We start from the raw sequence: 402,837 nt of genomic DNA on the forward strand, positions 1-402,837 counted from the left end.
CGAAATGGCATCAGCGGCCAAGAAGAGCCCTTTTGCCGTGGATCATATTATGTTTTTTGTACTCATTGTAGTACTGGCAGCAGTGGGAGAAGAGTTCTTCTTCAGAGGGATATTGCAGGGTTACTTATATAAAAAGAGCGGAAGAGTACACATGGCTGTCTGGGTTACGGCTGTCATTTTCAGCATCGGGCATCTCGAATATGTAGGTTTCCTCTCTCGTATATTACTCGGAGCCGTTGCAGGCTATACGGCTGTGTATGGTTCTCTGCGCCTTGCCATTCTGGTGCATGCCATCAATAACTTTATCGCATGGATGGCTCTCTATACTTTACCGGAAGATTTCGACTTCTCACCTCTACCGGAACAGCCTCTCCTCTACTACTCTCTACTGGTCGTGGCGGCTATAATATTGATGTTCCCTCTATACCGAGTGATCAAGCGAATGCAAAGAATATCGCATGATTCTTGCATTTCCGGGAAAGAAAAAGTAATTTTGTAGTACAAAGAGGTCATAGATAAACCCTTAGGGGTAAAATATAAGCTACGTCGGGCGATCGGGAAACTCATCAATTATTACAAATTCCGAGATAAGCAGTATATCGTAATGGCGGGCCGCACCTTCGGGCATTGCTTGCAATGATAACAGCGGATTACAAAGCGTTTACTGCCCTCAAATCCTATCTTTCGGAGTTTTTACGTTATCCTCCGGCGTGGCTTTTTTATATACCAAAGGGGTGTACCGAGTCTCGGACTTGGTACACCCCTTTGTTGTATTGCGTGCGAAGGTTCGCCCACCTACTATATGTGATCTCCGTACATTCGTCGGATATAGTTCTGATACTCTCCGGATGTTATGTTGCGTAGCCATTCCGTCTGCTCCAGATACCACTCCACCGTGTAGGCGATGGCTTCCTCGAAAGAGACGGAAGCACTCCACCCCAGCTCTCTTTGCAGCTTTGAGGAGTCTATTGCATATCTGGTATCGTGCCCCAACCTGTCGGGGACGTGAGTAATCAAGCCGAGCGACTCACCCTCTGCTCTTCCGAGCTTACGATCGACCAGAGCAACAAGAAGCCGAACCAGCTCTATGTTGGTCTTTTCATTCCCTCCGCCGATGTTGTATGTACTTCCGGGCTTTGCGCTGTGCAGTATCAAGTCCAATGCCTTGACGTGATCCACCACAAAGAGCCAATCCCTTATCTGCTGTCCGTCACCATAGACAGGGATCTTCTTCTGCTCGACAATGTTCTTGATCACAAGGGGGATAAGCTTCTCCGGAAACTGGTATGGTCCGTAGTTGTTACTGCAATTGGATATTGCCACAGGCAGACCATAAGTGTCTGCATAAGCACGGACGAAATGGTCGGAAGAGGCTTTGCTGGCAGAGTAAGGAGAGTGAGGCTCATACCTGTTCTCCTCCGAAAAAGCAGGATCCGACGGCAACAGCGAGCCGTAAACCTCATCTGTGGAGACGTGCAGAAAGAGACGGGAAGCATCCTTAATATCTTTCCACGCTTTACGAGCGGCATTCAGAAGTGTTACCGTTCCCAGAACATTTGTCCGGACGAATGCCAACGGGTCATGAATACTTCTGTCCACATGGCTTTCGGCAGCCATATTCACCACATGAGTGATGCCGTACCGGTCAAACAAGCTGTCAAGCAGCGAAGCATCCTCTATACTTCCATGTACGAAAGTGAGATTGGGCTGCTGCAACAGCGGCTCTATGTTCTGTAAATTTCCTGCATAGGTGAGAAGATCCAAACATACAAAATGATACTCCGGATATTTGGGTATCATGTAGTGCAGAAAATTGGATCCGATAAATCCGGCTCCACCCGTAAGGAGAATAGTCTTCTTGTCCATATTCCAAAGTTAAGCATTATCTTTGCATCCGCATATAGAACGAGCTATTTGGCAAAGCCCTTTTGCCGTGATGCTTTTCCGGCTCCGATGATCAGAGCCGTCTGTTCTACAGTTATTCCTAACATTGCAAGAGAGGATGTCTGGTCCGAGCAAGCTAAAAGAGAAAGATCTCACAACCGGAGACAATATCGCTTCACAAATCGTACGTTTGGCTCTACCCATATTGGGTACATCTTTCGTACAGATGCTCTACAACTTTACGGACATGGCTTGGCTGGGGCGTCTCAGCAGCGAAGCAGTATCTGCTGTCGGGGCTGTGGCTCTCTATGGTTGGCTGGCAGGCTCTTTGGGACTGCTGACAAAGGTCGGAAGCGAAATCACGATAGCTTACTTCCTTGGCAAAAAGGAGTTCAAAACCGCCTCTCACTACGCCTCTACGAACAGTACCATAGCTTTCTTGTCGGGAGCGTTGGTAACGATTCTCTTCCTTCTCTTCACTCCCACCCTTCTATCCATATACACTCTCGGAGACAGCATAGCCCGGACGGCTGCCGAGTACATGAGGATATACTCTCTCGGATTTCCGTTTTTCTTCATGACGTATGCCTTTACCGGTGCTTACAACGCTTGCGGACACAGCAAACGTCCGTTCATGATCAACTCCATAGGGCTTATAGCGAACATCATTTTAGACCCGATATTCATCTTTGTACTCGATCTCAAGACCGATGGAGCGGCTTATGCCACCATCATTTCCGAGATCTTGGTTTGGGTTCTCTTCTACTACTTCCTCCGCGAGCGGGATCACTTGCTCGGACGCTTCCCTTTCGTCACCAAGCTGAAGTGGGAAACCTGCCGGCGCATCATTAAGATAGGAGCTCCTCCATCGGCTCAGAGTGCGCTGTTTGCCTTCATCAACATGTATATGGGTCGCATTGCCTCTCTTACGGCAGGGCATATAGGGGTTCTCTCCATCACTTCCGGCGGACAGATCGAGGGTATCACTTGGAACACGGCACAAGGCTTCTCTACCGCTTTGGGGGCATTTATCTCCCAAAATTATGCGGCTCAGGCGATGGATAGAGTGAAAAAAGCGTTCCGCTCCACGCTGATCATAACCTCCCTGTTCGGGGTGTTCACCACCATTCTGTACGTCTTCTTCGGAGAAGAGATCTTTGCGATAATAGTCCCCGACCCTGTTGCGTACATTGCCGGAGGGGTCTATCTGAGGATCAACGGCTTCTCGCAGCTCTTCATGATGCTGGAAATCACAACGCAGGGATTCTTTCACGGCATCGGGCGAAGCACTATACCTGCCGCCGTGAGTATCTTTGGCAATCTTGTCCGTATCCCGTTGGCATATACCATTCTCTACTTCTATCCGAGCATAGAGGGCTTATGGTACGCCATAGCGATCTCCACTACACTCAAAGGGCTAACCCTCTTCTACATCCATCTCAGAGTGCAACGCTCTCTTGTTGCACCCGAATAAACGCTCCTTTTTCCTGCTTCCCGGAGGGACTCTAACGCCATGACATCTGACGTGTTGTGTGGAAAGAAATGCGTCCGAATGCTTTTACAACATCTCCTGAACGGGATAAAAAGCTTCTCTGATGCTTTATGAAATGAGAAATCGAGGCTTGATTGGTGTGGTTCAAGATTTGATTTGTACGGTTCAGGGCTTGATTTATAAAAATCAAGAGTCGGTTTTCACCAATCGCGCTTTGAATGAAAGTTGTCGATAGGTTTAGCGGAACTATTTAACAGGTATAGCCACTCTTTTATACCGCTTTATCCTCTGTTCCAAACAGCCTTTCGAGATCCGGACTATATATAAAAACCCCATCTTACGCTTCTCTGTCGGATGTACACAAGGTACAAGAAGTATAAGATGGGGCTTTTTGTATCGAGCTTCTAAAAGCTCATCGGAAAGCAGCATTAGGTTCTCTCCGATAAGCTCTACAAAGCCTTGTATCAGTCTTCAAGAGGTCTGAAGTCGCTCTTTTCGGCTCCACAGATAGGACATACCCAATCATCGGGAATATCTTCAAAAGGAGTGCCTGGAGCGATACCTCCGTCAGGATCACCTATCTCCGGATCATAAACCCAGTCGCAAGGCTCGCAAACATACTTTTTCATTTTCATTTTTGTTATAAAAGATTCAACATAGATGCACCGATGGTGCACTTTAGTAATACAATCAACTTTCGGCAAAGATATAGAAAATCTATTGCTTGTACAATATACAAAGAGAGACGACACTGTCGCCTCTCTCTGTAAAAATCTTTACCAAACCAATACCCTCTTCTCAGGGGCAAGATACATGGCGTCGCCCTCTTTGATTCCGAAGGCTTCGTAGAATGCCGGGATGTTTTTGAGTGTTTGGTTCACTCTCCATTTACCAAGGCTGTGAACATCGAGCTTGGTGAGCCTCAAGATCTCTTCCTTTCTGATGTTTTGTCCCCACAGACGAGCGTAAGCAATGAAGAAGCGTTGATCCGCGGTTTGTCCTTCTATGAGAGGATCTTTTTCGGGCATATTGTTCTTCATTGCCATGTGTGCCACCAAAAGTCCTCCCTGATCCGCGATGTTTTCTCCGAGGGTCAGCTGACCATTTGCACGCACATCGTCCGCAACGACAATCTCATCAAACTGCTTCACAAGCTCTACGGATGCTTCCTTGAACTTCGCTTCATCTTCCGGCTGCCACCAGTTGGAGACATTTCCATCCTTATCGAAGTTGCGTCCCTGATCGTCAAATCCGTGAGTCATTTCATGGCCGATCACAACGCCTATTGCACCATAGTTCACCGCATCATCCGCTTCAAGACTGAAGAATGGAGGTTGAAGAATACCTGCCGGAAAGCATATCTCGTTTGTTGCGGGGTTGTAATAAGCGTTCACTTCATGCGGATTCATCAACCAGCGCTCCTTATCTACAGGAGTACCGAAGTCTTGATCGTTCTTTCCCTTTTCAAACATAGCTATATTTTTGATATAGCCATAAAGAGAGCCGGTATCTTCTTTTATCCCCTCATAAGTGTCCCACTTTTCGGGATAGCCTATCTTCACACGGAAGGTGCTTAGCTTTTCCAAACCCTTTTGCTTGGTCTCTTCGGTCATCCATTCGAGGTTTTGGATGCGTTGTGCAAGCGATTCTTTCAAGTCTTCCACGAGGTTAAGCATACGCTCTTTTGCCTTCGGAGGGAAGTAGGTCTTGGTGTACTCTTGAGCCACAACATGTCCGAATGAGGAGTTTACCAGCTGAACAGCACTCTTCCAACGAGGCTGCATCTCTGTACGTCCCCCCAAGATGCGTCCGTGAAACTCAAAAGAGGCTTTGCGGAAATCGTTGCTCAAGAACGAAGCAGCGTCATCCAAAAGAATCCCTTTGAGGTAAGTGATCGCTCTATCCAAAGGAAGCTCTTGGAACCACTTGTCGAAGCTGTTGAAGTAACCCTCTTGAGCCACATTGATGGTCTCGAATCCGGCAACGGCTTCACGAGGAGCAAAGTAACGCTCGAAAGGGAATTGGAAAGAAGAGATGAGCTTCTTTCTGGTGTACTTGTTGTAGTTCTTGTGAGTGTCTCTAAGCTCTATGCTGCTGTAATGCATACGTGCAAGCTCTGTCTCTACCTCCAATACCGTTTTGGCTTTCTCCTTTGCAGCTTCCGGCTCTATGCCTTCTGCCAACACGAAAAGAGAAGAGAGATAGTCTATATAAGAGTTTTGAAATTTATCCAGACTCTCTTGTTCGAGGTAGTAGTCCCTATCCCCCATTATGAGTCCGCCTTGAGTAAGATGCAGGATATTGGTGTTGCTGTCTTCATTATCCGCATAGACATAGTCCGAGAAGAACGGATTGTCGCCATGAAGATTGGCTTCTGCAAGATAGGCAACAAGATCCTCCTTGGAAGAGAGAGCATTGATCTTTTCAAGATCCTGCTGTATGGGAGCGGCACCATCGGCATTGAGCTTTGCGCTATCCATAGCCATATTGTAAAGGAGTGCCGCTTTATAAGCGTCCGTTCCGGGCTGAATATCTCCACTGCTCATACTTGTGATGATGCGGCGGACAATATTTTGCGCACTGTCTCTGAGTACATCAAACGTGCCGTAGCGACCATATTCGGGTTTAAGCGGATTTGCCTCCATCCACTCCGTATTCACGAAGGCGTAAAAGTCTTCTTGAGGTTCCGGCGTGACTTTCTTCTTGGTGCATCCTGTGAGGATAAAAGATGCAACCACTCCTGTAAAAAGAATCTGTTTAAGGTTCATGATTTTTCTGTTTAAGTTATCTGAATGTAGAAAATATATTTGTGCTCTTTTCAATATAAGCAATTTACGTTTCAAAAGTACAAAAAATAGTCGCAGGCTATAACTGGTATCTTTAAGAATAACAACCCTTTTTCAGTAATAAAATGCCATTCAAGAGAACATTTATATTTAATTACGATATTCTTTGTTAATCAAATATCTTTTTGTATATTAGGGGCATCACCAAAAGTTATCTGCTATGAAAGTGCATGAGACATCGTATAGAGAAGAGTTTCTATTGAATCATGTTTCTGTAAAGAGCCTATGGAATCAGATCTCTACATCTAAAGGATTAGCAGATTGGTTTGCGTACAATGTGGAGAGGAATGCGGATCAGTTTATATTCTTTTGGGATAAGAAGAACATGTCAACAGCATTGCTCATAGTCTCCGATCCCGAAAGATTTATCTCCTTTCAGTGGGAAGACGAAGCTCCGAACAGTCAAGAAGCGCGCTATCTGTCCTTTGAGATCATTAAGGCAGAAATATCCGGAGCGGTCTCTCTACTCGTAAGAGATGATGCTCTTTCCACAGAAGATCCAAGTGCCGATGCTATCTGGAGCAAGCACATATCACAGTTGAAGAAAAGCCTTGGCTTGATGTGATTACTCTTCGAAAGTATCTCTACCGGAGATAAAAAAGAAACAAACAAACGGCTGATAAGAGCCAAAACAGACCGCCGAGACTTTTACGAAAAAAACAATGATCTTATGCAAAAAACCGATACAGATGCAACCACATCCGTATCGGTTTTCCTATTATTCTCCGAGAAGCTTTCGCTTCCGGTCCGAATTACTTGCGAACTACTCTCTTGTAGCCATACTGAGCAAGTTCACCAAGCTCTTCTTCTATGCGAAGAAGCTGGTTGTACTTAGCCATACGGTCCGAACGGCTGAGAGATCCGGTCTTAATCTGTCCGGAGTTTGTAGCCACTGCGATGTCTGCAATGGTTGAGTCTTCAGTTTCGCCCGAACGGTGAGAAGTAACGGTAGTATAGCCGTGACGGTGTGCAAGCTCTATGGTATCCAATGTTTCGGATAGCGTTCCGATCTGGTTCACCTTAACAAGAACAGAGTTAGCGCATCCCAACTCGATACCCTTGCGTAGGAACTCTACGTTGGTAACGAACAGGTCATCACCCACAAGCTGTACCTTATCGCCTATTTCGGCTGTAAGCTTAGCCCATCCGCTCCAGTCGCCTTCGTCCATACCGTCTTCAATAGAGTCAATAGGATACTTAGCCACAAGCTCTTTAAGGTATGCCACTTGTTCGTCAGAGCTACGCTTGGCGCCTTGAGGGCCTTCAAACTTAGAATAGTCATATACACCATCTTTGTAAAACTCTGAAGCCGCACAGTCCAAAGCGATACGAACATCTTCCCCCGGCTTGTAACCTGCCTTGCGGATAGCTTCCATGATAGACTCGAGAGCATCTTCCGTACCGGAAAGAGCAGGAGCAAAACCACCTTCATCACCTACTGCGGTAGAGAGGTTACGGTCATGAAGCACTTTCTTAAGGGCATGAAAGATCTCGGCACCCATACGCAAACCTTCACGGAAAGAAGGTGCGCCCACAGGGCGAATCATAAACTCTTGGAATGCGATAGGCGCATCGGAGTGAGAGCCACCATTGATGATGTTCATCATAGGTACAGGCAATACATATGTGTTAGTACCACCGATGTAACGGTACAACGGCATACCGAGATACTCTGCTGCTGCCCTGGCTACTGCAAGAGATACACCAAGCATGGCATTTGCTCCGAGTTTAGACTTGGTCTTAGTGCCATCGAGCTCCAGCATTACGCGGTCTATCTTTCTTTGTTCAAGTACAGAGTAGCCTATAATTTCCGGTGCAATCACAGTATTGATATTCTCTACTGCCTTAAGTACACCCTTTCCGAGATAGCGGTTCTTGTCTCCGTCTCTAAGCTCAAGAGCTTCATTCTCACCTGTGGATGCTCCCGATGGAACAGCTGCACGTCCCATTACGCCGCATGCCAAGTGTACATCTACCTCTACTGTTGGGTTACCTCGCGAGTCTAACACTTCGCGTCCGATTACTTTGATTATTTCCATAAAAATGTTTTTAGTTTGAACTACGACATTTATCTCTTTTATATCTGTTCAAAGATAGTAATATTTGTCGAGACTCTCCCTATTATTTACTTTATTACACCCATCTCTTTGCCCACTTTGATGAAAGCGGCGATGGCTCTGTCCAGTTGCTCTTGAGTATGAGCAGCAGAAAGTTGCACACGGATACGTGCTTCGCCTTTCGGCACTACCGGATAGTAGAATCCTGTTACGTAGATACCCTCCTCCAACAGACGGGCTGCGTAGTCTTGCGAAAGCTTGGCATCGTACAGCATGATGGCACATATCGCACTCTGTGTAGGCTTGATGTCGAAGCCGGCATCCACCATTCTTGTGCGGAAATACTCTACATTGGACATCAGAGTGGTGTGTAGCTCATCGCTTTCGTTCAGCATCTTGAACACTTCCAAAGATGCTCCCACCACTGCGGGAGGTATAGAGTTGGAGAAGAGATAAGGACGGCTTCTCTGGCGAAGCATGTCTATGATCTCTTTAGGACCGGTTGTAAACCCTCCGATAGCACCTCCGAATGCCTTTCCGAGCGTACCGGTGTGGATGTCTATACGTCCGTAGCAGTCGTACTTCTCTGCCACACCTCTACCGGTGGCACCTACCACTCCGGCGGAATGACACTCATCCACCATCACAAGAGCATCGTACTTCTCTGCAAGATCGCATATCTTGTCCATAGGGGCTACGTTTCCATCCATCGAGAAGACACCGTCCGTAACGATGATGCGATGGCGTTGGGCTTGAGCCTGTTTGAGGCACTCTTCCAGCTCTTCCATGTTTGCATTGGCAAAGCGATACCTTTTGGCTTTACACAAGCGCACTCCGTCGATGATGGAAGCGTGGTTGAGAGAGTCGGATATGATGGCATCCTCTTCTCCGAAGAGCGGTTCGAAGACACCGCCGTTGGCATCGAAGCAGGCAGCATAAAGGATTGTGTCTTCTGTCTTGAAGTAGCGAGCGATCTCCTGTTCCAGCTCTTTGTGAAGATCTTGCGTACCGCAAATAAAACGTACGGAGCTCATACCGTAACCGTGGCTTTGGATAGCCTTGATGGCTGCATCCTCTACTCTTTTATTGTTACTGAGTCCGAGGTAGTTGTTTGCACAGAAGTTCAGTACGCTCTTTTCTGTTCCGTCCGCGCCTTGAACCTTAATTTCAGAATACTGAGGAGTGGTGATGATTCTTTCATTCTTGTACAGACCTGCAGCTTTAATCTCAGAAAGCTCACCTTGCAAGTGCTGTTTCATTTTTCCAAACATAAATCTTAGGTTATTTTAGGTAAATATTATTTTGCATCAAACTTATTTCCCGCCTCCTGCACCTCTGCATAAGAGGGGATGGAGCGGAGCATCTCGAACGGCTCTTCCGGCGTAAGACGGCGAAAGCAGGCTATCCTCTTCCCGTTGGTAATGATGATGTAGAGCACGCCCAACGCAGCATTGTACCGCAATGCCTGCTCCAAAACCTCCGGCGTAAGGGCTACGCTCTCCGCCTTATACTCTATCAAAAGAAGCGGACGAAGGGAGTTATGATACACCACCGTATCTGCCCGGCGAGAGAGTTTTCCCACCTGCAACGACACTTCATTCGCCATGAGAGCAGGCATATAGCCGTAAGAAGAGATGAGCAGATGCACAAACCTCTGCCGGACATACTCTTCCGGAGTGAGAGCAACGTATCTGCCACGAAGGCGGTCAAAGATCTCTCTTTTTCCATCCCCGACCAGCCGGACTCTCGGCATTGTCTCTTCACTTTGGCTCATCTTCTTATTCTACGCTCCGCAGTTGGTAAAAAATACTCCGTTACGAGTACGAAGTTAGGAAAAAACATTGTAACAGACCTGCTTTGAGAGAGTAGATTCTTCTCTCTTGAAAGGAAAGAAAAAGAGCCGAGCCCGAATACTCCGAAATGGAGCAAAATAAGACCGATCAGGGTCGGTATGTTTTATATAAAAACAGTGTTTCGGAACGGTTCCGGAAGCCTCTTCTCTTTTTCCGCTCTGGAGGCTCATCTGTTCTGACAAAATACATAACAACCTATCAATGAAAGAAATAGAGAAAATCTCAAATTCGGAAAAAATTTTTTCTCAGTCCATTTCATGGGGCTTTTTCGCGTTAATAGCTGTGAATTTTAACACCCCTACCTGTAAAGAAAATCTAATAAAGAAATTTGCATTTTCAGGTGCTTTTTAAGGCAAAAACAGGTAAATGACTGATTATTAGCGTTTTGATGTTTTTGGCTAAACACGTTAATCGAATCCGGTAAACGTGTTAAGTGAAATCAGTAAACGTGTTCGTTGAAAAATTAAACACGTTAAGCCGACAAAATATGCTCGTTTAGCGTTTTGGCTTAACAGGTATCGGAATTTGTGTTAATAAAACAGCCCGAATTTAACAGTTCGGTTGTGCTCTGAAAACGACCCCTCCGATCAAAATAGAGAGCAAGAAAAAAGTGAGCATTTTTCGGGATGGAATATATAAAAACAGCCCTCCGAAAAGAGAGCCGAAAGAGGATATTTTTCCCCGTAAAAGGAGAAAGGGATAAAGCACAAAAGGGTAAAACGAATACGAGGTAAAGAATTTTCATCCTCTACCTCATATCGGGGGAGCGGGGGGATTACTCCCTCCCTCTCCAAGTTTTAACTTTAATCTTGATGCAAAGATAGAAATATTTTTTTACAAACACAAAATCCACAACAAAATGAATGCGCAAGATATAGACCTTTCGCACAGAGAGAAGCGGAGGTTTTCACTATATTTGTTGGGGAATAAAAGATTTATCTCAAACCTCAAGAGATATGCCATATATTGAAGATTACGAAAAAGTGATGGCTCTTATCTCCCCCGAAAAGAGTCCGAACCTCTACATACTCGGAGGAGAAGAGGTCTATCTGACATCGAGAATAGAGAAAGCGATCCTGAACAATCTGCTGGACGAAGCGGAGAAGGACTTCAATCTCTCCATCCTTTATGGTGCAGACACTTCGCCGGGCGAGATTCTGAGCCATGCCCTTCGCTATCCGATGATGGCGAAACATCAGCTCGTGGTGGTGAAAGATGCCGGTAAAATGCACAGCCTTGATGGTATGGAGAGCGTGATAGAGCGACTCCCTGCAACCACGATACTGGCAATGAACTTCGAGGGAAAGAATCTGGACAGGCGAAAGGCTTGGATAAAGGCGGCGGAGAAGAGCGAAAAGAGTGTGGTGTTCAACTCTCCGAAGCTGACACCATACAAGATCCGAAAACCGCTGGAGTGGCTTATGAAAGAGGCAGGAGTACTCCTCAGCGAGCCGGGCAAAGAGCTGCTGCTGGAGAATAGCGGTACAGACCTCACTCGCCTGTACCAAGAACTGCAGAAGCTATCCCTGACATCGTATGCGAAAGAGGGCGTGGTGATTCCGCCCACTGCGGTAATGGAGTACATCGGTCTCTCCAGAGAGTTTACCATATTCGAGTTCCAAAAAGCTCTTGCCTCTAAAGATGCCGCAAAAGCACTTAAAATAGCCAGAGCGTATGCAGCTGATCCGAAAAATCATCCCGTACAGATGATTCTCTCAATGCTATTCAACTTCTTTTCCAACCTGCTCATTGCTTTCGATGCGCCCTCCAAAAGGGAGGAAGACCTGGCTAAGTTTTTGGGACTCAACTCCGCTTTTCAGTCGAAAGACTACCAGTACGCCCTGCATCATTTCCGAAGACCCAAGGTGATGAACATCATCTCCCTCATCAGAAGATGCGATGCACGCAGCAAAGGACTCTATACAAACGATACGGATCCGGCGCCGATACTTACGGATCTGGTATTCTATATTACCTCTTGAGATCTTGAGAAGCATTATGACACACGTTTTGTCTCACTTCCGGTTCTGTCCTCACTGTGGCAGCGACCGGTTTTTCCCAAATAACATCAAGAGCAAACGCTGCGATCATTGCGGATTTGTCTACTACCTGAACCCCTCTGCGGCTTGCGCTGCAATCATACGGGAGAAAGGGTCGGGGCGTATCTTGGTGGCAATAAGAGCGAACGAGCCGGCAAAAGGTATGTATGACCTGCCGGGCGGATTCTCTGACCTGAATGAGTGTTCGGAGGAGAGCATCCTGCGTGAAGTGGCAGAAGAGATCTCCCCTAAGCTGGTAGAGGATGCAGCCGACACGCTTCGCTTTCTCTTTTCACGCCCTAACCTCTACCTCTATTCCGGCATGACCATCCCGACAATGGACATGATCTATCTTCTTGAAGTGGAAGATCTCTCTCCTTATGTCGGAGAAGGAAGAGACGATGTGGAGTCCCTCATCGCTCTGCATCCCGATGAGATAGATCCGAACAAGTTTGGCTTCGACTCCATACGCCGGGCATTCGTCAAGTATCGGGATATGGAGAGACATTCATAGCAGAATGATCTCCAGGCAAAAGACTCTTACAGTAGTATAAAAGGTTCGTCAAAAGGGAAATCCTTTGACGAACCTTTTTTTCGTAGCAGAGAAGCTTCAATTAAGAGCATAAAAAGTCGCAGGACAAACCCGACTAATGTCCGAGCTGTCCTGCGAAAAATATATGCCTGACTATTCTCTATAAATATTTTACAGAATATTAGTCATTGGTTTCCGAGTAGGTTATAGTTACCGGTGGGTGTCCACTTTCAAGGTCTATTCTATAAGTTCCGTCAGAATTTCTTCTGATTATACCCACTCCGTAGTCTCCTTGACGTGACCAATGTCTTGTCCTTGAGGTAATTCTACTTCCCAAATAAACTGTATTCATGAAGAATCCCGGTGTTGATGGTCCGGAAGGATTCAAGTCACTCCGAGAAATAACCTCTCCGATACCCGGTATATTGATAGTTGCCATTGCAAAGCCATAAGTAATCTTCAAGGCTTCTTCTTTTGAATAAAGCTTCGGATAGACATACTCTAACTGCTTTCCGCCATGACCGGTAAGAGTTCCCACCAGCATGACTTCTTCCGGCATACGTGTAAAGTCCATCTTAGAATAGTCCCATTCACCTTTCACACCTAAGAACAGATCCGGGATGTTAGGATTTGAATTTTTCTGAACTTTGATCAGTTTGAGACTCTTTAATGTAGGTCCGATTTGGAAAGGTTCCATAAATGCAACGCCTTCCCAAGTAACGTTAATACCATAATAAGATGTCTTTTGCCATACGGTGAAGTAGTCTTTCTGACCCGGTTGCCAATTTGTAGCATATCCAGCTTTTTTCCCAGTATGGTGGGGCATGATATATCTATTGGCACGAATCTCGAAGATTCTATCCGTACGGAAGCCCTGAGTGCTATTCCCCATGTCTATGGCTTTATTGATAGTTCCCACAGGATCCAAATGGTCGGTTACCGGATAGGGAATAAACTTTATCTCTGTTACCTTAGGCAGATAGTTCGGCAGGTCTTCCCATTGTTTACCCGGATCTACTTGTCTAAGTATTCTAAAGAACAGCCTAACATGGTCGTATATCACAGGTCTGTGGGGTGCCACACTCTCTGCCAATACGAGCTTCATCTGCATCTGATTAGGAACGTATGTATTGGTAGCAGACTGCTTTGTCATTCCACCTATAGTAACCTCTTTAACATATCCCCAACGCTTTTCAACTTCAGGAATTAGAGGAAGGTCTTCACGAGGGATCATGAATTCTCCCTTATCATTTGCTTGGAAGGTCTTGTCCGCAGGAAGACCCGGCATACCTTTCACAGTAGCAAAAGGAGCCAGGTTTCCATTATCATCATAAACCTTATAAAGCACTCCTCCATCTTCTGTACGTACATATTCACCGAAATCTTTTTGAGAATACTGTGCAATAACGTTTGGAATACCTTTGATGATCTTAACAATCGCTCCCGGTTGTCCCGGTTCTCCCGGTTTACCATCGGACCCATCATCACCATCACGTCCACGCAAGTATTCAAAGAAGTGATCTATGGTATCATCTCCTTCGGGCCACTCTTCGCCGGTTCTGTGGTTGCGCAAAGGATCTGCCGTACCGGCACGAGCCTTAAGTTCATCGTACCAAAGCTTATAGGCAGAGATACCGGACTTTCCATTTGGACCTGTGAGGTATCTGAAGAAGTCATGTTCACTCACTTCACTGGCAGGCCAATTTTCTCCAGGTTTATTAGGATTTTTGATCTTACCATCAAGCACGTCTCTCTTCCAAATCTCATAAGCAGAAAGACCATCTTTGCCATCGTCTCCCTGATCTCCTTTCTTTCCCTTAGCTCCACGAAGATATCTCCAGAAGTCTGCAATAGTATCTTCATTCTCAGGCCATGGATTACCGGTCTTATGATCTATGATCTTTCCGGCTTTAAGATCATCAAACCAAAGTTCGTATGCAGATTTTGCATCGTTTCCGTCCGCTCCCTTCTTACCACGTGCAGGAATGCTGGTATCAACATCTCCAATCCACCAATTGCCATTCTCGCCAATGCGTGGAGAAAGCCCATCTTTGCCATTTTTACCATCCTGTCCTCTGGCTGGCACTCCGGTATCTTTATCGCCAAACCACCAGTTGCCATTCTCGCCAATGCGTGGAGAACGGCCATCAATACCGTCCTTGCCATCTTGACCTGCCGCAGGAACACCGGTGTCTTTACCGTCAAACCACCAGTTACCATTCTCTCCTATTTCCGGAGAGATACCATCTTTACCATCGGCTCCATCTTTACCATCCTGACCTTTGGCCGGTATGCCGGTGTCTTTATCACCAATCCACCAATTGCCATTCTCGCCAATGTGTGGGGTAGTACCGGCAACACCGTCCTTACCATCTTGACCTCTGGCAGGTATTCCCGTATCTTTATCACCAAACCACCAGTTGCCATTCTCACCAATATGCGGAGTGACCCCGTCTCTACCATCTTTACCATCTTTACCTTTAAGGTATTGGAAGTAGTCGACCAGTTCCACTTTATCTTTTGGCCAATCTATGGTTCCGTCAAGGACTTCTTTCTTCCATATTTCATAAGCAGAGACACCGTTCTTACCGTCTTTACCTATCGTACCATAAGCATATACTCCAGTGTCCTTACTACCGATCCACCAATTGCCATTCTCGCCAATATGTGGAGTCTTACCATCTCGACCGATAATAAAATCCCAAAAGTCTGCTTCTGTATTTCTTTCTGCAGGCCACATCTCTTTTGGATTGTGAGGATTAGGAGTCTTACCATCCGCTATCATCTCTTTCCAAAGCTCATAGGAAGACTTACCATTTTCTCCCTTATCTCCTTTCTGACCCTTGATGTAAACAAGAAAATCTGTTACATCAATTTTATCTTTAGGCCAGTTGATTTCTCCGGCATTCACTTGTTCGACCCAGACTTCATATGCAGATCTACCGGTAGGACCTTGAGGCCCGTCGGGAAGACCAAAGTTCATATTCCCGCAAGATGATACCGATAAAGTGAACAAGAATACCCAGAAACCGAATATTGCTTTCTTGGTCATAAGCATCATTGTTATTGTTGTTTCTTTAATTATACACCAAGCACTCTCGAAGTAAACTCTTCCGAAAGAGTGCTAATACCTGTGTTTGAGATTCCAAACCTCAAAGTAAAGACCGGAGCACTTGAGAGAAGCACTCCAAGTGCTCCGTATCTTGTAATATGTCTGTTATCTCAAAACATCACTTTGTTTTCAGAGGATAGTATTACTTAAGGTAGTTCCAATAGTCCATATTGATAACTCTCTCGATAGTAACCTTACGATCACCTCTACGAGTGTTATCCGGAGCACTTTCCTTAACGTAAGCAACCTTCTTACCCACTCCTCTGAACTTAAGCATCTCACGAGGAATGTTTCTCTGAATAAGAGCATCTACAACAGCTTTAGCGCGACGCTCAGATAGACCGAGATTATAGTTTGAAGAACCAACAGCATCTGTATAACCAATAATAAGATACTTGCGGTTAAGATCTCCTCTCAATATATCTGCAATTCTATCTATAACTTCCTGAGAGTCTTGTGTAATAGTAGCCTTATCAAACTCAAAGAATACATAGTTGAAGAGTTCGCAAAGAGTTTCGTCACGCTCGATTACCGGAGTAGGAACAATCTTCTCTATAATGGTAGGTTTTTCTACAATGCGCTCAATAACTCTTTCGGTATGTCTGATTTCAGGAGCAGGTTTCTTAGACTTGCCTCCGATACGCCACATCAGTCTTGCAGTTCCCTGCCAAACATTTGCAACATTTTTATGAGGCATGTAGAGATAGTCAGCCTGCAAACCTATACCAAATCCATTGGAAAGCCACATATTGATACCGGTACCAAAAGATACAGGAAAGAGTTGCTTTTGGTCTGCACCACTCTTGTTGTGGTCAAGATCAAAACCCCAATTCATTTGGGATCCGTCGTAGTTCTCAACACCATTGTACAACTGAGTAAATGTCTTATACATATAATTGGCACCCACACGGAAGAAAGGATCAATGTATTTGGATTCAAAATATTCACCCAAGCGCCATTGAAGTCCAAGACCTCCCATATACAAGAAACGATCTTCTGTTTTACCTTTTCCGATCGGATCCTTTGCGTATCCTACCGTCCCTTGCAAATCCAAATAGAAGTAAGGATTAAGTTCTCGGGCAATGTAAAGATTTCCTCCAAAAAGAAGATCTCTTTTATTTACCTTGATCTCATGACCTACGGGAGCCTTTTGGAAATCCAAAACGCTCATGCGAGTCATGTGCATACCTGTCCCGCCAATTCCTATTTCCCATGCTCTCTTATGCTTCTTCTCTTGTTCGGGGCGAACTTCAGACTCCGTGTATGTTTGAGCTACTACTTGAGGAGCCAAAAGCACAAACGACAACCCAAGAATATATTTAGAAAATTTATGTATCATAATTTTATTCATACTTGATTGATTCAAACAAGAAATTAGTTTTCGTAAGTGACAGTCACCTTAGGCAAAGTAGCCTTTTCATTCTGTACATGGTATCCGGCAGAACCCTTCAACAAGACTCCCAACTTTGTCTCAGTTGGATGCAAATGCAAGAAGTCTTTGTCAATCTCCTTGGAGTTACGGAGAGTCTTCACAAATATTGTAGAGCCTAAATATACTGTACTGGAAGTATACGATGTTTGATTTGGACCCGCAGGGTTCTTGTCACTACCACTTGTCTGTTGTCCCGGAATGGCCTTATAGTGGAAATATGCAAAAGACGGGGTTAGTGCCTGAGCCTCAGCTTTTGGCATTTTGTCCGGAGTAACATAATCCACACCACCAACTGCATTGTACAAAAGATTTCTTCTGTAGAAGCTATCCAACTTAATATCGTCATAATTAAATTGTCCACGTACACTTGAGAAGAATACCTCATTGTGAAGATTCTCATTTTCGGTCTTCAATGTCAAACACTTAATTGTAGGAGGAGCTTGGTATGGAGCCATTTCACAAACACCATTCCACTGAGGATTCTCTCCATAGTAGGATGTCTTTTGCTTTACCGAGAAGTACTTCTTTGTTCCATCCCAATAATCCGGATAACTATTCTTAAACTCGTACTTATTGGTCATTACATAACGCTTTGTTGGAAGCAACGCAACATCTGTAGTACGAGCAATGGAAGCCAATTCCTGATTTGTAATAGTCTTTGGATCATTTCCGTTTGTAAGGTAAGATGCAATGACGATATTGGTCAAGTCAGGCAAATAACTTGGAAGATCGACCCAAGCTCCGTTAGGATCAACTTTTCTTTGGATACGGAATCCTAATACATGGCTATCCGACAGAATAGGTCTATTAGCTTCTGACGCAATATTCGGGTTTTCAAATATTATTCTTGTCCTAATTCTGTTAGGAACATAAGTATTAGGAGCAGATTCTGCTGCCGGTTGTCCTTGTATTGTAACGGACTTAACTTTACCCCAACGTGCTTGGACATCTTGGATCTCCGGAAGATCTTCTTTTTCTACGGTAAAGTAACCTTCATGATCGGCTGTATAGCTCTTGGTCTCAGCCATACCAGGAAGACCTGTAACGACAGCCCCCGGAGCTGGTTTCCCTTCCTTATCATATACTCTATACTGAACACTGCCATCCTTAACACTGACATATTCACTATAATTGATCTGAGTGTATTGAGCAATAACGTTAGGAGCTCCTGCCAAAATAGTTATTTCAGCACCTGGTTTACCCGGCTCACCCGGCTTACCATCTTTACCGTCTTTACCATCTTTACCACGTAGATAGTCAAAGAAGTCATCCATGCTGTTCTTTTCTTTTGGCCATTTTTCTCCTGTTCTGTAGTTCATCAATGGCTTAGGACCATCAAATCTTTCTTCCAATTCTTTCTTCCAAAGAGCGTATGCAGAAAGACCATCCACTCCGTTCTTACCTGTAAGGAATTCCCAGAAGTGATTTTCGTCCACCTTTGTCTTTGGCCAATTTTGAGTAGGATTATTAGGATCTTTTATCTGATCCTTAAGAACCATTTGCTTCCAGATTTCATAAGCAGACAATCCATCTTTTCCATCATTACCTTTCTCTCCCTTGTCTCCCTTAGCACCGCGAAGGTATTTCCAGAAGTCCGTAAGAGTAATTTTATCAACCGGCCATGGATTCCCTGTTTCAGGATCTGTTATTTTACCTGCCTTAACATCTTTAACCCACAACTGATATGCACTTAGACCATCGGCTCCATCTTTACCCTTTTCTCCTTGGGCAGGCACTCCGGTGTCTTTGTCACCAATCCACCAATTACCGTTATGACCAATATGTGGAGACGTTCCATCTTTTCCATCCTTTCCATCTTTACCCTTGGCAGGTACGCCGGTATCTTTGTCGCCAATCCACCAGTTACCATTCTCGCCAATGTGTGGAGTAACCCCGTCTTGACCATCTTGACCATCTTTACCCTTGGCAGGTACACCGGTATCTTTGTCGCCAATCCACCAGTTACCATTTTCTCCAATATGTGGAGTAACACCATCTTGACCATCTTGGCCATCTTTACCATCTTTACCCTTGGCAGGTACACCGGTATCTTTATCACCAATCCACCAGTTACCATTCTCTCCAATATGTGGAGTAACGCCGGCAACTCCGTCTTTACCATCTTTACCCTTAGCAGGTACACCGGTATCTTCGTCTCCAAACCACCAGTTACCATTAGGACCGATGTGCGGAGTAACGCCGTCTTTACCATCCTTACCATCTTTACCTTTCAGGTATTGGAAAAAATGGGAGATTTCTACTTTATCTTTTGGCCAATCTATTCTTCCTGCCAAGACCTCTTGTTTCCAAAGTTCATAAGCAGAGAGACCATTCTTGCCATCGATTCCATCCTTACCTCTTGCAAGCACTCCCGTATCTTTACCGCCGATCCACCAGTTGCCATTTTCGCCAACATACGGTGTATTACCGTCTCTACCGGTGATAAAGTCCCAAAAGTCTGCCTCTGTATTCCTTTCTACAGGCCACATTTCAGAAGGATTGTGTGGATTTGGGGTATTTCCTTTTGCTATAAGCTCTTTCCAAAGCTCGTATGCAGATTTTCCATTTTCCCCTTTATCTCCCTTTTCTCCTTTTATATAGATAAGGAAGTCAGCCATAGAAACTCTGTCCTTTGGCCACTTAACTTTTCCAAGTTCAACTTGTTCTTTCCAGATTTCATAAACAGACTTACCATCTCCTCCCTTAGGACCCGGAGGCAGATGGAAGTTCAGGTCGCTACAAGAATACACAGTCAGTGTAAGCAGCAACGCAAAAAAACTAAATAGCGTTTTCTTAATCATAAAACAATTATAAAATTAGACTGTAATGATGATGCGAGCAATCCCGCTCAAAATTTTCATAAGAAAGACAGAGACACACGGATTACCTCGCAAACATATAAAACTGTAATATTCTAATTAACCTCATTCCCTCTTGTGGAATCTAACATCTGTTACTATATCCGGAATATAACATCTTGTATATTCGGATAAACCAATAGAAACGAGTATTTTCTTGTACAAAAGTAGTATTTATTCTTATAATAAAATCGGACAATCAATGTTTTAACTATCCTTATACATAAATACATAAATACAATAAAACATATACCAAACAGAAAGAAAGAGATTTTATTTCTAAAAACACCTTTTTTTCAGCAGGATATAACCAATACGATAAGTATTATGCAAAATATGAAATAGATATATGGAAATACAAATTAACTATCCCAATGCAGTATTTTCTGCTATCTCAAAACAACATCATCTATTTATCAAAAAAACTCCTCCCAAATGTTCCGCAAGGGCCACCGGGAGGAGTCTCAAGTTAAACACTAACACTTATCGCTTATTTCTTTTCTTGCTGTGCCGATTTTATCTTGGCAGTAAGGATAGGTACGACCTTATGAAGATCTCCAACAACACCCAAGTCTGCCACTTGGAATATCGGAGCGTATTTGTCTTTGTTTATGGCTATGATGTATTCGCTCTCTTCCATTCCGGCCAAGTGCTGTATAGCTCCGGAAACACCTATTGCCATGTAAACATCGGGGCGAACAGTCTTTCCGGTCTGCCCTACTTGTCTTTCGTGTCCGACAAGACCGGCATCTACCATAGCGCGTGAAGAAGCGATCTCTCCATTGATAGTCTTAGCAAGTTCCGAGAGCTTGGAGAAGCCATCGTGAGTTCCCACTCCACGACCACCACAGACGATAAAGTGCGCCTCGGTAATGTCTATCATGTTCTTCTCCTCTTTTTCTCTCTTAAGTAAACGCACACGGAATTTGGATGTATCGAATGGTACGGAGATTTTTTCCACCTCCCCTGTACGATCATACTCCATGGCTTTGCGTCTCATCACTCCCGGACGAACGGTGGACATCTGTGGGCGATGATTCTTGCTGATAATCGTTGCCATGAGATTTCCTCCAAAAGCAGGACGAGTCATCAAAAGATTACGATCATCCCCTATTTCGAGAGAGGTACAGTCTGCTGTAAGTCCGGTCAAAAGGCGAGCAGAAAGACGAGGACCAAGGTCTCGCCCGATAGTTGTGGCACCAAGTAGCACAATCTCAGGCATTTTGCTGTTGATAACGTGTGTTACGGCTTGTGCATAAGGCTCTGTCACGTAGTGTTCCAGATGCTTATCATCTACAACGAGAACAGTGTCTGCACCTGCTGCTATCAACTCCTTTGCTTGGTCTGCAACATTATAACCACACAAAAGTGCTGTGACTTTTTCTCCTAAAGCCTCTGCCAATTCACGAGCCTTACCTATCAACTCGTAAGCAACATTCTGAATGACTCCTTCGCGTTGCTCTGCGAAGACCATTACTCCTTTATATTGTTCTTTATTCATTGTCTTTAGTATGAGGGGTTAGGAATCAGATGATAAATTTCTCTCTCAACTTATTAAATATGATATCTGCAGCTTCTTCCGCTGTAATATCCTCGTGCATGGCTCCCATCGCTTTTGCACCTTTGGTGAACGAACGCTTCACGTTGGTCGGAGATCCTGCCAAACCGATACGGGTAGGATCTACTTCTATCTCGTTTGTACCCCAAACTTCGATAGGCTTATCGTAAGCCTCCATAATACCTCTTACACGCATGTAGCGGGGTTTGTATGCAGAGACAAGGAATGTAAGCATACAGGGCAGATCTACTTCGAGTATCTCGTGTCCTTCTTCTGTTCCTCTACGAACGGTCAAAGTCTTGCTGCCGTCATAGTCCACACTTTCTACATAAGTAATCTGAGGAAGATCCAGCTGTTCGGCTATCTGTGGTCCTACCTGTGCAGTATCACCGTCTATCGCTTGGCGACCGGCGAAGATCACATCACACTCGATCTTTGCTAAAGCTCTTGAAAGAGTATAGCTGGTAGCCAAAGTATCGGCTCCTCCAAACTTCTTATCGCTTACAAGAATAGCCCTATCTGCTCCCATGGCATACGCTTCCCTCAAAATGGCTTCCGCTTGAGGAGGTCCCATGGTTACTACCGTTACATGTGCATTATACTTGTCCTTGAACAAAAGCGCCTGTTCCAATGCGCCCTTATCATCAGGATTCATTATACTTACCACTCCATCACGGATCAGTGTTCCTTTTACAGGATCCAGCTTTATCTCCGTAGTATTTGGCACTTGCTTTATACAAACAACTATTTTCATGATCGGCGATTATTTTAGTAGGTTAGCAGCAATAACCATGCGTTGCACTTCGCTGGTTCCTTCATATATCTCGGTAATCTTGGCATCACGCATCATGCGCTCTACTGGATATTCACGGGTGTAACCATATCCTCCATGGAATTGTACAGCCTTTACTGTCATATCCATAGCCGTTTCTGCAGCATAAAGTTTTGCTTCTGCGGATTCCATGCTGTACGGCATGCCCATATCTTTCTTCCAGCTTGCCAAGCGCACAAGAAGACGTGCGGCATCTATGCGACATTGCAGATCTGCCAACTGGAATTGTGTATTTTGGAACTTGGCGAGACTCTTCCCGAACTGCTTACGCTCTTTAGTGTACTTCACAGTCTCATCCATGGCACCTTGTGCTATACCCAATGCTTGAGAAGCTATTCCGACACGACCTCCATCAAGTGTCTTCATAGCCACTTTGAATCCTCCTCCGACACGTCCCAAGAGGTTTTCTTTAGGAACGATACAGTTTTCAAATATAAGCTCGCATGTTGCAGATCCACGGATACCCAACTTCAACTCTTTCTTTCCGATAGAAAAACCGGGGGTTCCTTTCTCTACGATAAAGGCAGTGATACCTTTTGTCCCTTGCGACTTGTCTGTCATAGCAAATACGATATAGACATGTGCATACTCCGCATTTGTAATGAAGATCTTGTTACCATTAAGGACATAGTGATCACCTCTATCTTCCGCAGTAGTCTGTTGAGCTGCAGCATCTGTTCCGGCATTAGGTTCTGTAAGGCCAAATGCTCCTATCCATTCTCCGGAGCATAGCTTGGGAAGATACTTGTTCTTCTGTTCTTCTGTTCCATGTTCATATATAGGAGCCACACAAAGAGAAGTGTGCGCAGAAAGGACTACACCGGTGGTAGCACATACGCGAGATAGTTCTTCTACTGCCATAGAATACATCTGATTGGTAGCTCCCGCTCCTCCGTATTCTACCGGAATGGGGATACCCATCAGCCCTATCTCTCCCATCTTTTTTACCGTTTCGATGGGGAAACGTTCTTGTTCGTCAATCTCAGCTGCCAGAGGGAGCACTTCCTTCTGAGCAAACTCTCGGATCATCTCAAGGAACATTTGTTCTTGTTTGGTTTGAGAAAAGTCCATAAATCTCTGTTTGTATTAGTTTATTTAACATTATGTCTTTCCAACATCGCCTCTATACCCTTCTTTCTTAACAGAATGTATTTGGAGGCTATCGGAGTGGCGTATTGCAAGAAAAAAATCTAAGACAATGGTTCTTCGGAACAAATGTAACTCTTTTTCTCCATCTGCAAAGCCTTATTGGGGAACAAAGCTACCCGGGGCTACCATGCAGAGACAGCCCCGGAACTTTACAGTATAAATTATAAAACGACTATTCTATTTATGTTATGCCCAAATCTCTTCATCTGTTGGAACTTGAATCCTCGCAGAGATAGGAGCTACTCTTGTGATATTGAGCATATGTTTATAGGTAAAGTTCTCTGAAATAGAGTTATTTCCCCAAGTACCACACCCCAAAGTGTTGGTTACAGCCAAACCATTTTGAATAGAACCTCCCGCTGTCGTAGCACAAGAAGCATTAACAATAACTCTGGAAACAGAGATTTCTGAACCAGCCTTGATGATGTTTGCCTGATTATTGGAGTGAACACCCGCTGTGTGTCCGCTACCTTCCATGAAGAGGTTGGCTTTCATCATCTCAATACCTTCCTCAAAATGAGTATAGCCATAGCATCCAAGTACCGGACACATTTTTTCTTTACAGATTTCATCTTCGTGGGCTATACCATGTGCTTGAACTATAAGTACACGAGCATCCGCAGGCACCTTTATTCCTGCCTTCTTTGCAATAAACTCTACACTTTGACCTACAATATCTCTCTCAAGTTTTCCATCTTTGAAGATAGCTCCAACAACAGCATCTCGATCTTCTTCAGGAACAATATATCCTCCATGACGTTGGAATGCTGCGAGCACTTCTTCCTTATCTTTCTTCGGATACACAAAGAACTGCTCACCCGAACATATAATGCCATTATCAAATGCTCTACCTGTTACGACCTTTTCAGCAGCATCGTCATAGTCGATATGACTATCCAAAATCACCTGAACATTACCGGCCCCCACGCCAAAAGAAGGCTTTCCTGAAGAATAAGCACTATGTACCATAGGCATACCTCCGGTGGCAACAACCACGTCTGTTGAAGCCATCAACTCTTGTGTCTTCTCAATAGACGGTTCTTCTATCATTTGAATCAGATCTTCAGGAACACCAAGTGGTTTTACAGCCTCCTTGATTAGCTTTACAGCCATGCCTGAACACTCTTTACTTTTTGGGTGAGGAGCAATGATAATAGCATTCTTGGTCTTAAGAGCAAACGCAATCTTAGACATCGGAGTTACGATAGGATTGGTCATCGGAGTGATACCGGCAATAACACCAATAGGTTTAGCTATCTCGATAAGACCGGTACGCTGATCTATACCAATAATACCCATAGATTTCTTGTCATGAAGGTTGTACCAAACACCCTTAGACTTGTTACGATTCTTCGCAACCTTATGTTCGTAAACACCCATTCCTGTTTCATCCACAGCCAAACGAGCCAACATTTCTGCATTATCGTAAATTGTTTTTGTTGCAGCTTTTACTGCCATGTCTGCAGCTTCTTGATTAAAGGTTTGCTCATACTGCACTTGTGCAACACGAGCGCGCTGCACCATTGTTTTAATGTCCATGTTCTTTGTTTAATACGTTATTGTTGTGATTTTCCTATATTTCAATTCAAGATCTTACGATCAAAAAGCCAAGATCAGATTAGTAAAGCTTTCTATATATCTCTTCTATTTCATCCACAGATAGCTCTACATAATTATTAGCCAAGAGACGCTGCTGTGTCTTTATGACAGCTTCTGCAAAGCCCCTTACCTCTTCATCTTTCATTCCATATTCTCGGAGCGGCTTCTTATCTATAAGACAGCCCAAAAGTTGGTCCAGACAAGGATAAACTTCTTCCGGCTGACATCCAAGAATGCGAGAGAGTTTCCAGTTGACTTCCACTATTGCACCAAAAGGATTTTTCTTCTGATAAGCCTTGAAGACCTCTGTAAAGAATTGATAGTTGGCTTCTCCATGTGGTACGTGATAGTTTCCTCCGAGAGGATAAGAGAGCGCGTGAACAGCACCCACTCCGGCATTACCGAAAGCAATTCCTGCAAAATTACTTGCCATGATCATCTCTCCCATCTTTTCAAAGCGATAGTCCGGACCATGCTCTCTTATTTTCTTGAATACATCCAAAATAATATTCCAAGCCTCTTCACTAAAGATCCGAGTAAACGGTGTAGCCTTAGGCGAAACATACGCCTCTATTGCATGAATAAGAGCATCTATTGCGCTGCAGGCATAAAACTTAAATGGCAAGCCACGCAAAAACTCAGGAATGATAACAGCATCATCTGCAAGAATTGCATCATCTGCCAATCCCATCTTTGTATGTCTGCTCTTGATCTCTGCGATAGATATATTGGTAACCTCACTACCTGTACCACAAGTAGTAGGAATAATAACCAGCTTTTTCTCTTTTATCAAAGGGATAGAGCGATCAAATGCTTGCAAGACATCCGTCATATCCTTCAATACAAACAGTTTAGAGATATCTATCACAGTACCTCCACCTATTGCGATAACCCGGTCATAATCCACTCCACGAAGATCAGACAGGATGTTATTCATCATTTCATCCGAAGGTTCCCCGAGTCCATACTTCTCTTGCATCACAAAATGGCAAGGAATATCAGCCTCTTTCATGAATGGTTCATATAAGAACTCATTAGTGATGACCAAGTCTTTAGCTCCAAGATCGAATGCTTGAGCAAACTCCTTAAAGGAGTCAAAGCTATGAATAGTAGTCTTCAGTTTAAAAAGTTGCATAATAGAATATAAATAAGAAATGTTAGTATCATCCAAAACGTTTACGATAATAGCTCCAAAGCTCCTCACGGAAGTTGGGATGTGCTATGCCAATGAGAGCCTCTGCCCGTTCCCGAAGCGACTTTCCTTTCAGGCGAGCTATACCATACTCTGTGACGATATAATCTACATCATTTCTAAGAGTGGTTACTGCGGCTCCTTCCGCGATCTGTGGCACAATGCGCGAAGCTGTTCCCTTGCTTGCGGTAGAAGGCATTGCCATAATACTTTTTCCGTTCTTAGACCATGTGGCACCACGTACATAATCAACCTGTCCGCCTGTACCGCTAAACTGTTTAGGGCCTAAGCACTCCGAGACCACTTGTCCCATAAGGTCTACCTCTATACAGCTATTGATGCTTATCATATTATCATTTTGTGCTATGACTCTCGGATCATTCACATAGTCTACGGAATAGAGCTCCACATCGGGATTATTATTCACAAAATCGTACACATCTTGAGTTCCCATCAAGAATGTGGCAACCATTTTACCGGGATGCAGACTTTTTTTCGCTCCGGTAATCACTCCTTTCCTCACCAATTCCAAGACGCCATCAGCAAACATTTCAGTGTGGATGCCCAAGTCTTTCTTTTCCTTCAAAAACTGAAGTACGGCATCCGGTATAGCTCCGATACCCAACTGAAGTGTATCTCCGTCTTGTACGAGCTCGGCACAATTTTTCCCTATTGCCTCTTCTACTTCTCCGATCTTAGGCTGAGGTATCGCGTAAAGAGGATAATCTGCTTCTACGATAAAGTCTATATCAGAAAGGTGTATAGTATTGTCTCCTCCGACAAAAGGCATTTGAGCATTTATCTCCCCGATAACAATTTTAGCCTCCTCTGCTGCCGGTTTTGTATAGTCGCAAGATATGCCGAAGCTGCAATATCCTTCCTTATTGGGAGCAGAAAGTTGCACGATAGCCACATCAACAGGAAGAAGACCCTTTCTCATCATACTGGGTACTTCATAGAAGAACGCCGGAATAAAGTCTGCACGACTTTCTGCTACTGCGGCACGGGAATTTGCTCCCACAAAGTTCGTAACGTGCCTGAAGTGCGGAGCCATTTCGGGACTCATGTACTTCCCTTCACCGAGACAAAGCATGTGATAGATCTTCACATCCTTAAATCTCTCTGCATTTCTCTCCAGTGCATCCACGCACAACCGCGGCACGGCCGCCGCATGAGAAAGTACGACAAAATCTCCACTCTGAATGTGCTTAACCGCCTCGTCTGCCGTTACAATTTTAGACTTAAAAGGCGTTAGGGCTTCTCTGTTCATATTTTGCTGTTTTTTCTTAGTATTCGCTTGGCTTCATTCCAAAGATCTTCACTTACCCCACTTTCGAGATAGAGATACACATCCTCCGAGCAAAGATGTTCCCGCAAAGCAGACTGCACCACTTTCTCAAGGGTTTCGTTTGCTGCGGGACAAAACTTACACGCTCCGGTAAATCGGACATATACCGTGCGATCTTCTACTTTGACGAGTTTCAAATCTCCCCCGTGACTACGCAACAAAGGGCTTACCTTGTCACGTAGCACGAGTTCAATCTCTTCTGCCAAAAGTGTCTTTACCATTTATATGGGCTTCTGTTTACTTATCTTTAGAGACATCTACCTTCGCAATAGCACGAGCCATCTCTTTCTTAGCTTCCAGATCTCCCTGCCTTGCAATCATGATGCGTTGAGCTTGAGGCGAACCGGCACCATGCATAGATTCTGTACGATATCCCACTGCAGCTGTACCGAGTGTAATGTTCTCGATCAAACGCAATATACGCATACGATTTTCTGTATCCTTACCGGTAGCACCTACAAGATATTTCTTCACGATAGGTCCAAGTTCCGGGTGACGGAGATCCTGTTCAGAGGGCATTGTAACCATAAGACCTCCTGCAATATCCTCTGCCAAACGAGCTATCTCGTACGGAAGTCTCGTAATGTTTTGCTTACATACGTTTGCAAGAAGAAGGTCTATCATATAGTTACCTGCATCCATCTGGGTTCCTTCGGACGAGCAAGCTATACCGCAAGAGTAGAGTGTCTCGTTAAGATGGATCATCTCTATGAGTTTATCCTTGATATGAGTGGCTTTAGGCACCCCATTGTAGTCTGCAGCAAGAGCAGCAGCACCGATAAGCACATCGCCAACGCCGACCTTGCAACCACCATAAGACTGTCTGTGGTAGCCGGCAAATCTTTCTACCATCATACCTGCATACTTGTACTCCTTACACATGAACACACGTTCATTTGGCACAAATACGTCATCGAATATTACGAGAGCTTCATGTCCGCCAAACTCAGAGTTACCAAGGTCTATCTCTGCACCCGGTTCCATCTTTCTGGTATCGCAAGATTGGCGTCCGTATATCATTATCACGCCATCCGCATCACTTGGCACGGCAAAAGACACTGCATAGTCTGCATCCTCTGCTTTCATTGCTATTGTGGGCATGATCAAGTGTTCGTGAGAGTTTACAGCCCCTGTTTGGTGAGCTTTGGCACCTCTTACCACGATACCGTCCGGTCGTACTTCTGTAATATGAACGTATAGATCCGGATCCGGCTGTTGAGAAGGAGAAAGGCTTCTATCCCCTTTAGGGTCTGTCATTGCGCCATCCACAACGAGGTCGTTCTCTTGAACGAACTCCATGTACTTCACAAAGCGTTTGTGGTACTCGGTTCCCAGTTCTCTATCCATTTCAAACGTTGTAGAATAGATTGCATTGAATGCATCCATACCCACACAACGTTGGAAGCAAGAAGCTGTCTTCTGTCCCAAGAGACGTTGCATTTTCACCTTATTCTTAAGGTCTTCTGTACTTTGGTGAAGGTGGCAAAATCTATTTATTCGCTTGCCTGTAAGATTACTTGTGGCAGTCATGAGATCCTTGTACTCCTCCATTTCTGCCAGTTTGTAAGTCATTGCTACTGAGTTCATCGAAGGTCTTATCATTGGGTGATCCACAGGATTATCGATCTTTTCTCCCATAAAATAGACCTGAAGATTCATTTTTCTCAGACTTTCTACATACTGTTCGCTGGTCATCATAAGCTGTATTGAGTTTTATAAGTGATAAAACATTAGTTTCCGTAGCAGAGAAAGAAAGCTCCTTTATCTTGTTGAGTAAGTATGACTATAGGCAGTAGTCCCATAAAAGGTATCTTCCATGTGTTTTTTGCTTTGCCATACATAATCCTGCTAAAAGAATTTTAATCCGTCTCCCCTCATGCATTGGACAAAAATCATAGAGGCTTTTTACTTTGGCAGGAACTTGACAAGTGTCAAAAACTCTCTTTCTGAATCTATTTTTATAATATTAGTAATATAGTTTTCTGTTCCGGATATGGCTCTCAAAAGATTGCACGAAAAAACCACTTAAAGTCGTAACTCTAAGTGCCAATCTGACATGGAATCTTTAGTGCTATAAGCACCGATACTCTCTTGCATATTCCTTGAGAGCGCATATCGCATGTAGTTTTTTGTTGTAGTGTTTGAAAATGTTATTCTATTTCGCTACAAAAATATGTAATTTGTTTGAACCTACCAACAGATGCCTATAAAATCCTCTTTAGAACTTGTTTTTAAGATAAAAAATCTGAAGCAGCCTCTCCTCTTTATCACAAAACGAAGTATCATGATATAAGAAAATATCAGCGCAAAATTATATTTACACTCACACTCAAAATAAAAAATCTCAACTATTTTGATAAATAATTTGGTCCCCAAACTATTTATCACTAAAATTGCAGGTTGAAAAGAAATATTTAAGAGCCTGTTACTATGAGATGTATATCTTTTAGTTACCGATACGACTCGTTAAAGATAGAATAACAGTAAGCGATTTTTATCATAAATAGAAAATACAAACACAGAAAAATGAATCATTTGATTTACGACTATGAGTAAAAACAGTTTTCTCTTCAAGGGATTATTTCTTTTGTTGCTGCTAATTGTAGGATTAACAGCATGTGAAAAAGTAGACTTTATACTTCCCGAAGGACCTCAAGGAGAAAGAGGGCCTCAAGGAGAGGCAGGGTTATCAGCTTACGAAATATGGAAGCGACAGGTAGAAAAAAAGATTATTATCTGGAATGGAGGTACAAATATTCCCGACTTCTTTCTCTACCTAAAAGGCAAAGACGGGAAAGATGGTAAAGATGGGGTCTCTCCACACATCGGCACAAATGGTAACTGGTGGATTGGTAGCAAAGATACGGGCATTCCTGCCAAAGGTAAAGATGGTAAAGACGGTAACAATGGCAAAGATGGAGAAAACGGACAAGATGGTGTCTCTCCACACATAGGCTCGAACGGCAATTGGTGGATAGGAGACAAGGACACAGGTGTCCCTGCCAAAGGTGAAGACGGTAAGGATGGTAAGGATGGTAAGGATGGTAAAGATGGAGAGAATGGACAAGATGGTATCTCTCCGCACATTGGCAAAAACGGAAACTGGTGGATAGGAGACAAGGACACCGGTGTCCCAGCCAAAGGTAAAGACGGTAAGGATGGAGAGAATGGAGAGAATGGACAAAACGGTATCTCTCCACACATTGGCGAAAACGGGAACTGGTGGATAGGAGACAAAGACACAGGTATTCCTGCTAAAGGAAAGGATGGTAAAGATGGCAAGGATGGTGCAAAAGGTAATAACGGAGACTCTGCTTATGAAGTCTGGAAGAAGTTCATCTCTTCCGGCAATGTACCGCATCCACATAAACCGGGAGAAAAATGGCCACCTGAAGCCAATTCAGAGGCAGACTTTTGGGCTTTCCTAATGGGAGCTAAAGGAGAAAATGGATCCAATGGTAAGGATGGGAATGATGGAAAAGACGGGGAGAATGGACAAAATGGAAACAATGGTCTTTCTACCTATGAGCTTTGGAAAGAAGATCTTGCCAAAAGATGTGGAACGACAAATCCTATCAGAAACAGAAACACAAACGAGCCGTGGGATTGCGAAAAGAACTCTCTTGACGACTTTTACGAGTTCATAAGTGCTTCTTGTGAGTGTGGCAATACCGACTTCGTACCTCCTGTACCAGGAACTCCCGGAGCAGAGACTCCCATTATAGACAATATGTTCAACGTTATTGCACAATTTTCTCTTGCAAACTTCAGTGAATACAGTCATCCCGATGGGGTTCTTTATAAGGTCTATGATAAAAATGGAGAGTTGGCTCCGGGAAGTATTGTCACGGGAATGCCCGGATTAGATCCGGCTTTAGCTTTTGTGGCAGATACCAACGGAGAGTTTCGCATACCTCTGAACCTGTTGCCATTCAAAGACATGGCATCATTTGGGGCTCCATTTGTTAAATATAAAGGTAAAACAAGAAGAGCTGCTAGAAACACTTTTGTTCCAAACAGAATTCATGCAAGGGTTAGGCTTCGTTCCATTTTTTATGTTATGGGACATAATATTCTTCAAATCAATTCTGCTATAGAAATCCATCGCAAGCCTGGCTCTCCTTGGGAACCCGTTCCGGCTCATCTCATAGACGATAGTCGACCACGATTTGGCAACTATGCTACCGGATACAGAATATCGAATCCTGAAGATCCGACTTCATTTATTTTAGATGGTGGTGGACATAAGATTTCGGTACCATTTACCATAGATCAGATGTTTGGCAACTTTACCATTAAGAAGAAAATAGTAGACTCGGATCTTGTTCTCGACAAGAGTAACCTGTGGGGAGGAGAGAGAGAGTACTACTCCATAGACTTCGACTTGGGTAAATATTTGGGAGTTTTGAAAGGAATAATTATTGTTGAAGTGCCGCCGGTACAAAATCTTCCTCAGATAAAAAAACTTGTATTGCATAAAAAGATCGTACAAGATGACGATACCATATTATTTGAAAGAGTAACAGGGGAGCTTGATACGAGTACCATAAATCTTGATGCGATATTCCCTCAAAGCAAGAGAAAGGTTACCATTAAACCGGAAAGAATGACCGTACTTTATCCGCCATTCACACAAGAAGAAGCAAAAGCACAAACAGTACTCTTCATCAAAGCCAATTATGGAGGGAAAGATTATACAGACACATCCGAAAAACATCCAACCCTTGGGACACCAACGTTTGAACTGAAGAATGTCCGTTTAGGATCCAGAATATATGTCTCATACAACTGGTCTGTTTCTTCCGGCAAAAGTGGGAACATAGCTTGGAATGGCTTGGACAACATACACAGAGAGCTTATTGAAGATCCGGCTCATCCGGGTCAATACAAACTAAAAATCAACCCTCTATATGAAGGTAAAGTGGCTCCGATTGAAGTAACTTATAGCGAAGAATAATCATGAAGACAGTACTACGGATACTTCTTTTTAGCCTCATCATGGCTGGAGGTTATGCACAGCAACCCGTAAAGAAAGCATGGGAAATCTCTCTTGGAGGTAATGCTCTCGGACTTTCCAGAATAGATATTGCAGAGGCTTCTAAAAAGGCTCATCACTACTTTATCTCTGTGGATAAGAGAAGTGTACTTTTCGGAGGACATATAGGAATTGGGAAAGAGATTGGAAGACACTGGGCTGTGGATCTTACCCAGTCGGTAAGTTACGACAAAGAGTTTGCTCTCCTGACCAATCTGGGAATACGCTATAGGCTTGGCGAATATTTTCGTCCGAATCCACTATTTGATCCTTATCTGACAATAGGGACAGGATACTTCTTTAATGGTTTCTCAAAAGAAAGCCCAAAGATTCAAATCGACGGAAAGAGTGTTGAATACAAGACTCCTCATCAGATACAAGGAAAACATCTTATACCCATATACGGAGGTGTGGGCATCAATCTTTGGTTTAACGATCATTGGGGGCTAAATATGGAAAGCGGTTATCAGGCATTTGAACACATGGACAGATCCGGACTTTGGTATGCTCGTGTAGGTATAAAGATGCGTATCGGTGGAGAGCCTAAGATAATGCAGCCCAAAACGGAGATAAGATACGTAGAAAAAGTGATAGAGAAAATCGTCGAAAAAGAAGTAAAAGTTGCTCCGGCATCTCTCTCTTCAACCTCTATCCCTATGCTTCTGGAAGGAATCTTCTTTGCATTTAACAGCAGTGTGATAGACGATACTTCTAAGCAGTCTTTGGATCAAACGGCGGCTTTCATGCTCCAGAATAACAATAAACGATTCCTTATATCCGGGTTCACAGACAATGTGGGTAGCGATGAGTACAACGATAAACTTTCCAATGAAAGAGCGAAAGCTGTTGTCAATGCCCTTATCTCCAGAGGTGTTCCTCAAGATAAACTGAAGTACAGAGGGCTTGGTAAGCGAGTGGCATTGGCTCCGAAAGAGAAGCCGGACAGCACTCGTAAGCAGGATAGAAAAATCATGATCGAAATTATAGAGTCCGACGACTATTGGAGCTCTCTATAATGTTCGTCCCTGATGTGTTATAACTCAAAACGGAGGTGTGTTTGCGCAACACATCTCCGTTTTCATTAGTTCTCCTTTCATGAGCGAAAGCAGGAGTGAAAACACAATTTCGAGGGGAAATGGTATCTTTGTGAGAACTCTAATGACCATTTGACAACAAATGATACAGAAAAAGAGCGTCAAGACTCTACTCTTGCAGCCGGAGAGCATCTTCTTCTTCGGATTACTGCTTACCTTGATTTTCTCCACTACCGAGCTGGTCTCCCTAAAGGCAAACAACTTTCAGATATTTGCCTATGGGTCTAAAGATTTCTGGGCAGGGATCAATCCCTATTCCGGTTGGGATCATACCGGGGTTGCCGGAAACGGGCTCGACAGATACTTGTACGGTCCGCTCTTCTCGATGCTTTTCACTCCGTTTGCCTTCCTTCCTTGGTGGCTGGGAGCTTCTCTCTGGAATCTCACAAGCTATTCGGCATTCTTCTACTCCTTGTATAGCTGTAAAGTTTGGAATAGTAAGCGACTTGCCGTAGTCTTCTTCCTGCTTGTGGGAATTATGGTTTCATCCATCATGTCGTTCCAGTTCAACCTTCTCACCACTGCTATGTTTCTCTTTATTTACAAATGGATGGAAGAGAGACGATACCTTCCGGCGGTACTTCTGTTAGTCATAGGGGCTTTCACAAAAGTGTATATCGGCTTTGCCGGAGTACTACTCTTTTTCTATCCTCGTTTTTGGAAAAACATCGGACACGGAATGGTATTTTCGGTGATAGCGTTACTTCTTCCTGCTCTAAAGGTTGGAGTGGACGGACTTCTGCCTTACTACTGCTCATGGTTTGAGGCAATCTCCATACGGGAAGCTCCCGAACGTTTTGAAGTAGCCTACCGCTTCATTGCTAAAGCCGGACTACCGGAGATCTACGAATATACACTACCGATACTCATTGTTGCTACACTCTTACCGACAGTCTGTATAGCTCTCTGTCTGATGCAGACAAAAGAGAGGGAGAGAAGAGACTGCCTGCGCCCGATGCTGGGAGCAATGCTGCTCGGAACGGTAATGATGACGCTGATGGTGTGGGGGAACTCCACCGAAAGACACACCTATATAATAGGTATGACGGGGTATCTTCTTTGGGTGTATGCCAAAGGATACATGTCCAAAACGGATAAGATATTCACAGCTCTCTTTTTCTTCTTCTATGTCATCTGCCCCATAGATGTGATATGTCCCGTAAAAATCCGAAGAATAATACTTGACCACAATAATCTTGGAGTTATCTTTGCCCTCATCCTATGGGCAAGAATGACCCTTGAGCCACTTTTGATATGCAAAAACAGACGTTAGACATCATTCTCCCGGCATATAAACCGAAAGGAGAGTGGGTGAAAGCAGTGCACACGCAACTCTCTTCTATCTCCGAGCAATACTCGGACAGGTTGGAGATCTCTCTTATTATATCTCCGGATGGATCGTTTTCTTATTACAGCGAAGAGGTGAAACAACAGATTGCCGATCTGCCTTGGGCCGTGCGGTATGTCTCTTACGAGGTCAACAGGGGTAAAGGTTTTGCTCTCCGTTCAGGTGTAGAAATGTCGGACTCAGACCTGATCCTGTACACAGATTATGACTTCCCTTTCGAGTCGTTTTCTTATACCAATGTTATCGAAAGCCTTCTTTCGGGAGCTGATGCGGTGATTGCCATCAGGCGGAAAAGCTATCAGCATCGTCTGCCTGCCTTGAGAAAACTGCTCTCATACGGTTCTCATCTGGTCAATAGAGTACTGCTCGGTCTTCCATATACAGACACACAAGGCGGTCTGAAAGGATTCAACCGGAAAGGGAAAGAGGCTTTTCTGGAAACGAATATAGACTCTTTCCTCTTCGATACACAGTTCATCTCGATAGCTGTGAAAAAACGCCTGAAAGTGGAAGGCGTTCCGGCAAAGGTAAGAGATGAAGTAGTTTTATCCCGAATGGGCATGAAAGTCCTTCTTAAGGAGCTTCGTGTCCTTCCTAAAGTATTCCAATCAAGATGGTTTTCTTAAGTTTCGATATAGAGGAGTTCGATGCTCCCGTAGAGTTTGGTCATCCGATACCATTTGAAAAGCAGATAGAAATATCGGCTCGCGGTACTGAAGCGATTCTCTCTCTACTGAAAGAAAAAGATGTAAAAGCAACATTCTTCTGCACCGCAACGTTTGCAACAGAGCGTCCGAATCTGGTTCGACGCATCACGGAAGAGGGTCATGAACTCGCCTCGCACGGCTACTATCACTCCGCATTCCATGTAGAAGATCTTCTCTCTTCCCGTTTGAAGCTGCAGGAGATTACCGGATACGATGTGGTAGGATTCCGTATGCCTCGTATGCAGAATGTATCGGGGTATGCGCTCAAAAATGCAGGTTATAAGTACGATTCCTCTCTGAATCCGACGTGGATGCCGGGACGGTACAACAACTTAGGCAAACCGACACGTCCGTTTATCTCACCCGAACAGCTGTTGGTTCTGCCTGCATCCGTTACACCAATAGTACGTTTTCCTCTCTTTTGGCTCTGTTTTCACAATCTCCCGATGGAGATATTCAACGATCTCTGCATCTACACGTACAGAGACAAACAGTACTTCAATATCTATTTCCATCCTTGGGAATTTGTACACCTGCCATCGGAACCTCTCGTTAAGCTACCGTTCTATATGAGACAAAATACCGGAGAAGAGGCGTTATTCAGGCTATCCGAACTGATAGATCGCTTAAAGGAACAGAATGCACAATTTGCCAGATGCAGAGAGATGCTCGAAAACGTTTTTTAGAATACGCAGCCAACACACTACCGTAAACAAAAAATCCCCGATTTGGATTCAAATCGGGGATTTTCTTTATTTCTTCAGATGCCTCGTAGCAAAGTTTAAGGCAAAAAATCCGACAAGAGCGGAAACTATGGTACCGGAAAATACTCCGATCTTTGCTTGGTTTAGAAGATTTACACCTTCTGCTGTTTCGGGAGAGTAAGAAAGAGAGGCTATAAAGAGCGAAACCGTAAAGCCGATGCCTCCAAAAATAGATATAGCGATAAGATTTCGTGTCGTCATTCCCTCAGGATATTTCAATATCCCAATCTTGTTCGGTATATAAGTAAAGAGAGAGATACCCAACATCTTTCCGATAAAAAGCCCACAGAATATTGCAATAGGCAGTCCCAAAAGATCCGACATGGTAACTCCTCCGAATGTTACACCGGCATTGACAAAAGCAAATAAAGGTAAAATAATATAGCTTACCACCGGACTTAAATCGTGCTCAATGAACTGAAGCGGAGAGATAGAACGCTCCACTTTTTTTTCCAAAAGACGCAAACGAACCAGCTGACGGTGAGAGAGTTTCTGTGCTTTATCTGCTTCGATCTCGTACTTACCATTGAAATCTCCGATAAAGTCCGATAGACTCTCCTTGAGTTGAGGCAGGCGAACTGTACACTTAGAAGGTATGGTAAGCGCCAACAATACTCCGGAAATGGTGGTGTGAATACCGCTATGCAAGAAGAAAGTCCAGACAATGAAGCCTATGAAATAGTAGATGTACGCCTTGTCCATCCCTTTACGTCCCAAGATATAGGTTACCACCAAGAGACCAAGCCCTATCAACAGAGAGGTTAGATGTATCTGTCCGCTGTAAAAAAGAGCGATAATGATGATACCGCCAATATCATCCACCACAGCCAAAGACATCAAAAAGACTTTCAGACAAGGAGGGACATGCTTGCCGACTGCCGCCAAAACAGCCAAAGCAAAAGCTATATCCGTTGCCATAGGTATGGCTGCACCTCTCATTGCCATACCTCCATCGTGAACAAATGCGTAGAAAACAAGTACCGGTATTATCATTCCTCCTATGGCCGCAACCACCGGAAGCATCGCTTTTCTAACGCTTGAGAGCTGTCCTATAAGAAGCTCCATCTTAATCTCCAGGCCTATTACGAAGAAGAATATAGCCATAAGAGCATCGTTCACGAACTCTTGCAGCGTCATCGGTCTCCCGTGATGTTCAAAGAGTCCGTAATCTCCGATATTTACTTTGATCGGATTATTGAGAAAGCTGAAATACTGTGCTTGCCAGGGAGAGTTGGCAAAAATGATAGCAGCCAAAGCCGCCAAAAAGAGAAGCAAGGAGGGATTGATACTCTGCACCACCTTACTTATCCGGAATTGTGCTTGTTCTTGTTGCATTGCGATAAGTATTTGTGTTTGTGTTATTACTAATGTGTTACCTCCACTTTCCGGGTCGGAGGGAGAGTATTGTTACGTTCCTCTACGCTCTCGATTACCTTGGCAGCCAATTCGCGGAACGCCTGTCCGACAATGCTATCGGGATTGGCAGCGATGGGCACACCGCTGTCTCCTCCCTCACGAATGCTCTGAACAAGCGGTATCTGTCCAAGAAGATGGGTTCCGACCTCTTCTGCCAAGCGTTTACCTCCCTCTTTACCGAAGATGTAATACTTATTCTCCGGCAGCTCTTCGGGTGTAAACCATGCCATGTTCTCTACCAAACCCAAGAGCGGAACATTGACTTTTTCATCCAAAAACATATTCACCCCTTTTCGTGCATCCGCAAGAGCCACATCCTGAGGCGTGGTAACCACTATTGCGCCCGTGATGCCGAGAGTCTGTATAAGTGTCAAATGAATATCGCTGGTACCGGGAGGAAGGTCGATGAGAAAGTAATCCAACTCTCCCCAATGCGCTTCTGTTATAAGTTGATTCAGGGCATTGCATGCCATGCTTCCGCGCCAAAGTACCGGAGCATCTTTATTAACAAAAAATCCTATCGAGAGCAGTTTGACGCCATGACTCTCTTCGGGGATGATAAGATCCTTACCATTGATATTCTCCAAGCAGGGTCTTGCCTCTTCGCAGCAAAACATCTTAGGCATGCTTGGACCGAATATATCTGCATCCAACACACCCACCTTATAGCCCGAAGCGGCAAGGGCGACAGCCAGATTGGCTGTAACGGTACTTTTTCCCACTCCCCCTTTACCGGAAGATATGGCGACGATATTCTTCACACCGGGAAGAAGTTGAGGCTTCTCCTCTTTCACCACTTTAGGGAAAACGGCTGTTACATTTCCTTTTACCTCTACATCCGGAGAGATATAAGTATTGACGGCTGTTTCTGCTGCCCGAACAAGAGACTTTGCAAAAGGGTCATTCTCTTTCGGGAAATGTATTTCAAACGAAACCTTATTGCCAGCTATGTGTATGCTGTCAGCCTGTACCATTCCTGCGCTGACAATATCTTCGCTCTTGCCCGGATAGCGGACATTCCGCAAGGCATCCAATATTAGATTGGGATATAATTTAAGTGTCATATATTCGATTTTAAGTTAAGAGAGCCTCTTCTTTCCCGGTTAAAGCTACGGTAACTATCCGGCTCTATTTCTATGTCAGGGTCTTCGGAGTGATCGGTGAGCAGTGCCGGAGAGAGTACGATATACTTTATCGTCAATCCTCGTTCTCTCCATTGGCTTTCGTAGTAGGTACGAATCTTTCTCAACGGATCTTCTTCGTCCACCTCTTTGTCTATGTCTTCTATGGAACGGATCACTTCCAAGCCGTTGTGCCGAGCCATTGCGGATGTGAATGTATAGAGAAACCGGCTGTCCGTCTTCAGGTGTACCACTCCGTTGGAAGCAAGGATTCTCTTGTACATCTGCATAAACCGGACAGAGGTAAGTCTTTTCCGCACCTTTTTCATCTGCGGATCAGGGAACGTGATCCATATCTCATCCACCTCTCCGGGAGCAAAAAATGTCTCGATAAACTCTATCTCCGTCCGGAGGAAAGCCACATTGGAAAGCTCCTCTCTATGGGCTGTGGTTGCTCCCGTCCACATACGATTTCCCTTGATATCCACTCCGATAAAGTTCTTATCCGGAAACATCCGTCCCATTTCCACGGTATATTCGCCTCTGCCACAGCCCAATTCCAAAACAATGGGAGCATCATTCCCGAACACTTTGGCTCTCCACTCTCCACGGAAAGGGAACTGCACCCCGGTACGAAGCACTCCGAAAGGATATTCGTACACATTGGGCAGGGCAGCCATATCGGCAAACTTGGCAAGCTTATTCTTTCCCATTCTCTTCTATATCTTTAACGGGCAGAGACCGTATCGCCCGGTTTGAGGTTCAGTATCCAGTAACCGCCTTGGCGTTTAGCCGAACCTTTTCCTTTCACTTGCAGTCGGAGTGTCTCCAATCCCTTGTCCGCTTTCAGCTTATGAGTATAAGGAGCAGAAGCCGTCAGTGTAAAAGCAACGATCTTGGCATCCTTCCACTCGGCAGAGATAAGAGCATCTCCCACTACTTTAATGTTGCGGAAGCTTCCGCTCTTACGCCATGAAGAGGGCAGTGCAGGTATTACCTCTATCACGCCGGACTCGCTCTGCAACAGCATCTCCATGATACCGGCAGCACCTCCGAAGTTTCCGTCTATCTGGAAAGGCGGATGCGCACTGAAAAGATTAGGCAGTGTTCCGCTTCTGTACCCCTTATAGTCCATACCCTGCACACTGCAAGGGCGAAGAAGTTCGGTAATGAGCTTGAATGCCCTATCTCCCTCGTGCAGTCTTGCCCAGAAGTTTATCTTCCACGCCATAGACCAACTCGTGCTCACATCACCACGTGCATCAAGGCTTTTCTTTGCGGCTGCCGCCAGATCCGGCGTGTGTTCCAAGCTGATTTCACTGCCCGGATAGAGTCCGTAAAGGTGTGAGACGTGGCGGTGATGTGGCTCTGCCTCTCTGTATGGCTCAAGCCATTCGAGTATTCTGCCGTCTTCACCTATTGTCGTAGGCATCAAGCTGTCTCTCTTCTGAGCCATTGTTTTCAGCAGCGGATCTTTGATACCGAGTATCCGAGCCGCCTCTATGGTATTCCCGAACAGCTCGCGTATGATTTGGTTGTCCATTGTGGATCCGGCAGATATGTGTACGACCTCCCCTTTCGGTGTGTAGTATGAATTTTCCGGAGAGGTTGTGGGGGCTGTTACAAGGTAGCCGTTGCGAGGATCTTTCACCAACATATCCACAAAGAAGCGCGATGCTTCGAGCATTGCAGGGAATACCTCTCTCAGATAAGCCTTATCGAGGTTGTATCTGTAATGTCTGAACAAGTGTTGGCAGAGCCATGCCGCAGATGTGTTTGTGGCACCCCATGAAGGGTGTTCTCCCGGTGCGGTGAACTGCCATGCGTTGCCAAGAATGTGAGTAACCCATCCCTTTGCTCCGTAGAACACTTTTGCAGTCCGCTTTCCACTCTCTACCTGATCCAGTGTCCAGTCCGAAAGAGTCCGGTGAAGCGGAGAAAGATTGCCTGTTTCTGCCGGCCAGTAGTTCATCTGCAGGTTAATATTCAAATGGTAGTCTCCGTTCCAAGGCGTTGCTATGGTGCTTGCCCAAAGTCCTTGTAAGTTGGGCGGCAAACCGCCTTCACGTGTCGAAGAGACCAAAAGATAGAGTCCGAACTTCTGATACAACGCAACCAACGGAAGGTCTTCATGGTTTTCATGGAACAGTCTTAATCTCTCCGGCATCGGAAGTTGTTCGTTGGGATGCTCTCCGAGAGACAGGTCTGCCGTCTGTCCGAACTTCTCTCTGAATGCTTTCGTATGCGCTTCTCTGAGAAAGTCGAGCGAGGCTTTTGCTGCCACTTCATCCAGTCTCTTGGTGACCCTCTCCTTTTCGTTCACTCCACCATAAGAGGTGTTCATTGCAATGAGGATGAGTACGGAAGTGGCTTGACGTACTTCCAAAGAGCCGTTGTTGGGGAAGATGCTTCCACCTTCGGGCAGAACGACACGGGCTTCTCCGAAAAATCTGTTACCATAGCCGCCTGCACCATCCGGAAGAGCTCCTTCTATCACGGCACCATTCTTGGTAAGACGAAAATGAGCATGCTGTGGACGGCTCCAGGCAAGGTCGAAAGAGAGCTTGCCCGACTCCGATGCGGTCAGTTCGATGACCGCAACATCGTCTGCAAAAGAGGTATAGTATTTTCTGCTGTACCGCACTCCTCCGGAGGAGAAGGTGGTTTCAGCCAGTGCGTTGTCTATGTCCAGTGCTCTCTTGTAGTCTGTCACTTGGGGTTCTATCCCGTAGTGGCTCAGATGCAGACGTCCAAAGAGCTGATAAGATCCGTATGGGGCAATATCTCCTCTCCCGTAATTGCTCCCCTTTCCTCCGCAAACAAAGGTACGATAAACGAGTTCTTCAGCTTTCTTATTCTCTCCGGCAAAGAGCAGACGACGAATCTCTTCCAACGACTCCAAGGCTTTGGGGTTATCCGTATTCTCTTTAGAGCCGGACCACATCGAAATCTCGTTCAGCGTGATAGTCTCATGGCTGAGGCGAGAATCGGTCATGAGTCCGATCCGTCCGTTACCCAGTGGCAGCTGTTCCTCCCATACTTTTGCAGGTGAAGTGAAATAGTAGTAGTTCTTAGAAGCTGCATCCACCCCGCTTATCACTCCAAACGAGAAGAGCAGACACAGCAATATTTTTCCGGATAGTCTTGTAATAACCGTCATCTCAATTATCTATAAATAATGGGTAAAGATACTAATATTTTTCCGGATAGCCGGGAAGCAGACCCCTAATGGGAACCGGCAAAAAAGAAGAAATAATAGCTTCCTGACAGAGAGGCATTTTTATATATTCCATACCGATGGATACCTTCCGTTTTTCCCTCTCTCTATTTGGATCAAAGGTGTCGTTCTGAGAGCACGACCGAATTGTTAAATTCAGGTCATTTTATTAACACAAATTCCGATACCTGTTCACCCAAAACGCTAAACGAGCATATTGTTTCGGCTTAACGTGTTTAATTTTTCAATGAACACGTTTACCGATTTCATTAAACACGTTTACCGGATTCGGTTAACGTGTTTAGCCAAAACGGCTAAAACATTAATAATGAACCACCTACGTGTTTTTACCCCAAAATACCTCTGAAAAGGCAGATTTCTTTATTAGGAAACGTTCACAGAAGAGGGTGTTAAATTTCAGACTTATTAACGCGAAAAAGCCCCATCAAACGGACTGAGAAAAAATTTTTTCCAAATTCGCGATTTCTCATATTCGTTTGTTATAGAACGAATTAGAAGAATAAAGAAAATTATCCGGAGAGAATCGGAAGAAAAAAGAGAGCGATTTCGGCGATAGAGTGTCAAGCCGTTTTTATATAAAAGCTCCCGAAAAGAGCTACTTTTTTACCCGTTTTGAGAGTGCTTCGAGGGGTACCTCCGCCGCTCTTTCAATGTATCCGCTATAAGCTCTGCTAAGCGATAGTATCTCTCTGTTTCCCAGCAAAATCATCTGATGTCTGGCTCTTGTGAGTGCCACATTGAGCTTGCGGTCTATCTCTTTTCCGGCTTCGTCCCGAAACGAAGAGCCGGAAAGGAAAGAGATCTGAAACGGCTGATTGGTGCAGACAGAGTATAGAATGATGTCTCTTTGCGAGCCTTGAAAACGCTCCACCGTATCTATCACAAGATGATCGAGCAGATACTGCAAAGAGTCTTTACCTACCATCGAAACCAGCAACGCATCATCCGAAAGCGAACGAAGCGTCTGTCTGATGGTCAGGATCTGACGGCGGTATGGCGTGATGATGCCAAGACTCAAAAGCCGGTCTGTAGCCTCTTTGGGATGAGTAGGGACAATGCGCTTACCTGCCGTGTGAGCCATGACAAGAAGCGTCTGTACCAGATTTTTGACCTGCTCCGCCTCTGCCCGGTTCTCCTTATGTTCCGAGTGCTGTTCTCTCGGAGTGTCGAGATAGAGTACTCTCTCCCTTTTCAGTATGGCGGTGAGGCTCTCCTCCTCTTCCGACAGAGCAAACGGCAGCAGTGCTTCTCGCTGGTGTGGCAGCCCCAATGGTTTCAGCAGAGAGTCGTAAAAAGCCACTGAGGGATAAGCCTCTATCTTCGGGTGCATCCTCCCTTGAAGGGTCAAGGCATCGTACAGATGGGTATGGTTGTTGCGCTTGGCATGCTCCAGCAGTCTCTGAAAAAGCGAATGAGAGAGCTGCTCCATCCGATGCTCTTTCAGCAGTGGATCTGTGCTTGTAAGCCCTTCGTTGTCCTGCGCCACTACCGCGGGGAGCTGCTTGTGATCCCCGATGAGAATGAACTTTTTGAACGCTTCTCTTCTCTCTCCATCCTCATCGACAGTGGCGGTAAGCAGACCCAAAAGTTGAGGTTCCAATAGTTGGGCAGCTTCATCGACGATAAGCACATCGAACGGTGTCCTGCTCCACAACAGAGAGTGTCCGAGAAGAGAGAGTGTAGTACCCACAAAAACGGGGCAACTTTCCGTAATATCGAGAATCTCTTTTCGGGATCGGCAGTGAGCCGTACGCTCGGAAAGAAGATGCGGTTTTACGGATTGGGGTGTGATGCTTTCCCTGCCTACCTTGATGTATCCTGCCGCTTGCGGTATCTCCTCTAAGGCAAAACAGATTTCGTCCACCGCTCTGTTGGTATAGGCTGTCAGCACTATCCGTTTACCTTCGGCAAGCAATCTTTCGACCATCGTCCGCAGTGCATGAGAGGTCTTTCCCGTACCGGGAGGTCCGACAAGCAGGAAGTACTCTTCTGCCCGAAGTGCTTTCTGTACGATTCTGTCCAAGTCGTTTTTACAGGCAGACGGCTCCGTGCTCCGTCCCAAACCTGCTGCACGAGTAAGGATAAGGTCTCTGCGCCGTGAGGTGGTGCGCCCCAAAGCCATTATTGCTCTGTACTGGTGCGCCACTCCGATATTTTGACCTCCGATGCGTTCCAAGTGATAGCTGTTTCCTTCTCGCAGTTGCAGAAGTTCGGCATCGGGTTGAGCGTACAACAGTCTTACCGTCAATCCTTCCGGCGAAGTATCGGCAACACTGCAACGCAAACAGGGATAAGCCTCCGCTCCGGAAGATACAGGATAGAGCCTTAGAAGCTCTCCTGCTTCCGGTACAACCTCCGGCATTGTCCCTTTATCGCCGCCCCACGAGAAGATAAGCAGAGGATGATCGGCATCCGTACAGCTGTTCTTCATCAATATAAGGTTAGTCCACGCTTCTCCTTCCCTTTCATTCCACCACTGCGGAAGCGAGTGAGGGGGCGTGTGTGTGCCGTCGGGAAGCATATTGCTGTGTTGATTGGTGTAAGCAGCCATCTCTTCCCGCATCAAAAAACCGAAATAAGCTCTCTGATAGGCGTGTAAAAGCGGATCCCGACTGCCTCCCATGGAGAGCAACAAACCTCTGCATTCGTCCCGGACATAGGGAGGATTTTCGGAGGAGTCGGTATTCAAATGAAGGTATTGCTCCAATATCTCCCAAAGTTTTTGCCCGCCTGTTTGATCTTTTGAACCGAGAAGCAGGATGCCGACCATCTTATTACGAAGTCCCATTGCAAGGATTGCACTCTTTCGGGTAGCCGGTATCGGGAACAGATCGCCCGTAGTGGCGTACAAAAGGTAACTCTGTCTCTGCTCCGGAGGAAAGTCGAATGCCTTTTCGCTCATGAGGTTATAGAGGATGGTCTGAATGGCATGAGGCGGTTGGGGATGCCCTCCCCTTCCGGGCTTTCCGCTCTTTAACTCCAGCAGCCTGCTGCCGTCTCTTGAGAGCATATCTATACGTCCCCTCATTCCGAAGAGGGGTGCATGAATCTCTGCTTCCAAAGCAACGCTTTCAAACTGCTCTTTCCGCAGAAGCCGGATGCTCTTACGGATGTTGTCGTATTGGCTTTGTGCCTCTTCACCAAATGTTACGGGAAGCCGGGCATAAGCAAATCCGAGCGCATTTGCACAGAATGCAGCGTGAAAAGAAGAAGTGAATGAGACACTCTCCGAAGAGGTCGCAAGATCATCGAGAAACTTATTCGCCACAGCTCCCCGAAGCAGATACCACGAGTGGCTTTGCGGTTTGAGCCTTGCAAGCAAGAAGAGCATAGGATCGGAGAAATCTTGTGAGACGAAACATTCGGCTATGGAAGTTACATCCAGAATAATATCCGGTCTTACGACTATAAACAGTGGTACCAACCCCTCCGCCGTTTCCCGAATGTCGTAAAGATGTATCACACTGCCTCTTTCTACCTGTGCGCCCAAACGGTCATAAGCTCCATGCTGGTAAGTATAACGGTAAAGAAAGGTGAGATAATACTCTTCCCACACACCTTTATTCTCTCCATACGCCCAGCCATTCACACTCGTCTCTCCGATCTCTTCTACTACCAGATATAAAAAAGAGGGAAGCGAACCCGCAGGAAGTACATCGGGTACTTCCTGCGAGTTCGCTTCCTTATCCATAAAATCCGTTCCGAGAGCAGTCTCTCCGCAATAGTGCCCTATGAAAGCAGCTAATGCACGTCGCTCCGTATCTTCAACAAGTTCGGACGGATCTCTTTTCAAAAAATTGATATACCTGTTCACGATGCGTCTGCAAAGCTGTGAACAGCCCTCAAATACCGGGACATGACGAAGATATACAAGCCTTGCGTAATGCCCTTCAAAGGTCAGACCGCTGTCGATAGTGGCGATCTCCAAAAACCCGGACAGGCACAACAGCCAATCCTTAACGGAGATCTCTCTTGAAACATCGCCCGATAACTCTCCCAACAATGCCCTGACGGCATCATGGTATCTGCTATCTATGCGATCGTTCAACGAGGTATAAAGTTTACTTCAAAGCGCAACCCTCACACTTTTGAGAGATCACTTTGAAAAAGTCGTTGCCTTTGTCGTCCACGAGAATAAAGGCCGGAAAGTCTTCTACTTCTATCTTCCAGATCGCCTCCATACCCAATTCCGGATACTCCAAACACTCTACTTTCTTGATGCTATCCTGTGCCAAGATTGCAGCAGGACCGCCAATACTGCCGAGATAAAAGCCTCCGTACTTATGACAAGCATCTGTAACCTGTTGGCTACGGTTACCTTTCGCAATCATGATAAGGCTTCCGCCATGACTCTGGAAGAGATCCACATAAGAGTCCATACGCCCTGCCGTTGTAGGTCCGAAAGATCCGGAAGGCATTCCTTTCGGGGTCTTTGCCGGTCCTGCATAGTATATCGGATGGTTCTTGACATATTCGGGCAATCCTTGACCGCTGTCTATGCGCTCTTTCAACTTCGCATGAGCGATGTCCCGACCCACGATGATGGTACCCGATAAAGAGAGTCTTGTGGAGACCGGATAACGGCTAAGCTCTTTCAGGATCTCTGCCATCGGTCTGTTCAAATCTATTTTCACCACTTCTCCTTCGTGTCCTTCGCGCATCTCTGCCGGGATAAGACGTTCCGGATGAGTCTCCAACTTTTCGATCCAAATACCTTCACGATTGATCTTTGCCTTGATATTGCGGTCTGCCGAACAGCTTACACCCATTCCTACAGGGCAGGATGCACCGTGACGTGGAAGCCTTATGACACGAATATCATGCGCGAAATATTTTCCGCCGAACTGCGCTCCCAAGCCGAGTTTATATGCTTCTTGCAGCAAAGTCTTCTCCAACTCTATGTCGCGAAAAGCTCTACCGCCTTCGTTTCCGCTGGTCGGAAGCTCGTCATAATACTTTGCACTTGCCAGCTTGACGGTTTTAAGGTTGGTTTCTGCCGATGTTCCGCCAATCACGAAAGCTATATGATAAGGAGGACAAGCAGCTGTACCCAAACTCTTCATCTTATCTACAAGAAACTTCACAAGCGTATCCGGATTGAGAAGAGCCTTGGTCTCTTGATAGAGGTATGTCTTATTAGCAGAACCGCCACCCTTGGCTATACAAAGGAATTTATACTCTCCGCCTTCCGTTGCCATAAGGTCTATCTGAGCCGGCAAATTGCATCCGGTATTGACCTCTTTGTACATATCCAACGGCGCATTTTGGGAATAGCGAAGATTATCTTGGGTATAGGTATTATACACACCGCGAGAAAGATACTCCTCATCGCATACACCGGTAAAGACATTCTGTCCTTTCTTGCCGAGGATCACGGCTGTACCTGTATCTTGACAGAATGGGAGCTTTCCTTTGGCACTTACCTCTGCATTGCGAAGGAATGTAAGAGCGACAAACTTATCGTTCTCCGAAGCCTCCGGATCCGAAAGAATAGAGGCAACACTCTCTTGATGCTCCGGGCGTAAAAAGAACGAAACATCATGGAAAGCCTGTTGTGCCAAGAGTGTAAGAGCTTCCGGATCTACCTTCAGCATCTTTGTGCCTTCAAAATCTACCTCTTGCACGTACTGATCTGTCAGTTTATAATACTCGGTTTTCTCAGGTCCGAGTGGGAACATAGCCTGATACTTAAATTCTGGAACTGCCATAGTAATACATTTAGTGATAATATCTATTTCTTGCTTACCGCTTATTAAGTTACAAGAAATAATTGAATCTTCTACTTTTAGCCGAAACAACGAAAGCCGTTTACTTCTTCTTATATGTGTCCCAAGAGATCACCTCTTGCTCCGGCTTCCTTTTTCTTTGTGAGAGTTTATCATTACTTTTCCCCAGAGCCACTACAAGGGGAATATCTTTTCCTTTTGGGACATTCAACAGACGCCTTAGTTTGCCTTTATCCAACCAGCCTATGATACAGCTTCCCAAGCCTTCATGCTCTGCTGCCAAGGTGAGAAAGCCCACGGCTATTCCTATATCGAAAGAGCTGTAATCCGTGTTCTTGATCACGGCACCTATACCGGCTGCGATGTTGGTACGCTCTTGTACCACGACGATAAAGGCAGAACAGTCCGTGGTAAACTTATTCATACCCGGAGCGAGAGGTGTCCGCAGGGCGTCGCTGACGCTTTTCCTCAACTCCCGATCCTTGACAACGACAAAGTGCCACGGCTGTCCGTTGCAGGCAGAAGGTGAAAGCCGTCCTGCCTCAACGATTCTGCCAAGCACCTCATCGGGGATCTCAAATTCGGGGTCATACTTTCTATGACTCTTCCGTTCCCGAATGAGGGTATAAATATCTTTACTCATACTGTCGGTGGAATATTACTCCAGAGAGCGCAGTCTTGCCAAATACTTTCCGATGATATCGAACTCCAGGTTCACTCTATGCCCTTCGGCAAGGGTGCAGAAGTTGGTATGCTCCTTGGTATAAGGGATGATGGCTACACGGAACGAGTTCGGAGTGGAGTCGCACACTGTCAGCGAAACGCCATTGACGCACACCGAACCCTTCTCTACCGTCATGTAGCCTTGAAGAGCCATATCTTTGGGTACGCTGTATGTTATGGTATAATAAGTACTGCCGTCTGCCTCTTCCACTGCACTGCAAAGTCCGGTGGTATCTACGTGTCCTTGTACGATGTGTCCGTCAAGACGTCCGTTCATCAGCATGGATCTCTCCAAGTTTACCAAGTCTCCGGGACGAAGATCACCCAGATTGCTCCGTTTGAGTGTCTCGCTTATGGCTGTTACCGTATAGGTCTCATCCGTAAGCTCCACCACTGTAAGGCAAACGCCGTTGTGGGCAATGCTCTGGTCTATCTTCAGTTCGTTTACGAAAGAACACGCTACGGTGAGGTGTACATTCTCTGTACCTGTTTCGTGGACAATATCAACGATGCGTCCCGCCTCTTCTACTATTCCTGAAAACATCTTTTCTCTTTGTCTCTCTGTATAATTGTTTCACTTACTCTTTCAGTATCACATCGTGCGCACCGCCTTCCACTATCGAAGTAGAAGATACCAGCGTAATCTTGGCATGGTGTTGAAGGTGCTTGATGGTAGTGGATCCGCAGCTGCACATCGTGGCTTTCATCTTGGCAAGAGTCTTATCCAGATTGCTCTTCATCTTACCGGCATAAGGCACATAGCTGTCCACGCCCTCTTCAAACTTAAGATTTTCATCACCGCCGGCGTCATAACGCTGCCAGTTTTTAGCTCTGTTGGAACCCTCTCCCCAGTACTCTTTCACGAAGTTGTTACCCACCTTGAGCACTTTGGTAGGGCTCTCATCGAAGCGGGCAAAGTATCTTCCCATCATCATAAAGTCTGCACCCATTGCAAGAGCAAGTGTCATGTGATAGTCGTGTACGATACCGCCGTCGCTGCAAATGGGAACATAGATACCTTTGGAAGCAAAATATTCGTCTCTTGCCTCAGCCACGTTCATCACGGCAGTGGCTTGCCCCATACCTATACCCTTTTGTTCGCGAGTGATACAGATGGATCCGCCACCGATACCGACCTTGATAAAGTCCGCACCTGCTTCCACGAGATAGAGGAAACCCTCTTTATCCACGATGTTTCCGGCACCTACCGGCACATCGTATCTGCTCTTGATCCACTCCAGACACTCTTTCTGCCATTCGGAGTAGCCGTCGGACGAGTCGATACACAGCACATCCACTCCGGCTTCTACCAGTGCAGGCACTCTCTCTTGGTAGTCGCGAGTGTTGATACCGGCACCCACAAGAAGTGTTTTATCTTGTTTGTCGGAGAGTTCATTAGGATTTTGATGATGGTTATCGTAGTCTTTGCGGAAGACGAAGTAGCAGAGTCTGTTCTCGTCATCTATTATAGGAAGTGTATTGAGCTTGTGTCCCCAGATGATGTTATTGGCATCGGAGAGCGTGATACCGAGCTTTCCCACGGTGAGCTGAGAGAATGGTGTCATGAAGTCTGCCACTTTCTTGTCTCTCGGATCCACCGATAGTCTGTAATCTCTGCTGGTTACGATACCTTTGAGGATACCATTGGGCGTACCGTCATGAGTGATCCCGATGGTGGAGTGTCCTGTTTTGGCTATCAGGTTCAAGACATCTTGCAGGGTGTGATCGGGTGTAAGGTTGGAGTCGCTGGTAACGAATCCTGCCTTAAACTTCTTTACCTTTCTCACCATTTCCGCTTGAGACTCTATCGGTTGGGAACCGAAGATGAAAGAAAGCCCTCCGTTGCGAGCCAACTCGATGGCAAGCGTATCGTTGGAGACAGACTGCATGATAGCCGAAACGAAAGGGATGTTCAGGTTAATCTTGCTCTCTCCATCCTCTTTCCGATATTTCACAAGAGGAGTACGCAGGGATACGTTGTCGGGTGTACAGGTCTTTTCTGTCAATCCGGGGATAAGCAGATATTCGCCAAACGTGCGAGAAACTTCTTGGTGTATAATAGCCATAACGATATGATATAGGTTACTGTATTTGGGTACAAAAATAACGTTTTCCGTACAGCTATCCAAAGGAGAGACGAAAAGAGTATCTCTCTTCCCGGAGCAGGCTATTCTCAAATCCATTTTGCGGGAATTTTTATATAAAAACAGTCGGTCTGTCTGCCCCCTAAATCGCCTCCTTTTTTCGCCTGATTCAGTCCGGATAATTTTCTCTATTCTTATAACCCATTAGACAACAGACAAATATGAGAAATCGCGAATTTGGAAAAAATTTTTTCTCAGTCCGTTTCATGGGGCTTTTTCGCGTTAATTGGTGTGAATTTTAGCACCTCTGTCTGTAAACATTTCCTAATAAAGAAATTCACCTTTTCAAGGGCATTTTTTGGGGAAATAGGTAATCTGTTGATATTTAGCAGTTTGATAATTTTGGCTAAACACGTTAATCGAATCCGGTAAACGTGTTCATTGAAATCGGTAAACGTGTTTACTGAAAAATTAAACACGTTAAGCCGAAAGAATATGCTCGTTTAGCGTTTTTGCTTAACAGGTATCAAAAATGGTGTTAATAAAATGGGCTGATTTAACAAATTCGACACCCCTCTGAAAACACCCCCTTCGATCAAAATAGAGAGCCGAAAAAAAGTGAGCATTTTTCGGGATGGAATATATAAAAACGGCTCTTCCGGCAGAGCCGTTTTCAGTCTCCCCAATATCGGCAAAGCAGTCTGAAAAAAGACAGACACCGCAACCATTTCGTGTTGCAGTGTCTGTGTCTGTTATAAGCCTTTATGTCGTGAAGCATCGGCAAGATCGCCTAAGCTCCGTAAACGGCTTTCTTGGGAGAGAGCCTTGCTCAAAAGCGATGTCCCAAAGGGTCTCTTCGCTGTCGGGGTCTCTATCAGATGCCGAACTCTTTGAGGATCTGAGCCACCCAGTCCGAGATGCGCTTTTCGTTGAGAGCTTCCTGGTTTTCAAAATCGAGAGCCAAGCCCATGAACTGACCCTCTTCTTCTGCTTGCGAACGCTCGTACTCGTAACCCTCCGTAGAGGTATAACCTACGATCTCACCACCGCAATGCTTGACAAGATTTGCAAGCAGACCGATGCTGTCCACAAAGTTTTCCGGATAGCTCGCCTGATCTCCAAGACCATAGATAGCCACCTTTTTTCCTTTCATGGAGAGTGTCTCCACGTCCGGCAGGATTTCGTCCCAGTAAGATGGAAGTTCGCCATCGAACCATGTAGCACCTCCCATGATGAGATACTTGTATGGGTTGAGGTCTTCTTTACTTGCAGTCTCCACAGGGACAAGGTCTACCTTGTCTTTTCCTATCTTTTCTGCCAATATCTCAGCTACCTTGGAGGTCTTTCTGGCACTCTTTCCGTAAAATAATCCTATCTTTTCCATAACTTGTTTCTGTATTAAAATTCAATGAGACGCTTAGCTTCACGATAGATGCCATCCGCATTGGGCAAAACGGCTCTCTCCAAAATAGGGTTGAAGCCAACCGGTGTAAACGTAGAACCCAAACGAGATACCGGAGCATCCAACAGCGTGAACATTTCGGATGCAATAGTAGCCGCGATCTCCGCTCCAAAGCCTGAGAAGACCTTGTCTTCGTGTACGATGAGGACTTTGCCGGTCTTCTCTATGGACTTGCGAACCATCTCTTTGTCCCAAGGAACAAGAGAACGAAGGTCTATCACCTCGACAGTTCCGACACCTTCCTCCTTTAGTCTCTTGGCTGCTTGCAGAGAAAGAAGAAGAGTGTTGCCGTAAGTAACGATGGTGAGATCCTTTCCTTCGTGACGGATACGCCCTTTACCGAACGGCACTTCAAAGTCTTCCGGCACGTGTGCCTGTGCTTCTACAGAGTTGTACTGCGCTTTAGGCTCCATGAAGACAGTCAACCCTTCGGAGCGCATGGAGGTACGCAAAAGTCCGGCAGCATCGTCCGCAAATGTCGGATAAACGATTCGCGTTCCCGGAAGAGTGGATAGAGCACCTTCGATGTTCTGGGAGTGGTAGATACCTCCACCGATATATCCTCCGGAGGCAAGGCGTATGGTAACGTTCGGGGAGAACTTTCCGTTGCTTCTCCAATAGTCGTGAGTGGTGTCCACAAACTGCTCCATTGCAGGCCAGAAATAGTCTGCAAACTCTGCTCCTTCGATAACCACACGGATGTCTTTACGGAAACGGCTCATGCCGTTAGCCGTTCCGACGATAAAGTCTTCGCAGATGGGAGCATTGAATACACGCTCTTCGCCAAACTCCTGCTGCATACCCTTGGATACGTTGAATACGCCTCCCTTGTCTTTATTAGCCATATCCTGTCCGAAAAGGAACGTGTCCGGATTGTGGCGGAACTCTGCTTTAAGGGTTTGATTGAGCGCAGTAACGAGGTTAATCGGCTCGCCTTCCGTGCTGTTGTGAAGACCTTCGGGGTATTTTGTGGACTCGTATGCAGGAGGCAGTACAAAGTCATGGATGGATGCCGGATCGGGATCGGGAGCACGGAGAGCCTTTTTGTTGGCTTCTTTTACATCCTTTTTGACCTGCTCTTCAATCTCCAACAGCTCCTCTTCGGACACTCTCTTATATCTAAGGAGCATGCGTCTGAACTTCTGTATAGGGTCTGCCGCCTTTACGTATTCAAGCTCATCTTCATCGCGGTATAGTGTATGCTTGTCGGAGTTGGAGTGTGCACCGATACGTACACAATTGGCTTGCACAATCACCGGACAGCTTGTTTCGAGTGCATGATTCTTTGCCTCTGTCATGGCATTCATGGAATCGAAGATGTCTTTACCGTTGCAGTGAATGATGCGAAGGTGCTTCATGCCGGTGAAGTTATCCGCTACTTTTCTGTTGGCAGTCTGATCTTTCTTCGGAACAGATATGCCATAGCCGTTGTCCTGAATAACGAATACGACCGGAAGTTGCTCCCTTGAAGCTCCGTTGATAGCCTCATAAACGTAACCTTCGGAAGTGGAAGAGTCACCATGAGAAGTGAATGCCACACCTTTCTGTCCGTAGTACTTCATCGCTCTTGCCACACCCACGGCATGAAGGTCATGGTTTGCAACGGCAGAAGAAGTGTTTTGGATGTTCCATTCCGGCTTGGCAAAGTGGTTGGACATATGCCTTCCTCCACTGCTCGGATCCGTAGCTTTGGAAATACCGTTCAGGATAATCTCTTCCGCTGTCATACCTGCGGAAAGAGCGGAGAGCATATCTCGGTAATAGGGGAAAAAGAAGTCTTTCTCTTTGTCGAATACTTGTCCCATGGCAAGTTGAATGCCATCGTGTCCGGCGTAAGGCGCATGGTAAGACCAGCCGAGCGACTGCAAAAGGTAGCTTGGAGCCTTATCGTCCAAAGCGCGACCCAGCATCAGGAGGTGATACCACTTCTTTAGAAGCTCTTTATCAGTATTGGTTATAGTAAAATATTTCTTCATGGTTTATGATCTGTTATGCGTTCCACTCTTCAAGGTATTGCCCTATGCGGTAAAGGAAATTACCTCCGAGCATACCGTCTATTACTCTATGATCGTAAGAGAGAGCAAGGTACATCTTGTCTCTGATTGCCATTACCGGACCGTCCGGAGTCTCCAAAATGGAAGGTTTCTTCTCTATCGTTCCCACGCCGAGTATGGCTACTTCGGGTTGGTTAATGATTGGCGTTCCGAAAAGACTCTTGAAAGATCCGAAGTTGGAAATGGTAAATGTTCCACCTTGAATCTCATCCATTCCGAGCTTATTGGCTCTCGCTTTGTTTGCCAAAGCAGACACTTCGTTCGCCAAGCCGGAGATGCTCATACGGTCTGCATTCTTAATCACCGGCACGATAAGGTTTCCGTCCGGAAGAGATACTGCCATACCGATGTTGATAGACTTACGTTCGATGATGTTATAGCCATCCACGGAAGAGTTGACACGCGGATAGTCTTTCAAAGCCTTGGCTGTAGCTTCGAGTATAGGTGCCATAAATGTAAGGCTGATACCTTCTCTCTTCTTGAATGCCTCTTTCTCTCTGTCTCTCCAACGTACCAGGTTGGTAACATCGACCTCTATAACGTTGGTAACGTGCGGAGATATGTGCTTGGATTCGGTCATTCTGTCCGCAATGATACGACGTACAGGATCCATAGGGATAACGGTATCTTCCGGGCCTGCCACTACCGGAACAGATGGTGCTGCCTTTTGCGGAGCGGCGGCAACAGGAGCGGCAGGAGTTGCGGGCTTGGTAAGAGAAGGAGCCGGTGCGCCTTTCTTCTTCTCTATGAAGGCAATGATATCATGCTTGGACACTCTGCCTTCGAATCCTGTTCCCTGAATAGCGTCCAGCTCTTCGGCAGATACCTTACCCTCTTTTGCCTTTTGAAGCACAACGGGAGAGTACCAACGATCTCCGCTCTTCTTGGCAGGCTTTTCGGCTTTCAGGCTTTCGGGCTGAGAAGATGCGGACTTTGCCTCTTCTGCAGGAGCGGCAGCTTTGCTCTCTTCTCCTACTACGGCTTCGCCCGAAAGGTCTATACGTGCCACGATATTACCTACTGCCACGGTATCGCCCTCTATATGAAGAATTTCTTTTACTACTCCGGCTACGGGAGAAGGGATTTCGGCACTTACTTTTGCAGTGTTCACCTCAAAGAGGATATCGTCTTCCTCCACGGTGTCGCCCACTTTCACATTCCAAGTGAGAATAGTACCCTCTGTGATACTTTCGCCCAACTTGGGCATTTTTATATCAAATAGAGACATAATAAATTGAGTTTTGAGTGTTAATATAATTTGCTTATCTGTTTTTGGTTCTGCTTTGATCTTTTGTCCCGAACATGACCCAAGAGCGGTCTTGATACTTTTCTCTTTCGAGTGCCAGCAGGTCGGATTTTTTTAACAGAGTGCTCAGGTCTGTCTCTTTACAGCCAAGATCCGACAAGAACACCCGGTACTGTGTTTCAACCTCCGTTATCGTATAGCTTTTTCCGGAGTTGGTATATATATTTGTGACGGGAGAGCGATGACTCCGGACACTTGGGTGCGGATCGCTTTCCGTGCTTGTGTTTTCAGGGCGAAGCATCTCTTCCAGCTTGCAAAGGTCTGTCTCGACTAGAAGAGTAGCATGAAAAATCTGCCTCTGCTTATATACAGCCTGCGCCGAGCCCGATATTTTACGGTCTTCGATAAACAGACTTCTTCTGTTATCTGCCTTGGCATCCACGCCGAGACGGTGCAAAAAAGAGAGCTGAAGGAGCACCGCGTCATCAAAGGTAAAGGTCTCGCACGACCCTATAACGCTGATGTTCACATTGCCTTCGTCGGTAAAAACCGCTCCACCTCCCGTAAATCTTCTGTACAGACTCACCCCTCGGCTATCGAGGATAGCCTTTCGAGTCTCCCTCTCTACGCTCTGATACTTTCCGAGCACAACAGAAGGGTGAGTCTGCCAAAGAAGTATGATGTCGATCTCCGAATGCTTCACCAACCACTCTTCCAGAGCAAGAATGAGCGACGGCTCTGATCCGCGCAGCAGTGCAAACTGAAAACGGGAAAACTTGTGAGGCATCCGTGTGCGATCTGACTCCTCTTATCTTAGTCGTGCAGCACTTCGTGGATAATCTCGGCAACGGTCGGGTGCGGATAGACATGCTTTCCGAGAGAAGAGAGAGTCTCTCCGTTTTCGATGGCAATGCCCATACCGAAGATGATTTCCGATGCCGGGTTACCAAGCATATGGCATCCGAGTATGGTCTCATTCTCGTCTACCAACACCTTGCAAAGTCCGTTTCCGGTCTCGTTTTCTGCCACAAAGCGACCGGAATAAGCCATAGGCAGCTTCAATACACGGAAATAGGTTCCGCTCTCACGAAGCTCCTCTTCGGTCTTGCCCACTCCGACGATTTCGGGATTGGTATATACAACGCCCGGAATAGCCTTGTAGGACATCGGAACATTCTCTCCGAGGATATGTCCTATTGCCACTTCTCCCTCGCGTATGGCAGTGTGTGCCAACAGAGAGAAGCCTGTAACATCTCCGGCGGCATAGACTCTCGGATGAGAGGTCTGCATATACTCGTTCACGGCAACACCGCCACGGTTGGTCTCCACCGGTATATTTTCGAGACCGAAGCCTTGCAAACGGGCTTTGCGTCCCACGCTTACAAGAATCTTTTCGCCCTCTATGGTGAAAGTCTCTCCATCTTTTTCTACTTTGACACCGCCATCAAACACTTCGACGACTTTCGTATTCAAGTGGAATTTAACTCCTCTCTTGGCATACTCGTCGCGCAGCATTGCCGAAGTCTCCTTGTCCATCGCTCCAAGTATCTCAGGCATCATCTCCACGACAGACACTTCGGAACCCATGCTGTTGAAGAATGAAGCGAACTCCATACCGATGACACCGCCACCGATGATCACGATAGAACGAGGCTGTTCTTTGGACTCGAGAGCCTCTCTGCTGGTCCAATACTCCACGCCATCCAAGCCCGGAATGGGAGGGATAAAGGTATCCGAACCCGTACAAAGCAACAGATACTTTGCGTGATACTCCTGTCCGCTTTCGCTTTTGATGATAAACTCATCGCCCGACTCCCCTGCAATGGTAGCCAACTCCTTTACAACCTCAACGCCCGAAGAGCTCATCTTGAACGTCACACCGGCTGTAAGCTTCTTCACGACCTTGTTTTTACGAGCGATGATTCGCTTATAATCGAAAGAGATTTCTCCGTCTATCTTGATGCCGTACTTGAGAGCAGACTTTGCGCTTTCCAGTGTCTTTGCGGAGTAGAGAAGTGTTTTGGTCGGGATGCAACCCTCGTTAAGGCAAACGCCTCCAAGCTCACTCTTCTCAAAGAGTACGGTCTTGAGACCTCCGGCGGAAGCCTTCGCAGCGGCATTGTAACCGGCAGGACCACCACCAATTATTGCTATGTCAAAGTTCATTTATTATATAAGATTTATTCGTTATACTTTTCTCCTTTTTCTCTCTAAAAGTACAACAAATATTTGATATAGAGGTAGATCTAACCATTATTGAGTATATCATTCCACTTAAAAACGGAGAAGAAAATGGTTTATCTAACTATAATCAAGTATTATTTATATATTTCCATAACGGAAAAGCCCATCAACAAAACATCTTATACAAGAAAAAGAGAACCGACAAAAATGTATCGGGAGAGATTTTGCTGCTTTTTAACCCCATTTTCAAGCTCTGTTTTTATATATTCCATCTCGAAAAATGCTCTCTTTTTCCCTGCTCTCTACTTTGATCGGAGGGGTTGTTTTCAGAGGGGTCCGAATTTGTTAAATCAGCCCGATTTATTAACACAAATTCCGATACTTGTTCATCCAAAACGCTAAACGAGCATATTCTTTCGGCTTAACGTGTTTAATTTTTCAATGAACACGTTTACCGATTTCATTTAATACGTTTACCGAATTCAATTAAAGTGTTTAGCCAAAACCATTAAAATACTAATAATCAACCACCTACACATTTTTACCCCAAAATGCAGCTGAAAAGGCGAATTTCTTTATTAGGAAACGTTCACAGAGATAAGTGTTAAAATTCACTCCTATTAACGTGAAAAAGCCCGATGAAACGGACTGAGAAAAAATTTTCTCCAAATTCGCGATTTCTCATACTCGTCTGATAACAAACGAATTAAAGACTCACGGATTTGAAATGATACAAAACAGAAGAGAAAATCATCGGCATGGAGAGAGAATCTTACCGCTCTGTTTTTATATAAAACATCCCCCAAAAACGGGTCAAAAACAAGGGCTGTCGGAGCCGAGAGAATAACATTTTTATCCCATGAATCCGACACCTTTCGGGGAAGAAAAAGAAAAGAGAAGCAGACCATAAGGAAGCGCTTCTGGCTCAAATGCACCGGCGACACTTTGGAGAGCATCCGGAAGGGGTGTCATGATGAATAGAGAGAAAAACATAGAGTATTATAAGGTACAGATCACTGCGTTGCTTGCGATATTCGGCATCGGTCAGGTACTCCGGTATGCTCTGTCGAGCCTCACCCCTATCGCCTTGAACTCTACGCATTTTAATGTATGCGAAAAGGGGCTATGCCAAACAAATGCCGGCACAGCCCCTTCTCTAATTTATGATTAAAATCAAAGCATCAATGTCGTCTCGACATCTTTTTATTTTGCGTTTACTGTTGCCATGTGTGCGATAAGGTCGAGTACTCTGTTAGAATAACCGATCTCGTTATCGTACCAGGAAACAATCTTAACGAATGTATCTGTTAGAGCGATACCCGCTTTAGCATCGAAGATAGAGCTGCGAACGTCTCCAAGGAAGTCTGAAGATACCACTTCTTCGTCTGTATAGCCAAGGATGCCCTTGAGTTCGCCCTCAGAAGCCTCTTTCATAGCCTTGCAGATCTCATCGTACTTCGCAGGCTTTGCGAGGTTTACAGTAAGATCCACTACGGAAACATCGAGTGTAGGTACACGGAAAGACATTCCGGTAAGCTTGCCATTGAGTGCAGGGATTACCTTACCTACTGCCTTTGCAGCTCCTGTAGATGATGGGATGATGTTGCCGGTAGCAGCACGACCACCACGCCAGTCCTTTAGAGACGGACCATCAACGGTCTTTTGTGTTGCAGTAACAGAGTGTACTGTGGTCATGAGACCATCTACGATACCAAACTTATCGTTGAGAACCTTTGCCACCGGAGCCAAACAGTTGGTTGTACAAGAAGCATTGGATACAAACTGAGTACCTTTCACATACTCTTTATGATTTACTCCGCAAACGAACATAGGAGTATCGTCCTTTGAAGGAGCCGACATCACTACATACTTTGCACCTGCATCAATGTGTCCTTGTGCCTTATCTTTGCTTAGGAAAAGACCGGTAGATTCTACTACATAATCTGCTCCCACTTCTGCCCATCTAAGGTCTTTAGGATCGCGTTCCGCTGTTATGCGAACCTCCTTACCATTCACGATAAGAATGTTCTTATCCATGTTGAAGTCTATTGTTCCTTCAAATGTTCCGTGCATAGTATCGTATTTCAACATATATGCCAAGTAATCTACCGGCATAAGGTCATTGATAGCTACAACTTGAATGTCTGTTCTTTTTTGAGCAGCACGGAAAACGAAACGTCCGATACGGCCAAAACCGTTAATACCTACTTTAATCATTTTCAGTTATCGTATTTTTTGAATGTAAAAAAATCTATTAAAACCTCATATATCTGCATTACAATAACGGAGACCCACTATTGGAGTCTCTCGTCTAAGGCAATACAAATATATGAATATTTTTCCAATCCATACTCTCTCTATGGTCTCCAATATCTGCTTGAACTACTTCTTTTTGCGACCAAAAGGAAGAGAAAGAATTTTGCGTACGGCTTTCAATCCCAGATTGAAAGCCCGACCCTGTATGTAACCGGCTGCCAGAGGAAGGATAGCACTTAGCATCGGGCTGCTGACCACTCCGGAAAGAAGCGAAGAGAGTGCAGAGGGTTGTTGCTGCTCCTCTTGCCGGGCATCGGGATCTATGGTCCGTATGCTGGTTTTCTCTCTCGAACGGTCGAACAATCCAAGGAAGCCGAGCAGCTTGCCACCTCCCGGGACTCTCTCGGCTACTACTCCTTTGAGCTCTTCAAAGAGCATCCATCCGATGTTTTGGGAAAGATAGCCTATATTATTCTGGAGACGCATCTCGGCAGAACGAATTTCATTCTTGTAAAATCCTCTTTTGATTCGCAGCCTTTCTGCGGAAGAGACTTGTATCGGACGGCTACGGTTCATGCCTTACCTCCTTTCTCCTCTATGGCATCCTTGATGGCATCTTGGGCATTCTGCTCATCCAAATGATCCAGAACGACATGGATATACTTCTCGGAATATCTATCCGTGTAGTGTCTCCACCGAAAAGCCATGTAAAGAGCCGGTATGAGGAATATCGTACCTGAGATGGTGAAGCCAAGAGAAAGTGCTTTGAGCAGCTCGGCATAAAGCTCCGTGAAGAGCAGACTCAGTGCAAAAGAGGCCGCAGCCAGATAAAGCGTGGTGGACACAAGGAGAAGTGTGAGCACGATAGTGGCGTAAACGGCAATGACACCCACAGGTACTCCTTTCTCCACAGCCGACAGCTTCATAAGCTCTATGCGAGAAAAGATCAGAGCCAAGAAGTCCTCTTTTGTTTCCTCTATAATCTGTAAGAATGTTTTTTGCATTTCTGTATAACTGGACAAATTTATAACTGAAGACCTGCCCCCTGCTCCAGGAGAAGCACAAGCCTAAAAAATATGGCTTTGAGAAGATCTGCCCCACCAAGACGAGCGTAGAGCTCGCACGCTCTCCGCAACGACACGATGACCACACCTCATCTCAAAGCCACACATAACGCAGATCATTGAAGACCTACCCGACGATCCGAAATTTGCCGGATCTGAAAATATCTTCCGTATATGCCGGAAGTTAAGACTTCATAGCACGGAGAGCCTTGTCCTTTACCTCTTCATACATCCCTTCCGCAGAGTCCTTCACATCTGCCAAGTAGCGTTGAAGATCACGAGAAGCCTTTCTTCCTCTTATGCGAGCTCCGTAATAAGCATCCTTTACTCCACTCTTTACAGAGTCTGAAAAGTCGGATACATCATCTATAAAGTCATTACGTTTCTTTTCATCAGAAAAATATGCAGCGGCAGCACCTACTGCTGCTCCAATTGCAAAACCGATAAGGAATTTCATTCCACCATTGCCTTTCATGCTAATGTAGTATTTAAGTTAGTTAATAACATTACTTTCTCATCTGAGAAGAGTTCTCCACATCCCCTCATTACAAATATACAAAAAAGTTTCGGGTTAAGAAATTCTACGAAAGCAGACAAATGCTATTCCAGAAACATTCGCCATTTTGGGTGTCTCCACCTCTCCCGTATAATAAAAAGCGAACTGAAGACTCCTATTATAATATAGTATACGACCTCTACGGTAAAACACCAGTGAACCGGAGCATTCAAGTAGTAGGTCAATACCCAGGCCATCCCGAGATAGATAAGGATGGTTGCCATCTCTATCTGCATCGCTTTCTTGGTTGCACCCGTAGCGGAGACGGCGGCAAAGAACATATTGGCAACGGAACTGCCGAGCAGTGCTATGGTAATCACTCTTAGGGTCGGGACTGCATCCGCGATAAGAGAGAGATCGTCCGTAAAGATCTCCGTGACGATATGCGGAAAGAGGTTGATGATGACGACAAACACACTCATCGTAAGCAGGGAAAGCCTTGCAATCTTGAAGACCTGACCCGGAACTTTATCCTCCTCTTTCCGTCCGATGGTCTGCCCCACGATGGTGTGGACAGCGGTAGAATATGAACTTATCGGTATATACAGGAAGATGTAGATACTCCTTGCGACAGCCGCAACAGCCAATGCTCGCTCTCCCAACTTCTCTATGAAGATGAAGAAAACCGCCCAGACCATGAGGCTGACGAGTCCTTGCAACATGAGATAAAAGGATAGTCTGAAAATCTGCCGGATCAGCTTTATGTTCAGACGTATGGCGGTGTAGTGGAGAGAATACTCCCCCGTATGACCGCTCAGCCTTGAATAGAAATAGTAAAACAGCAGAGATGAGCCCTCAGCGATGACACTTGCCAAAGCAGCCCCCTTTACACCCAATGCCGGAGCACCAAAGTGTCCGAAGATAAGGACGTAATCGAGCACGATGTTTACCACTGCCATGATGAAGGCATTATAGGTAAGCACTTTCGTTTTCCCTATACCTATGTAAAATGCACGATAGGTGGTGGACTGAAAAGCAAGGACAAAGCCCCAAATGCGCCACTGCCAATATTCGGTGGCAACGTCTGCAATGTCCGGACTTTTAAGGAGCGCATAAAACATGGACTCCCCAAAGATGTAACAGATAAAGAAGGAAAGCTGAGCAGCAATAAGAAGCAAAAGGGAGCTTTGTCCGAATACTCTTCCTATCTCGTCCCGCCGACCTTCTCCGAATCGCTTGGATACCAAAATCTGTGTTCCGGCTCCAAGTCCGAAGCCCAAAGTGAATACGCAATAATATGCCATGACTGCCATGGCGGATCCACCCATAGCCACTTCGCCTATTCGCCCCATAAATGCAGTATCGGTTATCCCTACAATATTTTGCGCAATGAGGGATACAAATACGGGGGATGCTATTTTCAGAATATGCTTTACGGATGCCATCTACTCTCTATTCGCAATCTCCCGGTGATACAACTCCAATATCCGATCGGCACATTCCTGAACCTCTTCTGCCGTTTCCAGCTTGCCGACATCCACCCGATACTTTGCCCGAAGATAGACAGGCTCTCGAAGTGCAAGTTTGTCCTTCACAAACAGAGCAATCTCCTCGGCAGTTTTAGATGCCACAGCGGGTCGGGTATGACGATAACGGTATAGTCGAGCAGAAAGAATATCCAAAGGACACTCCAGATAAACCACCACTCCGTTGTCCATTAGCTGTTTCATGCAGTCCTTATAGCAGGGAGCTCCTCCCCCGGTCGCTATCACAGAACACTCATGCGCCATCACTTCCTGCACGATGGCGTATTCTCTCTCTCTGAAATAAGCTTCTCCATGGGAGGTTATGAGGTCTGAAATGGTTGTCCGAAAACGACTCTCCAAAAGGAGATCCGTATCTATGAATCGGTAAGAGAGCTTTTCTGCTAAGACCCGACCCAATGTGCTCTTGCCTACTGCCATAAATCCGACAAGGATCAATGGCGGAAGTGGTTGATATCCTTTCTCTTCCGAAACATACTTTGCCATAGCTCTATTCTTCACAAAAAGAGCTACAGCTAAGCAATCTTAGAGATTGCAACCGTAGCTCTTCTTTTCAGGTAGAAATCTTTTCAGTAAAGACTCAACCTTGTTAACTTAAATGGTATTGCTCTATATATAACAAATGTCGCTTCAAACAGGTACTTACGCCGTAATACGCAACGCTCTACCAATCTTGAGAGTTGTTTTTGGCGTTATACCGTTAAGCCTACAAATTTTATTTACTGACGTGCCGTACCTGGAGGCTATCTCGGATAAAGTATCTCCGTTTCTCACTCGGTGTACGACAATATTCTTGCTTGTAGAGGATGCCGAAGACTTTCGAGATGAAGCCAAAGCATTACCTCCCGCTTTATGTCTTCCTTTTACAAAAGTAAAGACATCACTATGAGGGATTCCCGTTGAGAAGTCTATGATAAGCTCCGGATTGATAGGAACACCCATGAAACGTGTTTCAAAGTGCAAGTGAGGACCTGAACTTCTTCCGGTATTGCCTCCAAGAGCTATCACATCTCCAGCTTTCACCACCTGGTCTTCCGTTACAATGGCACGAGAAAGGTGTCCATACACAGTTTCCAAGCCATTAGGGTGTCTTACCACAACGTAGTGTCCGTATCCTTTCCTTTCATAGTTCACCATGCGAACCTTTCCATCGAATGCAACACGAACAGAGTCTCCAATACTGAGACCAATATCTATTCCGTAATGCATACGGCGGTATCTTTTACGATATCCGTAGCGTGAAGTTACACGCATACTTTCGTTTCCTAAAGGAGAAGTGAATTGGGTACAATCTATGTCGTACGTATCGGGAATTGCCGTAATGGCCGTTCCGATTATTGGATTTACAGACTTCGAGTGCCAAGAGTTTTCACCGTAAATATCCATTGCGGGAAAATCGAGTCTCTCTCTCTCTAGCTCCATCGCGATAGATTCCTCTATGGCTTTATTGAGCTCTTTTGTTCTTCTAATGTCTTTAGTTTTAAGGTTATCTGCCATTGCGAGAGAATCTTTTCCCATCTGCTTTTGAATGGCAGTCTCGATAGATTTTATCGGATCCTGATTAACCTTATTTCCTCCCGGTGGCGCTTGAGCCGACACAAGTCCATGGAATGAAAGCCATGCCACGGCTGTAAGGAGACATCGGTAATTCAAATGTCGCATATAAATTTGTGCTGTTAAACCATCTATTTATAATCACGAAAGCAGAGCCATTCCAAGCCATGTCCTTACTTTAACCGACTTCAAAAGCACTACTTTTTCGACAAATATACCTTTTAACTGCAAAAGAATCAAACAATTCCGCTCCAAAAATCATTATTTAACATGACAAAAGGGGACGCCCAAAATAAAATAAACCACTCCAAAATACTATTAGTAAAAACGTTACAAATGATTTCTATATTGAGCAGAGATTACAAGCAAACAATCTTTAACACTCCAAATACCAATATATAAATGGGAGAGTATCTCCACCGAAAAGTTTCTCCAAGAGCAGACAAAGCGACAGTCCGAAAGAACGGAGCGACAAAAATACTCCGGGACACCCTCGAATACCCTTGAAATAGTCCCAAAAAGACAAAAAGGAACAGGCTAAAAGCATTATTTTTATAACATTAGACTGAGTTTAAGAAGTAATTATTATCTTTGCGTCAAAGTATGGCATTTTCAAACCTAAGATGGACAATGATTTTGCCTATATCCGTTAGGAAAATACAGAATATATTATCGCCTAAAAATAGATAAGAAGGTAACAAACAAACAATAACTTTTTAACATCACAAAGTAATGAGAAAGATTGGACTTTATCTTGCTCTTCCGTTGTTTTTAGCAGTAGGTGCTCAAGCACAGACAAAAGAAGAACTTATTAAGGAAGAAGCTCTAAAGATTAAAAAAGAGATTAAGCAAAACTACTCTAACTGGAGTATAGGTATCTATGGTGGTTTACCATTTACTCAAGGTGGAGATATGGCAACACTTGCTCATGACAAAATCCACTTTGGTTACATGGGTGGCTTGCAATTGGGTTACCAATTCAATCCATTCTTCGGTCTTAGCCTTACAGGTCAGTACGGAAACGCTCCTGCAGGCGCAAAGAAAGAAGAAATGCAATACAGAGTAATGCCTAACGGTCAGACATTCTATGGCGATATGAGCAAAGCTCCTGCTGAGTCTATGCTTTTCAAGGATGTTTATTCTAAGATCGTACACATGGGTGGAGGTTTGCACTTTGACTTCAACGTGGCTCCTCTATTCGCCCCTGGTGCAAACCGCAAGGTGGCTCTTATCCTAAGCCCTGCTGTTTATGCTTACAAGTTTTCTCCTACACTTCACAAGGTTAGCGACAATGCGAAGTTCAACACTTCGGATCTCAAGAACGACCTCACTCTAGCTCTTGGTGGAGATCTTGACTTCCGTGTTCGCGCAAGCAAGCATGTAGACGTAATGCTTAAAGCTGGTACTGCTTGGATTCAAAACAACAACAACTTCGATGGTATCGACAATACAGGTACTAAACTTCGTTATGGTGTTGTAGGTCAAGTGGCTCTTGGCGTTGTTTACAAGATTGGCAACACAAACAAGGAAGACAATATCCTTTACGCTCCTGTTGGTTCAGCTATCAAGAAGATGGCTACAGACAGAGTGAACGAACGTCTTGAAGCTGAGCGCATCGCTCGCGAAAAAGCAGAAGCTGAACGTTTGGCTCGCGAAAAGGCAGAAGCTGAAGAAGCTGCTCGTAAGAGAGCTGAAGAAGAAGCTGCTCGCAGAAAGGCAGAAGAAGAAGCTCGTTTGGCAGCTCTTGCAGCAGTTAAGTTTGACCTTCCAACAGTACACTTCAACAGAGGTTCACACAGAATCGATGTTAGAAAGTACAAGAACGAATTGGCAACAATCGTATCTACATTGAAGGAAAACCCAACTGTAGAATTTGTTATCACAGGTTTCTGCGACCACACAGGTACTGAAGCTCTTAACAACAAACTTGCTATCAACCGTGCAGAAGCCCTTAAATCATATCTTGCTAAACAAGGTGTAGATGTATCTCGTATCACTACTGCAGGTCAAGGTAAAGACCCTGTTCTTACTGGCAAGGACGCTCTTTCTATCAAGGCAAGAAGAGTTGAGGTGAAGAACTAATACTTCTTCGATCCCGACTAAGTAAATAAAACGAACGGCGGTAAGTGGTTTCACTTACCGCCGTTCCTCTTTTTTATATATCCTCCGACACGCACAGAACAGACTCGCGTTCTCCCATATTTATAAAAATTCTGCCGTTAAAGCATAAGAAACAACTGAAAATAAGAATAGGCATTTCGCAATCGAACAAAAAAGAGAACACTACTATAAAGACAAGAGAGAACCGAGAAAAGAAGCAGACAACCCTTAACCCAACATACAAAAACTACCATTAAAAGACAAAACAGTGCTAAAGAGAGAAGAGCGTAATCATTACTCCAAGACAAAAGAGCATCTACTCAAAGGAGAAAGCATTATCGTAAAGAAAAATGGAGAAGCCTCAGCCGATGGAGATCAACCTTGTTAAAGAGTAAAATGTTACCGAAGAGCAGAACAAATAACCCCAAACCGGTGATAAACACAACACATTAAGGGAGATATTGACTTGTGAAAAATCCATTGCAATCTCCCCTTTTAGCGCACTGCACTACCATTATTGAGCCTCCTCTTAAAAGCCAAGAATGGTGCCCCAACCAGATCTGTTTCTTGGAAAAGCCATCTCAAAATCTCCAGACGAGATGAAAAAAGAGAGCCGTTTCGCACATCTCGATACCCGGACTGTCGCTTTCAATCTTGTGAAGCTTTGTAAGCAGTGGCAAGGCCTTGCACCTCTCAATATCCGGTCTATTCCCTCCAATCTTTTAAGATACTGCTATCAACAGCAAAGCCTCCCTCTCTCCTATATCTCGATAGCACCTCAAGCAGGGTCGATTAATACAAAAAAGCCCTCTCTTTACACCTCTCGGCTCTTCCCTCTTGGCATCAAAAAATATCACACTTTCACAGCCGGGCACTAAGACTCATATAACAACCCCTCATCCTTTCCATCGCAAGCACTTTTCCCACAAGAATAGAAAGGGTGAACAGAGGATGTTTTATATAAAAATGAATCTGCCAAGAGAAGAGGATTTGAGCCACTCCAAGATGATCTTAAAACAGAAATAATTCCACAACCAGCCATAACGTACTATAAGATAAGCCATTACAAAAGAGCCCGAATTTGAGAAAAAATTTTTCTCAGTCCATTTCATGGGGCTTTTTCGCGTTAATTGGTGTGAATTTTAACACCTACACTCGTAAATATTTCTTAATGGAGAAATCTGCCTTTTTAGGTGCTTTTTAGAGCAAAAACACGTAGAAAGCTGATTGTTAGAACTTTAACGATTTTGGCTAAACACGTTAATCGAATCCGGTAAACGTGTTAAGTGAAATCAGTAAACGTGTTCGTTGAAAAATTAAACACGTTAAGCCGATAAAATATGCTCGTTTAGCGTTTTGGCTTAATAGCTATCGGAATTTGTGTTAATAAAACGACCCAAATTTAACAGTTCGGTCGTGCTCTGAAAATGACCTCTCCGATCAAAATAGAGAGCAAGAAAAAAGTGGGCATTTTTCGGGATGGAATATATAAAAATAGAGAGCCGTTCGCCCTCTATCCGGAACAATATTTCTGCTCTTTTCTTTTGGAAAATTTTCCCAATCCGGAGAAGCATTTTATCCCCCACATCTTCCTCTCCGACGAAGCGAGTCTGACAACACTTACTCCTCTATCTCGAACAGCAGCTTACTCGGATTGACAAAGTAGAGATGCCCCGTAGCTCTCGTTACAGCCGTATAGAGCCAGCGATAGAAATCCAGCGACATCATCTCCTCCGTGAGATAACCGATGTAGACATAGACATCTTTCCACTGCCCTCCTTGCGATTTATGACACGTCATGGCATAGGCATACTTCACTTGCAGAGCGTTCAGATAGGGGTGTTGACGCATCACCGGATAGAGTTGCGCCTTAGTGGTCAGCTCCGGATAGTCTTGCCGCACTTCATCGAACAGTTCCTGCCGCTGCTCCAGAGAGAGTGCGGGAGAAGCATTGAGCAGACTGTCCATGATCACTTTGGCTTCAAACTGCTCTTCCGTTTCGGTTTCGAGTGTCACGTCTGCAAAGGTAAAGTTGTAGAGTTCTCGCACTTTGCCGAGCCGTTTTACGGTAAGTACCTCTCCATTTGCAGAGAATCGGGTGGGGGTTCGTCTCTGTTTTTCCTCTTCGCATCCGGGGAAATAGAAGTAGTTGTTCCGCACCACCATGAGACGCTCACCCTGAACAAGAGCGGTCTCATAGTCGAACTGCCGGCGGCGTATCTCTACATTAAATGCTTCGGCATCCTTATTGGAGCGAGTAACGACTACCACATCGTCCACCGAATGATCCCTCATGGAACGATCCAAAGCCTCAGGCAGCTCCTCCCCTCTAAGTATCGACACATCTCCGTCTTTCTGTGGAACGAATGGTATAGGCGAGAGTGGCGGAATGTGTTCCGTGCTTCCCGTTGCCGAAAGCTCCTGTTGCAACAGCAAGATATGATCTCTAAGCAGTGAGCCCAAACGGACAATATCACTCTGCTCAGCCTGACGAACGATATCCGTGAGCACGGCGGTATGAATCTCCGAACAGTAAGCCTTCAAAAACTCGACATCCAAAGCCGGACTGATGGTAGTACCCACCGGAGGTAGCTGAGCATCATCTCCGATAAAGACAACCTTTGAACCGGATGTGGAGAATACAAAATCCAGAAGATCCTCAAGCAGTCTGCCCGATCCGAACATCCCGGACACATCCTCTTCGTTCCCTATCATCGAGGCTTCGTCTACGATAAACACCGTTCCCTCCGGATAGCTGTTTCTGTCTTTGTCAAACCTTTCTTCCAAAAACGAAACCCTTTTCTGCCTGTATATAACCCTGTGAATGGTGTATGCCGATGCAGAGCAATATCCTCCGAGCACCTTTGCCGCCCGACCCGTCGGAGCCAGTAAAACCACCGGTTTATAGTAGAAAAGCAGCGTCCTGCAAAGAGCTCCCACAAGACTGGACTTGCCTGTCCCCGCATACCCTTTGAGAACAAAAAGAGCTCCATCCGGTGCATCCTCAAAATAGGAAAGCAGTGAGGAAAGAGCCTTTTTTTGAGAAGAAGACATCTCATGTCCAAAAAAATGGTTAAATTGGAAGCCAAAACCGGAAGGCAAAATCATAGGATACTATTTTTTAATTCAAGACCCTTTAAGGATTGGAATAAGTTTACTACTTTTGTCTTTGGATGTCAAAAAAAAGAGACTCCTCGGAAAGAACAAAAATAAACAATATACACGCCGCATGAAAGTAATAGTCAAAATTTTATTGGTAGCCGCCATCGTTGGCTTGGCTTACGTGTCTGCTATGAGTATTCTCACGCCTATCAACTTCAAAAAGAAAAAGACCGAACGTGAGAAACCTATTATCGAGAGACTGATAGACATTCGTACAGCACAGATCTCTTTTAAGACACAATACAACAGACATGCCGCTAATTTTGCGGAGCTGGAAGACTTCCTGAACAATGGACGTATTCCTACTGTTTTGAAAGAGGGTGAACTTACAGAAAAACAACGTGAAGACGGTCTTACAGAAGCATCTGCAGCCGCCATCACAGCCAAAGCTCGTGCAACAGGAAACTGGAAAGAAGCAACAGAAAAAGGTCTTGTGTATGGAGAAAACAAGTATTTCCTTCGTGATACCACTTGGGCAAATGCGAAGCTTGCTCTTTTCGGAGAAAATTTTGACGTCTCTTCCATCGGCATAGTTCCGGGAACAAACGCCAGCTTCAAAATGGATACTGCAAGTGTTAAAACTGCTTCCGGTTTCGACATCCGTATCTTTGAAGCCTCTGTGGACTACGATGTATACTTGGGAGACCTCGATAAGCATCAGCTTAAGAACCTTAAAGACAGAACTGAAAAGTTGGAAAAGTTCCCCGGTCTAAAGGTTGGTTCTCTTGTTGAAGTCAACAACTACGCAGGAAACTGGGAAAAAGAATTCTAATGAGATTGCTTATCACATACATTGGTATATGGTAGAGTTAGCGGATATACATCCACAAAAGTCTCAACAACTTCATACGTCCATCCGCATCACAACGGATGGACTTTCTTTTTATGCGAGAGACAAAGAGAGCTCGGCTCTTTTGGTCTCTTTCAGCACTCCTTTTCCCGAAAGCACGCTATCGCTCTCTCTTTCGGAGCGAGTAAAGGAAGTGCTGTTCCTGCACACTCCCCTCTCACTGCCTTTCCACTCCACAAAAATCTTCGTGGAGCCTTTAGAGGTAATGCTGATGCCGGAAGAGTTGTCTCAGAAAAGCACTTTGGGCTTTACTCAACACGCTCTGACGGAAGACGCAGAAGAGAAAAAAGAGCTGATCTTACGCATACCGCACAACGGCGGAATGGCGATGAGCTTCTCCATGGACGAACCTCTTTACAGCCTCGGACTGCGCTCTTTTTCCAATCCAAGCTATCATCATATCCTTGCGGAGCTTATCCGACAATCGGTGGAAGCCTCTCTGACGACAGGTTCAAAGGTGGCATATGCTGCTTTTTCCGGCGGTAGTCTCAACATTGCAGCCGCGGAACAGGGGAAGTTGCTACTTGGAAACAGTGTCATTGCTCCCCGTGCAGAAGATGCCATATACCATCTGGCACGAATATGGAGAGGCTTGGGAATGAATGCACATAACGATTCGCTGACGCTTTGGGCGGAAGGAGCGGACAGCCCGACCCTCTCTCTCTACTTCGGCGAAAGGATAAAAGAGTACACGACATACACCTCTCCCGAAGAGATGTACCACCTTTATCTGCAATAAGAACATGAGAATAATACGCGGAAAATATGGCAAACGTCGCTTTGAAGTACCTTCCGGGTTCAAAGCTCGTCCTACAACGGACTTTGCCAAAGAGAATTTGTTCAATGTTCTGGAAAATATCTTCGATTGGGATGGAAAGAGTGTTTTGGATCTCTTTGCAGGTACGGGGAGCATCGGATTGGAATTCCTGTCGAGAGGATGCCGCTCCGTGGTGGCGGTCGAAAAGGATAAGCGACACTATCTCTTCCTTCAGAAGCTCGCCGATACCCTGAAAGACCCTGCGTATCGCCCGATATTATCCGATGCTTTCCGCTTCATCGAGAGCAGAAGAGGGAGCTTCGACATCGTCTTTGCCGATCCGCCTTATGCTCTTGACAATATAGAAGAGATACCCGACCTGTTGATAAAGCACGGGACAGTACACAGCGGCAGTACCATTATTATAGAGCATCCGGGCACAATCTCTTTCTCTTCTCATCCCTGCTTTTACAGCCATAAGGTGTACGGGTCGGTTAATTTCAGCATACTGTTTGTCCCATGAAATAACAGAGTAGAGCGCGTATGAGTTACTTTTTATTTGATACGAATAGTTCGTTGGATCTATTTTGGCAGCTGTTCTATTTCTTTCTGGTTCTCGGCGTCATTCTTGTCATCATCAGCCAAAACCGCCAGCCGTTAAAGGCGGTAAACTGGATTCTTGTGCTTATACTCGTGCCTCCCGTGGGTCTTTTTCTCTACTTCTTTTTTGGGATAGAGTTCAGGGGGAAGCCTCTTATTCCGCTCCGTCGCTTTCAAAGAATAATGTCTATGGACTACCCCGGAAGAGGGGAACTCCCTCCGCAGGTAGAAGTAGACAACGACTCCTACAAAAGTATCTTCTCTATTCCGGAGAAGCAGTTGGGTGTACCTCTCACGACCATTTCGGATATTAAGTTTTTCACTCAGGCAAAAAACAAGTACGAAGCACTTCTGCAGGACATCAAAGAAGCCAAACACCACATCCATATGCAGTACTACATCATTGTGGATGACAATATCGGGCATCGTCTCAAAGAGGCTCTCATCGCAAAAGCAGCCGAAGGCGTCATGGTGCGAGTCCTTTACGACCACCTCGGAAGCCTTAAAACCAAAAGAGCTTTTTGGAAAGAATTGAAACAGGGAGGCGTGGAAGTGGGAGCGTTCTTACCCGTAGTCTTCCCCTTCTTAACCAATAAAGCCAACTACCGCAACCATAGAAAGATAGTGGTGATAGATGGTAAAACAGGCTATTTCGGGGGAATGAACGTTGCCGACAGATATATACACGGCACAAAATCGGGCGTGTGGAAAGACTCCCATTTCAGGATAGAGGGAGACGGTGTAAAGCTTCTGGAGAATGCTTTCATGGTAGACTGGTACATCGCAACACGGCGACTCCTCCCGAAAAGCATCTACGACACAGAAACACAAACGGACTCATCGGCTTCCGTTCCAAGCATTCCGGCTCTCTTCTTCCCCACTTCTCCCACCGATCAGTGGTTCATCTTGCAACAAGTAATGACAAAAGCACTTCTGACGGCAAAGAGAAGCATACACATCGTAACGCCATATCTCCTTCCTCCGGAGCCTCTCAACAGAGCACTCATAGGAGCGGCTCTTGCCGGCGTAGAGGTAAAGATCCTTATACCGGACATTGCGGATGTACGTTTTGTTACTCCTGCGATGCTCTCCTATACGGAAGAAATGGTCAAGTCCGGCATCAAAATCATGAGATACACAAAGGGTTTCAACCACTCCAAGATTATGGTAATAGACCAAGAGATATGCATCGTCGGGTCTGCCAACCTGGATGCCAGAAGCCTTGAACACAACTTTGAAATAACAGGTATCATATACAACTCCGATCTTGCCTCGTCTCTCGTGGCGGATATAGAGAGAGATATGAAGACTGCCCATAAAGAGCCTCTAAACAGATGGAGCCAACTCTCTATATTCAGAAAGATGTGGTGTTCCGTCTGCAGGCTCATTGCCCCACAACTATAATATTCACTACTTATGACATCTTCAATTTCCCAAATCCCTTTCGAGAAATATCTGCTAAGTCTGATCCCTCAAGAAGAGCCACAAACCCTCTTCCTCCCCATCTCATACACTCTGGAAGTACCCGGAAAACGCATCCGTCCGAGACTTGTACTGCAAGCCTACGAAATGATGGGCGGCAAAAAACCGGACACGGAAGCCTATCCCGTGGCAGCTGCAGTGGAAGTGTTTCACAACTTTACCCTCCTGCACGATGACCTGATGGACGATGCCGCCACACGTAGACACAGACAAACCGTCTGGAAAAAGTGGGATGCCAACACCGCGATCCTCTCCGGGGATGCCATGTTGGTATTGGCATACGAAATCTTAGCTCGCTCTCAAGCATCCGACTTCCGCCGTTTGCAGGAGATGTTTTCCCGGACAGCCAGAGAGGTGTGCATGGGTCAGCAGTACGATATGGACTTTGAGAAAAGAGCTGCAACCGAAGTAGGCGTGGACGAATACATGGAGATGATCCGGCTTAAAACATCTGTCCTCCTGGGAGCTGCGCTCGGCTTGGGTGCAATAGCCGCCGGAGCCTCCGAAGAAGATACCCGACTGCTCTACCAAATAGGAGTAACCACCGGTCTTGCCTTCCAGCTCCAGGACGACTATCTGGATACTTTCGGAGACGAAGCGACCTTTGGCAAGCCGATAGGTGGAGACATCATAGAGCGCAAAAAGACGTTCTTGATGATTCAGACGGCAAAAATCGCAGAGTCGAGAGGAGAAACCAAAGCATGGGAAGCTGCTCTTGCAACCGAAGATAAGAGCAAACGGATAGAGCGTGTAAGGGAATTTTATGTGCGTTATGAGGTAGACAAGCTGATCCGAGACATGATACAAGGGCTCTCCAAGCAGGCAGTCTCTCTCTCCGAAGAGCTTGATGTACCCAACAGAGCACCTCTTGATGAATTGATAAAGATGATCCGATCGCTTTCGGAGAGAAATCACTGATCCTCTTGGAGAGCCTCCGAATGAACACCATCGGGAATCCGTCGAGACAGAGAGAACGACAACGCATTTTCCTCCATAAGCCCGAAACCGGATCTGAACAGGTTCAAATCTTCTTTTTAACCTGTTCAAATCTTCTCTTAAACATAAAAAAATTTTGCAATCAAGACTCGATTTCCCGAAATCGGGCTTTGATTTGCAAAATTCAGCACTTGTTTTTCAGGATTCAAACTTTGAATACAACTTTTTAACCCGTTCGGTGCAGCTTTCATCAACGTTCAGAGCAAAAAATAAACAGGTTCGGCAGATGTCTCAAAGCCTCATCTTTTGAGAAGTAAACAAAAGCCTTATTACCAATGAACACCCTGCACCAAGACTCAGCAAAAGCATAGATATAACAATGCAATCATCTCGCATAATAGATACACACACGCATCTCTACGGAGAAGCATTCAAAGAGGATCTTCCGGATGTCGTAGAGCGAGCGATGCAGTCGGGCATCAGCCGGATGCTTCTTCCTAATATAGATAGAAGTTCATTCCCCGAACTCGAAGAGTCTGTAAGGCTGTTCCCGGAAGTTTTACTGCCGATGATGGGGCTTCATCCCACATCTGTGGATGAAAACTACAAAGAAGAGCTGGCGTTTGTCCGGGCAGAGCTTCAAGCTCCAACCCTGTCCCGCTACTACGGAGTGGGCGAAGTGGGGCTCGATTACTATTGGGACACCACCTTCAAACAGCATCAACAGGAAGCGTTTGCCACACAGATCGAATGGGCTAAGGAGTACAACCTGCCCCTCAGTATCCATACCCGAAGTGCGGTGGAAGACGCCATAGATATTTATAAAGAGGCAGGAGAAGGGAGATGCACCGGTGTGTTTCACAGCTTTACCGGAACTGCCGGAGAGCTGAAACGGATAGACAGCAAGACCAATGCCTTTGTCGGAATAAGCGGAGTGGTAACATTCAAAAACTCCGACCTGCGCGACTTTCTCTCTCGCTCCATTCCGCTCGAAAGAGTGGTAATAGAAACGGATGCGCCATATCTTTCTCCCGTTCCGTTCAGAGGCAAACGAAATGAGCCTTCATACTTACATCGGATTATCAGCGAGTTATCAATAATATACCGAAAACCGGAAGCAGAAGTATCCGCACAATTATTGGTCAATTCGGTTAAATTATTTAACTTAGAGACTTGACAACACTGTTTTGATTTGGACTTGTTTAACACTTCCTCTTCAGAAGTGAAAGAAATAATAGCCCAAAATAGTGCGTATGTCAATTAAAAAACATAGATTTGTACTCTGTATGGTGTGAGACATCACACAGATAACAAGGAGAGGTGCTCGAGTGGCTGAAGAGGCACGCCTGGAAAGCGTGTATACGCAAAACGTATCAAGGGTTCGAATCCCTTTCTCTCCGCAAAGGGTTGAATGAGTAAACCCACAGTGAAATAAAGGAATAAACAACAAATAATTTAAATCTCTAATCTAAAAACAAACGCACAATGAAAAGATTTTTAGCTAGTATCGCATTGATGGGTTTCTTTACTCTAGCCCTACCTCAGGTAGTAAGTGCCCAAGATCAAGTAGCACAGGAAACCACTCAAACTGTGGATACTCCAACAGAAGACGCCGCTCCTGCTACTCTTGAAGCAGAAATGGTAGAAGGCGGATTTCACCAAGAGCTTAAGACAAAGTTCATTGAGGGTGGTCCTGCATTTATGTCATTGGTAATCATCACTCTTATCCTTGGTTTGGCATTTGTATTGGAAAGAATCATCTATCTCAATCTTGCCGACACAAACAATGACAAATTCCTTGCAGAGGTTGAATCGGCTCTAGATAAAGGAGATGTAGAAGCAGCTAAAAATATTGCTCGCGACACTCGCGGTCCTGTTGCATCTATTGCATATCAAGCACTTCTTCGTATCGACCAAGGTTTGGACGTAGTAGAACGTTCTATCGTTTCTTATGGTGGTGTACAAGCAGGTCTTTTGGAAAAGAACCTTTCTTGGATCACACTCTTCATCGCAATGGCTCCATCTCTTGGATTCTTGGGTACAGTGGTTGGTATGGTTCAAGCATTCGATGACATCGCTAAGGCCGGCGACATCTCTCCGACAGTTGTAGCTTCCGGTATGAAGATCGCTCTTATCACCACTATCGGTGGTCTTGTAGTAGCTCTTATCCTTCAAGTATTCTACAACTACCTTCTTTCTAAGTTTGAAGGCATTGTAAACAAGATGGAAGATGCTTCTATCCGTATTGTTGACTTCATCGTGAAGTATAACCTAAAGTTTAAGAGATAATATAATAGACCGTCATGGCAGTAACTAAAATAAGAAAAACATCGAGCATAACTCTCCTTGTAGTGGCAGCTATCTCGGTGATAGTCATGGGGCTATTCTACTTCGGTGGAGTTGTTGACCCTGCGGCTGCCAAACCGGAGCCCGTCTATACCGGAGCTTTGCTGTATTGGACATACGCGTTGGCTATCATTGCCGTGCTTGCAACACTACTATTCGGGTTAGCAGCGTTCTTTAGCAGTTTCAAAAACTCACCCAAGAAAGCGATACGCACAGTAGTTATATTGGTACTCTTTGCAGCGCTATTGGGTATCACTTATGCAGTAGGTAGTGCAGATCCGCTTCCTTTGAGCCAAGACTTCCAACAGTATAACATTCCGACTTGGTTGAAGAGAACCGATATGCTTCTATACTCTACGTATGCACTTATCTGCCTCTCTATCCTCGGAGTATTATTTGGTGCTATCAAGAACCTATTCATAAAGAAGTAAGACGTAACATATAAAGCAGAATAATTATGGCAAAAAGAAAAACTCCCGGAATTAACGGATCTTCTTCCGCCGACATCGCTTTCATGTTACTTATATTCTTCCTGGTAACAACATCTATGGGATCGGATAAAGGGATCTTGCGTTCGCTTCCGCCTGCGCTTCCCCCTGATCAAAAAGATATAGAGTTGGACATCAACAGAAGGAATATGCTTAAAGTATTGGTGAACACAGACGGACGTGTTCTCTGTAACGGTGAAGAGATCGAGCTTAGCCGTTTGGGAGAAAAGGTAAAAGAGTTCGTCCTTAACGTCAATGATGATCCTACTCTTCCTGAAAGAGAAGACAAGGAGATTCCATTGCTTGGCGTTATGAAAGTAACCAAGAGTCATGTGATATCGGTAACTAATAATGTGGACACAAAGTATGCGGACTACATCACTGTTCAGAATATTCTTGTGAGAGCCTATAACGAGTTGCGTGCAGACTTTGCCCGTAACAAGTGGGGCAAGACACTTGAAGAGCTTTCTCCGGAACAGCTTGATGCTCTTGTAGAACTTTATCCACAAAAAATCTCCGAAGCAAATCCGAAAGAGTACGGAGGCAAGAAAAAATAAATATCTAAGTTATGAGTAAATTTCTAAAAGGTGGCGGGCGAGAAATGCCCGAATTGAACACTGCGTCATTGCCTGACTTGGTATTTGCATTCCTATTCTTCATCATGATGGTAACTTCTATCCGTGAAGTAACTATGATGGTTCAGGTGAAGCTACCTGCTGCAACAGAAATAACAAAGTTGGAGAAGAAGTCGCTTGCAACATACATCTACATGGGTAAGCCTATGTCTATGTATCAAGCAAAGTACGGTACTGAAACTCAAATTCAGTTGAATGATGAGTTTGCTTCTCCAAATGATATCTTCGACTTTATTGCTCAAGAAAAAGCAGCAAAGAACGAAGAGGATGCAGCTCTTATGACGACAGTCTTGAAAACAGACGAGTCTACTAAGATGGGTATCGTAACTGAGGTAAAACAAAAGCTAAGAGAGGCTGATGCGCGTAAGATTATCTACGCAACCGTTCAGCAGACAAAATAGTTCTGAAATATAGAACAAACGATGAGAAGGTCTCAGAGGAATTTCCTTTGAGACCTTCTTATTTTTTATCCCAAAAAGGTTCGGAAAAAGAGAGAAAATGCAGGTCTTACCAGAGGGAGCTTTTATATAAAAATGGAGCCGGCAAAACCGGCTACCGAGAAGGAGAGATTTTGACCTATCGTCCATGTCCAGCGATCAGAAAAACTCCTATCCTACTATATATTAAACTATTATGAAATATCGCGAATTTCCGAACTTTTCTCCTCCCGATCGTTTTCATGCCTTGTTTTCGCGTTAATTGGTGTGAATTTTAACACCCCTATCTGTAAATGAATCCTAACTTGTTTTTCAGCCGAAAAATGACAAAAACAGGGCAAAAAGACTCAAAATCCTAAGAATCAACACCATAAGCAAAAATTCTAAACACGTTAATCGAATCCGGTAAACGTGTTTAATGAAATCACTAAACGTGTTCATTGAAAAATTAAACACGTTAAGCCGACAAAATATGCTCGNGAATCCGGTAAACGTGTTTAATGAAATCACTAAACGTGTTCATTGAAAAATTAAACACGTTAAGCCGACAAAATATGCTCGTTTAGCGTTTTGGCTTAACGAGCATCGGAATTTGTGTTAATAAAATGAGGCGAATTTAACAGTTCGGTCGTGCTCTGAAAATGACCCTTCCGATCAAAATAGAGAGAGAGAAAAAAGAGGGCATTTTTGGGGATGGAATATATAAAAACACTCTTTCGAGAGTCCCGAAAAATGGGGTAAAAAAGAGAAAAGATCGTCCACGAAAAATGGTTATCTTTATTGGAGAATATCACTTTTAGAGTTTGGGAAAAGAGAAAATCATATGCGGTAAAATCCGAAGCGTATTTCCACGTTCTACAGAGCCGTCCTCTCCTCTCCCAAACAGCACATAAACATCAAAATAATGGAAGCATCTTACATTACGATCACCAAAGAAAATCTCCCCACCGAACACATCTGTTGCGCGTTTTCCGATAAGAAGTGCGAAGAAGGGTACAGACTGAAAAAGATGTGGCTGGAACAGGAGCTGGAACGAGGCTATATCTTCAGAAAGTTAGACGCCAGAGCCAAAGTGTTTATAGAGTATGTGCCTGCCGAGCAAGCATGGTTACCCGTGAGTGCAGAAAACTACCTCATGGTAAACTGTCTGTGGGTATCGGGGCAGTACAAAGGGCAGGGACACGCCAAAAGACTCCTTCAGTCCGCAATAGATGACGCAAGAAAGCAAGGCAAATACGGATTGGTAACGGTGGTCGGAACTAAAAAGTATCACTTCATGAGCGATACAAAGTGGTTGCTCAAGCAGGGCTTTAAGACCGTGCAGACACTTCCGGAGGGTTTCTCTCTCCTTGTCTTGAAAACAGATGATACCGCTCCCGATCCTTACTTCAAGGAGTCTGTAAAGAGAGGATTACCGGATGACGAACGCACCGGACTGGTTGCCTATTACAGCAATCGCTGTCCTTTCACCGAGTATTATGTGGCTACGGTATTGGCAGAAGAGGCAAGAAAGGAGGGCATACCGTTGAAAATCGTCAAGCTCGACACGCTTCAAGAAGCACAAGAAGCCCCTTCTCCTGCCACCATATTCTCGCTCTATTGGAATGGTAAGTTTGTTACCACAGACATCAGTAGCTGTATGGGAAGCAAGCTGATAAAGATTGTAAGACCGGCAAAAAAGGAGTAAGCAACTTACGGGAGGGATTTATTTTTGCAGCTGGAAGAGAAACTCCAGTCCGCCACCTTTTCTGTTCTTCACCGTGATACTTCCTTTGTGAAATGCTATGGCATTCTTCACGATCGAGAGACCGAGTCCGGAGCCTCCCGTATCTCGTGTTCGCCCCTCCGATATACGGTAAAAACGATCGAAGAGACGAGGAAGATGCTCTTCGTTGGATATGCCGCAGCCATTGTCCGAAAACGAAAAGTAGTAGAAGCGATCGTCCTCATTGTAGAGAGAAATGATAATCGTGGTCTCTTCTCCTGCGTAGTTGATGGCATTATCGGTCAGGTTTCGGAAGATGGAATAGAGGAGATTTCGAGAGCCGTAGACGGAGATTTTTCCCGGCAAAAGCAGCTTCACCGACATTCTTTTCTGCTCCAGAGCAGAAGCCAAATCGCTCTGCAGCCTCTCCAACAAGAGATTGAGATCCACCTCTTCCTGCTTGAAGAGCTGCGGTGCTTCCTCCATTTTGGTGATCAGACTGATGTCCTGAATCAGTTCGGACAGCACCATCGCCTGCCCAAAAGCGCGAGAGATAAAGTAGTGTCTCCTCTCCTCGTTCGGGTTTTGCTCCATTACCGTTTCCAGATAACCCCGAATGCTTGTAACGGGAGTACGCAGTTCGTGAGCGATGTTTGCGGTCATCTCCTGCTTCAATTGCCGTGTCTTCTCCTGTTTGGTTATGTCATTCAGTATCACTTCAAAGCCTTCATCATCAAATCTGTTAAGGCGTAGTGCAAAGCTTTTACCCTGTTTTGAGAGCTTCTGTTCAAAGTAGTTTTCGGAAAGATTCTCATTCAAGAAGCTCTGCATTACGGCAAACTCCTGAGCCGTAAACAGGATGGATGGTTCGCCCGTAGGTTCATCCGTCAGGATGTTGAGATATTGGATGAAAAGTCCGTTAAAGAATTGCACTTTCCTGTCAGGGGTAAAAAAGCATATCCCTTCCTTTGAACTGTAAACGTGTTGAAGCAGTCGGCTTCGTTCCAAATCTATTATCTCCTTTTTCTCTCTGAGTTGGCGGTAGTTTTCCGTTATCTTACTACCGATCTCTCCAAGTTCATCATCCGGGAAGTTGAGCTTTGGAGCGGCACCTTTATCGCTTTCCGTCATGAAGTCTCTTAGGCGACGGATGGATGCCCCAAAGCGATTACTCACCATATTGACCCCCACAAGGGTAACGACAAAAAGCAGCAACACAAAGTAGAAAAAGGTGTGATCCGCCTGCATGAACTGCTCCACTTCGATGTCGTAAGGCAGTGCCACTCTAATGTATCTGTCGCCAAACCTTTTGGCGTAGTAGAGATACTTCCGGCTGTTAGAGGCAGAAGTGCGGAGATCCGTACCTGTTCCTTTCTCTTTTGCCTGCGCTATCTCCGGTCGGGAAAGGTGGTTTGTCAGTGTGGAGAGATCTGTAAAGGAGTTGTCGTAAAAGAGAGTCCCCTCCGAGTCTATCAGGCTGAGACGAATGGTTTGAGGGAAAAGAGCAAGCAGCGAATCGAGCCGGCGAAGATCGTTGTTGCCATCTGCCACGAGAGCGGAATTGACTATTTCCGTGTAGGTACGCAGTCTCTCCTGCATCGCTTCCGTTCTAAACCTCCGGTCTCGTGCCTGTTCAAAGAGAATCACTCCGGCAGAAAAGAGAAGAAAAAGAACGGATATGTAGAAGAACAGACGCTGTTTATAGGTCAGTTTCATAAGACAACTCCGGTATTGAATCGGTATCCATACCCGGAGCGATTCACTATTACGGCACCATATTTCCCCAGCTTCTTTCTCAGCCGAGTGATATGCACATCCACCGTTCTCTCCGTTACGTAAGTCATTTCATGCCATACAGTATCTATGATATCCTCCCTTGAGAAGAGTCTGTCAGGCTTTTGCGCCAATAGAGCCAATATCTCAAACTCTGTCTTGGTTAGCGATACCGCTTCTCCCTCAATAGAGACCTCTTTTGTGGCGAGATCTATTACAAGCCGGTCGAAAGAGAGTTTATTCTTCTGAGTAACCGCCGCTTCCGGTTTCGTCTTGGTACGTTTGAAGACTGCTTTTATGCGGGCTATCACCTCTTTTATAGAGAATGGCTTGGAGATATAATCATCGCCACCGACAGAAAAACCCGTAAGCATATCGTTTTCTGTATCCTTTGCAGTGAGGAATATTATAGGGATCGGATTGCCTTCGGATCGTAGCTTCTCTGCCATCTTAAAGCCGGACATTCCTCCCATCATCACATCCAGAAGGATCAGCGAGCAGCTCCCGTCGGCGAGTTTTTCCAGAGCCTCCTCTGCCGAGTAAGCGCATTCCACGCCAAAGCCTTCACTTTTGATGTTAAATTCAAGGATGTCGCAGATGTCTCTATCGTCATCCACTACGAGTATTTTCTCTGTCATAAATAGCTTTTTTCTCCTTTCAAAGTTAGCCTTTTTCCGCTATACAGAGCGGATCGTATCACTCCTCCGGGAACTTTTGACCGCTATGTTTCAGCACCTTTGCATCTACATAGAAAACGAGTTCCTCTACAATATTGCTGCAATGATCGCCTATTCTTTCCATTTTACGCACCAGCAGGAAGAGTTTGAGAGCGCAACGGGCAAAGTCGGGTCTTTTCCGAATCTCCTCTGCAAGGCTTTCCAGAGCGTTGTGATAGATAGCATCCACCGCCTCATCCTGAGCAAGGATTTTGCCGGACACCTTTGTGTTTTCAGACTCCAGTATTACATAGCTGTCGCTAAGCATGCCGATGAGAATGTCAAACATCTGTTCCACCTGCAGTTCATCCAATATTTTCGGATCCACATCACTGCAATCATTATCTATGACATGCTTTGCGATACCCACCGCAAAGTCTCCTATGCGTTCGAGAGTATTGCTGATCTTTATCAGAGAGAGTACAAGACGAAGGTCTATGGCGACCGGACTGTAAAGAGCAATATAGTTTTCGCAGTCGCTATCTATCTTCAGGTCGAACGCATCCAACCTTTTCTCCCTGCTCATAACCTCCAGAGCGGTCTCGATATTACTGTTTAAGAATGCCGCTTTAGCCTTTTCGAGCTGCGACAGTGTCAGTCTCCACATCTGCCTCACCTCTTCTTTCAGGGCGAGCATCTCCTGTTCGGTATGTTTCATAGTTGTTATTCTCTTTTTGTTTAACCAAAACGACCTGTGATATAATTCTGTGTAGCCTGTTCCTTAGGGCTTAGAAACATCTTCTTTGTCTCGCTGTACTCTATCAGTTCGCCCAGCATGAAGAAGCCGGTCATATCGCTTACCCGTGCGGCTTGTTGCATATTGTGCGTTACGATCACTATCGTGTACTCTCTCTTCAGAGAGTGTATAAGCTCTTCGATTTTTGAGGTAGAGATAGGGTCCAAAGCCGATGCCGGTTCATCCATAAGCAGGATAGAGGGCGACACCGCCAAGGCTCTTGCGATGCAGAGACGCTGCTGCTGTCCGCCCGATAGCTCCATAGCCGACTTTTTGAGTTTATCCTTCACTTCGTCCCAAAGGGCTGCAGCCCGGAGCGACTCCTCTACACGCTGTTCGATAAACTTCTTATCTCCCATGCTGTTTACCCTCAGCCCATACGCCACATTCTCAAAGATAGACTTCGGAAACGGATTAGGTTTCTGAAATACCATGCCTACTTTCTTCCTCAACTCGTCTATGGACAGAGACTTATCGTATATATTCTTCCCATCTATAAGGCATTCGCCGGTAAGGCGAGTATCGTCTATCAGATCGTTCATGCGGTTAAAAAGACGAAGGAAAGTAGATTTACCGCATCCCGAAGGTCCTATAAAAGCGGTTACGGTATTGGGTTCCATCTTCATGCTTATCCCTTTAAGAGCCTGGAAGTCTCCGTAGAAAAAGTCTATGTTTTTTGCTTCAATCATCGTTATTGTCTTGTTTCTTTTAGTTGGTTTTTACTTTTGCCCCGAAATGTTTTCTCAAGAAAGAGGCAAGGAGATTCATGCACACCACTATCGCTATAAGCACCAAAGCCGTACCATAAGCTATCGGGCGAGAAGCCTCAAGGTCTGTACCGCTCGTCGCTATCACGTACAAGTGATACGGCAAAGCCATGACCTGATCGAATATTCCGGTCGGGAGCTTGGGCAGAAAGTATGCAGCCACCGTAAAAAGTATGGGCGCAGTCTCTCCCGACACCCTTCCGATAGAGAGGATAAGCCCCGTAGAGATATTGGGAAATGCAGCCGGAAGCACGATCTTCCATATCGTTTGGAGCTTGCTTGCCCCCAAGGCGAGACTGCCGGTGCGATAAGAGTGCGGAACAGCCTTGAGTGCCTCTTCCGTGGTGCGGATAACCAAAGGCAGAACCAGCAGTCCGAGTGTAAGCGATCCTGCCAGAATGGAGTCTCCGAAACCGAGAGTGTTCACGAACAGAGACATTCCGAACAGACCGAATACGATGGAAGGAATACTGCTAAGGTTATTGGTCATGATCCGGATGAACTTCACCACCATTCCGTTTCCGGCATACTCCGTTGTATATATCGCAGACATCACTCCGAGAGGAAAGGAGAAAATCATGCTCCCGACCACCAAACAGAGTGTTCCCACTATCGCCGGGAAGATACCTCCTTCGGTCATACCTTCTGCAGGAGCAGTGGTAAGAAACTCCCAGCTTATCACTCCCAGTCCGTTGTAAACAAGAAAACCGAGAATCCAAAACAGGGTGAAGACCACCAGCAATCCCAACAGTCTGAATATCAAAAAAGCTATACGCTCCGTATGTTTCTTATCCATTCTCATACGCTTTTATGTTGTTTCTTGGATATTACTTCGGCTGCCACACTGATAATCATGGTGATGACAAACAGAATAGAGCCTAACAAAAAGAGCGACCGGTAGTGTGCCCCTCCGGCAGGCGCTTCTCCCAGCTCTGCCGCAATGGTTGCCGGAATGGTTCGTACCGACTCCAACAAAGAAGCAGGCATTACCGCCGCATTTCCCGTAACCATCAGTACCGCCATGGTTTCCCCTATTGCCCTACCGATACCAAGCACCACCGCAGCGGAGATCCCCGATACAGAGTAAGGCACCACCACTTTGTAGATGGTCTGCCAGCGGGTTGCCCCAAGAGCAAGACTCGCTTCACGCATCGCTCCGGGGGTGTTTCGCAGAGCATCTTCCGCCACTGTGATGATGGTCGGAAGCGCCATGATAGCAAGGATGATGCTTCCCGTAAGCGCGGTTTCTCCCACCGGAAGATTGAGCGTATCCTGTACAATGGGCACGAGAACCACCAGTCCGAAGAAACCATATACTACGGAAGGAATCCCGGCAAGCAGCTCTATGGTAGGCTTCATGAACTTTCGCACCCGTTCTCCTGCCAGTTCAGAAAGGTAGATAGCCACACCAAGTCCGAGAGGCAGAGCTATAAGAATGGCCACGATACTGACGAGCAACGTCCCCAACAGAAGCGGCAGCACACCGAACAGAGGCGCAGGAGTTGCCGTAGGCATCCACTCTTTTCCGCCAAAGAAATCGGACAGAAAGATGTCCTTATAGGGTAGAGCTTTCACCTCCGGCACATTTACGGGAGCATATTTTTCGGGAAGAAAAGCTATGATATTGGGGTTCTCACGGATCACTTGAGCCAGTTTATCGGGGAGGTATTCGTAGTTTTCTCCCAACTCCTCATCGGAATAGAGCGAAAATATTTCGTCAAATCTGAAGATCATAATCTCTTCGTCCCTACCGCCCAACTCTGCCCAGGAGACCACTTCGGAGTCGAAAATATTCTTTATGTCCGTTACGGAAAGATCCTTTACGCCGTTGGACGAGTGAAGATAAAGCGCATACCCTTTCTCCACAGAGGGCGAGGAGAACAGCCCCAACCCTTCTTTGAAGAGAAAGATCACTATCAGCACAATAGCGATGCTTGTGATAGCACCGCTAAAAGCCAGTATTGTCTCTATTACTTTCTCAAAAAATCGTCTCAGTTGCTTCATATTCATGCTGTAAGCTATACGATCTTGCCTCTTACTTTACGGGGATGAAGCCCACTTCGGATACGATCTTCTGTCCGTCGGCAGAGAGCACATAGTCCACAAAAGGTTTCAATGCCGTGGCAGACTTCGCTTCGTAATAGTAGTAGAGCGGACGCACCACCGGGTAAGACTTGTTCTTGGCATTCGCTACCGTGGGAGCGGTGAATGTCTTGCCCTTGTCGTAGGAGATCCGAACCGGTTTTACATCCTTGTTCAGATAAGCCAACCCGATGTAGCCGATAGCTCCTTTGGTCTGGCTTACAGACTGTACGATGGCTCCCGTAGCGGGCATACTCATGATGCCGTTCATGTAGTTTTTGTTTTTCAGAACGCTCTCTTTGAAAAACTCATAAGTACCGGAGGATGTCTCACGAGAGTATGGCACGATCTTCAGATCTTCTCCGCCGACCTCTTTCCAGTTTTTAATCTTTCCGGTAAATATCCCTTCGAGCTGTTCACGAGTGAGCCTGTCCGCCTTATTGCCCGGATGAACAACCACCGCAAGCGCATCATAAGCGATAATTACCTCCTTTGCACTCTTACCCCCTTCTTGAAGTTTTTGTTTTTCATCAAACTTAATCCTGCGTGATGCTTGTGCTATCTCCGTAGTACCGGCAAGAAGAGCGGATATACCCACACCGCTACCTCCACCGGTTACAGATATTGTGGCAGATCTATTTTGCTTCATATATTGTTCCGCTATCTTTTGGGATAGGGGAAGTACCGTGTCCGATCCTTTTACTCGTTGAGCATTGGCACTCCATGAAAACGCTAAAAGCGCAAGAGATGCTAAGATTGTTTTTTTCATGTCTCTCTGTTTTTTGAATTTGTATATATCTCACTGTTTCCACTGCAAAACTACCGAACGGATGTTACGCACCGTCTGCCTTTCTGTTACATTTTGGTTAAGCCGTTCGGAGTGAAGTAAAGAGAAAAAAAAACGAAAAGCAGACGATAGCCGAAAAAGAGCCGATCACAAACAGATTTGAACAGGTTTACATCTTTCTCTAAACAGATTAAAAAGTCGCTTTGAACGTTTATGATATTCCAAATCGGGGCTTGACTTGTGAAAGCCGAGCCTTGATTTCCACACCTCAAAGCGTGATTTCTACAGGACAAGCCTTGAAAAAGATCTCTAAAGCCGTTTGGAGAAAGATGTGAACAGGATGAACGAAACTTACGGAAAGGTTTACACCAAGTTTCAGAAGAGGGAATAAAAAACATCGGCAGCATACGGAATGTATGCTGCCGATGTTCGAGCATGGAACCGAGAGTCGTAAGACCCTCAGGTATCAAAACCTATATTGCAGTCTGAGCGTAAAGACGTTGTCTTTTCTATCCTTTTCGTACCCGGCGAGAGCACTGCTCACTTCGTTGCTCACCATATCGTAGTGTGCCTGCATACGGATATTGCCGGTGATCTTCCAAAGCAGACCGGCTCCAAAGGTGGTGTAAGCAAGATCTGCCCGACTGCTGTTACCTTTTCCTATTTCGTTGCCGGAGATTCGGGTGTTAGGGTCATACCATTCGTACTTTAACACTGCCGACAGAGGCAATGAACCGAAATCCTGTACCAGCACGGCGTATCCGCCCCTGAATGTTCTAATGAATGTGTCGTGGCTTGGAAGTGTCGAGGCGTTGGGACTTTGCGAGCTTAACGCCGATCCCGGCTGTGTTCCCATGAGATACTCTGCACGCAAATGCGTCATTCCGAGCGGAGAAAGCAGAAGAAACTGACCATCCACGCCATAATATTCGCGCTTGGCAAATCTGCCTTTGTTAGCGTTGTCTTCGTTCAGCTCAAAGGCTCCGTTCTTAAAGGTGTACACCTTATCCGTGCCTTGATAAACACCTCCATTGTAGTAGGATGCCCCTAATCCCACACGGACGTTATCGCCTAAATCTTTCGTCATGGAGAGGTGTCCGATAAAGTCTTTTCGGCTATCCGTCTCCTGCTTAAGACCATTCCCGGCAAAAAGTCCGGCGTCCAACTTCAAGAAACTAAGCGGAGAACCCTTCGGAGCTTGCAGGGTAAGCATGGCTCCCAAATCTCGTCCGTCCGGGAAGAGAGTATTGAATATCAGCGAACGTTCCGGGGACTCTCTCCTTGCGGAAGAGTATCCGATCTCATCCCCAAACGGACGGTCGAAAACCCCGAAGCGCAACGAGCTGCTCTTCATCCAAGGATCTTTGAGATTGACATAGGCATCCTTGACTCCGACACCCTTTTCCGTAATATCGAGCTGAAATACTGAAGAGGTAAGCCCGGTATCGTATGCAAACTTGATGCGACCGCGACGTATTCCGATGCGATCGAATGTATCTTCTTTCTGTTCGTTTTTGGCTCCCACTTTTAGAGCGGCATCTTTCTCTCCGTGTTGCCATTGGGTCTGTACATATCCTGTTACTTTCAGCTTCTTCAAAAGTGTAAGAGCTTCTTCCTGCTGCTGCATCTTTTGTTCGACTTTCGCTATGCGAGACAGCTCTGTCTCCTGTTGCGCCATACTCACGGAGTATAGAGACAAACAGGCAAGTAAAATAGAAATCTTTTTCATCTTAGTTATTGGTTTTATTTTTCCTCGATCACGTCGCAAAGTTAGGGCAATGAAATTAAAAAGTCTCTAAGATATGGTTACAAAAATGTTAATCCTGAAAGAGATAGCTGTATAACCACAGGACTTTTCCGCAAAGCTGTTCCGTGTCTCTGTTTTTTATTCTAAAAGCGGTTGCAAAACGGATAAAAGAGAGCGTGAAAACGGGAACAAAAAAGGGGTGTTTCGGGGTCTGTCTTCTCCTTATCAATTCCTCTGTATTAGCTGTGTTACGAAGAGGCTTCGAGACAAAAAAGCGCAAAATGAAACAAAATTTGGGCATTATCAAAATAACCCCTATATTCGTACTACCTAAAGACGAAGACCACATGACAAATGCCCCCTTGGCGGAGCGACTCCGTCCAAAAAACCTGCAAGACTACGTCGGTCAGAAGCATCTTGTAGCCCCGGGATCTCCTATAAAAGAGATGTTGGAGGCGCGTTGTCTTCGTTCATTTATTTTGTGGGGACCTCCCGGAGTGGGTAAGACAACCTTGGCTAATATTGTTGCAAACGAATTGGGGCTGCCTTTCTACACACTCAGTGCAACCTCTTCAGGCGTGAAGGATGTACGGGAGGTGGTAGAGCGTGCGCGTCAGAGCAGAGGCCTTTTTTCCAAAGGCACTCCCATACTGTTCATAGATGAGATACACCGCTTCAGCAAAAGCCAGCAAGACTCCCTGCTCCATGCGGTGGAGACCGGTGTGATCACACTTATCGGAGCCACTACCGAGAATCCTTCGTTTGAAGTGATAAGACCTCTGCTGAGCAGATGCAGGGTGTTTGTCATGGAACCTCTTGGTAAAGAGGACATGGATGCTCTCATAGATATAGCCATCACCAAGGATAAGGAGATGGCGAAACACACTTTCGATATACGGGAAAGGGATGCCCTGCACACCTATGCCGCCGGAGACGGACGGAAGCTCTTGAATATTCTGGAGCTTTTTACTACCATGCCGGGGATGAAAGAGGATGAGGTCATCGTCATAGACAATAACCGCGTTACCTCTTATCTGCAACAGAATCCAGCAGCCTACGATAAGGGAGGAGAGCTGCACTACGACATTATCTCCGCATACATCAAAAGCATCAGAGGGAGTGCTCCGAATGCTGCTCTCTACTGGCTTGCACGGATGATAGAAGGGGGTGAAGATCCTCGCTTTATAGCTCGCAGACTGGTGATTGCAGCCGCTGAAGATATAGGATTGGCGAATCCGAACGCTCTGCTCATAGCACAGTCGGCTTTTGATGCAGTGGAAAAGATAGGATGGCCGGAAGGTAGAATCCCTCTTGCAGAAGCGACCATATATCTTGCGACAAGCCCTAAAAGCAACAGCGCATACGTAGCGATAGACAACGCGTTGGAGTATGTTCGCACACATGAACCGCATCCGGTGCCGATGCATCTGAGGAATGCCCCCACGGCTCTGATGAAAGAGATAGGGTATGGCAAGGGTTATCACTATCCGCATGCCTATGAGGGAGGATTTCATAAAGACAGCTATGCTCCGCCCGAAGTGGAACAAGCCGGACCGTTTTGGACACCGGGATCTAATGCTAATGAGCAACGTCTTGTGGCTCAACAACCCACTAACTGAGATCTGACAGAGAAAACAATAATTCATTTACAAACTTATAACACAAACAAAACGTTATGAAAATTCACAACTTTTCAGCAGGTCCTTCTATCTTGAACGAGAAGGTGATTGAGAATGCAGCAGAAGCAGTAAGATCTTTTGCAGACACAGGTTTGTCTCTTATCGAGGTATCTCACCGTGGCAAACAGTTTACTGCCGTAATAGAAGAGTGTCGCAAGCTGTTCCTTGAACTTATCGAAGCTCCGGCAGGATACGACGTTGTATTCCTTGGTGGCGGTGCAAGTTTGCAGTTCTACATGGCTCCTCTCAACTTCTTGAAGACAAAGGCTGCTTATATCGATACAGGTACATGGGCAAGCAACGCCATCAAGGAAGCAAAACTTGTGGGCGATGTCGAAGTGCTTGCAAGCTCTAAGGCTGATACTTACACTTGGTATCCTGAACTTGGTAAGGACTACACCGTACCTTCTGACGTAGATTACTTCCACGTTACTTCCAACAATACTATCTATGGTACACAGCTACACAAAGACCTTGATGTAAATGTACCTCTTATTGCGGATATGTCTTCCGACATCTTCTCTCGTCCGGTGGATGTGTCTAAGTATGACCTTATCTATGGTGGTGCTCAAAAGAATCTTGCTCCTGCAGGTGTAACATTCGCAGTGGTTAAGCTTGATGCTCTTGGCAAGGTGGACAGACCTCTTCCTACAATGCTTAACTATAAGACTCACGTGGACAAAGAGTCTATGTTCAATACTCCTCCTGTATTCCCTATCTATGTTGCTCTTCAAACCCTTAAGTGGTACAAAGAAATGGGTGGCGTGAAAGGAATGCAAAAGATGTGCGAAGAAAAAGCAGCCGTTCTGTACAATGCGATAGACAGCTCCAAGATCTTCCGCGGCACTGTAAGAGAATGCGACAGATCGCTTATGAACGTTTGCTTCGTGATGAAGGACGAATACAAAGAGCTTGAAGCCGAATTCCAAAAGTTTGCAACTGAAAGAGGTATGTCCGGTATCAAGGGACACCGCTCTGTGGGAGGCTTCCGTGCTTCTCTTTACAATGCTCTTCCTCTTGAAAGTGTGAAGGCTCTTGTGGATGCCATGAAGGCTTTTGAAGCTAAAATCTAACCCATCAAAATGGATAAAGCAATGGATAAAGTACTTATTGCAACAGAAAAACCTTTTGCAGCAGCTGCAAGAGACCGTATCGTAGGTATCCTTAAAGAGAATGGTTTGGAGCCTGTTGTACTGGAAAAGTATGCCTCAAAGCAAGAACTCTTAAACGCAGTGAAAGATGTTGCTGCTATCATCATCCGCAGTGATGTGATAGATAGCGAAGTGATGGATGCTGCTCCTAACTTGAAGACAGTGGTACGTGCAGGTGCCGGATTCGATAACGTAGACTGTGCAGCGGCAACAGAACGCAACATCTGCGTGATGAATACTCCGGGACAAAACTCCAACGCTGTGGCTGAGCTTGTAATGGGTATGATGGTGTACGCTGTTCGTAACAAGTTCAACGGTGCATCGGGTACAGAGCTTATGGGCAAGACTCTCGGTATACATGCTTATGGCAATGTGGGTCGTAACGTTGCTCGTATAGCTAAAGGCTTTGGCATGGAGATCTCTGCTTTCGATGCTTTCTGTCCGAAAGAAGTGATAGAGAAAGATGGCATAAAAGCTTTGGACTCTGCCGCAGATCTATATAAGAACTGTCAAGTGGTATCTCTTCACATCCCTGCAACAGCCGAGACAAAGAAAAGCATCAACTACGATCTACTCAAAGGTATGCCTAAGAACGCCATGCTTGTGAACAGCGCACGTAAAGAGGTGATCCACGAAGAAGATCTTCTAAAGATCCTTGCCGAGCGTCCGGACTTCAAGTACATCACAGACATCTGCCCGGATCGTCACGAAGAGTTCATGAAGTTTGAAAGCCAATACTTCACAACGCCTAAAAAGATGGGTGCACAAACAGCAGAGGCCAACAACAATGCCGGCATAGCTGCTGCGAACCAGATCGTGAAGTTCCTCGCTACGGGAGAAGCTCCATTCAGAGTGAACAAGTAAGATTACACCCCATATCTTACGGGACATATATCATAAAGAGAAGAGATAGAAGCGACCCCATGGTGGCTTCTATCTCTCCCCGTTAAAGCAAACAATACAAAAACATCAAGATATTATGGCAAGAATAAGACCTTTCAAAGGCATCAGACCTCCAAAATCAATGGTCGAAGAAGTGGTATCTCGCCCTTACGACGTACTCAATAGCGATGAAGCGCGTGCCGAGGCAGCAGGTAACGAAAAGTCTCTTTACCGCATCATCCGTCCGGAGATAGACTTCCCTATCGGTACAGACGAGCATGAAGAGAAAGTCTACAACAAAGCCGCTGAAAACTTCAACCTGTTCCAAAAGAACGGATGGCTTGTGAAAGATGAAAAGCCTATGTACTACATCTACGCTCAAACGATGAACGGTAAGACTCAATATGGCTTTGTCGTTGGTGCACACGTAGACGACTATATGAGCGGTAAGATCAAAAAGCACGAGCTTACCCGCAAAGACAAAGAAGAAGACCGCATGAAGCACGTAAGAGTAAACAACGCGAACATCGAGCCGGTATTCTTCACCTTCCCCGATAATGCGGAGCTTCAAGCGATATTGGACAAGTACGCCGCCAAGACACCGGAGTATGATTTCGTGGCAAGCCTTGACGGATTCGGACACCACTTCTGGATCGTGGACGATGCGAAAGACATCGAGACCATCACAGAAGCATTTGCGAAGATGCCTGCCCTTTACATCGCAGACGGACACCACAGATCGGCAGCGGCTGCACTTGTGGGAGCAGAAAAGGCTAAGCAGAACCCGAACCACACAGGAGACGAAGAGTACAACTTCTTCATGGCGGTCTGCTTCCCGGCTTCTCACCTTACCATCATCGACTATAACCGTGTGGTAAAAGACCTCAACGGCCTCACTCCGGAGCAGTTCCTCGCAAAGATTGGCGAACACTTCGTTGTGGAAGAGAAAGGCACAGAGATCTACAAGCCTGCCGCACTGCACAACTTCTCCATGTACTTGGGAGGAAAGTGGTACTCGCTTACTGCAAAGCCCGGCACATATAACGACAACGATCCCATCGGTGTGCTCGATGTTACGATCTCTTCCGACCTTATTCTGAGAGACATTCTTGGTATAGACGACCTCCGCACCAGCAAGAGAATAGACTTCGTGGGCGGTATCCGCGGACTCGGAGAGCTGAAAAAACGCGTAGACAGCGGCGAGATGGTAGTGGCTCTTGCGCTCTATCCCGTATCCATGCAGCAGCTCATAGACATTGCGGACACCGGCAACATCATGCCTCCGAAGACTACGTGGTTCGAGCCGAAGCTTCGTTCCGGACTTGTTATACACTCTTTGGAAGAAGAAAAATAAGGGAGGGATTCATCATGGCTGATACAAAGAAAACCAGAATAGAGTCCGACCTTTTAGGCTCAAGAGAGATCGAAGAGAAACACCTCTACGGTGTACAGACACTCCGTGCGATAGAAAACTTCAACATCTCCACCTTCCGTCTCAACGAGACACCCGACCTCCTCAAAGGTCTTGCCTACACAAAGATGGGAGCTGCCATGGCAAATGTCAAGCAAGGCATCATCACCCAGCAGCAGTTTGACGCCATCATGCAGGCGTGCAGAGAGATCCTCGACGGCAAGCACACCGAAGCCTTCCCCATAGACATGATACAGGGAGGAGCCGGCACATCTACCAACATGAACGCCAATGAGGTGATAGCCAACAGAGCATTGGAAATCATGGGACACCGCAGAGGAGAGTACAAATACTGCTCTCCCAACGACCACGTCAACGCCTCCCAAAGCACCAATGATGCTTTCCCCACCGCCATTCACCTCGGCATCTACTCCATGCACCTTCGCCTCATCGAGCACCTCAAAAGCTACATAGCCTCCTTGCAGGAGAAGAGCCGTGAGTTTGCCGACGTGCTCAAGATGGGACGCACCCAGCTTGAAGATGCCGTGCCGATGACGATGGGACAAACCTTCGGCGGCTTTGCATCCATCCTCGAAGAAGAGATCGCCAACCTCGACCATGCGGCCGGACAGCTCCTCACCGTCAATATGGGAGCAACGGCGATAGGCACCGGTATCTGTTCCGAGCCGGGCTATGCCGAGCTGTGCGTCGAAGCCCTTCGCGAGATCACCGGATGGGACATAAAGCTTGCACACCACTTGGTAGGTGCCACCTCCGACACCTCGCACATCATCGGCTACTCGCAAGCGATGAAACGCCTTGCCGTCAAGCTCAGCAAGATAGCCAACGACATCCGCCTGATGGGATCCGGTCCTCGTTGCGGACTTGGCGAACTCGATGTCCCCGCACGCCAGCCCGGCTCCTCCATCATGCCCGGCAAGGTGAACCCCGTCATACCCGAAGTGATGTCGCAGATCTGCTACAAAGTGATCGGGAACGACGTCTGCGTAACCATGGCAGGGGAAGCCGCCCAGCTCGAGCTGAATGCGATGGAACCCGTCATGGCACAATGCGCCTTCGAGAGCGGGCACTACCTCATGCGGGGGATGGACACCATGCGCGACTTCTGCATCAGAGACATGAAAGCCAACCGCGAAAAGTGTCTCGCTCACATCCACAACAGCATGGGCATCGTTACCGCACTCAACCCGATCATAGGCTACAAAAACTCCACCAAGATTGCCAAGAAAGCAGCCGAAACGGGTCGTGGCGTCTACGAGCTTGTGCTCGAAATGGGCATCCTCACCAAAGAAGATCTTGACACGATCCTTGCTCCGGAAAACATGATCAAGCCGGTGAAGCTGGACATCAAGCCGCTCAAAGATCTTCCCGAAGCCTGACATCCTCACCGCTTTATGACATCCGATGGCAGCCTGCACCTCCAAGTGCAGGCTGCCATTTTCATATCTCCGCAACGCCAAGCCACCTGCCCCACTTGCGGCAACCCAAGCGGTCTCCTCCCGACCCTTTTCGGGGAAAATTTCCGTCCGCATGAAATTTTATTTCCTTTCGCACAAAAATTTTCTCTTTTTCGGACAAAAATTCCCTCTTTTTCGCACAAAAATTTTCTCCTTTTCGGACAAAAATCTCCTTTCTTTGGTACAGAAAGATTTTTTTTGTGCGCAGACAAAAATATGCTCTTTAGCATAAAAAATATTTTTCATGATGATAAAAAATTATTTTTTCACTCACAAAAATATGTTTTTGCGCCTATAAAGCCGCGACTCTTATGCTAAAGAAAATACTTTTTCTGTGTACGCAGATATTTTTCTGTCCGCACACAGATATTTTTCTGTCCGCACGCAAATATTTTTTCTTGGCCACAAAAATATTTTTTCTTGGCCACGAAAAATTTTTTTCTTGGCCACGAAATTTTTTTTCCTTACCTACGAAAATATTTTTTCTTACCTACGGAAATTTTTTTTCTTACCTACGAAAATATTTTTTCTTACCTACGGAAATTTTTTTTCGTGCGCACATAAATTTTTTTTCGTGCGCACATAAATTTTTTTTTGTACGTACGAAATTTTCATCCTCTCCGAAACCGACTTTTTCTCTTTTCCCAATCCCGACTTTCCGTTTCGGCACAAAAAAGCAGTGCCGGCACTTATCGCACCGGCACTGCCCCAATCTGTTTATAATATTTTACGCCCCGCCACTTCGGGGTGAGGGGAATTTTCCTCAATCCTATTTTTCAAGAGATACCGTCCAACCCTTGTCCGTGGCGATCTTCTTGTTGCACGCATCCGTACCCGGATTGCCTGCGATCCAGACCTTCTTCCCGCCTTCGGTCTGCCCGGTTACATCGGGAAGCGTGGTGAATATCTCGTTCAGCGTCTCCGCACTCAGCTTACACTGTCTGATCCATAACTCCTCCTTTATGCTGCGCGAGATCTTCAAGGAGCTAAGGTTGGTGTTCTCCTCGCAGTCCAAATAAGTCAAAGCGGTGTTCTTGCTAACATCCAACGAAGAGAGGAAGTTATTGTCGCAGCGCAACTGTTCCAAAGCGGTGTTCTTGCTAACATCCAACGAAGAGAGGAAGTTATTGTAGCAGTCAAATCTTGTCAAAGCGGTGTTCTTGCCAACATCCAGCGAAGAGAGGGAGTTCTTGTAGCAGAACAACTGTTCCAAAGCGGTGTTGTTGCTCACATCCAATGAGGAGAGCTGCTCTCCTCTACAACGAAAATCGGTTACCTTTCCATNGTTCTTGTAGCAGAACAACTGTTCCAAAGCGGTGTTGTTGCTCACATCCAATGAGGAGAGCTGCTCTCCTCTACAACGAAAATCGGTTACCTTTCCATACACCGTAATGCTTTGGGAGCCAAGTGTGTAATATTGGTCGGAGTCAAATGCGGTTACGTTCTCGCCCGCATCTTTGACCTTGTTGTTGTTCAGGTCTATCCAGACGTTCGCTTGGTCTGCTTCCTTGGCATTGATCCAAAGCCTTATCTTCTCGCCCACGGCTTTCTTTGTCGTCAGAGTGATGAAAGGGAGATCCTCTTCCACGTCATCGCCCAAGATCGTCAAGCGGTTGTCTTTCCACTCTGCCCGTACACGATACGCCTTGCCCGGAGCCATGAAGAACGTTTTGGCTATCTTCCTGTTTGCAGAGAGCTGAACGCCGTTGTCCGTCTTTATGGATATACCAAACTCCGGAATATTCCTCTTCTTAGGGTAGTGCCATACCGCAAAAGTGTGAGTGGCACCGGGCGCTATCGAAACAGCAGAGCCCGACTCCTCTATCGGATTGGGCTTGGTACCATCGACGGACAGCACATTCTCTGCCGAGACTTTGTAGAAATGAGTCTTTCCGTTTCCGGGCACATACCTCCACTCTTCCGCATCTCCCTTCATGGGATAGAGATGACAGTTGGACACCCTGAGCTCCTCTCCCGAACTGTTTTTTAGATCTACATACTCGATACTGCCGAGATGAGAGAAGTCCAACTCTATATCCGTCTCATCAGGATCGACATCCTCCTCGGCAATTACCGGGACAACGATATCTTCCAACCTGTTCTCCCTCAATGGCAATATGTCCACAAGGATCTCTCCATCCTGTACACGTGCTCCCGTCCCCGGTATTCCGCAGAGAGCGTGAATAGTGTACTCCTGCTGTACGTTTATGATTTCCGGCACTTCGATGCTCAACCTTGCCAGCTTGCCATCCTGCTCGATGGAAGAGATCGTTACCTCCACGGGAGCGGTCAGCATCCCGGTCTGCTCGAAGATAAACGCCACCTTGTCGCCCGCTTTCCAACGAGCAACGAGAGTATTGCCATCTGCTCCTTTCTCCAAGCCGACTCTCATTCCGGCTTCATTCTGTGGCATGGATGCCGTAAGAGTGAGCTTTCTGCCTTTTTCGTGCGAAACCAGCTCCGCACGATCGTTACGGCAGCTTGTCGATAAAATAGTGAGGAACAACATTAAAACGCATACTCCACTCGTAAAAATCCGTTTCATCTGATTATGTATTTCTATTTATTCTTATTCAATGATCAAAAAGCATCCGGGGTTAAGACCTTCGGAATACCGTCTGTTCATCAGGGGTATGGTTATTACCCCATAAAACAAAGGTATGCATAAATGTATAAATATTCAAGGAGTTGTCTCGGTCTTCACGATAAGCCTTAACAAAAAAGAAGATAAACAGATATAAAACTTTCCCTGAACTTGTTCACTCCCCGAACTCAAGTCTTGAGTTGTGCAAACCGCGTCTTGATCTCCACAACTCAAACCCCAATTCCCAACAATCGCGCCTTGCTTTAGATCTCCGAAAAGGTTCAACCAAAGTTCTAAACCTGTTTGTTCTACTCTCTGAACAGATTCAGACACAAAAGTCTCCACAAAAAAGAGCAGAAAGCGATGCTCCTGCATCTGCTTTCTGCTCTTCTATCGTTTCCTTCGGAAGGATTATCTTCTCCGTCTGCCGTTACCACTCTTTCCGGCACGGCGCATATCTTTGCGCGATGTAGCGGAAGATCTGTCTCGTCCATGCCCGGACTCTTTCTCTCCTGCACCGCCTTTGGGTTGCGCTTTACGCACCATGATGGCTCGCGATCCCACTTCAAAATCGTTCATGGAAGAGATAACCGTCTTGGCATCTCGTTCCGGTACTTCAAAGTAAGAGAATGTATCGTAAATATCTATCTTACCTACCTCCACACGTGCTCCGCCTGTGGTAGCATTGAGAAGCTCTATGAGGGAGTTGGGATACAGCTTATCACGGCGTCCGAAGTTGATTTGCAGACGAGCATATCCCGGTTCGGGGATGCCGTTCTCGCGCTGTTTCTTGCGTCCTCTGCGCTCCGATCCTTTGGAACGATCGTCGTGCAATGGTTTGTCGGGCACCTCTTCCACCTCTTGTGCGGCACGATAGTACTGGAGAAGTCTGTGGCTCTCCATAGAGATGAAGCGGCGTATAAGCTCCTCTTTATCTATCCACGAGAGTTTGGAGACGATGGCGGGGAGGATGGCAGAGAGCATCTGGTCTTCATCATCGGGCAGTGTACTCTCTATTTTATCCGCAAGCGTGAAGAGCTGTCGCTCGCATACCTCTCTTCCGGTGGGTACGTAAGCGCGTTCTATCTGACTGCCTATAATCTTTTCGATGTCCCTTAGACGCCCTTTCTCGCGAGAGTGGCAGATGGCAATGCTGAGTCCGCTTTTTCCTGCACGGGCAGTGCGTCCGCTTCGGTGGGTATAGCTTTCCACGTCTTCGGGCAGACCGTAATGGATGACGTGTGTAAGGTCGTTCACGTCGAGCCCGCGTGCTGCCACATCTGTAGCGACAAGGAGTTGGAGGTTGCGGATTCTGAACTTCTGCATCACATAATCCCTTTGAGCCTGCGACAGATCGCCATGCAGAGAGTCGGCATTGTAGCCGTCCTGTATGAGTTTGTCGGCTATCTCCTGCGTTTCTCTCCGGGTACGGCAGAAGATGATGCCGTAGATATTGGGATAGTAGTCCGCAATACGTTTAAGTGTCAGATACTTATCTTTTGCCGCCACCATGTAATAGATGTGGCGGATATTCTTGTTGCCCTCGTTCTTTGCGCCTATCACGATCTCCGTCGGTTTCTTCATGTAGCCGGACGCAATGGCTGCAATCTCCTTCGGCATGGTGGCAGAGAAGAGGAGCAGATGTCTTTCGGATGGCACTTGAGCAAGGATCTCTTCGATGCTTTCCGTGAAGCCCATATTTAGCATCTCGTCTGCTTCATCGAGCACAACGTCTCTCACGGTGGAGAGGTTCACCACTCCTCGCTTCATCAAGTCTATAAGGCGACCCGGAGTGGCTACGATGATCTGCACTCCGGAACGGATGGTGCGGATCTGCTGCTCTATGGAAGCACCTCCGTAAACGGCTACGATGCCCACGTTTTTCATGTATTGCGAGTAGTCGGCAAGGTCTCCGGCAATCTGCACACAAAGCTCACGAGTGGGAGCCAGTATGAGTGCCTGAGGGATGCGTTGCGTTGTGTCTAAGTTTTGAAGGAGAGGCAAGCCGAATGCTGCCGTCTTTCCAGTGCCGGTCTGAGCCAGTGCGATGATGTCTCTGCTCTCTCCAAGCAGGTGGGGTATCACAGCCTCTTGTATAGGCATAGGCTGATCATAACCAAGCGCTTCCACAGCGCGAAGAAGAGGAGCAGATACTCCCAGTTCGTTAAATGTCATATATTATTATAGATAAATGCAGAATAATATTCTTCTGCATGGTGCAAAGTTACGATATTTCAACCAATTAACAACAAAAGAGCCACCGAAAGAGAAAATCCCCGGCAGCTCTTTTATGATATTTGAAACGGATTTTATTGGAAAAGAGAAGCAATGGTATCGAATAGAGGAGTCTGCAACATGTAGCGCAAAAGCAGCAGGGCAGATACCACATAGAGTGTTACACTCACCTCTTTGAAGCGTCCGCACAGCATCTTTACCAGCGTGAAGCTGATGAGTCCAAGCGCCATACCTTCCGCTATATTGTAGGTAAGCACCATAGTAAGCATGGTGATAAAGCATGGCATCGCTTCTGAAATATCGGAGAGATCTATCTCCTGAATGGCACTCAGCATGAACACTCCCACAAGCACCAATGCTCCCGTGGTGGCGGCAGAGGGTACGAGCAGGAAGAGAGGAGATAAGAAGAGAGCGGTGATAAAGAGTATGGAGGTGGTGAATGCGGTCAAGCCCGTGCGACCACCCTCGGCAATTCCCGAAGCACTCTCTACAAATGTGGTAACGGTAGATGTTCCCAATACCGCCCCAACGGATGTAGCCACGGCATCTGCCATCATTGCCGGCTTGATATTCTTCACATTACCCTGCTCGTCCATCATTTCTGTCTTGGCAGCTGCTCCGATAAGTGTTCCCACGGTATTGAATATATCCATGAAGACCAATGCAAAGATGGTAAGAGCCATATCCATATTGAGCAGTGCGCGGAAGTCGAACTTCAAGAACGTCGGCTCCAATGAGCGTGGCATGGATACCGGGGAGAAAGTATCGGGTAGAGCCGTTACACCCATCGGGATACCTATGATGGTACATATCACTATACCGTAAAAGAGAGCACCTCTTACCTTTAGGACAATGAGAGCCGCACTGATAAGGATACCGATGCAGGCAAGCGTGGCAGCAGGGGTAAAGGATCCGAGCGTAACGAAAGTGGCTTCGTGCGAAACGATGATACCCGCATTTTTCAGCCCGATAAAGGCTATAAACATTCCTATACCGGCTGAGATGGCGTAGCGAAGATTGACCGGAATACATTTGACAATCTGCTCCCGAATGTTGAACACCGTAAGCAGGATAAAAATAATCCCTTCGACAAAAACAGCGGCAAGTGCGGCCTCCCAGCTGTAACCCATTCCCATGACGAGCGTGAAGGCAAAAAAGGCATTGATACCCATACTCGGAGCTTGAGCAAATGGCAGCTTTGCCAAGAAAGCAATCAGGAGTGTTCCCACTGCGGAAGCCAAAGCGGTAGCGGTGAAGACGGCTCCTTTGTCCATTCCGGTAGCACTGAGGATGTCCGGATTTACCGCCAAAATATAGCTCATAGTGAGAAAAGTAGTAAGCCCGGCTATGACTTCTGTGCGAAGTCTATGCTTACCGGAGTCGAAGCCAAGGCTGCGAAGTAAAGCGTTCATAGTGTGTAGAGATGTCTTGTATTGTGTATTGATTCCAGCGTTATTCTTGAAAAGAGAAGAAAAGAAGCTATCCCCTCCTGTTTTTTCGGCACAAAGGTATAAATTCTAAGAGAACTGCTAAAATTCTAAAAAAAATAAAAGCATCCGGGAAATGCCTTTTGAGCATTCTCCGGATGCTTTATGTTTAGTTTCGGGAGCTTACCCGATGTCCCGGTTAAAGGTTATTCGCAGGGAAAAGATCGTTCCACCAAGTAGGATCATCCTGCAAATGTTTAGCAAACCAAGCCATTATCGTTGAGGTCCATGCAAGACGTTTCTCCGGGTTTATAATACCATGATCTTCTCCGTAGATACGTACATACTCTACCTCTTTACCTAAAATCTTGAGAGCCTGATACATCTGTACACTCTCTCCATCGGGAACATTGGTGTCTTTTGTTCCGTGAAGCAGAAGAAGGGGAGTGTTGATCTTGTCTGCCAAGAAGAGCGGGCTATGCTTGGTATAAAGGTCGGGGTTATTCCATGGATAGCTGTCCGCACTTGCAACACTGCTATAACCTACTCCCCAATAACCCTCTCCCCAATAGGATGAAAGTGCCGATATACCGGCATGACTCGCTGCTGCTGCAAAAATATCCGTTTGTGTCTGCAAGTATTGAGTCATAAAGCCTCCGTAGCTTGCACCCATACAGCCTACCTTTTTTGCATTCACGAAAGGATGCGACTTACAGAAAGCCTTTACTGCGCCTATGATTTCGGCTGCGGTGCGATCGCCCCAAGCATTCACGTGACGAGCGGCAAACTCCTGGCCGTAACCGGTAGAGCCGCTGGGATTCATGCTATACACGACATATCCCAAAGAAGCATACATTGCCAAAGAGTAAGAACCTTCAAACATACGGTTTACGGGAGAGGTTCCGGCGTAGTAGTAGACAATCATCGGATACTTCTTGTTCGGATCGAAGTTGGGAGGCAGATAGAAACGGCCTTGAATCTCGGTGCCGTCGGGAGCTATATAGTCCCAGTCCGCCATGTTACTACGAATAAGATCTTTACCTTTCTCGGCATCAAGATCGTACAAAAGGGCTTCTCTTCTCTTCTTGGCATCTATCATGTAGAAGCGATCCGAGGATGTAGCACTCTGCCCAATATAGGTAACATCACCAGAAAGTGCGGATACGGAGAAGTTTTTGACATAGTCTTCCTTCTTGGAAAGACGGGTTATCTTACCGCTCTTAATATCGCTAACGTAGAGAAGTTTACGGTCTCCCACCTCTGCGATAAAGTATGCTTCGGGGCGGTTGGTCGGCACCAAAACGGTTTCGATAGAGCGGTCGAGGCTCTTGCTAAGCGGTCTTGCCGTCTTGTTCACACGGTCATAGAGGAAGAGCTGGGTGTCGTAAGTGTTGACGATCATCCCCTTAGGAAGAAGTCTTCCTACGCCATGGAACGCATCGGCACTACCGGTAGCCACAAGCATATTAGGCAGTGCGGAGTAGTACAAGCTCGCTATCTCTGTATCGTTTACGAAGAGCGTATCCACTCTTCTTGTCCTTAGATCCACTTCGTAGTAGCTTGTGGATCTGAACGGACGCTTGGTAGGCGTAGGAGTAGATACGGAGAAGATCAGCTTGGAATCGTCCGGAGCGACATCCTGAATATATGTGGATCTGTTTCCGAATGTAACCGGATAGAAGACTCCGCTCTTCAAGTCGAAAATAGAAATAAAATTCCGGTGTCTGAAACCGGGTAGTCTGTCTCCGGGAGCAGCAAGACGATCCAGGTTTTTATTGTATTTCTGTCCTTCTTCCGATACATTGAAGATCAAAGATGTCTCTCCCGGAGACATAAAGTAACTGCCTGTTTCCGGAATGCCGGAGTGAATCACTTCACGCTTCATGACTTTCGGATCGTAGGCATACAGTGTACGTCCCTTCTCGGTAGTCTCATCGTAGTAGAGTTTGTCTGTCTTAGGCATCCAGCGTGCACGGGATGCAACTCCGTCAAACTCGGCAATCTTCCTTCCTTTATGGAAGAGCAACGACTGCTCTCCTGCTCTGCTTGCAGCAGATGGACGGAAGTAGAGAATGACGTAATCGCCACTCGGAGAGATTTGAGACCCTGCCAATGTACGTCCGTAGATCATAAAGTTCGGATCCGGATGGTGCTTGGCATCCGAGCGTACCTCTACTATTCTGTCTTCGCGATCGGGAGTAAATCCGGCACGAAGCTCTATGTTTTCCAAAGAGTCCTTGCTTGAGAGCGCAACCTTAACGGTAACGGCATGAGTCTTGGGCAGCAGTGTTATCTTCGATGTTTGCGGTTTAATGCTGTCGCTTACCGCCTTTGCTCCGACACCTTTTAGCTTTGAGGCGTTGTCCACCAACACTTCAAAAGGAGCGTTGCACTCTATCGAGAGCGTTCCCTTGGTGTAAGTTTCCGGAAGGAGATTGAAGTTGAAGATATGATACTGCAAGGTATTGGGGTCTGCTATTCTCTTCACAGGCACACTGAATACAGGCTTCTCTCCACTTTTCGGAGAAAGAAGAGTGCGTGTGTCATTAGCAAGATTGACACGGGGAGAATAGTACAGCATGGTCTGTACATCGTAGCTCTTGCCGGACAGATTTGTACTATCCGAGAGCACCGGACGGGATATATTCACCGGACCGGCATATTGCAATCTTTTGGCATAAGAGATCTTCGGAGTCTTGATCTCCTGTTTGGCTTTAGTGTCCTGCGCCAAAAGAGCACCGCTCCCCAAGAAAAGAGAGCACAGCATTGCTGCTAAAAATGTTTTACGGCTCATAAAAATGTTTGTGTTATTTGGTAATTATAATTTCATGAGAAATGTTCGCCATGTCTTAAAAGAGGAGAGATCCGGTTCACTGTCAAAGATGCCGTACATGGCAGAACCCGATCCGCTCATTGAAGCATAAAGGGCACCTTGCCGGTACAACAGCTCTTTGATCTCGACAAGATGAGGATGACGAGGGAAAAGAGAAGACTCGAAACGATTGCTTACTACTCCTCTCCACTCTTTCAAAGGCAGATTCAGCCTTTCCCTTAAATCCACCTCGGGTTTCATCGGACAGACTCCGGAGTACGCTTCCGGTGTGGAGATATAAATATCCGGCAGCAACAAAAGAAGATGATACCCCTTGAGAGAGAAAGAATCAAAAGGGGTCAAAATGTCTCCGATTCCCTCTCCGTAAGTGGGAGAGTCGTACAGAAAACAGGGGACATCAGCACCCAATCTCGCTCCCATGAGAGCCAACTCTTCACGAGAGCAGTTCAGGTGAAACAGCTCATTCAGCATCACGAGCGTGCTTGCTGCATCACTCGACCCTCCGCCAAGCCCTGCACCATGAGGGATATGCTTGCGCAGAATGATCTTTACAGGTGGCAACCCGTACTGCGACTCCATCATCCTGTATGCCTTGACCACGAGATTCTGCTCCACCGGACAGTCGGAGAGCGCATCTCCTCCATCAAAAGAGAAAGTCTCCACTCCCGAACATATTTCCAGTACATCTGTCAAAGGGATAGGATAAAACAGCGTCTGGAGATTGTGATACCCATCCGGACGCTTCTCGACAATCTCTAAACCGAGATTGATTTTTGCTTTTGGAAATGTAAGCATTCTTGCAAGATAAGTGAGAGCAACGGTTCTCTCTACGAGATAGTTGCTTGTAACTTGGGCAAAGATACAAAAAGGTGCCTGAATGCTTAGCGCTCAGGCACCTCTTGTTACTTTTTTTCTCTGTGCGCAGGATGAGATTCGAACTCACACACCGGAACCGGCACTACCCCCTCAAAGTAGCGTGTCTACCTATTTCACCACCTGCGCTCATGAGGCAAAGCCTCTGAAGACATTTTCCATCTTATTGTTGTGATCAGGCTGGGATTCGAACCCAGGACCCACAGCTTAGAAGGCTGTTGCTCTATCCAGCTGAGCTACCCGACCTAATTCGCTTGAAACCGGTGTCCCGATTTGCTGTGCAAAGGTAATGTTTTTTTTCGTACCACACAATAGAGGCCCCAATAAATTGTTTCACACTCCAAATCTCCCCTCTTCCAAAACTTCATTTTTATATATTCCATCCCTCAAAAAGCTCCGCCAAACATCTCTCTCTATTTCATCCTCCACCTCTGTTTTCGGAGGGGTCCCGAATTTGTTAAATCAGCCCGTTTTATTAACACTATTTTCGACGCCTGTTCACCCAAAACGCGAAACAAGCATATTTTGTCGGCTTAACGTGTTTAATTTTTCAGTAAACACGTTTACCGATTTCATTTAATACGTTTACCGGATTCGGTTAACGTGTTTAGCCAAATCATCTAAAACGCTAATAATCAATAAACTACATATTTTCACCCTAAAACACTCCTGAAAAGGTAGATTTCTTCATTAGGGAACATTTACAGAGGCAGGTGTTAAAATTCACATCTATTAACGCGAAAAAGCCCCATCAAACGGACTGAGAAAAATTTTTCTCCGAATTTCAAATTTCAACATAAACCGATTATCCACAGAGAGTTGAGATAAAACAATCTGCCTTTTCAGCCCCAAAACAGAAGAGAAAACGGAAAGAGAAGAGAAAAACAGGAGAGTCCGTTTTTATATAAAAGCTCCCCCAAAAAGGGAGTAAAGAATATCCCCGAAACATACCCCAAGCAGCCCAAAAGAGTAAAATGAAAAAGAGCACTGTCCGAAACAAAATCGGAACAGTGCTCTCTCTTTAACCCAATCTATATAAAGAAGCCCTGGACAGGCTTCGGGGAGTCTGCCTCCCTCCTTAGTAGGTGCGAAGCTCTTTGATACGAGCCTTCTTACCGGTGAGTTTACGAAGGTAGTAAAGCTTGGCTCTACGCACACGACCGCGCTTATTCACCACAATCTCTTCAATAAACGGAGAGTTGAGAGGGAAAATACGCTCTACACCGACACCTCCTGAGATCTTACGCACGGTAAACATCTTCTTATCTCCGTGTCCGGATATACGAAGAACATCTCCACGAAACTGCTGGACACGCTCCTTATTACCTTCACGAATGCGGTATCCTACGGTGATGGTATCCCCGCTCTTGAAACGCGCATGTTCTTTACCGCTCTTAAATGCCTCTTCGGCTACTTTAATCAAATCCATAATATTGATCGCTTATACATATATATAATAAGCCAAACGCAACGTACATAGGCCACACTCTGTAATAACATTCCTATCAGAGGTTACGCAAAGCGGTGCAAATATAGTTATTATTATTAAGACTCCCAAACATCTCCCCAAACAGCTGATGGAATGCCAAGTCTCATAAAAAAAATTTTTTTTGCTTCAGGGCAAAAGAATTTGTTTATTAGAAAATATTTGCCGTAATTTATGAGCAGAATTCAATATTCAAAGCGCTCTTGACTACCTTACCCTATCTTCATCAATCTGATGTTGATGATTATAGACTATTTTTGACAACCATTTACTTGAATAATTTTTAACCTAAATGTATTTTTTACTAACTCAAAATCTCAAGATTATGAAGCTAAAAAACTTTCTTGCTGTGTTCTCAGCAGTCGTTCTTGCGAGCTTGATGAGCGTTTCTTGTACGCCAAAAAATGACGGGCCGGAAGAACCTACTTTAACGCTATCTGCGCAAACCCTAACCTTAAACAACCAAGCACAGAATCCGACAGAACCACAAGTTCAAGTAACAACAAACCAAACCAAGTGGAATGTATCTACGAACGCTGAGTGGCTTACAGCTACTCGCAAAGGCGAAGGCATCGTGGTTGGAGCACAAGCAAACACTCTTGGAAAAGATCGTAAGGCTGAAGTTATCGTTTACGCAGGTGGCCTTATGGAAAAGATCGCTGTGACTCAAAGCGCTTCTAAGATTTTCATCAATGTTTCTTCTGAAACAATTGAAGCTCCTGTAAGTGGCGGACAATTCCTTGTCGCTGTAGAAACAAATGCAGAACAGTGGTCTATGGAATTTGAGCAGACAGATTGGCTTAACGTTACCAGAGCCGGTAACTTTGTGAAGGCTGAGGTTGCTGCTAATAAAACAGACAAAGCACGCGAAGCTAAAGTATTTGTAAAAGTTGGTGCAGAAGTTAAGGCTATCAGAGTATTCCAAAATATATCTGATGCAGTTTACTTCCCTATTTTTGATGCTGAGATGAGCGTCTTCCAACGTGCAAAAATGGAGGCAGCACAAGGCTCTATCATAATAAGCTTGCGCGAACCGGGACAAAGCTTCTTCGGACCACAACCGGGTATGCTGACAGTAATTCCTGAAGCAGATGGTTTCATCAATGCATCCTATCTTATTCCTTTCAATAACCCTAAAACATGGGAAGTTATTGTAGCAACAACAGACACATGGGAAAGAATTGCAGAAGGAGCATTTATCGAAGCTCTTAAGAATGCAGGATTTACCTTTATGCAAGATATGTCTGCAGCGAAGAAGCTTGTGTATCAAAACAGTGATAAGATGTTACGTGCCACCATTCTTCAAGAACCTCAAGAGGATGGAACAATGGTTTATGGAGTTATATTCGAGCACTACTACATTCAAGATAAAGACTATCCAACGTTCTCTAAGTTCCCATACCTTCTTAAGGAGTTCTTGGATAAGAAGGACAAAAAGATTGCGGATGTTGTCACATTTATGACAGAACGTGGATACAAGAAGGAGAAAGATTATCTAAATCAACAAAACCCGGAAGAACTCCAGGCTCAAAGTTTTGTTAAGGAAGGTGAAGTTGGAAAAGAAGAGGCGAAAGATGTTTTGGCATTCTATCACAAAACCGGAGATGCCGGACTAGATCCTGCTCTACTACAAAGTTTGACTCAATTCGCTCAAATCTTCAGCCAAGATAAGATCAACTTGGTAATGTGGTTGCGTCCTGATGGTGCTTATGCTCCAACAAAAGAGTTTATCGCTCTTAAAGACAAAGAAGGTTTCGATGCAAACTCTTTGGAAAGAGATGGAAGATTCTATTTCGTAACCAAGGAGGACCTTGTATTGATGCTTAGACCGGCTCAATTCAGCGACGTAAATCCTGGTGAAGTGTCTCTTCAATTCGCAATGTGGTATGAAGAAGGTGCGTCAAAGATAAAAGGAGCTCGCCTGAGCGACTACTACTACGGTAAAGACAAGAAAGAAGTGAAAGCTAGATTTGAAGCAAAAATGGCTTCTCTTCAAAAAGCAGCTGCAAACAAAAATCAAACAAAGTTTGAGAAGTTTTCTCTTAAGTAACCATTAAGACCGTAGTTCATTTATATAGACTTAATGTATAAATGAGATAGTTTGGATATCCCCACCGAGAGTGTAGCAGGGTACACTGTAGCCTCTTCGGTGGGGATATTTCTATCTACTTTAAAGTAATAACAAGATCATGAAAAAAGTATATTTGCTGAGCGTTCTCTTTGGGCTCTTGACAGTAGGAGGCTGCCAAAATGAAAGAGAAGTCCAATATGCGGACAACAGCCAACAAAAAGAACAACCAAACACATCATCGTCTTCTCTAAAAATGTATAATGTTCCTCCGGGTGCAGCTGTTCCGGGAGAGATTATCATCAAGATCACAGATGAAGTTGAGCAGAGTTTAACTCAGGCACAATTGGGAGAAGTACAAATGAGCAGCGTTCCCTCTTCTATGGGTTCTGCTCTACAAAGCATAAAGGCCACAGCTATAACAAGATTGTTTCCACCGGCAGGAGAGTTTGAAGAAAGATCAAGAAAAGAAGGCCTGCACCTATGGTTCATAGTACGTTTCGACAAAGGGGTGGAGATATCCAGAGCAATGCAAGCTCTTGATAGCGTAGATGGTGTAGAGATTGTAGAATTCAATCCTGTAATAGTTCCGGCTTCTGCTAATCAGCATCCTGCAGCCATAAATTTATTAAGTTCAACCGAAGACTACCTTAAAAGAAATGCCAAAATGCCATTCAACGACCCTCTTCTGAAGGAACAATGGCACTACAACAACATAGGAACCGGTGTTCCTGCGGGAGTCATGGGATCCGACATCAACCTTTTCAAAGCGTGGGAAATCTCCACCGGTACCCCAAATGTCATCGTCTGCGTAGTGGACGGTGGGGTAGATGTAGATCATCCCGACCTTGCGGATAATATGTGGGTAAATCAGGCCGAACAGAACGGGACTTCCGGTGTCGATGATGACAATAATGGATTTGTCGATGACATCAATGGCTACTGTTTTGTAACCGATCAAGGGAATTTACGTCCGGACGAAGATGCTCATGGAACACACGTTGCAGGAACCATCGCTGCAAAAAATAACAATGGTGTCGGAGTAGCCGGAGTAGCCGGAGGTAATGGAGACCCTAATACCGGAGTACGTATCATGTCGGCAGCGATCTTCCGAGAAGGTGCTCAGGGTGGCAACGCTGCGGCAGCTATCAAGTACGGAGCTGACAATGGAGCCGTTATATCTCAAAACTCATGGGGATATCCTTATCGTTCAGGTGTCTATACTACTCCGAACTCTCTAAAAGTAGCCATCGATTATTTCGTAAAATATGCCGGTACTGATGGGAAGGGCAACCAAAGACCGGACTCTCCAATGAAGGGGGGAGTTGTGCTTTTTGCAGCCGGTAATGATGGATTGGAATTTACAAGCCAACCGGCAGCATACGAAGGATGTATTGCCGTCTCAGCAATCGGAACAAACTTTAAGAGGGCTACCTACTCCAATTATGGCGACTGGGTAGATATCTCAGCTCCGGGTGGAGATCAGATGCTGTATGGAACAAAAGCGGGAGTCTTAAGTACGACCGATAAAAATGCCGCAAACGTAGTAGATTGGTACACATACTATCAAGGTACCTCCATGGCATGTCCTCACGCCTCAGGTGTTGCAGCTCTTATTGTATCTCATTTCGGTGGTCCCGGATTTACCAGTGAAGATCTAAAGACTCGTTTGCTGGCTTCTATACTACCGGTGGATATAGACAAGATAAATCCGGGAGCAGCAGGACGTTTGGGGTCAGGCTATGTCGATGCTTATGCAGCTTTGACTCTTAAAAATGATCAAAAAGCTCCGGAATCTCCTAAGTTCAACAGCAGTAAGATCAATGCAAATGTTGATTTCACAGAGCTTACACTATTTTGGAATGTACCCAAAGATGAAGATGATGGGACAGCGGACAAGTATGCCGTTTACATGTCTACGACCCCTCTTAACGCAAACAATTACAAAAAAGAAGGCGAACTTATAAGCAATCCTCTCGTCGGAGGCAAAGGCTTGTCTGTTAATGACGAAGTTTCTTTCGTGGTAAAGAAGTTGACTCCTGATAAAGAGTATCATTTTGCTCTTGTAGCAATAGACCGTTGGAATTTATTCTCGGCTCCATCCTTTATCTCCGTAAAGACAAAAAAGAACAATCCTCCGGTAATCTCCAACGTACCCGAAAATCCACTTGTTCTCTTGAATATCTTGGGAAAAGTCGAGTATGAATTCAATATTTCCGATCCGGATGGGCACAAGTGGCAATATACTTTGGAGGATAAGACCAACTGCGTAAGCGTAGCACGGATAGACAAAGGCTTGAAAGTTACTATCCGTCCGCTATCTTCTGCCGGTGAATACTCGTTCAATCTTAAACTTACAGACGAGCTTAAGAGTTCTTTCACATATACTATTCCATTCAGAATCGTTACCGTAACAGAGCCTGAATTTAAGAAAGCGTTCCCAACTCCAACAATAGGAGCTAAGGGAGAAGGAGCTTCTCTCAACCTTGCAGACTATGTTACTCCTCAAGAGTTCTTGACATTTACATACAAGGCTTCTTCATCCAACGGCTCGGTAGCTTCTGCCGACGTAGACGATAAGGGTAAGCTAACCATCAAAGGATACAAGCCCGGACGCACAACCATATCTGTGGAAGTAAGCAACGGACACATGTCATCCATGGCATCTTTCTCTGTTACCGTAGTTGAAGATCCTTCTCTCGATGTTTACTCTGTATGGCCTCTTCCAATGCAGAAGGAGTTGAATGTTTGGCTCAACCCGACACACAAGAAAGCTCACATCACTTTGATAAGTATTACCGGAGCAGTTGTTTTGGATAAGGAAGTACCTGCAGATCATACAGGTGTTGCCAAGATCAATACAAGCAAAGTAGCTCCGGGAACATATACCTTGAAAGTGAAGACAGGGGGCAAACCTTATGAAAGAGCTGTCCAAAAGAGGTAATTGTAGATCATAAATTTTCAACCGTATCAATAACTATAAAAAAGATATGAAGATAAAATATATCATTGGAGCAATGGCCTTGGCAGCAATGGGACTATTCTCTGCTCCAAAGGCGGCAGCTCAAAGCCTTCCGATATTAGAGACTCCCGTTGATGCACGTACTGCTGCGATGGGTGGTGTATCATTGGCGCATACAGACAGAAGCTATCTTTATGTAAACCCGGCTTCCATCTTCCAAACAGACAAGAAGTTCACAGTCTCTGCAAGCGGACTTATGTTCCCTAAGATGGCTATGGCAGAAGGCAGACTCTTGAACGGAATGGCCACTGCCGGATGGAGATTCCTCGACCGCCACGTTGTGTATGCAGGTTTCCGCTATCAGGGAGGTCTCACTCTTCCTTCTATAAAGGATCAGTTCGGTACACCGGGCAAGCCGCTTTCTCCATTCGATTGGAGTGCCGACTTAGGTTATGCCTTCCGTTTCAATGACAAGCTATCTGCTTTTGCTTCCGGATCATTCATCCAAAGCTACACAGGCAGAACAGCCATGACGGGAACATTCAGCCTTGGAGCCAATTACTTCATGGATCTCACCAATAGTGGTGCAAAATATTTGAACATCGCTGCTCGCGTGTCCGATCTTGGAGCACCTATCGCTTACTCTGCCAAGGACGTGTTTGCGGTACCTTCAAGAGCAGAGCTTACAGGAGACTTTGCGACAGCAGTTTCTGATACTCACGAGTTCAACTTCACTCTTGGCGGAAGATACTTCTTCTTGGCATCCGATCCGCTATACCAAGCAAACATCGGTGCGGACTACACGCTCTACAAGATGGTAAGCCTTCGCGCAGGTTATCAGTATGGCAGCCGGTCTACCAGCGCTTGGAGTGCAGGTATCGGAGTGAAGTTCTACAACGTCAAGCTCGACCTTGCCGGCATCAGAGGCTTAGGAGAATATGGCTCTCAAAAGATGATGCTGTCTCTATCGTTCGACTATTGATCGCTCGATACCTATAAAAGAAAAGACCTGTACACGCAGCGTGTGCAGGTCTTTTTTTATTCCCATTCCGGCAGATCCCGAAGCAGCATCGCCACGATAGTTCCTCTCCCCTGCACTATCCCGGCTCCCGAAAACGATAAATAAAACTGCATTCACAAAACAGCAGCTGCCAAAATCACCCTTTCGGGCATTGCCCCTGCACGGTCTAAAGGCAAACCCTGCCACACAAAAAAGATAACAAAACGGACAGATGAACAACCCCATCCAAGAGCCCCCTATCCTTCTTTGCCGGAAGAGAACAGCCACCGGACACCTACCCGAAAGCTGCGTAGAAAATCTTCTTCCACAACGTTTTCTGAAAAGCAGCGAATCTTTTCCCGGAAATCTTTAGTGCTTTCTCCAAAAAGATTAGGTACTTTCTCCAAAAAGATTAGGTACTTTCTCCGAAAAGATTAGGTACTTTTCACAGAAAGATTAGGTGCTTCCTCCAAAACCTTTAGTGCTTTTCTCCGAAACCTTTAGTGCTTTTTCCCGAAACCTTTAGTGCTTTCTTCCAAAACCTTTAGTGCTTTTCTCCGAAACCTTTAGTGCTTTTCCCCGAAACCTTTAGTGCTTTTCAAAGAAAGTCGCTAAATTGCATCCGGATCCGTACACTTCACAAGATGAAAAGAGACAAGACAAAAGAAACGAGCCTTAGCCGCCGCACATTGGGAACGGTGCTTGCTATGGTTCTGCCGGTAATGATGCTGCCGGTCTCCTGCAAAAACAGTAAAACATCCCTGAAAAACAGCATGACAGAAACATCCGAAACAGCAACAGACACCTCCACCACACTTCGGGCAGAGGCATTCGTGCAAGGAAGGATACACATATACGTATCCGAAGCCGCACTGCAAAACATCAAGATGAACGACTCCGGCGAGATCTCCATGAACAGTCTGCCTGCTCGTCTGACCTCCGTACTGAAAGAAATAAAAGCAACACGAGTGGAACGGCTATTCCCTCCGTCAGGGAAACATGAAGAGAGAAGCCGGCAAGAAGGGCTGCACAGGTGGTTCATCGTAACCTTCGACAAAGGCATCTCTCCCACCAAAGCTTGCGAGATGATGCTGTCTCTCCCGGAAGTGGAACAAGCAGAAGCCATACCGGAAGCTACGATGCAAATCTCTTGAAGAAGCTCTGTCGGGGGACGAAATCTTATCCCTTTTCCCGAAAGCATATCTAAAAACCGGATTATAGCTATTCGGAACTGTTTCTTAACCGCTTCAAAAGGAGGTCTAAACCTGTTCAGAGTCAGAGATCAGAGCTTGTTCTCTGCAAATCAAGAGTCGATTTGCACCATTCGCATCTCGATTCGCACGCCTCAAGCCCTGATTTGCACCTCCGAACCTGAATAATGGGAGATACGAACGTGTTTAGAGGAAAAAGCGAAGCCGTTCAGAGCATTTACCGGTTCACTCTTGAAAAGGAAAAGAGCTTCCATCCTGTTCCCGTAGACAAAAAAGAAAAGAGTAAAATATGCCGTCTACCATAAATGGAAAGCACTCTCATCGGGGATTAAACTTGGAATCCTCCCCTATTTTTCGTATCTTTATATTGTACACATACGAAAGAAAGATGAATATATTAAAGAAATTACTTGGAACCCTTTTGGTCATCGGACTGTTTGTCCTTGTGTTTACAATAGCAAAAGGAATTATCGTCATTTCCAGCGCACTTCTAAAATTTGCCCTAATGATCATTCTCGGCATCTTTGCCATCTCGATCCTGATAGGGCTTTGGCGTAGCGGCACTAAGAAAAACCAATAACAACAAAAAGCATTGATACTCCGGTATCGATGCTTTTTTATAACGAGGCATTTACCTGCCATTTACTTCCGGGCTGTTCTGCGTGCAAATCTGCAAAAGATCGCTCCCAATCGGGAACATTCAGTTTGGTTTTTGAGACCGTTTCGGCATTGAGTTTCCGGCTCGAAAAGGGTAGTTTGATAGTATCACTTCATCCGAAATAAGCAGCGGAGACACCAATAGAGTATTAAGAATCCTGTCGTTACGCATCAAGTCAAGGATGCTATTTAATCTAAAAATAAGGGGAGGAAAATGTTAATTCCCCTATTTTTTCTTGCAAGTTAAAACAAAAAGGTCTACATTGCATCAGGCATCGGATTAAGGTTGGTATTCAGACCTTCTCCAAAAAGTGTATAAAAACGATTGAATACGCTTTAGAGGCGTTTTCTTATTTAACCCAAAACTATTCACACACGATTATAAAGGGTGTGTGAGCGTGATTGAAATCTGATATACGTTTAACATAAAAACTGTCATATTATGCCTGATCGAAAGAGTAAAATGGATGAGCAATGCCATTTGTACGGCAAAATACGTAAAATCTGTGAACAGAAAGTCAATGAGCCGGAGTGGCGCGTTCCTCTTAGTTTTGATATTCTAAAAAAGTTGGTTCTGAACAAAAAGAGTGAAGAGAATTTGTCCAGAGCGGAGCTGTTGATAGCAAAAGGATATTTTGAAGGAGATGGCGAACAGACACCGAATTGTCCCCTAAGCGCATACTTTACTTTGGAGAATGTTCTCAAGACTCTGAAGTTTTTAGATCAAAAAGAAAATAAGCCGAGTTCCTCTCTTATTCCCATCAAGGGGATTAGCCGTGTGATGCAAGCAAAGTTGAGGGATAAGCTCAATGTGTATGATATTGCCACCCTTTTGGTTAGAGGTCGCTCTCATGAAAAGAGAGTTTCCATGGCATCGAGACTTGGAGTGGATCTCAAACTTGTTACCAGCTGGATAAAGCAGGCAGATCTATGGAGAGTGGAAGGTATGACGACAGACATGGCGTATCTTCTGGTCCAAGCGGGAGTACGTAATGTGGAAGATTTGGCGAAGGTAGATGCAGAAAAAGCCTACCCGATTCTCACCAATATCAATGCCTCTCAAGTAGATTTCTCCCTCGTGGAAAAAGAGGAGCTTGAGAAAATGATTGCCAATGCGGCAATGTTATTGAAATATTCTCCAAGTCTGGCTTCATTCTGTATATCAAAAAGGAAAGAGTTTGAAGAAGGTATAAAAGAGACTCCTCATAGCAACATATCCGGAAAGATTGCTTCTCTTCGTCCGGAAGTAACTGAGATATTACGCTCCCATAGAGCGAAGATAAATTCTTGGGAGAATATAAGCTCTCTTCTCATTGGAGTTCCCGCTCAGATAGAGGCAGATGGAGTGCCTCCGGTGTACTTGTTCAAGGATGATTTTTCTTCTGAAGATGATGCGAGTGCAGAGCTCGAATCTATATACGAGATTATAAATGAGGTGTTGGGTTTTCTGGACAATGTCGAATACACCTTGCCTTTACCTCGGACAGCAAGCGGTACCGTGTTTATAAAAAAGGCGGACGAACCGGATGAAAATAAGAGATGTCTGCCGGGGGTATTGGTCGAGATAGATGGTATTGTAAGTCCGGACCAAGATAAGACAGAAGTCAATAAAAAACCTCGATGCTATACAGACGGCAATGGTAGGTTTATAATATCAATGCCCGACCGGTATAGCCTCAAGGAGGCTATCACGATAACCATTTCCGATGGAAATAAAAAGCAGAAGTTTTTGACAACGGCATCGGATTTTATCGATTCTGTTCCGGAACAGCAGATACTCAAAGAGTTTCTTGCTGTCGATGCCATCGGAGACAGTGCAGACAGCTTATCCGAGAGGATCCGATTCCTGGAGAGAAAGAAGGCAAGCATCGAAGCAAAAATAAGTAATCCGGAAACAACCGATAGAGCCAAGCGGATATTGGAGGAAGCTCTGCAGAAGATAAACGAGACTTTAGAAGGCAAAGGAGAGACTAAAGGGCTGAAGAGTGAACGAGAGGAGTTGAGCCGGAAGTATAGTGAAAAGAAACAGGAGTTGTTGGGACGCTTTGGCACAAGCGACCTAAAGAACACTTTCGACCGGTTTATGGCATCTGCTTCCAAACTGAATGCTCAGCTGACTGCCACCTCCATAGGAGAAGAGCAGGTCAAGAGTGACGGATTCACTGTTATTCAAGAGATATTTGAAAACAGACGTATGGATATGCCTCGAGCGTTACCAAGCGTCAAGCTGATGGGTGAAGGTGGAAACGTTATAAAGCTACCTACGGACACAGCTCCGTCAAGGATATTTACTTATAGGATGCTACAGCGCCTGAAAGAGCCCGATATATTCCCCATACCTAAAGGTGCCGGCAAGAACGCGCGAGTAACACTGAACAGACCTGTAGATGTAGAGGCATTTAAGGAACAGATGTACAAGGATCCTCATAACTATCCACAAATGTCCACGCTCGGCATGGGTTATACACTCAATATGCATCAAGCATGGGTACCGGATGGATTTGCTCTTGGTACTCTTTTGTACTCTTTGATCCTTGCTCCGGGAGAGGAACAACGCATCATTGTACGAGAGAATAAACAGAGATACAGTATTACAGATGTAGCAGAGGGAGCGGATGCAACACGCTCACGCTATGCTCTTTCTCAAGAGGACGATACTTCCGCAATTTTTAATCAGGCGATTGACCAGATGTCCAGATCCAATTCTAATTACAGCTATAGTACTTGGACGAACAGCTTTGGTGGAGGCGGTGGTATCGCCGGAGGTTTTGCTCCTTATGTCAGTGCAACTTTAGGACTATCCGGAGGTTTCTCAAAAACGAAAGGTCGAAGCTCTCTCTCTTCAAGCCAATCTAACTTTTACAGAGAAGCATCAGCCGCAGCCAATAGTTTTCAACACAATATCAAGAGTGCCTCAGCAAGGTTGTCTCAGTCGAAGCGTATAAGTATCACTACCGCGACGAACGATGTCTCCGATTCTGTTGCAACCAAGATCGTGGCGAACCACAACCATTCTCATGCAATGACTATCCAATATTGGGAGGTTATGCGTCGCTACCGTTTGGAAACATGTATTGATAGCGTCGACTTGGTGCTATTTGTTCCTCTTAAATTGATCAGATTCCTGCCTTCAGGAGAAAGTTTGATTTATCCGGCAGGCAGTATCGAAAGTTTTAATAGCGCAGCTTTCGCGAGGCGTTATGCCACAGTATTGAAGTATGCAAACTCTCTGAAATACTACTTACCTTATAAGCATTGGGCAGGAGTAAACCTCATTCAGAAATATGCAGCCTTACCACAATGGACAATGGAAAAAACAGGTGGTCAACCATCTCACTTTTCATTCTCAATACAAGGTATATTCCTTTCATGTGATGATATTAAGGCTTATCTTGTTCTGAAGAATGGCAAGGGAACAGTCGCCGGAACGGTGAGTTATGAAAGAGTCCGGTTAGGAAGCGAATATGAAACAAGCAATGACCTGAAACGGGCGATAAGGGATATCAGAAATTCAAACACTTCTAATGGAAAATACCCAAAGAAAAGGGCGATACTTTCCTTTAATCTCCCCATTGGAGTTATTGATGAAGATATCTCACATGTAACTATCCGCTACTCTTGCGAACCTCTGCATTATACATTGTATAAGAATCCTAAAGCAAAGGCAGCTTCCGGCGTCTACGCAGATGAGGAATATAAGAGTATGATGGACAAATATTGGGACTCGATGAAGGATACCGACAATACTTCGGATGATCTTAGAAAAATTGAGTACTACAGAAATGTCTTGCCTGAGGCATACATATCTCCCAATGTGTGGATATCATCAAGAGAAATGAATAGTCTCGGCTATCCGGAAATTGAGCTGATCGACAAACCGGTGAAATTCCAACTTGTACTATCCAACTCATCATTAGAAGGAGATGTTTATGTGGGCGTTTCGACAAGTTCCCATACGTTGCGTCGTACTGAGTTTCAACAGATGGAAGCCTTACTGCAATATCTGGCATCGGAAACTCTACGTTACTCTCAAATAGTTTGGAGGGGTCTTTCTGATGACGAAAGAGCAATGATGTTGGAACAGTACACCATAAAGATGGACTTTGAAGAGGCTATCGTGAATGCGAATGTTCAAACGGAAGAAGAGGATATAAGAAATTCCAATAGAAACAATGTCAACATTCCACTGCTCAACTGTGTTAATGTTAAAAAGCTTCTTGGATTCTATGGCAACTGTATGCTATTGCCGTTTACATATCCTCAAAGCTTGGCAAAACTACTGGGCTGTACTGCCGCAGAAATGCAGGATGCAATATGCCGATACCATAGCAACAACTTCCGTGCACCAACAACTACAATATCTCTACCGACAAGTGGCATGATAGGTGAAGCGGTGTTAGGAGAAACAAATGTGAGCGAAAAGATTGACCTTACTCGTTTCTGGAACTGGCAAGACTCTCCAATTGATAAGATGGAGATTGATCATAAAGGTCTTAACTCTACAGATTGCTTGGCAGGTAAAACGACAAAGGGTATAACTCCTCTCAACTTACAAGAGGCATCCGCTGCAACTCCGGTTACGACAGCAGATCTACTAACTGCTTTGGTAAACAAAAAGCCTCCAATCTTTGACAATATAACCGGCTTAGACCAACTCAAGGAGATACTTAATGAGGGTACCAAGAGTGCATCTTCCGGTCGAGACAGGGCGATAGAATCTTCTGAAAAAATGGCAAAGGCTGCCTTACAATTTTTCTCCGCCAATAAGATAGATGACGAGGAAAAGAAGGAGGGAGATAACAATAAGAAGGAAACTCCGAAAAACGGAGGGACTGAAAAGAAATAAGAAGGAGCTATAAACAATTTGATTGTCTGTCTGTAAGTAATCAGGGAGAGTGAATTCTATAAGCAGTTGTCAAACCAAAATCTCAAAAAAGATTGATATGTCAGAAAATATAGATATACAAGCATTAGTGGCGAAGTTGTTGGAACACGAAGTTTCGCCGGAAGTATTGGAAATAAAAAAGATGATACTTCGCAGAATAGCTTCGGAAAGCGATATAAAACCTTCTCGCATTCCTGCACCTATGAATATTACCCAAGTTGGCGGGTATGTTAATCTGCTCATGCAGCTTAACGAGCAAGAGATGCTTCGGCAGACTCTGGCTTCTATACTCGGACTACCAATGCAGACGCCGAAAGAGTGAAACTTGCAAATACGGACGATAGTCTGCTATGGTTTATATCTCTTTTCAAACTTTGAGTTTGATCGTGGTATAGATTGTGGGAGGCTGTGGCGTATAGGAGGTCTTTGAATGATATGCAATGTGAACAGTAATTTGGTATACTTTCATCGGGTAGTTGCATCAATGCGGTTTCTGTAATTGATCGCTATCATGTCTATCCTTAAATAGAAGCACAAGGCTTGAAGCCGATCTGAAATTGATGAAAGTAGTACCTTATTGTAAACTTTTGAATCCGAACTTTGTAGTAATTGTATCAAAAGCAACAATTTGTTTTTGGTCAATGAGGCTTAGTAAAAGATAAGATTGTTTCTTTGGGGTATTATGAGTAGTCGAAAGTAGGAGAGGTGGAGATAGCCTTGGATCAGAGGCGAACGTTCGGGATTGATGAGATTACAACAGTTTGTAGTCTTGAGGGATGAGTTTATCTGTGTTCTATTTGTGATCTTGATCTACTATTAGAATTTTTCTAACAAGGGTTGAGAAGAAAATATTCAGACTACCAGTGGACGGAAGTAATAGTACGGTTGATACGAAAGAGACAAGTTGCTTCAGATAGCATTGATCAAAGGTAGTATCAGGGTGCCGTATGCGAGATTAGGAGTGGTTTGGAGAACTGCCTTTGGAAGTTCAAAAAACCACTCCTTCCTTTTTGGCATTAGGCCTCCTAAGTTGTGTGAGAATGTGCTAACAAGAGGGAGAATAAAGAAGTCCCGCCATACAGCTGTATGGCGGGACTTTCCGTGAAATAATATTTATGCTAAATAAAGTTAGTCTTCCGGCATAATCACCGGTCCTGCAAGAGTAGCGACTTTATGGGCTTCCAACTCCTCTTTAGAACCAACTATAAGTTTGTCGTACATACGGAAACCGGTACCGGCAGGTATCAAGTGTCCACAGATAACGTTCTCTTTGAGAGCCTCCAAATAGTCTACCTTGCCTTGGATTGCAGCATCATTGAGGACCTTAGGTGTCTCTTGGAATGATGCGGCAGACATAAAGCTATTGGTTTGAAGCGCAGCACGAGTAATTCCTTGCAATACTTGATTTGCCGTAGCAGGTTGAGCATCTCTTACTTGAACAAGTCGCAAGTCTCTTCGCTTCAATGAACTGTTCTCGTCTCTCAGTCTGCGAACGGTGATGATCTGCCCGGGACTGTAAATTTCCGAGTCTCCCGCATCTACCACAACCTTCTTGCCCCATATGCGATCATTCTCTTCCTGAACCTCTATACGGTCTACGAGTTGTTGTTCCAAGAATCGTGTGTCTCCCGGCTCAACGATCTCAACCTTACGCATCATTTGACGCACAATAACTTCAAAGTGCTTATCGTTGATCTTTACCCCTTGTTGGCGATAGACATGCTGGATACCATTAACAATGTAGTCCTGCACAGCATTTGGGCCTTGTATGGCAAGAATATCTGCAGGAGTTATCGCACCATCAGAGAGAGGTGTTCCTGCACGGACATACTCTTTCTCTTGAATAAGCAGTTGCTTTGACAATGGCACCTGATACTTTCTCTCTTCTCCAAGCTTGGAAGTAACAGTTACCTCCCGATGACCTCGACGAATCTTACCTAAAGATACTTCTCCATCAATTTCGGAAACAACCGCAGGATTATTCGGATTACGTGCTTCAAACAGCTCGGTTACACGAGGAAGACCTCCCGTGATGTCCCCTCCGGAGTTGCTTGTACGAGGAATCTTTACAAGGATATCTCCCAGATTTACTCGTTCACCTTCTTTCTTGCTAAAACGAGCACCTACCGGAAGGTTGTAAGTACGATCTATATTGCCATCCTTATCCAAAATACGGAATTCCGGTGAAAGATTCTTATCCTTAGATTCAATGATGACGTTGTCTGTGTGTCCGACCTCCACGTTAGAGTCATGCTCTACTTTGAAAGTAACATTCTCAACAATGCCATTGTATGCAAGTGTACCCGCAGCTTCGGATATAATAACGGTATTGAATGGATCAAACTCGTAAAGGACAGCATCCTTCTGTATCTTATCCCCAATGTTGAAGAACAAACGTGCTCCATAAGGGATATGGTTATTGACAAGAACCATTCGAGTATTTGGATCAATAAGACGCAATTCGGCAAGACGGCTCACCACTATTTTGGTAATACTTCCGTCTTCTTCTACGAAATCCACTGTACGAAGCTCATCAATCTCCAAAATACCATCATACTTGGCTTTGTAAGAGTTCTGTTGTGTAGCATTGGATGCAATACCTCCGGCGTGGAAAGTACGAAGTGTAAGCTGTGTACCCGGCTCACCAATGGATTGAGCCGCAATAACGCCGACAACCTCTCCGATCTGGACCATAGTACCAACGGCAAGATTTCGACCATAGCACTTTGCACAGACACCTTTCTTGGACTCACAAGTAAGAACAGAACGGATCTCTACACTCTTAATAGGAGAATCTTGTATCCGTTGTGCAGCATCTTCTGTAATCTCTTCTCCGGCATAAACGAGAGTCTCTCCCGTATTAGGATGGATTATATCATGAACTGAAACACGACCAAGAATACGTTCATAAAGAGAAGAAACAACAATATCGTTCTCTTTTATTTCCGAAATCTCCAAGCCACGAAGTGTTTCACAATCATCTTCTGTCACAATAACATCTTGGGAAACATCCACAAGACGACGAGTAAGGTAACCGGCATCGGCTGTCTTAAGAGCCGTATCGGAAAGACCTTTACGAGCACCGTGAGTAGAGATAAAATACTCAAGAACAGATAGCCCTTCCTTAAAGTTAGAAAGAATAGGGTTCTCCATAGTCGGGGCTGCATCCGCACCACTCTTCTGCGGTTTAGCCATAAGACCACGAATACCTGAAAGCTGATTGATCTGACTCTTAGAACCACGCGCTCCGGAGTCCATCATCATAAAGATCGGATTAAATCCTTCGTTATCCTGGCTGAGCTGTTTCATCAAGATATTGGACAGTCTTGTATTGATATGTGTCCAAGCATCTATGATCTGGTTGTATCTTTCGTTATTGGTGATAAAACCCATACTATAATTGGCAGTAATGGCATTTATCTCCTCATATCCCTCTTGAATAAGCTGCTCTTTCTCCTGTGGGATAAGAACATCTGAAAGGTTGAATGAAAGACCTGCCTTAAATGCCATATTATAACCGAGATCCTTTATGTGGTCAAGGAAGTGTGCCGTTGCTGCAACACCTCTCTTCTTTATGACATAACCAATAATATCTCGAAGAGCATTCTTTCCAAGAAGGGCATTGACATAGCCTATCTTTTCGGGGACACATTCGTTGAATAAAAGTCGTCCAACGGAAGTTTCAACCATGTGTGAAATTTCGTTGCCACTTTCATCCAAATCGTCTACCACGACTTTAATCGGTGCATGGATACCAACCTTTCCTTCGTTATAAGCAATGAAAGCTTCTTCCGGTCCATAAAATACAAGACCTGCACCCTTGCTGTTCTTACGGATCTTGGTGATGTAATAAAGTCCAAGTACCATATCTTGTGATGGTACGGTAATAGGCGCTCCATTTGCAGGGTTAAGGATATTGTGAGAAGCCAGCATAAGGATCTGTGCTTCCAAGATAGCCTCATTGGACAAAGGAAGGTGAACAGCCATCTGGTCCCCGTCAAAGTCGGCATTAAATGCCGTACAAGCAAGAGGGTGCAGCTGAATAGCTTTTCCTTCTATAAGCTTAGGTTGGAAGGCCTGAATACCGAGACGGTGAAGTGTAGGAGCACGGTTGAGAAGAACAGGGTGTCCTTTGATCACGTGTTCCAAAATATCCCAAACGACCGGCTCTTTACGATCCACAATCTTTTTAGCACTCTTAACGGTCTTAACAATGCCACGCTCTATCAACTTACGTATGATAAATGGCTTGTAAAGCTCTGCTGCCATGTATTTTGGCAAACCACACTCGTGCATCTTAAGCTCAGGACCAACCACAATAACGGAACGTGCAGAATAATCGACACGCTTACCAAGCAGGTTCTGACGGAAACGTCCTTGCTTTCCCTTTAGAGAGTCTGTTAGAGACTTCAATGGACGATTGCTTTCGCTCTTGACTGCGCTTGACTTACGAGAGTTATCAAAAAGGCTATCCACTGCTTCCTGAAGCATCCGCTTCTCATTACGAAGGATTACCTGAGGAGCTCTCTGCTCAAGAAGTCTTTTAAGACGATTGTTACGTATGATAACTCTACGATACAACTCGTTCAGGTCAGATGTTGCAAAGCGACCACCATCAAGAGGCACCAAAGGTCTCAATTCCGGTGGAATCACAGGAACAACCTTTAGAACCATCCATTCGGGACGATTTTGTCCTTGACTTGCTCTGAAACTTTCCACTACTTGAAGACGCTTCAAAGCATCTTTCTTTCGTTGCTGAGAAGAGTCCTTAGACGCTCTGTCTCTAAGTTCGTAAGAGAGTTTGTCAAGATCGACACGTGCAAGTAGGTCATAGATAGCTTCTGCTCCTATTTTTGCTATAAATTTATTGGGATCACTATCATCCAAATATTGGTTCTCTTTGGGCAGAGAAGCCAAAATTTCCAGGTATTCATCCTCTGTCAGCAGGTCATTAACCTCTACAGACTCTACAATACCCGGCTGAATAACAGCATATTTTTCGTAGTAAATTACAGACTCCAGCTTCTTGGCAGGAATGCCGAGAAGATATGATATCTTGTTAGGATTTGAACGGAAATACCAAATATGAACAACAGGGACTTCCAGAGAGATATGTCCCATACGCTCACGGCGAACCTTCTTTTCTGTAACCTCTACACCACAGCGATCACAAACAATTCCTTTGTAACGAATACGCTTGTACTTTCCGCAATGACACTCATAATCCTTAACAGGACCAAAGGTGCGCTCACAGAAAAGGCCATCTCGTTCCGGCTTATACGTTCTATAATTTATTGTTTCGGGTTTTAGGACCTCTCCACTTGAGTTTTCAAGAATCTCTTCCGGTGAGGCAATACCAATTGTTATCTTGGTAAAATTACTCCTTATCTTATTGTCTCTTTTAAAAGCCATGTGTAAATGCGTATGTGAAGTTCGATTCTTTTTAATCCAATGTAAAACTCAAGCCAAGACCTTTGAGTTCATGCAACAATACATTCAAAGATTCCGGGATACCCGGTGTAGGCATTGGAGTTCCTTTGACAATAGCTTCATAGGCTTTAGAACGGCCTACCACATCATCACTCTTTATGGTCAAGATTTCTTGCAAGATGTGTGCTGCGCCATAAGCTTCAAGAGCCCAAACCTCCATTTCTCCGAAACGCTGACCACCAAACTGAGCCTTACCTCCAAGAGGTTGTTGAGTTATCAAAGAGTATGGACCGATAGAACGTGCGTGCATCTTATCATCAACCATGTGTCCCAACTTCAAGAAGTAGGTTACTCCGACTGTTGCCGGCTGGTCAAAATATTCTCCGGTTCCTCCGTCTCTCAAGCGTGTTGCTCCATAACGAGGCAGAGAAGCTTTATCTGTCCAATAGTCCAAATCTTCTAACTTGGCGCCATCAAAGATAGGGGTGGCAAACTTAGTATCAAGAGTTTTTCCTGCCCAACCAAGCACTGCTTCAAAGATCTGTCCAAGGTTCATACGGGAAGGTACACCAAGCGGATTCAAACACAAATCAACAGCAGTACCATCATCCATAAACGGCATATCTTCATAACGAACAATCTTAGAAACAATACCCTTGTTACCGTGACGTCCTGCCATCTTATCTCCAACCTGAATCTTTCTCTTCTTCGCAATATACACCTTAGCTATTTGAACGATACCATTAGGTAGCTCGTCTCCAATAGTCAGATCATATTTGCGTCGGCGAAGTTCGGATTCCTGCTCCTTAACCTTACGTAAATAGTTCTGAACTAAAGCACGGATAAGGTCATTGGTATGCTCATCATTGGTCCAACCATTAAGTTGTACTTCGTCATACTGTATCTGAGAAAGAACGATAGGAGTAAATTTTGTTCCTTTAGATACGACCTCAGCACCGTGATAATTCATCACTCCGGCTGAAACCTTATCTTGAATAATCTTAATGAGCTTTTGTATTGCAACCTCCTTGAGGTCTTCACATACTCTCTCAAACTCCTTATCCATTTCTTTTAAGACATCACGTGTCGCCGCTTTATCCTTTCTCGTCATCATAGCACGAGAGAATAGACAGGTTTGGATAACGGTTCCGGAGAGAGATGGTGTAGCTTTAAGAGAAGCATCCTTAACGTCTCCGGCTTTATCCCCAAAGATTGCATGAAGAAGTTTTTCTTCCGGAGTTGGGTCCGATTCTCCCTTTGGAGTGATCTTTCCGACCAAAATATCTCCCGGTGTTACATGGGCTCCTATTCGGATAATGCCTCGTTCGTCAAGATCCTTTGTAGCATCTTCGGAAACATTCGGGATATCAGAAGTCAACTCTTCCAATCCTCGTTTTGTCTCACGCACTTCCAAGATATACTCATCAACATGAACAGATGTAAATATATCTTCACGAACAAGACGCTCATTCAATACAATAGCATCCTCATAGTTGTACCCCTTCCAAGGCATATATGCAACAAGCACATTGCGTCCCAAAGCAATTTCACCTTGTTGGGTAGAGTATCCTTCTGTGAGGATATCTCCTTTCTTAACCTTCTGTCCTTTTCGGCAGATAGGACGAAGGTCTATAGTTGTACTTTGGTTCGTTTTACGGAACTTCGGTAGCCTATATTCTGTAATAGGATCATCAAACGAAACAAAGGCTTCATCTTCTGTTCTATCATAGCGTATCTTTATTACGGTAGCATCTACATATTCGATAACACCATCACGCTCTGCAACAACTTGCGAACGAGAGTCTCTTACCAACTGGCTTTCGATACCCGTACCCACAATAGGAGCATCCGGCTGAATAAGAGGTACAGCCTGACGCATCATGTTAGAACCCATCAAAGCACGGTTAGCATCGTCATGTTCCAAGAAAGGAATAAGAGATGCAGCAATAGATGCAATCTGAGTGGGAGATACGTCCATAAGGTCAACTTTATCAGGAGATACAACGGGGAAGTCTGACGCATAACGAGACTTTACCATTGGATTGATAAACTTGCCATCTTCGTTCAGTGGAGCATTACCTTGAGCCACTGTCTTGTCCTCTTCTGCTTCTGCAGTAAAATACTCAATGCCCTCCGGAGAGAAATCTACCTTTCCGTTTACAACCTTTCTGTAAGGAGTGGAAATAAATCCAAGTTCATTGATTTTAGCATATACACACAGAGAAGAGATAAGACCAATGTTTGGCCCTTCCGGTGTCTCAATAGGACAGAGGCGACCATAGTGTGTGTAGTGAACGTCTCGAACCTCAAATCCGGCTCTATCACGGCTAAGACCTCCGGGACCTAAAGCAGACAATCTTCTCTTGTGAGTAATCTCGGCAAGAGGATTGGTTTGGTCCATAAACTGAGACAGTGCGTTTGTTCCGAAGAATGAGTTAACAACTGAAGAGATTGTCTTTGCGTTGATAAGGTCTATAGGAGTAAAGACTTCATTATCTCTCACGTTCATACGCTCTCTTACAGTGCGAGCCATTCTTGCAAGACCAACACCAAACTGGTTGTACAGCTGTTCTCCCACTGTACGGACACGACGATTAGACAAGTGGTCTATATCGTCTATTGTCTGTTTGTTATTCTTGAGTTCGACCAAGTATCGGATAATAGCAATAATATCCTCTTTGGTCAATATCTTGACATCCGGATCTATATCCAGATTGAGTTTCTTATTTATTCTGTAACGACCAACGTCTCCAAGGTCATACCTTTTTTCAGAGAAGAAAAGGTTGGTAATCACCTCACGAGCAGAAGCTTCGTCCACAGGATCTTGATTACGCAACTGCTTATAGATATGATCTATAGCTTCTTTCTCGGAGTTAGATTGGTCTTTTTGGAATGTATTGGAAATGATTGAGAAGTCCAATCCTCCTTCATCCTCCTTATGAAGAAGAATAGATGATACTCCGGAATCCAAAACATGTTGCATATTGTCCTCCGTCAACTCTTGTTCACGATCCAGAATGACCTCATATCTCTCCAGAGAAACGACTTCACCTGTTTCAGAATCAACAAAGTCCTCTAACCATGTCTTCAAAAGACGTGCTGCAACTTTTCTCCCAAGATATTTTTTGAGATTAGTCTTAGTAACCTTAACCTCTTCTGCCATTCCAAAAATGTCCAGAATAGCCTTATCCGTTTCAAAACCAATAGCTCTTAGTAGAGTGGTTACGGGTAATTTCTTTTTACGGTCAATGTATGCATACATCACGTTAGAAATATCCGTAGCAAACTCTATCCAGGATCCTTTGAAAGGAATAATCCTTGCCGAATAGAGTTTGGTGCGGTTGGCATGCATACTTTCACTGAAGAAAACACCCGGAGAGCGGTGCATCTGGGAAACGACAACACGTTCTGCTCCGTTTATTATGAATGTACCACTATTTGTCATATAGGGTATGGCACCCAAATAGACATCCTGAGTCACTGTATCAAAATCCTCATGATCCGGATCTGTACAGTAAAGTTTCATCTTAGCCTTGAGAGGAACATTATAAGTAAGACCACGTGTGATACACTCATCTATTGTGTATCTCGGAGGATCTATATAATAGTCCAAAAATTCAAGTACAAAGTTATTTCTGGTATCATGTATAGGGAAGTTTTCAGCAAACACCTTATACAAGCCCTCCTTTTTTCTCTTCTCCGGAGGAGTATCTAATTGCAAGAAGTCCTTAAACGACTTCAGCTGAACATCCAAGAAGTCCGGAAAAGGAAATGGATTTTTTATGGATGCAAAATTGACTCTTTGCGTACGATTTTGTTTGGACATATGAAGCAAATAAGGTAAAAAAGGAAATAAGACACGAAAAGGTTAAGAACCCACTTTGCAGTGGGATCTTAACCATATCCTGTTAAAAACAGGGCTTACAAGCGTAGATTATTTAATTTCTACTTCAGCACCTGCTTCTTCTAGAGCTTTCTTAAGAGCCTCAGCAGTAGCTTTATCTACACCTTCCTTAACAGTAGAAGGAGCTCCATCTACGATGTCTTTTGCTTCCTTAAGACCAAGGCCGCATTGTTCCTTAACAGCCTTAACCACTTGAAGCTTAGCTGCGCCTGCAGACTTAAGAACAATATCAAAAGATGTCTTTTCTTCTACAGCTTCAGCTGCACCAGCAGCAGGACCAGCAGCAACAGCAACAGCAGCTGCAGCAGGCTCAATGCCGTATTCTTCTTTAAGGATAGTAGCGAGTTCGCTAACTTCTTTAACCGTTAGGTTCACTAGTTGTTCAGCAATAGCTTTGATATCTGCCATTTCAGTATAATTTTTTAGTTGTATTTGACTTGATTATTATTTTTTTTGGAGAGTTTCAAGCACTCCATGAATAGTATTTCCTCCAGACTGAAGTGAAGAAAGAACGTTCTTGATAGGAGATTCAAGAAGAGCTACTACATCAGCGATAAGCTCTTCACGACTCTTAATTGTTTCAAGAGTAGAAAGCTGATTTGCGCCAATATAAATACCCTCTTGAGCATAAGCAGACTTCAATTGAGGTTTGCCTTCGCCCTTAGAGCCCTTAGTAAAATCCTTTATAAGCTTTGCAGGAGCGTTAGCATTCTCAGAGAACATCACAGCTGTGCTTCCCTTTAGAGTAGCGAACAAAGGAGCATAAAGCTCTTCATTCACTTCACTAAGAGCACGCATCAAAAGCTTGTTCTTAGCAACAACAAGCTTGATATTTCTCTTAAAACACTCTCTTCTGAGTTCGCTTGTTTTCTTTGCGTCCAGTGCTTCAACGTCTGTCAGATAAAAATGAGGATATGCCTCTATTGCCTCTTTCAGAGAGGCTACAACTGTTACTTTATCTTCCTTTCTCATAGTTCACAAATTTAAATTTCTTCCACAGATTTAGGATCTACTTTGATACCCAAACTCATGGTACTCGATAGAAAGATACTCTTAACATATGTTCCCTTAGCTGCAGCAGGTTTAAGCTTTTGGATGGTAGCAACAAACTCCTTAGCATTGTCACGGATCTTATCTTCAGAGAAAGATACCTTGCCAATAGATGTGTGAACAATACCGGCTTTATCCACCTTAAAGTCTATCTTACCTTGCTTAACCTCTTTTACAGCTTGAGCGATATCGTTGGTTACGGTACCACTCTTTGGGTTAGGCATAAGACCACGAGGTCCGAGAACACGACCCAACGCACCAATCTTACCCATAATAGCAGGCATAGTAATGATTACGTCAATGTCTGTCCAGCCACCTTTTATCTTTTCAATATATTCATCAAGCCCTACATAGTCGGCTCCAGCTTCTTTAGCTTCTGCCTCTTTGTCGGGTGTACACAGAGCCAAAACCCTAATTTCCTTACCTGTACCATGTGGTAGAGAAACTACACCTCTTACCATCTGGTTTGCTTTACGTGGGTCAACGCCAAGGCGAATATCAATGTCCACAGAAGCATCAAACTTGGTGGTTGTAATCTCTTTAACCAAAGCACATGCTTCCTTCAATGTGTACATTTTCCCGGGTTCGACCTTGCTCAAAGCCAACTTCTGATTCTTTGTAAGTTTACTCATTGTCTAATCGAATTTAATTATTTTCCGGGAATTCACCCTTAACTGAAATACCCATACTCCTTGCTGTTCCTGCTACCAATCTCATTGCAGATTCGATAGTAAAACAGTTTAGGTCCACCAACTTATCCGTAGCAATGGCTCTCACTTGTTCCCAAGTGATTTCTGCCACCTTCTTTCTATTAGGTTCTGCAGAGCCAGACTTAATCTTAGCTGCTTCAAGTAGTTGAATAGCCACAGGGGGAGTCTTAACAACGAAGTCAAAACTCTTATCTGCGTAATAGGTAATTACGACAGGAAGAATTTTACCTGCGCTGTCTTGGGTTCTGGCATTGAATTGCTTGCAAAACTCCATAATGTTAAGACCCTTTGCACCTAGTGCAGGACCCACAGGAGGTGAAGGGTTAGCTGCGCCACCCTTAATTTGCAACTTTAATTGTCCAGCAACTTCTTTTGCCATTTTTGAACATTTTTGTGTATTAAAAAATCGAATGAGAAAAAGTAGAAATCATCGGAATACCGTAACACGTACTCCTAAAAACTACTCTTTCACTACCTGTAAATAGCCTACCTCCATAGGAGTCGGATTACCAAAGACCTTAACCAAGATCTTCAGCTTCTGCTTCTCGGGATAGACTTCTATCACCTCACCATAGAAACCGGTAAAAGGATCAAAGGCCAACTTGACCTTATCTCCCACATAGAATTCCAGATCCATGTCGGCAATCCTTTCGGTAAGCTCATCGGCAATCCCAAGCATACGCTTAACTTCATCTTCACGCAAAGGGACAGGGTCCGGATGCGCTTCCAAGAAGCCCAGCACGTTAGGAGTTACTCGAAGTCTGTGCTGCACCTCGCCCACAAGCTCAGCCTGCACAAAGACATAGCCCGGAAAGTACGGTCTCTCTCTTGCGATCTTCTTACCTCCACGCACTATAAATGTCTTTTCCATAGGTATAAGCACGTTGTGTACATAGCGGCCGAGATCTGTATGCTTACACTCAGCTTCTATGTACTCCTTTACCTTTACCTCTTTGCCACTTACAGCGCGAAGGACATAATACTTAACGTCAGAATTCCCTTGCATTGCTCAGAATCTTCTTAACGCGTGATCAACTTGTATAGTTCGGAGATAATAGTTTCAAAGCTCTTATCTACTAAGAAAACAAAAACAGCAATAATGATGGAAGCAATAAGGACTATTACTGCACTGTTTGCCAATTCGGCTTTAGTAGGCCATGAAACCTTGTAGCGCAATTCTTCATATACCTCTTTGAGGTAATTTGCCATGCGCACAAATATATTCGGTTTTGCAACCGCATTAGTATTTGATTTTGCCATCGTAATCTTAAGATTTTTAGCACGGGTTGAGAGACTCGAACTCCCGACACCTGGTTTTGGAGACCAGTGCTCTACCAACTGAGCTAAACCCGTATAAAAAAGTGAGAGGTGCTATCATCTGTGTTTCACGGAGGGGAAGCACCTCTCACTGTTATTTTATGAGACCTTTAGGGAGAGTGGCAAAATTTTTACTCTCAAGGTCTGATCACTCGTATTAGTCGAGAAGTTCTGTAATCTGACCGGCACCTACTGTACGACCACCTTCACGGATTGCGAAGCGAAGACCTACGCTACATGCTACCGGATAGATAAGTTCGACAGTAATAGTTACGTTATCACCAGGCATTACCATTTCTGTTCCTTCAGGAAGAGTGATTTCACCTGTAACGTCAAGAGTACGGATGTAGAACTGAGGACGATACTTGTTGTGGAATGGAGTGTGGCGACCACCTTCTTCTTTCTTCAAGATATACACCTCAGCCTTAAATCTCTTGTGAGGAGTAACCTTTCCAGGGTGAGTGATAACCATACCACGCTTGATTTCGTTCTTATCGATACCACGAAGAAGAAGACCTACGTTATCACCGGCTTGACCTTCGTCAAGAATCTTGCGGAACATTTCCACACCTGTAACAACTGATTTCAAGCCAGCAGCACCAAGACCGATAATTTGAACTTCTTCACCTGTCTTAATGATACCTGTCTCAATACGACCGGTAGCAACAGTACCACGACCTGTGATAGAGAATACGTCTTCAACCGGCATCAAGAATGGTTTGTCGATATCACGTGGAGGAAGTGGAATCCAGTTATCTACTGCATCCATAAGCTCCATAACCTTATCTTCCCATTTTGCATCTCCATTAAGAGCACCAAGAGCAGAACCTTGGATAACAGGAGTGTTATCACCATCGAAGTCATAGAATGAAAGAAGTTCTCTCATTTCCATTTCCACAAGTTCAAGCATTTCTTGGTCATCAACAGAGTCGCACTTGTTCATAAACACAACAAGACGAGGAACGTTTACCTGACGTGCAAGAAGGATGTGCTCTCTTGTTTGAGGCATAGGACCATCTGTAGCAGCCACAACGATAATAGCACCGTCCATTTGAGCGGCACCGGTAACCATGTTCTTCACATAGTCGGCGTGACCAGGACAGTCAACGTGAGCATAGTGACGGTTAGCAGTTTCATACTCAACGTGAGAAGTATTGATAGTGATACCTCTTTCCTTTTCTTCTGGTGCGTTGTCGATAGAGTCGAAAGAACGCAATTCAGAAAGACCCTTCTTTGCCAATACTGTAGTAATAGCGGCAGTCAAAGTAGTCTTACCGTGGTCCACGTGACCGATAGTACCGATATTTACGTGGGGCTTACTCCTATTAAAATGTTCTTTTGCCATAATTTAAAATGTTATATATGGGTTAAATTTCTTACTTGTTTCTCAGAGCCGATGCCGGGATTTGAACCCGGGACCTCTTCCTTACCAAGGAAGTGCTCTACCCCTGAGCTACATAGGCGAAAAAAAAGAGAGCGGAAGACGGGGCTCAAACCCGCGACCCTTAGCTTGGAAGGCTAATGCTCTATCGACTGAGCTACTTCCGCATTCAGACCTATTATAGACCTGTAGATTTTATTTAAGTGGGCAGTGATGGATTCGAACCACCGAAGACGAACGTCAGCTGAGTTACAGTCAGCCCCATTTGGCCACTCTGGAAACTGCCCTTCCATGTTTTCTTTTTAAGGTGAGCCTCTTGTCGGATTCGAACCAACGACCCCGAGATTACAAATCACGTGCTCTGGCCAACTGAGCTAAAGAGGCTTATTCAAACACCCAAACAACCTCTGTCGTTCTTTCAAGTGCTTTCGGGTGCAAATTTAAGTACTATTTTTCGATTGTGCAAGTAGCGAGCAAATATTTTTTCATTTCCTACTTCCGAATGGCTTATAATACATCATCTTCCACCTCAAGATTGGATACGATGAACTCTTGACGGTCCGGTGTATTCTTCCCCATATAGAAGTCGAGCAGCTCCTTTATGCTATCCTCTTTCCTCATAACCACAGGATCGAGTCGGATATCCGCTCCGATAAAGTGCTTAAACTCCTCTGCCGTGATCTCTCCCAAGCCCTTAAATCTGGTGATAGAGGCATTAGACCCCAGCTTTACCACGGCTTCGTCCCGTTCTTTCTCGTCATAGCAGTAGATGGTCTGCTTTTCGCCCTTATCTCTCACCCGGAAAAGAGGTGTCTGTAATATATATACGTGTTTTTGGCGAACCAGATCGGGGAAAAACTGCAAGAAGAACGTTATGATGAGGAGACGGATATGCATACCGTCCACATCGGCATCGGTTGCCACGATGACCTTATTATATCTGAGGTTGTCTATACCATCTTCTATATTAAGAGCGGCTTGAAGGAGATTGAACTCCTCGTTCTCATACACCACTCGCTTGGAAAGTCCGTAGCAGTTGAGCGGTTTTCCCCGAAGAGAAAACACAGCCTGATACTCCGCATCCCGGCTTTGCGTGATAGAACCGCTTGCCGAAAGTCCCTCGGTGATAAAGATTGACGTATCGTCCGGACGGGGTGTTTTCGGGTTATTATAATGGTAGGTGCAGTCGCGGAGCTTTTTGTTGTGGATGGAAGACTTCTTTGCCCTCTCTTTTGCAAGCTTGGTAATGCCGGCAATGCTCTTACGCTCCTTTTCGCTCTCAAGTATCTTTTTGTAAAGGATGTCGCTTGTCTCGGAGTTTTTATGCAGATAGTTGTCCAGCTCCACCTTGAGAAAATCTCCGACGAATTTACCCAAAGAGATTCCGCCCTCCGCTATATCTCTGGAGCCCAACTTCGTTTTGGTCTGACTCTCAAAGAGTGGTTCCTGAATCCTGATGCTTATTGCCGCCACTATTCCGGAGCGTACATCGCCCACATCGAAGTTTTTACCATAATACTCTTTTATGGTTTTAGCCACATGCTCTTTGAATGCAGAGAGGTGCGTACCCCCGTGAATCGTATTCTGTCCATTCACAAAAGAGTAGTACTCTTCCCCATACTGCGAAGAGTGGGTCATGGCTATCTCTATATCTTTACCGCTGAGATGGATGATCGGATAGAGTGCTTCTCCCGTCATGGTATCTTCCAACAGATCCTGCAACCCTCTTTTCGAGCTGAATCTTTTGCCATTGAACGAGATGGTAAGCGAGGTGTGAAGATAGCAGTACATCTTCAGCATCTGCTCCACATAGTCTTTAATATAATGGTACTCCTTAAACAGCGTAGGGTCGGGATGGAACAACACTTTGGTGCCATCCTTCTCATCCTCGCAGTCGAAGAAGTCTGTTTCGGAGACGAATATCCCTTTTTCAAACACCACGCTCTTCCCTTTTCCTGAGCGGAACGATGAAAGCTCCATCCGATCACTGAGAGCATTCACGGCTTTAAGCCCTACTCCATTGAGTCCGACCACTTTTTTGAACACCTCATCGTCATACTTCGCTCCGGTGTTCATCTTTCCGGCGATGTCTCTCAGCGATCCTTGCGGCACGCCACGCCCGAAGTCTCTTACGACAACAAGCCCGTCCTCATCTATGGTAATCTCTATTCGGTTGCCATACCCCATGGAGTACTCGTCTATGGCGTTGTCTATCACCTCCTTGAGGAGGACATATATTCCGTCATCCGGACTCGTTCCATCTCCGAGCTTACCTATATACATTCCCGGACGCCTCCGGATATGCTCCATAGGGTCTAATGTAACAACTTTATCGTCGGTATAATTGTGATCTTGTAGGGTTTCTTTGCTCATGCCGGGAGTCTATCTCAATCTGTTTGAGGGTCAAAGATACAAAAAAGAAGTGGGAGCTAAATCACCATAAGAGGAAAGAAAAGAGAGCTTGCCCGATGCTGTAAAATCAAAATCCCGATTCACCCTTTTCATCCACCGCTCCACCCGAAGAGCCGGAAAGCATCCCTTCTCACCTCAAACCCTCCAAAACACTCCGGATAGGATTATGACAGAAGCCCTTAACAGACCTCGTTGAACAAAAAGACACTTCCTAAGCGAGAGCCGGGAAGTTTTAAGACATTTTCTCTTTCGGTTCACCGCCCCGTCCAGCCTCCGTTTTTATATATTTCATCCCGAAAAATGCTCATTTTTTTCGGTCTCTCTATTTTGATCAGAGGGGTTGTTTTCAGAGAGGTGCCGAATTTGTTAAATCAGACCGATTTATTAACACAAATTTCGACATCTATTGAGCAAAAACGGTAAACGAGCATATTTTGTCGGCTTAACGTGTTTAATTTTTCAATGAACACGTTTACCGATTTCATTTAATACGTTTACCGGATTCGATTAAAGTGTTCAGCCAAAACCATTAAAACACTAAACACCAACCACTTACATATTTTCGCCCTAAAAAGCACCTGAAAAGGCAAATTTCTTTATTAGGAAACATTTACAGGAATGGGTATTAAAATTCACACCAATTAACGCGAAAAAGCCCCATGAAACGGACTGAGAAAAAATTTTTTCCAAATTCGCGATTTTTCATATCTTCCTATCGGCAAGCCAGTTAGAGAGACTGGCACAAAAACAGACCACCTCCGTCCCCCTCCCCAAGAAGATTTCCTGAGCAATTTTTCGCACCTCATATTTATAAAAAAGCTCCCCGAAAAGGGAGCTTTTTTATACTCTGTATTTTTATTTTTCAGCCGGAAATTTATCCGCAGCCGTTTCTCTTTTTTATCTTTTATGGATGAGAGCCATGAACTCCTCACGTGTCTTTTGAGACTCGAAAGCTCCGGTAAAGTCGCTGGTCATGGTTATGGAGTTCTGCTTCTCCACTCCCCTCATCTGCATACACATGTGTTGGGCTTCGATGACCACCATCACGCCGAGCGGATTCAGCGTATTCTGTATGCACTCTTTAATTTGTGTCGTGAGACGTTCCTGTACTTGAAGCCTGCGAGCAAAGATATCCACCACACGAGGCAGCTTGCTCAGACCCGTGATATATCCGTTCGGGATGTATGCGATATGCGCCTTACCAAAGAAGGGCAACATATGATGCTCGCAGAGCGAATAGAAGTCGATGTCTTTCACAACAACCATCTGGCGATAGTCTTCCCTGAACATTGCACTCTTCAACACCGCTGCCGGATCCTGACGCATCCCTTGCGTCAAAAATGCCATTGCTCTCGCAACTCTCAAAGGGGTCTTTTGCAACCCCTCTCTATCGGGATCTTCTCCCAAGTGTATCAGTACTTCCTTATAGTGTGGCATCAGTATGTCTATGTCCACACCATGTTCTACTCCTTTTTTTTCAGAACTCATAGATTATAGATCAGTTAAAAACGGTAGACCGCATCCCGGACTACGTACATATCTCTTGCAAATGCAGGAAAATCTTTTTTCAGCTTCACCATGGCGTCTCTTGCCTCTGCTTGCGTCAGGAAGTTACCTACACGCAGCTTCCAAGATGGGGCTTGAAACTGCAAGTAAGTGGCAAGCTCCGGATGAGCTTCCTGTATCACCTTTTCTCTGTATGCCGCTGTGCTTCTCCCCTTAGTACCGTTACCGTTATAGATTTGCACTCTATACCCGACCACTTTCTGCTCTGAGGTAACCGCCCCGACAGCCATAATCTCTTCCGAATACACCTTGCTGTCCAAAGAGAGCCCCGTTCCGACAAGAGCCTTGATGGCAGGAGACTGGCGGATAGTTACTACTCCCCTTCCCATCTCAATCCTTGCCAAAACCTCGAAAATATCCTTTTGAGGCATCGGCGCATCGGTTTGAGCACTCAACGCAGTGCCGGAAGCAAAAAGCAGAAAGAGCAGCAAGAAGAGAGACTGCACACTCCTTATGGATATATTTGATCTCATTGTTTGCTTCAGATTAGTTTGTTATCCGGCTCAAAGATACACTTTTATTCTAAAACGATACCCTTCAAACGTGCCCGGAGAGCAAGATAGAGCCTCCGAAGAGTGCCCAAAACCGGCTCCGGAAATCGCCATTGGAGAATGAGCGGAAAGAGTATGCGGGGAAATACGAGGCTCTATCCCCCGCCTCATCGTGCCCTCTACAAGAGTGCCGGATAACGGGTATTCTACGAAAAATAGCTATCTTCGTTACTTATAATACCATATTGAGAATATATAAAAAGAGCATTCCGAAATCATGATAAAACGAATACTTACAGGCATAATCCTGCTACTGGGAGCTTCCCTATCTCTTCATGCGCAAACAGATGTACAAAAGCTGAAAGAGAGAGACAGAAAAACACAGTTGGAGATGAGCAGATCGAAGGAGATCTTCTCGGCTCTGCTCAACAATCTCTCCATCCTCTATGTGGATACCATAGATATGAAGAGCATCTTCTCGGAGGGGATGAACAGCATGCTGGCAGGGTTAGACCCCTACACGAACTACCTGGAGCAGTCCGAAACAGAAGATTTCAAGTTTATGGCAACAGGTGAGTATGGCGGAATAGGTGCATTCATCCAGCAGCGCGACTCCGTTGTCTACGTCTCCAATCCGATGCCCAACACTCCGGCTGAACGCGCCGGACTGAAAGTGGGAGACATGTTCGTGAAGATAGATACCCTTTCCGTCATACCGAGCACCAATGCCAGAGTGAGCAATCTGCTCAAAGGTCCGGTCGGGACATCGGTAAAAGTAACCATCCGAAGGCTGGGAGAAGATAAGGAGAGAGAGGTTACGCTTGTGAGAGAAAAAGTGATAGTGGATCAGGTAGTTCATCGTGGCATATACGGCGATGGTGTCGGCTACATCCGTCTATCCTCTTTCACGGATAAAAGTGCGCAGAATGTGATGGATGCGTTCACCCAACTCCGAGACACCAAGAAGATGAAAAGCCTCATCTTAGACCTTCGGGGCAATACCGGAGGCGTCATGGGAGGAGCGATAGAGATATTGAGCATGTTCGTTCCGGAGAAAACATTGGTGGTCGAAACCAAAGGACGTCAGGTGGGAACGTCTCAAAAATATTACACTTCCGGTAAGGTTTTGGACACGAAAATACCTATCGCTGTCCTTATCAACGGCAACAGTGCTTCCTCTTCAGAGATCGTAGCCGGAGCAATGCAGGATCTGGACAGAGCAGTACTTATCGGAAGTAAAAGTTTTGGCAAAGGATTGGTGCAGACCACACGCCCTCTCCCCTACAAAGGGCTGTTGAAGGTAACCACTGCACGCTACCACATCCCGAGTGGAAGGTGCATACAGCAGATAGACTACTCTCATAAGCAACCGGACGGATCGGTTGCCGCTGTTCCGGACAGCCTTACAACACTGTTCAAGACAACGAACGGAAGAGAGGTGAGAGACGGTGGAGGCATTCGTCCGGACATAGAAATCAAAGACGAAATACTGCCCGGCATAGTGATCTACATGCTGAGAGACGGCTCTCTGTTCGAGTATGCCGGCAGGTTGTTCCTGAAAAACCCGAAAGTGCAGTCCATTAAAGAGATCAAAATAACGGATGAGGAGTTTGAAGGGCTGGTAAACTTCTTGGAAGAAAAGAAGTTCAGATACGGCGAGCAAAGCCGGAAAGTGGTATCCGCATTGGAAAGATTGATAGAGTTTGAAGGCTATTCGGAGTCGAGCAAAGAGGCTTTCGAGGCTCTCAAGAAGCAGGTGGAACCCAATCTTAAAAGAGACATTGTGCCGCACAAAAAGTTGATCTCCGCCTATCTCAAAGAGTTTCTGGCTGCCTATTACTTCGGCATGGAGGCGCAATATGCGGTAAACATGGAAACAGACCCTACGGTTACAAAAGCGATAGAGATACTGAGCAACCCGAAAGAGTACAACAAAATCCTTTTCCCAAAGAAATAAAAGAGAGACCGGTATGAGTTCACGCAAAGAGCGAGAGGAGAGAGTGGGGATATGTTACTCCACAAATCCCGACTTCAAATACGAAACACTGCAGATAGAAAAGCCCGACACTCTGCCCTTGCACCGCCAACGCCTGCGTGTGTATAAGGATGCCCGGCAGAGAAAAGGCAAGATCGTTACCGTCGTAGAGGGGTTTGTCGGAAAAGAGGAAGACCTCAAAGAGCTTGGCAAGATATTAAAAGTGAAATGCGGAGTGGGTGGTTCGGTAAAGGATGACCTTATCATTATTCAAGGAGATCGGGTCGCCCAGATAGAAACACTCCTTGCCGACATGAAGAAAGAAGATGCAGAAAGACAGTAACCACACTCCTCTGACCATCTATACTGCCTCTGCCGGAAGCGGTAAAACATTCCGGCTAACGTTGGAGTATATCAAGCTGATCCTGAAAGAGAGCTCCCCGAAGGCGTTCAAGCATATCCTTGCCGTTACTTTTACAACCAAAGCAACGGGGGAAATGAAAGATCGAATACTGAGAGAGCTACACACTCTTACCCATACACCGGAAGAGTCGCCCCTCATGGAGGCTCTGCAAGAGGAGCTAAGCCTTTCGCCCGAACTCATACAGCAGAGAGCCAAGTCTTCATTAGAGGCTATCCTCGACGGCTATGGCGATTTCAGGGTACAGACAATAGACTCCTTTTTTCAAGAGATTGTCCGATCTTTCGCCATAGAGATAGATGTGATGAACAACTATGAGGTGGAAATGGATACCGATGTGGTTCAGAAAAAAGCCATGGACAGCCTTTTCGGCTCTCTCGACACGGAAGAGAATAAAGTTGTTTTGGATTGGATCGGAAGCATGCTCAAGGAGTCTCTGCAAAAGGATCAGATAGTCTCCATACCGAAAAAGCTATCTGATTTGGCTCCTTTGCTGTTCGTGGAAGAGTTTGCAGAGATTTTTGCCGATCAGAGGATGAGCTTCTCTCCTGAAAAGATCAAGGAAGCGAAGAAAGAATTGACAGCCATAGCCAAAGAGAGGATAGAGCAATACGTGGATCCTCTTACACATGTTGTCGAGATATTGGATAGCGCAGGCATCAGAAGAGATGAAGTAACAGTCGCTCTAAAAAACGAGCTCGTGAGGGTCGTGGACAGGCTGGGAAAACTTGGGACAAAGTTTTGGGACGAGGAGTATGGCAAGATGAATCCGAAGTCCAGATCCACATTCATGAAACTTTGGGAGGATGAGACAAGCAACCTTGCTGCATCTAAGGTGAGAAAAGAACGCAAGGAGGAGATCAATGCGCTCCATGAAGACATCGCTCCTCTGCTGGAAAAGACAGTGGAGCTGTACGATGAGGTAGAGAAAGATGTGGTTACGGCAATCGTATTGCAGAGTAATCTGGACACACTGCCCATACTGGTAAAGCTATATGCGTACATCGAAAAATACAGGCAAGAGAACAACTGTCTTATCATATCCGATATTTCCCAACTTCTTCACAGAATCATATCCGGAGCCAAAGTACCTTTTGTTTACGAAAAAGTGGGATCGAGAATCAAGCACTACATGATAGATGAGTTTCAAGACACCTCTAAAGTGCAGTGGCTGAACTTTAAGCCTCTTCTCATGGAAAGCCTCGCGTATGACAATGAAAATCTTCTCGTGGGAGATCTGAAGCAGAGTATATACCGATTCAGAGGCTCTGAAAGCTCTCTTCTTGCCACAAAAGTACCCGGCGATCCGGATCTGAAAAGAGTAACAAACAGCAAAAGGCTGGAGATCAACTGGAGAAGTCTTCCCAATGTTGTAGATTTCAACAACAATTTTTTCAGTAATGCCGTAGATTTTTCGATCTTCGGAACGGAAGAGGGAGGACTTTATGAAAGCAGCGCAAACTCTATCTCTCACAAAGTCTATACAGAAGAAGAGGTCTCCCAACAGACCGCTCCGAAATGGGATAAAGAGTGTCATGATACCGAAAAGCCGGGTTATATTACTCACCTGTTCCTGAAAGAAAAAGAACAATCGAAAAAACAGCCGGAAGAACAAACGGAAAAACAACCGCAGATAACCGAAGAAGATTTATTGGAGGTGTACTTAATAGATCTTTTTGAGAGAGGATACAAACCGGGAGATATTGCCATCCTTGTGAGAGACAACAGCGAGGCAGCAAGAGTAGCCCTGCTGTTGGGCTACCTGAAAGAGACCTACAAGGATAATCCTAAGTTCCGGTTCGACTTCTTCTCCAATGAAGCTCTTACCGCAGATGCCTCTCCAATAGTCCTTCTTCTGATTGCCTATATCAAACACCTCGCATTTCCAAGTTCGGACAGCTATAAGCAGGAGTTCTTTCTGCATCTCGACCGTCTTTGGATCATCTCTTCATCACAGATCGAAAAAGATGAGCTATATCGCCAAATGATGGACATGGCTGCCTACGGACGCTCTATTTTTGAGACCATAACACTGGCAGTAGAGCTGCTTAAACCGATAGATAAAAGAGAGGAGATCTATCTGAACACTTTTCTTGACATTCTGTTTCAATACACCAAAGAGCAAGTCTCAACCTACCGATTGTTCTACGAATGGTGGGAGGAACAGGGATATAAGACAAAAATACCGATGCCGGAGAGCATAGCAAACTCTACAATCAAGGTGGGAACCATCCATAGTGCAAAAGGTTTGGAGTATCCGGTCGTCATTCTTCCGTTCGTATCTTGGAAGATGGCAAGGAAACAGAATAAAATTTTCGTATCCTCTCAATCTCTTCCAAGTGAGTTTGCCGCTCTTCCTCTCTATATAGTGCCACTACAGAACAAATGTGCGCACACACACTTCCGAGAGTTGTACAATAAAAAGATGCTTGAACTCTATGAAGATGAGCTTAATCTGCTGTACGTTGCCTATACTCGTGCAGAGAAAGAGCTACATGTACTCTCGAAGATTGTAAAGAAAGAAGACAGCAAAGGAAAAGAAGAGCCGGCACCGTTTTCTATCTCAAGTGTGGTATTCAACACCATAGAGAAACTGCAAGATAAAGGTATTCTAAAACAGCAAGAGTGTCCATTGATAGAGTGCGATGAAGAAGGACAAAGCAGTACAACTATGTTCTTCTCTTATGGATCTCCATACATCGTTTCCGACAATGCAAATGAAGTGGAAGAGGAGAGCGATACCATAGAGTTGGAGAAGCTTTCTACTACTCCCCGATTTGGGGACTTAAACATAAAAGCTCCCGACTATGCGATCTATTTGGAACAGGAAACCGAAAGAGCAAAAGGGGTGAGAATGCACTTTACACTCTCTGCCTTGAAGAGCATATCAGAACTTGATGACCTTTTGAAAGAAGCTCAAGAAAAAAGAAGCCTTACGGAGCAAGAGTCCGAACAGCTTCGCTCTCTGATAGAAAAGCGGAACAATGATCCTGTTTCTTCGGATTGGTTCTCAGATGATGCGGAGGTGTTGAACGAACGAGCGATATTGCTCCACGAGACAACGCAAAGACCAGACAGAGTAGTCCTTCATCCGGATGGCAGAATCACGATCATAGACTATAAGTTTGGAGAGCAGGTCAGCAAAAAACACGTAAAGCAGGTTGAGTACTACTGCTCCCTCTATCGGTCTATCGTATTTAAGAAGATAACCGGCTATGTCTGGTATGTTTTGTTGGACGAAATCGTCCCTGTAACAGAGTAAATCAGTTTTTGCAAGCACCCGAAAATTGGGTTATATTTGTAGGATAAAGCGAGATATCAACACGTAGGAATAACACTTATGACCTTTCATAAAAGATATAAATTAGAACAGCTTTCGGAAGTGGCAAAAGAGCTTATAGATTCTTTTCCCGAAGCCCGCGTTTTTGCTTTCTATGCTAACATGGGTGTGGGAAAGACGACTCTCATCAAATCTATCTGCTCACTCTTGGGAGTGGAAGAGACCACCGCAAGCCCGACCTTTGCAATTGTCAATGAATATAAGGGTGGTGTCGGATTTGAATCGGTTTACCACTTCGACTGCTACCGGTTAGAAACCAGCAATGATGCTTTCAACGTAGGGGCAGAAGATTATCTGGAGAGTGGCAGATACTGTTTTATAGAATGGCCCGAAGTGTTAGAGCCATTTATGCCAGATGGTACCATAAAAGTGGAGATAGAATCCTCTGCCGATGGTACTCGTGTAATGCGTGCATTTCCTTTTTTCAGTTAGTGTCCGATGTCCCCACTCTCTTTCGTCCGTCTGGCTCTTGCGATCATGTTTATCCTGCCCGGTATATTAGCCCTTTCGGTTAGCATACTGGGGAGTAAGTGGTTTTTCAACAGCCACGGCACGAAATATGCGAGACAAAACTTGGGAAAGAGCGGAGCAAGACTACTTTATGCCACCCTCGGAGTCCTTCTTTTAGGATGCGGTTTATGGGGTTGGATTCATGCAGAAGATATGCTCTGATACCGACAATACCATTTAAGATACGACAACCAGATAGTTAATAGTTCAGTTGATGGAACAGATAGACTACAATCTAACCAAACAATATTACGACAATCTTATCCTCCTGCTTGAGCAAAACAGATTAGGAGCTGTCTGTAAGGAGATGGAGTCCATAGAGGAACATTATGGCTACAACAAGTGGACAAGTACATACAGATCTGCTCTCCAGGTTCTTTCTCCCATGAAGCAGTATCTCCATACAGGTGTGGCGGATCCCGAAAGAGTGAACATCCTTGAAGATCTGCGCCGTAAGCTGGCTGAACAGGTCGATCGTTTCTACTACTTTGCAACAAGATCCTCGAACCATAGCTTTGATCATCCCATAATGAAGCTGGCATCAGAGTGGGGAGGAGATGTGGAGAACATTGAGTCTGTTCTTAATGATCTTTCCATAAATGACTCCACAAGTAGAGAAGAGGTTTGGAAATCTCGTAACCGGATATTCCGCTTTCTATCTTGCTCACCACCTCTTACGTCCGGTCTCTATGATGTTATCGTAAACTGCCCTGTTCTATCCGGAAGCGAAAGAGATCAGACTCAAATAATTACTGCCGGACTTATTGTTAGCAGCCTGTTCTTGGGGCTTAATGCTTTTTTCTGCCCGCTCAAGTTTCGTTTGATAAAAGATTTGACACAAGACCCTCACACCAAAGTTGCAGGATGGGCTACGGCTGCGTTGTTCCTTTTAACGGCTCATCACTCTAAAAGAATATCCTTACTGGGCAAGGAGCAGCTCGCTCTCGTCATAGGAGAAGAGGAAGAGTTCCAAACAGAAGAGTGGCAAAACAGGCTTATGGAGTTTCTTCTTGCTTACTATCCTACCTTTACGACTCAAGAAGATCACGAACGATATAAGAGTGAAATATCTTCCCGCCTTGAAGATATGGCTCGTAAGATGAATATCTTCGGCGGTGTCGGAAATACGGAAGAGTTTTTAGAGCGCATAAAGGAGTCGGGTGAGGATGCTGAGCTAATGCAAGCAACGAACGAACTGCAAACATCATTCGCCAAAACAAAAGATATACACTATCACACCACAACAGAACTCCGCCGATTTCCATTCTTTTACGAGCCTGTAAACTGGCTGATGCCTTTTGACCTTACCCATTTTAGACTGGCAAGCGAAGAGATGACTTATTTTCTCAAGCTGCTTCCTTTCATTTCTCCCGGCGGGAGACTCTGCTCCGGCGACTTGTATGCTTATGCTTGTATGGGGAATTGGTCTCAGATAGCAAAGATGTCTGAAATTCCTTCAGAAGCTCTATCTTCTATCAAACCGATAGAGGCAGAAGATCTTCTCGAAGGTTCTATTGGTGAGGGTATTAGAGACTTTGTTTATACGACTTACCGATTTTTCCATCTGGAAAGAAGTTACAACTTCACCTCCCACGTATTCTTTCACAAAGCGTTCATTATAGACACTTCCCCCTCACAAAATATCCCTCTTACTGCGGAACAGAATCGCACTTTGTCCTCTCTCCTGTTGGAGTCAGGATATAAGTCGTACTCTCTCATGGTTCTGAAACGTTCGTTGATCTCGGCATCCGACTTTCGTTTAGCCGCTCTGTTGGCTGAGAAAATATCGGAGGAGAGTTTGTTCGGATCAGATGCCGTTTCAAGCAAAGATGTGGAAGAGTATCTTCTGGAAGCTCACCGCTTGGATCCTCTTCATGTAGGTACTCTACTTAAATTGGGTGATCTAATGAGTTTGACTCCTAAGACCTATAACGAAGCGCTTCAATACTTGGATGAAGCTGAGCGGGTAGTAGATTCAAACATTCCGGCTTTGTCCAAACTTGCTCAACTTTATGCCAAGACCGGAGACAACGCAAAGGCTCTTGACATATACTATAAGGCTTATGTTCTGACAGAAAGCCCGAACTACTCCATTCTTCGCAGGCTGGCGTTACAACTATACAAAATGGAACGCTATAAGGATGCCATTGAAAAATGGGAGCTGATACCTGAAAGTGAAATGAAGAAGTCGGACTATATATATAAAGGACACGCTCTTATCTACTTGAATCAAGTTCCCGAAGCGATGGAATCTTACAAAAAATGGAGAGGATATGACGATAACGAAAGTATCCTTCAGTGGCAGCAATACTACATAGAGCCTATAAACAACATTTTTACGGAGACCGAATGGGGACTGCTTTACGACTCTTTTGATTTTCAATAAGCCTTTATCATGAATAGATCTGTCTATAAATCCATCCTACTGCTTCTCTCTCTTATCGCCGTAAGTGCTTGCTCCGGACATTCTAAAGAGAGACATTCCGGAGTGGAAGTAAAAGTGATACGCACGACTCCGGAAAAGGATTCCCTTTGGGCATATACCTTCTCCTCCACCAACACGGCTCTTCGCAGCCATGAATACGGGACATCCTTTATCTTGTCCGATACACTCGGAGTAGATACCGTGCTCATTCATGTCCTTTATACTTCAGAGGGGGAGCTGATCATGCCGATCTTGCCGGAGAACAGCAAGGATAAAATTTTAATAGACCTCGACAAGCAATCCATCAAAACAGGAAAAAAGAGTCCGAATAAGGACTTTGCCTCCTACGCTCAAGCTCTGTCATTTCCGCTTGCAGACGTGGATAGCGTCATGATGAAAAAGTTTATTTCACTTGTACAAGAGGATCCGAACAGCATTGCAGCCCTTACCTACAACGATTTTCTTAAGGAACTTTCGGGCAGTTCTCTCGTTGCAGACACACTTTTGGGTGGTCCGTCCGAATCCGGATACCTCTATATTGCCGACAGACTATTTCCTCTTCGTACAGACATGTCCTACCGAAAAGATCTGAGCTTCACTTTTTTTGCGGACAACATGCTATATACTTTTACCAAAGATCCCGGTAAAGAGAAGAAAAAAAAGATTTCCGATCGCTGGGGTAAACATCCCTATTTTGTGGTTACAGCAATGCAAAACTGGAGTACAGACAGCATCGGCAGGGCAAATGAAAAGAGTTGGATCTCTCTTGCAGACAGTCTTCAGGTTCCTGTAATTGCTCTCTTCACCAACTCTGATACCATACCCAAAGACCTGCTAAAGAAAAGACGACACAAGCTTGCCTATATCCCCATAGCGGATAGCATAGCCTTGGCAACACGTATAGCCGAGCAGCTCCACATTTACGAGGAGCCTTATTATATGCTATTCGATTCCACTTATGTGGCACGCTATCAAGAGAAGGAGGCAAAGATATTTGAACAGAAATTAAGAGAGATAATCCTCAAAAAGTAACCACCTCAATGGATCTACCTAAATCTAAGCTTGTAAAAACCTTTGCTGCTACCGTTTGCGGAATACATGCCACAACAATAAGCGTGGAAGTAGAAGCCGAACGAGGGAGTTCCTTTACGCTTGTCGGATTACCCGACACTGCCGTAAAAGAAAGCTATCGACGAGTGGTTTGTGCCATAAAACAGAGTGGGTTCGATTACAAAATAGGATTGCGTTATCTGGTCAATCTCTCTCCTGCGGATATCAGAAAAGAAGGTACACTGTTCGACTTACCGATAGCCATTGCCATACTTGCCTGCACGGGTCAGATACCTGAAGATGCTCCAGGAAAGTTTATGATCATGGGCGAACTATCTCTCGATGGTTCTCTCCAACCCGTAAAAGGTATTTTACCTATGGCTCTTCATGCTCATGGAGAAGGTTTTTCCGGCATCATTGTACCCAAGCAGAATGCCCTCGAAGCCGCTGTCGTATCCGGTCTTAATGTCTATGGAGCAGAAACACTCTCTGATGTAGTAACCCTTCTACGCAATAAAGAAGAGGGATTATCTCCTGTTTCTCTCTGTATAGAGGATCAGTTTGCCAACGTCTACACTCATATCGGTTCGGACTTTGCCGATGTCAAAGGGCAGGAGAATGTCAAGCGAGCAATGGAAGTGGCTGCAGCGGGAGGGCACAACATTATCCTCATAGGTCCTCCGGGCAGTGGAAAATCCATGATAGCGAAACGTCTGCCCGGTATTTTACCGCCTTTCACTCTCAATGAAGCATTGGAGACAACCTCCATACACTCTGTGGCAGGCACATTACCGCATGGCATCTCTCTACTGAAGCATCGTCCTTTTAGAGCGCCACACCATACACTCTCCTCCACTGCCATGGTCGGAGGGGGCGCCAATCCTCTTCCGGGCGAGGTAAGTTTGGCGCATAACGGAGTACTCTTTCTGGATGAACTTCCGGAGTACTCTCGTAACGTGTTGGAAGTGCTCCGCCAACCTTTGGAAGATCGTGAGGTTTCCATTTCTCGCACAAAAGCATCTGCCCGCTACCCGTCATCATTCATGCTTGTCGCAAGTATGAATCCCTGCCCTTGCGGTTACTATAATCATCCCGATGTCCGTTGCCAATGCCCTCCGGGAGCGGTGTCCAAGTACCTGAACAAAGTGTCTGGTCCTCTGCTGGACAGAATAGATATACAGATAGAAATAGCTCCTGTCCCGTTTGAAGCCCTCTCCAAACGAGAAAGTGGAGAGAGTAGCGAAGACGTCAGAGCACGTGTACTAAAGGCACGAAAGATACAACAGGACAGATTTGAAGGCTGTTCGGGTATATACACCAATGCACAGATGACACCCGAACTGCTTCAGAAATATGCAAGACTGGACGAACAGTGCACCGCCATACTGAAACGTGCCATGGACAGATTCTCTCTTTCGGCAAGGGCTTACGATCGCATACTCAAAGTAGCAAGGACAATAGCCGATCTGGATGGCTCCGAGTCGATCACGACCAAGCATATCGGAGAAGCTGTAAACTATCGCAATTTGGACCGTTCCAATTGGGGGAATTAGAGCTATGAACCCATAATAAACTATATAACCCACTAAATTTATGCTAAATCGCTTCTATAATCAATTTTACTCGGTTATATTTGTATCAAATGGTTTTCACAATCCAACCAACAGCCGGCTGCTGAAGGGCTGTCGTGCTTAAAGTGTTCCACGACACCGAAGCATTATCATATAATAGTGCAAGACATTAGAACCTATGAAAGTATCTCATATTTTTCTTATCGCTCTGTTTTTATCCTCTCTCTTTATAGCGGGAGGATGTGCCAAGTCTGCCTATAATGTTGCAACCAATTGCGACAAAAATCAAGTGGGTAACTACGTCATCAAATGGGAAGTTACACCGGCAATGCCCGGCAAAGTCAATATATATGTATCGGACAGACCGGAGTTTTTCCCGAATAGTCCTGCGATGGTGATGCCTATCGGAGAGAACACCGCAACGTTTGTAACAACGGACAACTTCAGTCAAAAATACTTCCTGTTGGAATTTGAAGGAAAGATCAGCACGGTTGCAGCAATGAGACACCTGCCTATGGGAGCCACCCCGAACTTTAGAGACGCAGGAGGATACATTTCCGAAGAGGGATTCAATATGAGATGGGGAAGGCTTTTCCGCTCCGGCAGATTACGCTCTCTATCTTCCACAGACTCTCTCTTTCTAAAGAGGTTGGGCGTCAGAAGTATTCTCTCTTTAGACGAAGATGTTCCATCTTACAGCAAACGCCCAAGACTTTTACCGACAGGGATACAGACCTTAAGCCTTAAGGCAGATAAGCCGGTCAACTATTCGGAGTTTCTCTCCGAAGTGTATAAGGGAAATGCAGTAACGGAAGAGATTAGAAACTTCAAGATGAATGCGTCCAGAAATTTTGCTTTTGAGAGTCGCAAACAGTTTACCAAAGCGTTTCAGTTTCTTCTTAATGAGTCCAATTACCCGATTCTGATAACGGACAATCTCGGAAAAGATCGTGTTGCATTCTTCTTTCTCATCGTACACTCCGCAATAGGTATTCCCGCAAATGCTGTGATAGAAGACTGTCTGCTGAGCAACCAAATGCTGGACATTCGGACCCTCGTACCCAACATCAACACACTGGATCCGCAGATACAGGAAAATCTGATGTACTACTATGTTACAACGGATGAGAATATAGTGGCAATCTATCAAGAGATCATCAGCCGATACAGCTCCATAGACGAATACTTGAAAGAGATGTACGGACTGTCGTTTGAAGACAGAATGAAGCTGAGAAAGCTTCTTCTCGAATAAGCGATCCTCTCTTAGAACAACCAATAATCAAAAATAAAATGAGAACAACCCGACTTCTCGGAGGAAAGCTTTGTGCTCTACTCTGCCTCTTTTTACTTGGCGCAGCCACCCTTAACGCACAGACATCACTCCTTTGGCCTATCAAAAATAAAGCCGCAGGGATTGATATTCTTTTTAAGCCACAGGATAAAATAGGTGAAGAACTCAATACCGAGCATATCTTCATCTCCACAACCGAAAGCACGGAGGTATTGGCTCCGGCGGATGGTATAGTTATCTCTGCCGGGGTATCTTACAATATATCTCTCTCTTACGTTTTATTTTTCACCTATGATGGCGATTTCGATAAGGCCATAGAGAAGAATAAGAAAGCTATCGAGGAAAAGTATGGATCCTCCCGGTATCTGACCGGAACGGTAACCATAAAACTTGCCAACGGAGATAAGATTAACCTTTCAGGCATAAAGCTCAAAAAACTATTTCGCACGGGAGAGAAGATCCGTCGTGGAGAGGTATTGGGAACAGCCCACTACTCCTACAAAAAGATCGCGACAAGCTCCGTCGGTTTATCTATATCTTCCTCAAAAGGCACACCAAGCGATCCGATGGCTCCTTTCGGGCTCAAGTCCACCTTCAGAGCTTCCACAATCGTGAAGCCTAAGGCTGTTCTGACCAAGGCAGAAGCAGAAGCAGACTACCGCAGACTTGCCGATGCCATAAAGGAGATATACCCATCTCTGACGGACTTGATGAGTATCGAAGAGTACGATACCTTTGTCTCATCCGAGATTGCCCGCCTGCCCGAAAAGATCAGCCGCAAAGAGTTTGGCAGGAGAATCGCTGCTTTCAACCGGAAGATACACGACTCTCATCTGTTCATAAGCACTCACACCCATACGAAAGTAGATCTCCCCATGCTTCCTGAAATATTCTATGGAAAGCTCGAAGGGAAAGTGATGGCAATAATGGCTACGGCAAAATATCGTTCATATATAGGCAAAGAGATTGTCAAAATCAATGGTCAGGCTATCGACAGCTTAGAACTTTATATCTCTCCGAGCCATCTTGTTTACGACGGACAGGTCGCTTCATATCTCGATAGAGTTTTGGCTCTAAACTATCCGGTTCTCCACCCTCAAGCCAACAAGAACAGCAAAAAGCCCGGTACTACTCTCACTTTTGCAGATGGGAAAGAGGTTACCGTTCCAATGTTCAAGCAGGGCAACAGCATCCCTTACGGCAGAGAGGCGGCAGGCTTCTTTAATATCTGGGGAGCCAACAGACACAAAACACAGTTCAAGTTGGAAGAGCTGAATGATACTACTGCCTACATAGGTCTTTCCACATTCGAGCTGAGCGAAGTAGAGACAGACGAAATCGTTGCCTTTATCCGTAAAATGAGAGATAAAGAGAAGCCCTGCATCATCTTCGACCTTCGCAACAATCCCGGAGGATCAATAGAGGTGTTATATGCCATTACAAGAGAAGTGATAAGGGACGACACTCCGCCAAGAAAGTCTTACAGTATGGTCAATGCGCACTTGTTCAAGACTCCTACCATGAACCTCATCCCGTCCGACAGCCTTTTCACCGGCTACCATCCCATTCCCGGCAAAAAAGGTTTATACCTTATGCCGAAAGAAGATCCGAATCCGTCGGACTCCACAAGAAGTATCTACAAGGGTCGTCTCTATGTTCTGACCGATGCAAAATCGGCTTCCGCTTCCACCGAGTTTGCGGGTAGAGTAAAATATAACAGGAGAGGCACCGTCATCGGACGAGAAACGGCTACCACCTATCACTGCTTCACGGCTGTGAAGTTTGCCAACATCGAGCTGGATCACAGTAAATTCACCTGCACGATACCGATGGTACGTTGTGTCTTTGACGAGACCGTGAATGATCGTTTCCCTAAAGGACGAGGAGTGATTCCGGATATAGAGATCCCCATTTCTCTTGCCGAAATGCACAGCCAAGACGACTATCTTCTTCGCCGGACATTGGAACAGATCCGAAAAGATCTGTGATCTCTTTACAACAATAGCAGCGGGTACGGCAGAGGGTCGCTCTGTCGTACCCGCTTTTTCTGTTTATCGGCTCTCTGCTCCGTATCTCTCCGCGGCAAGATGCCTTATGATTCTTTTTCCGAAGCGGTTCACAAACTACTGTAAACAGATTAAGAAGTTTGTATGAACCTTTTCACAGCTTCAAATCAAGGCTTGTTTTTTGGTTTTCAAGGCTTGGTTTGCAGATATCAAATCGTGATTTGCACACACCAAGCCTCGACTGCTACTTTTATATCTGTTTAGCGCAAGATATAAAGCCGTATAGAAGATGTTTTCTATCTGTTCAGAGAAAAAGTTTAAGTGTTACTTCCGCAACAGGATCAGATTTCTGCTCCGTAGGATTATGGAAGATGTGGTTGTAAGATGTTTTCAGGGAAACGGAGAAGCTGTTTTTCCGGCGGTAACCTGCAATCAAAGCACCGCTCAAACCCTTGCCATAAAGCATCGGAGTATAGTAGTGAAGAGGAGAGTTACTCTCCACACTTCTCACTGCCTGTAACCATGTGGGGGTATCATAATACTGGAGCGAGGCACGATAGTACCACTCCTCTCCGATGTTCCCCATCAGTTTGGCGGCAAGACTCCATCCATACTTCTTGTTTCCGGTATAAGAGCCGAAAAAGTAGGAAGAAAGATGATGCCCTTTTCCTATCTCCCGGTTCTCTCTGAATCTGAAAGAGAGCTTGCTCCCCGTATCTCTTTTGGCAAACTTCAAAGAAAGCATCGTCTCCGTTTCGGCAACGGCTTTCTCCATTCGCAGGATCACTTCCGAGCCTGCTTGCGATGGTCTCCGCTCCTCGTGCCTGATAGAGCGGTAAAAGTCAGTACTCAGACTTCCTCTCCACCCGCGGAAAAGCTCTCCGTTCCAAGCGATACGTATGCCCTGTTCATTCTTTTGGGAAGAGAAGTGTCCGTATGTGGAGGTGTGCAGCATCGCAAATCGCTCTCCCAAGTGACGGGCTACAAGAGAGAACATACCCCAATAGTCGTTTCTGTAAGTAAGTACCGCAACAGCCGCTTCACTGCCGTAAGCTCCCCGATGAGGCAGTACAACCTCCGCGAGAGCAGAGGCATTTGCCCCTCTCCATGCCATATCTATGGCGAAGCGAGTGGGGGATAACTCTTGCAGATAAGCAGCCGGAGGGTAGAGACGTCTGTTGTCGGAAAGCCCTGTAAATCTGTTGTTGAGAGCCTGAAAACCGGCATGGAAAAGTGGCGAAGGAGCAAACTTGAAATAACCTCCCAAGGTGAGCAAATGCACTTGGTCGGAAGAGAGACGCTGCTTACCATCTTTGTAGATGGTTCTGATGCGATCTTCTCCTGACCATAACGATACCTGCAAAGGTGTGTAGCCGAGATAAGGCGTAAAAGAGAATGGTGCGGAGGTGAGAGTGAGAGCCAATCCTCGCAGATAGTTCCACTCTTGGAATGAGTTGTGTGGCGATATTTCGGATTGGCGAGGCAGGGCAAGACGATACCCTGTCTCCTGTTTGGCATAAAAAGAGATACCCATGCCGTTCATCACACCAAGTGCAGTGTGCAGCCGGTAATCGCCTAAAATGAAGCGGCGAACGGGAGAAGAGGATGTCGGATGAGCGTTATAAGAGAGAAATATATTGTGATGCGTCCAGAGCCCTTGCTTGAAAGGAAGCCATTTTTCTCCGGCATCTCGTTCGGCATTCCAGCTCATCATCCACGCCTTTCCTCTATGGAGCGAAAGACGTTGCCGATGAGCATATCGGGGAATGGAGAGAGACTCAAAAAGTTCTACCCGAATACTCTGTTCCACCGGAGCAGTAAGCGTTTCAGTGGAAAAGAACGGCTCTAAAAGAGAGATATATTCGACCCTTGCTCCAGGTACATTTTTGAGATCGTAAATAGAGACAAAAGCACCATGCCGACTGCGATACTGCAAAAAGTTGCGTATAAAAAAGTCGTCAAAAAAGGGGATTCGGGCAAGCTCCTCGGAGGTAGCCGTGTTGAGATTAAGAGGAGTAGAGCGGAGCGTTTCAAGGTGTTGCACAAAGAGTTCGATCTCCTCATCGGTGTAGCTATACTCTCTGAGTCTTTCCAAAAGAAGCTCTCCCGCAACGGAAGATTGCCCATAGGTGGTGGCAAAGTATCCTAAGAGCAGCAGGAGAAACAGTATCGGTCTCACCCCGAAAAACCGTTTAGTGCGCTTCAAGCCAGTTTTTGCCCACACCTATATCCACCGTCAAAGGGATGGTTATCTCCGGATAGACCTGCTCCATCTCCTCTCGGACAATCTGCTTCACCCTGTCCAGCTCATCCTTAAAAACCGAAAAGTTCAGTTCGTCATGCACTTGAAGCATCATGGTGCTACGTATCCGCTCTCTCCGGAAACGCTCTGCAATCCGCACCATTGCAAGCTTAATGATGTCCGCTGCCGAGCCTTGTATGGGAGCGTTTATGGCATTACGCTCGGCAAAACCTCTCACAACGGAGTTGCCGGAATGGATATCCTTGAGGTATCTCCGTCTTCCCATGATGGTCTCGACATAGCCTTTCTCTGCGGCATTCTCTATGGACTTGTCCATGTATGCCTTTACCTGCGGGAAAGATGCGAAGTAACCGTCTATAATCTCTTTGGCTTCTTTGGGAGGGATACCGAGACGCTCGCTGAGACCAAAAGGAGTAATGCCGTATATGATACCGAAGTTTGCCGTTTTTGCCTTGCGTCTCATGTCGCTTGTAACCTCTTCCGTTGTGGTGTGGAACACTTTGGCAGCGGTAGCCGTATGGATATCCATACCATTCTTGAAAGCCTCTATCATGGCAGGATCCTGACTCAGATGCGCCATGAGACGCAACTCGATCTGCGAATAATCCGCAGAAAGGAATACAGAATCCGTATAGTTGGCAATGAATGCCCGGCGAATCTCTTTGCCATCATCGTCTCTGACGGGAATGTTTTGCAGGTTGGGATTGGTGCTGGAGAGCCTTCCCGTTGCCGTAACGGTCTGATTGAAGCTGGTGTGTATGCGCCCTGTCTTCGGGTTTATAAGCTCCGGCAACGCATCCACATAAGTGGAAAGAAGTTTTCTTATACCGCGATATTGCAAGATTTGTTCTATAATCGGATGCTTGCTCTTTAGCTTCTGCAAGGTCTCTTCACGCGTTTCATAGGCTCCGGTCTTCGTTTTTTTCGGTTTTTCCACCAAGCGAAGATGTTCAAAAAGAATGGCTCCCACCTCTTTGGGAGAGTTGATATTGAACGGAAGACCTGCCAGTTCGTGAATGCTTTTCTCTATATCGTACAGACGCTCTTCGAGACCTTTCTTTGCCTTGGACAGGGTCTCGGTAGAGATGGTAACCCCTTCCGCTTCCATATCGACCAGCACCATCGTGAGAGGCATCTCCAGATCGTAAAAGAGTTTTTTCAGTGCGGCATCTGCTTCTATCTTCTTTCGCAAGACATGATAAAGTCTTAACGCTACATCCGCATCTTCTGCAGCGTATTGCACCACCTTATCTACTTCTACATCCCTCATGGATAGCTGCTTTTTTCCTCGCTCTCCAATGAGTTCGGTTATAGGTTGGGGCTTATAGTTGAGATAGACGGATGAAAGATAATCCATACCATGACTCAGCTCCGGATCTATAAGATAGTGAGCGACCATGGTATCAAACTGTCTGCCGTGAGAGGTAATACCGTAACGACGAAGGATTCCGAGATCAAACTTTATGTTCTGCCCTATTTTAAGGATTTCAGGATCTTCAAACAGCGGACGGAATACTGCCAACTCTTTTTCTGCCTCCTCTTGATCTTCAGGCAGGGGCAGATAGTAGCCTTCTCCCTCTTTGCAGGCAAAAGATGCGCCTACAATCCCTGCGGATTGCGAGTCCAGTCCGTCCGTTTCGGTATCAAACGCAAAAAGTCCTGCCTTTCGGATCTCCTCCACAAGGGCTTTGCACTCCTCTTCGGAAGTGAGTCGGAGATACTTTCCTTTCATTCCGGGAGCAGCCGGATCTTCCGAAGGAGCCGGCTCTTCGGCTCTGTCGAAAAGGCTTCGCATCATCGGCATTCCGGATGAAGCAATATCTCCTCCGGATTCGGCAGGAGAAAGGGTGTCCATGAAACTTCTGAACTCCAGCTCCGAGAAGATTTCTCGCAAAGTCTCGACATCTTTCTCTTTTACCAGACACTCTTCCGCCACAACGTCTATGGGTACATTTTTATCTATGGTAACCAATGTTTTGGAAAGAGCAACCATATCTTTCCCGGCCTCCAACTTCTTCTTCAATGCTCCCTTTATCTCATCGAGATGTTCGTATATCTGCTCTATGCCTTCGGGATATTCGGCTAAAAGCTTTGCGGCAGACTTCTCTCCCACTCCGGCACAACCCGGAATGTTATCGCTGCTATCCCCCATAAGTGCCAGATAGTCTATCATTCGAGATGGTTCCGAAAAGCCATACTTCTCCTTGACATCGTTTGGAGAAAGTATCTCGAACCCTCCTCCCTGAATCGGTCTCATCAGATGAGAATAGTCCGTAACAAGCTGGGCATAGTCTTTATCGGGAGACACCAGAAAGACTCTATCCGGACGTGTTCCTTTCTCATGCTCCATGCGGTGTGCGATGGTACCAACAATGTCATCCGCTTCATAGCCCGGTTTTTCGTAGATCTTTACTCCGTAGGCTTGGACAATCTTTTTGATGTATGGGATGGCAAAGCGTATCGCTTCCGGCGATGCCTCACGGGTTGCTTTGTATTCCGGATAAATCTTGTGTCGGAACGTATCTTCCGAAGTGTCAAAAGCCACTGCTATGTAAGAAGCATCGGGGCGATTGAGAATTTCTCGAAAGCTAAGCAGGAAGCCGTAAATGGCTGACGTGTTCTGCTGCTTGCTGTTGATACGGGGTCTGGATATGAATGCGAAGTATGCCCTATATATAAGAGCATACGCATCCAAGAGATATAGATTTTGTTTTGACATATTCATCGGATAACGGAATACTAAAAATCAAGAGTAAAGAGAGAGATTTTTCATGAAGCCATTTATTCTATTTTTGCTGCTTCATCGCCTTTCTCTTCTCCACTTTTGCCACATATTTTGCTTTTTTCTTCTCTCCTTTCGGTGTGTCGGGGAATTGGAAGTTGAACTGTTCCGGAATATCTTGTCCGAGATCCGCCACCTTTCCTTCCTTGGATATGATCACCGAGTCGTACAACTCGTGTGAAGTGGTATACGAAGCATAGAAAAGCGAATCTTTGCCCACTCTGATGGTTTGATACAGAGGTATTCCGGAAGCTATCTTATCGTGTATCTCATCAAAGCCGTTACGATAAACTTTTTGAGAACAGACACTTATGACATAGACCGGAGTTGTAAGATCTCCTCCTTTCTTCTTGTTGATGATTCGAGAGTAAGCGTGGTCATGAGCTTGCAAAACGAGATCCGCTCCGTCGGTTTTATCTTCCAATATGGAGCGGAAACCATAACGCATGAACGGATTGAGACGTCCCTCTCTCACGCTGTATATGGCATGGTGAAACATCACAATGGCAAAACGATCTCCACGAGACACCAAAACCTCTTTGAGCCAACGGCGAGAAGAGAAAAACTGACTGTTCAACTCTATCCCCTGACTGTCTATACCTATAAATCTGAAGTTGGGATAGTCTATATAGTAGCTGCGTCCGATACTTCTATCCGGTCCGTTTTGAGGGAAATTGAACGCATAGGGCCAACGAGCATCTATCGCTTTGAAGATCCCTTTGTTGTATTCATGATTTCCGGGAACGGCGACCATCGGTTTATTGGAAGCAAAATCCGAGACAGAGTTGTACCAAATATCCCAATATTTTTGATGTCCGCGCTCTATGGCATCCCCACCAAAGCACCAGAGCGAAACAGTTGGTACTTTCTTGGAAATAGAGTCGAAAATCTCTTTTGCCCAGCCTTCATGTTTTTCCTGAATATCACCGATGTAGATGAGTGTATCCTCTAAAGCATCTATCGAGCGTATCTCAAAGCTATCTCTGAAAACATCTCCGCTGCCGGCTATCTCGTAGAGATACTTTCCTGTATCAAGGTCTTTCCATGACACGCTATACATTGCGGTAGAGCCTCCACGGGTATCCACCACACGAGAGACCGGCTTTTCCGTCCGGAACGGAAGAGTATCGGTGGGGATGCGATAGAGTAAAACCTCGAATTCTTTCGGGTTCCCCTCTCCATCTACAGCCGTTATCCAAGAGATGGTACGCTCTTCCACACCATCTTCTCCCGGTGTCAGCGTAACACGTTGGATCTTTTCGGAGAGTGTGAAAGGCTCTTCGGGAGGAGAGACAAACCACGCACGCCAACGAGACTTAGCCCAAATACCAAGTCCTAAAATAATGACAAGAAGAATGATGTAACGTACCTTTCTTGCACGAGGAGAGCGTTGTTTACTCCTTTTCACTCTGTTTCTTTTCATATTTATATCGTTTATCAAAGATGATCCACCAGTTTTTTCAATATGTTTCCTCCCTTTGTTTCATCTCGCCACAGGCTTTTATCGTAGCAGAGCTTCCATATTTCGATGGTACTCAATACGAAGATGATGCAGAGAGGTATCAGTAGCAATCTGTCGTACAAAAGCAGATACGGCAAAGCAAATCTCAGGATGTAGGAGAGCATGAACAGTATGAAGAGAAAGACCTTGATACCGCTTCGATGTGCGGAGAAAAGCGTCCAGACCATAACTCCGACAGCAGGCATAATGAGAGACGATACCGTATTTCCCGTATTGAAAAGCGACAAAAACATCAGGATGGAGCCGAGAAAAAGCTCCGGCATACGGGAATACGCCCTCATGTGGCGAGTCTTGAGAATCGGCAACAAGAGCATGTGCATTGCGGTGATAAAAAAGAAACGATCCCGATAGCTCTCTCCAAAAAACGGTTGTACGAGTTCACGTTGCAGCCCCAACCACGAAAGGTTCAAGGTATCATCCTGAAGATTGATCTTGTTTTTCTGCTCCCAAAGAGCATACCATTCTGTATAGGTCTCTGTCATACCCTGAATACCTCCGCAGATGATCAGCTGGGAAATAAGGAAAAGAGCGCCACACAGGAGCGTGTACAGCAGAAAACTCTTTTTCCGGGAAGAGAAAAAGAAATAGACCAGACCGGATAATCCGATCAGATTGACTCCACCACTCAACCAGATGAATAGAGGTGCAATGCCATCTTTCCCTCTTTTCACACCGGTGTAAACCAAAAGAAGAGAAGCCACCGTCAGGATATTGATATCGCTTCTCAAGTATGCCGCAGGCAGAAAGATAGCAGCAGTACCAAAGATAAGCAGCCTCCGTTTCGGTTCAAACGGAAGCATCACGATGGCTATCAGCAGTAAAACAGCAGAAAGCAAAGGCAACCACTCCCCAAACAGAGCATGGAGCTGATGGTAGAGAGGTGCATAATATGGTGTTTGATCAAAGCCCATTGCAGAGAAGAATAACATCAGTACTATAAAGAATTGAGATACCCGGCTCTTATAAGCTCCTCTCGCTGATCCTTCAACCAGTTATAGCTTATCGTGAGTTTCTCTAAATCTCGTCCTTCCGGTGCGTACTCGCGGTTTTGGTGTACCCCTTTAGTGTCTATGCAAGACGGCAATGCCATAAAAACATTCGGGAACAGAGGGTGTTCGCTAAGTCGTGAAGCAGGAATCGTGAAAGGTTTCTGCCCTTCCAACGTTGCCTTGAACATCTCCAACATAAGCAGGGCAGGACTTTCAAAAGCCATATATCCACGATGACGGATAATGAATCGTCCTCCTCGAACAACAATATCTTCCACACTCTCAAAGTCTTCATACGAAAAACCCTTACCCTCTCCGACAAGCTGAGACAAAGGTATACCGTGCACACGGCTACCCTCGAAAGCCACCACCATTTTATCGTCATGGCTTCCCAGTGTATAGACTTCTCCGGTCTCTTCAAGCGGAATATGCAACGCTCTGCTCAGATGTTTCCGATAGCGAGTGGTATCCAATGCCGAGAGCGAACACACTTTTTCGGGAGCAAGACCGGTCTGCTGTTGCAGAACCAAACCCATGGCATCTGCCGGATTGGAGACACAGACCAACAGCTTTGCGCTTTGGATATACGGAGCAAAAGCAGTGGCAAGCCGGGCTGTAAGCTCTCCATTGGAGAGAAGAAGCTCTTCACGTGTTGTCTCTTTCCGAAAAGGAACACTCACCGTATATGCCACAAATGCAACCGGAGGCAGAGTTGTCAGCTGTTCCGGTTCTGTTATGATATCTACCTGAATAGGATAGACGCCACATTCGTAAAGCTCTTCCCGCATTCCCAACAGCTTTTTCTCATCCCGTCCGAAGAGAATCAGGTGAGAAGAAAAACGCATTGCCACCGACATAAAAGCCAGTGCACTTCCGATGTGTCCGGTAGCTCCGATGATCAGGAAAGGGGCAGAGGTAAGGAATCTGTTCATTTACTCTTTTGTCTTTTCTTATACACACAAAGATACGTTTTTTGTAGAAGCAGAAAAGCAGAAGAAAACTTGCACGTTGGGAAAATTATCACTAATTTGGCGACAAGTCAACAGAGACAATTATGAGTACATAATCGTCTTTAGTCATAAACTCTATAAAGAACCACTCTTAATTATGTCGAGAACTTTTACATTCAACGAACTGAGAAGACTAAAAGATATGTTGCCTGACGGCACTATTCAACGTATAGCGGATGAGTTGGGATTAAAGCCTGAAACAGTCCGCAACTATTTTGGAGGAGCTAACTTCAGAGAAGGAAGAAGCACCGGTATACACATCGAGCCGGGTCCTGATGGAGGAATCGTTAAACTGGATGACACCACTATCTTGGACTATGCGCTCAAAATAATGAGAGAAGAGAGAGGAGACAACTTCGACTTCTTTCCCCGTGGCGTAGAGGAATAAATCTGTTTTTATAACGATAGATAAGACCCTTGTCTCACGATCAAGGCTCACACATATTTGTATGAGAAAGATCGTGAGCGTAGGGTCTTTTTTGAACAATCCAGATTGGGATCAATCCTACTAACCATTTTATTACCATGAGAACGAATTACTATTGTCAGAAATTAAGTATCGTGCCTCTGTTTTGGGGCTTTCTACTACTAATCTTTATCGGCTTGTCCGGCTGTAAGAGCCCGTCTGCCGTAAAACCTAATACCAATACAGATAAAATGAACAAGTATAAGAAGCTGACTCCGGAAGAGGAGGCGGTGATCGTGGGAAAGGGAACGGAAACTCCTTTCACCGGCAAACTGCTGGATGAGAAACGCTCCGGAACGTATGTCTGCAAGCGATGCGGCGCTGCGCTGTACCGCTCGGAAGACAAGTTTGATAGCGGTTGCGGTTGGCCGTCATTCGATGATGAGATCGAAGGGGCAGTACGAAGAGTGCCCGATGCCGACGGATACAGAGTGGAGATCATCTGCGCCAACTGCCATGCCCATCTGGGTCATGTATTCGAGGGAGAGGGCTTCACGTCGAAAGATACCCGCCATTGCGTCAACTCTATATCCATGGAGTTCATCCCCGATTCGGCTAAAGAGCTTCGCCGTGCCTACTTTGCCTCCGGATGTTTTTGGGGAACAGAGTACTTTTTCAGCAAGAAAGAGGGCGTGAAGCGGACAGCTGTCGGATTTATGGGAGGCACTTTGGAGCATCCCTCATACGAGGATGTCTGCACCGGCACTACCGGACACTTGGAGTGCGTGGAGGTAGAATACGATCCTACAAAAGTGTCTTACGAGGAGCTTGTACGGCTGTTTTTCGAGACGCACGACTTTACGCAGCCCGACGGACAAGGTCCCGATATAGGCTCTCAATACCTTTCCGCCATATTCTGTTCGGACAAAGCAGAAGAGGAGACAGGCAAGAAGTATCTGGAGATCCTGAAAGAGAAAGGGTACAAACCGGCTACAACGCTCCGGAAAGCAAGCAAATTCTGGAAAGCAGAGGAGTATCACCAAGGCTATTACGATAGAAAAGGCACCACTCCATACTGTCACGGCTATAAGAAGATCTTTTAGTCCGCTACGAAGAAAAATAACGAAAAGAGAGGCAGAACCGCCACATGGTTCTGTCTCTCTTTTATTTTATCCTTCGCTCTTCCCCATACAATCCGCAGGGAAATATATAAGGCATTTCGGTGGGAGCTTTTATATAAAAACAGAGTCCTAATGGGGGTCGGGCAGAACCCCGTCCGGAAGATAAGGTTGAGTAGCCGAAAGGGACCAACCAACAATAACAATCTCACAAACAACAAGATACAAGAAATCGCGAATTTGCACTCAGCACTCCTCTCGATCGCTTTCAGGGCTCATTTTCGCGTTAATAGGTGTAAATTTTAACACCCTCGCCTGTAAACATTTCCTAATAAAGAAATCTGACTTTTCAGGGGTATTTTAGGGCAAAAACGCGTAGTCTGCTGATTATTAACATTTTAATGATTTTGGCTAAACACGTTAATCGAATCCGGTAAACGTGTTTACTGAAATCGGTAAACGTGTTTACTGAAAAATTAAACACGTTAAGCCGAAAGAATATGCTAGTTTAGCATTTTGGCTTAACAGGTATCGGAATTTGTGTTAATAAAACAGCCCAAATTTAACAATTCGTTCACGCTCTGAAAACGACCCATTCGATCAAAATAGAGAGCCGAAAAAAGAGAACATTTTTCGAGATGGAATATATAAAAACGAAGGGCTGAAAATTGCGTTCGATAAGATATTTTAGCAAGGAATTACACCTTAAAATGAAACGGAGGAGATTGAAAAAGAAAATGTATCCCCTTGTTACAAGAAATGGTTATCTTTGTAGGTTGAGATTCGTATGCGATCTCACAAAGATTTCGAGAACAACTAAAAACAAGATAAACAGTAGACATGGCAAAACAAGAAGAGGTATTCAAGAAACTCATATCGCACTGCAAAGAGTACGCATTCGTCTTCCCCTCGTCCGAGATATATGACGGACTGGGCGCGGTGTACGACTACGCTCAAAACGGGGTCGAGCTAAAGAACAACATCAAAAGATATTGGTGGGAAAGCATGACCCTGCTTCACGACAACGTCGTAGGGATAGACTCTGCCATCTTTATGCACCCGGAGATCTGGAAAGCCTCCGGTCACGTGGATGCGTTCAACGATCCTCTCATAGACAATAAAGACTCGAAGAAGAGATACAGAGCGGATGTGCTTATCGAAGATCACCTTGCCAAGATAGACGATAAGATTGCAAAAGAGGTCGAAAAAGCGGCAAAACGCTTCGGCGACAGCTTTGACGAGGAGATGTACAAGCAGACCAATCCTCGTGTGATGGGATACATAGAGCAGCGCAATGCGATACACGAACGCTTCTCTACCTATCTGAACGACTCCGACTACGAGGCTCTTCGTAACCTTATACTGGAGCTGGACATCGTCTGCCCCATATCCGGGACCAAAAACTGGACGGAAATACGCCAGTTCAACCTCATGTTTGCCACCGAAATGGGCTCTACGGCAGACAGCTCATTCAAGGTTTATCTGCGCCCGGAAACAGCTCAGGGTATCTTCGTGAACTATCTCAGCGTGCAAAAGACCGGACGGATGAAGATTCCTTTCGGGATAGCACAGATCGGTAAGGCGTTCCGCAACGAGATCGTAGCACGTCAGTTCATCTTCCGCATGAGGGAATTCGAGCAGATGGAAATGCAGTTCTTCGTTCGTCCCGGCACGGAACTGGAGTGGTATGAAAAGTGGAAAGATATCCGAATGAAGTGGCATCAGGCTTTAGGATTCGGTGCAGAAAATTATCGTTTCCACGATCACGAAAAGCTGGCACACTATGCCAACGCCGCTTCGGACATCGAGTTTAAGATGCCGTTCGGGTTTAAGGAGGTGGAGGGTATCCATTCCCGTACCGACTTCGACCTTTCTCGCCACGAGGAGTTCAGCAAGAAGAAGCTGCGCTACTTCGATCCGGAGCTGAACGACAGCTATATCCCCTACGTTGTGGAGACCTCCATCGGTGTGGATAGAATGTTTTTGAGCATCCTTGCAGCCTCTTATGCGGAAGAGGATTGCGGAGAGGGAGACACAAGAGTGGTGCTTCGCCTGCCGGCTGCACTGGCTCCGGTGAAGCTCGCAGTGCTTCCTTTGGTACGCAAGGACGGCTTACCCGAAAAGGCGCAAGAGGTGATGGAGATGCTCAAGTACGACTTCGCCTGCCGATACGATGAGAAAGACTCCATCGGCAAACGCTACCGTCGCCAGGATGCAATAGGTACTCCGTTCTGCATCACACTCGATCATCAGAGCCTGGAAGACAATACCGTAACCATTCGTTACAGAGACGATATGACGCAGGAACGTGTTGCAATAGAACGACTTCACGGCATCATCGCGGAAAAAGTAAGCATGAAGAGCCTGCTCAAAAAACTTAAATAATAAACCTAACGCTTATGACAAAGAAGATATACAGCCTGTTGCTGGTTGCTCTGATCTCTTTCCTCTCCGTGGGTTGTGAGACTTCCACCACTCAAGAGATACAGACAGAGAACCAAAAGAAGAGCGAAGCGTATGTGGAGAAGATCTCTAAAGATCCTTCTTACCATGCCATTCCTTTCCCGTTTGCGGTATATCCCGTTTACTACAAGCAGCGCATGGCGCCGAAGATAAAGGATAAGAAGCCGAAACAAAACAGCAAAGTGAGCATCCGATACGTGGGCAAGCTGGTGGATGGTACCATATTCGACAATGCCAGCTACGTCGAGGATGTGATGAATACGGATCCGAACTACGTGCCTAAGCAGAAACCGATAGCAATGGAAATCATGGCTGTCCGCCCCAATATGCAGGTACAAGGTAGCGTCATCATGGGTATGCAGGTGGCTTTACAGTATATGTCTATCGGAGAGAAGGGTACGGTCGTGATCCCTTGGCAGCTCGCTTATGGGGACAGAGCCGTTTCGGAAATTCCTGCCCGCTCTGCCCTTATCTTCGATTTGGAGTTGGTAGATATTCTTCGAGAGTAAACCGATATGCAAAAGCGTCCTTGTATTCTTATCTCCAACGATGACGGCGTCTTCGCCAAGGGGTTAATGGAGTTGATCATCGCCCTGAAAGATCTTGGAGACATTGTGGTTGTGGCTCCCGATGGGCCTCGCAGCGGTTATTCGAGCGCAATAACCTCTTCCGTTCCTATCCATTACTCCTGCGTCCGAAGAGATCCCGGGATCACGATATATAGTTGTAGCGGAACGCCTGCAGACTGTGTCAAGCTGGCTCTAAACGTCATCCTGCCCGAAAGACCCGATATGGTGGTCGCCGGTATAAATCATGGGGGCAATCAGAGTATATGTGTAAACTATTCCGGTACACTTGGAGCAGCGATAGAGGGAACGATATTCGACATCCCCTCTTTTGCCGTATCTCTCATAGAGGGAACGCAGGACTCCGACTATCTTCAAAGCTGTCGCTATGCTCGTGCAGTGGCTCGCCGTCTTCTCAAAGACGGGTTGCCAAAAGGGACTTATCTCAATCTGAATGTCCCTAATGTACCCATAGTGAGAGGGATGAGGCTGTGCAGCCAGGCAGACGGGAAGTTTTATGACGAGTACGTCAAGCAGACCACTCCGATGGGCAAAGAGGTCTATTGGATGGCAGGAGCGTTGATGAGTCATGAGCCGCACAATCTCGGCTGCGATCTTTCCGTAGCTGAAAAAGGCTTTGCAACACTTGTTCCCTGCAAGATAGACGTTACAGACTACGAAGCGATGAGGGAACTCAAACACTGGGAGATCTAAAGAGCGCACAGAGATCCGAGATGAAGTATTTTATAATAGCCGGAGAAGCCAGCGGAGATACACATGCGGCAGATCTGGTAAGAGCCATAAAAAAGGGAGACGGCAACGCTTCCTTTGCATTCGTAGGCGGAGAAGCTCTCTCGGAAGCTACGGGAGAAGCCCCAATAGTACACTACTCCGGTATGGCATTCATGGGTGTATGGGAGGTGCTGAAACACTTGGGTACGATAAGGAAGTATGCAAAAAAGGTTCAGCAGGCACTGCTGGAGTTTTCGCCTGATGTTGTGATACCGGTGGACTATCCGGGATTCAACTTTCGTTACATCCTCCCATTTGTAAAGGAACAACTCCCCTCTGCAAGGCTCTACTATTATATCTCTCCGAAGGTGTGGGCATGGAAGAAGAAACGTATTGCCAAGCTGCGCACCCAAACGGACAAAGTCCTTTGCATCCTGCCTTTTGAGGTAGATTTCTTTAAGAAACACGACCTGCACCAGGCTGTATATGTGGGAAATCCGACCCTCGCCGGCGTAAAGCGTTTTCTACAAGAGAAACCGCACCTTAACGGGAAAAACATCCATCCCGAAGAGCGTGATACGATAAACAGGAAGCCTGTCTGCGCAATCTTGTGCGGTAGCAGGACAGCAGAGATACGTGCCAACCTGCCGGTAATGATACGTGCGGCAGAAGAGGTGGAGGGCGGATGCCATATTATTATAGCCGGAGCACCCGGACAAAAAGAGGATCTGTACGCTTCTATTCCCGAAGCAAAAGGGTATCCTATCTTGTTTGGACACACTTTCGATATTCTCTCCCGCTCTCATGTCGCCATGGTTACCTCCGGCACGGCAACACTTGAAACCTGTCTGCTTGGCACGCCTCAGGTGGTCTGTTATGCGCATGGAGCAGGCTATCTTGCCAACTTCGTATTCAAAAGATTCTTTTCGGTTCCCTTTATCTCACTCGTAAATCTTATAGCGGATCGCCCTGTGGTACAAGAACTTTTCGGAGGAAAGTTCACGACAAAGAGGGTTAAAGAGGAGATCGAAAAGATATTGAAAAACAAGAACTATATGCACGCCATGCTGACCGGATACGAAAACGTGTCCGAAAAATTAGGCGAGAGCGATGCCTCCGAAAGAGCTGCAGAAGAGATTTGCAAAAGAGACTGAGTGAAGAATAAATTGAAAAAATATTGCTCAAACGCTTGCGAGATTAAAATATCCTCTCTATCTTTGCACTCACGAAAGAAGAACATCTGAGTGCGATTCTAAAATGCGGCTGTGGTGTAATTGGTAGCCACGCTAGACTTAGGATCTAGTGTCGAGAGACGTGGGGGTTCGAGTCCCTTCAGCCGCACAAAAGGTGAAAATGAAAGCCTGTAAAAGCAATGCTTTTGCAGGCTTTTTGTTTGATAGTTCGCCTATCTTCGTTATCTTTGTTTTCTGTAACGACCTATCTTAAAGTAAAAAGAGAGGTTGTGTGTAGTTCAAAAGGACAGAATAGTCGGCAAGACTGCACTAACATATAGGACTTGAAATCTAAATAATCACACTAATAAAGCGTATGGATAAGTTATCTACGACCTTTGCAGGACTTCAATTATCTTCCCCCATTATAGTCTCCAGCTCCGGACTTACCTCTAAAAGTCATAATCTGCTTCGCTACGAACAAGCAGGAGCAGGTGCTCTGGTACTAAAGTCTCTCTTTGAAGAGCAGATAGATAGCGATATAAAACACTTGTATGGAGGAGCAGACTCTCCGGAAGCCATGGACTATCTTATGGCTTATGTCAGAGATAACGCCCTGGAAAACCATCTGACTCTACTTCGAGAAGCCAAGCAGGTGCTTTCCATTCCGGTCATCGCAAGCATCAACTGCTTCAAAAAAGACTCCTGGATCTCTTTTGCCAAAGAGATCGAAGCTGCCGGAGCAGATGCCATAGAGCTAAACTACATGAGCATAGATACCTCTTTCTCTTCTCCTTACGGTGCTATGGAGACAGAGTGTATAGAGATGGTAGATGCACTATGCAAGCAGACCAAACTTCCTGTAATCGTAAAACTGCCGAAGTACTTCTCCAACATTGTTCGTCTTGTACACGACCTTAAAAAGGTTGGAGCCGCCGGCGTTGTTCTCTTTAATCGCAGCTATGCGATGGATATAGAGGTCGAAAGCATGAGAGTAAAGTCAGGAAACATCTTCACTCGTCCTGAAGATATAGAAGATCCTCTGCGTTACACGGCATTGGTACACGGCGCCATACCGGACATGGATGTAGCTCTCTCTTCCGGAGCACACGATACTCAAGGTGTCCTTAAAGGTCTTCTTGCCGGTGCTTCTGCGGTACAGATGTGTAGCAGTATCTACAGAGATGGAGAGGGATTGATCACTCATGTACTGGGTGAACTGATACGATGGATGGATAGACACAAATACTATAACATCAAAGAGTTTATGGGACATCTTTCCGCTAAGGATGATGAGTTGTCTGCAATGTATCTTCGTACACAGTTCATGAAGTACTACTCTAATCATAAACCGAACTAATCGGGTTCGGACACCTCATTGATCTTTATGATAGATCCTTTTGAGAATATCATAGGGCAGGAGAAGAGTGTCGCCTATTTGAAGCAAAATATTGCTTCCGGCACTCTTCCTCATGCCCTTCTTTTTTATGACAAGGATGGAGGAGAAGGACTGCCTCTCGCTCTTGCCACCGCAAAGGTTTTGCTTGCACGTGGACGAAGCGAAGAAGAAAAAAGCACAATTTACGAGAGAGTAGACACTCTTTCTCATCCCGACCTACTACCGCTCTACCCTATCGTAAAAAAGGAAAAACTTGAAACCTCCGAAGATTATCTTCCTCTCTTCCGAGAACAACTCTCAAAGGAGCCACGCATAACCTATAAAGAGTGGGGCGATGCCCTTTCTCTGCAAAACACCCAGCTGTCCATATCTGTGAAAGAGGCAGAGTATCTCGAAGAGAAACTATCCTACCGTCCTTATGAAGCAGACTATCGGATAGTCCTCTGCTGGCTTCCGGAGAAGATGAATGTCTCGTGCGCCAACAAACTTCTAAAACTATTGGAAGAACCTCCCAAGGGAGTGCAGTTTCTCTTTGTTACAACAGCTCCCGAGCTGCTCTTATCCACCATCATCAGCAGAGTGCAGCGCATTCCGGTGCATCCCATTATGCCCGAAATGATGTCTCAATGGCTTGTGAAAAACTATGACATTACCGAAGAAACGGGAAAGCGTATAGCTCACCTCTCATCCGGTAGTATGGTCTTGGCTAAAATGCTTTTGGAAAGTGGAGAAAAGACAACGGAAGAGGCTCTTAGAGCTTACAAGATACTTACCCTATCCATGCGAGGAAATGCCAAAGAGATGAAGCAGGAAAGCGAAGAGCTGCATACGGAAAGTAGAGAATATCTCACGGCTCTCTGCAAAGAGTTGGCAGATGCCGTGCGAGAAGCATTTATATGCGGCTTAACTTCTACCAAACAAGATCAGGAGGCTCTCCTATATTCCCGAAAAGATAATATTAGGATAGTACGCCAGCTCTCCTCTGTGATTTCGGAAAGAAATGTGGAACAGATTTCCGATGCCATAGATACGGCACGAAAAGAGCTGATGCAGAATGTCAGTGCAAAGATGATTTTCTTTGATTTGATGCTACAACTATTCAAATCTTTCTCCTCAAGAGCATGAGACAGACAGCTTCTTACCAAAAAGATATTCTGGGAGAAAAGTTTGAACAGCTCCAAACAACTCAACCGGAAGACTATGAAGGCAAAGTCGTCTGCACTTTAGTCCGAAAAAAAACAAACGCCCTCTCTCAAAAAGCCGTGCTGTATATCCATGGCTTCAACGACTATTTCTTCCAAACCGAGATGGCAGAGCGATTTTGCTCTAAGGGATACCATTTTTATGCGATAGACCTCCGAAAATATGGTCGTTCTTGGATGCCTCACCAGCTATTCAATAATGTTCGCGATCTTAAGGAGTACGATGAAGATATGCAGTGGGCATTGGAGCAGATCCGAAGCGAGGGCAATAAAAAAGTGCTATTGTGCGGGCACTCCACAGGAGGGCTGCTTATAACCTATTACGCTCTTCGCCATCCGGATAGTGATCTGTTTCATGCTCTATTCTGCAACAGCCCGTTTTATGGCTTTCAGATAAGTGCTTTGGCTCAAAAAGTACTACCGGTGGTCAGTAAGATCGGCAACAGATATCCGGAGCTACCATTACCCGTTGTTCCCTTTACCGACTTTTATGGAAAAGCTCTACACATATCGGAGCATGGAGAGTGGAAATATGATCTCAGACTTAAGCCTCACGTTCCAAGTGATACCAAGCTGGCTTTTGTATCAGCAGTAGAAAAGGCGCATCGCTATCTGGATAAACATACGGAGATAAAAGTCCCTATGCTGGTAATGTGTTCGGATAAATCTTTCACTCCGGTACAATGGGATAGTCGAATAATGACCTCCGATATTATCCTGAATGTAGAACACATTCGGGCTTACACCAAGCGACTAAGCGGAGACATCACTTTCTCCCCCATTGCTAATGCCATACATGACTTGGTATTGTCTCCAAAAGAGGTCAGAGAGGAGGTATACCAAAAGCTCTTCAAATGGTGCGAGCGTGTAATGCCAATATGAAAACCCGGAGCCTTCAAACTCTCTTTACAAGATAGAAAAGGTGTCTCTTCAAACTCTTTCGAGTTCTAAGGGACACCTTTTTCTATATCAACAATCAGTACATCTACCTGTTATTGCACTTCGAAGAAGTAAGTAATATTGGAGTAAAGTCCTTTGGCTCCATCCTTTGCAGCAGACTCTTCCGGGGTATAAGTCTTACGTATCACCTCGTTGAGCAGATATCGTCCTTTCCACAAAGGCAACATCTCAAGCATGCCTTCGTTAAGTCTATAATAGTTTTTCCTCCAACCATTGTCTGCCAAGATATTCAGAGCAATTCTTTTGGGTACTTCATTATTCTTGAAAATAGGGAACTTGATGACTTGAGAGCCATTCAGTTCAGAACGTGTAGGAGGAAGAAGAGAGAGCCCATTCTCGAAAGGACTCCTCTCCATAGGTGATGCTTTAGGGCTTCCTACCTTGATCCAGAAAACAGAGAGATAGTGCAGCTCCGATCCTTGCCACTTTGTAGGAGAGAAACAGTCGTAGTGTACTCTGTACCAACCCTCTTCAGTAGGAGTGAAAGATGCGGAATAGCAGATTTCTTCCGCCTCTGCCTTCAGATCTATAACAGCTCCGGAAGGAGTAGTAACCTTAAACTCTCCGCTCCACAGTCCCTTCAACCAATCCTTTGTCGGGGTTTTATCACTCATGGAGAACTCTCCGAAGAAAAGCTCTACCTTGTGCGCTTCTCCGACAACTCCTGTCGTTTTGGACTCCAACCACATGGTGTGTGCACTTGCTACCGGAGCAATAATAAATAGAAGAAGAGGAAGAAAAATCCTGCTTAAATGTTTGTTCATAATGTTGTCTGTTGTTTGTTCTTATGTTTTTGGTAATATTTCCGTTTTATCTGTGCAAATATCATCAATAGTAAAGAGTATCCCAATACCAATCTATGGGTAATTTTTCTGCTGTTTCCACTAAAATATTACCATTCTTCAAGAAAGAAGAAAAAGGCTTTTGAGTAGCAGATCTTTGACATCCCTTTCTTTTGTAGGGGTGCTATATTTTTCGTATCTTGCGAGACATTTTTGAGATCCCATTTACCCCATAAAGAGCGGATCTTATACTTGTAAAATGGAATAAATCACATATAACCTAATACATAATATGGATGCCAAAATTTTTACGTTAGAGGCTTCTCTGCCTCAATATCCGACTTTTGAAGAAGGCATTCGTCGAGCTCCGGACCGTGGTTACCGCCTGACTCCTGCTCAGACGAGAGTGGCACTTCAAAATGCTTTAAGATATATTCCCGTAGAACTTCATGAAAAACTTGCTCCGGAATTTCTGGAAGAGTTGAAGACCAGAGGTAAAATTTATGGATATCGTTTCCGTCCACAGGGAGATCTGAAAGCAAAATCTGTAGATGAGTATAAAGGAAAATGCTTGGAAGGGAAGGCTTTCCAAGTGATGATAGATAATAATCTCTGTTTTGATGTTGCGCTGTATCCATACGAACTTGTTACCTACGGAGAGACAGGACAAGTCTGCCAAAACTGGATGCAGTACCGCCTCATCATGAAATATCTTGAGGAACTCACCCAAGACCAAACACTGGTCATCGAGAGTGGGCATCCTCTTGGATTGTTTGCATCCAAGCCGGATGCTCCGCGTGTAATCATTACCAACTCGATGATGATCGGATTGTTCGATAACATCAAAGATTGGGAAATTGCAGCACAAATGGGTGTGGCAAACTACGGACAGATGACAGCCGGAGGATGGATGTATATAGGTCCTCAAGGTATTGTACATGGTACCTTCAACACACTTTTGAATGCAGGTCGCCAACGTCTCAACATCCCGACAGGAGGCAATCTTGCAGGAAAACTCTTTATCTCTTCCGGATTGGGAGGCATGAGTGGAGCTCAACCGAAAGCTGCTGACATTGCAGGAGCAGTATCCATCACGGCAGAAGTGGACTATTCACGTATCATTACACGCCACTCTCAAGGATGGGTTAAATATATTGCTCACTCCATACAAGAAGCATTTGAGATCGCACGAAAAGGTATCGAAAGCAAAGAGCCGATCTCTATTGCATTTCATGGAAATATCGTAGATCTGTTGGAGTATGCTCTTAAAGAGAACATACATATAGATCTGCTCTCCGACCAAACCAGCTGTCATGCCGTGTATGAAGGAGGATATTGCCCGGTGGAACTCTCTTTTGAAGAGCGCACAAAACTTCTAAAAGAAGATCGGGATGCTTTTGCCGCTGCGGTGGATAGAAGCCTAAGACGCCACTATGAAGTGATCAAAGGATTGGTGGCAAAGGGCACATACTTCTTCGACTATGGTAATGCGTTCATGAAAGCAATCTACGACAGCGGAGTGCAAGAGATCTCCAAAAACGGCATTGACGATAAAGACGGCTTTATATGGCCAAGCTATGTTGAAGACATAATGGGTCCGGAGCTGTTCGACTATGGTTATGGCCCGTTCCGTTGGGTATGTTTGTCCGGAAAAGAAGAAGATCTTCGTGCAACAGACCACGCTGCCATGGAGTGTATAAATCCGGATCGCAGAGAGCAAGACCGAGACAACTATATCTGGATACGAGATGCAGAAAAGAATGCTCTTGTAGTTGGGACAAAGGCTCGTATCCTCTATCAGGATGCGGTAGGCAGACAGCAGATAGCTTTACGCTTCAATCAGATGGTGCGTGAAGGCAAAGTCGGTCCTATCATGTTGGGACGAGATCACCACGATACTGCCGGAACAGACTCTCCTTTCCGTGAGACATCGAACATCAAAGATGGTTCAAACGTGATGGCAGACATGGCAGTGCAGTGCTTTGCAGGGAATGCAGCTCGTGGTATGAGCCTTATCGCTCTTCACAATGGCGGTGGCGTTGGTATCGGTAAAAGTATCAACGGCGGATTTGGTATGGTCTTGGACGGCTCCGAACGTGTCGATACCATTCTCCGCACAGCAATGTTGTGGGACGTTATGGGTGGTGTAGCCAGACGTTCATGGGCTCGCAATGAGAATGCCATGAGTACCTCCGAAGAGTTCAACCGCACACATGCCGGAGAGGGATACCATATCACCATTCCTTATCTTGTTGATGATACTCTCCTCGACAATCTTCTGAAATAAAACCTATAAAACTAAATACAAACAATTTTCACATTCAACCACAATTTAAGATGGCAACTGTAAAAAGACTTATGGAGTGCGTGCCTAACTTCAGTGAAGGTCGCAACAAAGAGATTATAGAAAAGATCGTTCAACCATTCCGTGCTACGGATGGTGTCAGACTTCTTGATTATAGCAGCGATGAGGATCACAATCGCACGGTAGTTACCGTTGTTGGAGATCCCGAACCCCTAAAAGCTGCTGTTTTGGAAGCTATCGGCATAGCTCAACAACATATAGACCTTACAAAACATGAAGGACAACACCCTCGTATGGGTGCTGTGGATGTTGTGCCGTTCATTCCTATCAAAAATGTCACTGTGGACGATGCCATAGCTCTATCCAAAGAGGTAGGAGCAGAAATAGCAAGCCGCTACAATATTCCTGTATTCCTTTATGAAAAGTCTGCCTCTGCGCCTCATAGAGAAAACCTTGCAGCTATCCGTAAGGGCGAGTTTGAAGGAATGGCAGAAAAGATCAAACAAGAAGAGTGGAAGCCTGACTTTGGTCCGGCAGAACGTCACCCAACCAGCGGAACAGTGGCCGTAGGTGCACGTATGCCTCTTGTTGCATACAATGTAAACCTCAACACTTCCGATCTTGAGATTGCATCTGCCATCGCAAAGAAGGTTCGCTTCATCGGCGGAGGTCTTCGTTTCTGTAAGGCTATGGGTGTAGAGCTCACAGACAGAGGTATCACTCAAGTCTCCATGAACCTTACCGACTACACAAAGACCGCTGTTTACCGTGCACACGAAATGGTACGTATGGAAGCTCGCAGATATGGTGTGGAGATCGTAGGTGCTGAGATTGTAGGTCTTGTACCTATGGCTGCTCTTATAGATGTGGCAGAGTACTATCTTGGTCTTGAACAGTTCTCCATCGACCAAGTATTGGAAAACAAAATAATGGAATAAACGATGAAACCCATCGGCAATATTTTTATCAAGAACATTGCTCAGATTGTAACCTGCGAGGGAAACAAGGCAAAGCGAGGAGCGCAAGAGATGAATGCCATCGGTGTCATCGAAGGTCCTGCTGCCATCATAGCTCGCGACGGCATCGTAACATACGTTGGCAGCATGGCGGGTGTCTCCGAAGAGGAGACCCGTGGCTGTCATGAAGTAGATGCTTCGGGGTGTTGCGTCCTTCCCGGATTTGTCGATAGCCATACCCATCTTGTCTTTGGCGGGTATAGAGAAGACGAGTTTCAGTGGAGACTTGCAGGAGACAGCTATATGAGCATCATGGAGCGCGGTGGTGGTATTGCCAGCACTATGCGAGCCACTCGCAATGCGACCATTGAAGAGCTTACCGCTTCCGGCAGATCGCATCTCGATGCCATGCTCAGACAAGGTGTTACCACTGTAGAAGCCAAGAGCGGCTACGGTATGGACCTGGAGACAGAGATCCGTCAGCTTGAAGCCGTAGCAGAGTTGGAGCGTACACATCCGGTCTCTCTCTACTCTACATTCATGGGGGCACACGATACTCCTCCCGAATACAAGGGGAAAGAGATGGAGTTTATCCACTTCCTGCTTGACAAGGTCATGCCTGTGGTAAAAGAACGCAACCTTGCAGAGTGTTGCGACATCTTCACAGAAAAAGGAGTATTCGATCACGAACAGACGCGTGTACTGCTCAATGGAGCCAAGAAGATGGGCTTTGCGGTAAAGATGCACGCCGATGAGATTGTACCTTTTGGAGGAGCGGAAGTTGCTGCAGAGCTGGGATGCTTGTCGGCAGACCACCTGCTTCAAATCTCGGATAAAGGTATTGCCGCAATGGCAGACAGCAACACCGTAGCCACCGTACTGCCTTGTACGGCATTCTCCTTGAAAGCAGAGTATGCACCAGCCCGCAAGATGATAGATGCCGGCTGTGCTGTGGCAATGGCTTCAGACCTCAATCCGGGCAGCTGTTTCTCCTCTTCCGTTCCTCTTATGATCGCTCTTGCCACCATATACATGAATATGACAGTAGAGGAAGCCATTACCGCTCTTACCATCAATGGTGCTGCGGCAATAGGTCGTGCCGATCAAGTGGGCAGTATTCAGGTAGGCAAGCAAGCCGACATGGCTATCATCCGCTTCCCCTCATACAAGTTCCTCTCCTACCACTTCGGTATGAATCTGGTACGAGACACCATCAAGAGTGGTGTTCGTTACCCTGTAATCTGATTTCTATACAAAACTCAAACTAATTTATTCCCCTAAGACAATGCTTAAAGACTTAAACATACAAGAATTTATACTTGAAACCGCAGGTTCGGAACCTGTACCCGGAGGTGGCAGTATCTCTGCTCTGAATGGTGCCATAGCAGGTGCACTCGCTCAGATGGTTGCCAATCTCACCATTGGCAAGAAGCGTTATGTGGATGTAGAAGAGGAGATGAAAGAGTTGGCTGTCAAGGCTGAAGCTCTTCGCCAAGAACTCATCGCAGACATCGACAGAGACAGCGATGCTTACCGCTTGGTATTTGAAGCATTCAAGCTTCCCAAGGAAACAGACGAAGAGAAAGCCTATCGTACCGAACAGATACAGGAGCGTACCAAACTTGCAGCCAATATCCCGATGGCGGTGGCAAGACGTGCATACGAACTGCTAACCCTTGCCGAGACTGTTGTGGCAAAGGGTAACAACAACGCCATTACCGATGGTTGTGTGGCAATGATGTGTGCTCGCACCGCAGTCTTGGGCGCACTCCTCAATGTTCGTATTAACCTCACCTCTATCACCGATCAGGAGTTTGTGCGTGCTTTGGCAGAAGAAGCAGATCGCTTGGAAGCCGATGCCATCGCAAGAGAGAAGGTCATCTTTGAGAAAACAAAGGTATCTCTACAATAATAGAGATACAGACAACCCCATTTGTTATGGAAAGAAAGATTATTGTAGGCGGTGCAGACCTTACCATCGAGCAGTTGGAGGAGTTCATCCTCTACCCTCATGTGGTGGAGTTGGCACCGGAAGCCATTCAGAAGATAGAGCATTGTCGGGAGTATCTCGACCGAAAGGTTGCCACTTCAGACCGTCCGTTGTATGGTATCACTACCGGATTTGGCTCTCTTTGTAACAGAAGTATCTCTTCCGAAGACCTTACCACACTGCAAGAAAACCTCATCAAGAGCCACGCCTGCAGTACCGGGAAAGAGGTCAAAAAAGAGATCGTCCGCTTGATGATGCTTCTTAAAGCACACGCACTATCCTTCGGGCATAGCGGCGTACAGCTTTGTACGGTAGAGTGGATCGTGGAGATGCTCAACAAAGACATCACTCCGGTGGTGTTCGACAGAGGTTCTCTCGGAGCATCAGGCGACCTCGCTCCTCTTGCCAACCTCTTCTTGCCGATGATCGGATACGGAGAAGTGTTCTACAAAGGCGCAAGAGTACCGGCGAAAGAAGCACTGGCAGAGGCAGGTATCGCCCTTGTTACGCTCAAAAGTAAGGAAGGACTCGCCCTGCTCAATGGTACGCAGTTCATGTCTTCCCATGGAGTCTATGCCCTCATACAGGCAAAAAAGATTCTCACCATGGCTACCGGTATAGCGGCTCTATCTCTTGAAGGATTCAACGGACTGGATGCTCCTTTCACGGAAGAGCTGCACACCATCCGCAACCATAAGGGACAAGTGGAGATCGCACGCCACATGAGAAAGATTCTCGAAGGCAGCACTCACATCCGTGAGCCGAAACCATACGTGCAAGATCCGTACTCTTTCCGCTGTATTCCTCAAGTACACGGAGCATCATACGATGCCATCGCACACGTTCGCCGTGTTGTGGAAGAGGAGATCAATGGCGTAACGGACAACCCGACCATATTCCCCGATCAGGATATGATCCTTTCGGGAGGCAACTTCCATGGTCAGCCGTTGGCTATCGTATACGACTTCCTTGCTCTTGCACTTGCCGAGCTGGGAAATATCTCCGAACGCCGTGTGGCTCAACTCATCTTCGGTCTGCGCGATCTGCCCGAATTTCTTGTGGCAAAGCCGGGACTCAACTCCGGTTTCATGATTCCGCAATACGCCGCAGCCTCTATGGTGAGTCAGAACAAGATGTACTGCTTCAACGCTGCATCCGACTCCATCGTCAGCTCGAACAATCAAGAAGATCATGTCTCCATGGGTGCCAATGCAGCCACAAAGCTTCTACCGCTCATAGACAACCTCTATCGCATCTTCGGTATAGAGCTTATGAATGCGGCACAAGCCTTTGAGTTCCGCCGTCCGGCTACTACTTCCCCTGTTCTCGAAGCTCTTCTCAAAGAGTTCCGTACCGTAGTACCGAGAGTGGAAGATGACGTTGTGATGTACCAACAGATAGAAGATGCTTATCGCTTCGTTCAGACCTATCCTTTCATCGCAATGTAATTTCACATTCAGATATACCGACTTTCATACTTCAGCGTCCGCATCTTTCAAGATTGCGGACGCTGTTTTTATTATGGGAAACTCTTGGAGAGCAAGACCTATGTTAAAATAGAATTTCCGATAATAAAACAATCTTTTCTCTGCTTATAAATCATTGTTTCATCACTCTTTCCCTCTCTAATTGATGATTTATCTTTTTTGTTTTGGTGTAAGCAAGTTTGATAATGCATTTTAGTATGGCTTATCATAAATCCGTTTCTTATTTTCCCTTGAAACTTATAGTTAACACCAATGGTGGATAAACTTAATAAAAGGATAAATATGTCAGATAGTTTTGTATTTGGGATATAAAGAAGGTAAACAGTCGGCAACTTTTTGCCGCTCTCTTTGGTGAAAAAGAGGAGAGCGGATAGCGCAAAATAGAGGGGTTTATCTTGCCGAAACAGAGGGGTAAGATAAGCCTCTTTTGCCGTGAACTTTTATATAAAAATGGAAGTCCAAAAATCGGTAGAAATGAGGTCGGATTTGAAGCGAAATTGGGAAGAGAGTTTGGAGGAAAGCCGGTAAGAGATTTATAATAAGAGAGATACAAAAGAACGCGAATTTGGGGAAAATTTTTTCTCAGTCCGTTTCATGGGGCTTTTTTGCGTTAATAGGTGTGAATTTCAACAACTCTATCTATAAACAAATCCTAATGCAATTTTGCACCCCAAAACAGCTAAAAAGGGGTCGAAAAGTTTAAGATGCTATCTATCAACACTATAAGCAAAATTTCTAAACACGTTAATCGAATCCGGTAAACGTGTTTAATGAAATCACTAAACGTGTTCGTTGAAAAATTAAACACGTTAAGCCGAAAGAATATGCTCGTTTACCGTTTTGGGTGAACCTGTATCAAAAATCGTGTTAATAAAACCGTCCGAATTTAACAGTTCGGTCGTGCTCTGAAAATGACCCCTCCGATCAAAATAGAGAGACCGAAAAAAGTGAGCATTTTTCGGTATGAAATATATATAAACAGCCCTCCGGAGAGGGCTGTTTGGGGTGTAAAATTTCAGGGTTTATTGTTGCTCTTCCGAAGCAGAATTTCAAGAAGAGATTTTTGCATAGCTTCTCATCTTCTGCATTGCTTTTGAGCTTCGGACTTGCCCCCGTACCTGAGATGTCTTTCTCGTTCGTGCTCTCTGCATTTTATCTCTGAATCTCTCTTCAAAATCTCTTCTAACAAGATAGCTTTGCCCAAAAAGATCCCTTTTTCAAAGGTTGCAAGAAGATTTCAGACGCCGGATGACGGAAGCCATAAACAGCAGAGGCGACACCCGAAGATAGGGATGCCGCCTCTGCCGTCTGTGTGTAAGGCTCTGTGAGATTAGAGACCTTTGGCTCTTAGAAGAGCTTTAGAGTCCGGAGCTTCGAGTCCGGTAAGCTCTGTGAACTGCTTTTCCAAATCTTTGGTATTACCAATAGAGACGATCAAGTCTCTGTACTTTTGTCCCAGTTCTCTGCTAAGACCGCCGTTTGCCGAGAAGAGGTCTCCGGTATTCACTGCCAACACTTCCGACCAGAGGTAAGAGTAGTATCCTGCTGCATATCCGCCGCCGAAGACATGACGGAAGTAGAGTGAGTGATAGCGCGGAGGCACTTGCTTGTTGTAGAGCTTAAGATTTGACAAGATCTCATCTTCTTTCTCCTTGATGGAGGTTATCTTTTCGGCACTTTCCGATGAAAGGATATGCCATCCCATGTCTACCAGCACGGCACTCATGTTTTCTCCGAGAGAGTATGCGGAGTGGAAGTTTTCGGATTCTCTCACTTTCTTCTTAAGTTCGGCAGGCATCGGCTCACCGGTAGCGTAGTGTTTCGCAAAGTTGTCGAAGACAGCGTCCACGGTGATGAAGTATTCGTTGAACTGAGAAGGGTATTCCACGAAGTCTCTGCTCACGGCTGTTCCGGAAAGTGTATTGTATTTACAGTTGGAGAGCATACCGTGTATGGCGTGTCCGAACTCGTGGAACATGGTTTCTACATCGTCTATGGAGAGAAGAGCCGGCTGTCCTTCGGCAGGTTTTGCATAGTTGCAAACATTGTAGATGATAGGCAGCTGACCGAAGTATGAACTCTGTTTTGCGAAAGCGTCCATCCATGCACCGCCTCTCTTAGAGTCTCTGCGGAAGAAGTCTGTATAGAATATCGCAAGGAGAGTACCGTCTGCATCCTTTACGTTGTACACCTCTACATCGGGATGATAAACCGGAAGGTCGTTGCGCTCTTCAAATGTAATGCCGAAGATTGCGTTTGCAGCATAGAAAACACCATTGTTCAATACGTTGTTAAGCTCGAAATACTGCATCACTTCAGCCTCATCGAAGGCAAACTTTTCTCTCTTCATCTTGGCAGAGAAGTAGAATCTGTCGTATGGTTCAAGAGAGAAGTCGGCTCCTTCGGTCTTACGAGCGTAGGCTTCGATCTCGGCGGTCTCTGCGTTGATCTTAGGGATGTAAGGAATGATAAGGTCTTGGAAGAATGTGTAGACGTTTTGAGGCTCTTTTGCCATAGCGTCCTGCAATCTCCAGTCTGCAAATGTTCTGAAGCCTAAAAGCTCTGCTTTCTTGGCACGAAGACGGATGATCTCAAGGGCGATAGGCTCTGTGTTGAAGCCGCTATCGGGAGATGTTCTGGAGACAGAGGCTTCAAACAGTTTTCTGCGCACCTCTCTGTTGTCCAACGAAGCAAGAAGAGGTTGCTGTGTAGTATTGGAAACCACAAGGAAATATTTCTCTTTCCCTCCTGCTGCCTGTGCATCCGCTTCGGCTTGTTTGAGTTGGGCTTCGGAAAGACCCGATAGCTCTTCCGCTGTGGCAACCCACACACCTGCCGCGTTGGTACCTTTCGTTACTTTCGACTCGAACTCTTGTTGGAGCGATGCAAGGCGGGTGTTAATCTTTTCCAACTCTGCCTTCTTGTCTGCTTCAAGGGCTGCACCTTCGCGTACGAAGCCGTCGTAGATCTCTTTCAGGAGCTTCTTGTCTTCTCCCTCCAAGGTTTCGTAAGAGTTTTCATACACGACACGGATGCGCTCGAAAAGCTTGTCGTTGAGGCTGATAAAGTTTTGATGCTCTGCAAGAAGAGGAGTTACCTCCTGCTCTATTGCCAAAATGCTGTCCGAGCTGTTGGCGTTGGCAAGAGCGAAGAAGACGTTGGATGTGCGGCGCAGTACCGCTCCGGAACGCTCGTATGCAAGGATGGTGTTCTCGAAAGAGGGAGCTTCGCTGCTGTTGACGATGCTTTCGATCTCCTCTCTCTGCTGTTCCATACCTGCCTTGAATGCAGGCATATAGTGGCGGTTGTAGATTTTGTCAAACTCCGGAGCACCCTGTTCCAATGTGCTTCCGGCTACAAGAGGATTATCTTTCACGGATTCCGATTGTTTCTTTTCGCAGGCAGTGGCAAGAACCACCAGTGCTGCAAGGCTGAGTAATAATTTTTTCATACTGAAAGTTGAGTTTGTATTATCCGTCCGAAGATAGCTATTTTTTCGGGTGTAAAGAAATATAACTTTACGGAAAGAAGATGAAAAACAAAAGAGCCGAAGCAAAATGCTCCGGCTCTTCCCATCAACCTACGAATGCTCTATTCTAACGCTTTAGGGTTTACATCATTGCCATGAGAAAGATTTTCTATGCGATTGTCAGAAAGAGCCGTCGGGCTGTTATCTTGGACGACCTCCGCCGTAGCCGTAGCCACCATAGCCGCCGTATCGTCTGCCTGTTCTCTGAGCATCGGCATTGGAAGAGCTGCCTCCGCCAAAGAAGTTGAAGTTGTACTTGAAAGTAACCATGGCATAGGTCGTAACCGTTGCCACATAGCTGTCTGTGATATTCCTCGCAGTCTGGGTGAACGAATATGCGGTGCGCTGTCCGAGTATATCGAACCAAGACAACTCGACCGTTGCGGCATTGTTCTTCAAGAAACTTTTTGAAAGTCTCGCATTGAGAAGATGGTAGTTGCCGTTGAGAGCTTCGTTGAACCCTGTCCGGTTGGTAAAGTTATAGTCGGCAGTCAGCATCATGTTCCAGGGCAGAGAGAGGCTCACATCGCCATGAAACTGCAAGATTCTTGTGTCTCTATCGAGCTGCGAAGAGATATTGTTTCGGGCGGTATTCCAGTTGGCACGGCTGCCGAGCGATATGGATAGAGGCTCTTTATTCCATCGGAAAGAGAGCGATGCGCTTGGACGCTGCGAAGTGGTCTCGCCGAGCACTCCGTTGATATAGCCCTGATTGGAAGAAGCACCATACCCGGCACCCAAATCCAATGTAAGAGGCATCTTCCCTATCCCTTGAGAATATCTGAGGTTGGCATTGAGACCGTAGTCTCCATCCGCATTGACGTAAGTGGACTCCCGCGCTCCCGTCGCAGGATCAATGGTGCTCTTGCTCACGATGCTGCGTTGGTTATAATTTCCGAAAGTATGAAAGTTGACAAACGACCTCGTTTTGTTGTTGCTGAAAGAGAATCCGCCATACAGGTCATGCGAAAAGCTCGGCAGAAGATCCGGATTACCGATCACTTTGTTGAGAGGATCGCGAAGGTCGGCAATAGGCATCAGCTGGTTCATGGAGGGCTGATAGGTGTTTCCCCGATACTCGAAGAAGAGACGGTTGCTGCGTTCCTTGCTGTACTCCACTCTTAGCGTCGGAGAGTAGTCCCAGACAAATCGTGTTCGAGAATCCGATGTCCCGTTTCCGAGGCCGTATCTGCTCTCCGTGCTTGTCGGTATCCACGAGAAGCCGAGCTGTGTATTGAGCCCTTTTCCGGTATTGTACCGAAGATTAAAGCCGAAGTTATTAGAGATCATGCTGTACTCGGTATTCTTCGAGTAAAGAGGGTCTTGTACCGTGTATCCTCCCTGCGCATCTTTGTTGTACGCCTGTCTGTCGCTGCCGGAAAAGGATAGCGAGGGGTTGTATTCCAGCTGGAGATAAAATCTTTTCGCAAGAGGTTCGACCCAAGATGTACGAAAGCGCGCACTGACACCGCTATTGGCTTGGATGATGTTCTGATCGAGATTGATCTCGTTTCCAGCCTGGTTATAAAAGAGGGTCTTTGATATGACATTGCTGTTCTCGGTACCGTTGCTGTAATTCAGCATACCTCCCACGAGAATATTCCGTCCGGCGCTGTTGAGTCTTCTTGCCGCATGGAAGCCGATATTCGCACGCAGGTTGTCCGACTCCGATACCTCCGTCCGCTCTCCGTCGTTGATCTTTGTGCCATCCGGGAGGAAGGTATTGTGCTTCTGCGAGAAGTCGCGCATGTTGGAGGAGTACCTCACAGCCGGACGCACATAGATGGTCGTGAGAGTATCCGGATGCCATTCCATGCGAGTGTTGGCATGGAAAGTGCGATCTCCGGAGAGGTTGTCGAAGTGCTGATTGTTCTGCTGGGATTTGTTGTTTCCGCCCAAAAGTTCGGTGTTGAGGTTGTAGCCGGTTCTGCGATTTCGGTTATCGTCATAAGAGATGTCGGTAACAAAGCTCAGCTTCTTGCTGATGTTCTGATCCAGATTAAGTCCGAAAGAGTGTTCCGTAGGCATTCCGTTCATGTTGCCACCCTTGGGCAGATTGTTGGAATTACCCAGAAACGTTACCCTTGTGTTGTCCATAAAGGCGTTGATCATCGCATTTGCCTCATATCTGTTCTCCGTGCCGTATCCGCCGGAGAGATTTCCCATCAATCCTTTCTTTCTCTCTTTTTTGACGACAAGGTTGATGATCTTCTTGTTCTCCCCGTCGCTCATTCCGGTCAGACGGCTCTCGTCGCTCTTTTTATCCACCACTTGGAGCTTGTCTATCATGTCCGAAAGCAGATTTTTGGTTCCCATCGTGATGTTGTCGGTAAAGAAATCCCTGCCGTCCAGCTGGAGACCCTCGATGCTCTCGCCGTTGTACTTGATGGCTCCATCGTCCGAGACCTCCATGCCCGGAAGCTTCTTGATCAGCTCCTCGACGCTGGCTCCGTCGCGCACCTTAAAGGAAGAAGCGTTGAACTCGGTCGTATCTTTCTTCACCGTAACCGGTGCGAGATACTTCGTTACCACCACATCGGTGAGGTTCTGCGTCTCTTCCACGATGAATATCTTCCCGAAGTCCAGCTTGTACCTGTCCCCCGCAACCGTGATGATGCTGTCTTTCGTCTGAAAACCCATATAGGTAACCCGGAAGACATACTTCCCTTCCGAGACATCGCCTATCGTTATGTTCCCTTGCGTGTTTGCGGCATTGCCCTTATAGAAAGAGCTGTCTTTGGCATGCAGCAGACGCGCCGAAGCTCCCGAAGCCAAGCGTCCGCTCTCCTTCTCTACGATGGTTGCCTGAATGGTGTACTGCTTCTTGCCCTGGGCATGAAGCGTGCCGGGCACAGCCGCCCAACCTGAAAATAAAGTGATAAATAGAGCAAGGAGACAGCTCCGTCGACCCTTGCTTTCCCGTTTTGAAGACATAATCGTGTATGTTTTTTACTGTTTTTCCTCTATTGGATGCCTGTTCCCCGATGCAGGTTTAACGGCGGTAACGATTTTTCTCTCCAAACATCCCCAAAAAAGGTCTCTCGGAAATACCGGGGGAGAACCTCATAAAAATCACTCCTCAAGCAACCCTCCTAAACTTTCGTGCGCATGGAAGAAAATTTTCGTGCGCAAAAAAAAATATTTTCATGCGCACGAAAAAATATTTACGCACGTACAGAAAAAAAATTGTGTACGTACAGAAAAAAAATTGTGTACGTACAAAAAAAAATTTTTGTACGTACAAAAAAAAATTTTCGTACGTACGAAAAAATATTTTCGTACGTACGAAAATTAGGCTGCTTTCGGAAGGAAGTTTTCAATCACGCTTTACGGATTGAAAACCAGCAGATTAAAACCTCAAACTAATACCCAGACGAACTGCCGCCCGACGAACCCCCGTATAGTCCAAAACCAAAAGATTATCCACGGCAAAAATGGTCTGAAATCCGTCTCCCAAAATAACGGCTCCACCGAGACTGAAAGGGGTGCTTTTCATGGAGCTGACACTTGCCGCCATCGTAAAGAATCGTGCCGGACGGTAAGAGGAGCTGAGTGCCGCCTCGTAGTGGAAAAGTCCGCTCACCCATGCCCCACCGACAAGAGCCTTTATCTTGACAGGATCTGTCGGAGTGTATTCTGCCGTGGCACCGAGACGGGTGTATAGAGAGGAAAAGTAGGAACGTTCTGCATCACGAGCCGTAACGGCAGACTCCAGCTGTCGGATGAGAGCATCCAACGAAGGATCTTTCCCCTGATTTTTATTGATGAGAGCGTTGGAAAAATCAACGCCCTTGAACTCAAGAGCTTTATCCCCGGAGAGATCCAGCTCTACCGATTTCAGATTCTTGCCATTCCAGCGGATGAAGCCGAGATCGGTTATCGAAAGACCGAAAGACCAGTGTCTGTCGAGACGATACTCCGCGCCCAGATCCATCCCCAGACCATAGTTGGAGAAAGATTTATCGTGCAGCATATCTCTGCCGAGCGCACCCAGGTCCACATCCCCTTCCGAATTTACCCGAAGTTTCTTGGGGCTGTTTACCACATAATGCTGTGTGCCGCTCAACGCCAAAGTACGCCCCTGCTCGTCTGTGCGAAAAACAAAATCTCCGCCGTCCGAAAAAGCTCCCGATGCCATCGTGAGCAGCTTGAGCCGCCCCCCGATGCGGAGATTGCGCCGCTTCAATATCCTGTCGTTGGCATACCCGATAGCCAACTGCACGTAGCGTCTGTGTGCCATCGGAATATGCCCGAGAGAATGATCCCGACCCATATAGTGGGCGTTACCGTTGGCTACAAAGTCCGCCAAAGAAGCGGGAAGAGCCATCGCCACATCCGCACGAATGCCGAGCTGAATGGAGTAGAATCCGCTGCCGAACTTCTCTCCGTAAGTGAACAGATCCGCATTTGCCATCGTCATAAAAGGCTGACCGGCTGCACTCCTAAGTGCCCGATCCAATATCAGATAAGTCCCCTTCTCATCTTTATGCAGAACACTGCTCGGAGCCACCGGCAGACGAAGGTCTAAGCTGACCTGAGAAATGAAAGGCAGCCCCACAATCACTCTGTCGTGATCAGGGATATAAGAAGGATTTTGAGAGATCCGCGCAAAGTCCGCATCGGTGGTCAGCAGTGTATGATCCGGCTGTTGCGCTTTTGCCGAAACGGCACAGATGAAAAGAAGAGCAACGAGAGAAAGTGTCCTATATATATATGTATTCATGAGTGAATGGCTGTGAGGTTAAAACTTGTGGTTGATTCCGGCAGAGATATGCAGTGCCATGCTTTGAGAAGGACGCAGCTGAACAGTCTCCTCAGACAGTGTGCGGATATAGCCTTGCACCTTTACTTTTGTCGCATTCCGGATAAGACGGCTCTGCTCTGCGGTCAGCTCCGCAACTATACGGCTGTCGGCAAAACTCTTTCCATCCGTGCTTCCGGTTATACCACCACTTACTGTAACGGTTGCTCCCGGAATCTCTTTCCCTTTGGCATCCAAAAAGATGAGCTTTTCACAGACAATCTCGAAAGGAATGTTGCTCCGCCCTACGATGCACAGGCTGATGGTCTCATACAACCCGTCGAAACGTTTGAGTTCTTCCAAAGAAGAGAGAGGAAGCGTTACTTTCACGGGAAATTTCTCTACGCGAAGATCAAGAGGCTGCTCGAGATGGTATCCTCCGGAAAGGCGTAGCCCGGAGTTGAAAGCTATCTTTCCTCTCGTCGGGACAATCACCTTGCATTCTATCTCCATTCCGGACTTGTCCAGACCGGAAAGGAATGCTTCCAAAGCATCTCCGTCATATCTTATGGTGTGAATGTCCTCCTGCTTCAGACTCTTTATGTCAAAAACTTTTATCGGAGGAATATAAAGAGGAATAGAGCTTGATTTCTTGAGAGATTTCAGCTTGGCACCAACAGACATACCCATATCCACGCCCTTGGTTTTCAGCGTAAGATCAAACTTCGTGCCCTTTAACCACAGAGCTTGAGCACGACTCCACTCATCGAAATTCCACTTGGTGGTATTCGTCCGAAAAATTATTTCCGTAGGATCTACAACGCCTTTGAACTCTTTTATCTTTGCTTTCAATATCTCGATCTTTATCTCTATCGCTTCTCCTTTCTTCAAAACAACATCTCCAGGACTGTTTTCGGGGATGATGGAAAACTCATAACCCATGTTGATGGTATTACCGTTGCCCGGCAAAAGATTCACTCCCGGCAAACGGAACGTGGCTTCCAACTCTTTATCTTTCCCGTTGGAGCTCAAATACAAACGGATGGGCTCTCCCTGTTCATCGGTTGCATTGACCAGTCCAAGGATGAACGTTGCTTTCATGGGAACGTTCGAGAGCTTCACACGAATATCTCCTTCCAAAACGATCCTCTCGGAAGATTTTATCTTGTCCGATAGTGAGAATGTAAATCGACCAAGCTCCAGAGGAAAGATCTGCCCGATTTTATTCAGATCATTTCCGGGTATCACCATATCCTGAGAGTACCCGGCAGAAGGCGCTACAAACGTAAATTCAGCATCCTCTACCTGTTGGGCGGTAAAAGAGCCGAGATCCCACCGGAAAGCGTTCGGATCTTCCAACTTGATCAATAACCTGTCCTTCTCTCGGTCTATCTTCAAGGCTCCGTTTCCCAACTTATGCCCTAAGAGCACTTCTCCTATACCGACATCGGCATATCCCAAAGGAAGTACCCAATCTCCTTTCTCTTCCATCCGGATTTCCGGCTTCCGAGAAAAAAGATCGGCATCTCCGCAAGACTGGAAAGAGATTGACATCAATAAGCCACAGAAAAAGGCTACTAAATCTTTTCTTATCATATCTGTTACTTTATTGTATATTCCTCATTCTATGTACACAAAGGTAGTTATTTTATAAACTTCACATCTCATTTGTGCCTTTGACTTGAGGTAAAATCAATATTCGGAGTTTTAATAGAAGAAGAAAAAGAATAGATACCAATTCGGACGGCATTATTGGATGCTGTTTTATGCTGTTATTTTAACTCAATGTTTTATCTTTGTGGAAGAAACAGAATAAATCATAAAAGAAGCTACAACGCCTTATGAGCAATAGAGGCAGGTATTGGGGTAGAATACTTTGGGGCTTTTTAGCCCTGTTCTGTTGCGGACTATGCTTGCAAGCGGGGGCTCAGATCGTCTCCAAACGCCCTCGCATAAGTATGCAACAGATGGGTGTGAGCATACTGCAACAAGGGCAGATCCCGACTCTTGAACTTGCTCCTCTGAATGTAGATTCCATGCTTATCGTCTCGCAAAAGAGAGCAAAAGACCTTAGAGGAGCAGAGCTGTTTGCTCATAAAAGACCGGTAAGCGTAAATCTTCTCCAAGACGGACATAGACAAAAAGCCTCCGATGGACGAACATTGATAAGATATGCCGTAAAGGTTCCCAATGCCAAGGGACTCAACTTTTTCTTTGACAGATTTTTTCTTCCGGAAGACAGCTACATCACCATCTATTCGCTGGACAATCCGGAAACATTCATAGGACCCTTCGGAAATGAAAACAACTCGGAAAGCAAGGCTCTTCCCACCATGTCGATCGAAGGAAATACTGTCCTCATCGAATTGGATCTCCCCTTTTCTTTAGAAGAGAAAGCAGAACTGCATCTCGGAGAGGTGAATGCCGAGTTTCGCGCTCAACCTCGCGAATCCAATCCCAAAACATTGCCATGTACCCCGAACGTTGTCTGCCTGCCTCAGTATAGCAGAGAGAGCAAAGCGGTAGTCAGTCTTATCGTCAACGGAACGGTAAGAGGATCCGGAGCCATGATCAACAACACGGCAGAAGATGGGCGTCCCATTTTAGCCACAGCCTCTCACGTTTTGCTGAGATCGTTCTTCGACATAGACAAGGATTATGATCATCTTGCCAAAACAGTCGTGGCATACTTCTCTCATCAAACTACCGACTGTGAGGGTCTTATAGCTCCTCCCGTACAACAATCCATTGCAGGGGCAAGACTCCTCACGATTTATGAACCGGGAGACATGTGTCTGCTGGAGCTGAACCAGAAGCCTCCCATAGAATATAACGCCTACCTTGGAGGGTGGAACAGGACTGTCTCCAATCCGGATGGTCCTTTTGTCTGTGTGCATCACCCCAACGGGATGCCCAAACGTTTGTGCATGACCACAAAGCAGGTTGTCAAAGGTTGGCCTCCGAGTTTGAGCTATCCTTATCCCATAGAGCCCAATCTCTACTATTGGTGGGTAAAAAAATGGGATCTTGGAGTAACGATGCCGGGATCTTCAGGTTCGCCCCTCTATGATGCGGAAGGTTATATGATTGGATTCCTTACTGCCGGAGCATCCGAATGCGACTCTCCTTTCAACGATGTATATACGGGTATCGGATTCAACTGGGATAGCAGAAAGAGGCCATCTATGCCGACAATGGGACAAATACTTGACCCGACAGGCTCCGGCATGGAAAAGATAGCGGGAAGACCATTGTACAAAGAAGCAAAGGAGGTAAACACATGGTCTAATGTGATGGATAACTACAAGGCTGATATTCTCAAGTCGCTCTCCCTATATACCAATAAGATAAATCCTCTTCCCAAGACAGTGGCAGAACGTTTTCGCGTTCCTGCTTCGGCATCCCCCATCACACTGCATGGGATGACTACAACGCTTCACATTCCTGTATCCTTAAATAAGGTTCCTCCAGTAGCTGTTCCGTACACGATTTATCGCCGCATGCCTTCGGGAGATGTCGAAAAGATTTTATCCGGAGACGTTCGCTTGGATGATGTGGTTAGCAGCAATAAACAAGCGATCCACACAACTGAAGATGTGGTGGCTCGTGGAAGTGTCGAGGTGTTCAGTAGCTTTACAGAGCCTATCACCTTGTCTTCCGGGAATGAAATACTTGTGGCTTACCAGGTGGATGCGATGCAGTCTGGCATCACTCTGCTTACAGCTCCGATCCGTGGCAGGGAGAATTATCTGTGGACTTCCTCCGATGCTGCATCATGGACAGAATGGCCGGAAGCATTTAGAGGCATATCGCTCTGCACAAGACTTTCCTATACCGGAGAAAAACTGGACTATGAGGATCTGCCTCTTGATGCAAAAGACTACTTTAGATTGCGCTACACGGGAGGAGATCTACTCGTACAATTCAAAGAGAATCCATCCGGAGAGATGTTTAGCAAACACACCATAACGCTTTATACCCTATTAGGGCAGAGAATGATACAGAGCGAGACTCGTTCTCAAAGCGTTACGCTGAATGTTGGATCATTTCCTCCGGGCATTTATATCATTCACGTAACGGACGATAAAGGCAACAAACACTCGAAAAAGATCCTTTTAGATCCGAAATAGAATAAGACATCCCAATATTCCTACATCAAACACACTCCAAGATGAAACATTCTCTACACACAGCATTTAGTAGCAAGCTATTTCTTCTCTCTCTGCTTGCCTTGTTTATTACCTCTTGTACTTCCAACAAAAAGAGCATTATCGATGGTCATGTTAGAGGGGCTGAAGGTAAAACCATCTACTTGGAGCAGAGAAAACTATCAGGTGTAGAGGTTTTGGATTCTGTCAAACTCCACGCTAATGGTTCTTTCAAATTCACCGAAGAACTTGGAGAACTTCCCGAGTTTTACAGGCTAAGAGTGGAAAATCAAGTCATTACTTTGGCAATAGATACGATATCACACATCAGAGTAGAAACGGATTACTCCAGCTTTGCCACCGGATACACTGTGGAGGGATCTGCCACATCGGAAAAAGTAAAAGAGATATTCCTTGCTCAACTGGATGCCAATGTAGGTATATCAAAGGACTTGGCAGAATATGTGGACGGACACATGCCGGACTCTGTATTCCAATCCAAACAGAAGCAACACATAGAGCAGTACAAAGAGGTAGCTATCAAATATATCTACGAAGATCCCGCATCGTTGGCAGCATACTATGCGCTGTTCCAAGAGTTGGGTGGTTACCTCATCTTCAACATCTATGAAGAGGCAGACTCAAAGCTGTTTGCCATTGTCGCTACGGCTTTCGATGCCGAATATCCGGACGCTGAACGCTCTAAGCATCTGCACAAACTGGCTCTGCAATCTATTGCTGCAGTTCGCAGTCAAAAGAACCAGCAACAATTACAAAAAAGCTTTGAGAACAGTGCCGCAGTTGTAGGCTATCTGGAAGTAAGTCTTCCGAATGCCAAGGGAGACACCATCTCTCTTTCTTCTGTTGTAGGAACAGGGGAGATCACTCTTCTTTCTTTTACTGCCATGGGCGCAGAATGGTCTGCGGCATACTGTGAGAGTATTGATCTTTTATACCAAAACTATCATAACAAAGGGCTTCGCATTTACCAAGTCGGTCTTGAAAGAGATGGACACATTTGGTACAGCACCATTCAGAACTATCCTTGGGTAAATGTACAAGATACGGATGGTGTCTTCTCCAAATATATCGGTCTCTACAATCTGAACACGTTGCCGACAATGTTCTTAATCAAAGACGGAGAACTCAAGGCAAGATTCACGGACTTTAACGAGGTACTCGCTACGCTCGACAAGTGGCTCTAACATAAAAGCCAAAAGAAATCTTTCTGCCGTATAGTGTCTTAGAGACAGAAAGAACAATCACATAGCTTTCTAAAATCCGCACCTAACCGATTCACTGATGGGATGAATCTATCTTGCTATGAACGAGCGCGGTTTGAATAATATGTTTATATTTGCAACTATAATAGTATTTATAAAAATAGGCAGACAAAACAGATGAAACAATTTATTAAAATGGTCTTTGCTTCTTGCTTGGGAGTGATCTTAGCAAGCGTAGTGGCAATGATCCTGTTTTTCTTTGTGGTAGTTTCGGCTATAACAGCCAGCATATCAGCTTTCACAAGCAGAGAAGATACTTCTGTATTTCAAGTTGAAAGTGGAAGTATATTAGAGATAGTTCCGGGAGGAGTTATCTCCGAAAGCAAAGCAGATAATCCTTTTGCAGCATTCTTGCCGGGCAAACGAGATAGTGAGGGGATGCTTACTCTTTCTGAGATAAAGAAGGCAATCCGCTCAGCTGCAGAAGACCAAAATATTGAAGCAATTTATATCGACTTCTCAGGTGTCGGCATGGGTTATGCCACCGCACAAGAGATCCGTCAAGAGTTGGAGTCCTTCAAGAAAAGCGGTAAGATGATCTTTACGTACGCAGATGTACTATCGGACAAGAGCTACTACCTTGCCAGCGTCGCGGACAAGATCTATATGAATCCTGAAGGTATGCTGCCTATGATGGGGTTGAGTCGACAAGTAATGTTCTACACAGGACCTCTTCAAAAGCTTGGTGTTGAAATGCAAATCTTTAAGGTAGGGACTTTTAAGGGTGCCGTAGAGCCTTTTGTTCTGAAAAAGCTAAGTGAGCCGAACAGATTGCAACTACAAGAATATATAAACGGACTTTGGGACAATGTAGCTGATGCCATAGTTGCCTCTCGTGGTATCAATCGCGATAGCCTTGAAGTATTCGTGAACAGAGGATACGGCATGGGATCTATCCGAAAGGCTGTAGAATATGGTTTGGTAGACTCTCTGATGTACAGCCTTGACGTGGAACCTATGCTGGCGGAGCGTTATACAGGAGAAAGAGACAAAGAACGCTATAATGGTGTAACGGTTTCACAATATCTCCGCTCCAAAGGTGCTCGTTACGTATCCAAAGGAGACGCTATCGGCGTCGTTATTGCTGAAGGAGAGATTCGAGAATCTGCAGGAGAATTTGAAAATACCACCATCATTGATATGGATGTTGCAAAGAAACTGCGAGAATTGGCAGAGGATGACGACATCAAGGCGGTGGTTATGAGAGTAAATTCTCCGGGAGGATCTGCATTCCTTTCCGAACAGATTTGGAAAGAGGTCAATGATCTTAAAGCCAAGAAGCCGGTTGTTGTTTCCATGGGAGATTATGCTGCCTCTGGCGGATATTATATCTCTTGTGCTGCCAACAAGATATTCGCAGATCCTACGACCCTTACCGGAAGTATTGGTATCTTCGGGCAGTTCCCGAACTTCACAGGAGCAGCCAATAAGATTGATTTGACAATGGATGTGGTAAAGACACACGAATTATCAGATCTTGGAAATACACTTCGTCCTATGACAGATAAGGAGAAAGCTGTAATCCAAAATATGGTAGAACGCGGCTACGAGTTGTTCAAGAAGCGTGTGGCAGACGGAAGAGGCATGACCGTTGCTCAGGTCGATAGTGTGGGACAAGGTCGTGTATGGCTGGGACAAAAAGCCATCGAATTGGGACTTGTAGACAAACTGGGTACTTTTGATGATGCCGTGGAAGAGGCTGCTCGTCTGGCTGAAGTGGACAAGTACTACCTCTACTATCCGAAAAGCGATAAAAAAGAGTGGTGGATGAAGCTTGTCGGTGGCTACTCAGATGTGAAAGCCAATCTATTCGACTCGCTTCTCTCTCCGGAAGAGCAGAAGTTCCTGAACGCTATCCGTAAGGCTCAGCGTACAACAGGAATTCTGGCAATGCCGGAAATAGACATTACAGAACAGTAAAATAATCAGAACCCCGAAAGGACTTTTACAGGTGCTTTCGGGGTTGTGTACTTAATAAGCCCTTGGACAGGGCTCTTTTGAGCAGGAAAGATGACCATACCTAAACGTAACATATTGCTAAAGATCCCCTCCGTATTGTACGGAGTAGGCGTTGCTTTGCGCAATTTTGCGTTTGACAATGGTTGGTTACTTTCCGAAAAGCCTCCTGTTCCGACAATCTGCGTTGGGAATATTGCGGTGGGAGGTACGGGGAAAACGCCTCATATAGAGTTTTTGATCCGCCAGCTTTCTCCTCTCTATCGCATAGCCGTTCTCTCCAGAGGTTATGGAAGAAAGAGTAGCCTTCCTATGGAGGTTCTTCCGGAGCATACTGTGGATTTGGTCGGAGACGAACCTTTGCAGATCAAGCAAAAGTTCCCCAATGTCTATGTCTACGTAGATGGCAGCAGACTCAGGGCTATGGCTCACTTTGAAGCCATGCCCAAGGAGCAGCGTCCGACATTGATTTTAATGGACGATGGCTTTCAACACAGATACGTCAAGCCTACATATACTATTCTTCTTACCTCATTCCAGAGACCATTTACGCAGGATGATCTTCTTCCCTATGGCAATCTGAGAGAGCCTCAGGAAGCCAAGTATAGGGCAGACTCTGTGATTATCACTCGGACGCCGAACAGTATAAAGCCGATACAGATGAAACTGCTGGAAGGAGAGATGGAGCTACAAGCACATCAATCTCTATACTTCAGTTCCATGCGTATGATGCCTCCAAGGAGGATACTTACTGATGAACAGATAGGTTCTTCTTCTCATACCATTCCTCCTCCCAATAGAGGGTCGGAGGTAATTCTCGTGGCAGGTATTGCCAATCCGAACATTTTCTTTCTTCGCCAAAAGGGAGAAGGTTATGTAGAAAAGATGAGATTTGCATTCCCGGATCATCATAACTTTCAGAAGAAAGAGGTCGAATCTATCATCGAACAGCTAAGAAAACATTCGAATGCCTATCTGCTTACAACGGAAAAAGATTCGGTAAGACTCTATCCGCACCTGCTATCAGTAGCTTCGGAAATACAAGCCCGATGTTATTGCGTTCCTATGGAGATTGCGATGGCTTCAGATGCTCAAGCTAAATTGCTGACTGAGATCCGCAATGTTTTGGCACTGGAAAATAAAAGAGAAAAAAAGCATGAGAAGTAACCACTACTGCATTATTCTTGCCGGTGGAGTAGGAAGTAGATTCTGGCCACTGAGCAAAGCGTCTCAACCGAAACAGTTCATAGATGTGTTGGGAACTGGTAAAAGTTTCATACGTATGACATTCGACAGACTCTCTCCTCTCTTCCCGACAGAGAACTTTTATGTTATGACCGGTGAAGCCTACCGAGAAGATGTTTTGGCAGAACTGCCCATGCTAAAAGCTCATCAAGTCCTCACGGAACCGGAAAGACGCAACACCGCTCCATGTATAGCCTATGCGGCATATAAGCTGAAGCAAAAGGATCCGAATGCTCTGTTATTGGTTACACCTTCTGATCATTATATTGCAGATGAAGGTCGCTTCCGTGATTGCATTGCAAAACAACTCGAAGATGCTGAAAAAGAGGATGCTCTGTTTACTATCGGCATTCGTCCTACTTATCCAGCCATAGGCTACGGTTATATAGAAGTGGAACAAAGCATCATGAGACTGAATCGCTCTCAGCCGGTACTTCAATTCAAAGAAAAGCCCTCCCTTCCTGTTGCCGTGGATATGTTGGCTAAGGGCAATTATCTTTGGAATTCCGGTATGTTTATATGGAAAGCCTCGGTTTTTACCTCTGCTTTAGAGGCTCACTTGCCTGAAGTATCATCTCTGTTTGCCCCTATCTCTTCCTATAATACTCCTCAGGAGAGTGCAGATGTGCGCCTTGCTTTTCTCCGTTCGCCTTCGGTCTCTATTGATTATGGGCTTATAGAAAAGGCTCATAATGTAAAAGTTGCACCTTCCGATTTTGGATGGAGCGATCTTGGAACATGGGAAAGCCTTTATCGTCAGTTGGATAAAGATGATGCAGAGAATGCTGTCTCCGCACCGAAAGCCAAGGAGGTAGATCTGCGGGAGTGCCGAAATTTGCTTGTCAAGTCCTCTTCTCCCAACAAACGCCTTGTATTATATGGCATAGAAGATATGCTGGTTGTCGATACCCCTGAAACTCTCTTCATCTCTCGTCGTGGAGACGAGGCTGCGATGCACGAGATTATAAAAGAAAAGCAGGAGAAGTAGTCCGATAATCTACTCCCTCAACACCCTCAAAAAGATATTCATAATCCACGCTCTATCCTCTTCCGAGCTTATTGTCTCGAATGGGATGGACGATAGCACGATGTGATAAGGAGACTTCGTGGTTATCCCCAAGGGTGTCCCATCATGGGTGGCAATAAACATCCTCACATCTTTTTGGTTATAGGGCCAGAGAGCATCTACCTTATCTATATAGTAATGGTTCGGATTTGGGAAAGAGTGCACCTGTACACTGTAATAGTTTCCTGCTTCTTTCGGATTGGTCAAGTCTCGGATCATCATCTGCCCGTTTACGGGAACAGTCTGCACTGAATCGGGAGACGCAAGATTAAGAACCGTGTTAAGGAAATTCCTATCGTAGCTGTCAGGTAGAGAGTGAACAGGTGTGGAGAGATCCGATACAAGGTGAGCGGCTGTCAGTATCAATCGTCCGCCACCCATCAGATAAGACTCTACGGCAAACTGCAAATCCGGACTCATGCTTTTATACTTCATCTTTCCATAAGAGGGAGTACCTATCACCGTACTGCGTTGCTTGCCCAAAACAAGATCCACCACCGCATATCTCTTGAGCATTTCCGGCTCTTTCTCTACACGACTGACCGATGAAGAGAAGAACGAACAACCCGAAGCCATCAAAGCCTTACCGTGAGTATAGGGGTAGTCGAAGCTATTTCCGGCAACATGATCCACGGCGGATATATCTTTCAGATAGGGCACGCCGGAGTCATACTCTCCGAAGAGAGAGGGTGCACTCACCCTGTCAAAGCCGTTTACCACAAGTACATCTCCATGTGCCTGAATGCTTATACCGGCAGACACGATCTCTGAAGGGAAGCTCTCTCCTCCGTCATTCACTCCTGTAATCTTGAATGAATATATACTGTTCTTCTCCACAGGGAGAAACAGAATAGAGTCGGCAACAATCAATCCGTTATCAAACCCGCCATTATTCTTCCTCGTATAGACCATATAATGGTGAGGAGAGGCAGAGGGTTCCAAAGGATCATGTCGAGGCGACCATGTCAGCACTACCGAATCTTGCCCCCAAGGCTCTACTGCGACACCGGTAGGCGGAAGAGGTTGCACCACATACTTCTGACCAAACTCGTAAGACAAAAACTTCAGAATACCTTTATATATAGCTCTCGAATAGGTAAAGCGAAAATCGGGATCAAGACCATACTGCATATCTGCACGATTTTGATGAGAGATCATTTCGAGGAGCAACGAAGGGGCATGTTGCCATGTTGCTTCCGAGTAGTTTTTATCCCACATTCCCCTCCGTACCCAATCTTTCCGGTAGGTACGCCTCAAATCCTCCATGATGGTTGTCTGCACAATATCGGTAAGATCTCTTGCGGCACTGCGAGATATACCATTAGGATAACGCCCCTCCTCGTGCTGGCTGTTGTATATCCCAAGCACTCCGAAAGTCTCTTCCCCATCCCTCACGCCGGCATCCGAGTGTAGCGCAAAAGAGAGGTCGATAGGGATGTTCAATCCACCCGAATAAGAAGTGGTGGGAAGCCCACCCATCAGATAGTTTACCCACTGTCCGCGAGAACGATAGTCATCCACATAGTCATTTGCGCTCTTGCTTCCGTTGTATATACTATCGGGAACACCTGCCCACTGCATCCAGTATCTTGCACTCTCTGCATACCTCGGCATTCCACTTACAGAGTAGGTAGCAGGGATTGTACGCTTTCTTCTTCCACGTCCTACCACCTGTGGGTATCCACGCTCTACGTGTCCCATGCCTCCACCTATCTTTACCGCATCGGCTGTTACTATCTTTCCTGCCGTTGCGCTTTCGTTGGTAAGGGTTATAAAGTTTTGGTCTACGCCCTCTTTTTCAGGCTTAAAAAGAAATGTTCCGAGATAGATCCATGTTCCTCCTCCCATTGTTTGGTTCACCACAAAAGTAGATACCCCTCCGGCATGATATACGGAATAGTGAGCATCTTCCACACTGTTGGGGAGCGACTTATAGCTGACATAAACAGCATATTCTGCCTCTTTCGTGATCTCCGGTATCCATGTGGCACGGCTCAGATCTCCTTTGGTTCTACTCTCTATCTGTCTGTAACTGCCTTGAGAGAAAGGGTTCTCATTATCTCTCAATCTGGCAGTGGTGTAGGCAAAACCGCTCTCCTGACCCTCTTCCCACTTTACACGAGCATTTCGTTCGGCATAGACACCTTTCGTCAGTACCGAAGCATCGTTGTCTATAATATACTCCTCCCTGTTCATATCCCTTTCTCGTGGCAGGAGTACCACTGCTCCGGCTTTCTCCAGCATGGGTACCACATAAGGAACGATATAGCTTTGTGTGAACAGATCTTCCGTTGTGCCGAAGACCAAAGGGCGTTGCCACTTCCATTCGTTCTTTTGTGTATCGAAGTATCTGCCGTGACTCTGCCACATCGCAATATGCCTGCCTTGCAGACCGGCTGTTATGGCGTATGGCGTACCTGTCTTTCGGACCAACGGGGACTCCGTCTTTCTCACCGCCTTTTCGCCCCACTTCTGTCGGGATGAGCGGTAGTGCTTTCCTTTATACGCTTCCGGGATAAGATCCTCTATATTCTGTCCGTCTACCCTGATGGCTATCTTGTACTCCTGCATCCCTTCGGGAAGAAGAGACGAAGCGTAGGCATATATATCTTTTACCATCTCTTCCCGGTAAGGGACATTGAGACCGTTCGTATTGAGATTCAAGATAACCATGGCTCCTCCTACGGAAGCCGACTTCACCTCTACCCGTCCGGTAGAAACATTACTAAAGGATGGATGCAGCTCTATATATTGTCCCAGAGGGGTGTACCACTGTTCTTTTCTGATGCTTCTCTGTCCCCATACAGACCCTGTACAGACAAGACAGATAAAGAGAATAAACCAAAATCTTTTTGTACCTATCATGAAAGCAAATATAAGAGAAATATCAGAGGTTATCCCTACATTTGTGCTTAGGTAAAAAAGTTTATAGATTTTTATTTCCCCATGGTCAGACTCCTGCACAGTCGCTTTATGGAATGCTCCGGTATCTCTACGGACAGCAGGCATATTGCGCCCGGTTCGCTCTTCGTAGCACTCAAAGGCGAACACTTCGACGGCAACACCTTTGCCCTCCAAGCCTTGGCATCCGGAGCCGCATACGCTCTTGTGAGCGATGAGGCTCTGCAACACAATCCCCGATGTATCTGCGTGCCCGATACGCTGCGTGCGTTGCAGGAGCTTGCACACTATCATCGCAGGTTGTTCGATATACCTGTGGTGGGCATCACGGGTACTAATGGCAAAACCACCACTAAGGAACTGACCCTTGCCGTACTCCGTTCAAAGTACAATGTTCTTGCTACAGAAGGCAACCTCAATAACCATATCGGTGTGCCTCTGACACTTCTCAAGCTCAACCCTCGGCACGAAGTCGCAATCATCGAAATGGGAGCAAGCAAAAAAGGAGACATAGAAGAGCTGGTGAATATAGCCGAGCCGACCATCGGGCTGGTAACCAATATCGGAGCGGCTCATCTCGAAGGCTTCGGCTCTCTACAAGGTGTATTGGAGACCAAGAGCGAGCTTCCTCACTTTCTTCTCTCCCGTTCGGAGAAGAGGGGGAGCTACATCCTCAATCTGGACGATGCGCTTCTCTCCGGAAAGTGGAAAGGACAGGAGACATTCTCCTATACCGCTCAAGGCTCGGATCAGGCAAGACTTTTTGGAGAGCTTCTCCCATCCGATGATCCTTACCTCTCGGCTAAAATCTCTTTCGATGCGGAAACATACCACCTGAAAAGCTCGCTTGTCGGAGGCTACAATCTGCCCAACGCACTGGCGGCACTCTCTTTGGGGCATCTTCTCGGTGTCTCTCTTGAAGAGGGAATCAAGGCTATCGAAGCCTATACCCCCACCAATAAGCGGTCTCAACTCCTCTCTCTGCCGCAGCATACACTCATATTGGACGCTTACAACGCCAATCTCTCCAGCATGAAAGCGGCTCTCTCCAATCTGGAGCTACTCTCTCGTGCGGAGAAGAACGTGTCTGCCATACTTGGCGATATGCTCGAAATGGGAGAAGAGACTGCCCACGTCCATACAGAAGTACTCGAAACGGCTCTATCCATACCACGCTTGTCTCCTCTCTATCTCGTAGGGGATGCTTTTGCCGAGGTATGGCACCGGTTGGCTTGCAGCCATACGGACTCTTCCGTCTATCTCTTCCCGACAAGTGCCGACCTCCTCTCCTCCCTTCGTTTTGGGGAGATACCTCTTCCGCCTGCCGGCTCTACCATCCTCATCAAAGGGTCTCGCGGCATGGCATTAGAACAGGTTTTACCTGTTTTTGAAGCAGAAATACGGTAAGATTATCCTATTTCCGTTTTAAGAAATACTCTTTTGGGGCTGTGTCAAAATTCATTTTTGCACAGCCCTTTTGGGTTGCATCAGAACGCATAAAATACGAGGAGCAAAGAATGAAACCGGAAGAAACACACTCCTTATATGCAACCGAAGCCGAATATCTCAAGTAGCATCGCAGTTTGCGCACTTTCACCCTCCCTCTTTTCTTCTTGCCGCTCTTTGCTGCTCCCTTTCCTCCTCCTGTGCAGCCTCTATTCTTTTCGATTTCATGCGCACTCATGCGAAAAATAGCCATTTTTAGTGATTGCAGGCATTTCGGAAAGTAAATACCTTTGCGCTGTTAAAATGGAGATCTATTGTAGGCTCTCCACACTTATTACAGGTCGTTTTCTTGTCGTTTATGTATGCACGTTGAGTGTTTTGTGAAGAAAACGCCTCCTTTTATCTCTTGTTTCCGAGAGGATTAGAATAACTTTAATGACAAAATAATATGATACAAAACAGACTTACAGATGTTCCGGAAACCATGCTGATAACGCTGTGGGCTAAGGCGGAAGAGGCAAAACGGGCGGATGCACTGCTCTATGACGAAAAGGCAGTGGAGATCATTCAGAAAATAGAGTACGACTTCTCGAAGTTCAGCAAAGGGAAGTTTTCCCAAGCAGGCTGTTGCATCAGAGCAAGCCTCATAGACAGAGAGGCGAAGGAGTTCTTTGCCAAACATCCGGATGCCGTTGTGGTGCAGCTGGGAGCAGGTATAGATGCCAGATATGAACGGTTGGGCTGTCCGGCGATAACACACTGGTACGATCTGGATCTAGAAGAAGCCATCAATCTGAGACGTCAGCTGCTATCCGAAAGCGAGAGAAACACCTACATCGCCTCTTCCATGTTTCACTACGATTGGGCAGACAAGGTGAACTCTCACGGCAAACCGGTTCTTATCATCCTGGAAGGCGTTCTGATGTACTTTACTCCCGAAGAGGTTCGAGGCTTTTTCGATGAGATCTGCAAACGTTTCAGCAATGCGACCGTCCTGTTCGATATGCTTGCATTCTCATTGGTCGGCAACTCCAAACGGCACGACACACTCCGCAACTTCGGAAAAAATGTGGAGTTCAACTGGTCTCTGCTCGCAACAAAAGAGATGGAAACATGGCATCCTAAGATTAAGCTCGAAAAAGAGTACTATATGAGCCAACATGACAACGGCAGGATTCCGTTTATCTTCCGAATGCTCTACAAGATCCCATACTTTTTCCGCCGTTTCAATCAACGCATTGTCAATCTCCGGATCGGCTGATAAACAATATCCTATCCGGTAACAATCTTATAACACAACATAAAAACAGAACAGATGCAGTACATCATCATTACATTTATCATCTTTTTTGCACTACGACTTGCCTCTCTATCTTTCTCCATCCGTAACGAAAAGCTCCTGCTGAAAAAAGGAGGAGTGCAGCACGGAAAGCTCAACTCCCTCCTGCTCACACTGGCTCACATCGCCTACTATTTCTCTGCACTATATGAGGCATACACTACCGGAGTGGAGTTCAACACCATTTCGATAGCCGGTGTAGCCGTTATGGCATTTGCTTACGGCATGCTCTTCTATGTCATCTACAAGCTCAAAGATATTTGGACGGTAAAGCTCTATATCGTTCCCAATCAGCGTATCGAAAAGAGTTTCCTCTTCAGAACGGTGCGCCATCCCAACTATTTCCTGAACATCATGCCCGAACTGGTCGGAGTAGCACTGCTCTGCAACGCCTGGATGACGCTTGCGATAGGCTTTCCGCTCTACTTCTGTCTCCTTGTTGTCCGCATCAGACAAGAGGAGAGAGCCATGAAAGGGCTGTGGTGTGCATAGCTTGCAGATGGATTCGGAACGAAAAACCGAACCGTCGGAGCTGTTCCCGGTTCGCTTTTTTGTAAGTCGTCTTGTCGGTCGGAAGTTTTGAAAGTTTCTTTCCGCCGAAATCAGAGATTTTTCTTGACTCTTGAAGGTGTCCTGAAATCCTCTTTTAAGAGGTTTCCGGGCACCTCATTTTTATATATTCCATCCCGAAAAATGCTCACTTTTTTTTCGGCTCTCTATTTTGATCGGAGGGGTCGTTTTCAGAACACGACCGAACTGTTAAATTCGGGCTGTTTTATTAACACAAATTCCGATACCTGTTAAGCAAAAACAGTAAACGAGCATATTCTTTCGGCTTAACGTGTTTAATTTTTCAGTAAACACGTTTACCGATTTCATTGAACACGTTTACCGGATTCGATTAACGTGTTTAGCCAAAAACATTAAAACACTAAGAATCAACAATCTACGTATTTCTACCCCAAAATGTGCCTGAAAAGGCAAATTTCTTTATTAAGAAACGTTTACAGAGACAGGTGTTAAAATTTACAGCTATTAACGCGAAAAAGCCCCATGAAACGGACTGAGAAAAAATTTTTTCCAAATTCGCGATTTTCTGTATCTGATTAGATATTAGAGAATTAAGTTCATTTATCTATTTTATTCCCTAAAAACAGGAGCACGAGATTCGATTTTGGGAGAGCTTCTCCGCACTCCATTTTTATATAAAAGTGCACGCCGGGAAAAGTGAATAGTTCGGAGTAAAAACGATACTCTTTCCGTTTGCTCAATAGAGGTAGGGGTGTTATCTTTGTTTCACTGAAACTAAATCCAAACATCCATGAATGAAATACGTTTGTTCCTGAACGAGATTATCTCCAAGCTCAATATCATCCCCACAGATACGGCAGATGGAGGGACGGGAAGCATTCTGCGTCCTCTGCTGATCATCGGTGTCATACTCCTCTTTACCGTTTTGGTGGAGCTGCTTCTGCGTATAGTCTTTGTCCGACTCCTTCCCAAAATACTGGACAGACTCTCTGCTTTGGAAGACCTGAGGGTAGAAAGCCGTAAACTTCTCTCGAAGATCACACGCATCTGCTCGGTCTCGATCTTCTCCAATCTGCTGTCGCTCCCCTTCCCGATGGAGGACAATATGTTCAGAAATCTGCTCGAAATAGTTTGTAGCATATACATAGCGATACTCATCATCCAGATTTTCCACATCGCACTCGATGCTATAAGGAGCGGAATGCTCTCTTCGGAGAAGTACCGCAATACGCCGTTCGTGAACCTGTTCCAGGTTTTTAAGATCATCGTGTACTGTATCGGTGTCCTCTACATCGTCTCTCTTATCTTCAACATAGACATGAAGACGGTCTTCGGAAGCTTGGCTGCCCTCTCTGCCGTACTGCTTCTGGTCTTCAAAGATACGCTTATGGGCTTTGTGGCAAGCATACAGCTATCGAGCAATGATATGATTCGCGTGGGCGACTGGATCACATCCCCCAAACACAATGTAGATGGAGACGTGGTGGAGATCTCGTTGGCAACGGTGAAGATCAAAGGCTTCGACAATACGATGTACACCATTCCGCCTTATGCGTTGGTAGCGGATCCGGTGATCAATTGGCGTGCTATGCAAGACACCGGAGCACGTAGATGTATGAGAAGTGTATATGTGGATATGAAGACGATAAGGTATGCGGATGACGAACTGATCTCCCGTCTTCAAAACACTGCTGCGCTTGGAGAGTATATCTCTAAGGTTACGGATGAAATTCGTGAGCAGAATGCACAGGTGAGCGAGAACGATCCGCTAAGTATGCGTCGCCTGACAAACGTTGGTCTGTTCAGAAGATATATTGTGGAGTATCTCAAACACAATGATAAGATAAACCAAAATCACACGCTGATGGTGCGCCAGAGAGATCCGGAAGATCGTGGTCTGCCTCTACAGCTTTACTTCTTTACGAATACGGTAGTATGGGTAGAGTACGAAAGTATTGTCAGTGATGTCTTCGATCATGTCTTTGCCGTGGTAAAGTATTTCGATCTGGATCTCTTCCAAAACATCAATAGCCTCGACGGTGTACAGATCCCCGACCCTGCGGAACTGCGTACCTACGTTGAGAATATCAGTAAGAAGGGGAAGTAAGAACTCTTGTAAAAGGGCATAAAAAAGGAATCATCTTGGTAAGCTACTGCTTTTCCAAGATGATTCTTTCTTTATAAATGAAGTAAGTTGCTCTTAGTCTATCTTGCGAGAACCATCGCTGATGACAACGTTGTACACCTTAGGTTCGTAGCCGAATCTCTCTTTGAACATCTTCTTGGCGTTTTCGATAAAGAGTTCGTAAAGCTCTTCCTTCACAAGGTTGATGGTACAGCCACCGAAGCCACCGCCCATAACACGAGAGCCGGTAACGCCACACTCTTTTGCTATATCGTTCAAGTAGTCCAGCTCTTCGCAGCTCACCTCGTAGAGTTTGCTCATTCCCTCGTGTGTCTCATACATCTTTTGTCCTACGGTTTCGTAGTCGTCACGTTCGAGAGCATCACAAACATCAAGTACTCGTTGTACTTCTTCGATGACGTATTCCGCACGCATGTAATCTTCTGAAGATACTTCGCTCTTCACCTCTTCGAGCATCGCCATGGAGGCATCACGTAGAAACTCCACCTCCGGATGGCGTTTCTGTATCGCTTTCACCACGTTTTCGCAAGACTCTCTACGCTTGTTGTAGGCAGAAGAAGCGAGTTCGTGCTTCACGACAGAGTCTAAAAGCACCAATTTATAACCTTGCGGATGGAATGGGAAATATTTATGTTCAAGCGTCTTGCAGTCCAAACGGATCAAGTGATCCTTCTTACCGAATACGCTGGCAAACTGATCCATGATGCCGCACTTCACTCCCACATACTTGTGTTCGGTAGCTTGTCCGATCTTTGCAAGCTCAAACTTATCTATCTTACCGCCTCCGAACATTTCGTTGAGCGCATAAGCGTAAGTGCTTTCAAGGGCAGCGGAAGAAGACATACCTGCTCCGAGAGGAACATCACCCGCAAAAGCGGTATTGAATCCCTTTACTTCCACACCGCGTTCGATGAGTTCACGGCAGACACCATAGATATATTTCGCCCAAGATGTACGTGGAGCATCATCCGGACCGAGCCCGAACTCGATATAGTCTTTAAGGTCTATCGAGTAGGCGCGCACTTTATCTGTACCGTTTGGCTTTATTTCAGCCATCATGCCTTTATCTATAGCACCGGGGAATACAAAGCCCCCGTTATAGTCTGTATGTTCTCCTATCAAATTTATACGTCCCGGAGAAGCGAACACTTCCCCTGTAGATCCATCGAAGTGCTTGATGAATCTACTTCTTACGAAATCTAATTCCATAGCTTCATATTGTTTATTTATATTGTAAAAGGGTTACGCACCCTTGTCGCGTTTAAGTACCTTATAGCCTACAAGTGCATAGTAGAGAAGATAGATCTCACCGGCTATCACGAGGAGCCATGTCCAGTCCCAGCCGCCAATCTTATCTGCCAACACGCCTTGTACGAACGGCAATACCGCTCCACCTACTACCCCCATCATGAGAGCACCCGAACCTTTAGAGGTATAGCGTCCGAGACCTTCGACAGCCAAGGAGAAGATGGCAGGCCACATGATTGAGTGGAAAAGACCGGCACCTACAAGCAACCAAGGGTTCTTGGTCATCATCGTAGCGAGGATGAACAGCGTGGCACCTATGGAGGTTACCATGAGCTGAGTATTGGCTTTCACCTTGCTGAGGAAGCTGCCAAGCAGACGACCCACAAGCATACCGAACCAGTAGAGAGAAGCCATCTTACCTGCGGTTTTAAGGTCAAAGCCGAGGTCGGTAGCGTAGAGATTGATGTTTGAACCTGCTGCCACTTCCACTCCTACGTATGCAAAGATGGCGATAACACCCAATGTCAAGTGGCGGAAACTCCATACACTCTCTGTAAGAACCTCGCCTGCTTTCTTCTCCGTACTTGCAATAGTAGGGAGGTTAAGGCGTGGCAACACAGCGATGATAGCCACTACCATAAGCATCAGAACAAGGATGGGGATATAGAGAGAAGTGATGTTGATGTTGAGGACATCCTGATTGGCAAAAATCACAGCGGTAACAAAAAGAGGACCGATGGTGGTCATTGTGGAGTTACCCACGCCGGCGATGGTCTGGCGTTGTACTCCGGATGTTCCCTTAACGTCGCACGCCACAATGTACGGATTGATTACGGCTTGAAGGAAAGTAAGTGCAGTCCCTGCCACGAACGCTGCAAGCAAGAAGATGTAATAAGCCATCGGCAGTTCGATAGGCCCTGTGTACTTGAAGTTTTCCGTACTTCTTGCTTCGTCCAGAGTGGCTTGGAAGTTAACGATGTCGAATTTATCGAACACATAAGCAGAGATCTCATAAAGACCGAAAGCCGCCACAAGGATGGAGAGACCCAGTATAAGTGTCTTCTTGTAGCCGTTCTTCTCGATGAATCTGCCACTCACAGTACCCATCACAAGATAGGCAAGGAAGAAAGAGAAAACCAACAGAGTGGTAAAAGTATTGGTGTACTCGCCCCCTTTGATCAGGAACGCCGCTTCCATTGGTTTCTGAAGTTGCTGGTTAAGACTCGTGATGAGTCCGACAAGCGACATGAGCACCACCATTATTATAAATGGTACGGTGTAGCTTTGCTTTTGATTTGTAGTCATACCGATTTCTATTATTGTTTTTAGTTATTATCTCTCGACAGAAAAACGGAACTCGCTCTCCGAGTGAAACATCTCGCCCGGACGAAGAAGAGTAGAAGGATACTCCGGACGGTTTGGAGAGTCCGGATAGTGTTGTGTCTCGAAACAGACCGCCGAACGAGCAGGATAACGCTGATCGAACTTCCCTCTGATATTTCCGGTCATCCAGTTTCCGGTGTACACCTGCATAGCCGGTTCGGAAGAGATTACCTCCAATACGATACCGGTTTTGGGCGATGAACAGCGGCAGCAGAGCCCGTACTCTCCTTCCGGTTTATCTATTACGTAGCAGTGGTCATAGCCTCTCGCCCAGATGAGCTGGTCTATCGGTGTATCTATTCTCTCGCCTATGGTATGCGGTGTAGAGAAGTCGAACGGAGTACCGATCACCGATTCCGGATTGCCGTAAGGGATTGCCGTCTGATCCGTAGGCAGGTAGTGCTTGCCCTGAATGGTGAGGACGTGATCATGGATGGAAGCATCGCCCGCACCGGAAAGGTTGAAGTAGGAGTGGTTTGTGAGGTTCAGTACAGTAGGTGCCGTGGTTGTTGCCTCATAAGTCATGTGCAAAGCTCCTTCGCCGGTCATCTTATAGGTGAGCGTTGTAGTGAGTTCGCCCGGATAGCCTTCCTCTCCATCGGCAGAGACATACTCAAGTACAAGAGTGTCCGGCGTGGCATTCTTCACGCTCCAAACCTTGGCGTTGAACCCCTGAATACCGCCATGAAGCGAGCTGGAAGTCTGGTTGAGCGGTAGCGAAAAGGTCTTGCCGTCTATGGTGAACGATCCGTTGTTGATACGATTGGCATATCTGCCGCAGATACCACCGAAATACTGCTCTTCGGAGTCTATGAACTCTTGTAGAGAGTCGTGTCCCAAAACGACATCCACACGGTTGCCGTCCTTGTCCGGAACGATCAGTGAAACTACTTTTGCGCCAAAATTGGTAATGTAGGCCTCTACGCCTTTTCCGTTGGATAGGTGATAAAGATCCACCTCTTTCCCCTCATGAGAGGTCTTAAATAAGTTCCTTTGTGGAATATGAATATTGCTCATATCTGTATGTAATATTTATACTCATTCAAAAGTACTATTTTTTGTTGATATTCTTGCTGTAAAAGTTCTAAACAGAGAGACGGGAATAATTTATTTCCACTTACTCCCGAATATTATTCAAAGAATTTCTGTTTTTGCCTGTATTCGGACTGAAATATTACTCATTGAAGAGAGCATCTCTTCGATAAGAACATCCCACGTAACAGCGATGTTTATCTGCCGGGGCTTATCCTTTAGTGCTTTTCCCCGAAACCTTTAGTGCTTTTCTCTAAAACCTTTAGTGCTTTTCCCCGAAACCTTTAGTGCTTTTCTCCAAAACCTTTAGTGCTTTTCTCCAAAACCTTTAGTGCTTTTCTCCAAAACCTTTAGTGCTTTTCTCNCTCCAAAACCTTTAGTGCTTTTCTCCAAAACCTTTAGTGCTTTTCTCCAAAACCTTTAGTGCTTTTCTCCAAAACCTTTAGTGCTTTTTCCCGAAACCTTTAGTGCTTTTCGCCCAAACCTTTAGTGCTTTTCGCCCAAACCTTTGGAGAATCTTTTTCAAACCCGTTCATAAAAACTTTTATCCCTTATCAAATCTTTCTCTAAACCGCTTCGCTTCCCCATTTCAAGGCTTGACCGGCAGAAATCACGCCTTGACCGGCAGGCTTCAAGCCTTGTTGCCTGCAAATCGGGGCTTGGTTTGAAAAAGTTAATCGCTTCAAAGGAACTTTTTATGCCGTTCGGGAGTTTTTCTGAAGCAGTTCTTAATATCTATCATTAACGCTATCTTTGTTCTATGAACAAGGCGCAGAAAGATTTGGTGGTGATCATGGGACCCACAGCAAGCGGAAAGACAGCCGTGGCAGCCCATCTCGCACTGCTTATGGGAGGTGTCATCCTGAGTGGAGACTCCCGACAGGTTTACAGAGGAATGGATATAGGAACAGGAAAAGACCTGGCAGACTACATCATCAACGGGACCAATATCCCCTATTATCTCATCGACATTTGCGAGCCGGGCGAGGAGTACAATATCTTCAGGTATAAAAAGGACTTTGCCGAAGTGATGAATGCGCTACCTAAAGAGACTCCGAAGATTCTTTGCGGCGGGAGCGGTCTTTACATCGAATCTGTTCTGAACGCTTACGAAATGGCAGATGTACCGGAAGATCCTCTGTTTAGAAAAAGTCTCGAAGCCTTTAGCCTCGAAGAGCTGATAGAGCAGCTGAAAGCACACACCACTCTTCACAACAGCACGGATACCTCTTCACGAAAGCGTGTGATCCGGGCACTGGAGATAGCCAAACACTCTCACTCCGGCACACTTCCGCACAAAGGAGAGCCGCTCAGCTACGACCTGTTTGCAATAGAGATCAGCAGAGAGCTGAGACGAAAGAGGATCACCGAACGGCTTCATGCCCGTCTGCAAGAGGGGATGATAGAGGAGATCGAAGCGCTTTTACGTGCCGGCGTGCCGGAAGAGATGCTGTTGCAGTATGGTCTCGAATACAGATACATCACTCTCTATCTAAGGGGCAAGCTAAGCCGTGAAGAGGCTGTTTCTCAGCTGGGAATAGCCATACATCAGTTTGCCAAAAGGCAGATGACATGGCTTAGAGGCATGCCGAAGAGAGGGCTTGCCGTGGAATGGGTAACGCCCGAAGCCACTCCGGCAGAGACGGCACAAAAGATATTGGACAGAATAAAACAAAAACAAAACGAGATATGACCCTATTGGAAAGACTCACTTCAAGCAAAAACTTCTTCCTGCTTGCCGGTCCTTGCGCCATAGAAGACAGGGATACGGTGATGCACACGGCAGAAAAGCTGAAGGAGATAACAGAAAGACTACAGATTCCGCTCGTACTCAAAGGCTCTTACAGAAAAGCAAACCGCTCTCGGCTGGACTCTTTTACCGGAATAGGAGACGAGAAAGCGTTGAAGATTCTGCACGAAGCAGGCAAGACATTCGACCTGCCTACCGTGACGGATATTCACGAGACTTTCGAGGCGGAAATGGCTGCGGCATATGTGGATGTGCTTCAGATCCCGGCGTTTCTGTGCAGACAGACAGACCTTTTGGTGGCTGCCGCCAAGACCGGAAAGGTGGTGAACGTGAAGAAAGGACAGTTCATGTCTCCCTCCGGTATGCGCTTCTCCGCAGACAAGATCACCGAAAGCGGAAACCCTAACGTGATACTGACAGACAGAGGAACAACGCACGGATATGGAGACTTGGTGGTAGACTTCCGAAGCATCCCCATAATGCAGGAGACGGGACACCCTGTGGTGATGGATGTAACCCACTCTCTGCAACAGCCCAACTCCTCTTCGGGCGTGACGGGAGGCTTACCGCATCTTATCGGGACCATCGCTCGCGCCGCCATCGCAGTGGGTGCGGACGGACTCTTTATAGAGACTCATCCCGACCCCTCAAAGGCTTTGTCGGATGGGGCTAATATGCTACCTTTGTCCAAGATAGAAGAGCTGCTTGCCTTGTGTGTTCGCATACGTGAAGCAGTGGCTCGACAGTAAAAGATTAGAACAAAAGATTTAGACCCCGAAAGAGATATGAAACAGAAAGCCTCTATCCTTACTGCAAGCGCTCTGCTTACAGGTCTGGTGGCTCCGGCTGTCGCTATGCAGAAAGGGCAACATCCTCTAAGAACAAAAGATGGGAAGCTGTTCAATGTGATCTATATCATGGCCGATGACTTGGGCTATGGCGATCTCAGCTTCTACGGGCAACAGAAATTTCGGACACCCGAAATAGATCGACTCGCAGAGAGAGGAACGGCTTTCATGCAGGCTTATGCCGGAACATCGGTCAGTGCACCATCGCGGGCAAGTCTGCTCACCGGCTTGCATACCGGACATACCCACGTGAGGGGCAACAGAGAGATAGCTCCCGAAGGACAGGAACCGGTGGGAGACAGCACCACTTACACCCTCGGCAAGCTCTTCAAGAGTGCAGGCTATGCAACCGGAATATTCGGGAAGTGGGGATTAGGCTATCCCGGCTCGGAAGCGACACCCGACAAGATGGGCTTCGATGAGTTTTTCGGTTACAACTGTCAGCGGATGTCTCACCGTTATTTCCCCGTTTACCTTTGGGATAATGACAGAAAAGTGTTCTACCCGGAGAATGAAAACGACGGAAGGAAGACCTTTTCGGGTCATGAGATCCACCGCCGGGCATTGCAGTTTATAGAGCATCATCAAGATAAACCGTTCTATGCAATGCTTACCTATACGCTTCCGCATGCAGAGCTTAATCTGCCTCACGACTCCATCTACCATTCATACATCGGGAAGTTTCCGGAGGAGAAGCCGTTCGTTTACAGGGGCGGTTATCCCGCATCGGAGCGTCCGTACACCTCTTTTGCCGCAATGGTTGCGCAGCTGGACGCGTACGTCGGAGAAGTGGTGCGGAAAGTGGAGGAGCTTGGAATGGCAGAAAGAACCATCATTATAGTAACCAGCGATAATGGTCCGCACAGAGAAGGCGGAGCGGATCCGGATTACTTCAAAAGCTATGGTCCATTGCGCGGTGTGAAGAGAGACCTTTACGAAGGAGGCATACGCGTTCCGTTCGTGGTCTATTGCCCCGGACTCGTCCCGGCATCGAGGAGAGAAGAGACCCCGATAGCCTTTTGGGATTTGATGCCGACCTATGCAGCCATGGTGGGGCGCACGCTGCCTGCCAAAACGGACGGGCACAACATCCTGCCTCTGCTTATGGGGAAAAAGCAGCCGAAGCTATCGAAGCGCACACTCTACTGGGAGTTTCATGAAGACGGAGGCAAACAGGCGGTACGTCTTGGCGATTGGAAGCTGATCCGAACCCGGATAGCGACAGGCGCTCCCAAGCTGGAGCTGTTCAACATCGCCAAAGACATCAGGGAGGAACAGAACCTCATCGACCGCTATCCGAAGGTGGCGAAAAGCCTTGAAGAGATCATGGAGAGGGAGCGCACGGAGTCGAAGATGTTCGATTTCGGTCGAGCCTCCTTTCTCAAGCGTCAGCAGGCACAAAAGAGTACCACAAACTAAACATAAGATATAAGATATGAAGCCAACACTATTTGTTCTCGCTGCCGGAATGGGCAGCAGATACGGCGGACTCAAACAGCTCGACGGCGTGGGTCCAAGCGGAGAAACCATCATGGACTACTCTATCTACGATGCTCTCCGTGCCGGTTTCGGGAAGCTCGTCTTCGTGATCCGAAAAGATTTTGAAGAGGATTTCCGCAAAATCATTGTCTCAAAATATGAGAAGCACATCCCTGTGGAGGTGGTTTTTCAGGCGATAGACGCCCTGCCGGAAGGCTTCAAAGCTCCGGAAGGAAGAGAGAAACCGTGGGGAACGAACCATGCCGTGATGATGGGCGAGAGCGTTATCGACGAGCCGTTTGCCGTGATCAATGCAGACGACTTCTACGGCAGGAACAGCTTTGAAGTCCTTGCCGAAGAGCTTCGCAACATGGCAGGCACCACAGGAAGATACTGCATGGTGGGTTATCGGGTCGGCAACACGCTTTCCGAGAGCGGTACGGTGGCCCGCGGTGTGTGCGAAAAGGATGCCGACGGCTACCTCACGACCGTTGTGGAGCGTACCGATGTTGCCAGAGTAGACGGCAAGATCTGCTTCACCGGAGACAATGGCGAGAAGGTCGAGACGGACGAACTCACTCCCGTTTCCATGAACATGTGGGGGTTCACTCCGGACTATTTTGCTCACTCGACTACGGCTTTTGTAGACTTTTTGCGTGAAAACATCAACAAGCCGAAGGGCGAATTTTATATCCCCTTGGTGGTAAACAATCTGATCCGAGACGGGAAAGCCACCTGCAAAGTACTCGATACGACCTCCAAATGGTTCGGTGTAACCTATGCACAAGACCGTCCGGAAGTGGTGGCAAAGCTTCAAAAGCTTGTGGATGAGGGCGAATACCCCAAGAAGTTGTTCGCTTAAGCTCCTTACATAGAGCGCAGGCTCCAACCGTTAATCCCATAAAACATGGCAACATCAGCCGAAAGAGATCCTCTCTCGGCTGATGTTTTTTATCTCCGGAATCGCCATCCGACCTCCCTTTTGCTCTTCTCCGAAACGGCTTTGAAAGAAGAAAATACACCTCTCCGAAACGGAAAGAAAAAACTTCTGAAACCAACGGGATAAAGCCTGAGCAAAAAAGCTGTATAGCTTTCCTCAGATTCCTGTGGTGTTTTCTTGGAATTGTTTTTGCGGTTTTCTCTGTTTCCTGTTATGGCGCGATGTCAAAGAGGTCGATGTCGAGCGTCAAAGTATTCACCCTGAGCATTCTCCCCGACAGAGCGGAAGGGAGTCCGAGCAGAACTTTGACCGCCTCGGCAGCCATGAATGAGCCGATCACGCCGGCAGCTGCCCCAAGCACTCCCACGACAGAACGGTCGGAGGCAGGGTCGTAGTCGGCAAAAAGATCGCGATACCCGCCACTGCCGTTGTGGTGAAACAGCGAAGTCTGACCGGTGAACTCCGACACGGCTCCGTACAGATACGAAATGGAGAGCGCCGCAGCCGTCTCATCCATCAGGTAGCGAGTGGCAAGATTGTCGCAGCCATCAATCAAAAGGTCATATCCAGCGGCTATGCGCATTGCGTTCTCCGCAGAGAAAGGTTCGTTATAAGCGACCGGCAAGCAAGCAGAATCGAGCTTGCGCAGACGCTCCGCCGCCACAATGGCTTTCGGCCTGCCCAGATCTTCCTCCCGATAAAGGATCTGACGCTGGAGGTTGGAGAGGCTCACGGTATCGAAGTCGACAATCCCGATCTGCCTCACTCCGGCTGCAACGAGATAGTAAAGGATGGGAGAAGCGAGTCCGCCCGCACCCACGACCAATACTTTCTTGGAAGAGAGCCGGCGTTGTCCCGCCTCTCCGATCTCAGGGAGCATGGTCTGCCTCCGGTATCTCTCCGAGAAAGAGGTTTGAAGAGAAGTGTTCACATCCATTCGTCCCAGTCTTTCCACACAGGTTCGTACCCTTTTGCTCTGATTGCCGCCGCTATCTCTTCCACGCTTCTGCCATCGTTTATGACAAACTGTTCCAGCTCTTTGTGAGGAGCGAAAGCATATCCGCCCGGCTCTGTACTCGAGGCTGCACTCATCGTCGTAACGCCTATGCGCATTGCCATGTCCCGGAACTCCGCACTCTCTCTGGTGGAAAGAGATATATCAACTTCCGGGTCGAAGATACGGTAAGCGCATATCAGCTGTGCCATCTGTCTGTCGCTGATAGGATCTTTTGGCATGAAAGATCCGACATGAGGACGCAATCGAGGCAGAGAGATGGAGTATTTGGTCCTCCAGTGAGTGCGCTCCAGATAACGCAGATGAAGGGCAGTGAAGAAAGAGTCGGTACGCCAGTTTTGAAGTCCGAGCAGAGCACCTATACCTATTTTATTCACTCCCGCGGTACCGCAACGGTCGGGAGTCTCCAGCCTGAAGCGGAAGTTTGCTTTCTGTCCGCGGGGATGAAAGTCCGGATAGGTGCGTTCATTATAGGTCTCCTGATAGACACAGACATAGCTGATGCCGACATCGACCAAGCGGGCATACTCTTCCGTCAGAAGAGGCTGAACCTCCAAAGAGATCTGCGCAAAGTGAGGACGCACGGCTTTTACGATCTTCTCATAGTAGTCCGCATCCGTCAGACGAGGAGCCTCTCCCGATACAAGAAGAAGATGTCGGAAGCCCCACCTTTTCAGTACCTCTATCTCTTCCATCACCTGATCCACTTCCAGCTTTACTCTGTGAATCTTGTTATGACAGTTGAAACCGCAATAGACACAAGAGTTGGAGCAGTGGTTCGATACATAAAGCGGAATGTACATCTGGATGGTACGACCATAACGTCTCAGTGTAAGCTCTTCTGCCTTCCGTGCCATCTCTCTCAAGAATGGTTCTGCGGCAGGAGATATAAGGGCTTTGAAATCTTCCAGAGTGCAACGCTCCTTGGATAAAGCTATCCGCACATCCCGGTCTATCTTGTTGAAGATGGAGTTCTCTTCGGTATCCCAGTCGTGTTTGACCAGTTCGTCATAAAAGGTCATTGTCTCTCTTGTTTCAGGTTGGCACATCTTAATCGTTGAAAAATCCGTCTATCGGAGAAGTTGCAGACGCGCAGTTCATCACCGCCGGCAATCCTGCTTCATAGGCTATGCGCCCTGCCTCTACGGCAAGTTTGAACGCTCTTGCCATTGCTACGGGATCACCCGCACTGGCAATAGCGGTGTTGACAAGCACTGCATCCGCCCCCATCTCCATCGCTTCCGACGCATGAGAAGGAGCACCAAGACCGGCATCTATCACTACCGGAACGCGGCTCTGTTCGATAATGATCCTAAGCAGATCACGAGTAGAAAGCCCTTTGTTGGTGCCTATCGGAGCACCGAGAGGCATTACCGCCGCCGCTCCTGCCTCCTCCAAATATTTACACAAGATAGGATCAGCCTGAATATAAGGCATTACTATGAACCCCTCTTTAGCCAATACTTCCGTGGCTTTAAGCGTCTCGAACGGATCGGGTAAAAGGTTCTTGGGGTCGGGATGAATCTCCACCTTTATTATACGGGAGCCGAATGCCTCGTATGCCAAACGTGCTGCAAAGATCGCCTCTTCGGCATTCCGCGTTCCGGATGTATTGGGCATCAACTGCACTCCGGGGCGTCTTATCGCTTCCACGAGACGGTCATGCTCATTGTCCGTTTCCACTCTCTTTAATGCCACGGTTACCAGCTCCGACCCGGATGCATCTATTGCCCGATACATCTGTTCGTTGGAAGCAAACTTCCCGGTGCCCAAAAACAGACGGGACGAGAAGCTCTGATCTGCTATGATAAGCTTTTCCATACTTTTTTATCTCTATCTCTTTGGTTTATTAAATTCTCTATTCACTGCCTCGACAAGGGCAACACTCTCTTCGTAGGGAGACTCGGCGTGATTGATAAGCCCCGAAAGCGCAACGCCTTGTACTCCCATCCCCGCAAGTTCTCCCAAATCTTCCTTCACGATACCTCCTATTGCAAAGAGAGGAAGAGGCAGGGGGAGCTGCCGGTTATAGGCAACCAATCTCTGCATACCCTCTTTCCCCAGTATCGGACTCAAGAGTCTCTTTGTCTCCGTATGTCTGTAAGGTCCCACTCCCACGTAGTCCACGCCTTGAAGAGCCCTCATTGCAATATCTTCCGGTCGGTTGCATGTCCCTCCCACAATCTTATCAGGTCCCAATCTTTTGCGAGCTTCCGATGGCGCAATATCTTTCAAACCCAAATGCACGCCATGTGCATCGCAGGCAAGAGCTACTTCGACATCATCATTGATAATGAGAGTTCCGCCGTAGCTGTCCACCAACTTTTTCAGCGGAAGAGCCAAAGAGAGCCTCTCCGATGAGGTTGCCTCTTTCATCCGAAGCTGAATCCATCTCACTCCGGCATCAAGAGCAGCTTTCGCCCGGCTCAATACCTCTTCTTTGTCGTAACTGTCGGTGATATACTGCAAACGGCACGCCGAGAGTCTCGCCTTTTTAGAGAGCAAGCCCGAATGGTCATGAGTGCCAAGGAGAGTGGTATTGGAGCGACGAAGAGCATCCACCAAAAGCTGGGATAAACGGCATGCCGTCGGAAGATCGTACCCTTGCGCCAGTCGTGTGGCTATGCCTGCGGAGAGGAGACATCCCGTTCCATGCTTATCCCAAGGGGTACGAGGAACGGTGAAGACGCGGCTCGTACCATCCGACAACAGGAGAATATCTTTCACGCAAGATGATTCGGAAAAATCTCCATGCCCTCCTTTCAGCAGGATATTCACACGATATTTTTGAGCCAAAACCATCAACTTCTTCGGCTGAACGGTACCAAACAACCGCTGACACTCCGGAAGATTGGGAGTTATAAGAGTGATGCTCTCCAACAGCTGCTCCAAGACATCTTCCTCCCAACGTTCATGGAGCGCATTATCCGAGGCTGATGCTTTCAATACAGGGTCCCAAACAATATACCTTACTCCGTTCTCTTTCAGCACCGAAGCGATGCGAAGAGCATCTTCAAGAGAACTCACAAGTCCGATCTTGGCAGCCAACGGACGATGTTTTTCCAAAAGACATCTCAGAGGAGCCTCTATCTGTCTGGCGGGTATGGGCATACACTTCTCAAAATGAAGCTCATGCTGTACCGTAAGAGCCGTGATAACGGAAAGGGGATAACCGCCCAAAGCCTCTATGGCTCTTATATCTGCCGCCACGCCTGCACCCGAACAAGGGTCATGCCCGGCGATGGTAAGCACTTCGGGACGAGGAAGTCGGAGAAAAGCCTCTTCAAGATTTTCCCCTGCCTCTGCAAGGTATCCCAAAACGGCACAACCCGAAAAGCCCCAATCCGAAACCCTGACAGCTCTCTCCGGAGTGATACCACCCAAAGCGATGACCGGGAATGGAAGCGAGGAGAGTTCGGCTCTGCACCGCTCTCTATCCAGGCTTCCCTGATAACCGGGCTTGGATATGCTGTCGAACAGAGGGCTCAAAAGGGCATACGAAGGTACGAACGGCAATGCACGCAACTCCTCTATGCTGTGAGCAGAAACGGATATCCGCCCCACTCTCTCCTGCCATTCCGCATACTCGGAGAGGCGATCGGAGCGGAGATGAATTCCTTCAACTCCGGCGGTCTCCACCAAATCGAAATAGTCGCAAAGCACCACTCTGTGCCGATACTCCGGCTCGATGGCACATATTGCCGCTTCGTAAGCCTCACGAGAAGCATTCGGAAGTCGCAGATGAAGGGCTTCCAATCCCAAGGCAAACAGACTGTTGTATCTGCCTATAACCTTAGGGGAAGCATCGGGAGGTGTTATTACTATAAGCATTGTTCCTTATCTCGTTAGGGAATAGAACTGTTCTTCTCCTGTTTATGCTTCCTCTTTTATTCTGTTGTGCAGGTTTTTGGACGCACGCATAGAGCAGAAATGTTCTCCGCACATCGAGCAGAAGTGAGCCGTCTTATGCCCCTCTGCCGGGAGTGTTTCGTCATGAAACTTCAGTGCGGTCTCGCTATCCAAAGCGAGGTGAAACTGATCTCTCCAGCGGAATTCGTATCGAGCCTTGCTCATGGCATAGTCTCTGAAGTAAGCCGAAGGGTGTCCCTTGGCAAGGTCTGCCGCATGAGCCGCCAGCTTGTAGGTAATCACACCCTCCTTTACATCGTCTCTGTTCGGAAGACCAAGGTGTTCTTTCCGTGTAACATAGCAGAGCATGGATGTGCCGTACCACCCTATCATGGTTGCTCCGATAGCGGATGTTATGTGGTCGTATCCCGGTGCAATGTCTGTAACCAACGGGCCAAGCGTGTAGAATGGAGCCTCATTACAGAGTTCGAGTTGCAGCTCCATATTTTCCTTTATCTTCTGCATGGGAACGTGTCCGGGTCCTTCGATTATAACCTGCACATTGTGTCGGTCTGCAATGCGAGCCAGTTCTCCCAGTGTGCGAAGCTCGGCAAACTGCGCCTCATCATTGGCATCCGCAATGCTTCCGGGGCGAAGACCGTCACCGATGGATACCGCCACATCGTAGCGTGCAAGGATCTCGCAAATCTCCTCGAAGTGTTCGTAAAGGAAGCTCTCCCGCTTGTGCATCGTACACCAATTCGCCATAATGGCTCCTCCACGAGAGACTATGCCGGTAAGCCTGTTCATTGTGAGCGGAATGTGTTGCCAACGAAGACCGGCATGGATAGTGAAGTAGTCCACCCCTTGCTCCGCCTGCTCTATGAGGGTATCCTTGTAGATCTCCCAGTTGAGCTTGGAAACATCTCCTTTTACCTTCTCTAAAGCCTGATAGAGAGGCACTGTACCCACCGGTACGGGCGAGTTTCTCACAATCCATTCACGTGTTTCGTGGATGTTGCGACCGGTGGAGAGATCCATTATTGTATCCGCTCCCCAGCGAATAGCCCACACTGCCTTCTCCACCTCTTCCTGAATGGAGCTGGTCAGAGGCGAGTTCCCGATATTGGCATTCACCTTTACCAGGAAGTTCCGACCTATAACCATCGGTTCGCTTTCGGGGTGGTTGATATTGGCAGGCAGGATGGCACGACCGGCTGCTATCTCTTCACGGACGAACTCCGGCGTGATAAGCTCCGGAAGATGTGCGCCGAACGACTCCCCTTTCTCCTTCTTGTACTGCTCTTTGATCTGATCGCAGAGCTGATTTTCACGGATAGCCGCATACTCCATTTCGGGAGTGATGATACCCGCTCTGGCATAAGCCAGCTGTGTAACGCACTTGCCCTCCTGCGCCACAAGCGGATGATCTTCCAGGTGTTCAAAGCGAAGATAATCGAGACGACTGTCTGCACGACGCTCTCGACCATATTCGGAAGTGAGGTTCTCCAACCTCTCCGTATCTCCGCGAGCGGCTATCCACTCTTGGCGGAGCTTGGGCAGTCCCTTGCGTGGATCCGCATGATAGTCCGGATCTGTATAAGGACCGGAAGTGTCGTACACCACTACCGATTCGTTTTCTGTCCGTACACCCTTGTCGTCAATAGTAGGAGAGAGATCTATACGGCGCATCGCCACTCTAATATTGTGCATCTTGCCGGGAACGTAGATCTTTACGCTGCCGGGCAGAGGCCCTGTCGAAATAGTCAGATTTTCTGTTTGGTCTTTTGCTCTCATCTTATAGCTTTTTCTTTTTGATGTTATTGTGTGATATGTTTTCTGCGTTGTGTGGTTCATCCGCCCCGTACTGCTCCGATGATGAGTATATCATCTCCCGGTCGGATTATGGTCTCTGCCCATGCCGTACGCTTGATGATGGTTTTATTGATAGCGACGGCGACATGCCCATTCTCCCATCCATGCTCTTTCAGGATGGTTTCCAGCGAACTGTTTTCCGGTATCTCTATCCGTTCTCTGTTGAGTGTAATCTCCATATTTCCCCGTAGATTTAATACGTTAAACAAGCATACAAATAAAAAAAGGCAGCTAAGCCGAAGACTTAACCACCATGAATATCAAAGGGGAAAATGGACAAAATATAAAGCTGCAACCATGGCGCAAACGCGCCACCGTATGATGAAGACTTCTTTTCCCTACGCCGGCATTATCCGGATCAGGTTACGGGTATCATCTCAGCCTATACACGATATTCTGCTTACACAGATCCATATATATGGCACCCCCAAGAATGTTGATGGGTTAGTCTTTTTGCCTAACCGAGCACAAAGGTACACTATTTCCCGAAAGATCAAATGTTTTTTATAAAAAAGTAGCCGACAGAGGGCAAGAAGATAGACATTCCCACTCTTTATTCCTTCTCCCGCCCCCCTTTTACCCCCACACATTTTTCTCCAAACGTGTCTAAAAGCCTCTCTAAACGTATATACTTCCGTTCTTTAACAGATTAAAAAGTAAAAATCAAGGTTTGAATACCGGAAATCAAGCCTTGACTTCCAACATTCAAACCTTGACTATCAAAAGTCAGGGCTTGAATGGAAAATGTAGAAAGGTTCAAGAGATTTTCTTTCCATATTCAGACTCTTTTATTAAAGTGGAATAAAGAAACATAAAACAAGTCTTTCACAAATTAAATATTCGGCAACATAAATGACTCTCTCTTTGCACACCATACGGAGACCCTGCAAAGACAAGAATTAAAACTAAGAACGAAGGTAAACTACTGCTTATTGGAACTAATTTGTCAGGTTTCACAAAAAGAATCAGCTATTTAACATAAAAAACTTGCAAGCTAATAAAACCTTCTAAAAGTCTATATAACTGATGATTAAAAGAAAAATTGAGATCGCATTTACCCTTTCTGCAAAACAAATTCTTTAATATTATCCACATCCGAAAGCGACTGACAGCTTTTGGCGAAGTGGCTCTGTAATTTTGTGGCAAAGTTCATAGACACTTCGTGATCGATACGGCAGGCAGATTTCGCGGTTTAAAGTCCAATTTCGCTTGATAATGTTAAGAAACATTATTACCTTTGCATCAGCAAGTTGGAAAGTAAAATACCGACTTTTGCTACGAACATTTAGGACAAACATTTCGACGGTTAAATCTCGCAAATTTAAACTTAAGTCACAAATGAATAGGTCCGAGTCTGGTTCGTACCCTCTTAAGAGGGCGCGGAACTGCTCTGCTTATTTCGTGACTGAGGCTTTGCGAGAGCCCAACCGTCGGAAGGAGTATGGGATAGTCTCTGCGCCCTCCCTTATTTCTGTACCGATCATGTTCCGCAAGTCTGTGAATAACTAAAGTTACTTATTCATCCAATACTAAAAATTGTATTATGGCACATGCGTTACAACTGGAGAATCTCTTTGTAAGAATCTCTCCGAAAAACCCCACACAGCTTGAAGTCTCGCACAATAAAGGACTAAGCTGGACCACTCGCTATCACGGCCAAAGCGCAGTAGGTCGTATTCTCGACCTTGAAGCGCGTGGGAAAGAGCTTATCATCTATTCCGAAAAAGGAGTCTTCCGCTCCACAACACTCATCTCTTTTGTTAGATTATAAACAACTATAAAAATATGAATACACAAAGGCTCTTTGAAATTGCCAAAGAACTAAATCGAGAAGACTGGTGCAAGCGTATTACAGATATATCCTCTCGGACGGGAGACACAACACCTATTTATATCCCTTTAGTGGGAGAGTTCAGTTCAGGAAAAACGACCCTAATTAATTCCCTCACAGATAGCAAATGTTTAGAGACAGCCACTCGTCCTACAACGGCAACAATCTACAAAGTTTTCTTTGGTCAAGAGGAAAATAAGGCAGAGGTCATAAGAACTTTTGGTGAGAACTTCACAGAAGCTAGAAGCCTTGAAGATCTTAAAAATGAAACTCTACAAGACTCTTTGGTGGTCAATCTCTATGATACATCACGTAGAGTTCCTCAAAATATTATTCTAATTGATACTCCGGGACTATCTTCTCCTGACACCAGACACAAGCAAACTCTTGTTGATTTTCTACCTCAAGCAGATGCGATACTACTTGTCACAGATATTAACCAACAACTCACAAAGAGCTTAACTGAGTTTGTAAAAACAATATCTGATAGTGGCAGATTAATTTACTTGGTTGTAACAAAATCTGATACAAAATCAGCGGAAATCATTTCAGATCTAAGAACAGAGATTCTAAAAAATGGAAAAATCTCAGTAGAAGATGTCATTTTTGTCTCTGCTCAAACCGATCAACTCTCAGAACTGGACAAGTTGTTCAAAAAAATCTCAAATCAAAAGAAAGAGATTATTGAGAAGTCTAATGAGCATCAACTTAAGAACTTATCAAGGGATATGTTTTCCTACATTGACTCCCTACAAAAGGAAAGTAAAAGTGTGGAAAATCTCAATGAGATAATAGATTCTGAGAGCCAAGAACTAAAAAAAGTTCAGCGATACATAAAAGCTTTAGAAGAAAATGTGGAATTTGACCTGAAAGGGCTAAACAATGAAACTAAACAATTCTTTCAAAAGAAAGTTACTCAAAGCCTTGATAGGGTACTATCCAGCAAAAGTATAGACTATAACTCAGCTGTAAACGAGGTCATAAACATAGACTCAAGCATCGTCTTCAATCAGTATAAGTCCAAGCTACAAAATCTAATCCGAGCCAAAGCCTCAGAAACCAAGCTATATGAGTTTGGAATCAACTTAGAGACTCTCACCAATGAAGATTGGGACAATCTCACAATTGATTCATTTTCAATGGATATAGACTTAAACTCCGTTGGACACGAATATGATAAAGCAATAGGCTGGGGAACTATTATTATAGGAGCTGTAGCACTAGCTGCGACAGGAGGGGTGGTGGCAGCAGGAGCAGCAGGAGCAGCAGGGACAGTCAGTCGTATGGCGACAGGAATGGCTGCTTTGAATACCGCAGTAGATGTAGCTGATACAGTGTCCGATATAGCCTCAATAAGAAGCAATCGAAAGCTACAAAAATGCCTTGCTTTTGCTAATAAGGTGCATGAGAAAAGTCAAGAAATAAACCGTCAAGTAGGAGGATCTAAAGGTCCTCTATCAGGGATTGTAAGCGCAGGAACAGATAAAATTCTTGCTAAACCTCAACGAAATAAGATCATTCAAGAATATTTGGACTCCCAGCTATTACCCGAATTTTGCTTATCTCTTCAAAATATCAGCGATACCATTATACGCGGTGTCAACTCTCATATAATAACGGCAAGCACCTCATTTATTTGTTCAAAACAAGATATCATAAAAAAGTTACTTGAAGAGAGTAAAGAAAATGAGGAAAAGAATCAACTGTTAAAGAAACAGTTGAGTAACTACAAATCTGAATTAACTAACTTCTTTTAATCATGAATAATACAATGGAATTGGCTATTACTTTTATCGTGGGTGGAGTCGTAGGTGCTGTCATCTATTCTCAAGTACAAAAAAGAGGCGGCTTAAGTCGCAAAACACCAACAATTGACACTTTTGAACACGAACGCTTATCTGCAGAGAATCAAAAGCTTCAAAAGAGGAATATGGAGATGACCAATCAAATAGAGGAACTTCTATCCAATCTTGAGAAGATGAAAAGAGCTGCAAAAGAAAACTCTCTTGATCTTGAAGACACTGAAGATGACTTACAGAGATTCAAAAAGGAGAACAGAGTATTAAAAGAGCAAAACAAAGAACTTAGTGGAAAGTTAGACAAATACAAGATTGCTTTATCCGAATATGAAGGACAAGTTAATGAGTTAAAAGACCAAATTTGATAATGAATATAAAAACGATCTTTCCTAGGCATTGGAAGCTTTTGAAGAAAAATAATTCTTGTGATACTGATACCGCGGAGTATCAGTATCATAATGATAATCTAGGAGCTACTGCCACGGACAATGAACAGATCTCAAAGCAAGAAATTATTACTCCTCAATCCAATATTAAAGCATTGGAGCTTACAGGTAGTAATGCAGAGCATCAAAGGAATAAATTCCAAAAAGAACTAAAAAAAACAACAAAAAGGACAACAGCAGAAGAAAACGGCCAACCTATTAACATAAAAGAGCAACCTCCCACGGAGAAAGGAAGACTTCCTAACACTAAAGATGATAATAATTTCAGCCAAGAAAATGCTAGACTTAAACACAAAATCAAAAAACTGACAGAAGAATATGATGAGATAGAAGAAGAACGAGATGAACTCCAAACTCAACTTCAAAGAAAGAAGAAAGAACTGTCAGAAAAAGAGAATGTAGCTACAGAACTAAAACACAACAATACAAAACTTGAAAGAGAAATAAAGAATCTCAACGAGAGCCTCGCAGAAAAAACTTCCAATCTTGAAAGCAAACAACAAGCTCTTGGCTTTGTCCAAGAGATTCTAAAGGCTCCTCTTGTAAATGATGATGAAAAACGAAACAAACTTGAAAAAGCAATACAGAAGCTGTATGACTTTATAAGAGATGAACTTCAAGAACATCTTTCAAAACACGTTTAAGAAGGTCATATAGAAGGAGATTTCTCCCTACCAACGATAAAAGAATCTCTTGATAGATGGGCGGCTCTCGAACGAAAAACATGGATTAAGGGGAAAGTCTCGATAGCCTTCATTGGAGAATTTTCAGCAGGTAAGACATCTTTGGTTAATAGAATTTTATCTCAAGATAATCCCAATGTCACTCTTCTTCCAGTCAGTACCAAAGCTACGACCGCTATCCCAACCTATATTTCTCATGCTGATACCAAGCCTGCTTTTCAATTTATCTCACCGGATAATAATCTCAAAAAGATGAGAGAAGAAACCTTTAAAAGTGTCAGCAAGGCTATATTAGATGAAGTACAAGGTATATCTTCACTCATTACCTACTTCATTATGGAATATAAAAATGATCATCTTAAGAATCTAAGTATATTAGATACTCCGGGATTTAGCTCAAATGATAGCGAAGATGCACAACGAACTATTGAGGTCATCAATGAGTGCGATGCTCTGTTTTGGGTTTTCGATGTAAATGCTGGAACGATTAATCGTAAATCCATTGGAACAATTCGGGAACACCTACGCAGACCTCTTCATATTGTGATAAATAAGGTAGATACAAAATCTGAAAAAGAAGTCGAAGCTGTTCAAAAACTAATCCAAGAGACTCTTGATAAGGAGGGATTATGTGTAGAAGCTTATCATCGCTTTTCAAATAAAGAGCCTATAGGAAGTATTATGGCTCCGATCAAGGCCCTTGCTGATATAGGAAAAGAGACAAACTCATTCTTATACGATCTTGAAAAAGCTCTTGAGACTATTGAGACAAATATGGCCAAGAGAAGAAAGCTTACACTCGAAACCAGAAAAAAACTTAGTGATGAAGTAAACTCCCAAAAAAACATACTAAAATCCACTTTGGGAAAGATTGAAGACGAAAGCAAACGCCTAAAAGAATACCTTGTTTTGAAAGAAAAAGGCTTTTTCTCCTCAAAAAAAGAGTATAAACTTGACGAATGCTCCGGGAATGAACTGCTCTCTTTTTTTAAGAATATTGAGTCTGAATTTGATTTTCTCATAAAAGCCGGGAGTGACATAGAGGACTACTCTAAAGAGATGGAAAGAAAAGAAACAGAGCTTAAACATATATCTTATTTAATTGAGCGGTCCGAAGAAATCAGTAGTAAACTAAAGTCATTAACAAAAGAATTAAACTAATAATGGAACAAACACCAAAGAACTTGCTAAAAAATCACTACGACAAAAAGCAACAAGTACTTGCAACCATTGATACAGCTCTTGACTACAAATGGATTGCAGAAGATCAAGCCAATGAAATCAAGAGACGTATTGAAGATAATATCTTGACAATAGGGGTCATTGGACAAATGAAAAGTGGGAAATCCACATTCTTAAATACATTTGTATTTGAGGATGACGTACTTCCCTCTGCAACAACACCGATGACAGCAGCTCTTTCTGTCATTACATATGGTGAAGAGAAAAGCATTGAAGCAGAGTTCTATACAAAAGAAGAATGGGAAGAGCAAAAGGCTATTGCTCAAAGCCACTATGATGAATCTCAAGAGTTCTCCATAAAGGCTGCAAAAATAAAGGCTGCAAGAGAATTAGTTGAAAATAATAGATTCTCTGAAACCGAGCTTAAAGAACTATTGGGCAAAAAACAAACAGACAACATATCTCAACTTATCGAATATGTTGGAGCTAAAGGAAAATATGTTGCCATAACCAAAGCTGTCAAAATATACTATCCATTAGAATACCTGAAAGGAGTCGAAATTGTGGATACTCCGGGATTTAATGACCCCATTGTATCAAGAGAGGAAAGAACGAAAGATTTTCTCAAAAATGCTGATGTCGTACTTCTTCTATTGTATGCCGGACGACCATTTGATGAAACCGATCACAATATCCTTTTTGAAAATGTACGTGAAAGCGGTATAGGTAAGTTGATTATAGGTATCAACAAGTATGATATAGCCTACGAAACAGGAGAAGATACTGATAACATCACAAAATATGTGATAGATCAAGTAAAAAAAGCTGCTGAAAAAGTAGGAGACGAAACGCTAAAAGGAATCATCAATGAAGTTACGCCAATACCAATATCCGCATCCATGTCTCTTCTTAGTCAGTTGCCAATGTCAAAAATTCAGTCAGTTGGAGAATATAAGCATGCATGGCAAAGATTAACTGACATATTTGAGATTTCTTCTCAGCCCGAGCTGAGACAGTGTAGCCTTATTGATCGACTTTTTTCTTCAATCAGCACGGTAATATCCGAAGAAAAAGAGAATATCATGCTACGCAAGCCATTAAACCTGATTATGGTGATGGGCGAAAAAATAAAGAGCGATCTCATAAAGTCTATTCACCAAAACTCTCAACTTATTGAAAATCTTAATGCTTCAGGAGATGAGATTGAAGACAAATTGCGATATCTTAACAAACTAAAAAGAAAACTTGACCTCAAAATTGAAAATTTCAGAATTGATTCAAGTAGCACAACGATAGGGATTGTAACTAAAGGGAAGTATAATTGTGAAGATATTGTTGATGAACTGCATAATAGGATTGATCGAAGATTAGAAAAAGTAAAAAGGACTAGTTCTCTTAATGAGAATATAAATTCTATAGACAAAGAAATCACACATACTCTTGAAAGAGAACTTTACAGGGCTATTGATGAAATATTACGGCAAGTAGAAAAAAAGATGTTTGATGATAGTGCTCTTTTTATGGATGACACAAGCACTCTTTTTAAGCACTATATAAAAGATTTTGAGATAGAGCAGATTCTCAACCCTCTAAAGGCTAATCTTCAGTTGTCTTGCGATGTTGAATCAATTAAAGAGGATCCCCTAAAAGAGAGTGAGAGTTCTATTTCTATAATAGAAGTTATTGCAGGCATACTATCTATTCCTCGTAAAATCCTATTTGATAATAAATTGGGGCAATTGATTTTTGGTGTAGAAGATTTTAAGAATAATCTGAGAAGCGCATTCAACGAAATTAAAGATGCTATTCTGAAAAAGATAGACGATATATTCAATGCTATTAACTCCGAGCGCAGCAGAAAAACAGATTTTATTAGAGAGGTCCTCTTTACTGAAATCATAGCCCCTCTTACTGAACAAATAGAAGAGATTCAGAGTGGAAAAATCAATAAGGAAGAGGCTATAAAACTAGCGACAAATCAGATAGAAGAAGATACCAAACAATTAGATATTATAAATCAACAAATAATCACTATAAAGAACTTGGTTTAATACTCTCTGAATACATTCAATAATGAAAAACATCTCTCAAACAGATCTGGCTATTCTTAGACCGGCACTTGCATGTTATCTTAATCAACTTGGTAAAAGACTGAATCCAAACTACTTCATGAAAGACTTGGAGTTTGGAGTGGATCCTGATGGTAAGGTTATTGTTCGAGGGACTGAGGAGTACAATCGCAACTCGATGATCAAAGTAGATGGGAATAAAGCCACTGCCAAGGCGGGCAGCTTGGAAGGAGCAGGCAGCTTGAATGAGTTTATCAATGAAACAAAACTGATGCCTGATACGACCTATACCATTGATGACAGGCAGGTTTGCAGAACAGATCATCTTGGGCGTGTGGTATCATCTAAAGCCGAACTACACAAACCTATTGAGGGGACACGCTACCAACAACGTGATACTCACACCCAAGCAAGGATTATTAAAGATAAGGATGGAATATTGGGGCATGACGATGCCGGACATCTTGTACCCAACAGGCTTGGTGGTCCGAATGAGGCAATCAATCAAATCCCTATGGCTCGCGAACTCAATCGTTCTGGGAGTCTTTGGTTTAAGACAGAAAACGAGTTGAGTAATGCAGTCAAAGATGGAAAAGAGGTTATCGTATCTGATACTTTAGAGTACACAGGTGATAGTTTCAGACCGGATCGTATCAACAGAACCATTATCATCGACGGATCCGAGCGTGTGATAACTTTTGATAATCTCCCCAAATGAAATCTCTGATAATAACGGCAAGAGATGACAAACAAACACAAGTTTCTTATTTGGCTGGTTGATACGCTACAACGAAAGGAGCTATCAAAAGAAGAGATCATTGCTGCATGGGATTGTGCAGCGATGAACGACACAAAGAGTTCCATAAGCCACAGAACATTCGAGCGTTACAAGGCAGACCTTTATCAAGAATTTGGTTGGAATGTAACGTACAATGCATATTCTCGTAAGTATAGCATTGAGAAAGAGGATATGTCGTTTGAGCAAAGCTCGCTCTATGATTGGCTAATGAGTGCCATGCGACTTCGAGCATTTATAGACTCTAAGATCGATAACGATATTGTAATGTTAGAGTCTGCGCCTTCCGGTTCGGAGCATCTCTTGGAAGTTGTCAGAGCAATCAAAGAAAGCAAGATCATCCGGCTGTCATATCAGTCTTTTTATTGGGATGAACCGAGAAGTTTCAGGCTTTGTCCCGCCTTTATCCGACTTTTTGACAGACGATGGTATGTTATCGGGAAGGTAGCAGAAGAAAACAAGCTTCGTACTTATGCTTTGGAAAGAGTGAAAGAGCTGGAGGTTCTGGAGGATAAAAAGTATACTTTTACCCATAAGGAGAAGAAAGCTCTTGAGCCCACAGAGTACTTCCGAAATGCTTATGGAATTATGAGAGAAGGTGCTCCGCTATCGATTCGATTTCGTGTTTTATCTCCTCAAGACAGATATATCAGGGAGATACCTCTACACTCGTCTCAAAAAGAGATCTCAAAGAATGAGACCTATACCGACTTTGAGGTCTTCGTATGCCCAAGCTTTGACTTCAGACAGGCTGTCTTGGCACAAGGAGCGAAACTGGTCATCTTGAGTCCACAATCTTTTAGGGAAGAGATACAGCAAGAACTGAGAGAGATGCTTGAATCTTATGAGCAAAACCTGCCGGCTTCTGAAAAAGAGTAGTTTCCGGGCATGGAAATGCTCAATAACGTGTCTAAAAGTCTCTCTAAACGTGTACACTTCCGCTTTTTAACGGATTAAAAAGTGAAAATCAAGGCTTGAATACCGGAAATCAAGCCATGATACCCTACATTCAAAGCTCGACTTCCAATGCTCAAGGCTCGACTTGCAAAAGTCGGGGCTTGAATGGGAAATGTAGAAAGGTTCAAGAGAAGATCTGTTCGTATTAAATCTCTTTTGTAAACAGATTCGGAAGAGAAAGATGTAAGGAACAGAGCATGGTATTTTATTTATCAATACTCCGGGTACGATAGTTCGGGAGAAAAAGATGTGCGGAACAGAGCAAGAGTGGAAGCAGAGCAGACCAAATGAGAAAAGGAGAGAAGAGGTACTGTGCCTCTTCTCTCCTTTTTGGATATAGGGTATTGATCCGTGAGGGATCTGCTTATTTGCCTTCTTCTTTTACGCCCTTGAATACCACTTCAAAGTATCTGCCGTTTGCAAGGATTTCCTTGAGGTAGGCTTGTATGCCTTGAGGAGTGATGGACTTCAATGTCTTCAAGTAGTCTGTGTGAAAGTCTTCACCATACTCGATTTCCCTCCAAATAAGCCCCAACCAATATGAGTTTTCGTTGAGACGTTCGTGGTAGTTCTTCTCCATGTTAAGGATACTTTTTTCAAGGTAAGAGCTGTCTATGCCTTTTTCAGCCATTTCCTTAAGCTCGCTCTTCACTTTGTTGTTGAGAGCTTCTGCCTTTTCAGGAGCTGTGTTGAAGACGATGTTGAGTCTCTTTGTAGCCACAGGGTATCTGCTGTAAGAGCCGTTTACGGATACGCCATAAGTACCTCCCTCTTCTTCTCGAATGGATTTGGTGTACTGTTGGCTGAGGACAGCTGTAAGAAGATCCATCTTGAGTTCGTTTTCAAGAGAGATTTTGCCATCTGCGGCATAAAGATCCACAACCACAGCCAGAGGTGTATCCACTGTCTTGGAGAAGTGGTTTATTCGACCTTTTGCAGCAGTTCCGGGAACTTTATCACTCATTGCTTTTTCTCTGACCTTAGTGGCAGGAAGAGAGGCGATATACTGCTCTACGAAGGGCTTAATCTCTTCTTCTGTAAAGCTACCCACAAGAGCGAAAGTGAAGTCGCCTGCATTGGAGAAACGTTCTTTGTAGATCTCCATGATGCGGTCGTAGTTGGCCTTTTCAAGGTTCTCTACAGAAAGGGCTGCCACTCGCTTATCGTTGTTGAAGATTGTCGCCGAGATGCTGTCCGGCAATACGGACATAGGGTTGGCCTTTTGGCTGTTGAGGTTGCTGATGGTGCGTTCTTTGAATGCTTGATAAGCTTCTTTGTCTGTGCGCTTGGCTGTGAAGTTGAGGTAAAGAAGCTGGAACATGGTTTCCAAATCGTCCTTTGTGGATGATCCTGATACGTTTTCGCCAACATAGTCTACCGATGTAGACACGGAAGCAGAACGACCTGCAAGAACCTTTGGAAGGTCTGTTGCAGAGAACTGTGCCAATCCACCCACTTCAATGGCAGAACCGAATACTTTGGCGTTATCCAACTCTTTTTCGTAATAAGGCAGGAGACCTCCCTTGCTGCGACCGCTCAAAAGGATCTGGTTCTCTTTCAATGTTGTAGGCTTGACGTAAACCACGGCACCGTTGCTAAGTGTCCACTTGTCTGCACCAAAGGATACGTTCTTCTCTACTTTGGTTACCTTGCCGGGCTTAGGCAGCGTCTCCATCAACTTAACGTTTGAAACAGTCTCCTTGATAGGCTCTACCGCTATCGCGTTGGCCTCTTTGTACATCGCCAAAGCGGCTTCCTTTGTAGGCATTTCCACGCCTTCTTTCTCCGGTCCGAGTACCATGATGGAAAGGTTGTCGTATGGAGCGATAAGGCTTTGCTGTACATACTGATTGAGTCCTGCAAGAGGAATGTTTGGAGCAAGCTGGTCGAACATCATTTTCTTAGTCTCCGGAGTGAGGAGCATACCACCTTTAAGGAAGTACTCTTTATACTCTTCGGCATAAGAAGCATTCTTACGGTTTGCCTTGCCTTTCACTGCATTGTCGAGGTTTTTAAGGAACTCTGTTTTGGCGCGATCGTATTCACTTTGAGTGATACCGTATTTTATGAGTCTGTTCTTCTCTGCCACCAGTGCATTCATAGCCTCTTTAAGTCCGCCCTCTTTTACTTGTGCCGTAAAGCCAAAAGCATCTTTGGTTACTGCAAAACCAAGCAAACTGCCATCTTCGACACCGGCTCCGAGGAATGGTGCATTAGGTTTATGTGCGATCTCTTCCAAGCGTTCGTTCATGGCATAAGTAACCACATAGGAAAAGTATTCCAAAAGAATACCCTTGATAGAAGCACGATCTTCTCTTGAAAGAGCGTCTCTCTTGTAGTTGAGCATGAGTAAAGTCATTGGAGACTCCTTGTCTGTGGCAATACCTATAAGGGGTTCTTGGTGATCTTCAACCTTAGTATATACACGCTCGGCAGCATCCGGACCGGGAGCAGGAATGTCTTTGAAAATCTCTTTGATCTTGTTTTCGACATAATCCACATCAACATCTCCCACGATGATGAGACCTTGAAGATCCGGGCGATACCACTTCTTGTAGTAGTCTCTAAGCTCTTGATACTTGAAGCCGTTGACTACTTCCATGCTACCGATAGGCATACGCTTGCCATAAAGGTTGCCTTCAGGGAAGATGTTAGGTAGAACTTTCTCAAGCATTCGAGAGAATGCGTTACGACCGCCTCTCCATTCTTCGGTAATCACACCGCGCTCTGCGTCGATCTCTTTTTCTTCCAAAGAGATACATCCGGACCAGTCGTGCAAGATGAGCAGGCAGGAGTCCACAATGCCTTGACGGGTAGTAGGAGCGTCCATGATGGTGTAAACGGTTTCGTCAAAACCGGTATATGCGTTGAGATTGTAACCGAAACGCACACCTACTTTTTCGAGATAATTTATAAGGTTCTTGCCCGGAAAATTCTTTGTTCCGTTAAAAGCCATGTGCTCGAGGAAGTGAGCCAAACCGCTTTGAGAGTCTTCTTCAAGAATGGAACCTACTTTCTGAGCGATGTAGAAGTGGGCACGTTCTTTGGGTTCGGTGTTGCGACGAATGATGTAAGTGAGACCATTGTCCAACTTACCTACACGAACCTCTTGGTCTGTCGGAATCTCTTGAGCATAAGCCACTGTTCCGAAACTACAGAGTAGCGCCACAAGAGCCACTCCTCTTGAGATTAGTTTTTTTAGATTCATTTTGGTTTTGTACGTATTAGTGATGAATTTTGTGTCCTGATATATGAGCAGGGCAAAGATAGTCAAAAAGCACTATAAGAAAGAGAATTAGATATTCTTTTTTTTTATAGCTCCGTTTTATTTGGAAAACGTACAGGGGAAAAATCTAAAGATCCTTATGAAGGGATCTTTTTTGACAAAAACATCCCTATGCCTGTTCCTGAAAAGGTCTTATTCTTGAAATACCGGAAAAAGAATAGCCCCAAGAAGTGTGGTTTTTTGCAGACACAATTTTTTTTCCTTACATTCGCATTGCCAGAAGAAAACCTTTTTGAAAAAGACAGATGAGTATGGGTAAAAAGGTGTTCCCTGGAAGATGAAAAAACGACACTGAAGAATATAGAATACAATAATATAAGAAGTAGATGCCCTGCAAATAAAGGCAGGCTTTACAACGTAAAAACTATTACACCACATGGCTAAGAAGTTGATTTCTGCGGCTGAAGCAGCCGCGAAAGTAAAAGACGGCATGACTCTCATGATTGGCGGCTTTCTTGGAAACGGATCCCCTGAAAATATCATAGACCTTCTTGTAGAGAAAGGCGTGAAAGACTTGACTCTCATCGTGAATGACTCCGGATTTCCGGACAAAGGATGTGGGAAGCTTGTTGCAAATAATCAAGTAAAAAAACTGATTGTTTCTCACATCGGCACTAATCCTCACTCAGGAGAAAAGATGCGTAATGGCGAGATGGAGATAGAGTTTTCTCCTCAAGGGACATTGGCAGAACGCATCCGTTGTGGTGGTTCCGGACTTGGAGGTGTACTCACTCCGGTCGGCTTAGGTACCATCATAGAAGAAGGGAAGCCCCAAGTGGAAGTGGATGGAAAGATCTTTCTGTTGGAGAAACCTCTGCGTGCGGATATTGCTTTGATAGGTGCTTCCACAGGAGACGAAATGGGTAACCTTATATATAAAGGTACAACCCAAAACTTCAATCCACTTATGGCTATGGCTGCCGATCTTGTCATTGCAGAGATTGAAGAGATAGTCCCGGCGGGCTCTTTGGCTCCGGAGAGCATACACACGCCTCATATCTTTGTTGATCATATCGTACAACACTAATGAAATAGAACTTTTAATAGTATGAAAAAATCGTTGATTCGCGTGCGCATGAGTTCTCATGACGCTCACTATGGTGGAAATCTTGTAGATGGAGCAAAGATGCTCCAACTTTTTGGAGATGTTGCAACCGAACTTCTTATCGCTCAAGATGGAGACGAAGGTCTCTTTGTGGCGTATGATAACGTGGAGTTCCTTAATCCTGTATTTGCCGGAGACTATATCGAAGCGACAGGAGAAATCACAAAATTGGGTAACACTTCTCGCAAAATGGTATTCGAGGCGAGAAAGGTAATCCGCCCAAGAACAGATATCTCCGCTTCTGCAGCCGATGTTTTGGAAGAACCTATCGTGGTGTGTCGTGCCAGCGGAACATGCGTGGTGCCCAAAGAGTGTCAAAGGAAATAAATCTTCTTGATCCTTAGGTCCTTTAGCAAGATCAAGGGATAGAAATCCAAATAAGTTCTTTAACAAGAAATTACTAACACCGAGCAAGTATCGGGTGAAGCGTGTCTCGTATCTCTCGTTCTTTTGCTCCTTATCAGAAATAGACACAATGGAAAAACTTATTATCACAGCAGCTATCTCCGGAGCGGAGGTAACTAAAGAACACAACCCCGCAGTACCTTATACTGTGGAAGAGTGCGTAAGAGAAGCAAAGTCTGCATTTGATGCAGGAGCAAGTATCATCCACCTGCATGTCCGTTGGGATGATGGTACTCCGACACAGGATAAGCAAAGATTCAAAGAGGTAATGGATGCCATATACGCAGCTTGTCCGGGTGTTATCATCCAACCTTCTACGGGAGGAGCTGTGGGTATGACAAATGATGAGCGTCTTCAACCCACCGAACTCAAGCCCGAAATGGCTACTTTGGACTGCGGAACACTCAACTTCGGTGGTGATGAAGTATTCACAAACACAGAAAATACGATCAAGTATTTTGGACAACGCATGATAGAATTGGGCATTAAACCTGAACTTGAGGTGTTTGACAAGAGTATGATCGACATGGCGCTCCGCCTGGCCAAAAAAGGGTATATAAAGTCTCCTATGCATTTTGACTTTGTAATGGGAGTAAATGGCGGTATTGCCGGAGAGATGAGAGACTTTGTTTTTCTTCGTGGCAGTATTCCAAGCGATGCTACTTATACCGTAGCAGGAGTAGGTCGATACGAATTTCCGTTAGCCATGCTTGCCATTATAGATGGAGGTCATGTGCGTGTCGGATTTGAAGACAATGTATTCATCTCTAAGGGCGTATTGGCTAAATCTAATGGAGAACTTGTGGAGAAAGTAGTTGCAATGGCAAAAATGTTCGGCAGAGAGATTGCCACTCCTGATGAAGCAAGACGAATTTTAAGTATCAAATAAGGACTGAGTAAAGTATTCTAACAAAAAAATAATTGAAACAACCGTTATGAAAAAAGGTAATAAGTACGGAACACACCGCGTGATAGAACCGGTAGGCGTTCTTCCACAACCGGCAAATAAGATCGACAACAATATGGATGAGATCTACGACAATGAGATCCTCATCGATGTGCAAACTCTAAATATAGACTCGGCTTCTTTTACAGACATCTCTGCACGTGCAAATGGTGATGAAAAGAGAATTGCTGAAATCATGATGGAAATAGTAGAGAAACAAGGTAAGCACCGCAATCCTTGGACAGGTTCGGGTGGTATGCTCCTCGGAACTGTGGAAAAGATAGGTGATGCTCTTGTAGGTAAGACAGACCTTAAGGTCGGTGACAAAATAGCTACTCTTGTTTCTCTTTCACTAACCCCACTACGAATAGACAAGATCAAAGAGATTCGTAAAGATGTGGATCAAGTAGACATAGACGGAAAAGCTATCTTGTTCGAGAGTGGTATCTATGCTAAAATTCCGGCAGATCTCCCCGAAAAATTGGCTCTTTCTGCTCTTGACGTAGCAGGAGCTCCAGCTCAAACAGCAAAACTTGTTCGTCCGGGTGATACAGTGGTAATTATTGGAGCGGGTGGTAAGTCCGGTATGCTTTGCTGCTATGAGGCAAAAAAACGTGCGGGTGTAACCGGTAAGGTTATTGGCATTACTCATTCTCAAAAGAGTACGGATCGTCTTATCTCTTTAGGTTTTTGTGATCATGTATTCTCGGCAGATGCAACTCAACCTGTTCCCGTATTGGAAAAGATAGAGGCTCTTACAAATGGAGAGCTTGCTGATGTAACAATCAATAATGTTAACATACCTGATACAGAAATGACAAGCATCCTTATCACTAAGGATACAGGTATAGTTTACTTCTTCTCTATGGCTACAAGCTTTACGAAAGCGGCTCTTGGAGCAGAAGGTGTAGGTAGCGACGTGACTATGTTGATCGGTAACGGTTATACCAAAGGACACGCTGAAATCACTCTTCAAGAACTCAGAGAGTCTGAAGCTCTAAGAAAGATTTTCACAGAACTCTATGCATAAGCCTTATGAGAGAAAGCAATAGAAAACTGTTTTTTCCTAATGTTTCAGATGAAGAATGGAACGATTGGAAATGGCAGGTAAAAAACAGAATAGAGACTGTCGAAGACCTTAAAAAGTATATTTCTCTCACACCGGAAGAGGATCAAGGGATTCGAGAAAGTCTCAAGACTATAAGGATGTCTATCACTCCTTACTATTTAAGTTTGATAGATCCCAACGATCCTCATGACCCGGTAAGAAAGCAGTCTATTCCGACAGAAAATGAGCTTCATGTAAGTCCTTCAGATTTACAAGACCCCCTTCACGAAGATAGCGACTCTCCTGTACCAGGACTTACACACCGCTATCCGGACAGAGTTTTATTCCTCATCACGGATATGTGTGCAATGTATTGCAGACACTGTACAAGACGTCGCTTTGCCGGACAAAGAGACGCTGCTTCTCCTCAAAAGCGTATAGATGCGTGCATAGACTACATAGCACGTACTCCTCAGGTAAGAGACGTTCTACTTTCCGGAGGAGATGCTCTTCTTATGAGCGATTCTAAAATTGAGTACATACTGCAACGTCTTAGAGAAATTCCTCATGTGGAAATTATCCGCTTCGGATCAAGAACTCCGGTCGTAATGCCTCAGCGCATCACTCCCGAGTTTTGCGAAATGGTGAAGAAGTATCATCCGATATGGCTGAATACGCACTTCAACCACCCGAACGAGATTACGAGAGAATCTTCAGAAGCTTGTGCACGTCTAGCCAATGCCGGCGTTCCTTTGGGGAATCAAAGTGTACTTCTGCGTGGTATCAATGACTGTACTCATATTATGAAGAAGCTGGTACACGAGTTGGTAAAAATCCGTGTTCGTCCTTACTATATCTATATATGTGACCAAAGTATGGGTATCGGACACTTCCGTACTCCTGTATCCAAGGGTATAGAAATCATTGAGAATCTTCGCGGACATACTTCCGGCTATGCAGTACCGACTTTCGTTATAGATGCTCCCGGCGGTGGCGGTAAAATACCGGTTATGCCATCGTACATGATCTCTCAAAGTCCTAATCGTGTGGTAGTGCGCAACTACGAAGGTGTCATAAGCACTTATACCGAACCGGAAGATTATGTAGAAGAGTGTCACTGCGAGGAGTGCAAGAAGCAGAAAGCCAAAGAAGGCGTTGCTGCACTATTGGGAGGTCAACAACTTTCCATAGAACCTAAAGAACTTGCAAGACACAAACGGAACGAACACTAAGGCAAAAGACCATGCCCCCTTAAAAGTATGCCTTTTATAAAAGACATATTAGAGCACGAGAGTGTATCCATCGTTGGCTTGGAGAAGAATACCGGAAAGACAGAGTGTCTTAATTATATTCTTCGTAGAATAAGCACGATGGATACCTCTATTGCTTTAACTTCTATTGGGGTGGATGGCGAAGATACCGATCGTGTAACCAGGACACCGAAGCCGGAAATAACCATATATGAAGGGATGACCTTTGTTACTTCTGAAAATCACTATCAAAGGCGCAGGCTCATCTCCGAAATATTGGATGTCAGTAGTGAACAAACGGCTTTGGGAAGACTCATAACAGCACGTTCCGTACTATCGGGGAAGTGTTTGATCTCAGGTCCATCCAATACGGCGGGTACAAAAAGACTGATAAAGCGACTAAAGGGACTAAATATAGAGACAACATTGGTAGATGGAGCTCTCTCCCGTATGAGCTTGGCTTCTCCGGCTGTAACGGATGCCATGGTACTTGCAACAGGAGCCGCTCTTTCTGCCAACATTTCTCAACTCGTGCGTCAAACACAGTTTGTAAAACGGCTTATAGGTATCTCGGCTATTGAATCTGCCTTAGCCTCATCCCTATCAAACATAACGGGAGGGATTTGGGCTGTTGATGAAAATGATGCGATTCATGATTTGGGAATACCGTCGATTTTCTTGGCAGAGAAAAGCACCAAAGAGCTATTTGGTTTTGGGAATAGGATATACGTATCGGGGTTGGTAAGTGATAAGTTCTTGGAGACTCTCAGATTACAAAAAAGAAATGTAGAGCTGATTGTTCAAGACTTTACAAAGCTATTTCTCTCTCCCAATGTCCTTGATGCCTACGAAAGGGAAGGAAATATTGTAAGAACTCTTCAACAAACCAATCTCATAGCCGTTACCATAAATCCTCTGGCTCCGAATGGGATCTGCCTCAATTCGGATCTACTGAAAGAAGAGATGCAAGAGGCTCTGCAAATCCCGGTATATGATATTAAAAGAATATGATGTCGATTAAGCAAGCGATAGAAGAGATAAGCGGATTTCGCTTTATGCTTGAGGATTTGAGCATTCTCTCTCCTGTTGGGCGCAGATGCCTTTCAGAGTCTCCGTTCCTGACCGATAAGACAGAAATAGAACAAGCTCTTTCTGAAGTAGAGTTGCTAAAAGAAAGATTACTCTCTCCGGAATTCAAAGAACCTGTTACTGTCATGGAAGTAAAGTTGATGCAGTTAAGAGATATCAAAGGAACTCTTTCAAGCCTGTCAGCAAAGGTTCAACTGACCGATATAGAGCTCTTTGAGATAAAAAATTTGGCTCTATTAGCGGTACATTGCCGGGAATTGGGAGAGCAGCTAAATCTTTCTTTCCTATTCGTTCCTGACTTGGAACCTGTTGTTGACTTGCTGGACCCGGAAGGCAAACGCATCCCTCATTTTTATATCTATGATTCTTACTCTCCGACTCTGGCTTCACTAAGGGCTCAAATACGACACATGGCAGAAAAGGGCTATCCGGAAGAGGAAATAGAGAGTGTACGTATTCAGTCTGTTCGTCTTGAAGATGACATTCGTACAACCTTGACAGCCAAACTGCAAGAATATGCATCAAGCCTTGTTGTAGCTCTGAATGAAATGGGACATTTGGATCTCTTATTGGCTAAAGCTAAGCAAGCGATCAAAATGACCCTCTGCAAGCCTTCAATAGTCGAGGAGAAGACATATTTTGAGGGACTATTCCATCCGGAAGTCAGTACTTACTTAGAGGAAAAAGGAAAAAGGTTTCAGCCCGTTGATGTAGTTTTACCCCAAAGTCCAACCGTGGTTACCGGAGCAAATATGGCCGGGAAGAGTGTTTTCCTGAAAAGTATTGCTCTTGCACAAACCTTGACACAGTTTGGATTTTTTATTCCGGCAACCTCTGCAACAGTTGCTCCGGTAAAAAGGATTGCCATAATATCCGGAGACGGAGAAGATGAAAGCAGAGGCTTATCTTCTTATGCTTCTGAAATGCTAAAAGTCAACGACATTGTTTTAGAAGCACAAAAGGGAACGTCTATGCTGGTGCTCATAGACGAATTGGCAAGAACAACGAATCCGGTAGAAGGACAAGCCATTGTGTGTGGAATGTTGGAGTTTTTGGTAAAAGAGAATGTACGTGCCGTTATTACCACTCACTATGGCATAGATATGCCTGTAAGAAAACTTAGAGTAAAAGGTTTCAGAGAAGAAAGGTGTACTTCCGGCAAAGTAAGCGTAGAGCATATAAATGATTATATAGACTACTCATTAGAAGAGACCACAGCACGAGATGTGCCTCATGAGGCTATCCGTATAGCTGAGATAGTAGGAGTAAACGATGAATTTCTTCTACACATCAAAAGACATTTGAAGAATAACATATAAAAAAGTATCAGCAGTAGCAATGATGCAGAAAAGTAAATTAGGAATAGACTTTAAGGATGTAGAGTACGCAAGAAGCGTTGCTCGAAAGATTGCAGATGGAGTGCAAGATTTCGTAAAAGATTACTCTACTGTGGCGGTGGAACGCACACTTTGCCGCCTCATAGGTGTGGACAATGTAGATGCTAATGGAGTACCTCTACCCAATGTTCTTGTCGATGATCTTAAAAGCAAAGGGGTATTAGAACATGGTGTTCTCTTCTTTTTGGCGAATGCAATGGCTGCAACCAAGCTTTCAGCCCAACAGATCGCTGAAAAAGTAGGAGCCGGAGAAATGGATATTACTTCTTTCCCTTATATTTCCAAAGAAGAAGTCGCAAAGACACTGAAGCCTTCTGTAGATGAAAGTATCACTAAGATTTCAGATAGACGCAAGAAAAGAGAACACTATCTGGCTACTATCGGTGAAGGTCCTAAGCCTTATCTCTATGTGATTGTTGCTACCGGTAATATATACGAAGATGTTGTACAAGCAGAAGCTGCTGCAAGACAAGGAGCAGATATTATTGCCGTAATTCGTACCACTGGGCAGAGTCTTCTCGACTATGTCCCTTATGGTGCCACGACAGAAGGTTTTGGAGGAACATTTGCGACTCAGGAAAACTTCCGAATTATGCGTCAAGCATTGGACAAAGTCGGAGAAGAAGTCGGAAGATACATTCGTCTCTGTAACTATTGTTCCGGACTATGTATGCCGGAGATTGCAGCAATGGGAGCATTGGAAGGCTTGGATGTCATGTTGAATGATGCGCTTTATGGTATTCTCTTCCGCGACATCAATATGCAACGAACTCTTGTTGACCAATTCATGTCTCGTGTCATCAATGGTTTTGCAGGAGTTATTATAAATACAGGAGAGGACAACTATCTCACGACCGCAGATGCAGTAGAAGAAGCTCATACGGTATTGGCTTCTGATATCATCAATGAACAGCTTGCACTTCTTGCCGGTCTTCCGGAAGAGCAAATGGGACTCGGTCATGCCTTTGAAATGGATCCAGAACTTGAAAATGGCTTCTTATATGAATTGGCACAAGCACAGATGACAAGAGAGATCTTCCCAAAAGCTCCTCTAAAATATATGCCTCCGACAAAGTTTATGACAGGAAATATCTTTAGAGGACACCTCCAAGATGCCCTGTTTAATATGATTGGAATTTGGACACATCAAGGTATTCAGCTCTTGGGAATGCCTACCGAAGCTATCCATACTCCATTTATGAGCGATAGATATCTTTCCATCGAAAATGCAAAATATATCTTCAACAACATGCGTTCCATAGGAGAAGAGATGGAATATAAGGAGGGAGGCATCATTCAAACAAGAGCAAAAGAAGTCTTGGCTAAGACTATCAAACTACTGGATGAACTCGAAAAAGTAGGACTTTTCACTGCTATTGAGAAAGGAATCTTTGCAGATGTAAAGCGTCCAATGAATGGAGGAAAAGGTCTTGCAGGAGTTGTAATGAAGGGAGAGCACTATTACAATCCTTTCATTGAGATTATGAACCCGGTAAAATAGTAACATCTAACAATCGTATATTACAGTTATGAGCGGAGGATTATATTCTACAGAAGCCAACGATTTCGACCAAACGCTGGATCTGACTAAAATAAAACCATACGGCGATACCATGAATGATGGTAAAACTCAGATTAGTTTTACCCTTCCGGTACCTGCAGGAGATGAAGCCATTGAGGCGGCAAAACAACTTTTACGGAAAATGGGATTCGATAATCCCCAAATAGTGTATCACAAAGAATTAACGGAAGGATTTACTTTCTTCAACTGCTACGGCAGTTCTACCGTGACGATAGATTACACTCAGATTCATGTTCCCAAGGTTGATTCCGAAAAGTGGGACATGCAGATGACCGATGACTTCATCAAAGAGCATATTGGTCGTAAAATCGTTGTAGTGGGAGCAAGTACGGGAACAGATGCGCACACAGTGGGTATTGATGCAATCATGAACATGAAAGGTTTTGCAGGACACTATGGTCTGGAACGCTACGAGATGTTTGAAGCACTCAATATGGGCAGTCAGGTATTGAATGAAGATTTCATAGCCAAAGCGATTGAGATCGGAGCGGATGCGCTTCTTGTTTCACAGACCGTTACTCAAAAAGATGTACACATAAAGAACATGATAGAGCTTGTAGAAATGTTGGAAGCAGAAGGTCTCAGAGATAAAGTCATATTGTGTGCAGGAGGTCCCCGTATCTCCCATGAGTTGGCAAAAGAGTTGGGATACGACGCCGGATTTGGTATGAACACTTATGCTGATGATGTCGCTTCTTTTGTTGCCCAAGAATTAGACCGAAGACTTAATAAACAATAAAACCTATACCTTATGGATAAAAATCAGATACGAGAAGTCATTGCTCGCCGGGTGGCTCAAGAATTAAAGGACGGTGATGTGGTAAACTTAGGAATAGGTCTTCCGACTCTTGTTCCAAACTATCTCAGTCCCGATATCAAGGTATACTTGCAATCGGAAAATGGACTTATAGGTATGGGACGTACTCCGGAAGCTGGGAGAGAAGATCCTAACTACATCAATGCCGGAGGTGGTGCCATTCTTCCCGATGTAGGAGCTGCTTCCTTCGATAGTGCAATATCTTTTGCCATCATTCGCGGAGGACACGTAGACATCAGTATTTTAGGAGCACTTCAAGTTGATGTAAAAGGAAATCTTGCCAACTGGAATATTCCGGGAAAGATGGTTCCGGGCATGGGAGGAGCTATGGACCTTCTTACAGGAACACGTAAAGTGATTCTTGCCATGGAGCATACTGCAAAAGGTGCTCCTAAGATTATGACGGAGTGTACTCTTCCTCTTACAGCAAGAGAAGCGGTAGACATGATTATTACAGAAATGTGTGTTATTTTTGTCACTGAAAAAGGTCTGGAAGTAGCAGAAATACATCCGGAGTTTACCAAAGAAGATGTAGAAGCAGCGACAGCAGCTCCTCTCATCTTCAGAGAGAATATCAAAGCTATGGCAGTTTAGTGCTCAGAAAAATCTCAGAAAAAGATATTATAACATTATACAGATGAAAAAAGTATTTATTGTTGCTGCAAAGCGCACTCCTATAGGCAAGTTCATGGGTAGCCTATCACCATTCAGCCCTGCTCAACTTGGAGCAATGGTTGTTCGCAATATCTTGGAAGAGACTAAGATTGATCCTTCCGTTGTAGATACTCTCATTGCAGGAAATGTCCTTTCCGCCGGACAAAAACAGGGCATTGCTCGTCAGTGTGCTATTTTGGGTGGTATCCCACAAGAAAAGACTGCTTACTCTATAAATATGGTATGTGGTAGTGGTATGAAAGCTGTGATGAATGGTGTTACAGATATCATGGCAGGGTTTGCCTCTGTGGTGATTGCAGGTGGAACGGAATCCATGACGAATGCCGGTTTCATCCTTCCGGGGGATGTGCGTTCCGGTTTCAAGATGGGCAACCTTCAAGCCATAGACCACATGGTAAATGATGGTCTTACAGATGCTTACCACAACTATCACATGGGAATTACTGCAGAAAATATCGCAGACCAGTGTGGTATCTCAAGAGAAGATCAAGATCGTTTTGCAATACTTTCCCAAGAAAAGGCTATCGCAGCCGTAGATGGAGACAAGTTCAAAGAAGAAATTGTTCCGGTTGAAATCATAACTAAAAAAGAGACCATTCTATTTGAAAAAGACGAATTCCCCAATAGAGGTTCTTCTTTAGAGAAATTAGCCAAGTTGCGTCCTGCTTTCAAAAAAGAAGGAACAGTAACTGCCGGCAATGCTTCGGGACTGAACGATGGTGCTTCTTTTGTGATGTTGGCAGATGAAGACGCGGTAAAGAAGTACAATCTTACTCCTCTTGCTGAGATTGTTGCATTTGGAGAAGGCGGTGTAGATCCTCAAGTAATGGGGCTTGGTCCTGTTCCTGCTATTCGCTCTGCTCTGCAACGTGCAGGCATGAAATTGTCCGACATGGAGATCATAGAGCTTAACGAAGCATTTGCAGCACAATCTCTTGGAGTAATCAAAGGATTGATTGAAGAACACGGAGTCTCTCGTGAATGGATTGACGAACGTACCAATATTCATGGAGGAGCTATTGCTTTGGGCCATCCTATCGGTGCAAGCGGGAACAGAATTCTTGTATCTCTTGTGCACGAACTTAAGAGATATGGAAAGGAGTATGGTCTTGCTTCTCTCTGTATCGGAGGAGGTATGGGAACAGCCATTATCATTAAGTCTGTAAAATAAACTCTGCATGAGCCACGTACATACAGAAATAGATGGGCATGTAGCGGTTCTTCGTATAGATGACGTCAAAACACTCAACGCTCTTCATACTGCTCTGATAAAAGAACTCATTCTTCGCTTTGAAGAAGTGGAGCAGAATGAAGACGTTAGAGTGATCATCCTCACCGGAACAGACCGAGCCTTTGTAGCCGGAGCAGATATACAGGCTATGAGTAAGATGGATCATGTGGCAGCCAAAGAGTTTGGGACGCTTGGTGCAGCTGTCTTTCGCCGTATAGAGGCTTCTCCTAAGCCTGTCATTGCAGCAGTAAACGGCTTTGCCTTGGGAGGTGGTTGCGAACTCGTTTTAGCCTGTGATATTCGTCTTGCATCCGATAAAGCTAAGTTTGGGCAGCCGGAAGTAGGACTCGGCATAACTCCTGGTTTTTCCGGCACTCAACGTTTAGCCAGAGCCATAGGGTTCTGTAAGGCTAAAGAGCTTATCTTTACAGGAAAAATCATTGGTGCGGAAGAAGCAGAACGTATCGGTCTCATCAACACCGTTGTACCGCATGAGACACTCATGCAGGAAGCCATTCTTTTGGCAAGACTAATTGCAAAAAAAGCTCCTATCGCTGTACATCTGTCCAAGAGAGCCATCAATGAAGGTTGGGACTTGAGTATAGAAGAAGGGATAGAACTTGAAGTCGATCTTTTTGCCCAATGCTTTGAAACAGAAGATCAGAAGAGAGGAATGGAAGCATTCCTGAAGAAAGAGAAGGTCGTATTCAAAGGCAGATAAACACAATAACCATCAACACTCAAAAGATATGAAGATAGCAGTAATAGGAACCGGAACCATGGGCAATGGTATAGCACAAGCCTTTGCTCAAGGTGGTTATCAAGTGGTCATGAAAGACCTTTCTCAAGAGGTTTTGGATCGTGCAATAACCAATATAGACAAATCTCTTGTCAAGCTCCTATCCAAGCACTCCATCACGGAAGAGGAGAAAGGCAATATTCTTTCTCGCATCTCCTCTACGCTCATCTACGAAGATATAGCAGATGCATCGCTTGTGGTGGAAGCCATTGCAGAGAATATGGAGCTAAAAAAACGTGTCTTTAAGGAACTTGACGAGGCTTGCAAGCCGGAGACTATTCTTGCCACAAACTCCTCTTCACTCTCTATCACAGAGATTGCTGCTTGCACAAAGAGACCGGAGAAAGTTATCGGTATGCACTTCTTCAATCCTGTTCCTGTGCTCAAACTCGTCGAAGTGATTCGAGGTCAACTCACTTCCGATGATGTCTTTGCCTGTGTAAAGGGAGTGGCAGAAAAGATCGGAAAAGTTCCCGTTGAAGTAAACGAAGCACCGGGATTTCTTGTAAATCGTCTGCTCATTCCTATGATCAACGAAGGAATCGGAGCATTGGCAGAAGGAGTAGCCTCCAAAGAAGAGATAGACGAAGCGATGAAGCTTGGCGCCGGGCATCCTATTGGTCCGTTGGCGCTGGCAGATCTTATCGGATTGGATGTTTGTCTTGCCATCATGGAAGTGCTTTATCATGAGTTTGGAGATAGCAAGTATCGCCCACATCCGCTTCTTCGCAAGATGGTACGAGCCAATCTACTTGGACGTAAGACTGGAGAGGGCTTCTTCTCATACAAGTAAGAAAGTAGAATCTGCAAGATAGTAAGGGCTGAATTTCTAATGAGAAGTTCAGCCCTTATCATATTCTGTCTTTTACTTGTCAAGAAAAAACAGAAAATAGAATGTACGGTCTTTATCTATTTAACAAAAATATCATTTTCTTTAACTCTATGGCTTTGCAGACAAGCATCTTATCTATTTGATATATCATTATTTATATATACTTTTGCGGGAGAATTTTTAGCATATTATTTAGTTTCACAAAAGAACTCACAACCATTTTTCATGAAGAAAACACTATTCCTTCTGCTGTTTTCGTTCTTGATTGTGTCTTTTTCTGCAGCCTCTTGCAAAGACAAAAACAAGAACGAAGTGTATGCTTTTGACCTGAAAGAAAATACGCAAGTAGCCTTATCTTCGGAGGAGCAGACCAAAGAAATTCCCATCGCAACCAATATCCCGGAGTGGAAAGTATCTGTTCCCTCATCTGCCTCATCGTGGTTATCGGCAAGAGGATTGCGTAACCGTCTCGCCATTACAGTAACAAAGAACACCGGAGAAGAGCGTTCCGCTCAGCTCACATTGAGTGGAATGGGAGTCTCTGCAACGATCAATGTAAAGCAGGCTGCGCAAGGACCTTTTGTGGAACCCTCTACCAGTACGCTTCTTATTGAAAAGGGAGGAGGTAGGAGCACTGTCGGCATCTACACTAATGCAGAGTACGAAGTAGTAATACCTTCGGACATCTCTTGGATAAAAGCATACAAGAGCATAGCCACCGTAGAGCCGAAAGAGCTTTATATCGAGGCGGATTGGAATGAAGGAGCAGAACGAAAAGCAGAGCTACTGCTTCAAACGGTCGGGACTACTCCTATTGCCCAAACAAAGATTGCCATTACCCAGAAAGGCGACAACGGCTACGATGGCAAGACCTCCGGCACCATAGATGAAGACATCAAAGTCCCGGTATTTTCGGGTTACGCGTCATCCGTACAGAATGGCACTCCGATAGAGAACTCTTTTGACAACAACTATACGACCATCTACCACTCATCGTGGTCGAATTCCGCGCCCAACTATTTTCCCATCACTTTGGAGTATAATTTCAAGGACCAACCACGGGTAGATTACCTCATCTATCATCCAAGAAAAGATGCTCAAAACGGGCACTTTAAGCTTGTGGAAATCTGGGCAAAATCGGATGGAAGCAACGAGTTCAAGAAGCTCATCACACACGATTTTAAGGGCTCTTCCAATCCTGCAAAGATTATATTCGAAAAGCCTTTGATGCAACCCTCGGCGGTAAGATTCGTTGTTCTTTCCGGGCACGGAGACGGAAAGGGTTTTGCGGCGTGCTCCGAAATGGAGTTCTACCGTATCAATCCCGATAAGTTTGATCCCACAACGATCTTTACGGATATTACGTGTTCGGAGCTTAAACAAGGTGTAACCGAGTCTCAGATCATGAATATAGAGAATGATCTCTACCGCCAGATCGCCTACTATCTGTACAAGGGCACTTATCCGAAAGAGTTTCGTATCGACTCTTTCCGTGCATGGCCTCACCCCTCTACTCAGGCAAAAATAAACAGAACCGGTACTTACAGTCTTTTGGATAACCCTACCGGAATTGCTGTAAACAGAGGCGAAAACATTATCGTATTTGTCGGAAAGACTGGTGGACAGACTTTGAGTCTGCGTCTGCTTAATTTGGACAAACCGAATGGAGATGGCTACAATGACAATTATGTCTACTCTCTACAAGAGGGAGCCAACAAAATCAAAGCGGATGCAGATGGACTTCTCTATGTATTATACCACACGGAAGAGTATGCCAATGCTCCTAAAGTGAAGATTCACTTTGCTACCGGAAATGTTCAAGGCTACTACGATGTTCAGAAGCATGCACCTTCAAGATACAACGAGCTGCTTGCGAAGGCAAACCATAACAAGTTTTTTGACATTGTGGGTACAAAGGCTCACCTGACGTTCCCCGTTGAGAGCTATCGCTCTTTCACCGGAGCAGATGGTAAAAAACTCATAGATCTTTACGATAAACTGGTTTTGGACGAACAGGTTTTCATGGGGCTTCAGAAGTACGATCGTGTTTATGGTAACCGCGCCTACTTTCACGTCATGTACCACTCTTATATGTATGCAACGGGGTACCGCACAGCATATAGTGTTGGTACGCTTCCGACCATCCTTGATCCCAATAAACTTGTGGAAAGTATCTGGGGACCTGCTCATGAGTTGGGGCATATCCATCAGACATCCAGAGGCTTCAAATGGAGAGGTACTACCGAAGTTACGACCAATGTACACTCTCTGTTCATTCAAACATCTTGGGGGCAGCCCTCTCGCATCCAGTACGAAAATCTTCTCAAAGGCGATGGTTTTGTGAACAGATACGACAAAGCATTCTCTTACGCTTTCGTGGAGCAGCGTCCGTATATCATCATCCCGGATGTTTTCTGTCAGTTGGTTCCATTCTGGCAGGTTCAGCTCTACTTCTCAAATGTGTTGGGAAACAAAGACTTCTACAAAGAGTTCTACGAATATACTCGCACGGATCCCAATCCGGAAGACAACGGACGGGCGCAGGTCGAGTATTCTCTTCGTGCCTCTCGTGCCGCGGGTTACGATCTGACAGAGTTCTGCGAACGCTGGGGATTCTATCGCGTCGGTTCATGGGAAGTGAACGACTATGGCAAGGAGATGGTTACGGTAACCGAAGCCCTTGTTTCCGAAATCAAACAGAAGATAAGCAAGCTCGGTCTCAAGAAGATCACAGACCGCATCGAGTACATTTCGGACTCCAACTGGCAGATTTACAGAGACCGCAAGAGTATCACCAAGGGCGGAAAGAGCAGGGTCGTAACGGAAGGCAGACACACGATGTTCGAAGTAAACTCCGGCTGGCGCGACTATGTCGCGGTGGAGATCTACAACGCTTCGGGCAGACTCATCTGTGTGGCAAACAGCCCTAAGTTCGTACTTCCCGGCTCATTCGACAAGAGCTGCAAGGCTTACGCCATCTCTTTTGACGGCAAGAAGGAAGAGATCCCATACGAATAACAACATACTTTGTGATTAAGGAGTTTCTGCTCCTTTACGAATCCCTCAGAAGTTTTTTTGTCCAACCACTTCTGAGGGATTCTCTTTCTATATCCGCAGTCAAAGCCCCAAAGATTTCAGGCAAAAGCTGTATCTGAAAATCTCCTTCCGCAAGCAGCAAAATTTACGTGCGCACGTAAATATTTTTTTGTGCGCACGTAAATTTTTTTTCGTGCGCACGTAAATTTTTTTTCGTGCGCACGTAAATTTTTTTTCGTGCGCACGTAATTTTTTTTTCGTGCGCACGTAATTTTTTTTCTGTGCGCACGTAATTTTTTTTCTGTGCGCATGGAAATTTTTCTCCTCCCAAAGGCTTCGGGAGAAGGAGGTAAATCTGTTCTCGGCGGCGGAAGAGTATATGGAGTGGAACGTCCGAGGGCGTCCTCGAAATCGGGCAAAAAAGGAAATATCTGTTAGAGGATTGCCCTTTCGGGCTGTTTATAAAGGGAAAAATCACTCTTTCAGGGTATTGGCAGACTTGCGGAAATACCCGAACTTTGCAGACAGAAAAGAGGCAAAAAACTACGTTCTCTTATTGTTCAAAAAAAAGAACTTCCACAAAAGTTTTATTTGTAATCCAAAAAATGGGAGCCGGACAGATCTGTCGGCTCCCATTTCTATTTCTGAGGTTGTGTCGGCTAACCTCTGCCTTCCGGCTATTAGTAAGATCTTGCAAACAACACTCTCCTTGCGGATGGTTTGCCCGTAACCATACACTGCCCCGGAGTGGTGTCTCCTTCAAAAGGAATACATCTGATGGTGGCTTTGGTTTCCTGCTTGATGAGCTCTTCCGTTTCGGGTGTTCCGTCCCAGTGAGCAAGGATGAATCCGCCATCTTCTATCTTCTCCTTGAACTCCTCGTAGCTGTCCACCGTTATGGTGTGTGTGGCACGATAGTCGAGTGCCTTTTGGAAAATGTTTTGCTGTATGTCTCCGAGCAGAGTCTCCACATAGTCTGCAATACCGTCGAAAGATCTTGTCTCTTTCTCCAACGTGTCTCTGCGCATCACCTCCACGGTGCCGTTTTCGAGATCTCTTCCGCCCAAGGCAAGGCGCACGGGTATTCCTTTCAGCTCATATTCGGCAAACTTCCAGCCCGGCTTCTTGTTGTCCGAGTTGTCGTATCTTACCGATATTCCGCGCTTTTTGAGTTCTTCCACCACCGGAGCCACTTTTTCGTCTATGGTTTGAAGCATCTCCATGTTCTTGTAGATAGGCACTATCACCACCTGGATCGGAGCCAATCGTGGAGGTAATACCAGTCCGTTGTCATCGGAGTGGGTCATGATGAGAGCACCCATAAGGCGTGTCGAAACACCCCAAGAGGTTGCCCAAACATACTCCGCCTTACCCTCTTTGCTCGTAAACTGAACATCGAAAGCCTTGGCAAAGTTTTGTCCGAGGAAGTGAGAAGTCCCGCTCTGAAGGGCTTTACCATCCTGCATCAACGCTTCTATGGTATAAGTGTCGAGTGCTCCGGCAAAACGTTCGTTGGCACTCTTACATCCCTTTATCACAGGCATTGCCATGTATTTCTCCGCAAATGTTCCGTAAACATCTATCATGGTTCGGGTCATCTTCAGAGCCTCTTCTTCGGTGGCGTGCGCCGTGTGTCCTTCTTGCCACAAAAACTCTGCGGTACGCAAGAACAAGCGTGTACGCATCTCCCAACGTACAACATTTGCCCACTGGTTACAGAGCAAAGGAAGGTCGCGATAGCTCTGAATCCAGTTTTTATAAGTGCTCCAGATTATGGTCTCGGACGTTGGACGGACGATAAGCTCCTCTTCCAGACGAGCCTCCGGATCCACTATCACACCGGTGCCGTCGGGATTATTTTTCAGACGATAGTGAGTAACTACGGCACACTCCTTGGCAAAACCCTCTACGTGATCCGCCTCTTTGGAGAGGAAAGACTTAGGGATGAAGAGCGGGAAGTAAGCATTCTGTACACCTTCAGCCTTGAACATATCGTCCAAAACGCGTTGCATCTTCTCCCAAATGGCGTATCCGTAAGGCTTTATCACCATACAGCCGCGCACGGCAGAGCTTTCTGCCAAGTCTGCTTTAATCACAAGATCCTGATACCACTGCGAATAGTTTGTGGCACGTGAAGTGAGTTCTTTTAGTTCTTTTGCCATAATTATCTTTACCTTTCTCTTATATTCTTATTCTTGAGAGCGGAGAGGCAATGACCTCTCTCCGAACAGGTTCCAAAGTTACAAATATTTACGCAATAGCAGACCGCTGAAATGTCTCTTTTTGAATGGGATGCAGTGAAACGGATTTACACTTTTCCGCTCCGAAGAGAAGATAAAAACTGCTTGGCAAAAAGGGATTGAAAATTTCCTCAAAAGAGCTCCGATAAGTGCGTTATTCTTTGGAACAACACCGAGATAGCCTCTCAGTCTCAGACTATTTTTGTACTTTTGAAGAGAAATACAGGCTTTATAAAATGGATAAAATAACAGAAATGCTCGGGGGAGTAAGCAGCGAACATCGCTCCGGCTTTGTAAACATTGTGGGAAATCCGAATGTGGGGAAATCTACGCTGATGAATATCCTTGTCGGAGAAAAGATTTCGATCATCACGTCCAAGGCTCAAACCACTCGCCACCGCATTATGGGAATCGTCAATACTCCTCTCTTGCAGATCGTCTACTCCGATACGCCGGGTGTGCTGAAGCCCAACTACAAGATGCAGGAAAGCATGTTGGAGTTTTCGGAAAGTGCTTTGGGTGATGCCGATGTGTTAGTTTACGTTACAGACACAGTGGAGAAACCCACCAAGCACGACACATTCCTGCGAAGAGTTGCATCGTTGGAGTGTCCCGTCTTATTGGTCATCAACAAGATAGACCTCACAACACAAGAGGGCTTGGAAGCTCTCATATCGGAGTGGAAAGAGCTTTTGCCCAAAGCCGAAATATTCCCGGCTTCCGCTCTGCACAGGTTTAACATGGAGCAGCTTAAGAAAAGGATAGAGGATTTGATACCATTATCCCCTCCATATTTTGATAAAGATGCTTTAACCGATAAGCCTGCAAGGTTTTTTGTAACAGAGATCATCCGGGAAAAGATACTGCTCTATTACCAGAAGGAGATACCTTACTCTACGGAGGTGGTTGTAGAAGAGTTCAAAGAGGAAGATGCTCTGATCCGCATACGAGCCGTAATCGTTGTAGAACGCGACAGCCAAAAAGGAATCGTGATAGGGCATGGAGGACAAGCCCTGAAAAAGGTAGGAGCAATGGCAAGAAAAGATTTGGAGAAGTTCTTCGAGAAGAAGATCTTCCTGGAAACGTATGTCAAAGTGGAGAAAGATTGGCGCAACAGAGACAACTTCCTGCGTGCCTACGGATACAAGATAGACTGACATACCAAACGATAAACATAAGAAGAAAGATATGAGCAACCTTATAGCAATAGTAGGACGCCCGAATGTAGGCAAGAGCACATTGTTCAACAGACTGACCAAAACAAGAGACGCAATAGTGACAGACGTTGCCGGCACAACACGAGACCGCCAGTATGGAAAGGCAGAATGGTGTGGCACCTCTTTTTCTGTGGTAGATACCGGTGGATGGGTAGTGCGTAGTGAAGATGTTTTCGAAGATGAGATCAACAAACAGGTACAGATAGCGATAGACGAAGCCGACCTTATCCTTTTCGTTCTTGATGTCAATGAGGGCATTACGGATATGGATGATGCGGTGGCAAACATACTGAGACGAACAAAGAAGCCGGTAATGCTGGTAGCCAATAAGGCAGACAACTTTTCGATGCAGGTGTATGCAGCGGAGTTTTATCGCTTTGGTCTGGGAGATCCATACTGCATCTCCGCAATCAACGGATCCGGAACGGGCGACCTCCTGGATGCTATGGTGAAGCTGCTACCCGAATCCAAACCGGACGAAGAAGTCGAAGAGAACATCCCTCGAATAGCTATCGTCGGACGTCCCAATGCCGGGAAGTCCTCTCTCATCAATGCGTTTCTCAATGAAGACAGACATATCGTTACAGATGTCGCAGGTACGACAAGAGATTCGATATACACGCACTACAACAAGTTCGGGCACAATTTCTATCTGGTAGATACCGCAGGAATGCGCAAGAAAGGTAAGGTGAACGAAGACTTGGAGTACTACTCCGTGATCCGCTCCATACGAGCAATAGAGAACAGCGACGTGTGTGTGCTGATGATAGACGGCTCGAAAGGGATAGAGAGTCAGGATATGAACATCTTCTCGGTGGTGCAGAAAAACAAGAAAGGGCTGGTTGTCTGCGTGAACAAATGGGATCTCGTGGAGGACAAAAGCCAGAAGGCGATAGACTATTACCAAAGAGTGATCCGTGAAAGGATGGCTCCGTTTACCGATTTTCCCATTCTCTTCATCTCCGCTACCAATAAGCAGCGCATCATGAAGGTATTGGACACAGTGCAAGAGGTCTTTAACAGACGGAAGAAACGTATCTCAACAGCCAAGCTCAACGAGATCCTCCTTCCGATTATAGAGAAAACACCACCTCCCGCAACCAAAGGAAAGTACATAAAGATCAAGTACATCACGATGCTTCCGCAGGTCTCTGTGCCTTCTTTTGTGTTTTTCTGCAACCTTCCGCAGTGGGTAAAAGAGCCGTACAAACGCTTTTTGGAAAATAAGATAAGGGAAAACTGGGAGTTTTCCGGCACGCCAATAAATATCTTTATGCGAGAAAAGTAGTCTAACCCATAATAAACAGGCCAAGATGGGAACTTACCAAAAACACTATCTGAAGATGGACAAGCTTGCTCGGATAATAACCATGCTGACGTATGTATTTATCATCCTGCTGTTCGTTTTCCTTTTCCCTTCCGGGACATTTATAGCAAAAGCATCGCTTGTAGCCTTACTTCTATTTTTCGGAGGACTTATCTTTTTGGCTCCCATCTATATTCAGCGGACTCCCAACAGCATAGTCATCGGAAAACTTTTGCACAAGAAGGTGATAGACCTGAGCAGTGCAACCATAGATCAGGTACCGATGGATATTCTTGAGGGAGCCATTCGCACATGTGCCTCAGGCGGTATCTTTGGTTACTGGGGCTACTTCTACTCCAAAGCTCTGGGGCACTTTCGCCTCTACATAACATATAGAACGGGTAATCTGCTTATAATACGCCGTTCCGGCAAAAAGCCGATAGTGATCAACGATGTCTTTTGACACTGTTGGTTACTCACTTTGATTTTTTGTATTTATCACTTTTATAACCGTATGAAACGCTTAACCATGTTAGCGTTGCTGGTATTTTTTATCGGCAGCAACGCTCTTTTTGCCCAACAGATCATTGCATCCGGGCAAGTAATCGAAAGTGCAAAGGGACAGCCTGTGCCTTTTGCCAGAGTAACAATAAGATGTATAGAGGATAAGGACACCCTGCTGTACAGACAGGTTACAGATGGCAAGGGAGAGTTCCGAATAGCTTTCGTCCCAAAGAAAGAGAACTATGTCTTCATCCAATCTTCAGGTTTCAAGTCTCTCCTCAACCCACTTCCCAAAGTCTCCAACGAGCAAAAACAGCTCGCCCTTGGCAAGCTATTGCTGGAAGAAGCTCCCATCGAGCTGGAAGATGTAAAGGTTGTTCACATCCGCCAGCTTATCTCTGTAAAAGGGGATAAAATAGACTATTCCGTAGACAAAGACCCTGAAGCCTCTGCGCAAGACCTTCTAAGCATGTTGCGCAAAGTGCCCCTTGTTACGGTGGATGGACAGGAAAATATTCAGGTAAAAGGCTCTTCCAACTTCAAGATCCTTATTAACGGCAAGCCCAATCCGCTTATAGACTCCAACCCGAAAGAGGTTCTGAAGTCCATGCCGGCATCGAGCATTCAGAAGATAGAACTCATTACCGATCCGGGCGTAAAGTATGACGCCGAAGGCGTTGGTGCGGTACTGAACATCATTACAGCGCAGATGTCTGCGGACGGAACCATGACAACCATCAGTCTAAATGGTGGTTATCCGACCACCTATGGCGGTTCTCTCTATCTCTCTTCCAAGATTAAGAAGTTTGGAGCAACGGCAAATCTCTCATCGTTTAATAATGAGACGGATATGAGCATACTTATGGAGCAGATGCAAGGCAACACTCTTCTGCTCGCGGAAGATGCACGCCAAAAACGTAGCATGAATGGTCTGAGAGGAAATATCCTGCTCTCTTACGAGATAGACGACAAGAATCTGCTCACATGGACAACAGCCATCTCCAATATCCATACCGGTGCAGACTCTCAAACAGATATATTCAGACCTCTTCCGGTAGAGCAGAGAAGCAAAAAAAACAGCCAAGACAAAGTTCGCTTCGATGAGCTGAACACATCGTTGGACTATCAGCGCTCCACTTCGAGACAGGGCGAGCTCTTCACCTTCTCATACAGGTACACCATCACTCCGAACTATTTCTACAACTTGATCGAACTTCCTTCTCTGAAACGTTCGGAGCGTATGAAGAGCAATGATGCCATGAAAGAGCATACCGGGCAATTGGACTACACGCTCCCGATAGGCAAGCACAAAGCAGAAGTGGGTACGAAATATATTCACCGCGACAACGAAACATCTCCTGTCTACGAGATATTGGATAACCAGAACAAATGGGTTCCGGGAAGCTACTATGCCACTGAATATGCTCGCAATGGCTTGCTACACAAAAACGTGGTCTTGGCAGGATATGCCTCTTACAGCTATTCGGATGGACCTCTTTCTATAAATGCCGGTCTGCGTGCAGAGAGAAACTGGATCAAGGCGCAGTATAAGAACCTCGAATCGTCTCGCATCAATCGCGGCTTCACGGACATCATTCCTCAACTCTCGATCGGCTACGTCCCCTCGCCTGCCCTGCAAACACGCTTCGGTTATAAGGAGATGGTGGTAAGACCATCGTTGAGACAGTTGAGTCCGTTCGAGATCAACTCTTCCGAGACAAGCCTTAGCAAGGGCAACCCGAACCTGAATCCGTCACGCATCCGGAACTTTAATCTCTCCGTCACACACATGGGTACGAGATACATGATCAATGCCGGAGCAGACTACTCTTTGCAGTACAACAACATCGAGAGCGTTATCTACAAAGAGGACGGATCCAATATGCTGATCTCCACGTTCGGCAACCTCAAATCGCCTACACATCGTGTCAGTGCCAACGTTTACTCTACGCTCACTCCGACCAACTGGTTAAGGCTCTCCGGCTTTGCCAATCTCTCGCACACCTCACGCGGAGCAACCAAGAGCGCGGACGTCAATGGTATTTCTCGCGAACTGAATCTGCCGGAGTTTTCAAGCGTGAGCTTCTCCGGTAATATCAATGGTATGATTACGCTTCCGAAGAGTTTCGGCTTCAACGTGAACCTCTTCTATTTGAGTAAGCAAAAGATGTTGCAGACCACCATGGGCGACCACTTCATCCACTCGCTGTCTCTTACCAAGCAGTTTATGAAGGACAGACTCACCCTTACACTCTCTGCCGTGTCTCCGTTTATGGAAACTTTGGACTTGAAGATAGAGTCAAGAGTAGGAGCATTCAAGAATGTCAATCACATCCAAGTGCCTATCCGCCGTATCTCTCTCGGACTTACATTTAAGTTCGGAAGCATGAAGGGACAAGTGAAGAAGACATCGAAGACCATCGTGAACGACGACTTGTCTAAGGCAAGCAGCAGTACGGATCTCCCCAATACAGGTATGTAATATCCGATAAGGCTGATGACAAACTGCTCCGAACCCGTTCGGAACAAAGGATAAACGGATTAAAAAGTTTGTCCGAAGCTTAAAAATATTCCAAATCAAGGCTCTATTTGTAGCTATCGAAGCTTGAAGTGTAGAAACCAAAGCTTGATGCGTACAGATAGAGCCTTGATCTTAATCCCCAAAGCGGTTCAGACCATTTTTTGAACCCGATTAAAGAGATTTTTATTGCCGTTAAAAACAGAAGGTTAAAGGAGAAAGAGAAAGAGAGCGACGCACACCCGAAACCATCTTATCCCTCTTCATGCAGAAAGCCCACCCGGACAGGAAAAACTCCTTATCCGGATGGGCTTTCTCTATATGCGATGAAAATCCGTCAGAACCTGTAACCGATACCTACGTCTACCATGGCACCGTAGCTAAGTTCAAGATAGTCTCTCTTGAGCATTTCGGAATATGCCGTATGAGCAGCACCGATAAACACTCCGATCTTGCTTTTGAAATAAAAATTATCGGTGATGCGGAGATTATACCCCCACGCAGGCATTGCGCCATAGGCGTGTAGGAAAAGCTTCTTATCCGCCTCCGGAAGAGCAAAGCCCCCCAGATGAGTGATACCGTAAAGGTCCAAAGCAAAATAGCCGGAGCGGTCTCCACCGTAGTACCAGCGTGGTGAGATTCGGATGGCAGGGTTAAGACCGTTGAAGCCCACCTTATCTTTCATAAAGAGAAAAGCAACATCGTATCCCACTCCGGTCTTGATAGCAAAAGCATCCGAAAGAGAATGTTCGTAGTAGACATTGTTCTGCATACCAAGCTCTATTCCCCATCGGCTTTTTGTCTCTCTGCTCTGTGCGAATAGCAGTGTGGGAAAAAGAAATGCACATAAAAAGAGTAATGTTTTTTTCATAGATGATAGTTATTTGGTTTCAACATCCAATGATGACTTCCTCTGCGAGGCAGCTCTACCAACAAAAGTAGGTAAAAATCGGCTGAAACAAGCGTTCTTGGCGCATTAAAGCATCATTCTTATCTGATCATACTTCAAAATGCGCCCTTTTCCCCGGTCGAACTCGATGATACCCTCTTTCGTCATTTCGGAGATAGCCCTGGAAAGAGAGGGACGCTCCACACCAAAATATTCCGCAAGGGATGTAACGCTCCGCCCAAGCTCGAAGACGCCATTCTTAGACCGCTTGGAGATATAAAAGGCAAACTTGGCCTTGATACTTTTGATAGAGAATATCTTCAGTCTTTCGGATAGAAACTGCATCCGGTCGGCGGTGAATGCCATAAAGCCTCGAAAGAAATAGGGACACTTCGCCATCTGTTTCTCTATGGTCTCTTTCGAGTAAAGCACAATCTCCGACTCCTCCAAGGCGATCACATCCACGGGGAAGTAGTTTTCTCTGGCAAAGAGAAAGACTGCCGCCAAAGGGTAGGGAGCTTTGATCTCGTCGATATGCAGAGTAAGACCCGGATCGGAAACAAGCTCGGTCTTGACCCTTCCTTTCGTAAGCATATAGAGATGATCCACTCTGTCTCCCTGATATGCAATGTACTCTCCTTTCTTGTAGTGCTTTACCACGTGCGGTATATCACAGCTCAGCTCATAGGTTTCTCCCTCTGCGCCACTGCTGCATTGCGTGCAGAAAAAACGTATATCCGGTGTTTCCATAACTTATCCCTTTTTGCGAAGGTACATAATATTCTACTCTTCTGTGTGATAATTATCACGAGAAGACTAGTGCCGACACTATACTTTTGCCATACATAGTTAGAATTACAACCTAAACAGTCAGAAAGAAATGAGTATGTTTTGTTTTCAGTGTCAGGAAACAGCCCAAAACAGAGGCTGTACAGTGCGTGGAGTATGCGGTAAGACTCCCGATGTTGCCAACCTTCAAGACCTTTTGGTCTTCTTACTGAAAGGAATATCCATCCTTGCATCTGCTCTTCGTGAGAAGGGGGAAAAGGTTCCGGCAAAAGCAAATCGGTTTGTGATGGAGTCGCTATTCATGACCATCACGAATGCCAACTTTGACAAAGAGAGATTTGTCAAACGTGTTCACGAAGCCCTTTCTCTACGGGACGAGCTGCTTGAAGCATTAGGCTCTGTCCCGGAAGAGAGAGGATCGGACAGCCTTTCATGGCGAGCAGAAAGCGTGGAAGAGATGGAAGCCAAAGCAGCAACAGTGGGCATTTTGCAAACGGAAGACGTAGATGTCAGATCGCTAAGAGAGCTTCTGATATACGGACTCAAAGGGATGGCTGCCTATGCCGAGCACGCTTTCAATCTCGGTTTTGAACAGGAAGAGATCTTTATCTTCATGCAGGATGCTCTGGTTGCCACCACACAGGATCTATCGGTGGAAGAGCTGACGGGATGGGTATTGCGCTGTGGTGAGTACGGCGTAAAGACGATGGCTCTACTGGATAAAGCCAACACGACAACCTACGGAAGCCCGGAGATAACCAAGGTTAATATCGGCGTGAGAAAGAATCCGGGCATCCTCATCTCCGGACACGACCTCAGAGATATGCAGGATCTGCTGGAGCAGACTCAAGGTACGGGAGTGGATGTCTATACCCATAGCGAGATGCTTCCGGCGCACTATTACCCTGCCTTTAAGAAGTACGAACACTTTGCCGGTAACTATGGCAGCGCGTGGTGGAAGCAGAACGAAGATTTTGAAACGTTCAACGGAGTGATTCTGTTCACGACCAACTGTATAGTGCCGCCCCGCAGCACTTCCACTTATGCGGACAGGGTTTATACCACCGGAGCTTCCGGATTTGCGGGCTTCAAGCACATCGCAGACAGACAGGAGGGTAAAGCAAAAGACTTCTCCGCCCTTATCGAACACGCCAAACGCTGCGCTCCTCCGGTGGAGATAGAGCAGGGAGAGATCATCGGAGGCTTTGCCCACGCACAGGTATTCGCTTTGGCAGACAAGGTGGTAGAGGCGGTAAAGAGCGGAGCTATACGTAAGTTCTTCGTCATGGCAGGATGCGACGGACGCATGAAAGGCAGAAGCTACTACACGGAATTTGCAGAAAAACTTCCTAAAGATACGGTCATCCTCACAGCCGGATGCGCCAAGTACAGATACAACAAGCTTCCGCTCGGAGACATCAACGGCATTCCGAGAGTATTGGATGCCGGACAGTGCAACGACAGCTACTCTCTGGCTCTGATTGCTTTGAAGCTGAAAGAGGTATTCGAGCTGAATGACGTGAACGATCTCCCCATTGCCTACAACATCGCATGGTACGAGCAGAAAGCCGTCATAGTACTGCTGGCTCTTCTTTCACTTGGGGTGAAAAACATTCATCTGGGACCGACTCTCCCTGCATTCCTGTCTCCCAACGTGGCAAACGTGCTGGTGCAGACTTTCGGAATAGGCAGCATCACCACTCCGGACGAAGACATGAAGATGTTTCTTGGCGAGTAAGAAGAGAGTTTCAGGTTCTACACTCTCCTTTTAAGCAAGCAGGGTTGAAAATTTTTTCAACCCTGCTTCTGTTTATATAATGGTATTATTTCACTCCGGTACTGCGATCCAGGTCCGTATTCTCCAAACTCTTGTTTCGCTGAACGGTAGACTTCTTGCCCGAACCAAAGTTGTACGCAACCTTTAATCCCAAAGAGCGCGTGGTAATGTCATTGAAACGCTCTTGATAAAATCCGTCCCCCCCATTCGGACGTCTGCAGTCGGCTGTATTTCTTGAAACGATTTCGGACATCCAACGTTACGGAGAGCTTGTCTTTCAGCAGCTTTGTCGTAACGTAAAAGGAGCAGGAGTAGTTGTGTTTCGTCCGCACTCCGAGCTGCGGCGGAGCCTGCGTGTACGTATAGTTTCCTCCCAACAAGACATTTTTGCGAGGGTTCCGGTCTGCATTCAAAGAGAGATTGTACACAAGATCCTTCTGTAAGAGCGCTCCTTTATCTCCGTAAAAAGCAAGATACCCTCCGTTGAGAAAGATATTTGCGGATAGTTTTTCGGTCGGTCTGTAGTTGAGCATTATGGAGGAAGAGAGGTTTCGGAATCTGTTTCCGTTCGTATAGAATTGTAAGAGGCACTTACTTGAGTGGTCTGTGAAGGCTGAGGGAGAAATCCAAAGAAGGCTCCGGATGCCGCCTGAGACGGGGCAAAAAGCCGAAAATCTCCCCCCATCTTTTTACCTCCTTCCGCAGGGGGTGAAATTTCCGTCCGCAAGGAAATAAATTTCTGTATATGCAAAAATATTTTTTCGTATATGCAGAAATTTTTTTTCGTATATACAGAAATTTTTTTTCGCAGGTACGAAAAATTTCTTTCGTTCGTACGCAAATTTTCTTTCGCAGGTACGAAAAATTTCTTTCGTTCGTATGCAAATTTTCTTTCGCAGGTATGGAAAAAATCTTTCGTTCGTACGCGACTTTATTTTCGTACCTAAGAAAATTTATTTTTGTACGTACGAAAATATTTTTTTGTACGTACGAAAAAAAATTTTTGTACGTACAAAATTTCGGCTCTTTGCGAGAGGAGCGAAAAATGTGTGCTTATGTGCTCATTTTCAAGCAGTAACAGCCCTCTCTCCGGGTTGCTCCCGGATGAGGCGGAAAAGGGAGAAAAAGTGCGTTTCGGAGCTTCGGAATTTTGCCCCGAAACGGGCACAAAAAAAACAAGTGCGGTCTCCGGAATTGTATCTTCCGAAGACCGCACTCGGTATGTTTCGACTCTTTTCCGCGGGGGATCAACCAAAGTCGTCGAAGTAGAGCTGTTCGCGAGGAACGCCCAGGCTGTCGAGCATGCCCTTGACGGCATTCGCCATCGGTCCGGGACCGCACATGTAGTATTCGATGTCCTCCGGCGCTTCGTGGTTGATGAGGTAGTTGTCGAGGATCACCTGGTGGATAAATCCGGTGTATCCCGTCCAGTTGTCCTCCGGAAGCGGATCGGAAAGAGCGATGTGGAAAGAGAAGTTCGGAAACTCTCGCTCTATTTCGCGGAAGTCTTCCTCATAAAAAATCTCGTTCTTGGAGCGCGCACCGTACCAGTAGGAGACTTTTCTGCCGGTCTTGAGCGTCTTGAACAGATCCAATACCTGTGCCCTGAGCGGTGCCATACCGGCTCCACCTCCGATGTAAAGCATCTCGGCGTCGGTGTCCTGGATGTGGAAATCTCCATAAGGACCCGACATCATCACCTTGTCTCCCGGCTTGAGGCTGAAAATATAGGACGATGCTATACCCGGCTTGATGCCTGCCGCCCACGTTCCGGTATTGCGGTCGAACGGAGGTGTCGCGATACGAACGTTGAGTGTGATGATGTTGCCCTCCGCCGGGTAGTTCGCCATAGAGTACGCACGGATGGTCTCTTCATCATTAGATGCTTCAAGAGGCCAGAGCTTGAACTTGTCCCACTCCCCCTTGAAACGGTCTCCGATGATCATGTCGGAAAACTTCACGTTGTACTTCGGTATCTTGATCTGAGCATACGATCCGCTCTTGAAGTTGAGCACCTCGCCCTCCGGCAGCTTCACGACAAACTCTTTGATGAAAGATGCTACGTTGTTGTTGGAGACTACCGTGCACTCCCACTCTTTTACACCGAAGACTTCTTCCGGAACCACGACCTGCATGTTCTCTTTTACCTTAGTCTGGCAGGAGAGCCTCCAATGGTCTTTGATCTCCTTGCGAGAAAAGAATCCTACTTCCGTGGGCAGGATCTCTCCGCCACCCTCGACCACGCGACAACGGCACTGTCCGCAAGAACCACCGCCCCCGCAGGCAGATGAGAGATAGATGCCTTCGCCTTGAAGCGTGTTGAGAAGCGTTCCGCCGATGGGAACGTCAAACTCTTTTTCTTCATTCACCGTGAGCTTGACGTCTCCGGATGGCAGAAGCTTTGCTTTGGCTACCAAAAGAAGTGCTACAAGCAGAAGGGTAACTACAAGAAAGACCACTACGCTGGCTCCTATTGCAGCTCCGTTTATTGCTAATAATAACATTATGATGTTTTGCTTTTATTGTTGTTAGACTTTCTGTAATGACCTCTTATGATAGCTTGATACCGGAAAAACTCATGAAAGCGATACCCATGAGAGCCGTGATGATGAACGTGATACCCAATCCGCGCAAAGGCTTCGGAATGTCCGAGTACGCAATCTTCTCACGAATGGCAGCCATACCGATGATAGCCAGCAACCAGCCTATACCGGAACCGAAACCGTAAGTGGTGGCAAGCCCGATATTGGCAAACTCTCTCTGCTGCATGAAGAGCGATCCGCCGAGGATGGCGCAGTTTACAGCGATAAGAGGCAAGAAGATACCCAATGACGCGTACAAAGATGGGCTGAATCGCTCCACGATCATCTCCACAAGCTGTGTGAAAGATGCGATGATCGCAATGAAGAGGATAAGGCTCAGGAAGCTGAGATTGACGTCTGCAAATTCAGGCCCCAACCATGCCAAAGCTCCCTCTTTCAACACATAGTTTTCCAACAGATAGTTGAGAGGAAGCGTACAGGTGAGGATAAACGTAACAGCTAACCCTAACCCTAAAGAGGTCTTTACATTCTTGGAGACAGCAAGATACGAACACATACCAAGAAAGTATGCAAACACCATGTTGTCAACAAAGATGGACTGTACAAATAAACTGATATATTCCATTGTGTCTCTGTTTATGTCTTAATTATTACACTATTACGTCGGGTTATTTTTCTTGCAGCTCCGGAGTGTAGGATCTGTGTACCCATATCACAAGAGCAACGATGATAAGAGCCATAGGCGGCAAGATCATCAAACCATTGTTTACATATCCCATTTCATAGAACGAATCCGGTACCACTTGGTAGCCAAGCAGCGTTCCGGAGCCGAACAACTCGCGGAAAAATCCTACGATCACAAGAATAATACCATATCCTAAACCATTTCCGATACCGTCAAGGAAAGATGCGCCCGGCTTATTGCCCAAAGCAAACGCCTCAAGACGTCCCATCAAGATACAGTTCGTAATGATCAGACCCACAAAGACAGAGAGCTGCTTGTTTACATCATAAGCAAATGCCTTCAACACTTCACTTACGATAGTTACAAGAGCAGCCACCACAACAAGCTGCACGATAATACGGATACGGTTGGGTATCGTATTACGAAGCAACGAAATAATCACATTGGCAAAAGCAATAACCACGGTTACCGAGATTGCCATAACAAGAGATGGCTCAAGCTTCGACGTTACTGCCAAAGCGGAGCAGATACCCAGCATCTGAACAACAACCGGATTGTTCTTGCTGAGCGGACCTATCAGGATTTCTTTATTCTTTTTACTTAGTAATGCCATGACACTGGTTTATTTATTGCTTTTAAGAAACTCTTGGTACATTTTGATACTGTCGCGAATCATGTCGTTGACACCGTTAGAGGTAAGCGTACTACCGCTTATCGCATCCACGCCGTTTGCCAGCTTGCTTCCGCCTTTAACGACCTGAACGGGAGCAAAAGCACCATCCGTAAATATCGTTTTGCCTTCAAATGCAGAGGTAAAGAACGGTTCCACGATCTGAGCACCAAGTCCGGGAGTTTCCCCTTGGTGGCTGAAGTCCACGCCGTATATCGTTGCAGTATCATCATTGATAGAGATAAAGCCCCATACAGGTCCCCAAAGACCGGCACCGCTCATGGCCAAGATATATTTCTTCACGCCATCCACTTCTGCTATAAAGACAGGATACTCGCCCTTGTCTCCTTCACGAACAACCTTGGCAAAGTCTGCGGCGAATGCCGGATCTTTCACGCCTGTTCCCTCAGAGCCTTCCACTCTTTCACCGTTTGTTCTCACAAGGAAAGCCTCCTTGATATATTTGCCGTACTCTGCTTGTGCATTCTGAGCCGTAGCAGAGACCTTTATAGACTTCAATATCTGTTGCATCTTGTCTATATTGGCATTGGCTGTTTGGCGTCCCTTGAGACTTTGCGATGTAAACGCGAGTCCCACAGCGACCAAAATCACCATCACGGCTGCATATATAATAGTATAAGAATTGCTATTTCTATTCATAACCTTTTATCTGTTAAGTGAGGTGATTACTTATGCTACTTTCTTAGAGTTGGCAACCGTGGCTCTGCGCATTCTCTTCTTCACGTTTGCATCCACCACATAGTAGTCTATCAGCGGAGCAAAGGCGTTCATCAGCAAGATTGCCATCATCATACCCTCCGGATAACCGGGTTGAAGAAGACGGATCACGATGGCAAAGAATCCGATAAGGAAGCCATAGATCCACTTACCCAGCTCTGTTCTTGTTGCAGTTACCGGGTCTGTTGCCATAAACACAGCGCCAAAGGCAAAGCCACCAAGCAACATATGATCCAAAGCAGACACCTGCATTCCGGCAGTGGCACCGCTAAGGTTGAAGAGAAGAGCCGTTGCAAATCCGCCCAAGAAAATAGAGCAGATGATCTTCCAGCTTGCAATACCTGTGGCAATGAGTATCACTGCACCGATAAGGATAGCCAGAACGGATGTTTCACCGATAGAACCCGGAATGAGCCCCAGGAAGTAGTCCCAAGAAGAGAGAGCATTGCCCACCACATCGGTTACGGGTTGCAGTCCTTGCTCTTTTGTCATACCGGCGATCTGTCCTAAAGGAGTCGCTCCGGAGAATGTATCCACGGGAGTTCCACCGCCAAGACCGAAAGTAGAACCGGTTCTGACGAACACTTCATTACCGGACATTGCCGCCGGATAAGCGAAAAAGAGGATCGCACGAGTTACAAGAGCGATGTTGAAGATATTATAACCAGTACCTCCGAATGCCTCTTTCGCAAACACTACCGCAATGATAGTGGCAACGGCAATCATCCAAAGCGGAGTCTCTACCGGTACGATAAGAGGAATAAGGAAGCCTGTTACCAAAAATCCTTCTGCTACTTCGTGTCCACGTATCTGTGCAAAAATAAACTCTGTGCCGAGTCCGGCAACGTAGGCTACGATGATCTTGGGCAGGATAGCCAGAAGACCATACAGGAACATAGCCCAAAAGCCTGCCTGTTGTCCTATGGCCATGTAGTGCTGATAGCCCAGATTGTACATCCCGAAGAAGAGAGCGGGCATCAGAGCCACGAGTACCACCGTCATGGTACGCTTCGAGTCCATGGCGTCATGGATATGTACTCCTCTTCTGGACGTAGTAGAAGGCACGAAGAAGAACGTTTCTAAACCATCGAAGACGGAATGAAACATAGATAACTTGCCACCCTTCTCAAAGTTTGGCTTTATCTTGTCGATATATTTTCTTAACGCGTTCAATGTATTGTCTGTATTAGGGAAGTGTTATCAATTCATTTCTTTATAGAGCATATCCAATGCACGGCGCACCAGATACTGCAGCTCCAGCTTCGATGTATCTACAAACTCACACAGAGCAAAGTCTTCCGGAGCCACTTCATAGATACCTCTCTCTTCCATCTTATCTATATCGAAAGAGACTATTGCACGCACAAGGTACTCCGGATATATATCCATCGGGAACACTTTGTCATACTCGCCCGACACGATAAGGGCTCTTCTGCCTCCGCGTATGCGTGTGTCGAAGCTGAACTCTTTCTTACCCATAAGGAATGCTGGATAGGATCTCGACACGCTGTATTTGTTGAATCCGGGAGCAGCCCAGCCGAACATCTCATGAGTGTCATCACCTTCGGGGATCACGGAGATCACCTTAGAGAACGGGCTCATAAAAGCATATTCGTCCGTCAGCATGGTACCCGTAAGCACATCTCCATCTATGATACGCTTCTTGGCAGAGTCGTTCACCAGTTTATCTTTCACCAGTTCTGCCACATTCGCACCGCATATAACGTTTGCGATGCCTCTCGTTGCCACGCACTCTCCGGCGATACCCACCTTCTTGGAGAAGTCTGTCTTCCCTGTGCGTAAGAACTTTCCGATAATAACCAGTTCGGAAGCAGATACAGTCCATACCGTGTCTCCCTTATTCACCGGAGCCGTATGGTTGATAAGCACGCCCACGTTACCGGCAGGGTGTGGACCTGCTACTTCTACCACTTCACAGTTGGAGAGCTTAAAGCCCGATCCGGCAGGGATACCGACATAAACCTTCCCGGTTGTCAGCTTTGCCAGCAGGTCTATCGCTGCCTGCATATCCTCCACTCTGTCCCCGAAAAGAGCTTGTGCCTTGGGAGTAAGGGGAGCGGTTACGTTGGCGGTAACAAAAATATCACGAGGGATAATGGTAGGATTTGGGAGGTAGTCGTATGGGCGTTGACGCAAAAGAGCAAACATACCGCTCGAAAGAAGCAGTCCAAGTAGCTCTTCTCTGCTCTTACCCTTTGTCTCCACAGAGAACGGAGCGTACTCGATAGAGGCTTCCGGAGCGATCTCAACGCTCAAGATCTTACGTTTATCTCCTCTGTTGATGGCTATCACTTTACCACTAACAGGCGATACGATCTTTATCTCCGGAAAACTTTTGTGGAATAGAACGGGTGTTCCGGCGAGGACACTGTCTCCTACTTTCACCTCCAGCTTGGGCAGCAGACCGGGATAATGGTCCGGCACAACGCCGTAGGTGGTAGAGGGCTGCGCGTGCACCTCAACCTCTTGAGGCTTGCCAACAATGTTGATGTCCAAGCCCTTTTTAATTTTAATCACTTTAGCCATTAAATAAGTATACTATATTTGAAAACTATTTCCGCAAGTCGCTATATACACAGTGGGTTAAGAGGCTCTTTTGCCCCCGATATACAAAAATGTACGACCCAACTCAATAGACTTGCAAAATAAAGAAAAAAATTAGTTATGACCAAATGAGCTGTTCCCTTTGTTCTCATATATTTACACACAAAACGACATCCTCTTCCGACCCAAAGTGAATGCACCCCAAAACGATGCCGAAAAGCGCCTCTTCTCTCCTCGGTTTTTATATATTCCATACATATTCTTTCGGCTTAACGTGTTTAATTTTTCAATGAACACGTTTACCGATTTCATTAAACACGTTTACCGGATTCGATTAACGTGTTTAGCCAAAATCGCTAAAACACTAACCACCAGATTTTTACGTATTTTCATACTAAAATACACCTGAAAAATCAAATTTCTTTATTAGGAAACGTTTACAGGTCGGGGTGTTAAAATTCACACCGATTAACGCGAAAACAGCCCATCAAACGGACTGAAGAAAAAATTTTTCCGAATTCAAGATTTTTCATATCTATCTAAAAATCAATCCATTGAAAAGATCTCCTCTTTCCGGTTTCAAGAGAAACAAAAAATCCGGAAGTTTTCAGCGCATCTTCCGGACGCCGTTTTTATATAAAAGCGACAGCGTACCACCCGGTGTCAAGAGAGATGTTTTTGTATCTCTGCACCCGAATGGTACGCTGTCTGTATGATTATTGTAGAAGTTTATACCTCAGCTCCCTCAAACAGAGGCTGCAACAGCTCCGGAACGGAAAGGTTCAAACTTCTGATTTCTGCCAGCTTCTGCTCGCCTTTACGAGTGAGAGAAAAGAAGACTTTCCGCTTGTCTTCTCGCCCTAATCGCCGTCCGATCCACCCTCTGTCTTCTACTGCCGAGAGGAGCTTGGATGTATGAGCCGGCAGAAGACCAATGCGAGCCGAGACTTCGGAGGCAGAAACCGACTCCCCCGATATGACACAGAGTGCCATCGCTTGGTTCAGATCGCATTGGGCAGACTCCATAAGCTGCTGCTCCAAATCCCGAATAGAGATCATCAGTTCCCTCATCAGGCATATACATCTTACATTCTCCATAACGCTTTATTCTTGTAGAAGAAAAGATTCGGAAGCCTCAAAGTTAGATGAAAAGATTGATATTGGCATCGTCCGCACGGTTCATGTAAGTGGCTACACCGCCTATCGAAACCTCTTCGATAAGCTCTTTGCGATCCACTCCCATTACATCCATGGACATCTGACAAGCTATAAACTCCACGCCGTTCTCAAGAGCCTGAGCGCGCATACTCTCCAAAGAGTCCACGTGTCTCTTTTTCATCACAAAGCGCATCATCTTTGCTCCCAATCCTCCCATATTCATCTTGGAAAGACCAAGCCCTTTACTGTCTTTGGGCATCATGTATCCGAACATTCGTCCCCAAAAGTCTTTCGTAACCTTAGAGCGTGAACGGCGCTTTATGGCATTGAGTCCCCAGAACGTAAAGAAGATTGTAACCTTCTGCCCTGTGGCTGCTGCTCCGTTGGCAAGAACGAATGTCGCCAGAGCTTTATCCAGGCTGTCGCTGAACAGGATAAAGGTCTTGCCCTTTGCCGGAGAGGTACTCACGCATGTCCCCTCCGCCTTGCAAGCGGTCTTTTCTACCGTTACCACAAACTTACCTCCCTTTGTCTCTTTTGCGATGAGGGTGTGTCCCGTGGTGTCGCACCATGCTTGGGCATCTCTCGAAAAGCCCGGATCGGTGGACTCTATCGCCAAACGTTCCCCGACATTTATCTTGTCTATCGACTGCTTCAACTTCAGTATCGGACCCGGACAGGCAAGTCCGCACGCATTCACCTGCATCACCGTGGCAGATGTATTCGCAGAGGCTTTCGGTTGGGAGAAAGTATTCTCCGGCTTGGAGCTGTAGTCCGCCACTATTGCAGAGTACAGTCTGTATCCGCCAATCAGATTGTACACATCGGTAAAGCCGTTCTGCAACAGAATATTGGAGCTGAGGTAGCCTCTGAAACCTACCGTACAGTAGATATATACCGGTTTATCTTTCGGGATCTCTCTGTGTCGGAAGCGCATCTCTTCCAATGGGATATGCATCGAACCGGATATGTGCTCCACATCGTATGCTTCTCTCGGACGCACATCCACTATGGTTACCTTCTTCGGATCTGCTGCCTGCATCTCTCTCCAGTATAGCGGCTTCATCTTACCCGAAATGATATTCTCCGCCACATAGCCTGCGAGAGCCACGGGATCCTTTGCAGAAGAGAAAGGAGGAGCGTATGCCTGCTCGGTCTTCATCAGATCGTAGATGGTGCCTTCATGCTTGATGATCTGCGCAATGGAGTCTATCCGCTTATCCACCCCCGAAACACCTACGCACTGAGCGCCGTAGAGACGGCCGGTTTCGGGATGAAATACGATCTTCAACGTCAATGGAAAAGCGTTCGGATAGTAGCCCGCATGGCTGTTGGGCTGAACAGTGGCTGTAAGATAAGGCAATCCCTCTCTCTTTGCAGCCTTTGCGGCAAGCCCGGTAGAAGCCACGGTGAGGTCGAAGACCTTGGCTATTGCCGTGCCGATAGCTCCTTCGTAAGTCTGCTTTTGCAGTCCGCTCATGTTGCCTGCCACTATACGCGCCTGTCTGTTGGCTGGTCCGGCAAGATAGTTGGTCCAGCTCTTTCCGGTGATCGGATGCTTGAACTCTATGGCATCTCCTACGGCAAAAATATCAGGATCTGAGGTTTGGAGATAGTCATCTACCTTTATACCTCTTGCTTCGCCTATCTCTAAGCCGGCATCCGCAGCGAGTTTATTGTTCGGGCGCACCCCTATCGAGAGAAGGATAAGATCGGCTTCGAGTGTCTCTCCCGAGTCGAAAGAAAGGCTCAGTGCACTGCCTTCGGCTGCTTGGCGAATGGCTGTAACCGCTTTTCCGAGATAGAGTCCCACACCTTTCTGATGCATGTGAGCATGAACGACAGAAGCCAAAGAGAAGTCTATCGGAGCCATTACTTGCGGTGCCATTTCTACGACACTCACTTCGATATGACGGGCATGAAGATTTTCTGCCATCTCCAATCCGATAAACCCACCGCCTACAACCACGGCTCTCTTCACCTTATGGCTGTCCAAGTAGTGCTTTATGGCGTCCATATCTTCCACGTTACGAAGCGTGAACACACCCGGACTATCTATGCCGGGAAGCGGTGGAACCACCGGAACGGCACCGGGTGAAAGCAAAAGTTTATCGTAGCTCTCCATGTAGGTAGTACCGTCTGCACGGCGCACTTCTACCTGCTTTCCGGCACGATCTATACGGAGCACCTCACTCTCTACACGGATATCCATGTGGAACATATCGGAGAAAGACTGCGGTGTTTGCAGGAACAACATATCTCTCTCTTCTATTACTCCGCCGATGTGATAAGGCAAACCACAGTTGGCATAAGAGATATACTTCCCTTTCTCAAAGAGCACGATCTCGGCGTGTTCATCCAATCTTCTAAGTCGGGCAGCAGCAGTAGCGCCTCCTGCAACCCCGCCTACTATTACGTATTTCATGATTTATATGGTATTGTATTCCTTTTACGTATTATTTTTTTGCAAAGATAGAAATATTTTCCACAGGAAATATATTTCGCATGAATAATATTTATCCCTAAAGCGTAAAAGACTTAAAAATAGAATTATAGGCATCTTCCTTTGCAATATTCGGCTTTGGATAAAATGTTTAACCCGTCTATAAAACCGGTTGAATATTATCAATACTTTCTCTAATGCTTTATAGTTTTAGAAGTAGAAGCGTGAGTGGTAAACTTCAAGATTTGGTTTGTGGCAAACAAGCCTTGATGTGTAGAGATCAAGCCCTGATTTCAGAATCGGAACAGGTTAAACGGATTTTATGAACGTGGACAAAGAGAGTTTTTATCCCTTTCAAAACAAAAGCTCCCACCGGCAAATGCAGCGATGGGAGCTTCTTTTGGAAAAACTATCGAGTTTTTACTTCAAGTCCGGATTTACTACAACAGTGGAGAGATCGAATCTTAGCGGAATGTTATCCAGTATCTCAAACAGCTCATCCTTAGTCGCGGCTCTCAACATATCTATACGGGTCTGCTTAAAATCCGGTATCCCCTTAAAAAGAGGTGTGGCTGCAAGATGCCTCCGAACGTGCAGAATGCCTCTGCGTTCGTCTGTCTTCAGGATGCTCTCCTCTATCTGGCGCTTGAGGATGTCTATATACCATGAGAAGTGGTGCGCCGGAGCTTCTTTGCCATCGAGCAAAGCACGCATCTCTTCAAAGCACCACGGTCTGCCTATACTCGCTCTGCCCACCATCACAGCATCTACTCCGGTCTCCCGAAAGCGTCTGAGAGCATCTTTACCGGAGACAACATCTCCATTACCGATGATCGGGATAGAGATACGAGGGTTTGACTTCACTCGCGCAATGGGTTCCCAGTCCGCCTCACCGGTGTACATCTGACTCCTTGTACGCCCGTGTATGGTAAGGGCAGCAGCGCCGGCATCTTGAATTTGTTCTGCCAAATCCTCTATGATGATATTTTCCATATCCCAGCCGAGCCTTGTCTTCACGGTAACCGGAAGGGATACAGCCTTGACGACGGCAGCGGTAATCTCCAGCAGGAGAGGCGGATTCTTGAGCATTCCGGAGCCACAACCTTTTCCGGCAATCTTTTTCACGGGACAGCCGAAATTGATATCTATAATATCCGGTCTTGCTTCTTCGCATATCTTGGCAGCCTCCACCATGGTCTCCGTATCCCGTCCGTAAATCTGTATTGCCACGGGACGTTCGCTATCCTGTACCTGCATCTTGCTCACGGTACTCTTGATATCCCGTATCAGTGCATCTGCCGAGACAAACTCGGTATAGACCATAGCCGCACCGAAAGCCTTGCACATGTGGCGAAAAGAAGAGTCCGTAACATCTTCCATCGGTGCCAAAAGCAGAGGATATGCCCCTAAATCTATATTTCCTATCTTCATTCGTTTTCTTGAGGAGAGCCTATCGCACTCTCTCTAATGCTTTATATATATTGTCGCAGACGTTCTCACGTCCAAGCTCGTCCAGCAGTCCGGACTGCTCCAACTCCTTGTACACTTCGGGCTGCACACCGGAGAGGACAAGATGAATACCCTGTTTCTTATGAAAGTCCGCCATCATGCTGAGGTTGTGAAGTGCCGTACTATCCACAAAAGGTACTCTCCGCATCCGCACAATACGAGCCGTAGGTTTGTGATGCACCTGACGCATGGTTTCATCGAAACTGTTTGCCATCCCAAAGAAGAATGGTCCTGCTATCTCGTAAACATCCACCCCGTCCGGAACATCCAGCACCTCTTTGCGGTCTGTATCGGAATGGGAAAGAGCATCGAACTGCTTGTCGTGTCGAATGATACCGGTTGCTTTCTGCAGTCTTCGCATGAACAGAAGCACGGCAAGCAGCATCCCTATCTCGATGGCCACCGTCAAGTCTATGAGAACAGTGAGGAAAAAGGTTACGAGAAGAACGATTATATCACTCTTCGGGCCCTTAAAAATAGCCAGACATGAACGCCATCCGCTCATGTTGTACGACACTATCACAAGCACTCCGGCAAGAGCAGCCAATGGGATGTAAGCAGTAAGAGGCCCGAGGAAAAGGAGAATGGCGAGCAACATGACAGCGTGTACGATGCCGGCAACGGGTGTTCGTCCGCCGTTGTTGATATTGGTCATCGTGCGTGCTATTGCGCCTGTTACGGGGATGCCACCGAAGAAAGGCACCACGACATTAGCGGCTCCTTGCGCTATCAACTCTACATTGGAGTTGTGCCGAGCACCGGTAACCCCATCCGCCACAGAGGCTGAGAGCAGACTCTCTATAGCACCGAGCATGGCGATGGTAAAGGCTGAAGGGAGAAGTTTTTTCAGTGTAGCCACACTGAGATCCAGAGTCTGAAACTCCGGAAGACCCGATGTGAATGTAAAGTGATCGCCTATGGTAGCCGGAGCATTGGGCATTCCGAAAGAGGTAAGCGCATATCCTCCGAGAGTAAGCACGATGAGAGCCAAAAGCGATCCCGGTATCTGTCTGTGTATCTTGGGAGCATAGACAATGGTCAGCACCGCTAAGACAGTGAACAGAAGCGACCACGGATTCCAGCTATCAAGATGAGCGAAGTAGGTCTGCCACTTCCCGATAAAATCGCCCGGTACACTCTCTATCTGCAATCCCAGTATATCTTTCACCTGAGTGGTAAAAATAGTTACCGCAATACCTGCCGTAAAGCCGAGAATAATGGGATAGGGGATGAAGCGGATCACCGTCCCCAAACGCAGAAAGCCCAGCAACATCAGCATTGCCCCCGCCATCACCGTAGCCACAGCAAGTCCGGCAATACCAAACTCCTGAATGATGCCAAAAACAATGACGATAAAAGCTCCCGTAGGACCGCCTATCTGTACGGTGGAACCACCAAGAGCGGAAACGATAAACCCTCCGAGAATGGCTGTGATAATACCTTCGGTCGGACTTACACCGCTTGCTATCCCGAAAGCAATGGCCAACGGCAGAGCCACGATGGCAACAATGATACCTGCTATAAGGTCTTTGAAAAATTTCTCTTTCGTGTATCCTTGAAGAGAGTAGTAAAGTTCCGGAAGTCCTATCCGTGCAATCTTCTCTTTAGACATGATTCTCCTTTTATTCGTTATACTTTACCTGTGTGTCCGAACCCTCCTGCTCCTCTCTCCGAGTCGGTCAGGCTTTCCACTTCGTCCCACTCCACTCTCGTGTAAGGGGCTACAACCATCTGGCAAATCCGCTCTCCCGGTTGAAGCGTGTATGCTCCTTGAGAGAGGTTGATGAGAATGATGCCGATCTCTCCACGATAATCCGCATCTATCGTGCCCGGTGTATTGACAAGTGAAATGCCATGCTTGAGAGCCAAACCGCTTCGGGGTCTCATCTGAGCCTCGTATCCGCGCGGAAGTTCTATAAACAGCCCGGTGGGGATAAGCCTTCTTTCCAAAGGTTGAAGCGTAAGAGGCTCTTCTATGTTTGCTCTCACGTCCATCCCTGCCGAGTCCAATGTCCCATATTCGGGGAGTTCGTTCAAGGTCTTGCGCACAATGCGCACACGCACTTTATCCATGTTGTTGTCTGTTATTCCTGTTCTTTCAGCTCCACTTCCCTTCCATCCTGAGTTATCAGAAGTGCCGGAGTGCCCGGCTCCGTAACGTAACCTACAATGGCAATGCCTTCCATCTGCTCTATCACATCCTTAAAACCCAACGGGACAGTAAAGAGCAGTTCATAATCTTCACCGCCATAAAGAGCAGCAGAAAAGACATTGATGCCGATCTCTTCCGCCATGGAAGCGGTCTCATAATCTATCGGGAGACGCTCCTCATAGAGCTTCATCCCCATGCCGGACGCTTGGGAAAGGGCAAGCAAATCTCTTGCGATGCCCTTTGTAACATCTATCATGGAGGTGGGTTTCACGCCCGCAAGAGAGAGCATATCCATAATATCGAAGCGAGGTTGAGGTGTAAGCTGACGCTCCAACAGGTAAGTGCGATCTCCAAGATCGTGTTTGTAGTCGCTACTGCCATCGTAAGCCTCCTGCTCTCGTTCCAATGCTTTGAGTCCCATATAGGCTGCACCGAGATTGCCGGATACGCAAATGAGATCGTTGGATGCTGCTCCTTTTCTGCGAACAACAGTGTCGGGGTCTGCACTTCCAATGGCCGTAACGGCAATGGTAAAGCCTGCAACGGATGGCGCAGTGTCTCCACCGAGGAGCTTTACCCCAAAACGCTCTGTTGCAATCCGGATGCCTTTATAGAGTGTCTCCAAATCTTCCACCTCCCACTGTGCCGTAACACCGATGGCAACGGATATATAAGCCGGAGTGGCATTCATCGCAGCAAGATTGGAAAGGGTGGTCGCCACCGCTTTATAGCCCAAGTGATGGACGGGCATATAGCGAAGATCGAAATGAACCCCCTCCAACATAAGATGTGTGGCAGTAACGCCCATACCTTTAAGGTCGAAGAGTGCAGCATCGTCCCGGTTGTCAAAGCCTTCAAATGATGCTGTAAGTCTGTCTATAAGAGCATTAGCTCCTATTTCTGATATTTGCATGGTGTAGAGATTGAATTTTTATTCTTTGGCGGAAGCCGAAAGAAAGCTCCGACTTTTCTCTGCAAAATTAGCCAATTAGATAGTATTGAGCAATTTTCTTGTCGGAAGAGGTTAGGAGAGAAGTTGCTTGAGAAAAGATTAAGAGAAGGTCTCTTTGAGGACAGGCAGGGATTTGAGATCTCCTATGCCATGGAGATGAATATCATAGTAAGAGAGTAAAAGATCGAGCAGTCTGCCTCTATCTTCCCGGTTCATCGCAAAAACAGAAGGGAGAGGATGTTGTTGCAGCTCATGTAATAAACGAGAGGTGTTGCGCTCCGGTTCGGATGCAGAGAAAGATGGTGCATAGCAGCCCTCTTCTCTGTGCAGGATATAACCGGGGCGGTAACGCGTGTGGTCGGGAGCGATACCGAAATCATCCAACAGCTTGACCATAAGATGAAGATGAAGCGAAGCAAGTACGACATCGGGTTCTTTATCCAGTGCGTCTATCGCAGACAGTATTGTACGGAACAGTGCTCCCTGCTCTTCTCCCTGCATGGGTGCTAAAAGACGGTGAAGAAACTCTGTCAGAAAAATAGCAACTCCGTTAGCCACCAACGAGCGTGATGGTGCCGAAGGAATGAGAAGGGGTTGCAACTCTCCTACAAGGTGAATCTGTCTTAATGGTTTGTGGTCATATACCAACTCTACCACTGAAAGCGGGACATACAGCGAACGAAAAGCACTGCCTTTCTTGCCTGCCACACGAGGAATCTGAAATGATACCGATCCGAGATTTTCCGTGAAGAGGTGTGCAATGGACTTTGTGTCCGAGTACTTTACCGTGGTAAGCGATATGGCACGAGTGTGTATCTTCATGTTGATTCCGAGAAGAGAGTCTGAAAAGGGAGTCCGAATAATGGAGGCGAACCGAAATGACAGTGTCCTTTTCGGTTCGCCTCCATCTGTTTGATCTTATCTGTTCAGAGTTAAAGTGCTTTGAGTGCTTCTACAAGATAGTTATAGACTCTTTCCACACTTGGGATATTTACTTTCTCATCCGGTGAGTGAGGGTGGCGGATTTCTGGACCGAAAGAGATCATGTCCATATCCGGCATGACTCCCTGAAGGATACCGCATTCCAAACCTGCGTGCATCACCTTTACTCCCGGAGCTTCTCCAAACATCTTGGTATAGGTATCTCTCATGACATCCATCACGTAAGACTCCGCATTGGGCTGCCATCCGGAATAGCTTGCGCTCATCTCCACTTTTGCACCGATAAGAGCAAAAGCACTTTCGATAGAGGATGCCACCATCATCTTACGGCTATCCGAAGAGCTTCTGGTGAGGAACTTCACATCCAATTCTCCATTACCAAGTCTGAGATAGGCAAGATTGGATGAACTTTCCACTGTATCGGGGAAGTCGTGTAACATGGTTACAACTCCATTCTGCACTGCCTCTACGGCATGGATAACATTGTCCTGTATCTCTCTTGGTACTATCTGTTTAGGGAGTTCGCACTTATGCGCTTCCAACCTTACTTCATTCTCTATTCCGTGATACTCCTTATTATAAAGGTCTCGATAGTCCGACACAGCTTCCCATAGCATATCTGCATCTTCTTCCGGAAGAGTTACGATGGCACGGCACTCACGAGGGATGGCATTTCTAAGAGAGCCTCCTTCCACAAAAGAGACGCATACGCCAAGATCTTCCACGATCTTCTTGAGGAAGCGGAACATCAACTTGTTGGCATTTGCTCTTCCCAAATGGATATCTACTCCGGAGTGTCCGCCTTTAAGACCATTCAAGATAATCTCCACAGCAATATCACCTTCCGGAACAGGCTGATTCTCTTCGTAACTGAGAGTAGCTCCGACATCTATACCTCCGGCACATCCGATGTAAAGGTTTCCCTCTTCTTCAGAGTCGAGGTTCAAAAGAATATCTCCTTTGCTGAATCCGGGTTGCAGCCCGAAAGCACCAACCATTCCGACCTCTTCATCAATTGTAAAGAGAGCTTCCAACGGGCCATGCACGAGACTCTTATCTGCCATAACGGCTAAAGCATAAGCGACCCCGATACCGTTATCCGCACCAAGAGTAGTTCCTTTTGCCTTTACCCATTCGCCATCGACATAAGCATCAATAGGATCTTTGCTGAAATCGTGAGGAGTACCACTATTTTTCTGTGGAACCATATCTACGTGAGATTGCAGCGTTACCACTTTTCTCGATTCATATCCGGGAGGTGCCGGCTTACGCATGATGACATTGCCTACTGCATCTTGTTGTACTTCCACCCCAATCTCCTTACCTATCCGAAGAAGATAGTCGCAGACTTCCTTTACCTGACCGGTAGGACGAGGAATTTGTGTAAGGTCGTAGAAATAAGACCAAACAGACTGTGGTTTCAGATTTTTAATCTCTTGTGCCATAAATATGAGGTTAATGGTTTTAAGTATGAGCGTTAATTGTGGATAAAAAAGAGTGTAAAAACCCTGTTATCCGAACGTTTCAAAGATAGAAAATATATTTTGACATTCCTAAATTTTTATAGGAAATGGCTACCTTTGAGACCTAATATTTTGAAGCATGAACCTTATAGATACCTCTTTATCTGCTTTATCTCCTTCTGCAATAATTCTGGCACAAGGAGAGTATCCTGAATCTCCGGCAGTGAAAAAGTTTCTCTATGACTCTCCCAACCTGATCATCTGCGATGGAGCTTCAAAACACCTACTTACAGACACGGCTCTTGATCCTAAACTCATCGTTGGGGATGGAGACTCGATTCCTGCCGAAATAATGAGGAAGTATGGAGAACTATTTGTTCAAATAGCCGATCAAGAGACCAACGACCTGACCAAAGCAGTAACCTGCTGTAAAGAAAGAGGATGGAAAGAGGTGATGATAGTTGGAGCGACCGGATTGAGAGAGGATCACACTATCGCCAATATCTTTCTTTTAGAGGAGTACAGACGTATGGGAATGACTATCTGTATGGTAAGTGATTATGGCTCTTTCTTTCCCATTATAGGAGATATTACTTTCAAAGTAAGACCCAAGCAACAGATTTCTCTATTTCCTCTCACCGAGGAACCTTTCTCAACAAAAGGTCTTCTATATGAGATAGAAGAACAAGGATTTTCTGCTCTCTGGCAAGCATCTCTCAATGAATCCGTTGGTGAAGAGTTTGTTATCCGCTCTTCTCATCCTGTCATAGTCTATGTTGCCAATGAGGTAAAAGATTGATTCGGGATGAAACAAAAAAGCAAGAAGACTTACATAGTCTGGAGTGGAAGGACTCCGGGGATTTATCTTTCGTGGAACGACTGCAAAAAAGAGGTAATCGGGGTAGATGGTGCGAAGTATAAATCTTTTGAGGATATAAGCGAGCAGGAAGCAGAGGCTATATTGGAAGCAGGGGCGAGTGCATACCTTTCTACGAAACGATCCTCAACAGAAAGAAAAACAAGCAATATCTTACAGGAAGGAGTAAAAGAGAAAGAGGTGGACTGGCAGAGTATTGCCGTAGATGCCGCATGCTCCGGAAGTCCCGGAAAAATGGAGTACAGAGGAGTGTGGACATCTTCCGGAAAAGCTCTTTTTTCAAGTAAAATCTATCCTTGTGGGACAAACAATATAGGAGAGTTTCTTGCCATTGTGCATGCTTTGGCATGGATGGAGCAGCAGGGACATAACTTCACAATATACTCTGACAGCAGAACTGCGATGGTGTGGGTTCGCAAAAAAGAGTGCGGGTCCAAGCTTGCAAAAAACAGTAAAACAGAGCTACTCTGGAGCCATATCCGAAGAGCCGAAGAGTGGTTACGAACCCACGACCTGTCCAAGTATAAAATATTGAAATGGGAGACGGATCGCTGGGGTGAGATCCCGGCAGATTATGGCAGGAAATAGTGCTGCAACTATCCCTTTCAGAGAAAAAAGAAGGCATTGAGATTATCCCCTAATCCCAATGCCTTTTATAATCCTTTGCGGATCTTCAATAATGAAGGCCTTCTTCGTAAAAAGTAGAACAATACATCATCTATTGTCTCGCTCGTACACGGATCGAATCTTTCGAGCTGTCTCAGCTAATTCGTCCGATGTTGGAGGAGTCTTAGCCCTATTCTCAGGGCGAAAATCTCCTTCTGAACGTATAGGACCAAGATGAATATGCGCATGTGGCACTTCGAGTCCCATAACAGCCAATGCCATCCGAGGACATCCTGTTACTTCTTCTATTGCTTTTGCTACTCTTTTAGCAAAGCATATAAGTCCGGACAGCTCTTCATCCGTCAGGTCAAAAATATAATCCACTTCTCTTTTGGGAATCACCAACGTATGGGCTTCTACAAAAGGAGCTATGTCCAAGAATGCAAAATAATGCTCTGTCTCGGCTACTTTGTGGCAAGGAATTTCTCCGTTGATTATTTTGGTAAAAATAGATGACATATATATATGTACATGTTTAACTGAATTTATTCTTGTGATTTTACTCTGTCTCGAAACACAAGCCCTATACTTTTGACACTTTTTGGAGTATCCACATAAGGAGAGCGAGCTCTTTCTATGCGAATCTGAATAACATCTTCAAGGCTTCTGTATTCGATAACATCGGATTCTATATCGGGTTTGTAAGAGATCATATTGCCTCTGAGTCCGAATCGCCTTGCTTCCATTCCCATAGGTCCTTTGTCCGAGAAGTGAAAGAAGTCTATCTGATGTCTTCTGGAAATTTCAAAGATTTGATCTGCGATAAGTTCTCCGGGTGTGAGAGGAGGATCTTGAGTATTTCCAAAGTTGGCACAACCGGTTGTAAAAGCAACAATGGCAACAAAAGTTGCGATAATGGAAAATATCTTTTTCATGACTACTTTCTGTTTTTATTAGATGGATTACAAAATGTTCAAACACTGCAAGAAGGCACTCTATCACTTATGATCGTCATATAGGAGACCTATGCTCCAGACACTTCTTGCATCATCCGGATAGGAAGAGTGTGCCAGCTCGATACGGAGTCCCTTCACGCCTTCAAGGCTGACATAAATCTGCTCATTCTCCCCGTTGTAAGGTTTATAGACCAGCATATTTCTATTGACCGTAAACCTGTGTGCTCTCTGTTCGTGATCAGGTAAATCTGCAAAATGGAAATAGCGGATGTTCTTGGTCTTTACAATCATCTGTATCTGCCGACCTACCAATTCTCCCTGCGTTAAAGACCGCTGTGAGTCGATGTCTCCAAAATTGACGCAGCCGGCAGCAAGTGTAGCCAACAGGAGAAACACAAAAGATGTTAGTAATTTTTTCATGATCATTTATTCTTTAAAGGTTTATAACGTGTTCACGCTGTGTGTCTTCCTCTCAAAGGTAAAGCATTTCTTCTAAAAATCAAAATTCACAAAGGCTTCAAGCCCGGCTTCCTCCCCCTTCCTTTATTTCAGAGTATAAACAAAAGAAAAAATTATCTCCGGACAAAACGACAAATACCTTTAGTGCTTTTACCCAAAACCTTTAGTGCTTCTCCAAAAAAGATTAGGTACTTTTTCCAAAAAGATTAGGTACTTTTAGCAAAAAGATTAGGTACTTTCCCAAAAAGATTAGGTACTTTTTTTCGAAACTCTTCTAACGATAATTGACAATGCAAGAAACGGCAATCAACCTCTCAAGAGAAGAGAAATAGAAATGAGACTAACTGATCTGCCCCCAGTCTCTGTTTTTCTCCATGTATTCGGAGAGTGTTTTATGCAACGGTGCATTGAGAGGATCAGCCGTCAGCGTCGGATCTTTACTCAAGATTTCATCTATCAGATTGGAGACGAACTGTACAATCCGTCCATCCTTTGCCAGATTTGCCATTTTGAGCACTCCACCCACACCACTCTGCTGCGTCCCTTCCAAATCTCCTTGCCCGCGAAGCTTGAGATCCTGCTCTGCGATAAAGAATCCATCGGTACTCTCCGTCATGATTTCCATACGCCTTTTTCCATTATCGGAAAGCTTGTAGTCCGTCATCAATATACAGTAGCTCTTTGCAGCTCCTCTGCCCACTCGTCCTCGTAGCTGATGAAGCTGGGAAAGTCCGAAGCGATTGGCATCTTCTATCAACATGATTGTGGCATTCGGGACATTCACTCCCACTTCTATTACGGTCGTGGAGACCAATATTTTGTCTTGGGCAGAAACAAATCTTTTCATCGCCTCCTCTTTATCTTTGGACTTCATCTTGCCGTGCACGAAGCCAATGGGGATATTCGGGAAGCGGCTCTTGAGCTCTTCATAACCGGTCTGAAGGTTCTTCATGTCTGTTTTCTCGCTCTCCTCAATAAGGGGAAAGACCACGTATGCCTGCCTGCCATTGTCAATCTCTTGTTCCATGAAGCGATACACTTCCGATTTGTGAGCAGGGTAGCGATGTGTTGTTTCTATGGGAGTCCGTCCGGGAGGAAGCTCATCAATGACCGAAACGTCAAGATCTCCATAAAGAGTCATTGCCAGAGTTCGAGGTATGGGCGTGGCACTCATGATGAGAACATGCGGAGGAATAATACGATTCTTGTCCCACAACTTGGAACGATGCTCCACGCCAAAACGGTGTTGCTCATCAATGACAGCCAAACCGAGCCCGTTCATCTGCACGTTCTCCTCTATGAGTGCGTGGGTTCCTATAATAATATGTACACTCCCATCTCGAAGACCTTGATGGATCTTTTCTCTCTCTTTCTTTCGAGTGGAGCCGGTAAGCAAAGCCACATTGATAGAAAGATCTCCCAAGAGAGAACGTATCGTTGCGGCGTGTTGGATTGCCAAAATCTCTGTCGGCGCCATCAGGCAAGATTGGTAACCATTATCTACTACAATGAGCATGGAAAGAAGAGCCACCATAGTCTTTCCGCTTCCGACGTCTCCTTGCAAAAGCCTGTTCATCTGGCTTCCGCTCCTCATGTCGTCATATATCTCCCGTACAACCCTCTCTTGTGCTTTGGTCAAAGGGAATGGAAGCTTTTCATTGAAAAACTTATTGAAAAAGTGTCCCACTCCATGCACGGGAAGACCTGCCTCTTCGGTATGACGCTTCTCTGCGATGTAACGCATCCTGAGCCGTATCCAGAAGATCTCTTCCGCTTTGAGTCTCATTATGGCACGCCGAAGTCTGTCTTCATCAGTGGGAAAATGTACGGCTTCCAATGCTTCCCAACGAGAAAGCATATTATAACCTTTCGTGATATAATCCGGCAAAGTATCAGGTAAATGATTGGTACGCACAATATCTATAAGCCTTGAGATCGCATCCCTGAGAACCTTAATGCTTATCCCGACCTTCTTCATCTTCTCCGTGACGGAGTAAACAGGGAAAAGAGTTCCCGCCTTGAAGCGTTGGGAAGCGGCGTCATCCAATTCTGGATGGACAATACTCCAGCCTAAGCCAAAGCGGGATGGTTTACCAAATATGATATACTCAACATTCGGCTTTATCTGTTTCTGGATAAACTTTATGCTGTTGAACCAAATGAGCTCGACCTCTCCCGATGAGTCTGAAAATCTTGCAACAAGCCTCTTCTTTCTCCCCTCTCCTTCTACGTGAGGATCGATGATGATACCTTTGAGTTGGACATAAGGCATCTCTTCCCGAATCTCTCCGGTGGAGTAAATGTGTGTCCTGTCTATATGGCGGTAAGGATAGTGCTCCAAAAGATCTCCAAACGTAGCAATTCCGAGCTCACTACGGAGAGTAGAAGCACGAATATCCCCCATTCCGGGAAGATACATAATAGAGGTTTGAAGTAGGTTTTCCATCTTGTACAAAGATAGTGAAAGTGGATATTTTATTATCTTTGTGCCTGTAACATAATACGTTTGTTTACCTCTTATGACTGCAGCTAATACCTCTGACCAGTACGATGAAATAGTGCGTCAGTGTCGTAGGATTTTTGAACTTAAACTATCTGACTACGGAGCTTCTTGGAGCATCATGCGTCCCACTGCTATTACGGACCAAATGTTCATCAAGCTCAATAGGATAAGAACAATAGAAGAAACGGGGACTAATCTTGTCAACGAAAGCTCTACCGGAGAGTTGATTGCTCTCGTAAACTATGGAGCCATTGGCCTCATTCTTTTAGAGCATGGCGTACGTGCCACTCCTGAAGAAGTCTCATCAGATCAGGCTCTCGAATGGTACGATGATTATCTGAGCAAAGCAAAGTCCTTGATGCAGAAAAAGAATCATGACTATGGTGAAGCATGGCGCAATATGCGCTTAAGCTCATTGACAGATTTGATGCTCACAAAAATTTTCAGAACCAAGCAGTTAGAAGATCATCCGGGGGTAGCCAAAATATCGGAAGGCATAGATGCCAACTATTATGACATTATCAACTATTCGATCTTTGCGCTCATCCGTATCATCTTAGAGGGAGAAGAACAGAAATGAGCCAACCCATAGATACCTTGGACAGGTATCGTAATCCTATACCTACTTTTGCTATACGAATCGCTCGCCTTGTGGTCGGAGTCTTGTTCCTTCTTTCAGGATTGATGAAAGGGATAGACCCACTGGGGACAGCATATAAAATAGAAGAGTATGGTAGTGCCTTTGGGATTCCGGTAGATGAAACGCTTTCTCTTATCGGCAGCATAGCTCTTTCCACGACAGAATTTACCATTGGAGCATGCCTGCTCACCGGGACATTTCTTTTTTTTACAGCATGGATAACGCTCATGCTGATGACTCTCTTTTCCCTCTTTGCCGCTTATATCAGCATAGCCAATCCGATAACCGATTGTGGATGCTTTGGAGATGTCATTCATGTACCCAACTCGGCAACTCTGGCAAAGAATCTTATCCTTCTCTTCCTTTCTGTCCTTATTTTTCTTGGAAGAGATCGCCCTCGTGTGCTAAGGGTAAAAAATTCTGATGTTATCAACCTCGTCTTATTTATTCTCTTCTTTCTCTCCTTTGCTGACACTAACTATCGCAAACTTCCGGCATTGGACTTCAGACCCTACAAGGTAGGCAAGTCGCTCGCAAAACTGAAAGGATACGAAGTAGACTCTACCCTCAAACAAGCGGAATACGACTACAAGTTTGTGTACAAAAAAGGAGAGGTTGAGATGACGTTCAACATTGATGAAATAGAACATCTCGATTCTACGTGGACCTATGTTCGAGATGCATCGAAACTAATATCTGCGGGAGACATTGCCCCGGCAACAGATTTTATGGTCATCAATAGAGATGGAGTAGAAATCACTCCCGATGTTCTCTCTCCGGATAACAAGGTGATACTTCTGATAACTCCCGATATTAGAAAGATGCAGTTAAAGGAGACCTCTCTGCTAAACTCTCTAAACCGTATAGCCAGAGAGCAGGGAGGAAGTTTAATGCTCCTTATGAGTAATGATATGGAGTCCGGTGAGATAAAAAATATCATCAGCAACTTGAATCCGGAATACTCTATTGCCTACCTTGATGAGACTACAGCTAAGACAGTAATACGATCCAATCCCGGATTGGTTGTTTTGGATGGCAGCATCATTCGTCGCAAGGTAAGCTTTTCAGACCTCTATGATCTTATAGAGGATGAAGAGTTTTCAGAACATCCATTTGATCCTCTTCCAAAGAGTAATGCATGGAAAGAGTTCTTATTAACATGGTGGAGAAGCATCATTACCTTTGTGATATTTCTCATTCTTCTCTTTGTGGATATAAAAAACAGAGATAAAGAGAGGAAAGCCATATTACAACAAAAACAATAATTTAGATATGAGAAAAAACATTGTGGCAGGAAACTGGAAAATGAATACCAGCCTGCAAGAAGGTGTTAAGTTGGCAGAAGATGTAAAAAAGGCAATAGAAGGAAAAGACCTCAAATGTGAGGTAATTCTTGGTGTTCCCTTTACACATTTGGCTTCTGTGGTTGAGACAGTAAAAGGATCTGCTGTAAAGGTTGCAGCAGAAAATTGTGCCGATCATACCTCCGGAGCTTATACCGGAGAGGTTTCTGTAGAAATGATTGCAAGTACCGGAGCAAGCCATGTTATCATTGGACACTCCGAGCGTCGCAGCTATTACCATGAAACAGAAGAGATCCTGAAGACAAAGGTCGATTTGGCACTTGCACAAGGTCTTACTCCAATCTTCTGCATTGGCGAAGTATTGGAAGAAAGAGAAGCCAACCGCCATTTTGAAGTCGTAGAAAAGCAAATTGTAGAAAGCCTTTTCCACCTTTGTGAAAAAGAGTTCGGTAAGATCGTTCTTGCTTACGAACCGGTTTGGGCTATCGGTACAGGTAAGACAGCTACAAGTGATCAGGCACAAGAGATACATGCCCATATTCGCAGCATTGTTGCTAAGAAGTATGGAGAAAGTGTAGCCAACGATCTCACCATTCTTTATGGCGGTAGCTGCAATGGAGGCAATGCTCCGGAGCTGTTTGCCAAGCCGGATGTTGACGGAGGTCTTATCGGAGGAGCTTCTCTCTCTGCCGAAAAGTTCCTTCCTATTATATTGGCATTCTAACACACTACAAATAGGAGTTCTGATAAGAGAGGTTTTCTCGGGCAGAACTCCTATTTTATATAATATCACACAATCCAACTTTTAATCCATTATGAAAAAAAGCAGAACTCGCTACGCACTCTATCGCGCTATACAGTATCCCTTAACTGTCTTGGGAGCGATTCTATTCACATTCATCTTTTCCGGAAGATTTATAGAACAGCTTAAAGAATCCTATATTTCTATTATCATCTGGACATTCGCTCTTTATCTGCTCAGCTTTATCTTCTTTTGGGTCGAGTACGGTATGTCTAAAAACAAATAAATGGAGTTGCCCCGATTTCTTCCCAAAGAGCATCAAAAAGTTTGCCCAAACATTAAAAAAATATTGCTACATTTGACACAAGGTGCAAGAAGGGCATCCGGAAGACTTTAAACATAAATACATACAAGAATGGATCAGCAAAGATTAGACTACTACATTTTAAGCATCTCTAAGTACATTGAGCCTTATGCTTTGAATGAACTTCGTGAACACCTATCATCAAGAGACGACTCTGTCCTATCTCGCCTGCAAGGAATTGAGCTCAGAGACCCGATGATTATGCTTGTAATCTCCATTTTGGGAGGCACTTTGGGTATCGACCGTTTTATGTTGGGACAAGTTGGTCTTGGAGTCCTCAAGCTCTTAACAGGTGGAGGTTGCGGCATCTGGACTATTATCGACTGGTTCCTTGTCTCTCAAAACACCAAGGAATATAATATGGCAAAAATTAGAGAAGCTCTTATGTACGCTTAGTCTTTTGAAGAGAAAAAGAAAAACCTCGGTTTGCTGTTGCGAACCGAGGTTTTTTCTTTGTAGAAATCTTCTATTATAATCTTAGAGAAACTCCAATGTTACCATAGCTTACACCATATCCAAGCTCCAAGAAAGCACCAAACATCGGTGTAAAGAAGTACCTCGTACCAACATTAAAGCCGTAGTCAAAGGCATTTCTGTGTTTTGTTTCATTGGCTTCTGTTTTTATACTTTGGAATCTTACTCCGGCATATCCTGCAACATAGGTATCCAACTTCGGGATGAAACTGTAATGAAGAGAGATACGAGGAGCAGCAAGAATACTTGTTGTGTAGGAGTTTCCGGCAATGGCAACTATACCTCCCATACCAAGGGCACTTCTACTGTCCCAGACATAGTCCGATATACTATATGCAAATGATGCGGAAAGAGGAGGAAGTGTAGAATAGGCATTATTTAATCCCACCCCCAAGTTCCAAATACCTGTTCCTTTCTTGAATGAAGTCTCTTGTGCATTAGACTCAAGAGCAAAAGGTAGCAACAAAAAACAAGCTGCAATGGTTAAGAATAATCTTTTCATGATACTGATTTTGTGTTATACGTTATTTCTCTACTGAATGAAAAAGAGCCTGTGAGCCCTTGCATTCTGCACAAAAGTAACTAAAAAGCTTGACTTGTCAGACAACTCCCCCTGTTTTGGAGGAGAAAAGAAGAGACCTACATCAAATCAGCCAAGCCGACAAGAGCGCCTATCAACCCACAGCAAAGCAGAATCAACCCAATACTTCTGTTGATCCCTCGTATGCTTTTGATGTTAAACCACTGCTTGGCTTTAGTGATTGTTCCGGTTATGAGCGTCCACCATAAAACAGCTCCTACGGCAATCCCTGCCACTCCGATCAACAAGGGCCAAAGATTTTCTGTATCTACATCTGTAAGAAAAGAAAACTGAGCAAACAGACCCACGTAGAGCAACACTATAAGGATATTCGGTAAAGTAAGAAAGAAGCCGGAAGTAAAATCTCTCCAGTAAGGATGCTCCGTCGGGACATCCTCTTCTTCAGATGTTCCCTCTTCTTCTATGGAAGAGCCCGAATTCATCACGTAGAAAGCAAATGCCACGATGAAGATAGAGCCGAAGAATCGAAGCTCTTGAGAGTACTGCTTAATAAAGAAAATAAAGCTACTTACCCCTATAAGCGTTACAACAGCATAAAAGATATCGCTTGCTGTGGCACCAAGACCTGTAAGCAGACCGCTTTGGCGACCTTTGGTAAGCGTACGACGAATACACTCCACTCCAACGGGACCCATGGGAGCAGAGACGATAACACCTATAATTAAGCCTTTTACAAATGTTGCAAGCATAACAAACAAGAGAGCAGAGCCTCACTTGTTTCTGTCTCTGTTCTCTTAAAAACGTTTTTACATCTGCAAAGATAGCTAAAAAGAAAAGTTTGGACAAAGCGACCCTCTCCAACAGAAACAACATAGCCACCGGGAAATCTTATCTCCCAATGGCTATGTTTGCTATTTTCACCTTCTCTCTATGCTTAGAAGAGAAGTCTGTCTGTTCTTCTTAAATCTCTGTCGGACCTGCTTCGTATTCAAAGTTTCCGTTACCGAGACCTTTGAACTGATAAGTAAAGTCTGCATTAGCTCTATTCACACGGATGTTTACCTTAATAATGTAACGTTGCTCTATACCATTTGTCAGAGCCGGCATTTCCGGATATTTATGAGCCAATACGAGTTTAAGACCATCCTTGATACGCTCATACTTCGCCTTTAGAAGAGCTGCCGGATCGAGACCTTTCTCTTCCGGTCTATCTCCTTGTGTCTCTCCGCCATCGAGGTTGAAGTTGTTATAATAGCTGCTTCCTCCGAACCAGAACTCTTCATTCGTCGGATACTTTTTGCTGATATAAGATGGCTTATTTGCTTTCACCCATTCAAAAAGATATTGGAAGTCTGCTTTTTCAAATGCAAACTTAATGGTTGGATCATATACCCATCCCTTACCATTTTGAATGAACTGGGATGTAACCGGAGTTGTTCTCTCTGTCACAGTCCACTTTGTTCCATTGAAGGTATAGTCTTCGTAGTGAACAGAAGTCTTCTTGTCCTTGTAGAACAACCATACCACCACCTTACTGTCGCCTGCTTGAGCATAAGGATACTTCACGGCCAATAGAGCAGGGATATAGTTTTCAGCCGGCATGGAAGAAGAGAAGTTACCATAGTTTGCTCCCATGCTCTTGTACTCTTCCATCGTGATTGCATGATACTTCTTTGCATCAGCAAGCTTGCCATTGATCACGAACCATGTAACATTATCGGAGTTGAGAGATCCTCTGATCACCAAAGAGCGAGGGTTGTTCTGTGCTTTGCTTTTAGCAAGCTCTATCACCTTGTTCAGCTCGTCTGCCTTAAGCTTTACGATAGAGGTTATACCCAATCCTTCAAAGTCTGCCTTCTTAAGTTCCACAAAAGCAGCAAAACCTATTGCTTTAAGATTTGAAGAAGCGGGAAGAAGTTCTTTATGTTCAATGGTGAGCCTGGAGTCCTTACCCCATTCCGGATTTGCCTTTGCGGCAAAAGGAGTAAGATGCTCTGCAGCTGTAAACTTATCACTGAAAGCAGAGTAAGTTCTCTCGTCTCTAAGATTTTTTTCGAGTTGAGCCTTATAGGCTTTCTTCTCTTCGGGAGTTCCTTGAAACTTTGCAACCATAGAAGAGATATGACCATCTATGATGCTCTTAAACTCTGCATCCGAAAGGACAATGCTTTTTGTCTTAGTCACATGCTTCTCTTCCTTGTCCAACTCTTCGTATATTCCCTTTGTAGGATTACACGCAACAAGCCCCAGAAGAGCCACGAATGCTAATATATATTGTACTCTTTTCATTGTTGTAATGACGTATTTATGTAAGACCTGTTTTTAGAAGTTGATGCGCAAACCTGTTGCCCAAGTACGACCGAAACCGAAGTAAACAAGCGATGTCTTCATGTCGTGCTTCTTTCCGTCGCGTGCATCTGCTATATACTCCACGTTTGTAGCATTATCCACATTCATGTAGAGAGTAGCATTTAGAGAGCCGATGTTAAACTTATAGTTTGCTCCAAGATCCAATGTGTAGTAGTTCGGAAGCTGCCAAGCATCTACCTTGTCGCTCTCCTTTGTTCTGTTTGTCGGATCGAAGTCTGCAAAGTTCTTTCCGGCATAGTTCAAGTTACCATATATACGGAAGTTCTTGAACACTTCATAAGAAGAGCTTAGAGAAGCCGTAACCTGTGCAGAGTTTCCTACGTGTACACCTGCGATGAAGGCTTGTATCTCAGCTATCTTTTGTTGGCTTTCATTAAAGATGGCTGCATTTACGTCATCTGTCCAGATCCAGTCTCCCACAGAAACCATACCTTTAAGTTCAAATCTCTTTGTCGGTTTGTAGGTAGCTTCAAGCTCTACCCCCATGTGTCTTGCATTAAGACCTGTAATGTTGGCAAGCTCATTGTTTCCGATTCTGCGAGTAATACCTTTATCCATCCACTTGGTGTAGTAAGCATTGACATCCACCTTCAATACTTCGCTGATGAAGCCGTAACCGACCTCGCCGGTAAGTACTCTTTCATACTTCGCTCCGGTGTTGATTTCTGTATTGTAGTTGAAGAATACACTGCGGAAATAAGGTGCACGGGTAAAGTAACCGGCATTCACGAAGAAGTTGTTTTGGTTGTTCAGCTTATAGCTCAAACCACTCTTCACGCTCCATGGAAGATAGCTTGCCCATTCGGAAACATATCTGCTCTGACCTTCAGCCAAAGGAGCTTTTTCGTTTGTACCGCCAAGGTTCACATATCTGTAGGCCTGGTTGGAAAGAGAAGCAGAGACAAAACCATTGAGTTTCTCGCTCTTTGCTTCTGCTTGAGCAAATATACCGTTCCAAAGAACCTCACCAATGTTATCGTACTCTATTCTATCGCCCACCTTCAAAGGTTGATTAGGCTTGTGATACATCAGCTTCTTCGCACTTGTTTGAGGCTCTACATAGTAGTCTCCACCAAGAAGATTTTCTATCTGTTCGTAGTGCAAACCTTGATAGAATCTGGCATCATATCCGGCTGTAAGAGATAGAGCATCCGAAAGTTTATGGTTAAAAGAAGATAGGATACCGTACCAGTTGTGAGAGTTCATTGCATTGGAGAAGATCGCTTTAGAACCATTGTCCGAAGCTCTGTTTTCTCTCATCACGGCATCGAAGTCCAATAGGCCTTCAGGTGTTTGCTTTACTGTAAGCGGATTGCTCGGCTTTCCTGTGGTGTTGTTTATACCCAACCAGTTTGTACCCTCTGCTCCACGAACACGGCGTCCGCCTCCACGAGCAAGAGAAGCATAGAGAGAAGTAGAGAGCTTGCTCTTAGGGCTGATCTCCCAATAGTGGTTGAGCGACATTTGAGGCTTGTGATAGAAGTTGCGACCATAAGCTCCGCCCACTTCTTGTCCGTTGATGTAGCCGTAACCGATGTTATGACGTGCACCGAAGCCGCTCTCTCTGATATCCTCTATCGTGTACATCGTTCCTCTTTGGTTGTGCCACTGAGGAGCACCGAATGCAGTAAACGAAAGACGGTGATCTTCATTGATGATCTTTGAGATATTCACGAAGTAAGACCATCCTTGGAAAGCAGTACCTCTTACATATCCATCGCCCGAAGTGCGAGCACCGGCAAGCGATACAGCCCAGCCGTTATCCATAAGACCTGTGGATACATTGAATGCCATCTTGTTGTATCCATCGTTACCGATACCGGTATAGAAAGATCCGCCCTTCTTGGCATCCGTACTCTTGGTAACCATATTCATGGTACCTCCGACAGAGGAGAGACCGAGCTTGGAAGCACCAAGTCCGCGTTGAATCTGAATGAAGCTTGACACATCGGACAGACCTGCCCAGTTGGACCAGTACACTTTTCCGCTCTCCATATCGTTGATGGGCACACCATTGATGAGGATACCGAGGTTGTTACTATCGAAACCGCGCATATTGATACGAGAGTCTCCGAAACCACCGCCGCCTTTGGTTACATAAACAGAAGGAGTCTGCTTAAGAAGCTCAGGGAACTCGATGTTAGGAGCTTTCGTCTCAATCACATCAATACTAACGTTAGACACCGGAACGGGAGTGATACGATCTTTAGGAATGATGGATGCGATAACCACAACATCCTCGATACCTCTAACGTCTTCTTCCATATAGACGGCACCAAGATCCACTGAAGGACCTCTGCCAATCTTTACTTTTTTGTCCAGGTAACCCATATATCTGAACAGAAGCGTACTATTTTCAGGCACGCTTAGCGTAAACTCGCCTTGGCGATTGGAAATACTTCCTGTCGAACCGACAGATACTCTTACTCCTCCAAGAGGATTATCTGTCCCTTTCTCCAATACTTTCCCCTTCACGTTCACCTGCGCAGTGGCTGCCACAGTGCTCAAAGTGAAAAGAATAAGAGCAAATAGAAATGAGATTCTCAATTTCATAGGATTCAATGTTGTTTATAAAGTGATACTTATTTCTTCTTTTGTGTACAGTTTAGCCTGATTTCAAACACATTCTCACCACAAATTTACAAAAACTTTACGAGGAAAAGATTAAGAACCGGTTAAGAAATAGACTTAAAACAAGGGAATTAACAGATGTAATGGTCTCGTTTGTATAGCTTTTATTCGGATTTCTCTTCCGGGTTCAATACCTGTTGCAGCTCTCGCCAAAAGAGAGGATAGCTTTTGTTTACCACCGAAGGATCGTCCACGGCAATCTCATAACCCATTGCGGAAGCCACTGTAAACGACATCGCTATGCGGTGATCGTTGTGGCTGTTAAGGTGTAGAATCTCTTGAGGAAGAGTAGGTTCTCCTCCTCGGAAAAGTATGGAAGAGGCTGTCAGTTCGACATCCAATCCAAAGAGACGAAGCCCCTCTTTCACTGCAACAAGCCGGTTGCTCTCCTTGAGAGGCAGGGTCTCCAGCCCGACCATTCTGTAAGGGATGCCTCTCAGAGCCAGAACAACAGCCATGGTAGGTGCGGCATCCGGCATGATGTGCATATTGAGTCCGTCAAAAGCGGTATGAAAATCCTCCACACAAGGCACTCGGACAATGGTTGTAGAGCCTGACACCTCATCCCTTTCGGCTTTGACGCCGATCAGGCGAAACAGAGCAGCTGCCGAAGCATCCCCTTGCAGAGATGGCAGTGTAAGGTCTTGCAGTTTGAGGTGCGCACCTAAAGGGGAGAGCGCAATGAATGCAAACCAGTAGAGAGCCGAAGACCAGTCCGCCTCTATATCCCTTATACTCACGGGAAGATACCTGCCGGGCAGCACCTTTATCTCTCTGTCCGTATAGCTGCACTCTATCCCGTAGCGTCGCATAAGGGACAAAGTCATGTAAACATAAGTCTTACTCACACTCGAAGCATCCCACTCCACTTCGAGCCCATCGGGCAGATAAGGAGAGATGAGCAGTAGTGCGGAGATAAACTGAGAGCTTCTACTCTGCGCCAGATCTATCTTTCCGCTCTTGAGCGATGAGGGTCGTACTACGATCCGGTCTCTCTTGTCCTCGCCCTTTTCCCAGGCGACCTCTCCACCCAGCCGGTTTAGTGCCACCAGCAGTTCGTCCATAGGTCTCTGCATCAACCTCTCCGTGCCGGATATTACCACGCAACGCTTTGCTGAAATAGCGGCATAGGCGGCAACGAAACGGAGAGCAGACCCACAGTCTTCCACGTCCACATGGATCGTTTCTTCGGTCGATGGAGATGAAGCAAGCGCAACAACTGCCCTGCTCAGCACCAGAATATCGTTCGGATAGTAGCTCCCTCTCTCCTGCAAAGCCTTGGCAGAAAGAGGCAAGAGAGCGTCTTGCCTCCTTCCCAATGCCTCTATGATCAGAAGACGATTGTAGATACTTTTGGAAAGCGGAAGCTGTATGCTCTGTCCCGAAGCGGAAGAGAATGGAGGAGAGAGGATTATAGGTTGCATGCTAATACTTTTGTACTCAAAGATACGAGATAAATACGTATCTTTGTGATGTTTTATAAGATATTCCCAATATTTATGCAGAAACAATTCGGACTGCTTATACTCAACACAGGGACACCGGACAGCCATTCCACAAAAGATGTATCAAGGTTTCTGTACGAATTTCTTACCGATCCTCGCATCATCACTCTTGCCTCTCCTTGGCGAGAGATCATCGTTCGCTGTCTGATTGTCCCATTTCGAGGATACCGCTCCGCTCGCAAGTATCGTGCCATCTGGAGAGAAGGGGGATCGCCTCTTTTGGTGAACGCCAAGGCTTTGGCTCACTCCTTGGAAGCCTCTTTGGCTATTCCGGCAGAGGTCGGAATGCGGTATGGCAATCCGTCCATCCGCTCCGGCATAAAGGCTTTGCTCGACAGAGGAGTGAATCACATCGTGGCTCTACCGCTTTTCCCTCACTATGCGATGAGCAGCTACGAAACAGCGGTAGAGTGTTTCAAACAGAATGCAAAGGATCTCGGCGTGGAGTGTTCGGTAATACCGCCCTACTACAACCATCCGGCATATCTTTCTGCCATGAGTGATCAGATCCATGCGCACCTTCCGAAAGATGCCCATCTGCTCATCTCATACCACGGCATACCGCTTGCCCATGTCGATATGTATAGAGGCATAAAGGAGAAAGACTATGAGTACCAGTGCAAAGAGCAGCACAGACTTCTGCTCGAACACACTTCGCTCCCGGCTTCTCAGGTAGAAGTGAGCTTCCAAAGCAGGCTCGGACACACACGCTGGCTCTCTCCTTACACGGCAGAAAGGCTGAAGCAGCTTCCTGCGGAAGGCATAAAGAAGGTTGCCGTAATCTGTCCGTCTTTCGTGCAAGACTGCCTGGAAACGCTCGAAGAGATCGAAGTGGAGGGCAGAGAGCTCTTTTTGAACTCCGGAGGAGAAGAGTTTTGCTTCATCCCCTGCCTCAACAGGCGCACAGACTATCTGCATGAAATAATTTGTCCATACATTACAACCCATCATGAAAATAGGAATACTCACCTCCGGAGGAGACTGTCCGGGTATCAATGCAACCATAAGAGGAGTAGGGCGTACAGCGATACTCCACTACAATATGGAGGTCGTCGGAATCCGGAAAGGCTTTTCGGGGCTTCTTGAAAACGACTACACCATAATGGATGAAGTGGCTCTGAGCGGCCTCTTGTACAAAGGAGGCACCATCTTGGGCACATCCAGAGAGAAGCCGTTCAGAAAAAGGCTCTTTTCCGATGAGGATCTTCCGCGCAAACTGAAGCAACACTACGACGACCTGGGTCTCGACTGCCTTGTGGCCATAGGCGGAAACGGCACCATGAAAACGGCTGCAAAGATGCGGGCGCTGGGGATCAATGTCGTGGGTATACCCAAAACGATAGACAACGATATATGGGGCACGGAGGTTACTTTCGGCTTCGATACCGCCGTGGCAACCGCAACAGAGTGCATAGACAGGCTCCATACCACGGCAGAGAGCCACAGACGGGTGATGGTGGTAGAGGTGATGGGGCACAAAGCCGGATGGATTGCCCTGCACTCCGGAATGGCAGGAGGAGCCCATGTGATACTGATCCCGGAACTGGGCTATAACCCCGACAAAGTGATAGAAGCCATAAACAAACGGATGAACAAAGGTAAGCTCCACTCCATCGTTGTAGTGGCAGAGGGCGTTAAGAGCCTCGGCGGAGAGAAAGAGCGTCCGGCATTCTATCTCTCAAAATATATAGAAGAGCATTCGGACTTGGTCTGTCGGGAGACTGTTTTAGGACACATACAGCGAGGAGGATCGCCTACCGCTGCAGACCGTAACCTCGCCACGCTTCTGGGCGGATACGCCACAGAGCTGATCTCCAACAGGATTTTCGGAGTGATGGTGGCTGTTGTGAACGGACAGATGACCCACCTGCCTCTCGAAGAGGTTGCGGGCAAACTGAAAACGGTACGTGAGGACAATCCTTTGGTGATACAGGGGAAAAAACTGGGGATCTCTTTCGGGACGGAAGACTGAACTTTTTGCCCTCCGACCGAGAGTTCATTTTTATATATTCCATCCCGAAAAAAGCTCACTTTTTTCTCGCTCTCTATTTTGATCAGAGGGGGCGTTTTCAGAGCACGAGCAAATTGTTAAATTCGCCACATTTCATTAACACCATTTTCGATACCCGTTCACCCAAAATGCTAAACGAGCATATTGTGTCGGCTTAACGTGTTTAATTTTTCAATGAACACGTTTACCGATTTCATTAAACACGTTTACCGGATTTGATTAACGTGTTTAGAAATTTTGCTTATAGCGCTGACAATTAACACTTTGCGCCTTTTGACCCTTTTTTTGCTGTTTTTGGTCACAAAATTGCATTAGGATTTGTTTACAGACGACAGTGTTAAAATTTACACCTATTAACGCGAAAACGGGCCCTGAAACCGACCGGGAGATAAAAATTTCCGAAATCAGAGAAATCCATAACAGACTATCAGACAGAAAATTGAGAGAATCTCTCATTTTTGACATCCGATTTAGATTGGAGAAATAATTCTTCTTATGCCTTTTCTCCAACTCCATTTTTATATAAAAAGACACGCCGGTAACAGCCTCCGAAAGCGACCATTTTGCCCTCTCAGGCAACAAAAAAAGCACTCCCAAAAGGAGTGCTTCTATCTTTTCAAGTGGTCCCACCTGGGCTTGAACCAGGGACCTCCAGATTATGAGTCTGTTGCTCTAACCAACTGAGCTATAGGACCGCAATCTCTTCCCGGTGTATATCCGAGAGTCAATCACTGTGCAAAGGTACTACTTTTTTCGATTTCTGCAATAGATGGTCCTATATTTAGAGAAAAGAGGAAAGCAAAACGGAGCGAATCATATCGCTCCGTTTTCTATCATCAGTACTATCGTCTCTATCGCTCTATCTTCTCCATCGGGTTGGTAATCCGCCTTGAGAGAAGCTCCGAACATCTTCGCAAACAGATTCCAGAACGATGCGGCAAAAGAACCCAAGTATGCTTCCACCAACTCATAGCTGGTGGAGTCTGTCTCTCTTTTGATTAGCTTTATAAGGATTTTGCCTTGACGCAGTGTGAGCTTCTTCATTTGAGGCTCGAACTGCTTGTACAACTCCTTCTCCATTCGCTTGAGATGCTTCTCACGAGAGCCGTCATCCGGAAGTGTTTCTATGTATTCGTACGTCTCCATTAAAGTGTTGGCGACAATCTTTGCAAAAGGATAAGCCTTTTTGACGTCCCGAACCAGCCTGCTGAATGCTTTCTTTTCTCGCTCGCTCATTCTGGACTTCTGCCCGAAAACATAAACATTGGGAAGGGTATAACTTGGTAGTCGTTCTCCGCTCGGCATGGTATAGAGTGGAACCAAAGAGCCTTTGAGGGTAGAACTCGCACTGTCTGTTGCTCTATCTTTAGAGGATGGAGGTTCCGTATTGCAAGCAAGAGCAGAACCAACCGCTCCTGTAAGAGTAAACAGGAACGCAAGGGAGAGCCTTAATGTGGTCTTGAAAACCTTATGTATTGATTCTTTTACTAACATGACAAAAACGCAATATTTTTCTCCATCACAAAGATATGCTTTCTCTTCTCATCTGATGCCGTTTTAACGCAGATTATCTTTAATCTCTACTTATTGATGGTCTTGAAAAAGTGTTGTAACACAACCGGAAAGAGTCTCTTTCGCCAACAGCGTGTCGTCTCTATCGCTCTGCTTCCCTTCGTTCCTGCGGCTGCTTTCCCTGAAGAGAAAGGAAAGGGGACAACAATCTCGGAATGAGCAAGAAGCAAGACCAGATCAAGGCAGAACGGCTACTGTCTTTCGAAAAATATGAGAACAGCAACTCTAAGAAAGCTATCCGAAAACAAAATATTTCTCTGCCATCCTATACACTTATCATCATCTAAAAAAAGCATAGAGCATGGCTCATAAAGAGAAATGACCATGCTCTATGCCTTAGTGATAAGGCTGTTCCAGCCTCCTTTCTATTAACAGCTATTTGCTTTTACACCCCTGCCGAAGAGGCTTGAGAGCGCATCATCTTCTTCCACCTTGACAGTCCGATGATAGCCATAATGGTATAAACAAGGAAGAAAAGCCCCATAATGGTGTAGCTGAGAGAGAGGAAAATGTAGGTGTACAAGAGATTTGAAAGAATCCATGCGTACCAGTTTTCCAAATATTTATGAGCAAGAAGCCACATACCTACCACGCTTGCAGATGTGGCAATAGCGTCAAGAAGAGGACTGGAATTAAATGTAACATACTCGAATATGGGGTACAATGCTCCGGCAATCACTATCGTTATGCCCAGTACAGCCATAAGAGTCTTGCGAGAAAGTCGTCTCACCTGTGTCTCGACCGGCCCTTCCTCCCGATGTTTGAACCACTGAATCCAGCCGTAAATACAAGCCAAAAGATAGTAAATGTTTACGGCCATATTCCCATACACTCCTCCTGTATAAGAGATGTAGATAAAAAGAAGCGGAGTAATGATACCAACGGGCCACAGCCAAATGGATGCACGAATCTCAAGAAAGACATAAATGAGTCCGAAAACAGCAGCCAGCAGTTCGAGAGATGCTTGAGAGAAAGGGAAGTCCATATTCTATCTGTTTACATTTATATAATATACTCGTGTGCTTAAAAAGTTACTTTAAGGGTAGACATAATGTGTCTGCCGGCTTGTGGAAAGTAACGAAGATCGGCATAATAGCTCTCATTGCCATCTTTGCCTATGATCTTTCCTGCATCATACACATATCCGGTCGGAGAGTATGAAGCATTGAGCAGATTGTTGGCTTGCAAAGAGATGGTCGCTTCTGCAGATGAGAGCAGAGGGAAAGTGTATGAAAGCTGTGCGGAGAGTGTCGTAAATCCGGCAATGTAGCGATCCCTCGACCCGGTATTATCGAGATACTGCCCTCCCTGTCCGTGAGCAGAAAGTGCTCCATACCAGCCCTTATTGTGAAGGGCAAGGGTCTGATTCCAGATGTGTCCGGGACTGTTGGCTATCGGAGTATCGGCAAACTTCTCCACGACAGTCTTTAAGAAGTTCCAATCGGCATCGTAAACAGCGTGTGTATGCTCGTAAGACTTGAGGACGTTACGGCTCAACATGAGGTTCCCACTATATGTCAGCCATGAAACCGGACGATATTCCAATGCCATCTCGACACCCATGCGGTAGCTTTTGGGAATGTTAATGAGAAGCACATCACCCACATCGCTCAGTCTGCCATCGGGAACAAGCTGATCGGTATAGTCCATATAGTAGCCGTTGATCTCTGCTGTCAGCTTTTGAGAACGGAAGGTGTAGCCCAACTCATAGTCAATCATCTTTTCCCTCTTAGGATAGATCACTTTGCCTTGAGAGTCTCTCCTTGGGCTCTCGATGTATGCCTTTCTGTTTGGTTCACGTGCAGCCGTCGAAATAGATGCGTAGAGACGATGACCCGGAGCCGGCGTCCATGTAACACCATACTTAGGCAAGAAGAATGTATGTCTCGGATGCACATCAAGGATATCCATTGCTCCGGTTATATCGTTGTACTTGTCGGAAACACCATCCATGTTGTATCTGATGTGGCGAAGCATCAAGTCTCCATAAATAGTAAGGTTGCTCGATACATTCCACTCGTCTCTTATATAGACGGAGAGGTCTGTCTTTGTTGCCTTATTATTATAGTATGGATGATTTGGAGCAACCTCCACGGGATAATCTCTTACATAAGGAACAAATCCGAAGTGCTTACCATCATAATGATTAGCAGCCATTCCAATAGATGTGGTATTGCTACTGCTCTTACTTTCCATGTTGAAGATAGCCCCGTAAAAGTGATTGTCCAACCATTTCTCACGAATAAGATCTCTTCTTTTTACCTTTTCGCCGTTGGATTCAAAGGTCGGTAGTCCGAACTCTACGAGCTTCCTCTTGGTACGATACTCGTTGATATAACCTTTTCCTCTGGTATAGTGAAGAGTGAGCTGTGTTTTAAGTGTACTGTTCCAATGGTTGGTTGCAATGAAATGAGTGTGGTGCTGCTTGTAGTTGTCCGCACTCGGATAGAAGTTCGATGCATCTTTGCTTGCGCCTTCAAAAGGAGGCATTATGCCGGCGTTATTGTATCTCGGTCCGAGCTTATCCCATTGTTTCTTTGAAATACCATTCCATGCGATACCCGTTTTTTCACTTCCGCCAAAATGGATGAGGCGATAGACAGAGTTGTCCCCATAGTAGGCAGCTTGGAGCTGATAGCTGTTGAGATCGACAAATGCCCGGTCTACAAAACCATCGCTTTTGGCTTTGGAAAGACGTATGGAAGCGGCAACCCGGTTGTTCAAAATGCGTCCGGTGCGTGCTCCGAAGTGAGTCATGAAGGTGTTGAATGCACCATACGTAAGCTGTGCATCCCCTCCCGGAGCGAGTGTAAGGTCTTCGCTCTGCATGTTGATCGCTCCTCCGAATGCTCCTGCACTGTGAGTGGAAACACCGGCTCCACGTATAATCTGTACATTTTTAAGAGACGAGACAAAGTTGGGCATATTGACCCAAAAGACCGAATGGCTCTCGCTGTCGTTCACAGGCACACCATTGGCGTTGATATTGATGCGAGAAGCATCTATTCCTCTAAGTGAAAGAGAGGTGTAACCCAATCCGCTACCGGCATCCGATGTGAATGTAAGAGAGGTAGCCCCGGACAAAAGAGCCGGCATATCTTGTGAGAAGTTTTTGGATTTAAGTTTGGAGCCTGCTATTTCTTGAACAGTCATTGGTGTTTTTGCCGTAGCTCGTACCCCTATTACCATAACCGAATCTAATAAAGAATAGGTACGGACATTTTTCTGAGCCATTGTGGCTACAGAAAATATCGGAGCAGAGGCAACAGCTAAAGACAAGATGAATTTTTTCATGGCTTGCTATAATAATGAATATAAATAATGTTGATATGAAACGATTAGGAGAGTTCCTAAAGTAGAGCAAGCCAAAGAAATAGATCTACGTGCTTTTCCTGCAATGGCATTACCCATACAGGTAAACTTGTGAGGGTCTGATCTCAGCCACAACTCTTCTATTGTAAGCACCCCTAAGCATCTTTTGGTTGGCTTTTAGATTATTAAATCTATTTTACACCTTCCAAGCTGCGAAGTTAAGCAATGTTCACGATATGCGCAAGAAGCTATAAAACGAGAATTTTAATGCAAAAACAACCCAAATTGCAATGTTTAATGCACAATTTGAACACAAAATGTATTGTGGTAAGAAATAAATACCTAACTTTGGGGATGACTATCGGAAGTAAGAGAAGACAGTGGAAATATTTTTTAGGATACATAAGACTCTTGTAGGTCAATATGGACCAACAAGGACTCGTCGAGGACTATTGGATGAGATAGATCTCTCCGCCAGATTGGTAGGCATACGTGGAGCAAGAGGTGTAGGCAAAACCACCCTGCTGCTTCAGATTGCAGAACTATACCATAGCGAGGAAAGCCGAGAGTGTCTGTATGTAAACCTGAACCACCTCTACTTCGCAGATAGAACGATATTGGACTTCGGCAGGGAGTTCTATGCAGCCGGGGGAAAGAGATTGCTCTTAGATCAGGTGTTCAAATACCCGACATGGGCAGAGGAGATACGGATGCTTCTGGATCAATGTCCTGAACTTTCTATCGTCTTTACCACTTCAGCGGTAACTCCATCCCTGACAGAGATCGAACCCATAAGCAGTCTGGTTCAAGAGTATCAGCTGCAGGGATTTTCGTTCCGGGAGTTCATCAATGCACGAACAGGCAAAGCGTTGCCTCGTATCACGTTGGAGGATCTGTTTCTTCACCATGAAGATATAGCTCCGAAGATTTTGGAAGAAGTCAATGTTCCGGAATTTTATAACGATTATTTGAAGAGAGGCTATTACCCTTCCACAAAAGATGGACAACAGTATTACGAACAGATCGTAAAAGCGTTGAATATGAGCCTGGAGGTGGACGTGATATATTTGGCTCAGGTAGACCCTTCGTACTTGGGGAAACTACGTAAACTGGCTTATATTCTCACCACTCAAGGAGGACAGGTACCTAATATCTCTCTCTTGAGTAACGAGATCGGGACTTCTCGTGCAACACTGCTCAACTACATCCTTGACCTTTCTCGCGCAGGCATCATTCACCTCGTTCGGAAGCAGGGAGAGGAGAACAGCAGCAAGAAAATGGGGCAAGTATTTGCCTATAACACTAATCTGTTGCAGGTATTATATCCTCACATTCCATCCAGAGAGATGGAACGTTTGGTCTTTTTGCTGTCTCATCTTACTCCTCACTATAAAGTGGCTACTCCCATAAGGAAGATGTCTGCCGATATTATAGTGGAAGACAAGATACAGGTGAGCGTTAAAGAGACGGGCAAGATACGAAAGAAGCAAAACATCACCTATGCCGTAGATCACCTTAGTGTAGGAAGAGAAAATGAGATCCCGACATGGCTGTTCGGATTTCTCTATTGAGAACCTTGGCAAAGGGGATGTACAGATAACATTGTATTACTATACACATAAAAAAAAGAGTAGAAGGCAAAGACTTCTACCGAAACAACAACATTTGCGGACGGGGCTGCAAGAAGACTCTGTCCGAAAAAAGGTAAAGCGGAATATTATCAACTCCACAAAACGGAGATTAGTTAGAGACTTATTTTATGGAAAGAAAAAAAACTTATCTCACTTGTGATGGGAACCAAGCAGCTGCGCACATCTCTTATATGTTTAGCGAGGTTGCTGCCATCTATCCTATCACTCCATCCTCTACTATGGCAGAGTATGTAGATGAGTGGGCGGCAATGGGCCGTAAGAACATGTTTGGCGAAGTTGTAAGAGTACAGGAAATGCAGAGCGAGGCAGGAGCGGCAGGTGCCCTTCATGGTTCACTCCAGGCAGGCGCTCTTACCACTACATATACAGCATCGCAAGGTCTTCTATTGATGCTCCCTAATATGTACAAGATAGCAGGGCAGTTGCTCCCTACGGTATTTCACGTATCGGCAAGAGCATTGGCAGCACAGGCACTCTCTATCTTTGGGGACCATCAAGACGTCATGTCTGCACGTCAGACCGGTTTTGCAATGCTTTCGACAGGTAGCGTACAAGAGGTTATGGACCTTGCCGGAGTAGCACACTTGGCAACACTCAAGACACGCATACCATTCATCCACTTCTTCGACGGCTTCCGCACCTCTCACGAGATACAGAAGATAGAAGCTCTGAATACCGAAGACTTGGCTCCTCTTGTAGATCAAGACGCGTTGGCTGCATTCCGTCGCAATGCTCTCGATCCGCATCATCCGGTAGCTCGTGGTACGGCTCAAAACCCGGACATCTACTTCCAAACGAGAGAAGCATCAAATCGTTTCTATGAAGTTGTTCCTGAAGTGGTGCAAGAGTACATGGATAAGATTGCAGAAATCACAGGTCGCCACTACAAGCTGTTCGACTATTACGGAGATCCCGAAGCCGAGCATGTGATCATCGCCATGGGTTCTGTAACGGAAGCGATCCGTGAAACAATAGATTATCTTGCCACTCAAGGTCGCAAGGTAGGTCTCATAAGCGTACACTTGTACAGACCATTCTCTGCAAAGCACTTCCTTGCGGCTCTTCCTGCAAACGTTAAGCGCATTGCAGTATTGGATCGCACAAAAGAGCATGGAGCAACAGGCGAACCGCTTTATCTGGACGTAAAAGATTGTCTTTATGGTAAAGAAAACGCTCCTCTTGTTGTGGGCGGTCGTTATGGTCTTTCTTCCAAAGATACCACTCCGAATCAGATCCTTGCCGTGTATGACAACCTTGCGATGAATGAGCCTAAGAATCATTTCACCGTAGGTATCGTGGACGACGTTACATTTACTTCTCTCCGAGTGGAAGACGATTTGGACTTCTCCACAGGTCTGTTTGAAGCCAAGTTCTACGGACTTGGAGCCGATGGTACGGTAGGTGCAAACAAAAACTCCGTGAAGATCATCGGAGACAATACAGATAAATATTGTCAGGCTTACTTCTCTTACGACTCCAAGAAGAGTGGTGGTTTCACCTGTTCTCACCTCCGTTTCGGAGACACGCCTATCCGCTCTACCTATTTGGTTAATACGCCGGACTTCCTGGCTTGTCACGTACCCGCATACCTTCGTCTATATGATATAACAAAGGGTCTTAAGAGAAATGGAACATTCCTTCTCAACTCTATCTGGGGATTGGATGAGGTAGAAGAGCATCTTCCTAACCGTGTCAAGAGATGTCTTGCCAAGAACAACGTGGCATTCTATATGATCAATGCGACCAAGATTGCACAGGAAATCGGATTGGGCAACCGCACCAACACCATTCTTCAAAGTGCATTCTTCAAGATTGCCAACGTTATTCCTTACGACCTTGCAGTAGAGCAGATGAAGAAGTTCATTGTAAAGAGTTACGGCAAGAAAGGTGAAGACGTCGTGAACAAAAACTTTGCCGCAGTGGATCGTGGAGCCGAAGTGATCAAAGTTCCGGTGAAGCAAGAGTGGGCAAATCTACCGGACGACACAGCAGACAGACACGAAGACGATACAGACTTTGTACACAACATCGTTCGTGTGATCAATGCACAAGAGGGCGACAGCCTGCCTGTGTCTGCTTTCCTTGGCCGTGAAGACGGTGTATGGGAACAGGGAACGGCAGCATCCGAAAAGCGCGGAGTGGCTTCTCACGTACCGGAATGGACAGCAGAGAACTGTATCCAGTGTAACCAGTGTGCTTATGTCTGTCCTCACGCAACCATACGCCCGTTCCTTCTTAATGAAGAAGAAGCAGCAAAAGCACCGGCAGGATACAAGACTCTCAAGCCTATCGGCAAGCAGTTCGACGGCTTACAGTTCCGTATCCAAGTGAATGCACTCGACTGTCTTGGCTGTAGCAACTGTGTGGACGTATGTCCGGGCAACAAGAACGGAAAGGCTCTTGCCATGAAGCCTATCGAGAGTCAGCTTGTGGAAGTTCCTCGTTGGGACTTCTCGGTAAAAGAGGTTGCCACCAAGCAGCATCTTGTAGACACTAAAGCCAATGTAAAGAACAGCCAGTTTGCCACACCGCTATTCGAGTTCTCCGGAGCGTGTGCAGGTTGTGGTGAGACCCCGTATGTGAAGTTGCTTACACAGCTATTCGGCGACAGACAGATGATAGCCAACGCAACCGGTTGCTCCTCTATCTACTCCGGCTCGGCACCTTCCACTCCATATACAACCAACGAACAGGGACACGGTCCGGCATGGGCGAACTCTCTGTTTGAAGACAATGCCGAGTTCGGTCTCGGTATGCACATCGCAACCGAAACCATTCGCAAGAGACTTGTAGAGCTGGCTCAAGAAGCACAAGAGTGCAGCTGCTGCTCTGCCGAGCTCAAATCTCTTCTTAACGAATGGGTAGAAAAACGCAACAATGCTGCGGATGCAAAAGAGTTGGGAGACAAGATCCTGCCTTTGGCAAAAGCGTGCGACTGCCACGTTTGTACCGAAATAGTGAAGAACTCATCTCACCTCTACAAACGTTCTCAATGGATCATCGGTGGAGACGGATGGGCTTATGACATCGGCTTCGGCGGTCTCGACCACGTGATAGCAAGTGGAGAGAATGTAAACATCCTTATCCTCGACACAGAGGTGTACTCCAACACCGGAGGTCAAAGCTCCAAGTCCACACCGGTAGGAGCTATTGCGAAGTTTGCCGCAGCAGGAAAGCGTGTTCGCAAAAAAGATCTCGGACTCATGGCTACCACTTACGGCTATGTTTATGTAGCTCAAGTTTCCATGGGAGCAAACCAGGCACAAACCTTGAAAGCCCTACGCGAAGCAGAGGCTTATGATGGTCCCTCCATCGTGATAGCGTATAGCCCATGTATCTCTCACGGGTTGAAAGCAGGTATGGGTAAGACTCAAGACGAAGGCAAGAGAGCGGTAGAGTGCGGATACTGGCACTTGTGGAGATTCAATCCGGAGTTGGAAGCAGAAGGCAAGAACCCATTCACGCTCGACTCCAAAGAGCCAAACTGGGATCTCTTCCAAGACTTCCTCAAAGGCGAGGTGCGTTATCTCTCTCTTCAAAAGCAGTACCCTGCAGAAGCTGCCGAGCTGTTTGCCGCAGCACAAGAGAATGCTTTGTGGAGATACAACAACTACAAGAGACTTGCCAACACCGTTTGGGAAGCACCCGAAGCTTCTAAAGAGGCATAACCGATAAAGCGATTATTTATTACATATACTCTAAGCGGTGCTGTGGGATGGTAAACCGATTCTCACAGCACCGCTTTCTTTTTTTTCAAGATAATGAACAGCGGTTTTTTTCTCGCTTTTCAGCCCCTTTTCGGAGTGTCATAAAAACACTTTCCGAATATCTCGACAACGGAAATTATCTACCAAAAACGAGGCTTAAAGAGGGAGTTTTTATATAAAAGTGAAATGGCAGTTTGAAGCTCAAATCGCCCAAGTCCGATTAGAGAATTTTGTCAAGAAAAAGAGCCAAAAACCATAACAACCTGTCCGATAAGCAACTACAAAAATCTCGATTCTCGGAAATTTTCTCCTCTCGGTCGGTTTCAAGCCCCGTTTTCGAGTTAATAAACTCAAAATTTGAGACACAAAGCCGCAAATATTTCTTAATGAGAAAAATCAGCAAAAAACCTGCTTTTTAGCCCCTAAAAAGATAAAACCCTCATGAACAACAGATTAAGAAAATTTCTAAACACGTTAATTGAATCCGGTAAACGTATTAAATGAAATCAGTAAACGTGTTCACTGAAAAATTAAACACGTTAAGCCGAAAGAATATGCTCGTTTAGCTTTTTGGATGAACAGACATCGAAAATCATGTTAATAAACCGGGGTTGATTTAACAGTTCGGTCGTGCTCTGAAAAGAGGGTGTCCGAGCGAAATAGAAGAGCCATTTCGACGAGATATTTTGGCGGTACGGAATATATAAAAATGAGGTGAGCCGAAAGGGGTAAAAAAGTCTTTGAAATTTTTAGACAAAAGGACGCTCTTTTTTTATGAGAGGACAGAGTGCTATCCGCTTCTTTTGCAATATCTTTCAAAAACGAGATCCCGGTACACAAATTCTCTTAAAAAAGCCCACTATGACCAAACGATAAATGGTTATACGGCAAAAAGTTCCTACATTTGTACATTCTGAGGTAGACTATATTCTATCCGTCGGAAAGTTTTACAGAGAAAACATAGAAACAGACATACAGATAGCAGATGAAATATATCCATAAAACTTCGTGGTTGTTTTTGGTACTCCTGATACTTAGCGGCGTCTCGGCATGCAACGAGAAGACTCCCGGTGTCCGCAAACCGGATCCGAATCCCGGACTGCAAGTGCCTCACTATGTGAATATTCAGATTAAAGAGAACGACGTATTCTCTCAAACGAAGTTTACGATAGACCATTTCAACAGAAAGATATACAACTCAGTCCGTTTGCCATACAAGACCGAGCTGGACACTGTATTCCTAAGGATGATGATCAGTAGCGAGACTAAAGTGGAGATCAAAAACCTTACGACAAACGAGACATTCCCTTGGACAGTGGAGAAGATGAACTCTAAGTCCGTCAAAGTAAAGGGAGGAAAGCTGGAGCTGCTCCTGTCTGCCAATATCAACGGCGTCAATAAGACGGAGAAGTATCTCATGAACATCAATGTTTACAGCTACGATCCCAATGTGATCACATGGGAGAAAAAAGAGAACGTACTCCCGGTTGCGGCGGCAGACTCCAAGTTCATCACACTCAGCAAAACACTCTACTGGGTTGCTCTGGACAAGCACGCCAAGTTTCATCTGTACGAAGTGCTCAGCGTTGAGAGCTACAACTTCCGAAAAGTGGAAGGCACAGGAGATATGCCTGCAATACTTCCGCATACATTGACACAAGATACTCACGGCAGAGTATGGGGTATGGCAAAAGATGGAGAGATATACAGCTCTTCGGATCTGAAGATTTGGAAAAAGATCCAAAAGCCGGATGCCGCCCTTGCATGGACATCCATCTTATACGATGCCAACCTAAAAGGCAGTACCGGAGAGGTAAAGATGCTTTTGGTCGGAGAGATGGGCGGAGCTTACAAGATATGGACAGCCGCTCCGGCAAGCATGCCTGCCATTCTCACAGACATCACCAACGAACACTTCCCTGTGCGTAACGCACTCGTAAGAACAGTGGTGGAGGCAGGCATCAAGCGTGCCAACCTCATAGGCGGAACAGATCGTCTCGGTCGTCCGGTAGAGAATCTCTTCTTCACCGCAGATGGTAAAGGATGGGGAGAGATCAAGTTCAGAGGAAAAGGATTCAATGCCCCGGTTCGCGGTGCAACCTTGATAGAAAAAGGCGGAAGGATCTATATCGCCGGCGGCGAGTATGCCATAATATCGGACGATAAGAGTCGCCTCAATCTTTTCCACAGCGACGACAACGGAGCGTCTTGGACCAAGATGACCCAGGAAAAGACTCAGGCAACAGGCTTTAATGTTACGTCAGGGATGTCAGGCATTATCTCCACAGATGGCGAAGATGATGTTTTCTTCTTCCTTGGTGGTATAGCCGGAGGCAAACCCACGGCAGATGCGTGGCGAGGTTATATCAAGAAAAACTAATACCCCATTTCTCCCTCTACACATAGCAGAATGACACAGATACCGGCACATATAGCCATTATCATGGACGGCAATGGAAGATGGGCGCAAGCTCAGGGACAAGAGCGCGTCTATGGTCATGTTCATGGCGTGGAGAGTGTTCGTCGCATCCTTAAAAGAGCAGCGGAACGAGGCGTAAAGGTGTTGTCTCTTTACACTTTCTCGGAAGAGAACTGGAGCAGACCACAACAAGAGGTCGATGCTTTAATGGAACTCATCGTGGTCTCACTGCGCAAAGAGATAGACTCTCTCATGGAAAACGGAGTGCGTCTAAGGACTATTGGGAACACAGACAAGCTACCGGCAGATGTGCAGGCGCTGTTGAAAGAAGCCATTGCCCTTACTGCCGACAACAGTGTTATCACTCTCCAGCTGGCTCTCTCCTACTCTTCAAGACAGGAGATTACGCATGCGGTGAAAGAGTTGATAGCCGATAAGATCTCCGCCGAAGCCATTACGGAGGAAGATATAACCGACAGACTTTACACATCAGGCATACCCGATCCGGATCTTATCATAAGAACAGGCGGAGAGCAGAGGCTTAGCAACTTCCTGCTCTGGCAGGGTGCTTATGCCGAACTATACTTTTGCCCCGATGCCTGGCCTGCTTTCGACGAAAAGGCTTTTGATAAAGCGTTGGAAGATTTTGCACAAAGAGAGCGTCGGTATGGCAAGACCAGCGCACAACTATTATCGAATGAATGATAAAGACAATCTCAATGAAAAATAGATGTAACACCAATCCTCTATCCCCTGCTCTGCACAAACTGCTGCTTTCGGCAGTTATCTGCTGTATGGTAGGTGTATTATCAATCCCCGCTAAGGCTTCTGCCCGCAACTCGGTAGCCGTGCAGGACAGCATTCAGGCACCTGTGGTATCTTATATGTACCCGGTGACCAAAACCATAGCAGACATTAAGCTGGAAGGGGTTAAGACTTACGATAAGGATGTAGTACTTGGAATATCGGGGCTGTTCGTGGGTCTCTCGTTGGAAGTGCCGGGCGAAATCCTCAGCAAAGCCATAGAAAACTACATGAAGAACGGACTCTTCTCCGACTGTAAGATCTATGCGGATAAGATAGAGGGCGATTCGGTTTGGCTTACGATAGAGTTGGTCGAGCGTCCCAGACTCTCCAAGCTCGTCATCAATGGCGTAAAAAAGGGAGAGAGAGACGAGCTGGTGAAAGGTCCTTTGGCCTCTTTTTATGACGGTTCACAGCTTACGCCGAATACCATCGACGTGGCAAAAGAGGTGGTTCGTAAGCATTTCGATGCAAAAGGATACAGCAACGTTGCCGTTACAGCCGAGGAGATAAAAGATACCACAAGGGATAACTATGTGGAGTTGCACATCAATGTCGATAAGAGTAATAAGACTAAAGTAAACCGGATATACTTTGAGGGAAACAAAGAACTCTCCGATGCCGCTCTTTTCAAAGCGATGAAGAAAACCAATGAGGGCTTCTCTCTCCGTCGCAATCCATGGACAAGTATTCTCGAAATATTCTCACAGAAGAAGTTTGTCAAGAAAGACTATACGGAAGACTTGGATCTGCTCCTTGCCGCATACCATGAAAAAGGGTATCGTGATGCCGAAATCCTCAAAGACTCGGTAGCTAAAGCAAGCGATAAGAAAGTGGATATTCACATCAAGGTAGCGGAAGGAAGGAAGTACTATATAAAGGATATCAACTTCGTTGGTAACACCAAGTACAACTCCGAAGACCTTCTACGCCTTTTGGGAATGAGTCCGGGCGATGTGTACAACCAGAAAAAGCTCGAAAGCAGACTCCGTACCGATGAAGATGCAGTGGCTAACGTCTATGCGAACAACGGGTATCTCTTCTCTTATATCTACCCTGTGGAGACAGAGATAAAGGGAGACTCCGTTACGCTTGATATACGTATCGTGGAAAACAGACCCGCAACGGTCAATCGCATAATAATAGATGGCAACGACAGACTATATGAAGATGTCATCCGTCGAGAGCTGTACACCAAACCGGGACAACTCTACAACAGAGACTACATATTCCGTTCAATGCGTCTGATTGCCGCTACCGGACACTTCGATCCGGAGAAGATAATACCTGAGCCGATACCTAACGAAGAAAACGGTACGGTGGATATTCGATGGAATCTGACACCTAAATCGAACGACCAGGTAGAGCTATCCGCAGGATATGGACAGACCGGTCTTATAGGACGTGTATCTTTGAAGTTCACCAACTTCTCTATAAAAAATCTCCTCAATCCGAAATCTTACAAAGGTTTTCTGCCTACCGGAGACGGACAGACACTTACACTGAGCGGACAGACCAACGGTCGTTACTATCAAAGTTACAGCATACAGTTTACGGATCCCTGGTTCGGCGGAAAGCGTCCTAACTATTTCAGTGCCTCTCTTTGGTATTCACGCCAAACGGGTATCAACGAACAGTATTACAGCAATCAGGTCAGAGGACTTCAGTCTGCTTACTACAATCAGCTTTACAACCCCTACTATGGCGGAGGTTATGGTGGATACGGCGGATACGGAGGCTATGGCGGTTATGGCGGATACGGTGGTTACGGCTACGATATGGGCTCTCTCTATGAAAGCGCATACGACCCGGACAAACTGCTCGATATGATCGGCGGTAGCATCATGTATGGTAAAAGATTGACCTGGCCCGATGATAACTTCCAAATTCAAGGAGGATTAAACTATACGCTATACCGACTTCGCAACTGGTCTTCACCTTACTACGACTTCGGTATGACCGATGGTGTTGCAAACGATGTACACCTTTCAGCAACCATCTCACGTATCTCCATAGACAACCCGACCTATACTCGTAGAGGTTCCAAACACTCATTGGAGCTGTCCGCAACACCTCCTTACTCTCTATGGGACGGTATAGACTATACCAATCCTAAGCTCTCTCGCGGAGAGAAAAACAAGTTCATCGAATATTATAAGGTGAAATACAAAGGAGAGAGCTTCCTGCCTCTGTTGGATGAACGCAGATACAAGAGGACTCCGGTACTTATGGCAAGAGCCGAAGCCGGTTTCATTGGAGCTTACAACCCCTACAAGCGTTCACCTTTTGGTACTTTCTACATGGGTGGAGACGGGATGAGCGGAGCTTATAGTGCATTCCTCAACGAGACCATCGGACTTCGCGGATACAAGAACGGCTCCATCGCAGGCGCCAACGGCAAGAATGCTTACTCTTATGCCCGCATGACCTTGGAGCTGCGCTATCCTATCATCTTCGAACAGCAGACCAGCATTTGGGTTATAGGCTTCTTGGAAGCCGGTAATGCCTGGTCGAACGCATCCTCTTTCAATCCTTTCCAGCTCAAACGTTCAGCCGGAGTGGGAGCGAGGATCATGATCCCGATGATCGGTCTTATGGGATTGGATTGGGGTTATGGCTTTGATGCACCGGACGGATCCACAATGAAGGGAGGAAGCAATATCCACTTCGTTATAGGACAAGAGTTTTAAGTCTAAACCAGATAAAAATTTGAATATTATGAAAACAAGATTATTGGCACTCGTAGTAGCTTTGCTCAGCGTCTGCGCAGTGAACGCACAAGAAAAGTATGCCTTGATAGACTCAGAATACATCCTTTCCAAGATGCCCCAATACAAGGCAGCCACAGAAAACTTGCAGAAGCAGGCAGAAAAGTTTCAGAAAGAAATCTCCGGCATACAGGAGAAAGCGGCAGCCATGTACAAGGAATACCTCAAGGAGAGAGCTAAGCTGTCCGAACAGCAACGCACTTCCAGAGAAGACGCCATCGTAGCTTTGGAGGAGAAGGTACAAGAGCTCCAACAAAAATATTTCGGTCCTAAGGGAGAGATGGCAACCCTCCAGGAAAAAGAGGTGAAGCCCATCCAAGACGGCATCTATGAGGCTGTGAAACATATCTCACTGCGAAGAGGCTACGTTTTGGTGCTCGACAGAGCCACCACACAAGGCGTCATCTTTGCCACTCCGGAGATAGACATCAGCAACGATGTACTAAAAGTGCTCGGAATCTCCGTCTCTCGCTAATCTGAAAAGAGGTTTTGCGTTCTGTGTGTGGAAGTTATCGGCTTGCCATTTACATTTTTCTTCCTATCTTTGTTCGCAATACCCTACCATGAAAGATAAATAGAGATTCACTCAAGAAAACAAATTACATTACAGATAAGAAAGAAGAAATGAAACGTTATTTATTAGCATTTGTGCTACTTATGATGCCTGCTCTACTTGTTGCTCAGGCTCCTCAAAAAATTGCAACAATCAACTCTCAGGAGATCATGATGGCAATGCCTGACACCAAAAAGGCACAAGCTGAAGTAGAGAAGCTACAAAAGGAGTTTGAAGATGCGCTCCTCATCAAGCGTGAAGAGCTAAAGAAGAAGTACGAAGACTATATCTCTAAGGAGAAGACTCTTCCGGAATCTATCAAGCTTCGCCAACAACAAGAGATAGAAGATATCCAAAAGAGAATAGACGACCTTACTCAGGCTGCTATTCAGGATATCCAAAAGAAGCAACAAGAGCTTATGGCTCCGATCCAAGCGAAAGTGTTGGACGCTATAAAGAAAGTGGGCAACGAAAATGGCTTTGCATACATTCTTGAAGCAGGAGTAACACTCTACACCGGCTCTACTGCCATCGACGCCACTCCACTTGTAAAAGCGAAGTTGGGCATCAAGTAAAAAGACATTCATTAGGGAAGCCCGTTTCCCGATAGAGAAAAGCTCGGTAAAGATCACTTTACCGAGCTTTTTTTGTGCGCGCTTTTATATAAAAACAGAGCTCCTCATGCGGACGAGAAGAAGAGCTTCTTTCCCGGCTCAATCCGGAAAGAAAGAGACAATACACCTATAACCTCCTATCAATCAATCCGATAAAAACCAGCCTGAATTTGAGAAAAAATTTTTCTTCGTCCGTTTGACGAGGCTTTTTCGCGTTAATAGGAGTGAATTTTAACACTCATGTTTGCAAATAAATCTTAATGTGATTTCGTGGGCAAAAACAGCAAAAAAGGAGAGAAAACAGCTAAAACACTAATAACCAACCAAGTAACTTAAAATTCTAAACACGTTAATTGAATCCGGTAAACGTATTAAATGAAATCAGTAAACGTGTTCATTGAAAAATTAAACACGTTAAGCCGAAACAATATGNAAACACGTTAATTGAATCCGGTAAACGTATTAAATGAAATCAGTAAACGTGTTCATTGAAAAATTAAACACGTTAAGCCGAAACAATATGCTCGTTTACCGTTTTTGCTTAACAGGCATCGGAATTTATGTTAATAAAACGGGGTGGATTTAACAACTCGATCATGCTCTGAAAACGACCCCTCCGATCAAAATAGAGAGCGAGAAAAAAGTGAGCATTTTGCGGTATGGAATATATAAAAATCGTCCTCCGAAAATATACCCGAAATGGGATTTCGGAATGCAAAAAAAGGTAATGGGAAAATAGAGAAAGAGAGCAGGTCGGCAACTCTTCCCCTTCACGCTCTTAGAGACCCCATTTGTGAAGTATCTGAAAGCGGTCTCTACCTCTGCTTAGACTAATGGGGAAAAGGCATTGAAGGCGTGAAGTAAGCCAACTAACATTGTTGAGAAAGAGGGGTGATAGGAAAGAGGACTCGTCTTGCAGGCAACACTCTTTGATCTTGACAGCAAAGAGCAAAAAGGAAAATCCCGGAAAACCTGTCGGTAGTCCGGGAGATTCGGCACGGAAAGCAACTCACCATTCGGTGAGAACGCATCCCGTAGCGCAAATATAGTACTATTTTGTTTATAATACAAACAGAGAGCCTCTCATGTAAGAGCTATCTGAGAAAGAGATAGCTGTTTCGTCTCTGCGGAAAAGTCTCTGATACTGCCTCAATCGTATGTCTTAGAGGGAGACTCCCAGTAGATTTCTACGCCATTGCCATCGGCATGGATCAGCTTCCGAGACAGCGCAAAGAAGTAGTCGGAAAGCCTATTAACATACTTCAACACCGCATCCTCCACTTCGCTTCCCTCCTCTACTACCGTAAGGATTCTACGTTCAGCCCTTCTGGAAACCGTGCGACAGACGTGAGCTTGCGAGGTTGCGAGTCCGCCCGATGGCAGGATAAAGCGTTCAAGTGGCGGGCAGTGCGAGTCGAGCCTATCTATCTCTTTCTCTATCTGCTTGATCACTTCGGGTGTAACATAGCTGGGCAGCCGGAACGATGTATCGGTAGGATCGGTGGCAAGATAAGCCCCGACGTTAAAGAGCATTATCTGTATCCCTTTCAAGGTATCCAGATCCTGCGCATCCGAAATCTGACTCATAAGGACGCCGATATGGGCATTAAGTTCATCTATCGTGCCATAGCTTTCAAGTCTTGAACAGCATTTGGAGACGCGTTGTCCTCCTACGAGAGATGTTTTTCCCTTGTCTCCGGTCTTTGTATATAGTTTGCTTTTCTTCATGTTACCTTTTATGATGATGTTATTTAATACTTGGCTAAGATACGAATATCGTCCAACTTATGGAAAATGCTCTTTCCTCCTGCAGTGAAAAGGCTCAGCATCGGCATGGAAAGATGATATTTTTCTTAATTTTGCAGTAAATAATCATCTTAAACACCAACTTTATGAAAATACTATCCCTATTCGGAGCTGTAACGTTCTCTTTTATCCTTAGTTTGGTCTCCTTTCACGCGCAAGCCCAATCGGATGTAAAAGTGTATCGCGTCGCGGATGAAGAAAGCTTCATCAAAGCTCTTCACAGCAACAGCCGTATCTACATTGCAAAGAATACGGACATAATGCTCAGCGATATTTTGGAAAAAGAAGGAGATGGACGCATTTTTGCGATGTCTCCTCTTCGTGCAGGAGAGTATCTTACCCTTGATTCTTCCCCCGGAATATTTCGTTCTGAAGTTTTTGACGGTATAGAACTCATCTTGAACGGGCTTGAAAACATCACGATAGAGGGAGAGGGGGAGAGCCGTTCCCGCATTTTGGTATCGCCCAGATATGCCAACGTGCTGAACTTTAAGGACTGCGCCAATATCAAGCTGGTAAATCTTGAAATAGGACATACCGAAGAAGGATATTGCGAAGGAGGTGTTCTCAACCTTATCAGCTGCGACAACATAGAGGTGAAAAACTGTGAGCTTTTCGGCTGTGGGACAATAGGTGTATTGGCAGAGAACAGCAGAAACTTCAGATGTATCTCTTCCGTCATCTGTCATTGTACATACGGCATTATCTCTCTACTGCCCGGAAACAAGAATTTTCTCTTTCAAGATTGCCATATGCACCATAATGAAGAGTTCGATTTAATAGAGCTGCGTGAGGGAAATAAAGGTATCGTATTCGACCGCTGTCGCATAGAGCAGAACAGAGGTACATTATTCGGTCTGCGCTCTATCCTGACACTGAAGGACTGCTATATAAATCATGAAGGGGAGGTAGGCAACATAGATCTTATTAAACGGATTCGCGGACGCTTTGTCTTCCGTCCGGGACAGGACATGGAAGAGGAATAGAAGTCGTTTGTATCTCCAATCCCAATCTTTTACATCGCATAACCATCGGAGGACATCCGATTTTAGCATTGTTTAGCTCACAGAAAAAGACTATATTTGTGAGCTAAACGTATATATAGCAGTATAATTTCACAGATATGACATCAGAGAAAAAAGATATCGTGGTAAGTGGCATTCGTCCCACAGGTAATCTACACTTGGGAAACTACTTCGGTGCCATCAAAAGCTTTCTTACTATGCAGGAAGAGTGCAAGTGCTACTTCTTCATAGCAGACTGGCACTCTCTTACCACACATCCACATCCGGACAACATCCTTAAGAATACTCGCACCATATTGGCAGAGTATCTGGCTTGCGGAATAGATCCATCCAAGGCAGTAATATATGCTCAGAGCGATGTGAAAGAAGTGTTGGAACTCTATCTTTATCTCAATATGAACGCCTATCTGGGAGAGTTGGAACGTACCACATCCTTTAAGGAGAAAGCCCGCAAACAGCCTAACAACGTCAATGCAGGGCTACTCACCTATCCTACACTTATGGCTGCGGATATTCTTATGCACCGTGCCGTCAAAGTACCGGTAGGAAAAGATCAGGAGCAGAATATGGAGATGGCAAGGAAGTTTGCTCGTCGTTTCAATACGATCTATGGCGTGGACTTCTTCCCGGAACCTGCATCTTTTTCTCTCAGTAGCAAGGCAGTGAAAATTCCCGGACTGGATGGCAGCGGAAAGATGGGCAAAAGCGAAGGTAACGCAATATACCTGATGGATGACGAAAAGGCCATAAGGCAAAAAGTGATGAAGGCTGTTACAGACTCCGGACCCACCGAGCCAAACAGCGAAAAGCCCGAAGCCATTCAGAATCTGTTTACGCTCTTGGAGATTGTCTCTTCTGCCGATACTTACAACTACTTCAATGATAAGTACAACGACTGCTCCGTCCGCTATGGAGACCTGAAGAAGCAGTTGGCGGAAGACATCGTCCTTTTCACTGCTCCTATCAGAGAAAAAATCTTAGAGATAGCTGCGGATACGGATTACCTTGAGCGTGTAGCTCGTGAAGGGGCAGAGCAAGCAAGAGAAAGTGCTCGCCTCACAGTGGATAAGGTAAGAGAGATCATCGGATTTCCTGCTTTGCGATAAGTAGGAAGCTATTCCATTTACAAAGAACTAAACACAAAAACAGAGATAAAGATGAACAATTACTTGACAGGAAAGATCACCCACGTATTGGAACCGATATCGGGAGAGAGCAAACGTAATCCCGGCACAACATGGAAGAAGCAAGACTACGTAATGGAGACGAACGATATCTATCCAAGAACGGTAGCCTTTAACATCTTCGGCGAAGATCGTATCAATATGGCGAACATAAAGCTTGGGGAGATCATCACCATAGAGTTTGAAGTGAATAGTCGCGAGTTTAACGGACGCTGGTACACCGATGTACAATGCAGAAACGTTATTCGCGGCGAACAGGCTCAAGCCATCAGCCAGATGGGTGTACAACCCCAGCCGGCACCGGCTCCTCAAACTCAGACACAGGTTAATTTCGGTCCCGCCACACCTCAACAGGGAATAGTGAACGATCCTACGGACGATCTTCCATTCTGATCTTTCCGTCCGGAATATCCGATAACATAAAAGGAATAGACATCAAACATTAGAACCACACTATAATCATTATTTGACTTTATGAATCAACACGATCCAATCTTCGATCTCATTCAAGAGGAAGACAGAAGACAGAGACACGGCTTGGAGCTTATCGCTTCCGAAAACTTCGTGTCCGAGAATGTAATGAAAGCTATGGGAAGCTGCTTCACAAACAAATATGCAGAAGGCTATCCCGGCAAGAGATATTACGGTGGATGCCAAGTAGTGGACAAAGCAGAACAGATGGCAATAGACCGTCTTAAGCAACTTTATGGCGCGGAATGGGCTAACGTTCAGCCTCACTCGGGAGCACAAGCCAATATGGCAGTATTCCTCGCAGTGCTCAAACCGGGCGACACTTTCCTTGGACTCAATCTCGCTCATGGGGGACACCTTTCTCACGGAGCGGCTGTAAACAGCTCAGGTCTTCTTTACAACCCTGTAGCTTACAGCTTGCGTCAGAGCGATGAAACCGTAGATTACGAAGAGATGGAACGTTTGGCTAAAGAACACAAACCAAAGTTGATTGTTGCCGGAGGTTCTGCTTATTCTCGCGAATGGGATTATGCTCGTATGCGTGCCATCGCCGACAGTGTAGGTGCTCTTCTTATGGTAGATATGGCTCACCCTGCAGGGCTTATCGCAGCCGGTCTTTTGGATAACCCGGTAAAGTATGCACACATTGTTACTTCCACAACCCATAAGACTTTGCGCGGTCCTCGCGGTGGTATCATCCTTCTTGGTAAAGACTTTGAAAATCCATGGGGACTTACCACTCCTAAAGGTGAGATCAAGCGTATGTCTCAACTTCTCGACTCTGCGGTTTTTCCTGGAGTACAAGGCGGTCCGTTGGAGCATGTTATTGCTGCTAAGGCTGTTGCTTTCGGTGAAGCATTGCAACCGGAGTTCCGCACATATCAGGAACAAGTGAAGAAGAACGCCTCTGTCCTTGCCGATACATTGGTAGAGATGGGATACAAGATCGTATCCGGCGGAACATCCAACCACAGTATGTTGGTAGATCTTCGTCCTAAGTTCCCTGAACTGACCGGTAAAGTAGCCGAAAATGCTCTTGTTCTGGCAGACATCACAGTGAATAAAAATATGGTACCATTCGATACACGTTCTGCATTCCAAACTTCCGGAATCCGTCTCGGAACACCTGCACTTACCACGCGAGGTGTGAAGGAAGAAGAGATCAAACGCATTGCCGGACTTATCGACCGTGTACTTACATCTCCGACAGACGAGCAAGTGATCGCCGCTGTTCGTGGAGAGGTCAACGAAATGATGGAATCTTACCCGATCTTCGCTTGGTAAGAGAGATAAGATACATTTAAGAACAGTTACATAAGAGTTTAGAAAAAACCATTTATCAGGCTAAGAGTCTTAGTTTGATCCGTTTTTTCTAAACTCTTCTTTATTGTCCGAAAACTTTCTACACACTTTTAGATATGAGAAAATACTTTCATGCTTTAGCTGCCGCGCTGTTGGCAACGCTTTTTATTACTGCATGCACTCCGAAAGAGTATGTGGTAAAGCCTTATAACGAAGGCATCAACATCATTCCTCAACCGGTAGAGCTTACCGAGACAACCTCAGGAGCATTCACGCTAAACCGCAATACTGTCTTTGTGGCAGAGGGAGACACACTTGCCGGGATAGCCAAGCTTTTTGCCGATAAGCTTATGGCATCCACCGGCTACAAGTTTGGGTTGGTTTCTGCTCCGGTTAGCAGCAACTACATTCGTATCTCTGTGGATCCTTCTATTTCGGAGAACCACGAAGCGTACACTTTCAACTCATCCGAAGCAGGTATCGACATCGTGGGTGCCACTCCTCAAGGTGCATTCTATGGACTTCAAACTCTTTTGCAACTCCTTCCGGCAGAAGTAGAAAGCAGCAAAAGAGTGGAAGATGTGGCTTGGACCATCCCTGCCGTATCCATCAAGGACTATCCGAGATACCACTATCGCGGACTTCTTTTGGATGCTTGTCGCCACTTCATCACTGTGGAAGACATGAAGAAGCACATAGATATTCTCTCCATGCTAAAGGTCAATAAGCTACACTGGCACTTGACAGAAGATCAGGCATGGCGTATCGAAATCAAGAAATATCCTCGTCTTGTGGAGGTAGGTTCTGTGAGAACAGAAGGAGAAGGATTTGAATATGGTCCTTTCTACTACACTCAAGAAGAGATCAAAGATATTGTTGCTTATGCTGCCGAACGCTATGTAGAGATCATTCCGGAGATAGAACTTCCCGGACACGCCATGGCTGCACTTGTTGCGTATCCGGAGTTGGCTTGCTTCCCACGCGACTTTAAGGTGCGCAATATCTGGGGGGTGGAAGAAGACGTATTCTGTGCAGGAAAAGAAGAAGTCTTCAAGTTCTTGGAAGATGTCATCTCCGAAGTGATAACGCTATTCCCCTCAAAATATTTCCACATCGGAGGCGACGAATGCCCCAAGACAAGATGGAAAGAGTGTCCGCTGTGCCAAGCGAGAATCAAAGCGGAGAATCTGAAAGACGAGCATGAGCTTCAAAGCTACTTCATCACCAGAATAGGACGCTTTCTTGCCGAGAACAACAAAGCCCTCATAGGTTGGGATGAGATTCTCGAAGGCGGATTGGCACCATCTGCCATCGTTATGTCATGGAGAGGAGAAGAGGGAGGTATTGCGGCGACAGAGCTTAATCATGAAGTGATCATGTCCCCATGGACTACCGGTCTTTATATTGATGCTTACCAGGGCGATCATAATGTAGAGCCGGTCGCCATCGGAGGTTACTCTACACTTGAAAGGGTCTATTCTTACAACCCCGCATCGGATAAGATTCCGGCGGAAAAGCAGCATCTCATACTCGGACCACAAGCCAATCTTTGGGGAGAGTATCTATATGACGAAAGCATCCGTCAATACTACGCCTATCCACGTATGTTTGCTCTTGCCGAGATAGGATGGACACCTGTAGACAGAAAAGATTTCCAAGACTTCTCTCGCCGTGTGAACAACACTTATGTGCGTCTCGACATGCACGATGTCAACTACCATATTCCGCTTCCGGAGCAGGAAAACGGTTCTCTCGACCGCATCCAGTTCATCGACAGCCTTACCATTCCGTTCAAGACAACCCGCCCTGTGAAGATGGTGTACACCACCGACGGATCGGAGCCTAATGAAAAGAGTACGGAATATACGGCTCCTCTCACATTCAACGAGACTACAACGCTCAAGATCGCCAGCGTACTGCCTTCGGGAGTATTAAGCAAAGTCCGCACACTGACCCTTACCAAGTTGGACAACTATACCGCTCCTGTGGAAGCGATAGACAGTGTGGCTCTTGCTTCAAGCGGGGTTTATGCTCAGGGGCTCAAGTTTATCACCCACAAAGAGGATGTCAGAAAAGTAGAAGATTTGGCTTCCCATCAGTCTGCCAACATGGAGAGCGGCATCCTCACCGCATTGAAAGATGCCAACAAGAGCTATCTTGTTCCCGGTACGTTCGACTTCAACATCTTCGGAACCATCATAGAAGGATACTTCCTCATACCGGAGCCGGGCGTTTACGTCTTCCAGTCAGACGTGAACAGAGTATGGATCAATGGCGAACTCGTCATAGACAACAGCAAAGAAGTACCTCGCTACTCTCGTCAGGATGTTGCTCTTGCACTCGGAGCAGGGCTGCACTCGATCAAATACGAAATACAAGCCAAAGTGCAAGGCGGCTGGCCGACACTCTGGAACGACAACCGCGTGGCTTACAAGCCATATAACACTCCGAAATCCACTCCAATAGAAGATTACAGAGTGTTCCACAAGAAGTAAATAGTCGATAAGGAGCTGCCTTTGCCTTGTTGAGGCGGAGAATTGTTCCGAAATCGCAGATTTTTCAACACACATAATCGCCTGCCGAGAGCTTTCTTCTTGGCAGGCGATTGTTATTTTCTCTCCTAAAGTCAAGAGCCTATACAGGGACATGCAAAAAGCTCCAAAGGTTTCAGAGAAAAGTTCCTAATCTTTTTGAAGAAAGCTCTAAAGGTTTATGGAAAAGGATTTGCTACTTCCCAGAAAATGATAATTACCAATCCCAAAAACAGTAATTACTAATCCGAGAAACGGTAATTACTAATCCGAGAAACAGTAATTACCAATCCGAGAAACGGTAATTACTAATCCATGAAATGGTAATTACTAATCCATGAAACAGTAATTACTAATCCGAGAAATGGTAATTACTAATCCATGAAATGGTAATTACTAATCCATGAAATGGTAATTACTAATCCGTGAAATGGTAATTACTAATCCGAGAAACGATAATTACTATTCTGAGAAACGATAATTATCAATCCGTCCGTTCCAAAAAATCAAGAAAAGAAACGGAAAGCGATACGGATACAGGAGTAGGGATGTGAGAAGAGAGATGATCAGACCGAGAGCGGCGTAAAGACCTCCACTACCACGGCTTTATCGCATCGGTCGGAGGCGAGGGCTGATATGGCGAGAGCGAGCCGGTCCTCGGTTTTGACGGCGATGTAGGTCAGCCCCAAACCTTCTACCCATCCTTGAGCCGAGCATTGGTGCTGTCCGGTAACGAACGGACGTAGCGATGAGCAGTCTCGAAGTCCCGGAATGGTCTCGAAGATTCTGCCTTCTCCATTGTTCAAGATGATGATCCGAAGATTGGATGGTACGTGAGAGTTCCACAACGCATTGGCGTCATAGAAGAAGCTGAGATCGCCCAGCAGGACGAAATGAAGCGTATCCGATGCCATCGCGGCACCTACTGCGGCGGAGAGAGAACCGTCGATACCGCTCACCCCACGGTTGCAGTGCACCCGGACATCTGCGGGAAGAGGATAGTGCTGAGCAAGGCGGACACTCAAACTATTGCCCAGATGGAGAACGCTTCGGGGCGGTATCTGCTTCAAGACCTCTGCCACTACTCTGCTCTCCGGCTCTTTCGGAGCACTCGCAACGGGGTCAATGGCGTTCTTCTTCCACAACTGTCTGTAAGCAAGATCGCTCTCTCGTGCCGTTTCGTTTGCTATAATCGCGGTGAAATCTTTGGGACAAAGCGGGATCAGATGCGTAAGAGACATGAAAACATCGGCAACCTCACCACTTGGAGAGACGTGCCAGTGCATCTTCGGAGGATACCTCCGCATATCCTGCTTCAGCTTCTTCGACAAAATACTGCCTCCTATCGTAACGACAATATCAGGTTGCAGCTCTTCGCAATAGCTGTAGTGGCGACTCTCAAGAGCTTCTTGCGGTCGGTTCGAGAGATGGTCTGCCAAGACAACAGCAGAGGTCGGGAATATAAGAGAGAAAGCTTCACGCTGAGAGTCCATCTGCCCCACAATGATCAGCTTTCGGGACGCCTTGCTCCAAAGCGCCCTTATGTCGTCCGCATCGGAAAGCCACTCTATCTTTCTTTCTACCGGCAATGCCGGAGTATTGAAAGCAAAAAGAGGTTCGCTCAAAGGGATATTGATATGCACCGGACCTTGTACGTCCTTTCTCTGCAAAGCAAGCAGTGCCTCGTTTACAAGCCTGTTGCAGTACCAATGATCCGCAGAAGTGTGCACTTCCGGCAGAGTAACACTCTTGCGAGAAAGCGTCCCGAACAGATAAGGTTGCGGCAGGGTCTGCCCATCCATCTGCCCTATCCATTCTTGTGGACGGTCTGCAGAAAGGACAAGAAGAGGCATGTTGCGATAAAATGCTTCCGATACGGCGGAATGCAGATTGAGCAACGCCGATCCGCTCGTGCAGCAAACAGCAACCGGCTGCTCCGTTTCCAAAATCAACCCCAATGCCACAAAGCCGGCACTGCGCTCATCTGTAATGGAGTAACATTCAAAGAAAGAGTCCCCGGAAATGCTCTCTATTATCGGAGCATTACGGCTTCCGGGACAGAGAACCACCCGTTTCAATCCGTGAGCTTTAAGTAGAGAGCAAAGAATCTGAACGTTGAGTTGATCTGAATACATAAGTTCGGTATTATATAAGTGCCCCTATCGTGTGCATCTTGAAACAGCTCTCCTCCCACTCGGATGCAAGCTCGGACTCCGGCATGATCCCTCCTCCGGCATAGAGCGTATAGCTGTCTCCCACACAGCGTACACAACGAAGATTAACGTAGATGCGGCTCTCCTCCCCTTCCGGAGCAATAAAGCCCAAGAAGCCGGAGTAGAATCTTCGTGAGTGATGCTCGGTCTGCTCTATGAAAGAGCGTGCTTCCGATCGAGGGAAACCACAAACAGCCGGTGTGGGATGGAGCTCGGACAAGAGAGTCTTGACCGATATGTTACGGGGAGATGTGAATATTATCTCTGTCTTCAGATGTTCTATCTGCCCTGCTTTATGTCCTTCCGTCTCTTGCTGCAAGACATTGCAGCCCAAACGGCTAAGTGTATCGGAGATAAAGTCGGTAACCATCATCTGTTCGTTTCTGTTCTTTCGGCTCCAGCTTTCGCTGCTCTCTATCGGTCTTGTTCCTGCGAGAGAGACAGTCTTCCATTCCTTTTGAGACCCGGCAAGCAGGAGTTCGGGCGTGGCAGTGAGCCAATATCCCTCCTGCGGAAGGTAGACAAGAGAGACAAAAGCATCGGGATAGCTCTCCAACATTCTCATGAAAAGAGAAAGCGAAGAATAACCTTGCTCAAACTTTCCGGTATGGCTGCGTGTCAGGACAAGTTTATCAAAAGTGCCCTCCGATACAGCTTGGTGAAACTTTCCAAATATCTCCGAATATCTCTCATATTCGGCTCTATTCCCGTATCTGTTCGGATCAAAATGATGTTTTGAGAAGGTTGATTCGTTAGAAGGACAAAGGATTTCAAACTCTTCCTCCGGAGGTAAAAGAAAAAGAGGATTGCTTTCGGAAGGAGCATAAGACGCAAAGACAAAAGCTCCTCTATCCGATATTTCCACACGTGAAACATCGGCAAAAGAGAGAATGCTCGCCTCTCTGCACCGAACGATATGCAAAACAGCCTCGTTCGGATAGCGGAAAAGAGCCACGGCATCACCATTTCTCTCAACTTCCTGAAGTAGCGACTCTATATATTGTATCTCCAAAGGTTGCATCCTCTTGCCGGCTTCTAATCTGCTTTGGGAAGGTACTTGTCCAGTCCGTCAGTGGCACGTATCTTTTTATTCTTGATGACGTCCGAGGCTTTCTCACCATTCAGAATATCCAAACTCTTATCCTCCTCTTTATGATAGAGGTGAAACACAACACCTCCCACCTTTAGAAATCTTCGGCGGATACCCATATTGGTCAGTCTGTACACCAAATCAATATCTTCATGCCCCCAACCGATATAGCTGTCATCGTATCCGTTTATGGCTATGATATCTTTTCGCCAAAAAGCAAGATTGCATCCTTTTACGGCTGAAATCCTCTTCTGCTTATAATAAGGAGCAAACAGATTTTGAAGGAAAGGAATACGCCAAGCATTTGCGGAGCTTGTATATCTTCTCGGAGGTGCTTTCTTCAATCCTTTTTCTTGAATGATGGTAGAGGCTTCCTGCGATAGCTTGACCCTGCTTCCGGCTACATAAGCTCCTTCACGAGCAACATTCAGATGATCTGACACAAAGTGTCTTTCAGGAATGCAGTCTCCGTCCAGCTCTATAATATAATCGGACTTCATAACTGCTATTGCTTTATTCAATATCATAGCCTTACGGAAGCCGAGATCTTCGTGCCAAACGTGCTTGATCTCCACCTCTTTGGGTGCTTTTTCTCTCATTCTATTTATAGTTTGCAGGGTCTCCTCGCCGGAGCCATCATCTGCAATTATAATCTCATCCGGCAGACGTGTCTGTCGGAAAAGAGCTTCCAAAACCAGCTCCAAGGCTCTATGCCAGTTATAAGTAGAGAGTAGAATGGCGACACTTCGGGGTTGCATACCACACTTAATCTTTTTGAGAGTTAATGTATTTGTCCACACCGTTTTCGGTACGTATCTTTCCGGAAGCGATAACATCCAGAGCTTTCTGTTTGTTCAGTGAGTCTCTGCTTCTGTCTTCTTCCTTATGATACAGATGATATATCACTCCGCCGGCTTTCAGAAAGCGTCTTCGCACACCCATGTTTTTTAGTCGGCTGACCAAGTCTATATCTTCATGTCCCCAACCAACGTAGCTGTCGTCATAGCCATTCACTGCCAGAAGATCCTCTCTCCAAAATGCAAGATTACATCCTCTTACTGCAAAAATTTTATTCTGCTTGTAATAGGGAGCAAGAATATTCTGTGCAAAAGGAATGCGCCAAGCATTCGCGGCATTGGTAAACTTTTTGGGATTGACATTTTGCAACCCTTTCTCTTGGATGACTCGGGATGCTTCGGGATCCATTTTCACTCTACTTCCGGCGACATACGCTTTCTTTCTTGCAACATTAAGGTGATCCGCCACAAAATGTTTCTCAGGAATACAATCGCCATCCAGCTCTATAATGTAGTCGGACTCTGCTACTGCAATTCCTCTATTCAGTATCATAGATCTCCGAAAACCGAGATCCTCATGCCAGACATGCTTTAGATAGACACCCTTTGGGACCTGTTCTTTCATTCGTTTGATAACCTTTTGGGTCTCCTCTCCGGAACCATCATCTGCGATGATAATCTCATCCGGCAAACGGGTTTGCTTGAATAGCCCTTCCAATGCCAGCTCTAATGCTCTGGGCCAGTTATATGTAGAGATCAGTACAGCTACGCTTTTAGGTCTCATGTTGTATATACTCTTGTTTTAAGTTGTTTCTATAATCCATCTCGTAGTAGTATGGTTTCATCAGCTTTTTCTCAATAGAAAATAGCTTTTCCCATATACCGCCACGCCTGAAATCCCGGATCTTTCGAGAGAAAAGAATGGTTAGCACTCGAAAAAGTCCGGACCAAAAGTTTCCTCGTCTCTTCTCTTCACGGAAAATAGCTTTGAAACACTTTCCCGCGAAGAACCTGTCACCGGCTTGGAGAAGGTAGCGAGCCACTTCGCTTTCGTCTTCTCCCATCTCTTTTGCATAGGCAGACGCCAGCCTCCGGCTCATATCTATCGGATAGCAGAGTTTGCCCAGATTCTCCCATCGTTCCTTAGGAGAGAGAGGGCGAAAAGCCATCCTGTTTACATCTACCAGAGCAAAGCATATCTCTCCACTCTCTTCTACCCTGTACAGAATATTACCGGGAGATAAATCTCTATTATAAACACCTTTCTTGTGAAGTGAAGAGACAAACGCCACCAAAGCAGAAAAGAGCTTTTCATCACCTTTTACCTCTCCGGCTGTCAGTGCACGAACAGTATCGTATCCGGATAACATCTCGCAGGCATACAGGCTTCTATAAAGAGCGCCACACTTGTACTCTTCAATATATCCGTAGGGAGTGGGAGCGTATATGCCCAATCTGTTAAGATGCAGAGTATTCAAGAAAGATCTTTTTGCCTTAGAACTACCAAGCAAGACATAAAAAAGTCCCCGAACAAAGCCTGTCTTCTTGAAATATTTGACCAGGACCTTATCGGAGAGAATATTGGAGAAAGAGTATTCCACCAGCTTATTGCGCTCGTCATAAATTGTATATCCATGCCGGAGAGGCTCCATCCCTTCCAACAGCTTCCCCATATCGGGATACTCCGGAAAGAAGACTCTCTTCGATCGGCAAGTATGTCTTTGCTCTTTCATCCTCGTACAAATTTAGAGATTATTATCGACACTTTATCTCGTTATCCGAAGAGAGCCAAGAGGTATTCGGGTACACAGCCCGATCTCATTATTATGTTTAAGGGAGGAGCTACGACACTATATCCATTTATCCTGTATGGCAATTCTGACCAAATCCATTGAGTTGCGTGCTCCAAGCTTCTGTATCAGATTCTTGCGATAGGTCTTTATGGTCTCTACACTAAGATACATCTGCTCCGCAATCTCTTGATTGGTCAGTCCGTTTACGATATGACAGAGGAGTTCCTGTTCACGAGCCGTAAGCCAAACTGTATCACCGGTGCATTTCTTAACTAAAAGATCTATCTGATGACTTAAAAAGATCTCGCCCGAAAGCACTGTCTCTATGCCTTTTATCACTTCCTCCGAGAGCGCATTCTTTAGTATATATCCGGATGCTCCTGCCGACATTGCCCTGTTAACCATTGTATATTCATCATGAGAGGTAAGTATCAAGATCTTCACTCCGGGATAGCTCTCATGGATTTCACTGCAAAACTCTATTCCGTTACCGTCCGGCATGGATATATCAAGGAGTAAGACATCCGGAAGAGCCTGCGTGAGCATTTTTCTACATTCGTTCAGGGAAAAAGAGACACCGCTTACTTCTGCGACTTCAGACTCGTTTATAGCCAAACGCAACCCCTCCACCAACATTTTGTGATCATCTGCAATGTGTACTTTTATCATGGTGTAAGCTCTATTTCTATCGTTACTTCTGTTCCTCTGTTGGCGGATGTGTACAGATTGATCCTGCCGTTATAAGCAGATATTCGGTTCTGCATATTGGTCAATCCTGCTCCATAACGAATGGTATTAGGGTCAAATCCGACGCCGTCATCCTGTACGGAGAGTGAGACCAAGTGGTTATCTACCGTCAGTTGGACATTTATATGAGATGCTTTTGCATGCTTTATGGCATTGTTTACCAGTTCGTAAGCACACCTGTATATCAATACTTCAAGACGACTGTCCAAGCGAGGGTTTTCTCCTAAAAACTGAAAACGGACGGTCGGAACAGATCGACAAAAATCCTCCAATGCTGTCTTTATCCCCTCTCTGGCAAGACATTCCGGCATCATATTGTGTGCAACCCTGCGAAGCTCCTCCACAAACTCATCAAGCATCTGCTTCACTTTGGTGAAGTGTTCAATATCCGACTTCGTCATGGAAGCATCGCTCTTGATGCTGTGGAGGTGCAAGCGAATAACAGAAATTATACTACCCAATCCGTCATGCAGGTCTTGCGACAATCGGGAACGCTCTGCATTCTCTCCGTCAAGGAGAGCCAGAGAAGCGACCAATTGCTTTTCCTGTTTGAGTTGTTTCACTTGTTGCTCTGCAAACCTGCGCTTCTGACGGGAGAGAAGATGCCGATAGAAGAGCACACCTAATATCAATGACAATACAAGCAATCCTGAAATACCGAGTATGACATAAAGCTCCCTCTCTTTCTCTAAAGCCGCAATCTGTTGCTGCTTCTTCTCTGTTTCATAAAGAGTTTCCAAGCGAGAAAGAGCCTCCTGATAGTTTCTTTCGGAACACTCTTCCATCATCTGTTCATACTTCCGAAAGAAGTAAGCTGCCTCATTTTCCCTGCCAAGCATAGCAGAGGCATACGCTATATTAAACGCCGTTATGGGAGCAGTATCGGGAGAGAGCGAGTCTATCTGCCATGCGTTCAGTGCTGCGTCATAACACTCTGTATAACGCTTTTGCTCCCGAAAGATATTCGCGTAAGAGTTCCAAGCCAATGTATAGATATAAGGATCTCCCAAACAGTTTGCGGCATTAAGGCACTCATCGGCACATTTCAGTGCTTTGTCATACTCTTTCTTGAGTAGATATACTTTGATGAGTGCTTCATTCATATCTGCTTCAAATACCGGAGCAGCACACGTATCTCCATACTTTACTTTCTGCATATATTCCAGAGCCTTATCTGCATCGCCCAGAGCAAGATGTACATATCCCAACTCCCGATACGACTGTTTCATTCCGGATATATTGTTATACTGCTCTGCCAGCCTGCCCTCCTTTTCCAGATACCCCAAAGCCTGTTTGTAGTTTCCCAATCTGCGGTAACACTCTCCTATATTGCCGTGAGCTATGATGTAGTCTCTGCTACTCTCATCTCCGTCAAAATGCTTCAAAACATTCAGATAGCCCTCTATTGCAGGGATGAACAGCCCTTGACGGGCATAAAAATTGCCTACTGCCTGATAGCCCTTCTGTATAAGTTTTAAGTTGTCTGAGGCTTTTGCTGCTTCGAGCTGTAAATCGAGATAGATTTTGGCTGTATCGTACAGACAACGATAAGTATAAGTAGACCCTATATAATTGTAGAAACGAAACAGCAGCTCTTTATCCCCACACTTCTTAGCCTGCTTCAGACCTTTTGTTCCATACTTATAGGTGTTGTGCATATCATGTCCGGAAAAAGATTCGGTAATATCAGCATAAAGACTTGCCTCTTCTTTGGCAGACAACCCTCCCTTTTCGATAATATTCAATAGAGAATCCGCATACCGGCTTTGCCCGGACAGAGATACGGGAGAAAAGATAAGCGATACAAAAATCAGGATAAAGACTCTTTTCATACAGGCAGGAACATTCCATTGATTCTACTGCGAAAGTAGCGAAATCTGCTCATGAAACATACTACAAAGGCAAGAGAATTAAAATATTACAGCAAAAAGTCCTACAAATGGGGTATAAAAACAGAAGACAAAGAGATACTTTCGTGAATACTAACAAAGCAACATCCCACTATGAAAACAACTTACCTTCTACCTCTTTGCGGGCTGATATTACTACTAACGGCACTCTCCTCCTGTAAAAGCAAAAACAATCCGGGAGGAGATGTGAAGACCTACTATACTGTAACCTTTGATGCAGATGGCGGTACACCTGTTCCTCCTGCACAGAAAGTGGAAAAAGGAAAAACTGCTACTGTTCCCTCTCCTGCTCCGACCAAGCAAAACTTCCTGTTTATGGCTTGGTCTTTGGACGGCACTAATGCTTACGATTTCCAAACTCCCGTTACCAAAGACATCACTCTAAAGGCTAAATGGCAAGAGGAGAGTATTGCAGAGTATTGGCAAGTGGCTTGGGAGCTGAATGGAGGCGCATGGACAGAAAACGATAATCACCCTACGCAAGTCCCCAAAGGAGGGATACTCGTAGAGCCAAACCCTCCAACAAAAGAAGGTCATACCTTTGAGGGTTGGTACAGAGAGGCTTCACTCATCAATAAAATCACCTTCCCGTACAACGTCAGTGGTGTTACAAGCGACTTCACGCTCTATGCAAAATGGGAAGAAAATGAAGGCGGAGATGAAGATCCATCCGGCTACAAAATGTTTACCTCCATTTCTGCAATGAAGGCTTGGCTTGACAAGCAGACAGCAAATACAATCCAAAATCCATATAAAGTAGGATTGAAAACTATTAACCTTGATAATGGGAACAACTGGGGAGACTTGGGACTCTCCATCACAAAGCAAAATAAATATGTAGATCTGAGCTTGGCTCCCTGCTTAGGAGAGATAATTCCCGATGGTTATCAAGAAAAGAAGGAGAAAGGAGCTACCGGCAGACCTGTTATCATAACGTACGGTGTATTCATTGACTGTAAAACCCTTGTTTCGATAAAGCTTCCCAATACTCTCAAAAACATTGGCAAGTATGCTTTTACCAAGTGTACTTCTCTAAAAAATGTCCTAGTCCCAAATAGTTTAAAAGAGATTCATAGCTATGCTTTTGAGGAGTGTGTCGAACTCGAAGAGGTCTCACTTCCGGAAGGATTAAGAGTCATTGGAGCACGAGCCTTCTCATATTGTAAAAGCATTTCGTCTATCACTATTCCGAGTACTATATCGGTCTGGGAGGATAGTAGTTTTGAACGTTGCCAATCTTTGACTTCGATTATCATAAAAGAGGGAGTTAATAAAGTGGGCAGGTACGCCTTTTGGGACTGTCCTTACCTCCAACACGTCACACTGCCTCAAAGTATAAAACAAATAGACAAAGGAGCCTTCAGAGGTTGCGAGATATTGCAGACGCTACAATTCCCTGATGGGATCACAATTATCGGAGAAGAAGCCTTCCTCGATTGCGAATCTCTTAGTGAAATAAAGCTCCCATCGGAATTGGAAAGAATAGGCAAAATGGCTTTTAGAGGCTGTTATATGATAAAAAACAAAGGAAAAGAAGTAGAGATCCCTTCTAAAGTAAAGTATATCGAAGACTATGCATTTAACAACACAAAGGTGGAAATCCTCATCATGAGACCTACCACACCTCCATCTTTAGGATACTCGGCACTGGACTCTTATCCTGTATCTCTAAAGAGTATCAAGGTTCCTGCATCCAGCGTGGAGACTTATAAGAAAGCAGAAGGGTGGAAAAAGTACGCCAATAAAATAGTTGCAAATACGGACTAATACATAAAAATGTAGATACAGACATGAAACAAATTCACATCATAGCCCTGTTGGGCATTGTACTGATATGCTTTACCTCCTGCAAGAACAAGAACAATTCGGGAGGGGATGTAAAGAACTACTACACTGTAACCTTTGATGCGGATGGCGGTACGCCTGTTCCTCCTGCCCAGAGAGTGGAAAAAGGAAAAACGGCAACAGTGCCTTCTCCTGTCCCAACCAAGCAAAACTTTCTGTTTATCGCATGGTCTTTGGACGGCACTAATGCTTACGACTTCCAAACTCCCGTTACCAAAGACATCACTCTAAAGGCTAAATGGCAAGAGGAGAGTATTGCAGAGTATTGGCAGGTGGCTTGGGAACTCAATGGAGGCACATGGACAGCAAACGATAATCACCCTACGCAAGTCCTCAAAGGAGGAACACTAACAGAGCCAAACCCTCCGACAAAAGATGGTCATACCTTTGAGGGTTGGTATAGAGAGGCTTCACTCATCAATAAAATCACCTTTCCGTACAATGTCAGTGGTGTTACAAGCGATTTGACACTCCATGCAAAATGGAAAGCGAAAGCACCTCAGCCCAATCCGACAGCACCTGGAGTTTATGTTGCAGGCACAGATCGTACAGAGGCGAACGGGCTTGTTGCAACCATTTGGAAAGATGGTAACGTATTCAAACGCTTCCCGGAAGATAATGTTACGCGTGGTACTTCCGTTTTTGTAGGAGCGCAGAAAGTTTACTCGGTAGGGATACGTTCCGGGAAGTATTACTCTGCCATGTTTTACGAAGATGATCAGAGCAAAAGCTATCCGCTATACTCCCGTGCTTACTCCGTATTCGTTTCGGGAGAAGATATTTATGTAGCAGGAGATGCCAATGATGATCCTTGTCTGTGGAAAAATCATAAACAGATAAAGTTACCAAGCAAGAGCAATTATAATGGAAAGGCAAGATCGGTCTTTGTTTCGGGAAACGATGTTTACGCAGCTGGTTATTTATTATCGAGTAGTGGCAAAAAAGATATAGCCGTGCTTTGGAAAAATGACCAACTCGTAGAATTATCGGACGGCAAGACCGCTGCAAGAGCCCATTCTGTTTACGTTTCGGGGAAAGATGTCTATGTTGTAGGAGAAGAAACCTCCGGTTCTCCTCAAGCAATTTTATGGAAAAACAGTGTGCCCGTTCAGCTTCCGAAGGGAGATTTTGACCATCTCGTTGCAAGGTCTGTATCTGTCTCCGGAGGTGATGTCTATATTGTGGGAGAGGCGAGAAAAGGCGTTAGTGAATTTTATGCTATCCTTTGGGAAAACAATAAGATAACCAAGCTGGGATACAAGGCAAAGGCATCTTCTGTTGCTGTATCGGAAAAAGATATTTACGTGGCAGGATATGAATCCGATATAAGAGAGGATCAGACTCGTGCCGTAATGTGGAAAAATGGAACAAAGACCATATTAGGTAACTCCTCTTCAGTTGCTCGTCACATTTTCATAAAGGAATAAAAGGCAGAAGAAATACTAAAACAACCATCACCGAGAGAGTTTATCTCTTCGAGAGAGTAAAATCTTTTTGGGGCGGTTTATAGCAATTCTAAAAATGAAACTTCTCACAAGTTTAGGTGCTGAAACGATAAACATGAAAACAAAGATGAAAAATATACACTTCATAACCCTGTTGGGCATTGTACTGATATGCTTTACCTCCTGCAAGAGCAAAAACGATCCGGGAGAAGATGTGAAGACCTACTACACCGTAACCTTTAATGCGGATGGCGGTACGCCTGTTCCTCCTGCTCAGAGAGTGGAAAAAGGGAAGACGGCAACCGTGCCTTCTCCTGCGCCGACCAAGCAAAACTTTCTGTTTGTTGCTTGGTCTTTGGATGGGACGAATGCTTATGACTTCCAAACTCCCGTTACCAAAGACATTACTCTAAAGGCTAAATGGCAAGAGGAGTCTCCGGATGAAGATCTCGTCATAGACAAGACAACGCTGACGCTACGTACAACAGACCGAGAGCGTCTATCCGTAAGCGGGAATAAGGGAGCGGTGTCCTGGAGCAGCTCCAATAAGGAGGTTGCCAAGGTAGATGCGGATGGCGTGATTACGGCAACAGGAGAAGGTTCGGCGGTAATCACTGCAACCTCAGGCAACAAAAGCGCAACGTGCAGTGTGAGTGTTGCCTATTCCGTACTGGCTGTGGGAAAAGATTATGACGGCAGACTGGTCTTGCTCAAAAACGGGAAGGATTTCAACCTTGGAAGTTACGCTCCGGATGCGACCATCAAATCCTCTGTTTTCGTTTACGATGGGGATATATACGTTACAGGGAACAGAGGTGAGAATTATGGCGGAACGAGATATAAAGATCTCTATGTCATGAAAATAAAATCTCCTCTACCCGGTGGAACATTCGAGACAGACTCTAAAAAGATGGAGCGTAAAGGCATCATGGCTTTTTCTGAAGGGCTCTTCATCACCAATGGAGACGTATATGTCGCTGGGTACGAAGTGGCAAAGCGTCCCAACTATCAGAGCACTTACCAACGTGCAGTGCTGTGGAAGAATGGGAAGATGCAGACCCTTGAGGACAATCCTTCGGCAGAACCCGAAGCCCGATCCGTATTTGTCTCCGGAACGGATGTCTATGTCGTGGGAGACTATGGCGGTGGCGTGCTTTGGAAAAACGGTACAAGGATGGATCTTGCATCTCCCGATGGAAGCAAAAAGACGGATGCTTACTCCGTGTTTGTATCGGGAAACGACATCTATATAGGTGGAGCGGCTATCTATCAGGATAAACCGATAGATACAGGAAAGCCTCTGATATGGAAAAATAATGTACCTTTCGTCTGGGGCAAGCAGGGTGGCATCTACTCCATATTTGTTTCCGGCAACGATCTCTATGCTTCCGGCTATGGTCCTAAAGGGACGGTCTGGAAGAACGGAACGGTGGTAAGCACCTTGGGAAGTGCGTTGGTGCGCTCTGTATATGTGTACGCCGGAAAAGTGTATGCGGTCAGCAATGACGGCATCTGGATAGATGGAGAAAAACAGCCTTGGCCCGCAGCTTATCTGCACAGTGTATTTGTGAAGTGATTGTTGTTTAACCTCTCCCACAGATGGGATAAAAACAGAACATAATTATGAAAAAAGGAAAAACATCATTGCCTGCTGCTCTCACACGCAGAGTGCTCACGGCAGTGGTATGCGTGATGATCGGACTCGGTGGTATCTATGCACAGTCCGGTGGATGGAGCTCTACCAAACGGATTCAATGGGGCGTGAAAGGGGGCATAAACTTTTCACAGCTCAGCTTTGAGAAGTCCGAAGGAGGGAGCTTGGAGAGTAAAAGTGTAGTGGGAGCATTGGCTGGGGTCTCCGTTGCCTATGCCTTCAATCCCAAGTGGCGTCTTCACTCCGGACTGGAGATGAGCTTGAAAGGATTTTCCGCAGGCATTACGGGCAGCAGCAGTGTGCTTACGGTTCGGGCAGGTTACCTGCAACTCCCTTTGGAAGCAGGATACGCTTTCACTTTGGGAGGGTGGAACCTGGAGCCTCGACTCGGACTCTATTTCGCTTATGGCGTGGCAGGCAAATACTCCATATCGGAAACACCTGTCAATAAAAACACTTTCGGAGATCAATTCCTGAACAGATTCGATGCCGGGCTAAGGGTTGGATTCTATACGAATAACGATAAGATCATTGTCGGACTGGGAGGAGAGATCGGGACGACAGAGGTTAATGGGAAAAAGTTTATCGTTTCGGGAGGAACAGTGAGCCTGCAAAATTTCTCCATCAGTGTGGGTTACCTGTTCTGATCCGAAGCGTTTACAAATGGTGTTGAACGGTATTAAAAGATACTCTATCCGTGTATAGTTTTTGAAATCAAGGCACGATTGGCGGAAGTCGTGCTTTGTCTCTAAAAAATCGGGGCTTGATTGGTACCAACCAAGCCCCGGTTTCTGTTTCTTAATATGGATAGAGGAGAAAATAAATCTGTTCAGCAGAACTTTCAAACAGGTTCGGAAAGAGTCTTAAAGCCTATCAAGCGCAACTTCTCTTCCACATCTGCCGACATCTCTCTGCTTACAACGGTGTAGGCATGCGGTTCGCGAGGGTAGAAATACTCCTTGCGCTGCTGCTCGAACGGCATCCGCTTCTCCCTCATCCGGCTGTCTATCTCCGTGAGGTCGAGTGTGCGGAGGAGGGCATGCAGTATCGCATCCGGGTCGGAGGCATCCAATGTGATGTTTGGGTCTGCAGGAGGGGGAGGCGTCATCTGCTCTATCAGGTGCGAACCCTCTATTCCGAAGAAGTCGCATCCGTTTTTCACGCAGGCGACGGCACCGTTGCACTTACCGTCTGCACTGAATCCGGCGACATGAGGAGTGGCAATGAGAGTTTCTGCCAACAGCCTGTCGGAGATGTTCGGCTCGTTTTCCCAGCAGTCTATTATCACGTTGGAGATCTGCCCCGTGCGGATTCCCTCCAGCAGTGCTTCCGTTTCGGTTACCGCTCCACGGCAGGCATTGATGATGATGGGCTTTCTCTTAAGAAGCGGCAGGGCAGAAGAGTCGAAGAGGTGATAAGTGGCATATCTTCCCTCTTTGGTCAGTGGCGTATGAAAAGAGATAATATCCGCTTCGCCATATATCTGTGCAATCTCCACAAAATCCGCACCGCCCTCTTTTTCTGCCCGTGGGGGGTCATTGAGAAGAACCTTCATACCCAATGCTTCGGCGTACTTCGCTATGAGAGAGCCCACGTGTCCCACTCCGATGATACCGATAGTCTTTCCCCGGAGGCTGTATCCGGAGTGGAGCGCATAGAGTGCCAGAGCGGAAGATAGAAAGTGTGCCACGGCGTTGGCATTACAGCCGGGGGAGTTGCGCCAAGCTATACCATTGACATCGCAGTAGGCTGTGTCGATGTGGTCGAAGCCGATTGTCGCCGTTGTGATGAGCTTCACGCTGCTGCCTTCAAGGAGTGCGGCGGTGCACTTCGTGATGCTCCGGATGATGAGCCAATCTTTATCCCCTACCGTTTCGGGGGTAAACTCCGAAGAGGGGAGATAAGTAACCTCCCCAAGATGCTCCAATACCCCGCGAAGGTAAGGCACGGAGCTTTCTGCCAAAATCTTTATGCGTCCGGACATAACAGGGGTCTTTACTTTGCGGCTTCGGCTATGGCGTGCAGCCTCATCTGCTTGAGCATGGCAGAGAGACCGTTGCTCCGTGTGGGAGAGAGGTGTTGGTAGAGTCCGATACGATCGACAAAGTAGAGATCTGCCTTGGCAATATCTTCCGCTTTCTCCCCGTCCAACACTTTGAGCAGCATGGATACAATGCCTTTGACTATCACGGCATCGCTTGAGGCGTGATAGTGAATAGTGCCGTCGGGCATCGTTTCGGGAGCGATCCATACCCTGCTCTGGCATCCCTCTATAAGGTATTGCGGTATCTTAAGGCTCTCGTCCATAGGAGGGAGATCATTCCCCATCTCTATGATGAGAGCATATTTGTCCATCCAGTCGTCAAAAAGTGAAAATTCTTCTATAAGCTCGTCTTGCTTCTGATTGATAGTACTCATATATGATGTATGCTATTTGCCGTTTTCTTTGTCCCGAAGCACTTCCCACACCACATTGCCTACGGCTTGGAGCGTATTGCGGTCGATGACCTCCATATTATCGTTGTGGGTGTGCCAGTAGTGCCCAAAACCCTTCTCGGTATTGGGGTCGTAATTGATGATGTCCACGCACGGAATACCCAGCCCAAGCATTACGAAGACATGGTCATCCATGATGGGACCTCCCATTTTGTTTATAAAATAGTTGCCGTAGCCTAAAGAGGCGGCTTTGGACCAGATCATGGAGGTGAGCCGTCCGGCATTCTCCTGCGAGTAGAACTCTCTGTGAAACTTTGCGTTCTTGGATCCGACCATGTCGAGCAGGATACCAAACTCGGCACTGTACCCTTTCTTGTGGGGGTTGGAAGACCAATATTGAGATCCCAAAGCCCAGCTGCTGCTCTCTCCGGTCTCCATAACGCCATCCGGTACACCATAGTCTTCGGCATCCATGAATATGATGTCTATGCCGTAGTTGGCAAATCCGTTCTCCGAGATATTGCGTGCCAGCTCCAGCAAGACCCCTACTCCGCTTGCTCCGTCATCGGCTCCGTCTATCGGGAGATGGCGTTTGCTTGAGTCTTTGTCATGGTCTGCAATGGGGCGTGTATCCCAGTGAGCGAAGAGCAGGATGCGCTTGGCTCTTTCGGGCATATACTCCGCGATGATGTTTTGTGCTTTAAGCAGCGTGCCGTCGTAGGCTTTGAGGTCTGCGCGCTGCCTTGTCACGGCAAATCCGTAACGCTCAAGGGTCTCCACGAGATAGTCTGCGCAGCGTGCGTGTCCCGCACTGTTAGGCACTCTCGGTCCGAATGAGACCTGACGTTCGATGTGCATATAGGCGCTGTCTGCACGGAAAGGAGTTTCCACAGCCATGGGAGTCTGGGAGGCGGAAGCCTCTGTGTTGTCTTCCTGTTGGGAATTGTTGCTCTTGCTGTCGCAGGAGGCGCATATCCCCAAAGAGCATACCGCCACGGAAAACAAGAGTGTAAGCAATCTGTTCATCTTATCTATTCTGTCTGTTCGGAGCCGTTGTAGACCAACGCCAACCGGTTATTCTTATCAAACATCCGCTGTGCCGCCGCTTGAATCTGCTCGGCAGTGATGGCGCGGATCTTGTCTATAATCACCTCCAAAGGTTCAAACTCTTTGTCGTAGAGCGACAACTTCCCGAGAGACAGAAAGGTCTGCTCTGTCTGCTCTGCACTTATGGAGAGCTGTCCGGCTGTCTGTTTAAGAGCCGCTTGAAGCCTTGCCGGAGAGAGCTTATTCTGCATCAACTCATCCAAAATCCGGTGTACCAGATTCAATGCACGCTTGCGATAGCCGGGATCGCAACCGAAATAGATCTGCCAATAGCCTGCATCGCTAAGCCCGGTAAGGGATGCCTCCACGTTGTAGACCCATCCGCGCTTCTCCCGAAGAGCCACATTCAGACGGCTGTTCATGCCCGGACCGCCAAGGATGTTCATCAGGACAGAGGCAGACTGCCTCTCTTTGTCGTACATATCGGGACCCATGCCGCCAAGAACCACATGACTCTGATAAGAACCGCGCTCCACCTCGTGCAGAGAAGAGGTAAGGAGCTTTTGAGGAGCCTGCGAAGAGATCTCGGAAAGGGATGCAAAAGGATCGAAATGACGCTCTCCCAGCTCTATGATACGCTTCAGGTTGGTGGGTCCCATACAGAAAAAGAGCATTCTGTCGGGGGTAAAGTTGTCCCGGACATAGCGGACACAATCCTCTCTTGTCATCTTCAGAAGCGACTCTTTAGTGCCAAGAATCCTTCTGCCTAACGGATGACCGGGAAAAAGAAGCGCCTCAAAGTCGTCGAAGATCTGCTCTCCGGGCGTGTCTTTATAGACGTTGATCTCGTCCATCACCACGGTTCGCTCCCTCTCCAGTTCGTGTACGGGGAATGTGGAACGAAAGCATATATCGCCGATCAACTCCATTGAACGTCCGATCTCACCCTTAGGCGCAATGGTGTATATAAATGTATCCTCTTTCGTGGTAAAGGCATTGAGCTCTCCGCCAATGGCTTCCATCCTGTTGAGTATATGCCATGCCTTTCGCCCGGTAGTGCCCTTAAACAGCATGTGTTCAACGAAGTGAGCGATGCCTTCTATACCTTCCGTCTCGTGCCGTGTACCGGATCGGATGCCCATACCGGCGTATGTCACGGCTCCTTTGGTGGGAAGAAAAACCACTCTGATACCGTTACTGAGTGTGTAGTGCTCTATTTTCATCGTGGGAAGTTACAAATTCTTTTTCATACGTACCGTTGCAGAGGTGTATCCGAAGCTGTTCGGGGAATTTATTTTAAGGAATAAAGGTAGTTTGTATTGCACAATACCAAATTTGTATTATCTTTGCAGTGAAATACCAAGAACAGACAAAAGATATGCTAGCAGTAGAAAATGTAAAGTCGCAAATGAGAAAAGGGATACTGGAGTACTGTATCCTGCTCATCGTAAGCCAGAAAGAGGCTTACAGCAACGACATTATAACCCAGCTGAAAGCTACGGAGCTGATAGTGGTGGAAGGTACTCTCTATCCGCTTCTGACGAGATTAAAAAACGATGGATTGCTATCCTACGTTTGGATTGAGAGCACTCAGGGCCCCCCTCGAAAATATTACAGACTCACCCCCAAAGGGCAGGAGTTTCTGAACGAACTGCATCCTGCATGGGAAGAGATACGTAAAGCGGTAGACGGCCTTGCGGCTAAAAGCATAGAACTTAATAACCCTCCTATTTCTGAGTAACAGACGATGAAAAAGACCGAAACAGTAAGCATTGCCAAGCGTTCGTTTCAGATAGAGAACGATGCGTATAACCTGCTGGATAGCTACATCCGTAACCTTGAGGCTCACTTCGCCAAAAGTGATCCTTCGGGGGAGATAGTGGCAGACATAGAAGAACACATTGCCGAGCTTTTTGAGGAACACACCCGCCAAGGAGTGTATGTGCTCACCATGGAGGATATTAAAAGCGTCATAGAGAGAGTGGGTAGCGTGGATGAGATCATCCATAGCGATCCGGAGAGTGAAGCGCAACAGGAGAAGAAGCCGGGCAGTGAAACACCTCCTCTCCCCCCTTTACCTCCGAAGTCTCGTCCTCGTCAGCGGAGAAAGACCTACTATCGCCATCCGACCAACAGGTGGTTCGGCGGTGTGCTTGGCGGACTCGGTTCGTACTTTAAGATAGATCCGCTCTTCCTTCGCCTTATTACCCTCCTGCTGTTGCTCACTCCGATGAGTTACTACATCATAGTGCTGTACGTTGCCGTATGGTTCTACATCAACGAAGCGAAGAGCATCGCCGAACTTCTTGAGATGGAAGGAGAAGAGGTTACAGCCAATACCATCTGGCAGAAAGTATCTTCATCCGCAAGCTCATCCGGCTTGGGAGAAGAGAGAAGCGGCTCCTCGCCGATTCCCGGAAGCTTCAATCGTCTGAAAGAGGAGGCAGACAGAATACTCCCGGTAGAGAACAAGCAGAAGCGCACCATCCTTATCACGGCAATGGTAGCCGTCGGAGCCATCCTGCTGATAGCTCTTCCGTTCCTTCTGTACAAGACACACATGTTTGGCAGCTACTTCTATATGGGCAATACATTCAATCACCTTGTAGATAACGTGCTACCGACATTTGCCGGAACATTCGGAGTGTTCATCCTTATACCGATCATCCTCCTCATCCTGCTTGTAATGGTGTTCTTCTTTGCACTTTCGGTGGTACCCACGGGGCTTATTCTGCGCACCGAAAAGTGGAATATATACACCAAAACCATACTGATAGTGCTATGGTTCATATTCCTAAGCTGGGTTTTCTAATACACTAAACATAAACTTCTTCAGAGAAGAGGTTAGAAGTCGGGCTCTGTTTGGATTAGAGATTTGTAGAGTTCCGATTTCTAACCTCTTTGTTTTTCCGAACGTAATAGTTTTCTTACCTTTGCTTCAAACGAGATCATCCCATGAGTAAAGAGAATTCCGCCATAGTGGTAGGCTTCGATGCCAAGCGCATCGTAAAGAATCAGACCGGTTTAGGTAATTATAGCAGATACATCGTAGAAACTCTTGCGAGATATGCTCCGGAGGTTACGCAACTCCTTTCGACTGCCGAAGTGGGCAAGAAGGAGCTGTACGAGAGTCTGCTTGCCTACTCGCAAGTGAAGCTGGTACTGCCTCCAAGCAGCATCTTCAACAGAATGCCCTACTTCCAAGCCTATTGGAGAAACAAAGGGGCACTGCCTCAACTTCGAGGCAAGGGCATGACCATCTACCATGGTCTGTCCAATGAGCTGCCATCGGATATTACCACACTGGATGTCCCGTCCGTGGTTACGATGCACGACTTGATATACGAGCGATTCCCACAGTTCTACTCCCCCGTTGATGTAAAGCTGTACAGACACAAGTACGAACGCTCTTGCCGGGAAGCCACACACATCATCGCCGTAAGCGAATGCACCAAAAGAGATCTCATAGAAATCTATAAAATCCCCGAAAATAAGATAAGCGTCATCTATCAGGGATGCGCCGGAATCTTCAGGAAAAGGCTGACACCGTTTCAGATAGACAAGGTTACCGGTGAGTACCTTCTGCCTTCGGAATACATCCTGACCGTAGGCACGGTGGAGGAGAGAAAGAATGCGGGGCTCATCGTGGAGGCTCTCAGCAAGATGAAGAACAGCATCATCCCGCTGGTCATCGTAGGCAGAGAGACCAAGTATGCCTATAAAGTGAAACAGATAGCACACCGTCTCGGTGTGGAACATCGCCTGATATTCCTCGAAGGAGTGCCCTCTCAGGATCTGCCTGCCATGTATCAAGGGGCTTCTCTGTTTGTCTATCCCTCCCTCTATGAAGGCTTCGGTATTCCGGTATTGGAGGCTCTTTGCAGCCGGATACCGGTGATAGCTGCCACCGGCAGCTGCTTGGAAGAGGCAGGCGGACCGCATTCGCTCTACTGCGATCCTAAGAATGCCGATGATCTTGCACAGCTTATGGACAGGGCTTTGGAGGATGAAGAGCTGAGAGAAAAGATGATTGCGGAAGGAGAAGAGTGGAGCAAGAAGTTCTTGCCGGAGCATACAGCGGTTCAGCTGACCGAACTCTACCGAACGCTCCAACAACAATAGGATAAAAAAGGGCCCTTTTTCAGACCTCTGAGAAAGGGCATTTTTATATATTCCATCCCGAAAAATGCCCACTTTTTTCGGTCTCTCTATTTTGGTCGGAGGGGTCGTTTCCGGAGCACGACCGAACTGTTAAATTCACCCCGATTTATTAACACAATTTCCGACACCTATTTACCCAAAACGATAAAGCAGTATATTTTGTCGGCTTAACGTGTTTAATTTTTCAATGAACACGTTTACCGATTTCATTTAATACGTTTACCGATTTCAATTAAAGCATTTAGCCAAAAACATTAAGGTGCTAAGAATCAAACACCTACACATCTTCGTCCTAAAAAGCCCCTGAAAAGGAGAATTTCTTTATTAGGAAACGTTTACAGATCGAGGCGTTAAAATTCACACCAATTAACGCGAAAAGAGCCCATGAAACGGACTGAGAAAAAATTTTTTTCGAAAATGCGAAGAATTTATATCAGACTGTTCGTTAGATATTTATGAGAATATTTGGAATTCCAAAAGCAAAAATCGGGGCAGAAAGGCCCTCCAAGCGAAGGAGAAGAGAGAGTCCGATTTTTATATAAAAGCTCCCTGGCAAAAAAGGTGTTCGGACAGGCTCTTCCGGACAAATCTGAACGGACACATTGCCAAACAACGAAAAAGTTGTACCTTTGCAGAGATTTATACACCTCAAGGCACAGGATGAACGCATATACCATCTCTTTTAAGAGCATCAAACAAGACGAAGAGACCTTTGAGTTTCCCCTGGATTCGGGCTTTTGGAAGAGGCAGGAGAGTGATGAAATCCTGGATGGAGATGTCATGGCAATAGTTCACGTTGCTCACGGAGCGGGCGGAACGTTTGAGTTGGAGCTTGATTTTCAAGGCACAGTGTCTGTGGCTTGTCATCGCTGTACCGCTCCACTCACTGTGGATGTAGATTCTGTGTCTGAGCTTGTGGTAAAGTACGGAGACGAATATTTGGATAACGGCGATGACCTTATCATTATTCCGGAAAGAGAAGGTACGCTTGATCTCTCGGAGATCATGTACGAACTTGTTCTCTTTTCTCTGCCTTTTACCTGCAAGCACCCTATCGACGAGTGCAATCCGGAGATGCTAAAGTATCTTGCCGGCTCTGAAGAAGCGGAGGAGGATGCCGACGAATGGGAAGAGGATGAAGAGTGATACTCCGGACGGAGTGTCTTTAGGCTTTTGGAACTAATGAACAAATAAAAATAATAGACTATGGCACATCCTAAACGAAGACAGTCGAAGGCTAGAACAGCCAAGCGTAGATCACATGATCACGCAGTAGTACCTACAATTGCTAAGTGTCCAAACTGTGGCGCATGGCATAGATATCACACCATCTGCGGTGAATGTGGATACTACAGAGGTCGTATCGCTATCGAAAAAGGCGAAAACCTATAACCCTCTTTAGAGGTAGGCAATGGGAGACATTCTGAGACATAAATAGAAGTCGACCGCCAAAGCACTAAGCTATCTGTTCTTTTTCTCGAAAAGATTGAGTAGCTTAGTGCTTTCTTTTTACACTATGTACCAAACACTAATAACATGAACAGAATTCACGCAGCCATTACTGCAGTAGGCGGATATGTTCCCGACAAAATAGTTACCAACGATGATATCGCCCAAATGGTGGATACATCGGACGAGTGGATCATGACCCGTGTCGGTATCAAAGAAAGACGTAAACTGGAAGATCCACAGCTCGGTTCTTCATATATGGCAATTCAAGCCGTAAAAGATATGCTTGAAAGACACAGCATAGACCCTAAAGAGATAGAGGCTATCGTACTTTCGACCAACTCCCCGGACTATCCGATACCCAATACATCCAGCCGTGTGGCTCTGGAAACAGGCTGTACCAACGCATTCGCATTCGATATCTGCGCAGCATGCCCCGGCTTCCTCTATGGTCTTGAAATCGCATCGGGCTTTATCATGAGCGGTCGATACAAGAAAGTACTTGTGGTATGTACGGAAAAGATGTCCGCCATCATAGACCCGCAAGACCGTGCCACCGCTCCTCTATTCGGGGATGGAGCAGGCTGTGCTCTGATAGAACCTTGCGCTCCGGAGTATGGACTGCAAGACTCTATCATACGTACAGACGGGACAGGACTTCCTCACCTTACAATCAAGGCAGGCGGATCTATCCAGCGTCCTACGACAGACACCGTGGAAAACAGAGAGCACTATGTGTTCCAAGACGGACAGACCGTGTTCAAAGCCGCTGTATCTTCCATGGGAGATACCACTCTGGAGCTTATGGAACGCAACAACCTCTCTGCCGATGACATTAAATGGGTGGTTCCTCATCAGGCTAATATGCGCATCATAGACGCTGTGGCAAGAAGAATGGGCTTCTCTAAAGAGCAGCTTGAAGAGAAAGTGATGATCAACATTCACAAGTTCGGCAACACAAGCTCCGCTACTATTCCGATCTGCTTATGGGAATGGGAAAAAGATCTAAAGAAGGGAGATAAACTGGTTCTTACAGCTTTCGGTGCAGGATTTACCTGGGGCTCTTCCTACATCGTCTGGGCATACGACTACGACAAGAAGTAACGGTTCTTCCTTCCAAGACATAAAAAAAGAAGAGATACTCGGTTGGAGTATCTCTTCTTTTTTTATTGTATTCGAGACTACAGCTCTTTAATGTACGCCCTTCTTGTCTTGTGATGTACACGCTCGAAGTAGTTCCACTGCATCTGAACAGCCTGATTGCTTTCCAGTTCAGGGTTACTTTCACAATATTCCACCCCAAGCCTTTGGAAAATAGGGATAAGATCTCGGAAGATGAGAGCATTGATCCCTTTGTTTTGATACTCCGGCAAGATTCCGATGAGGTAAAGATCGACCACTTTTGGGCGTGATTTCAAAGCCTTCAGCAGGTGTAAAATACCCACAGGATAGAGCTTCCCTTTGGCTTTCTGTATGGCACGACTAAGGTTCGGAAGAGAGATGGCAAAACCTATAACCTTATCGTCCGGTTCCTGAGTAATAACCGTAACCAACTCTATCCGCAACATCGGAAGATATGTTTTGACATAGAACTCTATCTGTTCCGTAGAAAGCTCGGAAAATCCGTACAGATGCGCGTAGGCTTTATTGAGAGTATAGAAGATACTCTTTATGTATGGCATAATCTCCTTTACGGATGAGAACTTCCGCACTTTCAGATTATATTTTTGCTGTACAAGATCTGCTATACGCAAATGCTTTTCGGGAATCTCTTTGGGGACGTATATCTTATACTCTTTCCAGTCTTGATCTTTCTGGTATCCCAATGCCTCTATCTGCTTGGGATAGTAGGGATAGTTGTAGATAGTTGCAATGGTTCCAAGCTGATCGAAACCGTGAACAAGAAGCCCTTGATGATCCAAATCTGAAAAGCCCATAGGGCCGTGGATGATCTCCATTCCCTGTTTACGACTCCACGCTTCTACGGCATGAAACAGAGCGGAAGAGACTTCCGGATCATCAATGAAATCAACCCAGCCAAAACGTGCATAGGACTGGTTCCAAACCTCATTGGATTTATAATTGATGATACCGGCTATACGCCCCGCAACTTCTCCGTCTTTGTAGGCAAGAAAATAGATCACATCGCAAAACTGAAATGCCGGGTTCTTCTTGCTGTCGAGCGTAACCAATTCTTCCGACTCGATCTGGGGAACAAAGTATGGATTGCCTTTGTAGAGCTTTCTGGGAAAAGCCACAAAGGCTTTCATATCTTCCCTTGTTCGGGCTTCTCTTATCTCTATTTTGCTCATGAATGTTCCGATTAAAATCTCTTTTCTACCACTGCTTGTACTACATTAAGAATATAGTCGCCCAAACGTTCTCCCTCGTTAATGATGTCGTGGTAGTAAACTCCCTCCTGATAAGTATATTCTTTAGAGTTTATCTCATCAAGACTACTGATCTGAACATCATTGCGGAAGTTGTTTATTGCATTTTCGATATTGTATGACTCCAATGCGTCATCCGGTTGTACTTCAGACTTCGATAGTATAAAGTTCATCCGCTGGAGAGCCTTGGCGTTCAGATCCAAAAGATGCAAGATATTCTTTTGCATCTGAGGCGTGGAATTGGCTTTATGATCTTCTCTCCGCTTAATGTTCTTGGCAAGATTGTAGCAAGAGTCGCCGATACTTTCTATCTCTGTTACGGCACGTATGATGTTGCGAATATGTTCCTTACCTTCGGCACTCAACCGACCTTCACTTACCTTAGAGAGATAGTTTGCAATCTCCAGTTCCATACGGTCGCAGATGTTTTCATACTTCTCAACACGATTGTAGGTCTCTGCAAATTTCTCTTCATCTTCCTCCACAACCAGCTCTTTTACCATATCGAGCATGCGTGATGTGCGCTCTCCAAATACTGCCATCTCTTTCTGAGCCTGTGCAATGGAAAGCTCCGCAGTGGAAAGCATACCGAATGATATATATTTCAACTGGAACTCCTCGCCCTTGCTCTTCTGCTTTTTATCAGGAATAATCTTGCGACAGATGTAAACATAAACATTTACAAACCATATCATGATCAAGACGTTGAAAACATTAAACAGCGAGTGGAATAGAGATAGACCGAAAGAAACAGCTGTTATGCCCGTGTTCCGCATCTCAATATCCTGCAATAGAGCCGGGTCTGAAATCTGACTGATATCGGTCTCCAATAGTGCTGCTCGCTCCGGCCCTAACTCTGCAAGGAAGTTGAATAGCATTCTTGGATCGCCCGGCCCGTAGTTGGAAATAATATGGACAACCAGCTTGATGAATGGCGTAAAGAATATAAGGGCAAAAAGAACCCCAAAGACATTGAACAGCAAGTGGGCTATGGCTGTACGACGTGCGGTAACATTGGCTCCGATCGCTGCGATATTTGCGGTAATGGTTGTTCCGATATTCTCTCCCAAAACCATTGCAGTGGCAAGCTCGAAAGAGATCCAGCCTTTAGAACACATGATAAGTGTTATTGCAACAGTTGCACTGGAGGATTGAACCACCACGGTAAGGATGGTTCCGATAAACATAAACAGGATTGTCGATCCGAATCCACCGGAAGCATAATCCTTTAGAAACTCCAATGCCTGAGGGTGATTCTTGAGATCGGGTACACTGTCTTTGAGATACTGCAAGCCAATGAACAGGAAAGCAAAACCTATGATAAACTCTCCCCAAGACTTCCTATTACTCTTTCCCGAAAAGATAAAAGGGATACTGAGAGCAACGATGGGTACTGCATAAGTGGCAATATCTATCTTAAAGCCAAAGAGAGAAATGACCCACGCCGTAACGGTAGTACCGATATTTGCCCCCATGATAACGGAGATTGCCTGCCCCAATGTAACAAGCCCGGCATTGGCAAACGATACAACCATAAGGGTTGTAGCACTGGAAGACTGCACTAAAATAGTTATGAGCAAACCGGTAAAGATTCCAAAGACCCGGTTACTCGTCATGGCAGAAAGGAAATTGCGCAACCTGTCTCCGGCTATCTTTTGCAATCCTTCACTCATTACCTTCATCCCATAAAGGAATATACCCAAAGATCCTATGAGTTGAAGTATTTGAAAAAAACCAAAATTCATGTTTATGTAGCTTAGAATATTAGAAGCAGAAGTAGTAAATAAGTTTTTCGCTATCTTTACCTTTGTACAAAATAAATCAAAAAAAACCGAGTATAGAAATGAATAGCAGATTAAACATCGTTTTATCTCAAAAAAATAGAAGTATATCAGTTCCGAAGGGGATTACTCCTCTCGAAATTTTCAACCAATATATGGAGCCGATGAGTGCTCCGATAATGAATGCCCAGATAAACCATAAGACCGTTTCTTTAGCAGAACCTCTTTACGAAGAGTGTAACATCAGCTTTGTGGACTACACTCAAGAGTCCGGGATGAGAACCTATCTCCGAACATTTATTGCGTTATTGAGTAGAGCAGCGGTAAACCTTTCGGACTTAAGAGATCCGAGAATAGACTTCGAGCATGCCATATCCAACGGATATTATTGTGCTTGGGGATCAAGAGAGAATACACCTACTGCTTCTGAGGTTGAGGCACTAAGCCAAGAAATGAGATCTCTGATAAAGCGGGCTCTCCCTATAAATATCATCTCCATGCCTACGGATTCTGCCATAGAGTATCTCGAACAACGTGGAGAAGCATCAACGGCAGAGATGATACGGACACTTGGTCGATGCTACACGCCTTTAGTGGAAATAGAAGGTCATAGAGACTATATCTTCGGAAACGTTTTACCGAATACAAGTATGCTTTGGGATTTTATCTTAGAGCCTTTTCAGGATGGGATATTGATCCGTCTGCCTAAAAGATCCAATCACAAAGAGATCAACGAAAAGACCAACCAGCCAAAACTTCTCGAAACATTCAAGAATCACATCGAACTTCTTCGGACTCTGGATGTCGAAGAAGCCGGACCGATGAACTGTCTGCTTAGAGACAAAGACACGGCCGCAGAGCTTGTACAGGTATCGGAAGCGATGCAAGAGAAGCAGATTGCCGATATTGCACAGGAGATCTCATCACTTCATGCAGAAAGAGGAGTAAGGATTGTTCTCATTGCCGGACCATCTTCTTCGGGCAAGACAACAACATCAAAACGTCTGAGGACCCAGCTTATCACCAATCTTCTGCGCCCATTCACTCTTTCGTTGGACGACTTCTTTGTCAATAGAGAAGAGACTCCTCTGAACGAAGACGGCACATACGACTTCGAGAGTATCTATGCCTTGGATTTGCCATACCTGAATGAGACACTTACCAAAATCGTTGCAGGAGAAGAGGTAGAGCTTCCCACTTTCGACTTCACCACCGGTTCGAGAGTGTTCAAAGGCAATAAACTGAAACTGGGGAAAGAGCATATCCTGATCATCGAAGGCATTCACGCTCTCAATCCGGAGCTGACATCCCAAATTCCTCAAGAGAAGATTTATAGAATATATGTATCGGCACTGACCAGCATTACACTGGATCGTCTCAACTTCCTATCCACTTCGGACAACAGACTGATAAGGAGAATCATCCGGGACTCAAAGTATCGTAACCACAGCGCAGTACATACACTTGCCATGTGGAACAGTGTAAGAAGAGGAGAAGAGAAGTGGATATTCCCCTTCCAGGAGAATGCAGATGTTATGTTCAACAGTGCCATGCTGTACGAGTTGGCAGCTCTTCGCCCCATTGCAGAGCCTATACTTCGAGCCGTCAAACAGATCGAGCCGGAGTATGCCGAGGCACAGAGATTGCTGCATCTGCTTTCGCACTTCGAGCCGATAGGGCTGCGCTCTCTGCCTCCAACCTCTCTGCTAAGAGAGTTTATCGGGGGAAGCAGCTTCAAGTACTAAGTTCACTCTACCATAAAAAAGGGACTACATCATCCGGATGCAGTCCCTTTTTCTATCCCTATAACAGATTTCAAATCTCCTTCTCACGCATCTTTCGGCTCTTGTTGGCAGAATAGAGAGGCAGGAGGAATATTGCCACAAGTCCGCAAATGGTTATCCACAGCGTCTGTATGGTGTGCACAATGAGGGCAAACTGCTCCGCGCTCTCCCGTGCAACAGCAAAAGAGGTCAAGGTAACTATAACCATAAAGTGCCATGCTCCTATACCAGCCTGAACGGGAGCCGCCACAGCAATGCTGCTCATCGTAAATGTGAGCAGACCTATCCCCGGTCCAAGCTCTCGTGTGAACGGGAAAGCATAAAACGTTGTATAGAAAAAGCAGAAATATCCTACCCATATCAAAAGCGTGTACAGCAGGAAGAGCCATTTCTTATCCAGATCTTTGATGCTCAATATCCCTTTCCACACATTCAGGGCAAACTCCTTGATCTTTTTCACAAAAGCGGACTCTCTGGTAAAGTAGTAGAGCACCCCGCAAAGGAGGATAAAAGCCAACAGTCCGACATACAGCCACACGGATGAGAGGAGAGCCAAGATACCGCTTGAGCCTGACGGGGAAGACGAGAAAAATCCGGAGAAGAAATCCAAATTGTATCCCAGCATCAGCACCACGAGCAGACCTACCACCACAACATCCGAAACCCTGTCGACAAGAAGTGTACCCAAGAGTTTGGAGAATCCTATACCCGAATATTGAGACATCGCTCCGCACCTCCACACTTCACCCATACGGGGAAAAGCCATATTCACAGCATAGTTGCCCAATGTTGTGAGTATCGAATGAGCCATGCGGGGAGCCTCGTTTGTTGCCCGAATAAGCAAGTTCCACCTCATGCCCCGAAAGATATTGGCAGCAAGTCCGAATAGCAGAGAGAAAGCAAGCACAGCATAGTCTATATCTTCTCTCAATGTCTTCAAGAGTTCTTGCTTTTCGAGATCGCGGTAGAGCAACCAAAAAATAAAAATTCCAAGAAAGAGTGGCAGCAACACCTTCAAGCTCTTTTTGAAAGCCGGTCTTATAGTCATATCTCTTTTTATATAGCCGCATAAGCGGCTTTTTTGTAATTTTGTCCTATTACTGCGCAAAGATACCAAATAAGATGAAGAGCGTAAGAGCAAAAAAATATTTGGGACAACACTTCCTTCGAGACGAAGATATCGCCTACCGCATAGCCGAGACGATGTCCGGCAGTCCGCTTCCCATTTTGGAAGTAGGACCCGGTATGGGAGTGCTTACGAAGTATCTCCTCCGGATGGGAAGGCAGGTAAAAGTCGCAGAAATAGATACAGAGTCCGTCTCTTACCTCAAAACGCACTATCCTTCGCTGGAAGGAGACATCATCGAAGGCGATTTCTTGCAGATGGATCTCTCCCTCATTTTCGACGGAGAGTCGTTTGCCGTCATCGGCAACTACCCCTACAACATATCCTCACAGATCTTCTTCAAGATTTTAGAGCATAAAGAGTACATCCCGCTATGTAGCGGCATGCTCCAAAAAGAGGTGGCAGAGCGGTTGGCATCCCCTCCCGGGTCGAAAGATTACGGTATTCTGAGCGTCTTCCTGCAAGCGTGGTACGATGTCGAGTATCTTTTCACCGTCGGACGCGAAGTGTTTCTACCACCTCCGAAAGTGCAGAGCGGCGTAATCATCTTACGCCGCAACGGCAGGAAAGAGTTGGGATGCGACGAAAAGATGTTCCGTAGACTGGTCAAGACGGCATTCAATCAACGCAGAAAGACGATGCGCAATTCTCTTCGTCCTCTTCTCGGAACAGACTATCCCGACTATGCAGATCCTGTTTTTAACAAACGCCCGGAGCAGCTCAGTGTAGAAGATTTCATAACTCTAACCCTCCGCCTCACACCTCACATTCTATCGCAACAGAGTGCAGAGACACAGGGTTCTAAAACTTGCTCAGACCTATGATAGACTTTCAAAAAAGCTTTATAGAGGAGCTAACAAAAGAGATAAGCCAAGACAATAAAGCAGCCGTAAAAGAGCTTATAAAGGATCTTTACCCTGCCGACATTGCCGAGCTTTTCACGCTGCTCTCTTTGGACGAGACGCTGTACGTCTATCGGGTTCTGGAAGGAGAGGATGCGGCGGATGCGCTGATGGAGCTGGACGAGGACGAACGTGCTAAAATCCTCGACCGTCTTTCCAGTGAAGAGATCGCCACAACCTTTATCGACAACATGGATACCGACGATGCGGTGGATCTCATGCGTGAGCTGGACGAAGACCAAAAGGAAGACATCCTCTCTCACATCGCGGACGTAGAGCAGGCGGGCGAGATCATCGACCTCTTGAAGTACGATGAAGACACAGCCGGGGGCTTCATGTCCACCGAAATGATCGTGATAAATGAAAACTGGAGTATGCCCAAGTGCGTGGAAGAGATGCGTGCGCAGGCAGAAGAGTTGAATGAAATTTATTACATCTACGTGGTGGACGATCAGGAGAGACTGCGTGGAGTGCTGCCCATAAAGAAGGTAATCACCAACCCGTCCGTTGCCAAAGTGAAGCACGTGATGAAGAAAGATCCTATCTCCGTCCGGGACAATGAACCGATAGAAGAGGCCATCAACGTGATCGAAAAGTACGACTTGGTAGCTGTTCCCGTAGTAGACGAGATAGACAGACTCTTAGGGATCATCACCGTGGACGATGTCGTGGACAAGATGCGCGATATTCATGAAAAGGATTACCAACTTGCATCCGGTATCACGCAAGACATCGAGACAACGGACAACATCGTTCGCCAAACCGCTGCACGCCTGCCGTGGCTGCTGATAGGTATGGCAGGAGGGATAGGCAACTCCGTCATCCTCGGCGGTTATGAGCATATCTTTGCTTCCAATCCTACGCTACCGCTCTTCATTCCGCTTATCGGGGGAACGGGAGGAAACGTCGGGATACAATCTTCGGCAATCATCGTGCAAGGTCTTGCCAACAATACCATCAAGGAGGGATCGCTTTGGAGCCTTGTAACAAAGGAGATTGCCGTCTCATTGATCAACGCCAGCATCATCTCTTTGGTCGTATTTGTGTACAACTACTTCTATCTCAAAGATATGATCGTAATGGCATCGGTCTCCATTTCTCTCTTTTCCGTGGTCATGTTTGCGAGTATATTCGGCACATTTGTCCCTTTGATGCTGGAGAGATTCAAGCTTGACCCTGCAAGAGCAACGGGTCCGTTCATCACCATCAGCAACGACCTTATAGGTATGTTTATCTATATGTTGGTTACCTCCATGCTTACCTCCTATTTCCTTGCATAACGGCAGCAGTTTGGAAGAGCAGTGGAGAGACTCTTTTTCACCTCTTTTTTGTTCCGATTTTGGTCAGAATTATGCCCCCCTTCCGATGGGAGCTTTTATATAAAAACGCCTCTTGAGAAATCTCTCTTGAGGCGTCTCTTTTTTCTGCTGTTTTTTGATGAAACATTTCATTAAAAGGAATAATCATCTGACAATAAAGCAGATAATGAAAATCTTAAATTTGGCATCGGCTCTCTCTTTGTGCGGTTTCATGCCCCAAATTCGCGTTAATAAAAATCAAAATCGAAGCACTCGTCTGTAAACATATCCTAATGCAGATTTTCTCCTTTTTATGTCTCCAAAAGCACAAAAACGGCTAAATCTCTAATAATCAACAGATAGAACAAAAATTCTAAACACGTTAATTGAATCCGGTAAACGTATTAAATGAAATCGGTAAACACGTTTATTGATTTCGGTTAATACTTTAAGCCGACAAAATATACTGCTTTATCGTTTTGAATGAACAGGTATCGAAAATGGTGTTAACAAACCGGGGCGAATTTAACAGTCCGGTCGTGCTCCGGAAATGACCCCTCCGACCAAAATAGAGAACAAGAAAAAAGTGAGCATTTTTCGGGATGGAATATATAAAAAAAGCCCTCCGAAAAGGGCTTCTTAAAGGTGCGGGAAAAAGGCTTACACAAGAGGTCAGCCCCTCTTAAGAGGAAGGATTTCTATCCAGTATCCGTCGGGGTCGGAAATGAAGTAGAGACCCATGGATTCGTTTTCGTAGCAGATGCAGTCCATCTGACGGTGATACTCTCTTGCTTCATCGTAGTCTCCCGGAACTCTTACGCAGAGATGAAACTCGTTATCACCCAGATTATAGGGTCTGTCCCAATCTCTTAACCATGTCAGCTCAAGCGTAAATCCGGTCTTGCCATCCCCAAGATAAACAAGGATGAAAGAGCCGTCGGATGCCTCTTTTCTACGTACTTCTTTCAGGCCGAGAGCCTGTTCATAAAACTTCAGACTGAGCTCCAAGTCTGTTACGTTATAGTTAAAATGGTCGAACTGTGCAGAAATCATGTGATAAATATTTGGTATTAGTTTATACTGTGATTGAAGATATTGTCTCGAATGGTACTTGAACGATGCCGGGCGATGCACTCTCAGGCTTATCCGCCCATACCAATACTCCGTTATCCAAAGGTATTGCCGTTGCTTCCACAGACAGAGGAGGCTTCTCCCCTGAGGGGGATGCAAAGAAAAGCAGCCGCAATGGTGCTGCGGAAAGGACTCTCTGCAATATGATTCTGTTCTTGAACTCCGTCAGCCCTCTATGGCTCACATACTTATAGACAGCCTCTTTTGCCGACCACAATATACCGAAAGAGAGCTCTTCTTTCTCGATAAAAGCGTACTCCTGCTCGTGGACAAACTTCTCTGCAAGCCGTTCTGCCCGTTCGGGATTATCCTCTATGTCTATCCCCGAAACCGGCCCTGTAAAAGAAACAGCAACGGCAACATGATGCAGCGAGTGCGACACAGAGATACGACACTCCGGCATCTCCGGAACAAAAGGACGCCCCGACTCCAAGTGAGCATAACGCTCCGTCAGTCCGGGAAAAGCATACCGCAGAAGCTGCTGAGCCGTCCGATGCCTGAACGCCTGCCATTCACGGCGTTCGCCTAAAGATTCATCCGGAATCTTTGTGATGAAAATGCGTCTCTCTTTCTCCTCCGGACTATTCCACATCAGGGTCTTGGAAGAATTTTACTTTGGATATACGTCTCCGTCCCATCTCCAATATCATGAAGTTGTACGGCGGTACGGAGATTGTCTCTCCCTTTACCGGAAAATCTCCTTTAGCCTCCAAGATGAGACCGCCTAAGGTATCGACCTCTTCTCCCTGCTCCAATATATCGGGGTCTGTAATCTTTGTTACCTTGAGAAAATCGGTAAGAGAGATTTTGGCATCAAAGATGATCGAACCGTCATTCAATATTTTGTAAGGCTTGCTTTCCTCATCATACTCATCGGAGATCTCACCCAAAACCTCCTCAAGAAGGTCTTCGAGCGTAACAAGACCGCATGTACCGCCAAACTCATCCACGACAATAGCCATGTGCATCCGCTGACGGCGAAACTCCTCCAAGAGATCGTCGATCTTCTTTGTCTCCGGTACAAAAAATGCTTCCCTTATGATCTTCTGCCATTCAAAGGTGGCAGGCTCGGAAAGATGAGGAAGCAGATCTTTGATATAGAGGATGCCGCGCACGTTGTCAATGCGTTCTTCGTACACCGGGATGCGGGAATATCCGTTCTCTTTCACGAATGAGAGAACCTCGTCATAAGGTGTATTGTAAGGAAGACTCACCATATCCATGCGAGGTGTCATAACATGAGAGACGGTGGTACTGTAAAATTTTACAATCTCGGTCAGTAGTCCCTTCTCCTCTTCAGCATCTGTGGTGAGCTGAATAGCCTTGTTCAGCTCTTCGGGACTCAGCTCATACTTCTTGTACCCAATGCCTTTGCCCACAATGGATCCGAGATAAACAAGAAATTTACTCAGCGGATAGAAGATCTTCTTAAAGACAGCCATTACGGGAGCAGAAGACCTTGCAATCTGCAACGCACGCTGTTGGCAGTATATCTTGGGCAGGATCTCTCCGAACAGCAGAAGCAAAAAAGTAAGACCTATGACCTGGAACAGAAATCCCATCATAGGTGCTGCGGAGAAGTCGAAAACACTCTGAAAGATATAAGTGGTGAGCATCACGATAGCCACATTGACAAGGTTATTGCCGATTAGGATAGTGCCCAAAAGATGTTCGGAGTCTCTCAGAAGATGTTCCAGAGTATGATCATTGGTGTGTTTTTGCTCCTTTATCTCTTCCACTTCTTGAGGAGAGAGTGAGAAGAATGCCACTTCGGAGCCGGACATGAATGCCGAAAGAAAGAGTAGCAGAATACTTATAGCTATTGCGATGTATATAACCAAAGAGAGTGGCATTACCTCTATGGCTGAAAAAAGCGAGGATAAACTACCGTCAGGGTCCACGTAAACTTTTGTGATGTATTGGTTTGCTGCGCTAAGATACAAAAAAAGGGATAACCCGAATTGAAAGCAGTAAAATATCTATATTTGTATCGAAACACCACACAACACATACAATGGGCAGAACTATCCATACAATGTTGCCTCTCTTGATGCTTCTTCTCGTTGCTTCATGCGGTCGGCAGGCAGACAGAGTAAGTTGGAGAGAGGGACGGGGACGCTCACAGGTCTACTTGGAAAGGATTACAGACTCCAACTACAAGCTTCACATGGTAAACTGTAGAGGCAACCGCTCCTCGTGGGACCTGCCTTATCCGGTTTACAGATTCGATTACGGCGATATTTGGGGCGATTCCACTCCGGAGATAGTAGTGGGTGTAGAAAAAAGTACAAGATTCGACCCTGTCGTGCGTAAGCGTCTATTCTTGTATCGCATTGCAGACAATCTTTATATCCGTCCCCTTTGGCTCGGCTCCCGAATGGGTGGTCCTCTGTACGATTTCCGTGTAGACAGGAGTTGTTCTCCTGCTCGTGTGCGAACGATAGAGCAGGAGCCTTCGGGCAGTTATTTGGTTTCAGAATATCAGTGGAGGGGCTTCGGTCTCAAATTTGTTTCTTACATCGCGCGAGAGATAACGGAAGAGGAGGCAAAAAAGATCTTGTAAGAAAGAGTTTCTGCCCCATACCACCCAAACAACAAACGGCTTAAACATACATTTTTAAACTATAACCTCATGAAAAAATTAGCATCTGTCATCTGTCTGATACTTGTCATTGCCATCGGAGGATGTACTTCAAAAAAAGAAAATAGCGGTGAGACTCCGGCGGAAAAGAGTGTCCCATTTTTTGGGGATTCTATGCTGCCACGCTCATTAGACCTTAATCAAGAGATCGAAGCCTATACAATGGAGGAATTGTTGCTATTGCGAAACTATCCGTATGCCATTCACGGACTCTACTTCATGGATGCAAACATCAACGGATTCTTCTCAAGCAGCACCGACTGGTACACCAAACTGTACGAAGAGGCCTTTGAACAGTCCGAAGAGAACGGCACACACTTCCCGACAGAGTACAGCGATATCACGCTCTCTCCCGAAGAAGCCGCTTTTGTTGCCAGAGTGGATAAGCGGATAGAGGAGCTTAAAAAAGAGCAATACATAGTCAAAGGCAATCTTCGTTTGGGCAAGACCAAAATGATCGTAAACGATCGGCAGTTTCCCGAAGTGGATTCCCTGTTCATGAAGAACCTTGAAGCTTTCAACTTTACCATCGCTTACGGCACGCACGAACAGCTGTTCCATCTGTACGAACAGAACGACTATGAGAACATCCCAAGCTTTATCACCACCGATCTTTTCCTGCAAACCTTCCACATGTACTTCTCTTATGTGCTGAAGTCTCTGGAAAAAGAGATCTTCATACCTGCCATAACAGAAATCTCCGAAAGCATGTACAGAAATGCCACACGCATTTCAAAGGAGACGGGAGAAGAGAAAATAAAAGCACTGGCAGAATACACCGCAGCGTTCTACGCTATTCCGTACTATCTTCTAACGGGAGAAAAACTGCCGGTAGCGGAAAAATATGAAAATGCCGTAGCAGAAGAGATCAAAAATATACTCAAAGAGAAAAGCTCCATGTCGGCTTTTCTTGCCACAGGTGCGGATTTCCCATTCGATTTATTCAAACCAAGGGGCAATTATACACGTTCGGAGCAGACCAAAGCCTATTTCCGTGCAATGATGTGGCTGCAAGTTGCCTACTTCTGCCTCGATGGCGATGAAGACTTTGAGAAAACACTCTTTCAAGCGATCCTTTTAAGAGACAGCAAAACCAGAGAGGGCAAATCTATCGAAGCCCTCTATGATGGCATGTATAGCCAAACGGTATTCCTCGTAGGTGAGTCGGACAACCTCTCCGTCATGGATGTTGTCGGTATCATGCGTAAGAAAAACATCTCAAAAATGGGTGAAGCATTAAGTGCAGAGGGCATTGCCACAATCCGTAAAGAGATGAAATCTCTTGCATTACAGAAGAACAAGATTTCGCCGAAGATAGAACTTACTTGCCATGATAAGATCAACTTCATGCCTCAACGCTATCTCCCCGACAACGAGATCCTGCAAGAATTGGTGGATATAACCCCTGATAGCAAGAGAGCATTCCCTAAAGGCCTTGATGTTTTCGCTGCTAACGGCTTGACGCAAGCAGAGGATATTCTGAAAAACTTCTATAAAGAAGAGGAGATGTGGAGCGGTTACTCCGGCGAGTTGGATAGCCTTAAAGAGAAATTCCGCACCTACAAACCGGCAGAGCCACCGCTATACAACAGATGGTTGGAATCGCTGTTTACAATGGTACGTATGGACAAAAATGTTCCGGACTTCATGAAGACCAAGGAGTGGGGATACAAGAACCTCAACACAGCATTGGCTTCATGGGCAGAGCTGAAGCACGATGCCATTCTCTATGGAGAGCAACCGGTTGCTGCCGAATGCGGTGGAGGCGGTCTTCCGGACCCTTACGTCAAAGGATATGTAGAGCCCAACCTTCCTTTCTGGGAGAAGATGAATGAGATCCTGGATGTAACGAAAGCGTTGCTTGAGAAGCACAACTGTCTTACCAAAGATTTAGAGTCGAAAACAGATCAGCTTCAAGGACACATCCTGTTCCTCATAGATGTAACCAAGAAAGAGCTTGCAGGAGAAAACCTGACAGAAAACGACCACCTGATGATAGGGGTTTTGGGAAGCTACATAGAGGACTATACCCTGTCGATATTGGATCCGGGAACGTTTTTTAGTTCTTGGACCTATGTAAAAGGTCCCGATCGCTCCGTTGCGGTTGTGGCAGACATCTATACTCGCAATGTACTGGAATGTAACAAACAAGGTGTATTGCACGTGGGTACAGGCTATGTCAATCCTATCTATGTCGTAGTGGAGATAGACGGATTCCTTTATCTCACACGCGGTGCCACCTTCAGCTACTATGAGTTTGTGCGTCCGCTCAACGAACGACTCACTGATGAAGAGTGGCAAAAACTACTTGAAGAGGAGAAAGCTCCAGGCATACCGGATTGGATGAAGCCTCTCGTGGTGGGCAAAGCTCCTAAATCTGACGACAGAGAACAGTACAGCTCCGGATGCTGACAAGAGCCATCCTGAACATAGTATGCCTGCTGCTCTCCGCCTCTATGACAATAGCAGCCCAAACATCCGGAGAGGAGACTCTCTCCATACTCTTTACGGGCGATGTCCTGCTGGATAGAGGCGTAAGGAAAGAGATAGAAAGAAGAGGGATCGATGAGCTTTTCTCATCGGTCTCTCCTCTGTTTTATAAGGCGGATGCCACGGTGATCAATCTGGAATGCCCCTTAACCACTCTTCGCACACCGATAAACAAGCGGTTCATCTTCCGAGGAGAGCCGGAGTGGGCAAAGGCTCTGGCAAAAGCAGGTATCACGCACGCCGCGATGGCGAATAACCACACCAACGATCAGGGAATCGGAGGCATTCGAGACACTTACAGGCATCTCAAAGCATCGGGCATAGCTCCGCTCGGCTACGGATACACGGATGCCGAACGCTCCACTCCTGTTGTCATCAGCAAAGGAGAGGTAAAAGTGGCACTCTTCAATACGGTACTCATCCCGTTGGAAGGGTGGTTTCCTCTGCCAGAAAAGCCGGGAATATGCCAACATAGTGCTTCCAGGCTCTCCGAAGCGATACAGGCATACAAAAGCAGAAACCCGAAAGCCTATGTTGCGGTAGTGGTACACTGGGGCGTAGAGTACCGGACACGTCCCTCCGTAAGGCAGGTAAGGGATGCTCGAATCCTTTTACAGGCAGGAGCGGATATCATTGTGGGACACCATCCGCACGTACTCCAGCCGATCCGCAAAAGAGGAAAGATGTACATCTGTTACAGCTTGGGCAACTTTGTTTTTGACCATAAAGGCGAGCAGGAATCGACCTCACTCATTGTGAGATTCGACTTCTCTCCCAACGGCATATCCTGCCACACCTACGATGTGAAGATTGTAGACTGCAAACCTACCCTTACAAGCTCTACCCCCTCTTCTCTCTAAACCTTTTCCTTCTCTCGTTTCGGCTCACATTTTTCTCTTGCCGGAGTGATTGGCGGACATCATTGGAGAAATTTTTAGGTAGTTTTTATACAAAGACGGAAGCCGTCCGGGAAGGCGATTTTTCCCCTCCGCTTTCTCCTCTTTTCAGGTCATCACGAAGCATAAAGTCCGTATTCTATTCATAACCAACAGAATATAAAAGAGCCCGATTCTCAAACTTTTTTCCCCTCGGACGGATTCATGGGCATAATTTTGGTTAATAAACAGCCATTTTAGAGCTGCCGTCTGTTAATAAAGATCAATGTTAAAATCGCCCCGAAAAGGGGCAAAATCAGGGAAAAATCAGTAAAACTCTGACAATCAACCCTTTTCGATAAAAATCTAAATACGTTTATCGAATCCGGTAAACGTGTTTAATGAAATCGGTAAACGTGTTCACTGAAAAATTAAACACGTTAAGCCGACAAAATATGCTCGTTTAGCGTTTTTGCTTAACAGGTATCGAAATTAGTGTTAATAGGACAACCCCGATTTAACACAATTCTCGGCTCTCAAAACAGAGGTGAGAATCAAAATAGAGAGAGCCGGAAAGGGGGAATTTTCGGCGGGATGAAATATATAAAAATTGCCTGTTGCTACTCCTTTTTCTTAGCCCCTTCCACCTCCATATAGAAGAGGTACATTCCGTCTAAAAGAGTAAAAAGAATCGCCATCATCTGGAGAGTGATCTGATCGGTAAGGAACATCGTAACGACAGAAAAGAGAAACAGCAGATAGAAAAGCGGTATCTTGAACAGACTCTTGATTTTACACTTCCACACAGGCCATAGCATCGAAACAGCGACAATAAGCGAAAGATAGAGCAAAATCGTGATCGCAAACTGCGGCATACGCATCATGATGACCAGGAAAAAAGCAGCCGCAAGAAGGGCAAACACCACGATATATCTGTAAAGAGCTTTCTTGTGAAAATCCATAGGAGAATATTGTTCCCGTTTCGGGGCTGAAGATGATGGGCAAAAGCAACCGAAAAAGGAGATAAAACAACACTTTTTCAAGACTCTAAGTTAGTGATTATTTTTTCATCAATAGACTAAAAATATTTATCTTTGAACGATAAAAAGCCAATCCGCAATGCAGTTAAAAGCAATAAAGGATCGGCACCGGTGAGAATGAGAGAAAAGTCCGATAATACCGCTCCGAATCCGGAGCCACAAGAGAGAGAACACACGGCAGGAGTTTGGTACAGCAAAGAACGCTTGCATGAAGTCCTTTTCGGTACAAATACTCCGGCAGGTAAACGATTCGATAAGATCCTCCTCGTAATGGTGGCTCTCAGCGTTCTTGTAGTCTTCATAGACTCAAGCGTAGGTGTGGAAAGCCCGTGGAAGCAGGTATGCAATGTTTTGGAGTGGATATTTACGCTTCTCTTTACCATAGAGTATCTGCTTCGGCTCTACTGCTCCAAGAAAGTGATGCAGTACGCTTTCTCTTTCTACGGGATAGTGGATCTGCTCTCAACCCTTCCCACCTACCTTGCCATCGCATTCTCAGGAACGCACTATATGTTGGTGCTCAGAGTGCTTCGCTTACTGCGTCTGTTCCGGGTGTTTCGTATGGGTGGCGCCATACAGCAAAGCCATCTGCTCTACGGAGCTATACGAAAGAGTACACCGAAGATAGCGGTATTCATGCTCTTTATTGTCGTTTTGGTATCCATCTTAGGCTCTCTCATGTATCTTGTGGAGGGGGATGTGAACCCGATGTTCAACGACATTCCACGATCCGTTTACTGGGCAGTGATCACCATAACCACGGTGGGCTATGGAGATATTACGCCCGTGACATGGGCGGGTCAGCTTATATCCATGGTGGTGATGCTGTTGGGGTATTCCATCATTGCAGTACCGACAGGTATCGTCAGCTCCGAACTCACAAGAGCCGAACGGCACAGAAGAGATCTCGAAAAGAAAACAAAGAAGCAGTCCGACGGCACCACTGCCCCGGCTGCATCCATCTACTGCTATGCGTGCGGACATCCGTCCGAAGACCCAGAAGCAGTCTATTGCAGCCGTTGCGGTACTCTCATACTGAGACCGAATGCGGACGACGAACAGGATGAATCATATAATACTTAACAACCAATATTTACAAATTCGCTTATGAAGACAAACAAATGGCTTATAGCCATGACGGCAGCGATGGTAGTATCCGTTACGATACCGGGTGCACCTGCCGTTCTTGCTCAAGAAAAGGGGCAGGAAACCAAGACAGAAAAGAAGGAGAAGAAAAGCAGCTGCATCTCCAGAATCTTTATGTCTAAGAGAGCAAAGCAGAAAAAAGCCGCAGAAGAGGCAGCTAAGAATGCCAAGCCGGATCCGGAAGCTGAGAAGTTTAAGGCAGCGGTAAAGGATGCGAAAGAGAGCCAAGGGCTTTTCACCACTTATTTGGACGATAAAGGCATGCTTCATCTTGCTTTGCCAGAAGAGATCTTTACAAATAACGACAACTTCTTGCTCTCCAACAGAATCTCTAAAACGAGCAACCCGAATGAACATGTGGCAGGACAGATGGTTACAGATCCTTTCCTTGTTCGCTTCACAAAGGATAAGCAGTCCGTCTATATGCACGAGGTGAACACTTATATCTCGGTTGCAGCCAACGACCCTATCATTCCCTCTTTCAAGAAAAACTATCTGGACCCGATCATCCGCGTATTCCCGATAAAGGGTACAAAGGATGGTAAGGTACTCATAGACGCTACTCAAATCTTCGTTGGAGGCGAACGCTATCTCTCTCCGGTGGGTACACGCACAAAGATGCCTACCGCTCCGCTTCCCGGCGGATCGAGAATAACTTCCGTGAAAAACTTCCCAAAGAATATCGAAGTAAAGAGTCTGATGTCTTACAGAACAGATCAAGCCTACACTCTTGAAACACACCGCTCGCTTGTCCTACTGCCAAGAGAGCCGATGCAATCTCGTTTGCAAGATAACAGAGTGGGTTACTTCAGCTCTTATCGCACTCGTTTCACAACGGATAAAGATAAGATAGAAAACTTCCAAATCATTCACCGCTGGAGAGTAGAGCCTAAAGACTCTGCCGCCATGGAGGCTTACAAGCGCGGAGAAGTGGTAGAAGTGAAGAAGCCTATCATATTCTACGTGGACACCGTATTCCCTAAGAAGTGGAGACAATCCATTCTTGATGGTGTGGAAGACTGGAACACGGCTTTTGAAGCTGCCGGATTTAAGAATGCCGTAGTAGCTAAGCTCTACCCGAATGCACAGGAAGATCCTGAGTTTGACCCGGACGACTTGCGCTACTCATGTATCAAGTACGCTGCGACAGAAGTACCAAACGCCATGGGACCAAGCTATGTAGACCCTCGCAGTGGTGAGATTCTGAATGCCGATGTGATATGGTATCACAACGTTATAAGCCTTCTACACGACTGGAGATTCGTTCAGACAGCCGCTGCAGACAAGCGAGTTCGCACAGATAAGTTCCCGGACGAAGTGATGGCAGAGTCCATGAGATATGTTGCCGCGCACGAAATAGGACACACATTGGGTCTTATGCACAACATGGGTGCGTCTTACTCTTTCCCTATCGACTCTCTGAGAAGTCCGTCATTCACTCAAAAGTATGGTACTACTCCAAGTATCATGGACTATGCACGTAACAACTTCGTGGCACAACCGGGCGACTTGGAAAGAGGTGTGCGCCTTACTCCTCCGAATCTCGGTGTTTATGACATTCACGCTATCAATTACGGCTACCGTCTGATCCCCGGCACTAAAAATCCTGAAGATGAAAAGGCAACACTTCGCAAGTGGATAGAAGCCAAAGATCATGATCCGATGTATCGCTTCGGTGCACAACAGATCATCTCATTAGACCCGACAGACCAAATGGAAGACCTGTCCAACGATCACATCAAAGCCGGAGATCTTGCTATCAAGAACCTTAAGTTCATCATGGCAAACTACGAAAAGTGGTTGCAAAAAGATAAAGAGCGTACAGACGATCTACTGGATGTGCAAAATGCTATCGCCATGCAGTATTTCAGACATGTAGGTCATGTTATTCCTCATCTCGGTGGCATCATTTATACTGAAAACAGACAAGGCGACAGCCAAAATGCCGTAACGTATGAGCCGAAAGCGAAACAGAAACAAGCGATGAACTGGTTGGACAATCAGTTGCGCACTTACCGCTCATGGCTATTCCCTGAGGCACAATATCTGAAGTACGGCACACGTCTCGCACTTTACGATGTAATGCCTCGTGCCATCATTGGTCAGATCTTTGCCGACTACCGTCTTGCTTTTGTGGCACACGGATACAAGGCAGATCCTAAGAACAACTACTCTTTGGATGCTTACGTAAACGATGCTGTCCGTACGCTGTTCCGCAAGAGCTACGAAGGCAAAAAGCTTCAAGACATAGACCGAGACATCGAAGATGCGGCTCTTAATTCTCTTCTCACTTCATCGGGTCAGGTTACGGTTGTAGTAACTGCACAGAAAAGATTTGAAGAGTTGATGGAAAACGCCAAGCCTCAATGGCAATGCAGCCATGGCTGTACACACAACCACAAGCATAGCGATAACGATGCCGAGCAAGCAGGTAAGGGAGAGACTTCATTCTTCCGTATTCCGGTATTTGCAACTATCCCTACAAATGTGAAGCAAGCTCTCATGTACGAAAAGGTGCGTGAAATACAAACGCTTTACAAGTCCAGACTTGCCACAGCCGCAGATAAGGATAGCAAACGCCACTATGCTTACTGGGTGAATCGTCTGCACAATATCTTGGACAAGAAGTAAAACAAACATGCTATCTGTACAAAATTTAGCTGTTTACTTCGGAGCGGACACGCTCTTTTCGGGTGTCTCGTTTGTGATTAACGCAGGCGAGAAAGTGGCTCTTACCGGATTCAACGGAGCCGGGAAGACTACACTCATGAACATCATAGCCGGAAAGCGTTCTCCCTCTGAGGGTATAGTATCTCTTCCTTCGGGGAGTGTGTTGGGATATTTGTCCCAACACCTCCTTCCCGGAGAGGGGAAAACTGTTTGGGAAGAGACGGAAACCGTTTTCGGTGATATTCTTCAGAAGAAAGCGTATCTGGAATCACTGTCCGGACAGTTGATGAAAAGAGAAGACTTTTCTTCCGACTCATACATGGAGTTAGCCCAGAAAGTGTCTGATCTGACCGATGAAATTGCTATCCTCGACAGCGACAACTACAAGGCACAGATAGAAAAAACGCTTTTCGGACTCGGATTTATCCGAGAAGATTTACACCGTCCCACCTCCGAGTTTAGCGGAGGATGGAGGATGCGGATAGAGTTGGCAAAGATTCTGTTGCGGAAACCCAATCTTCTTTTACTCGACGAGCCTACCAATCATCTGGATGTAGAGTCTATCGTTTGGCTGGAAAACTTTCTGAAACAATCCTCTTCCGCCTTGCTTTTAGTATCGCACGACAAAGCCTTTGTAAACAATATAACCACTCGAACATTAGAGCTTTCCAATAAAAAGATATACGATTACAAAGTACCTTACTCCCAATATCTCACTTTGCGAGAAGAACGCTACGAACAAGAGATGCGGGCTTACGAAAATCAGCAAAAGAGCATCCGTAAGACCGAAGAGTTCATAGAGAGATTCAGGAGCAAGGCTACAAAAGCCGTTCAAGTGCAAAGTCGTGTGAAGCAATTGGAGAAGATCGACCGGATAGAGGTCGATCGCATCGAACGCAGAAGCATACACTTCCGCTTCCCGATGCGCATTGTTTCCGGTGCTTATCCTCTGAAAGTGGAAGATTTAAGGGTCTCTTTCGGAGAGTTGGATGTACTAAAAGGGGCAAACTTAGAGATCAAACGCGGAGAGAAGATCGCCGTAGTCGGAAAGAATGGAGCAGGTAAGACAACGCTTCTTCGGGCAATACTCGGAGAGCTGCCCCATACGGGAGAGATCACATTGGGGCACAATGTCGAAATCTCCTACTTCTCCCAAAATGCCGCATCGCTTTTAGACCCCAAGCTTACCATCTATGAGACCATAGACCGGATAGCCGTAGGGGACATCCGCCTTAGGATAAACGACATCCTTGGTGCTTTCATGTTCGGAGGAGAGACCTCCGAAAAGAGAGTGGAGGTGCTTTCGGGAGGAGAAAAGAGCCGCTTGGCAATGATAAAGCTACTGCTCGAACCGGGCAACCTGCTTATTCTCGACGAGCCGACCAACCACTTGGATATCCACAACAAAGAGGTTCTGAAAGAGGCCATTCTGAACTATGAGGGCACGGTACTCATAGTCTCTCACGACCGTGATTTCCTTTCCGGTCTGGTAACAAAGGTTATAGAGGTCAAAGATGGCATTGCCATCACTCATCTCGGAGGTATAGACTACTATCTTCAGCTACTTCAAGAGCGCATAGAGACTCCCGTTGTCAAAAAGAGTGTACCTGCTGAAAGCGGAGAGATTTCGACCAAAGGAAAAGAAGATTATCAGCGGCAGAAAGAGACGCTAAAGAGAGTACGAAAGTTGGAAAAAGAGCTGGAACAGCTGGAGGAACATATCCAAAAGGAAGAAGAAGAGCTAAAATCCATGGAGGAGAAGTTCGCTCGCAACGAGACCTCACCGGCTCTTCTCGAGCAGTATTCCAAGCTGAGCGAAACGCATAAACGCACATTAGAACAATGGGAAGCCTTGAGCATGGAAATAGAAGAGTGCAGTTAGAAGACCTTTCTGCCGAAGAGATTTTTAAGCTGGTCAGGACTTATGTCGAGCTTTTTCCGCGTGCAGAGCGACGCACATTCCGTAGCTTGGCAGAGCGGCAGCACTATATCTCTGTTTATAAAGAGGGCGGAGAGATCATAGCTGTGGTGATGTCCTATCCTCTTTCCGGCTCTTTTTATATAGAATATCTCATGGTAATGCCCGATTATCAGGGAAAAGGATTGGGGACAAAGATACTCAACGACCTGATGAAAGAGTATGAGGACAAAGATATTGTACTGGAATGCGAACATCCGGAAGCGGGTCAGAACGCTGTCAGACGCATCAAGCTATACCGTTCGCTCGGCTTCGAGCCGGAAGATATTCCTTACTTTCAGCCACCATACCGCCCGGAAGAGTCGCCCACTCCGCTTCTGCTCATGAGAAAAAAGCGGACAGACTCCCCGATAGAGAGTGTTGTATCCGAGCTTTATGCCGTAGTCTATAATGTTTCAGACTTCACTTCTTATGGGAAAGACTTACAATAAAATCATTCTGATAGGTTACGTCGGATCGGATCCGGAGATCAAGTACTACGACTTCACCTCTCTTCGTGCCCACTTTTCGCTTGCAACCAACGAGAGAGGCTACATCAATAAGGAGAACGAAAAGGTAGATCCTCAGACCGATTGGCACTCCATCTCCGCCTTTGGTGCAAATGCCAAGTTCGTGGAGAGCTATGTCAAGACTGGACAGCTGCTGTTGGTAGAAGGGAAGTTGCGCTACAAAAGCACTCCGAACCATAAAGGAGAGATCTCCAAAACACCCATGATCGTTGCCTCTTCCATCGAAATTCTCGGAGACAAATCCGCTTCGTCCCAACCGGAAAAGGACAAAGAGCCGGAAGAAACACAGGAACCGATCCCTTGGGACAAGATGATAGAGACACTGGAAAGCGATGTAAACGATCTTCCATTCTGATTGTTTGAACCGCACTCATCGCCTAAATATCCCCACAAAATAAGAAACAGGGCTGAACTTCCATATTAGTTCAGCCCTGTTTCTTTGCATAAGTTATCAAAAATCACTCTGCGCTCACTCTCTTGTCATCAAACGTTGCTCCGCCATGCGCTCGTACTTCGTATCGGGACGACCATAGTTGGCATACGGATAGATGGATATTCCTCCGCGTGGAGTGAATATGCCCGTAACTTCGATATACTTGGGATTCATCAGAGCAATAAGATCCTTCATGATGATATTCACACAATCTTCATGAAAAGCGCCATGATTGCGGAAGCTGAACATATACAGCTTCAAACTTTTACTCTCTACCATCTTCATGTCAGGTATGTAACTGATGCGGATCTCCGCATAGTCCGGCTGACCGGTAATAGGGCAAAGACTTGTAAACTCCGGGCAGTTGAAGCGCACCCAATAGTCATTATCCGGATGCTTATTATCAAAAGCCTCAAGCACCTCCGGTGCATAGTCTTGCTTGTACTCCGTTGTGCGTCCCAGTAGAGAGAGTTGATCCTTTAGTTCTGTCATACGTTTTTTTATCTCTTTCTGTTGTTAAACTATCGGGGATTCCTGTTCGAGAGATACTTCTCCAGTCCTTTGCGTCTGAGTGTACACGCCGGACAGGCACCGCAACCATCGCCCGGAATACCATTATAGCACGTCAAGGTCTTATGGCGTATAAGTTCCAAGACATTCAGTTCGTCCGCCAAAGCCCATGTTTCCGCTTTATCCAGCCACATCAGAGGAGCATGGAGGACAAACTCATCGTCCATGGCAAGATTGAGCGTAACGTTCAGGGATTTGATAAAGCTGTCTCTGCAGTCGGGATAGCCGCTGAAATCGGTCTGAGAGACCCCGGTAACGATATGTCGGATACCCTGTTCTCGTGCATAAACGGCAGCAATGGAGAGGAAAAAGAGATTTCTTCCCGGAACAAAAGTGTTCGGCACACTGTTCTCCGGCTTCTCTTCATCCATCTTTATAGAGCTGTCCGTCAGAGAGTTTCTACCCAAAGAGCCTATAAAAGAGACATCTTTTACCTCAAGAGGGATGCCGGCTTCTGCGGCAATGGAGCGAGCCAACTCTATCTCCTTGACATGTTTCTGCCCGTAAATGAAGCTTATGGCTCGCACGTGAGCGAATGCTCTCTTTGCCCAGAAAAGGCACGTGGTAGAGTCTTGACCGCCACTGAAGACGACAAGAGCCGTATCCCGATACATTGTTACAGGTCTTTTATCTTCAAGACATTGTAAGAGATGTCGGTGTCATAGACATCGATCCCCTCGATTCTCTTGATAGCTTTGACGACACGAATGGTTATAGGCAGAATGATCACCTCATAGAGCGACTTGAGGAAGATCTGCAAAACCATGATTCCGATAATCTCACTCCATCCGATGATACCGCCAAAGGCTATCGGGAAGAAGATCAGAGAGTCGGCTGTCTCACCCACGAGTGTGGAAGCAACGGCACGAGCGGAGAAGTTTTTCCCCTTGGTTGCCACCTTCATCTTACTCATCACATACGCATTAAGGAATGAGCCGACCAGGAAAGCAGTCATACTCGCCACCAAAATACGTGGTGCCATACCGAAAACAAAGTTGAAGTGCTCCTCTCCCTCCCAGAACGAAGCCGCAGGCAAAGCCACAGCGATAAGACCAAGAATACAGACAAAAGCATTCATGGCAAAGCCGCTCCAGATGATGAGACGGGCTTTCTTGAAGCCCCACACCTCTGCGATACAGTCGTTGATAATATAAGAGACGGGAAAGACCAGTAGTCCGGCAGTAACATCAAGCCCTGCAATGTGGATAATCTTAGTCTCAAGAAGATTAGCTGCAATAAGGCAAACATTGAACAATATGCCGAGCAGCATGAAAGGTACAGATACTTTTTCTTTCATTTTTCCTGTTTTTTACGTGGTGTTCTAGAATACACGGCCGCGGTTTGCGACAATAGTTTCGTAAAATTTGGGTGCAAAGGTAAGCAAAAATTCTTTGACACAAAAACATCGTTTCCTCTCATCCCATTCTCTTAAAGCATAAGAATGAGAGGATTATCGAATCCTTAAAAGCTTCTTCTATCTTTTCCTCTTCTCCCAAAGCCTTATGGAACTTCGCTAAACAGATTAAAAAATCCGGCTGAACGCATATATTTTTTGCTCTTAACGGGATTAGTAATTCCAATCAAGTCTCGACTTCCGGAAATCAAACCTTGAATGCCTGAAGTCAAGTCTTGATTTTTGCAAATCAAGCCTCGATTTCATCGCGTGGTCAGCTTCGGAGGATTTTATAAATCCTTTAAGAATACTTTATGAAGCCGTTCGGAAGATTTAAGAGATGGCTTGGTATTGTGAAATATTCTCCTGCATTCATACAGCTCTCTGTGCTTCATCTTTTTAGTCGCTGCTTAATATCTTCTTTGAGGATCCGCTCACAGGCAAAGCAACAATTATTGATAAACCTTTTTCTCCTCTTCGTGGTATAGCCCTTATTGAGTACCTTTGCATTGCCAATCCTGAACAGGGATAAGCAAAGCGATGAAACAGACCGGCTGGATACAGACATTCAAAAACTATCAGCTCCTTTGGGCAATGCTCATAGGCGTGATACTCTATCCCATTTTAAGCAATATGGGGTATCTGATGCCGTGGCTGCTATTTATCCTGCTTACTCTCAACTATACGAAGATCTCTCCCAAAAGCCTTGCGCCATCATGGGTGCATCTGCTCCTGCTGGTGCTTACGCTCATCTGCGGTACGGCAGCCTATCTTGCTCTGAACAAGGTAGACCATTTGCTGGCAATAGGGGCGCTTCTGATTTTTCTTACGCCTACGGCAACAGCTGCGGGTGTTATCACCAACTTTTTGGGAGGGAATATCTCTTTCGTTACCTGCTATCTCTTTTTGGGCAATATCCTCTGTGCGCTGGCTGTTCCGGTAATGGTCTTTGTGGGGGGATTCGATCGGGAGGCGAATACAGTGGAGACGTTTTTCAGCGTGATCTCACAAGTGGCGTTGATGGTAATGGGTCCGCTCGCCATCGTATGGGTGTTGAGATACTTTTTTCCACGACTGCATTCCAAGGTAGAGCATGCAAGCAAATATTCCATACTGGTATGGTCTTTTTCGCTGGCTATAATTGCGGCTACCACTATCCGCTTCTTTTTCGAGCATCGAGAGATGAGCGGCTTCTTTATATCCTCTTCTCTTGCCGTGGCGTTGGTGATCTGCCTGTTCTGCTTTGCTGTCGGAAGATGGATAGGAAAGAGATATGTGGGAAATGCCGTCACGGTGGGGCAGAGCTTTGCACAGAAAAATACGGTATTGGCTATATGGATAGCAACCACGTACATACATCCGTTGGCATCGCTGATCCCGGCGGCATACGTCTTTTGGCAAAATATAGTGAACGCCATACAGCTGGCACAACACCGAAAAAGAGAACAGAATAAGATATGAAACTGAGTAAGAAATGGTTCTTCGCACTGGCAGAAGGAGAGAATGGCAGGACGGTTTTTGTGAACGGCCGTATAGGCATTGCAGAACATAGAGGAAGCGGGAAGTACCCTGTCAGAGTGGATATATTTTGGAAGTACGATGAAGATGCGGAAGGACTCCCCTCGGCAGAAGAGTCGAAGTCGATAGAAGCATGGGGAGATGCCGTTCGTCGTGCCATGGAGAAGAACAAACTTGCCATCTGCGTACTGAAAGCAACGGGAGACGGCGAGGCAAGCTGGTCGTATTACACAAGGAACATAGAGGCTTTTCAAAAGACTCTCAACGAAAGCACAACCGATTTCCCTACTTTTCCGATACGCTGTCATGCGGAACGAGATCCGGAATGGGAAGCCTACGATGAAGTGCTGACCTTGGAGAGCGAAGCCATAGATAAGAGAGAAGATGAGTAGAAAAAGACAAAAGGAAAGAAAGATACTGGAAGCCGTCCGTATAGAAGAGATGGCTGCCGAAGGGAAATCTTTGGCAAGATTGGAGAGTGGAAAGGTGTTGTTTGTACCTTTTACGGCTCCGGGTGATGTTGTCGATGTACAGCTCGGAAGGAGCAGAAGCTCTTTTGCTGAAGGGCGTGTGGTAAAAATGTTAGAGCCGTCTCTGCATCGGGTCGAACCTCGTTGCCGTCATTTCGGAACATGTGGAGGATGCAAGTGGCAACACGTTCCTTATACCATGCAACTGGCGATGAAAGAGCGTCAGGTATATGATCAACTCGAACGGATAGGCAAGATAGAGCTGAAGGACAGGCGCTCTATTCTTGGCTCCAAAGAGATATTCGAGTACCGGAACAAGATGGAATACACTTTCTCCAATAAGCGTTGGGTTACTGCGGAAGAGATGCAGGAGATCGGCGATGGAGATGTTGGTTGCCGGGCGGGATTAGGGTTTCACATTCCCGGTATGTTCGATAAGGTGCTCAACATAGAGGAGTGTCACCTGCAAATAGACCTGTCCAACCGGATCCGTCTATTCGTCAGAGATTTTTGTCTGGCTCGTCCGGGGCAGTACCCGTTCTTCGATCTTAAAGAGCAGGTCGGATATATGCGCAATCTGGTTATCCGCACCTCTTCGACGGGAGAAGTGATGGTGCTGGTCATCTTTCACGAAGAAGACGAAGAGAAGAGCAGGACACTTCTCGATGCCATACTGGAACGGTTTGGAAACGAAATCACTACACTGCTCTACATAGTCAATCCGAAAAGAAACGACACCTACAATGACCTTGACGTGGTAACCTACTACGGTCCCGGATTTATCATGGAAGCCATGGAGGAGTTGCGCTTTAAGGTTGGACCGAAATCGTTTTATCAGACCAACTCCAAGCAGGCTTACGAGCTCTACTCACAAGTAAGAGAGATGGCAGGCATACAGCCTCACGAAGTGGTTTATGACCTGTACACCGGTACCGGGACTATCGCTTGCTTCCTCTCCAAATCCGCTTCAAAAATAGTGGGGATAGAGTATGTCGAAGACGCTGTAATAGATGCAAGGCACAATGCGGAAGATAATCAGCTTGACAACTTGACCTTCTTCGCCGGAGACATGAAAGATGTTCTCAATGATGAGTTTATACGGACACATGGCAAGCCGGATGTGATCATCACGGATCCTCCACGTGCCGGGATGCATCAGGATGTCGTCGAGACCATTCTTCGTGCGGCTCCGGAACGCATCGTGTACGTAAGCTGCAATCCTGCCACACAGGCAAGAGATCTTGCAATGATGGACTCTCATTACAGCGTGGAGCGTGTACAGCCGGTAGATATGTTCCCTCACACCCATCACGTGGAGAATATCGTTTTATTGCACAGACGATAATCGAATTGAAATTATCCCCTCTTATTTGTATTTTTGTATCAGTATTAAAATATAACACGCATACCTTATATTGCTTATGGAAATGAAAACCTCATCTGCAATGGCAGCAGATAACATTCGTGTCTTAGCTCTTTCCATGGTGGAGAAAGCCAAATCGGGACACCCCGGTGGGGCTATGGGCGGAGCAGACTTTGCTCATATTCTCTTCTCTGAGTTTATGGTTTATAACCCTAATGAGCCTCAATGGATCGCTCGTGACCGCTTCTTCCTCGACCCGGGACACATGTCTCCTATGCTCTATGCCACTCTTGCCCTTACCGGAAAGTATAGCATGGAAGAGCTACAACAGTTTCGCCAATGGGGAAGTGTTACTCCCGGACACCCGGAGCTTGATGTGGCTCGCGGAGTAGAGAATACTTCCGGTCCTCTTGGTCAGGGTCATGCTTATGCAGTAGGGGCAGCCATTGCAGCCAAATATATGAAGGCTCATTTCGGAGAGGTTATGCGTCAGAAGATCTATGCTTTCATCTCTGATGGAGGCGTGCAAGAGGAGATCTCTCAAGGTGCCGGTCGTATGGCAGGACACTTCGGTTTGGACAACCTCATCATGTTCTATGATGCAAATAATGTACAGCTCTCCACAACGGTAGAGGAGGTTACATCTGAAGATGTTGCAGCCAAATACAAAGCATGGGGATGGCACGTGATAGACATTAACGGCAATGATCATGACCAGATCCGTGCCGCTCTTCGTGAAGCTAATGCGATAACAGGAAAACCAACGCTTATCATCGGTCGTACCATCATGGGCAAAGGAGCAGTGGGACCCGAAGGAGTCTCTTTTGGAAACAAGGTATCCACCCACGGACAGCCTCTAAGTGCTGCAGGTGCAGATGTCCCGGCAACAATCACAAGCTTAGGCGGAGACCCGGAAAATCCGTTCAGAATATTCCCCGAAGTGGAAGCTCTCTATGCTAAGCGCAAAGAGGAGCTCATCGCTCTCTCCGAAGATTGGAAAAAATCTTTTGCAACGTGGGAACAAGCAGAGCCGGAGCTTGCAAAGAAGCTGTCTCAATGGTGTTCCGGCAAGGCTCCCGAAGTGAACTGGGAAGAGATAGAACAAAAACCGGATCAGGCTACAAGAACTGCATCTGCTACCGTATTGAGCTATCTTGCTCAGCATGTGGAAAACATGATGGTAACAAGTGCAGACCTTTCCAACTCTGACAAGACAGACGGATTCTTAAAAAAGAGCACGACTTTCTCTCGTGACAATTATAAAGGAGCGTTCATCCAAAGTGGTGTGGCAGAACTCACCATGGCGTGTATCTGTAACGGTATTGCACTGCACGGAGGTCTTATTGCCGCATGCGGTACATTCTTTGTCTTCTCGGACTATATGAAACCTGCCGTACGCCTGGCTGCTCTGATGGAGCTTCCTGTCAAATACGTATGGACACACGATGCGTTCCGCGTAGGAGAAGATGGACCGACTCACGAACCGGTAGAGCAGGAAGCTCAGATACGTTTGTTGGAAAAGTTGAAGAATCATTCGGGTCAGAATGCTCTGCTTGCTCTTCGTCCTGCAGATGTACACGAGACAACGGTAGCATGGGAGTTGGCAATGAACAACACCAAAACACCGACGGCTTTAATCCTTTCTCGTCAAAATATAAAGAATCTGCCGGATAGCGACTACGCTAAAGCCCGTAGAACAGCTTTGGGTGCTTATACGCTTATAGGGCATCAAAGTCCGGACATCATCCTGCTTGCTTCCGGTTCGGAGGTATCTACTCTTGTGGAAGGGGCAGAGCTTCTTGAAGCAGAAGGGATACATGCCAATGTGGTATCCGTTCCATCGGAAGGGGTATTCATGAATCAGAACGACTCTTACAGACAGGAAGTTCTTCCTCCGAATGTACCTCGCTTCGGTCTTACCGCAGGTCTGCCCGTTACATTGGAGGGTCTGGTCGGAGCCCACGGAACGGTATGGGGACTGAACTCTTTCGGTTTCTCTGCGCCATATAAGGTGTTGGACGAAAAGCTTGGCTTTACAGCGCAAAATGTTTATACACAAGTAAAGAACCTGCTTGGTAAATAAAGAGATCGCATGGCTACTTCAATGATAGGCATGGCTTGTGATCATGCCGGATATACTTTGAAAGAAGAGTTGAAGAAGATACTCGAAACTATGGGATACACAGTTAAAGATTTTGGTGCTTATAGTGATGAGAGTGTCGATTATCCCGACTTTGCTCACTCTCTTGCAAAGGAGATAGAGCAGGGAAATCTGAGCAGAGGCATTGCCATCTGCGGTTCGGGCAATGGTATCTCCATGACAGCCAACAAGCACTCGAATGTGCGCGCCGCTCTTTGCTGGATACCTGAAATCGCTCGCTTGGCAAGAGAGCACAATGATGCCAATATCCTCTCTCTACCTGCCCGGTTCATTACGACAGAAGAGGCGAAAGAGATCTTGGACATCTTCCTTAAAACTCCCTTTGAAGGCGGAAGACATGAGAGACGAGTTCGGAAGATAGAGCTATCGTAAATCTTGTAATATCAAAAAAGCAAGCCCACTGTATCAGCAGAAACAGTGGGCTTGCTTTTTTATTTCGTTTTGGAACTCTTTTTTCTTCTTTTCTCCCTTCGATGAAAGACACAAAGCGTCCTCTCCATTGAGATAAAAAGAATGGGAAGGACATAGCCGGAAATATAGGATGGCACGTTGGAACGTGAGGCTAAGACTATTGTGATAACCAGGAAGAGAGCAAAAAAGTTCATGACCGATACCTTCTTGCCCATGATACGCACATACCTCTCCTTATCTATGCCAAAAACAAAGAGAGACAGAAGCATCAACCCCAAACCAACGACACAGAAAATAGCAGATGTTACCCACAAAGAGCTGTAATAAGGTAATACTATAAGCAAGGCAACAAGCACCGCATAAGAGAATATTCCCCACAGATACCTCCTGCTATTCTTGTCAAAAAGAAAGAAACCAAAATACAAAACCGGTAGTAGAACCGGGAAGATGTATTGTTGTATTTGTTCTATGCCCATCTCTTCTCTCCGTTTTAGTAAGATTTTTAATAGCTTCCTTATAGGGCAAATATAAGCAAAAGAGACAACTTATATCTGAGTTTATATTACTAACTTCGTGTTTTACAACGAACATAAATAAGAAAACTCTGTATGTATATCTCTTTAGCGGAACTCAAGCTAAGACTAAACAAAATATTTACAGCTTCTCAGGAGCTAACGAACAATGGGATAGACTCTATACTTATCCGGGCAAATGCCAACATGATCTATCTCACAGGAACAGTGGTATCGGGCTATGCCTATCTGCATAAAGAGTTGGAACTGCCTGTCTTCTTCATAGAGCGTCCATCTCAAGCCATCGATGAACTGCCGGAAAATTGCAGATACAGCGTCAGAAAACCGGAATTGATTCCCGACATCCTGAAAGAAAAAGGCTTTGCTATCACTGAACGGACAGCTTTGGAGCAGGAGGAGTTATCCTTTTCCGAGTATTGCAGACTCTCCAAGCTCTCTGTAACCGGTAAGGTTTCTCCTATAAGTGCAAACGGAATCATGCTCCGTGCAAGAATGGTCAAGACTCCATTTGAGATAGAAGTCATGAGAGAAAGTGCTCTTGTACATTGTAAGATATACGAAGATGTTCCTCGCCTGTACAGGGAAGGGATGACGGAGTTGGAGTTGCAAATAGAGTTAGAAAGAGCAATGCGACTCCGTGGAAGTATCGGAACGTTCCGTTGCTATGGTCCAAGAATGGAAATCTTCATGGGAAACATTATTAGTGGAGACAATGCTCAGTCTCCGGCTCCATACGATTTTGCAATGGGAGGAGTGGGAACACCTGCTATGCCAATGGGAGCAACGAATAGAACAATACGACCGAATAGCTCCGTAATGGTGGATCTTGCAGGGAACTATTCTGTTTATAATACAGACATCACAAGAAGTTACTCCGTTGGGACACTTCCCGATAGAGCTTACCATGCTCATGAAGTAGCTCGTAGTATATGTCGTTTTTTTGAACATCATGCAAAGCACGGCTCTTCAGTGGCTGACATTTATCTGCATGCACAAGAAAAAGTAGCGGAGGAGCAGCTTGAGTCGGTATTCATGGGGACAGAGTTTCAAGCGAAATTCGTAGGACATGGCATGGGTATTCAGATTAACGAACAGCCTGTACTCACAGGGAAAAGCAAGGATACCTTCCAAAGTGGAATGACCATAGCGGTAGAACCAAAGTTTGTCCTCCCCGGCATTGGCCCGGTAGGTATGGAAAACACCTACCTTATTACCGATGATGGAGTAGAGTTGCTTACTCCAGTAGAAGAAAGTATAGTCTCTTTAGATAAGTAACAGAGGTCTTTTCAAACAGCAAACCGGATGATAAGTTTTATAATTCCCCTCTACAACAGACCGGATGAGATAGAAGAACTACTTGCTTCTCTCTCCCGGCAGTCCATACCCCATCAAAACATTTGGGAGGTTGTGGTTGTGGAAGATGGCTCTTCCTCTCCGGCGAAAGATATAATAGAACGCTGGCAGAAAAGTTTAGATATCACCTATCTTGTACAGAAGAATACAGGGCCGGCAGGAGCCAGAAATCATGGTGCATCGGTTGCAAAAGGAGAGATATTTGTATTCTTGGATTCAGATACAATACTTCCTCCCCAATACGTAGAAAATCTCCTGAAAGAGATAAAGCAAGAAAGCGCCGATCTTTTTGGCGGACAGGATAGAGCCATGAAGGAGTTTACACCTCTGCAGAAAGCAATAGACTTCAGCATGACATCTTTTCTCACAACAGGAGGAATACGTGGCAGCAAGAGTGTAAAGCTGGATAAGTTTTATCCTCGTACCTTCAACATGGGAGTCTCACGAGAAGCATTTGAAAAAGTAAACGGCTTTGGAAATTTGCGTTTTGGGGAAGATATAGACTTCAGCATACGAGTCCTTCGTGCAGGCTATCATTCTGCTTTTTATCCTTCAATATGGCTTTATCATAAACGTAGAAGCACATACCGACAGTTCTATAAGCAAGTTTACAACAGCGGTATCGCACGTATCAATCTCTCCATACTTCATCCCGGTACGCTGAAAGCGGTACACCTGTTCCCATCTCTGTTTGTATTGGGACATTTGGCTCTACTTCTTTTGGCCGTAACCGTGTCGGTATGGTGGTTGCTCCCGATCCTTGCTTACATGATAGCCTTGATGGCTGCGGCATGGTACAGAACAGGCTCTCCAAGCATCGGACTTAAAGCGATATTTACCAGCTATATTCAGCTTTACGGATATGGTACAGGTTTTCTTCATGCACTTTGGCAACGACTGATAAAGAGAAAAGAAAATTTCACGAGGTACGAAAAGAATTTTTACGAATAAAATTTATATCTTCCCTTTTCACTTCAGACTTAAAACAGACAATATCAATATGAATATAAAAGAGTTCCTTAAACGTCCCTGGCTAATATCGGCAGCACTTATTCTTCTCATGGCCGGTATAGCGTTCCTATACTTTTTCCCTGCCAATGTAGAGGGAAGAATACTTTTCCAAATGGATGGATTAGGAGCTTCCGGTATGGCTCAAGATGTAAGAGAATATCGGCAAGAGACAGGAGAGAACTCACTCTGGACAGAGAGTGCCTTCGGTGGTATGCCCATGTATCAGATATCTCCGACATATCCATCCGCATCAAACCTGAAGACGATAGGTGATCTCTACAAGCTGAAGAAGCCTTTTGATCTGATGCCGGGAGATAGTTATCTGCTCTTTGCTATGCTTCTTGGGTTTTACATCTTCATGCGTGCATGGGGAGTGAAAAGGCTTTCCTCTTTTGCAGGAGCAGTAATGTGGACATTCTCATCCTACTTCATCATCCTTATAGATGCCGGACATATATGGAAGCTACTTGCTCTCATGTATATTCCACCCACAATAGCCGGATTGGTGCTACTCTATAAGCGTAAGAAATGGCTGCTTGGAACATTCGTAACAGCCCTCTTCTCCGCCTTACAGATCTACTCCAATCACATACAGATGAGCTATTACTTTGGTTTTCTAATGCTGGCTCTGGTGATAGGATGGGCGGTAGAAGCTTACAGGTCTAAAGCGTGGAAACCTTTTCTCTTGGCTACTCTGCTTGCTTTTGTTGGAGGACTTATAGGAGTGGCGACAAATGCAACCAATCTTTACCATACCTATAAATACAGCAAGGAGACTATGCGAGGTGGTAGCGAACTAACACCCAAAGCAGATGACGAACAAGTGCACACGACCACAGCCGGAGGTCTTGACAAAGCTTATATCACGCAGTGGAGCTATGGTATAGATGAGATGCTTACTTTCCTCATACCGGATGCCAAAGGAGGCTATTCTACTCAGATCGGAACATTGAACAGGGATATGCTATCGGAGGTACAAGAGCCATACAGACCTTTTGTTGCTCAACAAAACAGATATTGGGGCGATCAACCCTTCACGGCAGGCCCTGTATATGTCGGCGCTGTCGTACTCTTTCTTTTCTTTCTTGGGCTTTTGATTGTCAAAGGACCTGTCAAATGGGCTGTGGCAGGAGCAACTCTTCTCACCGTGATGCTCTCTTGGGGACATAATATGATGTGGCTGACAGATATTTTCATCGACTATTTCCCGATGTATAACAAGTTCCGGACACCATCATCTATACTCGTTGTGGCCGAGTTTACCATACCATTCCTTGCCATTTTAGGACTTACGAAATGGATACAGACCCCTAAAGCACTCAAGACATACAAGAACGAGTATATTATCGCAGCGGCATTGACAGGCGGAGTAGCTCTTATCTTTGCTCTCTTTCCCGGACTATATGGCGGATTTTTAAGCGATGAAGAGCAAAGAATATTAGCCCCCTATATAGCACAAAACCAAGAATTTCAGATAGCGGTCGGGGAGCTAAGAAATATCCGAGAGGCTCTGTTCACCGCAGATGCTTGGAGAGCTGTAATATTCTCCCTTTTAGCTATGAGTGTTTTGGTGGCATCGGCTTATGGCAAGTTGAATAAAACACTGACTGTTACTGCCGTTACCATATTGGCGATTGTCGATCTTTGGAGCGTGGATAAGCGTTACCTGAACGACGAGAAGTATCATGATGCCAACAGACTAATGGAGCAAACCTATGCTAAAACCGAAGCAGACAAGTATATCCTGCAAGACACGACCGATTATAGGGTAATGAACTTGGCTGTAAACACCTTCAACGATGCCACAACAAGCTACCATCACAACTCTGTCGGAGGCTATCATGCAGCGAAGTTGCAGCGGTATCAGGATCTTATAGAGAGTTACCTCTCCAAGATGGATAGAAATATTCTGCGAGCTCTCAATACCAAATACTACATTCTACCCGATTCTCTTCGAGGACTAAGCGTGGTAGAAGATTCTCTTGCTTATGGTAATGGCTGGTTTATTTCCTCTATAAAAGAGGTAAAAGGAGCCGATGAAGAGTTTAAGGCTATCGGAGAAAATAATCTGAGAGAGGTTGCCGTCATAGAGCAGACTTACCTGCAAGACTTAAAAGGGAAGAAGAGCTTTGAGACAGATAGCACGGCCACCATATCTTTAGTAAGCAAGCTCCCGAACAGAAAGGTGTATCGTACTAGCAACAAAGCAGATGGCTTAGCTGTTTTTTCCGAAATATTTTATAAAGATGGCTGGAATGTTACCATAGACGGAGAGACTGCGAAGCTGTTACGAACCAACTATATTTTGAGAGCATTACCCATACCGGCAGGGGAGCATACCATTGAGATGTGGTTCGATCCTGCTTCTGTTCACACAACAGAGCGGATAGCATCTGTTGCCGGCTGGATTATCCTGCTACTCATGGTGGCAACCATCGGTTTTGCAGGAAGCAAATACATAAGAAGAAGAAAATCAGAATAAAGAAAGCGACTATGAAAGAGACAATGCCAACCCCTATTTATCTTAAGACTACCACCTCTACCAACAACTATCTGCGTGCTTATTTGGAAGAGCATCCGGATACAGAATGTTGGCAGGTAGTCTACACGGACAACCAAACAGAGGGAAGAGGTCAGCGAGGGAATATATGGGTATCGGAACCGGGAAAGAATCTCACAATGAGTTTATTCTTCCGCAGCAGCAAGCGACGAGAAGAGTTTCACCCTTTTGATATTTCAGTATTTACCTCTTTAGCTATACGAACAGTTATAAAAGAGTATATTCCAAGAGGGAAGAAAGTATCTATCAAGTGGCCCAATGATATATTTGTAGAGGATAGAAAAATAGCCGGAGTACTCATTGAAAATGAATGGGAAGGTTCTGAATTCAAACAAGCAATAGTAGGTATCGGTATCAACATCAACCAGCTCCTGTTCGACCCCAAAGATGCACCCAATGCCACTTCTATTCTGATAGAAAGAGAAGATGGAAAAGAGGTGGATATCTACTCTTTTATGATACGATGCACGGAAGAGATCATCAAGATATGGCGACAGATGAAGGTAGATTTTGTTTCTCCGAGGGACGAATACAACAATCTTCTCTATCGAAAAGATGGACGTCTGCATGAGTTTGAAACAGCCGAGGGGACTCTTAAGCTACTCGTAGAAGGTGTAGATGTGGATGGTATGTTGCGTCTGTATGATCCGACAACCGATGTCAGACGTAAGTTTGCATTCAAAGAAGTAAGCTATATCCTGTAATCTCTAAGCTATCTCATCTATATGATCGAATACATCAAAGGTTCCATAACATCCCTACATCCGACTACTGCGGTGGTTGAAGTCTCCGGCATAGGATATGAAGTACATATTTCGCTCTTTTCCTACAATCTTCTCCAGAAAGTTCAAGAGAGTAAAATCTACATCCATGAGATCATTCGAGAAGATGCACACGATCTTTTCGGATTTGTTCAGCCCGAAGAGCGAGCGCTTTTCCGCCTGCTTATCACGGTAAATGGAGTTGGAGCAAACACAGCAAGGCTGATACTATCCTCCTATTCTCCGGGAGAACTTTCCCGACACATTTCCTTAGGCAACGATGCAGCCTTGAAAGGAGTGAAAGGTATAGGAGCTAAAACGTCCCAAAGAATCATTCTTGACCTGAAAGATAAGATCGCCGGAATCATCCCGGCAGAACAGTTTATTGGAACGGCAGAAGTGATAGAAGATGTAGATACAGCAGAAACACAAGCAGAAAAAGAGGAAGCGGTAAGTGCTTTTGTCGTTCTCGGCTACCCTCGTGCCGCTGCCAAGAAGGTGGTAGATACGCTTTTCAAGAAATATCCGGAGCTTTCTCTGAACGAAAAAATAAAGAAAGGGCTCACGATGCTCTAAAAACAAAATCAAGTGTGGGACAGTAAGAGAGATAAATATCCATTGCGCTTTTTAAGACGCACACTCTTGGCTTTGGGAGCTTTGTTCTGTATCTCATTGCCGCTTACTGCTCAGACCGATACTCTTGTTGTATCTGCTTCCAAATCCAAGTTTTATATCCGACCACTTGGAAATGCGGGAGTAGCGACAGGAATAAAAACAATAGAAAATCTCAATCCGACCCTCCCCATGCATTTACGCAAGAGGAGGGTCTTTAATTTTGAAAACAACCTTGACCTTATACTTGAAGCAGGTATTAAAGACAGGGTAAAACTGCAAGTCGGATTCAATAACAGCTCCCCTTTTGCTCGCAAGCAACGTTTACTCAAGTTGCAGTATATGGGACTTGAAAACGACCCCTTGAGGAGTCTTGATGCAGGATATTTTGACTTTCGCAGCGAAAACTCCCTGATCCTTCCCATGGGAAACCTCATGGGATTGCGTTCTATTTGGAATATAGGACACTTGGAAATAGAGGCTTTTGCCTCCAGACAGGAAGGAGAGAGCCGAACAATCCACAGGGAGAACGCCTCTCAAGAGCGACACTCTTTCTCTTTAAGAGCTTCCGACTACGATTTTCGAAAGCACTTCTTTCTCTCTCCTGCATTCCGAGATGCGTTTCCCGATGCAATGCATTCTATTCCGATACTCTCCTCTCCCTACACGGTGGAAGAGGTAGAAGTATGGATTACCAATCGTTATACTGTCATGGAGGATGTAAGAGATATTGTCGCTTTCACTCCCAAGCTCGGAGAGATGCGCGCCTCTTTGATAAAAAAGTATGAAGCGACACTGCAAGACAAACAGGTGGAAGAGGCAGAAGCCATCCTCTCATCGGAAGATCCACAGAGCTTTTCCGTGATTAGAAATGCTCGAAGAATGATGCCCTCGGAGTATAGCCTCCATCCCTTACTCGGCATACTCTCTCTAAAAAGACCTCTTGCTCCGGACGAACTGCTCGCTGTATCTTTTCGGTATCGCCATCAAAACGGAGGCGAAGAGGTGGGACAGAGGTCTATCTCATCTGCCAATAAATCTTCCGTCATAGTGGGACAGCTTCTATCGGCATGGGATAAGTCTCCCAACCATCCCACTTATCCTCTGATGCTAAAGAATATATACACTCTCACACCGGGAGGAGGAGTAGAACCGGATAAGGTAAAAGTGGATCTTCTCGTAATGCCACATGGAGAAAGTGTGGAGAGTCGCTTTATCAACCAACTCTCCTTGGCTACTCTTCTCAAGCTGGACTTTGCCAAACCGGACGGCACACAAGGGACAGACGGCATACCCGACCTGCTCACGGATATATCCTACATAAAAGAGACAGGCTCTCTTTTGTTTCCCCTCTTGGAGCCTTTCGGTAAAGATTTGGAGCAACTGCTGGGAGGCTCCTCCCCCTATGCCTATCATGCACTCTACGACAGCACTCTTACCGTGGCAAAGCAGCAAAAAGAGAAAGACCGGTTCTTTCTCCGAGGATATTATGAACGAAGTGGAGGCACGGGAGAAATATTGTTGGGAGCCACCAATATCCCTCAAGGAAGCGTAAGGGTAACAGCAGGAGGAAGACCTCTGACAGAGCATAAAGACTACACTGTAGACTATCTCTCCGGAGTGGTACATATTACAAATCCGCTCATTCTCAAAGCAGAACTTCCGGTAGAGGTCAATATAGACGATCCGGCACAGCGGTTCAAGAAGAAGAAAGACCTCATCGGATTGGAAGCCCGATGGGCTCCCGTCAAAGGTCTCTCCTTGACCTCTTCACTGCTCCACTACGATGAAGAGAGCGCACTATCCCGAACATATTTGGGACAGGAAGAGGTGGAAAATCGCATGCTCGGCTTCTCTCTTCGCTACGATACGGATCTCCCGAAAGTTCATGCCTGGATAGAGCGCATCAGTGGCAAGACACACGACGCTCCCTCTCGCTTCTCCGTAAAAGGTTCTTATGCCAAACTGTGGAGCAGACTGAAAGGAAGAAATGGAGAAATCATCATAGACGACTTTGATACCCCTACTCCCTACATAGATCTCACCTATCCCGAAGCATGGCATCTGGGTTCGGCTCCCTTTTTACAGCAGCAACTTTTGGATCCCGTTAAGCAAAACTATACCAGATCTCATCTTTCATGGTATCGCATAGACCCCATGTTGCAGTACGAATGGAGAGAAGCGGGCTACCCTTTACCCCAAGGAGCTCATCCCGGCATCTTTCATCTTCAAAGAGAGATAAATGTCAGCGAACTCTTTCCATCTCGTCATACCGAGACTCTTACCTCCTATCTGCCTGTTCTGAACCTCTCTTTCTACCCTAAAGAGCGAGGCAGTTACAACCTCAATCCGGACTCATTTTCTCCCAAAGAGCAGTGGGCAAGTATCATTCAACGCCTTCCTCTCTCCGATTTTGAAGAAGAAAACATCGAGTACATGGAGTTTTGGATGATGGATCCTTATGTCGGAAATCCCGACAAAGAGTATAGCTCCGGTCGGCTGGTCATAGATCTCGGACAGATTTCGGAAGATATTCTCAAAGATGGTACTATCGGAGCAGAAAATCTACTCCCCACGCCTGAAAACCCCAATAAACCTTTTATCTTCACCGTATGGGGAAAAGCCGGAACGGGACGTATTCAGACCAAAGCATTCAACTTTGAAAACCTTGATGAGGTCAAGGCTCAGGATGTCGGCTTGAATGGCATCAGCTCGCAGGAAGAGCAGAGTCATCCGCTGTATGCCTCTTTTTTACAGGCATGGAAAAACAGCCTCTCCCAACAGGCTCTTCGGGAAGAGATGCTCTACCCATTCTCTCGGCTCCACTCTCCATCCGGGGACAGATACCTCTCTCCTCTTGATCCTTTCTGGCTTTCACTGCCTCAAACGTCTCTTCTGTTTCGGCATAAGTACATCAACGGAACAGAAGGAAACTCCCTTCCCGATTACGATCCGTCCGGCAGGGCATTGGCTGCAACTCTCAATCCCGACAGCAAAGATCTGGACGGGAATCACTCTCTGCTCGATAAAGAGAGCTTTTTCCGCTACACCATTCCTCTTTCTCGTCAGGCACTCTCTTCGGGAGAAGCTTATGTGGAGAGCTTTGTGGAGACACCCGTGAAACTGCCCGACGGAAGCCAAGAAAATATTCGCTGGTACAAAATCAAAATTCCTCTCAAGTCCTATGGCGAGTTGGTCGGCAATATTTCCGACTTCCGCCACATTCCGTTCGTTCGTCTCTCCATCACCGGATTTGAAGAGGAGATCCACCTGAGGGTTACGGGCTGGAAGCTCTCCCAATCCGAATGGAGGGCTGCCTCTGTTCTCTCCGAGTCGGGTATACAATCCTCGTCCGCCGTTTCGGCTGTCAGCCGTGTAAGCATAGAGGAAGACTCCGGTCGCCTACCTGTTAATTACGTCTCTCCGCCCGGCATTTGGAGAGAGCGCGAAGAGGGTGTACACACCACCTATGTGCCTGATGAGAAAGCTCTCGCCCTGCAAATAAAAAATCTCGAACCGAGTGCCATTTCCGGTATTTACAGAACGCTCTCCACAGATTTGAGAGATTACGAAAGGCTCACCCTCTTCACCCACGCAGAAAATCTCAAAGAGGCAATAGAGCAGGCAGGAACCGGAGATATACGTTTATCGTTCAGAATAGGGGACGACCACTCCGAGAACTATTACGAATACGAAATTCCCCTTTCGATAACCTCTCCCGGAAAGTACAATAACAACTCCGCATCCGACAGAGAAGCCGTCTGGCCGCAAGCCAATTATGTGGATATTCTACTCGAAGAGTGGACACAGCTCAAAGCCGAACGCAATACCGCACTGGTTTCAAACGGAATCTCCATCGACACTCCCTATGCCAAGCAGAAAGGAGAAGCCGTTTACAGGGTAAAAGGAAATCCGAACCTTGCAAACATCCGTACCGTCTTTATCGGTCTTATAAATGCTTCTGCCACAACCAAACAGATAGAGTTGTGGTGCAACCATTGGAGTCTGAAAGGCTCTTCTCTATCTTCCGGGAGCAATATGGAGCTGGATGGTTCTCTCTCTCTCGGTAATATCGGCAGCGTCTCTTTCCGTGCAAGAGAGCGGACACCCGGCTTCGGCTCTATCAATGAAATGTACAGCCGTAGAGACCGAAGCCATAAAAGAGAAAAAGAGTGGAGTGCCAACCTGCAAGCAGGAGAGCTGTTTCCTGCCTCTTGGAAGCTCTCCATTCCTCTCTTTATACGCCAAAGCAGGGTACACTCGACACCCGAATATGATCCGGTACAGGGGGACATACGCACCAACGAAGCATCTGAAAAGATTTCATCGGAGCGAGTGTTGCTCACGACAATCTCTGCTCCCGATATAGGCTGGAAGCTGAGAAGCAAAAGTCCCATGCCTTACGACCCGTCCAACATTCGCTTCTCCTTTTTTCTTCAAAGGCACACGGCGGAAAATGCGCTCTCTCTTTTCGACAACAGAGAGCACGCCAAGCTCTCCTTGGAGTACGACTATATCGCCCCACGCAAAACATTTACCCCCTTGTCTCTACAAGTGTGGCCTACTCGTCTGTTCTATAAAAACAGCATGGAAAGGCTGTACGGCGAACAGCAGGAGCGTGCAAGAACACAGCTTCTCCCCCCCATCCGTCTACACCATAAATGGGATTGGATGCAGGACTTTAAGCTGGAGTGGCAACTCTCGCCCAGACTCTTCTGGAAGTGGGAAAGCGGTCATCGGGCACTCATACGGGAACCATATCTGAGAGTGAATCGCCATTTTGCAAAAGCGGACTACGATGTATGGAGAGACTCTGTGCTGCACGAAATAAAACAGTGGGGCGATCCTTATATGCACACTACCGCTACCGAGATGGCGTACACACTGCCTCTCCAAGAGATCAAGTGGCTCAAACGATCGGTTCACGGCTCTCTGCGCCACATCAGTTCCGCTTCATGGCAGAGAGGAAACCGGTCGGAAAAGCTCTTTTCGGGGCATCAGCTCTCCGGCAATGCTCGAACGGAGTTTTCGGCAACACTGTCTGCCGAAGCACTTTACAGAGCCATCTTTCCTAAAGATGAAGTCTCATGGAGCAGAGGCAACGGCTCCGGCAAATCCTTTTGGCGCAGTCTCCCTTATACCATTCGCAGGTTCATCCTCCACAAACAGTGGCAAACCTCCTCTCACTATCCGCACCTGAAACCCAAAGTGAGCGGACTCTTCGGAGAGCAGCTCCGGGACGACACCGGAAGCCGTACTCCCATATTCTCCTATCTGTTGGGATTGGAACACAGCTCCAAATTCAGAGACGCACTTCTGCATGGCGGAAATCTCCTGCAAGGAGCCACGCACAGCTCACCCGCCACACTCTATTACAGAGAGGAACAGACGCTTACGGCACAGCTCTCCCCGTGGAACGGACTATCCATAGATCTTCTTCTGCATTCCGCTTTCGATACCAAACAGGATCTCTACACACAGGGCAGTAGTCCGGCTCTTCGCCGACACACTTCTACACAAAGCTCCTCGATTCTCTTTTTGAAGTCTCATCAAATTCCGGAAGAACTCACCACCGTGTCCTCCATACCCCTTCTGCCCTCTTGGGAGATAAGGTGGCAACTCCCTCTCAACAGCTCCTCCCGATGGCTTCAACGGCTCTCTTTACGGCACAGCTACAGAGGTCTATCCACCAGAGCAGATGCGGACATCCGGGCATATCCTACGACAATAAAAGCTCCTGCCCTTGCTCCGGAGAGGTACGAAGTGAAAGCGGATTTCTTCCCCCTTATCGGATTGGATGCTTCTCTCTTCAAGGCATTCACCTGCATCTTCCAATACAACACCGGAAAAGGGTTTCTCTATTTGGGTTCATCGGGACGAGTAATAGAAAGTACACAGAACGAACTGCATCTTTCTCTCGATTACAGAGTATCCGGACTGAACAAAGTCTCTTTCAGACTTCTTCCGTCTCTGAAGCCGCAAAAGCAAGAGCTATCTTTCCATCTCTCTTACCGCCGCTCCGAAAAACTCTCTTGGACCTATCTTCGCCAGAACAACACTTCCGACATGCTCTTTTCGAGCCCGGAAGCAACGCAAGGACTGCGAACGCATAGCCTGAAAACAGCTGTGGAGTACGCTTTGGGAAGCGACTTCTCGGTAAGGCTCTTTTATGACCGAGACCTTACCACACCTCTCATCTCTCCGGTTATGTTTCCCACCTCTCTCTCCTACCTCGGCATCATGTTTAAGGTCGGCTTCCACTAAGATCTCTTTCGGATCACGGAATGCAAACATATAAAATGGCATTGAAGCCTATAAAAAGATCTCCCAAACAGGTTCAAAACAAATTCTATATAGGGTAAAAAAGAAAAATCAAACTTTGATTTCTAAAAATCGAAGTTTGATTTCTGCCATTCAAGGCTCGATTTGTACCAAGCGAAGCTTGATGCCGTTTTCCGATAAGCTTTATCGAGAGTACCGAATAGGTTCAAGTAAACTTGCAAATAGGTTCAGATCATCTTCATAAAAGCTCTATACAAAAGCTCTGACCCGACGAGCGGTAACACCGTTCGCACGGAGTTAGTGGATAGAAGCTTGCGGCTGATGATCCTGCAAGAGAGAGAGATCTTCCTGATACTTCTTGATCAGCTTTATTGCATCCTTTGAAGCATTCTGGTGAGCTATCTTTTTGTTGTGTCCCACCCCTATCGCCAAAGGCTTTTGTCGCCCATCGGTGAAGATGGCACAGCGGTGCATCAGTCCGAGATTGGGATCGACGAATGAGTCCAAATCGCGGTACTCATAGTCTATCTTGTTTCGCTGCATGAAGATGATGAACTCCGTCTTGAAGTTTTCCTCCTTCACGGAGGTCTTCTCTATGTTCTTGACATCTATGACAACGTGTTTGAGGACAAACTTACGGGCGGCATCGTACCCTTTATCCAGATAGATGGCTCCGACTAAAGCCTCAAGACAGTTTCCGAGAGCGGCACTGCCTTGCTTGTCCAACCCCTTGGAGGAGTGGAGATAATGCTCCAGCCCCAGCTTTTGAGCCACATGATTGAGATTGTTCCTGTTGACCAGGATAGAACGCAACGAGGTAAGCTGCCCTTCGGACTCCTCCGGATAGAGGTCAAACAGCGCATGCCCGACAACAAGAGATATGACGGAGTCTCCCAGATACTCCAATCTCTCATTACTCTCACGCCTTTTGCCCCTTGAAGCAGACCTGTGCGTAAATGCCGTGGTATAGAGTTTGATATTTCGAGGTTTATACCCGATAAGCTGTTCTAAACGTAAGTAAGGCTTCCCTGCCGAACGGTTGAGAAGCCTTATCTTACGTTTTAAGAAACTACAAATCATGAGCTTCTGTATCTTTTTGTCAAGAGTTATACTTCTTGAATATCACGCTGGCGTTGTGTCCTCCAAAGCCAAAGGTGTTTGAAAGAGCACAGCGAACAGGGCGTTCTTGCTTGGTGTTGAAGGTGAAGTTGAGCTTATAATCTATCTCTTCGTCTTCGTCTCCCGCTTCGTGATTTATGGTAGGAGGTACAACATCATTCTTTACGGAAAGAACGGTGATAAGAGATTCGATCGCTCCTGCAGCCCCTAACAAGTGTCCTGTCATAGACTTTGTAGAGCTGATATTGAGCTTATAAGCATGATCGCCGAACACTGCCTGTATAGCCTTTACTTCCGAAACGTCTCCGACCGGAGTACTTGTTCCGTGAACGTTTATATAGTCTATGTCTTCCGGCTTAAGCTCTGCATCTTCCAAAGCGTTCCTCATTACCAACTTTGCTCCCAAGCCTTCCGGGTGAGAAGCAGTAAGGTGATGAGCATCTGCGGAAAGCCCTGTCCCGGCAACCTCAGCGTAGATCTTCGCTCCTCTTGCCAAGGCATGCTCCAACTCTTCAAGGATAAGCACTGCACCTCCTTCGCCCATGACAAATCCGTCACGAGACTTACTGAACGGACGAGATGCACCCTTAGGATCATCATTGCGGGTAGAAAGGGCTTGAAGTGCATTGAAACCTCCAACGCCGGATACACAGATAGTGGCTTCCGATCCGCCTGCCACAATCATGTTTGCCTTACCCAAACGGATATAGTTGAAGGCATCGGAGATGGCATTGGTAGAGGATGCACAAGCACTTACCGTAGCAAAGTTGGGACCGCGAAAGCCATACTTCATGGAGATATGGCCTGCTGCAATATCCGCTATCATCTTCGGGATAAAGAAAGGACTGAAGCGAGGAGCTTTTCCGGGCTCGTATTGCATGATCTCTTCTTCAAATGTACGAAGACCACCAATACCGGCAGCGAAAATGACTCCAACCTTATCCAAATCTTCTTTCTCTATATCTATTCCGGCGTCCTTGACAGCTTCATCCGCAGCAACAAGGGCAAACTGTGCATATCTATCATACTTACGGACTTCTTTTCTGTCGAAATAGCTCATAGGATCAAAGCCTTTAACCTCGCAGGCAAACTTTGTCTTAAACTCGCTTGCATCGAACAGCGTGATGGGTGCTGCCCCAGATTCTCCATTGAGCACAGCAGCCCATGTCTCCGGAACATTATGTCCTAATGGTGTTATGGCTCCGAGGCCTGTAACTACGACTCTTTTTAGTTGCATTTTAATAGGTTCTTGTTTAAGTATATAATATAATGTGTTGTCTTTTCCTCATCAAAGTTACTAAAAAGAAAATACTGCAGAAACACCACTATAATACCCTGACATTATGAGGGAGTGGGTTCATGCAGTATTCTCCTTTTATTAAGAAAACAAACCTCTGCCTATATGGAAATAAAGTAAGAAGAGGTTCCGATCAGATCGTAGTGCTTACGCTTGAAGCTTAGCTGCGATGTGATCCATAGCATCACCCACAGTCTTGATGTTTTGAGCTTCTGTATCGTCGATGCTGATACCGAAAGTCTTTTCAAAGTCCATGATAAGTTCTACTGTATCCAAAGAGTCAGCACCAAGATCATTAGTGAAGCTTGCAGTTGCTGTTACTTCAGATGCTTGAACGTTTAGCTTATCTACGATAATGTCCACTACTTTCTTTTCCAATTCTGTTCTGTCCATAATTCTTTTAATTATAGGTTTATATAAATACTTTTTTCTGTCTATCTTTGTTTGCAAAAGTAGAGAAAAAAGTTTTAGTAGCGCAATATTTATGCTCATCAACCGCATAAATGTGCTATATTTAACTCTTAAGGCACAAAAATAACTCAAATTAACATCAATATGCTTAGTAGGCTTGTCATTTTTGCTTCAGGTAGTGGTTCCAATGCAGAAAATATTATTCGTTATTTTCGATCCTCTCAAAAGAAAAGTAAGACCGAAATTGTAGCAGTTGTGTCCAATAACAAAGATGCGTATGTCCATAGACGCGCAGAGAGTCTTGCCGTACCATCTTATACGCTTAGCAGAGCAGATCTTACCCAAAATCCGGAAAATCTGATGATGCTCCTACAATCTCTGAGAGCAACACACATCATACTGGCAGGCTATCTTCTGCTTATCCCCGAATGGTTATTGGCGGCATTTCCCGGAAAGATCGTAAACATACATCCGGCTCTACTTCCTGCGTATGGCGGCAAAGGCATGTACGGACCTCATGTACATGAGGCAGTGGTTGCCGCCAAAGAGAGCAAGTCGGGAATAACCATACATATCATAGACGAAGAGTACGACAAGGGAAAGATTCTGTTTCAAGCAGAGGTCGAACTTAGTCCGACAGACACTCCCGATGATGTCGCACACAAAATATCGCTCTTGGAACAAGCACACTTTCCAAAAGTTATAGACGAATGGATAGAACACTCCTTCCATGAATGACAACTACATAGAAATAGCGGGAGCAAGAGTTAATAACCTCAAGAACATCTCCTTAAGAATACCAAGAAATCGCTTCATTGTCGTAAGCGGACTCTCCGGATCCGGAAAAAGTTCCCTTGCTTTCGATACTCTGTATGCAGAAGGTAAGAGGAGATATGTGGAGAGTCTTTCGGCTTATGCCCGACAGTTTGTGGGCAAAATGTCCAAACCGGAGTGCGATTACATCAAAGGGATTCCTCCGGCAATAGCGATAGAACAGAGAGTTACATCCCGTAATCCAAGATCGACGGTAGGAACATCCACCGAGATATACGACTATATGCGTATGCTTTATGCTCGTGTGGGAAAGACCATCAGCCCGATAAGCGGAAAGGAGGTTCAGCGCCACAGCACCGCCGATGTGTTATTGTTCATACAACACTCTCTTTCTGAAGGAGCAAGATATATGATCACGGCTCCGATCAAAATACCTGAGGGCAGAACCGTGGAGGCTCATTTGGGTATTCTTTCGGGTATTGGATACAGCAGGATTTTATTTGATGGAGAGGTTGTGCGCATCTCGGATATTCAAGATACCAAAGACCATTCCCTTTCAAACAGAATAAACAACGCATCCCGGCTATTCATCGTAGTGGACAGACTCTCTGCCATATCGGAATATGACGATAGCACACTCTCTCGTATCACCGATGCCATAGAGACCTGCTTCTTTGAAGGAAGAGGAAGCTGTATGATATTCCATCAGGAGAGCCCCGACAAGATTTGGCAAGAAGCTCTATTCAGCGACAGATTTGAAGCAGACGGGATGGAGTTTGAAGAGCCTTCGGATAATATGTTCAGCTTCAACTCTCCGGTGGGAGCGTGTCCGACCTGCGAAGGTTTCAGCAAAATAATAGGCATAGATCCGGAACTTGTCATTCCCGATAAGAATCGCTCCGTTTATGATAACTGTGTGGCGTGTTGGAGAGGTGAGAAGATGTCGGAGATGCAAAGGGAATTTATACAGAAAGCAGTAGAGAAATACGACTTCCCAATCCATAAAGCATATAAAGATCTATCCCCAAAGCAGCAGGATCTGCTCTGGAATGGAGATGGAGAGATTTGGGGCATATACGACTTCTTCAAGTATTTGGAAGATCATCCAACCAAGATGCACTACCGCATTCTTTCGGCACGATATAAGGGTAAAACGACCTGTCCGACCTGCAAAGGCAAGAGGCTTAAGAAAGAAGCTCTATATGTCCAAGTGGGAGGAAAGAATATCGCCGAACTGGTAGATATGTCTATCTGGGAATTGAAAGAGTTCCTGAACCGGCTAAAGCTTTCCGCTCATGACGAAAAGGTTGCAGGACGGATCTTAACAGAGCTTCGCAACCGTGTTTCGTTCCTTGTCGATATCGGTCTTGGGTATCTAACCTGCTCTCGTACATCCAATACATTGTCCGGAGGAGAGACGCAACGCATTCATCTTTCCACTGCTCTTGGAAGCAGTCTGATCGGTTCTCTCTATATATTGGATGAGCCGAGCATCGGTCTTCATGCCAGAGACACTCACCTTCTGATAGATGTTCTCCGCAGGTTGACAAGTATAGGAAATACGGTGATGGTAGTAGAGCATGACGAAGATGTGATCTTATCCGCAGATGAAATTATAGACATCGGCCCGGATGCGGGAAGAAATGGAGGAGAGGTAGTCTATCAAGGTTCTCCTCACACCCTTCCGAAAACCAGCAGAAGCCATACAGTAGAATATCTTTCCGGAAGAGCTCAACTCTCTGTACCCGGGACTAGAAGAATATGGCAGCACAGTATCGGCATAAAAGGAGCACACATGCACAACCTTAAGCATGTAGATGTGGATGTCCCTCTACAAATCCTTACCGTAATAACAGGGGTAAGCGGCTCCGGGAAAAGTACTCTCATCAGAGAGATTTTATACGAAGGGGTTAAGAGAAGGCTGGAACAGGCATCAATGGAAGGCATTCTATGTGAAAATGTGGATGCTCCATTGGAATACATCGAAAGAGTAGAGTACGTGGATCAAAATGCCATAGGAAAAAGTTCACGCTCGAATCCCGTAACCTATGTAGGAGCTTATGATGATATCCGAAAGCTATATGCCTCCCTTCCGGCAAGCAAACAAATGGGATATACTCCGGCTCACTTTTCGTTCAATAAGGAAGGGGGAAGATGCGAAGCCTGCAAAGGAGAAGGCTCTATCACGGTAGAGATGCAGTTCATGGCAGATATTTCTCTCATCTGTGAGGAGTGTCATGGTAAAAGATTTCAAGATGATATTCTTGAGATTCGATTTGAAAATGTCTCTATTGCAGATCTGTTGGAGATGACAGTCAATCAAGCCATAGAGTTTTTCTCGGAACACAGCAAAAGCCATACTGAATGCAAAAAGATATCAGAGAAACTAACGGCTCTGCAAGACGTGGGTCTCGGGTATATAAAACTGGGACAAAGTTCTTCTACACTTTCCGGAGGAGAAAATCAGCGCGTCAAGCTGGCGTACTACTTATCCAACACCAATACGGGAAAGACCCTCTTCATTTTTGACGAACCTACCACCGGCTTGCACGTACACGATATATATAAGCTGATCAAGACCTTTGATGCTCTTATTGCACAGCAGCACTCCATCATAGTGGTCGAACACAATATGGAAATCATCAAGTGTGCCGACTACATTATAGACCTTGGTCCTGAAGGTGGAGATAAAGGAGGATATATCGTAGCCACCGGTACTCCGGAGGAGATAGCCCAATGTAAAGAAGGATATACAGGATATTTCTTAAAGGAAAAGCTTCATAAGTCTTAAGCTCAATAGCTATTCTCTCTACGCGAATAAAGATGAAATCTTGTCCCGAAACCTACCTGCATTATATCTGGAAGCATCGCCTTTACAGCTCTCTTACTACTGTGGATGGTATTGTCCCGGAAGTTCTTCATCCCGGAGAGCATAACCACGGGGCAGGGCCGGATTTTCTTTCAGCCAAGATCAGGATAGGAGAGGTTGAATGGGTAGGAGCTGTTGAAATTCATACCAATGCTTCCGAATGGAAACAACATGGGCACGATACCGACCCTGCCTATTCCGGAGTTATCTTGCACGTTGTCTTATCTCCCAATTCATCGGCACGCTCTGTTTCCGGATATGATATTCCCACTGCCGTAATGCAAATAGACTCTTCCGTACTGGGCAAACTCACGGATCTTAATATCAAAAACAGCTATCTCCGTTGCCTGCCGGAAGCTACAACTCTTCCGCCTAAAAGATGGAAATACCTTCAAGATCTTTGGCTCGTGGAGAGATTGGAGCAGAAAAGTAAAAAGGTACGAGAAATGGGGGAAGGGGCGGATTGGTCTCAGCGTCTTTACGTTCTCTTTCTGCGCTATATGGGTATGGGACACAACAATGGAGCGTTTGAACAGATAGCCAACTCTCTTCCACTCTCCTTTATTCGTAAGCACGCCAACCGAATTACCTCAATAGAAGCCATGCTATTGGGACAAGCGGGGCTTCTTGCAGAGCCATACTCAGATGAATATCATGCTTTTCTGGGACAAGAGTTTCTGTTTTATGCTCAAAAGTTCGGATTAACTCCCATACCTAAAGGCTCCATCCGCTTTCTTCGACTTCGTCCCGTGGTTTTCCCGACACGCATGCTCGCTATATCGGCTGCAATTCTGCAAGATCACCATAGAGTAGAGCGACTGTTTTCTAATAATCCTTCCTACGCTATGCTGCTCTCTATTTTGGATGTAGAACCGAGTCCCTACTTCTGCCGACACTACCATTTCGGCAAACCGTCCGATAAAAAACTCAATGGATTGGGTACGGCAACGAAACAAAGCATTATCATCAATGTTTTCCTCCCACTGCTTTGGACTTACTATTCGGACACCATACAGAATGAAGCAAAACTAACCGAAAGAAAAAAGGAATTGCTGGATACCTATAAGCAGATAGCTCCCGAAAACAATCGAATAGTTCGCCTGTTTGAATCCCCCAATACCTTTGCTTCAATCTCCAATGCAGGAGAGAGCCAAGCCTTGATCCAACTCTACAAAAACTACTGCATGGAGGGGCGATGTATGAATTGCCCCATTGCGGTACAGATACTGAGAGGAGAGTAACAGACTACTCTCAAAAGGAAGCAAGAGTTTCTTTCTAAAAAACTCTTTTAATACTTTAACTCTTTTGAGATAAGGCTGTTATCATGTACTTCGATATAAATGTGTAAATTTGCGCGAATAAAATAAGAAGACAAGTTTCACAAAGAAACCTCAGGATATAATCATTTAATGAGAAAAGATAAAAACTATCAGGTTCGAGTTCTTGCTCTACTCTGGGTATTGTTTGGAGCTTTGGTTGCTCTTTACTTCCTCCCGGAAAAGATTGGCAGCCGGACTCTGAAGCCTGTAGATATACTGTCTGATCTGCGAGAAGAGTCCGGTGATGAAAATGGAGATCTGACAGATGATATACTTCTTGCAGATGGCGATATGCCATCAGATGATAATGAAAATAGCGATCCGGATACACTTCTCTCAACACCTCCGGCAGATCCAAACAGCGCAGACGATCTTTCCGAAAGAGATCATTACTCGAATGAAACGGATACCATAGATGGTACGACGGCAGAGCAGCTTGCTCCGGATACCAGACCCACCTATGATAGTCTGCTTAGAGCTACGAATACAGACACTTCGCTTACTCTCATCAGAGACTATACAGTAAACCGGCAAGGGATGCAAAAATTCTTCTCCAGCCTCAAGAATAGAGACAATCTTGGTCGTCCTGTGAGGATTGCCGTATTGGGAGACTCATTCATAGAGGGAGACATTTTTACGGATGCTCTCAGGAATCAGCTTCAGACTCGCTATGGTGGTTCAGGAGTGGGCTGGTTGGCTTTAACCTCTCAGGTTGCCGGCTTTCGGGCATCGGTACGACACGAATTCGGAGGATGGAAGACACACACGTTGCTTGACAAATCTCCGTCGAAGCAGTCTATAACCGGGTATTATCACACCTATTCGAGCGGTTCTCCCTGGGTCAAATACACACTTCCCGAAAGTGCAAAACCCATCGAACAGTCTTGGTTTTATTACAGAAGCAACGAAGATACGCAGATACAGGTTTCGGTTGGAGACAGCATCAGCAAACAGCTCTTGCCTGCAACGGAAGGAGTTGTTGTTGCTCACCTGCTCTATGAAGGTACAAGTAGAGGCGTGCGTCTGCGCATAGATACACCGGGTAGTGGCTTTGCGAGCTACGGTATTGCTTTGGATGGTAAGTCCGGAATATCTGTAGATAACTTTTCTTTAAGAGGCAACTCCGGGATACGCATCCTCTCTATAGACTCCTCGATCAATAAAGAATTTACGGACGCCCGTCCATACGACCTTATCATCCTTCAGTATGGGCTTAATGTGGCATCTGCAAAACAGACCAACTACTCCTCTTACATCAGTCAGATGCGTAAAGTCATCCGACAACTCAAACGCTCCAATCCTCGTGCAGACATTCTTCTCATGGGTGTTTCCGACAGAGGGCAGCGTTCTGCCGGCGGAGGAGCATCTACCATGCCGGGCGTTATTGCACTTCATCGCGCCCAAGAGCGACTCGCACAGGAAGAGCAGATCAGTTTTTACAGTCTGCTCGAAGCCATGCAAGAGCTCGGAGGAATAGCTAAACTGGCATCGCAGGGAGCTGCAGCCAAGGATTACACGCACTTGTCGCACAAAGGAGGGCGACTCGTGGCTACAAAATTTATGGAAGCATTTGATATTGAACAGAAGTACTATGACAAAATTAAACAAGAAAGTAGCATTCCTGCTGCTTCTCATCTTTGGAATGTGGGGAGCTCAAGCGCAGACCAAGCTGCTTCATTTGGGAGATAGTCATATAAGATATGGCTATACAACTGCTCCTATCAAAGCTCTGTTGACGGACCTCTCGGTATCTTACACCGGAATAAACGGGGCAACCTTCTCCACCTTTACAGATCCGCAACAGATTCAAAACATCACGAAGATGCAGCCGGAAGTACTGGTTGTATCACTTGGAACAAACGACTCCTATACGTGGCGGTTCAGCGAATCCAACTTCAGACAACAGCTTGAAGATTTTACCTCTGCCATAACACAGGCTCTTCCCAACGTTCAGCTCTTTTTCACAACACCTCCTCCAAGTTTCTTGAAGCAGTCGAAGCGTATTCGCAATACCGGCAAGAAGAGTAAAAGAAAATGGAGGACTACATACAGCTACCGCTTCAACCCCAATACGGCAAAGGCGGCAGCCATTATCCTCGACTTTGCCAACAGCAATGGTTACGGCGTATATGACCTTTACCAACAGATCGGAACGGAAGAAGAAGCTCAAAGATGGGTCAGTAAAGGCTGGATGCATCAAGATCACATCCATTATACAAAGGAGGGCTATTTCAAGCATGGAGCATTGACCGCCGAGGCTTTACGACAGTTTCTCGACCAATCTTCTCATCCTTCTCTTATCTCATCCGACATGATAAGTGAAGTGAAGCTCTACAAAAAAGATACCTACTAACACCCCATAGCACAGTGAGCTTTTTAGAACACATAGATCTCTCACGCATCGGAGAAGTCCTAAAGTATGATCCGCAGGCCCCGCTGATCTTTTCCAGCGGGCTGTTCTTCTTCATGTTTCTTCTCTTCCTGCCTCTTTACTACCTGCTTCGCCGGCGAACATCTCTGCGCATCATCTACGTAGCCCTTTTCTCTTTGCTGTTTTACTACGAGAGCAGTGGCGAGTACGTTGTATTGCTGATGCTGGCTGCGACGAGCGACTTTCTCATCGGACACGCTTTATCTCGCAGCAGAGAGGGAGTAAGGAAGTATTGGGTCGCATTGAGTATGTGTATCAACCTTGGGGTGCTTGCTTACTTCAAATATTTCAACTTCCTTGGAGACATAGGAGTAACCCTGCTAAATGAGTTGGGGCTGCTCGTCAATAAGCCCGAATGGATTCTGAAAGAGTGGACGCTGCGCGACATCTTCCTGCCTGCCGGTATATCTTTCTATACGTTCCAGACCATGAGCTACATCATAGACATCTATCGTGGAGAAGTGAAACCTCTGAATCGCTGGATAGACTACCTCTTCTACGTTTCGTTCTTCCCTCAGCTTGTTGCCGGTCCCATAGTAAGAGCAAAAGATTTTGTCCCTCAAATCAGAAAGACACCCACTCTCGGCAGGACCGAATATGGCGAAGCTCTCGCACTTATCATCAGCGGTCTCTTCAAGAAAGCGATTATCTCGGACTACATCAGCCTCAATTTCGTAGACAGAATATTCGATGCCCCGGCTCTCTATACGGGATTGGAGAACCTGCTGGGAGCTTACGGATATGCGCTTCAAATATATTGCGACTTCTCCGGCTACTCGGATATGGCCATCGGTATAGCACTGCTTTTGGGCTTTAGATTCAACATCAACTTCGACTCTCCCTATCAGTCCGTCAATATCACCGAATTTTGGCGCAGATGGCACATTTCTCTCTCTTCGTGGTTGAAAGATTACCTCTACATCCCACTCGGTGGCAACAGGAAAGGACGCCTTAGAGCCTACATGAATCTCCTCATTACGATGCTTCTCGGAGGACTTTGGCACGGAGCCGCTCTGCGTTTCATCATCTGGGGAGCCCTTCATGGTATCGCATTGGCTGTTCATAAAGCATATCGGGAGCTTACTGTAAAGATCTTTGGAAAGCAACCCGAATCCAATTGGTTCAAACGAGTTGCCGGGCGGCTTCTCACTTTTCATCTTGTTGTGGCGTCTTGGATCCTCTTCCGTGCCGATAACATGGAGGTCGTTCAAGCTATGTTCAAGCAGATATTCACCTCCTTTCACCCCGAAGTCTTCACTCAGTTTGTCGTAGGATACAAAGAAGTCTTTGCTCTTATGGTGCTCGGATTTGCTCTCCATTTCGTAGGACATAAGGGAGAAAAACGATTCCAAAACTTCATCAGCGAAACTCCTTTCGTGGTACAGGCACTTATTCTTGTAGGTCTTGTCTTCTGCGTCTTCCAGATAAGAAGCTCCGAGATTCAGCCGTTCATCTACTTCCAATTCTGATAAACGCACGACAAGCCTGTTTTAACCGAAACAAAGGATAAAAGAGCCTCTATCGAGAGTAAATTTTTATCGCTGTCCGGTAAAAATAGCGACCTACAAAGAATGGATGGTACCTCTTAAGAATCTTTCAGAATCTTTTGTACTAAAAAGGGAGAGCATAAAATATTAAAGACAGATTCGGACAGTGCCGGTGCGATAAGTATCGGCACTGCTTTTTATTTGCCGTAACAGCAGCTCTGAACCCGATAAAAAGATGCGATAAACGGCCTTTTAAGTTTGTTTTATCAGGTTCAGAGGTACAAACCAAGGCATGATTGGTGCAGAACAAGGGNGCTCTGAACCCGATAAAAAGATGCGATAAACGGCCTTTTAAGTTTGTTTTATCAGGTTCAGAGGTACAAACCAAGGCATGATTGGTGCAGAACAAGGGGTGAGTTATGGCAATCAAGGAGTGAATTGTATCAATCAAGCCACGAATTGTGTCAGTCAAGACATGATTTCAGACAGCAAAACTATTCAAAGGAAGTTTTATAAGCGTTTATCTCAAGTTGTTTCAGTATTCGATATATGATTTTGAATAGTAATATTTTTATAATACCTTTGCAAGTATTAAGGAACGATCATGCGTTGGAATACGGCTCACTGTCTGTCGTCTTCTCTCTGTTATGCGTTTTGTTCAATCAGATCATTGAAAGAGAAAATAACAAAATTTATGATTATGAAAAGAGTACTATTTTTATTACTGGCTGTATCCCTGTCTGTTATGGGATGCAAGAAAGATCCCAAAGAGCCTGCAAAAGCTCCCACGGTAGCA

At 45.7% G+C, this 402,837-nt stretch carries 302 protein-coding genes, 10 tRNA genes and 2 riboswitches (1 of these 314 running past the window's edge); of the genes, 163 read left to right on the top strand and 149 right to left on the bottom strand.

Going from position 1 to position 402,837, the window contains the following annotated elements:
- A protein-coding gene (locus HQ39_RS04205) for a CPBP family intramembrane glutamic endopeptidase (protein WP_036864044.1) crosses the window boundary here: on the top strand, positions 1 to 499 show its 3' portion. It extends 506 nt beyond the left edge of the window; 499 of the gene's 1,005 nt are visible here — the last part of the coding sequence; its start codon lies off the left edge, out of view; its stop codon occupies positions 497 to 499.
- Between the two features lie 299 nt (positions 500 to 798).
- Here HQ39_RS04205 and rfbB read toward each other — a convergent pair whose 3' ends face one another.
- Positions 799 to 1,866, bottom strand: a complete 1,068-nt coding sequence (rfbB, locus tag HQ39_RS04210; RefSeq protein ID WP_036864046.1) for a dTDP-glucose 4,6-dehydratase — start codon at positions 1,864 to 1,866, stop codon at positions 799 to 801.
- Positions 1,867 to 2,002: 136 nt separating this feature from the next.
- Between rfbB and HQ39_RS04215 the strand changes: the two genes are divergently transcribed.
- Positions 2,003 to 3,358, top strand: a complete 1,356-nt coding sequence (locus HQ39_RS04215; protein ID WP_036791551.1) for an MATE family efflux transporter — start codon at positions 2,003 to 2,005, stop codon at positions 3,356 to 3,358.
- A gap of 482 nt (positions 3,359 to 3,840) precedes the next feature.
- Here the strand turns inward: HQ39_RS04215 and rd are convergent, their stop codons facing one another.
- Together rd and HQ39_RS04225 are read right to left on the bottom strand one after the other, a co-directional pair.
- The gene (gene rd / locus HQ39_RS09400) at positions 3,841 to 4,005 is read right to left on the bottom strand and encodes a rubredoxin (RefSeq protein ID WP_081964567.1); all 165 of its coding nucleotides are present in this window, start codon (positions 4,003 to 4,005) and stop codon (positions 3,841 to 3,843) included.
- 147 nt (positions 4,006 to 4,152) lie between these two features.
- A complete protein-coding gene (locus tag HQ39_RS04225; protein ID WP_036845649.1) occupies positions 4,153 to 6,144 on the bottom strand; it encodes a M13 family metallopeptidase in 1,992 nt (663 codons plus the stop codon).
- A gap of 238 nt (positions 6,145 to 6,382) precedes the next feature.
- Between HQ39_RS04225 and HQ39_RS04230 the strand changes: the two genes are divergently transcribed.
- Complete coding sequence (locus tag HQ39_RS04230) at positions 6,383 to 6,787, top strand: START-like domain-containing protein (RefSeq protein WP_052079433.1); 405 nt, start codon at positions 6,383 to 6,385, stop codon at positions 6,785 to 6,787.
- Positions 6,788 to 6,974: 187 nt separating this feature from the next.
- On the opposite strand, the gene eno is transcribed toward HQ39_RS04230, so the two are convergent.
- The 3 genes from eno to HQ39_RS04245 form a co-directional block, all read right to left on the bottom strand.
- Entirely contained in the window at positions 6,975 to 8,261 is a 1,287-nt protein-coding gene (eno, locus tag HQ39_RS04235; RefSeq protein ID WP_036864050.1) for a phosphopyruvate hydratase, read from the bottom strand.
- An 86-nt stretch (positions 8,262 to 8,347) separates the two neighbouring features.
- Positions 8,348 to 9,550 (bottom strand): glycine C-acetyltransferase, encoded by a 1,203-nt coding sequence (gene kbl, locus HQ39_RS04240; protein WP_036791540.1) that lies wholly within the window; start codon positions 9,548 to 9,550, stop codon positions 8,348 to 8,350.
- A 26-nt stretch (positions 9,551 to 9,576) separates the two neighbouring features.
- Positions 9,577 to 10,053 carry a type I restriction enzyme HsdR N-terminal domain-containing protein gene (locus tag HQ39_RS04245; RefSeq protein WP_152565499.1) on the bottom strand — a complete coding sequence of 159 codons (477 nt, stop codon included), beginning with the start codon at positions 10,051 to 10,053 and terminating at the stop codon, positions 9,577 to 9,579.
- Positions 10,054 to 11,088: 1,035 nt separating this feature from the next.
- Between HQ39_RS04245 and holA the strand changes: the two genes are divergently transcribed.
- Complete coding sequence (holA, locus tag HQ39_RS04255; protein WP_036864057.1) at positions 11,089 to 12,114, top strand: DNA polymerase III subunit delta; 1,026 nt, start codon at positions 11,089 to 11,091, stop codon at positions 12,112 to 12,114.
- Between the two features lie 16 nt (positions 12,115 to 12,130).
- Complete coding sequence (locus HQ39_RS04260; RefSeq protein ID WP_036791534.1) at positions 12,131 to 12,685, top strand: NUDIX domain-containing protein; 555 nt, start codon at positions 12,131 to 12,133, stop codon at positions 12,683 to 12,685.
- A 199-nt stretch (positions 12,686 to 12,884) separates the two neighbouring features.
- Here the strand turns inward: HQ39_RS04260 and HQ39_RS04265 are convergent, their stop codons facing one another.
- The 11 genes from HQ39_RS04265 to HQ39_RS04315 all read right to left on the bottom strand — a co-directional run bounded on the left by HQ39_RS04265 (position 12,885) and on the right by HQ39_RS04315 (position 29,481).
- Complete coding sequence (locus HQ39_RS04265) at positions 12,885 to 15,755, bottom strand: hypothetical protein (protein ID WP_152565500.1); 2,871 nt, start codon at positions 15,753 to 15,755, stop codon at positions 12,885 to 12,887.
- A gap of 202 nt (positions 15,756 to 15,957) precedes the next feature.
- Positions 15,958 to 17,154: an OmpA family protein gene (locus tag HQ39_RS04270; RefSeq protein ID WP_036791532.1), complete on the bottom strand. Its 1,197-nt coding sequence runs from the start codon at positions 17,152 to 17,154 to the stop codon at positions 15,958 to 15,960.
- A gap of 35 nt (positions 17,155 to 17,189) precedes the next feature.
- The gene (locus tag HQ39_RS04275; RefSeq protein WP_036864058.1) at positions 17,190 to 20,048 is read right to left on the bottom strand and encodes a hypothetical protein; all 2,859 of its coding nucleotides are present in this window, start codon (positions 20,046 to 20,048) and stop codon (positions 17,190 to 17,192) included.
- A gap of 547 nt (positions 20,049 to 20,595) precedes the next feature.
- Positions 20,596 to 21,606 carry an electron transfer flavoprotein subunit alpha/FixB family protein gene (locus HQ39_RS04280; protein WP_036864060.1) on the bottom strand — a complete coding sequence of 337 codons (1,011 nt, stop codon included), beginning with the start codon at positions 21,604 to 21,606 and terminating at the stop codon, positions 20,596 to 20,598.
- A gap of 25 nt (positions 21,607 to 21,631) precedes the next feature.
- Positions 21,632 to 22,417, bottom strand: a complete 786-nt coding sequence (locus tag HQ39_RS04285; protein ID WP_036791523.1) for an electron transfer flavoprotein subunit beta/FixA family protein — start codon at positions 22,415 to 22,417, stop codon at positions 21,632 to 21,634.
- Between the two features lie 9 nt (positions 22,418 to 22,426).
- A complete protein-coding gene (locus HQ39_RS04290) occupies positions 22,427 to 23,566 on the bottom strand; it encodes an acyl-CoA dehydrogenase (RefSeq protein WP_036791519.1) in 1,140 nt (379 codons plus the stop codon).
- Positions 23,567 to 23,830: 264 nt separating this feature from the next.
- The gene (locus tag HQ39_RS04295) at positions 23,831 to 25,183 is read right to left on the bottom strand and encodes an aldehyde dehydrogenase family protein (protein WP_036791517.1); all 1,353 of its coding nucleotides are present in this window, start codon (positions 25,181 to 25,183) and stop codon (positions 23,831 to 23,833) included.
- Positions 25,184 to 25,262: 79 nt separating this feature from the next.
- Positions 25,263 to 26,378, bottom strand: coding sequence for a 4-hydroxybutyrate dehydrogenase (locus HQ39_RS04300; RefSeq protein WP_036791514.1), 1,116 nt, complete (start codon positions 26,376 to 26,378; stop codon positions 25,263 to 25,265).
- Between the two features lie 28 nt (positions 26,379 to 26,406).
- Positions 26,407 to 27,705, bottom strand: a complete 1,299-nt coding sequence (locus tag HQ39_RS04305; RefSeq protein ID WP_036864064.1) for an acetyl-CoA hydrolase/transferase family protein — start codon at positions 27,703 to 27,705, stop codon at positions 26,407 to 26,409.
- Complete coding sequence (locus HQ39_RS04310; RefSeq protein ID WP_052079436.1) at positions 27,702 to 28,004, bottom strand: NifU family protein; 303 nt, start codon at positions 28,002 to 28,004, stop codon at positions 27,702 to 27,704. Before HQ39_RS04310 ends, HQ39_RS04305 begins: the two co-directional genes overlap by 4 nt.
- A 16-nt stretch (positions 28,005 to 28,020) precedes the next feature.
- Positions 28,021 to 29,481 (bottom strand): 4-hydroxyphenylacetate 3-hydroxylase family protein, encoded by a 1,461-nt coding sequence (locus HQ39_RS04315; RefSeq protein ID WP_036864067.1) that lies wholly within the window; start codon positions 29,479 to 29,481, stop codon positions 28,021 to 28,023.
- An 850-nt stretch (positions 29,482 to 30,331) separates the two neighbouring features.
- Between HQ39_RS04315 and HQ39_RS04320 the strand changes: the two genes are divergently transcribed.
- The 5 genes from HQ39_RS04320 to HQ39_RS04340 all read left to right on the top strand — a co-directional run bounded on the left by HQ39_RS04320 (position 30,332) and on the right by HQ39_RS04340 (position 36,653).
- The gene (locus HQ39_RS04320) at positions 30,332 to 32,740 is read left to right on the top strand and encodes a hypothetical protein (RefSeq protein ID WP_036864070.1); all 2,409 of its coding nucleotides are present in this window, start codon (positions 30,332 to 30,334) and stop codon (positions 32,738 to 32,740) included.
- Positions 32,741 to 32,742: 2 nt separating this feature from the next.
- Positions 32,743 to 33,834, top strand: a complete 1,092-nt coding sequence (locus HQ39_RS04325; RefSeq protein WP_036864073.1) for an OmpA family protein — start codon at positions 32,743 to 32,745, stop codon at positions 33,832 to 33,834.
- Between the two features lie 160 nt (positions 33,835 to 33,994).
- Positions 33,995 to 35,185: a glycosyltransferase family 87 protein gene (locus HQ39_RS04330; protein WP_036864075.1), complete on the top strand. Its 1,191-nt coding sequence runs from the start codon at positions 33,995 to 33,997 to the stop codon at positions 35,183 to 35,185.
- Complete coding sequence (locus tag HQ39_RS04335) at positions 35,167 to 35,886, top strand: glycosyltransferase (protein WP_036791493.1); 720 nt, start codon at positions 35,167 to 35,169, stop codon at positions 35,884 to 35,886. Before HQ39_RS04330 ends, HQ39_RS04335 begins: the two co-directional genes overlap by 19 nt.
- Positions 35,874 to 36,653: a polysaccharide deacetylase family protein gene (locus tag HQ39_RS04340; protein ID WP_036864077.1), complete on the top strand. Its 780-nt coding sequence runs from the start codon at positions 35,874 to 35,876 to the stop codon at positions 36,651 to 36,653. Before HQ39_RS04335 ends, HQ39_RS04340 begins: the two co-directional genes overlap by 13 nt.
- A 66-nt stretch (positions 36,654 to 36,719) precedes the next feature.
- On the opposite strand, the gene nhaA is transcribed toward HQ39_RS04340, so the two are convergent.
- The 14 genes from nhaA to lpdA form a co-directional block, all read right to left on the bottom strand.
- Positions 36,720 to 38,066, bottom strand: coding sequence for a Na+/H+ antiporter NhaA (gene nhaA, locus HQ39_RS04345; protein WP_036864080.1), 1,347 nt, complete (start codon positions 38,064 to 38,066; stop codon positions 36,720 to 36,722).
- Between the two features lie 29 nt (positions 38,067 to 38,095).
- Complete coding sequence (locus tag HQ39_RS04350) at positions 38,096 to 39,211, bottom strand: Mrp/NBP35 family ATP-binding protein (protein WP_036864082.1); 1,116 nt, start codon at positions 39,209 to 39,211, stop codon at positions 38,096 to 38,098.
- Complete coding sequence (gene trmB / locus HQ39_RS04355; RefSeq protein WP_036864085.1) at positions 39,208 to 39,981, bottom strand: tRNA (guanosine(46)-N7)-methyltransferase TrmB; 774 nt, start codon at positions 39,979 to 39,981, stop codon at positions 39,208 to 39,210. The genes HQ39_RS04350 and trmB overlap by 4 nt, the downstream gene beginning before the upstream one ends.
- 14 nt (positions 39,982 to 39,995) lie before the next feature.
- Positions 39,996 to 42,428: a glycosyl hydrolase family 95 catalytic domain-containing protein gene (locus HQ39_RS04360; protein ID WP_036864086.1), complete on the bottom strand. Its 2,433-nt coding sequence runs from the start codon at positions 42,426 to 42,428 to the stop codon at positions 39,996 to 39,998.
- A gap of 673 nt (positions 42,429 to 43,101) precedes the next feature.
- Complete coding sequence (locus tag HQ39_RS04365; RefSeq protein WP_152565501.1) at positions 43,102 to 46,554, bottom strand: AAA domain-containing protein; 3,453 nt, start codon at positions 46,552 to 46,554, stop codon at positions 43,102 to 43,104.
- Positions 46,555 to 46,567: 13 nt separating this feature from the next.
- Complete coding sequence (locus tag HQ39_RS04370) at positions 46,568 to 48,214, bottom strand: fumarate hydratase (protein ID WP_052079437.1); 1,647 nt, start codon at positions 48,212 to 48,214, stop codon at positions 46,568 to 46,570.
- 100 nt (positions 48,215 to 48,314) lie between these two features.
- On the bottom strand, positions 48,315 to 48,875 hold the full coding sequence (locus tag HQ39_RS04375) for a nitroreductase family protein (RefSeq protein WP_036791471.1): 561 nt from the start codon (positions 48,873 to 48,875) through the stop codon (positions 48,315 to 48,317).
- Positions 48,876 to 48,890: 15 nt separating this feature from the next.
- Positions 48,891 to 49,499 carry a riboflavin synthase gene (locus HQ39_RS04380; RefSeq protein WP_036846297.1) on the bottom strand — a complete coding sequence of 203 codons (609 nt, stop codon included), beginning with the start codon at positions 49,497 to 49,499 and terminating at the stop codon, positions 48,891 to 48,893.
- Positions 49,500 to 49,533: 34 nt separating this feature from the next.
- Positions 49,534 to 51,021, bottom strand: a complete 1,488-nt coding sequence (locus HQ39_RS04385; RefSeq protein WP_036846294.1) for an IMP dehydrogenase — start codon at positions 51,019 to 51,021, stop codon at positions 49,534 to 49,536.
- 892 nt (positions 51,022 to 51,913) lie between these two features.
- On the bottom strand, positions 51,914 to 52,423 hold the full coding sequence (locus HQ39_RS04395; RefSeq protein WP_036791463.1) for a flavodoxin: 510 nt from the start codon (positions 52,421 to 52,423) through the stop codon (positions 51,914 to 51,916).
- 14 nt (positions 52,424 to 52,437) lie between these two features.
- Complete coding sequence (locus HQ39_RS04400) at positions 52,438 to 54,477, bottom strand: thiamine pyrophosphate-dependent enzyme (protein ID WP_036864091.1); 2,040 nt, start codon at positions 54,475 to 54,477, stop codon at positions 52,438 to 52,440.
- Positions 54,478 to 54,490: 13 nt separating this feature from the next.
- Positions 54,491 to 55,783 (bottom strand): dihydrolipoamide acetyltransferase family protein, encoded by a 1,293-nt coding sequence (locus HQ39_RS04405; RefSeq protein ID WP_036864094.1) that lies wholly within the window; start codon positions 55,781 to 55,783, stop codon positions 54,491 to 54,493.
- Between the two features lie 34 nt (positions 55,784 to 55,817).
- Positions 55,818 to 56,588 (bottom strand): biotin/lipoate A/B protein ligase family protein, encoded by a 771-nt coding sequence (locus tag HQ39_RS04410; RefSeq protein ID WP_052079438.1) that lies wholly within the window; start codon positions 56,586 to 56,588, stop codon positions 55,818 to 55,820.
- A 26-nt stretch (positions 56,589 to 56,614) separates the two neighbouring features.
- A complete protein-coding gene (lpdA, locus tag HQ39_RS04415; RefSeq protein WP_036864095.1) occupies positions 56,615 to 57,967 on the bottom strand; it encodes a dihydrolipoyl dehydrogenase in 1,353 nt (450 codons plus the stop codon).
- A 991-nt stretch (positions 57,968 to 58,958) separates the two neighbouring features.
- Here lpdA and HQ39_RS09520 point away from each other — a divergent pair.
- Positions 58,959 to 59,156, top strand: coding sequence for a hypothetical protein (locus HQ39_RS09520; RefSeq protein ID WP_152565502.1), 198 nt, complete (start codon positions 58,959 to 58,961; stop codon positions 59,154 to 59,156).
- 32 nt (positions 59,157 to 59,188) lie between these two features.
- Here the strand turns inward: HQ39_RS09520 and gap are convergent, their stop codons facing one another.
- From gap to HQ39_RS04450, 7 genes are all read right to left on the bottom strand, one after another.
- Positions 59,189 to 60,202, bottom strand: a complete 1,014-nt coding sequence (gap, locus tag HQ39_RS04420) for a type I glyceraldehyde-3-phosphate dehydrogenase (protein ID WP_036791450.1) — start codon at positions 60,200 to 60,202, stop codon at positions 59,189 to 59,191.
- 165 nt (positions 60,203 to 60,367) lie between these two features.
- Positions 60,368 to 60,817: a hypothetical protein gene (locus tag HQ39_RS04425; protein ID WP_036791447.1), complete on the bottom strand. Its 450-nt coding sequence runs from the start codon at positions 60,815 to 60,817 to the stop codon at positions 60,368 to 60,370.
- Entirely contained in the window at positions 60,814 to 61,245 is a 432-nt protein-coding gene (locus HQ39_RS04430; RefSeq protein WP_036791445.1) for a phage holin family protein, read from the bottom strand. The genes HQ39_RS04425 and HQ39_RS04430 overlap by 4 nt, the downstream gene beginning before the upstream one ends.
- 244 nt (positions 61,246 to 61,489) lie before the next feature.
- Positions 61,490 to 61,780 (bottom strand): YtxH domain-containing protein, encoded by a 291-nt coding sequence (locus tag HQ39_RS09195; protein ID WP_052079439.1) that lies wholly within the window; start codon positions 61,778 to 61,780, stop codon positions 61,490 to 61,492.
- Between the two features lie 125 nt (positions 61,781 to 61,905).
- Positions 61,906 to 63,246 (bottom strand): MATE family efflux transporter, encoded by a 1,341-nt coding sequence (locus HQ39_RS04440; protein WP_036864097.1) that lies wholly within the window; start codon positions 63,244 to 63,246, stop codon positions 61,906 to 61,908.
- Positions 63,247 to 63,831, bottom strand: coding sequence for a shikimate kinase (locus HQ39_RS04445; protein ID WP_052079440.1), 585 nt, complete (start codon positions 63,829 to 63,831; stop codon positions 63,247 to 63,249).
- A gap of 156 nt (positions 63,832 to 63,987) precedes the next feature.
- The gene (locus HQ39_RS04450; protein WP_036864099.1) at positions 63,988 to 65,007 is read right to left on the bottom strand and encodes a M23 family metallopeptidase; all 1,020 of its coding nucleotides are present in this window, start codon (positions 65,005 to 65,007) and stop codon (positions 63,988 to 63,990) included.
- Between the two features lie 624 nt (positions 65,008 to 65,631).
- Between HQ39_RS04450 and HQ39_RS04455 the strand changes: the two genes are divergently transcribed.
- Positions 65,632 to 66,981, top strand: coding sequence for an OmpA family protein (locus HQ39_RS04455; RefSeq protein WP_036864100.1), 1,350 nt, complete (start codon positions 65,632 to 65,634; stop codon positions 66,979 to 66,981).
- A gap of 1,638 nt (positions 66,982 to 68,619) precedes the next feature.
- On the opposite strand, the gene HQ39_RS04475 is transcribed toward HQ39_RS04455, so the two are convergent.
- Positions 68,620 to 70,053 carry an ATP-dependent RecD-like DNA helicase gene (locus tag HQ39_RS04475; RefSeq protein ID WP_235317640.1) on the bottom strand — a complete coding sequence of 478 codons (1,434 nt, stop codon included), beginning with the start codon at positions 70,051 to 70,053 and terminating at the stop codon, positions 68,620 to 68,622.
- Positions 70,054 to 70,228: 175 nt separating this feature from the next.
- Here HQ39_RS04475 and HQ39_RS04480 point away from each other — a divergent pair, with 175 nt between their 5' ends.
- The 12 genes from HQ39_RS04480 (at position 70,229) to HQ39_RS04535 (ending at position 80,379) form a co-directional block, all read left to right on the top strand.
- Positions 70,229 to 70,933, top strand: coding sequence for a hypothetical protein (locus tag HQ39_RS04480; protein WP_036791422.1), 705 nt, complete (start codon positions 70,229 to 70,231; stop codon positions 70,931 to 70,933).
- Positions 70,934 to 70,961: 28 nt separating this feature from the next.
- A complete protein-coding gene (locus HQ39_RS04485) occupies positions 70,962 to 71,750 on the top strand; it encodes a DUF3822 family protein (protein ID WP_036864106.1) in 789 nt (262 codons plus the stop codon).
- A 4-nt stretch (positions 71,751 to 71,754) separates the two neighbouring features.
- Complete coding sequence (locus HQ39_RS04490) at positions 71,755 to 72,291, top strand: RsmD family RNA methyltransferase (protein WP_036791416.1); 537 nt, start codon at positions 71,755 to 71,757, stop codon at positions 72,289 to 72,291.
- Positions 72,292 to 72,311: 20 nt separating this feature from the next.
- On the top strand, positions 72,312 to 73,772 hold the full coding sequence (gene cls, locus HQ39_RS04495) for a cardiolipin synthase (protein WP_036864108.1): 1,461 nt from the start codon (positions 72,312 to 72,314) through the stop codon (positions 73,770 to 73,772).
- 12 nt (positions 73,773 to 73,784) lie between these two features.
- The gene (locus tag HQ39_RS04500) at positions 73,785 to 74,768 is read left to right on the top strand and encodes a polyprenyl synthetase family protein (RefSeq protein WP_036864109.1); all 984 of its coding nucleotides are present in this window, start codon (positions 73,785 to 73,787) and stop codon (positions 74,766 to 74,768) included.
- A gap of 397 nt (positions 74,769 to 75,165) precedes the next feature.
- Positions 75,166 to 75,963, top strand: coding sequence for a TatD family hydrolase (locus HQ39_RS04505; protein ID WP_036864111.1), 798 nt, complete (start codon positions 75,166 to 75,168; stop codon positions 75,961 to 75,963).
- A 137-nt stretch (positions 75,964 to 76,100) separates the two neighbouring features.
- A tRNA-Ser gene (locus tag HQ39_RS04510) sits at positions 76,101 to 76,186 on the top strand.
- Between the two features lie 85 nt (positions 76,187 to 76,271).
- A complete protein-coding gene (locus HQ39_RS04515; RefSeq protein WP_036791408.1) occupies positions 76,272 to 77,075 on the top strand; it encodes a MotA/TolQ/ExbB proton channel family protein in 804 nt (267 codons plus the stop codon).
- Positions 77,076 to 77,089: 14 nt separating this feature from the next.
- Entirely contained in the window at positions 77,090 to 77,563 is a 474-nt protein-coding gene (locus tag HQ39_RS04520) for a hypothetical protein (RefSeq protein WP_036864113.1), read from the top strand.
- 23 nt (positions 77,564 to 77,586) lie between these two features.
- Positions 77,587 to 78,177, top strand: coding sequence for an ExbD/TolR family protein (locus tag HQ39_RS04525; protein ID WP_152565504.1), 591 nt, complete (start codon positions 77,587 to 77,589; stop codon positions 78,175 to 78,177).
- An 11-nt stretch (positions 78,178 to 78,188) separates the two neighbouring features.
- Positions 78,189 to 78,656 carry an ExbD/TolR family protein gene (locus HQ39_RS04530; protein WP_036864116.1) on the top strand — a complete coding sequence of 156 codons (468 nt, stop codon included), beginning with the start codon at positions 78,189 to 78,191 and terminating at the stop codon, positions 78,654 to 78,656.
- A 940-nt stretch (positions 78,657 to 79,596) separates the two neighbouring features.
- Positions 79,597 to 80,379: an N-acetyltransferase gene (locus HQ39_RS04535; RefSeq protein WP_036864118.1), complete on the top strand. Its 783-nt coding sequence runs from the start codon at positions 79,597 to 79,599 to the stop codon at positions 80,377 to 80,379.
- 18 nt (positions 80,380 to 80,397) lie between these two features.
- Here HQ39_RS04535 and HQ39_RS04540 read toward each other — a convergent pair whose 3' ends face one another.
- The 8 genes from HQ39_RS04540 to HQ39_RS04580 all read right to left on the bottom strand — a co-directional run bounded on the left by HQ39_RS04540 (position 80,398) and on the right by HQ39_RS04580 (position 88,987).
- Entirely contained in the window at positions 80,398 to 82,113 is a 1,716-nt protein-coding gene (locus tag HQ39_RS04540) for a sensor histidine kinase (RefSeq protein WP_036864121.1), read from the bottom strand.
- On the bottom strand, positions 82,110 to 82,808 hold the full coding sequence (locus HQ39_RS04545; protein ID WP_036864123.1) for a response regulator transcription factor: 699 nt from the start codon (positions 82,806 to 82,808) through the stop codon (positions 82,110 to 82,112). The genes HQ39_RS04540 and HQ39_RS04545 overlap by 4 nt, the downstream gene beginning before the upstream one ends.
- Positions 82,809 to 82,866: 58 nt before the next feature.
- The gene (phoU, locus tag HQ39_RS04550; protein WP_036864126.1) at positions 82,867 to 83,544 is read right to left on the bottom strand and encodes a phosphate signaling complex protein PhoU; all 678 of its coding nucleotides are present in this window, start codon (positions 83,542 to 83,544) and stop codon (positions 82,867 to 82,869) included.
- Between the two features lie 20 nt (positions 83,545 to 83,564).
- Complete coding sequence (gene pstB, locus HQ39_RS04555) at positions 83,565 to 84,311, bottom strand: phosphate ABC transporter ATP-binding protein PstB (protein ID WP_036864127.1); 747 nt, start codon at positions 84,309 to 84,311, stop codon at positions 83,565 to 83,567.
- Between the two features lie 19 nt (positions 84,312 to 84,330).
- Positions 84,331 to 85,185, bottom strand: a complete 855-nt coding sequence (gene pstA / locus HQ39_RS04560) for a phosphate ABC transporter permease PstA (protein ID WP_036845531.1) — start codon at positions 85,183 to 85,185, stop codon at positions 84,331 to 84,333.
- Positions 85,186 to 85,187: 2 nt separating this feature from the next.
- Entirely contained in the window at positions 85,188 to 86,384 is a 1,197-nt protein-coding gene (gene pstC / locus HQ39_RS04565; RefSeq protein ID WP_036864531.1) for a phosphate ABC transporter permease subunit PstC, read from the bottom strand.
- Positions 86,385 to 86,424: 40 nt separating this feature from the next.
- Positions 86,425 to 87,240, bottom strand: coding sequence for a PstS family phosphate ABC transporter substrate-binding protein (locus tag HQ39_RS04570; RefSeq protein ID WP_036864129.1), 816 nt, complete (start codon positions 87,238 to 87,240; stop codon positions 86,425 to 86,427).
- A gap of 484 nt (positions 87,241 to 87,724) precedes the next feature.
- On the bottom strand, positions 87,725 to 88,987 hold the full coding sequence (locus HQ39_RS04580) for a hypothetical protein (RefSeq protein WP_036864135.1): 1,263 nt from the start codon (positions 88,985 to 88,987) through the stop codon (positions 87,725 to 87,727).
- 365 nt (positions 88,988 to 89,352) lie between these two features.
- Between HQ39_RS04580 and HQ39_RS04585 the strand changes: the two genes are divergently transcribed.
- The 6 genes from HQ39_RS04585 to HQ39_RS04610 all read left to right on the top strand — a co-directional run bounded on the left by HQ39_RS04585 (position 89,353) and on the right by HQ39_RS04610 (position 95,924).
- Positions 89,353 to 90,624: a replication-associated recombination protein A gene (locus tag HQ39_RS04585; protein ID WP_036864534.1), complete on the top strand. Its 1,272-nt coding sequence runs from the start codon at positions 89,353 to 89,355 to the stop codon at positions 90,622 to 90,624.
- 56 nt (positions 90,625 to 90,680) lie between these two features.
- Complete coding sequence (gene serC / locus HQ39_RS04590) at positions 90,681 to 91,757, top strand: 3-phosphoserine/phosphohydroxythreonine transaminase (RefSeq protein ID WP_036791373.1); 1,077 nt, start codon at positions 90,681 to 90,683, stop codon at positions 91,755 to 91,757.
- 21 nt (positions 91,758 to 91,778) lie between these two features.
- Entirely contained in the window at positions 91,779 to 92,699 is a 921-nt protein-coding gene (locus tag HQ39_RS04595) for an NAD(P)-dependent oxidoreductase (protein ID WP_036864537.1), read from the top strand.
- Positions 92,700 to 92,814: 115 nt separating this feature from the next.
- Positions 92,815 to 94,071, top strand: a complete 1,257-nt coding sequence (locus HQ39_RS04600; RefSeq protein ID WP_036864138.1) for a DUF1015 domain-containing protein — start codon at positions 92,815 to 92,817, stop codon at positions 94,069 to 94,071.
- A gap of 14 nt (positions 94,072 to 94,085) precedes the next feature.
- Positions 94,086 to 95,528, top strand: a complete 1,443-nt coding sequence (locus HQ39_RS04605) for an aspartate ammonia-lyase (protein ID WP_036791366.1) — start codon at positions 94,086 to 94,088, stop codon at positions 95,526 to 95,528.
- A 15-nt stretch (positions 95,529 to 95,543) separates the two neighbouring features.
- Positions 95,544 to 95,924 (top strand): hypothetical protein, encoded by a 381-nt coding sequence (locus tag HQ39_RS04610; RefSeq protein ID WP_036864141.1) that lies wholly within the window; start codon positions 95,544 to 95,546, stop codon positions 95,922 to 95,924.
- Between the two features lie 2,677 nt (positions 95,925 to 98,601).
- Here HQ39_RS04610 and HQ39_RS04625 read toward each other — a convergent pair.
- The 7 genes from HQ39_RS04625 to rplS all read right to left on the bottom strand — a co-directional run bounded on the left by HQ39_RS04625 (position 98,602) and on the right by rplS (position 106,987).
- Positions 98,602 to 100,365 carry a DEAD/DEAH box helicase gene (locus tag HQ39_RS04625; RefSeq protein WP_036844391.1) on the bottom strand — a complete coding sequence of 588 codons (1,764 nt, stop codon included), beginning with the start codon at positions 100,363 to 100,365 and terminating at the stop codon, positions 98,602 to 98,604.
- A gap of 134 nt (positions 100,366 to 100,499) precedes the next feature.
- On the bottom strand, positions 100,500 to 101,837 hold the full coding sequence (locus tag HQ39_RS04630; protein ID WP_052079443.1) for an NCS2 family permease: 1,338 nt from the start codon (positions 101,835 to 101,837) through the stop codon (positions 100,500 to 100,502).
- Positions 101,838 to 102,051: 214 nt separating this feature from the next.
- A complete protein-coding gene (locus tag HQ39_RS04635) occupies positions 102,052 to 104,646 on the bottom strand; it encodes an alpha/beta hydrolase family protein (protein WP_081965376.1) in 2,595 nt (864 codons plus the stop codon).
- A gap of 24 nt (positions 104,647 to 104,670) precedes the next feature.
- Positions 104,671 to 105,480, bottom strand: a complete 810-nt coding sequence (gene ispE, locus HQ39_RS04640) for a 4-(cytidine 5'-diphospho)-2-C-methyl-D-erythritol kinase (RefSeq protein WP_036864146.1) — start codon at positions 105,478 to 105,480, stop codon at positions 104,671 to 104,673.
- 123 nt (positions 105,481 to 105,603) lie between these two features.
- Positions 105,604 to 105,687 (bottom strand) — tRNA-Leu (locus tag HQ39_RS04645).
- 43 nt (positions 105,688 to 105,730) lie between these two features.
- Positions 105,731 to 105,804, bottom strand: a tRNA-Arg gene (locus HQ39_RS04650).
- Between the two features lie 832 nt (positions 105,805 to 106,636).
- On the bottom strand, positions 106,637 to 106,987 hold the full coding sequence (gene rplS / locus HQ39_RS04655) for a 50S ribosomal protein L19 (RefSeq protein ID WP_036791350.1): 351 nt from the start codon (positions 106,985 to 106,987) through the stop codon (positions 106,637 to 106,639).
- Between the two features lie 382 nt (positions 106,988 to 107,369).
- Between rplS and HQ39_RS04660 the strand changes: the two genes are divergently transcribed.
- The 8 genes from HQ39_RS04660 to HQ39_RS04690 all read left to right on the top strand — a co-directional run bounded on the left by HQ39_RS04660 (position 107,370) and on the right by HQ39_RS04690 (position 120,149).
- Positions 107,370 to 109,094, top strand: a complete 1,725-nt coding sequence (locus HQ39_RS04660) for a BACON domain-containing protein (protein ID WP_036864149.1) — start codon at positions 107,370 to 107,372, stop codon at positions 109,092 to 109,094.
- A 139-nt stretch (positions 109,095 to 109,233) separates the two neighbouring features.
- A complete protein-coding gene (locus tag HQ39_RS04665) occupies positions 109,234 to 112,056 on the top strand; it encodes a S8 family serine peptidase (RefSeq protein ID WP_036864152.1) in 2,823 nt (940 codons plus the stop codon).
- A gap of 46 nt (positions 112,057 to 112,102) precedes the next feature.
- Positions 112,103 to 113,056 (top strand): PorV/PorQ family protein, encoded by a 954-nt coding sequence (locus HQ39_RS04670; RefSeq protein ID WP_036791339.1) that lies wholly within the window; start codon positions 112,103 to 112,105, stop codon positions 113,054 to 113,056.
- A gap of 250 nt (positions 113,057 to 113,306) precedes the next feature.
- A complete protein-coding gene (locus tag HQ39_RS09590) occupies positions 113,307 to 113,447 on the top strand; it encodes a hypothetical protein (RefSeq protein WP_160216109.1) in 141 nt (46 codons plus the stop codon).
- A 271-nt stretch (positions 113,448 to 113,718) separates the two neighbouring features.
- Positions 113,719 to 114,228, top strand: coding sequence for a subtilase family N-terminal domain-containing protein (locus HQ39_RS04675; protein ID WP_036864157.1), 510 nt, complete (start codon positions 113,719 to 113,721; stop codon positions 114,226 to 114,228).
- Between the two features lie 445 nt (positions 114,229 to 114,673).
- On the top strand, positions 114,674 to 114,865 hold the full coding sequence (locus tag HQ39_RS04680) for a hypothetical protein (protein WP_036791333.1): 192 nt from the start codon (positions 114,674 to 114,676) through the stop codon (positions 114,863 to 114,865).
- Positions 114,866 to 115,384: 519 nt separating this feature from the next.
- Positions 115,385 to 119,788: a DUF4332 domain-containing protein gene (locus HQ39_RS04685; protein ID WP_036864548.1), complete on the top strand. Its 4,404-nt coding sequence runs from the start codon at positions 115,385 to 115,387 to the stop codon at positions 119,786 to 119,788.
- Between the two features lie 97 nt (positions 119,789 to 119,885).
- A complete protein-coding gene (locus HQ39_RS04690) occupies positions 119,886 to 120,149 on the top strand; it encodes a hypothetical protein (RefSeq protein WP_052079447.1) in 264 nt (87 codons plus the stop codon).
- Between the two features lie 806 nt (positions 120,150 to 120,955).
- Here HQ39_RS04690 and rpoC read toward each other — a convergent pair.
- From rpoC to HQ39_RS04775, 17 genes are all read right to left on the bottom strand, one after another.
- On the bottom strand, positions 120,956 to 125,239 hold the full coding sequence (gene rpoC / locus HQ39_RS04695) for a DNA-directed RNA polymerase subunit beta' (RefSeq protein ID WP_036848019.1): 4,284 nt from the start codon (positions 125,237 to 125,239) through the stop codon (positions 120,956 to 120,958).
- A gap of 31 nt (positions 125,240 to 125,270) precedes the next feature.
- Positions 125,271 to 129,083, bottom strand: coding sequence for a DNA-directed RNA polymerase subunit beta (rpoB, locus tag HQ39_RS04700; RefSeq protein WP_036864162.1), 3,813 nt, complete (start codon positions 129,081 to 129,083; stop codon positions 125,271 to 125,273).
- Between the two features lie 108 nt (positions 129,084 to 129,191).
- Positions 129,192 to 129,569 carry a 50S ribosomal protein L7/L12 gene (gene rplL / locus HQ39_RS04705; protein ID WP_036791325.1) on the bottom strand — a complete coding sequence of 126 codons (378 nt, stop codon included), beginning with the start codon at positions 129,567 to 129,569 and terminating at the stop codon, positions 129,192 to 129,194.
- Positions 129,570 to 129,605: 36 nt separating this feature from the next.
- Positions 129,606 to 130,133, bottom strand: coding sequence for a 50S ribosomal protein L10 (rplJ, locus tag HQ39_RS04710; RefSeq protein ID WP_036791322.1), 528 nt, complete (start codon positions 130,131 to 130,133; stop codon positions 129,606 to 129,608).
- An 11-nt stretch (positions 130,134 to 130,144) separates the two neighbouring features.
- Positions 130,145 to 130,843: a 50S ribosomal protein L1 gene (gene rplA / locus HQ39_RS04715; RefSeq protein WP_036791320.1), complete on the bottom strand. Its 699-nt coding sequence runs from the start codon at positions 130,841 to 130,843 to the stop codon at positions 130,145 to 130,147.
- 13 nt (positions 130,844 to 130,856) lie between these two features.
- Positions 130,857 to 131,300 (bottom strand): 50S ribosomal protein L11, encoded by a 444-nt coding sequence (gene rplK, locus HQ39_RS04720; RefSeq protein ID WP_036791317.1) that lies wholly within the window; start codon positions 131,298 to 131,300, stop codon positions 130,857 to 130,859.
- An 81-nt stretch (positions 131,301 to 131,381) separates the two neighbouring features.
- Positions 131,382 to 131,927 (bottom strand): transcription termination/antitermination protein NusG, encoded by a 546-nt coding sequence (gene nusG, locus HQ39_RS04725; RefSeq protein WP_036791314.1) that lies wholly within the window; start codon positions 131,925 to 131,927, stop codon positions 131,382 to 131,384.
- Between the two features lie 14 nt (positions 131,928 to 131,941).
- The gene (gene secE / locus HQ39_RS04730) at positions 131,942 to 132,130 is read right to left on the bottom strand and encodes a preprotein translocase subunit SecE (RefSeq protein ID WP_036792668.1); all 189 of its coding nucleotides are present in this window, start codon (positions 132,128 to 132,130) and stop codon (positions 131,942 to 131,944) included.
- A gap of 71 nt (positions 132,131 to 132,201) precedes the next feature.
- Positions 132,202 to 132,274 (bottom strand) — tRNA-Trp (locus HQ39_RS04735).
- 121 nt (positions 132,275 to 132,395) lie between these two features.
- Positions 132,396 to 133,583, bottom strand: coding sequence for an elongation factor Tu (gene tuf / locus HQ39_RS04740; RefSeq protein ID WP_036791311.1), 1,188 nt, complete (start codon positions 133,581 to 133,583; stop codon positions 132,396 to 132,398).
- A gap of 46 nt (positions 133,584 to 133,629) precedes the next feature.
- A tRNA-Thr gene (locus tag HQ39_RS04745) sits at positions 133,630 to 133,701 on the bottom strand.
- Between the two features lie 12 nt (positions 133,702 to 133,713).
- Positions 133,714 to 133,786, bottom strand: a tRNA-Gly gene (locus HQ39_RS04750).
- A 37-nt stretch (positions 133,787 to 133,823) separates the two neighbouring features.
- Positions 133,824 to 133,906, bottom strand: a tRNA-Tyr gene (locus HQ39_RS04755).
- Positions 133,907 to 133,929: 23 nt separating this feature from the next.
- A tRNA-Thr gene (locus HQ39_RS04760) sits at positions 133,930 to 134,003 on the bottom strand.
- A gap of 123 nt (positions 134,004 to 134,126) precedes the next feature.
- The gene (locus HQ39_RS04765) at positions 134,127 to 135,992 is read right to left on the bottom strand and encodes a DNA topoisomerase IV subunit B (protein ID WP_036864163.1); all 1,866 of its coding nucleotides are present in this window, start codon (positions 135,990 to 135,992) and stop codon (positions 134,127 to 134,129) included.
- Positions 135,993 to 136,928: 936 nt separating this feature from the next.
- Positions 136,929 to 137,519 (bottom strand): GTP cyclohydrolase I FolE, encoded by a 591-nt coding sequence (gene folE, locus HQ39_RS04770; protein WP_036848027.1) that lies wholly within the window; start codon positions 137,517 to 137,519, stop codon positions 136,929 to 136,931.
- 14 nt (positions 137,520 to 137,533) lie between these two features.
- The gene (locus HQ39_RS04775; protein ID WP_081965378.1) at positions 137,534 to 138,070 is read right to left on the bottom strand and encodes an SPOR domain-containing protein; all 537 of its coding nucleotides are present in this window, start codon (positions 138,068 to 138,070) and stop codon (positions 137,534 to 137,536) included.
- A 295-nt stretch (positions 138,071 to 138,365) separates the two neighbouring features.
- On the opposite strand from HQ39_RS04775, the gene HQ39_RS04780 reads away from it, so the two are divergent.
- From HQ39_RS04780 to HQ39_RS04820, 10 genes are all read left to right on the top strand, one after another.
- Positions 138,366 to 140,045, top strand: coding sequence for a S41 family peptidase (locus tag HQ39_RS04780; RefSeq protein WP_036864166.1), 1,680 nt, complete (start codon positions 138,366 to 138,368; stop codon positions 140,043 to 140,045).
- A gap of 13 nt (positions 140,046 to 140,058) precedes the next feature.
- Positions 140,059 to 140,406, top strand: coding sequence for a translation initiation factor (locus tag HQ39_RS04785; RefSeq protein ID WP_036864169.1), 348 nt, complete (start codon positions 140,059 to 140,061; stop codon positions 140,404 to 140,406).
- Positions 140,390 to 143,746, top strand: a complete 3,357-nt coding sequence (locus HQ39_RS04790) for a UvrD-helicase domain-containing protein (RefSeq protein WP_036864171.1) — start codon at positions 140,390 to 140,392, stop codon at positions 143,744 to 143,746. Before HQ39_RS04785 ends, HQ39_RS04790 begins: the two co-directional genes overlap by 17 nt.
- A gap of 78 nt (positions 143,747 to 143,824) precedes the next feature.
- Positions 143,825 to 144,256 (top strand): tRNA (adenosine(37)-N6)-threonylcarbamoyltransferase complex ATPase subunit type 1 TsaE, encoded by a 432-nt coding sequence (gene tsaE / locus HQ39_RS04795; protein ID WP_036791290.1) that lies wholly within the window; start codon positions 143,825 to 143,827, stop codon positions 144,254 to 144,256.
- Positions 144,257 to 144,262: 6 nt separating this feature from the next.
- Positions 144,263 to 144,496 carry an Imm17 family immunity protein gene (locus tag HQ39_RS09405; protein WP_052103119.1) on the top strand — a complete coding sequence of 78 codons (234 nt, stop codon included), beginning with the start codon at positions 144,263 to 144,265 and terminating at the stop codon, positions 144,494 to 144,496.
- Positions 144,497 to 144,548: 52 nt separating this feature from the next.
- Entirely contained in the window at positions 144,549 to 146,720 is a 2,172-nt protein-coding gene (locus tag HQ39_RS04800; protein ID WP_036864174.1) for a tetratricopeptide repeat protein, read from the top strand.
- Between the two features lie 9 nt (positions 146,721 to 146,729).
- Positions 146,730 to 147,791: a hypothetical protein gene (locus HQ39_RS04805; RefSeq protein ID WP_036864177.1), complete on the top strand. Its 1,062-nt coding sequence runs from the start codon at positions 146,730 to 146,732 to the stop codon at positions 147,789 to 147,791.
- Positions 147,792 to 147,799: 8 nt separating this feature from the next.
- The gene (locus tag HQ39_RS04810; RefSeq protein WP_036864180.1) at positions 147,800 to 149,362 is read left to right on the top strand and encodes a YifB family Mg chelatase-like AAA ATPase; all 1,563 of its coding nucleotides are present in this window, start codon (positions 147,800 to 147,802) and stop codon (positions 149,360 to 149,362) included.
- A gap of 196 nt (positions 149,363 to 149,558) precedes the next feature.
- Entirely contained in the window at positions 149,559 to 150,632 is a 1,074-nt protein-coding gene (locus HQ39_RS04815; protein ID WP_036791277.1) for a tyrosine-protein phosphatase, read from the top strand.
- A 38-nt stretch (positions 150,633 to 150,670) separates the two neighbouring features.
- Positions 150,671 to 152,659 carry a S41 family peptidase gene (locus HQ39_RS04820; RefSeq protein WP_036864183.1) on the top strand — a complete coding sequence of 663 codons (1,989 nt, stop codon included), beginning with the start codon at positions 150,671 to 150,673 and terminating at the stop codon, positions 152,657 to 152,659.
- Positions 152,660 to 152,981: 322 nt separating this feature from the next.
- Here HQ39_RS04820 and HQ39_RS04825 read toward each other — a convergent pair whose 3' ends face one another.
- From HQ39_RS04825 to HQ39_RS04845, 5 genes are all read right to left on the bottom strand, one after another.
- Positions 152,982 to 154,856, bottom strand: a complete 1,875-nt coding sequence (locus tag HQ39_RS04825; protein WP_036864186.1) for a ComEA family DNA-binding protein — start codon at positions 154,854 to 154,856, stop codon at positions 152,982 to 152,984.
- Between the two features lie 13 nt (positions 154,857 to 154,869).
- Entirely contained in the window at positions 154,870 to 157,659 is a 2,790-nt protein-coding gene (gene polA, locus HQ39_RS04830) for a DNA polymerase I (RefSeq protein WP_036864189.1), read from the bottom strand.
- A gap of 67 nt (positions 157,660 to 157,726) precedes the next feature.
- Positions 157,727 to 159,145 (bottom strand): metallophosphoesterase family protein, encoded by a 1,419-nt coding sequence (locus HQ39_RS04835; protein WP_052079450.1) that lies wholly within the window; start codon positions 159,143 to 159,145, stop codon positions 157,727 to 157,729.
- Positions 159,146 to 159,159: 14 nt separating this feature from the next.
- Positions 159,160 to 160,155 (bottom strand): glycosyltransferase 87 family protein, encoded by a 996-nt coding sequence (locus tag HQ39_RS04840; RefSeq protein WP_160216110.1) that lies wholly within the window; start codon positions 160,153 to 160,155, stop codon positions 159,160 to 159,162.
- 23 nt (positions 160,156 to 160,178) lie between these two features.
- Positions 160,179 to 161,165, bottom strand: coding sequence for a lactate/malate family dehydrogenase (locus HQ39_RS04845; protein WP_036864192.1), 987 nt, complete (start codon positions 161,163 to 161,165; stop codon positions 160,179 to 160,181).
- A 175-nt stretch (positions 161,166 to 161,340) separates the two neighbouring features.
- On the opposite strand from HQ39_RS04845, the gene HQ39_RS04850 reads away from it, so the two are divergent.
- From HQ39_RS04850 to HQ39_RS04895, 10 genes are all read left to right on the top strand, one after another.
- Positions 161,341 to 161,631: a hypothetical protein gene (locus HQ39_RS04850; RefSeq protein WP_052079486.1), complete on the top strand. Its 291-nt coding sequence runs from the start codon at positions 161,341 to 161,343 to the stop codon at positions 161,629 to 161,631.
- 269 nt (positions 161,632 to 161,900) lie between these two features.
- Positions 161,901 to 162,752, top strand: coding sequence for a bifunctional methionine sulfoxide reductase B/A protein (locus tag HQ39_RS04855; protein WP_036864195.1), 852 nt, complete (start codon positions 161,901 to 161,903; stop codon positions 162,750 to 162,752).
- Between the two features lie 855 nt (positions 162,753 to 163,607).
- A complete protein-coding gene (locus HQ39_RS04860) occupies positions 163,608 to 165,152 on the top strand; it encodes a glycine--tRNA ligase (RefSeq protein WP_036864198.1) in 1,545 nt (514 codons plus the stop codon).
- Positions 165,153 to 165,166: 14 nt separating this feature from the next.
- Entirely contained in the window at positions 165,167 to 165,739 is a 573-nt protein-coding gene (locus tag HQ39_RS09205; protein WP_052079451.1) for an FKBP-type peptidyl-prolyl cis-trans isomerase, read from the top strand.
- A gap of 6 nt (positions 165,740 to 165,745) precedes the next feature.
- Positions 165,746 to 166,510, top strand: a complete 765-nt coding sequence (gene surE, locus HQ39_RS04870; protein WP_036864201.1) for a 5'/3'-nucleotidase SurE — start codon at positions 165,746 to 165,748, stop codon at positions 166,508 to 166,510.
- A gap of 20 nt (positions 166,511 to 166,530) precedes the next feature.
- Positions 166,531 to 167,682, top strand: a complete 1,152-nt coding sequence (gene lpxB / locus HQ39_RS04875; protein ID WP_036864203.1) for a lipid-A-disaccharide synthase — start codon at positions 166,531 to 166,533, stop codon at positions 167,680 to 167,682.
- Between the two features lie 105 nt (positions 167,683 to 167,787).
- A tRNA-Leu gene (locus tag HQ39_RS04880) sits at positions 167,788 to 167,869 on the top strand.
- 207 nt (positions 167,870 to 168,076) lie between these two features.
- Positions 168,077 to 169,060 carry a dihydroorotate dehydrogenase-like protein gene (locus HQ39_RS04885; protein WP_036864206.1) on the top strand — a complete coding sequence of 328 codons (984 nt, stop codon included), beginning with the start codon at positions 168,077 to 168,079 and terminating at the stop codon, positions 169,058 to 169,060.
- Positions 169,061 to 169,087: 27 nt separating this feature from the next.
- Positions 169,088 to 170,224 (top strand): ATP-binding protein, encoded by a 1,137-nt coding sequence (locus tag HQ39_RS04890; RefSeq protein WP_036864208.1) that lies wholly within the window; start codon positions 169,088 to 169,090, stop codon positions 170,222 to 170,224.
- Positions 170,221 to 171,183 carry an alpha/beta hydrolase gene (locus HQ39_RS04895; RefSeq protein ID WP_036864210.1) on the top strand — a complete coding sequence of 321 codons (963 nt, stop codon included), beginning with the start codon at positions 170,221 to 170,223 and terminating at the stop codon, positions 171,181 to 171,183. Before HQ39_RS04890 ends, HQ39_RS04895 begins: the two co-directional genes overlap by 4 nt.
- Positions 171,184 to 171,293: 110 nt before the next feature.
- Here the strand turns inward: HQ39_RS04895 and HQ39_RS04900 are convergent, their stop codons facing one another.
- Entirely contained in the window at positions 171,294 to 172,025 is a 732-nt protein-coding gene (locus HQ39_RS04900) for a hypothetical protein (protein WP_036864212.1), read from the bottom strand.
- Between the two features lie 310 nt (positions 172,026 to 172,335).
- On the opposite strand from HQ39_RS04900, the gene HQ39_RS04905 reads away from it, so the two are divergent.
- From HQ39_RS04905 to hutH, 5 genes are read left to right on the top strand one after another with little or no spacing between them, the layout of a single operon-like run.
- Positions 172,336 to 174,330, top strand: a complete 1,995-nt coding sequence (locus HQ39_RS04905) for a urocanate hydratase (RefSeq protein ID WP_036864214.1) — start codon at positions 172,336 to 172,338, stop codon at positions 174,328 to 174,330.
- Positions 174,331 to 174,380: 50 nt separating this feature from the next.
- Positions 174,381 to 175,286 (top strand): glutamate formimidoyltransferase, encoded by a 906-nt coding sequence (ftcD, locus tag HQ39_RS04910; protein ID WP_036864217.1) that lies wholly within the window; start codon positions 174,381 to 174,383, stop codon positions 175,284 to 175,286.
- Between the two features lie 3 nt (positions 175,287 to 175,289).
- Complete coding sequence (gene hutI, locus HQ39_RS04915; protein WP_036864219.1) at positions 175,290 to 176,549, top strand: imidazolonepropionase; 1,260 nt, start codon at positions 175,290 to 175,292, stop codon at positions 176,547 to 176,549.
- Positions 176,550 to 176,589: 40 nt separating this feature from the next.
- Complete coding sequence (locus tag HQ39_RS04920) at positions 176,590 to 177,216, top strand: cyclodeaminase/cyclohydrolase family protein (protein WP_036791232.1); 627 nt, start codon at positions 176,590 to 176,592, stop codon at positions 177,214 to 177,216.
- A 26-nt stretch (positions 177,217 to 177,242) separates the two neighbouring features.
- Positions 177,243 to 178,742, top strand: coding sequence for a histidine ammonia-lyase (gene hutH / locus HQ39_RS04925; RefSeq protein ID WP_036848099.1), 1,500 nt, complete (start codon positions 177,243 to 177,245; stop codon positions 178,740 to 178,742).
- Between the two features lie 1,369 nt (positions 178,743 to 180,111).
- Here hutH and HQ39_RS04930 read toward each other — a convergent pair.
- The 4 genes from HQ39_RS04930 to HQ39_RS04945 all read right to left on the bottom strand — a co-directional run bounded on the left by HQ39_RS04930 (position 180,112) and on the right by HQ39_RS04945 (position 188,647).
- Entirely contained in the window at positions 180,112 to 182,232 is a 2,121-nt protein-coding gene (locus HQ39_RS04930; protein ID WP_036864223.1) for a M3 family metallopeptidase, read from the bottom strand.
- 219 nt (positions 182,233 to 182,451) lie between these two features.
- Positions 182,452 to 185,244: an outer membrane beta-barrel protein gene (locus tag HQ39_RS04935; protein WP_036864227.1), complete on the bottom strand. Its 2,793-nt coding sequence runs from the start codon at positions 185,242 to 185,244 to the stop codon at positions 182,452 to 182,454.
- A gap of 415 nt (positions 185,245 to 185,659) precedes the next feature.
- Complete coding sequence (locus HQ39_RS04940; protein WP_036864230.1) at positions 185,660 to 187,033, bottom strand: DUF5723 family protein; 1,374 nt, start codon at positions 187,031 to 187,033, stop codon at positions 185,660 to 185,662.
- 18 nt (positions 187,034 to 187,051) lie between these two features.
- On the bottom strand, positions 187,052 to 188,647 hold the full coding sequence (locus HQ39_RS04945; RefSeq protein ID WP_152565508.1) for a hypothetical protein: 1,596 nt from the start codon (positions 188,645 to 188,647) through the stop codon (positions 187,052 to 187,054).
- A gap of 245 nt (positions 188,648 to 188,892) precedes the next feature.
- Here HQ39_RS04945 and HQ39_RS04950 point away from each other — a divergent pair, with 245 nt between their 5' ends.
- The 5 genes from HQ39_RS04950 (at position 188,893) to HQ39_RS04970 (ending at position 196,671) form a co-directional block, all read left to right on the top strand.
- The gene (locus HQ39_RS04950) at positions 188,893 to 191,181 is read left to right on the top strand and encodes a T9SS type A sorting domain-containing protein (RefSeq protein ID WP_036864232.1); all 2,289 of its coding nucleotides are present in this window, start codon (positions 188,893 to 188,895) and stop codon (positions 191,179 to 191,181) included.
- Between the two features lie 41 nt (positions 191,182 to 191,222).
- A complete protein-coding gene (locus HQ39_RS04955; RefSeq protein ID WP_036864234.1) occupies positions 191,223 to 192,404 on the top strand; it encodes a DUF4369 domain-containing protein in 1,182 nt (393 codons plus the stop codon).
- 195 nt (positions 192,405 to 192,599) lie between these two features.
- The gene (gene sppA / locus HQ39_RS04960; protein WP_036864235.1) at positions 192,600 to 194,402 is read left to right on the top strand and encodes a signal peptide peptidase SppA; all 1,803 of its coding nucleotides are present in this window, start codon (positions 192,600 to 192,602) and stop codon (positions 194,400 to 194,402) included.
- 90 nt (positions 194,403 to 194,492) lie between these two features.
- Positions 194,493 to 195,605, top strand: a complete 1,113-nt coding sequence (gene lpxK / locus HQ39_RS04965) for a tetraacyldisaccharide 4'-kinase (protein WP_036864236.1) — start codon at positions 194,493 to 194,495, stop codon at positions 195,603 to 195,605.
- On the top strand, positions 195,595 to 196,671 hold the full coding sequence (locus HQ39_RS04970; RefSeq protein ID WP_036864238.1) for a mannose-1-phosphate guanylyltransferase: 1,077 nt from the start codon (positions 195,595 to 195,597) through the stop codon (positions 196,669 to 196,671). Before lpxK ends, HQ39_RS04970 begins: the two co-directional genes overlap by 11 nt.
- 9 nt (positions 196,672 to 196,680) lie before the next feature.
- Here the strand turns inward: HQ39_RS04970 and HQ39_RS04975 are convergent, their stop codons facing one another.
- Positions 196,681 to 199,614 carry a xanthan lyase gene (locus tag HQ39_RS04975; protein WP_152565509.1) on the bottom strand — a complete coding sequence of 978 codons (2,934 nt, stop codon included), beginning with the start codon at positions 199,612 to 199,614 and terminating at the stop codon, positions 196,681 to 196,683.
- Positions 199,615 to 199,695: 81 nt separating this feature from the next.
- Between HQ39_RS04975 and HQ39_RS04980 the strand changes: the two genes are divergently transcribed.
- The 4 genes from HQ39_RS04980 to HQ39_RS05005 all read left to right on the top strand — a co-directional run bounded on the left by HQ39_RS04980 (position 199,696) and on the right by HQ39_RS05005 (position 205,073).
- Positions 199,696 to 201,057 carry a UDP-N-acetylmuramoyl-tripeptide--D-alanyl-D-alanine ligase gene (locus tag HQ39_RS04980; RefSeq protein WP_036864240.1) on the top strand — a complete coding sequence of 454 codons (1,362 nt, stop codon included), beginning with the start codon at positions 199,696 to 199,698 and terminating at the stop codon, positions 201,055 to 201,057.
- Positions 201,058 to 201,544: 487 nt separating this feature from the next.
- Positions 201,545 to 202,357: a class I SAM-dependent methyltransferase gene (locus HQ39_RS04990; protein ID WP_036864243.1), complete on the top strand. Its 813-nt coding sequence runs from the start codon at positions 201,545 to 201,547 to the stop codon at positions 202,355 to 202,357.
- 54 nt (positions 202,358 to 202,411) lie between these two features.
- Entirely contained in the window at positions 202,412 to 202,927 is a 516-nt protein-coding gene (locus HQ39_RS04995; RefSeq protein ID WP_036864246.1) for an isoprenylcysteine carboxyl methyltransferase family protein, read from the top strand.
- Between the two features lie 829 nt (positions 202,928 to 203,756).
- Positions 203,757 to 205,073 (top strand): mechanosensitive ion channel family protein, encoded by a 1,317-nt coding sequence (locus HQ39_RS05005; RefSeq protein WP_052079455.1) that lies wholly within the window; start codon positions 203,757 to 203,759, stop codon positions 205,071 to 205,073.
- 93 nt (positions 205,074 to 205,166) lie between these two features.
- Here HQ39_RS05005 and galK read toward each other — a convergent pair whose 3' ends face one another.
- Genes galK through HQ39_RS05020 form a run of 3 tightly spaced genes read right to left on the bottom strand, consistent with a single transcriptional unit; the run spans position 205,167 to position 208,760 of the window.
- Positions 205,167 to 206,321 carry a galactokinase gene (galK, locus tag HQ39_RS05010; protein WP_036864250.1) on the bottom strand — a complete coding sequence of 385 codons (1,155 nt, stop codon included), beginning with the start codon at positions 206,319 to 206,321 and terminating at the stop codon, positions 205,167 to 205,169.
- Between the two features lie 33 nt (positions 206,322 to 206,354).
- Positions 206,355 to 207,665 (bottom strand): MFS transporter, encoded by a 1,311-nt coding sequence (locus HQ39_RS05015; protein ID WP_036791172.1) that lies wholly within the window; start codon positions 207,663 to 207,665, stop codon positions 206,355 to 206,357.
- A gap of 27 nt (positions 207,666 to 207,692) precedes the next feature.
- Positions 207,693 to 208,760 carry an aldose epimerase family protein gene (locus HQ39_RS05020; protein ID WP_036864251.1) on the bottom strand — a complete coding sequence of 356 codons (1,068 nt, stop codon included), beginning with the start codon at positions 208,758 to 208,760 and terminating at the stop codon, positions 207,693 to 207,695.
- A gap of 775 nt (positions 208,761 to 209,535) precedes the next feature.
- Here HQ39_RS05020 and miaA point away from each other — a divergent pair.
- The 4 genes from miaA to HQ39_RS05040 are packed head-to-tail and all read left to right on the top strand — an operon-like array spanning position 209,536 to position 213,714.
- Positions 209,536 to 210,468: a tRNA (adenosine(37)-N6)-dimethylallyltransferase MiaA gene (gene miaA, locus HQ39_RS05025; RefSeq protein WP_036864252.1), complete on the top strand. Its 933-nt coding sequence runs from the start codon at positions 209,536 to 209,538 to the stop codon at positions 210,466 to 210,468.
- Positions 210,465 to 211,274 carry a 3-deoxy-8-phosphooctulonate synthase gene (gene kdsA, locus HQ39_RS05030; protein ID WP_036791163.1) on the top strand — a complete coding sequence of 270 codons (810 nt, stop codon included), beginning with the start codon at positions 210,465 to 210,467 and terminating at the stop codon, positions 211,272 to 211,274. The genes miaA and kdsA overlap by 4 nt, the downstream gene beginning before the upstream one ends.
- Positions 211,275 to 211,310: 36 nt before the next feature.
- On the top strand, positions 211,311 to 212,792 hold the full coding sequence (locus HQ39_RS05035) for an arylsulfatase (RefSeq protein ID WP_052079456.1): 1,482 nt from the start codon (positions 211,311 to 211,313) through the stop codon (positions 212,790 to 212,792).
- A 16-nt stretch (positions 212,793 to 212,808) separates the two neighbouring features.
- On the top strand, positions 212,809 to 213,714 hold the full coding sequence (locus tag HQ39_RS05040) for a nucleotidyltransferase (protein WP_036791160.1): 906 nt from the start codon (positions 212,809 to 212,811) through the stop codon (positions 213,712 to 213,714).
- Between the two features lie 289 nt (positions 213,715 to 214,003).
- Here HQ39_RS05040 and HQ39_RS05045 read toward each other — a convergent pair whose 3' ends face one another.
- From HQ39_RS05045 to thiS, 6 genes are read right to left on the bottom strand one after another with little or no spacing between them, the layout of a single operon-like run.
- A complete protein-coding gene (locus HQ39_RS05045; protein ID WP_036864253.1) occupies positions 214,004 to 214,729 on the bottom strand; it encodes a HesA/MoeB/ThiF family protein in 726 nt (241 codons plus the stop codon).
- Positions 214,720 to 215,829 (bottom strand): 2-iminoacetate synthase ThiH, encoded by a 1,110-nt coding sequence (gene thiH / locus HQ39_RS05050; RefSeq protein WP_036864256.1) that lies wholly within the window; start codon positions 215,827 to 215,829, stop codon positions 214,720 to 214,722. The genes HQ39_RS05045 and thiH overlap by 10 nt, the downstream gene beginning before the upstream one ends.
- Before the next feature lie 28 nt (positions 215,830 to 215,857).
- Positions 215,858 to 216,628, bottom strand: a complete 771-nt coding sequence (locus tag HQ39_RS05055) for a thiazole synthase (protein WP_036864260.1) — start codon at positions 216,626 to 216,628, stop codon at positions 215,858 to 215,860.
- Between the two features lie 12 nt (positions 216,629 to 216,640).
- Positions 216,641 to 218,638 (bottom strand): thiamine phosphate synthase, encoded by a 1,998-nt coding sequence (thiE, locus tag HQ39_RS05060; protein WP_052079457.1) that lies wholly within the window; start codon positions 218,636 to 218,638, stop codon positions 216,641 to 216,643.
- A 42-nt stretch (positions 218,639 to 218,680) separates the two neighbouring features.
- Positions 218,681 to 220,453, bottom strand: coding sequence for a phosphomethylpyrimidine synthase ThiC (thiC, locus tag HQ39_RS05065; RefSeq protein ID WP_036792639.1), 1,773 nt, complete (start codon positions 220,451 to 220,453; stop codon positions 218,681 to 218,683).
- 56 nt (positions 220,454 to 220,509) lie between these two features.
- Entirely contained in the window at positions 220,510 to 220,710 is a 201-nt protein-coding gene (thiS, locus tag HQ39_RS05070) for a sulfur carrier protein ThiS (protein WP_036848169.1), read from the bottom strand.
- Positions 220,711 to 220,848: 138 nt separating this feature from the next.
- A riboswitch (TPP riboswitch) is annotated at positions 220,849 to 220,970 on the bottom strand.
- Positions 220,971 to 222,074: 1,104 nt separating this feature from the next.
- On the opposite strand from thiS, the gene HQ39_RS05075 reads away from it, so the two are divergent.
- From HQ39_RS05075 to HQ39_RS05110, 8 genes are all read left to right on the top strand, one after another.
- The gene (locus tag HQ39_RS05075; RefSeq protein WP_036864263.1) at positions 222,075 to 222,302 is read left to right on the top strand and encodes a hypothetical protein; all 228 of its coding nucleotides are present in this window, start codon (positions 222,075 to 222,077) and stop codon (positions 222,300 to 222,302) included.
- Between the two features lie 14 nt (positions 222,303 to 222,316).
- Entirely contained in the window at positions 222,317 to 224,119 is a 1,803-nt protein-coding gene (locus tag HQ39_RS05080; RefSeq protein WP_036864265.1) for a dynamin family protein, read from the top strand.
- A 2-nt stretch (positions 224,120 to 224,121) separates the two neighbouring features.
- Positions 224,122 to 224,526 carry a hypothetical protein gene (locus tag HQ39_RS05085; protein WP_152565511.1) on the top strand — a complete coding sequence of 135 codons (405 nt, stop codon included), beginning with the start codon at positions 224,122 to 224,124 and terminating at the stop codon, positions 224,524 to 224,526.
- A gap of 2 nt (positions 224,527 to 224,528) precedes the next feature.
- Entirely contained in the window at positions 224,529 to 225,251 is a 723-nt protein-coding gene (locus HQ39_RS05090) for a hypothetical protein (RefSeq protein ID WP_036864270.1), read from the top strand.
- 102 nt (positions 225,252 to 225,353) lie between these two features.
- On the top strand, positions 225,354 to 226,451 hold the full coding sequence (locus HQ39_RS05095) for a dynamin family protein (protein ID WP_262498722.1): 1,098 nt from the start codon (positions 225,354 to 225,356) through the stop codon (positions 226,449 to 226,451).
- A gap of 2 nt (positions 226,452 to 226,453) precedes the next feature.
- A complete protein-coding gene (locus HQ39_RS05100; RefSeq protein WP_036864283.1) occupies positions 226,454 to 228,523 on the top strand; it encodes a dynamin family protein in 2,070 nt (689 codons plus the stop codon).
- 22 nt (positions 228,524 to 228,545) lie between these two features.
- Positions 228,546 to 229,259: a DNA/RNA non-specific endonuclease gene (locus HQ39_RS05105; RefSeq protein WP_036864284.1), complete on the top strand. Its 714-nt coding sequence runs from the start codon at positions 228,546 to 228,548 to the stop codon at positions 229,257 to 229,259.
- Between the two features lie 24 nt (positions 229,260 to 229,283).
- Positions 229,284 to 230,216: a helix-turn-helix transcriptional regulator gene (locus tag HQ39_RS05110; protein WP_036864286.1), complete on the top strand. Its 933-nt coding sequence runs from the start codon at positions 229,284 to 229,286 to the stop codon at positions 230,214 to 230,216.
- A 442-nt stretch (positions 230,217 to 230,658) separates the two neighbouring features.
- Here the strand turns inward: HQ39_RS05110 and HQ39_RS05115 are convergent, their stop codons facing one another.
- Entirely contained in the window at positions 230,659 to 233,502 is a 2,844-nt protein-coding gene (locus HQ39_RS05115; RefSeq protein WP_036864567.1) for a M16 family metallopeptidase, read from the bottom strand.
- 454 nt (positions 233,503 to 233,956) lie between these two features.
- Here HQ39_RS05115 and HQ39_RS05120 point away from each other — a divergent pair, with 454 nt between their 5' ends.
- From HQ39_RS05120 to HQ39_RS05185, 14 genes are all read left to right on the top strand, one after another.
- Positions 233,957 to 234,607, top strand: coding sequence for a CoA transferase subunit A (locus HQ39_RS05120; RefSeq protein ID WP_036848175.1), 651 nt, complete (start codon positions 233,957 to 233,959; stop codon positions 234,605 to 234,607).
- A 21-nt stretch (positions 234,608 to 234,628) separates the two neighbouring features.
- A complete protein-coding gene (locus tag HQ39_RS05125) occupies positions 234,629 to 235,012 on the top strand; it encodes a hotdog domain-containing protein (protein WP_036791144.1) in 384 nt (127 codons plus the stop codon).
- Positions 235,013 to 235,160: 148 nt separating this feature from the next.
- Entirely contained in the window at positions 235,161 to 235,979 is an 819-nt protein-coding gene (locus HQ39_RS05130; protein ID WP_036864287.1) for a 3-keto-5-aminohexanoate cleavage protein, read from the top strand.
- A gap of 46 nt (positions 235,980 to 236,025) precedes the next feature.
- Positions 236,026 to 237,066 carry an L-erythro-3,5-diaminohexanoate dehydrogenase gene (locus HQ39_RS05135; protein ID WP_036791139.1) on the top strand — a complete coding sequence of 347 codons (1,041 nt, stop codon included), beginning with the start codon at positions 236,026 to 236,028 and terminating at the stop codon, positions 237,064 to 237,066.
- Positions 237,067 to 237,071: 5 nt separating this feature from the next.
- A complete protein-coding gene (gene ablA, locus HQ39_RS05140) occupies positions 237,072 to 238,316 on the top strand; it encodes a lysine 2,3-aminomutase (protein ID WP_036864290.1) in 1,245 nt (414 codons plus the stop codon).
- Positions 238,317 to 238,343: 27 nt separating this feature from the next.
- A complete protein-coding gene (locus HQ39_RS05145; protein WP_200878514.1) occupies positions 238,344 to 239,345 on the top strand; it encodes a hypothetical protein in 1,002 nt (333 codons plus the stop codon).
- Complete coding sequence (locus HQ39_RS05150; protein ID WP_081965384.1) at positions 239,342 to 240,742, top strand: MutS-related protein; 1,401 nt, start codon at positions 239,342 to 239,344, stop codon at positions 240,740 to 240,742. Before HQ39_RS05145 ends, HQ39_RS05150 begins: the two co-directional genes overlap by 4 nt.
- A 22-nt stretch (positions 240,743 to 240,764) precedes the next feature.
- Positions 240,765 to 242,321, top strand: a complete 1,557-nt coding sequence (locus HQ39_RS05155; RefSeq protein WP_036848507.1) for a lysine 5,6-aminomutase subunit alpha — start codon at positions 240,765 to 240,767, stop codon at positions 242,319 to 242,321.
- A 28-nt stretch (positions 242,322 to 242,349) separates the two neighbouring features.
- Positions 242,350 to 243,141, top strand: a complete 792-nt coding sequence (locus HQ39_RS05160; protein ID WP_036791130.1) for an OAM dimerization domain-containing protein — start codon at positions 242,350 to 242,352, stop codon at positions 243,139 to 243,141.
- 12 nt (positions 243,142 to 243,153) lie between these two features.
- Positions 243,154 to 243,813: a 3-oxoacid CoA-transferase subunit B gene (locus HQ39_RS05165; RefSeq protein ID WP_036864296.1), complete on the top strand. Its 660-nt coding sequence runs from the start codon at positions 243,154 to 243,156 to the stop codon at positions 243,811 to 243,813.
- A gap of 43 nt (positions 243,814 to 243,856) precedes the next feature.
- Entirely contained in the window at positions 243,857 to 245,065 is a 1,209-nt protein-coding gene (locus tag HQ39_RS05170) for an acetyl-CoA C-acetyltransferase (protein WP_036864299.1), read from the top strand.
- A 7-nt stretch (positions 245,066 to 245,072) separates the two neighbouring features.
- On the top strand, positions 245,073 to 245,846 hold the full coding sequence (locus HQ39_RS05175; RefSeq protein ID WP_036791122.1) for an enoyl-CoA hydratase-related protein: 774 nt from the start codon (positions 245,073 to 245,075) through the stop codon (positions 245,844 to 245,846).
- Positions 245,847 to 245,874: 28 nt separating this feature from the next.
- Complete coding sequence (locus tag HQ39_RS05180) at positions 245,875 to 246,717, top strand: 3-hydroxybutyryl-CoA dehydrogenase (protein ID WP_036864301.1); 843 nt, start codon at positions 245,875 to 245,877, stop codon at positions 246,715 to 246,717.
- Positions 246,718 to 246,981: 264 nt separating this feature from the next.
- A complete protein-coding gene (locus HQ39_RS05185) occupies positions 246,982 to 249,774 on the top strand; it encodes a M60 family metallopeptidase (RefSeq protein WP_036864303.1) in 2,793 nt (930 codons plus the stop codon).
- 698 nt (positions 249,775 to 250,472) lie between these two features.
- On the opposite strand, the gene proS is transcribed toward HQ39_RS05185, so the two are convergent.
- The gene (gene proS, locus HQ39_RS05190; protein WP_036864305.1) at positions 250,473 to 251,954 is read right to left on the bottom strand and encodes a proline--tRNA ligase; all 1,482 of its coding nucleotides are present in this window, start codon (positions 251,952 to 251,954) and stop codon (positions 250,473 to 250,475) included.
- A 314-nt stretch (positions 251,955 to 252,268) separates the two neighbouring features.
- On the opposite strand from proS, the gene era reads away from it, so the two are divergent.
- Genes era through HQ39_RS05210 form a run of 4 tightly spaced genes read left to right on the top strand, consistent with a single transcriptional unit; the run spans position 252,269 to position 257,541 of the window.
- Positions 252,269 to 253,189, top strand: coding sequence for a GTPase Era (gene era / locus HQ39_RS05195; RefSeq protein ID WP_235317641.1), 921 nt, complete (start codon positions 252,269 to 252,271; stop codon positions 253,187 to 253,189).
- Between the two features lie 31 nt (positions 253,190 to 253,220).
- The gene (der, locus tag HQ39_RS05200) at positions 253,221 to 254,537 is read left to right on the top strand and encodes a ribosome biogenesis GTPase Der (RefSeq protein ID WP_036864308.1); all 1,317 of its coding nucleotides are present in this window, start codon (positions 253,221 to 253,223) and stop codon (positions 254,535 to 254,537) included.
- A gap of 25 nt (positions 254,538 to 254,562) precedes the next feature.
- Positions 254,563 to 255,018 carry a hypothetical protein gene (locus HQ39_RS05205; RefSeq protein ID WP_036864312.1) on the top strand — a complete coding sequence of 152 codons (456 nt, stop codon included), beginning with the start codon at positions 254,563 to 254,565 and terminating at the stop codon, positions 255,016 to 255,018.
- A gap of 51 nt (positions 255,019 to 255,069) precedes the next feature.
- Complete coding sequence (locus tag HQ39_RS05210) at positions 255,070 to 257,541, top strand: outer membrane beta-barrel family protein (protein WP_081965386.1); 2,472 nt, start codon at positions 255,070 to 255,072, stop codon at positions 257,539 to 257,541.
- A gap of 373 nt (positions 257,542 to 257,914) precedes the next feature.
- On the opposite strand, the gene HQ39_RS05215 is transcribed toward HQ39_RS05210, so the two are convergent.
- Positions 257,915 to 258,448, bottom strand: coding sequence for a hypothetical protein (locus tag HQ39_RS05215; protein ID WP_036864316.1), 534 nt, complete (start codon positions 258,446 to 258,448; stop codon positions 257,915 to 257,917).
- Between the two features lie 105 nt (positions 258,449 to 258,553).
- Entirely contained in the window at positions 258,554 to 259,216 is a 663-nt protein-coding gene (locus tag HQ39_RS05220) for a Crp/Fnr family transcriptional regulator (RefSeq protein ID WP_036864318.1), read from the bottom strand.
- A 136-nt stretch (positions 259,217 to 259,352) separates the two neighbouring features.
- Between HQ39_RS05220 and hcp the strand changes: the two genes are divergently transcribed.
- Positions 259,353 to 260,993 carry a hydroxylamine reductase gene (gene hcp, locus HQ39_RS05225; RefSeq protein WP_200879168.1) on the top strand — a complete coding sequence of 547 codons (1,641 nt, stop codon included), beginning with the start codon at positions 259,353 to 259,355 and terminating at the stop codon, positions 260,991 to 260,993.
- A 209-nt stretch (positions 260,994 to 261,202) separates the two neighbouring features.
- On the opposite strand, the gene HQ39_RS05230 is transcribed toward hcp, so the two are convergent.
- From HQ39_RS05230 to HQ39_RS05310, 15 genes are all read right to left on the bottom strand, one after another.
- Positions 261,203 to 261,676, bottom strand: coding sequence for an outer membrane beta-barrel protein (locus tag HQ39_RS05230; RefSeq protein ID WP_081965387.1), 474 nt, complete (start codon positions 261,674 to 261,676; stop codon positions 261,203 to 261,205).
- A 603-nt stretch (positions 261,677 to 262,279) separates the two neighbouring features.
- On the bottom strand, positions 262,280 to 263,536 hold the full coding sequence (nqrF, locus tag HQ39_RS05245) for an NADH:ubiquinone reductase (Na(+)-transporting) subunit F (protein ID WP_036791091.1): 1,257 nt from the start codon (positions 263,534 to 263,536) through the stop codon (positions 262,280 to 262,282).
- 46 nt (positions 263,537 to 263,582) lie between these two features.
- The gene (gene nqrE / locus HQ39_RS05250) at positions 263,583 to 264,200 is read right to left on the bottom strand and encodes an NADH:ubiquinone reductase (Na(+)-transporting) subunit E (RefSeq protein ID WP_036791089.1); all 618 of its coding nucleotides are present in this window, start codon (positions 264,198 to 264,200) and stop codon (positions 263,583 to 263,585) included.
- 43 nt (positions 264,201 to 264,243) lie between these two features.
- Entirely contained in the window at positions 264,244 to 264,873 is a 630-nt protein-coding gene (locus HQ39_RS05255) for an NADH:ubiquinone reductase (Na(+)-transporting) subunit D (RefSeq protein ID WP_036791087.1), read from the bottom strand.
- A gap of 9 nt (positions 264,874 to 264,882) precedes the next feature.
- Complete coding sequence (gene nqrC, locus HQ39_RS05260) at positions 264,883 to 265,590, bottom strand: NADH:ubiquinone reductase (Na(+)-transporting) subunit C (RefSeq protein ID WP_036791086.1); 708 nt, start codon at positions 265,588 to 265,590, stop codon at positions 264,883 to 264,885.
- Between the two features lie 30 nt (positions 265,591 to 265,620).
- On the bottom strand, positions 265,621 to 266,841 hold the full coding sequence (locus HQ39_RS05265) for an NADH:ubiquinone reductase (Na(+)-transporting) subunit B (RefSeq protein ID WP_036791084.1): 1,221 nt from the start codon (positions 266,839 to 266,841) through the stop codon (positions 265,621 to 265,623).
- Positions 266,842 to 266,868: 27 nt separating this feature from the next.
- Positions 266,869 to 268,215 (bottom strand): Na(+)-translocating NADH-quinone reductase subunit A, encoded by a 1,347-nt coding sequence (locus HQ39_RS05270; RefSeq protein WP_036864333.1) that lies wholly within the window; start codon positions 268,213 to 268,215, stop codon positions 266,869 to 266,871.
- Between the two features lie 747 nt (positions 268,216 to 268,962).
- Positions 268,963 to 269,331, bottom strand: coding sequence for a MarR family winged helix-turn-helix transcriptional regulator (locus HQ39_RS05275; protein ID WP_036864338.1), 369 nt, complete (start codon positions 269,329 to 269,331; stop codon positions 268,963 to 268,965).
- Positions 269,332 to 269,374: 43 nt separating this feature from the next.
- Entirely contained in the window at positions 269,375 to 271,816 is a 2,442-nt protein-coding gene (locus tag HQ39_RS05280; RefSeq protein ID WP_036864341.1) for an FAD-dependent oxidoreductase, read from the bottom strand.
- A gap of 438 nt (positions 271,817 to 272,254) precedes the next feature.
- Positions 272,255 to 273,265 carry a tRNA dihydrouridine synthase DusB gene (dusB, locus tag HQ39_RS05285; RefSeq protein ID WP_036864343.1) on the bottom strand — a complete coding sequence of 337 codons (1,011 nt, stop codon included), beginning with the start codon at positions 273,263 to 273,265 and terminating at the stop codon, positions 272,255 to 272,257.
- A gap of 19 nt (positions 273,266 to 273,284) precedes the next feature.
- Positions 273,285 to 274,955, bottom strand: coding sequence for a SulP family inorganic anion transporter (locus HQ39_RS05290; protein ID WP_036864348.1), 1,671 nt, complete (start codon positions 274,953 to 274,955; stop codon positions 273,285 to 273,287).
- Positions 274,956 to 274,972: 17 nt separating this feature from the next.
- Complete coding sequence (dut, locus tag HQ39_RS05295) at positions 274,973 to 275,407, bottom strand: dUTP diphosphatase (RefSeq protein WP_036848509.1); 435 nt, start codon at positions 275,405 to 275,407, stop codon at positions 274,973 to 274,975.
- Positions 275,408 to 275,427: 20 nt separating this feature from the next.
- A complete protein-coding gene (gene thiL, locus HQ39_RS05300) occupies positions 275,428 to 276,408 on the bottom strand; it encodes a thiamine-phosphate kinase (protein ID WP_036864350.1) in 981 nt (326 codons plus the stop codon).
- A gap of 138 nt (positions 276,409 to 276,546) precedes the next feature.
- Positions 276,547 to 277,269 carry a DNA repair protein RecO gene (recO, locus tag HQ39_RS05305; protein WP_036864352.1) on the bottom strand — a complete coding sequence of 241 codons (723 nt, stop codon included), beginning with the start codon at positions 277,267 to 277,269 and terminating at the stop codon, positions 276,547 to 276,549.
- A 110-nt stretch (positions 277,270 to 277,379) separates the two neighbouring features.
- Positions 277,380 to 278,834 (bottom strand): aminoacyl-histidine dipeptidase, encoded by a 1,455-nt coding sequence (locus HQ39_RS05310; RefSeq protein ID WP_036864354.1) that lies wholly within the window; start codon positions 278,832 to 278,834, stop codon positions 277,380 to 277,382.
- Between the two features lie 157 nt (positions 278,835 to 278,991).
- Here HQ39_RS05310 and HQ39_RS05315 point away from each other — a divergent pair, with 157 nt between their 5' ends.
- On the top strand, positions 278,992 to 279,651 hold the full coding sequence (locus tag HQ39_RS05315; RefSeq protein ID WP_052079458.1) for a thiamine diphosphokinase: 660 nt from the start codon (positions 278,992 to 278,994) through the stop codon (positions 279,649 to 279,651).
- A gap of 6 nt (positions 279,652 to 279,657) precedes the next feature.
- On the top strand, positions 279,658 to 280,317 hold the full coding sequence (locus HQ39_RS05320; protein WP_036864357.1) for a viroplasmin family protein: 660 nt from the start codon (positions 279,658 to 279,660) through the stop codon (positions 280,315 to 280,317).
- Between the two features lie 126 nt (positions 280,318 to 280,443).
- On the opposite strand, the gene HQ39_RS05325 is transcribed toward HQ39_RS05320, so the two are convergent.
- From HQ39_RS05325 to recG, 4 genes are all read right to left on the bottom strand, one after another.
- A complete protein-coding gene (locus tag HQ39_RS05325) occupies positions 280,444 to 280,854 on the bottom strand; it encodes an HIT family protein (RefSeq protein WP_036791056.1) in 411 nt (136 codons plus the stop codon).
- A gap of 26 nt (positions 280,855 to 280,880) precedes the next feature.
- Positions 280,881 to 281,270 carry a hypothetical protein gene (locus HQ39_RS05330; RefSeq protein WP_036848278.1) on the bottom strand — a complete coding sequence of 130 codons (390 nt, stop codon included), beginning with the start codon at positions 281,268 to 281,270 and terminating at the stop codon, positions 280,881 to 280,883.
- Between the two features lie 63 nt (positions 281,271 to 281,333).
- Positions 281,334 to 281,711 (bottom strand): hypothetical protein, encoded by a 378-nt coding sequence (locus HQ39_RS05335; protein ID WP_152565512.1) that lies wholly within the window; start codon positions 281,709 to 281,711, stop codon positions 281,334 to 281,336.
- A 379-nt stretch (positions 281,712 to 282,090) separates the two neighbouring features.
- Positions 282,091 to 284,196, bottom strand: a complete 2,106-nt coding sequence (gene recG, locus HQ39_RS05340) for an ATP-dependent DNA helicase RecG (RefSeq protein ID WP_036864359.1) — start codon at positions 284,194 to 284,196, stop codon at positions 282,091 to 282,093.
- Positions 284,197 to 284,269: 73 nt separating this feature from the next.
- Between recG and HQ39_RS05345 the strand changes: the two genes are divergently transcribed.
- The 5 genes from HQ39_RS05345 to HQ39_RS05365 all read left to right on the top strand — a co-directional run bounded on the left by HQ39_RS05345 (position 284,270) and on the right by HQ39_RS05365 (position 287,699).
- Positions 284,270 to 284,833, top strand: coding sequence for a DUF1599 domain-containing protein (locus HQ39_RS05345; RefSeq protein ID WP_036864361.1), 564 nt, complete (start codon positions 284,270 to 284,272; stop codon positions 284,831 to 284,833).
- Positions 284,830 to 286,158 carry a BT_3928 family protein gene (locus tag HQ39_RS05350; protein ID WP_036864364.1) on the top strand — a complete coding sequence of 443 codons (1,329 nt, stop codon included), beginning with the start codon at positions 284,830 to 284,832 and terminating at the stop codon, positions 286,156 to 286,158. Before HQ39_RS05345 ends, HQ39_RS05350 begins: the two co-directional genes overlap by 4 nt.
- A gap of 7 nt (positions 286,159 to 286,165) precedes the next feature.
- Complete coding sequence (gene tpiA, locus HQ39_RS05355) at positions 286,166 to 286,921, top strand: triose-phosphate isomerase (protein WP_036864367.1); 756 nt, start codon at positions 286,166 to 286,168, stop codon at positions 286,919 to 286,921.
- 91 nt (positions 286,922 to 287,012) lie between these two features.
- Complete coding sequence (locus HQ39_RS05360; protein ID WP_036791036.1) at positions 287,013 to 287,225, top strand: hypothetical protein; 213 nt, start codon at positions 287,013 to 287,015, stop codon at positions 287,223 to 287,225.
- A gap of 129 nt (positions 287,226 to 287,354) precedes the next feature.
- Positions 287,355 to 287,699: a TM2 domain-containing protein gene (locus tag HQ39_RS05365; RefSeq protein ID WP_036791033.1), complete on the top strand. Its 345-nt coding sequence runs from the start codon at positions 287,355 to 287,357 to the stop codon at positions 287,697 to 287,699.
- Between the two features lie 73 nt (positions 287,700 to 287,772).
- On the opposite strand, the gene HQ39_RS05370 is transcribed toward HQ39_RS05365, so the two are convergent.
- The 5 genes from HQ39_RS05370 to HQ39_RS05390 form a co-directional block, all read right to left on the bottom strand.
- Positions 287,773 to 288,279 (bottom strand): hypothetical protein, encoded by a 507-nt coding sequence (locus HQ39_RS05370; protein ID WP_036791030.1) that lies wholly within the window; start codon positions 288,277 to 288,279, stop codon positions 287,773 to 287,775.
- A 137-nt stretch (positions 288,280 to 288,416) separates the two neighbouring features.
- Entirely contained in the window at positions 288,417 to 289,067 is a 651-nt protein-coding gene (locus HQ39_RS05375; protein ID WP_036791027.1) for a LysE family translocator, read from the bottom strand.
- Between the two features lie 211 nt (positions 289,068 to 289,278).
- Positions 289,279 to 290,607 (bottom strand): hypothetical protein, encoded by a 1,329-nt coding sequence (locus HQ39_RS05380; protein ID WP_036864371.1) that lies wholly within the window; start codon positions 290,605 to 290,607, stop codon positions 289,279 to 289,281.
- Between the two features lie 33 nt (positions 290,608 to 290,640).
- A complete protein-coding gene (locus tag HQ39_RS05385) occupies positions 290,641 to 293,241 on the bottom strand; it encodes a TonB-dependent receptor (RefSeq protein WP_036864373.1) in 2,601 nt (866 codons plus the stop codon).
- A 182-nt stretch (positions 293,242 to 293,423) separates the two neighbouring features.
- Positions 293,424 to 294,743 carry a 3-phosphoshikimate 1-carboxyvinyltransferase gene (locus tag HQ39_RS05390; RefSeq protein ID WP_036864374.1) on the bottom strand — a complete coding sequence of 440 codons (1,320 nt, stop codon included), beginning with the start codon at positions 294,741 to 294,743 and terminating at the stop codon, positions 293,424 to 293,426.
- Between the two features lie 75 nt (positions 294,744 to 294,818).
- Here HQ39_RS05390 and hemH point away from each other — a divergent pair, with 75 nt between their 5' ends.
- Together hemH and HQ39_RS05400 are read left to right on the top strand one after the other, a co-directional pair.
- Complete coding sequence (hemH, locus tag HQ39_RS09690; protein WP_160216111.1) at positions 294,819 to 295,910, top strand: ferrochelatase; 1,092 nt, start codon at positions 294,819 to 294,821, stop codon at positions 295,908 to 295,910.
- A complete protein-coding gene (locus HQ39_RS05400) occupies positions 295,828 to 296,796 on the top strand; it encodes an ATP-dependent 6-phosphofructokinase (RefSeq protein WP_235317646.1) in 969 nt (322 codons plus the stop codon). Before hemH ends, HQ39_RS05400 begins: the two co-directional genes overlap by 83 nt.
- Before the next feature lie 660 nt (positions 296,797 to 297,456).
- Here HQ39_RS05400 and HQ39_RS05410 read toward each other — a convergent pair.
- Positions 297,457 to 297,530: transfer RNA gene (locus tag HQ39_RS05410), tRNA-Ile, on the bottom strand.
- A 118-nt stretch (positions 297,531 to 297,648) separates the two neighbouring features.
- Positions 297,649 to 298,329: a DUF4294 domain-containing protein gene (locus tag HQ39_RS05415; protein ID WP_235300044.1), complete on the bottom strand. Its 681-nt coding sequence runs from the start codon at positions 298,327 to 298,329 to the stop codon at positions 297,649 to 297,651.
- 233 nt (positions 298,330 to 298,562) lie between these two features.
- Between HQ39_RS05415 and HQ39_RS09745 the strand changes: the two genes are divergently transcribed.
- The gene (locus HQ39_RS09745; protein ID WP_262498716.1) at positions 298,563 to 298,694 is read left to right on the top strand and encodes a hypothetical protein; all 132 of its coding nucleotides are present in this window, start codon (positions 298,563 to 298,565) and stop codon (positions 298,692 to 298,694) included.
- A 98-nt stretch (positions 298,695 to 298,792) separates the two neighbouring features.
- Here HQ39_RS09745 and pnuC read toward each other — a convergent pair whose 3' ends face one another.
- Positions 298,793 to 299,392, bottom strand: a complete 600-nt coding sequence (gene pnuC / locus HQ39_RS05420) for a nicotinamide riboside transporter PnuC (protein ID WP_036848316.1) — start codon at positions 299,390 to 299,392, stop codon at positions 298,793 to 298,795.
- Positions 299,393 to 299,430: 38 nt separating this feature from the next.
- Positions 299,431 to 301,701: a TonB-dependent receptor gene (locus tag HQ39_RS05425; RefSeq protein ID WP_036864381.1), complete on the bottom strand. Its 2,271-nt coding sequence runs from the start codon at positions 301,699 to 301,701 to the stop codon at positions 299,431 to 299,433.
- A 78-nt stretch (positions 301,702 to 301,779) separates the two neighbouring features.
- Positions 301,780 to 301,886: riboswitch (TPP riboswitch) on the bottom strand.
- Positions 301,887 to 302,099: 213 nt separating this feature from the next.
- Between HQ39_RS05425 and HQ39_RS05430 the strand changes: the two genes are divergently transcribed.
- The 7 genes from HQ39_RS05430 (at position 302,100) to HQ39_RS05460 (ending at position 314,197) form a co-directional block, all read left to right on the top strand.
- On the top strand, positions 302,100 to 303,290 hold the full coding sequence (locus HQ39_RS05430) for an AAA family ATPase (RefSeq protein WP_036864383.1): 1,191 nt from the start codon (positions 302,100 to 302,102) through the stop codon (positions 303,288 to 303,290).
- A 188-nt stretch (positions 303,291 to 303,478) separates the two neighbouring features.
- Positions 303,479 to 307,039, top strand: a complete 3,561-nt coding sequence (gene nifJ / locus HQ39_RS05435) for a pyruvate:ferredoxin (flavodoxin) oxidoreductase (RefSeq protein WP_036864385.1) — start codon at positions 303,479 to 303,481, stop codon at positions 307,037 to 307,039.
- Between the two features lie 1,024 nt (positions 307,040 to 308,063).
- Entirely contained in the window at positions 308,064 to 309,458 is a 1,395-nt protein-coding gene (locus HQ39_RS05440; RefSeq protein WP_036864387.1) for a DUF6242 domain-containing protein, read from the top strand.
- A 30-nt stretch (positions 309,459 to 309,488) separates the two neighbouring features.
- Positions 309,489 to 310,202: an isoprenyl transferase gene (locus HQ39_RS05445; protein WP_036864390.1), complete on the top strand. Its 714-nt coding sequence runs from the start codon at positions 309,489 to 309,491 to the stop codon at positions 310,200 to 310,202.
- 89 nt (positions 310,203 to 310,291) lie between these two features.
- Positions 310,292 to 312,991, top strand: coding sequence for an outer membrane protein assembly factor BamA (bamA, locus tag HQ39_RS05450; protein ID WP_052079488.1), 2,700 nt, complete (start codon positions 310,292 to 310,294; stop codon positions 312,989 to 312,991).
- Positions 312,992 to 313,019: 28 nt separating this feature from the next.
- Positions 313,020 to 313,544: an OmpH family outer membrane protein gene (locus HQ39_RS05455; RefSeq protein WP_036864393.1), complete on the top strand. Its 525-nt coding sequence runs from the start codon at positions 313,020 to 313,022 to the stop codon at positions 313,542 to 313,544.
- 149 nt (positions 313,545 to 313,693) lie between these two features.
- Complete coding sequence (locus HQ39_RS05460; RefSeq protein WP_036790986.1) at positions 313,694 to 314,197, top strand: OmpH family outer membrane protein; 504 nt, start codon at positions 313,694 to 313,696, stop codon at positions 314,195 to 314,197.
- 1,188 nt (positions 314,198 to 315,385) lie between these two features.
- On the opposite strand, the gene HQ39_RS05465 is transcribed toward HQ39_RS05460, so the two are convergent.
- Positions 315,386 to 315,964: a cob(I)yrinic acid a,c-diamide adenosyltransferase gene (locus HQ39_RS05465; RefSeq protein WP_036790983.1), complete on the bottom strand. Its 579-nt coding sequence runs from the start codon at positions 315,962 to 315,964 to the stop codon at positions 315,386 to 315,388.
- Positions 315,965 to 316,128: 164 nt separating this feature from the next.
- Here HQ39_RS05465 and HQ39_RS09210 point away from each other — a divergent pair, with 164 nt between their 5' ends.
- The 5 genes from HQ39_RS09210 to HQ39_RS05490 all read left to right on the top strand — a co-directional run bounded on the left by HQ39_RS09210 (position 316,129) and on the right by HQ39_RS05490 (position 322,519).
- Positions 316,129 to 317,028, top strand: coding sequence for a right-handed parallel beta-helix repeat-containing protein (locus HQ39_RS09210; RefSeq protein WP_052079460.1), 900 nt, complete (start codon positions 316,129 to 316,131; stop codon positions 317,026 to 317,028).
- 137 nt (positions 317,029 to 317,165) lie between these two features.
- Complete coding sequence (trpS, locus tag HQ39_RS05475; protein WP_036848338.1) at positions 317,166 to 318,173, top strand: tryptophan--tRNA ligase; 1,008 nt, start codon at positions 317,166 to 317,168, stop codon at positions 318,171 to 318,173.
- 51 nt (positions 318,174 to 318,224) lie between these two features.
- The gene (locus HQ39_RS05480) at positions 318,225 to 318,644 is read left to right on the top strand and encodes a DUF3127 domain-containing protein (RefSeq protein ID WP_036790979.1); all 420 of its coding nucleotides are present in this window, start codon (positions 318,225 to 318,227) and stop codon (positions 318,642 to 318,644) included.
- A gap of 81 nt (positions 318,645 to 318,725) precedes the next feature.
- A complete protein-coding gene (gene glyA, locus HQ39_RS05485; protein WP_036790976.1) occupies positions 318,726 to 320,006 on the top strand; it encodes a serine hydroxymethyltransferase in 1,281 nt (426 codons plus the stop codon).
- A gap of 134 nt (positions 320,007 to 320,140) precedes the next feature.
- Positions 320,141 to 322,519 carry a family 20 glycosylhydrolase gene (locus tag HQ39_RS05490; protein ID WP_036864396.1) on the top strand — a complete coding sequence of 793 codons (2,379 nt, stop codon included), beginning with the start codon at positions 320,141 to 320,143 and terminating at the stop codon, positions 322,517 to 322,519.
- Between the two features lie 602 nt (positions 322,520 to 323,121).
- Here HQ39_RS05490 and menD read toward each other — a convergent pair.
- From menD to HQ39_RS05525, 7 genes are all read right to left on the bottom strand, one after another.
- Entirely contained in the window at positions 323,122 to 324,690 is a 1,569-nt protein-coding gene (menD, locus tag HQ39_RS05495; RefSeq protein ID WP_052079461.1) for a 2-succinyl-5-enolpyruvyl-6-hydroxy-3-cyclohexene-1-carboxylic-acid synthase, read from the bottom strand.
- Between the two features lie 10 nt (positions 324,691 to 324,700).
- Positions 324,701 to 325,789, bottom strand: a complete 1,089-nt coding sequence (locus HQ39_RS05500; protein ID WP_036864398.1) for a chorismate-binding protein — start codon at positions 325,787 to 325,789, stop codon at positions 324,701 to 324,703.
- A gap of 14 nt (positions 325,790 to 325,803) precedes the next feature.
- Entirely contained in the window at positions 325,804 to 326,616 is an 813-nt protein-coding gene (locus HQ39_RS05505) for a glycosyltransferase family 2 protein (RefSeq protein WP_036864400.1), read from the bottom strand.
- A gap of 7 nt (positions 326,617 to 326,623) precedes the next feature.
- A complete protein-coding gene (locus HQ39_RS05510) occupies positions 326,624 to 327,439 on the bottom strand; it encodes a glycosyltransferase family 2 protein (protein WP_036864402.1) in 816 nt (271 codons plus the stop codon).
- Positions 327,429 to 328,388 carry a lipopolysaccharide kinase InaA family protein gene (locus tag HQ39_RS09215; protein ID WP_052079462.1) on the bottom strand — a complete coding sequence of 320 codons (960 nt, stop codon included), beginning with the start codon at positions 328,386 to 328,388 and terminating at the stop codon, positions 327,429 to 327,431. Before HQ39_RS09215 ends, HQ39_RS05510 begins: the two co-directional genes overlap by 11 nt.
- 117 nt (positions 328,389 to 328,505) lie before the next feature.
- Positions 328,506 to 329,117: a response regulator transcription factor gene (locus tag HQ39_RS05520; RefSeq protein WP_036790960.1), complete on the bottom strand. Its 612-nt coding sequence runs from the start codon at positions 329,115 to 329,117 to the stop codon at positions 328,506 to 328,508.
- Complete coding sequence (locus HQ39_RS05525) at positions 329,114 to 331,027, bottom strand: sensor histidine kinase (RefSeq protein WP_036864403.1); 1,914 nt, start codon at positions 331,025 to 331,027, stop codon at positions 329,114 to 329,116. The genes HQ39_RS05520 and HQ39_RS05525 overlap by 4 nt, the downstream gene beginning before the upstream one ends.
- 171 nt (positions 331,028 to 331,198) lie before the next feature.
- Between HQ39_RS05525 and HQ39_RS09220 the strand changes: the two genes are divergently transcribed.
- From HQ39_RS09220 to HQ39_RS09225, 4 genes are all read left to right on the top strand, one after another.
- The gene (locus tag HQ39_RS09220) at positions 331,199 to 332,872 is read left to right on the top strand and encodes a leucine-rich repeat protein (RefSeq protein WP_052079463.1); all 1,674 of its coding nucleotides are present in this window, start codon (positions 331,199 to 331,201) and stop codon (positions 332,870 to 332,872) included.
- Between the two features lie 23 nt (positions 332,873 to 332,895).
- Positions 332,896 to 334,377 carry an InlB B-repeat-containing protein gene (locus tag HQ39_RS05535; protein WP_036864404.1) on the top strand — a complete coding sequence of 494 codons (1,482 nt, stop codon included), beginning with the start codon at positions 332,896 to 332,898 and terminating at the stop codon, positions 334,375 to 334,377.
- Between the two features lie 145 nt (positions 334,378 to 334,522).
- A complete protein-coding gene (locus HQ39_RS05540; protein ID WP_036864407.1) occupies positions 334,523 to 335,971 on the top strand; it encodes an InlB B-repeat-containing protein in 1,449 nt (482 codons plus the stop codon).
- Positions 335,972 to 336,018: 47 nt separating this feature from the next.
- Positions 336,019 to 336,696, top strand: a complete 678-nt coding sequence (locus HQ39_RS09225) for a porin family protein (RefSeq protein ID WP_052079464.1) — start codon at positions 336,019 to 336,021, stop codon at positions 336,694 to 336,696.
- Positions 336,697 to 336,890: 194 nt separating this feature from the next.
- Here the strand turns inward: HQ39_RS09225 and pdxB are convergent, their stop codons facing one another.
- Genes pdxB through HQ39_RS05565 form a run of 4 tightly spaced genes read right to left on the bottom strand, consistent with a single transcriptional unit; the run spans position 336,891 to position 340,755 of the window.
- Positions 336,891 to 338,021 (bottom strand): 4-phosphoerythronate dehydrogenase PdxB, encoded by a 1,131-nt coding sequence (gene pdxB, locus HQ39_RS05550; protein ID WP_036864590.1) that lies wholly within the window; start codon positions 338,019 to 338,021, stop codon positions 336,891 to 336,893.
- Between the two features lie 23 nt (positions 338,022 to 338,044).
- Positions 338,045 to 338,467: a SufE family protein gene (locus tag HQ39_RS05555; RefSeq protein WP_036864409.1), complete on the bottom strand. Its 423-nt coding sequence runs from the start codon at positions 338,465 to 338,467 to the stop codon at positions 338,045 to 338,047.
- A gap of 12 nt (positions 338,468 to 338,479) precedes the next feature.
- On the bottom strand, positions 338,480 to 339,511 hold the full coding sequence (locus HQ39_RS05560) for a M28 family peptidase (protein WP_036864412.1): 1,032 nt from the start codon (positions 339,509 to 339,511) through the stop codon (positions 338,480 to 338,482).
- A 5-nt stretch (positions 339,512 to 339,516) separates the two neighbouring features.
- Positions 339,517 to 340,755: a M16 family metallopeptidase gene (locus tag HQ39_RS05565; RefSeq protein ID WP_036790946.1), complete on the bottom strand. Its 1,239-nt coding sequence runs from the start codon at positions 340,753 to 340,755 to the stop codon at positions 339,517 to 339,519.
- Positions 340,756 to 340,910: 155 nt separating this feature from the next.
- Between HQ39_RS05565 and HQ39_RS05570 the strand changes: the two genes are divergently transcribed.
- From HQ39_RS05570 to HQ39_RS05595, 6 genes are all read left to right on the top strand, one after another.
- On the top strand, positions 340,911 to 341,273 hold the full coding sequence (locus tag HQ39_RS05570; RefSeq protein ID WP_036790944.1) for a PadR family transcriptional regulator: 363 nt from the start codon (positions 340,911 to 340,913) through the stop codon (positions 341,271 to 341,273).
- A gap of 6 nt (positions 341,274 to 341,279) precedes the next feature.
- Entirely contained in the window at positions 341,280 to 342,344 is a 1,065-nt protein-coding gene (locus tag HQ39_RS05575; protein WP_036790941.1) for a PspC domain-containing protein, read from the top strand.
- Positions 342,345 to 342,487: 143 nt separating this feature from the next.
- Positions 342,488 to 343,654, top strand: coding sequence for a glycosyltransferase family 4 protein (locus HQ39_RS05580; RefSeq protein ID WP_052079466.1), 1,167 nt, complete (start codon positions 342,488 to 342,490; stop codon positions 343,652 to 343,654).
- A gap of 699 nt (positions 343,655 to 344,353) precedes the next feature.
- On the top strand, positions 344,354 to 344,839 hold the full coding sequence (locus tag HQ39_RS05590; RefSeq protein WP_036790938.1) for a YceD family protein: 486 nt from the start codon (positions 344,354 to 344,356) through the stop codon (positions 344,837 to 344,839).
- Between the two features lie 60 nt (positions 344,840 to 344,899).
- Positions 344,900 to 345,085 carry a 50S ribosomal protein L32 gene (gene rpmF / locus HQ39_RS09415; protein WP_081964552.1) on the top strand — a complete coding sequence of 62 codons (186 nt, stop codon included), beginning with the start codon at positions 344,900 to 344,902 and terminating at the stop codon, positions 345,083 to 345,085.
- A gap of 144 nt (positions 345,086 to 345,229) precedes the next feature.
- Positions 345,230 to 346,246, top strand: coding sequence for a beta-ketoacyl-ACP synthase III (locus HQ39_RS05595; protein WP_036864415.1), 1,017 nt, complete (start codon positions 345,230 to 345,232; stop codon positions 346,244 to 346,246).
- A gap of 77 nt (positions 346,247 to 346,323) precedes the next feature.
- Here HQ39_RS05595 and HQ39_RS05600 read toward each other — a convergent pair whose 3' ends face one another.
- Together HQ39_RS05600 and HQ39_RS05605 are read right to left on the bottom strand one after the other, a co-directional pair.
- Positions 346,324 to 347,454, bottom strand: a complete 1,131-nt coding sequence (locus HQ39_RS05600; RefSeq protein ID WP_036864418.1) for a hypothetical protein — start codon at positions 347,452 to 347,454, stop codon at positions 346,324 to 346,326.
- 11 nt (positions 347,455 to 347,465) lie between these two features.
- A complete protein-coding gene (locus HQ39_RS05605; RefSeq protein WP_036864421.1) occupies positions 347,466 to 349,277 on the bottom strand; it encodes a Na/Pi cotransporter family protein in 1,812 nt (603 codons plus the stop codon).
- A 98-nt stretch (positions 349,278 to 349,375) separates the two neighbouring features.
- Between HQ39_RS05605 and HQ39_RS05610 the strand changes: the two genes are divergently transcribed.
- The gene (locus HQ39_RS05610) at positions 349,376 to 351,058 is read left to right on the top strand and encodes a nucleoside kinase (RefSeq protein WP_052079467.1); all 1,683 of its coding nucleotides are present in this window, start codon (positions 349,376 to 349,378) and stop codon (positions 351,056 to 351,058) included.
- A gap of 70 nt (positions 351,059 to 351,128) precedes the next feature.
- Here HQ39_RS05610 and HQ39_RS05615 read toward each other — a convergent pair whose 3' ends face one another.
- On the bottom strand, positions 351,129 to 352,145 hold the full coding sequence (locus tag HQ39_RS05615; RefSeq protein WP_036864422.1) for a lysylphosphatidylglycerol synthase transmembrane domain-containing protein: 1,017 nt from the start codon (positions 352,143 to 352,145) through the stop codon (positions 351,129 to 351,131).
- 74 nt (positions 352,146 to 352,219) lie between these two features.
- Here HQ39_RS05615 and rsmA point away from each other — a divergent pair, with 74 nt between their 5' ends.
- Together rsmA and mgtE are read left to right on the top strand one after the other, a co-directional pair.
- On the top strand, positions 352,220 to 353,047 hold the full coding sequence (rsmA, locus tag HQ39_RS05620; protein ID WP_036864430.1) for a 16S rRNA (adenine(1518)-N(6)/adenine(1519)-N(6))-dimethyltransferase RsmA: 828 nt from the start codon (positions 352,220 to 352,222) through the stop codon (positions 353,045 to 353,047).
- Positions 353,044 to 354,405: a magnesium transporter gene (mgtE, locus tag HQ39_RS05625; protein WP_036848386.1), complete on the top strand. Its 1,362-nt coding sequence runs from the start codon at positions 353,044 to 353,046 to the stop codon at positions 354,403 to 354,405. The genes rsmA and mgtE overlap by 4 nt, the downstream gene beginning before the upstream one ends.
- A gap of 690 nt (positions 354,406 to 355,095) precedes the next feature.
- Here mgtE and HQ39_RS05630 read toward each other — a convergent pair.
- The 3 genes from HQ39_RS05630 to gldE are packed head-to-tail and all read right to left on the bottom strand — an operon-like array spanning position 355,096 to position 357,455.
- Entirely contained in the window at positions 355,096 to 355,476 is a 381-nt protein-coding gene (locus HQ39_RS05630) for a VOC family protein (RefSeq protein ID WP_036864432.1), read from the bottom strand.
- Positions 355,477 to 355,498: 22 nt separating this feature from the next.
- Entirely contained in the window at positions 355,499 to 356,146 is a 648-nt protein-coding gene (locus tag HQ39_RS09230; protein WP_052079469.1) for a 4'-phosphopantetheinyl transferase family protein, read from the bottom strand.
- Entirely contained in the window at positions 356,136 to 357,455 is a 1,320-nt protein-coding gene (gldE, locus tag HQ39_RS05640) for a gliding motility-associated protein GldE (protein WP_036792590.1), read from the bottom strand. Before gldE ends, HQ39_RS09230 begins: the two co-directional genes overlap by 11 nt.
- A 113-nt stretch (positions 357,456 to 357,568) precedes the next feature.
- Between gldE and HQ39_RS05645 the strand changes: the two genes are divergently transcribed.
- The 3 genes from HQ39_RS05645 (at position 357,569) to HQ39_RS05655 (ending at position 361,545) form a co-directional block, all read left to right on the top strand.
- Complete coding sequence (locus HQ39_RS05645) at positions 357,569 to 358,117, top strand: nuclear receptor-binding factor 2 (protein WP_235317643.1); 549 nt, start codon at positions 357,569 to 357,571, stop codon at positions 358,115 to 358,117.
- A gap of 69 nt (positions 358,118 to 358,186) precedes the next feature.
- A complete protein-coding gene (locus HQ39_RS05650) occupies positions 358,187 to 360,607 on the top strand; it encodes a DUF3160 domain-containing protein (RefSeq protein WP_036864435.1) in 2,421 nt (806 codons plus the stop codon).
- Positions 360,601 to 361,545: a CapA family protein gene (locus tag HQ39_RS05655; protein WP_152565513.1), complete on the top strand. Its 945-nt coding sequence runs from the start codon at positions 360,601 to 360,603 to the stop codon at positions 361,543 to 361,545. The genes HQ39_RS05650 and HQ39_RS05655 overlap by 7 nt, the downstream gene beginning before the upstream one ends.
- A gap of 635 nt (positions 361,546 to 362,180) precedes the next feature.
- Here the strand turns inward: HQ39_RS05655 and HQ39_RS09650 are convergent.
- Complete coding sequence (locus tag HQ39_RS09650) at positions 362,181 to 362,522, bottom strand: hypothetical protein (RefSeq protein ID WP_036848401.1); 342 nt, start codon at positions 362,520 to 362,522, stop codon at positions 362,181 to 362,183.
- 132 nt (positions 362,523 to 362,654) lie between these two features.
- Here HQ39_RS09650 and HQ39_RS05665 point away from each other — a divergent pair, with 132 nt between their 5' ends.
- From HQ39_RS05665 to HQ39_RS05685, 5 genes are read left to right on the top strand one after another with little or no spacing between them, the layout of a single operon-like run.
- Complete coding sequence (locus HQ39_RS05665) at positions 362,655 to 363,683, top strand: ion transporter (protein WP_052079471.1); 1,029 nt, start codon at positions 362,655 to 362,657, stop codon at positions 363,681 to 363,683.
- 24 nt (positions 363,684 to 363,707) lie between these two features.
- Positions 363,708 to 366,377, top strand: a complete 2,670-nt coding sequence (locus HQ39_RS05670) for a zinc-dependent metalloprotease (protein WP_152565514.1) — start codon at positions 363,708 to 363,710, stop codon at positions 366,375 to 366,377.
- Between the two features lie 7 nt (positions 366,378 to 366,384).
- On the top strand, positions 366,385 to 368,298 hold the full coding sequence (locus tag HQ39_RS05675; RefSeq protein WP_036864438.1) for an ABC-F family ATP-binding cassette domain-containing protein: 1,914 nt from the start codon (positions 366,385 to 366,387) through the stop codon (positions 368,296 to 368,298).
- The gene (locus HQ39_RS09235) at positions 368,259 to 368,825 is read left to right on the top strand and encodes a GNAT family N-acetyltransferase (RefSeq protein WP_052079475.1); all 567 of its coding nucleotides are present in this window, start codon (positions 368,259 to 368,261) and stop codon (positions 368,823 to 368,825) included. The genes HQ39_RS05675 and HQ39_RS09235 overlap by 40 nt, the downstream gene beginning before the upstream one ends.
- Entirely contained in the window at positions 368,806 to 369,258 is a 453-nt protein-coding gene (locus HQ39_RS05685; RefSeq protein WP_052079477.1) for a single-stranded DNA-binding protein, read from the top strand. The genes HQ39_RS09235 and HQ39_RS05685 overlap by 20 nt, the downstream gene beginning before the upstream one ends.
- A gap of 114 nt (positions 369,259 to 369,372) precedes the next feature.
- Here HQ39_RS05685 and queF read toward each other — a convergent pair whose 3' ends face one another.
- From queF to HQ39_RS05700, 3 genes are read right to left on the bottom strand one after another with little or no spacing between them, the layout of a single operon-like run.
- Complete coding sequence (queF, locus tag HQ39_RS05690) at positions 369,373 to 369,828, bottom strand: preQ(1) synthase (protein ID WP_036790902.1); 456 nt, start codon at positions 369,826 to 369,828, stop codon at positions 369,373 to 369,375.
- Positions 369,829 to 369,857: 29 nt separating this feature from the next.
- Positions 369,858 to 370,520: a 7-cyano-7-deazaguanine synthase QueC gene (gene queC, locus HQ39_RS05695; protein WP_036864441.1), complete on the bottom strand. Its 663-nt coding sequence runs from the start codon at positions 370,518 to 370,520 to the stop codon at positions 369,858 to 369,860.
- 2 nt (positions 370,521 to 370,522) lie between these two features.
- On the bottom strand, positions 370,523 to 371,203 hold the full coding sequence (locus HQ39_RS05700) for a queuosine precursor transporter (RefSeq protein WP_036790894.1): 681 nt from the start codon (positions 371,201 to 371,203) through the stop codon (positions 370,523 to 370,525).
- A 636-nt stretch (positions 371,204 to 371,839) separates the two neighbouring features.
- Between HQ39_RS05700 and HQ39_RS05705 the strand changes: the two genes are divergently transcribed.
- From HQ39_RS05705 to rpiB, 5 genes are all read left to right on the top strand, one after another.
- Positions 371,840 to 372,760 carry a bile acid:sodium symporter family protein gene (locus HQ39_RS05705; protein WP_036864443.1) on the top strand — a complete coding sequence of 307 codons (921 nt, stop codon included), beginning with the start codon at positions 371,840 to 371,842 and terminating at the stop codon, positions 372,758 to 372,760.
- Positions 372,757 to 373,209, top strand: coding sequence for a DUF695 domain-containing protein (locus HQ39_RS05710; RefSeq protein WP_036848424.1), 453 nt, complete (start codon positions 372,757 to 372,759; stop codon positions 373,207 to 373,209). Before HQ39_RS05705 ends, HQ39_RS05710 begins: the two co-directional genes overlap by 4 nt.
- Complete coding sequence (rlmD, locus tag HQ39_RS05715; protein WP_036864445.1) at positions 373,202 to 374,632, top strand: 23S rRNA (uracil(1939)-C(5))-methyltransferase RlmD; 1,431 nt, start codon at positions 373,202 to 373,204, stop codon at positions 374,630 to 374,632. Before HQ39_RS05710 ends, rlmD begins: the two co-directional genes overlap by 8 nt.
- A 76-nt stretch (positions 374,633 to 374,708) precedes the next feature.
- Positions 374,709 to 376,733, top strand: a complete 2,025-nt coding sequence (locus HQ39_RS05720; protein WP_036864447.1) for a transketolase family protein — start codon at positions 374,709 to 374,711, stop codon at positions 376,731 to 376,733.
- A 9-nt stretch (positions 376,734 to 376,742) separates the two neighbouring features.
- A complete protein-coding gene (rpiB, locus tag HQ39_RS05725) occupies positions 376,743 to 377,183 on the top strand; it encodes a ribose 5-phosphate isomerase B (RefSeq protein ID WP_036790880.1) in 441 nt (146 codons plus the stop codon).
- A gap of 59 nt (positions 377,184 to 377,242) precedes the next feature.
- Here the strand turns inward: rpiB and HQ39_RS05730 are convergent, their stop codons facing one another.
- Positions 377,243 to 377,698, bottom strand: a complete 456-nt coding sequence (locus tag HQ39_RS05730; RefSeq protein ID WP_036790877.1) for a hypothetical protein — start codon at positions 377,696 to 377,698, stop codon at positions 377,243 to 377,245.
- A gap of 132 nt (positions 377,699 to 377,830) precedes the next feature.
- Here HQ39_RS05730 and HQ39_RS05735 point away from each other — a divergent pair, with 132 nt between their 5' ends.
- Genes HQ39_RS05735 through sprA form a run of 6 tightly spaced genes read left to right on the top strand, consistent with a single transcriptional unit; the run spans position 377,831 to position 390,316 of the window.
- The gene (locus tag HQ39_RS05735; protein WP_036864458.1) at positions 377,831 to 379,030 is read left to right on the top strand and encodes a M24 family metallopeptidase; all 1,200 of its coding nucleotides are present in this window, start codon (positions 377,831 to 377,833) and stop codon (positions 379,028 to 379,030) included.
- 27 nt (positions 379,031 to 379,057) lie between these two features.
- Positions 379,058 to 380,059 carry a glycosyltransferase gene (locus HQ39_RS05740; protein WP_036864461.1) on the top strand — a complete coding sequence of 334 codons (1,002 nt, stop codon included), beginning with the start codon at positions 379,058 to 379,060 and terminating at the stop codon, positions 380,057 to 380,059.
- Positions 380,060 to 380,108: 49 nt separating this feature from the next.
- Positions 380,109 to 382,601: a hypothetical protein gene (locus HQ39_RS05745; protein ID WP_052079480.1), complete on the top strand. Its 2,493-nt coding sequence runs from the start codon at positions 380,109 to 380,111 to the stop codon at positions 382,599 to 382,601.
- A gap of 11 nt (positions 382,602 to 382,612) precedes the next feature.
- Positions 382,613 to 383,383 (top strand): biotin--[acetyl-CoA-carboxylase] ligase, encoded by a 771-nt coding sequence (locus tag HQ39_RS05750; RefSeq protein ID WP_036864463.1) that lies wholly within the window; start codon positions 382,613 to 382,615, stop codon positions 383,381 to 383,383.
- Positions 383,384 to 383,404: 21 nt separating this feature from the next.
- Positions 383,405 to 384,016 (top strand): Holliday junction branch migration protein RuvA, encoded by a 612-nt coding sequence (ruvA, locus tag HQ39_RS05755; RefSeq protein WP_036864471.1) that lies wholly within the window; start codon positions 383,405 to 383,407, stop codon positions 384,014 to 384,016.
- Between the two features lie 12 nt (positions 384,017 to 384,028).
- A complete protein-coding gene (sprA, locus tag HQ39_RS05760) occupies positions 384,029 to 390,316 on the top strand; it encodes a cell surface protein SprA (RefSeq protein WP_036864473.1) in 6,288 nt (2,095 codons plus the stop codon).
- 315 nt (positions 390,317 to 390,631) lie between these two features.
- Here sprA and rnc read toward each other — a convergent pair whose 3' ends face one another.
- The 3 genes from rnc to HQ39_RS05775 form a co-directional block, all read right to left on the bottom strand.
- On the bottom strand, positions 390,632 to 391,414 hold the full coding sequence (gene rnc, locus HQ39_RS05765; protein WP_052079481.1) for a ribonuclease III: 783 nt from the start codon (positions 391,412 to 391,414) through the stop codon (positions 390,632 to 390,634).
- A 19-nt stretch (positions 391,415 to 391,433) separates the two neighbouring features.
- A complete protein-coding gene (gene fabF / locus HQ39_RS05770) occupies positions 391,434 to 392,690 on the bottom strand; it encodes a beta-ketoacyl-ACP synthase II (protein WP_036848457.1) in 1,257 nt (418 codons plus the stop codon).
- 207 nt (positions 392,691 to 392,897) lie between these two features.
- The gene (locus HQ39_RS05775; protein WP_036792572.1) at positions 392,898 to 393,143 is read right to left on the bottom strand and encodes an acyl carrier protein; all 246 of its coding nucleotides are present in this window, start codon (positions 393,141 to 393,143) and stop codon (positions 392,898 to 392,900) included.
- 162 nt (positions 393,144 to 393,305) lie between these two features.
- Here HQ39_RS05775 and HQ39_RS05780 point away from each other — a divergent pair, with 162 nt between their 5' ends.
- The 6 genes from HQ39_RS05780 to HQ39_RS05805 all read left to right on the top strand — a co-directional run bounded on the left by HQ39_RS05780 (position 393,306) and on the right by HQ39_RS05805 (position 402,023).
- On the top strand, positions 393,306 to 393,899 hold the full coding sequence (locus tag HQ39_RS05780; RefSeq protein WP_036864474.1) for a phosphoribosylglycinamide formyltransferase: 594 nt from the start codon (positions 393,306 to 393,308) through the stop codon (positions 393,897 to 393,899).
- Positions 393,892 to 396,726, top strand: a complete 2,835-nt coding sequence (gene uvrA, locus HQ39_RS05785) for an excinuclease ABC subunit UvrA (protein ID WP_036864476.1) — start codon at positions 393,892 to 393,894, stop codon at positions 396,724 to 396,726. The genes HQ39_RS05780 and uvrA overlap by 8 nt, the downstream gene beginning before the upstream one ends.
- Before the next feature lie 32 nt (positions 396,727 to 396,758).
- Entirely contained in the window at positions 396,759 to 398,045 is a 1,287-nt protein-coding gene (locus HQ39_RS05790) for a DUF2851 family protein (protein WP_036864479.1), read from the top strand.
- Between the two features lie 168 nt (positions 398,046 to 398,213).
- The gene (locus HQ39_RS05795) at positions 398,214 to 399,812 is read left to right on the top strand and encodes a GDSL-type esterase/lipase family protein (RefSeq protein WP_052079482.1); all 1,599 of its coding nucleotides are present in this window, start codon (positions 398,214 to 398,216) and stop codon (positions 399,810 to 399,812) included.
- Positions 399,715 to 400,476 carry a GDSL-type esterase/lipase family protein gene (locus HQ39_RS05800; RefSeq protein WP_081965394.1) on the top strand — a complete coding sequence of 254 codons (762 nt, stop codon included), beginning with the start codon at positions 399,715 to 399,717 and terminating at the stop codon, positions 400,474 to 400,476. The genes HQ39_RS05795 and HQ39_RS05800 overlap by 98 nt, the downstream gene beginning before the upstream one ends.
- 14 nt (positions 400,477 to 400,490) lie before the next feature.
- Positions 400,491 to 402,023 carry an MBOAT family O-acyltransferase gene (locus HQ39_RS05805; protein ID WP_036790848.1) on the top strand — a complete coding sequence of 511 codons (1,533 nt, stop codon included), beginning with the start codon at positions 400,491 to 400,493 and terminating at the stop codon, positions 402,021 to 402,023.
- The last annotated feature ends 814 nt before the right edge of the window (positions 402,024 to 402,837 follow it).

Origin of the sequence: Porphyromonas sp. COT-108 OH2963, assembly GCF_000768895.1 — a bacterium.
GTDB lineage: Bacteria > Bacteroidota > Bacteroidia > Bacteroidales > Porphyromonadaceae > Porphyromonas_A > Porphyromonas_A canoris.

What these genes read in the sequence shown, in the direction of transcription:
- rfbB (WP_036864046.1), bottom strand. Translation starts at nt 1,866, where the DNA reads ATGGACAAGAAGACTATTCTCCTTACGGGTGGAGCCGGATTTATCGGA.
- HQ39_RS04215 (WP_036791551.1), top strand. Translation starts at nt 2,003, where the DNA reads ATGTCTGGTCCGAGCAAGCTAAAAGAGAAAGATCTCACAACCGGAGAC.
- rd (WP_081964567.1), bottom strand. Translation starts at nt 4,005, where the DNA reads ATGAAAAAGTATGTTTGCGAGCCTTGCGACTGGGTTTATGATCCGGAG.
- HQ39_RS04225 (WP_036845649.1), bottom strand. Translation starts at nt 6,144, where the DNA reads ATGAACCTTAAACAGATTCTTTTTACAGGAGTGGTTGCATCTTTTATC.
- HQ39_RS04230 (WP_052079433.1), top strand. Translation starts at nt 6,383, where the DNA reads ATGAAAGTGCATGAGACATCGTATAGAGAAGAGTTTCTATTGAATCAT.
- eno (WP_036864050.1), bottom strand. Translation starts at nt 8,261, where the DNA reads ATGGAAATAATCAAAGTAATCGGACGCGAAGTGTTAGACTCGCGAGGT.
- kbl (WP_036791540.1), bottom strand. Translation starts at nt 9,550, where the DNA reads ATGTTTGGAAAAATGAAACAGCACTTGCAAGGTGAGCTTTCTGAGATT.
- HQ39_RS04245 (WP_152565499.1), bottom strand. Translation starts at nt 10,053, where the DNA reads ATGAGCCAAAGTGAAGAGACAATGCCGAGAGTCCGGCTGGTCGGGGAT.
- holA (WP_036864057.1), top strand. Translation starts at nt 11,089, where the DNA reads ATGCCATATATTGAAGATTACGAAAAAGTGATGGCTCTTATCTCCCCC.
- HQ39_RS04260 (WP_036791534.1), top strand. Translation starts at nt 12,131, where the DNA reads ATGACACACGTTTTGTCTCACTTCCGGTTCTGTCCTCACTGTGGCAGC.
- HQ39_RS04265 (WP_152565500.1), bottom strand. Translation starts at nt 15,755, where the DNA reads ATGACCAAGAAAGCAATATTCGGTTTCTGGGTATTCTTGTTCACTTTA.
- HQ39_RS04270 (WP_036791532.1), bottom strand. Translation starts at nt 17,154, where the DNA reads ATGATACATAAATTTTCTAAATATATTCTTGGGTTGTCGTTTGTGCTT.
- HQ39_RS04275 (WP_036864058.1), bottom strand. Translation starts at nt 20,048, where the DNA reads ATGATTAAGAAAACGCTATTTAGTTTTTTTGCGTTGCTGCTTACACTG.
- HQ39_RS04280 (WP_036864060.1), bottom strand. Translation starts at nt 21,606, where the DNA reads ATGAATAAAGAACAATATAAAGGAGTAATGGTCTTCGCAGAGCAACGC.
- HQ39_RS04285 (WP_036791523.1), bottom strand. Translation starts at nt 22,417, where the DNA reads ATGAAAATAGTTGTTTGTATAAAGCAAGTGCCAAATACTACGGAGATA.
- HQ39_RS04290 (WP_036791519.1), bottom strand. Translation starts at nt 23,566, where the DNA reads ATGGACTTTTCTCAAACCAAACAAGAACAAATGTTCCTTGAGATGATC.
- HQ39_RS04295 (WP_036791517.1), bottom strand. Translation starts at nt 25,183, where the DNA reads ATGGACATTAAAACAATGGTGCAGCGCGCTCGTGTTGCACAAGTGCAG.
- HQ39_RS04300 (WP_036791514.1), bottom strand. Translation starts at nt 26,378, where the DNA reads ATGCAACTTTTTAAACTGAAGACTACTATTCATAGCTTTGACTCCTTT.
- HQ39_RS04305 (WP_036864064.1), bottom strand. Translation starts at nt 27,705, where the DNA reads ATGAACAGAGAAGCCCTAACGCCTTTTAAGTCTAAAATTGTAACGGCA.
- HQ39_RS04310 (WP_052079436.1), bottom strand. Translation starts at nt 28,004, where the DNA reads ATGGTAAAGACACTTTTGGCAGAAGAGATTGAACTCGTGCTACGTGAC.
- HQ39_RS04315 (WP_036864067.1), bottom strand. Translation starts at nt 29,481, where the DNA reads ATGATGACCAGCGAACAGTATGTAGAAAGTCTGAGAAAAATGAATCTT.
- HQ39_RS04320 (WP_036864070.1), top strand. Translation starts at nt 30,332, where the DNA reads ATGAGTAAAAACAGTTTTCTCTTCAAGGGATTATTTCTTTTGTTGCTG.
- HQ39_RS04325 (WP_036864073.1), top strand. Translation starts at nt 32,743, where the DNA reads ATGAAGACAGTACTACGGATACTTCTTTTTAGCCTCATCATGGCTGGA.
- HQ39_RS04330 (WP_036864075.1), top strand. Translation starts at nt 33,995, where the DNA reads ATGATACAGAAAAAGAGCGTCAAGACTCTACTCTTGCAGCCGGAGAGC.
- HQ39_RS04335 (WP_036791493.1), top strand. Translation starts at nt 35,167, where the DNA reads ATGCAAAAACAGACGTTAGACATCATTCTCCCGGCATATAAACCGAAA.
- HQ39_RS04340 (WP_036864077.1), top strand. Translation starts at nt 35,874, where the DNA reads ATGGTTTTCTTAAGTTTCGATATAGAGGAGTTCGATGCTCCCGTAGAG.
- nhaA (WP_036864080.1), bottom strand. Translation starts at nt 38,066, where the DNA reads ATGCAACAAGAACAAGCACAATTCCGGATAAGTAAGGTGGTGCAGAGT.
- HQ39_RS04350 (WP_036864082.1), bottom strand. Translation starts at nt 39,211, where the DNA reads ATGACACTTAAATTATATCCCAATCTAATATTGGATGCCTTGCGGAAT.
- trmB (WP_036864085.1), bottom strand. Translation starts at nt 39,981, where the DNA reads ATGGGAAAGAATAAGCTTGCCAAGTTTGCCGATATGGCTGCCCTGCCC.
- HQ39_RS04360 (WP_036864086.1), bottom strand. Translation starts at nt 42,428, where the DNA reads ATGACGGTTATTACAAGACTATCCGGAAAAATATTGCTGTGTCTGCTC.
- HQ39_RS04370 (WP_052079437.1), bottom strand. Translation starts at nt 48,214, where the DNA reads ATGGCAGTTCCAGAATTTAAGTATCAGGCTATGTTCCCACTCGGACCT.
- HQ39_RS04375 (WP_036791471.1), bottom strand. Translation starts at nt 48,875, where the DNA reads ATGAGTAAAGATATTTATACCCTCATTCGGGAACGGAAGAGTCATAGA.
- HQ39_RS04380 (WP_036846297.1), bottom strand. Translation starts at nt 49,499, where the DNA reads ATGTTTTCAGGAATAGTAGAAGAGGCGGGACGCATCGTTGATATTGTC.
- HQ39_RS04385 (WP_036846294.1), bottom strand. Translation starts at nt 51,021, where the DNA reads ATGGCTATTATACACCAAGAAGTTTCTCGCACGTTTGGCGAATATCTG.
- HQ39_RS04395 (WP_036791463.1), bottom strand. Translation starts at nt 52,423, where the DNA reads ATGGAAAAGATAGGATTATTTTACGGAAAGAGTGCCAGAAAGACCTCC.
- HQ39_RS04400 (WP_036864091.1), bottom strand. Translation starts at nt 54,477, where the DNA reads ATGAAGAAATATTTTACTATAACCAATACTGATAAAGAGCTTCTAAAG.
- HQ39_RS04405 (WP_036864094.1), bottom strand. Translation starts at nt 55,783, where the DNA reads ATGTCTCTATTTGATATAAAAATGCCCAAGTTGGGCGAAAGTATCACA.
- HQ39_RS04410 (WP_052079438.1), bottom strand. Translation starts at nt 56,588, where the DNA reads ATGCCTCACAAGTTTTCCCGTTTTCAGTTTGCACTGCTGCGCGGATCA.
- lpdA (WP_036864095.1), bottom strand. Translation starts at nt 57,967, where the DNA reads ATGAACTTTGACATAGCAATAATTGGTGGTGGTCCTGCCGGTTACAAT.
- HQ39_RS09520 (WP_152565502.1), top strand. Translation starts at nt 58,959, where the DNA reads ATGAATAGAGAGAAAAACATAGAGTATTATAAGGTACAGATCACTGCG.
- gap (WP_036791450.1), bottom strand. Translation starts at nt 60,202, where the DNA reads ATGATTAAAGTAGGTATTAACGGTTTTGGCCGTATCGGACGTTTCGTT.
- HQ39_RS04425 (WP_036791447.1), bottom strand. Translation starts at nt 60,817, where the DNA reads ATGAACCGTAGCCGTCCGATACAAGTCTCTTCCGCAGAAAGGCTGCGA.
- HQ39_RS04430 (WP_036791445.1), bottom strand. Translation starts at nt 61,245, where the DNA reads ATGCAAAAAACATTCTTACAGATTATAGAGGAAACAAAAGAGGACTTC.
- HQ39_RS09195 (WP_052079439.1), bottom strand. Translation starts at nt 61,780, where the DNA reads ATGAAAGGCAATGGTGGAATGAAATTCCTTATCGGTTTTGCAATTGGA.
- HQ39_RS04440 (WP_036864097.1), bottom strand. Translation starts at nt 63,246, where the DNA reads ATGGCATCCGTAAAGCATATTCTGAAAATAGCATCCCCCGTATTTGTA.
- HQ39_RS04445 (WP_052079440.1), bottom strand. Translation starts at nt 63,831, where the DNA reads ATGGCAAAGTATGTTTCGGAAGAGAAAGGATATCAACCACTTCCGCCA.
- HQ39_RS04450 (WP_036864099.1), bottom strand. Translation starts at nt 65,007, where the DNA reads ATGCGACATTTGAATTACCGATGTCTCCTTACAGCCGTGGCATGGCTT.
- HQ39_RS04455 (WP_036864100.1), top strand. Translation starts at nt 65,632, where the DNA reads ATGAGAAAGATTGGACTTTATCTTGCTCTTCCGTTGTTTTTAGCAGTA.
- HQ39_RS04475 (WP_235317640.1), bottom strand. Translation starts at nt 70,053, where the DNA reads ATGTCTTCTTCTCAAAAAAAGGCTCTTTCCTCACTGCTTTCCTATTTT.
- HQ39_RS04480 (WP_036791422.1), top strand. Translation starts at nt 70,229, where the DNA reads ATGAAAGTAATAGTCAAAATTTTATTGGTAGCCGCCATCGTTGGCTTG.
- HQ39_RS04485 (WP_036864106.1), top strand. Translation starts at nt 70,962, where the DNA reads ATGGTAGAGTTAGCGGATATACATCCACAAAAGTCTCAACAACTTCAT.
- HQ39_RS04490 (WP_036791416.1), top strand. Translation starts at nt 71,755, where the DNA reads ATGAGAATAATACGCGGAAAATATGGCAAACGTCGCTTTGAAGTACCT.
- cls (WP_036864108.1), top strand. Translation starts at nt 72,312, where the DNA reads ATGAGTTACTTTTTATTTGATACGAATAGTTCGTTGGATCTATTTTGG.
- HQ39_RS04500 (WP_036864109.1), top strand. Translation starts at nt 73,785, where the DNA reads ATGACATCTTCAATTTCCCAAATCCCTTTCGAGAAATATCTGCTAAGT.
- HQ39_RS04505 (WP_036864111.1), top strand. Translation starts at nt 75,166, where the DNA reads ATGCAATCATCTCGCATAATAGATACACACACGCATCTCTACGGAGAA.
- HQ39_RS04515 (WP_036791408.1), top strand. Translation starts at nt 76,272, where the DNA reads ATGAAAAGATTTTTAGCTAGTATCGCATTGATGGGTTTCTTTACTCTA.
- HQ39_RS04520 (WP_036864113.1), top strand. Translation starts at nt 77,090, where the DNA reads ATGGCAGTAACTAAAATAAGAAAAACATCGAGCATAACTCTCCTTGTA.
- HQ39_RS04530 (WP_036864116.1), top strand. Translation starts at nt 78,189, where the DNA reads ATGAGTAAATTTCTAAAAGGTGGCGGGCGAGAAATGCCCGAATTGAAC.
- HQ39_RS04535 (WP_036864118.1), top strand. Translation starts at nt 79,597, where the DNA reads ATGGAAGCATCTTACATTACGATCACCAAAGAAAATCTCCCCACCGAA.
- HQ39_RS04540 (WP_036864121.1), bottom strand. Translation starts at nt 82,113, where the DNA reads ATGAAACTGACCTATAAACAGCGTCTGTTCTTCTACATATCCGTTCTT.
- HQ39_RS04545 (WP_036864123.1), bottom strand. Translation starts at nt 82,808, where the DNA reads ATGACAGAGAAAATACTCGTAGTGGATGACGATAGAGACATCTGCGAC.
- phoU (WP_036864126.1), bottom strand. Translation starts at nt 83,544, where the DNA reads ATGAAACATACCGAACAGGAGATGCTCGCCCTGAAAGAAGAGGTGAGG.
- pstB (WP_036864127.1), bottom strand. Translation starts at nt 84,311, where the DNA reads ATGATTGAAGCAAAAAACATAGACTTTTTCTACGGAGACTTCCAGGCT.
- pstA (WP_036845531.1), bottom strand. Translation starts at nt 85,185, where the DNA reads ATGGATAAGAAACATACGGAGCGTATAGCTTTTTTGATATTCAGACTG.
- HQ39_RS04570 (WP_036864129.1), bottom strand. Translation starts at nt 87,240, where the DNA reads ATGAAAAAAACAATCTTAGCATCTCTTGCGCTTTTAGCGTTTTCATGG.
- HQ39_RS04580 (WP_036864135.1), bottom strand. Translation starts at nt 88,987, where the DNA reads ATGAAAAAGATTTCTATTTTACTTGCCTGTTTGTCTCTATACTCCGTG.
- HQ39_RS04585 (WP_036864534.1), top strand. Translation starts at nt 89,353, where the DNA reads ATGACAAATGCCCCCTTGGCGGAGCGACTCCGTCCAAAAAACCTGCAA.
- serC (WP_036791373.1), top strand. Translation starts at nt 90,681, where the DNA reads ATGAAAATTCACAACTTTTCAGCAGGTCCTTCTATCTTGAACGAGAAG.
- HQ39_RS04595 (WP_036864537.1), top strand. Translation starts at nt 91,779, where the DNA reads ATGGATAAAGTACTTATTGCAACAGAAAAACCTTTTGCAGCAGCTGCA.
- HQ39_RS04600 (WP_036864138.1), top strand. Translation starts at nt 92,815, where the DNA reads ATGGCAAGAATAAGACCTTTCAAAGGCATCAGACCTCCAAAATCAATG.
- HQ39_RS04605 (WP_036791366.1), top strand. Translation starts at nt 94,086, where the DNA reads ATGGCTGATACAAAGAAAACCAGAATAGAGTCCGACCTTTTAGGCTCA.
- HQ39_RS04610 (WP_036864141.1), top strand. Translation starts at nt 95,544, where the DNA reads ATGACATCCGATGGCAGCCTGCACCTCCAAGTGCAGGCTGCCATTTTC.
- HQ39_RS04625 (WP_036844391.1), bottom strand. Translation starts at nt 100,365, where the DNA reads ATGACATTTAACGAACTGGGAGTATCTGCTCCTCTTCTTCGCGCTGTG.
- HQ39_RS04630 (WP_052079443.1), bottom strand. Translation starts at nt 101,837, where the DNA reads ATGAACGCTTTACTTCGCAGCCTTGGCTTCGACTCCGGTAAGCATAGA.
- HQ39_RS04635 (WP_081965376.1), bottom strand. Translation starts at nt 104,646, where the DNA reads ATGAGCCGTAAAACATTTTTAGCAGCAATGCTGTGCTCTCTTTTCTTG.
- ispE (WP_036864146.1), bottom strand. Translation starts at nt 105,480, where the DNA reads ATGCTTACATTTCCAAAAGCAAAAATCAATCTCGGTTTAGAGATTGTC.
- rplS (WP_036791350.1), bottom strand. Translation starts at nt 106,987, where the DNA reads ATGGATTTGATTAAAGTAGCCGAAGAGGCATTTAAGAGCGGTAAAGAA.
- HQ39_RS04660 (WP_036864149.1), top strand. Translation starts at nt 107,370, where the DNA reads ATGAAGCTAAAAAACTTTCTTGCTGTGTTCTCAGCAGTCGTTCTTGCG.
- HQ39_RS04665 (WP_036864152.1), top strand. Translation starts at nt 109,234, where the DNA reads ATGAAAAAAGTATATTTGCTGAGCGTTCTCTTTGGGCTCTTGACAGTA.
- HQ39_RS04670 (WP_036791339.1), top strand. Translation starts at nt 112,103, where the DNA reads ATGAAGATAAAATATATCATTGGAGCAATGGCCTTGGCAGCAATGGGA.
- HQ39_RS09590 (WP_160216109.1), top strand. Translation starts at nt 113,307, where the DNA reads ATGAACAACCCCATCCAAGAGCCCCCTATCCTTCTTTGCCGGAAGAGA.
- HQ39_RS04675 (WP_036864157.1), top strand. Translation starts at nt 113,719, where the DNA reads ATGAAAAGAGACAAGACAAAAGAAACGAGCCTTAGCCGCCGCACATTG.
- HQ39_RS04680 (WP_036791333.1), top strand. Translation starts at nt 114,674, where the DNA reads ATGAATATATTAAAGAAATTACTTGGAACCCTTTTGGTCATCGGACTG.
- HQ39_RS04685 (WP_036864548.1), top strand. Translation starts at nt 115,385, where the DNA reads ATGCCTGATCGAAAGAGTAAAATGGATGAGCAATGCCATTTGTACGGC.
- HQ39_RS04690 (WP_052079447.1), top strand. Translation starts at nt 119,886, where the DNA reads ATGTCAGAAAATATAGATATACAAGCATTAGTGGCGAAGTTGTTGGAA.
- rpoC (WP_036848019.1), bottom strand. Translation starts at nt 125,239, where the DNA reads ATGGCTTTTAAAAGAGACAATAAGATAAGGAGTAATTTTACCAAGATA.
- rpoB (WP_036864162.1), bottom strand. Translation starts at nt 129,083, where the DNA reads ATGTCCAAACAAAATCGTACGCAAAGAGTCAATTTTGCATCCATAAAA.
- rplL (WP_036791325.1), bottom strand. Translation starts at nt 129,569, where the DNA reads ATGGCAGATATCAAAGCTATTGCTGAACAACTAGTGAACCTAACGGTT.
- rplJ (WP_036791322.1), bottom strand. Translation starts at nt 130,133, where the DNA reads ATGAGAAAGGAAGATAAAGTAACAGTTGTAGCCTCTCTGAAAGAGGCA.
- rplA (WP_036791320.1), bottom strand. Translation starts at nt 130,843, where the DNA reads ATGAGTAAACTTACAAAGAATCAGAAGTTGGCTTTGAGCAAGGTCGAA.
- rplK (WP_036791317.1), bottom strand. Translation starts at nt 131,300, where the DNA reads ATGGCAAAAGAAGTTGCTGGACAATTAAAGTTGCAAATTAAGGGTGGC.
- nusG (WP_036791314.1), bottom strand. Translation starts at nt 131,927, where the DNA reads ATGCAAGGGAATTCTGACGTTAAGTATTATGTCCTTCGCGCTGTAAGT.
- secE (WP_036792668.1), bottom strand. Translation starts at nt 132,130, where the DNA reads ATGGCAAATTACCTCAAAGAGGTATATGAAGAATTGCGCTACAAGGTT.
- tuf (WP_036791311.1), bottom strand. Translation starts at nt 133,583, where the DNA reads ATGGCAAAAGAACATTTTAATAGGAGTAAGCCCCACGTAAATATCGGT.
- HQ39_RS04765 (WP_036864163.1), bottom strand. Translation starts at nt 135,992, where the DNA reads ATGAGCAAAGAAACCCTACAAGATCACAATTATACCGACGATAAAGTT.
- folE (WP_036848027.1), bottom strand. Translation starts at nt 137,519, where the DNA reads ATGAGTTCTGAAAAAAAAGGAGTAGAACATGGTGTGGACATAGACATA.
- HQ39_RS04775 (WP_081965378.1), bottom strand. Translation starts at nt 138,070, where the DNA reads ATGAGATCAAATATATCCATAAGGAGTGTGCAGTCTCTCTTCTTGCTG.
- HQ39_RS04780 (WP_036864166.1), top strand. Translation starts at nt 138,366, where the DNA reads ATGATAAAACGAATACTTACAGGCATAATCCTGCTACTGGGAGCTTCC.
- HQ39_RS04785 (WP_036864169.1), top strand. Translation starts at nt 140,059, where the DNA reads ATGAGTTCACGCAAAGAGCGAGAGGAGAGAGTGGGGATATGTTACTCC.
- HQ39_RS04790 (WP_036864171.1), top strand. Translation starts at nt 140,390, where the DNA reads ATGCAGAAAGACAGTAACCACACTCCTCTGACCATCTATACTGCCTCT.
- tsaE (WP_036791290.1), top strand. Translation starts at nt 143,825, where the DNA reads ATGACCTTTCATAAAAGATATAAATTAGAACAGCTTTCGGAAGTGGCA.
- HQ39_RS09405 (WP_052103119.1), top strand. Translation starts at nt 144,263, where the DNA reads ATGTCCCCACTCTCTTTCGTCCGTCTGGCTCTTGCGATCATGTTTATC.
- HQ39_RS04800 (WP_036864174.1), top strand. Translation starts at nt 144,549, where the DNA reads ATGGAACAGATAGACTACAATCTAACCAAACAATATTACGACAATCTT.
- HQ39_RS04805 (WP_036864177.1), top strand. Translation starts at nt 146,730, where the DNA reads ATGAATAGATCTGTCTATAAATCCATCCTACTGCTTCTCTCTCTTATC.
- HQ39_RS04810 (WP_036864180.1), top strand. Translation starts at nt 147,800, where the DNA reads ATGGATCTACCTAAATCTAAGCTTGTAAAAACCTTTGCTGCTACCGTT.
- HQ39_RS04815 (WP_036791277.1), top strand. Translation starts at nt 149,559, where the DNA reads ATGAAAGTATCTCATATTTTTCTTATCGCTCTGTTTTTATCCTCTCTC.
- HQ39_RS04820 (WP_036864183.1), top strand. Translation starts at nt 150,671, where the DNA reads ATGAGAACAACCCGACTTCTCGGAGGAAAGCTTTGTGCTCTACTCTGC.
- polA (WP_036864189.1), bottom strand. Translation starts at nt 157,659, where the DNA reads ATGTCAAAACAAAATCTATATCTCTTGGATGCGTATGCTCTTATATAT.
- HQ39_RS04835 (WP_052079450.1), bottom strand. Translation starts at nt 159,145, where the DNA reads ATGAAAAGAAACAGAGTGAAAAGGAGTAAACAACGCTCTCCTCGTGCA.
- HQ39_RS04840 (WP_160216110.1), bottom strand. Translation starts at nt 160,155, where the DNA reads ATGGGCTTTGATCAAACACCATATTATGCACCTCTCTACCATCAGCTC.
- HQ39_RS04845 (WP_036864192.1), bottom strand. Translation starts at nt 161,165, where the DNA reads ATGAACAGATTCCTTACCTCTGCCCCTTTCCTGATCATCGGAGCTACC.
- HQ39_RS04850 (WP_052079486.1), top strand. Translation starts at nt 161,341, where the DNA reads ATGTCGAGAACTTTTACATTCAACGAACTGAGAAGACTAAAAGATATG.
- HQ39_RS04855 (WP_036864195.1), top strand. Translation starts at nt 161,901, where the DNA reads ATGAACAAGTATAAGAAGCTGACTCCGGAAGAGGAGGCGGTGATCGTG.
- HQ39_RS04860 (WP_036864198.1), top strand. Translation starts at nt 163,608, where the DNA reads ATGGCAAAACAAGAAGAGGTATTCAAGAAACTCATATCGCACTGCAAA.
- HQ39_RS09205 (WP_052079451.1), top strand. Translation starts at nt 165,167, where the DNA reads ATGACAAAGAAGATATACAGCCTGTTGCTGGTTGCTCTGATCTCTTTC.
- surE (WP_036864201.1), top strand. Translation starts at nt 165,746, where the DNA reads ATGCAAAAGCGTCCTTGTATTCTTATCTCCAACGATGACGGCGTCTTC.
- lpxB (WP_036864203.1), top strand. Translation starts at nt 166,531, where the DNA reads ATGAAGTATTTTATAATAGCCGGAGAAGCCAGCGGAGATACACATGCG.
- HQ39_RS04885 (WP_036864206.1), top strand. Translation starts at nt 168,077, where the DNA reads ATGGATAAGTTATCTACGACCTTTGCAGGACTTCAATTATCTTCCCCC.
- HQ39_RS04890 (WP_036864208.1), top strand. Translation starts at nt 169,088, where the DNA reads ATGATAGATCCTTTTGAGAATATCATAGGGCAGGAGAAGAGTGTCGCC.
- HQ39_RS04895 (WP_036864210.1), top strand. Translation starts at nt 170,221, where the DNA reads ATGAGACAGACAGCTTCTTACCAAAAAGATATTCTGGGAGAAAAGTTT.
- HQ39_RS04900 (WP_036864212.1), bottom strand. Translation starts at nt 172,025, where the DNA reads ATGAACAAACATTTAAGCAGGATTTTTCTTCCTCTTCTTCTATTTATT.
- HQ39_RS04905 (WP_036864214.1), top strand. Translation starts at nt 172,336, where the DNA reads ATGGATGCCAAAATTTTTACGTTAGAGGCTTCTCTGCCTCAATATCCG.
- ftcD (WP_036864217.1), top strand. Translation starts at nt 174,381, where the DNA reads ATGGCAACTGTAAAAAGACTTATGGAGTGCGTGCCTAACTTCAGTGAA.
- hutI (WP_036864219.1), top strand. Translation starts at nt 175,290, where the DNA reads ATGAAACCCATCGGCAATATTTTTATCAAGAACATTGCTCAGATTGTA.
- HQ39_RS04920 (WP_036791232.1), top strand. Translation starts at nt 176,590, where the DNA reads ATGCTTAAAGACTTAAACATACAAGAATTTATACTTGAAACCGCAGGT.
- hutH (WP_036848099.1), top strand. Translation starts at nt 177,243, where the DNA reads ATGGAAAGAAAGATTATTGTAGGCGGTGCAGACCTTACCATCGAGCAG.
- HQ39_RS04930 (WP_036864223.1), bottom strand. Translation starts at nt 182,232, where the DNA reads ATGAAAAAATTATTACTCAGCCTTGCAGCACTGGTGGTTCTTGCCACT.
- HQ39_RS04935 (WP_036864227.1), bottom strand. Translation starts at nt 185,244, where the DNA reads ATGTCTTCAAAACGGGAAAGCAAGGGTCGACGGAGCTGTCTCCTTGCT.
- HQ39_RS04940 (WP_036864230.1), bottom strand. Translation starts at nt 187,033, where the DNA reads ATGAATACATATATATATAGGACACTTTCTCTCGTTGCTCTTCTTTTC.
- HQ39_RS04945 (WP_152565508.1), bottom strand. Translation starts at nt 188,647, where the DNA reads ATGATAAGAAAAGATTTAGTAGCCTTTTTCTGTGGCTTATTGATGTCA.
- HQ39_RS04950 (WP_036864232.1), top strand. Translation starts at nt 188,893, where the DNA reads ATGAGCAATAGAGGCAGGTATTGGGGTAGAATACTTTGGGGCTTTTTA.
- HQ39_RS04955 (WP_036864234.1), top strand. Translation starts at nt 191,223, where the DNA reads ATGAAACATTCTCTACACACAGCATTTAGTAGCAAGCTATTTCTTCTC.
- sppA (WP_036864235.1), top strand. Translation starts at nt 192,600, where the DNA reads ATGAAACAATTTATTAAAATGGTCTTTGCTTCTTGCTTGGGAGTGATC.
- lpxK (WP_036864236.1), top strand. Translation starts at nt 194,493, where the DNA reads ATGACCATACCTAAACGTAACATATTGCTAAAGATCCCCTCCGTATTG.
- HQ39_RS04970 (WP_036864238.1), top strand. Translation starts at nt 195,595, where the DNA reads ATGAGAAGTAACCACTACTGCATTATTCTTGCCGGTGGAGTAGGAAGT.
- HQ39_RS04975 (WP_152565509.1), bottom strand. Translation starts at nt 199,614, where the DNA reads ATGATAGGTACAAAAAGATTTTGGTTTATTCTCTTTATCTGTCTTGTC.
- HQ39_RS04980 (WP_036864240.1), top strand. Translation starts at nt 199,696, where the DNA reads ATGGTCAGACTCCTGCACAGTCGCTTTATGGAATGCTCCGGTATCTCT.
- HQ39_RS04990 (WP_036864243.1), top strand. Translation starts at nt 201,545, where the DNA reads ATGATACAAAACAGACTTACAGATGTTCCGGAAACCATGCTGATAACG.
- HQ39_RS04995 (WP_036864246.1), top strand. Translation starts at nt 202,412, where the DNA reads ATGCAGTACATCATCATTACATTTATCATCTTTTTTGCACTACGACTT.
- HQ39_RS05005 (WP_052079455.1), top strand. Translation starts at nt 203,757, where the DNA reads ATGAATGAAATACGTTTGTTCCTGAACGAGATTATCTCCAAGCTCAAT.
- galK (WP_036864250.1), bottom strand. Translation starts at nt 206,321, where the DNA reads ATGGAATTAGATTTCGTAAGAAGTAGATTCATCAAGCACTTCGATGGA.
- HQ39_RS05015 (WP_036791172.1), bottom strand. Translation starts at nt 207,665, where the DNA reads ATGACTACAAATCAAAAGCAAAGCTACACCGTACCATTTATAATAATG.
- HQ39_RS05020 (WP_036864251.1), bottom strand. Translation starts at nt 208,760, where the DNA reads ATGAGCAATATTCATATTCCACAAAGGAACTTATTTAAGACCTCTCAT.
- miaA (WP_036864252.1), top strand. Translation starts at nt 209,536, where the DNA reads ATGAACAAGGCGCAGAAAGATTTGGTGGTGATCATGGGACCCACAGCA.
- kdsA (WP_036791163.1), top strand. Translation starts at nt 210,465, where the DNA reads ATGACCCTATTGGAAAGACTCACTTCAAGCAAAAACTTCTTCCTGCTT.
- HQ39_RS05035 (WP_052079456.1), top strand. Translation starts at nt 211,311, where the DNA reads ATGAAACAGAAAGCCTCTATCCTTACTGCAAGCGCTCTGCTTACAGGT.
- HQ39_RS05040 (WP_036791160.1), top strand. Translation starts at nt 212,809, where the DNA reads ATGAAGCCAACACTATTTGTTCTCGCTGCCGGAATGGGCAGCAGATAC.
- HQ39_RS05045 (WP_036864253.1), bottom strand. Translation starts at nt 214,729, where the DNA reads ATGGATGTGAACACTTCTCTTCAAACCTCTTTCTCGGAGAGATACCGG.
- thiH (WP_036864256.1), bottom strand. Translation starts at nt 215,829, where the DNA reads ATGACCTTTTATGACGAACTGGTCAAACACGACTGGGATACCGAAGAG.
- HQ39_RS05055 (WP_036864260.1), bottom strand. Translation starts at nt 216,628, where the DNA reads ATGGAAAAGCTTATCATAGCAGATCAGAGCTTCTCGTCCCGTCTGTTT.
- thiE (WP_052079457.1), bottom strand. Translation starts at nt 218,638, where the DNA reads ATGCTTATAGTAATAACACCTCCCGATGCTTCCCCTAAGGTTATAGGC.
- thiC (WP_036792639.1), bottom strand. Translation starts at nt 220,453, where the DNA reads ATGAGAGCAAAAGACCAAACAGAAAATCTGACTATTTCGACAGGGCCT.
- thiS (WP_036848169.1), bottom strand. Translation starts at nt 220,710, where the DNA reads ATGGAGATTACACTCAACAGAGAACGGATAGAGATACCGGAAAACAGT.
- HQ39_RS05075 (WP_036864263.1), top strand. Translation starts at nt 222,075, where the DNA reads ATGGCACATGCGTTACAACTGGAGAATCTCTTTGTAAGAATCTCTCCG.
- HQ39_RS05080 (WP_036864265.1), top strand. Translation starts at nt 222,317, where the DNA reads ATGAATACACAAAGGCTCTTTGAAATTGCCAAAGAACTAAATCGAGAA.
- HQ39_RS05085 (WP_152565511.1), top strand. Translation starts at nt 224,122, where the DNA reads ATGAATAATACAATGGAATTGGCTATTACTTTTATCGTGGGTGGAGTC.
- HQ39_RS05090 (WP_036864270.1), top strand. Translation starts at nt 224,529, where the DNA reads ATGAATATAAAAACGATCTTTCCTAGGCATTGGAAGCTTTTGAAGAAA.
- HQ39_RS05100 (WP_036864283.1), top strand. Translation starts at nt 226,454, where the DNA reads ATGGAACAAACACCAAAGAACTTGCTAAAAAATCACTACGACAAAAAG.
- HQ39_RS05105 (WP_036864284.1), top strand. Translation starts at nt 228,546, where the DNA reads ATGAAAAACATCTCTCAAACAGATCTGGCTATTCTTAGACCGGCACTT.
- HQ39_RS05110 (WP_036864286.1), top strand. Translation starts at nt 229,284, where the DNA reads ATGACAAACAAACACAAGTTTCTTATTTGGCTGGTTGATACGCTACAA.
- HQ39_RS05115 (WP_036864567.1), bottom strand. Translation starts at nt 233,502, where the DNA reads ATGAATCTAAAAAAACTAATCTCAAGAGGAGTGGCTCTTGTGGCGCTA.
- HQ39_RS05120 (WP_036848175.1), top strand. Translation starts at nt 233,957, where the DNA reads ATGGCTAAGAAGTTGATTTCTGCGGCTGAAGCAGCCGCGAAAGTAAAA.
- HQ39_RS05125 (WP_036791144.1), top strand. Translation starts at nt 234,629, where the DNA reads ATGAAAAAATCGTTGATTCGCGTGCGCATGAGTTCTCATGACGCTCAC.
- HQ39_RS05130 (WP_036864287.1), top strand. Translation starts at nt 235,161, where the DNA reads ATGGAAAAACTTATTATCACAGCAGCTATCTCCGGAGCGGAGGTAACT.
- HQ39_RS05135 (WP_036791139.1), top strand. Translation starts at nt 236,026, where the DNA reads ATGAAAAAAGGTAATAAGTACGGAACACACCGCGTGATAGAACCGGTA.
- ablA (WP_036864290.1), top strand. Translation starts at nt 237,072, where the DNA reads ATGAGAGAAAGCAATAGAAAACTGTTTTTTCCTAATGTTTCAGATGAA.
- HQ39_RS05145 (WP_200878514.1), top strand. Translation starts at nt 238,344, where the DNA reads ATGCCTTTTATAAAAGACATATTAGAGCACGAGAGTGTATCCATCGTT.
- HQ39_RS05150 (WP_081965384.1), top strand. Translation starts at nt 239,342, where the DNA reads ATGATGTCGATTAAGCAAGCGATAGAAGAGATAAGCGGATTTCGCTTT.
- HQ39_RS05155 (WP_036848507.1), top strand. Translation starts at nt 240,765, where the DNA reads ATGCAGAAAAGTAAATTAGGAATAGACTTTAAGGATGTAGAGTACGCA.
- HQ39_RS05160 (WP_036791130.1), top strand. Translation starts at nt 242,350, where the DNA reads ATGAGCGGAGGATTATATTCTACAGAAGCCAACGATTTCGACCAAACG.
- HQ39_RS05165 (WP_036864296.1), top strand. Translation starts at nt 243,154, where the DNA reads ATGGATAAAAATCAGATACGAGAAGTCATTGCTCGCCGGGTGGCTCAA.
- HQ39_RS05170 (WP_036864299.1), top strand. Translation starts at nt 243,857, where the DNA reads ATGAAAAAAGTATTTATTGTTGCTGCAAAGCGCACTCCTATAGGCAAG.
- HQ39_RS05175 (WP_036791122.1), top strand. Translation starts at nt 245,073, where the DNA reads ATGAGCCACGTACATACAGAAATAGATGGGCATGTAGCGGTTCTTCGT.
- HQ39_RS05180 (WP_036864301.1), top strand. Translation starts at nt 245,875, where the DNA reads ATGAAGATAGCAGTAATAGGAACCGGAACCATGGGCAATGGTATAGCA.
- HQ39_RS05185 (WP_036864303.1), top strand. Translation starts at nt 246,982, where the DNA reads ATGAAGAAAACACTATTCCTTCTGCTGTTTTCGTTCTTGATTGTGTCT.
- proS (WP_036864305.1), bottom strand. Translation starts at nt 251,954, where the DNA reads ATGGCAAAAGAACTAAAAGAACTCACTTCACGTGCCACAAACTATTCG.
- era (WP_235317641.1), top strand. Translation starts at nt 252,269, where the DNA reads ATGGATAAAATAACAGAAATGCTCGGGGGAGTAAGCAGCGAACATCGC.
- der (WP_036864308.1), top strand. Translation starts at nt 253,221, where the DNA reads ATGAGCAACCTTATAGCAATAGTAGGACGCCCGAATGTAGGCAAGAGC.
- HQ39_RS05205 (WP_036864312.1), top strand. Translation starts at nt 254,563, where the DNA reads ATGGGAACTTACCAAAAACACTATCTGAAGATGGACAAGCTTGCTCGG.
- HQ39_RS05210 (WP_081965386.1), top strand. Translation starts at nt 255,070, where the DNA reads ATGAAACGCTTAACCATGTTAGCGTTGCTGGTATTTTTTATCGGCAGC.
- HQ39_RS05215 (WP_036864316.1), bottom strand. Translation starts at nt 258,448, where the DNA reads ATGAAAAAAACATTACTCTTTTTATGTGCATTTCTTTTTCCCACACTG.
- HQ39_RS05220 (WP_036864318.1), bottom strand. Translation starts at nt 259,216, where the DNA reads ATGGAAACACCGGATATACGTTTTTTCTGCACGCAATGCAGCAGTGGC.
- hcp (WP_200879168.1), top strand. Translation starts at nt 259,353, where the DNA reads ATGTTTTGTTTTCAGTGTCAGGAAACAGCCCAAAACAGAGGCTGTACA.
- nqrF (WP_036791091.1), bottom strand. Translation starts at nt 263,536, where the DNA reads ATGTTATTATTAGCAATAAACGGAGCTGCAATAGGAGCCAGCGTAGTG.
- nqrE (WP_036791089.1), bottom strand. Translation starts at nt 264,200, where the DNA reads ATGGAATATATCAGTTTATTTGTACAGTCCATCTTTGTTGACAACATG.
- HQ39_RS05255 (WP_036791087.1), bottom strand. Translation starts at nt 264,873, where the DNA reads ATGGCATTACTAAGTAAAAAGAATAAAGAAATCCTGATAGGTCCGCTC.
- nqrC (WP_036791086.1), bottom strand. Translation starts at nt 265,590, where the DNA reads ATGAATAGAAATAGCAATTCTTATACTATTATATATGCAGCCGTGATG.
- HQ39_RS05270 (WP_036864333.1), bottom strand. Translation starts at nt 268,215, where the DNA reads ATGGCTAAAGTGATTAAAATTAAAAAGGGCTTGGACATCAACATTGTT.
- HQ39_RS05275 (WP_036864338.1), bottom strand. Translation starts at nt 269,331, where the DNA reads ATGGAGAATGTAAGATGTATATGCCTGATGAGGGAACTGATGATCTCT.
- HQ39_RS05280 (WP_036864341.1), bottom strand. Translation starts at nt 271,816, where the DNA reads ATGAAATACGTAATAGTAGGCGGGGTTGCAGGAGGCGCTACTGCTGCT.
- dusB (WP_036864343.1), bottom strand. Translation starts at nt 273,265, where the DNA reads ATGAAGATAGGAAATATAGATTTAGGGGCATATCCTCTGCTTTTGGCA.
- HQ39_RS05290 (WP_036864348.1), bottom strand. Translation starts at nt 274,955, where the DNA reads ATGTCTAAAGAGAAGATTGCACGGATAGGACTTCCGGAACTTTACTAC.
- thiL (WP_036864350.1), bottom strand. Translation starts at nt 276,408, where the DNA reads ATGCAAATATCAGAAATAGGAGCTAATGCTCTTATAGACAGACTTACA.
- recO (WP_036864352.1), bottom strand. Translation starts at nt 277,269, where the DNA reads ATGAAGATACACACTCGTGCCATATCGCTTACCACGGTAAAGTACTCG.
- HQ39_RS05310 (WP_036864354.1), bottom strand. Translation starts at nt 278,834, where the DNA reads ATGGCACAAGAGATTAAAAATCTGAAACCACAGTCTGTTTGGTCTTAT.
- HQ39_RS05315 (WP_052079458.1), top strand. Translation starts at nt 278,992, where the DNA reads ATGAACCTTATAGATACCTCTTTATCTGCTTTATCTCCTTCTGCAATA.
- HQ39_RS05320 (WP_036864357.1), top strand. Translation starts at nt 279,658, where the DNA reads ATGAAACAAAAAAGCAAGAAGACTTACATAGTCTGGAGTGGAAGGACT.
- HQ39_RS05325 (WP_036791056.1), bottom strand. Translation starts at nt 280,854, where the DNA reads ATGTCATCTATTTTTACCAAAATAATCAACGGAGAAATTCCTTGCCAC.
- HQ39_RS05330 (WP_036848278.1), bottom strand. Translation starts at nt 281,270, where the DNA reads ATGAAAAAGATATTTTCCATTATCGCAACTTTTGTTGCCATTGTTGCT.
- HQ39_RS05335 (WP_152565512.1), bottom strand. Translation starts at nt 281,711, where the DNA reads ATGAAAAAATTACTAACATCTTTTGTGTTTCTCCTGTTGGCTACACTT.
- recG (WP_036864359.1), bottom strand. Translation starts at nt 284,196, where the DNA reads ATGGAAAACCTACTTCAAACCTCTATTATGTATCTTCCCGGAATGGGG.
- HQ39_RS05345 (WP_036864361.1), top strand. Translation starts at nt 284,270, where the DNA reads ATGACTGCAGCTAATACCTCTGACCAGTACGATGAAATAGTGCGTCAG.
- HQ39_RS05350 (WP_036864364.1), top strand. Translation starts at nt 284,830, where the DNA reads ATGAGCCAACCCATAGATACCTTGGACAGGTATCGTAATCCTATACCT.
- tpiA (WP_036864367.1), top strand. Translation starts at nt 286,166, where the DNA reads ATGAGAAAAAACATTGTGGCAGGAAACTGGAAAATGAATACCAGCCTG.
- HQ39_RS05360 (WP_036791036.1), top strand. Translation starts at nt 287,013, where the DNA reads ATGAAAAAAAGCAGAACTCGCTACGCACTCTATCGCGCTATACAGTAT.
- HQ39_RS05365 (WP_036791033.1), top strand. Translation starts at nt 287,355, where the DNA reads ATGGATCAGCAAAGATTAGACTACTACATTTTAAGCATCTCTAAGTAC.
- HQ39_RS05370 (WP_036791030.1), bottom strand. Translation starts at nt 288,279, where the DNA reads ATGAAAAGATTATTCTTAACCATTGCAGCTTGTTTTTTGTTGCTACCT.
- HQ39_RS05375 (WP_036791027.1), bottom strand. Translation starts at nt 289,067, where the DNA reads ATGCTTGCAACATTTGTAAAAGGCTTAATTATAGGTGTTATCGTCTCT.
- HQ39_RS05380 (WP_036864371.1), bottom strand. Translation starts at nt 290,607, where the DNA reads ATGAAAAGAGTACAATATATATTAGCATTCGTGGCTCTTCTGGGGCTT.
- HQ39_RS05385 (WP_036864373.1), bottom strand. Translation starts at nt 293,241, where the DNA reads ATGAAATTGAGAATCTCATTTCTATTTGCTCTTATTCTTTTCACTTTG.
- HQ39_RS05390 (WP_036864374.1), bottom strand. Translation starts at nt 294,743, where the DNA reads ATGCAACCTATAATCCTCTCTCCTCCATTCTCTTCCGCTTCGGGACAG.
- hemH (WP_160216111.1), top strand. Translation starts at nt 294,819, where the DNA reads ATGCAGAAACAATTCGGACTGCTTATACTCAACACAGGGACACCGGAC.
- HQ39_RS05415 (WP_235300044.1), bottom strand. Translation starts at nt 298,329, where the DNA reads ATGTTAGTAAAAGAATCAATACATAAGGTTTTCAAGACCACATTAAGG.
- HQ39_RS09745 (WP_262498716.1), top strand. Translation starts at nt 298,563, where the DNA reads ATGAGCAAGAAGCAAGACCAGATCAAGGCAGAACGGCTACTGTCTTTC.
- pnuC (WP_036848316.1), bottom strand. Translation starts at nt 299,392, where the DNA reads ATGGACTTCCCTTTCTCTCAAGCATCTCTCGAACTGCTGGCTGCTGTT.
- HQ39_RS05425 (WP_036864381.1), bottom strand. Translation starts at nt 301,701, where the DNA reads ATGAAAAAATTCATCTTGTCTTTAGCTGTTGCCTCTGCTCCGATATTT.
- nifJ (WP_036864385.1), top strand. Translation starts at nt 303,479, where the DNA reads ATGGAAAGAAAAAAAACTTATCTCACTTGTGATGGGAACCAAGCAGCT.
- HQ39_RS05440 (WP_036864387.1), top strand. Translation starts at nt 308,064, where the DNA reads ATGAAATATATCCATAAAACTTCGTGGTTGTTTTTGGTACTCCTGATA.
- HQ39_RS05445 (WP_036864390.1), top strand. Translation starts at nt 309,489, where the DNA reads ATGACACAGATACCGGCACATATAGCCATTATCATGGACGGCAATGGA.
- bamA (WP_052079488.1), top strand. Translation starts at nt 310,292, where the DNA reads ATGGTAGGTGTATTATCAATCCCCGCTAAGGCTTCTGCCCGCAACTCG.
- HQ39_RS05455 (WP_036864393.1), top strand. Translation starts at nt 313,020, where the DNA reads ATGAAAACAAGATTATTGGCACTCGTAGTAGCTTTGCTCAGCGTCTGC.
- HQ39_RS05460 (WP_036790986.1), top strand. Translation starts at nt 313,694, where the DNA reads ATGAAACGTTATTTATTAGCATTTGTGCTACTTATGATGCCTGCTCTA.
- HQ39_RS05465 (WP_036790983.1), bottom strand. Translation starts at nt 315,964, where the DNA reads ATGAAGAAAAGCAAACTATATACAAAGACCGGAGACAAGGGAAAAACA.
- HQ39_RS09210 (WP_052079460.1), top strand. Translation starts at nt 316,129, where the DNA reads ATGAAAATACTATCCCTATTCGGAGCTGTAACGTTCTCTTTTATCCTT.
- trpS (WP_036848338.1), top strand. Translation starts at nt 317,166, where the DNA reads ATGACATCAGAGAAAAAAGATATCGTGGTAAGTGGCATTCGTCCCACA.
- HQ39_RS05480 (WP_036790979.1), top strand. Translation starts at nt 318,225, where the DNA reads ATGAACAATTACTTGACAGGAAAGATCACCCACGTATTGGAACCGATA.
- glyA (WP_036790976.1), top strand. Translation starts at nt 318,726, where the DNA reads ATGAATCAACACGATCCAATCTTCGATCTCATTCAAGAGGAAGACAGA.
- HQ39_RS05490 (WP_036864396.1), top strand. Translation starts at nt 320,141, where the DNA reads ATGAGAAAATACTTTCATGCTTTAGCTGCCGCGCTGTTGGCAACGCTT.
- menD (WP_052079461.1), bottom strand. Translation starts at nt 324,690, where the DNA reads ATGTATTCAGATCAACTCAACGTTCAGATTCTTTGCTCTCTACTTAAA.
- HQ39_RS05500 (WP_036864398.1), bottom strand. Translation starts at nt 325,789, where the DNA reads ATGCAACCTTTGGAGATACAATATATAGAGTCGCTACTTCAGGAAGTT.
- HQ39_RS05505 (WP_036864400.1), bottom strand. Translation starts at nt 326,616, where the DNA reads ATGCAACCCCGAAGTGTCGCCATTCTACTCTCTACTTATAACTGGCAT.
- HQ39_RS05510 (WP_036864402.1), bottom strand. Translation starts at nt 327,439, where the DNA reads ATGAGACCTAAAAGCGTAGCTGTACTGATCTCTACATATAACTGGCCC.
- HQ39_RS09215 (WP_052079462.1), bottom strand. Translation starts at nt 328,388, where the DNA reads ATGAAAGAGCAAAGACATACTTGCCGATCGAAGAGAGTCTTCTTTCCG.
- HQ39_RS05520 (WP_036790960.1), bottom strand. Translation starts at nt 329,117, where the DNA reads ATGATAAAAGTACACATTGCAGATGATCACAAAATGTTGGTGGAGGGG.
- HQ39_RS05525 (WP_036864403.1), bottom strand. Translation starts at nt 331,027, where the DNA reads ATGAAAAGAGTCTTTATCCTGATTTTTGTATCGCTTATCTTTTCTCCC.
- HQ39_RS09220 (WP_052079463.1), top strand. Translation starts at nt 331,199, where the DNA reads ATGAAAACAACTTACCTTCTACCTCTTTGCGGGCTGATATTACTACTA.
- HQ39_RS05535 (WP_036864404.1), top strand. Translation starts at nt 332,896, where the DNA reads ATGAAACAAATTCACATCATAGCCCTGTTGGGCATTGTACTGATATGC.
- HQ39_RS05540 (WP_036864407.1), top strand. Translation starts at nt 334,523, where the DNA reads ATGAAAAATATACACTTCATAACCCTGTTGGGCATTGTACTGATATGC.
- HQ39_RS09225 (WP_052079464.1), top strand. Translation starts at nt 336,019, where the DNA reads ATGAAAAAAGGAAAAACATCATTGCCTGCTGCTCTCACACGCAGAGTG.
- HQ39_RS05555 (WP_036864409.1), bottom strand. Translation starts at nt 338,467, where the DNA reads ATGAGTACTATCAATCAGAAGCAAGACGAGCTTATAGAAGAATTTTCA.
- HQ39_RS05560 (WP_036864412.1), bottom strand. Translation starts at nt 339,511, where the DNA reads ATGAACAGATTGCTTACACTCTTGTTTTCCGTGGCGGTATGCTCTTTG.
- HQ39_RS05565 (WP_036790946.1), bottom strand. Translation starts at nt 340,755, where the DNA reads ATGAAAATAGAGCACTACACACTCAGTAACGGTATCAGAGTGGTTTTT.
- HQ39_RS05570 (WP_036790944.1), top strand. Translation starts at nt 340,911, where the DNA reads ATGCTAGCAGTAGAAAATGTAAAGTCGCAAATGAGAAAAGGGATACTG.
- HQ39_RS05575 (WP_036790941.1), top strand. Translation starts at nt 341,280, where the DNA reads ATGAAAAAGACCGAAACAGTAAGCATTGCCAAGCGTTCGTTTCAGATA.
- HQ39_RS05580 (WP_052079466.1), top strand. Translation starts at nt 342,488, where the DNA reads ATGAGTAAAGAGAATTCCGCCATAGTGGTAGGCTTCGATGCCAAGCGC.
- HQ39_RS05590 (WP_036790938.1), top strand. Translation starts at nt 344,354, where the DNA reads ATGAACGCATATACCATCTCTTTTAAGAGCATCAAACAAGACGAAGAG.
- rpmF (WP_081964552.1), top strand. Translation starts at nt 344,900, where the DNA reads ATGGCACATCCTAAACGAAGACAGTCGAAGGCTAGAACAGCCAAGCGT.
- HQ39_RS05595 (WP_036864415.1), top strand. Translation starts at nt 345,230, where the DNA reads ATGAACAGAATTCACGCAGCCATTACTGCAGTAGGCGGATATGTTCCC.
- HQ39_RS05600 (WP_036864418.1), bottom strand. Translation starts at nt 347,454, where the DNA reads ATGAGCAAAATAGAGATAAGAGAAGCCCGAACAAGGGAAGATATGAAA.
- HQ39_RS05605 (WP_036864421.1), bottom strand. Translation starts at nt 349,277, where the DNA reads ATGAATTTTGGTTTTTTTCAAATACTTCAACTCATAGGATCTTTGGGT.
- HQ39_RS05610 (WP_052079467.1), top strand. Translation starts at nt 349,376, where the DNA reads ATGAATAGCAGATTAAACATCGTTTTATCTCAAAAAAATAGAAGTATA.
- HQ39_RS05615 (WP_036864422.1), bottom strand. Translation starts at nt 352,145, where the DNA reads ATGACTATAAGACCGGCTTTCAAAAAGAGCTTGAAGGTGTTGCTGCCA.
- rsmA (WP_036864430.1), top strand. Translation starts at nt 352,220, where the DNA reads ATGAAGAGCGTAAGAGCAAAAAAATATTTGGGACAACACTTCCTTCGA.
- mgtE (WP_036848386.1), top strand. Translation starts at nt 353,044, where the DNA reads ATGATAGACTTTCAAAAAAGCTTTATAGAGGAGCTAACAAAAGAGATA.
- HQ39_RS05630 (WP_036864432.1), bottom strand. Translation starts at nt 355,476, where the DNA reads ATGATTTCTGCACAGTTCGACCATTTTAACTATAACGTAACAGACTTG.
- HQ39_RS09230 (WP_052079469.1), bottom strand. Translation starts at nt 356,146, where the DNA reads ATGTGGAATAGTCCGGAGGAGAAAGAGAGACGCATTTTCATCACAAAG.
- HQ39_RS05645 (WP_235317643.1), top strand. Translation starts at nt 357,569, where the DNA reads ATGGGCAGAACTATCCATACAATGTTGCCTCTCTTGATGCTTCTTCTC.
- HQ39_RS05650 (WP_036864435.1), top strand. Translation starts at nt 358,187, where the DNA reads ATGAAAAAATTAGCATCTGTCATCTGTCTGATACTTGTCATTGCCATC.
- HQ39_RS05655 (WP_152565513.1), top strand. Translation starts at nt 360,601, where the DNA reads ATGCTGACAAGAGCCATCCTGAACATAGTATGCCTGCTGCTCTCCGCC.
- HQ39_RS09650 (WP_036848401.1), bottom strand. Translation starts at nt 362,522, where the DNA reads ATGGATTTTCACAAGAAAGCTCTTTACAGATATATCGTGGTGTTTGCC.
- HQ39_RS05670 (WP_152565514.1), top strand. Translation starts at nt 363,708, where the DNA reads ATGAAGACAAACAAATGGCTTATAGCCATGACGGCAGCGATGGTAGTA.
- HQ39_RS05675 (WP_036864438.1), top strand. Translation starts at nt 366,385, where the DNA reads ATGCTATCTGTACAAAATTTAGCTGTTTACTTCGGAGCGGACACGCTC.
- HQ39_RS09235 (WP_052079475.1), top strand. Translation starts at nt 368,259, where the DNA reads ATGGGAAGCCTTGAGCATGGAAATAGAAGAGTGCAGTTAGAAGACCTT.
- HQ39_RS05685 (WP_052079477.1), top strand. Translation starts at nt 368,806, where the DNA reads ATGGGAAAGACTTACAATAAAATCATTCTGATAGGTTACGTCGGATCG.
- queF (WP_036790902.1), bottom strand. Translation starts at nt 369,828, where the DNA reads ATGACAGAACTAAAGGATCAACTCTCTCTACTGGGACGCACAACGGAG.
- queC (WP_036864441.1), bottom strand. Translation starts at nt 370,520, where the DNA reads ATGTATCGGGATACGGCTCTTGTCGTCTTCAGTGGCGGTCAAGACTCT.
- HQ39_RS05700 (WP_036790894.1), bottom strand. Translation starts at nt 371,203, where the DNA reads ATGAAAGAAAAAGTATCTGTACCTTTCATGCTGCTCGGCATATTGTTC.
- HQ39_RS05705 (WP_036864443.1), top strand. Translation starts at nt 371,840, where the DNA reads ATGAAACAGACCGGCTGGATACAGACATTCAAAAACTATCAGCTCCTT.
- HQ39_RS05710 (WP_036848424.1), top strand. Translation starts at nt 372,757, where the DNA reads ATGAAACTGAGTAAGAAATGGTTCTTCGCACTGGCAGAAGGAGAGAAT.
- rlmD (WP_036864445.1), top strand. Translation starts at nt 373,202, where the DNA reads ATGAGTAGAAAAAGACAAAAGGAAAGAAAGATACTGGAAGCCGTCCGT.
- HQ39_RS05720 (WP_036864447.1), top strand. Translation starts at nt 374,709, where the DNA reads ATGGAAATGAAAACCTCATCTGCAATGGCAGCAGATAACATTCGTGTC.
- rpiB (WP_036790880.1), top strand. Translation starts at nt 376,743, where the DNA reads ATGGCTACTTCAATGATAGGCATGGCTTGTGATCATGCCGGATATACT.
- HQ39_RS05730 (WP_036790877.1), bottom strand. Translation starts at nt 377,698, where the DNA reads ATGGGCATAGAACAAATACAACAATACATCTTCCCGGTTCTACTACCG.
- HQ39_RS05735 (WP_036864458.1), top strand. Translation starts at nt 377,831, where the DNA reads ATGTATATCTCTTTAGCGGAACTCAAGCTAAGACTAAACAAAATATTT.
- HQ39_RS05740 (WP_036864461.1), top strand. Translation starts at nt 379,058, where the DNA reads ATGATAAGTTTTATAATTCCCCTCTACAACAGACCGGATGAGATAGAA.
- HQ39_RS05745 (WP_052079480.1), top strand. Translation starts at nt 380,109, where the DNA reads ATGAATATAAAAGAGTTCCTTAAACGTCCCTGGCTAATATCGGCAGCA.
- HQ39_RS05750 (WP_036864463.1), top strand. Translation starts at nt 382,613, where the DNA reads ATGAAAGAGACAATGCCAACCCCTATTTATCTTAAGACTACCACCTCT.
- ruvA (WP_036864471.1), top strand. Translation starts at nt 383,405, where the DNA reads ATGATCGAATACATCAAAGGTTCCATAACATCCCTACATCCGACTACT.
- rnc (WP_052079481.1), bottom strand. Translation starts at nt 391,414, where the DNA reads ATGATTTGTAGTTTCTTAAAACGTAAGATAAGGCTTCTCAACCGTTCG.
- fabF (WP_036848457.1), bottom strand. Translation starts at nt 392,690, where the DNA reads ATGCAACTAAAAAGAGTCGTAGTTACAGGCCTCGGAGCCATAACACCA.
- HQ39_RS05775 (WP_036792572.1), bottom strand. Translation starts at nt 393,143, where the DNA reads ATGGACAGAACAGAATTGGAAAAGAAAGTAGTGGACATTATCGTAGAT.
- HQ39_RS05780 (WP_036864474.1), top strand. Translation starts at nt 393,306, where the DNA reads ATGCTTAGTAGGCTTGTCATTTTTGCTTCAGGTAGTGGTTCCAATGCA.
- uvrA (WP_036864476.1), top strand. Translation starts at nt 393,892, where the DNA reads ATGAATGACAACTACATAGAAATAGCGGGAGCAAGAGTTAATAACCTC.
- HQ39_RS05790 (WP_036864479.1), top strand. Translation starts at nt 396,759, where the DNA reads ATGAAATCTTGTCCCGAAACCTACCTGCATTATATCTGGAAGCATCGC.
- HQ39_RS05795 (WP_052079482.1), top strand. Translation starts at nt 398,214, where the DNA reads ATGAGAAAAGATAAAAACTATCAGGTTCGAGTTCTTGCTCTACTCTGG.
- HQ39_RS05800 (WP_081965394.1), top strand. Translation starts at nt 399,715, where the DNA reads ATGACAAAATTAAACAAGAAAGTAGCATTCCTGCTGCTTCTCATCTTT.